The 453300-nt window shown below is 59.4% G+C and carries 400 protein-coding genes, 1 tRNA gene, 1 other RNA gene, 11 pseudogenes and 3 riboswitches (2 of these 416 cut by a window edge); of the genes and pseudogenes, 209 read left to right on the top strand and 204 right to left on the bottom strand.

The annotated features are described in order from the left end of the window. From OU997_RS04745 to bfr, 3 genes are all read left to right on the top strand, one after another. Positions 1-660: the 3' portion of a DNA-directed RNA polymerase subunit alpha gene (locus OU997_RS04745; protein ID WP_090255780.1), read on the top strand. It extends 342 nt beyond the left edge of the window; only the last 660 of its 1002 coding nucleotides appear in the window; the start codon falls outside the window, past its left edge; its stop codon occupies positions 658-660. 42 nt (positions 661-702) lie between these two features. After that, positions 703-1089 (top strand): 50S ribosomal protein L17, encoded by a 387-nt coding sequence (gene rplQ / locus OU997_RS04740; RefSeq protein WP_069519894.1) that lies wholly within the window; start codon positions 703-705, stop codon positions 1087-1089. 160 nt (positions 1090-1249) lie between these two features. Further along, positions 1250-1714 carry a bacterioferritin gene (bfr, locus tag OU997_RS04735; RefSeq protein ID WP_267809284.1) on the top strand — a complete coding sequence of 155 codons (465 nt, stop codon included), beginning with the start codon at positions 1250-1252 and terminating at the stop codon, positions 1712-1714. Between the two features lie 57 nt (positions 1715-1771). On the opposite strand, the gene uvrA is transcribed toward bfr, so the two are convergent. Further along, positions 1772-4606, bottom strand: a complete 2835-nt coding sequence (uvrA, locus tag OU997_RS04730; protein WP_267809283.1) for an excinuclease ABC subunit UvrA — start codon at positions 4604-4606, stop codon at positions 1772-1774. A gap of 135 nt (positions 4607-4741) precedes the next feature. Here uvrA and OU997_RS04725 point away from each other — a divergent pair, with 135 nt between their 5' ends. The 5 genes from OU997_RS04725 to OU997_RS04705 all read left to right on the top strand — a co-directional run bounded on the left by OU997_RS04725 (position 4742) and on the right by OU997_RS04705 (position 11389). Then, entirely contained in the window at positions 4742-6130 is a 1389-nt protein-coding gene (locus OU997_RS04725) for an MFS transporter (protein WP_267809282.1), read from the top strand. A 17-nt stretch (positions 6131-6147) separates the two neighbouring features. Beyond that, a complete protein-coding gene (locus OU997_RS04720; RefSeq protein ID WP_160089354.1) occupies positions 6148-6639 on the top strand; it encodes a single-stranded DNA-binding protein in 492 nt (163 codons plus the stop codon). A gap of 432 nt (positions 6640-7071) precedes the next feature. Further along, positions 7072-8499, top strand: a complete 1428-nt coding sequence (locus OU997_RS04715; protein ID WP_267809281.1) for a mechanosensitive ion channel family protein — start codon at positions 7072-7074, stop codon at positions 8497-8499. A gap of 301 nt (positions 8500-8800) precedes the next feature. After that, positions 8801-9751 carry a GlxA family transcriptional regulator gene (locus tag OU997_RS04710; protein WP_267809862.1) on the top strand — a complete coding sequence of 317 codons (951 nt, stop codon included), beginning with the start codon at positions 8801-8803 and terminating at the stop codon, positions 9749-9751. A gap of 153 nt (positions 9752-9904) precedes the next feature. After that, positions 9905-11389, top strand: coding sequence for an ATP-binding protein (locus OU997_RS04705; RefSeq protein ID WP_267809280.1), 1485 nt, complete (start codon positions 9905-9907; stop codon positions 11387-11389). 269 nt (positions 11390-11658) lie between these two features. On the opposite strand, the gene OU997_RS04700 is transcribed toward OU997_RS04705, so the two are convergent. Next, positions 11659-13350 carry an ATP-binding protein gene (locus tag OU997_RS04700; protein ID WP_108487749.1) on the bottom strand — a complete coding sequence of 564 codons (1692 nt, stop codon included), beginning with the start codon at positions 13348-13350 and terminating at the stop codon, positions 11659-11661. 353 nt (positions 13351-13703) lie between these two features. On the opposite strand from OU997_RS04700, the gene OU997_RS04695 reads away from it, so the two are divergent. The 7 genes from OU997_RS04695 (at position 13704) to OU997_RS04665 (ending at position 20983) form a co-directional block, all read left to right on the top strand. Then, positions 13704-14243 (top strand): antibiotic biosynthesis monooxygenase, encoded by a 540-nt coding sequence (locus OU997_RS04695; RefSeq protein WP_267809278.1) that lies wholly within the window; start codon positions 13704-13706, stop codon positions 14241-14243. Between the two features lie 154 nt (positions 14244-14397). Further along, the gene (locus tag OU997_RS04690) at positions 14398-16236 is read left to right on the top strand and encodes an amidohydrolase (protein WP_177479943.1); all 1839 of its coding nucleotides are present in this window, start codon (positions 14398-14400) and stop codon (positions 16234-16236) included. A gap of 1 nt (position 16237) precedes the next feature. Beyond that, positions 16238-17827, top strand: a complete 1590-nt coding sequence (locus OU997_RS04685; protein ID WP_108487753.1) for an MFS transporter — start codon at positions 16238-16240, stop codon at positions 17825-17827. An 88-nt stretch (positions 17828-17915) separates the two neighbouring features. Continuing rightward, complete coding sequence (gene ycaC, locus OU997_RS04680) at positions 17916-18542, top strand: isochorismate family cysteine hydrolase YcaC (RefSeq protein ID WP_267809276.1); 627 nt, start codon at positions 17916-17918, stop codon at positions 18540-18542. Between the two features lie 129 nt (positions 18543-18671). Further along, positions 18672-18905: a hypothetical protein gene (locus OU997_RS04675; protein ID WP_108487756.1), complete on the top strand. Its 234-nt coding sequence runs from the start codon at positions 18672-18674 to the stop codon at positions 18903-18905. A 265-nt stretch (positions 18906-19170) separates the two neighbouring features. Further along, on the top strand, positions 19171-20055 hold the full coding sequence (locus tag OU997_RS04670; RefSeq protein WP_108487758.1) for a sugar nucleotide-binding protein: 885 nt from the start codon (positions 19171-19173) through the stop codon (positions 20053-20055). Continuing rightward, positions 20048-20983 carry an NAD-dependent epimerase/dehydratase family protein gene (locus tag OU997_RS04665; RefSeq protein ID WP_108487760.1) on the top strand — a complete coding sequence of 312 codons (936 nt, stop codon included), beginning with the start codon at positions 20048-20050 and terminating at the stop codon, positions 20981-20983. The genes OU997_RS04670 and OU997_RS04665 overlap by 8 nt, the downstream gene beginning before the upstream one ends. A 57-nt stretch (positions 20984-21040) precedes the next feature. Here the strand turns inward: OU997_RS04665 and OU997_RS04660 are convergent, their stop codons facing one another. Continuing rightward, on the bottom strand, positions 21041-21724 hold the full coding sequence (locus OU997_RS04660) for an OmpW/AlkL family protein (protein WP_108487762.1): 684 nt from the start codon (positions 21722-21724) through the stop codon (positions 21041-21043). A 170-nt stretch (positions 21725-21894) separates the two neighbouring features. Between OU997_RS04660 and OU997_RS04655 the strand changes: the two genes are divergently transcribed. The 7 genes from OU997_RS04655 (at position 21895) to OU997_RS04625 (ending at position 27333) form a co-directional block, all read left to right on the top strand. Continuing rightward, a complete protein-coding gene (locus tag OU997_RS04655) occupies positions 21895-22266 on the top strand; it encodes a DUF2946 domain-containing protein (RefSeq protein ID WP_108487764.1) in 372 nt (123 codons plus the stop codon). Positions 22267-22460: 194 nt separating this feature from the next. Next, positions 22461-23231, top strand: coding sequence for a DUF3450 domain-containing protein (locus OU997_RS04650; RefSeq protein WP_267809272.1), 771 nt, complete (start codon positions 22461-22463; stop codon positions 23229-23231). Next, positions 23228-24574, top strand: a complete 1347-nt coding sequence (locus OU997_RS04645; RefSeq protein WP_267809270.1) for a MotA/TolQ/ExbB proton channel family protein — start codon at positions 23228-23230, stop codon at positions 24572-24574. The genes OU997_RS04650 and OU997_RS04645 overlap by 4 nt, the downstream gene beginning before the upstream one ends. After that, positions 24567-25115: a MotA/TolQ/ExbB proton channel family protein gene (locus OU997_RS04640; RefSeq protein WP_267809268.1), complete on the top strand. Its 549-nt coding sequence runs from the start codon at positions 24567-24569 to the stop codon at positions 25113-25115. Before OU997_RS04645 ends, OU997_RS04640 begins: the two co-directional genes overlap by 8 nt. A gap of 10 nt (positions 25116-25125) precedes the next feature. Continuing rightward, positions 25126-25536 carry an ExbD/TolR family protein gene (locus OU997_RS04635; protein ID WP_267809266.1) on the top strand — a complete coding sequence of 137 codons (411 nt, stop codon included), beginning with the start codon at positions 25126-25128 and terminating at the stop codon, positions 25534-25536. Beyond that, a complete protein-coding gene (locus OU997_RS04630) occupies positions 25536-26234 on the top strand; it encodes an energy transducer TonB (protein ID WP_267809264.1) in 699 nt (232 codons plus the stop codon). Before OU997_RS04635 ends, OU997_RS04630 begins: the two co-directional genes overlap by 1 nt. A 1-nt stretch (position 26235) precedes the next feature. Continuing rightward, positions 26236-27333: a hypothetical protein gene (locus OU997_RS04625; protein ID WP_267809262.1), complete on the top strand. Its 1098-nt coding sequence runs from the start codon at positions 26236-26238 to the stop codon at positions 27331-27333. Positions 27334-27412: 79 nt separating this feature from the next. On the opposite strand, the gene OU997_RS04620 is transcribed toward OU997_RS04625, so the two are convergent. The 4 genes from OU997_RS04620 to OU997_RS04605 all read right to left on the bottom strand — a co-directional run bounded on the left by OU997_RS04620 (position 27413) and on the right by OU997_RS04605 (position 30711). Next, positions 27413-27934, bottom strand: a complete 522-nt coding sequence (locus OU997_RS04620; protein ID WP_108489679.1) for a DUF3299 domain-containing protein — start codon at positions 27932-27934, stop codon at positions 27413-27415. Between the two features lie 10 nt (positions 27935-27944). Beyond that, a complete protein-coding gene (locus OU997_RS04615) occupies positions 27945-29210 on the bottom strand; it encodes an ABC transporter permease (protein ID WP_108489678.1) in 1266 nt (421 codons plus the stop codon). Positions 29211-29355: 145 nt separating this feature from the next. Next, entirely contained in the window at positions 29356-30066 is a 711-nt protein-coding gene (locus tag OU997_RS04610) for an ABC transporter ATP-binding protein (RefSeq protein ID WP_267809259.1), read from the bottom strand. 48 nt (positions 30067-30114) lie between these two features. Next, positions 30115-30711: a DUF2796 domain-containing protein gene (locus OU997_RS04605; RefSeq protein WP_108489676.1), complete on the bottom strand. Its 597-nt coding sequence runs from the start codon at positions 30709-30711 to the stop codon at positions 30115-30117. A gap of 126 nt (positions 30712-30837) precedes the next feature. On the opposite strand from OU997_RS04605, the gene OU997_RS04600 reads away from it, so the two are divergent. Continuing rightward, positions 30838-31176: a hypothetical protein gene (locus OU997_RS04600; RefSeq protein ID WP_108489684.1), complete on the top strand. Its 339-nt coding sequence runs from the start codon at positions 30838-30840 to the stop codon at positions 31174-31176. A 105-nt stretch (positions 31177-31281) separates the two neighbouring features. Here the strand turns inward: OU997_RS04600 and trxA are convergent, their stop codons facing one another. From trxA to OU997_RS04585, 3 genes are all read right to left on the bottom strand, one after another. Continuing rightward, positions 31282-32154, bottom strand: a complete 873-nt coding sequence (gene trxA, locus OU997_RS04595) for a thioredoxin (RefSeq protein WP_267809257.1) — start codon at positions 32152-32154, stop codon at positions 31282-31284. A gap of 71 nt (positions 32155-32225) precedes the next feature. Further along, positions 32226-32882 carry a class I SAM-dependent methyltransferase gene (locus OU997_RS04590; RefSeq protein ID WP_267809255.1) on the bottom strand — a complete coding sequence of 219 codons (657 nt, stop codon included), beginning with the start codon at positions 32880-32882 and terminating at the stop codon, positions 32226-32228. Further along, positions 32879-33334, bottom strand: coding sequence for a YbaY family lipoprotein (locus tag OU997_RS04585; RefSeq protein WP_267809253.1), 456 nt, complete (start codon positions 33332-33334; stop codon positions 32879-32881). The genes OU997_RS04590 and OU997_RS04585 overlap by 4 nt, the downstream gene beginning before the upstream one ends. 116 nt (positions 33335-33450) lie before the next feature. Here OU997_RS04585 and nrdR point away from each other — a divergent pair, with 116 nt between their 5' ends. The 13 genes from nrdR (at position 33451) to OU997_RS04520 (ending at position 43146) form a co-directional block, all read left to right on the top strand. Beyond that, positions 33451-33915 (top strand): transcriptional regulator NrdR, encoded by a 465-nt coding sequence (gene nrdR, locus OU997_RS04580; protein WP_090255738.1) that lies wholly within the window; start codon positions 33451-33453, stop codon positions 33913-33915. Beyond that, the gene (gene ribD, locus OU997_RS04575; protein WP_267809252.1) at positions 33915-35033 is read left to right on the top strand and encodes a bifunctional diaminohydroxyphosphoribosylaminopyrimidine deaminase/5-amino-6-(5-phosphoribosylamino)uracil reductase RibD; all 1119 of its coding nucleotides are present in this window, start codon (positions 33915-33917) and stop codon (positions 35031-35033) included. The genes nrdR and ribD overlap by 1 nt, the downstream gene beginning before the upstream one ends. Before the next feature lie 83 nt (positions 35034-35116). Further along, positions 35117-35268: riboswitch (FMN riboswitch) on the top strand. Between the two features lie 126 nt (positions 35269-35394). Beyond that, positions 35395-36057, top strand: a complete 663-nt coding sequence (locus OU997_RS04570) for a riboflavin synthase (protein WP_267809250.1) — start codon at positions 35395-35397, stop codon at positions 36055-36057. Positions 36058-36068: 11 nt separating this feature from the next. Beyond that, entirely contained in the window at positions 36069-37148 is a 1080-nt protein-coding gene (gene ribBA, locus OU997_RS04565) for a bifunctional 3,4-dihydroxy-2-butanone-4-phosphate synthase/GTP cyclohydrolase II (protein ID WP_108489670.1), read from the top strand. A 181-nt stretch (positions 37149-37329) separates the two neighbouring features. Further along, on the top strand, positions 37330-37806 hold the full coding sequence (gene ribE / locus OU997_RS04560; protein ID WP_108489669.1) for a 6,7-dimethyl-8-ribityllumazine synthase: 477 nt from the start codon (positions 37330-37332) through the stop codon (positions 37804-37806). Further along, positions 37803-38291, top strand: coding sequence for a transcription antitermination factor NusB (nusB, locus tag OU997_RS04555; protein WP_108489668.1), 489 nt, complete (start codon positions 37803-37805; stop codon positions 38289-38291). Before ribE ends, nusB begins: the two co-directional genes overlap by 4 nt. Before the next feature lie 15 nt (positions 38292-38306). Continuing rightward, positions 38307-39275 (top strand): thiamine-phosphate kinase, encoded by a 969-nt coding sequence (gene thiL / locus OU997_RS04550; protein WP_267809246.1) that lies wholly within the window; start codon positions 38307-38309, stop codon positions 39273-39275. Then, a complete protein-coding gene (locus tag OU997_RS04545) occupies positions 39268-39798 on the top strand; it encodes a phosphatidylglycerophosphatase A (RefSeq protein ID WP_267809245.1) in 531 nt (176 codons plus the stop codon). Before thiL ends, OU997_RS04545 begins: the two co-directional genes overlap by 8 nt. 13 nt (positions 39799-39811) lie before the next feature. After that, positions 39812-40534 carry a substrate-binding periplasmic protein gene (locus OU997_RS04540; protein WP_267809244.1) on the top strand — a complete coding sequence of 241 codons (723 nt, stop codon included), beginning with the start codon at positions 39812-39814 and terminating at the stop codon, positions 40532-40534. A gap of 16 nt (positions 40535-40550) precedes the next feature. Next, positions 40551-41198 carry a retropepsin-like aspartic protease family protein gene (locus OU997_RS04535; RefSeq protein WP_267809242.1) on the top strand — a complete coding sequence of 216 codons (648 nt, stop codon included), beginning with the start codon at positions 40551-40553 and terminating at the stop codon, positions 41196-41198. Positions 41199-41315: 117 nt separating this feature from the next. Then, positions 41316-41936, top strand: coding sequence for a GTP cyclohydrolase II (ribA, locus tag OU997_RS04530; protein ID WP_108489663.1), 621 nt, complete (start codon positions 41316-41318; stop codon positions 41934-41936). After that, positions 41933-42349, top strand: coding sequence for an MFS transporter (locus OU997_RS04525; protein ID WP_267809240.1), 417 nt, complete (start codon positions 41933-41935; stop codon positions 42347-42349). Before ribA ends, OU997_RS04525 begins: the two co-directional genes overlap by 4 nt. Continuing rightward, positions 42349-43146 (top strand): cobalamin-binding protein, encoded by a 798-nt coding sequence (locus OU997_RS04520; RefSeq protein ID WP_108489661.1) that lies wholly within the window; start codon positions 42349-42351, stop codon positions 43144-43146. Before OU997_RS04525 ends, OU997_RS04520 begins: the two co-directional genes overlap by 1 nt. 37 nt (positions 43147-43183) lie before the next feature. On the opposite strand, the gene OU997_RS04515 is transcribed toward OU997_RS04520, so the two are convergent. The 8 genes from OU997_RS04515 to OU997_RS04480 form a co-directional block, all read right to left on the bottom strand. Next, positions 43184-45091, bottom strand: a complete 1908-nt coding sequence (locus tag OU997_RS04515) for a TonB-dependent receptor (protein ID WP_267809238.1) — start codon at positions 45089-45091, stop codon at positions 43184-43186. A 97-nt stretch (positions 45092-45188) separates the two neighbouring features. After that, positions 45189-45402: riboswitch (cobalamin riboswitch) on the bottom strand. A gap of 66 nt (positions 45403-45468) precedes the next feature. After that, on the bottom strand, positions 45469-47364 hold the full coding sequence (gene dxs / locus OU997_RS04510) for a 1-deoxy-D-xylulose-5-phosphate synthase (RefSeq protein WP_108489659.1): 1896 nt from the start codon (positions 47362-47364) through the stop codon (positions 45469-45471). Between the two features lie 130 nt (positions 47365-47494). Next, positions 47495-50782 (bottom strand): carboxyl transferase domain-containing protein, encoded by a 3288-nt coding sequence (locus OU997_RS04505; protein WP_267809235.1) that lies wholly within the window; start codon positions 50780-50782, stop codon positions 47495-47497. A gap of 113 nt (positions 50783-50895) precedes the next feature. Further along, on the bottom strand, positions 50896-51783 hold the full coding sequence (ispA, locus tag OU997_RS04500; RefSeq protein ID WP_267809233.1) for a (2E,6E)-farnesyl diphosphate synthase: 888 nt from the start codon (positions 51781-51783) through the stop codon (positions 50896-50898). Next, positions 51780-52025 (bottom strand): exodeoxyribonuclease VII small subunit, encoded by a 246-nt coding sequence (locus OU997_RS04495; RefSeq protein ID WP_090255704.1) that lies wholly within the window; start codon positions 52023-52025, stop codon positions 51780-51782. Before OU997_RS04495 ends, ispA begins: the two co-directional genes overlap by 4 nt. A gap of 169 nt (positions 52026-52194) precedes the next feature. Next, positions 52195-52650, bottom strand: a complete 456-nt coding sequence (locus OU997_RS04490; protein WP_267809230.1) for a DUF2214 family protein — start codon at positions 52648-52650, stop codon at positions 52195-52197. Between the two features lie 19 nt (positions 52651-52669). After that, complete coding sequence (locus OU997_RS04485) at positions 52670-53698, bottom strand: sensor domain-containing diguanylate cyclase (RefSeq protein ID WP_267809229.1); 1029 nt, start codon at positions 53696-53698, stop codon at positions 52670-52672. Continuing rightward, positions 53685-55097 (bottom strand): MATE family efflux transporter, encoded by a 1413-nt coding sequence (locus OU997_RS04480; RefSeq protein ID WP_420713239.1) that lies wholly within the window; start codon positions 55095-55097, stop codon positions 53685-53687. The genes OU997_RS04485 and OU997_RS04480 overlap by 14 nt, the downstream gene beginning before the upstream one ends. A 144-nt stretch (positions 55098-55241) precedes the next feature. Between OU997_RS04480 and OU997_RS04475 the strand changes: the two genes are divergently transcribed. After that, a complete protein-coding gene (locus OU997_RS04475; protein WP_267809226.1) occupies positions 55242-60164 on the top strand; it encodes an alpha-2-macroglobulin family protein in 4923 nt (1640 codons plus the stop codon). Between the two features lie 51 nt (positions 60165-60215). On the opposite strand, the gene OU997_RS04470 is transcribed toward OU997_RS04475, so the two are convergent. Both OU997_RS04470 and OU997_RS04465 read right to left on the bottom strand, forming a co-directional pair. Beyond that, positions 60216-60509, bottom strand: a complete 294-nt coding sequence (locus tag OU997_RS04470; RefSeq protein WP_108488246.1) for a hypothetical protein — start codon at positions 60507-60509, stop codon at positions 60216-60218. Positions 60510-60663: 154 nt separating this feature from the next. After that, entirely contained in the window at positions 60664-62151 is a 1488-nt protein-coding gene (locus OU997_RS04465; protein ID WP_267809224.1) for a M4 family metallopeptidase, read from the bottom strand. 350 nt (positions 62152-62501) lie between these two features. On the opposite strand from OU997_RS04465, the gene pbpC reads away from it, so the two are divergent. The 3 genes and pseudogenes from pbpC (at position 62502) to OU997_RS20945 (ending at position 66967) form a co-directional block, all read left to right on the top strand. Continuing rightward, complete coding sequence (gene pbpC / locus OU997_RS04460) at positions 62502-64871, top strand: peptidoglycan glycosyltransferase PbpC (RefSeq protein ID WP_420713238.1); 2370 nt, start codon at positions 62502-62504, stop codon at positions 64869-64871. A gap of 164 nt (positions 64872-65035) precedes the next feature. Then, a pseudogene (locus OU997_RS20950) lies at positions 65036-66097 on the top strand (cache domain-containing protein); the annotation flags it as partial. A 132-nt stretch (positions 66098-66229) separates the two neighbouring features. Then, positions 66230-66967, top strand: coding sequence for a methyl-accepting chemotaxis protein (locus OU997_RS20945; protein ID WP_371920641.1), 738 nt, complete (start codon positions 66230-66232; stop codon positions 66965-66967). A gap of 35 nt (positions 66968-67002) precedes the next feature. On the opposite strand, the gene OU997_RS04450 is transcribed toward OU997_RS20945, so the two are convergent. Next, the gene (locus OU997_RS04450) at positions 67003-68124 is read right to left on the bottom strand and encodes a GGDEF domain-containing protein (RefSeq protein ID WP_267809221.1); all 1122 of its coding nucleotides are present in this window, start codon (positions 68122-68124) and stop codon (positions 67003-67005) included. A gap of 276 nt (positions 68125-68400) precedes the next feature. On the opposite strand from OU997_RS04450, the gene OU997_RS04445 reads away from it, so the two are divergent. Further along, positions 68401-69339 carry a tripartite tricarboxylate transporter substrate binding protein gene (locus tag OU997_RS04445; protein ID WP_267809219.1) on the top strand — a complete coding sequence of 313 codons (939 nt, stop codon included), beginning with the start codon at positions 68401-68403 and terminating at the stop codon, positions 69337-69339. A gap of 76 nt (positions 69340-69415) precedes the next feature. Next, on the top strand, positions 69416-72127 hold the full coding sequence (locus OU997_RS20845) for an EAL domain-containing protein (RefSeq protein ID WP_324288928.1): 2712 nt from the start codon (positions 69416-69418) through the stop codon (positions 72125-72127). A gap of 351 nt (positions 72128-72478) precedes the next feature. On the opposite strand, the gene OU997_RS04425 is transcribed toward OU997_RS20845, so the two are convergent. Then, entirely contained in the window at positions 72479-73351 is an 873-nt protein-coding gene (locus tag OU997_RS04425; protein WP_267809217.1) for an MBL fold metallo-hydrolase, read from the bottom strand. 99 nt (positions 73352-73450) lie between these two features. Between OU997_RS04425 and OU997_RS04420 the strand changes: the two genes are divergently transcribed. Then, positions 73451-74350 carry a LysR family transcriptional regulator gene (locus OU997_RS04420; protein WP_267809216.1) on the top strand — a complete coding sequence of 300 codons (900 nt, stop codon included), beginning with the start codon at positions 73451-73453 and terminating at the stop codon, positions 74348-74350. A gap of 6 nt (positions 74351-74356) precedes the next feature. Here OU997_RS04420 and OU997_RS04415 read toward each other — a convergent pair whose 3' ends face one another. The 6 genes from OU997_RS04415 to OU997_RS04390 all read right to left on the bottom strand — a co-directional run bounded on the left by OU997_RS04415 (position 74357) and on the right by OU997_RS04390 (position 78094). Beyond that, a complete protein-coding gene (locus tag OU997_RS04415; RefSeq protein ID WP_267809215.1) occupies positions 74357-74845 on the bottom strand; it encodes a GNAT family N-acetyltransferase in 489 nt (162 codons plus the stop codon). A gap of 31 nt (positions 74846-74876) precedes the next feature. Next, on the bottom strand, positions 74877-75440 hold the full coding sequence (locus OU997_RS04410; RefSeq protein WP_267809213.1) for a DUF4136 domain-containing protein: 564 nt from the start codon (positions 75438-75440) through the stop codon (positions 74877-74879). 24 nt (positions 75441-75464) lie between these two features. Continuing rightward, the gene (locus tag OU997_RS04405; RefSeq protein WP_267809211.1) at positions 75465-76058 is read right to left on the bottom strand and encodes a DUF4136 domain-containing protein; all 594 of its coding nucleotides are present in this window, start codon (positions 76056-76058) and stop codon (positions 75465-75467) included. 29 nt (positions 76059-76087) lie between these two features. Next, positions 76088-76837, bottom strand: coding sequence for a methyltransferase (locus OU997_RS04400; protein WP_267809210.1), 750 nt, complete (start codon positions 76835-76837; stop codon positions 76088-76090). After that, positions 76834-77148, bottom strand: coding sequence for a nucleotide pyrophosphohydrolase (locus tag OU997_RS04395; protein ID WP_108488258.1), 315 nt, complete (start codon positions 77146-77148; stop codon positions 76834-76836). Before OU997_RS04395 ends, OU997_RS04400 begins: the two co-directional genes overlap by 4 nt. Positions 77149-77239: 91 nt before the next feature. Beyond that, on the bottom strand, positions 77240-78094 hold the full coding sequence (locus OU997_RS04390; protein ID WP_267809207.1) for a MaoC/PaaZ C-terminal domain-containing protein: 855 nt from the start codon (positions 78092-78094) through the stop codon (positions 77240-77242). Positions 78095-78267: 173 nt separating this feature from the next. Between OU997_RS04390 and OU997_RS04385 the strand changes: the two genes are divergently transcribed. Then, positions 78268-79260 carry an AraC family transcriptional regulator gene (locus OU997_RS04385; RefSeq protein WP_108490016.1) on the top strand — a complete coding sequence of 331 codons (993 nt, stop codon included), beginning with the start codon at positions 78268-78270 and terminating at the stop codon, positions 79258-79260. Positions 79261-79263: 3 nt separating this feature from the next. Here the strand turns inward: OU997_RS04385 and OU997_RS04380 are convergent, their stop codons facing one another. The 10 genes from OU997_RS04380 to OU997_RS04335 form a co-directional block, all read right to left on the bottom strand. Further along, positions 79264-80034, bottom strand: a complete 771-nt coding sequence (locus OU997_RS04380; RefSeq protein WP_267809206.1) for a sulfite exporter TauE/SafE family protein — start codon at positions 80032-80034, stop codon at positions 79264-79266. Between the two features lie 107 nt (positions 80035-80141). Further along, on the bottom strand, positions 80142-81164 hold the full coding sequence (locus tag OU997_RS04375; protein ID WP_267809205.1) for a response regulator: 1023 nt from the start codon (positions 81162-81164) through the stop codon (positions 80142-80144). 57 nt (positions 81165-81221) lie between these two features. Continuing rightward, a complete protein-coding gene (locus OU997_RS04370; RefSeq protein WP_267809204.1) occupies positions 81222-82226 on the bottom strand; it encodes a chemotaxis response regulator protein-glutamate methylesterase in 1005 nt (334 codons plus the stop codon). Continuing rightward, complete coding sequence (locus OU997_RS04365) at positions 82223-84469, bottom strand: hybrid sensor histidine kinase/response regulator (protein WP_267809203.1); 2247 nt, start codon at positions 84467-84469, stop codon at positions 82223-82225. Before OU997_RS04365 ends, OU997_RS04370 begins: the two co-directional genes overlap by 4 nt. Further along, positions 84466-85134: a chemotaxis protein CheW gene (locus tag OU997_RS04360; protein ID WP_108487568.1), complete on the bottom strand. Its 669-nt coding sequence runs from the start codon at positions 85132-85134 to the stop codon at positions 84466-84468. The genes OU997_RS04365 and OU997_RS04360 overlap by 4 nt, the downstream gene beginning before the upstream one ends. After that, on the bottom strand, positions 85134-86378 hold the full coding sequence (locus OU997_RS04355; protein ID WP_267809202.1) for a CheR family methyltransferase: 1245 nt from the start codon (positions 86376-86378) through the stop codon (positions 85134-85136). Before OU997_RS04355 ends, OU997_RS04360 begins: the two co-directional genes overlap by 1 nt. Next, positions 86375-86890 (bottom strand): chemotaxis protein CheW, encoded by a 516-nt coding sequence (locus OU997_RS04350; RefSeq protein ID WP_267809201.1) that lies wholly within the window; start codon positions 86888-86890, stop codon positions 86375-86377. The genes OU997_RS04355 and OU997_RS04350 overlap by 4 nt, the downstream gene beginning before the upstream one ends. A 3-nt stretch (positions 86891-86893) precedes the next feature. Next, positions 86894-88522 carry a methyl-accepting chemotaxis protein gene (locus OU997_RS04345; protein WP_267809200.1) on the bottom strand — a complete coding sequence of 543 codons (1629 nt, stop codon included), beginning with the start codon at positions 88520-88522 and terminating at the stop codon, positions 86894-86896. A 196-nt stretch (positions 88523-88718) separates the two neighbouring features. Then, entirely contained in the window at positions 88719-89081 is a 363-nt protein-coding gene (locus OU997_RS04340; RefSeq protein ID WP_267809199.1) for a DUF3703 domain-containing protein, read from the bottom strand. A gap of 12 nt (positions 89082-89093) precedes the next feature. After that, positions 89094-91271, bottom strand: a complete 2178-nt coding sequence (locus OU997_RS04335; protein WP_420713237.1) for a heavy metal translocating P-type ATPase — start codon at positions 91269-91271, stop codon at positions 89094-89096. A gap of 81 nt (positions 91272-91352) precedes the next feature. Here OU997_RS04335 and cadR point away from each other — a divergent pair, with 81 nt between their 5' ends. The 6 genes from cadR (at position 91353) to OU997_RS04305 (ending at position 117148) form a co-directional block, all read left to right on the top strand. After that, on the top strand, positions 91353-91805 hold the full coding sequence (gene cadR, locus OU997_RS04330) for a Cd(II)/Pb(II)-responsive transcriptional regulator (protein ID WP_267809198.1): 453 nt from the start codon (positions 91353-91355) through the stop codon (positions 91803-91805). A 119-nt stretch (positions 91806-91924) separates the two neighbouring features. Next, entirely contained in the window at positions 91925-94609 is a 2685-nt protein-coding gene (locus tag OU997_RS04325) for an ATP-binding protein (protein ID WP_267809859.1), read from the top strand. A 74-nt stretch (positions 94610-94683) separates the two neighbouring features. Beyond that, positions 94684-95412, top strand: a complete 729-nt coding sequence (locus OU997_RS04320; protein WP_267809197.1) for a response regulator transcription factor — start codon at positions 94684-94686, stop codon at positions 95410-95412. A gap of 115 nt (positions 95413-95527) precedes the next feature. Beyond that, positions 95528-114736 carry a leukotoxin LktA family filamentous adhesin gene (locus OU997_RS04315; protein WP_267809196.1) on the top strand — a complete coding sequence of 6403 codons (19209 nt, stop codon included), beginning with the start codon at positions 95528-95530 and terminating at the stop codon, positions 114734-114736. Next, positions 114733-116373 (top strand): ShlB/FhaC/HecB family hemolysin secretion/activation protein, encoded by a 1641-nt coding sequence (locus OU997_RS04310; RefSeq protein ID WP_267809858.1) that lies wholly within the window; start codon positions 114733-114735, stop codon positions 116371-116373. The genes OU997_RS04315 and OU997_RS04310 overlap by 4 nt, the downstream gene beginning before the upstream one ends. Before the next feature lie 31 nt (positions 116374-116404). Beyond that, positions 116405-117148, top strand: a complete 744-nt coding sequence (locus tag OU997_RS04305; protein WP_158271558.1) for a SapC family protein — start codon at positions 116405-116407, stop codon at positions 117146-117148. 100 nt (positions 117149-117248) lie between these two features. On the opposite strand, the gene OU997_RS04300 is transcribed toward OU997_RS04305, so the two are convergent. The 5 genes from OU997_RS04300 to rplU all read right to left on the bottom strand — a co-directional run bounded on the left by OU997_RS04300 (position 117249) and on the right by rplU (position 120993). Continuing rightward, positions 117249-117713, bottom strand: coding sequence for a CreA family protein (locus tag OU997_RS04300; RefSeq protein ID WP_108487975.1), 465 nt, complete (start codon positions 117711-117713; stop codon positions 117249-117251). A gap of 10 nt (positions 117714-117723) precedes the next feature. Then, positions 117724-118842, bottom strand: coding sequence for a glutamate 5-kinase (proB, locus tag OU997_RS04295; protein WP_108487974.1), 1119 nt, complete (start codon positions 118840-118842; stop codon positions 117724-117726). Between the two features lie 69 nt (positions 118843-118911). After that, positions 118912-120135 carry an Obg family GTPase CgtA gene (cgtA, locus tag OU997_RS04290; RefSeq protein WP_267809195.1) on the bottom strand — a complete coding sequence of 408 codons (1224 nt, stop codon included), beginning with the start codon at positions 120133-120135 and terminating at the stop codon, positions 118912-118914. A 249-nt stretch (positions 120136-120384) separates the two neighbouring features. Further along, the gene (gene rpmA, locus OU997_RS04285; protein WP_108487972.1) at positions 120385-120642 is read right to left on the bottom strand and encodes a 50S ribosomal protein L27; all 258 of its coding nucleotides are present in this window, start codon (positions 120640-120642) and stop codon (positions 120385-120387) included. Between the two features lie 39 nt (positions 120643-120681). After that, positions 120682-120993, bottom strand: coding sequence for a 50S ribosomal protein L21 (gene rplU, locus OU997_RS04280; protein WP_108487971.1), 312 nt, complete (start codon positions 120991-120993; stop codon positions 120682-120684). Between the two features lie 245 nt (positions 120994-121238). Between rplU and OU997_RS04275 the strand changes: the two genes are divergently transcribed. Beyond that, on the top strand, positions 121239-122207 hold the full coding sequence (locus OU997_RS04275) for a polyprenyl synthetase family protein (protein ID WP_108487970.1): 969 nt from the start codon (positions 121239-121241) through the stop codon (positions 122205-122207). A 616-nt stretch (positions 122208-122823) separates the two neighbouring features. Here the strand turns inward: OU997_RS04275 and OU997_RS04270 are convergent. Then, positions 122824-123588 (bottom strand): AraC family transcriptional regulator, encoded by a 765-nt coding sequence (locus OU997_RS04270; RefSeq protein WP_267809194.1) that lies wholly within the window; start codon positions 123586-123588, stop codon positions 122824-122826. A gap of 96 nt (positions 123589-123684) precedes the next feature. Between OU997_RS04270 and OU997_RS04265 the strand changes: the two genes are divergently transcribed. The 7 genes from OU997_RS04265 (at position 123685) to OU997_RS04235 (ending at position 133245) form a co-directional block, all read left to right on the top strand. Continuing rightward, the gene (locus OU997_RS04265; protein WP_267809193.1) at positions 123685-124824 is read left to right on the top strand and encodes an MFS transporter; all 1140 of its coding nucleotides are present in this window, start codon (positions 123685-123687) and stop codon (positions 124822-124824) included. A 490-nt stretch (positions 124825-125314) separates the two neighbouring features. Further along, positions 125315-126253, top strand: a complete 939-nt coding sequence (locus OU997_RS04260; protein ID WP_267809857.1) for a DUF4007 family protein — start codon at positions 125315-125317, stop codon at positions 126251-126253. Further along, positions 126240-129581: an ATP-binding protein gene (locus OU997_RS04255; protein WP_267809192.1), complete on the top strand. Its 3342-nt coding sequence runs from the start codon at positions 126240-126242 to the stop codon at positions 129579-129581. The genes OU997_RS04260 and OU997_RS04255 overlap by 14 nt, the downstream gene beginning before the upstream one ends. Then, positions 129581-130423, top strand: coding sequence for a phosphoadenosine phosphosulfate reductase family protein (locus OU997_RS04250; RefSeq protein WP_267809190.1), 843 nt, complete (start codon positions 129581-129583; stop codon positions 130421-130423). The genes OU997_RS04255 and OU997_RS04250 overlap by 1 nt, the downstream gene beginning before the upstream one ends. Continuing rightward, positions 130411-131070 carry a hypothetical protein gene (locus tag OU997_RS04245; RefSeq protein WP_267809189.1) on the top strand — a complete coding sequence of 220 codons (660 nt, stop codon included), beginning with the start codon at positions 130411-130413 and terminating at the stop codon, positions 131068-131070. The genes OU997_RS04250 and OU997_RS04245 overlap by 13 nt, the downstream gene beginning before the upstream one ends. 1 nt (position 131071) lies before the next feature. Beyond that, entirely contained in the window at positions 131072-131692 is a 621-nt protein-coding gene (locus tag OU997_RS04240) for a hypothetical protein (protein WP_267809187.1), read from the top strand. Further along, positions 131662-133245 (top strand): hypothetical protein, encoded by a 1584-nt coding sequence (locus tag OU997_RS04235; protein WP_324288926.1) that lies wholly within the window; start codon positions 131662-131664, stop codon positions 133243-133245. The genes OU997_RS04240 and OU997_RS04235 overlap by 31 nt, the downstream gene beginning before the upstream one ends. Before the next feature lie 141 nt (positions 133246-133386). Here OU997_RS04235 and OU997_RS04230 read toward each other — a convergent pair whose 3' ends face one another. Beyond that, entirely contained in the window at positions 133387-133950 is a 564-nt protein-coding gene (locus OU997_RS04230) for a hypothetical protein (protein ID WP_267809185.1), read from the bottom strand. Between the two features lie 33 nt (positions 133951-133983). Beyond that, positions 133984-134319 (bottom strand): hypothetical protein, encoded by a 336-nt coding sequence (locus OU997_RS04225; RefSeq protein ID WP_267809183.1) that lies wholly within the window; start codon positions 134317-134319, stop codon positions 133984-133986. Positions 134320-134437: 118 nt separating this feature from the next. Between OU997_RS04225 and OU997_RS04220 the strand changes: the two genes are divergently transcribed. Beyond that, the gene (locus tag OU997_RS04220) at positions 134438-134683 is read left to right on the top strand and encodes a helix-turn-helix domain-containing protein (protein WP_267809181.1); all 246 of its coding nucleotides are present in this window, start codon (positions 134438-134440) and stop codon (positions 134681-134683) included. Positions 134684-134702: 19 nt separating this feature from the next. On the opposite strand, the gene OU997_RS04215 is transcribed toward OU997_RS04220, so the two are convergent. The 6 genes from OU997_RS04215 to OU997_RS04190 form a co-directional block, all read right to left on the bottom strand. Beyond that, a complete protein-coding gene (locus tag OU997_RS04215) occupies positions 134703-134873 on the bottom strand; it encodes a hypothetical protein (RefSeq protein WP_267809179.1) in 171 nt (56 codons plus the stop codon). After that, entirely contained in the window at positions 134870-135757 is an 888-nt protein-coding gene (locus OU997_RS04210) for a hydrolase or metal-binding protein (protein WP_267809177.1), read from the bottom strand. Before OU997_RS04210 ends, OU997_RS04215 begins: the two co-directional genes overlap by 4 nt. A 200-nt stretch (positions 135758-135957) precedes the next feature. Then, positions 135958-136143 (bottom strand): carbon storage regulator CsrA, encoded by a 186-nt coding sequence (csrA, locus tag OU997_RS04205; protein WP_267809175.1) that lies wholly within the window; start codon positions 136141-136143, stop codon positions 135958-135960. Between the two features lie 98 nt (positions 136144-136241). Next, the gene (locus OU997_RS04200; RefSeq protein ID WP_267809855.1) at positions 136242-137249 is read right to left on the bottom strand and encodes a YqaJ viral recombinase family protein; all 1008 of its coding nucleotides are present in this window, start codon (positions 137247-137249) and stop codon (positions 136242-136244) included. Between the two features lie 75 nt (positions 137250-137324). Continuing rightward, positions 137325-138293 (bottom strand): DUF932 domain-containing protein, encoded by a 969-nt coding sequence (locus tag OU997_RS04195; protein WP_267809173.1) that lies wholly within the window; start codon positions 138291-138293, stop codon positions 137325-137327. A gap of 89 nt (positions 138294-138382) precedes the next feature. After that, entirely contained in the window at positions 138383-138664 is a 282-nt protein-coding gene (locus OU997_RS04190; protein ID WP_267809170.1) for a hypothetical protein, read from the bottom strand. A 426-nt stretch (positions 138665-139090) separates the two neighbouring features. Between OU997_RS04190 and OU997_RS04185 the strand changes: the two genes are divergently transcribed. The 3 genes from OU997_RS04185 (at position 139091) to OU997_RS04175 (ending at position 142187) form a co-directional block, all read left to right on the top strand. Then, complete coding sequence (locus tag OU997_RS04185; protein ID WP_267809168.1) at positions 139091-139372, top strand: helix-turn-helix transcriptional regulator; 282 nt, start codon at positions 139091-139093, stop codon at positions 139370-139372. Continuing rightward, complete coding sequence (locus OU997_RS04180) at positions 139369-140850, top strand: YfjI family protein (RefSeq protein ID WP_267809166.1); 1482 nt, start codon at positions 139369-139371, stop codon at positions 140848-140850. Before OU997_RS04185 ends, OU997_RS04180 begins: the two co-directional genes overlap by 4 nt. A 335-nt stretch (positions 140851-141185) precedes the next feature. Beyond that, positions 141186-142187, top strand: coding sequence for a YagK/YfjJ domain-containing protein (locus tag OU997_RS04175; protein WP_267809165.1), 1002 nt, complete (start codon positions 141186-141188; stop codon positions 142185-142187). A 32-nt stretch (positions 142188-142219) separates the two neighbouring features. Here the strand turns inward: OU997_RS04175 and OU997_RS04170 are convergent, their stop codons facing one another. The 4 genes from OU997_RS04170 to OU997_RS04155 form a co-directional block, all read right to left on the bottom strand. After that, complete coding sequence (locus OU997_RS04170) at positions 142220-142912, bottom strand: hypothetical protein (RefSeq protein ID WP_267809164.1); 693 nt, start codon at positions 142910-142912, stop codon at positions 142220-142222. Further along, a complete protein-coding gene (locus tag OU997_RS04165) occupies positions 142909-144147 on the bottom strand; it encodes a tyrosine-type recombinase/integrase (RefSeq protein ID WP_267809162.1) in 1239 nt (412 codons plus the stop codon). Before OU997_RS04165 ends, OU997_RS04170 begins: the two co-directional genes overlap by 4 nt. A gap of 216 nt (positions 144148-144363) precedes the next feature. After that, the gene (gene ppa / locus OU997_RS04160; RefSeq protein ID WP_108487967.1) at positions 144364-144891 is read right to left on the bottom strand and encodes an inorganic diphosphatase; all 528 of its coding nucleotides are present in this window, start codon (positions 144889-144891) and stop codon (positions 144364-144366) included. A 78-nt stretch (positions 144892-144969) separates the two neighbouring features. Beyond that, positions 144970-145809 (bottom strand): zinc-dependent peptidase, encoded by an 840-nt coding sequence (locus OU997_RS04155; RefSeq protein ID WP_267809161.1) that lies wholly within the window; start codon positions 145807-145809, stop codon positions 144970-144972. A 111-nt stretch (positions 145810-145920) separates the two neighbouring features. On the opposite strand from OU997_RS04155, the gene OU997_RS04150 reads away from it, so the two are divergent. After that, positions 145921-147519, top strand: coding sequence for a protein kinase (locus OU997_RS04150; protein ID WP_267809159.1), 1599 nt, complete (start codon positions 145921-145923; stop codon positions 147517-147519). Between the two features lie 36 nt (positions 147520-147555). Here the strand turns inward: OU997_RS04150 and OU997_RS04145 are convergent, their stop codons facing one another. The 5 genes from OU997_RS04145 to OU997_RS04125 form a co-directional block, all read right to left on the bottom strand. Continuing rightward, the gene (locus OU997_RS04145; RefSeq protein WP_108489431.1) at positions 147556-148023 is read right to left on the bottom strand and encodes a GNAT family N-acetyltransferase; all 468 of its coding nucleotides are present in this window, start codon (positions 148021-148023) and stop codon (positions 147556-147558) included. A gap of 137 nt (positions 148024-148160) precedes the next feature. Then, entirely contained in the window at positions 148161-148973 is an 813-nt protein-coding gene (gene eutC, locus OU997_RS04140; RefSeq protein WP_267809158.1) for an ethanolamine ammonia-lyase subunit EutC, read from the bottom strand. Positions 148974-148987: 14 nt separating this feature from the next. Beyond that, positions 148988-150382: an ethanolamine ammonia-lyase subunit EutB gene (locus OU997_RS04135; protein ID WP_267809156.1), complete on the bottom strand. Its 1395-nt coding sequence runs from the start codon at positions 150380-150382 to the stop codon at positions 148988-148990. Between the two features lie 108 nt (positions 150383-150490). After that, positions 150491-151861, bottom strand: a complete 1371-nt coding sequence (gene eat / locus OU997_RS04130; RefSeq protein ID WP_108489434.1) for an ethanolamine permease — start codon at positions 151859-151861, stop codon at positions 150491-150493. A gap of 148 nt (positions 151862-152009) precedes the next feature. Further along, entirely contained in the window at positions 152010-153530 is a 1521-nt protein-coding gene (locus OU997_RS04125) for an aldehyde dehydrogenase family protein (protein WP_267809154.1), read from the bottom strand. 303 nt (positions 153531-153833) lie between these two features. On the opposite strand from OU997_RS04125, the gene OU997_RS04120 reads away from it, so the two are divergent. The 4 genes from OU997_RS04120 to OU997_RS04105 all read left to right on the top strand — a co-directional run bounded on the left by OU997_RS04120 (position 153834) and on the right by OU997_RS04105 (position 158198). After that, a complete protein-coding gene (locus tag OU997_RS04120) occupies positions 153834-155732 on the top strand; it encodes a sigma-54-dependent Fis family transcriptional regulator (protein ID WP_267809153.1) in 1899 nt (632 codons plus the stop codon). A gap of 188 nt (positions 155733-155920) precedes the next feature. Then, positions 155921-157273: a UDP-N-acetylmuramate:L-alanyl-gamma-D-glutamyl-meso-diaminopimelate ligase gene (gene mpl, locus OU997_RS04115; RefSeq protein ID WP_267809152.1), complete on the top strand. Its 1353-nt coding sequence runs from the start codon at positions 155921-155923 to the stop codon at positions 157271-157273. Further along, a complete protein-coding gene (gene ubiX, locus OU997_RS04110; protein WP_267809151.1) occupies positions 157274-157906 on the top strand; it encodes a flavin prenyltransferase UbiX in 633 nt (210 codons plus the stop codon). It begins immediately after the preceding gene. Beyond that, positions 157899-158198, top strand: coding sequence for a YceK/YidQ family lipoprotein (locus OU997_RS04105; protein ID WP_108489439.1), 300 nt, complete (start codon positions 157899-157901; stop codon positions 158196-158198). Before ubiX ends, OU997_RS04105 begins: the two co-directional genes overlap by 8 nt. A gap of 3 nt (positions 158199-158201) precedes the next feature. On the opposite strand, the gene OU997_RS04100 is transcribed toward OU997_RS04105, so the two are convergent. The 5 genes from OU997_RS04100 to OU997_RS04080 all read right to left on the bottom strand — a co-directional run bounded on the left by OU997_RS04100 (position 158202) and on the right by OU997_RS04080 (position 163994). Next, positions 158202-159068, bottom strand: a complete 867-nt coding sequence (locus OU997_RS04100) for an MBL fold metallo-hydrolase (protein WP_108489440.1) — start codon at positions 159066-159068, stop codon at positions 158202-158204. A 93-nt stretch (positions 159069-159161) separates the two neighbouring features. Further along, positions 159162-159623 (bottom strand): hypothetical protein, encoded by a 462-nt coding sequence (locus OU997_RS04095; protein WP_267809150.1) that lies wholly within the window; start codon positions 159621-159623, stop codon positions 159162-159164. A gap of 93 nt (positions 159624-159716) precedes the next feature. Beyond that, positions 159717-161081, bottom strand: a complete 1365-nt coding sequence (locus OU997_RS04090; RefSeq protein WP_267809149.1) for a flavin monoamine oxidase family protein — start codon at positions 161079-161081, stop codon at positions 159717-159719. A gap of 34 nt (positions 161082-161115) precedes the next feature. Beyond that, positions 161116-162624, bottom strand: coding sequence for an aldehyde dehydrogenase family protein (locus OU997_RS04085; RefSeq protein ID WP_267809148.1), 1509 nt, complete (start codon positions 162622-162624; stop codon positions 161116-161118). A gap of 23 nt (positions 162625-162647) precedes the next feature. After that, entirely contained in the window at positions 162648-163994 is a 1347-nt protein-coding gene (locus OU997_RS04080) for an NAD(P)/FAD-dependent oxidoreductase (protein ID WP_158271557.1), read from the bottom strand. Positions 163995-164111: 117 nt separating this feature from the next. Here OU997_RS04080 and OU997_RS04075 point away from each other — a divergent pair, with 117 nt between their 5' ends. From OU997_RS04075 to OU997_RS04065, 3 genes are all read left to right on the top strand, one after another. Beyond that, on the top strand, positions 164112-164999 hold the full coding sequence (locus OU997_RS04075; RefSeq protein ID WP_267809146.1) for a LysR substrate-binding domain-containing protein: 888 nt from the start codon (positions 164112-164114) through the stop codon (positions 164997-164999). A 109-nt stretch (positions 165000-165108) separates the two neighbouring features. Then, positions 165109-166203: an extracellular solute-binding protein gene (locus tag OU997_RS04070; RefSeq protein ID WP_267809144.1), complete on the top strand. Its 1095-nt coding sequence runs from the start codon at positions 165109-165111 to the stop codon at positions 166201-166203. Between the two features lie 68 nt (positions 166204-166271). Then, positions 166272-168071, top strand: a complete 1800-nt coding sequence (locus OU997_RS04065; protein ID WP_267809142.1) for an NAD(P)/FAD-dependent oxidoreductase — start codon at positions 166272-166274, stop codon at positions 168069-168071. A 55-nt stretch (positions 168072-168126) separates the two neighbouring features. Here the strand turns inward: OU997_RS04065 and OU997_RS04060 are convergent, their stop codons facing one another. The 6 genes from OU997_RS04060 to OU997_RS04035 form a co-directional block, all read right to left on the bottom strand. Next, positions 168127-170682: an EAL domain-containing protein gene (locus tag OU997_RS04060; protein WP_267809139.1), complete on the bottom strand. Its 2556-nt coding sequence runs from the start codon at positions 170680-170682 to the stop codon at positions 168127-168129. A gap of 76 nt (positions 170683-170758) precedes the next feature. Next, on the bottom strand, positions 170759-171370 hold the full coding sequence (locus OU997_RS04055) for a class I SAM-dependent methyltransferase (RefSeq protein ID WP_108489350.1): 612 nt from the start codon (positions 171368-171370) through the stop codon (positions 170759-170761). Positions 171371-171388: 18 nt separating this feature from the next. Continuing rightward, the gene (locus tag OU997_RS04050) at positions 171389-171727 is read right to left on the bottom strand and encodes a DUF5629 family protein (protein WP_267809137.1); all 339 of its coding nucleotides are present in this window, start codon (positions 171725-171727) and stop codon (positions 171389-171391) included. 32 nt (positions 171728-171759) lie between these two features. Next, entirely contained in the window at positions 171760-172401 is a 642-nt protein-coding gene (locus tag OU997_RS04045) for an oxidoreductase (RefSeq protein ID WP_267809136.1), read from the bottom strand. Between the two features lie 61 nt (positions 172402-172462). Continuing rightward, entirely contained in the window at positions 172463-174190 is a 1728-nt protein-coding gene (locus OU997_RS04040) for a C13 family peptidase (RefSeq protein WP_420713236.1), read from the bottom strand. A 134-nt stretch (positions 174191-174324) separates the two neighbouring features. Then, positions 174325-174780, bottom strand: coding sequence for a MaoC family dehydratase (locus OU997_RS04035; protein ID WP_108489352.1), 456 nt, complete (start codon positions 174778-174780; stop codon positions 174325-174327). Positions 174781-174997: 217 nt separating this feature from the next. Here OU997_RS04035 and OU997_RS04030 point away from each other — a divergent pair, with 217 nt between their 5' ends. Genes OU997_RS04030 through OU997_RS04020 form a run of 3 tightly spaced genes read left to right on the top strand, consistent with a single transcriptional unit; the run spans position 174998 to position 176668 of the window. Further along, complete coding sequence (locus OU997_RS04030; RefSeq protein ID WP_267809853.1) at positions 174998-175357, top strand: CidA/LrgA family protein; 360 nt, start codon at positions 174998-175000, stop codon at positions 175355-175357. Positions 175358-175359: 2 nt separating this feature from the next. Continuing rightward, positions 175360-176070 (top strand): LrgB family protein, encoded by a 711-nt coding sequence (locus OU997_RS04025; protein WP_108489401.1) that lies wholly within the window; start codon positions 175360-175362, stop codon positions 176068-176070. 10 nt (positions 176071-176080) lie between these two features. After that, the gene (locus OU997_RS04020; RefSeq protein WP_108489354.1) at positions 176081-176668 is read left to right on the top strand and encodes an LON peptidase substrate-binding domain-containing protein; all 588 of its coding nucleotides are present in this window, start codon (positions 176081-176083) and stop codon (positions 176666-176668) included. On the opposite strand, the gene OU997_RS04015 is transcribed toward OU997_RS04020, so the two are convergent. Together OU997_RS04015 and OU997_RS04010 are read right to left on the bottom strand one after the other, a co-directional pair. Then, a complete protein-coding gene (locus OU997_RS04015; RefSeq protein ID WP_267809133.1) occupies positions 176662-177978 on the bottom strand; it encodes a bifunctional DedA family/phosphatase PAP2 family protein in 1317 nt (438 codons plus the stop codon). The genes OU997_RS04020 and OU997_RS04015 overlap by 7 nt on opposite strands. Further along, positions 177975-178691 (bottom strand): DNA-3-methyladenine glycosylase, encoded by a 717-nt coding sequence (locus tag OU997_RS04010; protein ID WP_267809132.1) that lies wholly within the window; start codon positions 178689-178691, stop codon positions 177975-177977. Before OU997_RS04010 ends, OU997_RS04015 begins: the two co-directional genes overlap by 4 nt. Positions 178692-178798: 107 nt before the next feature. Between OU997_RS04010 and OU997_RS04005 the strand changes: the two genes are divergently transcribed. After that, positions 178799-179653: a class I SAM-dependent methyltransferase gene (locus OU997_RS04005; protein WP_267809130.1), complete on the top strand. Its 855-nt coding sequence runs from the start codon at positions 178799-178801 to the stop codon at positions 179651-179653. 77 nt (positions 179654-179730) lie between these two features. On the opposite strand, the gene OU997_RS04000 is transcribed toward OU997_RS04005, so the two are convergent. Continuing rightward, on the bottom strand, positions 179731-180963 hold the full coding sequence (locus OU997_RS04000; protein ID WP_267809129.1) for an alpha/beta fold hydrolase: 1233 nt from the start codon (positions 180961-180963) through the stop codon (positions 179731-179733). A 264-nt stretch (positions 180964-181227) separates the two neighbouring features. Between OU997_RS04000 and OU997_RS03995 the strand changes: the two genes are divergently transcribed. The 11 genes and pseudogenes from OU997_RS03995 (at position 181228) to lipB (ending at position 191428) form a co-directional block, all read left to right on the top strand. Then, positions 181228-182493 carry a glutamate-5-semialdehyde dehydrogenase gene (locus OU997_RS03995; protein WP_108489402.1) on the top strand — a complete coding sequence of 422 codons (1266 nt, stop codon included), beginning with the start codon at positions 181228-181230 and terminating at the stop codon, positions 182491-182493. Continuing rightward, complete coding sequence (nadD, locus tag OU997_RS03990) at positions 182493-183167, top strand: nicotinate-nucleotide adenylyltransferase (protein WP_108489359.1); 675 nt, start codon at positions 182493-182495, stop codon at positions 183165-183167. Before OU997_RS03995 ends, nadD begins: the two co-directional genes overlap by 1 nt. A gap of 37 nt (positions 183168-183204) precedes the next feature. Beyond that, positions 183205-183576: a ribosome silencing factor gene (gene rsfS / locus OU997_RS03985; RefSeq protein WP_108489360.1), complete on the top strand. Its 372-nt coding sequence runs from the start codon at positions 183205-183207 to the stop codon at positions 183574-183576. Between the two features lie 12 nt (positions 183577-183588). Beyond that, positions 183589-184056 carry a 23S rRNA (pseudouridine(1915)-N(3))-methyltransferase RlmH gene (gene rlmH / locus OU997_RS03980; RefSeq protein ID WP_108489361.1) on the top strand — a complete coding sequence of 156 codons (468 nt, stop codon included), beginning with the start codon at positions 183589-183591 and terminating at the stop codon, positions 184054-184056. Positions 184057-184069: 13 nt separating this feature from the next. Continuing rightward, on the top strand, positions 184070-185959 hold the full coding sequence (mrdA, locus tag OU997_RS03975) for a penicillin-binding protein 2 (RefSeq protein ID WP_267809127.1): 1890 nt from the start codon (positions 184070-184072) through the stop codon (positions 185957-185959). A gap of 38 nt (positions 185960-185997) precedes the next feature. Beyond that, complete coding sequence (rodA, locus tag OU997_RS03970) at positions 185998-187101, top strand: rod shape-determining protein RodA (RefSeq protein WP_177479964.1); 1104 nt, start codon at positions 185998-186000, stop codon at positions 187099-187101. A 35-nt stretch (positions 187102-187136) separates the two neighbouring features. Further along, complete coding sequence (gene mltB, locus OU997_RS03965; protein ID WP_256582975.1) at positions 187137-188129, top strand: lytic murein transglycosylase B; 993 nt, start codon at positions 187137-187139, stop codon at positions 188127-188129. After that, a pseudogene (locus tag OU997_RS03960) lies at positions 188129-189132 on the top strand (septal ring lytic transglycosylase RlpA family protein). Before mltB ends, OU997_RS03960 begins: the two are co-directional and overlap by 1 nt. Positions 189133-189250: 118 nt before the next feature. Next, positions 189251-190426 (top strand): D-alanyl-D-alanine carboxypeptidase family protein, encoded by a 1176-nt coding sequence (locus OU997_RS03955; RefSeq protein WP_267809125.1) that lies wholly within the window; start codon positions 189251-189253, stop codon positions 190424-190426. 73 nt (positions 190427-190499) lie between these two features. After that, complete coding sequence (locus OU997_RS03950) at positions 190500-190775, top strand: DUF493 domain-containing protein (protein ID WP_108489367.1); 276 nt, start codon at positions 190500-190502, stop codon at positions 190773-190775. Continuing rightward, positions 190775-191428 (top strand): lipoyl(octanoyl) transferase LipB, encoded by a 654-nt coding sequence (lipB, locus tag OU997_RS03945; RefSeq protein WP_267809123.1) that lies wholly within the window; start codon positions 190775-190777, stop codon positions 191426-191428. Before OU997_RS03950 ends, lipB begins: the two co-directional genes overlap by 1 nt. 70 nt (positions 191429-191498) lie before the next feature. Here lipB and lipA read toward each other — a convergent pair whose 3' ends face one another. From lipA to leuS, 6 genes are all read right to left on the bottom strand, one after another. Beyond that, on the bottom strand, positions 191499-192551 hold the full coding sequence (gene lipA / locus OU997_RS03940; protein WP_267809121.1) for a lipoyl synthase: 1053 nt from the start codon (positions 192549-192551) through the stop codon (positions 191499-191501). Positions 192552-192693: 142 nt separating this feature from the next. Continuing rightward, the gene (locus OU997_RS03935) at positions 192694-193977 is read right to left on the bottom strand and encodes a lytic murein transglycosylase (RefSeq protein WP_267809119.1); all 1284 of its coding nucleotides are present in this window, start codon (positions 193975-193977) and stop codon (positions 192694-192696) included. Positions 193978-194048: 71 nt separating this feature from the next. Continuing rightward, on the bottom strand, positions 194049-194207 hold the full coding sequence (gene arfA, locus OU997_RS03930; protein ID WP_108489371.1) for an alternative ribosome rescue factor ArfA: 159 nt from the start codon (positions 194205-194207) through the stop codon (positions 194049-194051). A gap of 82 nt (positions 194208-194289) precedes the next feature. Next, entirely contained in the window at positions 194290-195324 is a 1035-nt protein-coding gene (holA, locus tag OU997_RS03925) for a DNA polymerase III subunit delta (RefSeq protein ID WP_267809117.1), read from the bottom strand. 39 nt (positions 195325-195363) lie between these two features. After that, positions 195364-195975, bottom strand: coding sequence for an LPS assembly lipoprotein LptE (gene lptE / locus OU997_RS03920; RefSeq protein ID WP_267809115.1), 612 nt, complete (start codon positions 195973-195975; stop codon positions 195364-195366). Between the two features lie 72 nt (positions 195976-196047). Further along, the gene (gene leuS / locus OU997_RS03915) at positions 196048-198660 is read right to left on the bottom strand and encodes a leucine--tRNA ligase (protein WP_267809113.1); all 2613 of its coding nucleotides are present in this window, start codon (positions 198658-198660) and stop codon (positions 196048-196050) included. 227 nt (positions 198661-198887) lie between these two features. Here leuS and OU997_RS03910 point away from each other — a divergent pair, with 227 nt between their 5' ends. Beyond that, complete coding sequence (locus OU997_RS03910; protein WP_267809112.1) at positions 198888-199331, top strand: hypothetical protein; 444 nt, start codon at positions 198888-198890, stop codon at positions 199329-199331. 26 nt (positions 199332-199357) lie between these two features. Then, positions 199358-200131 carry a YdcF family protein gene (locus tag OU997_RS03905; protein WP_267809111.1) on the top strand — a complete coding sequence of 258 codons (774 nt, stop codon included), beginning with the start codon at positions 199358-199360 and terminating at the stop codon, positions 200129-200131. Between the two features lie 27 nt (positions 200132-200158). On the opposite strand, the gene OU997_RS03900 is transcribed toward OU997_RS03905, so the two are convergent. The 6 genes from OU997_RS03900 to OU997_RS03875 all read right to left on the bottom strand — a co-directional run bounded on the left by OU997_RS03900 (position 200159) and on the right by OU997_RS03875 (position 207017). Further along, the gene (locus OU997_RS03900; protein ID WP_267809110.1) at positions 200159-201130 is read right to left on the bottom strand and encodes a peptide ABC transporter ATP-binding protein; all 972 of its coding nucleotides are present in this window, start codon (positions 201128-201130) and stop codon (positions 200159-200161) included. After that, positions 201130-202104: an ABC transporter ATP-binding protein gene (locus OU997_RS03895; RefSeq protein ID WP_267809109.1), complete on the bottom strand. Its 975-nt coding sequence runs from the start codon at positions 202102-202104 to the stop codon at positions 201130-201132. The genes OU997_RS03900 and OU997_RS03895 overlap by 1 nt, the downstream gene beginning before the upstream one ends. Before the next feature lie 10 nt (positions 202105-202114). Next, positions 202115-203026, bottom strand: a complete 912-nt coding sequence (locus OU997_RS03890; RefSeq protein ID WP_108489379.1) for an ABC transporter permease subunit — start codon at positions 203024-203026, stop codon at positions 202115-202117. Positions 203027-203178: 152 nt separating this feature from the next. Continuing rightward, the gene (locus OU997_RS03885; protein ID WP_108489380.1) at positions 203179-204189 is read right to left on the bottom strand and encodes an ABC transporter permease subunit; all 1011 of its coding nucleotides are present in this window, start codon (positions 204187-204189) and stop codon (positions 203179-203181) included. A gap of 285 nt (positions 204190-204474) precedes the next feature. Continuing rightward, positions 204475-206073: an ABC transporter substrate-binding protein gene (locus OU997_RS03880; protein WP_108489381.1), complete on the bottom strand. Its 1599-nt coding sequence runs from the start codon at positions 206071-206073 to the stop codon at positions 204475-204477. A 233-nt stretch (positions 206074-206306) separates the two neighbouring features. After that, positions 206307-207017 carry an SIMPL domain-containing protein gene (locus OU997_RS03875; protein WP_108489382.1) on the bottom strand — a complete coding sequence of 237 codons (711 nt, stop codon included), beginning with the start codon at positions 207015-207017 and terminating at the stop codon, positions 206307-206309. Between the two features lie 204 nt (positions 207018-207221). Between OU997_RS03875 and OU997_RS03870 the strand changes: the two genes are divergently transcribed. Both OU997_RS03870 and OU997_RS03865 read left to right on the top strand, forming a co-directional pair. Next, on the top strand, positions 207222-208475 hold the full coding sequence (locus OU997_RS03870; protein ID WP_108489383.1) for an ATP-binding protein: 1254 nt from the start codon (positions 207222-207224) through the stop codon (positions 208473-208475). A 12-nt stretch (positions 208476-208487) separates the two neighbouring features. Beyond that, on the top strand, positions 208488-209048 hold the full coding sequence (locus tag OU997_RS03865) for a response regulator transcription factor (protein ID WP_108489384.1): 561 nt from the start codon (positions 208488-208490) through the stop codon (positions 209046-209048). 224 nt (positions 209049-209272) lie between these two features. Here the strand turns inward: OU997_RS03865 and OU997_RS03860 are convergent, their stop codons facing one another. Then, entirely contained in the window at positions 209273-210580 is a 1308-nt protein-coding gene (locus tag OU997_RS03860) for a CitMHS family transporter (RefSeq protein ID WP_267809106.1), read from the bottom strand. A 323-nt stretch (positions 210581-210903) separates the two neighbouring features. Between OU997_RS03860 and OU997_RS03855 the strand changes: the two genes are divergently transcribed. Beyond that, positions 210904-211845: an AEC family transporter gene (locus tag OU997_RS03855; RefSeq protein WP_267809105.1), complete on the top strand. Its 942-nt coding sequence runs from the start codon at positions 210904-210906 to the stop codon at positions 211843-211845. Positions 211846-211902: 57 nt separating this feature from the next. Here the strand turns inward: OU997_RS03855 and OU997_RS03850 are convergent, their stop codons facing one another. From OU997_RS03850 to gatC, 5 genes are all read right to left on the bottom strand, one after another. Then, on the bottom strand, positions 211903-212280 hold the full coding sequence (locus tag OU997_RS03850) for a carboxymuconolactone decarboxylase family protein (RefSeq protein ID WP_267809104.1): 378 nt from the start codon (positions 212278-212280) through the stop codon (positions 211903-211905). A gap of 17 nt (positions 212281-212297) precedes the next feature. Next, entirely contained in the window at positions 212298-212669 is a 372-nt protein-coding gene (locus tag OU997_RS03845) for a septal ring lytic transglycosylase RlpA family protein (protein WP_108489388.1), read from the bottom strand. 73 nt (positions 212670-212742) lie between these two features. Then, positions 212743-214191 carry an Asp-tRNA(Asn)/Glu-tRNA(Gln) amidotransferase subunit GatB gene (gene gatB / locus OU997_RS03840; protein ID WP_267809102.1) on the bottom strand — a complete coding sequence of 483 codons (1449 nt, stop codon included), beginning with the start codon at positions 214189-214191 and terminating at the stop codon, positions 212743-212745. A gap of 11 nt (positions 214192-214202) precedes the next feature. Next, positions 214203-215654: an Asp-tRNA(Asn)/Glu-tRNA(Gln) amidotransferase subunit GatA gene (gene gatA / locus OU997_RS03835; RefSeq protein WP_267809100.1), complete on the bottom strand. Its 1452-nt coding sequence runs from the start codon at positions 215652-215654 to the stop codon at positions 214203-214205. A gap of 16 nt (positions 215655-215670) precedes the next feature. After that, positions 215671-215958 (bottom strand): Asp-tRNA(Asn)/Glu-tRNA(Gln) amidotransferase subunit GatC, encoded by a 288-nt coding sequence (gatC, locus tag OU997_RS03830; RefSeq protein ID WP_108489391.1) that lies wholly within the window; start codon positions 215956-215958, stop codon positions 215671-215673. Positions 215959-216197: 239 nt separating this feature from the next. On the opposite strand from gatC, the gene mreB reads away from it, so the two are divergent. The 8 genes from mreB (at position 216198) to tldD (ending at position 227202) form a co-directional block, all read left to right on the top strand. Beyond that, on the top strand, positions 216198-217235 hold the full coding sequence (gene mreB, locus OU997_RS03825) for a rod shape-determining protein MreB (protein ID WP_090255536.1): 1038 nt from the start codon (positions 216198-216200) through the stop codon (positions 217233-217235). 136 nt (positions 217236-217371) lie between these two features. Next, a complete protein-coding gene (mreC, locus tag OU997_RS03820; RefSeq protein WP_371920640.1) occupies positions 217372-218283 on the top strand; it encodes a rod shape-determining protein MreC in 912 nt (303 codons plus the stop codon). Next, positions 218283-218768: a rod shape-determining protein MreD gene (mreD, locus tag OU997_RS03815; protein ID WP_108489393.1), complete on the top strand. Its 486-nt coding sequence runs from the start codon at positions 218283-218285 to the stop codon at positions 218766-218768. The genes mreC and mreD overlap by 1 nt, the downstream gene beginning before the upstream one ends. A gap of 45 nt (positions 218769-218813) precedes the next feature. Further along, a complete protein-coding gene (locus OU997_RS03810; protein WP_108489394.1) occupies positions 218814-219434 on the top strand; it encodes a Maf family protein in 621 nt (206 codons plus the stop codon). Positions 219435-219494: 60 nt separating this feature from the next. Continuing rightward, positions 219495-220952 carry a ribonuclease G gene (rng, locus tag OU997_RS03805; RefSeq protein WP_108489395.1) on the top strand — a complete coding sequence of 486 codons (1458 nt, stop codon included), beginning with the start codon at positions 219495-219497 and terminating at the stop codon, positions 220950-220952. 22 nt (positions 220953-220974) lie between these two features. Then, complete coding sequence (locus tag OU997_RS03800; RefSeq protein ID WP_267809097.1) at positions 220975-224808, top strand: YhdP family protein; 3834 nt, start codon at positions 220975-220977, stop codon at positions 224806-224808. Positions 224809-224893: 85 nt separating this feature from the next. Then, positions 224894-225742 carry a carbon-nitrogen hydrolase family protein gene (locus tag OU997_RS03795; RefSeq protein ID WP_108489397.1) on the top strand — a complete coding sequence of 283 codons (849 nt, stop codon included), beginning with the start codon at positions 224894-224896 and terminating at the stop codon, positions 225740-225742. 2 nt (positions 225743-225744) lie between these two features. Then, complete coding sequence (gene tldD, locus OU997_RS03790; RefSeq protein WP_108489398.1) at positions 225745-227202, top strand: metalloprotease TldD; 1458 nt, start codon at positions 225745-225747, stop codon at positions 227200-227202. Positions 227203-227250: 48 nt separating this feature from the next. On the opposite strand, the gene yjgA is transcribed toward tldD, so the two are convergent. Then, positions 227251-227769: a ribosome biogenesis factor YjgA gene (gene yjgA, locus OU997_RS03785; protein ID WP_108488224.1), complete on the bottom strand. Its 519-nt coding sequence runs from the start codon at positions 227767-227769 to the stop codon at positions 227251-227253. 104 nt (positions 227770-227873) lie between these two features. Here yjgA and pmbA point away from each other — a divergent pair, with 104 nt between their 5' ends. Further along, positions 227874-229220, top strand: coding sequence for a metalloprotease PmbA (gene pmbA, locus OU997_RS03780; protein WP_267809094.1), 1347 nt, complete (start codon positions 227874-227876; stop codon positions 229218-229220). A gap of 138 nt (positions 229221-229358) precedes the next feature. On the opposite strand, the gene OU997_RS03775 is transcribed toward pmbA, so the two are convergent. The 10 genes from OU997_RS03775 to OU997_RS03730 form a co-directional block, all read right to left on the bottom strand. Beyond that, entirely contained in the window at positions 229359-229631 is a 273-nt protein-coding gene (locus OU997_RS03775; RefSeq protein WP_108488226.1) for an HPr family phosphocarrier protein, read from the bottom strand. A 12-nt stretch (positions 229632-229643) separates the two neighbouring features. Beyond that, positions 229644-230501: an RNase adapter RapZ gene (gene rapZ, locus OU997_RS03770; protein WP_267809091.1), complete on the bottom strand. Its 858-nt coding sequence runs from the start codon at positions 230499-230501 to the stop codon at positions 229644-229646. A 2-nt stretch (positions 230502-230503) separates the two neighbouring features. After that, positions 230504-230977 carry a PTS IIA-like nitrogen regulatory protein PtsN gene (gene ptsN, locus OU997_RS03765; protein WP_108488228.1) on the bottom strand — a complete coding sequence of 158 codons (474 nt, stop codon included), beginning with the start codon at positions 230975-230977 and terminating at the stop codon, positions 230504-230506. Between the two features lie 15 nt (positions 230978-230992). Beyond that, positions 230993-231301, bottom strand: a complete 309-nt coding sequence (gene hpf, locus OU997_RS03760) for a ribosome hibernation-promoting factor, HPF/YfiA family (protein WP_108488229.1) — start codon at positions 231299-231301, stop codon at positions 230993-230995. A gap of 194 nt (positions 231302-231495) precedes the next feature. Continuing rightward, positions 231496-233010 (bottom strand): RNA polymerase factor sigma-54, encoded by a 1515-nt coding sequence (locus tag OU997_RS03755; protein ID WP_108488230.1) that lies wholly within the window; start codon positions 233008-233010, stop codon positions 231496-231498. 137 nt (positions 233011-233147) lie between these two features. Next, complete coding sequence (gene lptB, locus OU997_RS03750; protein WP_108488231.1) at positions 233148-233873, bottom strand: LPS export ABC transporter ATP-binding protein; 726 nt, start codon at positions 233871-233873, stop codon at positions 233148-233150. A gap of 2 nt (positions 233874-233875) precedes the next feature. After that, positions 233876-234418, bottom strand: a complete 543-nt coding sequence (gene lptA / locus OU997_RS03745; RefSeq protein WP_267809087.1) for a lipopolysaccharide transport periplasmic protein LptA — start codon at positions 234416-234418, stop codon at positions 233876-233878. Beyond that, entirely contained in the window at positions 234405-234974 is a 570-nt protein-coding gene (gene lptC / locus OU997_RS03740; RefSeq protein ID WP_108488233.1) for an LPS export ABC transporter periplasmic protein LptC, read from the bottom strand. The genes lptA and lptC overlap by 14 nt, the downstream gene beginning before the upstream one ends. A gap of 7 nt (positions 234975-234981) precedes the next feature. Further along, positions 234982-235521: a 3-deoxy-manno-octulosonate-8-phosphatase KdsC gene (gene kdsC, locus OU997_RS03735; RefSeq protein ID WP_267809086.1), complete on the bottom strand. Its 540-nt coding sequence runs from the start codon at positions 235519-235521 to the stop codon at positions 234982-234984. Beyond that, complete coding sequence (locus OU997_RS03730; protein ID WP_108488235.1) at positions 235521-236495, bottom strand: KpsF/GutQ family sugar-phosphate isomerase; 975 nt, start codon at positions 236493-236495, stop codon at positions 235521-235523. Before OU997_RS03730 ends, kdsC begins: the two co-directional genes overlap by 1 nt. A 232-nt stretch (positions 236496-236727) precedes the next feature. On the opposite strand from OU997_RS03730, the pseudogene OU997_RS03725 reads away from it, so the two are divergent. The 10 genes and pseudogenes from OU997_RS03725 to hisC form a co-directional block, all read left to right on the top strand. Beyond that, a pseudogene (locus OU997_RS03725) lies at positions 236728-237528 on the top strand (ATP-binding cassette domain-containing protein); the annotation flags it as partial. Between the two features lie 7 nt (positions 237529-237535). Continuing rightward, complete coding sequence (gene mlaE, locus OU997_RS03720; protein WP_108488237.1) at positions 237536-238333, top strand: lipid asymmetry maintenance ABC transporter permease subunit MlaE; 798 nt, start codon at positions 237536-237538, stop codon at positions 238331-238333. Continuing rightward, positions 238333-238806 (top strand): outer membrane lipid asymmetry maintenance protein MlaD, encoded by a 474-nt coding sequence (gene mlaD, locus OU997_RS03715; protein WP_108488238.1) that lies wholly within the window; start codon positions 238333-238335, stop codon positions 238804-238806. Before mlaE ends, mlaD begins: the two co-directional genes overlap by 1 nt. Before the next feature lie 12 nt (positions 238807-238818). Further along, the gene (locus tag OU997_RS03710) at positions 238819-239451 is read left to right on the top strand and encodes an MlaC/ttg2D family ABC transporter substrate-binding protein (RefSeq protein WP_108488239.1); all 633 of its coding nucleotides are present in this window, start codon (positions 238819-238821) and stop codon (positions 239449-239451) included. Further along, on the top strand, positions 239448-239756 hold the full coding sequence (locus tag OU997_RS03705; RefSeq protein WP_108488240.1) for an STAS domain-containing protein: 309 nt from the start codon (positions 239448-239450) through the stop codon (positions 239754-239756). Before OU997_RS03710 ends, OU997_RS03705 begins: the two co-directional genes overlap by 4 nt. 121 nt (positions 239757-239877) lie before the next feature. Beyond that, positions 239878-240117: a BolA family protein gene (locus OU997_RS03700; protein ID WP_090255487.1), complete on the top strand. Its 240-nt coding sequence runs from the start codon at positions 239878-239880 to the stop codon at positions 240115-240117. Positions 240118-240129: 12 nt separating this feature from the next. Next, the gene (murA, locus tag OU997_RS03695) at positions 240130-241395 is read left to right on the top strand and encodes a UDP-N-acetylglucosamine 1-carboxyvinyltransferase (protein WP_267809083.1); all 1266 of its coding nucleotides are present in this window, start codon (positions 240130-240132) and stop codon (positions 241393-241395) included. 4 nt (positions 241396-241399) lie between these two features. Continuing rightward, entirely contained in the window at positions 241400-242035 is a 636-nt protein-coding gene (gene hisG, locus OU997_RS03690) for an ATP phosphoribosyltransferase (RefSeq protein WP_090255484.1), read from the top strand. Positions 242036-242156: 121 nt separating this feature from the next. Beyond that, the gene (hisD, locus tag OU997_RS03685) at positions 242157-243467 is read left to right on the top strand and encodes a histidinol dehydrogenase (RefSeq protein ID WP_267809079.1); all 1311 of its coding nucleotides are present in this window, start codon (positions 242157-242159) and stop codon (positions 243465-243467) included. Between the two features lie 60 nt (positions 243468-243527). Then, positions 243528-244580: a histidinol-phosphate transaminase gene (gene hisC, locus OU997_RS03680; RefSeq protein WP_267809078.1), complete on the top strand. Its 1053-nt coding sequence runs from the start codon at positions 243528-243530 to the stop codon at positions 244578-244580. 66 nt (positions 244581-244646) lie between these two features. Here hisC and OU997_RS03675 read toward each other — a convergent pair whose 3' ends face one another. The 3 genes from OU997_RS03675 to algW form a co-directional block, all read right to left on the bottom strand. Next, positions 244647-245375 carry a DUF4198 domain-containing protein gene (locus tag OU997_RS03675; RefSeq protein WP_267809062.1) on the bottom strand — a complete coding sequence of 243 codons (729 nt, stop codon included), beginning with the start codon at positions 245373-245375 and terminating at the stop codon, positions 244647-244649. An 18-nt stretch (positions 245376-245393) separates the two neighbouring features. Further along, entirely contained in the window at positions 245394-247400 is a 2007-nt protein-coding gene (locus OU997_RS03670) for a TonB-dependent siderophore receptor (protein WP_420713269.1), read from the bottom strand. A 174-nt stretch (positions 247401-247574) separates the two neighbouring features. Continuing rightward, complete coding sequence (gene algW, locus OU997_RS03665) at positions 247575-248717, bottom strand: Do family serine endopeptidase AlgW (protein WP_108487939.1); 1143 nt, start codon at positions 248715-248717, stop codon at positions 247575-247577. 111 nt (positions 248718-248828) lie between these two features. On the opposite strand from algW, the gene OU997_RS03660 reads away from it, so the two are divergent. The 4 genes from OU997_RS03660 to OU997_RS03645 all read left to right on the top strand — a co-directional run bounded on the left by OU997_RS03660 (position 248829) and on the right by OU997_RS03645 (position 253731). Further along, entirely contained in the window at positions 248829-249587 is a 759-nt protein-coding gene (locus tag OU997_RS03660; RefSeq protein WP_267809058.1) for a Nif3-like dinuclear metal center hexameric protein, read from the top strand. Between the two features lie 142 nt (positions 249588-249729). After that, on the top strand, positions 249730-250647 hold the full coding sequence (cysD, locus tag OU997_RS03655) for a sulfate adenylyltransferase subunit CysD (RefSeq protein WP_108487941.1): 918 nt from the start codon (positions 249730-249732) through the stop codon (positions 250645-250647). 1 nt (position 250648) lies between these two features. Further along, positions 250649-252547: a sulfate adenylyltransferase subunit CysN gene (gene cysN, locus OU997_RS03650; RefSeq protein ID WP_267809055.1), complete on the top strand. Its 1899-nt coding sequence runs from the start codon at positions 250649-250651 to the stop codon at positions 252545-252547. Between the two features lie 677 nt (positions 252548-253224). After that, the gene (locus OU997_RS03645; RefSeq protein ID WP_267809053.1) at positions 253225-253731 is read left to right on the top strand and encodes a DUF2808 domain-containing protein; all 507 of its coding nucleotides are present in this window, start codon (positions 253225-253227) and stop codon (positions 253729-253731) included. Positions 253732-254291: 560 nt separating this feature from the next. Here the strand turns inward: OU997_RS03645 and OU997_RS03640 are convergent. Continuing rightward, entirely contained in the window at positions 254292-254729 is a 438-nt protein-coding gene (locus OU997_RS03640; protein ID WP_267809051.1) for a YhcB family protein, read from the bottom strand. Positions 254730-254880: 151 nt separating this feature from the next. Here OU997_RS03640 and OU997_RS03635 point away from each other — a divergent pair, with 151 nt between their 5' ends. The 4 genes from OU997_RS03635 (at position 254881) to OU997_RS03620 (ending at position 259607) form a co-directional block, all read left to right on the top strand. Then, entirely contained in the window at positions 254881-255510 is a 630-nt protein-coding gene (locus tag OU997_RS03635; protein WP_108487944.1) for an alpha/beta hydrolase, read from the top strand. Between the two features lie 28 nt (positions 255511-255538). Further along, entirely contained in the window at positions 255539-256885 is a 1347-nt protein-coding gene (locus OU997_RS03630) for a tryptophan--tRNA ligase (RefSeq protein ID WP_267809049.1), read from the top strand. A 151-nt stretch (positions 256886-257036) separates the two neighbouring features. After that, entirely contained in the window at positions 257037-258131 is a 1095-nt protein-coding gene (zapE, locus tag OU997_RS03625; protein ID WP_267809047.1) for a cell division protein ZapE, read from the top strand. A gap of 138 nt (positions 258132-258269) precedes the next feature. Then, positions 258270-259607, top strand: coding sequence for a DEAD/DEAH box helicase (locus OU997_RS03620; protein ID WP_108487947.1), 1338 nt, complete (start codon positions 258270-258272; stop codon positions 259605-259607). Positions 259608-259640: 33 nt separating this feature from the next. On the opposite strand, the gene OU997_RS03615 is transcribed toward OU997_RS03620, so the two are convergent. The 4 genes from OU997_RS03615 to OU997_RS03600 form a co-directional block, all read right to left on the bottom strand. Further along, on the bottom strand, positions 259641-260003 hold the full coding sequence (locus tag OU997_RS03615) for a VOC family protein (RefSeq protein WP_267809045.1): 363 nt from the start codon (positions 260001-260003) through the stop codon (positions 259641-259643). Positions 260004-260082: 79 nt separating this feature from the next. Beyond that, positions 260083-260538 (bottom strand): PAS domain-containing protein, encoded by a 456-nt coding sequence (locus tag OU997_RS03610; protein ID WP_108487949.1) that lies wholly within the window; start codon positions 260536-260538, stop codon positions 260083-260085. 3 nt (positions 260539-260541) lie between these two features. Next, complete coding sequence (locus OU997_RS03605; RefSeq protein WP_108487950.1) at positions 260542-261543, bottom strand: response regulator; 1002 nt, start codon at positions 261541-261543, stop codon at positions 260542-260544. An 86-nt stretch (positions 261544-261629) separates the two neighbouring features. Then, a complete protein-coding gene (locus OU997_RS03600; protein ID WP_267809042.1) occupies positions 261630-262871 on the bottom strand; it encodes a TIGR03862 family flavoprotein in 1242 nt (413 codons plus the stop codon). 114 nt (positions 262872-262985) lie between these two features. Here OU997_RS03600 and OU997_RS03595 point away from each other — a divergent pair, with 114 nt between their 5' ends. After that, positions 262986-264122, top strand: coding sequence for an aminotransferase class V-fold PLP-dependent enzyme (locus OU997_RS03595; RefSeq protein ID WP_267809041.1), 1137 nt, complete (start codon positions 262986-262988; stop codon positions 264120-264122). A 9-nt stretch (positions 264123-264131) separates the two neighbouring features. Continuing rightward, positions 264132-264737 (top strand): nucleotidyltransferase family protein, encoded by a 606-nt coding sequence (locus tag OU997_RS03590; protein ID WP_267809039.1) that lies wholly within the window; start codon positions 264132-264134, stop codon positions 264735-264737. Positions 264738-264827: 90 nt separating this feature from the next. Here the strand turns inward: OU997_RS03590 and OU997_RS03585 are convergent, their stop codons facing one another. From OU997_RS03585 to OU997_RS03575, 3 genes are read right to left on the bottom strand one after another with little or no spacing between them, the layout of a single operon-like run. Next, positions 264828-265652, bottom strand: coding sequence for a class I SAM-dependent methyltransferase (locus OU997_RS03585; protein ID WP_267809036.1), 825 nt, complete (start codon positions 265650-265652; stop codon positions 264828-264830). 13 nt (positions 265653-265665) lie between these two features. Further along, entirely contained in the window at positions 265666-266826 is a 1161-nt protein-coding gene (gene ampC / locus OU997_RS03580; RefSeq protein WP_267809035.1) for a class C beta-lactamase, read from the bottom strand. 56 nt (positions 266827-266882) lie between these two features. Continuing rightward, the gene (locus tag OU997_RS03575) at positions 266883-267803 is read right to left on the bottom strand and encodes a histone deacetylase (RefSeq protein WP_267809033.1); all 921 of its coding nucleotides are present in this window, start codon (positions 267801-267803) and stop codon (positions 266883-266885) included. A gap of 185 nt (positions 267804-267988) precedes the next feature. Here OU997_RS03575 and tesB point away from each other — a divergent pair, with 185 nt between their 5' ends. Together tesB and OU997_RS03565 are read left to right on the top strand one after the other, a co-directional pair. Next, positions 267989-268858 carry an acyl-CoA thioesterase II gene (gene tesB / locus OU997_RS03570; RefSeq protein WP_267809032.1) on the top strand — a complete coding sequence of 290 codons (870 nt, stop codon included), beginning with the start codon at positions 267989-267991 and terminating at the stop codon, positions 268856-268858. Positions 268859-268874: 16 nt separating this feature from the next. Continuing rightward, positions 268875-269462, top strand: coding sequence for an HAD family hydrolase (locus OU997_RS03565; protein ID WP_267809029.1), 588 nt, complete (start codon positions 268875-268877; stop codon positions 269460-269462). A gap of 68 nt (positions 269463-269530) precedes the next feature. Here OU997_RS03565 and cueR read toward each other — a convergent pair whose 3' ends face one another. Continuing rightward, on the bottom strand, positions 269531-269929 hold the full coding sequence (gene cueR / locus OU997_RS03560; protein WP_108487958.1) for a Cu(I)-responsive transcriptional regulator: 399 nt from the start codon (positions 269927-269929) through the stop codon (positions 269531-269533). Positions 269930-269951: 22 nt separating this feature from the next. Then, positions 269952-272339, bottom strand: a complete 2388-nt coding sequence (locus tag OU997_RS03555; RefSeq protein WP_267809027.1) for a heavy metal translocating P-type ATPase — start codon at positions 272337-272339, stop codon at positions 269952-269954. A 213-nt stretch (positions 272340-272552) separates the two neighbouring features. On the opposite strand from OU997_RS03555, the gene OU997_RS03550 reads away from it, so the two are divergent. Then, the gene (locus OU997_RS03550; protein ID WP_267809026.1) at positions 272553-272765 is read left to right on the top strand and encodes a heavy-metal-associated domain-containing protein; all 213 of its coding nucleotides are present in this window, start codon (positions 272553-272555) and stop codon (positions 272763-272765) included. Here OU997_RS03550 and OU997_RS03545 read toward each other — a convergent pair. After that, complete coding sequence (locus OU997_RS03545; RefSeq protein WP_108487961.1) at positions 272744-273400, bottom strand: TetR family transcriptional regulator; 657 nt, start codon at positions 273398-273400, stop codon at positions 272744-272746. The genes OU997_RS03550 and OU997_RS03545 overlap by 22 nt on opposite strands. Before the next feature lie 139 nt (positions 273401-273539). On the opposite strand from OU997_RS03545, the gene OU997_RS03540 reads away from it, so the two are divergent. From OU997_RS03540 to OU997_RS03530, 3 genes are all read left to right on the top strand, one after another. After that, entirely contained in the window at positions 273540-274679 is a 1140-nt protein-coding gene (locus OU997_RS03540) for an efflux RND transporter periplasmic adaptor subunit (protein WP_267809023.1), read from the top strand. Between the two features lie 12 nt (positions 274680-274691). Then, on the top strand, positions 274692-277820 hold the full coding sequence (locus tag OU997_RS03535) for an efflux RND transporter permease subunit (RefSeq protein ID WP_108538040.1): 3129 nt from the start codon (positions 274692-274694) through the stop codon (positions 277818-277820). A 117-nt stretch (positions 277821-277937) separates the two neighbouring features. Next, positions 277938-279113 (top strand): multidrug effflux MFS transporter, encoded by a 1176-nt coding sequence (locus OU997_RS03530; protein ID WP_108489258.1) that lies wholly within the window; start codon positions 277938-277940, stop codon positions 279111-279113. Here OU997_RS03530 and OU997_RS03525 read toward each other — a convergent pair. The 4 genes from OU997_RS03525 to gltS all read right to left on the bottom strand — a co-directional run bounded on the left by OU997_RS03525 (position 279110) and on the right by gltS (position 284103). Next, entirely contained in the window at positions 279110-279292 is a 183-nt protein-coding gene (locus OU997_RS03525) for a hypothetical protein (protein WP_108489257.1), read from the bottom strand. The genes OU997_RS03530 and OU997_RS03525 overlap by 4 nt on opposite strands. A gap of 68 nt (positions 279293-279360) precedes the next feature. Further along, positions 279361-281232 (bottom strand): PAS domain S-box protein, encoded by a 1872-nt coding sequence (locus OU997_RS03520; protein ID WP_267809021.1) that lies wholly within the window; start codon positions 281230-281232, stop codon positions 279361-279363. Positions 281233-281401: 169 nt separating this feature from the next. Then, complete coding sequence (locus OU997_RS03515) at positions 281402-282904, bottom strand: TAXI family TRAP transporter solute-binding subunit (protein ID WP_267809019.1); 1503 nt, start codon at positions 282902-282904, stop codon at positions 281402-281404. Positions 282905-282906: 2 nt separating this feature from the next. After that, a complete protein-coding gene (gene gltS, locus OU997_RS03510) occupies positions 282907-284103 on the bottom strand; it encodes a sodium/glutamate symporter (RefSeq protein ID WP_267809018.1) in 1197 nt (398 codons plus the stop codon). Positions 284104-284422: 319 nt separating this feature from the next. Between gltS and OU997_RS03505 the strand changes: the two genes are divergently transcribed. The 14 genes from OU997_RS03505 (at position 284423) to OU997_RS03440 (ending at position 298444) form a co-directional block, all read left to right on the top strand. Then, entirely contained in the window at positions 284423-284806 is a 384-nt protein-coding gene (locus tag OU997_RS03505) for a DUF2946 domain-containing protein (RefSeq protein WP_267809016.1), read from the top strand. 90 nt (positions 284807-284896) lie between these two features. Beyond that, a complete protein-coding gene (locus OU997_RS03500) occupies positions 284897-287056 on the top strand; it encodes a TonB-dependent receptor (protein WP_108538039.1) in 2160 nt (719 codons plus the stop codon). An 11-nt stretch (positions 287057-287067) separates the two neighbouring features. After that, entirely contained in the window at positions 287068-288573 is a 1506-nt protein-coding gene (locus OU997_RS03495; RefSeq protein ID WP_267809013.1) for a PepSY domain-containing protein, read from the top strand. Between the two features lie 78 nt (positions 288574-288651). Beyond that, entirely contained in the window at positions 288652-290016 is a 1365-nt protein-coding gene (locus OU997_RS03490) for a PepSY-associated TM helix domain-containing protein (protein ID WP_267809011.1), read from the top strand. 147 nt (positions 290017-290163) lie between these two features. Continuing rightward, positions 290164-292194, top strand: coding sequence for a TonB-dependent receptor (locus OU997_RS03485; protein ID WP_267809009.1), 2031 nt, complete (start codon positions 290164-290166; stop codon positions 292192-292194). Between the two features lie 30 nt (positions 292195-292224). Continuing rightward, positions 292225-292707 (top strand): copper chaperone PCu(A)C, encoded by a 483-nt coding sequence (locus OU997_RS03480; RefSeq protein WP_267809008.1) that lies wholly within the window; start codon positions 292225-292227, stop codon positions 292705-292707. Then, a complete protein-coding gene (locus OU997_RS03475; protein ID WP_267809006.1) occupies positions 292707-293138 on the top strand; it encodes a DUF2946 domain-containing protein in 432 nt (143 codons plus the stop codon). Before OU997_RS03480 ends, OU997_RS03475 begins: the two co-directional genes overlap by 1 nt. Positions 293139-293397: 259 nt before the next feature. After that, positions 293398-295203 carry a TonB-dependent receptor gene (locus OU997_RS03470; protein WP_267809004.1) on the top strand — a complete coding sequence of 602 codons (1806 nt, stop codon included), beginning with the start codon at positions 293398-293400 and terminating at the stop codon, positions 295201-295203. A gap of 106 nt (positions 295204-295309) precedes the next feature. Beyond that, positions 295310-295759 (top strand): copper uptake system-associated protein, encoded by a 450-nt coding sequence (locus tag OU997_RS03465; protein ID WP_267809002.1) that lies wholly within the window; start codon positions 295310-295312, stop codon positions 295757-295759. Between the two features lie 44 nt (positions 295760-295803). Then, positions 295804-296136 carry a DUF2946 domain-containing protein gene (locus OU997_RS03460; RefSeq protein ID WP_267809000.1) on the top strand — a complete coding sequence of 111 codons (333 nt, stop codon included), beginning with the start codon at positions 295804-295806 and terminating at the stop codon, positions 296134-296136. An 89-nt stretch (positions 296137-296225) separates the two neighbouring features. After that, a complete protein-coding gene (locus OU997_RS03455; protein ID WP_267808998.1) occupies positions 296226-296774 on the top strand; it encodes a putative natural product biosynthesis protein in 549 nt (182 codons plus the stop codon). Positions 296775-297097: 323 nt separating this feature from the next. Next, on the top strand, positions 297098-297388 hold the full coding sequence (locus OU997_RS03450) for a c-type cytochrome (protein WP_267808996.1): 291 nt from the start codon (positions 297098-297100) through the stop codon (positions 297386-297388). A gap of 256 nt (positions 297389-297644) precedes the next feature. Then, positions 297645-297911 carry a PepSY domain-containing protein gene (locus tag OU997_RS03445; protein WP_267808994.1) on the top strand — a complete coding sequence of 89 codons (267 nt, stop codon included), beginning with the start codon at positions 297645-297647 and terminating at the stop codon, positions 297909-297911. Continuing rightward, the gene (locus tag OU997_RS03440; protein WP_267808993.1) at positions 297911-298444 is read left to right on the top strand and encodes a cytochrome b/b6 domain-containing protein; all 534 of its coding nucleotides are present in this window, start codon (positions 297911-297913) and stop codon (positions 298442-298444) included. Before OU997_RS03445 ends, OU997_RS03440 begins: the two co-directional genes overlap by 1 nt. A gap of 78 nt (positions 298445-298522) precedes the next feature. On the opposite strand, the gene OU997_RS03435 is transcribed toward OU997_RS03440, so the two are convergent. From OU997_RS03435 to OU997_RS03395, 9 genes are all read right to left on the bottom strand, one after another. Then, positions 298523-299470 (bottom strand): adenosine deaminase, encoded by a 948-nt coding sequence (locus OU997_RS03435; protein ID WP_108486025.1) that lies wholly within the window; start codon positions 299468-299470, stop codon positions 298523-298525. Between the two features lie 209 nt (positions 299471-299679). Next, a complete protein-coding gene (locus tag OU997_RS03430) occupies positions 299680-300645 on the bottom strand; it encodes a 2-oxoglutarate and iron-dependent oxygenase domain-containing protein (RefSeq protein ID WP_267808992.1) in 966 nt (321 codons plus the stop codon). A gap of 173 nt (positions 300646-300818) precedes the next feature. Then, a complete protein-coding gene (locus OU997_RS03425) occupies positions 300819-301901 on the bottom strand; it encodes a BMP family ABC transporter substrate-binding protein (RefSeq protein WP_108486027.1) in 1083 nt (360 codons plus the stop codon). 193 nt (positions 301902-302094) lie between these two features. Further along, positions 302095-303021 carry an ABC transporter permease gene (locus OU997_RS03420; protein WP_267808990.1) on the bottom strand — a complete coding sequence of 309 codons (927 nt, stop codon included), beginning with the start codon at positions 303019-303021 and terminating at the stop codon, positions 302095-302097. A 124-nt stretch (positions 303022-303145) separates the two neighbouring features. Further along, positions 303146-304249 (bottom strand): ABC transporter permease, encoded by a 1104-nt coding sequence (locus tag OU997_RS03415; RefSeq protein ID WP_267808989.1) that lies wholly within the window; start codon positions 304247-304249, stop codon positions 303146-303148. 11 nt (positions 304250-304260) lie between these two features. Continuing rightward, entirely contained in the window at positions 304261-305841 is a 1581-nt protein-coding gene (locus OU997_RS03410; RefSeq protein ID WP_267809852.1) for an ABC transporter ATP-binding protein, read from the bottom strand. Between the two features lie 180 nt (positions 305842-306021). Next, positions 306022-306606, bottom strand: a complete 585-nt coding sequence (locus OU997_RS03405; RefSeq protein WP_267808988.1) for an IMPACT family protein — start codon at positions 306604-306606, stop codon at positions 306022-306024. Further along, on the bottom strand, positions 306606-307277 hold the full coding sequence (locus tag OU997_RS03400) for a TetR/AcrR family transcriptional regulator (protein WP_108486032.1): 672 nt from the start codon (positions 307275-307277) through the stop codon (positions 306606-306608). The genes OU997_RS03405 and OU997_RS03400 overlap by 1 nt, the downstream gene beginning before the upstream one ends. A 324-nt stretch (positions 307278-307601) precedes the next feature. Next, positions 307602-308519 (bottom strand): LysR family transcriptional regulator, encoded by a 918-nt coding sequence (locus OU997_RS03395; protein WP_108486033.1) that lies wholly within the window; start codon positions 308517-308519, stop codon positions 307602-307604. A 145-nt stretch (positions 308520-308664) separates the two neighbouring features. Between OU997_RS03395 and OU997_RS03390 the strand changes: the two genes are divergently transcribed. The 3 genes from OU997_RS03390 (at position 308665) to OU997_RS03380 (ending at position 312916) form a co-directional block, all read left to right on the top strand. Further along, on the top strand, positions 308665-310011 hold the full coding sequence (locus OU997_RS03390) for an aspartate aminotransferase family protein (protein WP_267808987.1): 1347 nt from the start codon (positions 308665-308667) through the stop codon (positions 310009-310011). Between the two features lie 133 nt (positions 310012-310144). After that, entirely contained in the window at positions 310145-311641 is a 1497-nt protein-coding gene (locus tag OU997_RS03385) for a CoA-acylating methylmalonate-semialdehyde dehydrogenase (protein WP_108486035.1), read from the top strand. A 504-nt stretch (positions 311642-312145) separates the two neighbouring features. Next, the gene (locus tag OU997_RS03380) at positions 312146-312916 is read left to right on the top strand and encodes a gamma-glutamyl-gamma-aminobutyrate hydrolase family protein (protein ID WP_267808985.1); all 771 of its coding nucleotides are present in this window, start codon (positions 312146-312148) and stop codon (positions 312914-312916) included. 151 nt (positions 312917-313067) lie between these two features. Here OU997_RS03380 and OU997_RS03375 read toward each other — a convergent pair whose 3' ends face one another. After that, positions 313068-313451 (bottom strand): DUF3592 domain-containing protein, encoded by a 384-nt coding sequence (locus OU997_RS03375; protein WP_267808983.1) that lies wholly within the window; start codon positions 313449-313451, stop codon positions 313068-313070. 1066 nt (positions 313452-314517) lie between these two features. Here OU997_RS03375 and OU997_RS20940 point away from each other — a divergent pair. Next, a pseudogene (locus OU997_RS20940) lies at positions 314518-315624 on the top strand (cache and HAMP domain-containing protein); the annotation flags it as partial. 15 nt (positions 315625-315639) lie between these two features. Continuing rightward, on the top strand, positions 315640-316485 hold the full coding sequence (locus OU997_RS20935) for a methyl-accepting chemotaxis protein (protein ID WP_371920637.1): 846 nt from the start codon (positions 315640-315642) through the stop codon (positions 316483-316485). Between the two features lie 327 nt (positions 316486-316812). Here the strand turns inward: OU997_RS20935 and OU997_RS03365 are convergent, their stop codons facing one another. Then, on the bottom strand, positions 316813-317598 hold the full coding sequence (locus OU997_RS03365) for a substrate-binding periplasmic protein (RefSeq protein ID WP_267808980.1): 786 nt from the start codon (positions 317596-317598) through the stop codon (positions 316813-316815). A 218-nt stretch (positions 317599-317816) separates the two neighbouring features. On the opposite strand from OU997_RS03365, the gene OU997_RS03360 reads away from it, so the two are divergent. Then, positions 317817-319127 carry an HD-GYP domain-containing protein gene (locus tag OU997_RS03360; protein ID WP_267808979.1) on the top strand — a complete coding sequence of 437 codons (1311 nt, stop codon included), beginning with the start codon at positions 317817-317819 and terminating at the stop codon, positions 319125-319127. 4 nt (positions 319128-319131) lie between these two features. On the opposite strand, the gene OU997_RS03355 is transcribed toward OU997_RS03360, so the two are convergent. The 3 genes from OU997_RS03355 to OU997_RS03345 all read right to left on the bottom strand — a co-directional run bounded on the left by OU997_RS03355 (position 319132) and on the right by OU997_RS03345 (position 321575). Continuing rightward, a complete protein-coding gene (locus tag OU997_RS03355; RefSeq protein WP_267808977.1) occupies positions 319132-320247 on the bottom strand; it encodes an HD-GYP domain-containing protein in 1116 nt (371 codons plus the stop codon). A gap of 153 nt (positions 320248-320400) precedes the next feature. Beyond that, positions 320401-320739: a hypothetical protein gene (locus OU997_RS03350; RefSeq protein ID WP_256582954.1), complete on the bottom strand. Its 339-nt coding sequence runs from the start codon at positions 320737-320739 to the stop codon at positions 320401-320403. A gap of 110 nt (positions 320740-320849) precedes the next feature. Beyond that, positions 320850-321575, bottom strand: a complete 726-nt coding sequence (locus OU997_RS03345; RefSeq protein WP_267808975.1) for an endonuclease — start codon at positions 321573-321575, stop codon at positions 320850-320852. 294 nt (positions 321576-321869) lie between these two features. Here OU997_RS03345 and OU997_RS03340 point away from each other — a divergent pair, with 294 nt between their 5' ends. Then, on the top strand, positions 321870-322607 hold the full coding sequence (locus OU997_RS03340) for a hypothetical protein (RefSeq protein WP_256582974.1): 738 nt from the start codon (positions 321870-321872) through the stop codon (positions 322605-322607). A gap of 196 nt (positions 322608-322803) precedes the next feature. Here the strand turns inward: OU997_RS03340 and OU997_RS03335 are convergent, their stop codons facing one another. From OU997_RS03335 to OU997_RS03325, 3 genes are all read right to left on the bottom strand, one after another. Then, positions 322804-323526: a substrate-binding periplasmic protein gene (locus OU997_RS03335; RefSeq protein ID WP_108486044.1), complete on the bottom strand. Its 723-nt coding sequence runs from the start codon at positions 323524-323526 to the stop codon at positions 322804-322806. Between the two features lie 147 nt (positions 323527-323673). Next, positions 323674-324015: a zinc ribbon domain-containing protein YjdM gene (locus OU997_RS03330; RefSeq protein ID WP_267808972.1), complete on the bottom strand. Its 342-nt coding sequence runs from the start codon at positions 324013-324015 to the stop codon at positions 323674-323676. Between the two features lie 105 nt (positions 324016-324120). Then, positions 324121-324915, bottom strand: coding sequence for an outer membrane protein OmpK (locus OU997_RS03325; protein ID WP_267808971.1), 795 nt, complete (start codon positions 324913-324915; stop codon positions 324121-324123). A gap of 777 nt (positions 324916-325692) precedes the next feature. On the opposite strand from OU997_RS03325, the gene putA reads away from it, so the two are divergent. Next, entirely contained in the window at positions 325693-329634 is a 3942-nt protein-coding gene (gene putA, locus OU997_RS03320) for a trifunctional transcriptional regulator/proline dehydrogenase/L-glutamate gamma-semialdehyde dehydrogenase (protein ID WP_267808969.1), read from the top strand. A 295-nt stretch (positions 329635-329929) separates the two neighbouring features. Here putA and OU997_RS03315 read toward each other — a convergent pair whose 3' ends face one another. Further along, positions 329930-331195 carry an alpha/beta hydrolase gene (locus OU997_RS03315; protein WP_108486048.1) on the bottom strand — a complete coding sequence of 422 codons (1266 nt, stop codon included), beginning with the start codon at positions 331193-331195 and terminating at the stop codon, positions 329930-329932. Between the two features lie 594 nt (positions 331196-331789). Between OU997_RS03315 and OU997_RS03310 the strand changes: the two genes are divergently transcribed. Further along, on the top strand, positions 331790-332059 hold the full coding sequence (locus OU997_RS03310; RefSeq protein ID WP_267808967.1) for a metal-sensing transcriptional repressor: 270 nt from the start codon (positions 331790-331792) through the stop codon (positions 332057-332059). On the opposite strand, the pseudogene OU997_RS20840 reads toward OU997_RS03310, so the two are convergent. The 4 genes and pseudogenes from OU997_RS20840 to katG form a co-directional block, all read right to left on the bottom strand. Continuing rightward, positions 332055-332211, bottom strand: a pseudogene (locus tag OU997_RS20840) (cytochrome bd-I ubiquinol oxidase subunit CydA); the annotation flags it as partial. The gene OU997_RS03310 and the pseudogene OU997_RS20840 sit on opposite strands and share 5 nt — an antisense overlap. After that, positions 332199-333986 carry a SulP family inorganic anion transporter gene (locus OU997_RS03305; RefSeq protein WP_267808965.1) on the bottom strand — a complete coding sequence of 596 codons (1788 nt, stop codon included), beginning with the start codon at positions 333984-333986 and terminating at the stop codon, positions 332199-332201. The pseudogene OU997_RS20840 and the gene OU997_RS03305, both read right to left, overlap by 13 nt. A 48-nt stretch (positions 333987-334034) precedes the next feature. Then, entirely contained in the window at positions 334035-334898 is an 864-nt protein-coding gene (locus OU997_RS03300; protein ID WP_267808963.1) for an MBL fold metallo-hydrolase, read from the bottom strand. 644 nt (positions 334899-335542) lie between these two features. Beyond that, on the bottom strand, positions 335543-337717 hold the full coding sequence (katG, locus tag OU997_RS03295; RefSeq protein ID WP_267808962.1) for a catalase/peroxidase HPI: 2175 nt from the start codon (positions 337715-337717) through the stop codon (positions 335543-335545). Positions 337718-338165: 448 nt separating this feature from the next. On the opposite strand from katG, the gene cysC reads away from it, so the two are divergent. Next, positions 338166-338753: an adenylyl-sulfate kinase gene (gene cysC, locus OU997_RS03290; protein WP_108486053.1), complete on the top strand. Its 588-nt coding sequence runs from the start codon at positions 338166-338168 to the stop codon at positions 338751-338753. Positions 338754-339023: 270 nt separating this feature from the next. After that, positions 339024-339350 (top strand): annotated as a pseudogene (locus tag OU997_RS03285) (phage integrase); the annotation flags it as partial. Between the two features lie 9 nt (positions 339351-339359). Here the strand turns inward: OU997_RS03285 and OU997_RS20930 are convergent. Both OU997_RS20930 and OU997_RS03280 read right to left on the bottom strand, forming a co-directional pair. Beyond that, positions 339360-339494 carry a tyrosine-type recombinase/integrase gene (locus OU997_RS20930; RefSeq protein ID WP_420713268.1) on the bottom strand — a complete coding sequence of 45 codons (135 nt, stop codon included), beginning with the start codon at positions 339492-339494 and terminating at the stop codon, positions 339360-339362. After that, positions 339478-339672: pseudogene (locus tag OU997_RS03280) on the bottom strand (integrase arm-type DNA-binding domain-containing protein); the annotation flags it as partial. The pseudogene OU997_RS03280 and the gene OU997_RS20930, both read right to left, overlap by 17 nt. Before the next feature lie 932 nt (positions 339673-340604). On the opposite strand from OU997_RS03280, the gene OU997_RS03275 reads away from it, so the two are divergent. The 3 genes from OU997_RS03275 (at position 340605) to OU997_RS03265 (ending at position 344917) form a co-directional block, all read left to right on the top strand. Beyond that, the gene (locus tag OU997_RS03275) at positions 340605-342572 is read left to right on the top strand and encodes a hypothetical protein (RefSeq protein ID WP_267808960.1); all 1968 of its coding nucleotides are present in this window, start codon (positions 340605-340607) and stop codon (positions 342570-342572) included. Between the two features lie 212 nt (positions 342573-342784). Continuing rightward, positions 342785-344287, top strand: coding sequence for a hypothetical protein (locus OU997_RS03270; RefSeq protein WP_267808958.1), 1503 nt, complete (start codon positions 342785-342787; stop codon positions 344285-344287). Between the two features lie 336 nt (positions 344288-344623). Continuing rightward, positions 344624-344917 carry a hypothetical protein gene (locus tag OU997_RS03265; protein WP_267808957.1) on the top strand — a complete coding sequence of 98 codons (294 nt, stop codon included), beginning with the start codon at positions 344624-344626 and terminating at the stop codon, positions 344915-344917. Between the two features lie 546 nt (positions 344918-345463). Here OU997_RS03265 and OU997_RS03260 read toward each other — a convergent pair. From OU997_RS03260 to OU997_RS03250, 3 genes are all read right to left on the bottom strand, one after another. Next, entirely contained in the window at positions 345464-346129 is a 666-nt protein-coding gene (locus tag OU997_RS03260) for a DUF2931 family protein (RefSeq protein WP_267808956.1), read from the bottom strand. Continuing rightward, positions 346129-347679 carry a T6SS phospholipase effector Tle1-like catalytic domain-containing protein gene (locus tag OU997_RS03255; protein WP_267808954.1) on the bottom strand — a complete coding sequence of 517 codons (1551 nt, stop codon included), beginning with the start codon at positions 347677-347679 and terminating at the stop codon, positions 346129-346131. Before OU997_RS03255 ends, OU997_RS03260 begins: the two co-directional genes overlap by 1 nt. A 443-nt stretch (positions 347680-348122) precedes the next feature. After that, positions 348123-348581, bottom strand: a complete 459-nt coding sequence (locus OU997_RS03250) for a hypothetical protein (protein ID WP_267808952.1) — start codon at positions 348579-348581, stop codon at positions 348123-348125. Between the two features lie 487 nt (positions 348582-349068). On the opposite strand from OU997_RS03250, the gene OU997_RS03245 reads away from it, so the two are divergent. The 4 genes from OU997_RS03245 (at position 349069) to OU997_RS03230 (ending at position 352622) form a co-directional block, all read left to right on the top strand. Continuing rightward, on the top strand, positions 349069-349788 hold the full coding sequence (locus OU997_RS03245; RefSeq protein WP_267808951.1) for a hypothetical protein: 720 nt from the start codon (positions 349069-349071) through the stop codon (positions 349786-349788). Between the two features lie 113 nt (positions 349789-349901). Beyond that, the gene (locus OU997_RS03240; protein ID WP_267808949.1) at positions 349902-350534 is read left to right on the top strand and encodes a hypothetical protein; all 633 of its coding nucleotides are present in this window, start codon (positions 349902-349904) and stop codon (positions 350532-350534) included. A gap of 140 nt (positions 350535-350674) precedes the next feature. After that, positions 350675-351052 carry a hypothetical protein gene (locus tag OU997_RS03235; protein WP_267808947.1) on the top strand — a complete coding sequence of 126 codons (378 nt, stop codon included), beginning with the start codon at positions 350675-350677 and terminating at the stop codon, positions 351050-351052. A 196-nt stretch (positions 351053-351248) separates the two neighbouring features. Further along, positions 351249-352622, top strand: coding sequence for a hypothetical protein (locus tag OU997_RS03230; RefSeq protein WP_267808946.1), 1374 nt, complete (start codon positions 351249-351251; stop codon positions 352620-352622). A 943-nt stretch (positions 352623-353565) separates the two neighbouring features. On the opposite strand, the gene OU997_RS03225 is transcribed toward OU997_RS03230, so the two are convergent. The 8 genes from OU997_RS03225 to OU997_RS03190 all read right to left on the bottom strand — a co-directional run bounded on the left by OU997_RS03225 (position 353566) and on the right by OU997_RS03190 (position 359498). Continuing rightward, the gene (locus OU997_RS03225; RefSeq protein WP_267808944.1) at positions 353566-354327 is read right to left on the bottom strand and encodes a Fic/DOC family protein; all 762 of its coding nucleotides are present in this window, start codon (positions 354325-354327) and stop codon (positions 353566-353568) included. Beyond that, positions 354324-354587, bottom strand: a complete 264-nt coding sequence (locus tag OU997_RS03220; protein WP_267808943.1) for a hypothetical protein — start codon at positions 354585-354587, stop codon at positions 354324-354326. Before OU997_RS03220 ends, OU997_RS03225 begins: the two co-directional genes overlap by 4 nt. Positions 354588-354752: 165 nt before the next feature. Next, entirely contained in the window at positions 354753-355064 is a 312-nt protein-coding gene (locus OU997_RS03215; protein ID WP_267808942.1) for a hypothetical protein, read from the bottom strand. Continuing rightward, positions 355065-355424 carry a hypothetical protein gene (locus OU997_RS03210; protein WP_267808941.1) on the bottom strand — a complete coding sequence of 120 codons (360 nt, stop codon included), beginning with the start codon at positions 355422-355424 and terminating at the stop codon, positions 355065-355067. Between the two features lie 140 nt (positions 355425-355564). Next, on the bottom strand, positions 355565-356773 hold the full coding sequence (locus OU997_RS03205) for a hypothetical protein (protein WP_267808940.1): 1209 nt from the start codon (positions 356771-356773) through the stop codon (positions 355565-355567). Between the two features lie 261 nt (positions 356774-357034). After that, positions 357035-358141, bottom strand: coding sequence for a PIN domain-containing protein (locus OU997_RS03200; protein ID WP_267808939.1), 1107 nt, complete (start codon positions 358139-358141; stop codon positions 357035-357037). A 95-nt stretch (positions 358142-358236) separates the two neighbouring features. Beyond that, positions 358237-359112: an ImmA/IrrE family metallo-endopeptidase gene (locus OU997_RS03195; protein WP_267808938.1), complete on the bottom strand. Its 876-nt coding sequence runs from the start codon at positions 359110-359112 to the stop codon at positions 358237-358239. 14 nt (positions 359113-359126) lie between these two features. After that, complete coding sequence (locus OU997_RS03190) at positions 359127-359498, bottom strand: helix-turn-helix domain-containing protein (protein WP_267808937.1); 372 nt, start codon at positions 359496-359498, stop codon at positions 359127-359129. Between the two features lie 210 nt (positions 359499-359708). Between OU997_RS03190 and OU997_RS03185 the strand changes: the two genes are divergently transcribed. From OU997_RS03185 to OU997_RS03160, 6 genes are all read left to right on the top strand, one after another. Next, the gene (locus OU997_RS03185; protein ID WP_267808936.1) at positions 359709-360458 is read left to right on the top strand and encodes a multiubiquitin domain-containing protein; all 750 of its coding nucleotides are present in this window, start codon (positions 359709-359711) and stop codon (positions 360456-360458) included. Continuing rightward, positions 360433-361620 (top strand): ThiF family adenylyltransferase, encoded by a 1188-nt coding sequence (locus tag OU997_RS03180; RefSeq protein WP_267808935.1) that lies wholly within the window; start codon positions 360433-360435, stop codon positions 361618-361620. Before OU997_RS03185 ends, OU997_RS03180 begins: the two co-directional genes overlap by 26 nt. Beyond that, complete coding sequence (locus OU997_RS03175) at positions 361617-362063, top strand: DUF6527 family protein (protein ID WP_267808934.1); 447 nt, start codon at positions 361617-361619, stop codon at positions 362061-362063. The genes OU997_RS03180 and OU997_RS03175 overlap by 4 nt, the downstream gene beginning before the upstream one ends. A gap of 350 nt (positions 362064-362413) precedes the next feature. Beyond that, positions 362414-363046, top strand: coding sequence for a hypothetical protein (locus OU997_RS03170; protein WP_267808933.1), 633 nt, complete (start codon positions 362414-362416; stop codon positions 363044-363046). Then, a complete protein-coding gene (locus tag OU997_RS03165) occupies positions 363046-363909 on the top strand; it encodes an ImmA/IrrE family metallo-endopeptidase (RefSeq protein ID WP_267808932.1) in 864 nt (287 codons plus the stop codon). The genes OU997_RS03170 and OU997_RS03165 overlap by 1 nt, the downstream gene beginning before the upstream one ends. Next, positions 363902-364984 carry a beta family protein gene (locus OU997_RS03160; protein ID WP_267808930.1) on the top strand — a complete coding sequence of 361 codons (1083 nt, stop codon included), beginning with the start codon at positions 363902-363904 and terminating at the stop codon, positions 364982-364984. Before OU997_RS03165 ends, OU997_RS03160 begins: the two co-directional genes overlap by 8 nt. On the opposite strand, the gene OU997_RS03155 is transcribed toward OU997_RS03160, so the two are convergent. The 3 genes from OU997_RS03155 to OU997_RS03145 form a co-directional block, all read right to left on the bottom strand. Next, positions 364959-365525, bottom strand: coding sequence for a sce7726 family protein (locus OU997_RS03155; RefSeq protein ID WP_267808928.1), 567 nt, complete (start codon positions 365523-365525; stop codon positions 364959-364961). The genes OU997_RS03160 and OU997_RS03155 overlap by 26 nt on opposite strands. 693 nt (positions 365526-366218) lie before the next feature. Then, a complete protein-coding gene (locus OU997_RS03150) occupies positions 366219-367424 on the bottom strand; it encodes a hypothetical protein (RefSeq protein WP_267808926.1) in 1206 nt (401 codons plus the stop codon). 285 nt (positions 367425-367709) lie between these two features. Beyond that, positions 367710-367904 carry a hypothetical protein gene (locus OU997_RS03145; protein WP_267808925.1) on the bottom strand — a complete coding sequence of 65 codons (195 nt, stop codon included), beginning with the start codon at positions 367902-367904 and terminating at the stop codon, positions 367710-367712. Between the two features lie 696 nt (positions 367905-368600). Between OU997_RS03145 and OU997_RS03140 the strand changes: the two genes are divergently transcribed. Further along, a complete protein-coding gene (locus OU997_RS03140; protein WP_267808923.1) occupies positions 368601-369026 on the top strand; it encodes a hypothetical protein in 426 nt (141 codons plus the stop codon). A 46-nt stretch (positions 369027-369072) separates the two neighbouring features. Then, complete coding sequence (locus OU997_RS03135) at positions 369073-369435, top strand: histone-like nucleoid-structuring protein, MvaT/MvaU family (protein WP_267808922.1); 363 nt, start codon at positions 369073-369075, stop codon at positions 369433-369435. Positions 369436-369571: 136 nt separating this feature from the next. Here the strand turns inward: OU997_RS03135 and OU997_RS03130 are convergent, their stop codons facing one another. From OU997_RS03130 to OU997_RS03120, 3 genes are all read right to left on the bottom strand, one after another. Then, a complete protein-coding gene (locus OU997_RS03130; RefSeq protein WP_267808920.1) occupies positions 369572-370540 on the bottom strand; it encodes a hypothetical protein in 969 nt (322 codons plus the stop codon). 408 nt (positions 370541-370948) lie between these two features. After that, on the bottom strand, positions 370949-371239 hold the full coding sequence (locus tag OU997_RS03125; protein WP_267808919.1) for a hypothetical protein: 291 nt from the start codon (positions 371237-371239) through the stop codon (positions 370949-370951). Between the two features lie 115 nt (positions 371240-371354). Next, positions 371355-371789, bottom strand: coding sequence for a hypothetical protein (locus tag OU997_RS03120; RefSeq protein WP_267808917.1), 435 nt, complete (start codon positions 371787-371789; stop codon positions 371355-371357). 270 nt (positions 371790-372059) lie between these two features. On the opposite strand from OU997_RS03120, the gene OU997_RS03115 reads away from it, so the two are divergent. Continuing rightward, positions 372060-372368, top strand: a complete 309-nt coding sequence (locus OU997_RS03115; protein ID WP_267808915.1) for a helix-turn-helix domain-containing protein — start codon at positions 372060-372062, stop codon at positions 372366-372368. Between the two features lie 88 nt (positions 372369-372456). Here OU997_RS03115 and OU997_RS03110 read toward each other — a convergent pair whose 3' ends face one another. From OU997_RS03110 to ssrA, 13 genes are all read right to left on the bottom strand, one after another. Beyond that, positions 372457-372705: a hypothetical protein gene (locus OU997_RS03110; RefSeq protein ID WP_267808914.1), complete on the bottom strand. Its 249-nt coding sequence runs from the start codon at positions 372703-372705 to the stop codon at positions 372457-372459. Then, complete coding sequence (locus OU997_RS03105; protein WP_267808913.1) at positions 372702-373055, bottom strand: hypothetical protein; 354 nt, start codon at positions 373053-373055, stop codon at positions 372702-372704. The genes OU997_RS03110 and OU997_RS03105 overlap by 4 nt, the downstream gene beginning before the upstream one ends. Continuing rightward, on the bottom strand, positions 373048-373386 hold the full coding sequence (locus tag OU997_RS03100) for a hypothetical protein (protein ID WP_267808911.1): 339 nt from the start codon (positions 373384-373386) through the stop codon (positions 373048-373050). Before OU997_RS03100 ends, OU997_RS03105 begins: the two co-directional genes overlap by 8 nt. Positions 373387-373791: 405 nt before the next feature. Then, on the bottom strand, positions 373792-374319 hold the full coding sequence (locus OU997_RS03095; RefSeq protein ID WP_267808909.1) for a hypothetical protein: 528 nt from the start codon (positions 374317-374319) through the stop codon (positions 373792-373794). A 63-nt stretch (positions 374320-374382) separates the two neighbouring features. After that, complete coding sequence (locus OU997_RS03090) at positions 374383-375318, bottom strand: hypothetical protein (RefSeq protein WP_267808907.1); 936 nt, start codon at positions 375316-375318, stop codon at positions 374383-374385. Positions 375319-375485: 167 nt separating this feature from the next. Continuing rightward, positions 375486-375935, bottom strand: coding sequence for a hypothetical protein (locus OU997_RS03085; RefSeq protein ID WP_170050784.1), 450 nt, complete (start codon positions 375933-375935; stop codon positions 375486-375488). Continuing rightward, complete coding sequence (locus tag OU997_RS03080) at positions 375926-376213, bottom strand: hypothetical protein (RefSeq protein WP_267808904.1); 288 nt, start codon at positions 376211-376213, stop codon at positions 375926-375928. The genes OU997_RS03085 and OU997_RS03080 overlap by 10 nt, the downstream gene beginning before the upstream one ends. A 44-nt stretch (positions 376214-376257) precedes the next feature. Then, positions 376258-377403, bottom strand: a complete 1146-nt coding sequence (locus tag OU997_RS03075; RefSeq protein ID WP_170050782.1) for a relaxase/mobilization nuclease domain-containing protein — start codon at positions 377401-377403, stop codon at positions 376258-376260. Then, positions 377400-377693, bottom strand: coding sequence for a plasmid mobilization protein (locus OU997_RS03070; protein WP_267808900.1), 294 nt, complete (start codon positions 377691-377693; stop codon positions 377400-377402). The genes OU997_RS03075 and OU997_RS03070 overlap by 4 nt, the downstream gene beginning before the upstream one ends. Positions 377694-378162: 469 nt before the next feature. Further along, on the bottom strand, positions 378163-379779 hold the full coding sequence (locus OU997_RS03065) for a replication endonuclease (protein WP_267808898.1): 1617 nt from the start codon (positions 379777-379779) through the stop codon (positions 378163-378165). A 227-nt stretch (positions 379780-380006) separates the two neighbouring features. Further along, entirely contained in the window at positions 380007-381317 is a 1311-nt protein-coding gene (locus OU997_RS03060) for a tyrosine-type recombinase/integrase (protein WP_267808896.1), read from the bottom strand. A 192-nt stretch (positions 381318-381509) separates the two neighbouring features. Next, positions 381510-383861, bottom strand: a complete 2352-nt coding sequence (locus tag OU997_RS03055; protein WP_267808894.1) for a site-specific integrase — start codon at positions 383859-383861, stop codon at positions 381510-381512. Positions 383862-383960: 99 nt separating this feature from the next. After that, positions 383961-384352, bottom strand: a transfer-messenger RNA (tmRNA) gene (gene ssrA / locus OU997_RS03050). Between the two features lie 142 nt (positions 384353-384494). On the opposite strand from ssrA, the gene OU997_RS03045 reads away from it, so the two are divergent. Next, on the top strand, positions 384495-387410 hold the full coding sequence (locus OU997_RS03045; protein ID WP_267808893.1) for an ATP-binding protein: 2916 nt from the start codon (positions 384495-384497) through the stop codon (positions 387408-387410). Positions 387411-387447: 37 nt separating this feature from the next. Here OU997_RS03045 and OU997_RS03040 read toward each other — a convergent pair whose 3' ends face one another. From OU997_RS03040 to OU997_RS03030, 3 genes are read right to left on the bottom strand one after another with little or no spacing between them, the layout of a single operon-like run. Then, complete coding sequence (locus tag OU997_RS03040; RefSeq protein WP_267808892.1) at positions 387448-390255, bottom strand: FAD-binding and (Fe-S)-binding domain-containing protein; 2808 nt, start codon at positions 390253-390255, stop codon at positions 387448-387450. A 14-nt stretch (positions 390256-390269) separates the two neighbouring features. Beyond that, complete coding sequence (gene lldD, locus OU997_RS03035) at positions 390270-391424, bottom strand: FMN-dependent L-lactate dehydrogenase LldD (protein ID WP_267808890.1); 1155 nt, start codon at positions 391422-391424, stop codon at positions 390270-390272. Positions 391425-391477: 53 nt separating this feature from the next. Then, positions 391478-393166, bottom strand: a complete 1689-nt coding sequence (locus OU997_RS03030; protein ID WP_267808888.1) for a lactate permease LctP family transporter — start codon at positions 393164-393166, stop codon at positions 391478-391480. 283 nt (positions 393167-393449) lie between these two features. Between OU997_RS03030 and OU997_RS03025 the strand changes: the two genes are divergently transcribed. Further along, positions 393450-394220 carry an FCD domain-containing protein gene (locus OU997_RS03025; protein WP_108488910.1) on the top strand — a complete coding sequence of 257 codons (771 nt, stop codon included), beginning with the start codon at positions 393450-393452 and terminating at the stop codon, positions 394218-394220. Here the strand turns inward: OU997_RS03025 and OU997_RS03020 are convergent. The 7 genes from OU997_RS03020 to OU997_RS02990 form a co-directional block, all read right to left on the bottom strand. Then, complete coding sequence (locus OU997_RS03020; protein ID WP_108488909.1) at positions 394217-395677, bottom strand: ATP-binding protein; 1461 nt, start codon at positions 395675-395677, stop codon at positions 394217-394219. The two genes, OU997_RS03025 and OU997_RS03020, sit on opposite strands and share 4 nt — an antisense overlap. Further along, positions 395674-396336, bottom strand: a complete 663-nt coding sequence (locus OU997_RS03015) for a response regulator transcription factor (RefSeq protein ID WP_108488908.1) — start codon at positions 396334-396336, stop codon at positions 395674-395676. The genes OU997_RS03020 and OU997_RS03015 overlap by 4 nt, the downstream gene beginning before the upstream one ends. An 83-nt stretch (positions 396337-396419) precedes the next feature. Beyond that, positions 396420-397070, bottom strand: a complete 651-nt coding sequence (locus OU997_RS03010; protein WP_267808886.1) for a tetratricopeptide repeat protein — start codon at positions 397068-397070, stop codon at positions 396420-396422. Between the two features lie 12 nt (positions 397071-397082). Continuing rightward, positions 397083-397874 carry an SDR family oxidoreductase gene (locus OU997_RS03005; protein WP_108488906.1) on the bottom strand — a complete coding sequence of 264 codons (792 nt, stop codon included), beginning with the start codon at positions 397872-397874 and terminating at the stop codon, positions 397083-397085. Positions 397875-397883: 9 nt separating this feature from the next. Next, entirely contained in the window at positions 397884-398537 is a 654-nt protein-coding gene (locus tag OU997_RS03000; protein ID WP_267808884.1) for a TenA family transcriptional regulator, read from the bottom strand. Continuing rightward, entirely contained in the window at positions 398537-400009 is a 1473-nt protein-coding gene (locus tag OU997_RS02995; RefSeq protein ID WP_267808883.1) for an AMP-binding protein, read from the bottom strand. Before OU997_RS02995 ends, OU997_RS03000 begins: the two co-directional genes overlap by 1 nt. Then, entirely contained in the window at positions 399993-400682 is a 690-nt protein-coding gene (locus OU997_RS02990; RefSeq protein WP_108488903.1) for a thermostable hemolysin, read from the bottom strand. Before OU997_RS02990 ends, OU997_RS02995 begins: the two co-directional genes overlap by 17 nt. Before the next feature lie 212 nt (positions 400683-400894). Here OU997_RS02990 and OU997_RS02985 point away from each other — a divergent pair, with 212 nt between their 5' ends. The 5 genes from OU997_RS02985 to OU997_RS02965 all read left to right on the top strand — a co-directional run bounded on the left by OU997_RS02985 (position 400895) and on the right by OU997_RS02965 (position 405332). After that, entirely contained in the window at positions 400895-401308 is a 414-nt protein-coding gene (locus OU997_RS02985; RefSeq protein ID WP_256583043.1) for a hypothetical protein, read from the top strand. Between the two features lie 220 nt (positions 401309-401528). Continuing rightward, positions 401529-402110 (top strand): DJ-1/PfpI family protein, encoded by a 582-nt coding sequence (locus OU997_RS02980; protein ID WP_108488901.1) that lies wholly within the window; start codon positions 401529-401531, stop codon positions 402108-402110. Positions 402111-402156: 46 nt separating this feature from the next. Further along, complete coding sequence (locus OU997_RS02975) at positions 402157-402462, top strand: ribbon-helix-helix domain-containing protein (RefSeq protein WP_108488900.1); 306 nt, start codon at positions 402157-402159, stop codon at positions 402460-402462. 128 nt (positions 402463-402590) lie between these two features. Continuing rightward, positions 402591-402959 carry a DUF2946 domain-containing protein gene (locus OU997_RS02970; RefSeq protein ID WP_267808880.1) on the top strand — a complete coding sequence of 123 codons (369 nt, stop codon included), beginning with the start codon at positions 402591-402593 and terminating at the stop codon, positions 402957-402959. 108 nt (positions 402960-403067) lie between these two features. Continuing rightward, positions 403068-405332, top strand: a complete 2265-nt coding sequence (locus OU997_RS02965; RefSeq protein WP_267808879.1) for a TonB-dependent receptor plug domain-containing protein — start codon at positions 403068-403070, stop codon at positions 405330-405332. Positions 405333-405384: 52 nt separating this feature from the next. Here the strand turns inward: OU997_RS02965 and OU997_RS02960 are convergent, their stop codons facing one another. Then, positions 405385-406266 carry an EamA family transporter gene (locus OU997_RS02960; RefSeq protein ID WP_108488897.1) on the bottom strand — a complete coding sequence of 294 codons (882 nt, stop codon included), beginning with the start codon at positions 406264-406266 and terminating at the stop codon, positions 405385-405387. An 88-nt stretch (positions 406267-406354) separates the two neighbouring features. On the opposite strand from OU997_RS02960, the gene OU997_RS02955 reads away from it, so the two are divergent. Together OU997_RS02955 and OU997_RS02950 are read left to right on the top strand one after the other, a co-directional pair. Next, a complete protein-coding gene (locus tag OU997_RS02955) occupies positions 406355-406867 on the top strand; it encodes a MarR family winged helix-turn-helix transcriptional regulator (protein ID WP_267808877.1) in 513 nt (170 codons plus the stop codon). A gap of 46 nt (positions 406868-406913) precedes the next feature. Beyond that, on the top strand, positions 406914-407255 hold the full coding sequence (locus OU997_RS02950) for an FKBP-type peptidyl-prolyl cis-trans isomerase (protein WP_108488895.1): 342 nt from the start codon (positions 406914-406916) through the stop codon (positions 407253-407255). Positions 407256-407344: 89 nt separating this feature from the next. Here the strand turns inward: OU997_RS02950 and OU997_RS02945 are convergent, their stop codons facing one another. Then, complete coding sequence (locus OU997_RS02945) at positions 407345-408868, bottom strand: fumarate hydratase (protein ID WP_108488894.1); 1524 nt, start codon at positions 408866-408868, stop codon at positions 407345-407347. A 290-nt stretch (positions 408869-409158) separates the two neighbouring features. Here OU997_RS02945 and OU997_RS02940 point away from each other — a divergent pair, with 290 nt between their 5' ends. From OU997_RS02940 to OU997_RS02930, 3 genes are read left to right on the top strand one after another with little or no spacing between them, the layout of a single operon-like run. Further along, positions 409159-410286, top strand: coding sequence for a sensor domain-containing diguanylate cyclase (locus tag OU997_RS02940; RefSeq protein ID WP_267808875.1), 1128 nt, complete (start codon positions 409159-409161; stop codon positions 410284-410286). After that, positions 410279-411220 carry an iron-sulfur-binding ferredoxin reductase gene (locus OU997_RS02935; protein WP_267808873.1) on the top strand — a complete coding sequence of 314 codons (942 nt, stop codon included), beginning with the start codon at positions 410279-410281 and terminating at the stop codon, positions 411218-411220. The genes OU997_RS02940 and OU997_RS02935 overlap by 8 nt, the downstream gene beginning before the upstream one ends. Before the next feature lie 46 nt (positions 411221-411266). After that, positions 411267-412040, top strand: coding sequence for an enoyl-CoA hydratase (locus tag OU997_RS02930; RefSeq protein ID WP_108488891.1), 774 nt, complete (start codon positions 411267-411269; stop codon positions 412038-412040). 61 nt (positions 412041-412101) lie between these two features. On the opposite strand, the gene pyk is transcribed toward OU997_RS02930, so the two are convergent. Continuing rightward, on the bottom strand, positions 412102-413553 hold the full coding sequence (gene pyk, locus OU997_RS02925) for a pyruvate kinase (protein ID WP_108488890.1): 1452 nt from the start codon (positions 413551-413553) through the stop codon (positions 412102-412104). A 347-nt stretch (positions 413554-413900) separates the two neighbouring features. Continuing rightward, the gene (locus OU997_RS02920) at positions 413901-414698 is read right to left on the bottom strand and encodes a tetratricopeptide repeat protein (RefSeq protein ID WP_267808871.1); all 798 of its coding nucleotides are present in this window, start codon (positions 414696-414698) and stop codon (positions 413901-413903) included. Positions 414699-414846: 148 nt separating this feature from the next. Here OU997_RS02920 and OU997_RS02915 point away from each other — a divergent pair, with 148 nt between their 5' ends. From OU997_RS02915 to OU997_RS02905, 3 genes are all read left to right on the top strand, one after another. After that, positions 414847-415221 carry a tetratricopeptide repeat protein gene (locus tag OU997_RS02915; protein WP_108488888.1) on the top strand — a complete coding sequence of 125 codons (375 nt, stop codon included), beginning with the start codon at positions 414847-414849 and terminating at the stop codon, positions 415219-415221. A gap of 67 nt (positions 415222-415288) precedes the next feature. Then, positions 415289-415708: a DUF4124 domain-containing protein gene (locus OU997_RS02910; protein WP_108488887.1), complete on the top strand. Its 420-nt coding sequence runs from the start codon at positions 415289-415291 to the stop codon at positions 415706-415708. 60 nt (positions 415709-415768) lie between these two features. Then, entirely contained in the window at positions 415769-416131 is a 363-nt protein-coding gene (locus OU997_RS02905; RefSeq protein WP_108488886.1) for a PilZ domain-containing protein, read from the top strand. A 62-nt stretch (positions 416132-416193) separates the two neighbouring features. Here the strand turns inward: OU997_RS02905 and mqo are convergent, their stop codons facing one another. Then, positions 416194-417696, bottom strand: coding sequence for a malate dehydrogenase (quinone) (gene mqo, locus OU997_RS02900; protein ID WP_108488885.1), 1503 nt, complete (start codon positions 417694-417696; stop codon positions 416194-416196). Between the two features lie 448 nt (positions 417697-418144). Further along, entirely contained in the window at positions 418145-418378 is a 234-nt protein-coding gene (locus tag OU997_RS02895; protein WP_267808867.1) for a hypothetical protein, read from the bottom strand. A 228-nt stretch (positions 418379-418606) separates the two neighbouring features. On the opposite strand from OU997_RS02895, the gene OU997_RS02890 reads away from it, so the two are divergent. Beyond that, positions 418607-419191 carry a YajG family lipoprotein gene (locus OU997_RS02890; protein ID WP_108488883.1) on the top strand — a complete coding sequence of 195 codons (585 nt, stop codon included), beginning with the start codon at positions 418607-418609 and terminating at the stop codon, positions 419189-419191. A 73-nt stretch (positions 419192-419264) separates the two neighbouring features. On the opposite strand, the gene OU997_RS02885 is transcribed toward OU997_RS02890, so the two are convergent. After that, entirely contained in the window at positions 419265-419471 is a 207-nt protein-coding gene (locus OU997_RS02885) for a hypothetical protein (RefSeq protein ID WP_108488882.1), read from the bottom strand. A gap of 269 nt (positions 419472-419740) precedes the next feature. Between OU997_RS02885 and OU997_RS02880 the strand changes: the two genes are divergently transcribed. Further along, positions 419741-420028 carry a hypothetical protein gene (locus OU997_RS02880; RefSeq protein WP_108488881.1) on the top strand — a complete coding sequence of 96 codons (288 nt, stop codon included), beginning with the start codon at positions 419741-419743 and terminating at the stop codon, positions 420026-420028. Positions 420029-420092: 64 nt separating this feature from the next. Here OU997_RS02880 and OU997_RS02875 read toward each other — a convergent pair whose 3' ends face one another. After that, complete coding sequence (locus OU997_RS02875; protein WP_108488880.1) at positions 420093-421256, bottom strand: 1-acyl-sn-glycerol-3-phosphate acyltransferase; 1164 nt, start codon at positions 421254-421256, stop codon at positions 420093-420095. A 130-nt stretch (positions 421257-421386) separates the two neighbouring features. On the opposite strand from OU997_RS02875, the gene OU997_RS02870 reads away from it, so the two are divergent. From OU997_RS02870 to OU997_RS02860, 3 genes are read left to right on the top strand one after another with little or no spacing between them, the layout of a single operon-like run. Then, on the top strand, positions 421387-421569 hold the full coding sequence (locus tag OU997_RS02870) for a CPXCG motif-containing cysteine-rich protein (RefSeq protein ID WP_108488879.1): 183 nt from the start codon (positions 421387-421389) through the stop codon (positions 421567-421569). Continuing rightward, positions 421569-421829 (top strand): putative signal transducing protein, encoded by a 261-nt coding sequence (locus tag OU997_RS02865; protein WP_108488878.1) that lies wholly within the window; start codon positions 421569-421571, stop codon positions 421827-421829. The genes OU997_RS02870 and OU997_RS02865 overlap by 1 nt, the downstream gene beginning before the upstream one ends. Before the next feature lie 45 nt (positions 421830-421874). After that, positions 421875-422495: an SOS response-associated peptidase gene (locus tag OU997_RS02860; protein ID WP_108488877.1), complete on the top strand. Its 621-nt coding sequence runs from the start codon at positions 421875-421877 to the stop codon at positions 422493-422495. A 63-nt stretch (positions 422496-422558) separates the two neighbouring features. On the opposite strand, the gene OU997_RS20925 is transcribed toward OU997_RS02860, so the two are convergent. Then, complete coding sequence (locus OU997_RS20925) at positions 422559-423302, bottom strand: methyl-accepting chemotaxis protein (protein WP_371920669.1); 744 nt, start codon at positions 423300-423302, stop codon at positions 422559-422561. A 114-nt stretch (positions 423303-423416) separates the two neighbouring features. Further along, positions 423417-423617 (bottom strand): annotated as a pseudogene (locus OU997_RS20920) (HAMP domain-containing protein); the annotation flags it as partial. 1257 nt (positions 423618-424874) lie between these two features. Here OU997_RS20920 and OU997_RS02850 point away from each other — a divergent pair. After that, positions 424875-425687, top strand: coding sequence for a M48 family metallopeptidase (locus OU997_RS02850; RefSeq protein WP_108488875.1), 813 nt, complete (start codon positions 424875-424877; stop codon positions 425685-425687). Between the two features lie 54 nt (positions 425688-425741). Here the strand turns inward: OU997_RS02850 and OU997_RS02845 are convergent, their stop codons facing one another. The 4 genes from OU997_RS02845 to OU997_RS02830 all read right to left on the bottom strand — a co-directional run bounded on the left by OU997_RS02845 (position 425742) and on the right by OU997_RS02830 (position 429111). Then, positions 425742-426185 (bottom strand): ketosteroid isomerase-related protein, encoded by a 444-nt coding sequence (locus tag OU997_RS02845; RefSeq protein WP_108488874.1) that lies wholly within the window; start codon positions 426183-426185, stop codon positions 425742-425744. Positions 426186-426289: 104 nt separating this feature from the next. Then, on the bottom strand, positions 426290-426874 hold the full coding sequence (locus OU997_RS02840) for a TMEM165/GDT1 family protein (protein ID WP_267808865.1): 585 nt from the start codon (positions 426872-426874) through the stop codon (positions 426290-426292). Positions 426875-426882: 8 nt separating this feature from the next. After that, a riboswitch (yybP-ykoY riboswitch) is annotated at positions 426883-427088 on the bottom strand. Positions 427089-427118: 30 nt separating this feature from the next. After that, positions 427119-428117 carry a class I SAM-dependent methyltransferase gene (locus tag OU997_RS02835; RefSeq protein WP_267808863.1) on the bottom strand — a complete coding sequence of 333 codons (999 nt, stop codon included), beginning with the start codon at positions 428115-428117 and terminating at the stop codon, positions 427119-427121. 28 nt (positions 428118-428145) lie between these two features. Next, positions 428146-429111: a 2-hydroxyacid dehydrogenase gene (locus tag OU997_RS02830; RefSeq protein ID WP_108488871.1), complete on the bottom strand. Its 966-nt coding sequence runs from the start codon at positions 429109-429111 to the stop codon at positions 428146-428148. Positions 429112-429193: 82 nt separating this feature from the next. Here OU997_RS02830 and OU997_RS02825 point away from each other — a divergent pair, with 82 nt between their 5' ends. Then, positions 429194-429823 (top strand): LysE family translocator, encoded by a 630-nt coding sequence (locus OU997_RS02825; RefSeq protein ID WP_108488870.1) that lies wholly within the window; start codon positions 429194-429196, stop codon positions 429821-429823. A 62-nt stretch (positions 429824-429885) separates the two neighbouring features. On the opposite strand, the gene smpB is transcribed toward OU997_RS02825, so the two are convergent. Beyond that, positions 429886-430368 (bottom strand): SsrA-binding protein SmpB, encoded by a 483-nt coding sequence (gene smpB / locus OU997_RS02820; RefSeq protein ID WP_108488869.1) that lies wholly within the window; start codon positions 430366-430368, stop codon positions 429886-429888. Between the two features lie 152 nt (positions 430369-430520). Here smpB and OU997_RS02815 point away from each other — a divergent pair. From OU997_RS02815 to OU997_RS02805, 3 genes and pseudogenes are all read left to right on the top strand, one after another. Next, positions 430521-431103: pseudogene (locus OU997_RS02815) on the top strand (sodium-dependent transporter); the annotation flags it as partial. Positions 431104-431194: 91 nt separating this feature from the next. Then, positions 431195-431629: a type II toxin-antitoxin system RatA family toxin gene (locus tag OU997_RS02810; RefSeq protein ID WP_108488868.1), complete on the top strand. Its 435-nt coding sequence runs from the start codon at positions 431195-431197 to the stop codon at positions 431627-431629. Beyond that, a complete protein-coding gene (locus OU997_RS02805; protein ID WP_108488867.1) occupies positions 431622-431942 on the top strand; it encodes an RnfH family protein in 321 nt (106 codons plus the stop codon). Before OU997_RS02810 ends, OU997_RS02805 begins: the two co-directional genes overlap by 8 nt. Before the next feature lie 66 nt (positions 431943-432008). Here OU997_RS02805 and OU997_RS02800 read toward each other — a convergent pair whose 3' ends face one another. Continuing rightward, positions 432009-432527, bottom strand: coding sequence for an outer membrane protein assembly factor BamE (locus OU997_RS02800; RefSeq protein WP_108488866.1), 519 nt, complete (start codon positions 432525-432527; stop codon positions 432009-432011). A gap of 97 nt (positions 432528-432624) precedes the next feature. Between OU997_RS02800 and fur the strand changes: the two genes are divergently transcribed. Further along, positions 432625-433029, top strand: a complete 405-nt coding sequence (gene fur, locus OU997_RS02795) for a ferric iron uptake transcriptional regulator (RefSeq protein WP_108488865.1) — start codon at positions 432625-432627, stop codon at positions 433027-433029. Between the two features lie 58 nt (positions 433030-433087). Here fur and recN read toward each other — a convergent pair whose 3' ends face one another. Beyond that, positions 433088-434761, bottom strand: coding sequence for a DNA repair protein RecN (gene recN, locus OU997_RS02790; RefSeq protein WP_267808860.1), 1674 nt, complete (start codon positions 434759-434761; stop codon positions 433088-433090). A 152-nt stretch (positions 434762-434913) separates the two neighbouring features. Between recN and grpE the strand changes: the two are divergent. The 8 genes and pseudogenes from grpE to OU997_RS02750 all read left to right on the top strand — a co-directional run. Continuing rightward, positions 434914-435486, top strand: a pseudogene (grpE, locus tag OU997_RS02785) (nucleotide exchange factor GrpE); the annotation flags it as partial. A 99-nt stretch (positions 435487-435585) separates the two neighbouring features. Continuing rightward, a complete protein-coding gene (gene dnaK / locus OU997_RS02780; protein WP_108488862.1) occupies positions 435586-437502 on the top strand; it encodes a molecular chaperone DnaK in 1917 nt (638 codons plus the stop codon). Positions 437503-437624: 122 nt separating this feature from the next. Further along, entirely contained in the window at positions 437625-438761 is a 1137-nt protein-coding gene (gene dnaJ, locus OU997_RS02775) for a molecular chaperone DnaJ (protein WP_108488861.1), read from the top strand. Between the two features lie 75 nt (positions 438762-438836). Next, the gene (gene dapB / locus OU997_RS02770) at positions 438837-439640 is read left to right on the top strand and encodes a 4-hydroxy-tetrahydrodipicolinate reductase (protein ID WP_267808856.1); all 804 of its coding nucleotides are present in this window, start codon (positions 438837-438839) and stop codon (positions 439638-439640) included. A 209-nt stretch (positions 439641-439849) separates the two neighbouring features. After that, the gene (gene carA, locus OU997_RS02765) at positions 439850-440998 is read left to right on the top strand and encodes a glutamine-hydrolyzing carbamoyl-phosphate synthase small subunit (protein WP_108488859.1); all 1149 of its coding nucleotides are present in this window, start codon (positions 439850-439852) and stop codon (positions 440996-440998) included. Between the two features lie 36 nt (positions 440999-441034). Further along, on the top strand, positions 441035-444256 hold the full coding sequence (gene carB, locus OU997_RS02760) for a carbamoyl-phosphate synthase large subunit (protein ID WP_267808853.1): 3222 nt from the start codon (positions 441035-441037) through the stop codon (positions 444254-444256). Then, positions 444253-444729 (top strand): transcription elongation factor GreA, encoded by a 477-nt coding sequence (gene greA, locus OU997_RS02755; RefSeq protein WP_108490542.1) that lies wholly within the window; start codon positions 444253-444255, stop codon positions 444727-444729. Before carB ends, greA begins: the two co-directional genes overlap by 4 nt. Beyond that, a complete protein-coding gene (locus OU997_RS02750) occupies positions 444701-445147 on the top strand; it encodes a DUF4149 domain-containing protein (RefSeq protein ID WP_267808851.1) in 447 nt (148 codons plus the stop codon). Before greA ends, OU997_RS02750 begins: the two co-directional genes overlap by 29 nt. Positions 445148-445195: 48 nt before the next feature. On the opposite strand, the gene yhbY is transcribed toward OU997_RS02750, so the two are convergent. Then, positions 445196-445507 carry a ribosome assembly RNA-binding protein YhbY gene (yhbY, locus tag OU997_RS02745; protein ID WP_108489543.1) on the bottom strand — a complete coding sequence of 104 codons (312 nt, stop codon included), beginning with the start codon at positions 445505-445507 and terminating at the stop codon, positions 445196-445198. A 103-nt stretch (positions 445508-445610) separates the two neighbouring features. On the opposite strand from yhbY, the gene rlmE reads away from it, so the two are divergent. The 9 genes and pseudogenes from rlmE to nusA all read left to right on the top strand — a co-directional run. Then, a complete protein-coding gene (gene rlmE / locus OU997_RS02740) occupies positions 445611-446234 on the top strand; it encodes a 23S rRNA (uridine(2552)-2'-O)-methyltransferase RlmE (RefSeq protein ID WP_108489544.1) in 624 nt (207 codons plus the stop codon). A gap of 181 nt (positions 446235-446415) precedes the next feature. Next, positions 446416-448332 carry an ATP-dependent zinc metalloprotease FtsH gene (gene ftsH, locus OU997_RS02735; RefSeq protein ID WP_267808850.1) on the top strand — a complete coding sequence of 639 codons (1917 nt, stop codon included), beginning with the start codon at positions 446416-446418 and terminating at the stop codon, positions 448330-448332. Positions 448333-448340: 8 nt separating this feature from the next. Next, positions 448341-449191: pseudogene (gene folP / locus OU997_RS02730) on the top strand (dihydropteroate synthase). Between the two features lie 18 nt (positions 449192-449209). Beyond that, positions 449210-450547 (top strand): phosphoglucosamine mutase, encoded by a 1338-nt coding sequence (glmM, locus tag OU997_RS02725; protein WP_108489547.1) that lies wholly within the window; start codon positions 449210-449212, stop codon positions 450545-450547. Positions 450548-450612: 65 nt separating this feature from the next. Further along, a complete protein-coding gene (gene tpiA, locus OU997_RS02720) occupies positions 450613-451368 on the top strand; it encodes a triose-phosphate isomerase (protein WP_108489548.1) in 756 nt (251 codons plus the stop codon). Between the two features lie 4 nt (positions 451369-451372). Continuing rightward, complete coding sequence (gene secG, locus OU997_RS02715; protein ID WP_108489549.1) at positions 451373-451756, top strand: preprotein translocase subunit SecG; 384 nt, start codon at positions 451373-451375, stop codon at positions 451754-451756. Between the two features lie 32 nt (positions 451757-451788). Then, positions 451789-451874, top strand: a tRNA-Leu gene (locus OU997_RS02710). Positions 451875-452175: 301 nt separating this feature from the next. After that, the gene (rimP, locus tag OU997_RS02705) at positions 452176-452637 is read left to right on the top strand and encodes a ribosome maturation factor RimP (protein WP_108489550.1); all 462 of its coding nucleotides are present in this window, start codon (positions 452176-452178) and stop codon (positions 452635-452637) included. Positions 452638-452704: 67 nt separating this feature from the next. Continuing rightward, positions 452705-453300 carry the 5' portion of a transcription termination factor NusA gene (gene nusA, locus OU997_RS02700; RefSeq protein WP_233686448.1) on the top strand. It continues 886 nt past the right edge of the window, so only the first 596 of its 1482 coding nucleotides appear in the window; the start codon lies at positions 452705-452707; its stop codon lies beyond the right edge, outside the window.

The following is a 453300-nucleotide window of genomic DNA, read 5'->3' as shown; positions in this document are numbered from 1 at the left end:
ATTCAGCTGGATCACGATGTCGAAATCGTCAATGGCGACCACGTAATCGCCAACCTGGCTTCCACTGGCGCGCTGAACATGAAGCTCACCATAGCTCGTGGTCGCGGCTATGAGCCGGCTGACGCTCGTCAGAGCGATGAAGATGAAAGCCGCAGCATTGGTCGCTTGCAGCTGGATGCTTCGTTCAGTCCGGTACGCCGTGTGTCGTATGTGGTGGAAAACGCTCGTGTTGAGCAGCGTACCAACCTGGACAAACTGGTTATCGACCTGGAGACCAACGGTACTCTGGATCCTGAAGAGGCTATTCGCCGCGCTGCAACTATTCTGCAACAGCAGTTGGCTGCGTTCGTCGACCTCAAAGGTGACAGTGAGCCCGTTGTTATCGAGCAGGAAGATGAGATCGATCCGATTCTCCTCCGTCCGGTTGATGACCTGGAACTGACTGTGCGTTCGGCTAACTGCCTCAAGGCAGAGAACATTTACTACATCGGTGATCTGATTCAGCGCACCGAAGTAGAACTGTTGAAAACCCCGAACCTGGGCAAGAAATCCTTGACTGAAATCAAGGATGTTCTGGCCTCTCGCGGTCTGTCCCTCGGTATGCGCCTCGACAACTGGCCGCCGGCAAGTCTGAAGAAAGACGATAAGGCGACTGCCTGATCGTCATCATCACCGAACGTGAGTTTGGTAAGGAATTGAACCATGCGTCATCGTAAAAGTGGCCGTCACCTCAGCCGCACCAGCGCACACCGCAAGGCCATGTTCCAGAACATGGCGGTATCGCTGTTCGAGCATGAGCTGATCAAAACTACTCTGCCGAAAGCCAAAGAGCTGCGTCGCGTTGCCGAGCCGCTGATTACTCTGGCTAAAGAAGACAGCGTTGCCAACCGTCGTCTGGCCTTCGATCGTACCCGTTCGAAAGCCATCGTCGGCAAGCTGTTCAACGACCTGGGCAAGCGCTACGCCACCCGTCAGGGCGGTTACCTGCGTATCCTCAAGTGCGGTTTCCGCACTGGCGACAATGCTCCAATGGCTTATGTTGAGCTGGTTGACCGTCCGGTCGCTGGTGCAGCTGTAGACGCTGAGTAAGTCGTAGGTTGTATAAAAAACCGGGCCTTGCCCGGTTTTTTTATGGTTGGAATAAGTCCCGTGCTGACGTTTTCATACACCGCCGGTACGCTCGGCTTGACCCGGAGGCTGTGGGCTACCAGCATTAGTCCATGTTCGCTGCTTGCTAAGGAAAATACCCATGAAAGGCCACATAGAAGTTATCGATTACCTGAAAGTGCTGCTCAAAGGTGAGCTGGCGGCTCGTGATCAGTACTTCGTGCATTCGCGTCTGTATGAGGATTGGGGTTTCAGCAAGCTGTACGAACGGATCAACCATGAAATGGAAGAGGAAACTCAGCACGCCGATGCCATCCTCAAGCGCATTCTGTTTCTCGAGGGTACGCCGGACATGGTTCCTGACAGCTTCCGCTTCGGCCAGAGCGTGCCGGAGATGCTCAAGCTTGACCTCGCGCTGGAATATCACGTACGCGCGGCCCTGAGCAAAGGCATCGCCTTGTGCGAGCAGCATCAGGATTACCAGACCCGCGACATCTTGCTGGTGCAACTCAAGGACACCGAAGAAGATCACGCCTACTGGCTGGAGGTTCAGCTCGGCTTGATCGACAGAATTGGGCTGGAGAACTACCTGCAAATGCAGATGTAAGCATTCTGCGCACAACAAAAAGCCCCGCATGTGCGGGGCTTTTTGTTGTGCGCGGGCTTAGTCGCGATCACGTTCCAGCAGTGGTTTGAGGAAGTAGCCGGTATGCGACTGCGCCATCTCGGCGACTTCTTCAGGCGTGCCGACTGCGATGATCTGGCCGCCTTTGGAACCACCCTCTGGGCCGAGATCCACCAGCCAGTCAGCGGTCTTGATCACGTCGAGGTTGTGCTCAATCACCACCACCGTATTGCCGTGATCGCGTAGGCGGTGCAGCACGTCGAGCAGTTGCTGGATATCGGCGAAGTGCAGGCCAGTAGTCGGCTCATCGAGGATATACAGGGTTTTGCCGGTGTCGCGCTTGCTCAGCTCGCGGGACAGCTTGACCCGCTGCGCCTCGCCGCCGGACAGCGTGGTCGCGCTCTGCCCTAGCTTGATATAGGACAGGCCGACATCCATCAGCGTTTGCAGCTTGCGCGCCAGGGCCGGCACGGCATCGAAGAACACCCGCGCTTCCTCGATGGTCATATCCAGCACTTCGGTGATGCTCTTGCCCTTGTACTTCACTTCCAGGGTTTCGCGGTTGTAGCGTTTGCTCTTGCACACGTCGCACGGCACGTAGATGTCTGGCAGAAAGTGCATTTCCACCTTGATCAGGCCGTCGCCCTGGCAGGCTTCGCAGCGACCGCCCTTGACGTTGAAGCTGAAGCGCCCCGGGCCGTAACCGCGCGAGCGCGACTCCGGCACGCCGGCGAACAGTTCGCGGATCGGGGTGAACAGTCCGGTGTAGGTTGCCGGGTTGGAGCGCGGTGTTCGGCCAATCGGGCTCTGGTCGATGTCAACCACCTTGTCCAGGTGCTGCAGGCCGTCGATGCTGTCGTGGGCCGCCGCTTCCAGGGTTGTGGCACCGTTCAGTGCGGTGGCGCTGAGCGGGAACAGGGTGTTGTTGATCAGCGTTGATTTGCCCGAGCCGGACACCCCGGTGACGCAGGTGAGCAGGCCGATCGGGATTTCCAGGTCGACATTGCGCAGGTTGTTGCCGCGCGCGCCTTTGATCTTCAGCGAGAGCTTCTTGTCCCGTGGCGTGCGCTTGGCCGGCACTTTGATCTTCACTCGCCCTGACAGGTATTTGCCCGTCAGCGAGTCCGGATGGGCCATGACTTCGGCGGCAGTGCCCTGGGCGACGATCTGTCCGCCGTGCACGCCGGCACCGGGGCCGATGTCGACCACGTAGTCGGCCATGCGGATGGCATCTTCGTCGTGCTCGACCACGATCACCGTATTGCCGATATCGCGCAGGTGGCGCAGGGTGCCGAGTAGGCGCTCGTTGTCGCGTTGATGCAGGCCGATGCTTGGTTCGTCGAGGATGTACATCACGCCGACCAGGCCAGCGCCGATCTGACTGGCCAGGCGAATACGTTGCGCTTCGCCGCCGGACAGGGTGTCAGCGCTGCGGTCGAGGGTGAGGTAGTCCAGGCCGACGTTGACCAGAAACTGCAGGCGCTCACGAATTTCCTTGAGGATCTTCTCGGCGATTTCTCCGCGGCGGCCGGGCAGGCTGAGGCTGCCGAAGTACTCGGTGGCATCGCCAATCGGCAGGCCGCTGACTGCTGGCAGGGTTTTCTCGCCGACCCACACGTGGCGCGCTTCACGGCGCAGGCGGGTGCCGCGGCAATCCTGGCAGGCCTGGGTGCTGAGAAACTTGGCCAGCTCCTCGCGCACGCTGGTGGATTCGGTTTCGCGGTAACGCCGCTCCAGGTTCGGCACGATGCCTTCGAAGGGGTGTGAGCGCTTGACGATGTCGCCACGGTCGTTGAGGTACTTGAAGTCGACGTTCTGCGTGCCGCTGCCGAACAGGATGCACTTCTGGTGTTCGGCGCTGAGCTCATCGAACGGCACTTCCAGGCTGAAGCCGTAATGCGCAGCGAGGGAGCCGAGCATCTGGAAGTAATAGACGTTGCGCCGGTCCCAGCCGCGGATCGCGCCTTCGGCCAGGGTCAGCTCGCCGTTGACCAGGCGCTTGGTGTCGAAAAATTGCTTAACGCCCAGGCCGTCACAGGTCGGGCAGGCGCCGGCGGGGTTGTTGAAGGAAAACAGTTTGGGTTCCAGCTCGCTGATCGAGTGGCCACACACCGGGCAGGCAAAGCGCGCGGAGAAGATGATCTCTTCGCCTTCTTCACCCTCCATGGGGGCAATCAGCGCCAGGCCATCGGCCAGCTTTAGCGCGGTTTCGAAGGATTCGGCCAGGCGCTGCTGCAGGTCGCCGCGCGCTTTGAAGCGGTCGACCACGGCATCGATGCTGTGCTTCTTCTGCTTGTCGAGTTTGGGCAGTTCGTCCAGTTCGTAAATCTTGCCGTTGACCCGCACACGGACGAAGCCCTGGGCGCGCAGCTCGTCGAAGATCGCCAGGTGCTCGCCTTTGCGCTCGCGGATCACCGGGGCCAGCAGCATCAGCTTGCTGCCTTCGGGCAATGCCAGCACCTGATCGACCATCTGGCTGACGGTCTGCGCCTCCAGCGGCAGGTCGTGGTCCGGGCAGCGCGGAATGCCGGCGCGGGCGTAGAGCAGGCGCAGGTAGTCGTAGATCTCGGTGATGGTGCCAACGGTGGAACGCGGGTTGTGCGAGGTGGACTTCTGCTCGATGGAGATCGCCGGCGACAGGCCTTCGATGGTGTCGACATCGGGCTTTTCCATCATCGACAGAAACTGTCGAGCGTAGGCCGACAGCGATTCGACGTAGCGGCGCTGACCCTCGGCGTAGAGGGTGTCGAAGGCCAGTGACGACTTGCCGGAACCGGACAGCCCGGTGATCACGATCAGCTTGTCGCGTGGCAGGGTCAGGTCGATGTTTTTCAGGTTATGGGTGCGCGCACCCCGGATCAGAATCTTGTCCACAAACAACGGCCTCCCATGGCGGGCGGAAAACCACCGAGTATACGGCTCGGGAGGCGGGCGCGGCAAAGCGTCACTGCTGTGCCGCATGGTTTGAGTGCTGCTAGAATCGCCGCCTATTTCGACAGGGCCTTTCCCATGCATGATCTGCACAACGAGCGCATGAGCGGCAGCGAAACCCGTGCGGCCGGTGGCCTGGCGCTGGTGTTCGCGTTCCGCATGCTCGGCATGTTTATGGTGCTGCCGGTGCTGGCCACCTATGGCATGGAGTTGCAGGGCAGCACGCCGGCGCTGATCGGGCTGGCGATAGGCGCCTACGGTTTGACCCAGGCGTTTCTGCAAATCCCCTTTGGCATGCTCAGTGACCGCATCGGCCGACGGCCGGTGATCTATGTCGGCTTGCTGATTTTCGCTGCGGGCAGCCTGCTGGCGGCCAATGCCGATTCGATCTGGGGCGTGATTGCCGGGCGCATTCTGCAGGGGGCTGGGGCGATTTCTGCGGCGGTGATGGCGCTGCTGTCCGATTTGACTCGTGAACAGCATCGCACCAAGGCCATGGCCATGATCGGCATGAGCATCGGCCTGTCGTTTGCCGTGGCGATGGTCGTCGGCCCGCTGCTGACCCGTGCGTTCGGTTTGTCTGGCCTGTTTCTCGCCACAGCGGCCATGGCGCTGCTGGGTATTGTCATCGTCGCTGGTCTGGTGCCCGGTTCAGACGGACCGTTGCAGCACCGCGAGTCGGGGGTGGCCAAGCAGGCGCTATTGCCGACCTTGAAACACGCCGACCTGCTGCGTCTGGATTTCGGCATTCTGGTACTGCACGCGATTCTGATGGCCAGCTTTATCGCCTTGCCGTTGGCACTGGTTGAGCAGGGCGGGCTGGCCAAAGAAGAGCACTGGTGGGTCTACCTGACCGCGCTGTTGGTGGGCTTCTTCGGCATGGTGCCGTTTATCATTTACGGCGAGAAGAAACGCCGGATGAAGCAGGTGCTGCTTGGCGCGGTCAGTGTGCTCCTGCTCTGTGAGCTGTTCTTCTGGTGGTTCGGCACCAGCCTGCGCGCCCTGGTGCTTGGCACGGTGGTGTTCTTCACTGCATTCAACCTGTTGGAGGCCTCGTTGCCGTCGCTGATCAGCAAGGTGGCCCCAGCCGGTGGCAAGGGCACGGCAATGGGCGTCTATTCCACCAGCCAGTTCCTCGGTGCGGCCCTCGGCGGCATCTTGGGTGGCTGGCTGTACCAGCACTACAGCCTGTCGGGAGTGTTTGCCGGCTGCGCGGTGCTGGCTCTTTTTTGGCTGGCCTTTGCTGTTACTATGCGCGAACCGCCGTATGTCACCAGCCTGCGTCTGCCGCTTTCAGCTGCGGCTTTGCAAGAGGCGGGGTTGGCCGAGCGTTTACAGGCTGTGCCCGGAGTGGCGGATGCCGTAGTGGTGCGCGACGAAGCGGCCATCTATATCAAAGTGGATACCCAACAATTGGACCGCACGTCCCTTGAGCGCCTCATCGAGCCGGCGCCGGTGGCGTGCTGAAAGCCTAGGAGAACGTTATGGCCCGTGGGGTTAACAAAGTCATTCTGGTCGGTACCTGCGGACAGGATCCGGAAACCCGCTACCTGCCGAGCGGCAACGCGGTCACCAACCTGAGCCTGGCAACCAGCGAGCAGTGGACCGACAAGCAGACCGGTCAGAAAGTCGAAAAAACCGAATGGCACCGTGTGTCGCTGTTCGGCAAAGTTGCCGAGATCGCCGGTGAATACCTGCGCAAAGGTTCGCAGGTGTACATCGAAGGCAAGTTGCAGACCCGTGAGTGGGAAAAAGACGGCGTTAAGCGTTACACCACCGAAATCATCGTCGACATGCAGGGCACCATGCAGCTGCTTGGCGGTCGTCCGGACAACGCCGGTGGTGGTGACTCGGCCCCGCGTCAACAGCGCCCTGCGCCGCAGCGTGAGCAGCAGTCAGCGCCCCGCCCGGCACCGCAACAAGCACCTCAGCCTGCCGCGGATTTCGACAGCTTTGATGACGACATTCCGTTCTAGGAAATACCTTCTATTTAAACGTAAAGTTTTACGATGGAGCCCCCGTATATCGGGGGTTTCTTGTTTTTATCAGCTCTTAAACTATTGCAGATCTGCTTGCGCTTGCCGGCGTACTCGGCGTCGGCGAAGGTCATCTGCGTCATTGGAAAACTCGGCGGGTGGTGTCCGCATGTTGCCAAAATCAGGAAGTCTTCTTCAGCGTTTCCCTCATGGTCGAACTCCGTGCCTGCAGTGGTGGTTTTGGCAGGGCACCAGCATCGTCGCTCGCGCGAAACGCCATTGCGTGATCCCGCCATTGTCTGATGCAGGTCTTCGAGCAGGACGCAGCTGTTGTGCAGCTCTAGAAGAGGATTTGCAGCACTGAGCGTTCACCTTTGCCGTCGATCCAGTCATGCTTACCCCCACCAGCTCTAACCTACCCCGGAGTGCGGCATGCTCGCGCTGATTCACCAACACCCGCTGCTGATTGCCGTCGGCCTGCTGTTCGCTGACCTCGCCTGCTGGCGCCTGTTGCCCGCGGAGGGCAAGATCTGGCGCGTACTGTTGCGCCTGGGTTTCTTCCTTGCCTATAGCCTGGTGATTATCGACGCCGGTATGAGCCCGCTGCAGCCGCCGCCTTGGACCGAGCCGGCGCTGAACATGATCGGCTCAGTGCTGGGCATCGCCTGGTGGCTGCTTTGTGCACGCACGTTGACTGTGGTTCTCGGCGTGCTGCTGATGCCGCGCAGCGGTCACGCCGGGCGCTTGCTGCAAGACGTGCTGGGCGCGGTGATCTTCCTCGCCGCCCTGGTCGCGGCCGCCGCCTACATCATGCAGCTGCCGGTCAAGGGGCTGCTGGCCACCTCCGGGGTGGTCGCTATTGTCGTCGGCCTGGCGCTGCAGAGCACCCTCAGTGATGTGTTCTCCGGCATCGTACTAAACACCACTAAGCCTTACCGTCTGGATGATTGGGTGTCGATTGACGGCACCGAAGGCAAGGTGATCGAGATCGACTGGCGCGCCACCCACCTGCGCACCAGCCAGGGCGGGACGGTGGTGATCCCCAACTCAGTGGCGGCCAAGGCCAAGATCCTCAACCTCAATCGCACCATCGATATCCACCAGGTCAGCATCAGTCTCAGCGTACCGGCGCAGGTACGCCCGCGGCGGGTGCTTGACGCGCTGAACCGCACCCTGCAGGGCGTCAGCGCGCTGCTGCCGGCACCCAAGGCCAAAGTCACTGTGAAGGCCTCGGATCTGCATACGGTGGAGTACGAGATCAGCGGCTACGTCAGTGCCAAGAGCAACAAGACTGAGGTGCGTAACCTGATTTTTGACCTGGCCCACCGCCACCTGCAAGCCGCCGGCATCCTGCGCGGCAATGAGGCTCAGGACGTGGCGCACAGTCGCCAGCGCGCGCTGCTCGACGATGTGAAGATCTTCCGCTCGCTGAGCGCCGAGGAGAAGGATCTCCTGGCCGAGCAGATGCAGCCGCTGGCCGTCAGCGCTGGCCAGGTGGTGCTGGAACTGGGGGAGGTCAGCGAACAGTTGCTGGTGATCGATACCGGCGTGGTGTCCGCTGCCGTGCCTGACGGTGAGCGCTTCATCGAGGCCGGGCGCATGGGCCCAGGTGAGATTATGGGTGAGCAGGGCATCATCCACGACACACCTTCGCAGGCGCGTTTCACTGCACTAAGTTCGGGAATGCTCTATCGCCTCGACAAGCCACTGATTCAGACCTGCCTGGAGCAACGCAGCGAGGTCGGCAGCGCCCTGCACAAGCTGCAGAGCTTCCGCCAGCAGAACAGCGCTGCGCTGTTAGTGCAGAAACCGGTGGCGATCAAAAAAGGTGGTTTCCTCCGCTGGCTGCAGCGTTCCTGAGCTACCAACGCTAAACCGCAGCAGGCGTGGCCGGCGTATTTGCGGCGATAGTTGGCTGGCTGTGGCCTATTTAGGTGCGACGTCTGATCACGAAGGATCGTCGTTAGTTGTGCTTAAACCCCTTGCCTCTGCGCATCGATCGACGAACATCGGGTAAGGAAGCCGGTCGGGCTGTGCTGGGCCCGCTATCGACCCTGCGCGATCAGTGGGCGTGGATAGGCGCGGAGGTGGTCCGGACACCGTCCGGATGGCTCTAAAAACCGTGGCGATTCACTATTTCTCTTTCCGCTGGTTAGAACCCATGAAGTCTGTTGCCGTTGTATTGTTTCCGGAGTTTTTATTACTTGATGTGGCCGGCCCCATGGAGGTTTTCTCCATTGCTAATCGCTTTCTCGAGCCAAGTAATTGCTATCAGATATCCACAATAGGTTCTGACGAATTGCGAGTACGAGCCTCCAACGGAGTCGTGCTGCACGCTGATGTGGATCTTAACCAGGCATCAGGGCCCTATGACGTATTGTTGGTGCCCGGAGGGCCGAGTGCCTACAAAGAGGTTTATCCTCGGCTCGAATGCTGGTTGCGAAGAGTGGCTTGTGAAGTCGGTTGCCTCGCTTCTATTTGTACCGGAGCCTTTATTCTCGGGCAGGCAGGCCTGCTAGACGGCCGTCGAGTTACCACTCATTGGAATTACACTGAACGGCTGGCCAAGCGCTATCCCCAGGCCATAGTCGAGACTGATCAGATTTTCGTCAGAGATGGCAAGTTACTGACATCGGGTGGAGTGACTACCGGCATAGACCTTGCCCTGTCCATTGTCGCTGAGGATCACGGCAAGCGATTAGCGCTGGCCGTCGCTAAGGAACTGTTGGTGGTAATGAGGCGCCAGGGCGGGCAGATGCAGTTCAGCCCGTTGGTTGCATCGGTGGTAAAGGAAGACTCGCCCGTCAGCAGAGTCCAGAACTATGTTCTCGAGCATGTGAGCGAAGAGTTTAGTGTAGAGCGCCTGGCCAGCCTGGCCGGCATGAGTACACGGCACTTTGCGCGGGTATTTAATCGCGAGGTAAATATGACGCCTATGGAGTTTGTCCAGGGCGCCCGCATCGATTGCGCGAGGGGACTGCTAGAAACCAGCGGCCTGCCGTTGAAAACGGTGGCCTACCGGAGTGGCTTCGGCAGTGTTCGGCATATGCGCCACTTGTTTGGTGAAAGACTGGGACTGACGCCGAGCCAGTATCGACGGCAGTTCGGTTAGGCCCTCTGGGTCCGTATTGGACACCTGGTTGGCTGTTTTGGTCCGCTTTTAGGTCTTTCCTGCGCGCGGTTGTCTGGGACGATAACCCTGAACCCTCAACAAGGAGTGGCGCTCGGTGCCGGGTGGGGCCGGTGGTCGCAGCGCTGTGTGTGCATGAACATTCTCAGAAGCAGTCAAGCCGAAGAAATACTGCATTTCGGTTCGTTCAGCTTTTACGTGCAGCGCCGGCTGGTGTTGAACGGTGGCCGACCGTTGCGTGTTGGTAGCAAGGCGTTGGAGATATTGCGTATATTGCTGCTTAACGCCGGAGAGGTGGTGAGCAAAGAGGCCATTATTGCTCATGTATGGCCTGCCACCGTGGTCGAAGAGATCAACCTGCGCGTGCATATCGCAGCCTTACGCCGAGCACTCGGCGATGGGCTGGATGGCAAACGCTACATCGTCAATGTGCCCCTGCGTGGCTATACCTTCGTGGCCGCTGTCCAGCTGCACGGCGCTGCAGCTGACGACCCTCCCTCTATGGTTGAAGATCCTCGTCCAACGCTGCCCGTTAGGCTCTCCCAGATAACAGGCCGCGATGCGGTTGTGGATGTGCTGGTTCGGCAACTTCCGGATCAACGCCTTATCACGCTGGTCGCCGCTGGTGGCATGGGTAAGACGGTGGTGGCCTTGCGTGCAGCAGAATTGCTGGTGGGGTGCTACGAAGACGGTGTGGTCTTTATCGATATCGCGGCGTTGGACGACCCCGCGTTGGTTGCGCCTCAGGTTGCCGCAGTTCTCAACCTGAGCATCTCCGAGCGAGAGCCCGTCGATTGTATCGGCGACTACCTGCGCCCGCGGCGCATACTGTTGCTATTGGATAATTGCGAGCACCTGATCGGTGCTTGCGCTGCGTTGGTCGAGCGCTTGCTCAAGGTGGCTCCGCGCCTGTCGATTCTGGCAACCAGTCGCGAACCGCTACTGGCTGAGGGGGAGTGCGTGCGGCGGCTGATGCCGCTGACTGTTCCCGCGCAGTCGGCCCACCTGAGCGCCGCAGACGCTTTGACCTATTCGGCGTTACAACTGTTCGTCAGCTGTGTGGTCGCCCACCAGGAACGCTTTTGTCTGCGTGATCAGGACGTGCCTCTGGTTGTGGCTATCTGTCGGCGTCTGAATGGTTCCCCCCTGGCCATCGAGTTAGCGGCCACGCGCGTCGCGGGCTTTGGTCTGGAGGGCTTGCATGCACAGTTGCAAAGCGAGTTTTTACTGTCAATGCAGGGGCGGCGGAGCGCTTTGGCTCGGCAAGAGTCGCTGCGGGCGTCGCTGGACTGGAGCTATGTGTTGTTGACACCCAGCGAGCAATTAGTGCTGCAACGGCTCGCGCTGCTTAAGGTGGCCGTCACGTTGGATCAGGCCATCAGGGTGATTGCCTGCAAAACGTTGGGCCGCGCAGATATCTTCGATGCAGTTCTTCAGTTAGTGGCCAAGTCATTGCTGTTGGCAGACATGGTTGATGAAGTGGTGTACTACCGATTGTTCAATTGCACCCGTGTCTATGCCCTGGGAAAACTCCAGGAAAGCGATGAATTCCACGTTGTCCGCGAGCGGTATGCGCGTTACCTCGATATGCGCCGGGTCAAGCCGAACCGAGTTACTTGACGCGTGCAGTCGGCGGAGACACTCGCCATGCAGCTGCTTGAGTCAGCACATGGTCAGACGCAAGTTGGGTGAGTCGCCGCACTCGCTAACGCGTGCGTAAACCCCGGCCCGCGTGTGTAGGCACCTCATGCCGGTTAAGCAGGAACGAGACGGCAAATTTTTGAAGTGCGGGGTCTGTCCCAGGCACTCGATGAAGGTCGCCTTATGTGTGGTGCTAGGCGTTACCTTGGGCCAGCCTGAGTGTTAACTCGAGTGTCAGCTGGCGCTGCCTAGACGTGCAGGACTGCCAGGGCCTTGTCCATATAGCGTTCATGCTCTTTCAGCAGGGAGAGCTCTTGCCAGAACGTCGTCGATGCAATGGTCAGGCGTACCGCCAGGACACACGCCGCAGCTGCCGAAAAGCTCCAGTTGAGAGCGCTGCGTATGTCTTCCAACTCATGTGCATAACGATCCAGCCAGAGCTGGCGCGGTATTTTTCCTCGCTCGCGCTGGGCCTGGGTCAGTAAGGTAAAACAGTTTTCCGCGTGGCGTTGCTGAATGATCGCGCGCTCACCCAGGTCGCATAATTTTTCCTGGGCATAAGAGCGGGTGATCTCCAGCAGGCGGTAATAGGCCCGGTCCTCGATGATCTGCACTTGCACCAGCGACTTGGCCACCAACTGATCTATAGACAAGGGTACCTGGTCCGCTGCGATGTCGTTGGTCGCGATCACGGCAATGGCCGACTCGAGGGTAAAGTGCCCGCGAAACACGCTGAGGCGGCGGAGGCAGGTTTGATCCTGTGGTGCTAGCCGATCGTGACTCCAGTCCAGGGTTGAGCACAGGGTTTTCTGCCGTGGCAGTGAGGTTCTGCGCCCCGGTGGGAGTAAGCGGAAATCGGCGGTGAGTAGCGCCAGCACGCCGCACACGCCGAGGTTGCCAATCTGTGCCGCGGCCAGTTCGATCGCCAGGGGAATGCCGTCCAGGCGGCGACACAGCTCGCTGGCAAGCGGCAGTTCATTTTCGGTGAGCTCGAAGTCGCCCTGGTTGGCCCTGGCCCGTGCTACGAGTAACTGCAGGGCGGTGCTGCGCAACGTCTGCGCCTTATTCTCGGCTGCGCCTGGCGTGGGGCATTCCAGGGGCTCTACTCGCCGGACATATTCGCCCTCGATACGCAAGGCTTCTCGACTGGTCGCCAGGATGTGCAGGTGCGGTGAGGCTCTCAGCAAGGTTTCGGCTAGGCGGGCAATGACATCGATCAGGTGTTCGCAGTTATCCAGCACCAGCAGTACTGTTTGGGCGGCCAGGAAGTTTGCCAGGTCGTCGAGCGGCTCATCGCCGGTGCGGGGTAGCTTGAGGGTAGCGGCCAATTTCGCCGCCACCGCCGCAGGTTCGCTGAGCGCTGCCAAGTCGAGCAGATAAACGCCCTGTGGGTAGTGCTCCCGTAGCAGTTCGGCTGCATGCAGGGCGACTGTGGTCTTGCCGATTCCGCCCGGCCCCACGAGCGTCACCAGGCGCTTTTTGCGAACCAGCGTGACCACTGCCGGCACCACCTCGGTGCGGCCGATTATTTGACTCAGATGAGACGGTAGATTGCTGGGTGGCCTGCTCGACGACAGGTCGGCGAGGTCGTTAGCAGATACCTGCCACGAGAGTGGGGCAACCAGGCTGTAGCCGCGCTGCGGCACGTTGATGATGTAGCGCTGGCCTGCCTGGCCATCTCCCAGGACCTTGCGCAAGGCGGCCACGTGCACGCGCAGGTTGATTTCGTCAACCACGCTGTCAGGCCAGACCCGGGCCATCAGTTGATCCTTGCCGACTACTGTGCCGGCGTTCTCCAGCAGTATTAACAGGATCTCCAGCGCACGGCTGCCCAGGCGCAATGGCTGCTCTGCTTCAAGTATCAGGCGCCGGTGTGGGTAGATTCGGTAGGGCCCCAGCGTGATCACGTGTTCGCGTGTAATGGTCGATGGTTGACTCATGCCCTTTCCTACATCGGTCTCGGTGTTGAGCTGAGGGTATGCCTGGGCTGCGCACTACTACCCGACATGTTGTTCAGACTTTCCGTAAATTCAAATTTGCACAATAAATAACACATATAAATCAGTTGGATAGGTGAATTTTTGAAGTCGTTAAAAACACCGCTGCAGGCGTCGTGACGACGATTAACAACCCTTAACTCGCGCCCTTTCCAGCGACCGCTGACAATGGGGCTAAGCAAGCGCTGGTCGTTTTTCCAGCAGCAGTCAGCTCGTCGTATTTAGCCATGCTGGCCTTGGAACGCCTGTAGCTGTGCCGTTGGCAGCGCGGCTGCAATTTTCTTTAGGGAGAGGTTATGGATGAGCTCGAAGTCGTGACGCTGATTGTGCGCCACCGGGTCAAGGTGGGACAGGAAGCCGCCTACGAAAAATGGCTGCGCCGGACCACTCAGATTGCCAGCACTTACCCTGGGCACCTGGGCGTTAATGTCATGCGCGATGCCGGGCAGTTCGTCTGTGTGCTGCGCTTCGCTGGGACTGGCGAGTTGCAATGCTGGCTGGACTCCAGTGCGCGGAGGTCACTGATCGACGAGGTAAGGCCTTTACTCGCCGACGGTGATCAAACGCAGGTCGAGGCCGGGCGTGAATTCTGGTTCACCCCAAGCCCCGTGGCGGGGCCGGCGCGCTGGAAGCAGGTCTGCATCACCTTTCTGGTGATCTTGCCGCTGAGCTTGTTGGTGCCTCCGCTCTGGCAGCCATTATTTGCCCGCCTCCCTTGGTTGGGCGGCTATTTCACCAGCAACGCGCTGATCACCTTGAGCATTGTTCTACTGGTCGTTTATCTGTTTATGCCCAGGGTAACAGCGTTTTTTGCCACCTGGCTGAACCCGCGTTAAGGGAGAGACGTGCATGAGTAATGATGAAACAGACCGCGCCCGCCGCAGGTTCCTCGCCAGCAGCTCTGTTATTGGCGCGGCGGGTGCTCTTTGGTCCGCATTGCCGTTTGCAGCGGCTGCCGGCCTCTCACCTTCAAACCCCAAAGGGAGCACCATGAGCGCCGATTTGATCCTCTTTAATGGATGTCTGCACACCGTCGACCGTGACCGCCCCAATGCCACTGCTGTGGCGATCAAGGATGGACGCTTTATCGTTGTGGGCAGCGACGCCGAAGCCATGGCCCTGCGCGGCAGTGAAACCCGTGTGGTTGATCTGCAGCGGCGCACTGTGGTGCCCGGGCTAAACGACTCCCACCTGCACCTGATCAGGGGTGGCCTCAACTACAACCTGGAGCTGCGTTGGGAAGGCGTGCCATCGCTGGCAGATGCACTGCGCATGCTCAAGCAGCAGGCCGAGCGCACACCCGCGCCACAATGGGTACGGGTAGTGGGCGGCTGGAATGAATTCCAGTTTGCCGAGAAGCGCCTGCCGACTCTCGATGAGCTTAACCAGGCCGCTCCGGACACGCCGGTGTTCGTGCTCCACCTATACGACCGCGCGCTGCTTAACCGGGCGGCGTTGCGGGTGGTCGGCTATGACCGTAATACACCCAACCCGCCGGGTGGCGAAATCCAGCGCGACGCCAAGGGTGAGCCCACGGGCATGCTGGTGGCCAAGCCAAACGCGATGATCCTCTATTCGACGCTGGCCAAGGGGCCAAAGCTGCCGCTGGAATACCAGGTCAACTCTACCCGGCAGTTCATGCGTGAGCTCAACCGTCTTGGCGTGACCAGCGCCATCGACGCTGGTGGCGGCTTCCAGAACTATCCGGATGACTATGCGGTGATCGAAGAGTTGGCCAAGGCCGATCAACTCACTGTGCGCATCGCCTACAACCTCTTTACCCAGCGGCCCAAAGAAGAGCTGGCTGACTTCAAGAACTGGACCGGCTCGGTCAAGCTGCACCAGGGTGACGACTTCCTCCGCCATAACGGTGCGGGCGAGATGCTGGTGTTCTCTGCCGCCGACTTCGAGGACTTCGTCGAGCCGCGTCCTGAGTTAGCTGCAAGCATGGAGGGCGATTTGGAGCCTGTGGTGCGCCACCTAGTCGAGCATCGCTGGCCATTTCGCCTGCACGCGACCTATGACGAATCCATCTCGCGCATGCTCGATGTGTTCGAGAAGGTCAATCGCGACATCCCCTTCGATGGCCTGCCGTGGTTCTTTGATCACGCCGAAACCATCACGCCGAAAAACATTGAGCGGGTTCGTGCGCTGGGCGGCGGCATCGCGATCCAGGATCGGATGGCATTCCAGGGTGAGTATTTCGTTGATCGCTACGGGAAACAGGCGGCCGAGCAGACCCCGCCTATCCAGCGCATGCTCGCCGAGGGGGTTCCTGTTGGTGCGGGTACCGACGCCACCCGCGTGTCCAGTTACAACCCCTGGACCTCGTTGTACTGGTTGGTTAGCGGACGCACCGTAGGCGGTCTTGAGCTGTACCCGCAGGGCCTGCCCCGTGAAACCGCATTGCAACTATTTACCCACGGCAGCGCCTGGTTCTCCTCCGAGCAAGGTAAGAAAGGGCAGATCAAGGTGGGACAGCTGGCTGATCTAACGGCGCTGTCGGCGGATTTCTTCAGCGTCGAAGACGAGGCAATCAAATGGATCGAGTCGGTTCTGACCATCGTCAATGGCAAGGTGGTGTATGGCGCCGAGGAATTCGGCACGCTCTCGCCGCCAACGCTGCCGGTGATGCCTGACTGGTCTCCAGTGGTCAACGTTCCGGGGCATTGGCGGCCGTCCGCACCATTGGTTGCCCAGGTGCATCAGTGCGTAGGGGCCTGTGCCGTGCATGCACACAGCCATGAGCGGGCACGCCTGTCTAGAGTGCCAATCAGCGACTTCCAGGGGTTCTGGGGCGCGTTTGGTTGTTCCTGCTTTGCCTTCTGATATGAACAGCGCACCGAGTGCTTCAGCCTGGAGTCCGCTGAAATACACGACGTTTCGTTGGCTGTGGCTGGCCAGCATCGCCTCGAACATCGGAACCTGGATGCACGAGGTGGGTGCAGGCTGGCTGATGACTTCGCTGTCTGCCAGTCCGATGCATGTTGCGCTGGTTCAGGTCGCCGGTTCCGCGCCGATGTTTTTCCTTGCCTTACCGGCAGGGGCCTTGGCCGATATTGTCGACCGTCGCCGCTACCTCTTATGGGTTCAGGTGTGGACGGCTACCGTGGCGATGACGTTGGCCTTACTCACGCTGAGCGAGCAGATAACGGTCAGCCTATTGTTGTTGCTGACACTCGGTATGGGTGTAGGCACCGCGCTGATGATGCCGGCGTGGTCGGCCGTGACGTCCGAGTTGGTCGAGAAGGCCGACCTGCCGGCGGCCATCGCCCTCTCCAGTGTCGGAGTCAATGTCGCGCGGGCCATTGGTCCGGCTATTGCCGGTGTGCTGGTCAGCCTGAGCGGCCCCTGGGCAACCTTTGCGCTCAATGCGTTGTCGTTCTTTGCGGTGATCGCGGTGCTGTTGTTCTGGCGGCGCGAGGTCGCTTCGGCGGTATTGCCGGCAGAACGGCTGTTTGGCGCGATCCGTGTTGGCTGGCGCTATAGCCGCAGCTCTAGGCCGCTGCAGGCGGTGATGGTGCGCGCTGCGGCGTTCTTTATTGGTGCCAGTGGCGGCATGTCGCTGCTCCCCCTGATCGTCAGAAGCGAGTTGCGGGGCAGCGCTGCAGATTTCGGCCTGTTGCTCGGCTGTGTGGGCGTTGGCGCGGTCGCCGGTGCCCTAGTGCTGCCGCGCGTACGGCCCCTGCTCCGTCTGGATTGGCTCGTGGCGCTGGCCAGCTTTGTATACGCGTTGGTGATCCTCGCGCTGGCGTTCGTTCGCGATCTGTATGCACTGATCCCGGTAATGCTGCTCAGCGGCGCGGCTTGGATCGCCGTGCTGTCCAGCTTGCAAGTGGCGGCGCAAACCTCGGTGCCGGCCTGGGTGCGCGCGCGTGCGCTGTCGATCTACATTCTGGTGTTTTTCGGCAGCATGGCGGGCGGCGGAGTGCTCTGGGGCTTCGTCGCCAGCCATAGCTCGATTCCGCTTGCCCTGTGTGCGGCCGCCTTGGCCTTGCTGCTCGGCATCCCCGCGATGGCACGCTTCAAGTTGCCGGTGACCGATGCTGAAGACCTCGCACCGTCTTTGCACTGGCCCGTGCCGATGCTGGTTGATGAGCACGCGCATGATCGCGGGCCGGTGATGGTCACGCTCGAATATGACATCGCCGCTGAGCACTGGCCGGCATTTCAGGTGGCGATGGTCGATGTGCGGCGCATGCGTCAACGCAATGGCTCGTTCTCCTGGGGGCTGGTGCAGGACACGGAAAACCCGCAGCGCTGGTTTGAATTCTTCTTCGACGAGTCCTGGCTTGAGCACCTGCGCCACCATAGCCGGGTCACCCGCGCCGAGCAGCGTATAGAGGCACTGGCCAGGCAGTTCCAAACCGCAGGTATCGCGATTCAGATCCGCCACTTGCTGTCCCCGCAGGCTGGCTGATTCAGATTTCACTCGTCATTACGAGCGAAACAATACGCTGGCGTGGACCGCCAGTAGCAGCACCATCTCACCTTCAAAGGAGTTAACTATGAGCACCGTAACCCCCTTCAAGCGCCTCGATAAAAATGATGCGGTAGTCCTGTTGGTTGACCATCAGACGGGGCTGATCTCCCTGGTTCAAGACTTTTCGCCGAACGAGTTCAAGAACAACGTACTGGCATTGGCTGACCTGGCCAAGTACTTCGAGCTGCCAACCATCCTTACCACCAGCTTCGAGCAGGGCCCCAATGGTCCAATCGTTCCCGAACTTAAGGCGATGTTCCCGGATGCGCCGTACATCGCACGCCCTGGGCAGATCAATGCCTGGGACAACGAAAGTTTTGTTGCTGCGATCAAGGCCACTGGGCGTAAGCAGCTGATCATCGCTGGCGTCGTGACCGACGTTTGTGTGGCATTCCCAACCTTATCGGCCCTGGCTGAAGGCTTCGAAGTGTTCGTGGTCACTGATGCTTCAGGCACCTTCAATACCACCGTGCAGCAAGCAGCCTGGAGTCGGATGAGTGCCGCTGGTGCGCAAATGATGAACTGGTTTGCTGTTGCCTGTGAGCTGCAAGGCGACTGGCGCAATGACATTGAAGGCCTGGGTAATTTGCTGTCCGAGCACATTCCTAACTACCGCAATCTGATGAACAGCTACTCCGCGCTGACCAAGTAACTCGGCGGCAGGCACCTATCCTCGGGTGGGTGCCTCTTGGATTGGTGCGCCACTTGATACGTAGGTAACGCGCACTGCGTATTCCCCCCCAATAAGCCGGCAATGAGCACATTGCTCTTGAGCTGGTGCATGAATCGCAATGGCATGCGCAAGGTCGTCTTGTCGCTATTCCACATCGTCGAAGTGCTGATGCGCGAGCGCAACCTGACCGGTGCAGCGGAGATACTTTTCCTCGTCCGGCCGGCAAGCGGCCATGTTGAATCGCTCTGGATTTGCTCGACATTTTCCAGGCTCAGTAAATGTCGCATTCTCAAATGCTGCATGTTTAATCTTGGCGGTCTGGGGCTTGAAGCGGTTCTCTAAAGATGGCCATGGTGTTGTTTGATACTGGCTAATCGCCGATCATGCTGCCTGAGATCGGGCGCGTGCCAGTGGTCGGAGCTAAACGGTGTAAAGTTTCTACTTAGGTTCAGAGGTGTTCTTCACCTGTTCGTTACGTTTATTTTTTATCCTCGGTAAGTTGATATGAAGGGTTTTGATTTTTATGCATTCAATTTTGCGTTCTCATCGGTTTAGGCGGTTTCGTGGGGTCCACAATCGTTCTGATCTGCTGAGTTAGCGCTCGATCATGCGTATGCGGCTGATGCTGCTGGGGGGCGGTAATGCGCTGGGGCAGGCCTTGATCCGCCTCGGTGCCGAGGAAGACATTGGCTTTCTCGCGCCGAAACCGCCGGAGTCGGGCTGGGATCCTGCCAGTCTGACCCAGTTGCTCGATGACACCCGCCCCGATGCCCTAATCAACCTTGCCTACTACTTCGACTGGTTTCAGGCCGAAGCGGTCAGCGAGGCGCAGTTTGCTGTCCAGGAACGTTCTGTCGAACGCCTTGCCGAACTCTGTCAGCATCACCAGATTCGCCTGTTGCAGCCTTCCAGCTACCGCGTCTTCGATGGTTCGCGGGCGACTGCCTACAGTGAGAAGGAAGAACCGGTGCCGCTGGGCTTGCGTGGTCGTGCGCTGTGGCGCTTCGAGCAGCGCGTGCGGGCGATCTGCCCACGGCATGTACTGCTGCGCTTCGGCTGGTTGCTGGATGACAGTGCCAATGGCTTGCTCGGACGCTTTCTAACGCGTGCCGCGCACGACGAGCCGTTGCTGTTGGCCGATGACCGCCGCGGTAATCCGACCCCAGTCGACGATGCCGCACGGGTGATTCTCGCCGTCCTCAAACAGCTTGATTGCCAGACGCCGCTGTGGGGCACCTACCACTACGGCGGGCATGAGGCGACCACTTCGCTGGCGCTGGGGCAGGCGGTGCTCAGTGAGGCGCGCAACTTCCGCAGCAACCTGGTCGATGAAGTGAGCCCGCAGGCGCACAGCGCGCGCCCGGATGCCGCTGAAGAACCGCAGCATGCCGTGCTGTCGTGCAAGAAGATTCTCCACACCTTTGGCATCAAACCGCGTGCCTGGCGCTCGGGGTTGCCGGGCCTACTGGATCGTTATTACCGCCATGTCTGATTCTCGCCCTGTTCTGGTCACCGGCGGTGCCGGCTTTATCGGCTCGCACCTGGTCGATGCGCTGCTGGCGCAGGGACATTGCGTGCGGGTACTGGATAACCTGTCGATGGGCAGGTTGGCCAATCTGCCGCTGGATAATCCGCGATTGCAGTTCATCGAGGGCGATGTCGCCGATACCGCTGCGGTCGCGCAGGCGGTTGCCGGCTGCGCTGCCGTAGCGCACCTGGCGGCGGTGGCCTCCGTACAGGCCTCGGTGGATGATCCGGCGGCGACTCATCAGAGTAATTTTGTCGGCACGTTGAATATCTGCGAGGCCATGCGCGTTCACGGCGTCAAGCGCGTGTTGTTCGCCTCCAGTGCGGCGGTGTATGGCAACAATGGTGAGGGCCTGGCGATTGATGAAACTACGCCTAAGGCGCCGCTAACGCCCTATGCGGCGGACAAGCTGGCCAGTGAGCATTACCTGGACTTTTATCGCCGCCAGCATGCTCTGGAGCCGGCGATCTTTCGTTTCTTCAACATCTTCGGCCCGCGGCAGGATCCATCTTCGCCGTATTCCGGGGTGATCAGCATCTTCACCCAGCGTGTCCAGCAGGGCTTGCCGATCAGCGTATTCGGCGATGGTGAGCAGACCCGCGACTTCTTCTACATTGACGATTTAGTTGTGCTGCTGACCCAGGCGCTGGCTGCACCGCAAGCGGTTGAGGGGGCGGTGAACGTCGGCTGGAATCAGGCGGTCAGTCTGAATCAGCTGCTGGCGCAGATCGGCGAGCTGTGCGGTGGTTTGCCGGCCGTGAGTTACCAGGCGCCGCGTGCCGGCGATATTCGTCATTCGCGGGCTGATAACCAGCGTTTGCAGGCACATTACCGATTGCCCACTGCGACGCCGATGCGCGAAGGTTTGCGCCGTCTGTTGGCGCAAGGATGAATCTGTTGACCCATAAAAAAACCGGCCACAAGGGCCGGTTTTTTTATGGGCGGTCGCTTAGAACTTGTAGCCCAGGCCGACCATGTAAACGAACGGGTCTACGTCCACGTCGACTTTAACCTTGTCACCGGCCAAGTAAGTTGTACCGGTGGTTTCGATGTCGATGTAACGCACCTGAGCGTTGAGCATGATGTTGTCAGTCAGCATGTAGTCCATGCCGACCTGCGCGGCCAGGCCCCAGGAGTCTTTCATGTCCAGGCCGCTGAAGCCTTTGCCTTCCGCTTCGCTGCTCAGTTTGGTGTCGAAGAACCAGGTGTAGTTGATGCCTGCACCGACATAGGGCTGGAAGGCCGAGCTGGCGTCCAGTGGGTAGTACACCAGGCTCAGGGTTGGTGGCAGGTGCTTGAGGCTGCCCAGTTTGCCGTTGAGGCCGGCAAAAGCGCCTGGCATGCCTTTTACGCCCACGTCATGGCTGAATGGGGTGGCGGCCAGCAGTTCGACGCCGAAGTGGTCGGTAACCATGTAGGCAAAGTTCAGGCCGAGCTGGGTGTCGCTGTTCAGCGTCGCGCCGCTGCCGGCAACTTTCCCCAGTACGGCATGATCGATGTTACCGCTGTCTTCCTGAGGATCAACGGTGATTGCGCCGGCACGCACGATGATGTCGCCAGTCTGGTGTGCATGTGCCAGCGGGGCGGCAATGGCCAAGGCCAGCAGTGAGGCAGTAAACAGAGATGTACGCATGATGTGCTCCCATAAAGCATCAGTTCGTATTGGCTGAGTACGATGTTAGTGCGCACAGAAATTCGGCTGTTGATCCAGCTCAATAAAGTAGCCAGCTATCAAATTAATCCAGTCATGGCTTTTATCGGGTTGTCTTGCGCTACCGTTAGCCGGGTTCTAGAGTTGCCGCCATGAATACTGCCCGCCAACCTCGCCCTTTGATTGCCTGGACGCTCTATGCCTGCGTCCTGTTCAATCTGCTTGCCTGTGGTATTGCCCATGGGCAAATGGCGGGCCTGCAGCTCAGTGGGCTGTATGCAATCGTCTGTTTGGATCAGGGCGCTGTCGGTGGTGATCTGTCGCTGGCCCCGGGGGCATTGTCCGACTCTGCAAGTTTCAGTTGCCCGCTCTGCAGTGGTGTTGCCCTTGGCATGGCATTGCTATTCGCCCTGGCGTGGGTGCCGCGTAATACGCTTCGCCTACGGCCATTTCTCTCTGCAAACCACTCGCCTCCTCGTTATCTCTGGCCCTCGGCCAATCCCCGCGCTTCACCGCAAAGCTGACGCTGCCGCCCCCATTGGGTGCTGAGTGGTCGCTGATCAGCGTTTTAACTTCTCAATCATGTGTTGTTGTCTCTGTCGCTCTACTAGGCGGTTTGCGGTCGCAGGCGCTGCGGCACTCTGCTGCGGCAATCACCGAGTTGCTTAGTATTGATAATGGTTCTCTTTATGCACGTTCTCTTAACAAGGAATGCCCCATGATCCCTCTGCCGAAGCGCCTGCTGGCAGTCGCTCTGGTTCTGGCCAGTGCGCCGCTCGCGGCGGCCCCGCTGGATGCCGCGCTGGATGAAAGTCAGCAACTGGCTACCGATGCCAAGGCCTCGCAGGCGCGCGTCGAGCAACTCGATGACGCCAGCCGGGAGATGCTTACCGAGTACCGTAACGCATTGCAGCAGGCTGAAGCGTTGCAAGGTTATAACGCTCAATTACGCGAGCTGGTGGCGGCGCAGCGCAAAGAGCTGACCGGCTATCAGCAGCAACTCGATGGCATCGAGCGCACCCAGGAGGCGGTAACGCCGCAGATGCGTCGCATGGTCGAAGTGCTGGGTGAATTTATTGCCGCTGACCTGCCGTTCCTGCCGGATGAGCGCAGTGATCGCCTGGCTCAGCTGCAGGACTTGCTGCCGCGTGCGGATGTCAGTCTGGCCGAGAAATACCGGCGCATCCTTGAGGCTTACCAAGTGGAGAGCGATTACGGCCGCACCCTGGAAGCCTGGCGCGGTGAGCTGCCGAGTGAAGGCACGTCGCGCAGCGTCGAGTTCCTTCGTCTGGGTCGCGTGATGCTGTATTTCCAGACCCTCGATGGCCATGAAAGTGGTTGGTGGAACCCGCAAACCCGCCGCTGGCAGCTGCTCGACGGCAGCGCCCGTCGTCCATTACGTCAGGCCATTGCGATTGCCCGCCAGGAGCAGGCTCCGGCCGTGCTTGACCTGCCCGTGAAGACCCTGGCGCTGGAGGCCAAGCCATGAATCCTTGCGCTCTCGCTTTTATCCTGGCCCTGCTGCCCGCCCTGGCTGGCGCTGCCGAACCGCTGAGCCCGGATCAACTGCTGCAGCGTATTCGCAGTGAGCGCGCGGCTGAAATCAGCGCCATGCAAAGCCGCGAGCAGGCCTTTATTGCCGAGCGCGGCGAGCGTGCCCAACTGTTGGCCACTGCGCGCAGCGCCCTGGCCACACAGAAGGCCGAAGCCGAGCGACTGAAGGCTGAATTTGACCGCCAGGAAGCCGAATTGGCCGAGCAGGAGAAACGCCTCAGCCAGCGTGCCGGCCACCTCGGCGAGTTGTTTGGTGTGGTCCGGCAGAGCGCCGGTGATGTCGCCGGGCAATGGCAGGACAGCCTGCTCAATGCCCAGTACCCCGAGCGCCAGGCGCGTCTCAAAGCGCTGGCCGAAAGCCGCACGCTGCCCTCGGCAGCCGACCTCGATGACTACTGGATGCTGCTGCTCGAAGACCTCACCGCCAGTGGCCGGGTCGAGCGGCTGCAACTGCCGGTAGTGGCTGCTGACGGCACGCGTAATCCGCAGGATGTGCTGCGGGTCGGCGCGTTCTCCGCCTTCGCTGCCGATGCCTTCCTGCGTTATGACGCCGATGCCGGCGAGCTGCTGGCGCCACCACGTCAGCCGTCTGGTTTAGGCCAGGTTGCGGATTATCTGGACAGCGATGCAACGGTAGCCAGCCTGCCAATAGACCCAAGCCGTGGCACCTTGCTGGCGCAGTTACAGCGTGAGCCAGGCTTCTGGGATCGCCTGCAGCAAGGTGGCCTGGTGGGCTGGGTGATTGTTGCGCTGGGGATCTTCGGTCTGCTGCTGGCAGCCTGGCGGATGATTTACCTGGCCCGCGTCGCCCGCAGCGTCAGTGCGCAGATGCATGACCTGAGTGCGCCGCGTGCCGACAACCCGCTGGGGCGGATCATCGGCGTGCTGGGGCCGAAGCCGCAGCTGGCGGATCTGGAAACCCTGGAGCTGAAGCTTGACGAGGCGATCCTGCAGGAGACCCCGCCGCTGGAAACAGGCCAAGGCCTGCTCAAGTTACTGTGTGCCGTGGCGCCGCTGCTCGGTCTGCTCGGCACCGTGACCGGCATGATCGTCACCTTCCAGGCGATCACCCAGGGCGGTGGCGGCGATTCACGATTGATGGCCGACGGTATCTCGCAAGCGCTGGTGACCACGGTGCAGGGCCTGGTGGTAGCGATTCCGCTGTTGTTCCTGCACACCCTGCTGGCCAGCCGCAGCAAAAGTCTGATTCAGCTGCTGGAGCAGCAAAGTGCCGGGCTTATTGCCCTGCACCTGTCCGGGGTACCACGCCGTGACTGATTGGCTGGCACTGTGGCTGCGCCTGGTCGACAGCAGCCATGCCCTGCTCGATTTCATGAGCGCCGGTGGGCTGGCGATGTGGGCGCTGGCGGGCCTTTGCGTGGTGTTCTGGACTCTGGTGTTTGAGCGCTTCTGGTACATGCGCCGGGTGTTCCCGAAGTGGGTTGCCGAGCGCCGTCAGGCCTGGCAGCAGGTGCTGAGCGACGACACCGGCAACTGGCAGCGCGCGGTGCGCAGTGCCTGGTTGGCGCAGGCGCAGCAGCACCTGCTGGGCCCGCTGCGCCTGAGCAAGACCCTGGTGGCGATGTACCCGCTGCTGGGCTTGCTTGGCACGGTCAGCGGCATGGTCGCGGTGTTCGACGTGCTGGCCATCAACGGCACCGGTAACCCGCGTGGCATGGCGGCCGGGGTCTGGCAGGCGACTCTGCCGACCATGGCCGGCATGGTCTTGGCGATTAGTGGATTATTCAGCCTGGCGCGCCTCGAACGCGATGCACGCCGGGCTCTAGAGCGGCTGGCTGACCAGCTGCGTCACGACTGAGATTCGACACATGAGAATGCGCCGTCACCACCAGCAAGACGAAGACACCAGCATCGACCTGACGCCGATGCTCGACGTGGTTTTCATCATGCTGATCTTCTTTATCGTCACCAGCTCCTTTATCAAGGAAGCCGGCGTCGACGTGCAGCGGCCCCAGGCGGAAACCGCCAGCCCGCAGGACAAAGGCAATATCCTCATCGCCATCACCGCCGATGGGCAGGTGTGGATGGACAAGAAAGTGGTCGATGTGCGCAGCGTGCGAGCCCATGTCGAGCGCATGCGCATCGACCAGCCGGACGGTGCCGTGGTGGTTCAGGCCGATCAGGACGCGCGTACCGGCCTGGTGGTGCAGGTGATGGACCAGGCGCGCCTGGCCGGTGTGCATGACGTGGCCCTGGCCGCTACGGCGGGAGCGTTTTGATGCGTTTGCCACTGTCCTTTGCTGCGGCCTGTGTGATGGCGCTGGCGCTGTTCGGACTGATGCTTTACATGGTCGCGCCGCCCAGCAGCAAGCCGAGTGAGGAGCCGCTGACGGTGGCCAGTTTCGTCCGTCTTGACGGTGACTCCAGCGACACCGCGACGCGCACCCGCCAGCAGGCACCGCAGCCGCCGCAAGCACAAACGCCGCAAACCCCGACACCGCCGACGCCGATGACGGCCACCCCGAGCGCCAACCTGCCGGCCCTGGATCTGCCGGTGCCGAGCCTGAGCACGGGGATTGCCGTGAACAGCGCGCCGACACCAAGCCTGACGGGGCTGGCAGCGGGTGCCTCCGCGCCAAGCGTGGCGACGCCCGGAGCTCCCGCCCCGAGCGATGCCGGTGGCCAGCCCGGCGGCCCGGAAAGTGAAGTGATGCCGCTCAACGATGTCAGCCCGGAATACCCGCGCTACGCCCTGCAGCGCAGCATCGAGGGGCATGTAAAGCTGGCGTTCACCATCAACCGCGCCGGTGCTGTCGAAAACGTGCGCGTTATCGAAGCCAGCCCGCAGAACGTGTTTGAACGCGAAGCGCGCCGCGCTGCCGTGCGCTGGCGCTTTGCACCGCGTACCGAGAGTGGCTTGGCGGTGGCCCGTGAAGCGGTGAAAACCCTGTACTTCCGTTTGGAAGGAGGTCGCTGATATGTATCGTTTACTGTTGCTGATCGCGCTGTGTGGCGCTGGTGCCGCGCAGGCGGCTGGGCAAAGTGTTGATCCGGGCGTGTTTCGCGCGCTGGATACCGCGCAGACTGCGCAGAAGAAGGGTGACTACGCAGCTGCGCGCCGCGCTCTGGATGCTGCCAAGGGCACGTCGGGCAGCCTGGAAGAAGCGCTGCTGTGGCGCAGCCGCGGTTATCTGGCCTGGGCCGAAGGGCAGAATGCCCAGGCCATCGAACTGCTGGAAAAGGTACTGAAGAGCGGCAAGCTGGACGCCGAGCTGCAGGCCGCTGAAGAGCTGAACCTGGCCCGCCTCAACCTGGTCGAGCGCCGCTACGCCCAGGTGGTGAGCTTGCTCGCACCGGGCCAGGCCAACGCCAATGAAGAGGTGCTGCAGGTGCTGGTACAGGCCTATCAGGGCCTCGGTCAGCCGGCCAAGGCACTGCCGTTGGCCGAGCGTTATGTGCAGGCTAATCCGCAGGCCGCCGATAGCTGGTTGCAGTTTCTCGTCGCAATGAACGCTGATCTGAAGAAATACCCTGTCGCCGAGCGCTGGCAGCGCCAGTTGCTCGCGCGCCAGCCGAATAACGCCCAGGGCTGGCGCCAACTGGCAGCCCTGCAGCAGCTAAGTGGCCATCAGGACATGTCACTGGCGACCTTGCGCGCGGCGTACCAGAAAGGCCTGCGTTTCAATGAAAGCGAGTTGGACAACCTGGTGCTGCTGGCCGGTGCGGCCGATCAGCCCTGGCAGGGCGCCAAGCTGCTCGCCGGGATGCTCGACCAGGGCCTGTTGCCGCGCACGGCAGCCCGTGAGGAACGGCTGGGGCTGCTCTGGTGGCAAGCCCGCGAGCGTGCTCAGGCCGCTGTGGTGTTCCGTGACCTGGCGCAGCGCTCGGGCATGGCCAAGCACTGGTTGCACCTGGCCCAGCTGGAGCTGGAGCAGGCGCGCTGGCAGGCCGGGCTCGATGCCCTGGCCAAGGCCGAACGAGCCGGTGCCGAACGCAGCAAAGTACGCGCCTGGCGCCAGTGGGCGGAAAGCGAGTTGAGCTATCAGCGTGAAAAACACGTGGCCAGCGCTGGCTAGTCGACTGCCGGTTTGCAGCGTCCAATAAAAAAGCCAGACCGCGGTCTGGCTTTTTCCTGCCTGGTTGCTGCGCTGTGTCTTAGCTATCTGGCAGCTCATAGGCGTAAATCTTCTCGGCTTCCATCTGGTAACCGGCTTCGGCCAGTTCGCTGCTGGTCTGCTCGACCTTGAGTGGGCCTTCGATCCAGAACGGCTGATACAGCGCATCCAGCAGCACACCCAGCTCGCTGGTGACATGGACGATCTGATTCGATGGCGGTGGCGGCACGTGGATGCACGCACCGAAGTACGGCACCAAGAGGAACTCGGTCACCCGGCCTTCATCGGTGACATCCAGCGGCACGATATAGCCCGGCAGTTTTACCGATTGGCCATCCAGTGCCTGCACCACTGGCGCGGCGGGCGACTGCTGCATGGCCGCCGGGCCGGATTCGGCGAGGGCGTCGGCCAGCTGCGAGAGGTCATGAATCGGTGCGGGTTCAGCGACTTGCGGCGGCGCATCGGCGGGGACCATTTCCGACCAGGTCAGCTCGCGCACCTCGGCAGCCGCCAGGGGCAGGGCCAGGGTGAGCAGCAGGGTGGCGAGCAGAGAGCGGTGCATGCAAAAAGCCTCATAAGCGAATCGATAAGCCATCGGCCAGGGATTGGCGGTACGCGCGCCAGGCCGGTACACAGCCCATCAACAGGGCGGCGCTCAGGATAGCGCCGAGCAGCGTCCACTCATAGCGGGTAGGCAGATTCAGCGGCAGGTACAGGCCGTAATTCGCCTGCACATAGCCCTGCGCTCCGGCGATGCCCAGGTACAGCAACAGCAGGCCGAGCAGCACGCCCGCCAGCGCCAGGGCAAAGGCCTCGACGATCAGCAGGCTGGCGATATGCCAGGGCCGCGCGCCGACCGAGCGCAGAATCGCCATCTCGCGGCGGCGCTCGTTAAGGCTGGTGAGAATCGCCGTAAGCATGCCGATCAGTCCCGTCAGCACCACGAACAGCGAAACCACGAACAGCGCCTTCTCGGCGGTGCCCATCAGGCTCCACAGCTCCTGCAGCGCGACGCCGGGGAGGATTGCCAGCAGCGGCTCGCCGCGAAATTCGTTGATCTCGCGTTGCAAGCTGAAGGTGGCGATCTTGCTGTTCAGGCCGAGCATGACGGCGGTGATCTGCTTGGGTTGCAGGTCCATCGCCCGCGCCTGCTCAGCACTGACCTTCGCCGCGCCGCGTGCGGGCATGCCGTTTTGCCAGTCGACATGCAGGGCCTCCATGCCGGCCAGGGAAATATGCAGGGTGCGGTCCACCGGTGTGCCGGTGCGCTTGAGGATGCCGACCACCTTGAACGGTTTGTCGTCATGCTTGACCAGGCTGATGGTGGCCACGCCATGGGCCAGCACCAGCTCCTGATCGAGCTGGTAGTTGAGCGCTTGCGCCACTTCTGCGCCGAGTACAACCTCGAACGGGTCATCGGCAAAGGCGCGGCCGCTGCTCAGCTGCAGCGGTTGGCTGCGGGCATAGCGATAGTGCTCGAAATACGCCGGGCTGGTGCCCATCACCCGGTAGCCACGGTGCGAATCGCCGAGTGAGATCGGGATGGCCCATTTGACCTGACGGTGGTTGGCAAACTGCTCGAAGCTGTCCCAGCGAATATTGTTAGTGGCGTTGCCGATGCGGAATACCGAATACAGCAGCAGGTTCACGCTGCCGGAGCGCGCGCCGACAATCAGGTCGGTGCCGCTGATGGTGTTGGCAAAACTGGCGCGGGCTTCGGTGCGCACCCGCTCGACGGCGAGCAGCAAACACACCGAGAGGGCGATGGCGAACACCGTCAGCCACGCAGTAAAGCGGCGGTTGCCCAGGCTGGCGAGGGCGAGACGCAGTAGATACATCCTTAAATCTCCGTGAGCAGGCCGTTGAGGAACGTAGGCGAGGCCGCCGAGACAAGGCAAAAACAGGCGAGAAAGCGGAGTTTACTGGTGTAAATGAGCATTTCGAGCCTGTTTTTAACGCCGTATCGGCAATGTAGGTAGTTTCTCAATGGTCTGCGGGGCGGGTGGCTTTGTTCAGCTCAGCGAGCGACAGGCTGCGGTCAAACAGCCGTGCCAGGCTCTGGTCGTGGCTGACAAATAGCAGGCTGGAGCCGGCCTCGCGGCACTCGGCGAACAGCAGCTCGAGAAAGGCTTCGCGGGCATCAGCATCCAACGCCGAGGTGGGCTCGTCGGCGATCACCAGCTCCGGCTGACCGATCAGCGCACGGGCAGCGGCCACGCGCTGCTGCTGGCCGATCGACAGGTCACCGGCGCGGCGCGCTAGCAATTCCGGCTGGTGCAAACCGAGGTGGGCGAGCAGGGCGTTGGTGGCCTTGGCCACGCTGCCATGGCGTTGCACCGCGCGGCTGGCGCGCAGCGTGGAGAAATGACAGGGCAGTTCGACGTTCTCACGCACCGAGAGAAACGGCAGCAGGTTGAACTGCTGGAAAATATAGCCGGTGTGATCGACGCGAAAGCGGTCGCGGGCGCTGGCGGACAGCGTACTCAAGTCCTGCTCAAGCAGCTGGATGCTGCCGCGGTTGGGCTTCTGTACGCCGCCGAGCAAGCCGAGCAGGGTGGTCTTGCCGCTGCCGCTGGGGCCTTTGAGAAACAGGCTTTCGCCGCGTTGCAGGGTGAACGCGTCGATGTTCAGCAGCTCAGGCTGGCCGGGCCAGGCAAAGCCGAGGTTGGACAGGTGGATCAGGGCTGAGCTCATAAAGTAAGCGGCCGGGTTACCCCGGCCGTTCTGCTGCAAAAGGGGTTGTTAGAAACTCAGGGTCGGCTGCGCGGGTGTCAGCTCCAGGCCCTGCTGGCCATTCGGGCCGATCAGTTGTACCTGAATTTTCTCGGTGGCGGGGAAGCGCTTGAACAGTTCGCCGAGGTTAAGTTGTTTCAATGCTTCAGGCTTCTGGCAGTCGAGGCTGTAGTGCACGTGGATATCACTGTGTTCGCTGTCTTTGGCGTGCTCATGGTGGTCGTCGTGCTTGTGCTCTTCGTGCCCATGTTCAGTAAATAGCGGGCTTTCCAGTTCTTGCTTGTTGACGCTGCAGTCGCCTGCGGCCAGGCCGAACAGCGCCTGCGGTTGTTCCAACTGGCTGCGCGCGGCCGCAACCTTGGCTTTGTCGGCAGCGCTCTTGGCGGCATGCTCGAAGCCCACCAGGTTCATCGCCGGGCTTTCCAGTTGCAGTTCCAGCGCTTTGCCATCGAGTACCACGTTGAGTTGCGCGGCGCCGTGCTCGTGAGCGTCCAGGCTGCCGTGCTCGGCGTGAGCACGCCCGTGGTCATGTTCATGGCTGTGTTCGGCTGCGAGGGCGGCGAGGGGCAGCAGGGCAAACGGCAGTGCAAGTAGCAGGCGGCGCATGGTGATCTCCGATCAGAGGTTAATGATTGTTACGTTATAACAACTTTGTGGCGCCCGTGACCAGCCTTGCTTGGCGACCTGCACTGGACGTGGGAGCATGGCGGCTGATCAGTTGAGGGTGGAATGATGGTGCGAATTCGTGGGCAGATCGGTGCCTGGCCGGTGGACCTGACGGTTGAGCTGGATGCGCAGGACTGGGCGCAGCTGGCTCAGCACGTGAGCCTTGAGCCGCCCGCTGCGCCGGCTGCGGTTGCCGCGCCAGTGGCCAATGATGCGTTGTGGCAAACCACCCTGGAGTTGCTGCGCCAGGCGGGGCAGATCGACGGGCCGCAGCTGCTCGGGCAGTTGGCTGGGCTGGCGGGCGGTGAGGCAGCGGGCAAACGCCTGCTGGTGCGGCTGCGCCATTGCGCACAGGTTCGCGTGGAAACCGGCGTCGATGCGCCGATTTATTACTGGATTGGTTAATGGCGCAGCACGGGGCAGGTTATCGATCACCTGACTTGTCGCGGCTAAAGCCTCTCCCACGAGTACAGCTGGTTCTGTAGGCGGGTTTTAGCCACGATGATCGGGTTAGTAGATCGCCTGATACAGCTTGCGGCGGTAGGTGGTGACCAGCGGGTGGTCATTGCCCAGCAGGTCGAAGACTTGCAGCAGGGTCTTGTGTGGCAGACCGTCGGCGTAGCTGCGGTTGCGGATAAACAGCTTGAGCAGGGCGTCCAGCGCCGGCTCGTAGTGCTGGCGCGCCAGTTGCTGAACGGCTAGCTGGTGGCTCGCCTCATCGTCGTTGGCATTTTGCGCTAAACGGGTTTTCAGGCTGGCCACATCCGGCAGTTCGGCCGCCTGGCGCAGGAAAGTCAGCTGCGCGCGGGCCCCGGCCAGGGCTTGTTTATGTTCATCGCCTTTGACCGCGCCCAGTACCGCTTCGGCTTCGCCCAGTTCACCGCGCTCGGCCAGGCAGCGCGCATACAGAATCAGCGCGGCAGCGTGTTCATTGTTTTCCGTCAGCAGCACCTTAAGCAGGGCTTCGGCATCGGCAAAGCGGCCTTCGCTGAACAGCGCCTGCGCCGCTTCCATCGGGTCGGCCGCGACCGGTGCTGGTTCGGCGACGTGAGGCTTGAGCATTTCGCGAATCGCCGACTCGGGTTGCGCGCCCGCAAAGCCGTCCACCGGCTGGCCGTTCTTGAACAGCACCACGGTCGGTAGGCTGCGGATGCCGAAGCGCGCCACGATGTCCTGCTCGATATCGCAGTTGACCTTGGCCAGCAGCAATTCGCCGTTGTATTCCTCGGTGATCTTCGCCAGCAGCGGCATCAGTGCCTTGCACGGCGCGCACCACTCGGCCCAGAAATCCACCAGTACCGGCTTCTGGAAGGAGTTTTCGATCACCAGCTGTTCAAAGCTGGCGCTGCCTGCGATATCAACGATGTAAGGGGACGTGCTCATGATCGGTCTCGGCGATGCGAAAAGTGGGATGGACTATAAATGCGGGCTGGGTCTGGCGGATACAAGGGCTGTTAGCTGCGTTCGGCGTGGTACAGGCTGACATGACGAAATTCAGCCGGTTCGGCCAGGTCCGGCCAGGTGCAGGCCTCGAGTACACCGAGGCGCTGATACAGCGGGTGTTGAAAGTCGCGCACCCGTGAATCTGCCACCAGCGCTTGACGTCCACGACTGAGGAACTGGTCGAGCAGCGGCAGGTTGGCGCGGTCGTAAAGCACGTCGGCGACGATAATCAGGTCGAAGCGGTCAGCCTCGGCAAAGAAGTCCGTCGAGTAGCTCAGTTGCACATCGTTGAGTGCCGCGTTGGCCTGGCAGGACGCAATTGCCAATGGATCAAGGTCGCAGGCCACGACTTCCAGCGCGCCGGCTTTGGCTGCAGCAATCGCCGCCACACCTGAGCCCGCACCGAAATCCAGCACGCGCTTGCCGTGCACCCACTCAGGGTGCTGGGCCAGCCAGCGCGCCAGGACCAGGCCGCTGGCCCAGCAGAAGCACCAGTAGGGCGGTTCTTCGAGGATCAGGCGGGTTTCTTCCGGACTGAAGCAGCGGTCCATGTTCGCCGGGTCGATCAGCCACAGTTTGATTGCAGTGCCGGGCAGGGTTTGCGCGCTGAGCTGGGCGTCACCCAGCAGTTCGCTGAGCGCAGCCTGCAGGGCGGCCGGTGCTGTCATGGCGCAGGTACCAGGCGCAACTCCCCGAGGTTCTGGGTTTCGCCGCGAGCAATCGGTTGCGCGGGCAGGCGCAGAATCAGCCGGCCAGCCTGATTGGCGCGGCCATGCAGCTCGATACGGCTGTGTTTATTGAAGGTTTCCGGGTTAAACGGCAAGCGAAACGCCAGCGGGTTGCCGGTACCGCGCAGCTGGATATTGCCCAGCAGCGTTTGCGGCCGGCCGCGTTGATCGACCGCCAGCAGCGCCAGCTCGACATCTGCCGCGTTGGGCACATTCAGCAGGCTACCGCTCAGTTCGCGCTGATGCGCAGGCAGCGGCACCGCTTCAGCCGGGTGCTGCGTCGGTGCGGAAACGGTGGGTTGGACGGGCGCTGGACTGTCGTTGGCGCAGGCTGTCAGCAGGGCGATCAGGCTTGCGAGAATCAGTGGTTGTATCGGCTTGGGGGCTTTCATTGACGGTCTCAACTGCGCTGCTTGGCATGGGCGCCTGTATACCGCAATCCCCTCGGCTTGTCTTGCCTGCGGGATGCGCTACCATGGCTACCTTCGTTCTAAGGCTGGCCTTATTTATGCACTGTCCCTTCTGCGGTGCCAATGACACCAAAGTGATCGACTCGCGCCTGGTTGCCGAGGGCGAGCAGGTGCGTCGTCGGCGTGAATGCCTGGCCTGTGAAGAGCGGTTCACCACCTTTGAAACCGCCGAGTTGGTGATGCCGCGCCTGATCAAACAGGACGGCAGCCGCCAGCCCTTCGATGAAGACAAGCTGCGCGCCGGCATGCAGCGGGCGTTGGAGAAGCGCCCGGTGAGTATCGAGCGCCTCGAGGCCGCGATTGCCCACATCAAGCACAAGCTGCGCGCCACCGGCGAGCGCGAGATCAAGTCCCTGGTGCTGGGTGAGTTGGTCATGGGGGAACTGCAGAAACTTGATGAAGTCGCCTATATCCGCTTTGCCTCGGTTTACAAACGCTTTCAAGACCTCAACGAGTTCCGTGAGGAAATCGACCGACTGTCCCGCGAGCCTATTAAAGGTTGATGATGAATTCAGATCACGCCTTTATGGCGCGCGCGCTGGAGCTGGCCCGTAAAGGCCTGTACTCCACTCACCCTAATCCGCGCGTGGGCTGCGTGATCGTGCGTGACGGGCGCATCGTCGGCGAAGGCTGGCATGCCCGTGCCGGTGAACCGCATGCTGAAGTGCACGCGCTGCGTCAGGCTGGTGACAAGGCTCGTGGCGCGACGGCCTACGTCACCCTGGAACCCTGCAGCCACCACGGGCGCACACCACCTTGCGCCGATGCTCTGATCAACGCCGGCATTGCCCGTGTGGTCGCCGCCATGCAAGACCCCAATCCACAAGTCGGTGGTGATGGTTTACTTCGCTTGATGCATGCCGGTATCGCGGTGCAGAGCGGCGTGTTGGAAACCGAGGCGCGGGCGCTGAATGCCGGGTTTATCAAACGTATGGAGCAGGGCCTGCCCTTTGTCCGGGTCAAGCTGGCGATGAGCCTGGATGGGCGTACCGCCATGGCCAGCGGCGAAAGTCAGTGGATCACCGGGCCCGCCGCGCGTGCTGCCGTACAGCGGTTGCGGGCCCGCGCCAGTGTGGTACTGACCGGTGCCGATACGGTGCTGGCCGATGATGCCCGGCTCACCGTGCGACCCGACGAGCTGGGCCTTGGCGCGGAATTGAGCGCGCTGGCGCAGGCGCGGCCGCCATTACGGGTGCTGGTCGATGGCCGCCTGCGTGTGCCGCTCAGCGTGCCGTTTTTTCAGGCTGGCGCAGCACTGGTGGCGACCTGTGCCGCGGCCTCGGCGCGTGATCGCTATCTGGACGATGGGCACGAACTATTGGCGGTGCCGGGCAGTAACGGCCATGTTGACCTGCGCAAGCTACTGATCGACCTGGCGGCGCGTGGCGCCAATGAAGTCCTGGTCGAGGCCGGTCCACGCCTGGCCGGCGCATTCGCTCGGCTGGGGTTGGTGGATGAGTACCAGTTGTTTGTCGCCCCCAAGCTGCTTGGCTCCAGCGCGCGACCGTTGTTGGACCTGCCGCTGGCGCGCATGGCTGACGCCCCGGCGTTGAAGATTGTCGAAATGCGTGCTGTCGGTGATGACTGGCGCATCATCGCGGTGCCACAGCCAGCCGTTTGATGGGTGGTTATTCATCGTATCGTTTGCCGATGCAGGGCATCGGCAATGTGTGGTAAAACGCGTCTCGGCTGCGCAAGCGGTCGCAACGTTCTCAGGGCGGGGTGTAATTCCCCACCGGCGGTAATGGCTGCAAGGCCTAGCCCGCGAGCGCTCGTACGGCATCTGCCCGGCGAGGTCAGCAGACCCGGTGTGATTCCGGGGCCGACGGTATAGTCCGGATAAAGAGAGAGCGGGATTGCCTCCATGGGCGCTATGCGCCTGTCTGCAAAATCCCTATCGATCGGCATTGCCCTGTTTTTAATCAAAACAGGAGTTCGTCCATGCTGTTCAGCATCATCTTCAATGTGAAACCGGAGGGCATATGTTCACCGGCATAATCGAATCCATCGGTAGCATTCGCGCCATGACCCCCAAAGGCGGTGATGTGCGTGTCTACGTGGCCACGGGCAAGCTTGATCTTGGCGATGTCAAACTGGGCGACAGCATCGCCGTTAATGGTGTCTGCCTGACCGCTGTAGAGCTGCCCGGCGACGGCTTCTGGGCCGACGTCAGTCGCGAGACGCTGGCACGTACCGCCTTTGTCGACCTCAAGCCCGGTAGCGCGGTGAACCTGGAGAAAGCCCTGACGCCCACCAGCCGCCTCGGTGGGCACCTGGTCAGTGGTCACGTCGATGGCGTTGGTGAGATCGTCTCACGCGCCGATAACGCCCGCGCCGTGCAATTCAAGGTGCGCGCCCCGCGCGAGCTGGCCAAGTACATCGCGCACAAAGGCTCTATCACTGTCGATGGCACCAGCCTGACCGTCAATTCAGTCGATGGTGCCGAGTTCGAGCTGACCATCGTGCCGCACACGCTGGCCGAAACCATCATGGTCGACTACCAGGCCGGGCGTAAGGTCAATCTTGAAGTTGACCTGCTGGCGCGTTACCTCGAGCGCCTGCTGCTTGGCGACAAGGCTGCCGAGCCCAAGGCCTCGGGGCTGACCGAAAGTTTTCTCGCCGAACACGGCTACCTGAATAATTGAGGAGACGCCCGATGGCGCTCAATACCGCTGAAGAACTTATTGAAGACATCCGCGCCGGCAAGATGGTCATCCTCATGGATGACGAAGACCGCGAGAACGAAGGCGATATCATCATCGCCTCGGAGTGTGTGACCGCTGAGCACATCAACTTCATGGCGCGCTTCGCCCGTGGCCTGATCTGCATGCCGATGACCCGCGAGCGCTGCGAGCTGCTCAACCTGCCGCTCATGGCACCGCGTAATGGCTCCGGCTTCGGCACCAAATTCACCGTCTCTATCGAGGCGGCCGAAGGCGTGACCACCGGCATTTCCGCCGCTGACCGCGCGCGGACCGTACAGGCTGCCGTGGCACGCAATGCAGTGGCGGCGGATATTGTCAGCCCGGGCCACATTTTCCCGCTGATGGCCCAGGCGGGCGGTGTCCTGGCGCGTGCCGGTCATACCGAAGCCGCCTGCGACCTGGCGCGCATGGGCGGCTTCGAACCGAGCGGTGTGATCTGCGAGATCATGAACGACGACGGCACCATGGCCCGTCGTCCGGAGCTGGAGAAGTTTGCCGAAGAGCACGGTCTGAAGATCGGCACCATCGCCGACCTGATCCACTACCGCCTGATTCACGAGCGCACGGTCGAGCGTGTCAGTGAGCAACCGCTGGACACCGAACTGGGGCAGTTCAACCTGGTGACTTACCGCGACGGCGTGGAAAACACGGCGCACATGGCTCTGACGCTGGGCACGGTGTGTGCCGAAGAGCCGACGCTGGTACGGGTGCATAACATGGACCCGTTGCGCGATCTGTTCCTGGTCAATCAGCCGGGCCGCTGGAGCCTGCGCGCGGCCATGGCCGAGGTGGCCAAGGCTGGCAGTGGTGTGGTGCTGCTGCTCGGCAATCCACTGACCGGGCCTGAGCTGCTGGCGCTGTTGGGCCGTCAGCAGCCAGCCAGCCCTGCGACTTACAGCACGGTGGGGGCCGGTTCGCAGATTCTGCGCGACCTCGGGGTGCGCAAGATGCGCCTGATGAGTGCGCCGATGAAGTTCAACGCGATATCCGGTTTCGACCTGGAAGTTGTAGAATACCTGCCCGCTGAATAACGGCCGCTGCGTGATTGCGCGTGGGCAGCCTGTATGGCAACAGGTTCGGCTTGCTTGTTTACTTCGGTAAACCCGCGCCGCGCCTGCCTTGCTCTGGTTGTCCTGCGCTGGCCACGCGCTGTTCCGTTGGGCTATACATTTTTTGCCCTCTGGCTCTTTAACGCTATATGAGATTTGTTTTATGACCCTGAAGACCATCGAAGGTACGTTCATCGCTCCCAAGGGCCGTTTTGCCCTGGTTGTCGGCCGTTTTAACAGCTTTGTTGTCGAGAGCCTGGTCAGCGGTGCCGTTGATGCCCTGGTGCGTCATGGCGTGAGCGAGAGCAACATCACCATCATTCGTGCGCCGGGCGCGTTCGAGATCCCGCTGGTGGCGCAGAAAGTTGCGCAGCGCAGCGAGTACGACGCGATCATCGCCCTCGGCGCGGTTATCCGTGGCGGCACCCCGCATTTTGAATACGTGGCGGGTGAGTGCACCAAAGGCCTGGCTCAGGTGTCCATGGAGTTCGGCGTGCCGGTTGCCTTCGGCGTACTGACCGTAGATTCCATCGAACAAGCCATTGAGCGTTCCGGCACCAAGGCCGGTAACAAGGGTGCTGAAGCTGCACTGTCGGCCCTGGAAATGGTCAGCCTGCTGGCGCAGTTGGAGGCCAAGTGAGCCAGAACGACAGCGCCGGGCAACCGCCGAAAGGCCCGAAAGCCCCCAGCACCAAGACCCTCGCGCGCCGTCAGGCGCGCTCCCTGGCCATGCAGGCGCTGTATTCCTGGCACATGGCGGGGCAGTCGCTGAACGAAATCGAAGCGCAGTTCCGCGTCGATAACGACTTCAGCACAGTCGATGGTGCTTATTTCCACGAAATTCTGCATGGCGTGCCACGGCAGAAGCCAGAAATTGATGGTGCGTTCGAGTCGCTGCTTGACCGTCCATTGGAGGAGATCGACCCGGTCGAGTTGTCGATCCTGCGTCTGTCGACCTACGAGCTGAAGAACCGTATCGATATCCCCTATCGTGTGGTGATCAACGAAGGCATCGAACTGGCCAAGGTGTTTGGTGCAACTGACGGGCATAAATTCGTCAATGGTGTGCTGGACAAGCTGGCTCCGCGTTTGCGCGCGGATGAAGTTCGCGCCAACAAGCGTTGATCGGGCTTGCCTGTCTTGGGTGAGTTTGAGCTGATCCGTCACTACTTCGCCGCTGCGTCCTGTGCGCAGGCTGGCGAAGGTGTGGCATTGGGCATCGGCGATGACTGTGCCTTGCTGACGCTGCAGCCGGGCGAGCAGCTGGCGATTTCCACCGACACGCTGGTGGCCGGGGTGCATTTTCCCAAGGCAGCCGACCCCTTCCTGCTGGGCCAGCGCGCCCTGGGTGTTTCTGTCAGTGATCTGGCGGCCATGGGCGCGACGCCGCTTGGCTTTACCCTGGCGTTGACCTTGCCTCATGCGGCCGTCAGCTGGCTGGAAGGCTTTGCCCGTGGCCTGGACCAGATGGCCCAGTGCTGTGCCATTCGCCTCATCGGCGGTGACACCACCCGCGGGCCGCTGAGCCTTACCCTGACGGTTTTTGGACGTGTGCCCAGCGGCATGGCGCTGACCCGCAAGGGCGCACAGGCGGGTGATCTGCTGTGTGTCGGCGGGGCGCTGGGCGACGCCGCCGGTGCCTTGCCGCTGGTCCTGGGCCAGCAGCGTGCCGATTCGCCGCAGGCGGCAGCACTGCTGGCACGCTACTGGTCGCCATTGCCACAACTGGCGTTGGGGCTGGCTCTGCGTGGCAAAGCCAGCGCGGCGCTGGACATCTCCGATGGCCTGCTGGCGGACTGTGGGCATATCGCTGCAGCCTCGGGTGTGGAGTTGGTTATTGAGCAGGCCCGAGTGCCCTTATCCGATGCCTTGCGGGCGCAGGTTGGCGATGCTGCTGCACTGCAATGTGCGCTGAGCGGTGGCGATGACTATCGGCTGGCCTTTACGCTGCCGTCTCACTGTCTGGCTGATGTGCAGGATGCTGGTTTTCCGGTGCAGGTGATCGGCTGTGTGGTTGCAGGCCAGGGTGTGACCCTGCTGGATCCGCTCGGTCAGCGCGTAGAACCGCCTCGGCGGGGTTATCAACATTTTGGAACGACCTGTGACTGATCATCCCAAGCAAGTCCCTGCCGAGTTTGTACCGCCTTCGGTGTGGCGCAACCCCTGGCATTTCCTGGCGTTCGGTTTTGGTTCCGGTACATTGCCGAAAGCGCCGGGTACCTGGGGGTCACTGGTTGCCCTGCCATTTATTCCGTTGCTGCAGATGCTGCCGGACTGGGGGTACTGGTTGATGCTGGGCGCCACCATGTTGTTTGGCTTCTGGCTGTGCGGCAAGGTGGCCGATGACCTGCGAGTACACGACCACGAAGGCATCGTCTGGGACGAAATGGTCGGTATGTGGATTACTCTCTGGCTGGTTCCACACGGCTGGGGTTGGCTGCTGCTAGGCTTTTTACTGTTTCGCGTGTTCGACATCCTCAAACCCTGGCCGATTCGCTGGGTGGATCGGCATGTACACGGCGGTGTCGGCATCATGCTCGATGACGTGCTGGCGGGGGTATTTGCCTGGATGGCGCTGCAGTTGATCGTTTGGGGCTGGACGAATGGACTGGCGTCTGCGCTGGGCGCGTAAGGAGAGGTAGGCGATGAAACGCTGCTGGGGGCTATGGTTAGTGCTGAGCGTTGTCAGTTCGCTGGCACACGCCGCTACGCCGACGAGCGTGCAGATTGCTGCCGAAGCCTGGCCGGAACACACGCAAGCCGATGGTCGCGGGCTGGCCTGGGAAATTTTCCGTCAGGTGTTCGAGCCGGCAGGTGTGCAACTGAATATCCAGAGCGTCCCTTACACCCGTTCGATTGGACTGGTTCAGCGAGGCGAGGCCGATGCCTGGGCCGGGTCCTACCACAACGAGGTTCAGCAAGGCGTGTTCTATCCGCGCTGGCACTATGACGCTGATCAAATATCGGCGCTTGGGCTGCGTACGCAGGCCCGGCCGACCCTCGATACGCTGGATCAGTACCGGTTGATCTGGGTGCGTGGTTATGAATATCAGCGCTACCTGCCGAAGGTTGGCGAGTACCGCGAAGTCATACGGCGCGGCGGGATTCTCGGCATGTTGGATCAGCATCATGCTGATTTCTATATTGATGCTGTAACCGAGGTCGATGACGTACTGAGCACTGCGCGTGAGCCGGCCCGCTATTACGTCACGCATCTGACCAAGCTGCCGGTTTATCTGGGGTTCGCTGATAACGCTCGCGGCCGTGCGCTGGCTGAGCTGTTTGATAAGCGGATGACTGTGTTAATCAATAACGGCAGTTTGCGGCCGATTTTCCAGCGTTGGCAACAACCCTATCCGTTCAACTAACTGTGCGAGATGCGTCATGCATGCGTTGAAAATCCTGGCTCTGAGTGCCTCGCTGTTGACCGTCAACGTGGCTGTTGCGGTCACTCAGGTGCGCGTTGTTGGCTTGTTTCCGGGGGCTGCCGTATTAAACGTCGATGGTCAGCGCAAGCTGGTCAAGGTGGGTCAGGTTGGGCCCGGTGGTGTGCTGGTGGTCAGCGCTGACAGCCGCGGCGCCGTGTTGCGGGTTGATGGGGTCGAGCGCGCTTACAGTCTCAGTCGTGAATACAGCGAAGGCTTTGCCGAACCGACCAAAAAGCAGCTCAGCGTCGCCAAAGGTGTCGGTGGTCATTACTGGGTTGCCGGCTCGGTCAACAGTCACCCGATCCAGTTTATGGTCGACACCGGAGCCACCTCCGTGGCATTGAACGATGAGCATGCGCGTCGTCTCGGTATCGACTACCGCGCAGTGGGCATACCGCTGCAGGTAAGTACTGCCAGCGGTACTGCGCGTGGCTGGCGCGTGAGCCTGGATCGGGTCAAGGTTGGCGAGCTGGAGGTGTTGGGGGTTGAGGCCGTGGTGCTGGAGGGTGGCTCACCAAGTGAAGCGTTGCTGGGGATGAGCTTTCTCGGTCGGGTAGGCTGGAAGGTTGAGCAGGATGTGCTGGTGCTGGAGTCCAAGTACTAGCCAGTCGCGGTCGCGTGTTCGATTCTTATCATCAGAAATTCAGGCTGAGCGGCTGCCAGGGCCTGCTGTTACAATGCCGGCCACATTCTTTCTGCCATTTATCTTTAGGAGCATCCGGTGTCCGTCGTGTTTGTCGCCGCCTCCCAGCTGCCTACCCCCTTTGGCGTATTTACCATGCATGGCTTTCTTGAAGAGGCCACGGGCAAGGAGCATGTAGCCCTGACCTTTGGTGATGTGGCTGATGGTGCGCCTGTATTGGGGCGTTTGCATTCCGAATGCCTGACCGGTGATGCGCTGTTCAGTCTGCGTTGTGATTGTGGATTTCAGCTCGAGGCCGCGTTGCGTGCCATCGCCAGTGAAGGGCGGGGCGTTCTGCTCTATCTGCGCCAGGAAGGCCGGGGTATTGGCTTGCTGAACAAAATTCGTGCCTATGAGCTGCAGGACGGCGGTGCCGATACCGTCGAGGCGAATGAACGTCTGGGCTTTGGTGCCGATCAGCGTGATTACGCCATCTGCTTGCCGATGCTTGATCATCTGGGCATCAGCCAGCTCAAGCTGATGACCAATAACCCGCGCAAGGTCAAGGCGCTGGGCGATATGGGCATCAACGTGGCGACCCGCGTGCCACTGCAGATTGATCACAACCCGCACAACAGAAAATACCTGGCGACCAAAGCCGGCAAACTCGGGCACATGCTTGGCAGTTTGCATCAGGGTGAGGTTGAGGAAAGCCTGTGACGCGCGGCGAAGTGCGTCGGCGACTGGCGCTGGAGTGGTGGCGGCAACTGGCGGTGACCCTGGCCCCGCTGTTTGTCTTCAATCTGCTGTTTGGGGCCGGTCAACAGACAGGCTTGTTGACTATGCCGCTGTTTATCGCCGGTCTGGCCTCGATGTTTGTCAGCTTGCCGTTGTTCAGCGCCTATAAGCGTGCGCTGATCGCCACGGAAAAAAGCCTCGACGGTCCGGCTGAGCACGATGCCTGGCTGGAGCTGACGCGGGTGCGGCGTCTGGCCCTGCTGGGTGCGGCCTTACCGGCCTGGATCGCGGCGCTGGCGGTCTTTGCCGGGCTTGAGGCAATCCCGCTGATTCTGCTGGCGCTGTCCAGCATCGTGCTGCTGTACCTCTATCGCATTCCTCGCCAACTCGGCTGATGCGCGGCCTGCTGCTCTGTGTATTGCTGTCACTCACCTGGCCGGTGGCAGCCGCCCAACGGGTGGTTACCCTGGCGCCATCGCTGACCGAAATTGTTCTTGAGCTGGGGGCCGCAGATCGCTTGGTCGGCGTGCTCGATGGTGGGGCGCGGCCGGCAGCTATAAGCCATCTGCCCTCTGTCGGCCGCTTAGGTCAGCTGGAGTTGGAAAGTCTGTTGCAGGTGCAACCTGATCTGGTGCTGTTATGGCCCGACAGTATCAGTGCGACACAGCGTCAGCAGTTGCAGCGCATCGGTGTGCCCGTGTTGGTGGTCGAACCGCGCAAACTGGCTGAGCTGGCTGACCAGTTTGTTGACATTGCCGCGCGGGTCGACCGTGTCGAGCGGGGCCGGCATCTGCAGCAGCAATTCAACCAGGGCTTGCAGCGTTTGAGCCAGCGTTACCGGCGTGAGCGGCCGGTACGCCTGTTCTATCAGGTTTGGGATGTCCCGCTGTATACCATCGGCGGCCAGCAGATCATCAGCGACGCACTGGCGGTGTGTGGTGCCACCAATGTTTTTGCGGACCTGAGTCTGCCTGCTCCGCAGGTGAGTGTGGAGGCCGTGCTTGAACGCAACCCGGAGGTGATTCTGGCCAGTGTGCAGGCGCAACTGGATGCCTGGCGAGTATGGCCGGGACTGGCAGCGGTGGAGCGTCAACAACTGTGGCGTGTGCCGGACGATGGTCTGGAGCGGCCGAGCTTTCAGATGCTGGCCGCGATCGAAGCGCTGTGCGAGCGCCTGGCGAGCGCCCGCTAAACCATGGCCCTGAGCCTGCCCGCTCAGGGCCTGTCACTCAGAAGCGGTAGCCCAGGCTGAGCTTGACCTGCTCTTCGGCCGCCGGGTAGCTGCTGGCGCTGCTGGCAAAGACATCGTAGCGTTTGCCGGTGAGGTTATTCAGGCGCAATGTGCTGCTGAACTGTCTGTAGTTGTAGCTCAGCGCTGCATTGATCAGGGTATAGCCGCCGGCCTGCTGCTGATTGTTGGCATCGTCCCCTGAGTAATAGCGGCGCCCGGTGTACACGGCTTCCAGATACGTGTGCAGCCCTTGAATGATCCGGTAGTTGAGGTGCGCACTGGCCGTGTTGCGGGCCACCCATGGCACGCTGTTGCCCTGGAAGGAGCCTGCACGAAATTCCGCATCGGTAAAGCTGTATTGGCCGCCGATGCTCAGGCGCTCGCTCAATTGGCGCTCTGCCTCCAGTAGCAGTCCGTCACGGCGGGTTTTATCCAGATTGATATTGGCGCCGCGACCATTCCAGCTGTTGGGGTTGGCAATCAGTGCGTCGTAGAGCAGTTCGTCCTGCAAATCCAGTCGATACAGCGTTGCTTGATAGCGCTGCACGCCGTCTTGCCACTCGACGCCGCTTTCCCAGGACACACCGGTTTGCGGTTTGAGGAACTCGACCCCCGGCAGGACAAAGGCATTGTCGTCCACGTTGGCCCAGCGCAGCACGTCCTCACGCTTGAGAAACAGGCGCGTCTCTTGGTTGGCTTGCCAGTTCAGGCCGATGCTGGTGCTGTCTTCGCGATCCTTGTGCTGTTTGCGGCTCGCCTTGTTATGGTCGTCCGCTTCGCTGCTGCGGTAGCCGGCAGTAACCGTTACGCCGCGCCCAAGCCCCTGGCTTAACTGGCTATACCAGTCGCGCTGGGTCTGCTGGAAGTCGGTGCCCCAGGATGATTGGGCGTCACTGCTTATGTGGTCGTGGCCAAGTAGCCATTCTCCAGCGCCAAGGCTGTTGCCGTAGCGTGCACTCAACCTGGGGCTGATGCTTTCCGTGCGGGTGTCCTGGGTAAAGCGGCTGGGAGCGGCAAAGCTGCCAACGCTGTCCTGATCGCTGTGGCTGTAGTCGAGGTTGCTCGTCCAGGTGTCATCCAGTTGCTGTTCCAGGGCAAAACGATGAACCTGCGTCTTGCTGTCGTTCCAGGCCGTCGAGTCGCTTTGCTTGCGGTCTGCATGGCGCTGCGCCCTGCTCATGGCATTGGGGTACAGCAGTTCATCGTCGACCGTCTGGTACTCATACAGTGCATGGCCACTGTCATGGTCATGGCGCAGACGGGCGAAGGCGTTGCTGTAGCTGGCGTTGTTATGGTCGCGGTAGTTGTCGGCCGTACGCGACTCGCCGCTCAGGTAAGTCGAAAATCCACCGCCGAGTTGCTGGTAGATATGCCCGCGCAAGGCCTCCAGATCATGGCTGCCGCGACTGGCTTCGAGATAGCCCTCGTTGCGGCTTGGGGTGCGGGTAACGATGTTGATGACGCCGCCCACCGCCTGGTCGCCATACAGTACGGTGCCGGCGCCGCGGATGATCTCGATGCGTTCGATATTACCCAGTGGCACGCTGTTGAGGTCAGCGCCTGCCTGGCTGGGTTGGTTAAGGCGGCGACCATCCACCAGAATCAGGGTGTTGTTTACCGCATTTTCGCCAAAGCCACGCAGGCTGAAGGTGGCTCGGCTGCCATCGCCAATGGTGTCGCGGACTTGTATCCCCGCCTCAGCACGCAGCACATCGAGTAACGAGTGAGCGGCAGATTGCTCAATCTGTTGGCGGTCAATCACCCTGACGCTGGCCGGTGCCTGGGTTTGCAGGGGCGTGGCGCGGGTAATCACCAGCGGTTGGGCCTGATAGGGCGGGTTGGCTTCGTTGGCCAGGGTCAGGCCTGGGGCCAGTGTGACAGCCAGAGCAAGGCGAGATAATTTCACAGGAAATCCTCAAAAGATCGAACGACTTTTGAGGAGGGCAGGGGCAAGAACGGGCGCGCAAACGCTGCCTGAGCTTGACGGTGATGCCCTCCGCAACACCAGTCACATCCAGCAAGGCCGGTCTCCGGGCTCTCGACGTGCGCCGCCTCGCCTTCCCGGGATAACCCAGTGGCGTTGAGGTGACGTGCAGAACGACTCTGCGGTCGATTACCGTTGCGGGGGCAGCGCCGGGATGGTTCGTCAGAACGCACCGGCTTCCCGTTTAACGCCGCTTCACTGTAGAAGGGCGCACCTTGGCGGAAGTAAAACGCCGCGCACCTTAATGCGCGGTTGGATGAATTACAAGCAAGCCTGGCTCAGCCCTGGATGAGCGGTATTCATGCGCAAGGGCTGGCGAGGCGCGCGCGGATGGCGGCCTCGATGCCGGCGGCATCCAGCCCGCATTCGGCGAGCATCTGCGCTGGCTTGGCGTGTTCGACGTAGTAGTCCGGCAGCCCCAGGTGCAGCACCGGTTTGAGGATGCCAGCGTGGGCGAGGAACTCGCTGACGGCACTGCCAGCGCCGCCCATTACGCTGTTCTCTTCGAGGGTCACCAGCAGTTCGTGGCTGGCGGCCAGCTGGCGCACGAGCGCTTCATCCAGCGGTTTAACGAAGCGCATGTCGACCACTGTTGCATCCAGCACTTCGCCGACCTTGAGGGCTTCGGCCAGTTGTACGCCAAAGACCAACAGGGCGGTTTGCTTGCCGTGGCGGCGAACGATGCCCTTGCCGATTTCCAGCGGTTCCAGGCCCGGCTCGATGGCGGCATTCGGACCGCTGCCACGCGGATAGCGCACGGCGGCGGGGCCATTGAACAGGTGACCGGTGGTGAGCATGCGGCGCAGTTCGTTTTCATCGCTCGGTGTCATCACCAGCATGCCGGGGATGCAGCGTAGGTAGGAAATATCAAAGCTGCCGGCGTGGGTCGGGCCGTCTTCGCCGACCAGACCGGCGCGGTCGATGGCGAACAGCACGTCGAGGTGCTGCACGGCCACATCGTGAATCAGCTGGTCATAGGCGCGCTGCAGGAAGGTCGAGTAAATCGCCACCACCGGCTTGGCACCGTCGCAGGCCATGCCGGCGGCGAGGGTCACGGCATGCTGTTCGGCGATGGCGACGTCGAAATAGCGCTCGGGATAACGCTCACTGAACGCCACCAGATCCGAGCCTTCCTTCATCGCTGGCGTAATGCCAAGCAGGCGCGGGTCTGCAGCCGCCATGTCACACAGCCATTGGCCGAACACGCTGGAGTATTTCGGGCCGCTGGCTTGCTTGGGGGCGGCCGGCGCGTTGATCGGCTCCAGCTTGGTGATCGCGTGGTAGCCAATCGGGTCGGCCTCAGCCGGGGCGAAGCCCTTGCCCTTTTTGGTCACCACATGGAGGAACTGCGGGCCGTCGAGGTCGCGCATATTGCGCAGGGTGGCGAGCAGCGTGGGCAGGTCGTGGCCATCGATGGGGCCGACATAGTTCCAGCCCAGCTCTTCGAACAGGGTGCCGGGCACCAGCATACCTTTGGCGTGTTCTTCGACCTTGCGTGCGATTTCCCAGGCACCCGGCAGGTGCGAGAGGATTTTCTTGCTGCCCTCACGCATGTTCGAGTACGTGCGGCTGGAGATGATCTTGGCCAGGTAGTTGGACAGGCCGCCGACGTTCTTGGAAATCGACATGTCGTTGTCGTTGAGGATCACCAGCATGTTGGCACCCACGTCGCTGGCGTGGTTCAGCGCCTCGAAGGCCATGCCGGCGGTCATGGCGCCGTCACCGATCACCGCCACGGCCTTGCGCTTGCTGTTCTGCAGGCGGGCGGCGATGGCCATGCCCAGGGCGGCGCTGATGCTGGTGCTGGAGTGGCCGACGCCAAAGGTGTCGTACTCGCTTTCCGAACGGCGCGGGAAGGCGGCGATGCCGTCCTTCTGCCGTAGGCTGCCCATCTGCTCGCGGCGGCCGGTAAGGATCTTGTGCGGGTAGGCCTGATGGCCCACATCCCACACCAGGCGATCATCCGGGGTGTCGAAAACGTAATGCAGGGCCACGGTCAGCTCGATCACGCCGAGGCCCGCGCCGAAATGCCCGCCCGTCTGCCCGACCGTATACAACAGGTACTGGCGCAATTCGTCGGCCAGGGTTTCCAGCTCTGCTTCGCCCAGGCGGCGTAGCTCGTCCGGCGTATTGGCGCGGTCTAGAAGGGGCGTCAGCGGGCGCTCACGGGGAATCTCGTGGAAGGTCGTCGGCATCAGGCAGATCGTTATAGGTGCAAAAGATGCGGCAGTTTACCCGAAGCGCCGGAAACTGCCCAAACATGGTTCGGCCTAACACGCCTGAGCCTGGATGCATTCCACCTCTGCATCCAGACGCGACAGCGACCTACCAGGTATCGACCGAGCGCTTCTTGCCTGTGCGGGCAGCGGGTTGTGCTGTGGCATTAAGGCCGCGCAGTAGCCAGGCGCGGGTTTCCACAGGGTCGATCACTGCATCGATCTCCAGGAAACTGGCCATATTGATGCCCTTGCCGTTCTCGTAGGCCTTGGCCACCAGCTTGTCGAACAGCTGTTGGCGTGCCGCCGGTTCTTCGACGGCGGCCAGTTCCTTGGCAAACCCCAGGCGCACCGCACCTTCCAGGCCCATTGCACCGAATTCGGCACTGGGCCAGGCGATGGTGAACAGCGGCGAATGGAAGCTGCCGGCAGCCATGGCCTGAGCGCCGAGACCGTAGCCTTTGCGCAGCACTACGGTGAAAAACGGCACGGTCAGGCTGGCGGCGGCGACAAACATGCGCGAGACATGGCGCACCGTGGCCTGTTTCTCGGCCTCCGGGCCGACCATAAAGCCGGGGGTGTCGCACAGCGACAGCAATGGGATATCGAAGGCATCGCACAGCTGCATAAAACGTGCGGCCTTGTCGCCGGCGACTGCGTCGATGGCGCCGCCGAGGTGCGCGGGGTTGTTGGCCAGCAGGCCGAACGGCTTACCTTGGATGCGGATAAACCCAGTGATCAGGCCGGGCGCAAACTCGCGGCGCAGTTCCAGCACGCTGTCCCTGTCGGCGAGGGTGGCGATCACTTGGCGGATGTCATACACGCGCAAACGGTTTTCCGGGATCAGCTGGCGCAGCTCGCGCTGATCGGCGCAATCCCATTCGCTGAGCGCTCCCTGGAAGTAGCTCAGGTACTGCTTGGCCACCTGCACCGCTGCGGCTTCATCGGCCACCCGTACGTCGATGACGCCATTGGTGCCCTGCACGCTCACCGGGCCGACCTGTTCCGGTTTAAAGCTGCCCAGGCCGCCGCCTTCGATCATCGCCGGACCGGCCATGCCGATGGTTGCGTCCTCCGTGGCGATAATCACATCGCAGCAGCCGAGCAGGGCGGCGTTGCCGGCAAAGCAGCGTCCGGACACCACGCCTACCAGCGGCACCAGGCCGGAGAGCTTGGCCATGCCGACAAAGGTGTGGCAGTCCAGCCCGGCTACGCCGACGAAATCGGTATCGCCCGGCCGGCCGCCGCCACCCTCGGCAAACAGCACCACCGGCAAGCGCCACTGCGCGGCGAGGCCGAGCATGCGGTCGGTCTTCTTGTGGTTCATCACCCCCTGGGTGCCGGCAAACACGGTGTAGTCGTAGGCGATGGCCATGCAGCGTGCAGCCTGGTCGCCGAATGCCTTGGCGTTGACCGTGCCGGTGCCGGCCACCAGGCCATCGGCCGGGCTCTGTTCGATCAGCTCGGCCAGCGAGCGCCGACGCCGTTGTGCGGCAATCGCCAGGGCGCCGTATTCGCTGAAACTGCCGTCGTCCAGCAGGTCCGCCAGGTTCTCGCGCACGGTGCGCTGGCCTGTCTTGCGCCGTTTGGCTACGGCGGCAGGACGGCGTACATCGGTGAGGAGCGCGTGGCGTTCGAGCACTTCGGCCAGGTCCGCACGGATATGCTCGAGGTCCAGGCTCTGTTCGCTCTGGTGGGCAGCAGCGTCAACCTCGGCGGGTTCGATAAACAGCAGCGGCTGGCCTTCATTGAGCGCGCTGCCGATCTGCACGGCCAACTGGCGGACGATGCCGCTGTGGCTGGCGGTGACCACAAACTCCATTTTCATCGCCTCCAGCACAGCAAGGCTCTGGCCGACAGTCACCGCATCGCCTTCGGCCACGTCCAGGCTGACCACCACACCCGTGCTGTGGGTCAGCAGGGGCAGGCAGCCTGACGGTGCGTCCGCGACTGTTTCAGCGGCTGGGCCGGCGCTCTGCGTAGCGGCAAAAAAACGGTGCGGATGAGCCTGGTCTTGCACGGCCAGCAGCTCGTTCAGATGGCTTTCGACAAAGCGCGTGGTCAGCTGATAGCTCGCCACCTGCGGTAGGCGCAGCAGGTTCTGCAGCAGGTGTAGGTTGCTCGCCACGCCTTCCAGGCGAAATTCGCACAGTGCACGGTAGGCGCGGCGCAGCGCGCTGGGGTAGTCCGGTGCATGGGCGATCAGCTTGGCCAGCAGTGAGTCGTAACTGGGGCTGACCGGGTAGCCGGCGTAACCATAGCCATCCACACGCAGACCGGGACCGCTGGGCGGCTGGTAGGCCGTCAGGGTGCCAGCGGCCGGGCGGGTGCTGCCATCGGCACTCATGCTTTCCAGGTTGATCCGCAGCTGCACGGCGCAGCCATTAAGCGGCGGTGGTTGCAGCAGGCCGAGCTCGGCCAAGGTGTGGCCGGCGGCCAGTTTGAGCTGGGTGTGCAGCAGATCGACGCCGGTGACCTGCTCGGTGACGGTGTGCTCGACCTGAATGCGCGGGTTGGCTTCCATAAAGTAAAAGCGTTCTGGCTGCTCGGCATCCAGCAGAAATTCGAAGGTGCCCAGGCCCTGGTACTTCGCTGCACCGGCTAGTTTCAGCGCGGCCGCGATCATCCCTTCGCGGGTGGCCGCGGGCAGGTCCGGGCTGGGGGCGATTTCCACCAGCTTCTGCTGGCGACGTTGCAGGCTGCAGTCGCGCTCCCACAGATGGCTCACCGCGCCCGTGCTGTCGCCCAGTACCTGAATTTCGATATGCCGGGCCTGGTTGACCAGCTGTTCGATATACAGCGCATCGTTGCCAAAGGCGGCGCGGGCTTCGGATTGGCAGCGGGCAAAGGCCTCGTCCAGCTCGTCAGCACTGAACACCGGGCGCATGCCACGGCCGCCGCCACCCGCCAGGGCCTTGAGCATGACGGCGTCATGTTCAACGAGAAAGCCACGGGCTTCCTCCAGGCTGATCGGCCGATTGATCCCCGCCACCAGCGGCACGGCGCAGCGTTCGGCTAACGCCCGCGCCGCGGCCTTATCGCCAAACAGTTGCAGCACCTCGCTGCTGGGGCCGACAAAACACAGCCCAGCGGTCTGGCAGCGGCGGGCGAATTCGGCGTTCTCCGCGAGAAAGCCATAGCCGGGGTGTACGGCATCGCAGCCCTGCGCCAGGGCAATCTCGATCAGCTGGTCCATATCCAGGTAAGCCGGTACGCCACGGCCCTTGAGCGCCACAGCGCTATCGGCCTGGCGCACATGCAGAGAGGTGGCATCGTCTTCGGCGTAGAGGGCGACCGAGCGGATGCCCAGCTCACTGGCGGCGCGGGCGATGCGGATGGCGATTTCGCCTCGGTTGGCGATCAGCAGGGCGGCGAAGGGCGCAGTCGTAACGGGCATGATGGCTCCAGATTTTTATTCTGCAGCCATCTTAGGCGCTCTGTGGGCGAGGTAAACCAAGCCTTAGCGGGTGAGGGTTGGGCTATTGATACGGGTGATAAAGCGCTGATGGGCTAGCTGCGTCGTTCGACGATATAGCGCGCCAGATCGCGCAGCGGCTCTGCAGCCTGATCGAATCGGCGCAGGGCGTGCAGTGCCTGGTCGCGCAGTTCCAGGGCGTAGGCCTTGGCCGCGTCGAGGCCGAGCAGGGCCGGGTAGGTCGGCTTGTCGTGGGCCTGGTCCTTGCCCTGGGTTTTGCCCAGGGTGGCGGTGTCGCTTTCCACGTCGAGGATATCGTCCTGCACCTGGAAGGCCAGGCCGATGGCGCGGGCGTAGGTGTGCAGGGCTTTTAGTGCGTGCTCATCAGCCCGGCCACTGGCCAATGCGCCGAGCTGTACGCTGGCTTCGATCAGCGCGCCGGTTTTGTGCCGGTGCATGATTTCCAGTGCGTTCTGGTCGAGGGTCTGGCCCACTGAGCCGAGGTCGATGGCTTGCCCGCCGACCATGCCGGCCGGGCCAGCGGCGCGCGCCAGGGCGCTGAGCATGGCCAGACGCAGGTCGGCGTCATGCGGGTTGTGTGTGGCGTCAGCGAGCACTTCAAAGGCCAGGCTCTGCAGGCCGTCGCCAGCAAGAATCGCGCAGGCTTCATCGAAGGCGATATGCGTGGTCGGCTGGCCGCGGCGCAGGTCGTCATCGTCCATGGCCGGCAGGTCGTCATGCACCAGCGAGTAGGCGTGAATCAACTCGACTGCACAGGCCGCCGCGTTGGCCCGTTCAGGAGTGCCGCCGAGGGCTTCGCAAGCGGCGTACACCAGCAGGGGGCGCACGCGCTTGCCGCCATTAAACAGGCTGTAGCGCATGGCGGCGTAGAGACGTTCCAGCTCGGGGCGTGGGCTGCTCAGGAGATTTTCCAGGGCGGCATCGACGCGGCGTTGGCAGCTGCTCTGGTAGGCCGCAATCATGCCTGTTGGTCCGCGTCGAAGGGGGCTTCCTCCAGCTCGCCGTCGCGTTCCATGAGGATCTGCACTTTCTGTTCGGCCTGAGCCAGGGCCGCCTGGCAATCACGGGTCAGGCGCACGCCTTGCTCGAAGGCCGTCAACGAGTCTTCCAGGGACAGCTCGCCGTTTTCCAGACGCTCGACCAGGTTCTGCAGATCGGTCAGGGATTGCTCGAAGTCGAGCGCGGCTTTTTTGCGGGCGGCCATGGCGGATATCTCGGGGTAGATCGGGGAATCGGAACCGGCGCGACACTAGCAGAGCCATGGCGCGCGGGCAAATCAGTGGGCGTGATCGGGGTCTTTGGAGCGCTTTAGCGGCGAGGGGTTATCGCGGCTAAAGCCCTTCCCACAAGACGGTTGCTTATTCAGCCGGCGGTCAGCCGATGACGCCGTGACCGCGTGCCATCATGACTGCCAGTAATGGGATGGTCAGCAGCAGCAACAGCTCCAGGCGAATCACCAGGATCACCAGGCGCGCCTTGGCGGGGCTGACCTGCGGCACTTCGCCGGCCTTGAGGCTGTTGCGCCAGTTGAGGAAGACAAAAGTCGGCACCACGGAAATCAGCCCGACCAGGATAAACAGGCCGACTTTGGCGTGAAACAGGCTGTTGCTCAGGTAGTAGTCCAGGCCCTTGCCGTACCAGAGCACCCGCGCCAGGCCAGTAAACAGCACCACCCCGGCACTGATGCCGTAAGCGATATCGGTGATGATCAGGCTGCGTGCGCGGCGCACGTCCAGCGGCAGTTTGAATTGCACATGCTCGACGCTGAGCAGGGCGAACAGCACGAAAATCGACAGGTAATGCAGGTAGGCAGCCAGTGCTTGGGCCATGTGGGCATCCTTTCTAGGGTCAGTGGGCGAATTCAACCCGGTTACGGCCATTGCCCTTGGCCTGATAGAGAGCCTGGTCGGCGCGTTTCATGGTGCTGCTGGGGGGTTCCCCGGCGCTGCGCAGGGCCGCGCCGATGCTGATGGTCAGGTGCAGTGGCTGGTTGTCGGTTTCCACTGGCTCCTTGCTCAGGGTGTTGCGAATCCGCTCGGCAATCTGCAGCAGCTCGTGTGCGTCATGCACCAGCAGCAGCACCACGAACTCCTCGCCGCCACTGCGGGTGACTACATCCTGCGGGCGTACGGCCGCGCTGATGCGTCGCGCAGTTTCCCACAGCACCTGATCGCCGGCGGCGTGGCCGTGGTTGTCGTTAACCTTCTTGAAGTAATCGAGGTCGCAGAACAGCACGCCGAGGCTCAAACCCAGTTCGTCGGCCTGCTGCTGGTGCCTGGGCAGGAAGTGATCAAGGCCGGCGCGGTTCCACAGCTGGGTCAGCGGGTCGAGCATGGTCTTGCGCTGTTCGCGGCTCAGGGCCGCGCGCAGCTGTTCAGTCTGAGCGCTGACATGGCGCAGTTTCAGGTAGCCCTCCACCAGCACGGCCATGTCGATAAACAGGCGCAGCTGTTTGTCGCTCAGTTGCCGGGGGGCCGGGTCGATCAGGCACAGGGTGCCGAGCGGCTGACCCTCTTCGGAGAACAGCGGTTGGCCGGCATAGAAACGGATCTGCGGGTTGTTGATCACCACCGGATTGTCGTGAAAACGCAGGTCGTTGTAGGTGTCTTCGACAATCAGCGGCTGGGTGTCGAGAATCGCGTGGGCGCAGAAGGAGATGGTTCGCGGGGTTTCGGTGATGTCCAGACCGATGCGTGACTTGAACCACTGGCGGTCATGGTCGATCAGGCTGATCAGTACGGTCTTGACCGCGAAGACCTCGCGTACCACCCGCACCAAGGTGTCGAGGTAAGGGTCGGCGGGTGTGTCGAGCAATTCGTTGTCATCGAGAATCTGCTGGCGCAGGACTTCATCGCAGGGCATTTCAGGGCTGAGCATGGGGTGCTCCTGATGGGCTGGGGGCGAACCATTGGTCGGCACGGCTCAGGTGATAAGCATAGCCACCCAGGCACAGGCTGCGCAGCCCCATAAAAATCAGGAAGGCCAGCCACAAGCCCTGGTTACCCAGCGGTTGCAGGGCCCAGGCCAGCGGCAGGCTGAGCAGCAGCGCAAGGAGCATGGCGTTGCGCATCTCGCGGGCGCGGGTGGCACCGATAAACAGGCCGTCGAGCAGGTAGCTCCAGACCGCAATCAGCGGCAGCAGGGCGAGGTACGGCAGGTAGGCGAATGCGGTTTCGCGCACTGCCGCGATATCGGTCTGCAGGCTGATAAACCAGTGCCCGCCGAGCAGGAATAACAGCGCAAACCCCAGGCTCGCGAGCAATGACCAACCACCCGTGACGATGAGCGTGCGCCGCAGCGCCTGTCGGTCCCGCGCGCCCAGGGCGTGTCCGCACAGGGCTTCCAGCGCATGGGCCAGGCCATCCAGGGCATGGGCCGTCAACAGCAGGCCGTTGAGCAGCAGGGCATTGGCCGCCACCGTCGCATCGCCCAGGCGTGTGCCCTGAACGGTGATCAGAAAGAACACCGCCTGCAGGGCCAGGGTGCGGATAAAGATGTCGCGGTTGACCGCCAGCAGCGGCCGCCAGTTCAGCCAGCGGCGCAGTGCGGCCCAGTCCAGCCTACCGCTGTAGGCACGCAAGGCGCGGCGTGCCAGGTACAGGCCGAGCAGGGCACCGCTCCACTCGGCAATCACCGACGCCCAGGCGGCACCGGCCACGCCCCAGTGCAGGCCGAGGACAAACAGCAGATCGAGGGCGACATTCAACAGGTTGGTGGTCAGCAGAATGGCCAGCGGTCCGCGCGCGTTCTGCGTCCCTAGCAGCCAGCCAACCAGGGCATAGGTGGTCAGCGCTGCAGGAAGGCCAAATAGGCGGATATACAGGTAGCTACGCGCCAGTTCATCAAGTTGCGCTGAAGGCTGCATCAGCGCCAGGGCGGCGCTGCTCAACGGAATGGCCAGGCCGATCAGCACCACCGCCAGCAGCACGCCGAGCAGCAGACCCTGCAGCAACACCTGACGCAGCGCACCCCCGTCGTTGCGTCCGGCGGCTTGAGCGCTGAACCCGGTGGTGCCCATGCGCAGGAAACCTACCGCCCAGGTCAGCAGGGTATACAGGCTGCCGCCCACGGCTACCGCAGCCAATTGGTGGGCGTGCGGCAGATGGCCGATCACCGCACTGTCGACCAGCGCCACCAGCGGCACCGAGAGGTTGCAGAGGATCATCGGTGCCGCCAGGGCCCACACCCGGTTGTGGGTGGGCGTGTGCTGCCAGGCATCGCGTACGGCGTTTAGCAAAGGCGCTCTCAAACAGGGTTGGCAGAACTGCAACGACATGCACAGCTGTGTCACAGACGGGTTATTAAACACGGAACGACCGGCCTGTGCTGGCGCGAAATTTTGCGTACATGCGCTTAGTTCTGCACAAGCGTCTCGACTATAGTGTCAGGCCTCTGCATCTACCCTTGTTGGAGCCCCGCAATGCCGAAGAATGGACTGCTTCTGGCACTTGTCCTGAGTCTGCTCAGCGCCTGTGATTCATCCACCCCTGGGCCTGCCGAAGTGACGGCGACCCACGCGCCCTCCGCGAGCAGCGAGGCCGCCAAACCGGCGGTCGACCGCCAAGCACTGGCCGAACGCTACGCCGGCCGTGAACTGACCGTGGTGGATGTCTCGGAAGTGCAACTTGAGGGCGCCAGCACCCTGTCGATCAGCTTCTCGGTGCCGCTCGATCCCGAGCAAAAGCTCGCCGAGCGCCTGCATCTGGTGGATAGCAAAGACGGCAAGGTCGACGGTGCCTGGGAATTGAGCGACAACCTGATGGAGGTGCGCCTGCGCCACCTGGAGCCGCAGCGCAAGCTGGTGCTGACGGTGGATGCCGGGCTGCTCGGGCTGAATGGCAAAAGCCTCGCCGCCGAGCAGGTCACTCGCCTGGAAACCCACGACCTGCAAGCCAGCGTCGGCTTCGCCAGTCGGGGTTCCCTGCTGCCGACGCGCCTTGCCGAAGGCCTGCCGGTGATTGCGCTGAACGTTGACAAGGTGAATGTCGAGTTCTTCCGCATCAAACCCGAATCGCTGCCGGCCTTCCTCAACCGCTGGGGCCGCGCGAGCAATCTGGATAACTGGGAAGCCCGCAGCCTGCTGCCGATGGCCGAGCTGGTCTACGGTGGCCGCTTTGACCTGAACCCGGCGCGCAACACCCGCGAAACCCTGTTGCTGCCAATTGCCGGCCTGGAACCCTTCAAGCAGCCCGGCGTGTACCTGGCGGTGATGCGTGAAGCGGGCAGCTACAACTACTCGCAACCGGCCACGCTGTTCACCCTGAGTGATATCGGCCTGTCCGCACGGCGCTATCAGAATCGTATTGATGTCTTCACCCAGGCCCTGGCCGGCGGTGATGCCCTCGGCGATGTGCGCCTGGAAATCCTTGATGCCGAAGGCCAGGTGCTGGCCGAAGGCAAGACCGATGGCGCTGGCCATGGCGAACTGCCGTTGCCGCCCAAGGCCGAAGTGCTGCTGGCTCATCAGGGTGAACAGACCAGCCTGCTACGCCTGAACACCGCCGCGCTGGATCTGGCCGAGTTCGATATCGCCGGCCCTGTCGCCCACCCGTTACAGTTCTTCGTGTTCGGCCCACGTGACCTTTATCGCCCTGGCGAGACCGTGCTGCTCAACGGCCTGCTGCGTGACGCCGATGGCCGCGCGGTAAAAGCCCAGCCGGTAAATGTGGAAGTGCGCCGGCCGGATGAGCAGGTCAGCCGCAAGTTCGTCTGGCAGGCCGATGACAGCGGTCTGTACCAATACCAGCTGCAACTGGCCGACGAAGCGCCGACCGGACGCTGGCAGTTGCTGTTCGACCTCGGCGATGGTCGTCAGCAGCTCTACGAGTTCTCCGTGGAAGACTTCCTGCCCGAGCGCATGGCCCTGGAGCTCAAGGGCAGCGACGTGCCTTACAGCCCGGCAGAAAATGCCCAGTTCGACGTGACGGGACGCTACCTGTATGGCGCACCGGCCGCTGGCAATCGCCTCAGCGGCCAGCTCTATGTGCGCCCGCTGCGTGAGGCGGTGGCGAGTTTGCCGGGCTATCAGTTCGGTTCGGTTACCGAAGAAGAGTTGAGCGAGGACATCGAGCTGGATGAAACCAGCCTCGACGAGCAGGGCAAGGCCAGTCTGGATATCGAAAGCCGTTGGAGCGATGCCAAATCGCCGCTGCGTTTGATTCTGCAAGCCAGCCTGCAGGAGTCTGGTGGTCGGGCGATTACCCGGCGGATTGTCCAGCCGGTCTGGCCGGCCGAGCGCCTGCCGGGGGTGCGCGGGCTGTTTGACGGCGAAGAAGTCGACGCCGACAGCCTGGCCGAGTTCGAAGTGCTGGTGGCCGATGCCGAGGGCAACAAGCTGGCGGCTGATCAGCTCAGCGTGCGTCTGATCCGTGAGCGCCGTGACTACTTCTGGAACTTCTCCGAGAGCGATGGCTGGAGCCATAACTACACCGAGAAATTCCTCACCCTTAACGAAGAAACCCTCAAGGTCGCTGCTGGCGGCACCGCCAAGATCAGCTTCCCGGTGGAGTGGGGCCCGTACCGCGTCGAAGTGATTGATGCGCAGACTGGCCTGCTCAGCAGCCTGCGTTTCTGGGCCGGCTACCGCTGGCAGGACAACGCCGACGGCGGCGCCGTGCGCCCGGATCAGGTCAAGCTGGCGCTGGATAAACCGGCGTACGTCGATGGCGACACCGCCCAGGTCACCGTTACCCCACCTTCTGCGGGCAAGGGCTACCTGATGGTGGAGTCCAGCGAAGGGCCGCTGTGGTGGGAAGAGATCGAGGTGCCGGCCGAGGGCAAGACCTTCGACATTCCGATTGCCAAGGACTGGGCACGGCATGACCTGTATGTCAGCGCCCTGGTGATCCGTCCCGGCGAGCGCAAGAGCAATGCCACCCCTAAACGTGCGGTCGGCCTGCTGCATCTGCCGCTGGAACGTGCGCCGCGCAAACTGGCGCTGAGCCTCACCGCAGCGGAGAAGATGCGCCCCAATCAGCCGCTCAAGGTCAAGGTGCAGGCGCGCAACGCCGACGGCAGTATCCCGAAACAGGCGCAGGTGCTGGTGGCCGCGGTGGATGTCGGCATCCTCAATATCACCGACTACGCGACGCCCGATCCGTTCGCCAACTTCTTCGGGCGCAAGGCCTATGGCGCGGATCAGTTGGACATCTATGGGCAGTTGATCGAAGCCGGCCAAGGCCGGGTGGCCAAGCTGGCCTTCGGCGGTGACGCGGCGCTGGCCGGTGGCGGCAAGCGCCCGGATACCAGCGTGCTGATCGTCGCGCTGCAGAGCCAACCGTTGAAACTGAACGAACAGGGTGAAGGCGAAGTCAGCCTGAATATCCCCGACTTCAACGGCGAACTGCGTCTGATGGCACAAGCCTGGACCGATGAGCACTACGGCATGGGCGAAGGCAAGACAGTGGTTGCTGCGCCGCTGATCGCCGAGCTGTCCGCGCCGCGCTTCCTCGCTGGCGGTGATGAAACCACCCTGGCCCTGGACCTGAGCAACCTGTCCGGGCGCGAGCAGAAACTCGATGTGCAACTGAGTGCCGAAGGTCAGCTGCGTCTGGCGCAGAACCCCGGTGCGGCGGTGGCACCTATCACCCTGGCCGATGGCCAGCGCACCATTTTGCGCATTCCGGTGACTGCATTGGGTGGTTATGGCCAAGGGCGCTTCAAAGTCAGCATCAACGGCCTGGCTCTGCCGGGTGAAGAGCTGCCGCCGTTCAGCCGCGAGTGGACGCTGGGCATTCGTCCGGCCTACCCGGCGCAGTTGCAGCATTTCCGTGCGGTGCTCAAAGATGAGCCCTGGCTGCTGCCGGCCAATGCGCTGAGTGCCTTCGAGGCGGCAGGGCTGGAAGCGCGGCTGGCGATTTCCAGCCGGCCGCCGCTCAACCTGGGCGAGCAGATTCGAGCACTGAAAGCCTATCCATACGGTTGCCTGGAGCAGACCACCAGTGGTTTGTACCCGTCGCTGTATGCCGATGCGGCCACGCTGAAGCGCCTAGGCGTAGAAGCCGAGCCGGATGAGCAGCGCAAGCGCTCCATCGAGTTGGGCATCGAGCGTCTGCTGAGCATGCAGCGCTACAACGGCAGCTTCGGTCTGTGGGGCGCGGACAGCGAAGAGGAATACTGGCTGACCGCCTACGTCAGCGACTTCCTCCTGCGCGCCCGTGAACAGGGTTTCGGCGTACCGGAAGAGGCGCTGAAAAAGGCCAACGAACGCCTGCTGCGCTACCTGCAGGAACGTCACCTGATCGAGGTCAACTACAGCGACAACGCCGAGCACAGCCGCTTTGCCGTGCAGGCCTACGCCGGTTACGTGCTGGCGCGCAGCCAGCAGGCGCCGCTGGGAGCCTTGCGCAGCCTGTATGAGCGGCGCAGCGATGCACTGTCCGGTTTGCCGCTGGTGCACCTGGCCGTGGCCCTGCAAAAAATGGGTGATCAGCCGCGCGCTGATGAGCTGCTGACTGCAGGCCTGGCCCGTGGTCGCGAGAGCAATAACTGGCTGGCCGACTATGGCAGCCCGCTGCGCGACCAGGCGCTGATTCTGGCCCTGTTGGAGGAACACGATCTGGCCGGCAATCGCCGCGAAGAGCGGCTGTTCAACCTGGCCGATGAAGTGGCCGGGCAACAGTGGCTGTCGACCCAGGAACGCAACTCGCTGTACCTGGCCGGGCGCAACCTGCTGAGCAAGCCGGAGCCGAGCTGGAGCGCCGCGCTGCAAAGCGGCAGCTTGGCTTTCGAGCTGAGCAGTGCGCAGCCGGGACTCAAACTCGATGGCAGCGACCTTACTGCGCCGTTGAGCATCCGTAATTCGGCAAGCAAGCCGGGTGATACCCCGCTGTATCAGCAGCTGACCCTGTCCGGTTACCCCAGTCAGGCCCCAGCTGCCGGTGGTGAAAATCTCAGTATCTACCGTGAATACCTAGGTATGGACGGTGAGAAGCTGGACCTGAGCAACCTGCAAAGCGGCGAGCTGGTGCTGGTGCACCTGGCCGTATCCGCCCAGCAGCGCGTACCGGATGCCTTGGTGGTTGACCTGCTGCCGGCAGGCCTGGAGTTGGAAAACCAGAACCTTGCGCAAAGCTCGGCCAGCCTGGATGACGCCAGCAGTGCAGTGAAAGAGTGGCGTGAGTCGATGCAGAACGCAGCGATCAAGCACCAGGAGTTCCGTGGTGATCGCTACGTCGCGGCGCTGGATGTCAACGGCTACGACACCACCCACCTGCTGTACCTGGCCCGCGCTGTTACCCCGGGAAGCTACCGCGTGCCGCCACCGCAAGTGGAGTCGATGTACCGGCCGAACTGGCAGGCCTTGGGCACCACGCCGGGGCGTCTGGTGGTCAAGGAGCGCTAGAACGCACAAGGCCCGCCAAGTTGGCGGGCCTTGTTGTTTAGCCGGTGTGATTTAGCTGATCAGACCGCTCAGCAACCACAACCCCAGCACCAGCCAGATCATCCCAGCAATGATCGAGCGGCGGATAAAGGCGCGTACCGCCAGGTACAGCAACCAGAGACCGGCCAGCAGCACCACGATGCTGAGCAATGATGGCGTTACCCCCAAGGCCTTGGACATGCCCGTGATAAAGCTGCTGACCGCGCCGCCGAGCATGCCGAAAAAGCCGCTCAAGCCTTCGACGATAAAGCGGATCACCGAGCCGACTGCCTCGCCAAGGGATTCAAAAAAACCGTCTACACCCATAGTTCTCGTTCCACTCGACCCTGCGTTGATTGCTACTGCGCGCCAGTGTGCCAGTCATTGGGCAGAAGGGCCGCGTTACAGAACATGACCCGCCTGCGCTGGACATAGAAAAGCCCCTGCCTCAGCGAGACAGGGGCTTGTGGCGTAGTCCGTTTTAGTTAAGCAGGGTTGGACAGCTGACACCCACTGCGGCAAAGGCCGCAATGGCGTCGGCAGAGCCATAACTGCGGTTCTGCGCCGACTGGATCACGCCGCAGGCGCCGCGGTTGAAGTCGCTGGTTTCTGTCCAATAAAAACGGTTGGCGTCGACAAACACTTCAAATGCTTTGCGGGTATTCCAACCGACTTTCTGGCTGAGCAGGTAGAACGCGCGGTTATACACCCCGCTTGAGTGGTGAACATCCATTCCCGCGCGGTACTTGTCGGCATGGTCAATGGAGCGGCCGTCACGGTTGGGTTGGTCCATATAGCGCAAAGCGCCGTCACCTTTGAAGATGTCGTAGCCGACCTTCCAGTCATTCTTGCCTTTCATAAAGTATTCGGCCGCTTCGCCAGCCATATCTGAGAACGCTTCATTGATGCCGCCGGACTGGTTGCTGTAGACCAATCCCGAATGCAGCTCGGTAAAGCCATGGCTGACTTCGTGGGCGGAGACGTCCAGCGATACCAGTGGGTAGAAGCGATTACGACCATCGCCGAAGGTCATTGCCTGACCGTCCCAGAAGGCATTTTCATAGCCGTTGCCGTAATGCACCTTCATATACAGCTTGCGGTTGAGCAGCGGGCGCAGGCCACCAAACCAGTTGCCATACATTTGGAACACCACGTTACCGAAGTAGTGCGCGTCGTTCAGCGGCGAGAAAGCGCCGTTGATGCTCTTGAAATCGTTGAACGAACAGGCGAACTGAAAGGGTGTGGTGCTGCTGTTATTCAGGCTGTGGTTGAGGTTGACGGTGATGACATTGCCGCTGTCCATCTGGCACTTGTTGTTGACCAACAGATGCCCGTAGTCCGTTCCATACAGGTAACGGCCACTTTTCAGGTTGCCACCCGGGCCGGTTGCCTGGGCGTGGTTGAGGCCTTCCCATTGATCGAGCAGCTCGCCGCTGTTGGCTTCGATCATAAAGAACGGGCGTGAAGGTTTGGCCCCAGGGACAAAAAACGACACCACGTACGCCAGCTGTGCGCGTTGCTGCGCATCGAGCCGCACAACCAGTTCGCTCTGTTCGTTCTCGCTCGGCAGGCCGCTGGCTTTCAGGCTTTTGGCCATTTCCAGGGCTTGTTTGGCGCTGAGCGTTGGCGTTGCATCGCGTACCAGGTCGCTGCTGATGTCACTTACCAGACGGCCGCTGCGCAGGGGCTGGCTACCGTCGGTAAACTCGGTGATGGCTTCGCCCCACACCCGGATGCCCTTATAGAACTGTTGATAGCGCACGACCTGGGCGCCATCAGGCAGTTGCGCGCTCAGGGTGGCGTTCAGCTCGTCCGGCTGCAGCCCAAGGTCATCATGGATGTCGCTGGTACCGGCTATACCGGGGCGGGTTGGCAGGGTTGAGAGATCAATCAGTTCTGCGGCGAAGGTGCCGGCGGGGGAAACAAGTGCGGCGAGTAGCAAAGTTTTCGGGAAGATCTTCCTGTGCATTGATGTAGCTCCATTGGGTAAGCGGAGGATGGCTCCGTGAGTAGACCGTTGCCTTATGGCGATAACGGTTTTTCACTGGTGTTGGCGCGGCGGGTAGCCAGGCGTTAACAGCGAACCCAAGGTATAGGCGTCAAAAATATGAATATCAAAAAAATGACGCAAAAAGATAACAATGGGCGCAAACAGCTCTAGCGCGGTGCTTTTCCTCGTGTGTTCTGGCGGATATGGCATGTTCTGCCATGGCGTAGCGCTTTTGCACGTCAGGTTTCGAGTTGCCAGCAGATGCCAGAATTATTGAGCAGCGCCGCGTATAGTGCGGCGCTTCAGGGATGTGTGTTGAGAGAGGCGCTATGCGTTCTGGGACGGGTCGGTTGGTGGCAGCTCGCGCTGTTCTGGTGAGGTATTTGCGTCGTCCCTGGCTGGCTATTCCATTGTGCCTGCTGCTGGTTCTTGCAGCCGCTGACCGGTTATTTCCGCTGCCTGTGCCGGGTGATGACCTGGCCCGCGTGGTGTTGGCCGAGGACGGCGCACCGCTGTGGCGCTTTGCCGACCATGACGGCGTCTGGCGTTATCCGGTCAGCGCCAGTGAGGTATCGCCCTATTACCTGGAGGCGCTGCTGACCTATGAGGACCGCTGGTTCTATCAGCACCCCGGGGTTAACCCGCTGGCGCTGGGCCGCGCGGCCTGGCAGAACCTCAGTGGCGGGCGCGTACTGTCCGGTGGCAGTACATTGTCCATGCAGGTGGCGCGCCTGCTCGATCCGCATGCGCGCAGCTACAGCGGCAAACTCAAGCAGCTGTGGCGCACGCTGCAGCTGGAGTGGCACCTGTCCAAGGATGAAATCCTCACCCTTTACCTCAATCGCTCGCCCTTTGGTGGCACGCTGCAGGGGGTGGCGGCTGCCAGTTGGGCTTATCTGGGTAAGTCGCCGAGCCAGCTGACCCGCGCCGAAGCCGCTCTGCTCGCGGTGCTGCCGCAAGCGCCCAGTCGTTTGCGCCCCGATCGCCACCCCGAGCGAGCGCAGGCGGCGCGCGACAAAGTGCTCAAGCGCCTGGCCAGTTTTCAGATTTGGCCGCAGTCGGCAATCAACGATGCGCTGGAAGAGCCGGTACTGCTGGCTCCGCGTCAGGAACCGCGTCTGGCACCGCTGCTGGCGCGGCGGCTGAATACGGCGGGCAGCCCACCGCTGATTCGCACGACGATTGATGCTGCCTTGCAGCGCCGCCTCGAAGACCTCTTGCTCGGTTGGCGGGCGCGGCTGCCAGAGCGTACCTCGGCGGCGATTCTGGTGGTGGAGCAGTCGAGCATGGCGGTACGCGCTTATGTGGGCTCGATTGATATCGGCGACACCAAACGCTTTGGTCATGTCGACATGATCAACGCGGTGCGTTCGCCCGGCTCGACGTTGAAACCCTTTCTCTACGGCATGGCCCTGGATGAAGGGCTGATCCATTCCGAATCGCTGCTGCAGGATGTGCCACGGCGCTATGGCGATTACCGCCCAGGCAATTTTGCCGCCGGTTTCAGCGGCGCGGTGTCCGCCAGTGAGGCGCTGGCGACCTCTCTGAATCTGCCCGCTGTACAGCTGCTGGAGGCCTACGGGCCGAAGCGTTTTGCCGGTGAACTGCGCAGTGCCGGGGTACCCTTGCTGCTGCCGCTGTTGGCTGAACCCAACCTGGCGCTGATTCTCGGCGGGGCGGGCAGTCGCCTGGAGGAGCTGGTCAGCGGTTACAGCGCCTTTGCCCGCGGCGGCATGGCCGCGCGCCTGCGGTTTCAGCCGCAGGATGGCCTGCATGAGCGGCGGTTGTTGTCGCCCGGTTCGGCCTGGATTGTGCGACGCATTCTCAGCGGTCAGGCGCGCCCGGACCGTGATCCGCGCGCGCACCTGGTGCAGCGCCCGAGCCTGGCCTGGAAGACCGGCACCAGCTATGGCTTTCGTGATGCCTGGGCGATTGGCGTGGCGCCGCGCTACCTGATCGGCATCTGGATCGGCCGGCCTGATGGCACACCGGTGTCCGGCCAGTTCGGCTTGGCGTCGGCGGCGCCGCTGCTGCTGCAGGTGCATGATCTGCTGGTCAACCGCGACAGCCAGCGCGGCATTGCCTTGCCGGGTGATCCACAGCCGGCCTCGGTCGGCGTGGCCGCCATCTGTTGGCCGCTGGGCCAGCCGCTTGACAGTCGCGATCCCAATTGCCGGCGCCAGCGCTTTGCCTGGACCCTGGATGGCACCACGCCGCCGACCTTGCCGGCGCAGGATCAGCCGCTGGGTTTGGGCCTGCAGGAAATTCTCTGGGTGAATGCCGCCGGGCTGCGTGTGGATGCCAGTTGCCTGGGGGCTACTGTACAGCGCCTGGCGTTGTGGCCGGCGCCGCTGGAGCCCTGGCTGCCGCGCCGTGAGCGCCGCAGTGCGCGCCTGCCGGCGGTTGATCCGCAGTGTCCGCCACGGCATGTGCCCGTCGCTGCGCCGCTGTCGATAGTCGGCGTACGCGAAGGCGACCGTTTACGCCGTCCGGCGGGCAGCGCCGAACCCCTGCGCTTGCGCCTGTCTGCGTTGGGTGGCAGTGGCCGGCGCTGGTGGTTTGTCGACGGCCAACCGGTGGCGGAAACCACGGCCGAAAGCGCGCTTAGCCAGAGTTTCGCGCGGGCCGGCCGCTATCAGCTCAGTGTGCTCGACGAGAGTGGCCAAACCGCCAAACTGAGTTTCAGTGTGTTGCCGTGATCACAGTTCGGAGGGGCCGCGCTGAAAATAGCTAAGGCCAGGTGCCAGGGCGTTAAAGACGCCGGTTGGCTGGTCGATAGGTTATACATCGGTGGGTGATTGAGTTTGTATACATATTTGTATTCAATCAATCTTTTCCAATAATAATCAAAAGGTAAAGTTTCATGAGCGTGTGGAAGCGCAGCATTCAGTGGCAGCTGAGTCTCAGTATGGGCGCAGCCCTGCTTGCCAGTATTCTGATTGTGGTTGGCATTTATTCGGCGGTGGTCAACCGCTTGAGCGAACGCTTTCTGGTTGAGGAAGCATTGCCGGCTCGGGTGTTGGCAATTCGTAATGACCTGGAAAGGGTGCTCACCGCGCCGATTACAGCCAACGCAGGAATTGCCGGCAATAGCTTTATTCAGGATTGGCTGGCAGCAGGCGAAGATCAGGGGCAGCGGGATGCCGTGGCGCGTTACCTGGATGGTGTGCGTCAACAGCAGAACGCCCTGACCACCTCGATTGCCGTGCTGGAAAGCGGCAACTACTTCACCGGCGCAGGCCTGGCTCGGGTCATTAGCCGTGACCAGGCGGAGAACCAGTGGTTCTACAAGCTGGTCGACAGCAGCCGCGACCAGGTGCTGGAAATCGACATTGATAAAGGCACGCGGCTGCCCACCCTGTTTATCAATCAGCGCATCAAACAGGGCACTAAGACCCTAGGCGTTTCCGGTCTGGGCTTCAGCCTCAAGGCCATGTCGGAAATGATTCGTGACTTTCGTTTTGGTGAGCGTGGCCAGGTCTTCCTGATTGATGCTCAGGGCGAGATCAAAGTGCACCCACAAGCCGAGTTGAGCGGCAGTGGGCGCCTTGCGGAGCTGTTTGGTACAGGCCCCGCTGATCAGCTGCTGAACAGTGGCGGCAAAACCGTGCGTTTTGAGCGCAAAGGCGAAGCCTATCTGGCTGTGGCACAGAAACTTGGCAGCCTAGACTGGTTGCTGGTCAGTGAAGTACCTGAGGCGGAAATCTATGCCGAGGCGCGACAGGCGCTGTTCATGACCAGCGCCATCGGCATTGGTGTGGCGCTGTTGTTCTTAGGGCTGGTGGTACTGCTGGCGGGTGGTCTGGTGCGGCCGATCCGTCAGGTGACTGCTGCGTTGGTGGAAATCGGTGGTGGTGGCGGTGACCTGACCCGTCGCCTGGATGAGTCTCGCGAGGACGAGCTGGGTGATCTGGCTCGTGGATTCAATCGGTTTATTGGCGGTCAGCGTAGTCTGATCAGCGATGTACTGGCGACCAGTGAACGTTTACGCGCCTCGGTCAGTCAGGTGGCACAGGTGGTCGATAACACTGCTGGACGCTCCAGCCAGCAGCAGGAAATGACCGATATGGTTGCCACTGCTGTGCATGAGATGGGGCTGACTGTGCAGGAAATCGCGCGCAACGCCAGCAGTGCCGCCCACGCTTCTCAGGCGGCACGCGAGGAAGCGCAGCAGGCCCGCAAGGTGGTGGGGGAGTCGATCAACCATATCGAGAGCATGTCGGCTGACATCGGGGGGGCCGCGGCCGCAGTGGGTGAATTGGCCGAGCAGGTTGCCTCGATTGATCAGGTGCTGGCTGTCATTCGCGGTATCTCCGAACAGACCAACCTGCTGGCGCTCAATGCTGCCATCGAGGCGGCGCGTGCCGGTGAGATGGGGCGTGGCTTTGCCGTGGTGGCCGATGAAGTGCGCACCCTGGCCAGTCGTACGCAAAGCTCGACTGACGAGATCCAGCAGATGATTCAGCGCCTTAAGCAGGGGGCAGAAACCGCCGTCAGTTCCATGCATGCCGGACAGAGCGCCACGGGCACCGGGGTTGAAGCCAGCCAGCGCACGGGGCAATCGCTCAGTGCGATCACCGATCAGGTTGAGCGCATCAGCGATATGAATACTCAGGTTGCGGCAGCCACCGAAGAGCAGTCGTCGGTCACCGAAGAGATCAATCGAAATGTGCAGGGGATTGCGGATCTGGCGCACGCCACCGCCGGCGAGGTGCAAGTCTGTAAGGAAGACTGCCGGACCCTGCGTGGTTTGGCCGATGATTTGGCCAAGCAGATGAGCAGCTTCCGCCTCTAAATTCTGAAACAGGCGGCACTGCTTTGCCGCCTGTTTCAGGCCAGCTCGATGCGGTTGCGGCCGGCGTTCTTGGCTTGGTACAAGGCGTCATCAACCCGTTTGAAGAATGCCTCGGCAGTGCCATCGAGTTGTGTATCAAAGCAGCCCACGCCCAGGCTGGCTGTTAGCGGTAGGGATGTTCCCGGTACGCTGAAGCCTTCGCGCTCAAGCTCCTGACGGAATCGTTCGGCCATCTGGCGTGCTTCTTCCAGGCGGGTATTGGGCATGAGAATGCCGAATTCTTCTCCGCCCAGCCGTAGCAGTGCATCACTGTCACGCCGGAAGTTCTGGCGCATGCGCTCAGCGAAGGCGCTTAGGCAGTGGTCACCGCAAATGTGGCCATATTGATCGTTGATTCGTTTGAAATAATCAATGTCCAACAGCACCAGGGACAACGGCTGGTGCTGCCGCTGGGCGTTGGCCACCATTGCCGGGAACAGGTTGTTGAACTGGTAGCGGTTGCCCAGTTGGGTCAGGCTGTCAGTGCGGCTGAGCTGTTCCAGTTTTTTCTGTTGTTCGAGCAGTTGCCGTTCCAGGGCCAGGGTATTGTGGTATTCACGGTGACTGCGACTGAGGGCCAGCAGCAGGTAGCTCAGATAGAAACTGAGCGTGATCAGGATGGCATGTTGTTCTTGCCAGTCCATGGCCAGGCTGAGTAATCCGGGCAAGTAGAGCAGCAGCAGGGCCAGGATGGCCGGTCGCTTGCGCATGGCAAAGTTGAATGCCAGCGCCGTGCTGAAGGCGATGGTGCTGAGGGTGGCAATGATGGCCGAGTCGCTGAACAGGGGCTGTTTGTGTACGAACGCATGGGCCAGTCCCCAACTGAGCGCCGTCAACAGGATCAATCCCCAGTGAATATTGAGCCAGCGCCTGAGCGTGGCATCGTTCTGCTGTGCGGGGAGGCGATGCAGCACGCGCAGCGCCAAAAGCAGGGCGAAGGTAACCAGACCGATCAGACCGGAGGCGATCAGCGCATCGGGTTCATTGCTGAAGACCCAGGTCAGAAACCAGGCCAGCAGGTAATAGGCACCACCCAGCGGTGAGCGGTTGCGCGTGTCTTGCGCTTCGCGCCAAAGGGCGAACGCTGCTGACTCACGGGGAACGTGGGCTTCAGTCATGCTCTGTGATCACAAATTCGACGTGCTGGCAGCATAACCCGTCCGCACGGAAAAAGCTGTCATATCGCCATCTATGCTGATCGGCGCCCTGTTTGCTTGAAAATGAGGTAAATGCGCAGTGTTCTCCAGTATTTCGCGGTCATTTTCAGCTTTCTGGTGTGATTGACCGAGGTGAGCTAAAACCAAAGGATGGGTGCATCCGTCGCTTGGTTGTTTCCTAAAACCTATCGGGTTCACGCCAGTGGCGTGCATACGGCATGACAAAGTGAGGTGAGCATGTTGATCGGGCGTGCAGGCTGGCTGTTGCTGCTGAGCGTTTGGGGGCATATCGCGGCGGCGGCCGTATTCCCTGAGCGCCCGCTGACCATGATCATCGGCTATGCCACAGGCGGCAGCACGGATCAGCAGGGGCGAGTGCTGGCGCAGGTGTTGCAAGAACAGCTGGGGCAACCCGTTGAAGTCAGCAACCTGCCTGGTGCCGGTGGTGCTGCTGCCACTGCGATGTTGGCCAGCAGTCTTGAGCAAGGCTATGTGTTCCAGTTTGGTGGTTCATCCGTGGTGAGCATTGCCCCACTGCTTTCGCCGGCTTCATATGATATTGACAGTTTTACCTATGTTGCCGGCTTGTCTCTAGAGCAGCCCGCGTTCGTTACTGGAGCCAAGCACGGTATTCGCGATTGGTCTGGGTTACTGGCCTATCTGCGTGCCAATCCGGGGCAGGTCTATGTCAGTCAGGCGGCTGAAGATCGCCTGATTATCAAGGCAATCGCCCGGCGCGAAGGGCTGCAACTGCGTACGATGCCAACCTCTGGTGGTGCCGCTATGGCGCCGCTGGTGATTTCTGGCGAGGCGGTTTTTGCTTACAGCGGCGGCACCCATACCGGCTATACCGATTCTGGTGAGATGCAGGTGCTGGCCAGTCTGGCTGATGAGCGGCTACGCGGTTATCCCGAGGCGCCGACTTTGCGCGAGCTGGGTTACGGACTCGGTTTGCAAACCACGCGTATCGTCATGGTGCCAGCCAATACGCCAGCTGATCAGGTTGAGGTGCTGGCGTCGGCGTTGGCGCAAGCGAGCAAGGATCCGCGCTTCATCGAGGTGACGGAGCGACGTATTCGTCAGCCGGTCATGTTCATGCGCGGTGCAGAGGTCAAGCCGCTGCTGCTGCAACAGATGCAAGAATATCGGGCGCTGATTGATGAAATCGGTCTGTAACCGTGAACCGAACATTCACGGATACGTGATTGCCCCTTCGTTACCCTGAGGCACGATGGTGATGAGCAGTAGATCGATGCCCAAGATGGCCCGCTGGGAGTTGAAGTTCTCCACCCGGATTGCACTGTTGTTCGGCATGCTCGGCATGGTCGCAATCAGTGTGGTGATGGTTTATTCGCTGCGCACCGCCGAGGATAATCTGCAAAGCGAGATCAAGAACCGCCTGCAGCAGTATCAACGGACCATCATCAGTCTTATCGAAAGCCGCCTGCAGTTGCTCGATGTCTATCTGCACAGTGCATCTGCAAGGCGCTCGATAAGTGCCTTGTCGGAGACGGCAGTGGCGGTGGAGGACATTGCTGCGGATGTGGCGTTTATGTTCCAGGACGCCAATACCGATGCTCGTCTGGACGTCTTCTTCGTGCTTGATCCGGCCGGCAAGTTGGTGATGGATGCCGGTCTGCCGTTGTATGACATACAGCCCTTGGTGGCAGCACTCCGTTCCCCCATTCATTACGTAGCGAGTTGGTCTGTGGCTCAGGCAGGGGCGCAGAGTGTCTTGCTCAAGGCCAAACCAATCTTTGACCCTGCGAGCCTGCAATTGCGGGGCTATCTGTTTGTCGGGCTGGTGCTGGCTGATAACCGCTCCTTGCTCGCTGAGTTGAGCGCCAGCAGCCGCCTCGACCTGCTGGTACTGGGGTATGCACAGCAGCCACTGCTGTGGCAGGGCGATCGGGCGCTGTGGCGCGACAGTGCGGCCAGCCTGACACGCCTGGAGCGCGATGGCAGTGAGTTGTATGTGCAGCGCTTGCCGATCACCCTAAAAGGCGTCAAGGAGCCATTCTGGCTGACCCTTGGCGTATCGGATAACCGTTTTGCCTCAATTTATGAGAGCTACCTGCACTCGTTTCTGCTGATCAGCAGCGGCTTTCTGCTGTTGTTACTGGTGGCGGCCTGGTTGCTGCGAATCAGTCATGACCGGGCTATCAATCAGTTGCTTGGATTTATTGAGGCGACTCAGGCAGGGGCCCGTGATCGCGGTTTTCAACCCACCGGCATCTATGAATACAACCGCGTCGGCGTGGCAATGCAGCGCATGGTGGAGGACCTGCAGATTGCGGCCACGGTGTTTGAGGCTGCTGAAGGCATGTTGGTAACCGATGCGCAGTTTGTGGTGTTACGCGCCAACCCGGCATTCAGCCGCATGAGTGGCTACAGCGAAAGCGAAGTGGTGGGCAGCCTTTTCGACCTCACGCTGGTACCGGATAGCCTCGCCAGCAATCGTGCGGCCATGGAGGCGGCGTTGGCCGGGCAGGGCGCTTGGCAGGGCGAAATATTTGGTCGGCGCAAGCATGGTCAGGACTACCCGCAGTGGCTGAGCATTGCTGCCGTGCGCAGCGGCGCGGCTGAACCACACTTCAATTATGTGATCACCCTGGCGGATACCACCCAGCGCAAGGCGGCTGAACAGCGTATCGAGCAACTGGCCTACTACGACCCATTGACCAGCCTGCCCAACCGCCGCTTGCAACGCGAGCGGCTGGAGCATGCCGTGCTCGCCAGCGAAAGCACACGCCAGCGTGGTGCGGTAATGTTTATCGACCTGGATGATTTCAAAACGCTCAATGATGCTCGCGGCCATGACATTGGCGATCAGTTTTTGCAGCAGGTGGCCGAGCGACTGGTGGGCTGCGTGCGGCAGGCTGACAGTGTGGCGCGTATCGGTGGCGACGAATTTGTCATCCTTCTGGAAAACCTGGGCGTCGAGCCGTTGGCGGCTGCGCAGCAAGCCGGCGCCATTGCCGACAAGGTGCTGGTCGCTTTGCGTCAGCCGTTCAGGGTCGGTGGCGTGGAGCACTTCAGCACCTTGAGTATTGGCATTGCCATGTTCAATGGCACCGGTGAGCCGCTGGATGACCTGCTCAAACAGGCCGACCTGGCCATGTACCAGGCCAAGGCGCTGGGGCGCAATACCTGCTGTTTCTTCGAACCCCAGATGCAGCAACGGGTGATGCAGCGCGCCAGCCTGGAAAGCGAATTGCGTCAAGGGCTGCTGAAAAGCGAGTTCATCCTCTACTACCAGGCGCAGATTGATCAGCGTGAAGGGTTGCAGGGCGCGGAAGTGCTGCTGCGTTGGCAGCATCCGCAGCGCGGCCTGCTCACGCCGGGTGAGATCATCCCGATAGCCGAAGGTAGCGGGCTGATTCTGCCGTTGGGCGAGTGGGTGTTGCAGACGGCCTGCGCGACCCTGGCGCAGTGGGGGCGGTCGGCCGAGTTGCGTCATCTGAGCCTGTCGGTCAACGTCAGTGCCAAGCAGTTGCAGCAGCCCGATTTTGTCGAGCAGGTGCTGCATATCGTGCAGCGCAGCGGCTGCAACCCCAGCAGCCTGAAGCTGGAAATCACTGAGAGCATGCTGCTCGATGGCCGTGAAGCGGTGATTGCCAAAATGGCTCGGCTCAAGGCGCATGGCCTGCGCTTTGCCTTGGATGACTTCGGCACCGGCTATTCTTCGCTGTCCTACCTCAAGACCCTGCCATTGGATCAGCTGAAGATCGACCGCTCCTTTGTCTGCGACCTGCTCAGCGATAATCAGGATGCCGATATTGCCTGCACCATCGTGTCACTGGCGCATGCCCTGAAGCTGGACGTGATCGCCGAAGGAGTGGAGACCCAGGCCCAGTGCGACCGTCTGAGCAGCTTTGGCTGCACCTGCTTCCAGGGGTATTACTTCGGCCGGCCGGTGCCGCTGGAGCAGTTGTTTGCCGCAGCGGCGACCGAGCCGGGTTGAGGCCCGCGCAGTGCTCCAGCACGTGATCGATGGCGTCTGGCTGTTCATGTCCGCCCAACGCCATCAATGCTGGTCGCACTGGCTTCGTTAAGGCCTAGCCCCTCGCCCTTGCGGCCATTGCGACGCTGTTTCAGCGCTATCAACAGCAGCATGCTGCCGGCCACCAGGCACGACAACGGGCTTCGGCCACCGGATTTTAGGTTGGTCAGCCCGGGCAGTTGCGCCCTGAAAATCAGGATGGCCAGGGCGTCGTCAGCGTTGGCGCGTTAGATCGCTGCCGGGTGCATGCAGAAAGGCCTGGCGTTGAGCCAGGCCTTTTGGGCTGCTGCGAGGTCCTTCAGGTGCGGCGAGTTATGGCCACTGCATTTCACCCTTGAGCACCTTGGCGCTCAGTTCCAGGCTGCTGGCGTCGAGCAGCTGTGGGTACTTGGCTTTCATGGTTTCGATCAGCGCTTGGCTGTTCTTGGCGTTGGGCAGTGCCGCTTCCAAGTCATTGAGGTAGTTGCGAGTAAAGCGCAGGTCATCCAGGTTTAACGTTGGTTGGCCCATGTAGTGCCCCGGCACCAGGGTTTTCGGTTGCAGTGCTTGCAACTCATCCAGCGATTTCAGCCAGGATTTACGGGCCTCTACTGTTTGTGCATCGGCAATCCAGGGGTGGATGTTGGCGTAGGTCAGCACGCCGCCCACCACGGCCTTGATGCTCGGAATCCACAGGCTGGTGTGCTTGGGGTCATGGCCGATCAGCTCGATGCGCTGGCCTTCCAGGCTCAGGTGATCGCCTTGCAGGGCGTGCGGCACCACTGTACGGGCCGGTGCGGTGTCCTTGAGGATCGGGCCCCAGTAGGCCAGTTTGGGTGCGCGGCTTTTTTCGATATAAGCGATGGTTTCGGCGGTGGCCAGCACCTTGGCCTTGGGGAAGGCGCGGGTCAGGGTGTCCAGGCCGAAGTAGAAGTCCGGGTCGCCATGGCTGATAAAGATGGTGGTGAGGTTTTTGCCGCTGGCTCGAATGCGCTCAACCAGTTCCTGGGCTTCACGGTTGGAGAACTGCGCATCGACCAGCATGACATCGCGCTCGCCGCTGATCAGCGTTGAGGTGACGGGGAACACGGCTTTTTCGCCCGGGTTGTAAACATCCAGGGTCAGTGGTTGGGCCATGGCGGTGGTCGCCAGGGTCAGCAGGCTGGCGCTGGCCAGCAGGCCGCGCAGGTGAGTGATGATCGACATGGTGAACTCCTGTTGAGTGAATGAGCGTATGTTAGTTGCTTTAAAACGATCAAAAAGCCCCGTAATCTGCGCATATTTGTTGCGCTATTTGAGCTAATCATGGATCGCCTGACGGCTACGCGGGTCTTTGTCGAAGTGGTGGAGCGCGGTAGCCAGACCGCCGCCGCCGATGCACTGGAGATGTCACGGGCGATGGTTTCGCGCTACCTCGGTGAGCTGGAAACCTGGGTGGGCGCGCGCTTGCTGCACCGCACCACGCGCAAGCTGAGCCTGACCGGTGCCGGCGAGCAGTTGCTCGGCCAGTGCCGCGAGATGCTGGCCATGGCAGACGCCATGCAGAGCGTCAGCCGTACGGATGAGGCCGCCCCGCGTGGCACTTTGCGCATTGCCTGCAGCCAGTCGCTGGCCCAAGCCTGGCTGGTGCATGCGCTGGATGAGTTTATTCGCCTGTATCCGCAGGTCAGCGTCGATCTGCTGGTGGGCAGCCAGGCGGTCAATCTGGTGGAGGCGCGTATCGACCTGGCCCTGCGCATCACCAATCAGCTCGACCCTAACCTGATCGCCCGCCAGTTGGCGGTGTGCCGCTCGGTGGTGTGCGCCACTCCCGCCTACCTGGCCAGGCACGGCACACCGCAGCGGCCCGAGGAGCTGGCCCAACACAACTGCCTGAGTTATGCCTATTTTGGTCGCAGCATCTGGGAGTTCAGCCGCGCCGGTGAGCCGCATGCCGTGGCGGTGAGCGGCAACCTCAGCGCCAATGAATCCATGGTGCTGCTGGAAGCCGCGCTGGCCGATATCGGCATCAGCTTGCAGCCGCGTTATTCGGTCGGTGCGCATCTGCGTTCCGGAGCGCTGGTGCGGTTACTGCCTGACTACGAGCCGCAGCAGCTGGGCATCCACGCCCTGTACGGCACGCGCCGGCAAATGCCGCCGGCGCTGCGCGCGCTGCTGGATTTTCTGATTCAGCGGTTGGCGGATCGGCCGGACTGGGACCTGTAAGCCGGTCTATAGCGGTTTATTGAACTGGATCAGCGCGCCGCGCTGGCCCTTGGGGTCGCGGCGTTCGACCACGCCGCTGAGGGCATAACCGAGCTTGGGGTAGAGCAGCAGGCCGGCGCTGTTGGCGTTGAAGCACGACACCTGCATGCGCTTGGCGTGGTAATGCTCACGCGCCAGCTGCTCCATCACCGCCACCAGATAATGCGCCACGCCATGGCCGCGGGCCCAGGGCGCCACCATCAGGTTGCCGAGGGCGCAGTGGTCGTTGTAGTGCCACTGGTAGAAGTTGGCAAAGCCGGCCACCCGGCCATCGAACAGGACCACCGTGCTGTCGCGGCGTTCGGCCATGGCGGCGGCCAACTGGCCGATGCTCAGTGGCCAGTCTGCCTTGGGAAAACAGAAGAACAGCTCATCGGCGTTCTGTGGAAAGCCGACAATCTGGGCCAGATCAGCCGCCGCAGCAGGGCGATGGCTGAGGTGTGGGGTGGTGCTCATGCAACATCCTTGTTGAGTGAGGAGTGCGCGCTCAGCGCGGTGGGTATTGGCTTAGCACTTCTGCAACCGTACTGCGAATCGCTGCCGCGCGCTCGTTGGGGCTGGGTTGGCGGCTGCGCAGCACCTGTTCGGCACTGCCGCGCCAGACCAACTTGCCGTCCTTGCCGTCGAGCAGGTCGATCTGCAGGATGCCGACCTGATAGTCCAACGTGCGGGTTTCCACATAACTCGGGCCGCCCCAGAACCCCCCGGACCATGGCTCGCCCCAGCCTCCGCCAAAGTGGGTGCTGACCTGCTGCTGGCGGTTGTCGACGATCATCCACACTTGCACCTTGAGATCGCCCGGCGTATTTGCCGTTGCTGCGCGCAGGCCACGTTGGTCGAGCTGTTCGCGGACCGCGCTGCGAATACGTTGGCCGGTGAGGTCGCTGTTGATGCGCGGGTCATCGGGTTTGAACTGTACGGCAGGTTCCTGCCAGCTCCAGCTGCGGTAAGCGGTAAAGTCCCGCTCGGGGTCGAAGTCGCGTTCCAGCTGCGGTGTCTGGCAGGCGCTAAGGATCAGCAGCAGGGGCAGTAACAGCAGTGATGCACGCATGGGGGCTCTCCTCGGGTTCAGCAATCAGTGTGGTGGGTACGCCGCCAGAGCCTGTTGTACCGCATTGCGCAATGCCGCGGCGCGTTCACTCTGGCTGCCGCTGTTAAGGGTTTCGGCGCTGGCGCTCCAGATCGGCTGACCATCCTGGCCATCGAACAACTCGATGCGCACCACCATGACCTCTTCGGTATAGCTGCGCACCAGCGGCGCACTGCCCCACATGCCGTAGTCGTTGCCATACCGACTATGACCGTACTGGCTGCCGTAGTGTTCGGTGACCTGGCGCAGGCGTTGCTCCAAACGCAGCTCGGCGCTGACCTTGAGGTCGCTGGTGTTGCCGGCGCGATGTGGGCGCAGGCCGCGTTGGTCGAGGGCATTGCTGAGGGCTTCCTGCACCTGCTCGGAGCTGGCCCAGGCCGTGCCGGCAGGCAGGCGTTGCCAGCTCCAGGTGAGGTAGCGGCCGAAGTCGCGTGGTTTTGCCGGATAGGCGCTGAGATCCAGTTGCTGGGCCGCCTGTGCAGGAGCAGGCGGCAGGGGCTTACTTTCGGCGGTATACGGGTTGTCGCTCTGGCAGGCTGCGAGACTCGTCAGTAGCAGTAATGCGCCCAGTCTTTTCATTGAGTGTTCAGCCTCCAGTGAGAGGGCAATCAGCGTGGCCGGCAGATCCAGTGCAGGTAGCGCCCCAGCCCGGCAAAGCTGGGGTGGCGGCGGTAGGCCAGTTCCATTTCCAGCAGGTCGATCAACTCAGCCTTGGCCTGAAAGGGTGGCGGCATGTAGTCGTGAAACACCCGCACGCCACTCTGGCTTTCGACCTGCCAATTCGCCTCAAGTTGCGCCGCCAGCTCGCGCGGATCAAGCGGCATCTGCGGGGTCAGACTTTGCTTCTCGCCAGCAAACTCGGCCTTGCGCAGCTTGCGGAAGTGGCCTTTAAGCAGGTTGCGGTAGATCAGCGCATCCTTGTTGTAGAACGCCAGCGACAGCCAGCCACCGGGCGCGCACAGCTGGTGCAGCACCGGCAGAATGCTGTGCGGTTCGGCCAGCCACTCCAGCACCGCATGGCAGATCACCAGGTCGTAAGGTTGCTCTCGCTGGCCGAGCAAGTCCTGCCAGGGCGCTTGAATAAAGGTGGCATGTTGTCCTGCTGCGGCAAAGCGCTCGCGTGCACCATTGAGCATCGGTTCGGCAGGTTCCGTCAGCGTCACCTGATGGCCGCGCTCGGCCAGCCACAGCGACATATGGCCAAGCCCCGCGCCAATATCCAGCACCCGCAGCGGCCTGTCGGGCAGGGCTTCGGCGAGATCGGCCTGGAGTACGGCCAGGCGAATCGCACCCTTGGCGCCGCCGTAGATCTTCTCGGCAAAACGCGTGGCCAGCTCGTCGAAGTGCCGATCAGTCATGGCGTGTCTCCGAGGAAACGCCGTTCGTTGTCGGCCAGTTTGGCGCGCACCACCTGTTCCATGTCCAGACCCAGTTCGCCACACAGCAGCACCAGATAGAGGATGACGTCGCCGATTTCTTGCCCGGCATGGGTGAGTTGCTCAGCGCTGAGTTGCCGCGATTGCGCTTCGTTCAGCCACTGGAAAATTTCCACCAGCTCGGCCATTTCCACGCTGGCGGCCATGCTCAGGTTCTTCGGGCTGTGAAAGGGACGCCAGTCATTGTGATCACGAATGGCGTGCATACGGGTGGTGATTTCAGCGAGGTTCATCAGGCGCTCCAGCAAACAGACGCCTAGCTTCGGGGGTTCGGCCGTGCGGTGCAAGCGGCTGCCGTACTGGAAACGGCAGCCTCCGGAGGATTCAGCCCAGTGTTCGCCAGTGGCCGGTCATGTGCACGCGCTCATCATCACCGAGCAGGCTGAACTGGCCATTGGCCGCAGGCTCGCTGCTCAGTAGGCGTACGTCGGCGGGCAGCAGCACCGGTTTTTGGAAACGCACGCTCACTTCATAGCCGGCGGCAGGCAGGCGCGTGCCCAGCTCGGCCAGGGCGCGGCCTTTGTTCCACAGCCCGTGGGCAATGGCGCGGGGGAAGCCGAACAGCTTGGCGGTGGCGGCAAACAGATGGATCGGGTTGTAGTCGCCAGCAACGCGCGCGTAGCGCCGGCCGATATCGGCTGGCACACGCCAATGCGCCAGGGTGGTCTGCTCAAGCGCTGTTTCGCCGTCTCGCTCGAGTGGCTTGCCGTCCAGACGCAGGGCGCGGCATAGGATGCGGCTATCACCTTCCCAGAGCAGGCCGAGCTGGTCGTGCAGTTGGGTGATCAGGCTGAAGGTCACGCCCTTGTCATGCGGCTGTAGGTTTTGCACCTGCACGCTGACCGTGAACGGCCCGAGGCCTCCAAGCGGGCGTAGCACGCGGATATGGTTTTCCAGATGCACCAGCCCCAGCAGCGGGAACGGAAAGCGCCGGTCTGTGAGCAGCTGCATTTGCAGGGCGAAGGCCAGGATATGCGGATAGGGGGCGGGGAGAAGGTGGTCGTCAGCAAACCCACAGATCTGCCGATAGCGAGCCAGGTGTTGGGTATTCACGGTTACCTGACAGCGCACGCCCAACTCAGGCAAGCGGCGCCCGGTGACGCGGCGACGCAGAGCCGCGCGTAGAAAAAGGCCGGGTAATGCGGGTGGGGTGGGCAGATCGAGCCAGTCGATGGCCATGGGGGCACTCCTCAGAACGGTGGCAGCAGCTTAGTCGGCGCGTCTGTATCTGCATTGGCCGCCCTGCCTGGTTGTGCGGCGGGGCAGTCAATTGCACGTATTCACGCCTTGAGCGCAGGACCTAAAGCTGCCTAAGATGGCTGCGCCTCGCGAACAATAAGAATTTCTGAAAAATGCGTGACCTGACTGACGACGTGGCGCTGATGCGGCCCGTATTAGATGCCTTGCGTGCCAGTGGTACCGATCCTGATCGCGTGCTGGCGCGTGTCGGCCTGCCGCCTGGTGGTTTGCCCGCCGGCCGGTTTCCGCATGCCGCCCAGACGCTGTTCTGGAAGGCGGCGATCGACGAATGCGGTGAAGAGCATGTCGGCCTTTACCTGGCCCAGCACCTTCCAGCCTTTCATGGCCTGCTGCTGGAATACCTGTTCCTTTCCAGTGAGACCTTCGGCGAAGGCCTGCGCCATGCCCTGCGCTATGTACGCCTGCTCTCCGACACCCTGAACGCCAAGCTGGACGTCCAGGGCGAGCGCGCGGTGCTGGTGCTCGGGCTGGTTCCCGGCACCCCACGCCATTTCCCGGAAATGCTCGCCGGCGCGGTGATCCGCTTGTTCGATGCGCTGACAGAAGGTGACTTTACCCCCTATGAAGTGCAGTTCATGCATGCCGAAGGTGCCCCGGCTGAGCGTTATCAGCAGGTGTATGGCTGTCCAGCACAACTGGGTGGTGAGCGTTACGCGCTGGTGTTCAATGCCGCTGTGCTGGACAAAACCTCACGGCATGCCGCCCCGGAACTGCTGCGCATGCACGAGTCGTTGGCGCGGCGGCAGCTGGCCGAAGTCGAGCGACTGGACCTGGTGCGCAAGGTGCGTGAGCTGATTGGCGAGTTGCTGGTCGACAGCGGCGCGACCCTGGAGCAGGTCGCCGCGCGGCTGAACATGCCGGCGCGGCGGCTGCGCGAGCGACTGGCCATGGCCGGGGTGCGCTTCAATGACCTGGTGACTGACTACCGCTGCCGTTTAGCCAAGGACCTGCTACTCAATACGGATGAGCGCATCGAGGTGATTGTCGAGCGCACTGGCTTCTCCGAGCCGAGCACCTTCTATCGCGCGTTCAAGCGCTGGGTCGGCGAAACCCCGGTGGAGTTTCGCAAACGCGGCAAAAATTGAGTGCTACTGGGCGAAATAGGTCGCCCAGAAGTAATACAGCGTCATCCCGCTGCCCACGCTGATCACCAGCAGGCGCAGGAACTTGGTCGGCAAACGCTGGCCCAGCGCACCGCCGGCATAGCCGCCTACGGTGGCACCCACCAGCAGAATCCCCAACTCATACCCGCTGACCCGCCCGGCGATGATAAAGGTTGCCGTGGCGACGCTGTAGATCACCGCCGAAATCAGGTTTTTCAGGGCATTGGCGCGGGCCAGTGGGTGGCCTTCGATGGAGAATGTCGCCAGTTGCAGGATGCCCATGCCGGCACCGAAGTAGCCACCATAGATCGACACGCCAATATGCGCGCTCAGTGACAGCGGGCTGTGCGGCGGTTGGGCGGCGTCGGCGCGACGTGCAGCCAGCCAGCGACTGAGCCTGGGGCTGGCGGCAAACAGCGCGGTGGCGGCCAGCAGCAGCCAGGGAATCAGTGTGGCAAAGAGCGCATCGCCGCCAAGCAGCAGCAACAGCCCGCCGGCTAAACCGCCAGCCAGTCCGGCCAGTAGCAACGGCAGCAGATAACGGCCAAGCGGGCGCAGTGTGTCGCGTGCCGCCCAGGCACCAGCCAGGCTGGCCGGCCATAGCGCCACGGCATTGGTGGCATTGGCCGTCACTGGCGGCAGGCCCGCCGCGAGCAGGGCCGGGAAGGAGAAAAAGGTCCCGCCACCGGCGAGGGCATTCATCCCGCCGGCAGCAAAACCGGCGGCAAGCAGAAGCAGAATATCTGGCACTGACATGAGGCTTCGTTCGTTTGGCTGACGAGGCAAGGTAAGGCCGCGCGTACGGCCCGGCCAAGTACACCAAGGTCCCGTTTCGCGACAGTGCGCTTATCTGTCGTAGGCGCTCAGCTGTTATCCGGGGCCATCGCCACCTGATTGCGGCCACTGTGCTTGGCCAGGTAGAGGCCCTCGTCGGCCTTAATGATCAGGCCCATTGGGTCGTTCCCCTCACTTGGCCTGAGGGTGGCGATACCAATGCTTACGCTGATGCATGAGCCCGGTTTCGGCCGCTCGTGGGGGATGCCGAGCGCCTCGATGGCGCGCCGGACCTTCTCGGCCTGCAGGCGTGCGCCACCGGAGGCGGTGCCTGGCATGATCACGGCGAACTCTTCGCCGCCATAGCGGGCCGCGAGGTCAGCGGCACGGGTGCAGCTGGTGCGTAAGGCCTCGCCCACCTGGCGCAGCACATCGTCGCCGGCCACATGCCCATACTGATCGTTGTAGGCCTTGAAGTAGTCGACGTCGATCATCAACAGAGACAGTTCGCTGTTGTCACGCTGGGCCCGGTGCCACTCGACTTCGATGTATTCATCCAGATAGCGGCGGTTGGCCAGGCCGGTGAGACCGTCGGATTTGATCAGCCGTTGCAGAACCAGGTTGGTGTCGAGCAATTGCTGCTGGCTTTCGCGCAAGGCACGGTAGGCCTCATCCCGCTGTTGCAGGGTAAGGTAGGAGCGCGAGTGGTAGCGGATACGCGCCAGCAGTTCAATCACATCCGGCAACTTCACCAGGTAGTCGTTGGCGCCAGCGGCGAACGCTGCGCTCTTGACCTTGGGGTCTTCCTTGGTCGACAGCACGATGATAGGTACATCACGCAGCCCCGGTGTGCTGCGGTACTGGCTGAGCAGGTCGAGGCCGTCGATGCCGGGCATGATCAGATCCTGCAGGATCACCGTGGGCTTGATCTGTTGGGCCACATGCAGGGCCTGGTGCGGGTCTGAGCAGAAGTGGAAGTCGATGTCGCTCTCTTCGCCCAGCGCTCGCCTTACTGCCTCGCCGATCATGGCTTGGTCATCGACCAGCAGCACCATCATCGAATAGTCGGGTATCCCTTGAGGAAACGGGGGATGCTCATGAGGCCGTTGCATGGCAGTACTCCATCATTTACTTCATCTGGTGCTGGCAAAGTGCTAGCGGTGGGTGCATCAACTCAAACGCTTGACTAGGCAAGGGGCAATCTTGTCCAGCGGCAGAATCTCCACGGCAGCTTCCAGGGCCGCCGCCGCCTTAGGCATACCATAGACCGCACAGCTGGCTTGGTCCTGGGCGATGGTGTGAAAACCGCGCTCACGCATCTGCTTGAGCCCGCATGCGCCGTCGCGGCCCATGCCGGTCAGCAGCACGCCGATGGCATCGCCGCACCAGTGGGTGGCCACGCTGTTGAAGAATACATCGATAGACGGACGGTAGACCTGATCGGCCGGTTCGCGGCGGTAGACCAGCCGCCCTTCGGGGGTCAAGTACAGGTGGTTGTTGGCGCCGGCCAGCAGCACTTCACCCGGTTGCAGCAGCTCGCCGTCCTGGGCCAGGCGCACAGGCAGGTGTGATTCGCTGGCCAGCCACTGCGCCATGCCTGCGGCAAACACCTCGTCGACGTGTTGCACCAGGACGATGCTGGCGGGAAACTTCGCCGGGATCTGCTGCAGCAATTCAACCAGCGAGGCCGGGCCGCCGGCCGAGGCACCGATGGCCACCAGGCGTTTGTCGCGCAGATCACTGGTCTTGGCTGGGGCCGAGGTGACGCTGCCTGAGGCCTTGTGCCCGATCATCCAGGCGATGTTGTGGATCTTGCGGCGGATCGCCGCGCCATCGAGCAGATGCTGCGGCCCGAGTGATGGCACGGCTACTACGTCCAGTGCGCCGGCGCCCATGGCATCGAACACCTGGGTCAGGTTGCGCTCGACATCGGCGGTGACGATCAGGATCGCGCAGGGGGTGTCGTGCATGATCCGTCGGGTGGCTTCGACACCGTTCATGCCGGGCATCAGCATGTCCATCAGCAGCAGGTCGGGGTGATCCTCGCGGCAGCGGCGCACGGCCTCTTCGCCATTCTCGGCGACCCAGATCAACTCGTACTGCGGCTCGGCAGCCAGCGCCCGGCGCAGGCTTTCGACGGCCAGCGGCATGTCGTTGGCGATTGCAATCCTCATTCGCGTGCCTCTCCAATCAGGGTCTGTACGGCATCCAGCAGTGCTTCGTCATGGAAGCTGGCCTTGGCCAGGTAATAGTCCGCCCCGGCTTCCAGGCCTTTGCGGCGGTCTTCTTCGCGGTCCTTGTAGGACACCACCATCACCGGTAGCGAGCGCAGGCGTGGGTCCTGGCGCAGCAGGTTGACCAGTTCGATGCCGTCCATGCGCGGCATGTCGATATCGGTGATCAGCAGGTCGAAGCTGCCTGCGCGCAGGGCGTTCCAACCGTCCATGCCATCGACGGCCACCTCGACCTGATAGCCGCGACTGAGTAGCAGTTTGCGTTCCAGCTCGCGCACGGTGAGCGAGTCATCCACCACCAGCACACGTTTGCTGCTGGCCTGACGGGTGCTGCCGCTGTGGTCAACACGCTCCAGATGGCCGCCGCCAAGCAGCTTGGCAACCGAGTTGAGCAGGTCATCGACATCCAGAATCAGCACTGGCGTACCGTCGTGCAGCAAGGCCCCGGCCGCCACGTCGCGGATCTTGCCCAGGCGTGGGTCCAGCGGCATCAGCACCAGGGTGTACTCACCAATAAACCGTTCGACCGCCAGGCCGTGGCAGCGCTCGCGGTCACGGATCATCACAATCGGGATGTCCGCCTCTTCGCTTTTTTGCTCGGCGCATTGCAGCAGCTGGGCGGCGGACAGCAGGCCGATGTGTTCGTTTTCGAGCCAGAAGTGCTGGCGCCCTTCGAGGTGAACAATCGCCTCACGCTGCAGGCGCAGCATGCGTTCAATCTGTGCCAGGGGAAAGGCATACGCCTCGCCGCCGATGCTCACCACCAACGCGCGGACCACTGACAGGGTCAGTGGCAGTTCGATATGGAACAGGCTGCCTTCGCCCTGGTGCTGTTGTAGGCGCACGTTGCCACGCATACGGCGGATTTCGTGCTGCACCACGTCCAGGCCGACACCCCGCCCGGAGATTTCAGTGACCTGCTGGCTCATGCTGAAACCGGGCAGGAAGAGGAAGGTCAGCAGCTCTTCCTCGCTCATCTGCGCCACCTGTTCGGCGGAGGTGAAGCGCCGCTCGATGATGGCCTGGCGGACCCGCTCCAGGTCAACCCCGCCGCCGTCATCGCTGACTTCCAGAATCAGCATGTTGGCGTGATGGCGCGCTTTGAGCAGCACCGTGCCTTCTTCGGGCTTGCCCTTGCGCACCCGCAGCGCCGGCGGTTCGATGCCGTGATCAACCGCGTTGCGCAGCAGATGGGTCAGTGGGGCCTCCAATCGTTCAAGAATGTCGCGATCGACCTGGGTGTGTTCGCCTTCAACCTCCAGGTGCACCTGCTTGCCCAGTGAACGTCCCAGGTCACGCAGCATGCGCGCCTGGCCGGTCAGCACGTCGGCAAACGGCCGCATGCGCGAGGCCAGGGCCAGGTCATACAGTTGCTGGGTGCGCTGGCCGCCATGCCAGGCGAAGTCATCGAACAGTTCCTGATGGCTCTGCAGTTGCTGCTGGCACTCCATCAGCAGGTGGCGGCCGTCGTTGAGCAGGGTTTCTATGGTGGGGCTGATTGGCAGGCCGAGCAGCTGTTCGCGTAGGCTTTCGTAGGTGCGCCGTGCGGCAGCCTGCTGGCGCTTGAGGCGGTGCAGGGAGTCGCTCAGTGGTTTCATGCGCTGGAACTCCACCAGCGATTTGCCCGACAGGTCGATCAGGTGGTCGAAGCGTTCGGCGGAAACGCGCAGCACCCGGCTGTACTCTTCGCTTGTCGGTTCAGTGGGCGGCTGCGTGGGCGCGGGTTGGGCGCTGGACGTCGGCTCGGTTGTCGGGGGCGCGGCAGTGGGCGGCTCACGCAGGGCCGGTACGGCTGCCCCGAGCAGTGCCTGCAGGCGTGAAGTGACGTGGTGGATCTGCGATTCAAGCTCGGTGTCGGGCAGTGCCTGGCCGATGCGCAACAGCAGGTCGGAGCCTTGCAGCAGGGCATCGATATGGTCTGGCAGCAGGCGCAGCAGACCTTCCTGGGCGGCCACCAGCAGGTCCTCCATGGCATGGGCCACTTTTACGCCACTGTCCAGGCCGACAATCCGTGAAGCCCCCTTGAGCGAGTGGGCGGCGCGCATGCAGGCTTCCAACTGCCCGGCATTCACCGGGTCACGCTCAAGAATCAGCAGGCCGGTATCCAGCACCTGTTTCTGCGCCTCCGCCTCCATGCGGAACAGCTCAAGCAGCGAGGCATCACGCATCTGATCCGGGGTCATGTCAGGCTCCTGATCATGGCGGCGAGCAGTTGTTCATCGTCGAGCAGGGTGATGCTCCTGCCGTCCCATTGCAGTACGCCAGCGCTGAAGCGGCTGATGGTGCGCTTGTCTTCCTGCACCGAGGCGCCGATCAATGCCAAGGGAATGCGCTGAATGCCGTTGACTTCATCAACCGGGCTGACCAGTGGTCCGGCGTTGGTTTCAAGGATCAGCATGCGCGGTGTGGCGCGTTTTTCCTGCGTACTTTCGCTGCGCTCCAGGCCCAGCACCTCACCCAGATTGAGGCATGCGACCAGCGTGCCGCGTACGTTGGTGACGCCCAGCAGGCTGCCGCTCTTTTGGTGCGGCAGAGTGTGAATGGGGGAGAGGGGCATCACTTCGGCCATGCGCCGGGTGGCCAGTGCCAGCCACTCTTCACCCAGGCGAAAGATCAACAGAGAACGCTGCTCACCCTGGTTTTCGCTGGCTTCAGCCTGGCCGTAGCCGCTGGCGTCCTGTTCCAGCACAGTGCCATAGCGGTCCAGCAGGGTGATCGCCGCAGCACTGTAGATCTCGCAGTTGCGGCAGTGGATGTGAGCGTCCAGGCGCGCGCAGCTCTTGTCACCGAATACGCCGATACGGTTCCAGCAGTCGTCAATTGGTGCCTGGTTCAGATCAGCATCCATCACGATGATTTACCTCCCTCCTGCGCACGCCGATACAGGCGCTGGGCCCCGCTCTGGTCGCCCTGGGTTTCCAGGTGGGCGGCCAGGTGGGTCAGTGCTTCGCGGTGCTGCGGGTCAAGATAGATGGCCTTGCGGTAATAACCACAGGCCTGTTCGCTGCGCTGCTCGACATCGCTGAGCAGGCCCAGCCAATAGAAGGCTTGGGCGCTCGGACCCGCTGTCTGCAGATGGCGTTCGCAGAGGCTGCGCGCTTGCTCGCAGTGGCCGGCGTTGGCCAGCTCGGCGACTTTATCCCAGGGTGTGCTGATGGGCGCTGGGGCTGGCATTGCAGGTGTTGGGGGGCGCGCTGGCACGCTGCTGCGCGGCGCTGTTGGCGGCCGTGGCGCAGGCTGGCGTGGCAGAACAGGCTGTGCCCGGCTGGGTGGCTTCAGGCTGATCGGTTTAGCGGTTTCGGCGGGCGCCAGGCGAAACGCAAAAGTTTGTTGCCGACCCAGGGCCTGCATTCCATTTTGTGTGGCCAGGCTGGCCTCGGCCGGGCCGATAAACATCACGCCTTGTGGTTGCAGCTGGCGCTTGAGCAGTTCCAGTACGCGCACCTGAGTGGTACGGTCGAAGTAGATCAGCAGGTTGCGGCAGAAGATGAAATCGTAGGCCGGTGTAGTGCTGAACAGGGCGCTGTCGAGCAGGTTGCCGCAGCGCAGTTGCACACGGCTTTTGACCCGTTCATGGAGTACAAAACTGTCGTTCTGGACGCGAAAGAAGCGCTCACGGAATGCCAGTGCGTCGCCGCGAAACGAATTGCGTCCGTAGATACCGCGGTTGGCCAGGGCCAGCACTTTGTCACTGACATCCAGGGCTTCAATCTGAAACTGCTCGGGCGCGAAGCCAGCATCGAGCAGGGTCATGGCGATCGAGTAGGGTTCTTCGCCGCTGGAGCAGGGCACGCTGATGATACGCAGCGGGCGCGCGGCGTTTAGCCGGGTGTGGCTCTCAACCGCCAGGGTGGCAAGGGCCTTGAATGACTCGGGGTAGCGGAAGAACCAGGTTTCCGGTACCACCACAGCCTCAACCAGCGCCTGCTGTTCTTTGGACGAACCGTTGAGGGTAATCCAGTAGTCTTCCAGGGCGCTCTTGTGTTGAGCATTCATGCGCTGGCGCACGGCGCGCTCGATCATGCTGCGGCCAACCGATTCGGCGTCAAGGCCGATGCGTGATTTCAGCAGGCGTTCGATTTGCGCAATCATGCTGGCGCATCCCCAGCCTGTTGCGCTGCCTTGAACAGCACGGCGCGCAGGGCGTCATCCAGCAGGCCCTGAACGTCGATGCGCTGGATCAGTCCGCGCTCATCCGCCTGCGTTGGCCCGAGGTAATCCGGCTGTGCGGCCTCCAGACCGCTGCTGGTAAAGGCATCGGCAGGCAGGCGCAGGGTGTTGGTGGCTTGTTCGAGAATCAGCCCGAGTAAGCAGGCGTGCGCCCCGCGTTGTGCATCGAAGTACACCAGCACCAGGCGGGTGCTATTGCGTTCCAGTGCTGGCCGTTTGAGCACGCGCTGGTTGAGATCCAGTACGGGAATCATCCGTCCGCGGTGCTGGAAAACCCCAGCCACCCACTCCGGGGTTTCCGGCACCTGCTTGAGCTGGCGCAGTGGCAACACCTCGGCAACCTCGCGGGCGCTGATGGCATAGCGATCTTCGCCCAGCTGGAATAGCAGGTGCAGCTCCCCCTTGGCTGATCCAGCAGTGGCGGCTTTGTGCATGGCTCAGACCTTGAAGCTGCTGACGCCAACCCGCAGGTTGCTGGCCACCTGATTCAGCTCGTCGATTGCCACGCCGGCCTGGCGCAGGCTGTCTACGGTCTGACTGCTGGCTTCGCTCAACTGCACCAGGGCCTGGTTGATCTGCTCGGCACCGGTTGACTGCGCCTGCATGCCCTCGTTGACCATCTGAATACGCGGTGCGAGGGCCTGCACTTGCTGAATGATCTGTGCCAGCTGGTCACCCATCTGCGCCATTTCGCCGATGCCGCGGCGAACTTCTTCGGAGAACTTGTCCATGCCCATCACCCCGGCCGATACCGCGGACTGGATCTCGCGCACCATTTGCTCGATATCGTAGGTGGCCACTGCGGTCTGATCGGCCAGGCGTCGCACTTCGACCGCTACCACGGCAAAGCCTTTGCCGTATTCGCCGGCCTTTTCCGCTTCGATGGCGGCGTTGAGGGAGAGCAGATTGGTCTGGTCCGCCACTTTGACGATGGTGGTGACCACGTGATTGATGTTACCGGCCTTCTCGTTGAGGATCGACAGTTTGCCGTTGACCACATCGGCGGCCCCCATGACCTGGCGCATGATTTCTTCCATGCGGCTCAGCCCCAGCTGGCCGGTGCCAGCGAGCATCGAAGTCTGTTCGGCGTTGTCGGACACCTCACCCATGGTGCGCACCAGGTCGCGTGAGGTGGCGGTGATCTCGCGTGAAGTGGCACCGATTTCCGTCGTGGTGGCAGCCGTTTCGGTGGCCGTGGCCTGCTGCCGGCGCGAGGTGGCGGCGATTTCGGTGACTGCGGTGGTCATCTGCACGGCCGAGCGCTGGGCGTGGCCGACCAGGGTCTTGAGTTCACCGACCATACTGTTGAAGCCAATTTCGATGGCGTTGAATTCATCATTGCGCTGCATATTCAGGCGCACGGACAGGTCGCCGCTTTCGAGGGTCTTGAGGGTGCTGACAATGTGGTCGATCGGACGGGTGATGGCTTGCAGCAGCAGCCAGCCACAGACCCCGGCTGCCGCAATGGTTAGCACAATGGCCAGCAGGATCTCGAGCTCCAGCGAGCGTACGGCGTCGCGGATAGCACTCGCGCTATGGTCGGCGAGGGTTCTGTTCAACTCGACCAGCTCGTTCAGGGTCTGCAGGCCCTGATCCCATTTCGGTAGCAGCTGTTCGGTGCTGAAACTATGGCCTTGGGGCTGTGGGCCGTCACGCAGAATGCCGATTAACTGGCTGTGCAGTAGCAGGTACTGGCGATGCTGTTGTTCGAACTGATCAGCCAGTTGCGCTTCGTTCTTATTGATATTGGTCTGCCGGTAGCGGTTTAACAGGTCATCAAGCGCGGCCTCAATGGCGGCGAACCGGGCCTGGGTGCTGGCGAGTGCAGCCGCATTGGTGCCATCGTCAAGGCCCAGCATCAGGTGATGGGTCTCCAGCACATGGTCGGCCCAGGCACTCTGGATCTTGCTGACGTAATAGACCCCGGGTAGGGCGTTGTCTTGCATCTGTGCGGTTTCGCCCTTGATCGACACCATGCGCACATAGGCTGTTGTGGCGAATAGCAGCAAGATGGTGATGAGGGCGGTGAAACTGGCGATGATGCGGGTGCGTACGGTTAACTTCATCCCTCTATCCTTCAGCTGCTGATGGAGCCGATAGTCGTGCGTGGTGATGGGTGAGCGGCCGCTCGCAATGGAGTGGCTGCGGTGATCGCGCTATTGGGGCCATGCTACTGGTCAGCCAGCGGCCAGCCAACCAGTTATAGCGCGTAACTCGCCGAGGCTCCGCCGCGCAGGCGTTGACGGCCCACGGTGTTGCCCGTCAGGGGCGTGGAGGGGCGTGCTTTGCGTGGTGCAGCAGCCTGTGCAATTCCTCTGGCACGGGCATCGGCCGGAAGGCGCTGCCCCGTGCCCGTCCGGTGTTGCCAACGGGCACCCAGATGCGCGAGGCCAGCAAGGCCGCGATCATCCGCGGCAGCTGGCCGGCCACTTCGCGGTAATCGCGTTGTTGCCAGCCGAGCGTGAGCATCAGCCAATGGCTTTTGGCATGCAACAGGGGGCGGCGCTGGGTGAGGATGTGCGCGCGTTCCAACCAGGCAAAAGCGGCAGCGCTGTTGTGCGCGCGCCTGGCCTGCTCGGCGTGCAGAAAGGCCTCGGTAATCGCCTGTTGCAGGGGAGCGTGCATGTGCGTGTGTACCTATTTTTTCAGCAGGCGCAGGCCGTTGAACACCACCAGCAGGCTGACGCCCATGTCGGCGAATACGGCCATCCACAGGGTGGCATGGCCGCTCAGGGTGACGGCGAGAAACAGCGCCTTGACCCCCAAGGCCAGGATGATGTTTTGCTTGAGAATGGCAGCGGTCTGCTGCGACAGGCGGATAAAGGCCGGAATCTTGCGCAGGTCGTCATCCATTAGCGCTACATCGGCGGTTTCGATGGCCGTGTCGGTACCGGCCGCCGCCATGGCAAAACCGATCTGCGCCTTGGCCAGCGCCGGGGCATCGTTGATCCCGTCACCCACCATGCCGACCACGCCGCCGTGTGCCTGCAGGGCTTCGATGGCCTGCTGTTTGTCCTCCGGCAGCAGGTTGCCGCGGGCTTCGTCGATGCCTACCTGTGCGGCGATGGCGGTTGCCGTGTGTGGGTTGTCGCCAGTCAACATGCTGGTTTTCACGCCGAGGGCATGCAGCTGGGCGATGGCCTCGCGGCTGGATGCCTTGACGGTGTCGGCCACGGCAAACAGCGCCAGTGCGCGGCTGCTGTCGCACAGCACGACCACGCTCTTACCTTGCCGTTCGAGGTGTTCGAGGGTGGCTTCCAGCTCGGCTGAGCACAGGCCCCGTTCCTCCACCAGGCGGTGATTGCCCAGGTAAAGCGCGGTGCCGTCGATGCTGCCGTGAACACCGCGACCGGGCAGGGCGGCAAAACCTTCCACGGCCTGAGTGGGCAGGCCCTCGGCGAGAGCCTGTTGGGCGATGGCCTGGGACACCGGGTGATCCGAGCGGCTGGCCAGGCTCGCGGCGTGGCGGCGGTAGCGATCACTGTCCAGCGTGTGCAGCGCCAGGTAGTCGGTTTGCACCGGCTTGCCGTGGGTGAGGGTGCCGGTTTTGTCGAGGGCCAGGTAGTCCAGCTTGGCTGCGCTCTCCAAATAGACCCCACCCTTGACCAGGATACCTTTGCGCGCGGCGGCGGCCAGGCCACTGACGATGGTCACTGGGGTCGAGATCACCAGCGCGCAGGGACAGGCCACCACCAGCAGCACCAGGGCGCGGTAGATCCAGTCATACCAGGGCGCTGCCAGCAGCAGCGGCGGTAACAGCGCAACCACCAGGGCCAGGAGAACCACCAGCGGGGTGTAGACCCTGGCGAACTGGTCGACAAAGCGCTGGGTCGGGGCGCGGGAGCCCTGCGCTTGTTCAACCGCGTGAATGATCCGCGCCAGCGTGGTGTTGGCGGCAGCGGCCAGCACGCGGTATTCCAGCGCGCCGGCCTGGTTGATGGTGCCGGCAAACAGCGGATCGCCGACGGTCTTTTCCACTGGCAGGCTTTCGCCGGTAATCGGCGCCTGGTTGACGGTGGAGTGGCCGACGAGCACTTCACCATCCAGGCCAATGCGCTCGCCAGGGCGCACCCTGATGCGGGCGCCGAGCGCGACGCTGTTGAGTGCCACCTCGCGCCAGCTGCCGTCAGCCTGCTGCACGGTAGCGCGCTCGGGCGTCAGGTCCATCAGGCCGCGAATGGCATTGCGCGCACGGTCCAGAGACTTAGCCTCGATCAGTTCCGCCACGGCGAACAGGAACATGACCATGGCCGCCTCTGGCCACTGGCCGATTAGCACCGCGCCGGTAACGGCAATGCTCATCAGCGCGTTGATGTTCAGGTTGCGGTTTTTCAGGGCGATCCAACCCTTCTTGTAGGTGCCCAGGCCGCACAACAGAATGGCCAGCAAGGCCACGGCTGCGACCACCCATTGCGGGGCCAGCGCGGCAAAGTGCAGGACTTCGGCGCTCAGCGCCGCCACCCCGGACAGTCCCAGCGGCCACCAGGGTTTCTTGTGTGGTGGCTGGGCGGGTGGCCGTTCAGCGCTCAGCGGCTCGGCCTGCATACCCAGCGCGTGGATCGCGGCCACAATCGGCGTAGTGGAGGGCAGGCGGTGCCAGACCCCGAGCACGCGGTTGATCAGGTTGAACTCAAGGCGTTCGATCCCGGCGAGCGCGTACAGACGCTGCTCAATCAGCGCCTGCTCGGTTGGGCAGTCCATCTGCTCGATGCGAAACTGGCTGAACAGGGCACCGTCCAATACGCCTTCGCGTGGCGGTGCAGTGGCGATGGCGTCCGCTTTTGGCGGGTGATGGTGGCCGCAGCAATCATTCATCAGGCGATCCTCGTTAGACGATGGAGTAGAGTGAACACCCTGAAGCCACTACAGGGTCAAGCACCTGTGAGCGAGGTTGTCATGAAGATTGGAATGCTGGCCAAACTGGCCGATTGCCCGGTTGAAACGGTGCGCTACTACGAGCGCGAAGGGTTGTTGCCGGCCCCGGCTCGTACCGAGGGCAATTACCGCCTGTATAGCAGTGAGCACCTGGAGCGGCTGACCTTTATCCGCAACTGCCGCACGCTGGACATGACCCTGGATGAAATCCGCCGCCTGTTGGCGCTGATGGATCACCCCGAGCCGAACTGCGAAGGCGTCAACAGCCTGGTGGATGAGCATATCCGTCATGTTCAGGCACGGGTCACCAGTCTGCTGGCGCTGCAGCAGCAACTGATCGACCTGCGCCATCGCTGTGCATCTGAGCAGGGCGTAGAGGCCTGCGGCATTCTCCAGCAACTGAACAGCAGCGGCGGAGTCAGCGCGCTGCCAGATGACGGCCACTCGCATGTGGGCAAAAGCCATCGGCACTGAGGTGCTGGCATTTTGCGCTGATTCACAGTTTGTCGGGGCATCTCATATACTCCGGGGCACTCTTGGCCCCGCCCGCAAGCCGCATCGGCTTCCAGCAATAAGGGAGCGCTCTGCACGTGATGCGTCTGTTGCGACTGATCATTCTGCTGCTACTGCCGGCCTGGCCGGTGTATGCCGATACACTCAGCGACTTGCGTCAATGGGACCCGCAGCAGCAGGCGACTCAGCCATTGTCGGGACAATGGCGGCTGACTTGGCTGGAGCCGGAACAGGCCGAGCAGTTTGTAACCCTGCCCTTTACCTGGGACCAGGGCACGGATAAACCCTGGGGGGCGGTGGGCTTCGGGCGTATCGAACTGCGCAGCGAGGTTCTGCTGCCGGCGCATTCCAGACAGCTGGCGCTTTATTTTGACGACCTCAAGTCTGCCGCGCGTATCTGGGTGGATGGCGTGCTGGTGCTGCAGCTGGGCCGCCCCGGTGATGCACACGATGAGATTCCGCGCTTACAACCCGCCATCGTGCCACTGCCGCTGGGACAGGCGCGGGTGAAGTTGCGGGTGGAATTGTCCAATCACTTCCACCACGAGGGTGGCGTCGACATGGTCGTGCGTGCCGGCACGCTGCAGGCGTTGCAGCTGGACAACAGCCGGCAGCGAGCGTTGTACCTGCTGACCGTTGGTGCGGCATTCATGATGGCCTTGTTTATGGGGCTGATGGACCGCGGGGCAGCCCGCTCCCTGGGCGGCGCGCCTTTTGCGGCCATTCTGATTCTGGCGGGCATGCGCGCGGTCTCCAGCGGCGGGCTGCTGGACTATTACCTGGAGTGGCCCGCGTTGTGGGTTTACCGGCTGGAGTACCTGTCCGGTCATCTGTTTGCTCCCGCCTATGGTCTGTTGCTGCTGCGCTTGTTTCCCGCTGAGCTGTCGCGGCATGTCCTGCGCCTGATGCTGGTGGTCGGCGCGCTGGGGGCTGCGGCAACGCTGCTGTTGCCGGCATCCTTCTTTACCCTGCTGCGTGATCCCTGCGCCCTGTGGTTGCTGCTCAGCGAGCTGTATTTTCTCGCCGCGTTGCTGCTGGCGGCCCGGCGACGCCGGCCGGGGGCGCTCGGCGTATTGCTGGGCATGCTGGTGCTGGATTTCACCATCGTCAACGACCTGATGATGTATTCCCTGAGTGTGCCCACGCTTAATCTGATACCGCTCGGCGTGCTGTTTTTCCTGTTGTCACATGGTCTGGTGGTCGGCAGCCGGGTGACGGCAGCACTGCGGCGGAGCAATGAGTTGCGCGAGGACTTGCAGCGTCTCAATGCCTCGCTGGAAGCCCGCGTCGAGGAACGCACCGCGGCCTTGGCCGTTGCCCGCGATCAGGCGTTGCATGAAGCTCGGCAGTCGCTGGAACGGCAGGCCATGCTCAGCCATGAACTGCGTACGCCGCTGGTGGCCATTCAGGGGCATCTGCAGCTGCTGGGGCGCGATGCGCTGGGGCGCGAACAGGCTCAGCGCCTCGAGACGGTGCAGGTTGCTGCCCAGAGCCTGACGGATGTACTCGACGGACTGATGCTCTTGTCGCGTGCCGAAAAACTGGAACTGCCGCCAGCCCAGGTGTTTTCCCCCGTGCGGTTGGTCGAGGAGTGTGCGGCGATCTTCCGGCCGCAAGCCGAAGTGCGTGGTCTTAGTCTGCTGACCCGATGTGCAGCGGATCTGCCGGCGTTTGTGCTGGGCAATCCGCAACCGTTGCGGCAAGTGCTCTACAACCTGCTGGGTAATGCACTCAAGTTTACCCAGGCGGGATATGTGGAAATCAGCCTGACGTGCCGTGGCAGCGGGCTGGCGCTGCGAGTGACGGACACTGGCCCGGGGATTCGTGAGGAGCTGCAGCCGAGAATATTTGAAGCCTTTGTCCGTGACCCTCAAGCGGATCAGGCGGGTATAGGCCTGGGTCTGTACATCAGCGCGCGGCTGGCGGAGCTCATGGGTGCCACCCTGGCACTGCAAAGTACAACCGGTAAAGGCACCTGCATCGACTTGTGGTTGCCCTGGCAGGCGGCCGCCGAACCCGAACCGGGCGAGGATGGCCTGGCGCAGTTGCAGGGCCTGCGTGTGTTGCTGGTCGAGGATGTCGAGGTCAATCGTCTGGTCACTGCAGAGCTGCTGGAAGACTGGGGCTGTGAGGTCAGCACCGCCAGTTGTGGCGTGGCGGCGGTTGATGCCTGCGCCGCCAACACCTTTGATCTGGTTCTGATGGACATGCGCCTGCCCGACATCGATGGCTTGACGGCCAGCCGCCGCATTCGTCAGCAGGCGCATGGCCGCGGGCCGATGTTGGTGGCGCTGACGGCCAACGCCCGTGACTTGCATCCGGATCAGTGGCGAGCAGCCGGATTAACGGCGGTACTGGCTAAACCGTTGCGTCGCCACGAGTTCCTGGCGTTGGTTGAAACCTGGGAGCAACCGTCCGGGACACCGGCTGAAACAAGTGAGGATATTTCTGAAGCCCGGTTGGATGTACTGCGCGGCTGGTTGGGTGCCGCGCTGTTTGATCGACTGCTGCCGACGCTGGTGGACTCCTTGCAACAGGTACGTGACGCCCTGGCGGCGCTGGGGCCTGCGGATGTTCCGGCGGAACAGGTGGCCGTGATCTGTCATCGCCTGCGCGGCAGCGCCCTCAATTTCGGCCTCGACAGCCTGGCACGGGCGGCCGAACAGACCGAACGGCTGAGTCAGGTGCCGGCCTTGCTGGTCTTGCTGGACCGCCACCTGCAGCTGTTGCGCGAGCGTTTGCAGCAGGAGCACGGTCATGAGTGAGGCCGGGTGCATTTGCTGGCAACTGGCCGGTACTTTGCGGCAGAATCGCCGGCTTGAGCCCAGGGAGTAGGTCAATGGTCGACAAATTGGTCGTCGTTGAAGATGCGCCGGAAATCCGCGAGATGATGGTGCTTTACCTGCAGAATGCCGGCTATGAGGTCTATGCCACTGATTCCGGGCAGCAATGCCTGGCGCTGGTGGAGCGTTTGCGGCCCGCGCTGGTGTTGCTCGATATCGGTTTGCCGGATATCGATGGCCTGACCATCACCGCGCAACTGCGGCGCAGCCAGCCCAACCTGGGGGTGATCCTGGTCACCGTGCGTGACGAAGACTACGACCGGGTGGTCGGGTTGGAAGCAGGTGCCGACTGTTACCTCACCAAACCGCTGAACCTGGGAATCCTTCTGGCTCAGGTGCGCAGCCTGCTGCGTCGCTGTGGCGGCGGAGAACGCGAGGCTGATTTCAGCCTGAGTCTGGGACGTTTCCGGGTCGATCTGTTACGCCGGCATATTCTCGATCCGCAGGGGAATGATGTCAGCCTCACGCCTGGTGAGTTTGCCCTGCTGATCGGTCTGATCGAGCGGCGTGGCCGAGCGGTTAACCGTCATGATCTGCTGGCCTGTTTGCGTCGCGGTCAGGACGTGGGCGAGGAGATCGATGTGCGCACGGTGGATGCTCTGGTGGTGCGTTTGCGCCGCAAACTTGAGCTCAGCCCCAATCGTCCGCAATTGATCCTGACCGTCTACGGCAAGGGGTATCGGTTGGTGGGGGAGGCTGAAATAACCCACGAAAAGCTCAATTGAGCCGCATTGTGAACAGAGGTTCACAAGCGTGAATGGCCTTTCCTAGCACTCACATATAGCGAAACCAGAGAATTCACTACTCGTGATATCTCCATTCGTGACAGTGAGGTCCGCCATGTTGGTCAAACGCCCCGCCCCTCGTTCGACCTTTCGTGAACAGCCCAAGCAGGTGTTTCAGCCTACCCGACTGGCGGCAGCCATTCTGGTCGGCATGGGCGTGCCTGCGGTCTGGGCGGATACGAACACGATTGTTGCCTCCGGCGGCACGTACCTGGTGGGCGATACCCTGGTGCAGTTTCCGGGCACGGCGACCACTATTGCGGTCAAGGGCAATGTCACGGATATCACCACCGGCACAGTGCGCGGGCAGACCGGTTTTAACTCCTTCAGTCATTTCCAGGTCGGCAACGGCAATACCGTAAACCTCTATGTGCCGAGCGGGGCCAGCAATCTGGTCAACCTGGTGCATGACTCACGGGTGGTGATCAATGGCACGCTCAATGGCGTGCTGACCGATGGCAACCGGATTGGCGGCAACATCATCTTTGCCGACCCCCATGGCATGGTGGTGGGCAGCAGCGGTGTCATCAACGTCGGCAGTTTGACCATCACCACGCCCTCGGCGCAGCAGATGCAGCAGCTGTCTTCGGCGGTGGGTGTGGTTACGCCCGAAGGCGCAAGCCAATTGGTCGACGACTTGAAGAACGGCCAGTACAACGACGCGGGTGTGCTGACCGACCTGCCGGGTTCAGAGCGCGGCAAGTTTGAGATCAAGGGCAAGGTCAATGCCGTAGGCTCGGTGAATATCTTTGGTGCCGCGGCGGTGGTGGCCCAAGGGGCGCGTGTTGAAGGCGGTAAGGACATTGCTGATGCCGTGTTCAAAGGCACGGTCAACACCGCCGGTTTGTCCGTGGGACAGGCCGCGCAGCGAGCCGATGGTGCGGTGCGCATCGTCGGCCGTGACTCGGCGGTAATCTCCGGTGAACTGGCGGCTTTGATGGCCGATGGCAGTGGGGCCAGTATTTCGGTGTCGGGTGGGCAAAGCCTGGAGCTGACGGCATCCGCCCGCGTGCGCAGCCAGGGCGAGGCCGGCAAAAACAGCGGTAAAGTGACGCTTGAAGGCAGCACCATCAATGTGCGCAGCGGTGCCGTGGTCGATACGCGGGCCACCGGCAGTGGGCGCTCCGGGGATATTCAGGTCAGCGCCATCAGTGATGGTGCCTGCACCTTCTGCGAAGGCGGCGATGCCAAGACCGTCGACGAAATTACCCAGACGCTAAAAACCAAGCCGAACTCGCTGCTGGCACCTGACCGCGGCGTTGCCAGTGTCAATATCGAGAAAAATGCCGTACTGGATGCCAGCCACGCCGATGACTTCCGCGAGGGTGACATCAAGGTCAGCGCTACGGCCATCAGCAAGCAACTGGGCGGCTATTCGGCGGCCGATGCCAGTGTCAAGGTCGCCGGTACGCTCAAGGGCGGCAATATCGCCCTGAACAGCAATGCCGTGGCAGTTGTCGACCCAGGCTTGCTGAGTTCGCTGTTCGACAGCGCGGCGATCAAAGCCGACATTCTGAAGATGAAGAATGAAAACGGCTGGAGCGATGAACAAGCCTGGAAAAAGATCATCGGCGACATCATGGGGCCGATCACCGGGATTGGCTCGCTGAGCAATCCCGACCAGCTCAAGGCGTTGGGTGCAGACCCCGCCGACCTGAGTGAGCTGTCGGCGTTGATTCCCTTCCTGGCCGTGTCGATCGGTCATGCCGACTCCAAGATTGAGGTGCTTGACGGCGCGAACCTGCATGCCAGTCAGAGGTTGCTGGTCAAGGCCGACAGTACGCGCAAGGTGACAACGGAAAGCTTCTCCATTCCGCTGGTGCAATCGTTGATTCCCTTTAACGCCGGCATGGCCTTTGGCCGCATCAGCGGCACCACCAGCGTGGAGGTCAAGTCGGGCGCCACGCTCAAGGGCGAGCAGGGCATCGCACTGCAGGCGCACAGTCAGAACACCTTGACGGTTGAGTCGGAAGCCACCAATGGGCACGACGCCGAAGGCAAGCAGGCCACCACCACCGGCTTTGCTTTTGCCATGGCCAACACGGGCCTGACCACCTCGGCCAAGGTCAGCAGCGGTGCGCTACTGCACACGCGGGGCGATGTCAGCCTGCTGGCGCTGACCGAGCAAGCGATCCGCAACAAGGCGGTGTTCAAGTCGTTGGGTAACGGTGCTGCCGGTGGTGCCGTGCTGGCCTTAAGTGTGCTCAACAGCAATACCCAGGCGGCGTTCAATGCCAATCTGAGCGGCGCGCGTCATCTGGACGTCAGCGCCACCAACCTGATTTCCCGTCAGCAAAATGAGGCGACCTCGCAGGCCGGCAAAGGCCTGGCGGATTTCCTTAAGTTTCGTGCGATTGGCACAGTTGATCCGATCAAGAATTATGTGCTGAGCAAGTTCAAGGACGTGAATCCGACTCAGCCGACGGACAGCAAATTCCGGTTGGCCGCCTCGCTGGGATTGGTGGTCAGTGATCAGCAAGCCGAGGCCAGCATCGGCCAGAGCACGCAGCTCAATTTGAGCGGCAATCTTGGGCTCACTGCGCTGCAGGAGATTCGTGAGCTGCATAACCTGGTCAACAGCACCGTCAACGGCTCCAAGAATGGCTCGGACCAGAATGACTATTCGCTGAGCATGGCCGTGGCGATTGCCACCCTGAATCAGGGCACCCGCGCGCTGGTTGGCGATGGTGCGCAGATCAGTGCCCAGCGCATCGGCCTGGGCGCTCAATACATCCAACCCTTGAGTCTCGGCGGCTTTGACCGCTGGAGTTCGCTGAGTGATATCGGCAAGAACATGATGAGCCTGGGGGGCTGGCCGAGTGACCTGGCGGGTAAGTTTTCCACCCAGTACGTCAACTCCCAGGGCACCTCCGATGAACTGGCGATCACCGGCTCCATCTCAGTGCTGACCAATTTGATTGATACCCGCGCCTGGGTCGGGGATCGGGTTCGCCTGGAAGCCTTGGTCAATGATGAGCTTGCCTGGCAGAGCAGGCCGCTGGATGCGCTGGTCGGTTTGCGTGATGCTCAGGGTTTGCTGATTCCGCCCAGTGCCATGGTGGCCAGCCGCCGCTGGGAATGGGCACAGCCCATCACGGTGACGGCGGGCAACCAACTCGGCCAGCTGGCCATTGCCGGCAATATCGGCATGTTCCTGTTCGGCACTGCTGTGGGGGGCGAGTCGGCCCCGGGTGAAAATTCCAAGCCCTCGGCCCTTGGCGGGGCGCTGAATATCCAGACTGTTTCCAGCAAGGCCGTGGCCGGTATCGGCGCACAGGCGGTGGTCAAGGCTGGCGGGGTGCAGGTCCAGGCTCTGCAGGATGATTTGATCCTGGCCCTCAGCCCGTCTGCCGGCAAAGGGGTGAGTGCGGCGGCCAATGGTGCCGCCGTGGCCAATACCCTCACCTCGACGGTCAATGCCTCCATCCATAACACTGCGAGCATGGACGCCAAGCGCATTGGTGTGCAGGCCGAGCACCTCCTGGGGCTGTGGACCGCAGCGGGTGCCGTGGCGCTGGGCGGTACCGCCGGGGTGGGCGGTGGGCTGGCGCTGAATGTGTTGACCACCGACGTCAATGCGCTGGTGGGCAATAACCTGAACTGGCGACCTACGGCGTTGGGCCAAGGTCTGGAGGCCAGCGGTAAAGGTGCATGGAAAGCCAACGTGCTGGATGTTCAGGCGCTCAGTTCAGGGCAGAGCGGGGCTTTTGCCATCGCCGGGGCCATTGCCAAGGGTAAGGATGAGCAGAAAGAGCAGGACGATGGCACGAAAAAGGCCGGTGATATCGGCAAACCCACGGTAGAGCTGGCCGACAGCTTGGGTCAGGCGTTGCTGCAGTCGATTACCGTCGGCGTGATCAACGTCACCCCGGCGCTGAGTGCCTTGTCCAGTGCGGCCGGCAAGCTCAAGGATGCGGTGACCGAAGCGCCGGAGAAGATTTCGAGTGGCTGGGACAGCATGAAAAAGCTGTTCAGCAAGAAAGACGCCGGCGGTGGACCGGATGGCGGGGGTGGAGACTCCGGCGGGCAAGGCAAGGGCTTCGCGTTGGCGGCTGCCGGCTCGGCGAGCATTAATGTGTCGCGTCAGCGCAGCAAGGCGGATCTGGGCGATATCGTGCTCGATCCGCGTGACCCCGCCGACGGCGGCAGCAAGGTCAACGTGCTGGCCCTCAACCAGACGCACCAGTTCAGTGGTTCCGGTGCCGGCGCGCTGACCCTGGCGGGCAAGCAGAAGAGTGAGTCCAGTGCCGCCCTCTCGGGGGCGTTGGCCTACAACCACCTGATGAATGAAACCGATGCGCGGGTGGGCAATGTGCTGTTGCGTGGCAACGACCTGCTGCAGGTGCAGGCCCTCAGTGCCGGTGATCAGATCGCGCTCGGTCTTGGTCTGTCCGTGGCCACCGCCGGTACCGATAAAAATGTGGCGGTTTCGCTGTCCGGTTCGGCCGCGTACATGGGCAACCGCACCCGCGCGCTGGTGGAGAACAGCCAGGTGCAACAGCGCCAGGCGGCACCCGGCCAGATCGCCGTCAACGCCTACGACCGCGCACGGGTGATGCTCGGCGGCGGCGCGTTTGCCGGCAGCAAGGGCAACGGTGGCAGTGCCGGCGGTTCGCTGGTGGTGGGTGTGCTGGCCAATACCCTGGCGGCGGAATGGCTGGGGAGCACGGCGAGCAACTTCGCCCGCATGGATGTCACCGCGGCGAGCGCCTCACGGGTGCTGGCCGGCGCGCTGGCCGGTGCCGTCAGCACGGGCAGCGACAGTGGCGCGGGTGCCGGTTCGTTGCTGGCACTGGTCTTGGCCAACAAGATCCAGTCGCGTGTGGACGCGTATAAGCCGAACGCCACGTCCCCGGCGCTGTTGTCTTCACTGCAAGGCGGAGCGTTGAACCTGTCGGCACAAAGCCTCTCCGGCGCCTCGCCATTGGACGGCCTGTTCGCCACGGCCGCCGAGGGCACCTTGCTGGAGAGCGGTCTTGATCTGGGCGGTGGTAACACCGTGTCGGCGATCAAGGTCAGTGGTGAAGTGGACAAAGATTTGCTCAATGGCAAGAACGGTCCCGGTAACCTGTTCGAGGGTCAGATCGCCGGCGAAGCGGTGTTGGCGGTGGCCGGCAGCCTGGGGGCCTCCGGTGGCAAGGCCGGGGTGGGCGGTTCAATGGCGCTGGTGTATGCCGGCAGCGAATACACCGCTCAACTGGCCAACAGTAACGTCGACCTGAGCGGCGATTTGACGATTACTGCGCGGCACAGTGCTGACGTGCTGGCGGCTGCGGTTTCCGGTGCGGGCAGCACCGAGGTGGGCGTTTCCGGTTCGGCCACGGCGCTGATTGGACGCGGCAATGTGCTGGCGGGTGTGGACATGGGCGATCGCACGCTCAAAGCCAATAACCTGCGCATCAGCGCCGAGCGCAGCGGCGGGCACTATTCACTGGCGGGCAATATCACCGGCAGCAGCGGCTCCACGGCGGTGGGCGGTGCGGTGGGCATCAGCGATATGCAGCAGCGCGTTGAAGCCGTGCTGGAAAAAGGCCGCTATGAACTGGGCGGCGACCTGACCCTGGATGCAGCCCAGCAGAGCCGCATCATCAGTGCAGCCCTGTCAGCGGCCGTGACCTCCGGCAATGTTGCCGTGGGCGGGGCCATGACCTTCAACCGGATTGCCGGCACCACCCTGGCGCACCTGCGCAATGCCAAGGTGCTGGCGGATGACCTGAGCATTCGCACCACACAGACCGGTCTGGGCGCGAGCATCTGGTCGCTGGCCTTCAATCTGGCCGCCAGTGGCAGCAACACCGGTGTGGGCTCGGCGGTGGCGATCAACCTGGTCGAAGCGACGCGCAAGGCCGAGGTCAATGACAGCGAAGTGGACCTGCGCGGTTCGGCCAGCGTGTTGTCGGGGCTGGATGGCGAAATCTGGGGCGTTGGCGTCAATGCAGTCGGTGGCAGCACGGCCGGGGTGGGTGGCTCGGTGGTGGTCAATAACATCGACGGCAGCGACAGCGCCCGCGTCAGTGGCGGTTACCTGCGCACCAGCGGCAGTGGCAAGAGCCTCACGCTGGACGCGGCACAAGGGCAAGGCATGCTGATTGCCTCGCTGTCCGGGCAAGTGACCGGCTCGGGTAATACCGGTGTCGGTGGCGCGTTCTCGGTCAACCGCATTGGTGCTCAACGCAGTGCCTCGATTGCGCAGAGTGATATCCGTGGCTTTGCCAGCGGTGCGCTGTCTGCCAGCCTGGATCAGTCCATCTACGCCGCCGCCGTCTCCGGTGCCGGTGCCAGCACGGCGGCTATTTCCGGTTCGACCACCAGCAACGTGATTGAAGGCAGCGAAACGGCCAGCATCACGGGTAGCCGCATCGAACTGGGTCGTCTTGAGCTCAATGCCAGCCGTGGCAACCGGGAAATCTGGAGCCTGGCCGGTACCGTGGGCGGGGCCGGTAACGTCTCGGTGGGCGTGGCTAACGCCAATAACATCATTCTGGCTAAGCGCATTGCGGAAGTCAGCGGCAGTCAGTTGCTGCTCAATGGCGCGCTGAGTCTGCGCAGTGGTGGCGCATCGGGTATCCGCTCGCTGGCGGTGGGTGCCGGCGGTGCCGGCTCGGCGGCCGTTGGTGCGTCGCTGGCGATCAATGTGATCAAGGGCGAAGAGCGCGCCAGCCTGGACAGCAGTAGCGTCAGCGGTGCTCAGGGCGTCGAGGTCAAGGTCACCCATGGGGCGGCGGACATCTACACCGCCGCCGGTAATGTGCAGGTGGGCGGCAGCGGTTCCGGAACCGGCGCGGTCGCCATCAGCACCATCGAGCAGCAGCGGATTGCGCGGATTCTCGACAGCACCGTCGCGGCCGGCACCTCGGCAGTCGATGTGCTGGCCACCAGCGCCGGCACTATTCGCACCCTGGCGGTCAGCGGCAGCATTGGCGGCAGTGGCGGCGTGGCCCTGTCCAATGCCAGCAACAACATTGGTGCAGTGACCCGCGCGCAGATTGATGGCAGTGCGGGAACGGCCGGCGTGGTCACCGTCAAGGCGTTGGACACCTCAAGCATCGCAGCGTTGTCCGGCGGTGCGGCCGGTGGTGGCTCGGCGGCTGTCGGTGCGGCGACCTCGGTCAATCGCGTGGCCAGCCAACTGGAAGCCCGCGTGCAAGGGCGCAAGGCGGCACAGAGCTGGCTGCTCAGCGACCTCATTGTCGCCGCACACTCGAACTCGACCATCCGTTCGGCGTCGATCAGTGGCGCGGCTTCGGGTACGGCCTCGGTGGGCGGTTCGGCCGCCACTAACGTGATCCAGAGTTCTGCTCGGGCGTTTATTGAGCAAGGGGCCTGGATCGTCGCGCAGAACAACGTCACGGTGTCGGCGCGGACGCTGGACCAGATCAGCGGTGCTGCGGGTGCCTTTATGGCCAGCGGCACGGCGTCGGTCGGTGGTTCGGCCACGGTCAACGTGATTGAAAACAAGACCACTGCAGGGATCACGGACGCTCAGACGCAGGTCAGCGCACTGGCGTTGGGTGACGCGGCGAACATTGATAACGGCGTGTTGCTCAATGGCCCGAACGCCAAAGACCGCCTGTGGAGTGATGCGGAGCAGTTCAACCCGATTCTCAACCTGGGTTTGGGTACGCGGCAGTTCCGTGGGCTGGCGGTTCAGGCCAGTTCGGTGCAGCAGATTGGTCAACTGGCCGCGGCCGGTTCGATTTCGTTTGTTCCCCTCTACAGCGCGTCGGTCTCGGGCCTGGGCAATAGCAACGTCATCGGTGGCCTCACGCATGCCAGCATCGAGTCGGCGCAGATCAATCAGGCGCCCGGTGCGGCCGCAGCGCAACAGGTGTTGGTCGGTGCTGCCAGCCATGCGCTGAGCGCCAGCTATCTGGCCAGTGCGTCGTTCAGCCTCGGGGTGGCGGCGGTGGCGGCAGCCTTGGACACCACGGTGATTCAGCGTGACACCCGCGCCTTTATCAGCGGTGCCTTGCTGGCCAGCCGAGCCGCTACTGAGGTGCGGGCGGCGTCTACTCAGTTCGCCAGCAGCCTGTTGGCCAGTGCCGGCGGTGGCATTGTCGGGACCGCTGGCAACGCCACCCTGGTGATTGCCAAAGGCACCACCGAAGCACGGGTGGATAAAGGCAGTCAGTTGCAGGTCGGCAGCCTGTTGGTCAGTGCGGATGCGCTGCAACAGTTCAGCGCCAATGCGCTGGCCCTGGCCGGCGGCTTGGTGGGGGTGGGGGCCAACTTTGGCTTGGTGCTGAATCAGGCGGTGACCCGCGCTTGGGTCGGCGAGGCAGTGGATGCGGCCAATTCACTGGCCGACAGCCGTGTACAGGCCGGCTCCGTTACGCTTCGCGCCCGTGGCAACACGGAACTGCACAGCAATCTGGTGGGCGCTGCGGCCGGTGGTGGCGCGGTAGCCGGTTCGGCGCTGGTGCAGGTTGTGGAAACCACCACTGAAGCCGGTGCCAGCCAAGCCCTGTTCGGAACGCCGGCCGCTCCGTTGAGCAGCCTCGACATCAATGCCCACGACAACCTGCGTGTGACCGGCAATGTCGGCTCCGGTGTGGTGGGCGCTGCAGCGCTGGGCGCGTCGGCCAATGTGGTGGTGGCCAACAGTGCAACCCGCGCGTTGCTTGACCGCAGCACCGTGCATGCGGGCAGTCTGAGTGTGAATGCCTTGCGCGAAGGCTATGCCGAACTGCTCACCACCTCGGGTGGTCTGGGCTTTGCCAGCCTTAGCGGCAGTCTGGGTTTGTTATTGCTGGGCAGCGGCGCTACTCAAGTCAGCGCCGGTGACAGCACGGTTGATCCACTGAGTTACCTGAACAAAGACGGGCAGGGCACGCTGGCCAAACTCGATAAGCTGAGCAGCACCGGCCCGGTGACCGAGTTGAATCACGATGAGGTGGTCTGGGATGACGCCAGCCAGCGCTACACGCGTGTTACGGTCAGCGACAAGGCGGATGCCGAGCGTATCAACAGCAGCTCCAAGGTCACCGTCAGTGACCGCCTGCAGAGCAACAGCAGCCGTAAGCACGAAACCGTAGCCCGGGTCAGCGACAGCCAGATCAGCCTCAGTGGGGCGGCTTCGGTACAGGCTCAGGATCGTCTGGCCAGCCGTAACCAAGCCGGCAGTCTGAATGCGGGCGGTGGTGCCTATGGCGCGGCCATGGCATTCAGCCTGTCTAATGCGCGGGTCAGTGCCGAGATTTTGCGCGGCACGCTGAATGCCGCCAGCTTGCTAATCAGGGCCTCGGCCGTGGACAAGAACACCCCCGAACAGAGCGGTGATCACACCCAGGCCATGCTGGTTAATGCGGTCAGTGGGCAGGCGGCGGTTGTCGGTGCCGTGGGCGGTGCCGTCGCAGCGGCGGTGTTGAACAATGCCGTGAGCACCGTCCTCGGCGGGTCGGTGCAGCTGACAGGCAGCCTCAATGGGCAGGCCACTGACGGCCAGAACTTGCAGGTGAAAGCCTCGGGGTTGGCGGTCGGTGGGTTAGCCGGGGCCGGGCTGGTGTTGGGGGTTGCCGCCCATGACAGCCGGGTCAGTCTGGATGTGGCACCGGGTGCCGCATTGCAGGCGAGTGACATCCTGTTGTCCGCTTTATCTGCAGGGTCAGCCCAGCTCAATGGCTGGGGCAGCAGTGGTGGTGTGTTAGGCGGCGTTAATGCCCTGCTGTTGTTGGCCCGTGATGCCGCACAGGCCCGGTTGAACATCGGTGACGGTGCCCGCCTGCAGGCCACACAGGTGTTGGACCTGGATGCGCAGGTGCGCACGCGCTTGCAGGCCCGCAGCGAAGGCTATGCGTTGGGTGGGTTGCTCGCGGTGGGCGGCAGTGTGGTCGACACCTTGAACAGTGCTCAGGCCGAGTTGACGGTTGGCAGCAACGTGCTGCTGTCAGCCACCACCGGTCAGCTGCGCAGCCGCGTGCTGCGTGAGGGCGAGCAGGACAGTGCGACTGTGCATGCGCAGAGCCTGGCCGGTGGTGTGGGCATCTCTGCCAACGCCGCTGTGGCCACGGCGCGTTCGAACAGTAAGGCGTTGTTGCGCACCAGTGCCAGCAGCCGTTTTGCCGGCGCTGACGGGGGCAGTTGGACCTTCCTGGCGCAAACCGATGTGCGTCAGCGCGCCACCGCCGATGGCCGGCTGGTCGGCATGCTGGCGCTGGGTGCCACCGTGGCGCAGGCACTGTCGCAGTCGCAGACACTGGCCGAAGTGGCGGGTCTGTTTGAGAGCAACCTGAGCACGGTGAAGATCAATGCTCTCGGCAGTCAGGACAACCAGGCCGTTGCCAGCGCGGGTCAGGGTGGCCTGGTCAGCGGTGCGGCAGCCGTTGGCAAAACCGCTGACAGCAGTTCGACTCTGGCCAGCTTCTGGGCGCGAGGCGTGCTCGGTAATGCCATGCAGGTGGGCAGCCTGGCCCTCAGCGCGTTGCAGCAGTCGCGCTTCAACAGCTTTGTCGACAGCAGCAGTGCGGCACTCCTTGGCATGAGCGGTGCCCATGCACAGAACGACATCAATCTGACCACCAGTGCCCGGTTGTTGGACGGCGCGCGCATCAACAGCCGCGGCTACAGCCAGAGCGCTCGTGCCAACGTCAGCAAACCCCAGGCAAGCGCCTATAACGTGCAATCCGGCTCCGGTGGTGTGGTCGATGCAGCGGCTGCGCGCAGCCTCAGTGCGATCTCCCTGGACACCAGCAGTCTGGTCGGCAACGACGTGTTGCTGCGTGTCGACGGCGATTGGCGCAACCCGCAGAAACTGGAAATTCAGGCCTTCAACCGTATTGATGGCTATGACCGGGTCAAACTCGACAGTGGCGGCGCGATCAGCATTGCCCGTGCCGAATCCCGCATCGATGTGCTCAAGAGCAACGCCGAGGTGCGCGTGGGTGAGCGGGCCGACCTCTACAGCATCGGCGATCTGGTGCTGGCTGCCAGCGGTGCTTATGTCATCGACAGTCAGGCTAACGCCAAGACGTTCGGCGCAGCCGGTGCGGCCAGCGGCAGCAGTCTGGCGCGGGTCAAAGCCGACTATGTGGCGCGCGTAAACGCCAATGCGGCGCTGTTCGCCTATGGCGATTTGCGCTTGCAGGCCGGTTATGGACTCGATGGCGCGATGAACCGCGCCGAGCTGACGGCGCGCACTGACCTGTGGAACAACACCGCCTTCCCGGTGGTGACAGACCCGGATGCCGCCGCAGAGTACCTGCGCACCAGCAACCTGCACGTGAACGCCGGTAGTCGGCTGCGCAGCGTGGGTGACATTCATGCCTATGCCGGGCAAGGGCATGGTGTACTCACCGGCAAGGGCGTGGGCCGTGACCTTTATCGTCAGACCGCCGCCGACCTGCTGGGCGCCATCGTCGGGCAGGTGTCGCTGGACATCAACGGCGGCAGCACCCTGAACCGTGGCCAAGGCCTGGTGCGTATTGATGGTCAGTTGGATGCGGGCGTTTACAGTCAGCGCAAGTTGGTCATCAGTGGCCTGAAGTACCTGCTCAATGGTCAGGAGGTCAACCCGGCCAGCCTTAATGCCTCGACCCAAGGCACGCTTACCGTCGTTCCGGTGATGCAGCAAGCCAGTGATGGCATCACCTGGAGCCTTAAGCAAAGTGAATACTCACAGTTGCTGACGCAGCGCCTGCAGGAGCTCAATAACCGCTTAGCCAGCTACGGCATTTCGGCGGTTGAGCGGGCGGCTTTTGAAGCTGAGCGTACCCTGCTGAACAAAACCCTGAGCAAGCTGTATGAGCAGATGGGCGGTACGGTCGCCAATAACCCCGGTGCTGTTTCCGGCGAGGGCACCCTGCCGGAAGGCTTGAAAATCTGGCTGTTGGAAATTGATCCGATATTGGCCAAGCCCGGCAATATCTTGGTGCAAGGCGATGCCCTGATCGGCAACGGCAAGCTCAATGCACCGGGTGATGCGAAGATCGAAATCATCAACCACAGCGAGGCATTCCTTAGCCTCAAGGGGCTGGAAATCCCGGATCACCTGGGCGGTCAGTTGCTCTTCAACGGTGCCAAGATGTCCGGCAATGCCAGCATTCAGGCGGCCAACAAGCCGGGCAGTGGCAGCGCGACCTTCAGCAGCGTGACCGTGGCGGAAAACTCGGCCGCGCCGCGCATTGTGGTGCAGAACCTGCGCAACCCGGCTGACAACATCAAGGATGCTTCTGGTCTGAGCATGCCTGCGGCTGATATCTACGTCGCGGGCAGCCTGTTGAACAAACGCGGCGAGATCGAACTGACCGCCAAATACGGCAGCATCTACGCCAATGCCGATATCCGCGCGCAGAAACTGAGCCTCAGCGCCGGTCAGGACTTTGTCCTGAACAACCCCAAGGCCTTTGTGCATATTGGTGGTGATCCGGCATTCAACAACAACGGCAGCACGGTTCAAGGCAATGGTTCGGCCACGGTGGCCGGGCAGAACGTGGTGATCAATGCGCTGTACCTGAACATCAATGGCCTGATCCAGAGCGGTGTCGCGGATTGGCGGGCGACCATTGATGAGTCGCGCTTTGCCAATCTCGACGGTCGCCGTGCAGAGGCCGTTGGCAACCGCCTGCAACTGGTGCAGACCGATGCCCGTACCGGCACCCTGGGGTATGCCTGGGATTACGACAGCAACAGCATCGTGCTCGATCAGGTGCAGGTGGGCGGCGGTTACATGGAGCTGACCGGGCACATCCTCAGCACCGGCAATGGCCAACTCAAGGTGCTCGACGGTTTCAGTCAGGTGCACATCACCAACAACACCACGCGTCATCTGGAACTGGCCGGGCTGGACCTGGGCCGCGGCGTGGAAGGCACCCTGCGCATCAACGATCTGGGACGTGGCGAACAGGGGCAGCAGATTGGCGGCGATCGGCTTTGGTCGACGGTGTACACCCGCGTGGGCGATCAGGTGCAGCGTTATGAAGGCTGGAGCAACGGTCCGCTGACCCACAAAGGCAGCAGCAATGGCCGTGATACCAGCTACAGCACCACGGCCGGGCGCTCCTACGTCTGGCTGACCGGGCGCGACGACAGCATCACCACCACCCGGCAAGAGTACTGGGATGCCTTCTGGGGCTTTATCCCGACCGGTGATGGCACCCTGGCCTGGGAAAAAGTGGTCAAGGGCCAGAGCACAGCCATTCCCGGTGCCGAGTACATGGGCAACAGCCAAGGCCTGTACCGGATCGACAAAGAGCGCATCCGTAACCACCGCTTTGCCGAGGACGCGACGCTCAACGCGATCTATCAGAATGCGGCCTTGCAGCTGGCGGATCAGGACCCGGATAACGCGCTGTTGCAAATGTTCCGTGTCGGCCTTGGGGCCGGTGAAATTTCCCGGGTCAACGAGACTTACACGACCGCTGATCCGGTCAAAATCAATGAGTTCCTTGGTGGGTACTGCAAGACCCATTTCATTTGGTGCCAGGTTTACCGCACCACCCTGACCAAAGTGTTCAGCTCGGGCACAAAAGAAATCAACCGCTATGCGGTGCAGGCTGATCGCCCCATCAACATCAGCTTTATCGGCAGCGAGAGTGGGCTGATCGACCTGATGGCCAAGGGGGATGTGACGCTGCGTGGCTCGTTGTACAACCTCAGCGGCAGCACATCGCTGAAGGTCGACGGAGCGCTGCGGCAGAACAATGACAGCCTGGTGATTGCCGCGCGTGATCTCGACCTGCAGGCCGGGCAGTCAATCGGCAGCGCCGAACAGGCCTTGCGGGTCGAGGCCACCCGCAGCCTGGGCGCTTCCAGCCAGGCCGGCTCGATCGACCTCAAGGCCCTCAATGGCGGCGTCAACCTGACACGCCTGAGTGCCGGCGGTCATCACCTCTCGCTCAGTGCCCAAGGGGATATTCTCGGCCAGGCCGGGATGGTGGTGACGGGCAAGACCCTTAACCTGACCTCCAGCCACGGCAGCATTGGTGCCGCTGGCAATGCGCTGCGCATTGATTCGGGCAACAGCGCCCAGGGCTTGCTGCGGGCGAACGCCGTGAATGATATCCACCTGGAGGAAGTGGGTGGCAACCTCTGGCTGGATCAGGTCAAGGCCGGTGGCGATGTCTGGCTTAAGGTCAGTGCCGGTGACCTGTATGACGGCAACAGCGAACTGAGCTACGACAACCGCGCCCTGAGTGAGCTGCAGCGCCTTTGGGCCAGCATGGGCCTGACCGGCAGTGCCGCCGATGAAGCGCTGGCGCAACAGCGTGATGCCTTGGTCAAGGCTGGGCAGCAGCGGTATGCGCAGTACTGGCGCATGCGCCAGGGCGGGGCGCTGAGCTTCGATGCCCAGCAGGCCGCCTTCAGCGAAGGGCAGCGCAACCAGCTCACCAGCCTGGGCTGGAGCGTGCAGCAGATCGCCACCGAGGAGGCGCGGCGAATCGCGGACTACCAGGCCCTGCATACGCTGTATGGCGCGGGCAGTTTTGATGCGAACTTCACTTACCAACTGCAGGGCAGCGAGCTGGCCAGTCTGGAGCAGACGGCCAAATGGACGGATGAGCAACTGCGCTACTCGATTTCCGCCAACCTGTTGCGCCGCGACGATGGCGGTTCGGTGGTCAAGGAGGCCAACAACATCGAGGGTCGTAACGTCACCCTGGAGGCCTCGCGCATTGGCCGCTTGAAAGCCGATGCGATTGTCATCGACCTGAGCCAGGCCGCTACGTTGAGCAACGAACAGCGCGCGGCGCTGGCGTCTGCTGAGCGGGATGACATCGTTTTTGATGCCAATAACCCGCTGCTGATCCGCGTGATTCAGCGCGATGACGTCAACGTCAAGGCCGGCGGAACCCTGACCGCCACGGCGCAAACGGACCTGTTCCTCGGTGGCGAGCAGGATTTCAACGTGCAGGCGCTCAACGGGCGCAGCATCAGCCTGAAAACCGATGGCAGCATCGTCAGCAGCAATGGCGACAAGGTGGTCATTCGTGGCCATGACGTCACCCTGGAGGCGGCCGGCGGCAGTATCGGCAACGCTCAGGCGCTGAATATGGCGGTCACTGGCGACCTTACCGCACGGGCACGGCTGCTCAACCTGGTGCAACACGGCGATCTGGCCGTGGAGCGTCTGACGGGCGTGGACAGTCTGTCGCTGCAGGTGCTGGGTAACCTGCGCGCCGCCAGTCAGCTGGGTGAAAACCTGCTGGGCGGGCAGATCAACCTCAAGGTCAGCGGCCTGACCGGGGCCAGCGGGCAGCGCTTGCAACTGGGCACAGGGCTGGTGTCTCAACAGATCAATCTGGACCTGGGTGCTGATGCCTGGCTCGGCGGCCTGCAAGGCGCGGCCAGTCAGCCGGTCGTGCTGCGTCTGGGCACGGTTGCCGTAAACGGTACGTTGAATCTGGGCCAAGTCAGCGAGGTGCAGCAGCGCGGTGCGTGGCAGCTTGGCGGCTTAGTGGCGGACGTCAGCGGCGACTGGCTGGCCAATGCCGGCAGCAGCCTGAATGCCGACAAGGGCATCCTGCTCAACAGCGGTGGCGACGTGCGCCTGGGCAACGTCAGCGTCGCCAACGGTGATCTGGATATTCAGGCCGCACGCCTCAGTGCAGGGGCACCGTCGACGCGCTGGCACGCCAGCGGTCTGCTGCGTCTGTCCAGCCTGGGTGATATTGGCAGCCCGCTGCAACCGCTTGAGCTGTCGGCCCGGCACCTGCAGGTCAACAGTGCCACCGGTGGGCTGTTCCTCAGCCTGGCGGCTGGTATTCAGGGCGGTACGCTGGACAGTGCGAGCCATCAGTGGTTGCGCAGCTTGGGTCATCTGCGCCTGGACCGGGTCAGCAGTGGTGGGGACATTCACCTGCAGGGCAGCGGTCTGCTCGAACTGACGACACTGCGTGCCGAGCGTGATCTGGAACTGAGCGGTGAAGCCCTGACCGTCGGCACCTTGGATAGTCGTAGCGGCAATCTGACGGTCAATCTGAGTGATGCCCTGCGTATCGACACGCTCAATGTAGCGGGCTTCGGCACGTTGCGCAGTGCTTCCGCGGTATTGGGCGAGGTGAGTGTTGCCGGCGCGCTGGGGCAGGTGCACAGCGGTGCAGTGCAAATCGACCGGCTGACCCGTGCCGGTAACTGGACCCTGCAGGCCGACTCGGCACGCATCGGCAACGCGACGGTCAACGGTCAGGTGCAGCACACGCTCAATGGCGCGCTGAACCTGGGCCAACTGGACGCTACCGGCGGCTGGAACTTGAAAGCAGGTCGCAGCGAGATCACCGAGGCCAACCTGGGTGGCGCGGTGAGCATGCAACTGCATGACGCGCTGCAGTTGGGTGCGTTGACCGCAGGACAAGGCTGGACTCTGCGCGGCACCTCGGCCACGGTCACCAATGCTGATATCCAAGGCTTCGTTGACCAGCAACTGAGTGGTGCACTGGCGCAAGACCGCCTGACGGCCGGCGCGAAATGGACCCTGCAGGCCGACTCGGCGCGCATCGGCAACGCGACGGTCAACGGTCAGGTGCAGCACACGCTCAATGGTGCGCTGAACCTGGGCCAACTGGATGCCACCGGCGCCTGGAGCCTGAAAGCAGGTCGCAGTGAGATCACCGCTGCCAACCTGGGTGGCGCGGTGAGCATGCAATTGCATGACGCGCTGCAGTTGGGCGTATTGACCGCCGGACAGGGCTGGACTCTGCGCGGCACCTCGGCGACCGTCACCACCGCTGATATCCAAGGCGTTGTTGACCAGCAACTGAGTGGAGCACTGGCGCAAGACAGCCTGACGGCCGGCGCGAACTGGACCTTGCAGGCCGACTCGGCACGCATCGGCAACGCCACGGTCAACGGTCAGGTGCAGCACACCCTCACCGGCACGCTGAACCTGGGCCAACTGGACGCCACCGGCGGCTGGAGCCTGAAAGCAGGTCGCAGTGAGATCACCGAGGCCAACCTCGGCGGTGCTGTGAGCATGCAGCTGCATGACGCGCTGCAACTGGGTCGTCTGACCACATCAGGCCGTTTGACCTTGCAGGGCACTGCCGCGCAGATTGGTCACCTGGTCGTGGGTGCAGAGGCTGACCTTGAGCTGACGGGTGATCTGGCGCTGCAGCGCTTGCAGGCGAAGACCTCGCAGCTGCGGGCAGGCAGCGCATCGCAACTGGCCGATCTGGCCATTGACGGTGACCTGTTGGTGCGCGTGGCTCAGGGCATGTGGCTGCAGCGTGCGACGGTGAGCGGTCATGCTGACCTGCAGCACACTGGCGCTCAAGGCACGCTGCGCGTTGGCTCGCTGGATGTTGGGCGAACGCTGAACATGCAGGGCGCGGGTCACTGGCTGGGTGACAGTGCGCTGGTGCAGGGTGATGTCAGTGCCAACATAGGCAGCGGGACCTTTGGCCGGTTGGAAAGTACCAGCGGTGCTCTGCGCCTGAATGCTGGCGGGCATTTGGCGGTCGATGAGCTGCACAGCCGTCTGCAACGGATTGACCTGTCGGCGGGCAGTGCCCAGCTCGGCCGGGTGAGCGCGGCGGGTGAACTCAAGGCGCATACCCAGGGCGATCTGAGTGTGCTTGAGGGACGCAGCGGCGGCGACATGAGCCTCACCACGGCCGCAGGCCATCTGGGCAACATCCGCTTTGGCACCGCGATGGACCCGAATGATACGGCCGGCTTGCTGCCGGCCCATCTGAAAACCACCGGTAACCTGTTGGTGCATGCCGACGGCGATGTGCTGGGTGGCAATGCCGAGGCTGATCTGGAGCTGCGCATGATGGGCCGCAACCTGCGCTTTGGCCGTGCGCAGAGCCTCAAGGAGGACATCTTCCTGCAGGCCAATGGCAACTTCCTGCAGGGCCACGGCAATATCACCGGGCAGGTGGTGGAGGCCAAGCGTGACGTTGGCATCATCGCCAACGGTGACCTGAGCATGCCCAAGGTGCTGTTCGGGGGCACCTACTCGCTCAAAGCCGGACGTGATTTGGTGGTGGGCCTGGGCGGCGACCTGAATATCACCGGTATTGCCGAAGCCGGCCGTGACCTGCGTTTTGAAATTGCCGGCAAGGTTGACCTGGAGGGCGTGAGGGCCGGGCGTAACCTGAGCATCGTTTCCGGTGCCGCGATCAACATTGAGCAGTTTATCGATGCCGGTGGCCACATCACGCTCAAGGCCAACCAAGGCGATATCCGCATCGGTCAGCGCATCCGTTCCAGCGGTCAGTATGAGGGGCAGGCGGTCGCAGGCAATATTCTGCTGAGCGCAGCCGGCAGCATCGAGGTGCCGCTGGTGGACAGTCGCAATGGGCGTATCGACATGACCGGCGCGCGCCTGCAGCTGGGCGATCTGGCTGCCAGTCAGCGTATCGATCTGCTCTCGCGCGGGTTGATTCGGGTGGCCACCAGCCGCAGTGCAGGTGATCAGCGTTGGACCGCCGATGAAGGCATCTTCTTCGAACGTTTGCTGGCCAGTGGTCAGGCGTTGCTTGATGGCCTGCTTGATGTGCGGGGTACACAGCTGCGCGCCGAACAGGGTGTGCAGGTGCGTGCGGGCATTCGCCACGGTGGCTCAGACGCTGCCAGTATTCATCTGCAGCAGGCCGAGGCGCCGACTCTGAGCCTGTGGGCGGGGAATCTGGTGCGGGTCGCCGATGCGGCCATTGGTCAACGTCTGGACTTGCATGGCCGTGACATGCAGCTCTACGGACGACACACCGGTAGCGGTCAACTGGACCTCTGGGTGCAAGGCCGTGCCGATCAGCAGATTGCCGACACGCTGTTTTTGCGTCTGGATGCTGCCAGCATCGCCGCTCCGCGTCTTTATGTGGCCGCCGCGCTGATCGACACCACGGCGGCGCAGGTGGATTTGCGTGATGCACGCGGAGTCAATCGGCTTGAATTGCGCACCCCGCAAGCACGGGTGCGCATGGACAATGCCAGCCCGGTTTACATGGCCGATGCCGATGTGCAGCTGTACGAGCTGGACAAAGCCTTCAGCCTCAAGCAGAGCAGCCTGCTGTCTGACACCAGCGCCTATGTACTGCACCGCAAGTTGACCCATCAGGTGGTGGTGCCGAACTTCAGCATCAACCGTGAGGCCGGCACCGGTGTCCCGTACCAGGGGATTTCTGCGGCGCGCTTTGCCGAGCAGCACCTGTCGAGCGGCCTGACGCTGGTACGTCTGGCGTCCCTGCTCAATAGTCTGGCTGCAACGGTGGTGTCGAATGGTGTCTGGGTGCCCGCCTGGAGTCAGGCGCCTGTGGAAACCCGTATCAATATCGATGTGGCCGGTGATCGGCTGGAAGGAGATGAGGTGGCTTCTTGGTCCCTGTGATAACGACCCCGCGTGCTACCTGGCTGATGTTGGTCATGCTGGCCAGCATCCACGCACAGGCGGCGCAGCCTATCGCCCCGCAGGTACCGGGGCTGGTTAACCCGAACCTGCAACGCGAGCAGGTGGAGCAGATTCAGCAACAGCAGCGTATTGAAGAGCGGGCCCGGCGTACGCAAGTGCCGGCGTTGCGCGGTGATGCGCCTGCTGATCAGGTTCTGCCGGATCAGGGGGAGCGGTTTGCGCTGACGGGTATCGCCTTCAATGCCTCGGTCTATCTGCCTCGCGAGCAGTTGGAGTCCTTGGCCCAGGGGTATGTCGGCCGTGAAATTGGCTTTGCTGAATTGAATCAGCTGCTGCGTGAGATCAATGCGCTCTACGAAGCGCGTGGCCAGCTGACGGCACGGGCATTGATCCCGGCGCAAAGCCTGGAAGACGGTCAGTTGCGCATTGTGCTGGTCGAGGCGAAGGTCGATCAGGTCACCTGGAAGGGAGAGACGCGTAAGGTCGGTGAGCGTTTCTATGCTCAACGCCTGAATGTGCAGCCGGGCAGCACCCTGGACAGTCCGGCGCTGATGAGTGCGATTCAGCGTTTCAATGCCACCACGCCTGGCCCTCAAGTGACGGCCAGCCTGGCCCCCGGCGCTCGCTTTGGCACTACATCGGTTGAGCTGGAGGCGTTCGAGCCTGAAACGCTGCAATGGAGCCTGTTTGCCAACAACTATGGCAATGAAAGCACTGGCCGTGAGCAGTATGGCGGCAGCCTCACCTGGTTTTCGCCCACCGCCGTGGCCGATGCCCTCAACCTGCTGCTGGTAACAACCGCAGGTTCGCAATATGCCAGTCTGCGCTACAGCCGGCCGCTGAACCGCTGGAATGGGGTTGCCTATGCCGAGGTGGGCGGGAACAGCATGACCGTGGAGGAGGGGCCGCTGGCGGCACTGAATATCGAAGGGGAGTCGCGCACCTACACCCTGGGGTTTGACCAGCCCTGGTGGCTGGATGACAACTGGCTGCTGCAAGCGGGTTTGGGCTATAACCAGCAGCGTTCGGAGAACACCGTCGACAGTTTCACCCTCAGTGAAGTGGATACCCGCGAGGCCTTTCTGCGTGGCCAGCTCGAATACCGGGCTGCGCCCTGGTACCTGCGGTATGAGCAGCGTGTGCGCCAAGCCAGTGTGGACAACGCGGTGAGTGGTGATACGGGCAGCTACGCACTGCTCAGCGGGCAAGGTTATCTGTCGCGGGCCCTGGGTGAGCAGTTTGAGCTGGTCGGGCGTTTTGGCTGGCAATTCGCCAACAATACCGAAGAGTTGCCGGCTTCACTGTTCTACCAGTTTGGCGGCATCAGCAGTGTGCGCGGGTATGACCCCGGTGTCATTTCATCGCCCCAGGGGGCAACGCTCAACCTGGAAGCCTGGTGGCGCCCAAGCCAGCGCTGGCAGCCTTTTGTGTTCTTCGACTATGGCCGTGCCATGGAGCTGGGCATCACCGACATCGACCTGCAGAGCGTCGGCGTCGGACTCAATTTCAATTGGGGCCGGCACCTGAGTCTGAGCCTGACGGCCGCCAACACCCTCAAGGATGTTGTGCCTGATCAGGACGGCGGCCAGGTGTTGGCCCAGATCATTCTGCGCTGACCTTTTATTCACGTTTGAACGGAGACTCAATATGACCACGCTGCTGCTCTACAAAGACATCAAACCCCTCAACCGCGAGGAGCACCAGGCCCTCAAGTTGCAGCCCTCGGAAAACTGCGCGTTTGCGGCGGACACTCATCTGGTGCCGGTGGCCGGACTGGAGTTCTTCCAGGCCGCACGTCATTACCCGCTGGTCTTCATCGGCGAAGGCGCGCAGGCCACGCCAATCGCCTTGCTTGGTCTGGCGCAGGGGCACAATGGCTACCTGGATGATGAATTGCGCTGGCAGGCCAATACCTACATCCCGGCCTTTATCCGCCGTTATCCCTTCGTGCTCGCGCAGGATGAGGCGAGCAACTTCACCGTGTGCTTCGATGCGGCGTTCAGTGGCTGGAATCAGCAGGATGGTCGTGATTTGTTCGACGCTGAAGGGCAGAACAGCGCGTACCTGGATGAAATGATTCAGTTCCTGCAGAACTTCACTGCCGAGATGGAGCGTACCCGTGCGTTTGTGGAAAAGCTCAATGCGCTTGAGTTGCTCGCTCCGCGTACGATCAAACTGACCCACAGCAGCGGCGAAAGCTTTGTGCTCAGCGACTTCCTGGCCATTGATGAAGAGAAGTTCCTGGCGCTCTCCGATGAACAGGTGCTGGAGCTGAACCGTGGCGGTTTCCTGGGCTGGATCTACGCGCACCTGATGTCGCTGGGCAATGCCAATCAGCTGTTCGACAGCTACCTCAAGGCCAAACCGCAGGCGCCGGTGGTGACCCATTGAGGGTGTGATGGGAATATTGCACGCCTGAAAAAGCCCCTGCGATCGTTGATCGTCAGGGGCTTTTTCAGGTTGCAAGCAAAGGCTAAGAAACCGGTTCGGTTCAGGGCTGCTTTGGCCAGGGCAGAATCGGAATGGCAGTCACCGCATTCTGCGGGCTGCCTTCGATCACCCGGTCACTGTAAACCAGGTAGACCAGGGTGTTGCGTTTCTGGTCGAAGAACCGCACCACCTGCATGGTCTTGAATACCAGCGAGGTGCGTTCACGGAATACTTCTTCGCCGTCCTTGAGCTTATCCAGAAAGCTGATCGGCCCTACTTGGCGACAGGCGATTGAAGCCTCGGCGCGGTCTTCGGCCAAGCCCAGCCCCCCTTTGACGCCGCCGGTCTTGGCCCGCGACAGGTAGCAAGTCACGCCTGCCACCTTCGGGTCATCGAACGCCTCGACGACAATCTTGTCGTTCGGCCCCATGATTTTGAACACCGTCGACACTTCACCAATCTGTTCAGCCGCGGCCAACCCAGGCAGCAGCATCAGCGCACTCAGCAATCCCTTCAGCACTCGCATCCGCTTTCCCTCAAACCAGGATCAAATTATCCCGATGCACCAACTCGGGTTCGTCAACATACCCCAGCAGCTTCTCGATGGCATCGGATGGCTGGCCAATGATCTTCTGCGCCTCAAGCGCACTGTAGTTGGCCAGACCGCGTGCAATCTCACGACCATCCGCGGCTACGCACACCACCATCTCGCCACGCCGGAAACTGCCCTGCACGGTTTTCACGCCAACCGGCAGCAGGCTCTTGGTACCGGTTGCCAGTGCCTGCACGGCTCCCTCGTCGAGCACCAGGGTGCCGCGGGTCTGCAGATGGCCGGCCAGCCACTGTTTGCGCGCGGCGAGCATGCCGCGTTCAGGTGCCAGCAGCGTGCCCAGGCGCTCGCCGGCCTTGAGTCGCGCCAGCACCTGCTCAATAGCGCCACCCACGATCACTGTGTGCGCACCAGAGCGTGCTGCCAGGCGTGCTGCGCGGAGTTTGGTCTGCATGCCGCCACGCCCCAGCGCACCGCCGACACCGCCGGCGACAGCATCCAGTGCCGGGTCATCGGCGCGCGCTTCAAAAATCAGCTCAGCATCGGGGTTGTGCCGTGGGTCGGCGTTATACATGCCGTCGCGGTCGGTAAGGATTACCAGCAGGTCAGCCTCGACCAGGTTGGCCACCAATGCAGCCAGCGTGTCGTTGTCGCCAAAGCGGATCTCATCGGTGACCACGGTGTCGTTTTCGTTGATCACCGGCACCACATCCAGATCGACCAGCGTGCGCAAGGTGCTGCGTGCATTCAGGTAGCGTTTGCGGTCTGAAAGGTCGTCGTGGGTCAATAGAATCTGCGCTGTGCGCCGGCCGTGTTCGGCAAAGCTCGATTCCCAAGCCTGAACCAGGACCATCTGGCCGATCGCCGCCGCAGCCTGTAGCTCATGCATGGCGCTCGGTCGTGCGCTCCAGCCCAGCTTGCTCATTCCCGCCGCCACTGCGCCGGAGGACACCAACACCAACTCGACGCCCTGCTCACGTAGCGCGACCATCTGCTTGACCCATACCGCCATGGCTGCACGGTCCAGACCACGGCCATCGGCCGTCAGCAACGCACTGCCAATCTTCACCACCCAGCGCTGTGCGCCGGTTACCTTGTCACGCATGATCTTCCAACCCCAGCAGCCAACTGTGATTACAAAAACGCCGCAATTAAGCGGCGTTTGAATAGTTGCTTAATCCCGGACGTAAATGATTTCCGGGCCGTCATCGGCATCTTCTTCATCCCAGAAGCTGTCATCTTCCTCGACGTCATCCACTGCACGCACACCCGATCGACGCAGCGCGCGCTTGTCATCCAGCGCCTGCAACTGAGCGCGCGCTTCGTCTTCGATGCGCGTGTCCAGTTCGGCCAGTTCAGCAGCGTATTCCGGGTTTTCCTGGATGCGCTCAGCACGCGCCTCAAGGAAGTCCATGATGTCATAACAGAGCTTTTCAGTGCCCTGGCGGGCGAGGGCGGAAATAACATAAACCGGCCCCATCCACTCGATGCGCGCAACGATTTCTGCAATCCGTGCTTCCTGCTCTTCATCGAGGATCTGGTCAGCCTTGTTCAGCACCAGCCAGCGCTCACGCTCGGCCAGTGCCGGGCTGAACTTGGTCAGCTCGGCGATAATGGTGGCTGCCGACTCGGCCGGATCGGTCAGGTCCAATGGCGCCATGTCGACCAGATGCAGCAGCAAACGCGTACGCGACAGATGCTTGAGGAAACGAATCCCCAGCCCTGCGCCATCGGATGCCCCTTCAATCAGCCCCGGAATGTCAGCGATGACAAAGTTCTTGTAGCGATCCACGCTGACCACACCCAGGTTCGGCACCAGAGTGGTGAATGGGTAGTCCGCCACTTTCGGCTTGGCCGCCGAGACCGAGCGGATAAAGGTGCTCTTGCCGGCATTTGGCAGACCCAGCAGGCCGACATCGGCCAGCACCTTCAACTCCAGCTTGAGATCACGTGCCTCGCCCGGTTTGCCTGGCGTGGTTTGCCGCGGCGCTCGGTTGGTACTGGACTTGAAGCGGGTATTGCCCAGGCCGTGCCAACCACCCTGCGCCACCAGCAGGCGCTGGCCGGCGCGAGTCAGGTCGCCAATCACTTCCTGGGTACTGGCATCAATCACCGTAGTGCCAATCGGCACCGGCAGGATCAGGTCCTCACCCTTGGCGCCCGTGCAGTCGGTGCTGCCGCCCTTCTCGCCATTCTGCGCCTGGAAGCGACGGGTATAGCGGTAATCGACCAAGGTATTGAAGTTCTCGACAGCCTCGATGTACACCGAGCCACCGTCGCCACCATCCCCGCCGTTAGGGCCACCTTTCTCGATGAACTTTTCCCGCCGAAAAGCCATCATGCCGTTACCGCCGTCGCCAGCCTTTACATAAATCGATACTTCATCGACGAATTTCATTTCTACGCCTCCCGCTATCACGCGGGTCATCTAAACCGAGAAACACTAGGTTCTTGCAAAATTGACCTGCATTCAAATCGAACGCTAACACCCAGGACAGTTTGGCAAGAACCCCAAGAATACCGAAACAAAAAACGCCCGGAGCGTTTTCTGACGTCACGCGCAACGATCCGCCGGATAGCCACCATGGATGGCGAACCAATAAAAAAGCCCCGTCACAAGGACGGGGCTTTCCCAGCAGTCGCGCAATTAAGCCGCAACGACGCTCACGTAACGGCGATTGAACTCGCCCTTTACTTCAAACTTGATCACGCCTTCGATTTTCGCGAAGAGGGTGTGATCTTTACCCATGCCAACGCCGTAACCAGCGTGGAATTGGGTGCCGCGCTGACGCACGATGATGTTGCCTGCTTTGATAGCCTGGCCGCCATACATCTTCACGCCAAGTCGTTTGGCTTCTGAGTCGCGACCGTTGCGGGTACTACCGCCAGCTTTTTTGTGTGCCATGAGTTCAATACTCCTATAAAGGGATCAGACCGAAACGAATCAGGCCTGGATACCGGTGATTTTGATCTCGGTGTACCACTGACGGTGGCCCTGGCGCTTCATGTGGTGCTTACGACGGCGGAACTTGATGATGGTGACCTTGTCGTGACGACCTTGAGCGATCACTTCAGCAACAACCTTGGCACCTTCAACAACCGGCGCGCCGATTTTAACGTCGTCGCCATTGCCGACCAGCAGAACACGGTCAAACGTCACGGCTGCGCCAGTGGCCAGCTCGAGTTTTTCGACCTTGAGGAATTCGCCTTCGGTGACTTTGTATTGCTTGCCACCAGTAACAATTACTGCGTACATGGTAAATCTCCGTTAATCCTGCTCACCCAGCGCTTTATAGGTGTAAGTGTCGGCTGGCATGGCTGCTTGGGGCCGGAAGGACACCCTTGCAATTGCGTAAGGCAGGGAAATACCCAGGGGGAAGTTCAGGGTGCGCGATTGTACGCAAGCTGATCGAGCGGCGCAAGGGCTCCAGCCACTTGCCTTGACAGCCCCCAGCCTGCCCCCTAGCATGCCGCGCATCCCATGAGTAGCAGGTGTAAGCGATGCAACCCCAGGCTTTCTATCGCGTGGTGGCGGATGACTTCACCGCTGTCGACGGTATCATCCGCGCCCAGTTGGTGTCGCGCGTACCGCTGGTAGAAAAGATCGGCGACTATATTATCTCCGCAGGTGGCAAACGCCTGCGTCCATTGCTGGTTTTGCTCAGTGGTAAAGCTCTGGGGGTTGAAGGTGACAACCTGCGCCTGCTGGCCGCCACTATTGAGTTTTTGCACACCGCCACCTTGCTGCACGACGATGTAGTCGACATGTCCGACATGCGCCGTGGCCGCAGCACAGCCAACGCTCAGTGGGGCAATGCACCGAGCGTACTGGTCGGCGACTTTCTGTATTCGCGCTCGTTTGAAATGATGGTCGAGTTGGGCTCCATGCCCGTGATGCAGATCCTCTCGAAAGCCACTCGTGTAATTGCCGAGGGCGAAGTGCTGCAGTTGTCGAAGATTCGCGACGCCAGCACCACCGAAGAAACTTATATGGACGTCATCCGTGGCAAGACGGCCATGCTCTTCGAGGCCTCGACCCATAGCGCTGCTGCCCTTGCCGGTGCTAACGCGCAGCAGACCGAAGCCTTGCGTACTTTCGGCGATCACCTGGGCGTAGCCTTCCAGTTGGTCGATGACCTGCTCGACTACCGTGGTGACGCCAGCACCCTGGGCAAGAACGTTGGCGACGATCTGGCCGAGGGCAAGCCGACGCTGCCGCTGATTTACACCATGCGCGAAGGCACGCCCGAGCAGGCGGCGCTGGTACGCCAGGCAATCCAGAAAGGCGGCATCGAGGACCTGGAAAGCATTCGCAATGCCGTTGAAGCCGCCGGCGCGCTGGACTACACCGCCCAACTGGCCCGAAATTATGTTGAGCGCGCAGTCGCTTGCCTGGATGTTTTGCCCGCCAGTGCATACCGCGACGCGCTGGTCGAACTCAGCCGCTTTGCCGTCGCCCGCACGCACTAAGCGGGTTGGTCTGTTGTCAGAAGCCCGTCCTTGTGACGGGCTTTTTTGTGCCTGCAGGCTCGGCCTTCGTAGTTCTCACTGGCAAGGAAAAAGCCGGCTTGTAGTCGGTTTTTTTGCTATCTAATTTATTGATTTTATTTGTTTTAAATCTTGGTGAGCTTTATGGCCCCCTCCATTTGTTCCCCCCCCCTGGCATGTGTTGCGTGCCAGGGTGCTCTGTTGTGACTGTCGCTTCTGGCCGGTCGTGATTAACCGTGTGGGGGCGCAACGACCGTCCAGTTCACATCCGTCACATACGCATAGCCGGTCATTATTTCAACGCCTTGGTCTTTGGTAAGCGCCATTTAGCCGTTTTGGTTACTGGCGAGCACCTTCGCGTTGTCGCCAATATGGCTGTATGCCGATAGCAAAACGCATTAATGCTTGACGCTATTTTGGCTGCATACGCCTCGTTGGCGTCGAGCTGCACGGTGTAGGTTATAAGGGGGCGTCTGAGCAGTTCAGGAGAGTCGTACGCCAAGGTTTTGGGCTAGTCCTGCTGAGCATGAGGCGTGTGGTGATTGCCACGATCTACTGCTGAAGCCGCATGGCAACATGCCCAATACGGTGTCGGCCTTTACTTGAAGTAACCCCGTGGCGTGGTGCCGGTCATGGCCTTGAAGAAGGCGATTAACACACTGTCGCTTGCGAAACCCAGCTCAAAGGCGCAGTAGGCAATGCTGCGTCCGGTAGCGAGCAGCTCAATGGCGCGTATCAGCCGCCATTGTTGGCGCCATTGTTGGTAACCCATGCCGGTTTCCCGTAGAAAAATGCGGCCGATGGTTTTGCCGCTGGCGCCCACCTGTTGTTGCAGCTCTTGCAGCTCAGGGGGCAGTTGTTCGAGGTTATTCAGTAACGGCGCCAAGCGCTTGTCTCTGGGCAGTGGCAGACGTGTCGGTTGTTCGCGGGCCTCGTTGATCTCGCTGAGGCAGAGCCCCAGTAAATGCGCATATTTACCTTGATCCCAATCGGTGTCGAAAGGGGCCATTGCCATGGCTTCCAACACCGCCCGGAGCAATCCGCTGACTTCTATTACCCGTACTTGGGCCGGCAACTGCTTGGCCAGCATCGGGCACAAATACACCGAACGGTAGTCGACGGCCTGTTGCATCACCGCACGGTGTGGCACTCCGCTAGGGATCCACGCTGCCCGAGTCGGAGGTAACAGGCACAGCTGGTGGGCCAGGCTGATGCGTGTGCAACCCTGTTGGGTAAACAGTAACTGGCCGCGTTGGTGTTGGTGAATCCCTGAATCATGATCGCCAAGCAGGGCGCCGATACCTATGACCGGACACTTGAACGTGTCTGGGTCGAAATCCGCATCGGCAGCTAGCCAGGCCATAGGTTGTCCGATTTTAGCGATAACTTGTCGAAGTTTGGATAATACGCCGATGGCCGCTACTTAAAATACTCCTCGTTTCTTTAGGAGTCCTTTTCTATGAGTCTGAAAAATCTACTGGTGCTGGCGGTGGCGTTGCTGATGTTTCCGCAAATTGCCCAAACGCTCTACAGCCCCGCACTCTCGGATATCGGCCAAGTATTTGCTGTGAGTCCCCAAACAGCGGGGCAAGTTCTTTCCGTGTATTTTCTCGCATTCGCCCTGGGCGTGGTGGTATGGGGGCGGTTGTGCGACCGCTTTGGACGGCGTCCGATAATGTTGTCGGGGCTTGCCCTATACGGCGGGGCTTCCTGCCTTGCATTGAGCGTCAGCACCTTTGGTGGGTTGCTCATAGCTCAGATATTGGCCGCTTTCGGTGCGGCAGTGGGGTCGGTGGTGACGCAAACGGTTCTGCGTGATCGCTTCAGCGGCGCTGAACTGGCCCAGGTGTTTTCGGTAATGGGCATTGCCCTGGCGGCTAGCCCTGCGATTGGCTTATACACTGGGGCAAGCCTGGTTCACTACTTTGGCTATCGCGGCATGCTCACCTGCCTGCTGTTGCTAGCGCTGGCGTTGTGGGTTTGGTGCCTCTGGGTCTTGCCTGAAACCCGTCCAGCCACGCTACCTACTGCGCCTTTGTTTGGCACTCTGCGCCTGATGCTCAAGGACTGGGCATTGTTGCGCTCGGTCGGGTTGGTGGCAGTATTTAACATTGCGCTGTTCAGTTATTACAGCCTTGGACCGTTCATCTTCGAGCGGCTGGGTTTGTCCGCCGAACAGTTCGGCTACAGTGGTGTTTTACTGGCGCTGGGGTCTGGGTTGGGGGCGTGGCTGAACAAAGGGTTGCTCAAGCGCGGAGTGAACAGTGAACAACTGGTCCTAGCTGCTGGTGCCGTGGCGTTGTTGGGCAGCATTCTGGTTATAGTGCTGCAGGACCGCTGGTTGTTCGTTCTGCCGATGTTGTTGATGGTGGTGGCTTTCGGCATGGCTATTCCCAATGTGCTCGGGGCGGCGCTGATTGCTTATCGCGACCGCCTTGGCACAGCAGGCGCACTGTTTGGCTTGTTGTATTACGTGGTGATCGGCGCCGGCTTGACTCTGGCTGCCTGGGGGCAGGCGCTGGGCCTTACACTGTTGGTCTGTGCCTTGACGGCGTTATTGCTAGGGTTTACACGCCCGTCAACGGCTATCAAAAATTGATCGAAGTACCGAGCTGTGGCGTTAACGGCGGCACCCTCAACATCAAACACGTCCGCGCTCACGGCGATGAAGTTCTGCGCCTCATTATGAGAATGATTATGCGAGTTTGTGGGTTGAACTGTGGGTTGCAGACTGCTTCTGATTTTTAATTCTTATTTTCGGGGGGCATAGGCAATAAAAAAGCCGGCTTGTGGCCGGCTTTTTTATGCCTAAATACCTTTAAAAATAGGGTGGTTTGAAAATAGATCCATCTTGTCCCCCCATTTGTTCCCCCATGTGGTCAGCGAGTGAGTGCTGTGCTCTCTCATATTCTGTCGGTGGACAGGTAAGGGTGGTGGCAGGGCAAAATTTTCACAGCATCCCAAAACAAGACGGAGTGCAACAGAAATGAAGCTATGAGGAGGTATTCGATGTATGGCTATTTATACAGTATTATGGGTGGTCTAAGCGGACTGGTTACCCCATCCAGTCTGGGATAATATTGGTGCCTATGATCATATTAAGCCCTAACCAACGCCCCCAATTCTCGGGTCACGAGACCTTTCCCCTTCGTCAGCTTTGGCTACGCAAAGCCTATGATGCCGTTGCCTATTTTAGGAATCTAGGACTCCCTGCGCCTAAGACCGTATTTTCGGAAGACTCTGCCATAGCCCGATTCGGGGTAGGCAAAAATATGGTTACGTCCATTAGATTTTGGGCGACAGCGTGTCGCATTATCGAAGAGTCAGATGGCGGCTTTGTGCCAACTGAGTTAGCAGACATGCTATTTGACCCTGAAAGTGGTTTAGATCCATTCGCTGAGCAATCAGCCACAACATGGCTAATGCATTGGTTTCTCGCAAGCAATCCAGAAAAAACCACTACATGGTATTTCATTTATAACCATGTGGTACAGCAGGTGTTTAAGCGGGAAAGCGTTGTAGATGCTTTGTCCGGAATGATTTCTGAACATAATTTACGTATTTCACTTGCAACTCTGAAAAGGGATGTTGAGTGTTGTATTAGAAGTTATGTCCCAAGGCTTGGCGGGGATTCACCAGAGGAAATGAGTGAGCCGCTTCTTGGTGAGCTTGGTTTAATTCAGCAAAATACGAAAGATAGTTTTGAGTTTCGACGTGGAGCCAAACGCTCGTTACCCGATGGAGTATTCGCGTATGCCTTACTCGATTATTGGGAAAATTTGGGTCAGTCAGGGTCAGTCATGGCCTTTGATCGTGTCGCTCACGACTATGGCTCTCCTGGTCGAGTGTTCAAGTTGGACGAGCATGCCGTAGCTGATCGATTGATGGGGCTAGAGCAGCTAAGTAAAGGGCAGCTGATGTGGACAGAACAAGCTGGTATCCGGCAGGTTATTCGCCAAGGTAGTGCCTTAAACGACATTAAAAGAGCTAAGAACGCATTTTTGAAGGCCGCCTATGCCAAAGGTTAAGCAGAATTTAGAGCTGAATAGTAAAAAATTGTCAGAGGTTGTCAAAATATCTAGACAGTTTCTTCGCTCTGTTCGCTTGGATGCGGATCTAGATCGTGATGATGCTTTGTCTGGGTACGTATGCCAGGGTACCGCGCGCGCTCTATTGGAAAATATGGCGCGTCAGATAACTGAAACAAGTCAAAGGGCGTTCACTTGGACCGGTCCATATGGCGGAGGGAAGTCCTCTCTTGCGCTTATGCTTTGCTCGCTAGTCGGAACTAATAAGAGACTTCGAGAGAAAGCAAAAAATATTTTAGATTTACCCTTAGATAGTGTTGTCTATAAAGCATTTGATGCGCGCGAAGAAGGTTGGATTGTAGTACCTGTCGTTGGAAAGAGAGCTAGTTTTGTTAGTGAGTTATCTAATGCGTTAGCTAAGGCGAAGGGAGAGTTGCCTTCTAAGAAAAAGACGCATGACATAGTTGGGGAGTTGATTTCTGTAGCGGAGTCGCATCCTCAGGGTGTTCTTGTGGTCATTGACGAGCTAGGGAAGTTGCTAGAGGCCGCCGCGCAAGACGGTGATGATATTTATATATTTCAAGAACTTGCTGAGGCCGCAAGTCGAAGTAATGGAAAACTTGTTATTGTAGGTATTTTGCATCAGGCTTTTGATGCATATGCCTCCCGGCTTGGGCGGCAGTCTCAGGATGATTGGGCAAAAGTCCAAGGGCGGTTTATCGATATTCCATTAGTTTCAGCAACCGATGAGGTTGTTGAGCTTATTGGTAAGGCTATTGTAGTTTCAACGTCGGATCATCTAGTTGAGGCTCGCTCTCAGGCAGATGTAGTTGCTAAGTCTATAAAGTCTAGAAGACCAAGTGCTCCTCAAGGAATCGGGGCTGCGCTGGTGAAGTGTTGGCCTTTGCATCCCATTACAGCTGCTTTATTAGGGCCTATATCTAAACGGCGCTTTGGTCAAAATGAGAGAAGTACGTTTGGGTTTTTAGCTTCAAGAGAGCCATTGGGCTTTCTTGAGTTTTTAGAGGGGGTTAGTAGTTCTGATAATCTGACGTACGGGCCGGCGCATTATTGGGACTACCTTAAGGCAAATCTAGAGCCTGCGATAATGGCCTCACCAGATGGTCATCGTTGGGCTGTTGCGTGTGATGCTGTAGAGCGAGCAGAGGCAAAAGGAGAGGCTATACATGTTGAGCTTACTAAAGTCGTAGCTCTAATTGAAATGTTCCGGAATGGGTCAGGGATTGTTCCGGAAGAAAAAGTGCTTTTTGTTTCTATACCCAAGGCGTCTATTACAGATATACACAAAACTCTCGGAAACTTGGTAAATTGGAAGATTTTAATTGAGCGAAAGCATCTAGGTGCATATGGAGTGTATGCGGGGAGTGATTTTGATATCGAGGCGGCGGTAAATCAAGCCAGATATGAAATAGGAACTTACGCGCTTTCCCAGGTTTCTGCATTAAGTGATTTGCAGCCAATACTTGCCAAGCGACTTTATCAAGAAACTGGAACAATGCGATGGTTTAGTCGACAGATAATGCGTTTATCTGAAGCGGCTGAGCACTTAAAGAAACTGAAGCCCGAAAGAAATAGTGTGGGTGTTTTTCTTCTGTGTCTGCCTGAGGTTGGGCAAACAGGCCAGGCTGCAGATGCGCAGGCAAAAAAACTTAGCGTAGAGTATAGCGGAAGTGCATTTCTGTTTGGTGTTCCTGCAAATGCAGAGAAGATTGCAGATCTAAGCCTCGAATTGGCAGCTTCTGAGCGGGTCATGCGTACGCGACCTGAGTTAGAGGGCGATTCTGTAGCTAAGCGCGAATTGACGGGCCGCGTAGCTGCAATTAAATCCTCTCTTGAAGAAGAGCTGGCTGACGCTTTTAGTTTATCGAAGTGGTATCACAATGGTGTAACGCAATCTAGAGCTAAAGTCGGTTCGCTCTCTGTAATGGCATCTACGATTGCAAAAGACATATTCTTCAAAAGTCCCCGAATATTGAGTGAGTTAATAAATCGAGAGGTTCTTTCGAGTAATTCAAGTAAGGCTCGTAAGGATCTTTTGTACAGGATGATTGCCCACTCCTCTGAGCCAAATTTAGGTTATCAAGGACATCCTGCTGATGCGGGTCTTTACTACACTGTTCTACAGACTACCGGTATACATGCAGAGAGAGCTGATTGTTGGGCATTTGGGGAGCCAGCGGCTGACTGTAAGCGTGACGACATAAATCGTTTGTGGTGGGATACCGAGTCTTATCTTTTACAGGCCAAGCGAAAGGTTACATTGGCTGATCTATATGGCTTTTGGGGGGCTCCACCATATGGTATCAGGTCTGGTCTTATGCCTGTTTTGGCCTTGGCCTTCTTTTTAGCTAATCGTTCTGCTCTCGCAATGTATATCGATGACGGGTTTACTCCAGATATCACTGAGGCAGCAATCGATGAATGGTTGCAAGACCCAAAAAGAATTAGGTTTCAGTTTGTCGAAGCATCTAAAGACAAAGTCAAACTTGTCTCTGCAATTGCTGAAACGGTCTCTGTTTTCTCTCAGAACGGAGCTGTTGTTGAGCCTTTAGATGCTGCTCGTGGTCTGGTAAGCATGGTAGTTAACTTACCTGCATGGACAAGACGAACAGCTTCAGTATCTCAAATGGCTCAAGATGTTAGAGCCATGCTTTTGAAGGCTAATGATCCGCACAAGGTTATTTTTGCAGACTTGCCTACAGTTCTTGGTACCCAAGACTCAGATGATCTTATATCTAAGCTGAGGCATGTAACTGACGAGCTATTTTCTGCCTATCCAGCTATGTTGGAGCGAGTTAAAGAAAAATTGTTTTCTGCGCTCGACCACTCGGGACGCAGTATTGAAGAGCTACAGCGGCGAGCAGCTGGGGTAAAAGGAATTACCGGTGATTTCCTACTTGATGCGTTCGCTACACGGCTAGAAACTTTTTCTGATGACGCGACAAGTATTGAAAAAATTATAAGCCTTGCAACCAGTAAGCCTCCTGCTCAATGGGTGGATCGTGACATTGATGCTGCTCTTTCGCAAATCGGCTCGTGGTCGATAGAGATAAGAAAAGAGGAAGCGATGGCACCGCTTCATGGTAGGCCTGCGTCGCGTAGAGTCATTGGCGTGGTATTTGGCGCGAAGCATGGTTTGGATGCCACAGGTTCTGTTGATATTGCAGAAAGCGATGTTGTTGCTGTTGATAACGTTGTCAAGCGGCTGCTTGCAATGGCTCAAAGTGAGAATCGAGATATTGTAATCGCTGCCTTAGCTGAAGCCGGAGCACTTCTTATGAGTCAACGGGTTCAGGAGGAGTCTTAATGAAAGAACATCATGTTCTTGGGTTGTCCGGTGGGAAGGATAGTGCTGCTCTTGCGGTATATATGAGTCAACATTACCCGGACTTGAATATCCAATATTTTTTTACGGATACAGGTAAAGAACTTCCCGAAGTATATGAGTTTTTAGGAAGGCTAGAGGGTTTTTTAGGGAAGCCAATCGAGCGGCTTAATCCTCACAGAGATTTTGATTTCTGGCTTCGTCAGTACAATAATTTTTTACCTTCACCCAATACACGTTGGTGTACTCGTAAATTAAAACTAGATCCTTTCAAGCAGTGGATTCATCCTTGGCTTAAATCTGGTGATAGAGTTATTAGCTATGTAGCTATTCGAGCTGACGAAGAGCATCGTGAAGGTATGATAGCCAGAGAAGATAACTTGGTCGTCAAATTGCCATTTAGAGAGGGCGGTATTGATAAGCCCGGTGTTATTGATATTTTAGAAGCGTCTGGATTGGGTTTGCCAAAGTATTATGATTGGCGTTCTCGGAGTGGGTGTACCTTCTGCTTTTTTCAACAAAAAATAGAGTGGGTGAATCTGAAGCAAAATCATCCTGACCGTTTTGAAGAAGCAAAAGAATATGAAAAGTGTGCTGTAAACAGTGGCTCCCCCTTTACTTGGAGTCAGGGCGAATCACTAGTTGATCTAGAGCGTCCTGAGCGTATAGCACAAATTATTTCCGACTTTAATATTCGTAAAGAGCGTGAGCGATTAAGACGCAAGCCGAATCCTCTTCGGGAACTTTCCGAAGGGCCTGTTGATATTGATGACCTCTTTTTCCTAGAAGAGGGCGGCGGGGCCTGTTTAGTATGTCACAAGTGAATGGCGACGTACGTCGATATGGTTGGCGTGAGCTGAGTACTGCCCCTGAAGAGTCGGGTGTCTATGCCTGGTATGCAAGGCTTTTGATAAGTTCAGCTGATCTAAATGATTTTACGGAAAATGTATCTCGGTTGAGTGCCGAGGGCATCGATCCCCGGTCTTATGTTGGTGAGGCACTAGAGAGGCTAATATTTCGACGTTATCATGAAGATAATTATCAAGTCACTGTATCTGGCCCATTAAAGCCAAGATACGTTGGTGAGGCTGCTCATCAGGTATCGTTGTCACAAAGTTTGATTGAGCGATTATGCCTTGATCCATCAAGATTGGGGGTTATTGCAGAAACATTGTCAGTTGCTGCTCCCGCATTTACTGCTCCTCTTTATATTGGTATGGCGACCTCCATACGGGAGCGGTTGATGAAACACAAAGCGCTCATTGAAAAACTCAGGGACGCGAAAAGTCGTAAGGCTGCTGATGAAATGACTGATGGAGATGCCGGTTTTGCGCGTCAAATTGTTGCGAGGCAGTTTGATCCCACCAATCTTTTTGTCCATGTTCGACTGGTTAAGTCAATTAGCAACGAGCATGTTGATATTGAAAATGTTTTAAATAGAATTAATTTCCCAATTTTCGGAAGGAATTGAAATGGATCTTTTTATTGGAGAGACTCAGTCTGCATTGGACTTGGAGCTTGATGGAACTATAGGTGCATTTTCTGTTTCCAATAAAGAAAGCAATCATAAGTCAATAGAGGTTAAGTATCTGTTGACTCATGTTAGTTTGGATGAATTCTCATCTAAAGATCAGCGTCTCCTTGATCAGCTATCTCCTGTTAGGGAGGTTTTCAAGCTTGATGAGTTGGATTTTGATGAAATCATGCAGCGCGATATTGACGACGCAAGGGTTTCTTTAGAGCTTATTCCTTATTTGTTAGAAGATAGAAACTCGGGGCTTATTAAATTATTCCCTCCTATTGTTGCTGTCGTTCTGCCGTTGGAGCCTTTGAGCAAAAGGCCAGCTAAAAATTATCCAAAAGTAAATACTACAAGTCAGCCACTTTCCTCTTCTCAGTCGGATGTTCAAAAAGATGTCATGATGTGTGGGGAAAGTGGTCTAGAAGTCTTCAGCTTTGAGCAGCTTTCTAAAAAAATCAACGATTTAAAGCTGACGGCGCAAAGCTTCGTATATCGACACAAAACTCTGCGCTCGCAATTGTTGATGGCCAGCATCGAGCAATGGCTTTGCTTGCCCTGTATCGAAATTTAAAAGGTGCTTGGGGGCAGGCTGAAAGGCAGCCCTATAAGCACTACTACGAAGTATGGCCAGAGTCTGTAATCAAGAAGTTTGATACTCGTTCAATCCAGCTTCCAGTAATGCTCTGCACATTCCCCGATCTCGATGAGAACAATCAGGGTGATATAGATGTTGTACGCGCCGCGCGCCGAATTTTTTTGACGTTAAACAAAAATGCTAGAAAGGTATCTGATTCACGTAATAAATTACTTGATGATCAGGACTTGGCATCAGAGTGTCTTCGCGAAACGTTATCAATTATCAAGTGTGCGGATACTCGCTCATCTTCATCGCTAAGAATTTATAATGTTGAGCTGGATCAGCGGGATCGTTCTACAATATCTAACCCGTTGGCTATAACAAGTGTTGCGCATCTTTACTACATCTGTGAAAGAGTGCTTTTCTTCTCCGACAGGCTCACTGGTATACAAAAGAATTTAATACGTATGGGCGCGAGAAAAGATGCGTCTACAGCTATTGAACGCTTGCAACTAAAAGATATTCTATCGCAGCAAGAGCAGCAGGAAACTAAGCGAGATAATTATTCTGATAAGGTAAGCATCGCCTTCAAAGATAGCTGGCGTAAAATATTTGCACCTATTGTTAATGTTCTGCTAAGTGAACTTCATCCGTTTAAGTCACATGAGATCGCGGTTCTTGAGCAGTCTACATGGCTTGACAGGCAGGCAGGTTCAGCTGCCCTTAAATCTATGTTATTTGATGGGCAGGGTACATCCCGTACATTCGAGGATTTCGAATCAAACCTTTCTCAGAAGATAAAAGATGATCCCTCTGATTGGGACGCTCCTGAGATCGAGGCTACTCGGAACACGATTGATGCATTGAACGAGCAGCGTAAGAGTGTCATTAAGACTCTTAAAGATAAGCGCTCAGTAATTTTTTATGATGGCCTCAGAGGAGGGGAGTTCAAAGCTCTTCTCAAGAGCAATCCCTCTCAGTTGCAATTGCAGAAATTAACTGATGAGTTGATCGAAAGGGTTTTTTCTACTGTTGCTTTTCAAGCTGCCCTTGTTATGACGTTTATTGACTCTACTGAGGCCGCTGTAGAGGGTGGCTCCGTAGAGTCGCAGGATAATTTATTCAATGAGTATGTCGGGCAGTTGAATAAATTTTTTACTCCAATAAAGGATGCTGATGTAACGCGGCTTGCTGACGTGTTTATGGGGAAATTAATTCTCCAAGATGGTGTGTTGACTTTGGCCCCAACTAACACCAGTTTTAGGGACATCGTTCATCCAGGATTGGAAATGCAGCCTGATGAGTGGCCTCGATACCGTTATTTGATTTTGGAGATCTGGCGGCCGGCAGATAAAATTTTGGCTGAAAAACTGTCTTCTGAGCGAGAGCTTCTTAGAGCTCAAATCCAAGAGCTTCAATACAGAAGACTTGAGGAGCAACGGTTGAAAGAGCTTAATGTCGTTGAGTTGCCGGAGGAGGAGAAAATTAAGGTCAGGAGTTCGTCGGCCAGCCGATGTGATGAGTGGTTTTCACGCTTTGCGAAGTGAAGCCATTTGATGTAATTGCTAGAGCTTTTATATCGGACCACAGCCAAGTAGAAGTGCTTGGCGGTGGTCCGACGCTGTGACTTTCTCTTCTGAACGCAATCCGCGTTTACTAGCCTCTAAAGCTTTTTTAATCTGGTGATGCTATTGCGAGGGAGGTAACCCGCACTGGTTACGCCATTCATTGATCTGATCGTAAATGATCATGGCTTCCTCACCATTCTCCTGACGGAAGGCAGCTATCTTTTGGTCGTAACAGGCTTCGCCGGTAAGGCCATTTGATGCAGGGGCGGCTTCAGCTACGCGTCCGTCGTACTGTGGGCCTATACCCATGCGATAGGCAACAATCTGCCCAGCGCTGTCGCGATCCAGGTAATAGCCGCGTTGGACGTAATAGCTGCCGTCTGGTGCCGTACCAGTGGCTTCACCATATTGCCCCATATGCACCACGGCACAGACACCGCCGCTGCATTGTACTCGCGCCAGTACCGTGGCGCGGCCGACATATGGGCGGCCGTCCTTATCAACGAAGTTGAACATGCGGTACTCGTGTAGCGGAACGTTCTCGCCGCAGCGTGGAGTTACGATCGCTGGAATAGTGGACGCATCTTTGATCACACCATCACACATATACACATCTTGCGGGGCGGCCCAGGCACTCATAGCCAGGGCCATGGTAGCTGCTGCTACCAAGTATTTAGCTTTCATTGCTGAGCTCCATTTAGGTGTTTTTTTAGGCGGCTACTTTTTGTATTTCACGACGATCCGGTTATCGATGGGGTACTTAGCGATTTCGTAATCAGGGTTGAAGGTGGCCAGGTTGTGGGCGGCGATGCCCGCTGCTGACGCCAGGCCAATCACGCCAGTAATCCCACCGAAGAAGCTGCCACCTGCTGCGGCAACTCGACCGTAGGTGTAGATGCGGCACTTCATGCCGCTGGATTCGATCTTGTTTTCGACGGTGGTCACGGCGCTGCCGAGTCTTCCGCTGAGGCCAACCACTTCGAAGGACTCTTTGCTGCGAATGAGTGCTGTCACGGCTTCGGTATTGAGGTCTTCGTACTGGATCTTCTGCATGGTGATTCCTTTCGGTAGGCATTGCTGGGGGTAGAGCTGGCTTGTAGGGCAGCTTGCTTCTTGAAATGGGTCGTAAATACCGTGGTCGTTAAGGCAGCATAACGAAACGATTGGCGGCATGCCAAGAGTCTCCGTAAACCAAGATAAAGACCAAAGCCTGGTTCGCCTGGGTGCCGCTGTGCGTGCTCGTCGTAAGCAGATGAACTATTCCCAAGAGACGTTGGCTGATGCTGCGGAGATTGATCGATCCCATATGGGTAAGATTGAACGGGGGGAGCGCAATGTGACCTTCCTGAACATTGCGCGCATTGCGAGGGCTCTAGAGTGCAAGCCTTCAGACTTGCTTGTTGATGCGGGGCTGTAGGGCCCCGCCTACTTTGCTTTCATTTGAAATGGTGTCGAAGCGCGCGGGTGAAAACCCAGCAGGATAAGACCAGAGCTATGAGTAGCAAGGGAAAGCGCAGCAGCAGAACGCTGACCAGCACTACGGCGCTGGTGCCTACCAGAACTCCAATGAAGATGAACAGGCAGGCCAAGCAGCGCAGCAGGATCATGGCTGTGCTACCCGTGCCTCCAGTTGATCCGCCAGTGATGGACGGGCTGCTGGGTTAACATTAGGTGCCGTGCGTTCCGACTCCCCGGCAGGAAAGAACTCTTCAACAATGGCACCGCTGTCTTCCTCTTTGTCTTCAAACGCCCCATTGCTGAGCCCCTGCCGTGCCGCTGTGTCCAGTGCTACCTGATCGAACCCCGCTGATTGACGGGATTCATCCAGTTGCCGAGCAGCCAGTAATGCCTCCTCCATCGTGATGCCGCTGCGCACGGTGATGTCGGCATAGAAGATTGGCGTGCTATGACTCTGTCGAGTCGACTTTCCCCGAAGGCGCAGCTCCAGCGGCAGGCAAGCCAGCCGATTACCGGAGATGGCTTGAAAGTAATGCAGGCGTGCCGCCAGGGTGCGGATGCTGTTGAAGCCTGTGGTGCGAAATACAAAGCTACCCAGCAGATCCTCGTCACCGATCACCACATTGAGACGACCATAGGGCTTGCAGGCACCGCCTTTAGCCAACGTGCAGCCATCCGGCGAAGGGCAGGGCAGCGATTGAATGCCTTCTGCAGTCTGACGCTTGCAGGTTTCACCGTTACCGACACAGATCGGCCGTCCCGTCTGACGATCGAACAAGCTGTACTCAGCCCGGAAATTCAGATCGGGTTCATTGAACAGCAGACGAACCGGAATACTGCGCAGCTTCTCTTCTGGCGTTTTACGCAGCTCGTCATTCAGCGGATGCAGCAGCCAGCCGTCTCGGCCTTGTACCTGAGAGGTGATGGTGAATTGGTCGTCCTTCTCCGGCAGACGTTTGCCGTTCTTCTCAATGACCTTGCCGATGGAAATACGCCCCAGCGCAGGTGGGGTTATTGCCAGACCTTTGAGCATGATGGTTCTCCTCAAAATGAAGTCGCCCAGAACCTTGCGGGCACGCGAACGCGCCCAGCAGGTTGGGTATGGAAAAAGAATTGAGTGAGCTGACGACAGCTCGTCATGTGGGCTTGCGAGGGGGATTGCGCTTCAGCTCAGGCTAGAGCTGATTGAGAGACGGGCCACTTGAAGTCAGGCGGCCGGAAAGGGAGCAGCAATCACTCTGTGACTTTGTTTGCCTGATCCGCCTGGATGCGCTGATAGACCTCTTCGCGGTGGACGGCAACGTTTTTGGGTGCTTCGATACCGATCCTGACCTGATTGCCGTTGATGGCCAAAACGGTGACGGTAATGTCGTCACCGATGCACAGGGTTCCGCCAGTGTTGCGGGTAAGTATGAGCATGACATTCGTCCTTGGTAGTGAGTTGATATTCGCCGTATGCAGGCGTGGATTATTCGATGGTGCCAACCAGTACGAAGTTGCACAAGGCAGCCGGGGGGTTAGGTGATCAGGAAGCGACGGCTGCCTTCCTTGATCATGGTGTAACGGCCTTGCAGGTAAGGCTTATCTTTTAGCAGCGTGGCCACATCCAGCGCAGTGCTGTCCTTAGCCTTCTTCCATGTGATCTGGCCGTTGGCAAACTTCGCCTTGCTGGCCTCGCCCATGGCTTGCTGCAGCGTCTGCTTGAGTTGAGCCTCGCGCTTTTCGTGCTGGGCGATGTTCTGTCGAACCGCCTTGAGTTCCACATAGGCCACAGACAGCGCCGGGTTGTGGCTGAAGTCCACTACCTTGCCGCTGTCCTCGGGGTAGAGGCAACGCAGTGCTTGATCAGCCGAGTCCGAGCCATCCGCAGGCGGTGGCGTATCGGTGATCACGTATTGCCAGAAGCGCCGCTCCAACTCGATCAGCCGCGCAATCATCTGCTCGTCCCGCTCAATGCGGTGTATCTCCAGATGCTGGCCGCCGATCAGTACAGCCACATCTGCCGCCTGCTTGCCGGTCACGGCTAGCTGGTGCATGACCTGCAACTGCACATATTCCGGCACGCTCTCTTTCCAGAGGCGCGCGCCGTTTATGCCGCATGTCTTGCACTCCAACAGCTGCACGTCATCTGCACCGATCACCTCACGATCGATGTTGGCCAGCATCCACGATAGGCCAGGATCTGGGTGCTGCAGTACGGCATTGATCCGACGTACACGTTTGCCGGTGCGCTTGCTGTAGTGCTGCGCAACGATGGGCTCAAGGATGTTGCCCCAGTACGCCGGGCTCTCCTCATCCTGCGGGTCGATCTTGGGTAACGAGCCATCCCTGCCGGTTTTCTCCATCCACAGTTCCAACTGCGATTTGTAGGGGTTAAGCCCAACAGCTGCAGCGGCATCCGAGCTGCCAATGCCGAGTTTACGTACGTCCAGCCATTCCTCGCGAGGCATGGCCTTGGTGGTAACCAGGCGCAGCGCCGGGCGGGATTTCTGCGTGGTATTGCGGGTGAGTTGAGTCGCCATGATCTATTTCTTCCAGAAAAGAAAACGCCCGACCAGCAAAGGGCTGAGCGGGCGTCATTAGGGGAGTGGATTGCGGGGTTAAGCGACCATGCGTAATGCTGTATCAAGTGCGCGTTGCTTGATCTGTGCTCCTTGGCCGAACCAAGCCGAGTCCATGCGGTACTCGGTGCTGCGAGCGCGGCGCTCGTGGTCGACGTACTCGGTGACCGCATTGAGCAGCCCCCAGGCGGTACCGTTGGCCGATTCCAACGTGGCACCCCGGCCCTGACCTTCGTACAGACTCTGCACCTTGCGCAGGGCGCGTTCGTTGGGCAGTACTTCGGGTAGCTGGCTGTTCGGACTGGTGTCGCACAGCACGTTCATGAAGAAGCCAAGCGCCTCATGCCACTGCACTTTGCGCTCAGCCAGCGCGCACATGCGGTACATAAAGTCGTCCCATTGCGAGACCGCGATACCGAGCTGCTTCTTCACCGCCTGCGGATCGAAGCGGGTGTTGTGCGGCACCTTGATGGCGCGGGTAGTGCCGTCCAGGGCAATGGTCAGCGTGTTGTTGCAGACCACGCGGACTGTGGTTGGTGTTGCCGTGGTGGCCAGGGTGCCGTCGCACGAGGTGGCCAGCAGCAGGTAGCCATTGACCTGGTCATTGCCTTTGAGCGCGGTGGACTGATCTGTACGCGCAAGCGCCCAGAACTTACGACCACCTTTCAGTACGCCAGCGGTTTCCAACTCGTAGCCAGAGACCTCGGTGAGATCACGATAGAACTCCAGCACCTCGCGCGGCTGCACGACCTGGTAGCGCTGGGAAACCACCGACAGCGGAGCCTTGGAGTCGGAGCGGAAGAGCACCTTCTGCTCAGGGAAAGAGTGGATCGCACCAAGGTGGCCAACGGCATCCGACTTGAAGTGAACCGGACTTTCTTGGATCTGCCAGTTCATGCCGGCTTCGTGTTGCCAGACTTCGATGGGTTGCTTCTGCGAGAGACGGCTGCCCAGACCGTGCCAGGGCGTTGTGCCAACGTAAGCCATTTGTTCGATTTGATGAGCCATGAGTGATTCCTTTTCGAGCGAGCAGGCATAAACGCTGCGCGACTGCGCAGCTAGCTATGAGGGTTTGAAAAAAGGTAGATAAGGCCTGATCAGGCCGGGACGTAGCGCTGGTTGAAACGATGACCGCAGTCGATACAAAGGTTGTTGGCGAGGAAGTAGCGGTCGAGTCTTTCACCTAGCTGTGCGCCAAGGGCGCAGCCGCCAAAACCTCCCGCCAAACCACCCAGTACCGCGCCCGAAATCGCGCCGAGCGTAGAACCTACCGGGCCAGCGACTAGCCCGGCCGAAGCACCGAGCTGAACGCCCGCCAATGCGCCGCTAATACCGCGAGCGGCACCGCCGACAGTGCCGATTGTGGCACCGACTTTCATGGCCGTTCGAAGTGAAGCGATCCGCCTAGAAAGGCAACAAGGACACTGCAATGACATGGTTTGAGCTCCATGGTGGGTAGGTTCACCGCAGTAATATGTGGCTGATGTTTTTTGGGATCAGGTCAGCGGTGGGCGGGAGGGAGCTGATGACCCCGACGAATCGCCTATTCAGTGATGGGGCGTAAAGAAGAAGGCTGCTATTCCTGCTACCAGTAGCAGGAATAGCAGCCTTCTTCGTTTGAATACCAGGCAGCAGGTGGTCATAGATTCCCCTCTCACTGTCATGCCCTCGGGTACTGCATTAAGTCTATCAACCCAGTTGAATCGCCCTTGGAGTAAAAAATCCACACCAAGCAGCCTCCTACTTGCGCAAATCCTGCTGCCCTAGTGTTGGCCCTGCGTTACTGAGGCCAAGAGGGCAAAAAGATGAGTGAAAAGCAAAGTGATGAGGTGGTCGTCCGCGTCCTGCGCCTGAAACAGGTGCAGGAGCGTCTTGGGTTAGGGCGCTCGACCATATATGACCGCTTAAATAAGCGTTCTCCCAGGTTCGATAGCACCTTTCCAAAGCCAATCCGGCTGAGCAACTCACCGGCTGGTCGCGGAGGGCGCGTCGGCTGGTTGGAGTCAGCTATCTGCCGTTGGATTGAAGAGTGTGCGGCCGCTGGCCGAGCTGTACCTTCGCCTGTAGAGGGAGGAATGCCGCAATGAGCTACACATCTAGCCGCGATCTACCTGAGCTTCCACGGCAGGGGCTGTTTCCTGTGCTCTCCGCGCATTGTCAACGATTGAACGCTGCGATCAATCAAGTGGAGGACAACATCCAGGCACCGAAGCCCCTCATCCTGATGTCGGCACTTTCTGCTATCGCCGTTTCGGCGCAGTGGATTGCTGATGTGCAAAAGCCGACAGAGCAGGTCGTTCCGATCTCTCTAATGCTGTGCGTGATAGCCAACTCCGGAGAAAGAAAGACGACCGTAGAGAATGTGTTCATGAAGGCGATCCGCAATTATCAAAATGAGCAGGAACGTATCTACCAAGTTGCGCTGGAGGAGTGGCAAGTGCTGCATGCCGCATGGGAGGCCAGAAGACAGGCCATTTTGAGCGTGATCAAGAAGAAAGCGGTCTCAGGGGTCTGTATGGCGGAGGACGAGCAGCTCTTGCTGGAGCTAGAGCGCAAGAGGCCTGCCAGGCCGAAGAAACCGCAGTTCGTGTATGACGAAACTACCCGCGAGGCTTTGTATTACGGACTGCACAAGAACATCCCGACGGCAGGGATAATCCAAGGTGAAGGTGGGCTGATAACCAAAGGGCGCGCATTCGCGGATCGAGAACGGATGTCGGCGATGTGGAGCGGCTCGCCAATCTCGGTGGAGCGTAAGTCGGCCGAGAGCTTCAGAATTGAGAACCCACGCCTCACGGTATCGATGATGCTGCAGGAAAGTGCTATGCACGAGTACATGAAGCGTGATGGGGAGCAGGCACGAGGTACTGGCCTGTTGGCCCGGTTTCTGACGTGCTACCCCGCATCCACTCAGGGAGCACGTTTCCTGCGCAATGGCACGCAGTCATGGGAACATTGCGACAAGTTTGCGGAGCGTGTGACAGAACTGCTTAAACAGAATACCCAGATATTCCTGGGTGAGCGTGATCGGATCGTGATTCAGTGTGATCCGGAGGCGAGAGCGTGGTGGCTTTGGGTCTTTAATTCTATCGAGGAGCAGATTTCTCCGGGTGGACGATTCGACAAGGCTGGCGATCATGCCTCAAAGCTGCCCGAGAATATTCTCCGTGTAGCGGCTTTGCTACATATCTTTGAGGGGTTTGAAGGACATATCTCGCTGGCGACGCTCAAGGCGGCTGCCAGTATCTGTTTCTACTGTTCAGATGAATTCATGCGGCTCTTTGTTCCACGGCCCCAGGAGCAGGTGGACGCTGATAAGTTATTCACTTGGCTACAGGGTTTTCGGAGCAAGGGGTACCGCTACATACCCAAGAATTATGCACTCCAACGGTTAGGTAGCATAAAGAAGGTCGAGCGACTTGATCTGGCTCTAAATGTGTTGCTTGGGAAGGGAGTAATTGCACCACATATTCATGGCCGAAAGGAATTGATTGATATGCAGCCGCATCTGCCGGTAGACCCGATTTCCGCACAATTTGCCGCTCAGGCACGCGGGGCAATGTAATAGTTAGGACGTTAACTTTTCTACTTGATTAATATTGCCTGTGACGAAAATCCCCGTTTGTTGCGGGGGTTTTATTTTGCTAGCTCTGTTGTTGGTCTTGGAGTATTTGATATTAGTAGTTAGAGTTAATAGTGGTGTTGATGTCAAGTCATTCTCCTGTTGAGTCGTCACGGCTCAATAGCAAGTCTAAGTGTGAGTTGTTCTTTGTCTAATTGCTCGATACTGAGCTTTCGGAGTAATGGGTGTCGCCAGTAAAAAACTACGCCTAGTTGCAATTGAATGATGTTGGTTAAGTGCTGCTTTCTGAAGCGTTACAGGGCCACATGAGGTGGTACATGTATTTTGATGAGTTTGATCTGCTGGATCTCTGTGCTGAGACAGAGGTGGACAATGCCTACGAGAGGGAGCTGCTGGAAGAACTGATAGCTGTAACTGAATTGGTCAAGGGCGCAGTGGATGGTAGTGAGCTGCTGTTCTTCGCGAAGCCGTTTAGGCGTGGCGAGCTGGTGTTTCGGGCAACGTCTACAGGCCGGCGATTATTGGAAGTTTTGCAGGCTGGCCTAGAGCGATTCGCCGAGTGCTTTCCGATGTGCCATCTGAATCCTTACGTAGAGTTACTCTTTCGATGTGCCGGACGTATCGAACAGCCAATGCTTTTTCATTACGTCATGACGGCTTTGCCCCATGAAACCCAGCAGCATTTGGAGATCATGAACGGCTTAGTTGTCGATATGCGCCAGGAGGCCGCTCAGCCGGCCTTCAAGGCCATCATCAGGCGCTTTGCCAAGGCTGCACGGGAGCGCACTACAAGCCTGGGGCGATACATCGATGCGCACTTTGCCAAGCGTTCGCGGTTGGTGGTTCTGCGAGTGGATTTGTCTTACGAAATGGACTTCTTTCGAGGGCGTGATCTGCAGGAGAGTTTGAAAGGGGTGAAACAGGACTGGGCCAAGCTACGGCAGGACTTGGCCCAGGGCGTTCCGATTCCCGGTCTTCTTGGGTATGCCTGCAAGCTGGAGTATGCCCATCGTTCGGGCTTTCACTTCCATCTACTGGTTTTCTACAGTGGGGCAAAGTACTGCCGAGATTCGCTACTGGCACGCCGGATCGGCGAGCACTGGCGGGGAGTCGTCACTGACGGGCAGGGGCGTTACTTCAACTGCAACGCCAAAAAACACCGCTACAAGTATCCAGGTATTGGCGTGGTCAACCGCTCAGATGTAGAGCTGATCCATAACCTGAAGCTGCATGTTGCCGAGTATTTGACAAAGGTTGACTACTGGCTTCGGATGCCTGTTGTTTGTGGTAGATCATTCTTTCGTGGTGTCATGCCTTAAGTTTGCTGCGATTGGGTCAGTCTCTATCGCCGCTATCGTGAGGACTTTCGGCTTACATAAACGGTGCCGATATAGATGTCGGTATCAAGCATTTCTTTGAAGATGGCTGTTATTTCATTTTCATTTTTGTCTTGTAATAGTTGTTTCTTGATCAATGTTTTTGATAGCTGTGTAGTAAGCCATGCGGCGGCAATCTTGGTTGATGTGAGCTTGGTTTCTATGCTGGTGCTGCAGAGCTTTTCAATTATTAGACTTTTGATTGTTTCTAGGTTTTCGTTTTTCTGGCTTCCTCCGCTCTGAGCTCTTGTCCTTGCTCGCTCAGTCCCTTTCTCTATTTTTCCTGTAGAGTTTGAGTGAATCCCGTGTAAAAGGCCGATATTGTACTTTGCGTGATAGGCGGCAGACCAAGATAGCATTGGCTGATTTGCTTGAAGGTTGAGTTGGGCAAGTGCTGTATATATGAAGGCTAGAGAGGTGGCTGCTTTCTTTCTTTCGTCTTGGTGAGCAGTAGAGGTTGTAGTGAAGGTCAGATCTTCAATCGTAAAGCTATTAATATCGCCGTTCACGATTTGTTGGTGCAATCCATTAAGTAATTCCTCAGGGGGAGTCTTACTGGTGAAATGGGTAGTTATCCATTCTAAGCTCTCAACCAAATTGGTTAGTTCATAACTGATGTCAGGGTTAAGTTTCATGTGTGCCGAGTCTGAGGCTGCTTCTTCGTTCATGGCTGCTCCGGAGAGTTTTTTGTTCCGGTCTCGATTGTTTTAGACGGAAAAACAAAGTTAGCCCACTCTTGCATCAATGCCCGCCTCTTATCAAGGAAGTCCGAACGCGAATAGGCTCCCTCTGTTTGATCGCGCTCATCATGGGCTAGTGCCATCTCGCACACCTCTCTTGGGTAATGAGTATTCTCCGCCGCCCAGTCGCGGAATGATGAGCGGAAACCATGGCGAGTGATGTCCTGATGCCCCATCTGGTGCAGCAGGTTGCGCATGGCGTTGTCGTGGATCACTCCGCTTTTACCCTGCCCGGGAAACAGGTAGGGACTGCCGTCAATACGCGGGATGCCACGTAATAGCCTAATCACTGCCTCCGCCAGGGGAATGGTGAACGGTACGCGGGTTTTCATGCGTTCGCTGGGCAAGGCCCATAGGCCTGCTTCTAGGTCGAGCTCATCCCAGCAGGCGAAGCGCACCATGCGCGCACGGGCACCTGTAAGAATCAGCAACTGAGTGGCTATTGATTGCAGGCTTTTGTCTGCCTGTAGATGCTCCATAAGAGCGGGCACGGATTGCCACTGCATGGCAGCGAAATGCTGGCGTTTTCGGGCCTTCTTTTTCTCTGCGCGACTAAGCAGATTGTCTAGGTGCCCGCGCCAACGAGCGGGGTTTTCACCTGAACGCAACCCACGAGCTTTTGCAGCATCAAGGATCTGTTCGATCTGGCCGCGTACTTCGTCGGCTGTGCGTGTTTTGCTGACCCAGATAGGTTGCAGCACCTTCAATACCTGTTCGGTGTTGATTTCGGTCGCAGGAAGCTTTCCGATAGTGCCGAAGGCATACAAATCCAGTTTACGAAGCCAGCCTTTTCGCCATTTTTCAGACCAGGTAGCGCCGTGTGCCTGCTGGTAATCGAGTGCAAGGGACTCGAAGGTGATTTGACGAGCCTCGCTTGCTTGCTGCGCATCCTGCCGCGCTTGGCGTTCGGCGTCGCGTGCAGCTAAGGGGTCTATACCGGTTGCGAGCAGGGCTCGTTGAGTATTTGCGGCGAGGCGAGCGTTTTTAAGACTGATCTCTGGGTAAGCACCTAGGCCCATTTCACGTCTGCGTCCTGCGAGTTGAAAACGCAGTAGCCACGATTTGCGTCCGCTGGGCTTCACGACGAGGCGCAGGCCACTCCCGTCTTCATAGGTACCAGGAGTGATCAGGTTCTCGACCTGCTTGGGATTGAGTTTGCTCACTGAGCTCTCCATACGCGGTCAGATACATACACATCCCCCCACTTATCCCCCCACTTATTCGTTGGATGGGGTGGATAGTAATAAGATTGTGTTGGACGGATTCTGCGCTGAAGGCCTTTGAATATCTAGACTCCTGCAGGTTGTCTTGGATTTTCTAGGAAGTGATCGGAAAATAAAAAAGCCGGCTTGTGGCCGGCTTTTAGGGGGAGTCCCGACTTATTTTTGGTAAGCCGCGACCGCCTTGTTAATCAGGTTGCGGGCCTCGTCGGCGCCAGCCCAACCTTCAACCTTGACCCACTTGCCCTTCTCCAGATCTTTGTAGTTCTCGAAGAAGTGCTTGATCTGCTCGATCAGCAGAGCGGGCAGGTCGGTGTATTCCTGTACATCTTTGTACAGCACGGTGAGTTTGTCATGCGGTACGGCAACCAGCTTGGCATCGCCGCCGGCTTCGTCGCTCATCAGCAGTACGCCAACTGGACGGGCGCGGATGACTGAGCCAGGAGCCACTGGGTACGGCGTCACGACCAGCACGTCGAGGGGATCGCCGTCGTCCGCCAGGGTGTGCGGGATAAAACCGTAGTTGGCCGGGTAGAACATCGGGGTGGCCATGAAACGGTCGACCATCAGGCAATCGCTGTCGTGGTCGATTTCGTATTTGATCGGCGCGTGATTGGCTGGGATCTCGATGGCGACGTAGATGTCGTTCGGCAGGTCTTTACCAGCCGGGATCTTGCTGTAGCTCATGGGGCGACTCCCGAGGGGTGGGCCAAAAAAGTGGCGCGATTATAGGCATATTCCCCAAGCGTTGCTACGCCGGGATGCCTAGCCATTGGTCGCGAACTCATGGTCTTCGGTTCTGACCTGATAGTCCGGGTTGCTGGCCTGCAACTGTTCCAGGCGCGCCAGTGGGTCCTGTCGATAGAACAGCGCCAGCTGCGCGTACACCGCCGGGAAGGCACCGGCGAGCAGGTCGGGGGCGCTGAAGAAGTATTCGCTGGTGACGGCAAAAAACTCGGCCGGGTCTTCGGCGGCGTAAGGGTCGATGGCGGTTTCGGTGTCGGGGTTAGCATCCAGCTCGGCGTTCATCTGGTCAAAGGCGCTCTGCATGGCCTTGGCCCAATCCTGAATGGCCATATTGCTGTGCAGCGGCGGCAGACCATTGGCGTCGCCATTGAGCATGTCCAGCTTGTGCGCCAGTTCGTGGATCACCAGGTTGTAGCCGTCCCACTGGCCGCTGGCCAACACACCCGGCCAGGCGAGGATCACTGGGCCTTGCAGCCAGGCCTCACCGCTGTGTTCGCCATCCCATTCATGGACCACGCCGCTGGCGTCGCGGTGGCGCTGCGGGCTGACGAAATCATCCGGATACAGGACGATTTCATGGAAGCCCTGATACCAGTTGAGGTCGGCCAGGTGCAGCAGTGGCAGTTCGGCCTGTACTGCCAACAGCAGGCGTGTATGGCCGTCCAGTTCGACGCCGGGCAGGGCACTGAGGTGTTTGTGATGCAGAAACAGTACGGCGCGCTCGCGCAGGCGCTGCTGTTCGTGTTCATTCAGGCCGTCGAGGATGGGTAAGCGCTGCAACACGGCCTGCCATTGCGCGGGGCTGATAGGGTGACGGGCAAGGATGCGCTGGCGACGCCAGGCACGGAACGACCACATAGACTCGGCTCGAACGCTAGGGTGTCCCCACCTTAAGCCGGGCTGCGGCGCTGGGCAAGTCGGCACAAAGGCTGCAGTGACCTCAGGGTATACGACCCGGGAGGGCTGCCAATGTCGATCGAGCGTCTGCATCATCCCGCCATCAAGCTGCTCTGCGGCAACGGTCTTGACCTGCCCGGCCAGGCTGCACGTGCTCGCGCGACCTGGCTGCCAGGGCGTGAAGGGCGTGCGCCGCTGCTGGTGATCGCGCTGCTCTGGGCGCGTGACTGCACTGATGTGGTGCGTACGCTGGAGGCCTGTCTTGATGGGCTGCTGGCGGACTTTTGCAGCACTCCCGCAGGCTGGAGCGAAGCTCAGGCGGCACGCCAGGTGCTGGCGGCGCTCAATCAGCAGCTGTTTCGTCAGCGTCAGGCCGGGCGTAGCACGGCTCAACTGCATGCTGGGCTGCTACTGGTCCAGGGTGCAGAGGCGCAGTTCTTCCAGGCGGGGTCTATTGGCCTGCAGCGTTTTCAGCACACGGCGTTGACCCGCCTGATGGGACGTGAGGGGTTGCAGTTGGGGACTCAGGCCGAGCTGGCACTGGTGCAGCATCACCTGCTTCTGAGTGCAGGCGAGCGAGTGCTGATGGCCCCGCAGCCGTTGCTGGATGTGGTCGATTTGCAAGGCTGGCGCGGACTTGATGCAGAACTCGATACGTCGGCCCTGCAAACGCTGCTCACGCCCTTGCTACAGGCGCCTGGGGCGGCGGTTTTGCTGCAGCCGGGCGCCGCTGAGCAGGCGGCGGTAAAGACTGCACGTGCGCACTGGCCTGCCGTGCAGCATGCGCAACCCGGTGTGCAACTGGATGGCTGGGTGCTGCTCTCTGTATGCCCGTTTGGCCCACCGGGACGGCTGTTCCGCGCCACCGACCCCTGTGGCCGGGAGGCACTGCTTTGGCTGGCCGAGCAGGCGGCCGATGAGGTTTTCTGGCAGCGCGAATGGGTGCTGCGGCGCAGCCTGGTGAGCAGCCTGCCGCACTTACTGTCATCGCATCAGCCGCGTGAGCATGCCTTTGTGCTGCTGGAGCCGCCTGCCAGTGGCATGCGCAGCCTGGTCGACTGGATGGCCGCGCATGGTCCGGTCGATGGCTTGACGCTGTTGGCCTTGCTTGAGCAGTTGATCGCCGCGGTGCGCGGGTTGCAGCGGCGTGGTATGCAGGGGCTGTGGCTGGATCCGCGCAATATTCTGGTGAATGACGGCGGTCGGGTGCTGCTGTTGCCCGAACATGCCGCGCTGATTCCAGGTGTTCCACGGCAGGCGCTGCCGGTTGAGGCCGTGCCGCTGGCACCTGAGGTCCGTAGCGGGCAAGCCCTGGATGGGCGTGCTGACCAGTTCGCCCTGGCTGCGCTGGCGTACTGGTTGTTCTGTGGACGTTGGCCGGACGTGGCGCGGGCGGATGTCGACGGCAATAGCCGCTATGTAGCGCTGGCGTCGTTCAGTGTGCAGCTACCGGTGGGCTGGGATGGTGTGCTGGCGCGGGCATTGGCGCCCAGGCCGGAGGCGCGTTTTGAAGCCTTGTCGGAGTTCGAGCTGGCGCTGCGTCAGCCGTTGCTGACGCAGCGCGAACCGAGGCTGCACACAGGGCGTGACCGCTCGCCCTGGCGCCTGATTGTGCTTGGTCTGTTACTGGCACACCTGGGCATTGGTCTATGGCTGAGCCTGAACGGCTGACCAGCGCTGCATGCTGCAGCGCTGGCTGGGGGCGGCTTAGGGCGCGGTGAAGTCTTCGGTGATCGGCAGGACAAAACTTTTGAACTCGGTGTCTTCTTTGAAACCGATGGATTCATAGAGTTTGTGCGCAACGCTGTTGTCGATGCTGGAGGCCACGCGCAGACGCACGGCATGGGTCTCTTTGGCCATCTGCTTGGCCGTTTGAATCAGGCGGTCTGCCACCAGCTGACGGCGCGCGTCCTGGCAGACATAGATGTCGTTGAGGATCCATACGCGCTTGAGCGACAGCGACGAAAAGCTTGAATAAAGCTGGCAAAAGCCAAGGATTTTGTCGTCATCGTCTGGCATGGCCAGGTAGATCACGGACTCCTTGCGGCTGATGCGTTTTTCCAGAAATTTGCGCGAGGATTCAGGGTAAGGCAACTGGCCGAAGTGTTCGCGGTAATTGACGAACAGTGGCGTGAGTTGATCCAGATGCTCCAGGGTCGCTTGGACAATGCGCATGGTGAGCCTCGACTTCAGTCATGTGGATGGCTTTGGCAACACGGCCGCGCTGCCTGTAAACGCCCACGATGCTGCCTAAAGCAGTTTGAAAGTGCAATCCAAACAGGTGTTTGCCTGCTACGCCCGATAAAACCGGGCTAACCGAGTAGGAAGTTGTCGCGTGCGGCGCCGCCATTCAGCACGGGAACTTCGGCTTCATCCTTCAAGTTGACCCCTGACAGTTGGCGGCGGCAGGCTTCGCGCATCAGGTAGAACAGGCGGTGACTGGCCATGGCATAGCTCAGCCCCTCCAGGCGGACGTTGGAAATGCAGTTGCGGTATGCATCGGTCAGGCCTACCCGTGGCGCATACGTGAAGTACAAACCCAGGCTGTCCGGTGAACTCAGACCGGGACGCTCGCCGATCAGAATCACCACCATACGAGCACCAAGCCGTTCGGCCACTTCATCGGCTATTGCGACGCGCCCCTGGTTGACCAGCGCGATAGGAGATACGCGCCAGCCTTCAGTTGCGGCGTTTTCTTCGATGCGCTCAATCATCGGCAGGGCATTGCGATGCACGGCCAGCGCGGAGAGGCCGTCGGCGACGACGATGGCCAGGTCATAACCATCCGGGTTGTTCTCCCGGTGCTGGTCCAGCAGTTCTGCGGACTCGTGACTCAGGCGTCGACCCAGGTCCGGGCGTTGCAGGTAGGTGTCGCGGTCCTTGGCGGCGCTGTGCAGCAGCAAGCTCTGCCGATGCTGGTGAGCCAGGTTGGCAGCCAGCGTGGCGTGATCAAACGGTAGGTGCACGGCATCGCGGGCCTGGGCGTGGGCGTATTGAAAATCCAGCTGTGCACGGGTCGGCATGCTGGTGCCGGCACGGCCGAGCGCGATGCGCGCAGGGGTTAGGTTGCGCAGTTGCTGCCAGGGATTTTCGCTGGCGCCGCTGAGGGGGCTGTCATCGTACATAAGCGGCTCCTTGATTAACCAAGCTGCGCCAGGGCCTGGCGAAACGCCGGCGGCAGGCTGTTACCCATACGCGGACGGCCATCGGCCTGGGTGAAAATGCCCATGCGCTGCAACCAGCCTTCGAACTCGGGCGCCGGCTTTAATCCCAGGCTCTGCCGGGCATACAGCGCATCATGGAAGGAGGTGGTCTGGTAGTTGAGCATCACGTCGTCTGAGCCGGGGATGCCCATGATGAAGTTGATTCCGGCCACGCCGAGCAGCGTGAGCAGCACGTCCATGTCGTCCTGGTCGGCTTCGGCGTGATTGGTATAGCAGATGTCGCAGCCCATCGGCAGGCCCAGCAACTTGCCGCAGAGGTGGTCTTCCAGGCCGGCGCGGATGATCTGCTTGCCGTTATAAAGGTACTCCGGGCCGATAAAACCGACCACGGTGTTCACCAGAAACGGTTTGAAGTGGCGGGCCACCGCGTAGGCACGGGTCTCGCAGGTCTGTTGGTCGAGGCCATGGTGGGCACCGGCGGACAGTGCGCTGCCTTGGCCGGTTTCAAAGTACATGAGGTTGTTGCCGAGGGTGCCACGGTTGAGGCTCAGGCCGGCGTCATAGCCTTCCTGCAGGATCTTCAGGCTGACGCCAAAGCTGGCGTTGGCCGCCTCGGTGCCGGCAATTGACTGAAACACCAGGTCCAGTGGCACGCCCCGGTTGATCGCCTCGATCGAGGTGGTGACGTGGGTCAGCACGCAGGCCTGGGTGGGGATTTCATAACGCTGGATGATGCCGTCGAGCATCTTCAGCATGTCGCAGATCGAACTGATGCTGTCGGTGGCCGGGTTGATGCCGATCATGGCGTCGCCGTTGCCGTACAGCAGGCCGTCGAGAATGCTCGCGGCAATGCCGGCCGGCTCATCGGTCGGGTGATTCGGTTGCAGGCGGGTGGACATACGCCCGCGCAGGCCGACAGTGTTGCGAAAACGGCTGACCACACGGATTTTCTGCGCCACTAGCACCAAGTCCTGCACGCGCATGATCTTCGATACCGCTGCCGCCATTTCTGGCGTCAGTCCGGGGGCGAGGGCGCGCAGGCTGGCTTCATCGGCGCTGTCGTCGAGCAGCCAGTCGCGGAAGCCACCGACCGTCAGGTGGCTGACCGGGGCGAAGGCCGCCAGGTCATGGCTGTCGATGATCAGCCGGGTGACCTCATCAGCCTCGTAGGGAATCAGTGCCTCATTGAGGAAGTGTTTGAGTGGAATATCAGCCAGGGCCATTTGCGCCGCGACCCGCTCACCGGCATTGCTGGCAGCAACACCCGCGAGATAGTCGCCGGAGCGCGCCGGACTGGCCTTGGCCATGACCTCGGCGAGGCTGTCAAAACGGTACGTCTGAGTGCCGACGCTATGAGAGAAACCGGTCATCTGTCGATAGGCTCCTGATCCGGCTGGTTACTGCTGAGGTGCACATGCCGTTCAGCATGTGCACCTGAATGGGGCCGCTGTCGAGCTTTAGCACGACAGCGGTGCATCTTAAACGCCGGTTAGCATGGCGTCAGCCGGTGCTTCGGAGCGCTGCTTGTGGGTCAGTTGGAAGTAGATAAAACCGACAGCCATAAAGCCTACGAAGACCAGGCCAATAACCGGGTTGAACCAGGCCATAGCCACCAGGCAGACCAGGGCCAATGCAAGGGCGATGCCTGGAACAATCGGATAGCCCGGCGCGCGGAAGCTGCGCTCCAAGTTTGGCTCGGTTTTGCGCAATTTGAACAGGCTGAGCATGCTCATGATGTACATGACGATGGCGCCGAATACGGCCATGGTGATCATTGCCGCCGTCAGGCTCATGCCCTGCAGGTTGATCAGGCCATCGCTGTAGATTGCGGCGATACCGATTGCGCCACCCGCCAGGATGGCCCGGTGCGGTGTCTGGAAACGGTTCAGCTTGGCCAGCCCGGCAGGCAGGTAACCGGCGCGCGCCAGGGCGAAGAACTGTCGCGAGTAGCCGAGAATGATGCCGTGGAAGCTCGCCACCAGGCCGAACAGGCCGATCCACACCAGCATGTGTAGCCAGCCGGAGTTGTCACCGACCACCGCCTTCATCGCTTGCGGCAGCGGGTCATTGATGTTCGACAGTTGACGCCAGTCGCCGACGCCGCCAGCCATGATCATCACGCCGATGGCCAGGAATACCAGGGTCAGGATGCCGCTGACATACGCGCGCGGAATGGTGCGTTTCGGGTCTTTGGCTTCTTCGGCGGCCATGGCCGCGCCTTCGATGGCGAGGAAAAACCAGATGGCAAACGGAATCGCCGCGAACATTCCGGCAATCGAGGCTGTGCTGAAGGTGTCGGAGCCAGACCAGCCGTTCAGCGCGAAGTTGCTGAAGCTGAAGCCCGGTGCAACCACGCCCATAAACACAAGGAGCTCACCCACCGCGAGCACGGTGACGATCAGCTCGAAGGTCGCGGCAATGCTCACGCCGAGGATGTTCAGGGTCATAAAGACGGCGTAAGCCCCGACTGCGGCGAGTTTGGGGTCGAGCCCCGGAAACTGCACGTTGAGGTACGCACCGATGGCCATGGCAATCGCCGGTGGCGCAAAGACGAACTCGATCAGGGTAGCCAGCCCGGCAATCAGCCCGCCTTTTTCACCAAAGGCCCTGCGGCTGTAAGCGAACGGGCCGCCCGCGTGAGGAATGGCCGTGGTCAGTTCGGTAAAGCTGAAGATAAAACAGGTGTACATCGCCGCCACCATCAGCGTGGTGACGAGAAAGCCCAGTGTGCCAGCGCTGCCCCAGCCGTAACTCCAGCCGAAATATTCACCGGAAATCACCAGGCCGACGGCAATACCCCATAGATGCAGGGTGCCGAGTGTAGGTTTGAGTGTCGTTGTTGTAGTCATGAGTACCCGCCCTAAGTAGTGGAATAGACCAAGAGTCTTGCGGATCTACGCAACGCCTATGCCAGCTGCAACAGGATGTTACGGCTGGCACGGCGAATGACGCTTTTAGCTAAGCAGGAGGCGTTTTCGCTGCCAATGCCTGCGTGCGTCAGAAGAACCCCAGCGGATTGATGTCGTAGCTGATCAGCAGGTTTTTCGTCTGCTGATAGTGGTCGAGCATCATCTTGTGGGTTTCGCGGCCGACGCCGGACTTCTTGTAGCCGCCGAAGGCAGCATGGGCGGGGTAGAGGTGGTAGCAGTTGGTCCACACGCGACCGGCTTTGATCGCCCGGCCCATGCGGTAGGCGCGGTTGATGTCGCGGGTCCACAGGCCGGCGCCGAGGCCGAACTCGGTGTCGTTGGCAATTGCCAGGGCTTCGGCTTCGTCCTTGAAGGTGGTGACGCTGACCACCGGGCCGAAGATTTCTTCCTGGAACACGCGCATCTTGTTGTGGCCCTTGAGCAGGGTCGGCTGGATGTAATAGCCGCCGTCCAGGGTGCCGCTGAGTTTTTCCACCGCGCCGCCGGTGAGCAACTCAGCCCCTTCCTGCTTGGCGATTTCCAGGTAGCTCAAGATCTTGTCGAACTGCTGCTCGGAGGCTTGCGCGCCGACCATGGTGTCGGTGTCCAGCGGGTCGCCGCGTTTGATCTGCTCGACCTTCTTCATCACCTCTTTCATAAAGGCCGGGTAGATCGATTCCTGCACCAGCGCGCGCGATGGGCAGGTGCACACCTCGCCCTGGTTGAAGAAGGCCAGCACCAGGCCTTCGGCGGCTTTTTCGATAAAGCTCGGCTCGGCCTGCATGATGTCTTCGAAGAAGATGTTTGGCGATTTGCCGCCCAGCTCCACGGTGCTCGGTATGATGTTTTCAGCGGCACATTTCATGATGTGCGCACCCACCGGGGTAGAACCGGTGAAGGCAATCTTGGCGATGCGCTTGCTGGTGGCCAAGGCTTCGCCGGCCTCTTTACCAAAGCCCTGCACCACGTTGAGCACGCCCGGCGGCAGCAGGTCGCCGATCAGCTCCATCAGTACGCTGATGCCCAGCGGCGTTTGCTCGGCCGGTTTGAGCACCACGCAGTTACCGGCGGCCAGGGCCGGGGCGAGCTTCCAGGCGGCCATCAGCAGTGGGAAGTTCCACGGAATGATCTGCCCGACCACGCCCAGCGGCTCGTGGATGTGATAAGCCACGGTGTTGCCGTCGATCTCGGCAGCAGAACCTTCTTGGGCGCGCAGGCAGCCAGCGAAGTAGCGGAAGTGGTCGGCGGCCAGGGGAATATCGGCATTCAGGGTTTCGCGTACGGCTTTACCGTTGTCCCAGGTTTCGGTGATGGCCAGCACTTCCAGATTGGCTTCGATGCGGTCGGCGATCTTCAGCAGGGTCAGTGAGCGTTCCTGCGCTGAGGTGCGGCCCCAGGCGTCGGCGGCGGCATGGGCGGCGTCCAGCGCCTTGTCGATATCCTCGGAGGTGGAGCGCGGGAACTCGGCAATCGGCAGGCCATTCACCGGTGAGGTGTTGGTGAAGTACTGGCCTTTGACCGGTGCGACAAACTCGCCGCCGATGTAGTTGCCGTAACGGGATTTGAACGAAACGAGGGCACCTTCGGTGCCGGGATGGGCGTAACGCATGCTGAATATCTCCTGGTTCTTATGCTTGTTCTGGTGATGCAGCGAGAGGCGCGCAGTGGCGCTTGAATAGACACAGAGCAAGGGCTGGGCCAGGCGTGCGTGATGTCCGGTTTAGAGCGGTTGCGTTGTATGTGCCGGGCGGTTGCGCCAGGCGCGGTGTATCGGCCTTGGTACAACCTGCGTGACAGGCTGTACCAGGGGTGATACAGCGGGGTGACTTACTGGTCAGTGCATCTTGCATTGCCCAGGAAGCTGGTAGATGCTCGGTCATCACGTGCAACTCCACCGCGGAGAACAATAACAATGCACAACCCTGCAAGCCGCCACGCCCAGCAGGTGCTGACCGTGGCCCAAGGGCGTGGGCAACACGCCGGCCCGGCTGCTGATTCTTCGGTGGCGCGCTCCTGGCTGCGCTGCCTGCAGCAGCACCACCTCGACCCGGCGCAGAACATGCCGCCCGCTGTCATCGAACACGCGCGCATGCTCGAGCGGCGCGAACAGCTGCAACAGGTGCTGGAGATTTCCAGCAACGAGATGAACAGCCTGCACCGCCAGTTAGCCTGCTCCGGTCATGCCGTGTTGCTGACCGATGCCCGTGGGGTGATCCTCAATTGCGTCACCGAGCAGGCGGAAAAGCGCACCTTCGAGCAAGCCGGCCTGTGGCTTGGAGCCGACTGGAGCGAGGCCTGTGAAGGCACCAACGGCATCGGCACCTGCTTGGTTGAGCGCCAGCCGCTGACCATCCACCAGAATGAACATTTCCGCAGCCGGCACACCGGCCTGACCTGCTCGGCCAGCCCGGTGTTTGATCCGCATGGCGAGTTGCTGGCGGTGCTGGATGTGTCCTCGGCGCGGCATGACGTATCGCGGCAGAGCCAGTTCCACACCATGGCGCTGGTCAACCTGTCGGCCAAGGCCATCGAGGGTTGTCATTTTCTGCGCAGCTATGAAGGCGAGTGGCTGCTGCGTTTTCATGCTCAGGCCGAATACATCGGTCAGTTCAGCGAAGGGTTGCTGGCTTTCGATGGCGATGGCCGGGTGAGCGCGGTGAACCAGAGCGCGATCAACCTGCTCGGCCTGTCGCGGCAGCAACTGCTCGGGCGCACCTTGGTCGAGGTGTTCGACTGCCGTCTGGATGATCTGCTCGGTCGCGCCTCGGCGCAGCCCAGTGCCAGTTGGCCGTTGTACACCCAGCGTGGTCAGTTGCTGTTTGCCATGTTGCGCGGCCAGCCCCGGAGCAGTGCTCAGGCCCTGGCAGCCACGGCGCTGGCAGCACCGGGTTTGTGCCTGGCCGATGTGGGCCTGCAGAGTGATTTTCGCCGGGCGCTGCGGGTGTATGAGCGTGACGTGCCGCTGCTGATCGGTGGTGAAACCGGCACCGGCAAAGAGGCCTTCGCCAAGGCCCTGCATCAGGTCAGCTCGCGTGGCGGCAAGCCCTTTGTCGCGCTGAACTGCGCGGCGATTCCCGAGAGCCTGATCGAGAGCGAGTTGTTCGGTTATCGCGGCGGCAGCTTCACTGGTGCGCGCAAGGAAGGCATGCGCGGCAAGTTGCAGCAGGCCGATGGCGGCACGTTGTTTCTTGATGAAATCGGTGACATGCCGCTGGCGCTGCAAACCCGTTTGCTGCGGGTGCTGGAAGAGCGTCGTGTCGAGCCGATTGGCGGTGAGGCGCAGGCCATCGATGTGCGGGTGATCAGCGCCAGTCACCGCGACCTCAACGAGCGGGTGGTGAGCGGCGAGTTTCGCCAGGACCTGTTCTATCGCCTCAATGGTCTGGTGATCGAGTTGCCGCCTTTGCGTGAGCGCAGCGACCAGTTGGCGCTGCTGGATTTCCTCCTCGCCGAAGAAGCACGCGGACAAGCCGTGCGGCTCGATGATGCCGCCCGCGAGGCGCTGCTCGGCTATTCCTGGCCGGGTAATGTGCGCCAGCTGCGCAATGTGTTGCGCACCCTGTGCGCCTTGTGTGAAAACGGCCTCATCAGCCACGCTGATCTGCCCGCCGAGATCCGCCATGCCCGTCCTGCGCAGGTGTTGTTGCCTACGGGCAAACCCGATCAGCTGGGCGATGCCGAACGCCAGGCGTTGCTGGCGGTTCTGGAGGCACAGCACTGGCAGATGAGTCGCAGCGCTGAGCAGTTGGGCATCAGCCGCAACACCCTGTACCGCAAACTGCGCAAACACGGGATTGCCCGACGAGGCTAGAAGCGTAGGTTGGTGTTGAGCGCAGCGAAGCCCAACAAGGTCGGGTACGCGCTTGGGCGCTGCAACTGCGCACCGCAATGGATCACCGCCCGATCCAACCTGCGCAAATGGGCGGGGAGGCTGTGCTAATCTGCGGCGAGTTTTTATCCGGCCTGTTTCCAGGTTCTGACCCGCCTTCAAGGTACATCATGCATATCCATATTCTCGGCATCTGCGGCACGTTTATGGGCTCGCTGGCCGTCTTGGCCAAGGAACTCGGCCACCGCGTAACCGGTTCCGACGCCAACGTCTACCCGCCCATGAGCACCCAGCTGGAAGCGCAGGGCATCGAACTGACTCAAGGCTATGACGCCGCACAACTCGACCCCGCGCCGGATCTGGTGGTGGTCGGTAACGCGCTGTCGCGCGGTAACCCGGCGGTGGAATATGTGCTGAACAAAGGTCTGCCCTACGTGAGTGGCCCGCAGTGGCTGGCCGACCATGTGTTGCAGGGCCGTTGGGTGATGGCGGTGGCCGGCACCCACGGCAAAACCAGCAGTTCGAGCATGCTCGCCTGGGTGCTGGAACATGCGGGCATGAGCCCGGGCTTTTTGATTGGCGGCGTGCCGCAGAACTTCGGCATCTCCGCGCGCCTGGGCGGCACGCCGTTCTTTGTGGTGGAAGCCGACGAGTACGACAGCGCCTTCTTCGACAAACGCAGCAAGTTCGTCCATTACCGCCCGCGCACCGCCATCCTGAATAACCTGGAGTTCGATCATGCGGACATCTTCCCGGATCTGGCAGCAATCGAGCGGCAGTTCCACCATCTGGTGCGCACCATTCCAGGCGACGGCCTGATCATTCATCCGACCACCGAACCGGCACTCAAGCGGGTGATCGAGATGGGTTGCTGGACCCCGGTGCAAACCACCGGCGAAGGTGGCCAATGGCAGGCGCGTCTGCTCAGCGCCGACGGCTCGCGCTTCGAGGTGAGATTCGCGGGCAAGGTTGCCGGCACCGTGGACTGGCAGCTGACCGGTCAGCACAACGTCGCCAATGCCTTGGCCGTGCTGGCGGCGGCGCGGCATGTCGGCGTGGTGCCGGAGCTGGGCATCGCCGCGCTGTGCGGCTTTATCAACGCCAAGCGGCGCATGGAGAAGGTGGCCGAGGTCAACGGTGTGACCATTTTCGATGACTTTGCCCACCACCCGACGGCAATTGCCACCACCCTGGATGGCCTGCGCAAACGCATCGGCGACGCCAAACTGATTGCCATCGTCGAGCCTCGCTCAAACTCGATGAAGCTCGGCGCGCACCGTGATGGCCTGCCGGAATCCGTGGTGCAGGCGGACTCGGTGTACTGGTACGCGCCGCCAAACCTGGGCTGGGACTTGGCCGGCACGGTCGCCGCCTCGACGGTGCCGACGCAGGTGTGCGATTCCCTGGAGGCGATCATCGCCGGGGTCAAGGCTGAAGCCGCGCCGGGTACTCAGGTGGTGGTGATGAGCAACGGCGGTTTTGGCGGTTTGCATGGCAAGCTGGCTGCGGCCCTGGAGGCATAAATGTCTGGACCTGAGAGAATCACCCTGGCCATGACCGGCGCTTCTGGCGCTCAGTACGGCCTGCGCCTGCTCGACTGCCTGGTGCAGGAAGAGCGCGAGGTGCACTTTCTGATTTCCAAGGCCGCGCAGCTGGTGATGGCCACTGAAACCGATGTCAGCCTGCCGAGCAAACCGCAGGCCATGCAGGCATTCTTGAGCGAGTACACCGGCGCCGCGCCGGGGCAGATTCGCGTCTTTGGTAAAGAAGACTGGATGGCCCCTGCGGCCTCTGGCTCTGGGGCTCCGACCGCGATGGTGGTGGTGCCGTGCAGCACCGGCTCGCTCTCGGCGATTGCTCATGGTGCGTGCAACAACCTGATTGAACGTGCCGCCGACGTGGCCCTCAAAGAGCGGCGTCAGTTGATTCTGGTGCCGCGCGAGGCACCGTTCTCCAGCATCCATCTGGAGAACATGCTCAAACTGTCGAACATGGGTGCGACCATTCTGCCGGCGGCACCGGGCTTTTATCATCAGCCGCAAACCATCGATGACCTGATCGATTTTGTCGTGGCGCGGATTCTCAACTGCCTGAACATTCCCCAAGACATGCTGCCGCGTTGGGGTGAGCACCATCAGATCAGCCCCGATGACTAAATGGTTGCGACTTGCGCTTGTGGGGCTGTGCGTGAGCCTGGCGCTGAGCGGTTGTGCCACCGTGCGCACCCTGGATGCGGCCAAGCCCGATGCGCCCGTGGTGTACGCCGGCACACGGCTGAACCTGTATGCGCTGCAAGGCGGCTGTTGTGCCACGGACCGTTTCGGCGCCGAGGCCCCGGCATATCCGGCGGCCGATCTGCCGGTCAGCGCCTTACTCGACACCTTGCTATTACCGTTGTCCCTGGCCACTGCAATGGGCATTAGCCTGGGTGTCAGCGGCGGCCTTTAGGCATCAATCACTCAGCTGGCAAACCTGCTCAGTGACCTGCTGCACCGCATAGCGTCCGTTGTCATCACGGCTGATGCGGCCCATGGCCGTATCAGGGTCGTGGGTGAATACCAGTCGGCCGTTGCGGGCGAACAGGTCGGCGAGCAGGGCTTCTTTCTCTTCGATCAGCCCCTCTGGAAAACGGTCGTAGCCCATGGTGATGGGCAGGTGCACCCACGGCGCGCCTGGGATCAGGTCGCCGGGGAACACCACCGGCCCCTCAGGCATGGCCACTTCCGGCAGCAGTTGCCCGGGTGTATGGCCATCGCTCCAGTGCAAGCGCCAGTCCGCGCCAAGCAGTTCACAGTGCTCGGTTTCGTCGATCAGCTGCAGGCGGCCGCTGTCCTCCAGCAAGGCCAACAACTCCGGAATGTAGGAAGCGCGGTCGCGGGCGTGCGGCTGGCAGGCCCGCTGCCACTGACGGCGGCCCGTGATGAACTGCGCATTGGGGAACAGCAGGCGTGCCGGTTGGCCTTCTTCCCAGGCGGCGAGCAAACCGCCGGCATGGTCAAAGTGCAGGTGGGTGAGCACTACGATATCGATATCGGCATCACTCAGGCCAGCAGCGGCCAGGCTGTCGAGCAGTACGTGACGCGTTTCCTGTACGCCGAAACGCTGCTTCAATTCCGGGCTGAAAAACGCACCGATACCGGTTTCGATGAGGATGTTGCGCGCCTCTTCTTGTACCAGTAGGGCGCGGCAGCCGAGGTCGATCCGGTTCAGTTCGTCCGCTTTCATCCAGCGCTGCCATAGCGCTTTCGGCGCATTGCCAAACATGGCGCCGCCATCGAGTTTCTGGCTGTTGCCGGTGAGGGTGGTGAGGGTTCGCATGGTGGCTCTTGCTGTGTGGATATCCATGCAGATTGCCGTGTTAGGTGGGTTCACGCTATTGAAGTTTTGTTGCAGGTGCAGTGGTGAACCCCATTAGTTTTTATCGATTGCTACCTTTGGGCAGTTCTCAAGGGTTTCCTGGGCAAACTGCGCAAAGTCAGGTTCATGTTGATGCCATTGCCAGTCGGCGAAGCGATCATTGAGATCGTGATGAAACCCGCACAGGTCTGTTTGCAGGCTGCGCTGCCAGCCTAAGTCGGTGCTGAATGTTTCGTAGATTTGTTCGGCGCTGAATAAGTAAAAGCTGAAGAAGTTTTCTTGGGCCACTTTCCGCGCCGCTGGGTCCATGGCGCTGGACAGTTGCAGGTCGGTCAGTTCAGGTTTTTCGATGGCCAGCTTGAGGTATTCCTTGTAGGCATCGCGGGCTGAGGCTTCGCGCTGGCTTGATTCAGCTGCACGAATTTGCCAGACCGCAATCACCAGACCAAAAGCCGCCAGGGCGGCCGTGAGGACAGTGCTGAGGTGGGCAATGTGACGCAGTGACGGCCTTGGCATGAGCCTCTCCCAATAAGGTGTGCTGCAAGTCTAGGCGAGTCTTTACGTCGTTAACGGCCTGTCATCACGTTGAGATGACAGGCCGGTCTTTGTTCAGGCTTGCGCCTGCGTGGCGGCTCGGCGGCCGGAGAGTAAGGCACCGTGCACGGTGGCAAACATGTTCTTGTGCGTGGCCTCGCCGGCAAAAAACAGTCGGTTCCCGACGGGGGCTGCCAGGTCATCTCGCATCGCCGGGTTGGCCCCCAGTTTGTTAAACGAGTAGGCGCCATAGCTGAACGGGTCCTGACTCCAGCGGGTGATCTGGAAACCGAGCGGATCTGGAATCTGCTGACCAAAGATCAGCCTGAGGCGTGCCATGGCGCTGGCAACGATCTGGGCATCGCTCCAGGCTTCGATCTGCCGGCCAAAGTCGCCCGCGTTAAAGCCCAGCAGCACCGGTTGGCCGGTCAGGCGGCCGAGGTTCAACCATTGGCTCCACTGGCCGTGCTGAGACAGCGGCGGGATGTATTCCAGCCAGTCTTGCTGCGGCCAGAACTGGGTGGGGAAGCGCAGGTAGCACTTGTTGAAATGGCCCATGCCCAGTTTGTTAATGGCGGTGGTCTTTTTGCTGGGCAGGGCGGGCGTGAAGCGGATCGTGCCTTTCTTCAACACGCCCAACGGAACGCTGACGATGACCCGGTCGGCACTGAAGGTACCGCTGTTGGTTTTGACCTTGACCGTCGCGGTGCTGGAGTCAATGGCACTGACAATCTGCCCGAGTTGGATTTTCAGCCCGCGTGCCAGGAAGTTGATCAGCGTCTGGTAGCCCTCGGCGAACACGGCATCGTCGCCATCGTAGCCGCCCAGGCTGTCAAACCAGTAGGTCGACAAGTCGTTGCGACTGCCGGCGTATTCCTGCTCGGCCGCGCTGTTGGTGATAAACGCCAGCAACTCCTGGTCGGCGTTGCTGAGTGAGGCCCAGTCCAGCTCGCTCTCAATCGTGTTGCGCAGCGAGCGGTCGATGCTGTGACGTTGACCCTGGTCGATGGCCCATTGGTATTCATCCTTGAGGGTGGCCAGGCGCGCGGTCCGTGCGGCGCTCAGCGGGCGACCGTTAACGTCGTAGTCGATGACACTGTCATAGGACGTGGTGATCAAGCGCGCGCCGGCTTCGTCGGCGAGCGCAGTCAGAGGGTTGCCGTCCATTTCGTGAATCCACGAGGCGCCCAGATCCACGGGCGCATCAGCCCAGGCCTGGCTGGTCCACAAGCGGCCGCCCAGGCGCGTACGGGCTTCCAGTACCGTGACCTGATGCCCGCGCCCCGCCAATTGACTGGCCGCTGCCAGGCCGGCGATGCCCGCGCCGATAACGAGGATGGTCTTTGGGCTGCGCGTCGCGCCCAGGCTCGTTTGGCTGGTGCTGACAGCGGCCATGGCGGCCGCCAGGGTGGCGCTTTTTAACAGGGTGCGACGATTCATCGGCTTGGGCTCCTGTGTGAACCTGCGAGGGCGGTTATTGCTGGGTGGCCGGGAAGGCCTCGTCATCGGGGTAGGGGAACCATTCCGGGTCGTCGATGGCCTGCGGGGCGATCATCACCATCTTCGAGCGGCGGAATTGCTCCAGCCCCTCGATGCCCAGTTCACGGCCCTGGCCGGTCATCTTGCGGCCGCCGAAGGGCACGCAATCGTTGTCGTTGAGCGGGGTGTTGACCCAGACGATGCCGGACTCGATCTCGTTCACCGCGCGCATGGCTTCGGCAAGGCGCTCGGTGTAGATATTGGCACCCAAGCCGAATTCGGAGTCGTTGGCCAGGGCGATGGCCTCGTCCAGGCTGCGCACCTTGCACACCGGTGCCAGTGGGCCGAAGCACTCGCCGTGCATGATGTCCATGCTGTGGCTGACTTCCAGCACGGTGGGTTCGAAGAACCAGCCCTGCTCGCGGTCTGCCGGGCGCTTGCCGCCGCAGACGATGCGCGCGCCCTGTTCCACGGCGCGGGCGACGATGTTCTCTACCCGCGCGCGCTCACGGGCCGACGCCATGGGGCCGATGTCCACGCACTCCAGGCCATTGCCGATGCGCAGCATGCGGGCCTCGGTCGCCAGGGCGCTGACGAAGCGGTCGTAGACATCTTCATGCACATAGAAGCGCTCGGCCGAGGTGCACACCTGGCCGCAATTGAGGAAGGCGGCGAAGGCGGCGCCACGGGCGACGATCTCCACCGGCGACGAGGGCATGACGATGAACGGGTCGTTGCCGGAGGCTTCGATCAGCACCGGTTTGAAGCGCAGCGCGGCGCTCTGCGCCACCGCCTGACCGGCCGGCACGCTGCCGGTGAAGGCCACGGCATGGGTGTGCGGGTGGGCCACCAGATGGCGGCCGACGTTGGCCCTACCGGTCAGGCATTGCACCAGCCCGGCCGGCAGATGATCGAAAGCCTGCATGACCAGCAGCAGGGTCAGCGAGGTCAGCTCCGACGGTTTGACGATGATGGCGTTGCCGGCGGCCAATGCGGCGGCGGCCTGCCAGCCGAACAGCAGCACCGGGAAGTTGTAGGGCACGATGGAAACCACGGTGCCCAGCGGCTCCTTGAGGGTCATGTGCAGTTGGCCGGCGATGGCCGGGCCGGCCACGCGGCCGTGTTCCTGACGGGCCAGTTCGGCGTAATAGCGGAAGGCCGAGGCCGACGCGCCGGCTTCCCATTCCGCTTCGCGGTAGGGTTTGCCCATTTCGCGGGTCAGGCATTCGCCCACCTGGGCGCTGAGTTCGCCGAGGCGGTCGGCGACCCGGTGCAGGGCGTCGGCACGTTCCAATGCGCTGAGCGCCCACCAGCCTTTTTGGGCCTGATTGGCCAAGGCGATGGCCTGATCCATTTCAGCCTCGGTGGCTTCGGCATAGCAGCCGATTTCGGCCTCGGTGGCCGGATCGATGATGGCTACGCGGGCGCCGTGGCCGGGTAGGTACTGACCATCGACAAAGTGCTGGGCGGAGCGTTCAAGCATGAGGGTAGCGGTTGCGGTCATGGGACTCTCTCGAATGTGATGGGTCAGGCCAGGCGGTCTTGCAGGCCGTAGTGCAGATAAGCCAGTTGCAGGCCGCTGCGTTGCAGCCAGGGGCTGCGCGGCAGTCGGTCGGGTAATTCACGGTAGACCGCACAGGCTTCGCGCGCACTCAACGGGTAACCGGCCAGCGCGCGGGCCAGCGTGCGCCCCAGCCAGGGCATGCTGTTGACCCCCGAGCCGAAGCAGCCCAGGTTGAACAGCACGCTGGGGTCATCCGGCACCCGGCCCCAACTCGGCACGCGCTTACGGGTCAGTGACACCAAACCGCGCCAGAAGTAGTCAATCGGTATGGCACCGGCCTCGGGGAATTTCTTTGCCAGCAGATGCAGCAGCAATTGCTGCAGGCGCGCGTCGTGCCGTGGATCGCCCCAGGTGTCGCTGCGTGCGCCCAGCAGTAAGCGGTTGTCCGGCAGGCGGCGGTAATAGGTCACCAGCATGCGGGTGTCGGACATGGGGCTGAGGCTGCTCAAGCCTATGGCCTGCCACTGCGCCTCACTCAGCGGTGCGCTGACAAGGATGTTGGAGATGGCCGGCAGTACGCGTTGTTCCAGTGAGGGCGGTTCCTGGCTGTCGCGGTAACCATTGGTGGCGAGTACCACCTGCCGTGCGCGCACGCGGCCATGCGGGGTGTGCAGCACATGCCAGCCGGCCTGCTTGTGCCAGTGTTGCATGGGGCTGTGGCTGTACAACTGGGCACCATGGCGGCGGGCTGCTTGGGCGAGTCCCGCCGTCAGCGCCAGCGGGTTGATCCCACCCCCTTCGTGCATGTACAGCGCGCCGAACTGATCCGGGCCTGCGTGCCCGACCTCTGCAAAGGCTTCGCGGCTTAACCGTTCGCAGGGGATGCCCGCCTTGCGCAGCCAATGGCCTTCCTCCTCCAGGTCCGCCAGTGCGCCGCGCGAATGCGCCACCTGATAGATGCCTGCGCCGCAGGCGTGCAGGTCAAATCCCTCTTGTTCCGCCAATTCATAGACCAGTGCCTGGCCTTCCCGTTGCGAGGCAAAAAACGCCCGTGCTTCGGCCTCTGGCCAGCGCTGAAAAACCTCAAGCGCGGACAGCTTGCAGGCCGGCAGGGTATTGAACCCGGCATTGCGTCCGCTGGCCCCCCAGCCAATGGCACCGGCTTCCAGCACCAGGCTGGCGATGCCGTGATCACGCTGTAGGTGCAGGGCGCAGGACAGCCCGGTATAGCCACCGCCGATGATGGCCACTTCCACTTCGGTGTCCCCGGGCAGTGGGCCGACTGACGGCAAATCGGTGTGTGCCGCCCAGTAGCTGGGATGATAGGTGTTGCGGTCGTACAAACTGGGATGAAAGAGGGCTTGGCTCATGATGTTCTTCGCTGCTGCGCGGTTGCATGGGGCCAGCATGCGTAAGCCCGGCGGGGCGAACAACCTGCGTTTTCTGTGCTAGGTTGTTAAAAAAACTAATAGCAAGTTGAGGGTTTGATGAACGCCAATCGATTGCCGCCACTCAACGCGGTTCGGGCCTTTGAAGCAGCCGCCCGGTTGGGCAGCTATGTGGCCGCGGCCAAAGAGCTGCACGTCACCCAGCCGGCCATCGGACGGCATGTGAAGACCTTGGAGGATCGCCTGCAAACGGCGTTGTTTCAGCGCACGCCGCGCGGTGTGCTGCTGACCGAAGACGGCTGGCGTTACTTTGAACAAATCAGCGCTGCCCTGACGCAAATTGCCGATGCCACCTATGAGCTGACCAGCCGCGCACAGCAGCGTTGGCTGCGGCTGCTGGTGGTGCCGGGGTTTGCCGGGCGCTGGTTACGCCATCATCTGGGTGAGTTTCGTGCGTTGCATCCCGGCGTCTGTATCGCGCTGGAGCCTAATCCGTCCTTTCGCGAGGTCAGCAGCGAGCGCGCGGATTTAGGCATCGCCTTTGGCGAGGGTGAGGAGTTCAGCGGCCCACGCGAGGTGTTGCTGCAACCGCCGATCTTTCCGGTGTGTTCGCCGGATTTTCTGGCCGCACACGGGCCACTGAATACGCCCGGCGACCTCCTGCGCATGCCCTTGTTGCACGAGGACGATGGCTACTGGTGGGGGCTGTGGTTGCAGCGGCAGGGCGTCAAGGTGCGCCTGAACAGTGAGATGTCCTATGTCAGTGCTGATCAGGTGATTGACCTGGCATTGGCCGGCGCCGGTGTGGCGCTGACCAACCCTTTGCTGGTCAGCGAGGAACTGGCCAGTGGGCGCCTGATTCGGCCGTTGCCCCATGAAGTCCCGCTGGAGGGGTATCTGCTGCTCAGTCCTGCCGGTGGTCTCAAACCCGAGGCCAAGGCATTCCGGCTCTGGCTGCTGAGCAAACTCAATCCGACGCCGGTATAAGTTTTATTAATAGCCAGGTGCCCTAATCGCATGTTGTTGCGTGCGGGCTCGCGCTCTATGGTCGGGGTGCCACTGACGTGGTGCCTAACGACCGTTTGCGAGAGCGCCCATGAAAACAATAATTCGCCGTTTAAAAGGCCTTGCCCTCATCGCGATCTGTAGCCTGCACGCGGTGTCAGCCCAGGCCGGTGAGCAGGCGCTGAATGTGCTCAACTGGTCCGAGCTGATCCCCAGCGAGCTGCAGCGCAACTTTACCCAGCAGTTCGACACCCGCCTGACGTACGACACTCTCGACAGTGATGACGCCCTGGAGGGCAAATTGCTCACCGGTAATTCGGGTTATGACGTGGTCTACCCGTCATCGTCGTACATGACCAAGCAGATCAAGGCCGGGGCCTACCTGCCGCTGGATTGGTCGAAGATTCCCAACCGCGTGCACCTTGACCCGCAGTTGCTGGAAAAACTGAACATGCACGATCCCGATAATCGCCACGGCGTGCCGTTTATCTGGGGCACCAACGGCATCTTGATCAATGTGGAGAAGGTGCAGGCCATTCTGGGCAAAGACGCCGACCTCAGCAGCCACGCCTTGTTGTTCGACCCGCAGGTGGTGAGCCAACTCGCCAAGTGCGGGGTGTCGTTTCTCGATTCGCCGCAAGACGTCTTCACCATGGTGCTGGCCTACCTGGGGCGCGATCCGAACAGCAACAGGGTTGAGGATTACCAGGCCGCTTTTGCTCAGCTGCAACAGGTCTGGCCGCATATCAAGCAAATCAACTCGACCTACCGCGATCAGATCACCCGTGGTGATATCTGCGTGGCCATGGCCTGGAGTGGCGATGCCGGGGTGATCAATCGCATCGTCCGGGAAAACCAGTTGGACATGCAGATCCGCTACATCACGCCGCGGGGGCAAACACCGATCTGGTTCACCATGATGGGCATTCCGGCAGATGCCAAAAATACCGAAGCCGCCTACCAGTGGATCAACTACCTGCTTGAACCCACGGTGGCCACGCAGGTGTCTGAATACAACAGCTACCCCAGTGCGGTGAGCGAGGCGCAGGCCGTTGGGCGTGCGATAAAAGATGGCCGCTATGCGCCTGAGGATGAGGAAATCGCGAGCTTCTACATATCCGGCACCATTGAGCCGAAAACGGTACGCGTCATGACCCAATACTGGCGTCGCCTCTACAGCGACTAAGCTGATGTTCTAGGCGTGATTAAAGGCCGTTTTCCCCGGCGTGTACGGGGCTTTTTTGTGAGGCGCAGATGAGCATTAAACGACGCGACTTTCTCAACGGGGCGGCGCTGACGATTGCCGCCGGTCTGGTGCCGTGGCGGTTTCTGCGCGCTGAGTCGCGCGTGTATCCGCCGGCGTTGACGGGCTTGCGCGGCAGCCATGTGGGCAGCTTTGAGGTGGCGCATCAGCTGGGCTGGGAGCGCAAGGTGTTCGCCACCGATCACCTGCCCCAGCATGAAGACTATGACCTGGTCGTGGTGGGTGCTGGTATTAGCGGTTTGGCGGCGGCCTGGTTTTACCGTGAACGCCACCCGCAGGCGCGCATTCTGCTGCTGGATAATCATGACGACTTTGGCGGCCATGCCAAACGCAACGAGTTTCGTGTGGACGGTCGTTTACTGCTGGGCTATGGCGGCAGCGAATCGTTGGACTCGCCCAAGGCCAATTTCAGCGCCGAGGTGCAGCGCTTGCTGGCGGCGCTGGGCATCAAGCTGGAGCGCTTTCATCAGGCTTTTCAGCATCGCCTGTATGACGAGTTGGACAGCGCGGTGTTTTTCGATCAGCAGACCTTTGGCGAAGACCGTTTGGTCGTTGGCGAGCCGGATGCGGACGCCGACTGGGCCGGTTTTATTGGCCAGTTCCCGCTGCCTGAAAGCGACCGCGCCGCCCTGCTGGCGCTGTATGGGGGTGAGCAGAATTACCTGCAGGCGCTGCCGCTCGGTGAGCGCGAGGCCTACCTCGACAGCTTGAGTTACCACGCCTATCTCAAGCGCCATGTCGGTCTTTCGGACAAGGCCATCGCCTACTTTCAGCAGCGTTCCTGCGACGAATACGGTTACCGCATCGACTTTCTACCGGCCAGTTACGCGCGTTTTGCCGGCTATCCGGGCTTTGCCGGCCTGGGCCTGGAGGAGGATGACAGCGAAGAAGAGCCGTACATCTACCACTTCCCCGATGGCAATGCCGGTGTCGCCCGCCTGCTGGTGCGTGACCTGATCCCGGCGGTGGCCGGCGGGCAGGGCATGGACGATGTGGTGCTGGCCGCCTTTGATTACAGCCGTTTGGACCGCCCCGAGCAGGCCGTGCGCCTGCGCCTGTCGAGCACCGTCGTCAGTGTGCGCAACCGTGAGGGCGGCGTGGACATCGGCTACAGCCAAGCGGGGCAGCTTTACCGGGTGCGCGCCCGGCAGTCGGTGCTGGCCTGCTACAACATGCTTATCCCGTACATTCTGCGCGACCTGCCGGCCCCTCAGGCGCAGGCGTTGGCGCAGAACGTCAAACTGCCCATGGTGTACGCCAATGTGGTGATTCGTAATTGGCAGAGTTGGGCCGAGTTGGGCATGCAGGAGGTGTACGCACCGGGCATGCCCTTCAGCCTGATGAAGTTGGATTACCCGGTGGATCTGGGTGGGTATCAGGCGCCGAATGATCCCGATCAGCCCATGTGCCTGCATCTGGTGCATGTGCCGCATGCGGCAGGTGTTGGCCCGGACCTGCGCACGCAGGCGCGGGCCGCGCGCATGCAGATCTACACCCGCACCTTTGCCGACTACGAAGCGCAACTGCGCGACCAGTTGCAGCGTGTGCTCGGTGGCGGTGGTTTTGATCATCAGCGCGATGTGCTGGCCATCACGGTCAACCGCTGGCCGCATGGCTATTCCTACTACAGCAACGCCTTGTTCGATGGTCCAGACGGTGGTGCGGCGGTTATGCAGCGGGCGCGTCAGCCCTTGGGCGCGGTGGCCATCGCCAATTCCGATGCCGGTTGGGACGCTTACCTGCACGCGGCCGTGGATCAGGCCTGGCGGGCGGTCAATGAACTGAGCTAGTGCGTTTTGGCGGAGGCTTGGAGTTGGCAAGCGGGCAATCTTGGCTGAAATAGAACTACGAGCGTGCAATTTCACTGGCAGGCCCCGGCTTGGCAAACAGGTAACCCTGGAATTGCCGGCAACCCATTTGCAGCAGCGCTTCGTATTGCGCCTGGGTTTCCACACCTTCGGCGGTGACCGCTAGATTAAGGTTGGCGCCGAGCGCCAGAATGGTGCGCACGATGGCGGCGTCGCTGGGCTCGGTCAGGAGGTCTTGGACAAAACTGCGATCAATTTTCAGCTGATCGAGAGGCAGGCGTTTGAGGTAATTGAGTGATGAGTAGCCGGCACCAAAGTCATCCAATGCCAGGCGGATACCTTGGGCTTTGAGCTGGCTCATTTTGCTGATCAGCGGTTCGATATCCTCGACCAGCTGGCTTTCTGTCAGCTCCAGTATCAGGCGTAGCGGATCCGCACCGCTCTTTTCGAGGGCCGCCCGGATATAGGTGACAAATTCAGGGTGATGAAATTGTTTGGCGCTGATGTTGATGGCCAGGCACAGCTCACTTAACAGCGGGTCAGCGGCCCAAACCACCAGCTGCTCGCACGCCTGGCGCAGGATTAAACGGCCCAGTGGCAGGATCAGTCCGGTGCTTTCGGCCAGGGGGATAAAGTCACCTGGCATCACCAGGCCGCGTTGGGGATGCTGCCAGCGCACCAACGCTTCGGCGCCGATTAATTGGCCGTGCTCGTTGAAGAAGGGTTGGTAGTGCAGGATGAACCGCTGCTCCTCCAGGCTTTGTCGCAGGTCGCGCTCCAGGCTGGCGCGGGCATTTACGGCGGCCTGCATCTGCGGGTCAAAGAAGCGTACGGCATTGCGCCCGGCGCTCTTGGCCTGGTACATGGCCAGGTCGGCACGTTTGAGCACCTCATCCACCGTGCTGTGGTCGCCGGGAAACAGCGTAACGCCCACGCTGGCGGTACTGACATGGTTGTGGCCTGACAGGTTATAGGGTTGCGCCAGGGCGGTTATGATCTTGTTACTGACATATTCCACCTGCGTGACCGCCTGCGCCGGTATCAGGTTCAATCCCTCCAGCATCAGCACGAACTCATCACCGCCCAGGCGTGCCAGGGTGTCCTGAGCGCGTACATGGTTGCTCAAGCGTAGAGCGACCTGTTGCAACAATTGATCACCCACGTCGTGTCCCAGGGTGTCATTGAGGTATTTGAAGTTATCCAGGTCGATGAACAGCAGCGCGCCCTGCTGAAGCCCGCGGGCATGCTTGGCCAGTGCCTGCTGCAAGCGATCCAGCAACAGGCGCCGGTTGGGCAGGCCGGTCAGCGGGTCATAGAAGGCCAGTTGATTGATCTTCTCCAGATTTTTCTTGTGGGCGGTGATGTCCGTGGAGATGCCGCACAAGGCGTAGATGTCGCCATGGTTATCGCGCAGCGGCAATTTGATGGAGAGAAAAGTATGTTCGTTTCCACCGTCCAGGCTGCGATTGACTTCTTCGGTGTGTACCCGTTCGCCCAACTCCAGCACGCGGCGATCGTTTTCGTGAAGGTTGGATGCAGTATCGAGGTCAAAGAACTCGTCGTCGGTTTTACCAATCACCTGTTTTAAGGTCAGGCCAAACAGTTCGCAGACTTTGCGATTGACGTACTGGTAGCGCAGCTGGACATCCTTGATATAGATGTAGGCTTCGACGCTGTCGAGGATGGTGTTCAGGCGCTGTTCGCTGTCCAGCAGGTGCTGGGTCTTCTCGCGGACCTGGCGGCGCAGCAGCAGCGCTCCACCCAGAGCCGCAGTCAGTAGTGCCAGCAGAATCGCCAGCCCCCACCATGCGGCTGCTGGGATCAGGTGGGCGCTGTGTTCGCCTCCCCAGCGTTGCAGTGTCTGGCAGCAGATTGAGGTGGGCGATTTTTGCCAGTTGGACAGGTGCTGATCAATGGCTGCGAGCAGTTCGCCGTTCTGTCCTTTGCGCGTGGCATAAAACAGTTGGGTGGGCTGGAACATGATTGGAGCGCTGTGCAGTTGGTAACTCGGTGCAAGGACGTCGCCAAAGCGCTGGTTGGCGGCCACCGTATCGGCTTGCCCCTTGGCGACCAGTTCGAACCCTTGAGTAAGGCTTTGTACCTCGATCAGGTCGGCTTTCAGGCCGAAACTGTGGAGCAACTCACGCAGATATTGCGCCTGCACTGAGCTTCTGAGTACGGCAATGCGCCTCTCATGCAGGTCGAGTATCGACCTGAGGTTGAGATTCTTGCTGCTGTAGAGTTGCGACCAGCTGAGCAGCGCAGGGTGCGTGTGAAAGTCGAATACCTTATTGCGGCTTTCGTCATACGCCACGTCCGGCAACAGATCGATCTTGCCACTGCTCAACTGGTCCAGGCACTGCTGCCAATCACAGGGCTGCGGCAGTAATTGCCAGCCTTCCTGTTGGGCGATCTCATTGAGCAAGTCGCCAAAGATCCCAGACAGTTTGCCGTCCTGTTCCAGAAGGTAGTTGGGTTCGTTGTCGTAGACGCCCACTTTGACCGAGCGTGGCTGGGCCTCAACTGCCGACACGAGCGCCAGGTCGATCATCAACAGCAGGCTGGCGAGAAGGCGGATTGATGGGGGCTTCATGCGGGGCCGGCTTCTGTGCGGGAATTTATGACCTAACGATAGTCAGAATCGGCACAGATGCAGTACGCATTGCTGCTCAGTCGGCCCAGCCCTGATAAACATAGGTCATCGGCCGGGGGCCTTTGAGGTAGCGGTTATGCAGTTCGCCAATATGAAAGCCGCCGGCTTCGATCAGGGCACGAATGTCGCGGTTGAGGTGACAGCCGCCGGCCAGTGGCTTCCACAGCGGCGTCAGGCGGTTCTGCCAGCGCAGCACGGGCAGCTCCGGAGCCAGACCGTGCTCGCAGAACAATAGGCGACCACCGGGCTTGAGCACGCGGCGCATTTCTTTAAGTGCCGCTACGGCATCAGGAATGGTGCACAGGGTAAAGGTGCAGACGATGCTGTCGAAGCTGGCGTCCTCAGCCTGGATCTGGCCCAGTTCGAGGGCAATCATCTGCACGGGAATGCTGATCGTGGCGGCCCGTTGCCTGGCCAGCTTCTGCATGTCGGCGCTGGGGTCGACGCCGATGATCACGCTGACCTTGCTGGCGTCGTAGAAGCCCAGGTTGAGGCCGCTGCCAATGCCGATTTCCAGCACCCGGCCATGGGCCAGGGGCACCAGTTGCGAGCGGGCTTTCATCACCGCGCCCATGCCACAAGCGAAGTCGATCAGGTGTGGCAGCAGGTAGCGGTCATACAGGCCCACAGGTTGCCCTCGGCAGGGTTATTCGGCGTCGTTTGGCCGATCACTGTTGTCGCCGCTGACAGCGGCAAAACACTTGATCAGGTGCACGCCGGCCGTACCGCTGATGCGCCAGGCGTCGGCCTCACCATCAAAACGTGCGGCGATTACCTGGGCCAGGTTGAAATGCCATTTGCGCAGGGCGCGGCCGTCCATGCATTCGATGCTCAGCAGCGGCGCATCGTCAGTGGGCGTGGTGCCGGCCTGGTGCTGGGCCAGTTGTTCGGCGTCCAGGTTGAATTGCCAGGCATGCAGGCCGTCGATTTCCAGCATGTCAGCACCGCTAAGGGCGCTGATCAGGTCGTGCGGGGTGGTGCTCATGGATAATGGCTTCTTCTGGGGTTTAACGACAGTTAGCGGCCGAGGCGGCGCAGTTGGTCTGATTCGATGATCCGGGTGCCGGCGTCTTCTTCCAGGGCAAGACGCCACAGGGCGCGAGCCAGAACGGTGGCTTCGATGCCGCGGTACTTGCCCGGCAGCCAGCGCATAAAAGGTGCCGCCAGGCGCTCGCCAAGGCGGAATTCCTGGCGTGTGCCAAGCAGTAACGAAGGGCGGACGATGGTCAGCTGCGGCCAGTCCTGCGCGCGCAGGGCCTGCTCCATTTGGCCTTTGACCTTGTTGTAGAACACGGTGGAGTTGGCATCCGCGCCGAGGGCACTGATCACCAGCAGGTGCCGTGCACCGAGGGCGCGGGCGCGTTCGGCGAAGGCGAGCACCAGGTCATGATCGACCGCGCGGAAGGCGTCCTGCGAGCCGGCCTGTTTAATTGTGCTACCCAGGCAGCAGAAGGCGGTATCGACCTTGCCGCTCAGTTGCGGCAGCAGGGCCAGCAGTTCGCCTTGTGGGTTTTCCAGGTGGGCGTGTGCTGCTAGCGGGCGGCGGCTGGGTGCCAGCACGCGAGCGACCGTGGGCTCGTTCAGCAGGCGGTCCAGCAGGTGCTCGCCGGTCAGTCCGGTGGCACCTGCAAGAAGGATGTGCTGGGGCGTCAAATACATGGTTTGAAGTTCTCCGCTGATATCCATCAGCTTATCAGGCCGTAGGTGGCGCGCATGCTTGTTAGGGGTTGACCGCTGATTGCGCCTCAAGTGCATTGTTCAGGGCGCGCTCAGCCTGCTGTTCGCGCAGCTTGCGCCACTGGGCGAGCACCGCCTTGGCTGGCCAGATCTGCGGTTCGGAGGCTTCGAAACCGTCGGCCTTTTCGCGTTCGGCAACGCTGGCCTGGGCCAGCTTGAAGGCGCGCTGCAGGTCGTCGGTTTGCTGCAGCGCTTCGGCAAACAGCGCGCGGCCGAAGTAGGTGAAGTCGTTTTCCTCCGAGCAACCGAAGGACACGCGGTCGGCCCGTGCAGCGGTGATCACCAGGGTCTTGTCATCCTGCAGTTTGGGGATAAAACCGCCGGAGTAGCAGGCAGAGATCACCAGCACCTTGTGCCGATCTTTCAGCGGTTCGAGCAGGGCGTCCAGTTCGCTGGCGGGCAGGTCGTTGAGCTGCAGGCGCGGCTGGTCAAGGTTCAGCTCATGCTGGGCTGAGCCGTGGCTGGTCAGGTAGATAAAGATCAGGTCTTCCTTGCCGCTGCGTTCGGCCAGGGCCTGAACGCTGCGCCCCAGGCTGGCACTGGTGGCCAGCGGGCGATCCGCCAGGTGGTCGCGGTGGTTGACCAGGGTGATCAGGCCATGGGCGGCGAAGCGTTCCTGCAGCAGGTTACCGACATAGTCGGCCTCGCGCATGAACACGCTCTGCTTGCCGTCGCCGGCCAGGGTCAGGGCGTAGAGTTCGATGGCTGGGGTCGAGGCTGGCAGGTTGGCAATGGCGGCATCGAGCAACCGTCCTTGCTCCAGCAAGCCGACGGCCAGGCTGTCGGGGATGGCTTGGCCATCGGCATCGCGAGTCAGTCGGCCACGCTGCCAGGTACCACGTTGCTGGCTGCCATCGGCCAGGGTCAGGCTGCCGTTACCGTGGTATTGGCCGTAGGCAAAGTGGCCTTCATAGAGGCTGCCATCGGCGAGGTTCAGTCGACCTTCGCCGTGGTAGCGCCAGTCGCTGAACTGGCCACGGTAATGGCTGCCGTCGCTGCCCTTGAACTCGCCTTTGCCGGTCAGGCTGCCGTCCTCGAAGCGTCCGCTCCAGACTTCGCCGTCGGCACTTTGATAGCGGCCCTTGCCGTGGAATTGGTTGTCGCGGAACTGGCCGCTGTAGAGTTCGCCGTCGGCACTCTTGAAACTGCCCTGGCCGTTGAGCTGGCTGTTATTGAAAGTGCCGGCGAACTCGTTGCCTTCAGCGTCGATCATCACGCCTTGGCCGTGCGGTTCGCCCTTGCGGAACTGACCCTGAAAGCTGCTGCCGTTGCTCCATTGCAGCTTGCCCAGGCCTTGGTAATGGCCCTTGTTGAACTCGCCCCGGTATTCCAGATCCTGGCTCTGCAGGTGGCCTTCACCGCTGGGGGTGCCGCTGGCAAAGCCGCCTTCGTAGCGGCTGCCGTCGCTGTAACTCAGGCTGCCTTGACCGTGGAAGTCGCCATTCTGGAACTCACCGGTATAGGTTTCACCGTGTTTGCTGTGCCATTCGCCGGGGCCATTGAACTGTCCATCTTTGAACAGCCCTGCATAGTAGCTGCCGTCACTGTAATCCAGGCGTCCCTGGCCTTGCAGCAAGCCATTGACCACTTCGCCACGGTAGCGCCCGCCATCCGGCAGCACGGCATTTGCTGGTAACAAGGGTTCGCCATCGCCGCAGGCGACCAACAACAGGGCGAGGCTCAGTGGAGCCAGACGGGTCAGAGGATGCATGCAGAAAATCCACACCGGAAGGACGTTGCCGAGTATGCCTTAAACCGCCTGGCATGCCGTGATCGAGCGCGCTGAAAATGCCATAAAAAAGGCGCACAGGCTTGTGCCTGTACGCCTCTGGCGGCTGGCTGCGCTTAGACGAAGCAGAGCGTCAGCGGTTCAGCGATATAGGCCGGTTTTTCCGAACCTTCGATTTCCAGTACAACCTTGGCCTTGAGTAGCCATTGTCCGGGGTTCTTCTCGGTGGCGTCGGTCAACGTGACGACCAGGCGGACTTTTGAGTTGACCTTGACCGGCTGGATAAAACGCACGCTGTCCAGGCCATAGTTGACGGCCATTTTCAGCCCTTTGGGCATGATCATGATGCCTTCCATCAACTTGGGCACCAGCGACAGCGAGAGGAAACCATGGGCGATGGTGGTGCCAAACGGGGTGAGCTTGGCTTTTTCCGGGTCGACGTGGATGAACTGGTGATCGCCGGTGCACTCGGCGAACTGGTTGATGCGCTCTTGATCGATGGTCAGCCATTCGGAACGGCCGAGTTCCTTACCAATGTAGCTGGGCAATTCGGTGGCGGGTACTGATGTCATGGGTTCTCCTTGAAGACGCAGTGTTGTTTTTTTTCGGGCGTAAATCCTTCTGCCTTAAGATCAACATGGGTTTGCCGCAGGGTCAAGTGTCGGGTGCATGCGCGTCGAGGCTGCTGGTCAATTCGCAGCAACCGCTGTAAACCGGCTGTTTGCGGGTGCTTCTGCTTATAATGCGCAGCACTGTGCCTGGGATCATACGATTCGGAGATTATCCATCATGCTGTTACGCGGTCTTTCCTGGCTGGTGCTGTGCCAGTTGCTCGGCACCGCGTTGAATGTCCTGCTGATTCCAATCCTGCCGGGGCCGATCATCGGCATGTTGCTGCTGTTCATCTTTCTGCTGCTGCGCGGCGAGGTGGGTGAGTCGTTGCATCTGGCCTCCACCAGCCTGCTGAAATACCTGCCGCTGCTGCTGGTGCCGCCAGCGGTGGGCGTCATGGCCTATGCCGAGGATATTTTTGCCGACTTCTGGGCGATTGCCGGTGCGCTGTTGCTGTCGCTGTTGATCTCGATCGTCTTCGCTGGCTGGTTGATGCAAAAGCTGATCGACCGTCAGCAGCGCCGGGAGGATGTATGACTCTGGAATGGCACGCCGCCTGGCAAGCGCTGATCCATCATCCCTTATTTGGTGTGGGCATTACTCTGGGGGCTTATCAACTGGCGATTGCCGCTTATGAGAAAACCCGTTGGGTGTTCCTGCAACCCGTGCTGCTGTCGATGCTCACGGTGATTGGCATCCTCTTGGCCTGCGGCCTGACCTTCGCCGAATACAAGGACAGTGCGACGGCGCTGACGCTGTTCCTCGGGCCGACCACGGTGGCGCTGGCGGTGCCGCTGTTCCTCAACCTGCGGCGCATCCGTCAATTATTCTGGCCCACCCTGATCACCTTGCTGGTGGCTGGCGTGGTGGCCACGGTATTGGGCATCTCCCTGGCCTGGGCCTTCGGTGCCGAGCAGATCATGCTGATGAGCATGGCGCCCAAATCGGTGACCTCACCGATTGCCATGCTGGTGGCCAATCAGATTGGCGGGATTGCCGCGCTGGCGGCGGTGTTTGTGATGATCACCGGGATCATCGGCGCCATCTGCGGCCCGGCGCTGCTCAAACGGTTTGGTGTGCATCATCCTGCCGCACTGGGCATGGCCTTGGGCTTGACTGCGCACGCGGTCGGCACCGCGCGGGCGCTGCAGGAGGGCGAGGAGTGCGGCGCGTTCTCTGCCCTGGCGATGAGCCTGATGGGGGTATTTACCGCCGTGCTGTTGCCATTGGCCATCCTGCTCTGGCTCTGAGGAATTGACCGTGACCCTGCCATTGTTTCCGCTCAATACCGTGCTGTTTCCTGGCTGCATGCTCGATTTACAGATATTCGAGGCGCGCTACCTGGATATGATCAGTCGCAGCATGAAGCAGGGCCAGGGTTTTGGAGTGGTCAGCCTGATTGACGGTGCAGAGGTTGGCAAGGCCGCCGGGCTGTTTGCGGCGATAGGCTGTGAGGCACTGATTCGTGATTTTGAACAGCGGCCCAATGGCTTGTTGGGCATTCGTGTGGAAGGTGGGCGGCGCTTTCGGGTGCAGCGCGCGCAGGTGTTGCCTGATCAGTTGACCCTGGGCGAGGTTGAGTGGCTGGAAGATGGCGTCGAGCAGCCCTTGCGCGCCGAACATGCTGACCTTGCTGCGCTGCTGGGCGCACTGAGTGCCCATCCGATGGTCGCTGCGTTGGGTATGCCGAGTGAACCGGCAGGCCAGGAGGCGCTGGCCAATCAGTTGGCTTACCTGTTGCCACTGGACAATCAGCAAAAGCTGCAACTGCTCGACATGCCCGGTGCCGAGCAGCGCCTGGAGCGGTTGCAGCAGTTGCTGGAGTTGCTGCAGGGCGGTTCTCAGTAGCGGTACAGCAGCAGCCCCGCTGACAGCTGCCAGGTGGTGATGCCGCCGAGCAGGGCGATAATCGTCGGCAGCAACAACCACCAGATTTTCGCCGGTAGGGCTGGCAGCGACGTACGCCATTGCACCAATGCCAGGCTCAGGGCGCAGAAACAGCCTGCCAGCATGGCGCCGGCGATGATGTCGCTGGGCCAGTGCACACCCAGGTATATCCGGGAAACGGCAATTGCGGCTGCCGGCAAGCTGGCCAGCAGCAGCCACGTCAGGCGCATGCGCGGCGGTTGACCGCGACCGGCGAGCAGGCCGAGTAGCAGGAAGAACGCAAACGCCGCCGAACTGTGTCCGCTAGGGAAGCTGAAGCTGCCCAGTGGCTCCAGCAGCACATCGGGTCGGCTGCGGGCGAACAGGGCTTTCAGTGCACCATTGGCCAGGGCCGTACCGAGTGTGGCGCCGACGGCCAGGCACAGGCTGCGCCACTGCCGGGTAACCAGCAGAATCAGGCACAGCAGAGCGGCGGCGGCCACCTGGGTGTGCATGTCGCCGAGGCGGGTGATCAGCACCATCAGCCGGTCCAGCTCGCTGCTGCGCTGTTCCTGCACCAGGGCCAGCAGGCCCTGATCAAAGTGGCTGAGCAGCGGCCAGCTGAGCATCATGCCGACCAGCAGCACCAGGCAGGCGCCGGCCGCCAGCAGGCTGGCGTGGCGTTGCCCGCGCATGCTGCCTTGAATACTCAGGCCGACCACGATGGCCACGCCTGCCGCTACGGCGCCGGCCTGCGGCCAGAATCCCTCCGGCAGCGGCAGGCGCAAGGCGGCACCGGTGGCCCAGCCCGGCAGCATATAGGCAATGGCCCAGCCGGCAGCGGCCAGCAGGCTGACGGCGATAAAACGCGGGAGCGGCATGTTCAGCATGCCGGCGACCATCGGCAGCATTGGCCGCAGAGGGCCGATATAACGGCCGACCAGCAGGCTGGCGACGCCATAGCGTTGGAAGTAGCTCTCTGCCGCGCTCAGCCACTGCGGGTGGCTGCGCAGCAGCGGCAGGCGGCGAATGTCCTGATGAAAGTAGCGGCCGATGCCATAAGACAAGGCATCGCCGAGCAGGCCGCCCAGGTAGGCTAGCAGCAGTGTTTCCCAAAGCGACAAGGCACCGTTACCGGCCAGAACCGCCACGGCAAACATGATAATGGTGCCTGGCACAATGATGCCGGCGATTGCCAGGCACTCGACGCAGGCAATCAAGAAGATCGCCAGGCCTAGCCATTCAGGGTTGGCGCTCAGCCACAGGGTCAAGCTGTCGAGCCACTGACTCATCGGTGATCATCCTCAGGGTTAATTAAATGGAAGTCGCGGCCGGCCAACTGGCCGCGGCGCAATGGGTTGCGGGTGCAGTAGCGGGCAAAGGCAGCGTCGACAAAACGGTACGGCAGTTGCTCGTCACGCCCGTGGGGGATGCCCAGGCGGGTGCATTGCACGATCTGCTGCGGGCGTTCACCGAGGTCTTCGACAAACAGGTGCTGCTCATCGAAGGGCCGTGCATCCCAGTCCGGTACTTTCAGGCCCAGGGCCTTGCACAGCAGGGTTTGGCCATTGCACAGACTGCCTGGGGCACGGGGGCGGCCTTGTGCGTCCGGGTTATTACGCAGCATCTGCGTCAGAGCGTCGGCGCCGCTGCGCACATCCTGCCAGGGATAGGCTGATTTGATCAGCACTGCATTGCCCGGGCCCTGGGCGCTGAAGTTCAGCGAGTCGCCGCCGCGGGCGTAATACATATAGATGTGTCCGCCATCCATAAACAGCGCGCGGCGTTTGTGGGTATAGCCAAGCGAGGCATGGCTGCCTTTCTCGCTCAGGTAATAGGCTTCGGTTTCGATGATGCGTGCGCTCAGCCAGTGTTCGCCATGCCGATGGCGAATCACCTTGCCCAGCAGGTCGCGGGCCAGTCGGCATGCGTCACGGTCGAAGAAATCGGCCGGCAGAGCGCGTCCCTGGGGCCAGGGCAAACTAAGGTTGGGATCGGCAGGCATACAGTGTTGTGCTTACTCGGCAGGGCATAGGCTGGGCTGTGGCCGGTTCAGGCGTTCAGTCGAGCGCCGTTGAAGGTCCCGTGATCATAACAATAAGAGTCTGAATCATGCCTGAACGTGCCCGAGCCAGCAGTGCCCATATCAGCCCCAGTGCCCACTACACCGGTTATGTCTGGTATCGCCATCAGTTGGCGGATGTAGCCTTTGTTACCGGTTTCGGGCGTTTCGTGCATGGTCTGCTCAGCCCGATCACCTGGGGGGCACGGGTCGGATTAGGTCTGGATATCGAGCAGTTCCTGTTGCAGCGCCATCTGCAGATTGATGCTCAGCTGACTGCGGCCATTGAGCAGGGCGGCGTATGCCAGGTGGTGGAAATTGCCTGCGGTCTGTCACCGCGTGGTCGTCGCTTTACCTCGCGATACTCGCACCTGCGATATGTCGAGGCTGATCTGCCGGTGATGGCCGCGCGTAAGCGTCTGTTGCTGAATGCCGAGGGTTGGCTGGGTAACCAGCATCAGGTGCGTGCAGTGGATATCCTTGCCGAGGACGGCAGTAAAAGCCTGGCGGCACTGTTCGCCGAGATGGATCACAGCAAGCCAGTGGTGGTGATTACCGAGGGGTTGGTGAATTATTTCGAGTTGGCACTGATCGAATCGTTCTGGACGCGTTTGGCTGACCTGTTGCGCGAGTTTCCTCAGGCCACCTATCTCACCGAGCTTTATCCTGATCTGCGCGAGCACCCGCGTTACCGTCAGCTGCGCTGGGGGGTTGGTCTGATTGGGCGGCTGACCCGTGGCAACTACCCGCTGCATTACCGCAATGACCAGGCGATTGTGCAGGGCTTCCAGCGCTGCGGCTTCAGTCAGGTCGAGGTCTTTGATCCGAGCCGCACAGCCCAGGCGCTCGGCCTGGCTGTCTCGCGTAATGCCGGTCTGGTACGGGTGATCGAGGCGCGTGTCTAGCGGTACGTGGGTATCTCATGAGACGGCGCGCGCCTGCTTTACCCGTCTCGCCGGCACTCAGTTGGTTCGGCGTGGTGTTAAGCGCAGGCCGCAGTGGGGAGTGGCTGCTGTAGCTGGAATTGGCTTTCCAGTGCCTGGCTGGCGTGCTGATCGCTATGCGGGAAGACGAAGGCCAAGCCGTTTGCATCTTGACGCAGGGGAAGCAGGGGTTGTGCTGGCAGGTCCTTGCACAGCAGTTGCCAGCCGCGCGTGCCACGAATGGTCGGCAGGTCGGCTTGCAACAGTCCACCGAAGAAACCCAGTTCGCTGACTTCCACTGTCCATTCCCCACCATCACGATGTTGCAGGCGAGCGTGGCGGTGGTTGGGTGGTTGGCGCGGCTCAAAGCGTTTTTCCAGCTGCAGCAGATGCGGGTGGGGCAGCAAGCTGCTGCCCAGGCTGCGCTGCGGCAGGGTTTCGCCGCGCAGGAAGGGGTTGTACAGGCTGGCGCAGGCTTCGCGTTGCTCGAACTGGGCGAGATGGTCAGCGTTGTGGATCAGTGCGCAACTGGCTTGGGCGCAGGCGGCGGCGAAGTGGGCATGCTCCCAGGGCTGGGTGAAATGGTCGTGTTCGCCGGCCAGCACCAGGGTGGGGCAGCAGGGGTGCTGATTAAAGCCCTGAAAGTCCAGCAGGCGCTGACTGTTCTGCCGGTAGCGCTCGACATCGGCGGCGGACAGGCGCTGAATTTGCCGCAGCAGGGCTTTGCGGAATACCGGAGCAACGCCGGTCTGCTCCAGGCGCAAAGGGTTGAGCAGGCCGGTCAGGGCGCCGTAAGCAAAGGCCTCGTTGCGGCCATCGGCCAGCAATGCCAGGCCTTCCTGCAGCAGCAGGCGCGCACCGGGGCGGCCAAAGGCAGTGATTCCGGCCAGTAGCACGCGGGCGCAGCGGGTTGGGTGTCGGGCAGCAAACAGAGCGGCCAGAGCGGATCCGTAGGAGAGGCCGATGGGCATTAGCGGTGGCAGATTGAGCTCTTCGGCAAAGTCGGCGATCAGGTCGGCCAGTTGCTCCAGCGTGAGTTGCGGCACCAATTGCAGGTTGCCGCCCTGGCTGGGCAGGTCAAGCAGGATCACCGGATGCTGTTCGAGCAGTTCGCTGACTTCGGCGGCAAACGAGCGAAAACTCTGGAATGCGCCGCCCAGCATCAGCACCGGTGGGCGTGGGTCTTGGCTGTGCTGGGCGTAGGCCTGGTAGTGCAGGCGCAGCTCGCCCAGGTCCAGCGTCTGCGGGGGTTCGTTGAGTTGTGCAGCGCAATAGTCGGTACGGTAATGCATGCTGATCCCACCCCGGCGGTCAACCGCCTGTTTTCCTTTCAATTGCACGGTAAACATTTGGGCGGTTTTTGTTTACCTAACCTTCGGGCGGCAAAGCGGGGGAGGTGTCACTGTTTCTCGGGGTGGCCGGCCGCTCGGGGCCTGGCGGCGTTACCGCCAGTGGTGGCGAACGCGGTGTTTACCGTCCGCCGCACAGTGCTGGGCGTGAAGCGGCGCGCCCGTTATACTCAGCGACTTTTTTCAACCGCCAGACCTGCCAAGATCATGACTGAGTCCGTGCTTGATTATATGACCCGCCTGGGACAGGCCGCCCGCAGTGCTTCGCGTGTGCTCGCGCGTGCCAGCACCGCGCAGAAGAACCGTGCCCTGCAGGCCGCCGCTGCAGCGTTGGATGCAGGCCGCGACGAACTGATTGTCGCCAATGAACTGGACCTGGCCGCTGCCCGCGCCAATGGTCTTGAACCGGCTATGGTTGACCGTCTGGCGCTGACGCCTGCGGTGATCGATTCGATGATTGAAGGCCTGCGTCAGGTCGCCACGCTGCCGGACCCGATTGGCGAGATCCGTGACATGCGTTACCTGCCGTCGGGTATCCAGGTCGGCAAGATGCGCGTGCCGCTCGGTGTGATTGGCATTATTTATGAGTCACGGCCGAACGTGACCATCGACGCCGCCAGCCTGTGCCTGAAATCCGGTAACGCGACCATTTTGCGGGGTGGCTCCGAGGCGATTCATTCCAACCAGGCCATTGCCCGCTGCATTCAGCAGGGGCTGGCAGAGGCCGGCCTGCCGGCCAGCGCCGTGCAGGTGGTGGAAACCACTGATCGCGCCGCTGTTGGTGCGCTGATCAGCATGCCGGAATTTGTCGATGTAATCGTGCCGCGTGGCGGCAAGGGTTTGATCGAGCGCATCAGCCGTGACGCCAAGGTGCCGGTGATCAAACACCTGGACGGTGTGTGTCACGTGTACATCGACATGGCGGCCGATTTGGACAAGGCCATTCGCGTCGCCGATAACGCCAAAACCCAGCGCTACTCGCCGTGCAACGCTATGGAAACCTTGCTGGTGCATGCCGCCGTGGCGGACAAGGTGCTGCCGCCGCTGGCGGCGATCTACCGCGATAAAGGTGTTGAGCTGCGTGGCGATGCCGCGACCCGTGCGCTGCTCGGCAGCGACGTATTGGAAGCCAGTGAAGATGACTGGTACGCCGAGTACAACGCGCCGATCCTGGCTATCCGTATCGTTGAGTCGCTGGATGCCGCCATCGAGCACATCAACCATTACGGTTCCAAGCACACAGACGCGATTCTCACTGAGAACTTCACGGATGCGCGGCGTTTCCTGACCGAGGTGGATTCCGCCTCGGTGATGGTCAATGCCTCGACCCGTTTCGCCGATGGCTTCGAGTACGGCCTGGGCGCGGAGATCGGTATTTCCACTGACAAGCTGCATGCCCGTGGTCCGGTGGGTCTGGAAGGCCTGACCAGTGAGAAGTATGTGGTGTTCGGCGACGGACACATCCGCACCTGATGGCCCAGAATCCTGGCGCCCGACGTACCGACGCCCGACGCATCGGCCTGCTTGGTGGCACCTTTAATCCGGTGCACATCGGCCATCTGCGCAGTGCCGTGGAAGTCGCCGAGGCGCTGCAGCTTGATGAGTTGCGTCTGATCCCCAGTGCACGGCCGCCGCATCGCAGTGCGCCAGAGGTCAGTGCCGAGGATCGCCTGGCCATGGTGCGGCTGGCGGTGACGGATGCTGATGTGCTGCGGGTGGATGATCGCGAGCTGCAACGCGACAAACCGTCCTACAGTATCGACACGCTGGAGTCGTTGCGCTGCGAGTTGGCGGTACATGACCAGCTGTTTCTGCTGTTGGGATGGGATGCCTTTTGCGGCTTGCCCAGCTGGCAGCGTTGGGATGAATTATTGCGGCACTGTCATATTCTGGTGCTGCAGCGCCCGGATGCCGACAGCGAAGCGCCCGAGGCGCTGCGCGATTTGTTGGCGGCACGCAGTGTGAGTGACCCTTCTGCCCTGAATGGGCCGAGTGGGCAAATTGCTTTTATCTGGCAGACACCCCTGGCGGTGTCGGCTACCCAGATCCGCGCGCTACTGGCGAGCGGAAAGTCGGCACGCTTTCTGGTGCCTGACACGGTACTGGCCTATATCCATGCCCACGGACTGTACCGTGGTGCGAATTGAACACGAGGCAAACGGGTTACTTATGACAAACGCAAAAATGCAGAGCGAAGCGCTGGTTAAACTGGCCACCGCCGCTCTGGAAGAAATCAAGGCGCAAGACATCACCGTAATCGATGTGCGTGGCAAAACCAGCATCACTGACTTCATGCTGATCGCCAGCGGCACCTCCAGCCGTCACGTTAAATCGCTGGTCGATAACGTGCTGGAAAAGGCCAAAGAGCAGGGCGTGCGCCCGCTGGGCAGCGAAGGTCTGGACAGTGGCGAGTGGGCACTGCTCGACCTCGGCGACATCGTGGTGCACGTGATGCTGCCAACGGCCCGTCAGTTCTACGACCTTGAGCGTCTGTGGCAGGGGGCTGAGCAAAGCCGTGCGCAGTTCAGCGCAGAGCCAGGTTCTGAGCAGCAATAAGGACGTTTCGCTGTGCGCATCAAGCTGATTGCCGTGGGTTCACGCATGCCGCGCTGGGTTGAGGACGGTTGGCAGGAATATGCCAAGCGAATGCCCAGCGAGCTGTCGCTGGAATTGGTGGAGATTCCGCTGACCACCCGCGGCAAGAATGCCGACGTGGCGCGCATGATCCGCCAGGAAGGTGAGGCCATGCTGAGCAAGGTGCAGCCGGGGGAACGCATCGTCACCCTGGAAGTCGAAGGGCGACCTTGGAGCACCGAGCAGTTGGCTGTTGAACTGGACAAATGGCGTTTGGATGCCCGCACCGTCAACCTCATGGTCGGCGGCCCGGAAGGACTGGCGCCTGAGGTGCAGGCACGCAGTGAACAGCGCTGGTCGTTGTCGCCACTGACCCTGCCGCATCCCTTGGTGCGGATTCTGATCGGCGAACAGATGTATCGTGCCTGGACGGTGTTGTCCGGCCACCCTTACCACAAATAATCAGCAGCCACCGATGCCGCAACCAATTCGCCTCAAAGACCACGAAAAAGACAGTCGTCTGATCCGCAAACGCGCGGTGGTGGGGGGCGTGGTGGTGTTGCTGCTGACCTTGGTGTTGCTCGTGCGCCTGTACTACCTGCAGGTGGTTCAGTACGAATACCACACCACCCTGGCGGAAAATAATCGCATCCATGTACAGCCGATTCCGCCCAGTCGTGGGCTGATCTTCGATCGCAATGGCGTGATCATTGCGGATAACCGACCAAGTTTCAGCTTGACCCTGACCCGCGAACGCGCTGGCGATTGGCCGCAGGTACTCGACGTGATTGTCGAAGTGCTAAAGCTTGGGCCGGATGAGCGGGCGCTGTTTGAGCGCCGGGTGCGTCAGGGGCGAAGGCCATTCGAGCCGGTGCCGGTGTTGTTCGAGTTGAGCGAGGAGCAGATCGCTCTCATCGCCATCAACCAGTTCCGCCTCCCGGGGGTTGAGGTCTCTGCGCAGCTGGTTCGGCATTATCCGTTGGGCAAGCACTTCGCACACTCGGTGGGCTATGTCGGGCGGATCAACGAGAAAGAGCTTAAAGAGCTGGACCCGGTGGCCTACAGCGGTACGCACCACATCGGCAAAACCGGCATTGAGCGCTTCTATGAAGACGAGTTGCACGGTGATGTGGGTTATGAAGAGGTCGAGACTAACGCCCGTGGCCGCGTATTACGGGTGCTTAAACGGACTGACCCGACGCCAGGCAAGGATATTGTGCTGAGCCTTGATGTGCGTCTGCAGGAAGCGGCGGAAGCGGCCCTGGCCGGTCGCCGTGGTGCGATAGTGGCAATACAGCCGCAAACCGGCGAAGTGCTGGCGATGGTCAGTCAGCCGAGTTTCGACCCCAACCCGTTTGTTACCGGTATCGGCTTCAAGGCCTATGCCGAGTTGCGCGACTCGATCGACCGCCCGCTCTACAACCGGGTGTTGCGTGGTCTTTATCCGCCGGGCTCAACGATCAAACCAATGGTTGCAGTGGCGGGTTTGGACGCCGGTGTGGTGACACCGCAGACCCGAGTCTTAGATCCTGGGTTCTATCAGTTGCAGGGCCATAGTCACAAATACCGCAACTGGAACCGCACCGGCGATGGTTGGGTGGACATGGATCTGGCCATCGCCCGCTCCAATGACACCTATTTCTACTCACTGGCACACAAGATGGGCATTGATCGCATGTACGACTACATGACCCGTTTCGGTCTGGGTCAGCGTGTGTCGCTGGATATGTTCGAAGAAACTCCGGGGTTGATGCCGTCGCGAGACTGGAAGCGGGCGCGCTATCGTCAGGCCTGGTATCCCGGGGAAACGCTGATCCTCGGTATCGGTCAGGGCTATATGCAGACCACCCCCCTGCAGCTGGCTCAGGCCGTTTCGCTGATGGCCACTCGGGGTAAGTGGATTCGCCCACATCTGGCCAAGACTATCCAGGGACAGCCGCCGGTTGACCCCAATCCCGTGCCTGACATTGTGTTGCGTGACCTCAAGTTCTGGGACAACGGTCGTCATGGCATGGAGCAGGTGATGCACGGCCCGCGCGGTACCGCGCGCAAGGTGGGCGATACGTCGCTGTACCGGATTGCCGGCAAGAGCGGTACTGCTCAGGTGGTGGCCATCAAGCAGGGTGAAAAGTACGACCGCAGCAAAGTGGCTGAACGCCATCGCGATCATGCCTTGTTCGTCGCCTTCGCGCCGGCAGACAACCCTCAGATTGCGGTGTCCGTGATGGTGGAGAATGGCGAGTCTGGCTCAGGGGTTGCTGCACCGGTGGTCAAACAAGTGATGGATGCCTGGTTGCTCGATGAGAAAGGCCAGTTGAAGGCCGAATTTGCTCCGCCAGTGGCGGCTGAGGTCGTGGCACCATGAGCAATAATTTTGACCGTAACCTGTCCACCGAAGATCTTCTGCGTCGCCGTGCAACCTTGCTGCAGCGCCTGCATATCGATGGGATATTGCTGCTGCTGTTGTTGATCCTGGCAACCGGCAGCCTGTTCATTCTGTACTCGGCCAGTGGCAAGAACGTTGATCTGCTGATGAAGCAGGCCAGCTCCTTTGGCATCGGCCTGGTCGGCATGCTGATCATCGCCCAGTTCGAACCGCGCTTCATGGAGCGTTGGGTGCCGCTGGCCTATGTGGGGGGCGTGGCGCTGCTGGTTGTAGTGGATGTTATGGGGCATAACGCCATGGGTGCCACACGCTGGATCAATATCCCCGGGGTGATCCGTTTTCAGCCCTCGGAGTTCATGAAAATCATCATGCCGGCGACTATTGCCTGGTACCTGTCAAACCGCAGTCTGCCGCCGCGGTTTAAGCATATCTGCATCAGTCTGGCGATGATCATCATGCCTTTCGTGCTGATCCTGATACAGCCTGATTTGGGCACTTCGCTGCTAATTCTCGCCTCTGGCGGCTTCGTGTTGTTTATCGCCGGTCTGCAATGGCGCTGGGTGATTGGTGCCGTGGCCGCCGTGGTGCCGATCGCTATCGGCATGTGGTTCTTTGTCATGCACCAGTACCAGAAGCAGCGCGTGTTGACCTTCCTCAACCCGGAAAGCGATCCGCTGGGCAGCGGCTGGAACATCATCCAATCCAAGGCCGCCATTGGCTCCGGCGGTGTGCTGGGCAAGGGCTGGTTGCAGGGTACTCAGTCGCACCTGGACTTTCTCCCGGAGAGCCACACCGACTTCATCATTGCGGTACTGGCCGAGGAGTTCGGCCTGGTTGGCGTGTGTTTGTTACTGCTGGTGTACTTGCTGTTGATCGCGCGCGGTCTGGTGATTACCGTGCAAGCGCAGACGCTGTTCGGTAAGCTGCTCGCCGGCGCGCTGACCATGACTTTCTTTGTTTATGTTTTCGTCAATATCGGGATGGTCAGCGGCTTGTTGCCGGTGGTGGGGGTGCCGTTGCCCTTCATCAGCTATGGCGGTACCTCGCTTATTACCTTGCTCTCCGGCTTCGGAATTTTGATGTCGATCCACACCCATCGGAAGTGGATGACTCAGGCTTGATTGGGATTATGAGTGCAATGCAGAACGTGTTTGGCATGATGAAATGGGTAACACCCTGGTTGGCGCTGGCTGGCGCCTGTGCACTGGTACCGGTGGCTGTGGCCGATGACTACCGGCAATCACCGCAGGTGGCTGAGTTCGTCGCAGAGATGACACGTGACTATGGTTTTGCTGGTGAACAACTGATCGAACTGTTTGCCCAGGTTGAGCGCAAACAGGCCATTCTTGATGCCATTTCGCGTCCGGCAGAAAAGGCCAAGCCGTGGAAGGACTATCGGCCAATTTTCATCACGGACAAGCGCATCAGTCAGGGCGTCGCATTCTGGAAGCAGCACGAAGCGACGCTGGCTCGCGCCGAAGCTGAATATGGCGTGCCGCCACAGGTGATCGTGGCGATTATTGGCGTGGAAACCTTTTATGGCGGTAATACCGGCAGCTGGCGCGTGATGGATGCCCTGTCGACCCTGGCTTTTGACTACCCGCCGCGTGCACCGTTCTTTCGCAAGGAGCTGCGCGAATTTCTGCTATTGACCCGCGAAGAACAGGTCGAGCCGCTGAGCATGACCGGCTCCTATGCCGGTGCCATGGGATTGCCGCAGTTCATGCCGAGCAGTTTTCGTGCATATGCCGTGGATTTCGATGGTGATGGCCATATCAACATCTGGAATAACCCGGTCGATGCCATTGGCAGTGTGGCCAGCTACTTCAAGCGGCACGGCTGGCAGCCAGGGCAACTTGTGGCCAGCGCCGCCAACCTCAAGGGGGCGCAAGCTGAGCAAGGCCTGACTGTGGGCCTGGACCCGGTGAAGAATGTCGGTGAGCTGCGTAAGTTGGGCTGGACCAGTGCCGAGCCGCTGGCTGACGATTTGCCGGTAACTGCCTTCCGTCTGGAAGGTACTGATGGCGCCGAGTACTGGATCGGCCTGCCTAACTTCTTTGTCATCACCCGCTACAATCGCAGTGTGATGTATGCCATGGCAGTCAATCAGCTGGCCGAGGCGCTGGTCGATACACGGGGTGTGAAGTGATGTTGCGTTTGCCTTTCAAGTTGGCCCTGTGTGGCGGTCTGGCGTTGGCGCTGGCCAGTTGTTCGTCCAGTCGTGCGCCTCAGCCGGTTGCGCCCATTCAACCGGGTGGCGCGATTTCCGGACCGGGTGATTTCAATCGTCCACACAAGGATGGCGCCCCTTGGTGGGATGTCGATGTGTCGCGGATTCCTGATGCGGTGCCCATGCCGCACTACGGCCCGGTCAAGGCCAGCCCCTACACCGTATTCGGCAAGCAGTACTACCCGATCCCCGATGCGCGTCGTTATCAGGCGGTGGGGCCGGCATCCTGGTATGGCACCAAGTTCCACGGTCAGGCCACTGCCAATGGTGAAACCTACGACCTGTATGGCATGACCGCCGCACACAAAACCCTGCCGCTGCCGAGTTATGTGCGTGTAACCAATCTGGAAAACGGCAAGACCGCCATCCTGCGCGTCAACGACCGCGGCCCGTTCTATTCCGACCGAATTATCGATCTGTCCTTCGCCGCCGCGAAGAAGCTCGGCTATGCCGAAAGCGGAACTGCGCGGGTCAAGGTCGAAGGTATTGATCCGCATGAGTGGTGGGCTCAGCAGGGCCGTCCGGTACCGATGGTGTTGGCTGCTCCGCAACAGGTGGCCCAGGCCCAGCCGGTTGCACAGCCTGTCGCGCAGCCGCTTGAGCAGTATTCACCCCCCCGCAGCAACATGCCGCCGCGGTGCTCCCCGTGCAGATTGACGCAAAAAAAAACGCTTCAGTCGGAGCCTCTGGCCTGTTTCTCCAAGTGGCCGCCTTCGCCAATCCGGACGCTGCGGAGCTACTCAGAGCCAAGTTGAGCGAGACAGTGGCTGCGCCAGTGTTCGTCAGCTCAGTGGTGCGCAACCAGCAGATTTTGCACCGCGTGCGTCTGGGCCCCGTGAGCAGCCAGAGCGAAGCTGAACAGCTGCAGGACAGTGTGCGCCTGGCCAATCTTGGCGAGCCAACTCTGGTCAAGGCTGAGTGACGCGGCACTTATTGTCTCTTCATGGGACTAAGCAAGATCCCCGGTGCACGAGCGCCTAGCCGGGGCAGCAATGATTAGGCCTTCGGGCAGTTTTACCATCAGCAATCTAGAGAGACGGATGAATATCATCAGCTTTGCGCAACGCGTTTTCCTGTCACTTTTTCTGCTCAGCGCATCGACTGCCTGGGCCAATCAGCAAGTGATTCCAACGGCGCCCCAGCTTGCCGCCAAGTCCTACGTGCTGCTGGATGCTGCCAGTGGCAAGGTTCTGGTCGAGAACAACGGCGACCAGCGCTTGCCGCCGGCCAGCCTGACCAAGTTGATGACGGCTTACATCGCGACGCTGGAAATCCGCAAGGGCAAGATCGGCGAGCAGGACCTGGTGCCAATCAGCGAGCACGCCTGGCGTACCGGTGGTGCCGCCTCCGGTGGTTCGACCATGTTCCTGCCGCTGAACAGCCAGGTGACCGTTGATGATCTGCTGCACGGCGTGATCATCCAGTCTGGCAACGACGCCAGTATTGCCCTGGCCGAGTACATCGCTGGCAGCGAAGATGCTTTCGCCGACATGATGAATGAAGCCGCTGCGCGTCTGGGCATGAGTAACAGCCACTTCATGAATGCCACGGGTCTGCCGCATCCTGAGCATTACTCCAGTGCTCATGACATGGCCATTCTGGCTCGCGCGATCATCAATGAAGATCAGGAACACTACGCAATTTATGCGCAGAAGGAGTTCCTCTGGAACAACATCAAACAGGGCAATCGCAACCTGCTCTTGTGGCGTGACAAGACCGTTGATGGCCTGAAAACCGGCCACACCGAAGAAGCCGGTTATTGCCTGGTGGCCTCTGCTGTGCGGGATGGCGCAAGGATGATCACTTCGGTGTTTGGCACCGTCAGCGAGTCGGCGCGTGCGGCGGAAACCCAGAAGCTGCTGACCTATGGTTTCCGCTTCTTCGAAACCCGCACCTTCTACAAGAAAGGCCAGGAGCTGGCCCAGGCCCAGGTCTGGAAAGGCACTGTGCGTCAGGTCAAGGCTGGTCTGGCGACTGATCTGAGCCTCACGCTGCCGAAAGGCCAGCTGGATAAGCTGCAGGCCGGCATGACGCTCAATCCGAAGCTTACGGCGCCCATTGCTCAGGGTGATGTGATCGGTAAGGTTGAAGTTAAGCTGGGTGAGGAAGTGGTACACAGCGCCGACCTGATCGCCCTTGAGGCCGTTGAGGAAGGTAGTTTCTTCCGCCGCCTGTGGGATAGCATCAGCCTGTTCTTCTTCGGATTGTTCAACTGATAGCGTGACCAGCACGCCCTTGCCGACCCGCAGGGGCGTTGTTGCTGCCACGGCTTACGAGGCCGTTACTGCCATGAATCAACCAGACGTCAAATCGCACAAAATCGAATTTCCCTGCGCGGACTACCCGATCAAGGTGGTCGGTGACAGTGGTGCCGATTACAAAAGCACGGTGATCGAGATCCTTAGCCAGCACGCCAAAGTCGATCTCAGCACCCTGGCCGAGCGCCAGAGCAGCAACGGCAAGTACACCACCGTACAGCTGCATATCGAAGCCACCAGCGAAGATCAGTTACGCGATATCAACAGCGCCCTACGCGCGACCGGTATCGTGCACATGGTTCTGTGATGGACCTACCGCTCGGCTTTCGTGAGCTGGGCCAGGTCGACTATCAGCCTACCTGGCATGCGATGCAGCGCTTTACCGACACCCGCGGCGCCGATACGCCGGACGAAATCTGGCTGCTCGAACACGCCCCGGTATTTACTCAGGGCCAGGCCGGCAAGGCCGAGCATGTGTTATTTCCGGGGGATATTCCGGTGGTGCAGGTTGATCGTGGTGGTCAGGTGACTTACCACGGTCCGGGCCAGCTGGTGGCTTACCTGCTGCTGGATGTGCGCCGGAGCGGCATTGGTGTGCGTGAGCTGGTGAGTCGCATCGAGCGCAGCCTCATTGACCTGCTCGCCAGCTATGGCGTCAGTGCCAATGCCATGCCGGACGCGCCTGGCGTGTATGTGAATGGCGCGAAGATTGCCTCGCTCGGCCTGCGCATCCGTAACGGACGTTCCTTCCATGGTCTGGCGCTCAATGTGGATATGGATCTGCAGCCGTTCCAGCGCATCAACCCCTGTGGCTATGCCGGTATGGCCATGACGCAGTTGGTTGATCAGGTGGTGGGGGCGATCGATATTTCCGAGGTCAGCGCGCGGCTGCGTGAGCAACTGGTCAAGCACCTCGACTATGCGCAGCAGCAGAGCCTGGCGAACACAATCGACTGGTAAGCGGAGTAGGGCCGGCACACGAACGCCTGACCTCAGGCAAAGCCCCAGGTCAGGCGTTCGTGTGGCTCAATCAGTTCAGATTGAGGGCGGGAATCAGACTGTTGTCGAGCTGTTGGCCCGGCACCGGGACCGGGGCAGCCAGGCCCAGGTTATTCTTCTCGAACACCTTGTCGGCGCGGTAGCTGGAGCGTACCAGCGGGCCGGCGGCGACCTCCATAAAGCCCTTCTGCAGACCGATTTCGCGGAAACGGTTGAACTCTTCCGGGCTGACCCAGCGCTGCACCTTCAGGTGATTGCGCGTCGGTTGCAGGTACTGGCCGAGGGTGAGGATGTCGACGTTGATGGCGCGCAGGTCATCCATGGTCTGGATGATCTCTTCATCCGTCTCGCCCAGGCCGAGCATCAGGCTGGTCTTGGTCAGTACGTCCGGCCTGTGGCGCTTGGCGTGGGCCAGCACGTTCAGGGTCTTTTCATAGCCTGCACGTGGGTCGCGTACTACGTGGGTGAGGCGCTTGACCGTCTCAACGTTCTGCGCGAACACCTCAAGACCGGAATCCACCACACGTTCGATGGCCAACAGGTCGCCGTCGAAGTCCGGGGTCAGGGCTTCCACCACCACGTGCGGGGTGTTGTCCTTGATCGCCCGCACGCAGGCCGCGTAGTGGTTGGCGCCGCCGTCATCCAGGTCGTCGCGATCCACCGAAGTCAGCACGATATAACGCAGGGCCATCAGCTCCACCGACTTGGCGGTGTTCTGCGGCTCTTCCAAGTCCAGCCAGCCGTTGGGATTGCCGGTATCCACCGCGCAGAAGCGGCAGGCGCGGGTACACACCGAGCCCATCAGCATGATGGTGGCAGTGCCGTTGGACCAGCATTCGCCCATGTTCGGGCAGTGGGACTCTTGGCACACGGTGCTCAGGCGGTGTTCGCTGACATTGCGTTTGACCGCCTCAAAGCGGCTGCCGCCAGGCGCCTTGACTCGTAGCCACTTGGGTTTGGGCTCGAATACCTGAGGCTCGCTGGAGGCGCGGCGCTTTTGCCCGTCCTTGATCGCGGTGATGCCTTGGGTGGTACGGAATTTTTCGCCACTGGCGACGGTTTTGGGCGAGGGAGTATCGGACATCGGCTATTGGGCTCCGTGGACGAGGCGGCTTGTGGCCGCCGCGCAGTCTATCACAGAGCCTGACTGTTCAGTCCGTTGTGCGCCGCGCGGTTCTACCCGTTCGTGCTTGGCGATGTTGCCCAATCGTTCGAGTAAAGCTCGTTTAACGCAGTTTTTGCAGCAACTCATGGCTGGGGTAACCGTCAGCGGGTAGGCCCAGACTCTGCTGAAATGCCCTAACAGCCTTGCGTGTGTTGGCGCCAATGATGCCGTCTGCCGGGCCCGGTTCGTACCCCTTGCTGGTCAGCAACGTCTGCAACTCGATGCGCTCACTGCGTCCCAGTTGACGGTCGTTGCGCGGCCAGGCGGCCTGTACGCCCGGATTGCCGTCCAGGGCGTCGCTGAGCAGACCGATGGCCAAGGCGTAGGCGGTGGAGTTGTTGTACTTGAGAATGCTGCGGAAGTTGTTCAGCACCAGAAAGGCCGGGCCGCGGTGCCCGGCTGGAAGAAACAGTGAGGCCAGGCTCTGCTCGTTGGCATCCACCGCGCGCAGCGGGTTGACCCCCTGGGCGCGCCACTGCGCCAGGCTGTGGCGCACTTCCGGATCGGCCTGGGCGTAATCGAAACCCTGCGGCAGGCTGACTTCAAACCCCCAGGGTTGGCCATTCTGCCAACCGGAGGCTTGCAGGTAGTGAGCCGCCGAGGCCAGTGCATCAGGCGCTGAGCGCCACAGGTCGCGGTGGCCGTCGCCGTCAAAATCCACGGCATGCTGATTGAAGGTGGTCGGCATGAATTGGGTTTGCCCCATGGCGCCCGCCCATGAGCCGATCAGTCCCTGCGCTGGGCCGTCGCCGGCTTGCAGGATCTGCAATGCAGCCAGCAGCTGGCTGCGCCAGAACACTTGGCGACGGCCGTCGTAAGCCAGGGTGGCGAGGGAGCGAATGACGTTATGGCTGCCGATATTACTGCCGTAATTGCTTTCCATGCCCCAGATGGCGATCAGCACTTCGTGGTCTACGGCGTAGGTGCTGCGGATGGCTTTCAGGGTTGGGCGGTGTTGGGCCTTGAGCAGGCGCCCCTGGGCGATGCGCGATACGGAGACTGCGCCGTCGATGTACTCCCACACCGGGCGGGTGAATTCAGGTTGGCTGTTGTCTGCGGCGATGACCTTGGGGTCCAGGGTGATGCCGGCAAAGGTGCGATCAAACAGCTCGGCGTTGATGCCGGCCGCGATCGCATCGCTGCGCAGGAGCATGCGCCATTCGTCAAAACTGAGCAGGGTGGGCTGGGCGAGGGCAGCAGGCAAAGGTTGGCTGACGGTTGTCGGAGGTGGCGTAATCGCCGCGGCGGCGAGTGGCTGTGCAGGTGCTTCTGCGCAGGCGGTCAGGAGCAGCAGGATGCAGGCGGTGGCGCTATGGGACAGGCCACGAAGAAACAGGTAAGGCATGGTGGTCTCGGCACGTTTTGCAGGCCGTAACCTTAGCATGAATGCGGTGTATGCGGGCTGTGACGGGCTTTTCAGGCTGCCAGAAGGTATGAAGCCTCCCAGTTTTGCTGGGAGGCTTCACGGCGGTAGCTGCCTTTGCCTTTGCTGGGCGTTTCCTGGCGGGAGCGAAACAATGGTTGGGCGATCAGGGATTTGGCCTTGTTCGGGCCGCGTTTGGCTTTCTTCGCCATGGCGTTTCCTCGGCAAATGACCCGCACGTCGCAGGCGGGCGGAGCATGATCCGCATGCGACTGAATGTCCAGCGTCTGAGCGCTAGCGGGAGATGCCCAGGCGCTGGCCGCAGATGGTTAGCGTCAACAGGCCCAGACCGCTCCAGGGGTCGCCGGCCGCCTGACCTTTGATTTGCGCATCGATCAACTGGGCATCCTGCAGCAGCGCGGCCCAGCGGGTGGCGGACAGACGTTGCAGGGCTTTACTGACCAGCGGGCGACGCTTGTCCCAGACGGGCGGGCGCGCGGAACTGAAGGCCTTTTCCAGCGGCATGCCCTGGCTGTACTGCTGGGCGATGGTGGCCAGTAGGCGGATTTCCCGGGCCAGGGCCCAGAGAATGACCGGCGGCTCGACGCCTTCACCGCGCAGCCCTTCGAGTATGCGCAGGGCATGCGCGGCTTCGCCATTGAGGGCCGCATCGATCAGGCCGAATACATCAAAGCGTGCACTGTCAGCGACCGAAGCGTGCACGGTATCGACGTCAATCTGCGTGCCTTCTGCCAGCAGTTTGAGTTTTTCGATTTCCTGGGCGGCGGCGAGCAGATTGCCTTCGACGCGCACGGCAATCATGTCCACGGCTTCGGCGCTGGCGCTTAGGCCCGATTGCGCCAGGCGCTGGCGAATCCATTGGGGTAGCTGGTTGGCATCGACCGGCCAGATCTGCACGAACTGCGTCTGCGCGCCCTCGATCAGCGCCTTACCCCACTTGGTCTTCTGCGCGCTGCCATCGAGTTTCGGCAGGCTGATCAGCAATACGGTGTCTTCGGCGGGGCGGGCGAGGTATTCCAGAAGCGCCGCTGCGCCCTTGTCGCCGGGCTTGCCATTGGGCAGGCGCAGCTCAAGCAGGCGTTTATCGGCAAACAGCGACAGGCTGGCGCCGGCTTGTAGCAGGTTGCCCCAGTCGAAGTTGTTGTCGGCGTTGAACACCTGGCGCTCGCTGAAACCCTGCTGGCGGGTCGCGGTGCGAATGGCGTCAGTGGCTTCCTGGCAGAGCAGCGGTTCGTCGCCACTGACCACATACACCGGGCTCAGGTTGCCCTGCAGGTGTTTGGCGAGTTGTGCGGAATTAAGCTTCATGCGGGCGCAGAGCAGGGCCGCTTGCGCGGCCCGGCGAGCTTACTGGGCGGGAATCGGCAGTTGGATTGGCGACTGCTGCGGTTGTGCGGCTTGCTGCTGGCGAGCGGCTTCCAGGGCATCGGCTTCTGCTTTTGCCTTGGCTTCTGCGGTTTGCTGCAGTAGGTCTAATTGCGCTGGACTGATCTGTTGCAGGCGCTGAACCAGTTGCTGGATCAGTTCACGGTTCATTTCCTTGCGTAGCTGCGCGGCCTCTTGGTCACCGCCAATCAGGTTGTTACCGTCCTGGGTGTAGAAACTTTGGGCTTCCAGCTTGTCACTCATCAGCAGCAGGTCTTTGCTGCCACGGATTTCGTATTCCAGGGTTTTGCTCAGTTCGTACTCGGCGGTGCGGGCCGAGCTGGTAAAGCTGGCGGCACGGCGATTTTCCTGCTCGTTGCTCAGTACCAGGCGGTACGGCGCACCAGCGTAGACCTTGACGCCGTTGTTCTGCAGCACGTCGCGCACTTGGGTGACGGTTTCGCCGTAGGCGTTGCGCGCGCTGACATCCAGCTCCTTGAGCGCGAACTGCACGTCACCGGTGCCACGCAGCTGGAAGCCGCAAGCGCTGAGCAGGGTGGCCAGGCCAATTACCAACAGATTCCGTTTGATCATCTTTTATCCCCTTGGCGTGTCTTGCGGCGCGCCGTTGTGCGGTCGCGCCGAGCTTAATCAGTTGGCGACTAGTCAGTTGGCAACAATGTTGACCAGTTTGCCTGGCACCACGATGACCTTGCGAATGCTCAGGCCTTCGGTAAAGCGCAGCACGTTTTCGTTGCTGCGGGCGCTGGCTTCAACCTCTTCGCGGCTGGCGCTGGCCGGCACTTCAATCTGCCCGCGCAGCTTACCGTTGACCTGGATCACCAGGGTCAGGCTGTCCTGTACCAGGGCAGACTCATCCACCTGTGGCCAGGCGGCGTCGATGATGGCTTCGTCGTGGCCCAGTTCCTGCCACAGCTGATGGCTGATATGCGGTGTGATGGGTGCCAGCAGCAGTGCCACCGCTTCCAGACCTTCCTGCAGCAGGGCGCGGTCTTGTGCTGTGGTTTGTGCGGCTTTCTCCAGCACGTTCATCAGCGTCATCACCTGGGCGATGGCGGTGTTGAATTTGTGGTGCTGGCCTATATCGAAGCTCGACTGCTTGATCGCCAGATGAATCGCGCGGCGCACGGCCTTCTGTTCGTCATCCAGGCTGGCCAGGTCGAGTGCGCCGGCGATGCCCTGGTTGACGTGATTTTGTGCCAGGCGCCAGACGCGGCGCAGGAAACGGTTAGCGCCCTCAACGCCGGCATCCGACCATTCGCAGCTCATGTCCGGCGGCGAGGCGAACATCATGAACAGGCGGCAGGTGTCGGCGCCGAACTGATCAATCATCGACTGGGGGTCGACGCCGTTGTTCTTCGACTTGGACATCTTCTCGGTGCCGCCGATTTCCACCGGCAGGCCGTCGCTTTTCAGCTTCGCGCTGATGACCTTGGCTTTGCTGTCGCGCTCCAGCTCGACGTCGGCTGGGTTGAACCAGTCCTTGCCGCCGTTTTCCAGGGTGCGGTAGTAGGTGTCTGCCACCACCATGCCCTGGGTCAGCAGATTCTTGAACGGCTCGTTGGATGACACCAGGCCTTCGTCGCGCATCAGCTTGTGGAAGAAGCGCGCATACAGCAGGTGCAGGATCGCGTGTTCGATACCGCCAATGTACTGATCCACCGGCAGCCAGTGGTTGGCCGCCTCAGGGTCGACCATGCCGCCTGTGTAATGTGGCGAGGCGTAGCGCGCGTAGTACCAGGACGACTCAACGAAGGTGTCCATGGTGTCGGTTTCGCGTTTGGCCGGCTTGCCGCATTTCGGGCAGGTGCATGCGTAGAACTCCGGCATACGCGCCAATGGTGAGCCGGCGCCGTCCGGCACCACGTCTTCCGGCAGCACCACCGGCAGTTGATCTTCCGGTACCGGTACGTCGCCACAGGTATCGCAGTGGATGATCGGGATCGGGCAGCCCCAGTAACGCTGACGGCTGATGCCCCAGTCGCGCAGGCGGAACTGGGTTTTGCGTGCGCCGTGGGTGTTGGCTTCCAGGTCGGCGACGATGGCGTCGAAGGCGGCGCTGAAGTCTAGATTGTCGTACTTGCCGGAGTTGATGCTGGTCAGACCGGCTTTGTCGCCGTACCAGTCCTGCCATTGAGTGGCGTCGTATTCTTTGCCTTCGCCGGTGTAGACCTGCTTGATCGGCAGGTCGTACTTGTTGGCGAATTCGAAATCGCGCTCATCGTGCGCGGGCACGGCCATCACCGCGCCTTCGCCGTAACCCCACAGTACGTAGTTGGCGACGAACACCGGCAGCTTGTCGCCGGAGAGCGGATGAATAACGAATTGCCCGGTGGCAACGCCCTTCTTCTCCATGGTGGCCATGTCGGCTTCGGCCACGGAACCGGCTTTACATTCGGCGATAAACGCGGCGATGGCCGGGTTGCTCTCGGCGGCGCGCTGGGCCAGCGGATGCTCGGCGGCGACGGCGACGTAGGTCGCGCCCATCAAGGTGTCGGGGCGGGTGGTGTAGACCTTGAGCTGGCCGTCGATGCCGACGCTGGCCTGGTCATAGTCGAACACCACATCAGCGCCGAAGCTCTTGCCGATCCAGTTACGCTGCATGGTCTTGACCTGTTCCGGCCAGCCATCCAGTTCGTCCAGGCTACTCAGCAGCTCTTCCGCGTAAGCGGTGATCTTGAAGTAGTACATCGGGATTTCGCGCTTTTCGATCAGCGCGCCTGAACGCCAGCCACGGCCGTCAATGACCTGCTCGTTGGCCAGCACGGTCTGGTCGACCGGGTCCCAGTTGACGGTGCCGTTCTTGCGGTAGATCACGCCTTTTTCGAACAGGCGGGTGAACAGCCACTGCTCCCAGCGGTAGTAATCGGGTTTGCAGGTGGTGACTTCACGCGTCCAGTCGATGGCCAGACCCAGCGATTTCAGCTGGGTCTTCATGTAGGCGATGTTTTCGTAGGTCCACTTGGCCGGTGCAACCTGATTCTTCATTGCCGCGTTTTCCGCCGGCATGCCGAAGGCGTCCCAGCCCATTGGTTGCAGCACGTTCTTGCCGAGCATGCGCTGGTAGCGGGCGATCACGTCGCCGATGGTGTAGTTACGCACATGGCCCATGTGCAGCTTGCCGCTCGGGTAGGGGAACATCGACAGGCAGTAGAAGGTCTCCTTGCCCGACTGTTCGCTCACTACAAAGGATTTTTGCGCGTCCCAATGGGACTGCGCGGCGGCTTCGATTTCACGGGGCGAGTACTGTTCTTGCATGGCTACCGGCGCTGGGAATAAGGGCTTGCGGGAAACGCCGTAGCATACATGAGCCCCGCTTATTCAGGGAAACCCTGATTGCGCCGCGCGCCAGCAACTGCGGCCCGGCCGCACGTAGCCAGCCACGCCTAGCCGGCCGCGCCGTTTGTCGCGATGCACTGCCGGTTAAAGCGTGGCCGCTAAGCTTGTTATATGGAGCGGCAGCCTGCTCCGGGGCGAGGTGAAGGATGGCGGAGTTTCGGCGTGGTGCAGCGGGGGGCGGGCTCTATGAGCGGCTGCTGCAACGCCTTGCCATGGCGTTGGATGAGGCGGATAGCCTGAGTGGACTGTCTGCACAACCGCCGCTAGAGCTTGAACTACGCGGTCTTACGGCGGCGGAAATGGAGCTGATTCGCGCTTATCTGAATCGTGACCTGGACTGGCTGCGCGGCTGGCATGCCGCAGCGCAGGAAATGGCGCAGATTGAGCAACTACCAAGCTCGCGCAAGGTCGGGCGTTGCGGCCACAAACCCACCGCCGCGCTGCCCGGCAAGATCAAACCTCTGCTTAAACGTCGTTTACAGCTGTGCTGCGCCCTGTGCGGGACTCTGGCGGGCTGGCAGTCCGGCAATGGCGTACAGGCCTGCAAGGCCTGCGGCTCGCAGTTGTTTCGGGCGAGTAATCATCGGTAGGCTGCGCGCACCCATGGAGGTGCTCAATGCCGATTCGCTACATCCTCAAACAGTTCTTCCTGCCGCCAGGCCTGTTCCTGCTTTTGCTGCTGGCCGCCTGGTGGCTGCGTCGGCGTTTTCCACGCTTGGCGGCGTGCTGCCTGGTTGTTGGCTTGGGCGGGATGTGGCTGTTTAGCCTGCCGGTGATGGTTGAATATTCGGCACGGATGCTGGAAACCGAGCCGGCATTGAATGAGCGACAATGGGCTGATTTGGCACAGCAGGCCGACGTGATTGTGGTGTTGGGCGGTGGGCGTGAACTGGCTGACCCCGGCTGGGGTGCGGATCAGCCCAGTCTGTTGGCGTTGGAACGGGTGCGTTTTGCGGCGCGGCTGGCCAAAGCCTCGGGGTTGCCGCTGCTCACCAGTGGCGGGTTGCACTATGGCGTACCACCGAGTGAGGCGGCGTTGATGGCCGAGGTGCTGGCCCGTGATTACGGCGTGCCGGTGCGTTGGCAGGAAGGTGTGAGCCGCACCACCTGGGAGAATGCGAGCCACAGCGCTGATCTGCTGAAGCAGGCAGGCATTACCCGTGTGGCGCTGGTGACCCAGGCCTGGCATATGCCCAGGTCACGCTGGAGTTTCGAACAGGCGGGCTTGCAGGTGATCAGTGCGCCGATGGGGTTTCTTGGTACGCCCAATGGCCGGCCTGTCGATGGTTGGTTACCGGAAAGCAAGGCGGTCTGGCAGAACGGCTTGTTGCTTAACGAGGCCATTGGCTTGCTGGCTTATCGGTTGTTCTACCGGGCCGTGCAGGAATAAGCCCCGGCTGGCCGGGGCTCGCATCCTTTAGCTATTGATCTGCTCGGCATGGTGACACGCCACTTGCCGGGCATCGAGCAGGCGCAGCGCCGGCTGTTCAACCTGGCAGCGCTCACTGGCATGTGGGCAGCGTTGATGGAAGGCGCAACCGCTGGGGGGCGATAGCGGGTTGGGCAGCTCGCCACTGATCTTGATCTTCGGTTTGCTCGGGTCAGGGTGGATGGTCGGCGTCGCGGACAGCAGCGCTTGGGTATACGGGTGCAGCGGGCGGTTGTAGATCTGCTCGCTGGGACCCATTTCCACCGGACGGCCGAGGTACATCACCAGCACATCATCGGCCACATGGCGCACCACCGAGAGGTTGTGCGAGATAAATACATAGCCGGTGTTGAACTGCTCTTGCAGGTCCATAAACAGGTTGAGCACCTGGGCCTGGATCGACACGTCCAGCGCCGAGGTTGGCTCGTCCGCCACCAGCACCTTGGGTTGCAGCATCATGGCGCGCGCCAGAGCGATGCGCTGGCGCTGGCCGCCGGAGAACATATGTGGGTAACGCTGGTAATGCTCGGGGCGCAGGCCTACCTGCTGCATCATTGTCTGCACCCGCTCGCGCCGTTCCAGGCGGGACAGGCCGGTGTTGATCAGCAGCGGCTCGCCCAGCTGATCGCCGACCTTTTGCCGTGGATTGAGCGAGGCGTAGGGGTTCTGGAAAACCATCTGCACATCACGTCGTAGCTGCTTGCGCTGCGCCTTGTTGGCGCCAGTTACTTCCTGCCCGGCGATCTGCAGCGAGCCTGAGCTGGGCTCCTCGATCAGCGTCAGGGCGCGGGCCAGGGTGGATTTACCGCACCCGGATTCGCCGACCACCGCCAGGGTCTTGCCCGCCTGCAGTTCAAAGGACACGCCATTCAGCGCCTGCACCTGGGCATTGGGCTGAAACAGGCCACGGGAGATTTCGTAGTGACGGGTGAGGTCGCGAGCAGTCAGGACGGCGCTCATCAGGCCACCTCCGCAGTCAGGTTGAGCGGGTAGAAGCAGCGCGCCGCGCCACGTTCATGGGCATCCAGGCTCGGCCGTTGCTCACGACAATGCGCCTGGGCGTAGGGGCAGCGTGGTGAAAGCAGGCAGCCCAGTGGCCGGTCATAGCGGCCCGGAACAATGCCGGGCAGGGTGGTCAGGCGGCGCTGGCCCTGGCTGTGTTCGGGAATCGCCTTGAGCAGCGCCTCGGTGTAGGGGTGGCTGGGCGCGTTGAACAGCTGCGGCACGCTGCCGATCTCTACCGCTTGCCCGGCATACATCACGCAGACCCGTTGCGCGGTTTCGGCGACCACGGCCAGGTCATGGGTGATCAGCACCAGGCCCATGTTCTGCTCGCGCTGCAGGCTTACCAGCAGGTCCATGATCTGCGCCTGAATGGTCACATCCAACGCCGTGGTCGGTTCGTCGGCGATCAGCAGTTTCGGTTCGGCGGCAATCGCCATGGCAATCGCCACCCGCTGGCTCATGCCGCCTGACAGCTGGTGCGGATAGGCATTCAGGCGGCTGGCGGCGGCGGGGATTTCCACCCGTTCCAGCAGTTGCAGGGCGCGCGTACGGGCGGCCTGGCCCTTGAGGCCGAGGTGCTGACGCAGCACTTCTTCAATCTGGAAACCCACGGTAAAACTGGGGTTGAGTGCGGTCATCGGGTCCTGAAAGACCATCGACAGGTCCTTGCCGACGATATGCCGGCGCTGGCGGCCCTTGAGGCGCAGCATGTCGGTGCCGTCGAACTGCAGGCTGTCGGCGGTGACGATGCCGGGGGCGTCGATCAGGCCCATCAGCGCCATCATGGTCACTGATTTGCCGGAGCCGGATTCGCCGACAATCGCCAGTACTTCGCCCTTCTCCACACACAGGTCGAGGCCGTCGACCACCGGGATGGCCGTGGCGTCGCCGAAGCGCACGCTGAGGTTTTTGATATCCAGCAGGCTCATGCAGGGTTCCTCACTGCGCATTCTTGAGTTTCGGGTCGAGTGCATCGCGCAGCCCGTCGCCCATCAGATTGATTGCCAGCACGCTGAGCAGAATGGTCAGGCCCGGCAGGCTGACCACCCACCAGGCGCGTTCGATATAGTCGCGCGCCGAGGCCAGCATGGTGCCCCACTCCGGCGTTGGCGGTTGTACGCCGAGGCCGAGAAAGCCCAGGGCGGCGGCGTCGAGAATCGCCGAGGAAAAGCTCAGGGTGGCTTGCACGATCAGTGGCGCCATGCAGTTGGGCAGCACGGTGATAAACATCAGCCGCGGCAGGCTGGCACCGGCCAGGCGTGCGGCAGTGACGTAGTCACGGTTCAGCTCGCCCATCACGGCGGCGCGGGTCAGGCGCACGTAAGACGGCAGCGAGACGATGGCGATGGCAAAGATGGTGTTGATCAACCCTGGGCCGAGGATGGCGACGATGGCCACCGCCAGCAGCAGCGAGGGCAGGGCCAGCATGATGTCCATCAGGCGCATGATCGACGGGCCGAGCAGGCGCGGAAAGAAACCGGCAACCAGCCCAAGGAGGATGCCGGGGATCAGCGACATCAGCACCGAGGCCAGTCCGATCAGCAGCGACAGTCGTGCACCATGGATTAACCGCGACAGCAGGTCGCGGCCCACTTCATCGGTGCCGAGCAGAAATTGCAGCTGGCCACCTTCCAGCCAAGCCGGCGGAGTGAGTAGAAAGTCGCGGTATTGCTCGCTGGGGTCATGCGGGGCGATCCAGGGCGCAAACAGTGCGCAGATCACCAGCAGGATCATAAATGCCAGCCCGGCGACCGCGCCCTTGTTGTGGGCAAAGGCCTGCCAGAACTCTTTGAGCGGTGAAGGGTAGAGCAGCGATTGGTCAAGACTGGTGCTTAGGGTTTCAGTTGTCATAGTGGGCTCCGTAGAACCTGTGCATGGCCTCGCGAGCTAGCGCGAGACAAGGAAAAAGCAGCTGAGGAAGCGGAGTGTGCTGTTGCACATGAGCATTCCGAAGCTTGTTTTGACGCGGTATCGCCGACGCGCAGCAGGCCATGGGCAGGTTCTTAGCGCTGATGGCGAATGCGTGGATTAGCCAGTCCATAAAGGATGTCCACCACAAAGTTGACCAGGATCACCAGGCAGGCGATCAGCAAAATGCCGTTTTGCACCACCGGGTAGTCACGCGCGCTGATCGACTCGATCAGCCATTTGCCGATGCCCGGCCAGGAGAAGATGGTTTCGGTCAGCACCGCGCCCGCCAGCAGCGCGCCGACCTGCAGGCCGAACACCGTGAGCACCGGGATCAGGGCATTGCGCAGGCCATGTACGAACACCACGCGAGCCGGCGACAGGCCCTTGGCGCGGGCCGTGCGCACATAGTCTTCACGCAGCACTTCGAGCATCGCCGAGCGGGTCATCCGCGCGATCACGGCGAGCGGAATGGTGCCGAGCACGATGGCCGGCAGGATCAGGTGGCGCAGGGCGTCGACAAAGGCGCCCTCTTCACCGGAGAGCAAGGTGTCGATCAGCATAAAACCGGTGACTGGCGGGATGTCGTAGAGCAGGTCGATACGCCCGGATACCGGCGTCCAGCCCAGCCACACCGAAAAGAACATGATCAGCAGCAGGCCCCACCAGAAAATTGGCATGGAATAACCGGCCAGCGAGATGCCCATCACCCCATGGTCGAACAGCGAGCCGCGTTTGAGGGCGGCAATCACACCGGCAACTAACCCCAGGGTGCCGGCGAACAGCAGGGCGGCCAGGGCCAGTTCGACGGTGGCGGGAAACAGGGTGAGAAATTCGCTCCACACGCTTTCCCGGGTGCGCAGTGATTGCCCCAGGTCGCCCTGGGCCAGTTGGCCGATGTAGTCGAAATACTGGGCATACAGCGGTTTGTTCAACCCCAGGCGCTCCATGGCCTGGGCGTGCATTTCCGGGTCGACGCGGCGTTCGCCCATCATCACTTCCACCGGATCGCCGGGGATCATGCGGATCAGCGCGAAGGTCAACAGGGTGACGCCGAAAAAGGTGGGGATCAGCAATAGCAGGCGTCGGGCAATAAAGGACAGCATGCGGGTCAGTGCTCCAAAAAAGGTGAGCGTGCATCGGGCTGCATGGCCAGACGCTGTTGTAGTGCGACGAGTGGCTCGGCAGTAAAGTGCCGGTTGAGCGCGCCTGTGGCAGGCAGGGTGCGGCAGGCAACAGGGCGCCTGGCGGTTCGGTCGGGCCAGATAGGTCCAGTCATCAGCGCAATCCTCGGATTATACGGAGCCAGCAAACGGCGGCCGGGTAGGCCGCCGTTGTCCGGCTGACGAGTGGCGGGGTAAGCCGCTCGCCAGCATGGTCGAGAGCCGCTGTTACTTGACGCCCACGCCGTAGAACGAGTTCAGCGCGAACGGACTGATCTTGAAGTCCACGACCTTCTTGCTCATCGGCTGGTAGACCGTGGAGTGGGCGATCGGGGTGATCGGAACTTCACGCTTGAGAATCACTTGAGCCTGCTTGTAAAGCTCGGTGCGTTCTGCCGTATCGGTCACCCGCTTGGCAGCTTTCACCAGCTTGTCGTAGTCAGCATGGCACCACTTGGAGAAGTTGTTGCCGTCCACGGCGTCGCAGCCGTACAGGGTACCCAGCCAGTTGTCCGGGTCACCGTTGTCGCCGCTCCAACCGATGAGCATGGCGTCGTGTTCGCCAGCCTTGGCGCGCTTGAGGTATTCGCCCCATTCGTAGCTGACGATCTTGACCTTGATGCCGACCTTGGCCCAGTCGCTTTGCAGCATTTCAGCCATCAGCTTGGCGTTGGGGTTGTACGGGCGTTGCACGGGCATGGCCCACAGGGTGATCTCGGTGCCTTCCTTGACGCCGGCAGCCTTGAGCAGTTCCTTGGCTTTTTCCGGGTTGTAGGCGGGGTCCTTGATGCCCTCGTCATACGACCATTGGGTCGGCGGCATGCCGTTAACCGCCAGTTGGCCGGCGCTCTGGTACACCGCGTCGATGATCCCCTGCTTGTTCACCGCCATGTCCAGCGCCTGGCGTACTTCGAGTTTGTCGAACGGCGGGTGGGTGACGTTGTAGGCGATATAGCCGACGTTGAACCCGGCCTGCTCGGGCATGTCCAGGGTCGGGTCTTTTTTCAGCGCGTCCAGATCCGCCGGGCGCGGGAACAGGGTGACCTGGCATTCGCCGGCCTTGAGCTTCTGCATGCGCACCGAGGCGTCGGTGTTGATGGCGAAGATCAGGTTGTCGATCTTCACCTCATCCGGTTGCCAGTACTCCTTGTTGCCCTTGAAGCGGATTACCGCATCTTTCTGGTAGCGGCTGAACACGAATGGGCCGGTGCCGATGGGCTTCTGGTTGATCTCGGCGGCCTTGCCGGCCTTGAGCAGGCTGTCGGCGTATTCGGCGGACTGGATCGAGGCGAAGCTCATTGCCAGGTTCTGGATAAAGGCGGCGTCGACTTCGTTGAGGCTGAACTTGACGGTCATGTCGTCGAGTTTTTCGATCTTGGCGATATTCGCGTCCATGCCCATGTCGGTGAAATAGGGAAATTCCGAGGGGTAGGCTTTGCGGAACGGATGCTCTTTATCGAGCATGCGCTGGAAGGTGAACAGCACGTCATCGGCGTTGAAGCTGCGGCTCGGCTTGAAGTACTCGGTGGTATGGAACTTTACGTTCGGGCGCAGGTGAAAGGTGTAGCTCAGGCCGTCTTCGCTGATGTCCCACTTCTCGGCAAGGCCGGGGATCACTTTGGTGCCGCCACGTTCGAACTGGCTCAAACGGTTGAATACGGTTTCTGCAGCAGCATCGAAATCGGTGCCGGTGGTGTACAGACCCGGGTCGAACCCGGCGGGGCTGCCTTCTGAGCAGAACACCAGGTTGCCGGCAGCGCTGGCAAGGGGTGTGCTGGCGATCAGCCCAGCGGCGAGTAAAGCCTGGATGACGGCGTTCTTACGCATAGTGACCTCATGGTTATTGTGGTTGTGATCCTGAGGGGCCCCTTGTAGAGGCCTTGGGTGAAACTATGCAGAGCCTATGCCGCCGGCAAGGGCTATGTCATGTTGCGAGCTGGAAATGCGGTAGCGTTGTATGTTGCTGTCGCATTTCTGTAAATCGGTGGTTAATTCATGGCAAAGCGCCGCTATCGTCGGACAACGGCGCTGCTTTCATATGTAGCAAGATGTAGCAGTTTTCAGCGCATCTGCACTTCGATCACCCCGTCGGCATTGATGCTGACCTGGCTGGAGCCTGCCTCGATTTCCGGTGACGGGGCTGCATCCATCATTGCGGCGCCCTTCATGGCTTCCATGCGTAGCATCGGGGGTTGAAAGCCGCCGCTGTTGAGGTTGAGGCTGACCAGCTTGTAACCGCTGCCGCCGAGGGCTTCGGTGGCCAGTTGCGCGCGGGCCTTGAATGCGGCCACGGCATCTTTGAGCAGGGCATCTTCGTGGGTCTTGCGGGTGTCACTGGCGATGCTGAAGTTCATTCCACCCATTTTCAGGGTGTGCAGCATTTCCCCGGTGAGCTTGGACAGCGCGCTGAAGTCGGCGCTTTCCAGGCGCAGCTCGGCGCGCTCGCGCCAGGCAGTGATTTTCTGGCCCTTTTCGTCGTACACCGGATAGCTGTTGCGGCTGCCGGAGGCGACGCTGACGCCTTTGACCTTGCGCGCCTGGGCGATGCTGGCATTCAGGGTCTGGCTGATCTGCGCGGCCAGAGCGGCTGGGTCGCTGTCCTGGGCTTCGCTGTAGAGGGTGACGTGCATCAGGTCGTGGGCGATTTCCTGGCTGACTTCAGCGCGCAGGGCGACCTGGTTATAGCGGGCGTCTTCAGCCACGGCGGATACGCTCAGCAGGGTGGTAGCACTTAGTAGCAGGGCAGTGGTGAGGCGGGACAGTGACAGCATGATGATTCCTTCAGAGGGTGAGCGCACGGGGTATGCGCAGCTTTCCAGGGGGTAGACGAAGCTATCTGACTAGGCGGGTTAAATCGGGTTCCACTTTTTTCAGTAAGCTCGCCGCTGCGGCGCGTTGCCGCAGTTGGCCGCCCAGAGGCTTGGTTATACTCCTGCGGCCCACCCGATGGGCAATCTGAGCACCTTGGAGACTCTATGCTCGCACCTGTGCAGCTGCTGTCGGCGAGCCGGCAAAACCTCTGGCGACTGACCCTGATCCGCATTCTGGTGCTGGCTGCACAAGCCGGCTCCGTGGGGCTGGCGTACAAGTCTGGCGCGTTACCGCTGCCCTGGCTGGAGCTGAGCGTCACCCTCGGCATTTCCCTGGTGTTGTGCCTGCTCACTGCACTGCGCCTGCGTGGGCCATGGCCAGTGACCGAGCAGGAGTACGCGGTACAGCTGGGCTGCGATCTGATCATCCACAGCCTGCTGCTGTACTACTCGGGTGGCTCAACCAACCCCTTTGTCTCCTATTACCTGGTGCCGTTGACCATCGCTGCGGCGACCCTGCCCTGGCTCTACACCATCACCCTCTCCGGTCTGGCGCTGGGCGGTTACACCTTTCTGCTGGTCTGGTCGCACCCGCTGGACCTGCCGTCCGGTCCACGCGAGAGCCTGCTGATCTATGGCATGTGGCTGAGCTTCGCCCTGGCTGCCGGGCTGATCACCTTCTTCGTGGCGAAGATGGCTGAAGAGCTGCGCCGTCAGGAAGAGCTGCGTGCCGAGCGTCGGGAAGAAGGCTTGCGTGACCAGCAGTTGCTCGCCGTGGCGACTCAGGCGGCGGGTGCTGCGCATGAGTTGGGTACGCCGCTGGCGACCATGAGTGTGCTGATCAAGGAATTGCGCCGCGAGCATCAGGAGCCGACGCTTCAAGAGGATCTTGCGGTGCTGCAGGAACAGGTCAAGCTGTGCAAGGAAACCCTGCAGCAACTGGTGCGCGCTGCCGAGGCGGATCGCCGTCAGGCGGTGATCGAGCTGTCATCAGTCGAGTGGCTGGAAGCCACGCTTAATCGCTGGCACCTGATGCGCCCGGAAGCCAGTTATCGCTATCAATGTCTGGGGCGTGGTACCCCCCCAAAGATGATGCCGCCGGCCGATTTGACCCAGGCGTTGCTCAATCTGCTGAACAACGCGGCCGACGCCTGCCCGGACAAACTGGATATTCGTCTGGACTGGGACCACCAGTGGCTACGCCTGAGCATTCGTGACTTTGGCGCCGGTGTGCCGCTGGCGATTGCCGAGCAACTGGGGCGGCCATTTTTCACCACCAAGGGCAAGGGGTTTGGTCTGGGTCTGTTCCTCAGTCAGGCCAGCGTCACTCGTGCCGGCGGTACGGTTAAACTGTATAACCACGAAGAAGGTGGCACGCTCACCGAGCTGAAATTGCCGCGTGCCTATGGTCGAGCCTAAGGAAATACCCGAATGAGCGATGAAGTGCTGTTCGACGGTGATGAACACCCTCACCTGCTGCTGGTTGATGATGATCCGACGTTTACCCGTGTGATGGCGCGCGCCATGAGTCGTCGTGGCCTGCGTGTGTCTACCGCCGGTTCGGCAGAGGAAGGCCTGGCTCTGGCTGAGCAGGATCTGCCGGATTACGCCGTGGTTGACCTGAAGATGGAGGGCGATTCCGGGCTGGTGCTGCTGCCCAAGCTGCTTGAACTGGACGCTGAAATGCGCGTGGTGATCCTTACCGGTTATTCGAGCATTGCCACGGCAGTGGAAGCGATCAAGCGCGGTGCCTGCAATTACCTGTGCAAACCGGCCGATGCCGATGATGTGCTGGCCGCGCTGCTGACTCAACATGCCGACCTGGAAAGCCTGGTGCCGGACAACCCGATGTCGGTCGATCGCCTGCAGTGGGAGCACATCCAGCGCGTGCTCAGCGAGCATGAAGGCAATATCTCCGCCACTGCCCGCGCCTTGGGCATGCATCGACGGACCTTGCAGCGCAAGCTGCAGAAGCGCCCGGTACGCCGCTGAGCCCTGTAATGCGGCAGCCTGGCTAAAGCGCTGCCGCGGGCTTCTTTAAATGGCTATGTCTGAGTTAGCGGTTGCTCACCCGTAGTGTGGGTTAGCCGCCAGCCGCGCTTGTCGATCCATTCGCCATGACGGGGCGGCGTAACCCGCCACCGGTGCACCACGTCTATCTGCCGCTGCTGGATCGGTGTTTAGCGCCGCTAACCCACTCTCCGGACTCCCAGTCGTCAGAGGCTGGCAAATAGTGGGAACACGCCCAACAGCAGTGCCGCCAACATGATGGCCAGGCAGATCAGCACCGCCCATTTCAGGGTGAAGCGCTGCAGGTCGCCGAATTCGATCTTTGCCAGACCGATCAGCAAATAGGTCGAAGGCACCAGCGGGCTGAGCAGGTGTACCGGTTGGCCGACAATCGACGCGCGGGCCATTTCCACTGGGCTGATGCCGTAGGTGGCGGCGGCTTCGTTGAGCACCGGCAGGATGCCGTAGTAGAACGCATCGTTGGACATAAAGAAGGTGAACGGCATGCTCACCAGTGCCGTGATCACTGCCAGATGCGGGCCGAGGGCTTCAGGGATGACTGCCAGCAGGCTCTTGGACATGGCGTCGACCATGCCCGTGCCGGACAGAATGCCGGTGAAGATCCCCGCGGCGAAGATCAATCCGACCACTGCCAGAACGTTGCCGGCGTGGGTGGCGATGCGCTCTTTCTGCTGCTGCAGGCAGGGGTAGTTGATGATCATGGCGATGCTGAACGCGATCATAAACAGTACCGGCATCGGCAGCAGGCCGGCAATCAGCGTCGTCATGAGCACCGCGGTGAGGGCAGCGTTGATCAGGGTCAGCTTGGGACGGCGAGCCTCTGGGTACTGTGAAACGCTGATCTGATCCTGGCCGGTTTGCTCGTCCGGCAGTTGCAGAATGCCCAGGCGCTTGCGCTCACGCAGGCCATAGAAATAGGCGACGGCAAACAGCACGATGGCCCCGATCACCATGGTCGGAATCATCGGCACAAACACATCCGAGGGGTCGACATGCAGGGCGCTGGCGGCGCGAGCGGTCGGCCCACCCCATGGTGTCATGTTCATGATACCGCCGGCCATGATGATCAGGCCGGCCATGATGGTCGGGCTCATCTTCAAGCGGCTGTACAGCGGCAGCATGGCACCGACGCAGATCATGTAGGTGGTGGAACCGTCGCCGTCGAGCGAGACAATCAGCGCCAGGGCCACGGTGCCGACGGCGACCTTCAATGGATCACCCTTGACCAGTTTGAGGATCAGGCGCACGGGCGGATCGAACAGCCCCGAGTCGATCATGATGGCGAAATAGAGGATGGCGAACATCAGCATCACCCCGGTCGGCGCGAGCTTGCCGATGCCTTCGAGCATCATCGGGCCGATCTGGCTGGCGAAGCCGCCGATCAGAGCGAAAATAATCGGGATGATGATCAGGGCAATCAGCGCCGACAGGCGCTTGCTCATGATCAGGTACATAAAGGTGATGACCATGGCAAAGCCAAGGAAAGTCAGCATGACGAGTCTCCGGGTGGGTAAGGTGCGAAAAGCGGGGCGCGGCCTTAAGTGGGCAGCGGTTGCAGTCGAGCGGGGCGGAGACGGGGTGCGCGTGGGCGTGGGCAGAGCAGCAAAATAAACATGGCAATCACCGTTGTTGTTTTTGTCAGGTGCGCAGGCGTGCTGGCAGCCGGGGTGGCCGAGTCGAGTCAGCCGTGGGCGATTCTATGAACGCAAGCTTTCAGCCAGCTTTCGCGGGCCTGCAGTCGGTCGTATCCCCATGAAAGCGGGCTGAAAGTCTGGCCTGTTATCATTCGCGGCCTTCCGTTGTGCGGCGCTCTGGCATGTTGGCAATCTTCTCGCAAATTCTCGGCATCACCGCGCCGGTGTTCGCCATGCTGTTTCTTGGCATGGTGCTCAAGCGCCTGGGGCAGGTCGACGCCGCTTTTGTCAGCACTGCTACCGCCCTGGTGTTCAACGTCAGCATGCCGGCCATGCTGTTTCTCGCCATCCTGCATGCCGATCTGCGCACGGCGCTGCAGCCGGCGCTGCTCGGTTATTTTGTGCTGGCGACGGTGCTGGGCTTTCTGCTGGTATGGAGCTGGGCACTGTGGCGGGTGCCGCGGGTGGAGCGTGGCGTCTATGTGCAGGGGGCGTTTCGCGGTAATAACGGCATCATCGGCCTGGCGCTGGCCACCAGCCTGTACGGTGATTACGGTTTGTCGCTCGGCGGCATACTCGGTGGCGTGGTCATCCTCAGCTACAACAGCCTGTCGGCGATTGTTCTGGCGATCTACAGCCCAAATGCCAAGGCCAGCGTGTGGAGCATCAGCAAGAGCATTCTGCGTAATCCACTGATTCTCGGTGTACTGGCGGCAATCCCGTTCGCCTACTGGCAGGTTCGGCTGCCGGTCTGGTTGACCACCTCGGGTGAATACCTGGCGCAGCTGACCTTGCCGTTGGCGTTGATTTGTATTGGTGCCACGCTGTCGCTGGCTTCACTGCGTGAAAGTGGCAAGTTGGCCTTGGGGGCCAGTGTGATGAAGATGGTCTGGCTGCCGCTACTGGGCACCCTTGGCGCGTTCCTCTGCGGTTTCCGCGAGGCCGAGCTGGGCATCCTCTTTCTGTTCTTCGCCAGCCCAACGGCGGCAGCCAGCTTCGTGATGGCCAAGGCAGCGGGCGCTAACCATCAGTTGGCGGCGGCGATCATCGTTATCACCACCCTGGCGGCGGCGATCACCACCAATATCGGGCTGTTTGTGCTGCAGTGGGGCGGCTGGATCTAGTGAGTTTGCATGCATAACAAAAAGCCGGGCGTTGCCCGGCTTTTTGTTATGCGGTGGTCAGGCTTTCTGGGTGTCGTCGATCACGTCCTGCGCTGCGCGGAAAGCGTCGATGGCTGCCGGTACGCCGGCGTAGACCGCGCAGTGCAGCAAGGTTTCGCGAATCTCCTCGACCGTGCAGCCGTTGTTCAGCGCGCCGCGCACATGGCCTTTTAGTTCCTGCGGGCATTTCAGGGCGGTCAGTGCAGCCAGGGTGATCAGGCTGCGGGTCTTGCGATCCAGGCCCTCGCGGTTCCACACGCCACCCCAGGCGTGCTCATTGACGAAGTCCTGCAGCGGTTGGGTAAAGTCGGTGGCGTTATTCAGGGCGCGGTCGACGAAGGGGTCGCCCATCACTTCGCGGCGTACCTGCAGGCCACTTTTCTGCTCTTCACTCATAACGGTTCTCCGTAGAATCACTCGAGGGCTTCGATGCGTACCGGCACCACGCCGGCGCGGAGCATGTCGATTTGCGCGGCGGCCTTGTGCGACAGGTCGATGATTCGTCCTTTGCTGTAGGGGCCGCGGTCGTTGATGCGCACCACCACGCTTTTATCGTTACGCAGGTTGGTCACCCGCACCAGGCTGCCGAAGGCCAGGCTGCGGTGCGCGGCGGTCAGGGCGTTCTGGTCGAAGCGCTCGCCGCTGGCGGTCTTGTTGCCGTGGTGACGCGCACCGTAATAGGAGGCCTGGCCCTCTGCGCGGTAACCCTGCGGGTCAACCGGGCCCTGATGGCTGGCGCAGGCACTGAGCAGCAAGCTGGTGATGGCGATCAGTAACAGGCGCATGGCGGCTCCCGGGCAGTTTGGCAGCGGACAAAACAACGCCGGGCTGACCCGGCGTTGTGTGTGACGGCAAGGCTTAGGCTTCGAGCTTTTTCTTCAGCAGTTCGTTCACCTGGCCGGGGTTGGCTTTGCCTTTCGAGGCTTTCATGGCCTGGCCGACGAAGAAGCCGAACATTTTGCCGCGTTTGGCTTCATCCGCCGCGCGGTACTGCTCGACCTGTTCGGCATTGGCAGCCAGCACTTCATCCAGCATAGCTTCGATGGCGCCCGAGTCGGTGACCTGCTTGAGGCCTTTCTTCTCGATCACCTCGTCAGCCGTTGCGCCTTCACCGGCAGCCAGGGCTTCAAAGACCATCTTGGCGATCTTGCCGCTGATGGTGTTGTCCTTGATGCGCAGGATCATGCCGCCGAGCTGTTCAGCCGAGACCGGCGACTGGTCGATGTCCAGGTTGTCGCTGTTGAGCAGGCTGGATAGCTCGCCCATCACCCAGTTGGCCGACAGCTTGGCATCACCGCAGGTCTTCTCGACGGCTTCAAAGTAGTCGGCCAGTTCGCGGCTGGCGGCCAATACAGTGGCGTCGTAGGCGGACAGCGCAAACTGCGCTTCGAAACGCTCACGTTTCTGCACCGGCAACTCCGGCAGGCTGGCGCGTACTTCATCGAGGAAGCTCTGTTCGATCACCACCGGCAGCAGGTCCGGGCAGGGGAAGTAGCGGTAATCGTTGGCTTCTTCCTTGCTGCGCATGGAGCGCGTCTGGTCCTTGTTCGGGTCGTACAGGCGGGTTTCCTGCACCACCTTGCCGCCGTCTTCGATTAGCTCGATCTGCCGTTGCACTTCATGGTTGATGGCTTTTTCGATAAAGCGGAACGAGTTGACGTTCTTGATCTCGGCGCGGGTGCCGAACTCGGCCTGGCCGACCGGGCGCACCGAGACGTTGCAGTCGCAGCGCAGCGAGCCTTCGGCCATGTTGCCGTCGCAGATGCCGAGGTAGCGCACCAGCGCATGGATCGCCTTAACGTAGGCCACCGCTTCTTTCGCCGAGCGGATGTCCGGCTCGGAAACGATTTCCAGCAGCGGCGTGCCGGCACGGTTGAGGTCGATGCCACTCATGCCGTGGAAGTCTTCGTGCAGGCTCTTGCCGGCGTCTTCTTCCAGGTGGGCGCGGGTGATGCCGATGCGTTTGCTGGTGCCGTCTTCCAGGGTGATGTCGAGGAAGCCCTTGCCGACGATGGGGTGATCCATCTGGCTGGTCTGGTAGCCCTTGGGCAGGTCCGGGTAGAAGTAGTTTTTGCGCGCAAAGACGTTCTGTGGCGCGATTTCGGCGTCAATCGCCAGGCCGAATTTGCAGGCCATGCGTACGGCTTCAGCATTGAGCACCGGCAGGGTGCCGGGCATGCCCAAGTCAACCAGGCTGGCCTGGGTGTTGGGCTCGGCACCAAAGGCGATGGCACTGGCGGAAAAAATCTTCGATTGGGTGCTGAGTTGGGCGTGAATTTCCAGCCCGATTACGGTTTCCCATTGCATGTCAGTCGTCCTCAGAATCCGCTCGGTGCATGTTGGTGCCAGTCAGTGACCTGTTGGTACTGGTGGGCGACGTTAAGCAGGCGGCCTTCCTGGAAGTAGTTGCCGAGCAGCTGAACACCGACCGGCAAGCCATCAACGAAGCCGGCAGGCATCGACAGGCCGGGGATGCCGGCGAGGTTGGCGGTGATGGTGTAGATGTCTTCCAGGTAGGCGGCGACCGGGTCGTTGTTCTTTTCGCCGAGCTTCCAGGCCAGGTTTGGCGTGGTCGGGCCGAGGATCACGTCAACATCCTTAAAAGCCGCGACAAAATCATTTTTGATCAGGCGGCGGATTTTCTGTGCCTTGAGGTAGTACGCGTCGTAGTAGCCAGCGGACAGCGCGTAGGTGCCGACCATAATCCGGCGCTTCACTTCCGCACCAAAGCCTTCGCCACGTGAGCGCTTGTACAGATCCTGCAAGTCTTTCGGGTTCTCGCAGCGGTAGCCGAAGCGTACGCCGTCGAATCGGGACAGGTTGGAGCTGGCTTCGGCGGGTGCGATCACGTAGTAGGCCGGAATCGCGTGTTGCATATTCGGCAGCGAGATGTCCTTGACGGTTGCGCCGAGCTTTTTCAGCTCTTCCACCACGGCCATCACTTTTTCGCCGATGCGCGCATCCAGACCCGCGCCGAAGTACTCCTTCGGCAGGCCGATGCGCAGGCCGGCGAGCGGCTGGCTGAGGGCGGCAAGGTAGTCATCCACCGGTTGATCGACGCTGGTGGAGTCCTTGGTGTCGAAGCCAGCCATGGCTTGCAGCATCAGGGCGCAGTCTTCAGCGGTGCGCGCCAGTGGGCCGCCCTGGTCGAGGCTGGAGGCGTAGGCAATCATGCCCCATCGGGATACCCGTCCATAGGTCGGCTTGATCCCGGTGAGGTTGGTCAGTGCGGCCGGCTGGCGAATTGAACCGCCCGTGTCGGTGCCAGTGGCTGCTGGCAGCAGGCGTGCAGCCACTGCGGCAGCTGAACCGCCGGAAGAACCGCCGGGCACGCGGCTCAGGTCCCAAGGGTTTTTCACCGCGCCGTAGTGGCTGGATTCGTTGGCTGAACCCATGGCGAATTCGTCCATGTTCAGCTTGCCCAGGGTCACGGCGCCAGCGCTGGCGAGCTTCTCGACCACGGTGGCGTTGTAAGGGGCCTTGAAGCCGGTGAGGATTTTCGACGCGCAAGTGGTCAGCACGTCTTGCGTACAAAACAGGTCTTTGTGCGCAATCGGTGCGCCGAGCAGGGCGCCGTTCTCGCCACTTGCGCGGCGTGCGTCGGCCGCTTTGGCCTGGCTCAGGGCCAGGTCTTCGGTGACGGTGATAAAGCTGTTGAGCTGCAGGTCGAGTTGGGCGATGCGCGCCAACAGGCTGCGGGTCAGTTCTTCGGCGGAAAACTGTTTGTCGGCGAGTCCGCGGGCGATCTCGGCCAGGGTAAATTGATGCATGGCTAGGCTTTTTCCCTTACTCGATGACTTTCGGAACCAGGTACAGGCCGTTTTCCACGGCAGGGGCGATGGCCTGATAGGCCTCGCGCTGGTTGCGTTCGGTGACCTGGTCGGCACGCAGGCGCTGTGTGGCTTCCAGTGGGTGAGCCAGCGGCTCGATGCCGTCGGTATTGACGGCTTGCATCTGGTCAATCAGGCCGAGAATGTTATTGAGGGTCTCGGTGGTACCCGGGATATCGGCTTCATTCAGGCCCAGTCGAGCCAGATGAGCGATTTTCTCCACGTCGGAGCGGTCAAGCGCCATCAGGTTTCTCCCTAAATAAGGCAAAGCAATTGCGGCTCGCCTTTGGAAATGTGAGTGGGTCGTCATGCATGAATGTGCAGGGAACGGACCGTGACAGGTGGCGGTCAAAGGCCGCGATGATGGGCCGTAAAGCCCGGAAAAACCGGCAATCTAACATATTGGTGCCTTGCTCAAAATCCCTGCCGTTGTTAGAGTTTGCCGCACTTTTTTACCCACGCGTTGCCTAGGGTCCTTATCCCATGTTCAAAAAACTGCGTGGCATGTTTTCCAGCGATCTGTCGATTGACCTGGGCACTGCCAATACCCTGATTTATGTCCGCGAGCGCGGCATCGTCCTGAACGAGCCGTCGGTCGTGGCTATCCGCACCCACGGCAACCAGAAGAGCGTGGTGGCGGTCGGAACCGAAGCCAAACGCATGCTCGGCCGTACACCGGGCAACATTGCCGCCATCCGCCCAATGAAAGATGGCGTGATTGCCGACTTCAGCGTCTGCGAAAAGATGCTGCAGTACTTCATCAACAAAGTTCACGAAAACAGCTTCCTGCAGCCATCGCCGCGCGTGCTGATCTGCGTGCCGTGCAAATCCACTCAGGTAGAGCGCCGCGCTATCCGAGAATCGGCCCTCGGTGCCGGTGCCCGTGAAGTGTTCCTGATCGAAGAGCCCATGGCCGCCGCCATTGGTGCCGGCCTGCCGGTTGAAGAGGCTCGCGGCTCGATGGTCGTCGATATCGGTGGTGGTACCACTGAAATCGCCCTGATTTCTCTTAATGGTGTCGTTTACGCAGAGTCTGTACGCGTTGGCGGCGACCGTTTCGACGAAGCGATCATCACCTACGTGCGCCGCAACTACGGTTCGCTGATCGGTGAGTCCACTGCAGAGCGGATCAAGCAGGAAATCGGCACCGCGTATGCCGGTGGCGAACTGCGTGAGGTCGACGTACGTGGCCGCAACCTGGCTGAGGGCGTACCGCGCAGCTTTACCCTGAACTCCAACGAAGTGCTCGAAGCGCTGCAGGAATCCCTGGCGACCATCGTCCAGGCGGTGAAGAGCGCGCTGGAGCAATCGCCGCCAGAACTGGCGTCGGACATCGCCGAGCGTGGCCTGGTGCTGACCGGTGGTGGCGCGCTGCTGCGGGATCTGGACAAATTGCTGTCGCAGGAAACCGGCCTGCCGGTTATCGTCGCTGAAGACCCGCTGACCTGCGTTGCACGCGGCGGCGGCAAGGCTCTGGAAATGATGGATCGCCACACCATGGACCTGCTGTCCTCGGAATAAGCGCGACCGCTCCAAGTCTTGAGCTGCAAGCCGGGGGTTCCCCGCTTGCAGCTTTTGTTTTGCTGCCTGACGCTGTGAGGAGCTGCCGATCAAACCGCTATTTGCCAAAGGTCCTTCACTGGGTGTACGCCTGTTGGTGTTCACCGTGCTGTCGGCTGCGCTGATGGTGGTCGATGCGCGCTTCACCCTGTTGCAGCCGCTGCGCGCGCAGCTGGGCCTGATTGTCGAGCCGGTCTACTGGGCCGGACGCCTGCCGGTACGTCTGTGGGAAAGTGCCACACAGGAGCTGAGTACCCGTAGCGAACTGACCGCCGAAAACGAAAAGCTCAAAGCCGAGCAACTGATGATGCAGCGTCGCCTGCAGAAGCTCGCTGCCCTCACCGAGCAGAACGTGCGCTTGCGTGAACTCCTCAACTCCGCAGCGTTGGTCGATGAGGATGTGCTGGCCACCGAGCTGATCGGCATTGACCCCAACCCCTTTACTCACCGCATTCTGATCGACAAAGGCGAAAAGGACGGGGTGGTGATGGGGCAGCCTGTGCTGGATGCGCGCGGTCTTATGGGCCAGGTGGTTGAGGTGATGCCTTATACCTCGCGCGTGCTGTTGCTCACCGACACGACCCACAGCATCCCGGTGCAGGTCAATCGCAACGGCCTGCGCGCCATCGCCAGTGGTACGGGTAACCCCGAACGACTGGAACTGCGTCATGTGGCGGACACGGCGGATATAAAAGAGGGCGATCTGCTGGTCAGCTCCGGTCTTGGTCAACGTTTCCCTGCCGGTTATCCGGTGGCCATGGTCAGTGAAGTGATTCACGACTCCGGGCAACCGTTTGCCATCGTTCGTGCAGTGCCCACGGCCATGCTGAACCGCAGCCGTTACATGCTGCTGGTGTTCACCGATCCGCGTACCCCGGAGCAACGCGCTACTGAATCGGCACAGGCCCAAGAGGCTCTGGATCGGGAAATTCTGCAGCAGGCACAACCTGCTGGCCAAGCGGCGGATGCGCCAGCGTCCCCCGCCACTTCGACAGAGGCAGCGCAATAATGGTCGCGCGTGCGAGCAATATCTGGTTTGTCTGGCTGACCTTGGCTCTGGCGCTGCTGCTGAGTGTGGCGAGCATGCCGAAGTTTATGGAGTTGGGGCGTCCGCTTTGGTTGGCGCTGTTTCTGACCTACTGGGTACTGGCGTTGCCGCATCGTGTGGGCATGACCACGGCGTGGGCCCTTGGTCTGCTGGCGGATGTGCTGAATGGCAGTCTGCTGGGGCAGAATGCGCTGATCCTGACCTTGATCACCTTTCTGGTGCTGACCTTGCACCAGCGTTTGCGCATGTTTCCGATGTGGCAGCAAAGCACTGTGCTGCTGGTGGTTTTTGGTCTGGCCCAGCTGGTGCAGCTGTGGCTGAATGCGCTTACCGGGAGTCGCCCGCCCACCCTGGCATTTGTGTTGCCGGCCCTGGTCAGTGCGTTGCTGTGGCCGTGGGTGTGCGCAATCCTGCGCGGGCTGCATCAGCGCCTCGGCGTCAATTAAGCGGGGCGCATTGGCCTTGCATCCATCCGACAGGGAGACGACTGCTTGGCCATCCTCTATCTTGCTTCCGGATCGCCGCGCCGGCGTGAGCTGCTGGCGCAGATCGGTGTGCCCTTCCTTACGCAAATCGCTCCGATTGATGAAAATGCATTGCCAGGTGAGTCGCCACTCACCTATGTAGAGCGTCTGGCGTGCACCAAGGCGCACGCCGGGCTGGCTGCCCTGGCCGATTCAAACGACGCGGTGGTGCTGGGTGCCGATACGGCTGTGGTACTTGATGGGCGCATTCTCGGCAAACCGTTGGACCGTGCCGACGCCCTGGCGACCTTGCAGGCCTTGTCCGGGCGCAGCCACCAGGTGCTCACGGCGGTGGCATTGGTCAGCCGCGAACGGCAGGCTTCGCGGGTGGTCGCAAGCCAAGTGACCTTCCGCGCGTTGAGTCCGGCTGAAATCGAGGCTTACTGGGCCAGTGGCGAGCCGCAGGACAAGGCTGGCAGCTATGGGATCCAGGGGCTGGCAGCGGTGTTTGTCAGCCAGCTGCAAGGCAGCTACTCGGCGGTGGTAGGGTTACCCCTGTGTGAGACCGCAGCGTTACTCGCAGAATTTGCTATTCCGTGCTGGCAGACCATGCCAGATCACAGTCAAGAGGTTGCGGGTCGTGGCTGACTGACTGCCATATCGGCACAGTCACCGGGCTTTCAGCTTGATCTCAGAAGAGATGAGCGCATGAGTGAAGAAATCCTGATCAACATCACGCCGATGGAATCGCGCGTGGCGGTGGTGGAAAACGGCGTACTGCAGGAAGTGCACGTCGAGCGTACACAGAAGCGCGGGATCGTCGGCAATATCTACAAGGGACGGGTTGTGCGGGTGTTGCCTGGTATGCAGGCGGCATTTGTTGATATCGGTCTGGAGCGGGCGGCATTCATTCATGCGGCGGAAATTTCCAGTCGTGAAGGATCGGCAGTCGAGAGTATCAGTGCGCTGGTGCATGAAGGCCAGAGCCTGGTGGTGCAGGTCACCAAGGACCCTATTGGCACCAAAGGTGCGCGTCTGACTACGCAGCTGTCGATCCCTTCGCGTTATCTGGTCTATATGCCGCGTACCGCGCATGTCGGTATTTCGCTGAAGATTGAAGACGAAGCCGAGCGCGACCGACTCAAGCAAGTCGTGGCGGACTGTGTGGCGGCCGAAGGTATTGAGGAGTCTGGTGGGTTTATCCTGCGCACGGCCGCCGATGGTGCAGGTGCTGACGAAATCCTTGCCGACATCCGCTACCTGCGCCGCTTGTGGGGGCAGATCGCCACGCAGATGAAAGTCGGGCCGACACCCTTGGTGATCTATGAAGACCTGTCCCTGGCGCTGCGTACGTTACGTGACCTGGTCAACCCGAAGATCGAGAAGATCCGTGTCGATTCGCGGGAGACCTTCGGCAAGATTACCCAGTTTGTTGATGAGCTGATGCCGGAAATTGCCGACCGTCTTGAGCACTACCCCGGTGAGCGGCCAATCTTTGATTTGTACGGTGTCGAGGATGAGATCCAGAAGGCTCTGGAGCGCAAGGTGCCACTCAAGTCGGGCGGCTATCTGGTGGTTGATCCTGCCGAAGCGATGACCACCATCGATGTGAACACCGGTGCTTTTGTTGGTCATCGTACGCTGGAAGAGACCATCTTCAAGACCAATTTGGAGGCGGCTACGGCGATTGCGCGCCAGCTGCGCCTGCGCAATATCGGTGGGATCATCATCATCGACTTCATCGACATGGAAGATGAAGAGCATCAGCGCCAGGTGCTGCGCACCCTGGAGAAGCAACTGGAGCGCGATCACGCCAAGACCAACATCATTGGCATCACCGAGCTGGGCCTGGTGCAGATGACCCGCAAGCGTACCCGCGAAAGTCTTGAACAGGTGCTGTGTGAGCCGTGCAGCGCCTGTCAGGGCCGCGGCAAGCTGAAAACAGCAGAAACCACCTGCTATGAGATTTTCCGCGAAATTCTGCGTGAGGCGCGTGCTTATCAGCCGGAAGGCTATCGCGTGCTGGCCAACCAGAAAGTGGTCGATCGCCTGCTTGATGAAGAGTCAGGCAACGTTGCCGATCTGGAGGCCTTTATTGGTCGCACCATCAAGTTCCAGGTGGAGACCATGTACTCCCAGGAACAATACGATGTGGTACTGCTCTGACATGCCGGCGGGGCTGAACTGAATGGAGTGGCTGGCGCGAGGGTTTGCCTGGCTGGTACGGGCTGCACTGGGGCTGTGTGCCCTGATGCTGGTGCTGGCGGCAGTGTATGTCAGTCTGGGACGCGAACTGGTGCCTCTGGTGGCCGAGTATCGGCTGGAGGCTGAAGACAGGGCTCGTGAGGCGCTGGGCATGCCGGTGCAGATCGGTGCCCTGGAAGGCCTGTGGCAAGGTTTTGCACCGCTGCTGACTGCCCATGACATGGTGGTAGGTGAGGGCGCCGGAGCGTTGCAACTGGATCAGGTGCGTGTGGTGCCGGATGTGCTCGGCAGCCTGCTGGCGCGGCAGCTGCGTATCGCCCGGCTCGAGCTTGACGGGGTGCAGTTGGTGGTGCAGCAAGCCGAAGATGGCGGTTGGTCACTCAAAGGCATGCCGCAGCGCCCTGGCGCCGCACCGCTTGATCTGGCCGAGGTATTGAAACAGTCGCACGTGGTCAAGCGTCTGTCGCTGCTCAACAGTCAAGTCACTTTGCAGGCGTTGGGGCAGCCGGAACGGACCCTGACCTATGTAAATCTTACCCTGCGTAATGGCCTGGCGCGTCAGCGTCTGGATGGTCGATTGCTGCTGCCTGATGGGCAGCCGCTGGCGTTGCAAGTGCGCACCCGGTTGCGTGCTGAGCGCTGGCAAGATGCACAGGCCGATGTCTACCTGAGCCTGCCGCAGAGTGACTGGGCAGCCTGGTTGCCGGCCAATCTGCTGGCGCAGTGGCGACTCGAACAGCTGCGGTTGGGTGGCGAAGTCTGGTTAGCCTGGGCCAACGGAGGCGTACAGCGGGTGGTCAGTCGTCTGCATGCCCCGCAGATCAAAGCCGGATATGCCGATCGCGAATCGATAGTCCTGGACAACGTGGTTGTGAATGCCTATTTCAGCCGGGCTGAGCAGGGCTTCACGCTGCAACTCGATGACTTGGCCTTCAGCCGGAGCGACAAGCGCTGGGGCGAAGTCCGCCTGGCCCTGACTCAGCAAGCAGAAAGTGCAGAGTTGCAGGAGCAGTGGCTGCTCAGTGCTGATCGCCTCGACCTGGCACCGCTGCAGCCATTGGTGGCGGCCCTTGCCCCACTACCGGAAAACGCCTTGGCGGTGTTGGCGCAACTCAATCCGCATGGGGCTCTGCGTAACATCCAGCTTGATTACCGGCCACGCCTGACAGACAGCAAGCGCCTGCAGTTTGCTGCCAATCTGGAGCGTATCGGTTTTGCGGCATACCTGGGCTCGCCCGCGGTGGAAAATGTCAGCGGCAGTATCAGTGGCGATTTGGGGCAAGGTGAATTGCGCCTCGACAGTGATGACTTTTCCCTGCACCTGGACACGCTGTTTCCCCAGCCCTGGCGCTACAAGACGGCCAACGCCCGGCTGACCTGGCGGCTCGATGAGCAAGCCTTTACCCTGCGCAGCCCCTACTTGCAGGTGGTCGGTGACGAGGGGCCGGTCGCTGGAGACTTCCTGATACGTCTGCGTCGCGATCCGGCCGGCGAGGATTACATGGATCTGCGTGTCGGTCTGCGCAATGGCGATGCCCGGTTTACTGAAAAGTATCTGCCCAGCCGCTCGCCGGGCATGAGTCACGATCTGGATGCCTGGCTGAAAGCCGCAATCCGTGGCGGTGCAGTCGATGAAGGCTACTTCCAGTACCAGGGCTCGCTGAATAAAGGGGCCGAGGCGGCTTCGCGCACTATCAGTCTGTTCTTTGCCGTGCATGATGCCGAGTTGGCCTTTCAGCCTGGCTGGCCAGCATTGCGTGAGGGGCGTGGGCGAGTGCTGATCGAAGACAGCGGCGTACGTGTTGAACTGGCCCAGGGCCGAATTCTCGATAGCCAGGTGCGCAATGCCCAGGCGGTGATTGCCACCGCATTGCCTGGCCAGTCGCCGCGTCTGTTGCTTGAGGCCGAATTGGATAGCAGCGTGGTTGATGCGTTGCAGATTCTGCAGCAAGCGCCCATCGGTACGGCGCCGACGTTTGCCGGCTGGCGTGGTGAAGGCGTGCTGGCCGGCAAGCTGAAGCTCGACCTGCCGCTGCGCAAAGGCGCGCCTCCTGCTGTGGTGGTGGATTTTGCCACGGCCGATGCGCAACTCAGTCTGCCCAATCCGCCGTTGCAGTTCACTCAGTTGCAGGGTGCATTCCGTTACAACACCGCCAGTGGTCTCAGTGCGCCTGATATTCGCGCTCAGGTGCTGGGGCATGCGGTGCATGGCAAGGCCCTGGCCGAGGGCGCACGTGGCAAGGCGCGCAGCCGCTTTGAAGCCAGTGGGCAGATAGCGGTCAAGGAGTTGACCAACTGGTTGGGCGTGACTCAGCCCGTGCCGGTTGGCGGCAAGGTGCCGTATCGCCTTAATCTGATTCTGGACGGTGTCGACAGTCAGTTGCGCGTTACGTCCAACCTTAAAGGTACCTCGATCGCGCTGCCTGCACCGCTCGGCAAGGACCGCGATGAAGTGCGCACTGCAGCCTGGCAGATGAGCTTGGGCGGTCGTGAACAACGTTTCTGGCTGGATTATGCCGAGTTGCTCAGCCTGTCGTTCGCCGCAGAACCCGGCAAGCTCGGCCTGGGCCGTGGCGAGCTGCGTCTGGCCGATGGCCCGGCGAGTTTGCCCACCAGCCAGGGGCTGCGCGTGCGTGGTCGGGTGACCGAGCTGGATTGGTCTGCCTGGCAGCAGGCTTTGCAACCTTATGCTCAGGTGCCGAAGCAGGATGCCCAGCAATTGTTCAAGGATGCCCAGCTGCGTATCGGCAACTTCAGCGGCTTTGGCATCAACCTGGAGGCGCTGGAGGTCGGTGTGCGGCGGGAGGCGGCCAGCTGGGCGGTCAGTCTCGACAGTCCGCTCCTGAAAGGCACTGTCGGGTTGCCGGAGGACTCCGCTCAAGCCATCACGGTGCAGCTGGATTACCTGCGCTTTCCAGCTGCGGAGCCGAAAATCGCGGATGCGCCTGATGTAGAGAAGCCGGATCCTCTGGGCGGTTTCGATCCGGCAGGTTTTCCAGCGCTGGATGTGAGGGTGGCCCAGGTCTTCCAGGGTATCGAACCGTTGGGGGCTTGGTCATTCAAGGCGCGGCCGGTGACCGGTGGTGTGCACTTCAACGAGCTGGACCTCAATCTCAAGGGGTTGAATCTGGCTGGGCGTGCTACTTGGCTGAACACGGCCACTGGTGCGCGCAGTACCTACAACGGTCGCCTGGGTGGGGCTGATCTGGCCGATGTGCTGATTGCCTGGGGCTATGCGCCCACTGCCAGCAGCCGTGATTTTCACCTTGATGTCGATGGCAGCTGGCCAGGCTCACCGGCCTGGTTCGGCATCAAACGTTTCAGCGGTAGCCTGGATGCGTCCCTGCGCAAAGGCCAGTTCTCCGAAGTGGAGGGCCCCGCGTCGGCGCTGCGGGTTTTCGGCTTGCTCAACTTCAATTCGATCGGACGGCGCTTGCGCCTGGACTTTTCTGATCTACTCGGTAAAGGCCTGAGTTACGACCGGGTCAAGGGTGTACTGGATGCCCGTGATGGCGTGTTCGTCACCCGCGAGCCGATCACCCTTGAAGGGCCGTCGAGCAACCTGGAGCTCAAGGGGACGCTGGACATGGCCCATGACCGTATCGATGCCAAGTTGTTGGTGACGTTGCCGGTTACCAACAACCTGCCCTTGGCGGCGCTGATCGTCGGGGCGCCGGCCATTGGCGGTGCGCTGTTTGTTGCCGATAAGCTGCTGGGTGACCGCGTGGCGCGCTTTGCCAGTGTGCAGTACGACGTAACCGGCCCTTGGCAGAATCCCAACATCAGTTTCGACAAGCCCTTTGAAAAACCTCAGTAAGCCCTGCTGGCATGCGGCCAACCGTGCAGTCTGCCGGTGAGGCTTGTAAGCTGGTGATACCGTCCTGCTTTGAGATACGACAGTCATGACCTTTGCGGTAATTCAGATGGTCAGTCAGGCCGATGTCCTTGCCAATCTGGCCCAGGCGCGGCAATTGCTGGAGCAGGCTGCTGCGCAGGGGGCGCGCCTGGCGGTGCTGCCGGAGAACTTCGCCGCCATGGGCCGGCGCGATCTGGCCAGCCTCGGGCAGGCCGAAGCGCAGGGCACGGGCCCGATTCTGCCGTGGCTGCGGCAGGCGGCACGGGACCTGGGTTTGTGGATCGTGGCGGGCACTTTGCCCTTGCCCCCGGATGACCAACCAGACGCTAAACCGCATGCCTGCTCCCTGCTGGTGGATGCGCAGGGGCAGCGTGTGGCGCGTTATGACAAGCTGCACCTGTTCGATGTGGATGTCAGCGACAGCCATGGCCGTTACCGCGAGTCGGATGACTATGCCTTTGGCAGGCAGGTGGTGGTAGCTGATACCCCGGTGGGGCGCATTGGTCTGAGCGTGTGCTATGACCTGCGGTTCCCGGAACTCTACAGCGCCCTGCGCGCGGCAGGTGCACAGCTGATCAGCGCGCCAGCAGCGTTCACGGCAGTGACTGGCGCAGCGCATTGGCAGGTGCTGACCCGCGCCCGTGCCATTGAAACGCAATGCTATGTACTGGCCGCCGGGCAGGGAGGCACGCATCCGGGCGGACGTCAGACCTTTGGTCATTCGGCGCTGGTCGATCCCTGGGGGCGCGTATTGGCTGAACTGCCCTACGGCCCAGGCGTGCTCGTGGCCGAGCGCGATGCCGACGAGCAGGCGGCGATCCGTCAGCGCATGCCGGTGGTGCGCCATAAACGATTTTTTGCAGCGGCCGAGTTGCGGCAGCCAGGTTTGGAGTAGTTATGAACAATATGTTGGTGTCCGTCAGTGAGCATCTGCTGGGTCCGGGTGGCCTGAGCATCGAGCATTTGCCAGGTGTGCTGGCCGAATTGGCCGGGCCGGGTATCGACGCGGCTGACCTGTATTTCCAGAGTCAGGTCTCGGAAACCTGGGCGCTGGAGGATGGCATCGTCAAGGAAGGCAGTTTCAACCTCGACCAGGGGGTCGGTGTGCGCGCTCAGTCTGGCGAGAAAACTGGGTTCGCCTACAGCAATGCGATTACCGCCGATGCTCTCAGTCAGGCGGCGCGCGCGGCACGCTCAATTGCCCGCGCTGGGCAAAATGGTCGCGTGCAAGCGTTCAGCAGTCCGTTGGTCAAGCCGCTGTATGCCCAGGACAACCCGCTGGATGTGCTCAGTCGCGCTGAGAAGGTCGAGCTGCTCAAACGCATCGATGTTGCCACTCGCGCCCTCGACCCGCGTATCAAGCAGGTGTCGGTCAGCCTGGCCGGGGTTTGGGATCGGATTCTCGTTGCCGCCAATGATGGCAGCCTGGGCGCGGACATTCGCCCGCTGGTGCGCTTCAACGTCAGTGTGATCGTCGAACAGAACGGCCGTCGTGAGCGCGGTGGCCATGGCGGCGGCGGGCGCACCGACTACCGTTATTTTCTGGAGCAGACCAGCAGCAACGAAGAGCGCGCCATGGGTTATGCCCGTGAGGCCCTGCGCCAGGCGTTGGTTAATCTGGAAGCGATTCCGGCGCCGGCCGGCAGCATGCCGGTGGTGATGGGGGCTGGGTGGTCCGGGGTGCTGCTGCACGAAGCCGTCGGTCATGGCCTGGAAGGCGATTTCAACCGCAAGGGCAGTTCGGCCTACAGCGGTCGAGTGGGTGAACAAGTGGCCTCCAGCCTGTGCACCATCGTCGACGACGGCACCCTGGCCGAGCGTCGCGGCTCGTTGAGCATGGATGACGAAGGCACTCAGACTCAGTGCACTACCCTGATCGAAAACGGCGTGCTCAAGGGCTACATGCAGGACAAACTGAATGCCCGCCTGATGGGCGTTGCTGCCACCGGCAATGGCCGGCGTGAATCTTATGCGCACCTGCCGATGCCGCGCATGACCAATACCTACATGCTGGCCGGCGAAAGCGATCCGGAAGAAATCATTCGCTCGGTGAAGAAGGGTATCTACTGCGCCAACCTGGGAGGTGGTCAGGTGGATATCACCAGTGGCAAGTTCGTGTTCTCCACCAGCGAGGCTTATCTGATCGAGGATGGCAAGATCACCGCGCCAGTCAAGGGCGCTACGTTGATCGGCAATGGTCCGGAAGCCATGAGCAAGGTGTCGATGGTCGGTAACGACCTGGCGCTGGACAGTGGTGTGGGCACGTGCGGCAAGGATGGTCAGTCGGTGCCAGTGGGGGTTGGCCAACCGACGCTGAAAATCGATGCGATCACCGTGGGTGGGACCGGTAGCTGAGGTGGATGGCTGAGCAGGCTGGAGCTGTTGGCTCCAGCCTGGCCGGAGCTAGCGCAGGCCGCGCTGGGTTTCGTCCAGCTCGCGGATGTACTTGAAGATTTTGCGTGAGGCGGCGGGTGCTTTGTTCTGGGCCAGTTCGTGTTGGGCCTGGCGGATCAGTTGGCGCAGGTGCTGGCGGTCGGCGTCGGCGTACTCGCCGACGAAGGCTTCCAGGGTGTCGTCGTTACCGTTGATCAAACGGTCGCGCCAACGCTCCAGGTTGTGAAAGCGCTCGTTGTACTGGCGGGTCGAGGCATCAAGCTGGTCGAGCAGGGTCAGGATGGCTTCAATGTCCTGATCGCGCATCAGGCGGCCGATAAACTGCACGTGGCGCTTTTTCGCCGCGTTGGCGGTGTGCTTGGGTGCTTCGGCAAGCGCGCGGCGCAGCTCGTCGGTCAGCGGCAGCTTGTTCAGCAGGTCGAGTTTCAGGGTAGTCAGGCGTTGCCCCAGATCCTGCAATGCATGCAGCTCGCGTTTGATCTGGGTTTTGCTCTTCTCGCCGGAGAAGTCGTCAAGGTATTCAGACATGGTGGCGGTCCAGTGGAAAACGCCGACATGATAGCAGCAAGTTTCCAGCTGTAAGCGGATGGCCTGTGAGGCGGCGCTGTACGGCTTATCGTTCAGGAGTGTTTATGAGTGCAGTAGAAAGCGTCGGACCCCAGGCGGTGCCGCAGTTACAGGCGCAGGTGGAACAGATTATTGCCGAAGCCAAAAAACAGGGCGCGAGTGCCTGCGAGGTGGCCGTATCGGTGGAGCAGGGCTTGTCCACCACGGTGCGTCAGGGTGAGGTGGAAACAGTTGAGTTCAACCGCGATCAGGGCTTCGGCATCACCCTGTATGTGGGACAGCGCAAAGGCTCGGCCAGCACCTCGGCGAGCGGTGAAGCGGCGATTCGCGAAACGGTCGCGGCGGCACTGGCAATTGCCAAGCATGCCTCCGAAGATGAATGCGCCGGTTTGGCTGATGCGGGTCTGATGGCTCGCGAGCTGCCGCAGCTGGATTTGTACCACGCCTGGTCGATCACTCCCGAGCAAGCCATTGAACAGGCGCTCAGTTGTGAGGCCGCCGCGTTTGCGGCAGATGGCCGGATCAAGAATGCCGACGGTACCACCCTCAACACTCATCAGGGTTGCCGGGTGTATGGCAACAGCCATGGCTTTGTCAGTGGTTATGCCAGCACGCGGCACAGCTTGAGTTGCGTGATGATTGCTGAGGATGGCGGGCAGATGCAGCGTGACTACTGGTATGACGTCAATCGCCAGGGCGAGTTGTTGGCGGATGCCGGCAGCATTGGTCGCCGCGCTGCAGAGCGTGCAGTCAGCCGTTTGGGCGCGCGCCCGGTGCCGACCTGCGAAGTGCCGGTGCTGTTCGCGGCCGAATTGGCTAGCGGGTTGTTTGGCAGCTTTCTTGCTGCGATTTCCGGCGGCAATCTGTACCGAAAATCATCGTTCCTTGAAGGTACGTTGGGTCAGCAGCTGTTTCCAAGCTGGCTGAAACTCGATGAGCGTCCACATATTCCGCGGGCACTCGGCAGTGCTGCCTTTGATGGCGACGGCCTGGCGACGTATGCCAAGTCCTTCGTCGAGCGTGGCGAGTTGCTTTCCTATGTGTTGGGCACTTATTCCGGGCGCAAGCTCGGCATGCCCAGTACGGCCAACGCCGGTGGCGTGCATAATCTGTTCGTCAGCCATGGTGATGAAGACCAAAAGGCCTTGCTCAAGCGCATGGGGCGCGGCCTGCTGGTTACCGAGTTGATGGGGCAGGGGCTGAATATGGTCACGGGCGATTATTCGCGCGGTGCGGGAGGTTACTGGGTGGAGAACGGTGAGATTCAGTTCCCGGTGCAGGAAGTCACCATCGCCGGCAATATGCGCGACATGTTCAGGCAGATTGTGGCCGTGGGAAATGACCTGGAACTGCGCAGCAATATCCGCACCGGCTCGGTGCTGATTGAGCGCATGACGGTGGCGGGTAGTTGAGTCCAGTGGCGTGAAAAAGGGGCTGTCGCTTAGGCGTTCAGCCCCTTTTTATTGCCTGCCATCCATAGTAGGCAAGCCTGCGGGCCGTCGCTTTGCGCTGTTAAAAATGTCTCCCGAACATTTTTATTGGCTGCGGTCTTACTCGCCTTCGTCGAAGTAGTTGTTGATCAGCTCGCTCAGGGCTTGCAGGGCGTCGGTATCCTGCTCGCCTTCGGTATACAGGTGCACAGCTGTGCCTTTGCCAGCGGCAAGCATCATTACGGCCATGATGCTCTTGCCGTCGACCAGGCTCTCCGGCGTGCGGCCCACTCTGACCTGGCACGGAAAACGCCCGGCGACGCCAACAAATTTGGCTGCTGCGCGGGCATGCAGGCCAAGCTTGTTGATAATGGTGATTTCGCAGGCAGGCATCGCGGCAATTCCTTAGCTGAGGTCGCGGTGGCGAATCTGAACATTTTTCAGGATGGGTTTGAGGGTCTCGCCCAGGCGGTTCGCCAGGTACACCGAGCGGTGATGACCACCGGTACAGCCAATCGCTACGGTGACATAGGCGCGGTTGCTGGCGGCAAAGCGCGGCAGCCATTTGGTCAGGTAAGCGAGGATGTCCTGGTACATGTCTTCGACGTCGGCCTGGGCCGAGAGATAGTCGACTACCGGCTGGTCGAGGCCGGAGAAATCGCGTAGATCAGGCTTCCAGTAGGGGTTGGGCAGGCAGCGCACATCGAATACCAGGTCAGCATCTACCGGCATGCCACGCTTGAAACCGAATGACTCAACCAGGAATGCAGTGCCCGGTTCGGGCTGGTTGAGCAGGCGCAGCTTGAGGCTGTCTCGCAGCTGATACAGGTTGAGGTGAGTGGTGTCGATCTTGAGGTCTGCCAGGTCGATAATGGGCCCGAGCAGCAGGCTTTCATCGGCAATGGCTTCAGCGAGCGAGCGATTCTGGTTGGTCAGCGGATGGCGCCGGCGCGTTTCCGAGAAGCGCTTGAGTAGGGTTTCTTCGTCGGCATCCAGGTAGATCACATCGCATTTGATATGCCGTGCGCGAACTTCTTCAAGCAGCTCAGGGAAGCGCTTGAGATGGCTTGGCAGGTTGCGCGCATCAATCGACACCGCCACCTGCGGATGCAGCAGCTCGGTGTGCAGCAGGGCGCGCTCGGCCAGTTCAGGCAACAGGCCAGCGGGGAGATTGTCGATGCAGTAGAAGCCGTTGTCCTCAAGTACATCGAGGGCGGTGCTCTTCCCGGAGCCGGAGCGACCGCTAACGATGATCAGGCGCATGCTCAGGCTCGGTTGAGTTGGCTTTGTACGTCCACGACCACCTGATACAGGGCTTCGCTGCTTTCGGCTTGGCGCAGGCTGGCACGTACATCGCTGCGATCGAGCATGCTGGCGATCTGCCGAAGCAGCTCCAGGTGAGCATCGGTTGCTGCTTCGGGCACTAGCAGGACAAACAGCAGGTCCACTGGCGCACCGTCGATGGCGTCGAAGTCTACGGCAGCGTCCAGGCGCAGCAAGGCGCTGATCGGCGCGGTGCAACCGGGCAGGCGGCAGTGCGGAATGGCGATGCCATTACCGAAACCGGTCGAGCCGAGTTTTTCTCGGGCAATCAGGCTTTCGAAGATATCTTGTCCATCCAGGTCAGGCAGCTCGCGCGCTACCAGGTTGGCAATCTGTTCGAGGACACGTTTTTTGCTGCCGCCCGGCACGTTCACCAGGGAACGGCCGGGGGTCAGGATAGTTTCAAGTCGGATCATAGGAGATAGACGATGTCAGCGGGCCATTGCACCCTGTTGACGTTCGAGCTGTTTTTCCTTGTGTTTGATGAGTTGTCGGTCGAGTTTGTCAGTCAGTAGATCGATGGCCGCGTACATATCGTCATGCTCGGCATTGGCGACGACTTCGCCACCGGCAACGTGCAAGGTCGCTTCGATTTTCTGTTTGAGTTTCTCGACCTCCATGATGACTTGCACATTGGTAATCTTGTCGAAGTGGCGCTCCAATCGGCCGAGTTTTTCGGCGATGTAGTCGCGCAGGGCGTCGGTCACATCCAGCTGATGTCCACTGATGTTGACTTGCATACCGCTTTCTCCTTGTTGCCGTGTGTAAGAGACAGGCAAAGGGCCTGCCGCCGGAACACTGTGGCGCGGAAGACGCTGACAGAGCTAGTCAGGCACATGCGCTGATTGCTAATAGGCAGTATGGCTGCTTTTGCAAAAAAGGCGTGGCCTGGGGTGTTTGGTCAGTGCTATCTGTCTTCCTTCTTTGTGCCGCCTTAGATCAATCGTTTGCGCTCACTGGAAGGCGCTATTCCGAGGGATTCACGGTACTTGGCGACCGTGCGGCGGGCTACTTGAATGCCCTGTGCCTCCAGTAAACCAGCGATCTTGCTGTCACTCAACGGCTTTTTCGCATTTTCCGCCGCGACCAGTTTTTTGATGATCGCGCGGATCGCAGTGGATGAGCATTCTCCACCTTCGGAGGTGCTGACGTGGCTGGAGAAGAAATACTTCAGTTCGTAAATGCCGCGTGGGGTGTGCATGAATTTTTGCGTGGTCACCCTTGAAATGGTCGATTCGTGCATGCCGACGGCTTCGGCAATATCATGCAGTACGAGCGGTTTCATCGCTTCGTCGCCGTAGTCGAGGAAGCCGCGTTGGTGTTCGACGATCTGCGTGGCGACTTTCATCAGGGTTTCGTTGCGGCTCTGCAGGCTCTTGATGAACCAGCGTGCTTCTTGCAGCTGGTTGCGCATAAAGGTGTTGTCGGCGCTGGAGTCAGCACGCTTGACGAAGCCGGCGTACTGCGCGTTGACCCGCAGGCGCGGCATGGCTTCCTGGTTCAGTTCTACCAGCCAGCGCTCGTTGTGCTTGCGCACGATTACATCGGGGACTACGTACTCGGGCTCGCTGGACTCGATCTGCGAGCCTGGGCGCGGGTTGAGGCTCTGGATCAGCTCGATAACCTGACGCAGCTCGTCTTCCTTGAGCTTCATGCGGCGCATCAGTTGGCTGTAGTCGCGGCTACCAAGCAGATCGAGGTAATCACTGGCCAGGCGCTGGGCTTCGCTCAGCCATGGGGTTTGGGCTGGTAATTGACGCAGTTGCAGGAGCAGGCATTCACCCAGGTTGCGCGCGGCAATACCGGCAGGTTCGAACTGCTGGATACGGTGCAGCACGGCCTCAACTTCGTCGAGCTCGATATCCAGTTCCGGATCGAAAGCATCGACCACTTCTTCCAGGCTTTCTTCGAGGTAGCCCTGATCATTGATGCAGTCGATCAGGGTGACGCCGATCAGGCGGTCCTTGTCTGACATCGGCACTAGATTGAGTTGCCAGAGCAAGTGGCTTTGCAGGCTTTCACCACTGGAGGTGCGGGTGGTGAAATCCCACTCGTCGTCATCACTGGCGCTGCTGGGCAGGCTGCTGGCGCTGGTCTGGTAGATGTCTTCCCAGGCAGTGTCTACGGGCAGCTCATTGGGGATGCGTTCGCCCCAATCGCCTTCTTCCAGGTTGTCCACCGTCTGTGTGGTTTCCTGAAAGCTGGTTTCCTGGTAGGGGGTGTCCTGCTGTTCACTGGAGCTGGCGCTCTCTGCGCCATCGGCCATGGGGTCCGAATTGTCGAAATCATCGCCGTCTTCCTGGCGTTCGAGCATCGGGTTGGACTCCAGGGCTTCCTGAATCTCTTGTTGCAGATCCAAGGTCGACAGTTGGAGTAGGCGGATGGCCTGTTGCAGCTGCGGTGTCATCGTCAGCTGCTGGCCCATCTTCAGGACTAGCGATGGTTTCATTGCAGACCTTATTTACCGGCGTCTGTGCGCAATCCACTACAGGGCGTTGTTAAAATCGCCACTAGGAAGCAAATTATATGCCTGACTTTTGGGGTTTTGCCTAGTCTTGGCTGCCGCAGGCCCGAGAAAAGCTGTGGTTACAGCTTGAACTCATGGCCTAGGTACACTTCTTTTACTGTCTGGTTGGCCAGGATTGCCTCTGCATCCCCTTCGGCGATCAGTTGACCGTCGTTGACGATATAGGCGGTTTCACAGATATCCAGTGTCTCACGCACGTTGTGGTCGGTGATCAGTACGCCGATGCCTTTGGCCTTGAGGTGGTGGATGATCTGTTTGATATCACCCACGGAAATCGGGTCGACACCGGCGAAGGGTTCGTCAAGCAGGATGAATTTTGGGTTGGTGGCTAGGGCGCGAGCGATTTCCACCCGGCGGCGCTCTCCCCCAGACAAACTCATGCCCAGGTTGTCGCGAATGTGGGTGATGTGGAACTCCTGCAATAGCCCCTCGAGCGCTTGTTGGCGCGCGCTGCTGTTGAGATCCTTGCGGGTTTCCAGGATGGCCATGATGTTGTCGGCCACGCTGAGTTTACGAAAGATCGAGGCTTCTTGGGGAAGGTAGCCAATTCCGGCGCGGGCGCGGCCATGCATGGGCTGATGGCTGACGTCGAGATCGTCGATCATCACGCGGCCCTGATCGGCCTGGACCAAACCGACGATCATGTAGAAACAGGTGGTCTTGCCGGCCCCATTGGGGCCAAGCAGGCCGACGATCTGCCCGCTGTCGATGTTCAGGCTGACGTCGCGCACGACCTGGCGGCCTTTGTAACTCTTGGCCAGGTGTTGGGCTTTCAATGTGGCCATTATTACTGCGCCTGTTGGTCGGCTGGTTTGTTCTTCGGCTGGATCACCATGTCGATGCGCGGACGTGGCGCAGTCACATTGGTGCCTGTGGCGCGGCCGGCGTTAACGATCTGGCGCTGGGTGTCATAGACGATTTTCTCGCCTTCGAAGGTGTTGCCTTCCTGAATCACCTTGGCTTGGTCGATCAGTACCACGCGCTCGTTGGCCATGAAGTACTGGATAGTCAGGCCGTAGGCCTTGACGATCTGCTTGTCGGCTGACGGCAGTTGTTCGTAATAGGCGGGCTGGCCGACGGAGGTAAATACCTCAACATCGCCTTGGGCACTCTGAGTAATGGTCACGGTGTCGCCGGTAACCTTCATGGTGCCTTGGGTGATGACTACGTCGCCGCGATAGACGGCCACGCCTTGTTTGTCATCGAGCTCGGCGCTGTCAGCCTGAATGCGAATCGGTTGTTCGCGGTCGGATGGCAAGGCCCAGGCGCTGGCGCTTCCAAGTGCCGCACTGAGGCTAAGTAGTAGGGGGAGGGTGTTAACGAGCCTCATGCTGACCTCTTACGTTGGACAGCAGGAGCATCCTGCCGTCATTCATGTACGCTTTCATTCCTTGTGCCGTGGTCACCCCATTGGCCGTGTCGATTCTAACGGCTTGCTGGGTCTGCGCATATTCCTTCTCGGGGAATACGGTCAGACGGCTGGTGGTGAGAATGGTCGGGCGACCTTTGGCGTCGGTGCGCTCGACACGCACCTTGTCGATCAGTTCGACCTCGACTCCGCCTGGTGAGACTTCGCCGCGTTCACTGCTGATTTTCCAGGGAAGTTCGCTGCCGCGAAACAGATTCATGTTCGGGGTTGTCATCAGGGTGATGTCACTGGCCTTGATGTGCTCGACCTTGTCGGCTGTCAGTTCGTAGTGCAGTTTGCCGTCAGCCTGGTACTGCACGGTATAGGTATTGTTGGCGTAGAAGTCGATGGCATTGTCGGTCGCCGTTGTTTGTGTCTGCTGGTTGAAACTATCTGGGTTGAGATTCCAGTAGCCGAGGGCTGCTACCAGCAGGGCTGCGCAGGCGAACAGCAGAACGTTGAGCGATTTACGGGGCATGGTTGGCCTATAGATAAGCGGCTTGAGCGGCTTCAAGGGTGCCTTGGGCGCGCATGATCAGTTCGCAGAACTCGCGTGCGGCCCCTTCACCGCCGCGGGCTTGGGTGATGCCATGGGCGTGTTGGCGGACAAAACCATTAGCGCTGGCAACGGCCATTCCCAGGCCGACACGGCGCATAACGGGGAGATCCGGCAGATCGTCACCCAGGTAGGCGACCTGGTCGTAGGTCAGGCCCAGTTCGCTGAGCAGTTCATCCAGCACCACCAGTTTGTCTTCGCGGCCCTGGTAAAGGTGTTGAATCCCGAGGTTTTGTGCGCGGCGCTCAACTACAGGGGTCTTGCGGCCGCTGATGATGGCGGTGTGGACGCCGGAGTTGATCAGCATCTTGATGCCGTGGCCGTCGAGGGTGTTGAAAGTCTTGAATTCGCTGCCGTCCACCAGGAAGTACAGTTTGCCGTCAGTCAGTACGCCGTCGACATCAAAGACTGCCAGTTTGATCGTCTGGGCGCGCTGCGTCAGTTCGGTATTTATCACGTCAGTGCTCATTACATCACTCCAGCGCGTAGCAAATCGTGCATGTTGAGCGCGCCAATTGGCTGATCCTGCTCATCCACCACGACCAGGGCGTTGATCTTGTGGTCTTCCATGATTTTCAGGGCTTCTGCTGCCAGCATGTGCGCCCGAGCAGTCTTGCCGTGACGGGTCATGACCTCGTCAATGGTCGCCTGGCGTACATCAATGCTGCGATCCAGGGTGCGGCGTAGATCGCCGTCGGTGAAAACGCCTGCCAGGCGGCCATCAGCCTCGGTTACTACGGTCATGCCCAGGCCTTTCTGGGTCATTTCCAATAGTGCGTCACGCAGTGAGGTGCCACGGCTAACCTGGGGCAGGTTGTTGCCGGTGTGCATCACGTTTTCTACCTTGAGCAGTAGGCGGCGGCCCAGGGCGCCACCTGGGTGGGAGAATGCGAAATCTTCGGCAGTGAAGCCGCGCGCCTCCAGAAGGGCGATGGCCAATGCGTCGCCAAGAACCAGCGAGGCTGTTGTGGAGGACGTCGGGGCCAGATTCAGTGGGCAGGCTTCCTGAGTGACGCGGGCGTCCAGATTGACTTCGGCAGCCTTGGCCAAAGGGGAGTCGGGATTGCCTGTCATGCTGATCAGGGTGATGCCCAGGCGTTTGATCAGTGGCAGCAGGGTGACGATTTCGGCTGTGGAGCCGGAGTTGGAGAGGGCCAGTACCACGTCGTCGCGGGTAATCATACCCATGTCGCCGTGGCTCGCCTCGGCGGGATGTACGAAAAAAGCCGTGGTGCCTGTGCTGGCCAGGGTGGCTGCAATCTTGTTGCCCACATGACCGGACTTACCCATCCCGACCACGACTACGCGGCCCTTACTGCCAAGAATCAGTTGGCAGGCGCGTACGAAGTCACCGTTGATGCGCTGCAGCAGGTCCTGTATCGCCTCAATTTCCAAGCGGATAGTGCGCTGCGCGGACTGAATCAGTTCGGTTGGCTGGCTCATTGAATCTCTGGGGCTGGGAGTAAAGCTGCCGATTATAACGGTAAAGGGGCGTCTGCCCAGTCTTTACCGTTGCAGGGCTGTGAGGCGCTTATCTTCCGCAACAAGTTCAATCTTGGGTGGCGTTGACCCTGGTGGTATAGTTCGCGCCCCATTTTCGGTACGTTCGACGATCAGTAGTGTCCTTTGTTCAGGGCGGTACGTCAGTCAGGCACGCGTTGAGCAAGGAGTCCAGATGAGCGCCGAGAGTCCGTACGCAGTTGAGCTGAAGCGTGTGAGCTTCAAGCGCGGCGAGCGGGATATTTTCAAAAGTGTCGATATTCAAATCCCGCGCGGCAAAGTGACCGGCATTATGGGGCCGTCTGGCTGCGGCAAGACCACCTTGTTGCGCCTGATCGCTGCTGAGCTCAAGCCCAGTGAGGGCGAGGTCTGGGTCAATGGTGTGAATTTACCGGGCTTGTCGCGTAGCGAGCTGTTTGACATGCGCAAGCAGATGGGTGTGCTGTTTCAGAGTGGTGCGCTGTTTACTGATCTGGATGTCTTCGAGAACGTCGCCTTTCCGCTGCGGGTGCATACCCAGCTGCCGGAAGAGATGATTCGCGACATCGTGCTGATGAAATTGCAGGCGGTGGGTCTGCGTGGTGCGCTGGACTTGATGCCTGACGAGCTTTCGGGTGGCATGAAGCGTCGTGTGGCGCTGGCACGGGCTATTGCTCTTGATCCGCAAATACTCATGTATGACGAACCGTTCGTCGGCCAGGACCCGATTGCCATGGGCGTGTTGGTGCGTCTTATTCGCCTGCTCAACGATGCACTAGGCATCACCAGTATCGTGGTGTCCCATGATCTGGCAGAAACCGCCAGCATCGCTGACTACATCTATGTAGTGGGGGATACCCAGGTGTTGGGGCAGGGCACGCCGGCTGAACTGATGGCTTCGGATAACCCGCGCGTGCGCCAGTTCATGCAAGGCACGCCAGATGGGCCGGTGCCCTTTCATTTTCCTGCGGCCAATTACCGCGACGACCTGCTGGGGGGCGCTGATGCGCAAGACGTCTGTGCTCGAGCGGGTGCGCCTGTTCGGTCGCGCTGGTATCGACGTGGTCGCTACATTGGGCCGCTCGGGGATTTTCCTGCTGCGCGCCTTGCTGGGGCGTGGTGCTACGGGCAACAGTTTTCAGTTGCTGATCAAACAGCTGTATTCGGTTGGGGTGATGTCCCTGGCCATTATTGTCGTATCGGGCATCTTTATCGGCATGGTGCTGTCGCTGCAGGGGTTCAGCATTTTGGCCAAGTATGGTTCTGAGCAGGCGGTGGGGCAGATGGTTGCCTTGACGTTGCTGCGTGAGCTGGGGCCGGTGGTGACCGCATTGCTGTTCGCTGGTCGTGCCGGCTCGGCGCTGACAGCGGAAATTGGCAACATGAAATCCACCGAGCAGTTGTCCAGTCTGGCGATGATCGGCGTGGATCCGCTCAAATACATTGTCGCTCCGCGTCTGTGGGCGGGGTTTATCTCAATGCCGCTGCTGGCGATGATCTTCAGCGTGGTCGGCATCTGGGGTGGGGCAATGGTCGCCGTCGACTGGCTCGGGGTCTATGAGGGCTCGTTCTGGGCCAATATGCAGAGCAGTGTTTCGTTTCGTGAAGATGTGCTCAATGGTGTGATCAAGAGCATGGTTTTCGCGTTTGTCGTGACCTGGATCGCCGTGTTCCAAGGGTATGACTGTGAGCCGACTTCGGAAGGGATTAGTCGTGCCACCACCAAGACGGTGGTGTACGCCTCGCTCGCCGTATTGGGGCTGGACTTCATTCTGACCGCTTTGATGTTTGGAGATTTTTGATGCAGAACCGCGCGCTGGAAGTGGGTGTCGGCTTGTTCCTGTTGGCCGGGTTGTTGGCCTTGTTGCTACTGGCCTTGCGCGTCAGCGGCCTGGCGGTGGGCAGCAGCGATAATACGTATAAGGTCTATGCGCACTTTGACAACATTGCCGGTCTGACTGTGAGGTCCAAGGTGACCATGGCGGGCGTCACGATTGGCAAGGTTACGGCCATTGATCTGGACCGTAACAGCTACATGGGGCGCGTCACCATGCAGTTGGATGATGCGGTGGACAATCTGCCGGCAGATTCCACCGCCTCGATTCTCACCGCCGGTCTGCTGGGTGAGAAATACATCGGAATTAGTGTGGGTGGTGAAGAGGAGGTGCTGCGTGAAGGCAGCACCATCCACGACACGCAGTCATCGCTGGTGCTGGAAGACCTGATTGGCAAGTTCCTGCTCAATTCGGTCAATAAAGACCAGGCCAACAAGTAAGAGGTATTGAAGATGCTCAGAACACTGCGAAACGGCTTGCTGGTTACCCTGGCTTTACTGTCCTGCTCGTTGCAGGCGGCGCCGGCAGCCCATGAGGTGGTGCAGCAGACCACCAGCACCCTGTTGGCTGACCTTAAAGCCAATAAAGAGCGTTACCGTACGGATCCAGGGGCGTTCTACAACGCACTGGACAGCATTCTCGGTCCGGTTGTGGATGTGGATGGGATTTCTCGCGGGGTGATGACCGTGCGCTATTCGCGTCAGGCATCGCCCGAGCAGATGCAGCGCTTTCAGGAAAACTTCAAGCGCAGCCTGATGCAGTTCTATGGCAACGCCCTGCTCGAATACAACAATCAGGATATCCGCGTACTGCCGGTGAGTGGTCAGCAGGATCCTGAGCGCACCTCGGTCAACATGGAAATCAAGGACGGTAATGGCACGGTGTATCCGCTGTCCTACACCATGGTCAGTCAGGACGGTGCCTGGAAAATGCGCAACGTGGTCATCAATGGCATCAACGTCGGTAAGTTGTTCCGCGACCAGTTTGCCCAGGCCATGCAGGACAATCGTAATGACTTGGACAAGGTGATCGACAACTGGGCCGAGACCGTTGCCAAGGCGCGGCAAGGGGCCAATGCCTCGTGAGTCAGGCGAATATCACTGAGGCTGCGCCCGGAGTTCTGCAACTGGTTGGCGTGCTGGATTACCTGAGTGCTCCAGCCTTACGCGAGCAGGGCGGAAGGCTGCTCAAGGCCAGTCAGGCCGCTGACTGCGTGATCGATTGCAGCGGTGTGGAAAAATCCAGCAGCGTCGGTGTGTCGCTGCTGTTGGCTTTTATGCGTGACGCCAGTGCCCACAGCAAGACGCTGAGCGTGCGTAACCTGCCCAACGATATGCGCGAAATCGCCAGTGTCTGCGGTTTGCTGGAAATTCTTCCGCTGCAAGCCTGATCACGGCTTCGGTCGGCGGCTGATAATGCGGGGTTCGCAGGCGGGGGGCTTTTTTGTATGATGCTCGACCCGCGAGCGTCAGCTCGGCAATCGTTAATTCATGCATTGATCGAGGTTGAGCATGCAAGCCTTAGAAGTAAAGAGTCTCCTTGAGGCTAAATTGCCGGATACCCAAGTGGAAGTCGAAGGCGAAGGCTGCAACTTTCAGCTGAACCTGATCAGTGACGAGCTGGCGGCCCTCAGCCCGGTCAAGCGCCAGCAACAGATTTACGCTCACCTCAACGCTTGGATCGCTGATGGCAGCATCCACGCCGTGAGTATGAAATTCTTCAGCCGTGCCGATTGGGCCGCGCGCTCCTAAACCGAGAGAATCATGGACAAACTGATTATTACCGGCGGTGTGCGCCTCGATGGCGAAATCCGCATTTCCGGGGCCAAGAACTCTGCCCTGCCGATTCTCGCCGCCACCCTGCTCGGTGACGCGCCGGTCACCATCTGCAATCTGCCGCACCTGCATGACATCACCACCATGATCGAACTGTTCGGTCGTATGGGGATCGAGCCGATCATCGACGAGAAGCTCAGCGTCGAAGTTGACGCGCGGGCGATCAAGACCCTGGTTGCACCCTATGAGCTGGTGAAAACCATGCGCGCCTCGATCCTGGTGCTCGGCCCGATGGTCGCGCGCTTCGGTTATGCCGAAGTGGCCCTGCCGGGTGGTTGCGCCATTGGCTCGCGTCCGGTCGATCTGCACATCCGTGGCCTGGAGGCCATGGGCGCGATCATTGATGTCGAAGCCGGCTACATCAAGGCCAAGGCCCCAGAAGGTGGCCTGCGTGGCGCGCACTTCTTCTTTGATACCGTCAGCGTGACCGGTACCGAAAACATCATGATGGCCGCGAGCCTGGCCAAGGGCCGCAGCGTGCTGGAAAACGCCGCTCGCGAGCCGGAAGTGGTTGACCTGGCCAACTGCCTGATTGCTATGGGCGCGAAAATCAGCGGTGCCGGCACGGATACCATCACTATCGATGGCGTTGAGCGCCTGCACGGTGCCCGTTTCAGCGTGATGCCTGACCGTATCGAAACCGGCACCTACCTGGTGGCGGCAGCGGCGACCGGTGGTCGGGTCAAGGTCAAGGACACCGATCCGACTACCCTGGAAGCAGTGCTGTCCAAGCTGCAGGAAGCCGGGGCGGAAATTACCTGTGGCAACGACTGGATCGAGCTGAACATGCACGGCAAACGGCCGAAAGCCGTCAACCTGCGCACCGCTCCGTACCCGGCGTTCCCCACCGACATGCAGGCACAGTTTATCGCCCTCAATGCGATTGCTGAGGGCACCGGCACGGTGATTGAAACCGTATTTGAAAACCGCTTTATGCACGTGCATGAAATGATCCGCATGGGGGCGCAGATCCAGGTTGAAGGCAACACCGCCATCGTCACTGGCGTTGAACCCCTCAAGGGCGCGCCTGTAATGGCCACCGACCTGCGTGCATCCGCCAGCCTGGTGATTTCGGCGCTGGTCGCCGAAGGTGACACCCTGATCGACCGCATCTACCACATTGACCGTGGTTACGAGTGCATCGAAGAGAAGCTGCAGCTGCTGGGGGCGAAGATTCGCCGCGTGCCGGGCTAAGACCATGCTGACCATTGCTCTTTCCAAAGGCCGGATTCTCGATGACACCCTGCCGCTGCTGGCCGCGGCGGGCATTGAACCGACCGAGAATCCGGATAAAAGTCGCAAGCTGATCATCCCCACCACCCTGGATGATGTACGCCTGCTGATCGTGCGTGCCACCGATGTGCCGACCTATGTTGAACACGGTGCGGCCGATCTCGGTGTGGCTGGCAAGGACGTGCTGATGGAATACGGTGGCCAGGGCCTGTACGAGCCGCTGGACCTGCGGATTGCCCAATGCAAGCTGATGACCGCCGGTGCTGTTGGCGCGCCCGAGCCGAAAGGCCGTCTGCGGGTAGCCACCAAGTTCGTCAATGTGGCCAAACGGTATTACGCCGAGCAGGGCCGCCAGGTCGACATCATCAAGCTGTATGGTTCGATGGAGTTGGCACCGCTGGTGGGGCTGGCCGACAAGATCATTGACGTGGTCGACACCGGCAACACCCTGCGCGCCAATGGTCTGGAAGCTCAGGAGTTGATCGCCATGATCAGCTCGCGGCTGATTGTCAACAAGGCGTCGATGAAGATGCAGCACGCGCGCATTCAGGCGTTGATCGACACCCTGCGCGATGCGGTTGAAGCGCGACATCCACGCTGAGTCTGATGGCCGTCCTGTGCGGCCTAGCCTATCCGCGTTATAGCCAAAATTCTCAGGTGCCCGCGCGGAGTGGTTGTTACTCTACGGGCGCTTGAGCATTTGCCAATCTAAGAGGCCCGCTATGACCGCTCCTATCGCTATTCGCCGACTCAATGCTGCTGACCAGGACTTTGCCCAGCATCTGGATCATCTGCTGAGCTGGGAAAGTGTCTCGGACGACGCGGTCAACCAGCGCGTGCTGGACATCATTAAAGTCGTGCGTGAGCGTGGCGATGCGGCGCTGGTCGAGTTCACCAAGCAGTTCGATGGGCTGGATGTCGCCTCGATGGCCGATCTGATCCTGCCGCGCGAGCGCCTGGAGCTGGCCCTGACCCGCATCACCGCCGAGCAGCGCAGCGCCCTGGAAAAGGCCGCCGAGCGCGTGCGCCTGTACCACGAGCGCCAGCGTCAGGACTCTTGGACCTACACCGAGGCCGACGGCACGGTGCTGGGGCAGAAAGTCACCCCGCTGGACCGCGCCGGCCTGTATGTGCCGGGCGGCAAAGCCTCCTACCCGTCTTCGGTGTTGATGAACGCCATTCCGGCCAAAGTCGCCGGCGTGCCGGAAGTGGTGATGGTGGTGCCGACCCCGCGTGGCGAGATCAATGAGATCGTTCTGGCTGCCGCCTGCATTGCCGGCGTTGATCGCGTGTTCACCATCGGCGGTGCGCAAGCCGTGGCCGCCTTGGCCTATGGCACCGAAAGCGTGCCTCCGGTGGACAAGATCGTCGGCCCGGGCAATATCTATGTCGCCACCGCCAAGCGCCACGTGTTCGGCAAGGTCGGTATCGACATGATCGCCGGACCGTCGGAAATTCTCGTGGTGTGTGACGGCCAGACCGATCCAGACTGGATCGCCATGGACCTGTTTTCCCAGGCCGAACACGATGAAGACGCGCAGTCGATTCTGGTGAGCCCAGATGCCGCCTTCCTTGATCGCGTCGCCGAAAGCATCGCCAGATTGCTGCCGACTCTGGAGCGTGAAACCATTGCGCGCACTTCACTGGAAGGCCGTGGCGCACTGATTCAGGTGGCCGACATGGCCCAGGCCATTGAGGTGGCCAACCGTATTGCGCCGGAGCACCTGGAGTTGTCGGTGGCGAACCCCGACGAGTACCTGCCGCTGATTCGTCACGCCGGTGCGATCTTTATGGGCCGCTACACCGCCGAGGCCCTGGGTGACTACTGCGCCGGCCCTAACCATGTGCTGCCGACCTCTGGCACAGCGCGCTATTCCTCGCCGCTGGGGGTGTATGACTTCCAGAAGCGCTCGTCGATCATTCATTGTTCGGCCGAGGGTGCGTCGGAGTTGGGTAAGGTCGCCAGCGTGCTGGCCCGTGGCGAGTCGCTGACCGCCCATGCCCGCAGCGCTGAATACCGCATCAAGAACTGAGTTTTCAGGGCGCGCCGCGCGCGCCTCACCCCAGAATCGAATTCGAGGAGAGAAGGGCAGATGAGCAAATTCTGGAGCCCCTTCGTCAAAGACCTGGTGCCTTATGTGCCGGGTGAGCAGCCGAAACTGGCCAAGCTGGTCAAGCTCAACACCAATGAAAACCCCTATGGCCCGTCGCCCAAGGCGATCGCCGCCATGCAGGCTGAGCTTAACGACAACCTGCGCCTGTACCCGGACCCCAATAGCGATCGCCTGAAGCAGGCAGTGGCCGATTATTACGGTGTGCAGACGGCTCAGGTGTTTGTCGGCAATGGTTCCGACGAGGTGCTGGCGCACGCTTTTCACGGCCTGTTCCAGCACGGCCAACCGCTGCTGTTTCCGGATATCAGCTACAGCTTCTATCCGGTGTATTGCGGCCTGTATGGCATCGACTTCGTGCAGGTGCCGCTGGACGAACAATTCCAGATTCGTGTGGAAGATTATGCTCGGCCCAACGGCGGCATTATTTTTCCCAACCCGAACGCACCGACCGGCTGTCCTCTGGCGCTGGCTGCCATCGAGCGCATGCTCCAGGCCAACCCGGATACCGTGCTGCTGGTAGACGAGGCCTATATCGATTTTGGCGGCGAGACGGCGATCAGTCTGGTGGATAAATACCCCAACCTGCTGGTTAGCCAGACGTTATCCAAGTCGCGCTCGCTGGCCGGGTTGCGGGTCGGTATCGCGGTCGGTCATCCTGACCTGATCGAAGCCTTGGAACGCATCAAGAACAGCTTCAACTCCTACCCGCTGGACCGTATGGCGATTGCCGGCGCGGCGGCGGCATTTGAGGACAAGGCGTACTTCAAGCAAACCTGCCAGCGGGTGATCGACAGCCGTGAGGCGGTGGTGGCAGGGCTGGAGCAGCTGGGCTTTGAGGTGCTGCCGTCGGCGGCGAACTTCGTGTTCGCCCGTCATCCGGGCAAAGATGCGGCCACCCTGGCGGCCGGCCTGCGCGAGCAGGGCGTGATCGTGCGTCACTTCAAGCAACAGCGGATTGCCCAGTTCCTGCGCATCACCATCGGCACGCTGGAGCAGAACCAGGCGCTGCTGGATGCCCTGCAAGGTCTGTAATTCGGTGCCATAAAAAAGCCGGAGCAGTGCTCCGGCTTTTTATTGCCTGTGATTTTTCAGTATGGGTTATTCGTGGTGCGCCTGGCCGAGGAAGGTCAGCGAGGTAAACAGGCCGCGCGTCTCGATATCCTTGTCGCCTTTGACGGGTAGGTCGATGGACGCGCTGATGATATTCAGCCCTTCGTTGCGTACCAGTACCTGGGCGCGGCCGTCGGCATCGGTGGTGGCGCTGACCTGGTGCGGCGCGCCACGGTAGTCACCGACCAGTTCGACCCCCTCAGCCGGCTGGCCATCCACCAGCACCCGCACCGCCAGCGGCTTGCCGGGGCCGACCTTGAGTGGGTCGACTTCCGGCAGGATAACCATCTTCAATTGATCCAGCTTCGGCAACGTGGCGCCTTCCTGGTAAATCGCCAGGCTGTACTTGAACGTGTGCAGCGACTCGGTCGAGTTCGGCACTTTGCTGCGGCCCTGATTGATCCACTGCTTGTCCGGGGTCAGTGACCAGGCGCCGTTATCCAGGGCTACGCCGAGCACCGCCGGGGTTTTCAGCGGTTGCAGGCGGGCGTGATCCTCAAGACGCTGAACGGTGACCGGGATCATCTTGCCGGCGCGGTCATAGGCCCAAGCGCCGCTGATCTTCTCGGCCTTGAAGGCGTTGTCCTCGGCACCGTGGCCGTAGATGGTTTCGATATGGCCGCGGCGTTGTTCGGTCCACAAACCGTGGGCCTGAGCTTGCCCGGCAAGCAGGGCGGCGAATAACACAGTGAGCAGGGCGGGTTTGGCAGTGCGCATACGGGTGTTCCTTGCGGGTTAGAGATTGAGGGTCAGGCTGAGGCTGAGGTTGCGTGGGTCACCGGGCATGACCCAGGCGCTGTTGAACGCGCGTTCGTAGTACTCGCGGTCGAACAGGTTGTTGAGGTTCAGGCCGACGCTTAGGTCCTCGCTGGCCTGATAGCGCGCGAGCAGGTCGACGGTGCTGTAGGCCGGTAATTCGAAGTCGCTGCCGGCTTGCCCCGAGCGATCCCCTACATAGTGGAAGGCGGCACCGATGTCCGAGCCGCGTAGGCCACCTTCCTGAAACTGATAGACCGTCATCAGGCTGCCACTGTGGCGGGCGACGCCGAGCAGCTGGCTGCCGACCGGCAGGCTGTTGTCTTCGGTCACTTCAGCATCGATAAAGGCGTAGGCGCCGATGATGCGCACGGCATCGCTGAGCTGGCCGCTGAACTGCATGTCCAGACCCTGGCTGCGCGCCTTGCCAGCGGCGATGCTGTTGCCGGGATTGGCCGGGTCGGCGGTCAGCACGTTTTCCTTGTCGATATGAAACAACGCGAGTGTCGCGCCCAGGCGGCTGTCGAGCAGGTCGAGCTTCAGCCCAGTTTCATAGCCCAGGCCCTTCTCCGGCTTGAACACCGTGCCCTGGCTGCTGATGCTGTTGGGCTTGAACGAGGTGGAGGCGTTGGCGAACACCCCGATCTGCGGCGTCAGTTGATAGAGCAGCCCTGCGCGCGCGGTGGCGACATCCTTGTTCTGCTCATTGCTGACCCGCGTGCTGCGGTTCAGTGCGGCCTGCTCGAAGCGCTCGAAGCGTGCGCCGATCAGGCCACTCAGGCGTTCGCTGAAGCTGATCTGATCCTGCAGGTTGAGGGCATAGCTCTCGGTGTGTTCGAAGAAATCGTTGGGATTGACGATGGCGGGCTTGGTCTGGCCGTACTGCGGTTGGTGGATGTTCTGGCCGTAGCCCAGGGTGGTCGCGCTTTGCGGGTACTTCTGGCTGTTGCGGTAGTTCTCGTACTCCAGGCCAGCGAGGGTCTGGTGCTGCCAGCTGCCGAGGTCGAAGCTGCCGTGCAGCTCGGCCTGGGTGATGCTGTCGTTCCATTCGAAGCTGCGCTGGCGATAGAAGCGCGTCAGGGTGTCGCCAACCAGGCGTGACGGCTCGGAGCTGTTGCCCTGCAGGCGACCCTGGGCGTAGTGGTTGGCCAGGCGCAGCTTCCAGCTGTCATTGAGGTGGCGCTCCAGGCTGACCTGCAGCATCTGGTTGTCGTTGCGGATGGTGCCGTCGTTCGGCTCGCCCATAAACGTGGAATCTTTCACCGCGCCCATGCGGTTGTTCACCGCCGGTATGCCACGGTCGAACACCGATTCGGTACGGCTGAACTCGCTCTCGACCAGTAGCAGGGTGTCGGCATCCAGCTGCCAGCTCAGCGACGGGCTGACGATCTGCCGTTCACTGCCGACATGGTCGCGAAAGCTCTGGTTGTCCTCGATCGCCAGGTTGACCCGTGACAGCAGGGTAGCGTCGTCATTCAGCGGGGTGTTGACGTCCAGGCTGCTGCGGTAGCGGTCCCAACTCCCGGCGCTGGCCTTGAGTTGGCTGAAAGCCTCGGCCTGCGGCTTCTTGCTGACGATATTGATCATGCCGCCTGGGTCGCCACGGCCATACAGGCTGGCGGCCGGGCCTTTGAGCACCTCAATACGTTCGATACCGGAGGCGTCCGGCGAGCTGTAGCTGCCGCGGTTGATGGCGAAGCCGTTCTTGTACAGCTCACCAGTGGTGAAACCGCGCACGCTGTAATTGAGGAAGGTCAGGCCGCCGAAATTGTTTTGCCTGGATACTCCGCCAGCAAAATCCAGGGCGCGGTCGATGCGCGGGGTGCCCAGGTCATCGAGCACCTGTGCCGGCACCACGCTGATGCTTTGCGCGATCTGCTCAATCGGCGTATCAGTGCGAGTCGCACTGGCCGAACGGGTGGCGCGATAACCCTGTACAGGGCCATCCGCCCGTTCCTGGCGTGCGGTGACGGTGGTGGCGGACAGCTCGACGGGGTTTTCTGCTGCTGCGGCAAAAGCGCTGGGGGTGATCAGGCAGGCAAGCAAAGCGTGGGTGGCGCGCAAGAGGTAATATCCTTCTACTGTATTAAATGTAATAACATAACATTAAAGTTGAGAGGAATTATCGATTGCGTTGTGCAAATTGAAAAAGAGTGAGAATTAGCTGCCGTTGACGGGCGGCCTAACGCCGATTTCTGCGGTCAGTTGCAGCGGTTTGCCGTTGCGCAGGATGTCGATGCGGATCTTCTCGCCGGGTTTGGCGCGGGCTACCTGGTTCATCGAGCGGCGGCCATCACCAGCGGCTTCACCGTCGATGCTGAGGATCAGGTCGCCGGGCTGTAGGCCGGCTTTCTGCGCCGGGCCATTACGGTAGATGCCGGCCACAACGATACCGGGCCGTCCGTCCAGCCCAAAGGATTCCGCCAGTTCCGGCGTCAACGGTTGCACCTCGATCCCCAGCCAGCCGCGAATCACCTGGCCGTGTTCGATGATTGCTTGCATCACTTCCATCGCCAGTTTTACCGGGATGGCAAAGCCGATGCCTTGTGATCCGCCGGACTTGGAGAAAATCGCGGTGTTGATGCCTACCAGGTTGCCGTAGGCATCCACCAGTGCGCCGCCGGAGTTGCCAGGGTTGATCGCCGCGTCGGTCTGGATGAAATCTTCGTAGGTGTTGAGGCCCAGCTGGTTGCGCCCGGTGGCGCTGATGATGCCCATGGTCACGGTCTGGCCGACGCCGAAGGGGTTGCCGATGGCCAGGGTCACATCGCCGATGCGGATATTGTCGGAGCGCCCGAGGATGATAAACGGCAGATCCTGCAGATCGATTTTCAGCACCGCGAGATCAGTCTCCGGGTCGCTGCCAATGATGCGAGCCAGGGTTTCACGCCCATCTTTCAGGGCCACGACGATCTGATCAGCACCCGCGACCACATGATTGTTGGTCAGCAGGTAGCCTTCCGGGCTCATGATTACTGCCGAGCCCAGGCTCGACTCCATGCGCCGTTGCTTGGGCAGGTTGTCACCGAAGAACTTGCGGAACTGCGGGTCCTCGAACAGTGGATGCGCCGGCTTGTTGACGAACTTGGTGGTGTACAGGTTAGCGACGGCCGGTGAGGCCAGGTTTACCGCGTCGGCGTAGGACACGGGGCCTTCCTGCATGCGGCTGTAGAACGGTGCCTGGCGCACGTGCACGTCCTGCCCCGGCAAACCGACCCACTGGGGGAAATACTGCATGATCAGCAGTGCCGACAGCACACCGACCAGCAGGGGCCAGCCGAGGAAACGCAGGGCCTTGAACATCGATCCAATCCTGAGGGTTGCCGGGGGCAGGTGCGCCCCTTAAGGTGCGCCATTATAGAGAGGTGGCTGCGAATAAAGCAGCGCCCGCACACCTGTTGATAAGGAAACCCTATGGCCATTGCCCTGGCGACCCTAGTGGAAGAAGCCGACCGCTACCTCAACGCGGCGCGAATCAGTGATTACTGCCCCAATGGCCTGCAGGTCGAGGGCCGGCCGCAGGTACGGCGCATCGTCAGTGGCGTGACCGCCAGCCAGGCGCTGGTCGATGCGGCCGTCGAGGCCGAAGCTGATGTGCTGTTGGTGCACCACGGCTATTTCTGGAAGGGCGAAAACCCCTGTGTCACCGGAATGAAGCGCCGCCGCCTACAGACCCTGCTGGCCAACGACATCAGCCTGCTGGCCTATCACCTGCCGCTGGATGTGCACCCCGACGTGGGCAACAACGTGCAGCTGGCCGCGCAGCTCGGTATTACCGTGGAAGGCCCGCTGGAGCCGGAAAATCCACGCACCGTCGGCCTGATCGGCTCCCTGGCTGAGGCCATGAGTCCGCGCGATTTCGCCCGCCATGTGCATCAGGTGCTGGGCCGTGAGCCGCTGCTGGTTGAGGGCGATGAAATGATTCGTCGAGTCGGTTGGTGCACGGGCGGTGGTCAGGGTTATATCGATCAGGCGATTGCCGCTGGGGTTGATCTGTACCTGACCGGTGAAGCCTCTGAACAGACTTTCCACAGCGCCCGGGAAAACGGCATCAGCTTTATCGCCGCCGGTCATCACGCCACCGAGCGTTATGGGGTGCAGGCGCTGGGTGATTATCTGGCGCGGCGCTTTGCCATTGAGCATCTTTTTATCGATTGCCCCAACCCAATCTGAGGCGCAATTACGGCCTTTCCTGTAGGTATAAAGCTAGATCGTTTCGATCTAACCGGGCTCCTGAATAGAAGAGGGTGCTGTGCTAGAGTGCGCCCTCGTCCACGGCCCGCCGGCCCAAATACATCGCATTTCGTGAGTAGCCATGCTCGATAAACTGACCCACCTGAAACAGCTGGAGGCGGAAAGTATCCACATCATTCGTGAAGTGGCCGCCGAATTCGATAACCCGGTGATGCTCTACTCCATCGGCAAAGACTCCGCCGTGATGCTGCACTTGGCCCGCAAGGCATTCTTCCCCGGCAAACTGCCGTTCCCGGTGTTGCACGTCGACACACGCTGGAAGTTTCAAGAGATGTATCGCTTCCGCGAGAAGATGGTCAACGAGTATGGTCTGGATCTGATCACCCACATCAACCCCGATGGTGTGGCGCAGGACATGAACCCCTTCACCTACGGCAGTGCCAAGCACACCGACGTGATGAAGACCGAGGGTCTCAAGCAGGCGCTTAACAAGTACGGCTTTGACGCCGCCTTCGGTGGCGCGCGCCGTGACGAAGAAAAGTCCCGCGCTAAAGAGCGTGTGTATTCCTTCCGCGACAGCAAGCACCGCTGGGACCCGAAGAACCAGCGCCCTGAACTGTGGAACGTGTACAACGGTAAGGTCAAGAAGGGTGAATCGATCCGTGTGTTCCCGCTGTCCAACTGGACTGAGCTGGACATCTGGCAGTACATCTATCTGGAGCAAATCCCGATCGTGCCGCTGTACTTCGCTGCCGAGCGTGAAGTGATCGAGAAGAATGGCACCCTGATCATGATCGACGACGAGCGCATCCTCGAGCACCTCTCGGACGAAGAGAAAGCCCGCATCACCAAGAAGATGGTGCGTTTCCGCACCCTCGGCTGCTACCCGCTGACCGGCGCGGTGGAGTCCACAGCCACCAGCCTCACTGACATCATCCAGGAAATGCTCCTGACCCGTACTTCCGAGCGCCAGGGTCGCGTTATTGACCACGATGCCGCCGGCTCGATGGAAGAGAAAAAACGTCAGGGGTACTTTTAATATGTCGCACCAATCCGATCTGATCAGCGAAGACATCCTCGCTTACCTGGCCCAGCACGAGCGTAAAGAACTGCTGCGCTTCCTCACCTGCGGCAACGTCGATGACGGCAAGAGCACCCTGATCGGGCGCCTGCTGCACGACTCCAAGATGATCTACGAAGACCATCTGGAAGCCATCAGCAAAGACTCGAAAAAAGTCGGCACCACCGGTGACGACATCGACCTGGCGTTGTTGGTCGACGGCCTGCAGGCCGAGCGTGAGCAAGGCATCACTATCGATGTGGCGTACCGCTATTTCAGCACCGCCAAGCGCAAATTCATCATTGCCGACACCCCCGGCCATGAGCAGTACACCCGCAACATGGCCACTGGCGCCTCCACCTGCGACCTGGCGATCATCCTGATCGACGCCCGTTACGGTGTGCAGACCCAGACCAAGCGCCACAGTTTTATCGCCAGCCTGCTGGGCATCAAGCACATCGTTGTGGCCATCAACAAGATGGACCTCAAGGGCTTCGATCAAGGCGTTTTCGAGCAGATCAAGGCCGACTACCTGAAGTTCGCCGAAGGTATTGCGCTCAAACCCACATCGCTGCATTTCGTGCCGATGTCGGCGCTCAAAGGCGATAACGTGGTGAACAAGAGCGAGCAGTCGCCTTGGTATGACGGCCAGTCGCTGATGGAAATTCTGGAAACCGTGGAGGTGGCCGGTGACCGTAACTTCACTGACCTGCGTTTCCCGGTGCAGTACGTCAACCGTCCGAACCTGAACTTCCGTGGCTTCGCCGGCACCCTGGCCAGCGGCATCGTGCGCAAGGGTGACGAAATCATTGCGCTTCCGTCGGGCAAGGGCAGCAAGGTCAAATCCATCGTCACCTTTGAAGGTGAACTGGAGCAGGCCGGTCCGGGCCAGGCGATCACCATCACCCTGGAAGACGAAATTGACGTCTCGCGCGGCGACATGCTGGTGCATGCCGACAGCCGCCCGCAGGTGGTCGACAGTTTCGACGCCATGCTGGTGTGGATGGCTGAAGAGCCGATGCTGCCGGGCAAGAAATACGACATCAAACGCGCCACCAGCTATGTGCCGGGTTCGATTGCCAGCATCACCCATCGGGTGGATGTGAACACCCTTGAAGAGGGCGCGGCGAGCAGCCTGCAACTCAATGAAATCGGCCAGGTACGCATCGCCCTTGACGCGCCGATTGCACTGGATGGCTACGCGCACAACCGCACCACCGGCTCGTTTATCGTCATTGACCGCCTGACCAACGGCACCGTGGGTGCCGGCATGATTATCGCCGAACCTGTTGAAGCAGGTGCGGGTGGCCATCACGGCAAGCTGGCCCATGTGTCCACCGAAGAGCGTGCCACGCGCTTCGGCCAGCGACCGGCCACCGTGCTGTTCAGCGGCCTGTCCGGCGCGGGCAAGAGCACCCTGGCCTACGCCGTGGAGCGCAAGCTGTTCGACATGGGCCGTGCGGTTTATGTGCTCGATGGCCAGAACCTGCGCCATGACCTGAACAAAGGTCTGCCGCAAGATCGCGCCGGGCGCACCGAAAACTGGCGACGCGCCGCTCATGTGGCGCGTCAGTTCAACGAAGCCGGTTTGCTGACTCTGGCCGCCTTCGTTGCTCCGGATGCCGAAGGCCGCGAGCAGGCCAAGGTGCTGATCGGTGCCGAGCGCCTGATCACTGTCTATGTGCAGGCGTCTCCGCAGGTCTGTGCTGAGCGTGATCCGCAGGGCTTGTACGCGGCGGGTGGTGACAACATCCCAGGCGAGTCCTTCCCGTACGACATCCCGCAGGGCGCTGACCTAGTGGTTGATACCCAATCCACGTCGGTGGATGACGGCGTCAAACTGGTGCTTGAACTGTTACGCAGTAAAGGTGCTATCTGATCGGCCGCCCTTAAAAAATCTGGGCAGATTTTGTGAAATCGCAGCCTGTCCCCGTTAAAAGCAAATACCCCGACTTGTCGGGGTATTTGCTTTTAACGGGGTGTTGAAAAAAGGGTTTCCCACCCCGTCAATTCCAGCTGCCAGCATGTTTATTACTCTCTTCAGGTTGTGCGGCTGTGTCGCAAAGGCTATTTGCGCTTGAGGGCTTTAAGTTGACGCAGCAAAACCCTTGCGTTGCCAAAAGTCCATTAGTTCAAGTTACTGAGCGTATGTTCGACAATAGATCATCATTTCAGGGTTGGTTTTTATGCACTGCTCCATGTGCTCAATGCCGCCTCATGGGCATGGCGTGAGGCTTTTCGGCGCTAAGCCTTAGTGCAGTGGGTTTTCAATGTACTGTACTGATGATTAGGGTGCGCCGCCTTGCAGTCGAGCTATTCTTTCCGTGGTTCTTTCCGTGGTTCTTTGCGTCGGTGCCGGTGAAAAGTTGTGAATTCAGGTTAATTAACCCTGAGGTGGCGTTAAATTGGTTTGCATCGTCTCTTTCGTGATCTACAGTTAATTTGCAGGCGAGAATTTCGGTTCATGATTTTTTGCTTTGCAATCAATGAATAATGACGTGAAGAAGAGTTGGGTTCTTCAGGCCTGTTAATTTTTTAATTACGAGGGTAAAGATAATGAGATTAGTTCCCTTTGCATTAGCAAGTATCGTACTGGCAGGGTTCGCTATAATCACTCAGGCCGCATCTAATGAGGGCATAATTAGTTTTGGTGGGTTAGATCGGTTAGGTTATAGTATCGATGGTGGTGGTGTTGGGCAGGTTGATAGTTATACCCTTAATATTTCTTCCGAAAATTTAAAGAATTTAAAGGGTGAAACTTTGTCAGTGATTAAAATCACAAGTGCCGATGGCCGCTATGATGGTGTTTTTGATCTTGGTTCAGTGAGCGTTAATGTTCAAGGCAAGCCGGTTCCTCTGGAAGCAGTTACTCCTGTTGAAGGCAGGGCTGGTATGCAGATTACTCTCGGTAGCAAAATTCCTGCGAGTTCTAATGTAGAAATTAAGATTTCTAATGTAAAGAATCCTACATCCGTAGGCGAATTTAAATTTGATGCTCATGTAGTAGGTGTGGGTAAACCGTTAAGACATTATGTTGGGAATTGGGTTCTATTGTTTGAATAAAAAAAATATGCCGGAAGTATAAATAAGGGCTGTTTAAGCAGCGGCTGTAAGGAACGAGTGGCAAAAAAAGCAGAGCTTTGTAGGCAGCAAATACAGATGCTTGTTGTGCTCAACCAGATCCGGGCACTGGCTTAGGTTTCTCCGGCAACTGATTTGGCATTCGCTGGCGTTTTGTATGGGTTGTAGCTGTGTTTCGGTATCCACCCTGTTCTCATAATTCTGTTCAATCCCAGTTAAAAACCAATGCCTCGTTTTTTCGGGGCATTTGCTTTTAACTGGGCCAGACTGCGCTTTCACTTAGTCTGGGTGGGCAATTATTTATGGCTGAGGTTCCGCGCTTCAGGGGTTCTGCCCCTCAAGCCGAAGTTTGCATCTAAGGTGCCCGGTGCATCTTCGGCTTTGGGTGGTAATCCTTGGGCATTTCATTTTTGGTCGGGGCGCTGGGGCCGTCGTTGCTTGTTGAGTGCGGACAGTAGGCTATAAGCGAACGCATTCAACAATAAAAAGCCCCGCCTAGTTTATTGCCTGTTTGTCAGCCGAAGCGGTTGAGGCCGCGGCTATTACTTGCTCTTCAAACCGTAGCTTTCATCGAGCATGCCTGGCACATCGGCGCTTTTCGGCGCGTAATCCTTGGGCATTTCATTGTTTTTTGGCGGCGTCAGGCGTTCGCGTTTTTCGCTGCTGTCATCAGCGTGCAGGGTGGCCAGCAGGCGTTGGCGAGTCAGCTCGTCGAGGGCCAGGCGGTTGGCTCCCTCGGACAGGTGCTCCTGCACGTCCTGATAGCTCTGGGTGAGCTTCTTCACCATGCTGGCGGTGGTGTTGAAGTGGCTGACCACTTCACTTTGGTAAGCGTCGAAGCGCTCCTGCATTTCATCCAGTTGGCGCTGGGTGCGGCTGGGCGCTGCATTGGGTGCCAGGCGAGCAATCAGGAAGCCAATGGCAATGCCTGCGACCAGGGTAATGGCGGGTAGCAACCAGGCGGTAAGCGTCTGTTCCACGAGTCCTTCCTCTCTAAACGGCTTTGCTTTACGTTAACGGCTCGAACCTGCGCTGTATACCGCAATGCAATGCCGAAACGATTACGGCGGTTCTGCGGCGCAGGCTGTCAGCTAGACGAGTCGACCCACTGCGAGGTCACGGAGTTCCCTGTTGCTCACCCGCGAAACCCCCATCACGATTGCCGGCCCCTGCGGCCTACTTGAGGCCCTCTGGCTGGACACCCCCGACGCCCGTGGCGTGGCGCTGATCTGCCACCCTAACCCGGTGCAGGGCGGCACCATGCTTAATAAAGTGGTCTCCACCCTGCAACGCACGGCCCGTGACTGTGGTCTGGCCACGTTGCGTTTCAATTACCGTGGTGTCGGTGCCAGCGCCGGCAGCCATGACATGGCCAGCGGTGAGGTGGACGATGCCGAGGCCGTGGCGAACTGGCTGCGTGCGCAGCACCCTGAATTGCCAATGACCCTGCTGGGCTTTTCCTTTGGTGGTTTTGTTGCCGCCGCGCTCGGAGCGCGCCTTGAGGCCCAGGGGTTAACGCTCGAAAAACTGTTTATGGTGGCCCCGGCGGTGCATCGTCTGATGGATGACACGCCACCGGCCAGTCATTGTCCGCTGGTCCTGATCCAGCCCGAAGACGACGAAGTGATCGACCCGCAGGTGGTTTACCAGTGGTCGGCAGCACTCGGGCGTGCCCATGAGCTGCTGAAAGTGGCAGAATGCGGCCACTTTTTTCACGGCAAGCTGACCGACCTGAAGGATTTGCTACTGCCGCGTCTCTGAACTGATTGAGCCTCAATAAGCGAACGTTATGACCACTCGTATCCTTACCGGCATCACCACCACCGGCACGCCGCACCTGGGCAACTACGCGGGTGCGATTCGCCCGGCCATCGTCGCCAGCCGCGCCGCCGATGCGGATTCGTTCTACTTTCTGGCCGACTACCACGCGTTGATCAAGTGCGATGAGCCAGCGCGCATCCAGCGTTCCCGTCTGGAAATCGCTGCCACCTGGCTGGCGCTGGGGCTGGATACCGACAAAGCCACCTTCTACCGCCAGTCGGATATCCCCGAGATTCCCGAGCTGTGCTGGTTGCTTACCTGTGTGGCCGGCAAGGGCTTGCTCAACCGTGCCCATGCCTACAAGGCCTCGGTGGACAAGAACGTCGAAGCCGGTGAAGACCCGGATGCGGGCATCACCATGGGCCTGTTCAGCTACCCGGTGCTGATGGCCGCAGACATTCTGATGTTCAACGCGCACAAGGTGCCGGTCGGTCGTGACCAGATTCAGCACGTGGAAATGGCCCGCGATATCGGCCAGCGCTTTAACCACTTGTTCGGTCAAGGTAAAGAGCTGTTCACCCTGCCCGAAGCGGTGATCGAGGAAGACGTGGCCACCTTGCCCGGCCTCGACGGCCGCAAGATGAGCAAAAGCTACGACAACACTATCCCGTTGTTTGGCAGTGCCAAGCAGCTCAAGGATGCCGTGGCGCGGATTGTGACCGACTCCAAGCTGCCAGGCGAGCCGAAAGACCCGGACAGCTCGCACCTGTTCACCCTCTATCAGGCCTTTGCTGCACCGACTCAGCAGGCGGATTTCCGCGCGGCGCTGGAAGGTGGCCTGGCCTGGGGCGAAGCCAAACAGGCGTTGTGCAACCTGCTGGAAGCCGAGCTGGGCGAAGCCCGCGAGCGTTATCACGCGCTGATCAGCAAACCGGCCGATCTGGAAGACATCCTCCTGGCCGGTGCCGCCAAGGCGCGCAAGATCGCCACGCCGTTTCTCGGCGAGCTGCGTGAGGCCGTGGGCCTGCGCTCGTTCCGCAGCCAGGCCGTCAACACGGCGGGCGAGAAGAAGAAAGCCGGCAAGAGTGCACGCTTTGTCAGCTTCCGCGATGACGACGGTAGCTTCCGTTTCCGCCTGCTCGATGCCACTGGCGAGCAACTGTTGCTGTCCAAGTCGTTTGCCGATGGCAAGGCGGCAGGCATGGTCAACAAGCGTCTGCAATCCGGTGAAGCATTGGATGTGCGCGAGCAGGACGGCGGCTTTGGCGTCTGGCTGGACGATGAATGCGTGGCGCAAAGCCTGGCATTCGCCGACAGCAGTGCCTGTCAGGCGGCTATGCAGCGCCTGCGTGAGACCTTGGCACCGCAGGATTAAGGTGTAGGTTGGGTTGAGGAGCAGCGCGACGAAGCCCAACGTTGCGTTTTTGTTGGGCTTCGCTGCGCTCAACGCCAACCTACCCGATTGCCAATCCACCGGGGCGTCGCTAAAGTGACGCCCCCGTTTTACTTGCCCGGCTAACGAGTTTATGACGCCCCTAGAACGCTACCAGGCTGACCTTAAACGCCCTGATTTCTTCCATGACGCTGCGCAGGAAACGGCGGTGCGTCATCTGCAGCGCCTGTATGACGACCTGATCGCCGCCGACAAGGGCAGCGCCGGCGTATTTGGCAAGCTGTTCGGCAAAAAGCCGCAGGGGCCGGTCAAAGGTCTTTATTTCTGGGGCGGCGTCGGGCGTGGCAAGACCTACCTGGTCGACACCTTCTTCGATGCGCTGCCCTTCGAGCGCAAGATGCGTACGCACTTCCACCGCTTTATGAAGCGTGTGCATGAAGAAATGCGCACCCTCAAGGGCGAAAAGAACCCGCTGACCCTCATCGCCAAGCGCTTTGCCGACGAGGCCAAGGTCATCTGCTTTGACGAGTTCTTTGTCAGTGACATTACCGACGCCATGATCCTCGCCACACTGATGGAAGAGCTGTTCAAGAACGGCGTCAGCCTGGTTGCTACCTCCAATATCGTGCCCGATGGCTTGTACAAGGACGGCCTGCAGCGCGCGCGCTTCCTGCCGGCGATTGCCCTGCTCAAGCAGCACACCGAGATCGTCAACGTCGACAGCGGTATTGATTACCGCCTGCGCGCCCTGGAACAGGCCGAGTTGTTCCATTGGCCGCTGGATGCCGCCGCCGAAGAAAGCCTGCAGAAGAGCTTTGTCAGCCTGTTGCCCGAGCACTGCGTGGTGCAGGAAAACGAGGCGTTGATGATCGAGAACCGTGCCATCGTCGCGCGCAAGGTCGGTGATGACGTGGCCTGGTTCGACTTCCGTGAACTGTGCGATGGCCCGCGTAGTCAGAACGACTACATCGAACTGGGTAAAATCTTCCATGCGGTGCTGCTGGCCAACGTCGAACAGATGAGTACTGCCAAGGACGACATGGCCCGACGTTTTATCAACCTGGTGGACGAGTTCTACGACCGCAACGTTAAGCTGATCATCTCCGCCGAGGTGGAGCTTAAAGACCTCTACACTGGCGGTCGTCTTACCTTCGAGTTCCAGCGCACGCTGAGTCGTCTGCTGGAAATGCAATCCCACGAGTTTCTCGCGCGGCCGCACAAGCCTTAACTCAACACGCGTACATTCGTACCTAAAAGCCCGGATCATTCCGGGCTTTGTAGTTGATGGCCGGCTGAAGACAGTCAGGCCGTCTGCGCCCAGGCAGGATAAACTCTGCGCCATCGACTTTTTTCTGCGGTTAGCCCTATGACCTTTGCCTCCCTCGGCCTGATCGAGCCTCTGCTGCGTACTCTCGACAGCCTCGATTACAAAACCCCCACCGCCGTGCAGGCGCAGGCCATCGTGCCAGTGCTCAAGGGCCGTGATCTGATGGCCGCCGCGCAAACCGGCACCGGCAAGACCGCCGGTTTTGCCCTGCCGGTGCTGCAACGGCTGATGATGGAAGGGCCGCAGGTGGCCAGTAATTCGGTGCGCGCGCTGGTGCTGGTGCCGACCCGTGAGCTGGCTGAGCAGGTGTTGCAGAGCTTTCTCACCTACGGTCAGCACTTGCCGCTGCGCAGCTACGCGGTGTATGGCGGGGTCAGCATCAACCCGCAGATGATGAAGCTGCGCAAAGGCGTGGATGTGCTGGTGGCCACCCCCGGCCGCTTGCTTGATCTGTACCGGCAGAACGCGGTGAAGTTCAATCAGGTGCAAACCCTGGTGCTGGATGAAGCCGATCGCATGCTCGACCTGGGCTTTGCCAGTGAGTTGGAAAATGTTTTTGTGGCGTTGCCGAAAAAGCGCCAGACCCTGCTGTTCTCCGCGACCTTCTCGGACGCCATTCGCGCCATGGCCGCGCTGATGCTCAACGACCCGCTGAGCATTGAGGTCAGCCCGCGCAACGCCGCCGCCAAATCGGTCAAGCAATGGCTGATCCCGGTGGACAAGAAACGCAAGAGCGAGCTGTTTCTGCACCTCTACCAGAGCAAGCGCTGGAGCCAGGCTCTGGTGTTTGTGAAAACCCGCAAGGGTGTTGATGAGCTGGAAGCCGAGCTGCAACGCCACGGCATCAGCGCCGACTCGATCCACGGCGACAAACCCCAGGCCACCCGTCAGCGTGCCCTGCAGCGCTTCAAGGACGGCGAGGTCAAGGTGCTGGTAGCCACCGATGTGGCGGCGCGTGGGCTGGACATCGACGACATGCCGTTGGTGGTCAACTTCGATCTGCCCATCGTGGCCGAAGACTATGTGCACCGCATCGGCCGTACCGGGCGTGCTGGCACTACCGGTCAGGCGGTGTCGCTGGTCTGCGCCGACGAAGTGCAACTGCTCTCGGCCATCGAAACCCTGACCCAACAAGTGCTGCAACGCATCGACGAACCCGACTTTATCCCCGACCACCGCGTGCCGCAGACCCTGCCTGGTGGTCAGGTGGTGAAAAAACCGAAGAAACCGAAGAAGCCAAAAGTCGTTGGCGGTGGCAAGGGCGGCAGCCTGGGGCGCTGGATGGAGGCCGACGAGCCAGCCGCCCCGGCGGTCAAGGCTGTGCGCAAGGTGCCCAGCTTTGGCGGTAAGCCGGCCAAGGGCGGCAGAAAACCCTAGGGTGGACAACGCGAAGCCTGTCCACTGCTGGGGCTAACTGTTCTGTGCAATCCGCCAGAGCACGCCGCTGGGGTCGATGATCACAAAGTCGCGCATGCCCCAGGGCTGATCCTGGGGCTGCACCAGACGCACGCCGAAGCGCTCGACCAGCTGCTCATCCAGCACCTTCTGCCACCAGGCCTCGACGTCTTCCACCAGCAGGTGCATGACGAAGTTATCCGCCTGCTCCTTGATGTAGAAATTCTGCAGCAAAAAAGCGCAGTGTTCGCCGTGGCTGAAATAAGCCAGGTCATCGCCGACCCAGCCGGGTTTGAAACCCAGAGCCTGGTAGAACGCCTGGCTCACGGCGAAGTCGCGGGCGGGTACGAAGGTTTTCAGTTCAACGCTGTGCAACATCGGATGGTTCCTGCGCGAGTGGTGTCGAGCAGGCTAATACGGTTGGGCCGGCCCTCTGCCGGAGCCTGGCGAGTAGAGATTAGCGGCTGGCCTGCGCTGCTTCCAGCTGCTTCTTGTGGGTGGCAGCGGCCGTCATGTCATAGATCACCACACAGATGTGTTCCACTGCGTTGCCCGAGCCGCCCAGTGGCAGCAGGGTGACGTTCTGGTACATAAAGTCTTCCTGGCCGGTGATCGGCTGGTAGTTCTTGAAGTGCATCAGGTAGGGATGTTGTTCCCACAGGCTGAAGGCGCGGGTGCCCAGTGCCACGACGGTATCGACCTTGCGCCGCAGCCAGGCTTCGTCGATTTCACTGAACAGGCTGAACAGGGTTTTGCCGTGCACCTCGTCCGGGCCCATGCCGGAATGGTTTTCCATAAAGCTGTTCCACACCTCAACCCGGTATTGGCGGTCGAGCACGATCACCCCGACATCAATGCACTGCACGATATCGAGCAGCCAGTGAACCTCTTTGATATCTATCTGTGCAGGCATGGCTTAACTCATCAGGTAGTTGAGCTTGTTAGTCAGGCGTTTGATCGAATCTTCGGTAAACAGCAGCAAGAGGTCGAAGTGAATGCTGTGGGCTTCCAGGCTGTAGCTCACTTCAATGGCCAGCGTCTTGCGCCAGCGTCGTTGGTTGAGGTGAATCAGCCGCTCGATGGATGAATGCTGGCCCAGCAATTGCGGGTGGCCCTGAGAAAAACGCACATCAATCTGCTCGGCAATCCCGGCCAGGCAGGCACCGGTGAGGATGCTGGCCAGGTCCAGCAGCATTTCCGAGGTCTGGGTGTCGTCCTTGGGTTGCCAGCCCAGCAGTTTCGCCATGTCGGCCACTTCCGAATCATGGAACAGCAGCAGCGCCTCGCCAGCAATGCCATCACCGATAAAGCCCTGGCACACCGCGCTCAGGCGTTCACCGCGCATGGCATCGGTAAGGGTCATGTGCAGCTCACTGACCTCGAAGATGTTCACCTGCGGCACCGGCAATTGCACAAATACGTGCAGCACCTTGGCCAGTAAAGCGGCGGCGCGGCCCATGGCGACGTTGGTGACCTCGCGCAGGGCATCGCGGAAGTTGACCTTCAACTCATCCAGTACGGCGGCCTGGGCGAGGGCGGTGGGGGTGGCCTTGGGGTCGAACAGGCCGAGTTCGAGCAGGGTGCTGCGCAGCGTATCGGGGTCGGCGGGTTTCTTGATAAAGGCCAGTGCGCCGAGTTCCTTGACCCGGCGTACGGCTTCGTCCTGAACGTCGCCGGACACCACCACCACTTTGCAGGCCAGGCCCTCGGCGCGCATGGCGGCGAGGGTTTCATAGCCGTCCAACACTGGCATGGTCAGGTCCAGCAGCATCACCTGGCCCAGCCCCTGGCGCAGGGCGGCCAGGGCCTCCTGACCGTTGGCAGCCTGGCTGATGGTCACCGGCCATTCGGGTGGCAGGGCGCGAATCAACTGCTTGCGCGCCATATTCGAGTCGTCGCAGACCACTAGTGGAATCACGGCTGGAGAGTACCTATGCGCGTGGAAGATCACCGCTCTATGACGGTTTTTCCAAAGCATAGTCGCTTGACGTGCGGCGTGGGGGCTTATCTGTGGTGTGACAGCCAGTTGAGCATGCCCTGGGCAGCGCGGCGGCCACTGGCAAAGCAGGTGGTCAGCAGATAGCCGCCGGTGGGCGCTTCCCAGTCAAGCATTTCCCCGGCGCAGAAGGTGCCAGGCAAGGCCTTGAGCATCAGCTGGCCGTCCATCTGTTCGAACGGCACGCCTCCGGCTGTGCTGATGGCTTCATCCAATGGCCGTGGACGTACCAGGGGGATCGGCAGGGCCTTGATTGCACTGGCCAGCTGTGCCGGATCATTGAAGGCTGCGGCGCTGGCCAGTTCCCGCAGCAGCGCCGCTTTGGCCCCGTCGATCCCGGCCTGGCGGTGCAGGTGTTTGGCCATGGACTGCGACCCGCGCGGTTTGCTCAGGGCCACCTGCAATTTGCTCAGCGGCGTTTGTGGTAACAGATCAAGGTGTACGGTGGCGCTGCCGTGCTGGTTGATCGTTTCACGAATAGCTGCCGACAGGGCGTAGACCAGGCTGCCTTCGAGGCCGCTGGTGGTAAGCACACACTCGCCCAGGCGCGGTGTTTCTCCGGGTAGGCTGAGGCTGACGTTCTTCAGCGGCGCGCCGGCGAACTTGTCGCGCAGAAACGCGCTCCAGGCCGTTACATCGAAGCCGCAGTTGCTGGCCTGCAAGGGCGCGATCGTTACGCCGCGGTCTTGCAACAGACTGACCCAGGCGCCATCCGAGCCCAGTCGTGCCCAGCTGGCGCCTCCCAGAGCCAGCAGGGTGGCGTCCGCTTTGATCAGGTGCTCGCCGGCAGGCGAGACGATCCGCAACGCGCCCTGATCATCCCAGCCTAGCCAACGATGGCGGGTGTGGATGTACATGCCCAGTTCACGCAGGCGCTTGAGCCAGGCGCGCAGCAGCGGCGCGGCTTTCATGTCGGTGGGGAAGACCCGGCCCGAGGTGCCGACAAAAGTGTCGATGCCAAGGTCGTGAATCCAGGCGCGCAGGGCCTCGGCATCGAAGTCCTGCAGCAGCTCGGTCACTTCTGCCTGGCGCGCGCCATAGCGGGCCACAAAGGCCGGCTTGGCTTCGGCATGGGTGATATTCATCCCGCCGACCCCGGCCAGGAGGAACTTGCGCCCCACCGAAGGCATGCCGTCGTAAAGGTCGACCTGCACACCGCCCAGGGCCAGCACTTCGGCCGCCATTAGCCCGGCGGGGCCGCCGCCGATAATGGCAACGCGAGAGGCAGGTGGTTGGTGGTTGTCGGTCATGGCGATATCGGGCGGGAATTAAGGGCGTGCATTCTAACCGAGGCCGCGTGCGCCTTGTCATTTGCCCCGGCTTCGGGCAGGGTCGCGGGGTGAATTTCTGACCGGAGCCCCTTTATGTCTGACCTCTACCCCAGCATCGACCCCGACGGCCTGATCGAATATTCGGTGGTCTACACCGACCGCTCTCTCAACCATATGTCGCAGTCGTTTCAGGGCGTGATGAAGGAGATTTCCAGCACCCTGAAGCAGGTTTACAACGCCCATGCCGTGGCCATCGTGCCCGGTAGCGGAACTTATGGCATGGAGGCCGTGGCGCGCCAGTTGGCCACCGGGCAGAAGTGCCTGGTGCTGCGCAACGGCTGGTTCAGCTACCGCTGGACGCAGATTTTTGAGATGGGGCAGATCCCCTCTGAGTCTATTGTGCTCAAGGCGCGCCCAGTTGCTGATGGCAGCCAGGCGGCGTTCACTCCGCCCCGGCTGGCGGATGTGCTGGCGGTGATCGCCTTGGAAAAACCGCAGGTGGTGTTCGCCCCGCACGTGGAGACCTCTTCCGGCATGATTCTGCCAGATGGCTACCTGCGCGCCGTGGCGGATGCTGTGCATGCGGTCGGCGGCCTGTTTGTGCTCGATTGCATCGCCTCCGGCACCCTCTGGGTGGACATGCAGGCCTGCGGCGTGGACGTGCTGATCAGCGCGCCGCAAAAAGGCTGGAGCGCTTCGCCGTGCTGCGCCCTGGTGATGCTCAGCGAAGCCGCCCAGGCCCGCGTCGAAGCCACGCAAAGCACCAGTTTTGCCTGCGACCTGAAGAAATGGTTGCAGATCATGCAGGCCTACGAGCAGGGCGGCCACGCCTACCACGCCACCATGCCCAGCGATGCCCTGGCGCGTTTTCGCGATGCCATGCGCGAGGCCGAAGCCATTGGTTTCGCTAAGGTGCGCGAGCAACAGCAGGAACTCGGTGAGCGGGTGCGCGCCTTGCTCGCCCGCAAAGGCTTCAAAAGCGTGGCCGCCGAAGGCTTCGAGGCTCCCGGCGTGGTGGTGTGCTACACCACCGACGCGAGCATCAAGAACGGCAGCAAATTCGCTGCCCAGGGCCTGCAGATCGCAGCGGGCGTGCCGTTGCAGTGCGATGAACCAGCGGATTTCCAGACCTTCCGCCTGGGCCTGTTCGGGTTGGACAAACTGGGCAATATCGAGCGCACCGTGGCGACCCTTGAGCAGGCGCTGGATAAGGTGTTGGCGGGTAGTTGAAATAAATAGGTGTTGCTGGACTTGATTAACCGTGCGGGTGAAATTTTGCTTGAGGAGAGGCTGATTTCTATCGTGGCCAAATCAGAAGTGACCATTACTGCACTGAAGGCAGTTAGGCGGTTGAACCTGAGCTCTTGGTGTATAGGTGCGGGCGCGATTCGTAATCTTGTTTGGGATCACCTGCACGGTTTTGAAGTGGCAACCAAGTCCGATGACATAGATGTCGTCTTTTATGACGCAAACGATCTTTCTCTGGAGTTGGAGCAGTCCTTAACATTGCAGTTGGACTTGTCCGAGCCTGAGTTTGCTTGGGATGTAGTTAACCAGGCGGCGGTTCATACTTGGATTCGGCCTCATCCCGGTAAAAAAATGATGCCGTTTCGTTCTCTAGCAGAAGGCGTAGCTTCATGGCCTGAGGTGGCTACATGCGTAGGCGTTACGCTTACGACATCAGGAAAGATTGAGGTTATTTCACCTCATGGCCTTATCGATCTTTTTGAAATGGTGATTCGCTGGAATCCAGAGCGCGTTCCGCGTGAGGTTTACGAGGAGCGCGTTGCTGATAAGCGTTTTTCTGAGCGCTGGCCAAGAGTCAAAGTTCTACCATGTCTTTAAGACTAAGTATTTCGATACCCATAAATCGTCTTTGCGTTACAGCTATGACTTCGGTCTATGGGTATCGCTGTGCTTGCGTGATCTGGCGGGTTAGCCGACCTTGACCGCCTGCAGCGTATAGCTCAATGGCAGCCTTTGCGGCTGGTTATCCAGCCGCCATTCACCATCCTCGCCCAGGCTCATCTGACCCGGTAGGGCTTCCCAGGGCAGGCTGGTGTGTTCTTCCAGTGCCGTCAGACGCATGCCGTGACGCAGCAGTGCGGTGATGATTTCGCCCAGGCCGTGGTTCCATTCGTGGGTGATGCTGGCGGTCAGCAGGGTGTCGGTTTCGACGTAGGTGTGCTCGTTATCCCAGACGGTGGGTTCGCTGTGTTCGAAATAGGGGTGGGCAAGCTGCAGGGCGTCCTCGCAGTCCTCGTCGAGCGCCATCAGCACCGGATGGGCTTCACGTAAGAACAGGCGTCCGCCGGGTTTTAGCAGGGCGGCGACATTGCGCGCCCAGTCATCGATCTGCGGTAGCCAGTTCAGTGCGCCGATGCCGGTGTAAATCAGGTCGAATGATTGCGCCCCGAGCACCTTGGCGGCGTCGTAGACCGAGGCTTCGACAAATTCGATGTGCTCACCGCAGCTGCTTGCCAGTTTGCTGGCTTGCGCCAATGAGGCGGCGGAGAAATCCAGGCCGCTCATCTGCGCGCCCAGACGGGCCAGCGACAGGGTGTCGGTGCCGATATGGCACTGCAGGTGCAGCGCGCGCAGGCCGTGGATATCGCCAAGGCGCGGCAGATCAAAGCGCACGACTTCGGATAAATGCGCGGGCGAGGTGATAAACAGCTGAACCTGGTAATCGGGCGACGCCGCATGCAAGGCGGCGCGCTCGTTCCAGTTGGCTTGGTTCAGGGCAAACGAGTCATCCATGACGGAACTCCATTCAATGTGTGGGGGAATGCGTATCCAGTGCGCTCAGTATGGCGTGGGCCGCCTTGATTCGGGCGGCGTTGGGGTAGTTCTTGTTGGCCAGCATGACCAGGCCGAGGTTCTGACTGGGAACAAACACCGCGTAGGCGCCGAAGCCGCGGGTTGAGCCGGTTTTATTGAACAGGCTGTCGCCTGGCGCTGTTTCCGGCGGTGCGAGGCGTTTAGCCGGTTGCGACTCCAGAGCCATGGCTGGGGAGTTGCCGGCTTGCAGGCGTTCCAGGCTGATCGGGTAGGGGTAACGCTCCCAGCCGAGGCCCTGGGTCATCTCGCCGACGCGGTAATAACCGGTGTGGGTGATGGCGATGGCGCGTTGCAGATCCTCGGTGAGACTGGCCGGATCAAGGTTGGCCTGGACAAAGCGCAGCATGTCCCGGGCGTTGGTTTTCACCCCGTAGGCTTCGGCGTCGAGCATGCCCGGCGTGACCCGCAGCGGCTGGTTGTCCTGGCTGTAGCCGTAGGCATAGCGCGGCAGCTGCGCCGTCGGCACCTGGATATAGCTTTGTGGCATGCCGAGCGCGGGGAACAGCGTGCCCTCCATCAGCGTGGGGAACGGCTGGCCCATGCTGCGCGCGGTGAGATGGCCGAGCAAGCCAATGCTGGGGTTGGAATAGCGCCGATGGCTGCCAGCGGCGTATTCAGGCTGCCACTGGCGGTAATAGGCGAGCAGGCTGGCCGGGTCGGTCACGCTGTCAGGGAACTGCAGCGGCAGCCCGCCAGCGCTGTAGGTGCCGAGGTTGAGCAAGCTGGCGTGTGCCAGCGGGCTGCCTTGCAGCTCGGGCCAGTGCTGGCCGGCGCTGTCGCTGAGGCTCAGTTTGCCGGTACTTTGCGCCAAGGCGGCGAGGGTGGCGGTGAGCGGTTTGCTCAGCGAGCCGATTTCAAACAGGGTGTCGCTGCTCACCGGCTGCTGGTCGTCCAGACGTGCCACACCATAGTTGAAGTAGTGCGCCTGGCCGTTGTGGGTGATCGCCACGGCCATGCCAGCGATGCCGTATTCCTGCATCACCGGGCGGATGGTTTCGTCTACCCGTGACTGCAATGTGTCGCCGGCGTGCGCGGCATTAGCGAATGCGAGAGCGGCAAGCAGTGCCGGCAGGGGGCTGAATTTTCCGTACATGCTGGGCGAATTCCTTGGTGGTGAAGATGCGCGATGTGACAGCGCTGATGGCTTTTTTATCCCAACCCGCGTGCCTGCCAGACCTTGGCGGCGCTGTGGTGCAGGATGCCGTGGCGTTTAGCCAGGGCATAACGGTCTTTGTCGTAACCGCCGCCAATCAGCCCGACCACCGGGATGTCGCGGCCCAGGCAGTGGTTGAGTAAGGCTTCGTCACGGGCGGCGATGCCGGCATCCGTCAGGTTGAGGTAGCCGAGGGCGTCGTGCTGGTGCACGTCGACACCGGCGTCATACAGCACGATATCCGGTTGATACAGCGGCAGCAGGTAATTGAGGGTGTCGTTGACCACCTTGAGGTAGTCGTCATCGCCCATACCGTTGGGCAGTGGAATATCCCAGTCACTGGCGGCTTTGCGCGCCGGGTAATTCTTCTCACAGTGCAGCGATACGGTGATCGCTTCCGGGGTGTTCTCCAGCAGGCGCGCGGTGCCGTCACCCTGGTGCACGTCGCAGTCGAAGATCAGCACGCGCTGGGCCTTGCCGCTGGCCAGCAGGTACTGACTGATCACTGCCAGGTCATTGAAGATGCAAAAGCCAGCCGGGTGATCGTAATGCGCATGGTGGGTGCCGCCGGCCAGGTGGCAGGCCAGACCGTGTTGCAGGGCTTGCTCAGCCGCCAGCAGCGAGCCGCCCACCGCCCGAATGGTGCGCTGGGCCAGGGCGGCGCTCCACGGCAAACCGAGGCGACGCTGCTCCTCATAGGCCAGTTCGCCGCTGGCGAAACGCTGGATATAAGCCGGGCAGTGGGCCAGGGCGAGTACGTCGGTGGGGCACAGTTCGGGGCGTAGCAGCTCGGCATCGGTGCTCAGGCCGCTGGCGACGAGGTGATCGTGCAGCAGGCGAAACTTCTCCATGGGGAAGCGATGGTTGGCCGGGAAGGGTGGGCTGTAGTCGTCGTGATAGACCAGCGGCAGGCGCATGGTGGCAGGCTCGGGCAGAGGTGGCCAAAGTATGGCGGCAGGTTCTGCTTGTGCTCAAGCCCGGCGCTCGATTGGCTAGAATGCTGCCATTATTGTCCACATCCATCTTTCAGTCGGGCCGACAAGCGTTGGCAAAGTCTTTACCATCTCGCCCCCCAGCCAGATGCGTTAACAGGAGAGTGTGCATGAGTCAGGTGTTGAATGAGTTGGTCGCCCTGCTGACCCTGGAAACCATCGAAGAGAATCTGTTTCGCGGCGTCAGTCAGGACCTCGGCTTTCGCCAGTTGTTCGGCGGCCAGGTGCTCGGTCAGTGCGTGTCGGCGGCCAGCCAGACGGTTGAGCCTGAGCGCCACGTGCACTCCATGCATGGCTATTTTTTACGCCCTGGCGATGCCGCGCTGCCGGTGGTCTATCAGGTCGATCGCGTGCGCGATGGCGGCAGTTTCAGCACGCGGCGGGTGACGGCGATCCAGAAGGGCAAACCGATCTTTACCTGCAGCGCCTCCTTTCAATTCGATGAAGAAGGCTTCCATCACCAGAACCCGATGCCGGATGTGCCAGGGCCGGATGAATTGAAGTCGGAAACCGAACTGGCCCGCCTGGTGGTCAATGCCTTGCCTGAGCGCATGCGCGAGCGGGCGATTAGCGACAAACCGATTGAAATCCGGCCGGTGACCCTGAGCAACCCGTTCGCGCCCAAGCCGTGCGACCCTGTCAAGCATGTGTGGTTTCGCGCCGCCGGTGAATTGCCGGATGAGCCGCAGCTGCACAAGTTGCTGCTGGCCTACGCCAGTGATTTCAATCTGCTGACCACCTCGATGCTCCCGCATGGCGTGTCGGTGTGGCAGAAGTTTATGCAGGTCGCCAGTCTCGACCATTCGCTGTGGTTCCATGGCAACCTGCGCATGGACGACTGGCTGCTGTACAGCATGGACAGCCCCTGGGCCGGTAACGCCCGTGGCTTCTCCCGTGGCAGCATCTTTAACCGCCAGGGCCAGTTGGTGGCCTCGGTGGCGCAGGAGGGCTTGACCCGAATCCGTGAGGATTGGAAATGAGACGCGAGGACTGGAAATGAGTCTGAGCGCGGCCCGCCATTGGGTGTTCGATATGGACGGCACCCTGACCCTGGCGGTGCACGATTTCGAGGCCATCAAGCGAGCGCTGGATATTCCACTGGCGGACGACATCCTCGGGCATCTGGCTGGGTTGCCGGAGGCCGTCGCGACCGCCAAGCATGCCTGGCTGCTGGAGCATGAGCGTGAATTGGCCCTGGCTTCGCAGCCCGCGCCAGGGGCGATTGAACTGGTGCGTGAATTGCGCGCGCGTGGTTGCCGTCTGGGCATCCTGACCCGCAATGCTCATGAGCTGGCGCTGCTGACCTTGCGCGCGATTGGCCTGGATGACTGTTTTGCCGTGCCTGACGTGATCGGCCGTGACGAAGCACCGCCCAAGCCTGATCCGGGCGGCTTGCTGCATTTCGCCCGAACCTGGCAGGTCGCGCCGAGCGAGTTGGTCATGGTCGGTGATTACCGCTTTGACCTGGAATGCGCCCGCGCCGTCGGGGCGCGCAGCGTGCTGGTCAACTTGCCGGAAAACCCCTGGCCGGAGTTGGCCGACCATTTCGCCGTGGATTGCCGGGCGTTAAACGGCCTGTTGTAGGGTGGGTCGGGGCGCGTAGCTGGCGCTCCGCTCATCCATCACCGGTGCCGCAATTGGTGGATGGATACTCAATGACCGCACCCTGACTCCAGATCCCTGAGGATCGGGCAGTCCGGACGGTCGTTGCCCTGGCAGCTGTCCATCAACTCCTTGAGCGTGTCGCGCAGGCCGCTGAGTTCGCCGATTTTGCGTTCCAGTTCGTTGATATGGGCAGCGGCCAGGGCTTTGACGTCGGCGCTGGCGCGTTGACGGTCTTGCCACAGAGCCAGTAGTTGGCTGACTTCGGCCAGGGAAAAGCCCAGGTCGCGTGAGCGTTTGATAAACGCCAGGCGATGCAGATCCTGCGGGCTGTATTGGCGATAGCCGCTGTCGCTGCGGCCGGCGGCGGGTAGCAGGTCGATGCTTTCGTAGTAGCGAATCATCTTGGCGCTCAGGCCGGTTTGCTGGGCGGCTTGGCCGATATTCATCCTGCATCTCCTGCCCTGTGGCTCATTTGTGGTCCTTGGGTTTCCAGGTTTTCAGCAGCAACGCATTGCTCACCACGCTGACGCTGGACAGCGCCATGGCGGCGCCGGCGAGCATCGGGTTAAGCAGGCCGGCGGCGGCCAGCGGAATACCGATCAGGTTATAGGCGAAGGCCCAGAACAGGTTCTGGCGGATCTTGCTGTAGGTGCGTCGGCTGATCTCCAGGGCGTCAGCCACCAGACGCGGGTCGCCGCGCATCAGGGTGATGCCAGCGGCGTGCATGGCCACATCGGTGCCGCTGCCCATGGCGATGCCGACATCAGCGGCGGCCAGCGCTGGCGCGTCGTTGATGCCGTCGCCGACCATGGCCACCACCGCGTGTTTTTCCAGCGCGCTGATGATCGCCGCCTTGTCCGCTGGTAGCACGTCGGCGTGCGCGGCACTGATGCCTAACGCTGCAGCCACGGCCTTGACGCTGCCGGGGTTGTCGCCGCTGATCAGGTGGCTGGCAATGCCTTGAGCGGTCAGCGCGGCGATGGCCTCGGCTGCGCCTGGTTTAAGTGTGTCGCCAAAGGCAAATAGGCCGAGCACCTGCGGTTGCGGCGCCAATTCCAGCAGCCAGGACAGGGTGCGGCCTTCGGCTTCCCAGGCCAGGGCGTCGGCGGCCAGTTCATCGTGGTGCAGGAAGTGTTCTTCCAGCAGGCGTTTGTTGCCCAGTGCCAGTTGCCGCTCGCCGATCTGCCCGGCGATACCGCGCCCGGCCAGCGCCTTGCTGTTGCTGACGTCGGCAAGGTGCAGCTGCTGCTCTGTGCACTGATCCAATACCGCTTTGGCCAGCGGATGTTCGCTGCCGCGTTGCAGGGCGCCGGCCAGTTGCAGCAGTTGAGTTGTGTCGCCATCGACCGCGCGCAGATGGGCGATGCGCGGCGCGCCAGAGGTCAGGGTGCCGGTTTTGTCGAAAGCCACCAGGGTTACCGAATGGGCGATTTCCAGGGCTTCGGCGTCTTTGATCAGGATGCCGTGGCGCGCCGCCACGCCGGTGCCGGCCATGATCGCCGTGGGCGTGGCCAGGCCGAGGGCGCAGGGGCAGGCGATGACCAGCACCGCCACGGCATTTAGCAGCGCGGTTTCGACATCCGCGCCAAGCAGCAGCCAGCCGAGCAGGGTGGCCAGAGCGATCAGCAGCACACTGGGCACGAAGACCTGGCTGACTTTATCCACCAGCTTCTGGATCGGCGCTTTCGCCGCCTGGGCATCTTCGACCAGGCGAATAATCCGCGACAGCACGGTTTCCGCGCCCAGGGCGGTGGTTTCCACCAGCAGGCGGCCTTCGCCGTTGATGGCCCCGGCGGTGACGCGGTCACCCGGCTGTTTGGGTTGCGGCAGGCTCTCGCCGCTGATCAGCGCTTCGTCTGCATGACTCTGGCCTTCGCGGACCAGGCCATCGACCGGGAAGCGTTCGCCGGGCTTGACCACGATGGTGTCGCCCAGTTGCAGCTCACCCAGCGCCACCCATTGCTCGACGCCATCCTGCAGACGTAAGGCGCGCTCCGGACGCAGCGCTTGCAGTGCGCGGATGGCGCTGCTGGTCTGGCGTTTGGCGCGGCGTTCCAGGTACTTGCCGAGCAGAATCAGTGTGATGATCACCGCCGAGGCTTCGAAATACAGATGCGGCATGCTGCCCGCCGGACTTATCGCCCATTGATACAGGCTCAACCCGTAAGCGGCGCTGGTGCCGATGGCCACCAGCTGGTCCATATTGCCGGCACGGGCGCGCAGAGCGCTCCAGGCCGCGCGGTAGAAGCGCGCGCCGAAGATAAATTGCACCGGCGTGGCCAGGGCGAACTGCAGCCAGGCTGGCAGCATCCAGTGCAGGCCGAAGGGGGCGACGAGCATGGGAATGACCAGCGGTACGGTCAGCACAATCGCCAGCAGCAGTGACCAGCGTTCGCGCTGCAGGGGCCGCTCGCCGGTGGGGTGTGTCTGGGGTGTATCGCCGAGCAGGCTGGCGCGGTAGCCGGCCTGGCTGACGGCCTGTAGCAGAACCTGGTGATCAGTGCCGCGCAGCACCTGTAACTGCGCACGCTCGCTGGCCAGGTTGACGCTTACCGAGAGCACGCCCGGTTGCTGCGTCAGGGCGCGTTCGATTCGGCCCGCGCAGCTGGCGCAGGTCATGCCGTCCAGACTTAGCTCCAGACGCTCGCTGGGCACCGCATAACCGGCCGCGCTGACGGCGTTGACCAGTTGTTCCAGGCTGCCCGCGGGCGCTTTGACGCGTGCCTGTTCACTGGCCAGGTTGATGCTGACACTGACGACATCGGCCACCTTGGCCAGGGCGCGCTCGACCCGCCCGGCACAGCTGGCGCAGGTCATGCCGGCAATCGGCAGGTCGAAGTGGATGAGGTTGGACATGCGCGATCCTCCATAGCAATTCCCGGCAGGATCAACCTTGCCACCTTGGCAAGGTCAAGTGCCAATGCATTCGCCTGCCACTCTGCATGTGTGCCTGCGGTGCGTTGCCGCATAACGGTTACAAGGCGCGCCCGGCAATTTTTAGGGCTTGACCTTCCCCCGTTGGCAAGGGGGACACTGTGCGCCTATTCCAGATGAGTAAGGTGATAACCGATGCAAGCAGCAAGCGTTCATACATTCCGGGTTGAAGGCATGACCTGTGCGCATTGCGTCAAGGCTGTGACTGACGCTGTGCTGGCGCGTGATGCGGCGGCTGAGGTGAAGGTGAAGCTGCAGGGCGGTGAAGTGCGAGTCAGCAGCAGCCTGCCCAGCGATCAGTTGATCATCGCCATTGCCGAAGCCGGTTATGGGGTCGGTTTGGCCTGATCCAGTAGTTCGGTGGCTGGCCAGTCGCAGATCAGGCCGCGAAAGCAGGCGTCGACCATGGGCGCGGTGTCGCTGAGCGGGTCGAACAGATTGGGGTCGCGCGACCAGTCGTAGAACAGGCCAATCAGCAGTGCATGCACGGTGCGAGCGGCCAGGCGCGGCGTCAGCCCGGGATGCAGGCGCAGGCGGACTGACGGCGTGTTGAACTGCTGTTCGCAGAGCGCGATAAACAGGTTGATAAAGGCCTCTTGGCGCTCTTCGGCCTCGCGCAGTTCTTCGGTGAACTCACACTTGCGCAGCAGGATGGTGAAGATACGTTTCTTCTGCGGCTCGCGGGCCAGGTTCTCGATGGCCTCGATACACAACTCGCGCAGGGTCTGCAGCGGGTCGTGCTCGGGGCAGCCGCGCATACGTTCGGCCAGCTGTTCCGGCGGCAGCCGCACCTGATTGAGCATGGCATTGAACAGGTCGGCCTTGTTGGCAAAGTGCCAATACACCGCACCGCGCGTTACCCCGGCATGCCGCGCAATGTGCTCCAGACTGGTGTGCGCCACGCCTTTTTCCAGGAACAGCGTTTCGGCAGCCTCGAGAATGGCGCGGCGGGTTTTTTCGGCGTCTTCTTTGGTTCGGCGCATGGCGGCAGGCGGATTTCTGGCTAGGCTCAAACGCGAAGTGTAATGAATCGAGGGGCAATATTCTATTTACAAACACTTGTGTATGTAACTAGCATTGCCAGTCTCAAATGTTGCGCCCTGCGTGTTCTCGGAGACATTCATGCTTTTTGCCCGTCATATGCCGGTCGTTGCCGGCTCCCTGTTGCTCGCTACCCTGGCTTCCTCACTGCATGCTGCTGATGCACCGCCGGCTCCCGAAGTTGTTGTGGAAATCGTTCAAGCTGCATCATTGCCCTTGGAGCTGGAATATTCCGCACGTACGGCAGGCTTTCGTGAAGTTCAAGTGCGCGCTCAGGTCAGCGGCATCCTGCAGGAGCGTACTTACCTGGAAGGCAGCCAGGTCAAACAGGGCCAGGTGATGTTCCGTATCGACTCGCGTACCTATCAGGCGGCGTTGAGCCGGGCCAAAGGCGCGCTGGCGCAGGAGCAGGCGCGCTACCGGCAGACCGAACGTGACCTCAAGCGTATCCGTGAGCTGCAGAAGAAAGGGTTTGCCAGCGAAAGCGAACTGGACAATGCCGTCTCCAACTTCGAGCAGAGCAAAGCGAACATCCAGGCGGCCGAGGCCGAGGTGCAGTCCAAACAGATCGACCTCGATTACACCACGGTGAAAGCCCCAATTTCAGGAATCACCAGCAAGGAAACCGTGTCCGAGGGCAGTCTGGTGGTTGCCGGCGACCCGAGTGCCAGCCTGCTGAGCAATATCACTCAGCTGGACCCGATCTACGTCAACTTCGCCGCCCCGGATTCCGATGTGGAAAGCGTGCGCAGCGGCCTGCAGAACGGCAGCCTGGTGCTGCCGGAAGACGGCAAGATGAGCGTGCAGATCAAACTCGGCGACGGCAGTGTCTATCCGCTGGAAGGTAAAGTCGATTTCACCGACAGCCTGGTTGACCGTGGTACGGGCACCGTCAGTGCCCGCGCTGTCGTGCCTAACCCGGATCAGAAGTTGCTGCCGGGCCAGTTTGTTCGCGTGCAGGTCAGGGGGCTGAGCATTCCCAACGCCATGACCCTGCCGGAGCGGGCGATTGCTCAGGGGCCGGGCGGCACTTTCGTCTACGTAGTCGATGAGGGCGGCGTGGCGCGCATGCGTCAGGTCACCACCGGGCACACCGCCAAGGGTCGCTGGGTGATTGTGTCTGGCATAAGCGCCGGTGAACGGGTGATTGTCGAGGGCCTGCCCAAGGTGCGCCCGGATACGCCGGTAAAAGTTGCCGCCCCAGCCGCCAGCCAATCTTAAGGAGCGCCCCCGGTGATCTCACGCTTCTTTATCGACCGCCCGGTATTTGCCGCGGTCATCTCGATCATCATCGTGCTGGCGGGCCTGATGGCCATGCGCACGCTGCCGATCGCTCAGTACCCACAGATCCTTCCGCCGCAGGTGTCGGTCAGCGCCAGCTATGCCGGCGCCAGTGCCCAGGTGATTGCCGAGACCGTGGCTGCGCCGCTGGAGCAGTCGATCAACGGCGTGGAGGGGATGATTTACCAGCAGTCCAACTCCGGCGGCAACTCGATGAGCCTGTCGGTGTACTTCGAGGTGGGGCGTGACCCCGACCAGGCCACCATCGACGTCAACAACCGGGTGCAGGCTGCCCTGGCCAAATTGCCGGAAGAGGTGCGCCGGCAGGGCGTCAAGGTGCAGAAGAAGTCCTCGGACATTCTTCAGGTGGTGACCCTGTATTCGCCGGATGGCTCGCGCGACCCTGTTTATATCAGCAACTACGCGCTGATCAACGTGATCGACGAACTCAAGCGCCTGCCGGGCGTGGGCGATGTCAGTCAGTTCGGCTCGAAAGACTATTCCATGCGCATCTGGCTGCGCCCGGACAAGCTGGCACAGTACAACCTGACGCCGACCGATGTGGTCAATTCAATCCGCGAGCAGAACTCACAGTTCGCCGCTGGCAGCTTCGGCCAGCAGCCACTCAAGCAGGAGCAGGATTTCACCTATACCGTGACCACCCAGGGTCGTTTCACCGACCCTAAAGAATTCGAGAATGTGATTCTGCGTACCGATGAAACCGGCGCCAGCCTGTTGCTCAAGGATGTTGCACGGATCGAACTGGGTGCCCAGGACTACTCGCTGATGACCTCGCTCAATGGTCAGCAGAATGCCGCCTTCGGTGTCTACCTGCAGCCCGGCGCGAATGCTCTGAATACTGCTGAGGCCGTGAGCACAACGCTGGAGCGGCTGTCGAAGAACTTCCCCAGCGGCATGACCTACAAAGTGCCGTACGACACCACCAAATTCGTGCAGGTGTCGATTGAAGAGGTGATCCATACCTTCTTCGAGGCACTGGTGCTGGTGGTGCTGGTGGTGTTTATCTTCCTGCAGAACTGGCGCGCTACGCTTATCCCGGTGCTGGCCATTCCCGTTTCGCTGGTCGGTACGTTCGCCGGGATGTACATGCTTGGTTTTTCGATCAACCTGTTGACGTTGTTCGGCATGGTGCTGGCCATCGGCATCGTGGTGGACGATGCGATTGTGGTGATTGAGAACGTTGAGCGGGTGATGGCCACTGACAAGATCGGCCCGCGTGAGGCGACCATCAAGGCCATGGAGGAAGTCACCGGGCCGATCATCGCCATTGTGTTGGTACTGTGTGCGGTCTTTGTGCCAGTGGGCTTCCTCGGCGGTCTGGCGGGGGAGATGTATAAACAGTTCGCCATCACCATTGCCGTATCGGTGGTGATCTCCGGTATCGTCGCCCTGACCCTGAGTCCGGCGCTTTGCGCCTTGTTGCTCAAACCCGGGCATCACGAGCCGGCTGCGCCATTCCGCGCCTTCAACCGGGTGTTCGACAAGTTGACCGATGGCTACACCGCGGGTGTGCGCTTCTTCCTCAAACGTTCGGCGGTCGGCCTGCTGCTGTTCGGTGCGATGATCGCGGTGATGGTGCTGCTGTTCAACCGAGTGCCCAGTTCCCTGGTGCCCAATGAAGACCAGGGCTATGTGATCAATGCCTACTTCCTGCCACCGGCCGCGTCGTTGACCCGCACTGAGAAGCTGACCGGCGACGTGACGCAGCAGTTAATGAAGCACCCCGCCGTGCAGGATGTGGTGACGTTTGCCGGTTTTGACGTGCTGACCTTTGGTACTCGCAGCAGTGCGGGGGTGTCGTTCGTACCCCTGAAAGACTGGAGTGAGCGCACCACGCCAGAATTGGATGCACGCAACCTCACTGGCCAGTTCATGGGCATGGGGGCTGCACAGAAGGACGGTGTGGTCCTCAGCTTCAACCCGCCGCCCATTACCGGTATGAGCACCACCGGCGGGTTTGAGGGCTTTATCCAGGACCGTAGTGGCGGCACGACCGCGCAACTGGCGGGCAAGGTGCAGGCTTTTCTCGCCGCAGCGGCAAAGCGTCCTGAGCTGGCCGGCGTGCAGAGCACCTTCAGCGCCAATGTGCCGCAGTACTTTATCGACCTTGACCGTACCAAGGCGCGTGCTCTGGGCGTACCGGTGAACGATGTGTTCACTGCCATGCAAGCCACGTTCGGCAGTTATTACGTCAACGATTTCAGTCTGTATGGCCGCACCTTCCAGGTCAGCCTGCAGGCCGAAGCAGAGTTTCGCAGCAAGCCGGAAGACCTGTCTCAGGTCTATGTGCGCGCAGCCAGCGGTGAATTGGTGTCGCTGGCCAGCCTGGTTAAGGTCGAGCGCATCCTCGGGCCGGATACCTATGCTCGCTTCAACGTTTACCCGGCGGCGAAGATCCTCGGCGGACCGGCGCCCGGTTATAGCTCGGGGCAGGCCCTGAGCGCGATTCAGGAAGTGGCAGATGAAGTGTTGGGCAGTGATTACAGCATTGGTTGGACCGGTTCGGCCTTCCAGGAAATCGCTACCCAAGGGTCGGGCAGCAGTGCCTTTATCTTCGGTCTGATCATGGTGTTCCTGATCCTCGCCGCCCAGTACGAGCGCTGGACCCTGCCGTTGGCGGTGGTTACAGCGGTGCCGTTTGCGGTGTTCGGGGCGATTCTCGCGGTGTGGCTGCGCGGCATCGAGAACGACCTGTACTTCCAGGTCGGCCTGGTTACGCTGATCGGTCTGGCGGCGAAGAACGCCATCCTTATCGTCGAGTTCGCCGTGCTCTGCCGGCACCAGGGGATGGGGATCTTCGAGTCGGCATTGGAGGCGGCACGGCTGCGCTTCCGGCCGATCATCATGACCTCGCTGGCGTTCATTCTCGGTGTCGTACCACTGGCGATCAGCTCCGGCGCAGGTTCGGCCAGTCGTCACTCGATTGGTACCGGGGTGATCGGCGGCATGCTGGCCGCGACCTTCCTGGCGATCTTCCTGATTCCGATGTTCTACCTGTTGGTGGAGTCGCTGGCGGCCAAACTCGGCAAAAGCCGGAAAAAAGCCGATTTGCCGGCGTGACCACGTAAGGGCAAACCGTAGCCCGGATGCACGCCGGGAGCGCTTTGTCAGCTTGCCGTAGCTTGGGGCTTATCCGGGCTACGGCGGCTCCATCTGTTATTTCATTTCTGGACCCCCATGCCGTTACGTCTTTTGCTGATTCTTGGCGCGCTAAGCGCCTTTGGCCCGCTGGCCATCGATTTCTACCTGCCGAGCTTCCCGACCCTGGCGCGCGCGTTCTCTACCGATGTGGAGCATGTGCAGCTGTCGTTGGCCGCCTACTTTGCCGGTCTGGCCATCGGTCAACTGGCCTATGGTCCACTGGCCGACCGCTTTGGTCGGCGCAAACCATTGTTGGTCGGGGTGTTGCTGTTCAGTCTGGCGTCACTGGCCTGTGCGCTGGCACCAAGTCTTGAGTGGTTGATTGCTGCACGGTTTGTCCAGGCCTTGGGTGGTTGCGCCGGGATGGTGATTTCGCGAGCGGTGGTGCGCGATCTGTGTGACCCGATCAGTTCGGCCAAGGTATTTTCCCAGCTGATGCTGGTGATGGGCCTGGCGCCGATTCTTGCGCCGCTGGGCGGGGGGCTGCTGCTCAGTACGCTGGGTTGGCCGTCGATTTTTGTCTGTCTGACCCTGTTCAGCTTTATCTGTCTGTTGGCGGTGGCTCAATGGCTGCCGGAAACCCTGGCCAAGGAGGCGCCGCCTGCACCTTTGCGCGGCGCGTTGGGCGAGTACAAGCGGCTGTTTACTGATCTGCCGTTTCTCGGTTACGCGCTGACCGGAGGTTGTGCGATTGCCGGGATGTTTGCCTATATCGCCGGTTCACCGTTCGTATTCATCGAGCTGTATGGCATACCTGCCGAGCATTATGGCTGGCTGTTCGGCAGCAATGCCCTGGGCTTTATTCTGGTGGCGCAGCTGAATGCCTGGCTGGTGGCGCGGCATGGCCCATCCTACTGGTTGGGTAAGACCGTGTGGTTCTACCTGGCGTGTGGCCTGGCGCTGCTGCTGGTGGCACTGGCCAAACCACAAGCCTTGTGGCCGCTGCTGATTCCACTGTTTGGCTGTATTGCCAGCCTGGGCATTCTTCTGCCCAATGCTTCGGCCTGCGCCATGGCCGGGCAGGGTAGCCATGCCGGCAGCGCATCGGCGCTGCTGGGCAGTCTTCAGTTCGTTATTGCCGCCAGTGCCGCCGCTATGGTCGGCGTGCTGCATGACGGCACGGCCTGGCCGGTTGCGGTGGTGATTTTCAGCTGCGGCCTCTTGGTAGTAGGGTTTTCGCTGTTTACTCGTTGGGTGAGTGCCGAGCTTTAGCCGGTGGCGCGCAGCTGCGTAGCGGGTAGGCTGTGCGGAGCATTCAGGCGTGCCTGCAGGATGCTGACAAACTGCTGCGCTTCGCCCTCACTGCGAAATGTGACGCTCTGCTTGCCCATGCAGACTTGCCAGCTACGGCCGGTTGCCGGGTTGTTAATGGGTTTAATCATGACGTTCATGAACAGACCTCCTCTGCGAAGAGGGCAGTCTAGTTGTTCGAGATGAACTTTTATTGACCTGCAACAAGTCAGCTGACGGTTGGTACGAAGGGCTCTGGCTCGCTGGTTTTTGCCCCACTGAACTGCACGGCCAATCCGGCCAGTCGAGTGAACTCAGTTACCAGGGCGATATCGGCCGAGCTGGGGCGGGCAGGTTGCGGGTAATAGATTCCGAACGTCCCTAACACCTGGCCGCTGTCATCCTTGAAGGGTAACGACCAGCAAGCCTGCAACCCTGCCGCAAGCGCGATGCCTTTATAGTCTTTCCAGTAGGGGTGGGTGTTGAGGTCCTCGGCAATGACCAGTTCACCGCTACTGGCTGCATGCCCGCAAGAGCCGACTTCCGGCCCGGCCTGCACACCATCAATGGCTTGGCTGTAAGTCTCCGGCAGGCTGGGGGCGGCACCGATGCGCAGGCGTTGGTGGGCATCAAGCAGCATGATGGAGACGCGCATCTGTGGTTGCAGGCATTCCAGGCGGCGGCTGATGCCCGCAAGAATACTTTGCAGCGAATGCTGACCAAGTAACTCATCAAGCACGGCATTGCGAGCCTGCTGCAATTGCTGAATCTGGTGGCGTTCATGCATGTCACGCAGGCTGCCATGCAAGCCTTGTTCAAGCGAGCTGAGGTTGAGCTGCAGTTCAACCCGGCGAATTTCGCCGCTGCGAGTCTGCAGCTGGCATTCCAGGCGAAGATTATCCAACCGACCCGTGCGCAGTTCTGCCAGGTGCTGGCTCAGCGGCATCTGGCCTAGTTCTGGCATAAAGCGTTGCAGCGGGCTACCCAGGCTGTCATGCAGGGCATAGCCGCTGATCTGCTCCCAGGCGGGGTTGAGGAATGTCAGCTGATTTTCGGTATTGGTGATGAAAATCGCATCGCCCAAGTGCTCGACCAGGCGGCGGTAACGGCTCTCGCTGACTTGCAGCTCGCTGTCGATTTTTTTCTGTTCGGTCAGGTCGATGTCGACGCAGTAGAGCTCTAGCTGGTCGAGGCTGTTACGTAGCATCAGGTGGCTGGAATACACCCAGACCAGGCTGCCGTCCTTGCGTTGCAACTGGATTTCCGCCGCCGGAATGGGAGGACCTCCGAGTTGCCAGAGCTTGATGGCATTGACCACTTTGTTACGTGCCGTTGGTGGCACGATCAGCTCTTCCAGGTGACGACCCATGACTTCATGCACGTTGTAGCCATAGAGCTGATTGCTGGCCTGGTTCCAATAGATCACCCGGCGTTCGCGATCATAGCCTTGCACGGCGATCCGGGGAGTCTGTTCGAAGAGTTGGCGAAAGCGCAGGTCACTTTCGCGCAGGGCGTTCTCGTCCCGTTTCTGGGTGGTGATGTTCTGTATTGTGCCAAGTACCTCGCCTTGTTCATCGGCTTCACCGCGCAACATCAACCAAGTGCTTTGCTGCTGGTTGGGTTGCAACAGGCGGGTACTGACGCTCAGGGTGGTCTGGTCTTGCAAAAGTGCCTGCATGGCGCGCTGCACGGCAGCACGCTCGGCGGGGTGCAGCCAGCTGAGTAACTGTTCCAGGCTGCATTGCGCATCGCTTGCGGGGCGGTCGAGCAGGTTCAGGGCTTCCTGGCTCCAGTGAAACCCCTCATGGTATTCCCAACTGCCAAGTGCAGCATTGCGATGTGCCTGCTTGAGCAGCTGGCTGTTGTGTGTCAGGTCCTTCAGCAACTGATCCTGCGTCTGGCGATCACGGAGACTGACCAGAAAAATCAGCCCGGTACTGAGCAGGATAAACAGCACTTCCTTGGTGATATGCAGCTCGGCTATCAGTGCGCGGTCTTGAACCAGGGCATGCAGCAGATTGTCGCTGCCCAGAATCCACAGCGTGCTGAACAGGCTGTACACGCAGGCCAGGCGCAGTGGGCCTTTAAGGTCAGGTCGCATCGCTTACCGCCTGTAGGTCATCCAATGTACAGGTTGAGAGTGTTCACGCCGCCTGACAGCGCGTTAGCACTCCGGAAAGGGTAGCTGTCAGCCATGAATCTGCCGAGCACTTCGGTAGCATTTGTACGCAGCCGTGGTGGCAGACGTCCTTAGGTGCGCGCCGTGTGCTTCAGTCTGTCGTGGCCGGCACCGGCGTGTTCTGCAGGTCCAGCAGGGCTTTCTTCGCTGCGCTGTGCATGGGCACGCCAAGCTCGCGCAGGGCGTTTCGGCTCGATAACTGAGCGCCCTGGATGCTGCCATTGGCCAGCCATGGGTTATTGCGGGCAAACAACAGTTGAACCAGTCGTTCTATTTCGGCAGGGGTCAATTGCTCGCTTGTCAGTAACATGCTGGCGACTGCCAGTGTGGGTACCGCTTGTGCCTGCCCCGGATAGGTCTCGGCGGCAAAGCTGAACGCAAAGCTGCCGGGGCGTTGTGCTTGCAGGCGTTCGAGTGCGCTTGACTCCAGTGGGATCAGCCTGAGCGCAAAGGCTTCGCTGGCGGCGCGGATGTGATCAGCCGGTGCGCCTATTACATGAATCAGCGCATCCAGTTGGTCATCACGCAGTGCTTTCAGCGCCTGCTGCAGATCCAACTCGGTCACCGTTTGCAGGTCGCTCAGGGGCAGCTTGTGTGCCTCCAGAATCGCCAGTGCAGTGAGGCGTGAGGCTGAACCAGGCTGGCCAATATTGATCCGCTTGCCGCTTAAATCAGCCATTTTCAGCATTGGGCTGTCGGCCCTGACCAGCACATGCACCGGCTCGGGATAAAGACTGGCGATGGCTTGCAGGGCAGGGTCCGGACCTTGGGACTGGAAAGCACCGGTGCCGTGGATGGCCGCGTAGGCTGCATCGCTTTGTGACAGCGCCAGCATGGCATCGCCCTGGCGCAGCAGGCGCAGGTTGTCCAAGCCGCCCTCGGTGTTTAACACCGGCAGGCTGATGCCCTCACCACTGAGCTGTTGGCTAAATGCGTTGGCAAACCGGGCGTATTGGCCACCGGGTGGACCACCGGCCAAGGGGTAGCCATTTTTTAAACGTGACAGCCGCCCTTGAATGTTATTCAGCGAACGTTCCAGTTCTTCGCTGATGGCTTTGCGCTGCTGTGGCCCGGAGTCTCCGGGGCTGAGGTTAAGTGCCGTGCTGAACGCATTCAGCAGATTTTCCCGTGTGCTGCCGCCGCCTTCATTGGCGCGCGCCTCGCGCGGGGCGGTAAAGCCTTGCGGCACCTCAGCCAGCCACTGGCCGCCCTGTTCACGGTAAATCAGACTGCCGTGAATGGTTAATGCATCGCCCGCCTGGTTGCCGCCCGTGTCTATCCCGCTCAATCCGCGCGGGCCTGCGCCCATTAAGCTGATCAGGCTGGCCACGCCTGGGGAGTCCCAGGCACCAAAATTTTGCGCCTGTTCAACCTTGAGCGTGGCATCGAAGTAGACCACCAAACGCTTTTCGCCGGGTGGCGCGTTGGCGTCGTTGGCAGTGCCGCGGCGTTTGAGATCGGTCAGGTGTAACACCGAGTCGGGAAAGGCTTGATGCAAACGTTGCTGCACATCGTGCTGCAAGGTGTCGCTGGCCGGACCTTTGGAGCAGCCATAGAGCAGCACCAGGCTGAGCACGGCTATGAATGCGCGCATGCTTAACCTCCGATCCATGGCAGTGACAGATAACCCGTTAGCACCAGCGCGTTAAGCAGGTCAATCAGGAACGCCCCGATCAAGGGCACGACCAAAAAGGCCTGGGGTGCGGGGCCGTACTTCTGAGTGATGGCCTGCATATTGGCAATCGCCGTGGCCGTCGCGCCCAGGGCAAAACCGCAAAAGGCGGCTGACATGACGGCGCTCTCGTAATCACGTCCCACTGCGCGGTACACCAGCCAGCCGCCATAGACCACCACCAGCAGCAGTTGCCCAAGCAGAATGACGATTAAGGGGCCCGCCAGGCTGGCGACGTTGGCCAGGTTCAGGGTCATCATGGTGATGGCGAGAAACAGCGCCAAGGTTAGGCTCGAGAGCATATCGATCCCTGAGTCGTTCAAGCGCAGGCCCACCAGATGACCCGCGTTGCGAATCAACACACCCACCAGCAAGCACCAGAGAAAGCTGGGTAAGGTGACAGGGCCGCCACTGACCAGATCACCCAGCCAGCGCCCGGCGATGACGGCAATCAGTACAGCGGCGAGAACCGGAATCAGATTCCCCGCGCTGATTGGCGCGTCTGCCTGGGTGTCTTGGGCGCTCTGCGGGGTGGGCTGGCCCGTCACGTTGTTGGCGAGGTTATGACGCTTGATCAGCCATTGGGCCAGTGGCCCGCCGCAGATACCGCCCAGCACCAGCCCCAGGGTCGCGGCGGTCATGGCCAGTTCCATGATCGACTGGATGTTGTTCACTTCGGCAAAGCGCTCGGCATAGGCCGCCCCCGTACCGTGGCCACCGACCAAGGTAATACTGCCGCCCACAAGGCCCATCAGCGGGTGCATGTCCAGCCCCCAGGCAATCAGCAAGCCGGTGAGGTTTTGCAGAAACAGGAAAGGGATCAGTACCAGAACAAACAGCAGTAACCGCTTGCCGCCTTGCCTGAGCAAACTGAGATTGGCCGACAAGCCCACCGCAGCAAAAAATGCCAGCAAGAGTACGGGCTTGAGGGTGTTGTCAAACACCACCTCGGCCGGGGAAAACTGCCCGGCAAAGAGCATACCGAGAGCAAACAGCAGACCGCCGGTTATGGGGTCCGGGATGTTGTAGTGCGACAGCCAGGGCACCAGGCGGTTGACCACACGTCCTAGCAACAGCACCAGCGCGGCGATCAGCAGGGTTTCCAAGGGGAGTAGGGTCACTCGATGCTCCTAGCGGCGTTGGCGGATGCCCACGTTGAGGTCGTGCACTCATCCATGCAGGCGGCGTTACGGCATGGCCTTGGCGCTTGTTTAATACTGCCCTGAGTTAAGCCGCCCGCGCTACTGCCTTCCAGTATGGCCAGGCGGGCGTCCCGAATCGCCGCATAAGCATGGTGTTGGCTTTGACTGTCGTATGCGCCGCCTGAAGCCGGGGGACATTCTGCCAATGCCCCACTACTATTGTTGTCGGCCACATGCGACATTGCATCGCAGTGCCGCTGTGTCACAGGCACCCGGAGCAATGCTAGAGTCGCGCCCCATGAAAATGACCCGTACTGACCGTCGTCTGCTGGCCTGGATGCTGTATTTCAGCGTTCTGTTCAGTGCATTCGCCTGCAGTATCGGGCATGGGCAAATGGCCGGTTTGCAATTGAGTGGTCTGGACAGCCAGTACTGCTCCTTCGAGGGCAACTTCGGTGCCGGTGCCGATCTGGATGGCTCCGGTGTGGTGGCGCCCAATCCGGCCACCGGCGCCGGTTGTTCCCTGAGTTCCACCTTCAGCGCGATCATCCTGGCGGCGCTCTTCGGTTTGTTGGGCCTGCTGGCGCCCAGTCGCGCGCCCCTGCGGACATTTTTCTTTACCCCGCGACCGGTTCGCTACCTCTGGCCTTCGGCCAATCCCCGCGCCTCTCCACGTTCCTGATGCACGGCGCCTTTAGGGCGCGCCCACCGTTTGCATGTGGTGAAGCCATGCCGCGTGCGATTGCTTGTGTTTTCAGGAAAACAATACGCTATGTCTATACCGTCTTCCCGCGCCCTGGGCGCTGCTTTGCTGTGCGCTGTAACCCCCTCACTCTGGGCTGAACAGGCCGTTACCTTGCCCGACACTGAAGTTCGTGGCCGCGCGGCGTTGGCGTCGGAGCTGTCGCTCGATACGCCCGCTGAGAGCGCATCACGTTTGGGGCTGACGCCTCGGGAAACGCCGGCTTCGGTCAGTGTCGTTAGCCGCGAGCAGATTGAACGGCGCGGTGCGGACAACACCCAGCAGATGCTCAATGGCGTACCGGGTGTAGTAGCCGCGGCACCGCCAGGCTTTGCCGGTGCCGTGTCGTGGCGTGGCTTTACCGGCAGCCAGGTCACGCAGATGTTTAACGGCATCACGGTGCAATACGACGCCATTGCCGCGCGTCCGGTGGACAGCTGGATTTATGACCGGGTTGAAGCGGTCGGTGGTGCGTCCAGCTTTCTCAATGGATCGGGTGCTGTCGGTGGTTCGATCAACTACCTGACTAAATTGGCCACGCGCGATCAGGCGTTCAGCGAAGGACGCATCCGCTACGGCTCGTTTGATGCCAACGAACTGGCCTATGGTTTCAACCAGCCGCTGGGTGAAGCCAATCACCTGCGTATGGATGTCAGCCGCACCAGCAGCAATGGCTATGTGGATCGCGAACAGCGTGAGGCCTGGACCAGCGCCTTTTCCCTGCTCACGGACTTCAACGAGCAGCTGTCGCACACCCTGGCGTTTGAGTATCAGGAAGAACAGGTCGACAGTCCTTATTGGGGCAGCCCGGTGCTCAAGGGGCGCTCGGGTGACCTGAAGGTGGACGAGAGCCGGCGCTTTGAGAACTACAACGTTGCAGACGGACGCTATGAACAGCGTGTGCGCTGGGTGCGTTCCATCACCGAGTATCAGCTGACGGACGCCACCCGCCTGCGTAATACGCTTTACCACTACAACGCGCAGCGTGATTACCGCAACCTGGAGACCTACGCCTACACGGATGCCACTAATAGCGCGGTGCAGCGCAGTAACGCGCTGCTGCAACGGCATGATCAGGAGCTTAATGGCAATCGATTTGAGGTGCGTCATCAGGGCGGGCTGTTTGGCCTGTCGAGTGAATGGGCTGCCGGTCTGGACTACAGCCATAACGTGCAAACCCGCTATCCACGTTCGGTCGCCGGTCCCTTCGGTGTGGTGGATGCTGAGCATTTCGAGCCCGGGCATTTCTTCGACCTGCCCGGTATGACCCCTGGTTACGCACGCCAGCGCACCAATCAACTCGACACCTGGGCATTGTTTGTCGAAAACCGTCTGGAGCTGACTGAGCGTCTGTCCCTGTTGACCGGCCTGCGGCATGATCGCATCGATCTGGACGTGACCAACCACCAGGCTGCCAGCCTGACCAACCCGGCGTTTTTCGCCCGGGAGTACGAGCCCACCACTGGCCGTGTCGGTATGGTCTATGCCTTGAGTCCTGCTGCCAATGTGTATGTGCAATACAGCACGGCTGCCGACCCGCCTGCTGGGGTTCTCACGACGGCTACCCTGGGACAAGTACAGGATTTTGACCTGACCAAGGGCCGTCAACTGGAGGTCGGCAGCAAGTTTGATTTCCTCGACGGGCGCGCCTCTACCACCGTTGCCGCTTACAAGATCGAACGCGAAAACCTGGCTACGCGCGACCCCGCTAACCCCGGACAAACGCTGCCGGTCGGCAAGCAATCGACGCTTGGTGTAGAGCTGGCAACAGCGCTGCGCATCACCCCGCGCCTGCTGGCAGAAGCCAATGTGGCGTGGATCGATGCTCAATACGATGAGTTCAATGAAAGCGTGGGCGGGCAGTCGATCTCGCGTAAGGGCAACACGCCGAGCAACGTGCCCGATCAGGTTGCCAACCTGTGGCTGACCTATGACCTGGCGCCACAGTGGCAGGTCGGTGCAGACAGCCGCTATGTAGCCTCGGTGTATACCGATGCGGCCAATCAGCTAAAAGCACCGGCCTATACCTTGTTCGGTGCATTTGTCAGCTACCGCCTGGATGCCGAAAGCCTGTTGACCTTGCGGGCGCGTAACTTGACCGACGAGGTATACGCCAGCTGGGCCAGCAGCGACATGCTGTTCCTTGGTGCGCCCCGGTCGTTTGAGTTGGCCTTGCAAACACGCTTTTAAGAGGCCGCCGGATGAAACGCTATCTCTACCTGTGGCATCGCTGGCTGGGGATTTTCCTCTGCTTGCTGATGGTGCTCTGGTTCGTGTCTGGCTTGGTGATGATGTATGTCGGCTATCCCAAACTGACCCAGCGCGAGCACCTGGCCCATTTGCCCCCGTTGTCGTTGGAGGGCTGTTGCGTACCGCTCGAGCAGGTGCTGGCTGCCACGGGAGAGAAAGCCGCCCCGGCATCTATTCGGCTGACCACGGTGGCCGGTGAGCCGCGCTTTGTTGTGCGGTTTGCGACGGGGGCGGTGGCGGTTGATGCGCGCAGCGGTAAGCGTATCGACTCGGTGACCCCGGCAGAGGCTGTGGCCGCCGCTCAACCCTTTGCCGCTGAGCGTGCGGTGCACTTCCAGGCCTCCATACAGGAGGACGCCTGGACGCACTCGCGCGCGCTCGACGGCGATCGGCCGTTGCATCGCGTGGGGCTGGATGACGGCACGCTGCTGTATGTCTCTGGGCGCAGCGGTGAAGTGGTGCGTGATGCCACTTTCACCGAGCGGACCTGGAACTGGCTGGGCGCCTGGCTGCACTGGGTCTATCCCCTGCGCGGTGGCGTTCTGGATCGCTGGTGGAGTGATGTGGTGATCTACCTGTCAGTGGCCGCCACCCTGATGACGCTCCTGGGCATTGTGGTCGGCCTCCTGCGTTGGCGCTTCGCCACACCTTATCGCAGTGGCGCGCGCAGCCCTTATAAAGGGCTGGCACGTTGGCACCACATTGGTGGTTTGTTGTTTGGTGGGTTGGCGCTGACCTGGATTTTCAGCGGCTTGATGTCGATGAACCCCTGGCGGCTGCTGGACAGCGCGACTCCGTTGAACCTGGCGCCCTATCAAGGCGGAGCGTTGCAGGCTGAAGCCTTTCCTCTCGGGCCTGAACAGGCTTTGTCGCGTTTCAATGCGATGGGCCTGCCGGTGCGTGAGCTGCATTGGCGCCTGTTGGGTGGCCGTGGCTATCTGCTGGGCGTGGACAATACGGGTGCCAGCGCGGTGCTGGCCATGGATGCATCCACACCGCAGTGGCGCTTGGATGAAGCGGAACTGTTGCAGGCGGTTCAGGCCATTCGACCTGGGGATGTGCCCACTGTCGAGCGCCTGACAACCTACGATTTTTACTACTACGGCCGGGCCGAGCACAGCATGACCGGGCACCTGGAACGGCCATTGCCAATCCTGCGGGTGCGCTTCAATGACCCGGCCAATACCTGGCTGCACCTTGATCCGCGCACCGGTGCATTACTCGGCCGAATGGATGAAGGCCAGCGCACCTCGCGCTGGCTATTTGCCCTGCTGCACAGCTGGGATTGGCTGCCACTGCTGCAACACCGGCCCCTTTGGGATGGTTGGATGTGGCTGGCCAGCCTGGGCGGTTTGCTGATTTGCCTGAGCGGAACCGTGATGGGCTGGCGGCGGCTGCGTGGGCGGCGCGCTCTGCGCAATGGTGCACTTATTAACGTGAGGGGGTCTTTAAGATGACGTTACGCATTTGTTTTGGCGTTGTGCTCGACACGCGTTGTGTAGTGTCCTTCACGTCTTTCGGGGGCGTTGTTAGGAATGCGTGATTCTGTCTCGTTCTACAACCTGGCCTGGCGCTGGCATTTCTATGCCGGTCTGTTTGTGATTCCGTTTCTGATCCTGCTCTCGGTCACCGGCATCATCTACCTGTTCAAGCCGCAACTGGATCAACTGATGTATGCCGAGTTGCTGCAGGTTACGCCGGCCGAGCAGGCGATCTCGGCGGATCAGCAACTGGCGTTGGTGCGCCAGGCGTATCCCCAGGCGAGCATCACGCAGTACCTGCCGCCGCTGAACGCCGAGCGCAGCGCGCAGTTTGTGCTGGAAACCGCCGACCAGGGTCTCAATGTATTCGTTGATCCCTACAGCGCCAGGATTCTCGGTAGCCAGGATGCGCAGTTCAACCTGCAGGCCATCGCCCGTCAGCTGCACAGCGACCTGATGGTTGGGACGCTGGGTGATCGTTTGATCGAACTGGCGGCCGGTTGGGGCATTGTGCTGGTGGTCTCCGGCCTGTACCTGTGGTGGCCGCGCGGGCGCTCCGGGGCGGGTGTGCTGTGGCCACGGCTGAGTGCCCGTGGGCGACTGTTATGGCGTGACCTGCATGCGGTCACCGGGTTCTGGGGTTCGCTGCTGCTGTTGTTCATGCTGCTCACCGGCATGACCTGGACCGGCTTCTGGGGTGCCCAGTTTGCCGGTGCCTGGAATCACTTCCCGGCGGCGATGTGGGATGATGTCCCGCCGTCCGGCAAGCTTACCGGCAGCCTCAACACCAGCCGTCAGCAGACCGTGGCCTGGGCGGTGGAAACCACGCCGCTGCCGGCGTCTGATCCACACGCTGCGCATAACGGCCACGCAGCCCCCGAAATGCCTGCGTCTCCGGCCAATTTGCTGCAGTACGTGGTCGACACCGCAGCTGAGCGCGGCGTACAGCCGGGTTACAGCATCACCCTGCCGAAAGGTGAAACCGGGGTGTACAGCATCGCGCTGTTTGCCGACGACCCGCGTAACGACGCCACCCTGCATATCGATCAGTACAGCGGCACCGTGCTCGCCGATGTGCGCTGGAAGGATTACGGCGTGGTGGCGAAAACCGTGGAAACCGGGGTGATGCTGCATGAAGGCAAGCTGTTCGGCCTGGCCAACCAGTTGCTGATGCTCGCGGTCTGCCTGCTGGTGCTGCTCAGTGCCATCAGCGGCTTGATCATGTGGTGGCAGCGTCGGCCGAGCGGAAAATTAGGCGTCCCGCCGCTGCGCCACGACCTGCCGCGCTGGAAAACCGCGATGGTGATCATGGGCCTGCTGGGCGCGGCCTTCCCGCTGGTGGGCGCATCCCTGCTGCTGATCTGGGCGTTGGACTGGCTGCTGTCACGCCTACGGCCCTGGGACGCGATGAGCCCTTAAACCTGATTCATCTGATCCATTGGCAGCCAAGGCCACCGTCTTGGCTGCCACAACAGCCTCACGCCGGCAAAACCGGGTGCAGGCATAACGACTTTATCGATAACAGGCATTGGTCTGTCTGTGCCTTTGCTTCAGGAATGAACGCACATGCCGTTTCACTTAAAACCACTCAGCCTGTTGTTGGCCACGAGCACGATCGCGCTGAGTGTTCACACCTTACCCGTGCTTGCCGACAGCACCCTGGCGCTGGGCAGTGTCACGGTGACGGGCGAGGAGAAGGGCCCGCTGTCCAGCTACAACATTCTCAGTTCGGTGGACTATGTCGGCCGTGATGTGCTGGAAAAACAGCCGGTGCAATACAGCTGGGAGCTGTTCAACCGTGTGCCTGGGGTCATGCTGACTCAGTTCAATCAGGGCACCACCTCCGGCAAGCTGTCCTTTCGTGGCTTCAATGGTGAGGGTGAAGTCAACGCGGTCAAGCTGCTGATCGATGGCATCCCAAGCAACACCAACGACGGCAACATGCCGTTTATCGACATGGTCTATCCGCTGGATATCGACGATATCGAAGTGGTACGCGGCACCAACGACCCGCGCTACGGCCTGCACAACATTGCCGGCAATGCCAGCATCAATACGTTGCAGGGCGGCAACGAGGGCAAGCTGCGCCTGCGCAGCGGCAGTTTCGACACGCAAGAACTGCAACTGGTGAAGGGCATCGAAAGTGGCAACTGGTCGCAGAACTACTTCGTCGCTTACCAGAAGAGCGGTGGTTACCGCGACCATGCCGATGCCGAGCGGCAGAGCTTTGCGGGCAAATGGTTTTACACCGCCGACGCGGGCTGGCGTGCCGGGCTGATCGCACGGCATTACGAAGCCGATGCGCTGGAGGCCGGTTACCTGAGCAAGGCCGATGCCCATGATGACCCGCGCCAGTCATACCTGAGCAACGCGACGGACAAGGGCGAGCGCCGCATGGATTCGCTCAGTCTGCATCTGGATACCGACCTGGCCGACGACCTCGCCTGGTCGAGCAAGGCGTACTACAACCGGTTTGAAGACCGCCGTTGGACCAAGTACTGGATCACTTCCGCGCAGCAGGAACGCTTCAACGACGAAGACCAGTACGGCGCGCTCAGCAGCTTGACCTGGCGTCCTGATGTGTCGGGGCTGCACGACTTCGCCCTGGAAGGTGGCGCCGATGTCCAGCGCCAGGAGGTGATCAGTGAGCGCTATCGGACGGTCAGCCGTGTGCGTACCGCACAGACCCGCGACCAGGTGTTCGATCTGACCACCACGGGCGTTTACGTGCAGGCGGTGATCGAACCCTGGGAAACCCTCAAGCTCATCCCAGCCTACCGGGTGGACCGCGTCGAGGGCGACTATCACGATCAGCTGTCTGGCGAGCGGGCCCGCGTCAATGACTTCGGCACCATCAACCAGCCCAAATTCAGCCTGGTCTATTCCCCCTGGCAGACGGCCAGCTTTTACGCCAACTGGGGGCGTACCTTCCAGATCGGTGTCGGCTCGGGCGCTTATCGACTGGCCAGCCTGCAGGATGACCTGAAACCCTCGATCAACGAAGGCTGGGAGACCGGTGTCAAGTTCAACCCGGTGGCCTGGCTCGATGGCCGTGTGGCCTATTGGGAACAGCACGCCACCGATGAAGTACAGCGCCGGCTCAATGCCCCGTCCGGGGATACCGAGAACGTCGGCGAAACCCTGCGCCGGGGTTATGACGTGCAGCTCAACCTGTACCCCAGCGACCTGGCGCGCGTGTGGTTGTCCTATTCACGGCAGTTCTCGGAAATTCTCACGCCCGGCCCACGCTTGCCGGCCAGCAAGGGCAAGGAGATGGACCACGTACCGCATCACCTGTATGCCGTGGGCGGTGATTATCAGGCCAGTGAAAAACTCAAGCTCAGCGCTTGGGTCAACGGCCAGAGCGACTACTATCTGGAACGCACCAACAGCACCGGTCACTATGGCGGCTACACCCTGCTCAATATCGCTGCGGAGTACCGCCTGAGTGAACGTGTCAGCGTGGACCTGCAACTGAAAAACGTCACCAACCGCTATTACGAGTACGTCTGGTATGACCCCGATGGCGCGCTGGATTCCCTGCATGCCCCCGGCGATGGCCGTGCGTTGTATGCTGGGTTGACCCTGGATTTCTGACTTTCGTTTTCCTACAAGGAGGCAACACCCATGATGCTGAAGAAAACCCTGCTTGGTCTGTCCCTGATGCTGCCGGCGCTGTTGGTGCAAGCGCACGACTACAGCGTCGGCAACCTGCACATCGAGCACCCCTGGTCCCGTGAGATGCCGGCCGTAGCGCCCACAGCAGCCGCTTATTTTGTGGTGCACAACAAAGGTAACGACGCCGATCGCCTGCTCAGCGCCAGCACCCCGGTGGCCGGCAAGGCCGAACTGCACGAACACATCCACGCGGATGGTCTGATGAAAATGCAGCAGGTACAGAACGTGGCGATTCCTGCCGGTGGTGAAGTGAAGTTCGAACCGATGGGCTACCACGTCATGCTGTTCAACCTGAAGCAGCAGGCCAAGGACGGCGAGCGCTTTCCGCTGACCCTGACCTTCGAGAAGGCCGGCAAAGTCGACGTGGAAATTGCCGTGCACAAGGATGCGCCTGAGGGCAGTGCACACGGTGAAGGTCAGCACCAGCACTGATGATCAGTCAGGCGCTGGAGCGCCGCAGCACCGCTCGCTCTGGGCTGGTGTCTGTCGTGTGCGCTGAGCGTAAAGCGATCAGCTGGGGGCTGGTTATCGGCATCCTGCTAGTGTTGTTTGCCTGTGGTTTACACCATGGGCAGATGAGCGGGCTAGCCTTGAGTGGCCTGAATAGTGGCTTTTGCTCGCTGGTGAGTGGAAGTGATATCAGTCCCGATCCCGGTGGGTCAGACCAGACGCAGGACAGTGTTGCGCAGCTGAGTTGCCCGCTGTGTTCGTCTTTTACTGCTGCTATCGCCAGCCATTATGCTGCCTCGGCGTTCTACTCTCTGGCCGGGGCAAGCAGTGTCCCGGTTTTTGTACGCAGCTGGCCGCAACCGCCGCCGCGTTATCTGTGGCCTTCACTCAGCCCTCGGGCCTCCCCTCGATAGCTTCTTCGTCGTGAATCCTTTCAGGCTGACTCCGTCTGTCTGCGTATGTTCGCAGTAGGACGAGCAGCCATCACTTTTTGCGTGGAAGTTGTTGCTCATGAAAACAGGAATGCCCTCTGCTGCGTTATCAGCGGCTGTCAGTCGCTCGGGGAAAAGTGCCGGTTATGGGGCTTTGTTGGTGTTGTGCGGGGCCGCATCTGTGGCGAGCGCGGCTGAAACCGCGATAGAGCTGCCGAGCTCTATGGTGATTGGCTCGTCTGTGATTGATGCTAACCATGTGGATGCGTTTGGCAGCCTGAGCACGGTGGTTGGTCAGCAGCAGATCCGTGATTTGAATGCACTGGATCTGTCATCGGCATTACGCCGTACGCCAGGTGTGACCGTTTCCCGCTTCAACCCGGTGGGTGCCTTTGGAGGTGCCGAAGGTGGGGCGGTGTATATCCGCGGTTTGGGCGCCAGCCGTCCAGGCAGCGAGATCAAGACCTACATCGACGGTATTCCGTTTTACATGCCGGTGTGGAACCACCCATTGCTCGATCTGCTGCCCATCAACGGTATGCAGAGCATTGGTGTGTACAAGGGGCCGCAACCGCAGAAGTTCGGCAATACCTTTGCAGCGATTGATCTGACCCCTCAGGTGGCAGCCGTAGGCGATAACCAGCATGGCGAGTTGCAACTGACCGGCGGCAGCGCCCGTACTTTTACCGAGCAGGCTTCACTGACCGGTCGCAGCGGTGCCTGGGATTACTCACTGGCCCAAGGTACCGCGCGTTCGGAAGGTGATCGGCCAGATGGTGAGGGCCGTCTGAGCAACGCAATGGGGCGCATCGGTTATCAGTTCAGTGACAACTGGTCGGCCAGCGCGCTGGCCTTGCATGCCGATAACCTGGCTTCCGATCCCGGACAGAAAGGGCTGCCGGCGACAAAAACGGGCGAGTTTCTGACCCGTGGCACGCTGGTCGCGTTGTCGCTGGCGCATGACTACGAGCTGGCGCAAGGCAGTGTGAAGGTCTATCAAAACCAGGGCCGTGGCAGTCAGCTTGAACAGCCGGGGCTCGATGGCGAAACCATCACCAGTTTCAGCATGCAGGGCGTGCGCTGGGAAGAGAGCCTGCAGCCATGGCGTGGCGGTGAAGTGGCTTTGGGGCTGGATATCGACGAAACCGAGGGTGATGTGGCCTTCAAACGCATCGCCCCCGCTCCGCGCGATAAGTTTAATACGCCCACGTTGCGGGTTGTTTCACCACACGTAGCCCTGAGCCAGGCCATCGAACTGAATCAGGATTGGACGCTGACGCCATCTGCCGGCATTCGTAGTTACGACCACAACGTCTACGACAGTGCCACTGCGCCGCATGCCGGTGTGTTGCTGTCGACCACCGATGTGGAGTTTCGCGCCAATGTCTCGCGCGGCATCAACTACCCAGGCCTGGAGACGTCGGTGTTGTCGCATCTGATTCCTGCGCTGGGCAAGACCTGGGAAGAGCTGGAGCCAGAGCAGCTGGATCACCAAGAATTGGGCGTCAAGTTCAACCCCTTTACGGGAACCACTCTAGATCTGGCCGTGTTCAAGGACAAGATTCAGGATCGCTACCTGTTTGCCTTTCCACCCGCGGTTTCACAACCAGCTTACGTCAACTTGGGTGATTACGCGATACGCGGTGCAGAGGCCACCTGGCAGCAGCGCTGGAACCAGAACTGGAGCAGTTTTGTTGGTTTCACCTGGCTTGATCCAGACTTGAAGACGCTGCCCTACGCGCCGAAACGTTCGTTGTCGGTGGGCACCACCTACGAGTCCGGTCCTTGGCGCTTGAGTGCCGATGCGCAGTACCAGAGCGCCATGTATGTGCTGCAGCAGGAGCGTGTTGAAGGCGCAAGTAACTTTGCTCAGGTTGACAGCTTCACCGTGGTCAACCTGCGCGTCGGCCATGCCGTCCCGCAGTTTGGTGATGTGGGCGAGGTCTTCGTGGCGCTGGAAAACCTGTTCGACCGTAATTACGCCTATCGCACGGGTTACCCCATGCCGGGTACGTCGGCCCAGCTGGGCGTGAAGATGGGTTTCTGAATCGGAGCTGCGGCTGCTTTGCGGCGGTCGCAGCCAACAAGAATATGTGGAGTGTCGTATGTCCCCTACACAGAAAAAATCAATCGCTACGAAGGTTTCTTTACGCTTGAGTCGCGTAGCAAAGATCTTTGCCGTTTTCAGCAGCCTGTTGTGTTGCAGCGTACTGGTCAGTGCCGCGGATCAGCAGCAGGCCATCGAGCAACTGATGAAACATACCTGGGAGAAGTCCGGTTCAGTGCTGGAAGTCGCCCCCATCACCGTGGTGGGCAGCCATGCAGTGGCTGGCTGGACGCAAGGTGACCACGGTGGGCGGGCGCTGCTCAAACAGTCTGCTACAGGCTGGCGGGTTGTAATGTGCGCCGGTGATGCCTTGCTTGACCTGGCCACCCTGCAGGATGCCGGTGTACCCATCGAGCAAGCCCAGCCGCTCAATCAGGCAGTGCTGGCTGCAGAGGCCGCGCTTACACCGCAGCGGCGCAGCCAGTTCGGGCTATTCCAAGGGCTGGTGAGAACAGATGGAGCAGCCGCTCACCACGCCGAGCAGCCGGCACACTGATGCTCATGTCGGCGCGGGGGCGATGGTTCGGGTCTCGACTCGGGTTGCTGGCGCTCGCCCTGATTGTCTTGGCACCACTGTTTTCCCAACTGCGTACTGACACGCAGGATTGGTCGTGGCTGAGCGAGTTGGCCTGCCATGACGGCATGGCGCAGGTGCCCGCCCCGGTTGCCGAATTGCCACATACGTCCAAGTTGGATGCATGTGGCTATTGTTCACTGCTGATCAACAGCCCGGCTCTGGATAGCCAGGACTGGGGCTATTTACGTATCACCGTGCAGCGTCAGACGTCGCAGCCACTGTCTGAGCGGCCGCTGCTGTTGATATTGCGTTTTCCAGCTGCACAGTCACGCGCACCGCCGTCAGCGCTTGGTTAAGCGTCTCGAGCGGAGCCCTATTGGGCTCCACCGCTGTGTGTTGCCGGTCCAAGACGATCGACAACCCTGTATGGCAAGGAGCGTGAATCATGCACTCATCCAAAAGTCGGGCGTTGCCTGTGCACAGGCGCATCGTCAACGAACGGATTTTCCCGGATTACCCCAGCAACGCGCGCTCGTTCATCGCGCTGGATGCCAAGCTGCTCCCATACTGGCACCTGGTGTACGACCTGTGCCCGTCGCTGCTCAAGCTCGATCCGCCGGAGGGGCTAAACCTGTTCCGGCGTTTTATGGTCTGGGCCTACCGCCGCCAACCCGCCCAGGATTGGACCTTCCACATCAGTGTGTGCCGTTGGTTGTTGCTGTCTGAATATGCCTCCAAGGTCAGCGCTGAACAGGTGGAGAGCCTGCTTTCAGCAGCGGCAGCGCGCTGGGTCAACAGTGATGCCAGTTCGGCGCAGGGCATCCTGTTGGCCTGCTCTGCTCAGCCGATGACACTGGTGGATTGGAAGCACGATGGCGTTGGGCTTGGGGGCGATGTTCAGGTGTTGCCGCCAGCACGGTTCGACTTTGCCTGGTCTCCGTTGAGTCGCAGTGGTGTTGCGGGTTTTCGCCGTTGGTTGCGGATTCCTGAATAAGCGCTGCGACAGCCTGACGCAGGTTGGCGCAGGTGCCAGCATCCGGACTGATGGCGAGCGGTTGTGGCAGGTTGTCGCAGTTGAGGGGCTGCCAGGCTGCCCATAGGATGGACGGACTTCGGGTAGGAATTTGCCTTGTCTGGGCATCCACGGTTAAGCCCGAAGGTCTCTTTATCGGCCAAGGCTCGGTAAGCGGCTCTCCCTCAGGGGAGAGCCCTCTTTTCTCTTGATCTACAGGGCACCCACAGTCTGGTCGAGGGTGATCGGCTGCCTGTGTATCTGCTGGATACCTATAACAACACGTAAACCGATGAGGTCCTGATATGAAGAAAGTTGTCGTGCTGACGTTTGCTCTGCTGTCGATGGGCTCGGTACAAGCCGCGCAAGATCCTGAGGCGGTGTTTAACCGCTCCTGCGGCATGTGCCATAACGGCCAGTTGCCAACCGCGCCGAAAAAGGGCGATGCCGCTGCTTGGCAGCCGCGCCTGGCTCAGGGCACGGATACCTTGGTCAAGCACGTGACCGAGGGTTTTAATGCCATGCCGGCGCGCGGTCTGTGCATGGACTGCTCGGCTGAGGATTACAAAGCGGTGATTACCTGGATGTCCAAATAACGGGATGGTGGGCAGGTGCCGCTCGATTGTTCCGTCTCGGGCGGCATTCAAGGGTGCAGAGCGGGTATCGCCGCTGATCGGCGCTGGCCGACCATGGGTTGATACCCGGTCTCTATTAGCAACACCGTCTGCCGTTAGGCCATGAGCCGTTGAGGCGTTTGAACGACAAGGACATGACCTAATACAGCCTTAAGCTTGCCGCGCGACAGTAGTCCCCGCAGACACACAACTTCCCCTGCATCACGAGGACTTCACCATGCGCAAATTGCTTCTGCTGTCTCTGGTACTGGCCAGCCCGCTGACCTTCGCCGCCACCCAATGCACCACCGCCGACAAGGCGCAGTGGCAGGATCAGGATAAATTTCAGGCCGACCTCAAAGCCCAGGGTTACGAGATCAAGAAGTTCAAAGTCACCGGCGGCAACTGCTACGAAATCTACGGCTTCAACAAAGACGGCCAGAAGGTCGAAATCTACTTCGATCCGGTCAGCGGCAAGGTCATTAAAGGCGGCGTTGAAGACTGATGAACAGTTCGACCACACGCCTCTGGGACCCGCTGGTCAGGCTGTTCCACTGGTCTCTGGCGAGCGCTTTTCTGGCCAATTACTTCTTCACCGAAGAGGGCGAGAACTGGCACCGCTGGTTCGGTTACTACGCCGTGGCCTGGCTGGCGATCCGCCTGGTGTGGGGTTTTATCGGCACACCGGCAGCGCGCTGGGCGGACTTCTGGCCGACCCGGGCGCGTGTGGCCGAACACCTGCGGGCACTGCTCAGTGGGCGTGATTATCACCGCTTGGGGCATTCCCCGCTGGGCGCGCTGGTGATGATCGGCATGATGCTGCTGATGCTCGGCTTGGGTGTGACCGGCTTTCTGATGGAGGAAGTCGACTACTTCTGGGGTGCAGATTTACCCGAGGAGATTCATGAGTTTTGCGCCAACGCACTGATGGCCCTGGTGGGCCTGCATATCGCGGCGGCGCTGTTTGAAAGCTACCGCCTGAAGGAAAACCTGCCGCTGTCGATGGTCACCGGCAAGCGGCGCAAGCCGGATCACTGAGTTTATATCTGTCGCGGCTGAAGCCCTGCCCACAGCTTATACGCACTGTGGGCGCGGCTTTAGCCGCGATGATTTTGCTTAAACCAGGCGCGCATCCAGGCTGTTCTGCGCCAGGCGCTTGGCCTGCTCCTGGGTCATGCCCAGGCTGTCGTACAGAGCGGCGAAGTTTTCGGTGACGTAGCCGCCGAAGTAGGCCGGGTCATCCGAGTTCACCGTCACCTTCACGCCGCGTTCGAGCATCTGCAGGATGTTGTGCTGGCGCATGTCGTCGAATACACAGAGTTTGGTGTTGGACAGCGGGCAAACAGTCAGCGGGATCTGTTCATCAATGATGCGCTGCATCAGGCGCTCGTCTTCGATGGCCCGCACGCCGTGGTCGATGCGCTCGATCTTGAGCAGGTCCAGGGCTTCCCAGATGTATTCGGGCGGGCCTTCCTCGCCGGCGTGGGCGACGGTCAGGTAGCCCTCACTGCGTGCCTTGTCGAACACGCGCTGGAACTTGCTCGGCGGGTGGCCCATTTCCGAACTGTCCAAACCGACGGCGATAAACGCATCGCGGAATGGCCTGGCCTGTTCCAGGGTTTTGAAGGCTTCCTCTTCAGACAGATGGCGCAGAAAGCTCAGGATCAAACCGTGGCTGATGCCCAGCTGCTTTTCACCATCGATCAGCGCCTGCTTGATCCCGCGCAGCACCACCTCGAAGGGAATGCCCCGGTCGGTGTGGGTCTGCGGGTCGAAGAACGGCTCGGTGTGGATGACGTTCTGCGCTTTGCATTTTTGCAGGTAGGCCCAGGTCAGGTCATAGAAATCCTGCTCGGTGCGCAGCACGTCGGCCCCGGCGTAATACAGGTCGAGAAACTCCTGCAGGTTGTTGAACGCGTAGGCGCTGCGCAGCGCTTCAACGTCGTTCCAGGGCAGGGCAATCTTGTTGCGCTCGGCCAGGGCAAACAGCAACTCGGGCTCCAGCGAGCCCTCAATGTGCAGGTGCAGTTCGGCCTTGGGCAGGGCATTGAGCCAGTCGTACATGGTCAGATCTCGTTATCAGGCGTAATCGCTGGCAAGTTTAACTGCTTGGTCAGATTTAGCCGAATTGAAAGGCGATGCAGAAGTAGATTCTGTGTAGGGTGGACATCGCTTTTTATGTCCACCAGTCGGGCTAATTGGTACCGCAGATGGTGGATGAAAAAGCGTCATCCACCCTACCGGCTACGCGCCCCGATACACCCTACATACGGTCATCCCGCCTGTTCGTCCCGCCGATACGCATAGGTGTCGGCAAAGCGCGACAGCAGGTACTCGGCGCTGGTTACGCTCGGGTACTTGGGCGGGTTGGTGGCGTCCGAACAGTTCGGCAGGCAGCTGATCTCGGTGTCCGGGTGCGGTTCGGCGAAGAACGGCATGGCGTAGCGGTCCACCCCCAGCGGGCTGATCACCCGGTGCGGGGTTGAGGTGTAACGGTCGTTGCTCCAGCGCGCGAGCATGTCGCCGATGTTCACCACAAAGCTGTCGGCCATCGGCGGTGCATCAATCCACTCACCGTCACGGTTGCGCACTTGCAGGCCGCCGGCGTCGTCTTGGTAGAGCAGGGTGATGCAACCGTAATCGGTGTGTTCACCCGCGCCTTGCTGTTCGGCACTGCTGGCGGTGTGGCGCGGTGGGTAGTGGATCAGGCGCAGCACGCTGATCGGCTCATGAAAACGCGTGTCGAAAAAGTCGCGGTCGATATCCAGTGCGATCGTCATGGCGCGCAGCAGGGTTTGCGCCAGCGCCTGCATATCGGCGTAGTGCTGTTCCATCAGGGTTTCCCAACCGGGCAGGTCGGGATGCCGATTGGCGCCGCGCAGCGGTTTGCCGGCCAGCACTTCAGGATGATTCAGGTCCATGTGGAAACCCATGTCGAAGGTTTCCTTGAGATCGCTCGGTTTGCTTGGGTCCAGCTGCTCGGTGGCAATCGCGCCATAACCCCGGTGATGAGCGGTCTGGGTGATGTCGATCTTGAGCTTTTCGGCCGCCGGTAGGGCGAAGAACATCTTGGCGGCGCTCAGCAGCTCGGCGATACGTGCCGGGCTGATTGGGTGACCGGTGATGTAGAAAAAGCCCCACTCGCGGCAGGCGTGGTCGATCTGCTCGGCCACGGCGGGCCAGGCGGATGGATCGTCGCTGTAGAGCGGGGCTATGTCGATGATGGGCAGGCGGTTCATTAAAAGCTCCGGGATGTTGCTGCGAGTCTTCTCGTACCCAGGGCAGCGAATAAGAGCGCCCCGTTTACGGGGCACCCTTTTGATGCGGTTCTGTCAGAGGGCAGGGACGGCATCGGTGTTATGTGTGGAAGGGGCAGATTTTCGCGGCTAAAGCCCCTCCCACAGCCCTACGTTTACTTGGGCAATTCAGCCTTCACGTTTTTCACGTAGTAGTTCATCGAGGCCAGTTCGGCGTTGGTGGCGGCGACGCCGGCCGGGATTTTCTCGACGCCGCTCTGGTCCTTGATCGGGCCGGTAAACGGGTGGAAGGCGCCGCTCTTGATGTCGGCGATGATCTGCTCGGCTTCGGTTTTCACGTCCGCCGGCACCAAATCGCTGATCGGCAGTTTGATGGTTTCTTCGGTCAGGCCGCCCCAGAAATCTTCGGATTTCCAGGTGCCGTCGATCACGGCCTGAGTGGATTTGACGTAGTGCGGGCCCCAGTCGTTGACGATCGAGGTGAGCACGGCCTTCGGCCCGAAGTGCGCCATGTCCGAGGCATAGCCCACGGCATACACGCCGCGACGTTCGGCGGTCTGGATCGGTGCCGGGCTGTCGGTGTGCTGGAACATCACGTCCACGCCTTGGTCGATCAGCGCGTTGGCTGCGTCGGACTCCTTGCCCGGATCGAACCAGGAGTTGACCCATACCACCTTGATCTCAGTGCCGGGGTTGTACTTGTCCAGCGCCAGTTGAATGGCGTTGATGTCGCGGATCACTTCCGGGATCGGGAAGGAGGCGACGTAGCCGACTTTCTTGGTCTTGGTCATCTTCGCCGCGAGGTATCCGCCGACGTAACGGCCTTCATAGGAGCGCGACAGGTAGGTGCCGAGGTTCTTGTCCTGCTTGTAGCCGGTGGCGTGCTCGAAGGTCAGCTTGGGGAATTGCTTGGCCACTTTCAGCGTCGGGTTCATATAGCCGAACGAGGTGGTGAAGATCAGGTCATAACCACCCTTGGCCATGTTGCGAATCACCCGCTCGGCGTCCGCACCTTCAGGGACGTTTTCCACGTAGCTGGTTTCAACCTGGTCGCCGAGCTGTTTGATCACCGCCTGACGGCCCTGCTCATGCTGGTAAGTCCAGCCGTGGTCGCCAATTGGGCCAATGTAGACAAAGCCGACCTTCAACGGATCGGCGGCAGATGCGCCCAATGTGGCGCTAAAGCCAAGGGCGGCAACGAGGGCGCGCAGCAGCGGTTTTTTGCTCTTCTCAAACATGGTTGGCGGAACTCCGATAGGTGTGGGTACGGTGTGGTTAAACAGCTGCCAGTTGAATTGCAAAAAACTGACCAACTGGACAATTAGCGCTGTGGGCCGCGTAAAAACGCAGAACCCCGCCGAAGCGGGGTTCTGTGGGGGTGCTGTGCTGGTGCGTCAGGTGCGGCTTGTGCTGCCTACTGGTGCGTGAGTGTCAGTGCCCTGGCTGCCACGGCTTGCCCAGTGATACCGGGGCAAACAGGCGGGTTTTGATCGCATCGCGCGACAGCAGGACCAGCACCAGAATGGTGGCCACATAGGGCAGCATCGCCAGCAGGTTGGAGGGGATCGACAGGCCGATGCCCTGCGCCACCAAGTGGATGATGCTGGCCAAGCCGAACAGGTAAGCCCCAAGCAGAACACGGAATATCCGCCAGCTGGCAAACACCACCAAGGCCAGGGCGATCCAGCCGCGGCCGGCGGTCATGTTTTCCGCCCACATCGGTGTGTAAGCTAACGACAGGTAACCGCCCGCCAACCCGGCCATGGCCCCGCCGAACAGCACCGCCAAGGTGCGTACGCGCAGTACCGGCAAGCCCATGGCGCTGGCCGCGTCGGGGTTTTCACCGACCGCCTGGATGATCAAACCGATGCGGCTTTTCAGCAGCACCCAGGCCACTAAACCGAACAGTGCGAAGGACAGGTAAACCAGAATGTCCTGGGCAAACAGCATGCGTCCGATCAGCGGAATTTCACTGAGCAGCGGAATGGCGATGGGCTCGAAACCGGCCAGTGGCTTGCCGACCCAGGCCGCGCCGACAAAGGTCGACAGGCCGACGCCGAAGATGGTCAACGCCAGACCGGTGGCCACCTGATTGGCGTTAAAGCCCAGCGCCACGGCGGCGAACAGCATCGACAACAGCATGCCGGCGGCCATCGCCAGCAGCACGCCGAGCCACAGGTTGCCGGTGCTCAGTGCGACGATAAAACCAATCACCGCGCCGAACAGCATCATGCCTTCCTGGCCGAGGTTGAGTACGCCGCTCTTCTCGCAGATCAGTTCACCCAACGCCACCAGCAGCAGCGGCGTACCAGTGCGCACCATGGCGTAGAAAATATTGCTTAGTAGGTCGAGATCCATCTGGAATTCCTCTGCGTATAGCTTTTATAGGAGCGAGGGGGACGCCCAGTTCTTGCTCGCGATTAGTGTCGCGACGGATCGCGAGCAAGCGGTACGTCGCCCGGCCGCTCCCACAAGTTCTTTGTTAGGCCAGGGCCTCGGTGTTGGTTTTGGCTTTGCGCTGCGCCCAAGCCCACTTCAGCCGTGGCCGATAGAGGATCAGCACATCGCAGGCGAGCAGGAAGAACAGCATCATGCCTTGGAACAGTTGGGTGATCGCCTGGGGCAGGTTCATGGTCATCTGCGCGTTTTCACCGCCCAGGTACAGCAGGGCCATCAGCAGGCTGGCGAAGACAATGCCGAGCGGATTCAGGCGGCCGAGAAAGGCCACGGTGATCGCCGCATAGCCGTAACCGGGGGAGACCTGCGGCACCAGTTGGCCAATCGGCCCGGCCACTTCACCGACACCGGCCAACCCGGCCAGGCCGCCGCTGACCAGCAGGGCAAACCACACCAGGCGCTTCTCGCGAAAACCGACAAAGCCGGCGGCGCGGCGGTCGAGACCGAGCACCTTGATCTGGAAACCGAGAAAGCTCCTGTGCAGCAACACCCATACCGCCACCAGTGCCAGCAGGGCGAAATACAGGCCGGCATGCAGGCGACCGTCCTCACTCACCAGCGGCAGGCGGCTGGCATCACCGAACATCGCCGACTCGGGGAAGTTAAAACCGGCGGGGTCTTTCAGTGGGCCATGCACGAAGAACAGCAGCAGGTTCAGCGCGATGTAGTTGAGCATGATGCTGGTGAGGATTTCGTTGGCATTGAACTGCGTGCGCAGCCAGGCGGTCAGACCGCCCCAGGCCGCGCCCGCCGCCACGCCGGCGAGCACCACCCAGACCAGCGCCCAGCGGCTGTCCCAGTCGATGATCTGGATCGCCATGGCGCTGCCGGCCAGCGCGCCGAGCAGCAGCTGCCCTTCCGCGCCGATGTTCCAGATGCGCGCCTGGTAGGCGACGGCCAGGCCGAGGGCGCAGAGTAGAATCGGCAGCGCCTTGACCAGCAGTTCGGAGACGCCATACCAGTCGGCCAGTGGCGCAATCAGCAGGGTGTGCAGGGTGTCCAGCGGGTCGTGGCCGAGCAGGGTGAACAGCAGCGCGCCACTGCACAGGGTCAGCACGGCGGCGAGCAGCGGCGATAACCAGAGCATGGCGCGCGATTGCTGACCGCGCGGTTCGAGGGATAACAGCATGGAAAACTCCGTCAGCTCAGGCTGGCAGCAGCGGCTGCCGGCGTGCTTGTAATAGGGGGAAGCGGGGCGAACTCGCCGGCCATCCAGCGGCCGACTTCTACCGCTTCGGTTTCTGCGGTTGCGGCCAGGGGCGAGAGCTTGCCGCTGCACAGCGCACCGATGCGGTCGCTGATCTGGAACAGCTCGTCGAGGTCTTCGGAGATCACCAGAATCGCCGCACCGGCATCGCGCAGGGCAATCAGCGCGCGATGGATCGCCGCCGCTGCGCCCACGTCCACACCCCAGGTTGGGTGCGCGGCCACCAGCAGTTTGGGGTTCTGCAAAATCTCGCGTCCGAGGATAAATTTTTGCAGGTTGCCGCCGGACAGGCTGCGCGCGGGTGCATCGGCATCCGGCGTTTTCACCGCAAAGCGCTGGATGATTGCTTCGGCCAAGGCGCGCACCTTGCTGCGCTGAATCAGCCCCTTGCTCAGCAACCCCTGCTGGAAAGCAGTGAGCAGGGCGTTATCACTCAGGCTCATATCCGGCACCGCGCCATGACCCAGGCGCTCGGCCGGGACAAAAGCCAGGCCCAGTTTGCGCCGTGCATCCGGGTATAGGTCGGCGATGGGGTGCGTGTCGAGGCTGATGCGTTCGCGCTCGCTGCGCGGCAGGCGGGTTTCACCACTGAGCAGGGCGAGTAATTCGTCCTGACCATTGCCGGCAACCCCGGCGATGCCGACGATTTCGCCGCTGCGCACTTCCAGACGGATCTGGTTGAGGGTGCAGCCGAACGGGTCGGCGTTGTGCCAGCTGAGGTCATCCACACGTAAACGTGGCAGGCCGCCACTGGCTTTCGGGTAACTGCTTTCCAGTCCTTCGGCGTCACCGACCATCAACCGCGCCAATTGCAGGTCGCTGCATTCGTCCGGTATGCAATGCCCCGATACCTTGCCGCCGCGCAGCACCGTGGCGCTCTGGCACAAGGCGCGCACCTCGCCGAGCTTGTGGCTGATAAACAGAATGCTGCAGCCCTCGGCGGCCAGACGGCGCAGGGTGACGAACAGTTCGTCGGCCTCCTGCGGCGTGAGCACCGAGGTCGGCTCATCGAGGATCAAGAGTTTGATGTCCTGCATCAGGCAGCGGACGATCTCCACCCGTTGCCGCTCGCCGATGGACAGGCTGTGCACCCGCCGGCCCGGTTCCAGGGCCATGCCATAACGCTGCGACACCTCGCGAATCTTCGGCTCCAACTGTTTCGGTGTGCCGGCCGCTGCGCCCATGGCCAAGGCGATGTTCTCTGCCACCGTCAGGGTTTCAAACAGCGAGAAGTGCTGAAACACCATGCCTACGCCAAGGCGGCGGGCCATGGCCGGGTCGCGCATCTTCAGCAGTTGACCCTGCCAGCGAATCTCGCCGCTGTCAGGTTGGGTAACGCCGTAGATGATCTTCATCAGGGTGCTTTTGCCGGCACCGTTCTCGCCGAGCAGCGCATGGATTTCCCCAGGCGCGATGCTCAGATCGATACGGTCATTGGCCAGGCAGCCGGGGTAGCGCTTGCTGATACCGCTCAGCTGCAAGCGTGGAACAGAAGGGGAACTGGACATGGACAGAGGCTCGGGAATGACAACTGCCCTGGCTAAAGCAAAAAGCTGGCCAGTGAGTCAGAAAAGCCTGCTGGCGGCGTCGATGCGAGCCCTGCCGTAATACCACGCCATTAAGTGGCCCTGGCTTGGTGCAAGGCGACGAGATGCTGGTGCGTTTTGGCGCAGTGCAGAGCGTTGCGCCAGGATTTAGAGCGGCCGCAGCTCACTCCGCCCGCGACTTATATCCGCCAGTAGCCGCTGCAACTCGGCGACCCGTGGCGCGGGGAGTGCCAGGTGCAGTTCAGCCCCCGTGGCGTCGTAGTTTTCGCTCTCCAGCAGGCAGTCGAGTTCCGCCAGGCGCGCCTTGAGCAGCGGCAGTTCGGCGAACAGGCAGTGGCAGCGGAACTGCTCGCGGGCGACTAACTCGATGCGCGGTGCGCTTTGCAGGCACTTATTGGCACTGCCGCCATAGGCGCGAGCGAGGCCGCCGGTGCCGAGCTGGATGCCGCCGTAAAAGCGAATCACCAGCACCGCCACCTGATCCATCTCCTGGGCGTCGATGGCGGCGAGGATCGGCCGGCCTGCGGTGCCGCCGGGCTCGCCGTCATCGCTGAAGCGGTACTGCAGGCCCACCTTCCAGGCCCAGCAGTTATGGCTGGCGCTGGCGTCGCTGTGCGCGGCGATAAACGCCTGCGCCTCGGCTGCGCTGGTAACCGGCGCGGCGAGGGCGATAAAGCGGCTTTTGCGAATTTCCTCGCGGTACTCGCACGGTTCGAGCAGGGTGAAGGGCATCAGGCGTCTTGGGTGGGCGGGGTCAGACCACAGCCTTTGAGGATGATGGTAATCAGCTGGTCGGCGGCTTCTTCGTAATCGGCTTTCACCAGGCGCGAGCGACCGGTGACGCGGCAGATCTGTGAAGCAAAGTCGGCGTAATGTTGGGTGCTGCCCCACAGCAGGAAGATCAGGTGCACCGGGTCCACGGGGTCCATCTTGCCGGCGGCGCTCCAGGCTTCGAACACTGCGGCGCGGCCGCGGAACCAGGCCTGGTAATCCTGATTGAGCATCTGCGAGAGGTGCTCGCCACCGCTGATCACTTCCATGGCGTAGATGCGCGAGGCTTTCGGGTGGCGGCGGGAAAATTCCATCTTGGCGCGGATATAGGCGGCCAGCGCCTCGGCGGGGTCGTCGTCCACGGTCAGGTTGTTGAAGGTGTTGTCCCACAGCTCAAGGATGTTCACCAGCACCGCCTGATACAGCCCTAGCTTGTTGCTGAAGTAGTAATGCAGGTTGGCCTTGGGCAGGCCAACGTTCTGCGCGATGGTGTTCATGCTGGTGCCTTTGAAGCCGTGGCGGGCGAACTCTTCCTCGGCGGCCTTGATGATCGCTTCTTCGTTTTTCTGCCGAATGCGGCCGGCAGGTTTGGTCGTCGGATCGGCTCGGTGCGCAAGTACTTCAACAGTCATGGGCGGTTCCGCAGTGGTCAGGTTTTCGGACGACTGCACTGATAACCCAGAGCCGCCGAGGTGACAAGCGCGAGGGGCAGAAAAAGCTGGTTAAGCGCCATTCGCCGGGCCTTGTGCACTGTCTTTGTGCGGAAAACGACGCGTAACAGCCGGTTGTGCAGTGATCCAATGCGCTGCGGATCAACAGGCCGTTGAAAAACGTAGGCGAGGCAGGCAAGACAAGGCAAAAACAGGCGAGGAAGCGGAGTTTACGAGCTGTAAATGAGCATTCCGAGCCTGTTTTTAACGCCGTATTGCCAACGCAGGTAGTTTTGCAGCGGCCTGTTAACCTTCGGCCAGGGCCTCCAGAAAGCTCTCCAGTACCAGATGCGGACGGCGGCCTTTGCGCGTCACTGAGGCCAGGCTGATGTCATAGAAGCGGCTGGCCGGCTTCAGCACGCGCAGGCGGCCCTGCTGCACCCATGCCTGGGCGTAATGGTCGGGCAGGTAACCGATATAGCGCCCGGTGAGGATAAGAAAGGCCATGCCTTCGCGGTCTGAGGCGCTGGCGGTGCAATTGAGCGCCTGGTAGTGACTCTGCACTTCGGGCGGTAGGCGGAAGGTCGGCGCGATGGCTTCCTGAGCGTTCAGCCGTTCATCCTCCAACTGTTGATCATCGACGTAGAACAGCGGGTGGCCGACCGCGCAGTAGAGCAGCGAGCGCTCGTCGTACAGCGCCTGGTAATCCAACCCGGACAGCGCCGTGACCTGCGGCACCACGCCGATGTGCAGGCGCCCGTCGAGCACGCCTTGCTCCACCTCACTCGGCGGCGTCATGCGGATGTGGATATGCACATCCGGGCCGCGCTCCTTCAACCGCGCCAAGGCATTGGTGATGCGCATATGCGGTACCGTCACCAGGTTGTCGGTCAGGCCGATATTCAGCTCGCCGCGCAGGTGCTGGTGCAGGCCGTTGACCTCGGTGCGAAAGCTCTCCAGCGCCGCCAGCAACTGCTGGGTACTCTGGTAGACCTCGCGGCCCTCTTCGGTCAGGGCAAAGCCGGCGCGGCCGCGTTGGCACAGGCGCAGCCCGAGGCGTTGTTCCAAGTCGCTCATCTGCTGGCTGATCGCCGAGCGGCCGATGCCCAAAGCGCTTTCCGCCGCAGAAAAACCGCCGCACTCCACCACGCTGCGAAACAGCTTGAGCAGGCGGATATCAAAGTCGCTGACTTGGGCCAGTGGGTCGGGGCGGCGAGTGCTCATGGTGAGGTGCTCATGGTGAGGTCTTTGTTTAGCAGTCGCTTAACTAAAGATATGAAGAGTCATGTTTTACTGACTCTAAGCCCGTGGCACCTTTACTGGCAACAGATTCGACTTCACCGCTTCAATCGCCCACACCGAGGCCACCATGAACATGCCGCAGATCGAAGTCCCATCCCTCGCCAGCCAGCTCAAGCTGGATGCGCACTGGATGCCGTTTTCCGCCAACCGCAACTTCAAGCGTGACCCACGCCTGATTGTCGGTGCCGACGGTAACTACTTTATCGATGACAAGGGCCGTCGCGTGTTCGACAGCCTGTCTGGCCTGTGGACCTGCGGTGCTGGGCACAACCGTAAAGAAATTCAGGAAGCGGTGGCCAAGCAGTTGGGCACCCTGGATTACGCGCCGGGCTTCCAATACGGCCACCCGCTGTCCTATCAGCTGGCCGAGAAAATCACCGAGCTGACCCCGGCCGGCCTCGATCACGTGTTCTACACCGACTCCGGTTCCGAGTGCGCCGACACCTCGGTGAAGATGGCCCGCGCCTACTGGCGCTTGAAAGGCCAGCCGAGCAAAACCAAATTTATCGGCCGCGCCCGTGGTTATCACGGTGTGAACATCGCCGGCACCTCGCTGGGCGGCATCGGCGGCAACCGCAAGATGTTTGGCCAGATGATGGACGCCGACCACCTGCCACACACCCTGCAGCCGCACCTGGCCTTCACCAAGGGCATGGCGGCCACCGGTGGCGTGGAATTGGCCAACGAACTGCTGAAACTGATCGAACTGCACGACGCCTCGAACATCGCCGCCGTGATTGTCGAGCCGATGTCCGGCTCCGCCGGGGTGATCGTGCCGCCAGTCGGCTACCTGCAGCGCCTGCGTGAGATCTGCACCCAGCACAACATCCTGCTGATCTTCGACGAAGTGATCACCGCCTACGGCCGTATGGGCAAGTGGACCGGTGCCGAGTTCTTCGGCGTGGTGCCGGACATCATGAACACCGCCAAGCAAGTGACCAACGGCGCTATTCCGCTGGGCGCAGTGATCGCTTCCAGCGAGATCTACAACACCTTTATGAACCAGGCGATCCCCGAGCACATGGTCGAGTTCGGCCACGGCTACACCTACTCGGGCCACCCGGTGGCTTGCGCCGCCGGCCTGGCAACCTTGGAGCTGCTCAAACGCGACAACCTGATCGAGCAGTCCGCCGCCCTGGCACCGATCTTTGAAGAGAAGCTGCACAGCCTCAAAGGCAGCAAGAACGTCGTCGACATCCGCAACTGCGGCCTGGCCGGCGCGATCCAGATCGCCCCGCGTGACGGCGACCCGGTGATCCGCCCGTTCGAGGCCGGTATCAAACTGTGGAACGCCGGTTTCTACGTACGCTTCGGCGGCGACACCCTGCAGTTCGGGCCAACCTTCAACACCAAGCCCGAGCAGCTGGACTCCGTGTTCAACGCCGTGGGCGATGTGCTCAGTAACCTGGATTAACGCATTTATGTAGAAGGGGCTTTAGCCGCGACCCTTTGCTGTCGCGGCTAAAACGGATCGCCGCCCGGCCCCTCCCACGACACAACCTTCTGGCAGCCAAGGCCGCCTCAAAGAATTTGCTAATGGAGTTTTTATGACCCTCGTTAACCACCTGATCCACGGCGAACTGACCGCCGGCACCGGCCGCAGCGCTGACGTGTTCAACCCGTCCACTGGTGCCGTGACCAAGCAAGTGGCCCTGGCCGACCGCGCCACCCTGCAGCTGGCCATCGATTCGGCCAAGAGCGCCTTCCCGGCCTGGCGCAACACCCCGCCCGCCAAACGCGCCCAGGTGATGTTTCGCTTCAAGCAGCTGCTGGAGCAGCACGAAGCGACCATCGCCAAGCTGATCAGCGAAGAGCACGGCAAAACCCTGGAAGACGCCGCTGGTGAACTCAAGCGCGGCATCGAGAACGTCGAATTCGCCTGCGCAGCGCCGGAAATCCTCAAGGGCGAGTACAGCCGCAACGTCGGCCCGAATATCGACGCTTGGAGCGATATGCAGCCTATCGGCGTCGTGGCCGGCATCACCCCGTTCAACTTCCCGGCCATGGTGCCGCTGTGGATGTACCCGCTGGCCATCGTCTGCGGCAACTGCTTCATCCTCAAGCCGTCCGAGCGTGACCCAAGCTCTACCCTGTATATCGCCCAACTGCTGATCGAGGCCGGTCTGCCGAAAGGCGTACTCAACGTGGTGCATGGCGACAAGGAAGCGGTGGATGCGCTGATCGAAGCGCCAGACGTCAAAGCCCTGAGCTTTGTTGGCTCCACGCCGATTGCCGAATACATCTACAGCGAAGGCACCAAGCGCGGTAAGCGCGTCCAGGCCCTGGGCGGCGCGAAGAACCACGCGGTGCTGATGCCCGATGCCGATCTGGACAACGCCGTCAGCGCACTGATGGGTGCGGCCTACGGTTCCTGCGGCGAGCGCTGCATGGCCATCTCCGTGGCCGTGTGCGTAGGCGACCAGATCGCCGATGCGCTGGTCGAGAAGATCGTGCCGCAAATCAAAGCGCTGAAAATCGGCGCTGGCACCTCCTGCGGCCTGGACATGGGCCCGCTGGTTACCGGCGCTGCGCGTGACAAGGTCAAAGGCTACATCGACGCTGGCGTGGCCCAGGGCGCACGCCTGGTGGTCGACGGTCGAGACTTGGTGGTTGCCGGCAACGAAAACGGTTTCTTCGTCGGCGGCACCCTGTTCGACAAGGTGACCCCACAGATGTCCATCTACACCGACGAAATCTTCGGCCCCGTGCTGTGCATCGTCCGCGTCGGCAGCCTGGAAGCGGCCATGCAGCTGATCAACGACCACGAATACGGCAACGGCACCTGCATCTTCACCCGCGACGGTGAAGCCGCGCGCCTGTTCTGCGACGAAATCGAAGTCGGCATGGTCGGCGTCAACGTACCGCTGCCAGTCCCGGTCAGCTACCACAGCTTTGGCGGCTGGAAGCGCTCGCTGTTCGGCGACCTGCACGCCTACGGCCCGGACGGTGTGCGCTTCTACACCCGCAAAAAAGCCATCACCCAGCGCTGGCCGCAGCGCGCCTCGCATGAGGCGGCGCAGTTCGCTTTCCCGAGTAATGGTTAAGTAATACCCAGGGGGCTGATCGCAGGGTCAGCCCCCTTTTTTGATCTGTTTACCTCTGTAGGAGGGGCTTTCGGCTCTGGCATCCTGCTTCGCGATCCACAGGGATGTGGTGAATGCCGCAGACCCGCCGGGAGCGGGTGCGGCCCTACCTCCTGCATCCATGCAGTCGTAGCCGCGCGCTTTGCGACCCTCGCACAGACGTAGGTTGGGTTGAGGAACGGAGTGACGAAGCCCAACGAGCGATAGCAATGCCTGTTGGGCTTCGCTGCGCTCAGCGGAACGCCGCCCGACTCAACCTACCGATTGCATGCAGCACGTAATGGATACATAGCGATAGCTTTACGCAACAAACCAGCCGCGCGGGCGCGGCGTTGGTGCAGTGACCGCAGGTTACGGCACCCCTTGGGTGAGCGGGTTCAGGGTTTCCTGGCCCGTAAGCCCGCTCTCCCAAGGGCAGCCCACTTCAATGACTAATGAAGAGGACTCCTTGCAATGAGCAAACCCATGATTGGCCTTCCCCTGTGCCGTTGGCAGCTGACCAGCCGTGATATTGGCTGGTTTCACCTGGTCGGCGAGAAGTACATCCACGCCGTCACCGGCTTCGGTGCCTTCCCGCTGATGATCCCGGCTTTTGGCGATGATCTGGACATGGACACGGTGCTGGATAGCGTCAGCGGCATCATGTTCGGCGGCTCGCTCTCCAACGTGCACCCCAGTTTCTACGGCGACGACCACCCCGGCCTAGGCCTGGCCGACAAGCCCCGCGATGAAACCGTTCTGCGTCTGCTGCGCGCCTGTATTGACCGCGGCATTCCCTTCCTCGGCATCTGCCGGGGCATGCAGGAAATGAACGTGCTGTTCGGCGGCACCCTGCACCGTGAAGTGCATGCGGTTGAGGGGCGGCTTGATCACCGTGAGGTGAAGGACGTACCGGATGACGTGGCCTACGGCCCGATCCACAACGTGGCCCTGACCGAGGGCGGCGTGCTGCATTCGCTGTTTGGCGAGCGGCAGATCAAGGTCAACTCGCTGCACGGTCAGGGGATTGATCGACTGGGTGAGGGCTTGCAGGTTGAAGCCGTGGCCGAAGATGGGCAGATCGAGGCGGTCAGTGTGATTGGGGCTAAAGCCTTTGCCGTTGGGGTGCAGTGGCATCCTGAGTATCGTTATTGGGAGAAGGCGGATTACAACGCGCTGTTGGAGGCGTTTCATCAGGCGGCGAGGGAATATCAGGGGAAGAAGCTTGGGCGTCGTAGCGAGGCTGCTGTGGCCTAAACACTGCGCTGGTGATTGAAAGCAAAAGGCCCGTCGAGTGACGGGCTTTTTTGTTTTGAGCATTGATGGGCATCACTGCGCTTAACCCATGCTGCGTGTTTTCTGCATGGGCGAAGAGATACGGAGTAAAAGAACGGCAGCTGACAGCGGGTTAGTGACGTTTTAGAACGCTGCGCTCCGGATCTTCTGGGTCGTAGTAAACCTTAACCGTTTTACCCACTGGGTATTCCGCCAGTTCGCGCTGGGCGAGAGATTCGAGGCTGTAAGTGTGGCTGCGTACTCGAATGCGTTTACCTATGTAGGTAGAGGCATTTACCTGGTACGAGTACTGGACCCAGACTCTATACGCGTAATGATGCGTTGACGTACGGCTAGAGCTGTTGCCGTAATCCTTCCGGTTTTCCTTGAGAATCTGCGAGCTGGTAATCACGCCATGGGTATCAGGCCATTCTTTTGAATCGCCCATCTCTAGGGCTTCTTTAGCCGCGAAGAAAGCAGCCAGGGCCATACAGAGCACTTGCATCAGCTTCTTCATATTGCTCTGCCTTGCTGTGGATCAGTCAGTTGCCAGTGATATGAGTAGTGGTTTTGGCGGTTAAAACAGTGCAATGAGTTTTCATCCAGCCCGTAGTATGGGGCGAGCATAGCGATGCCCATCAATAGTGGCTATCTGTAACCATCATGTCTGCGCTCGCCATCCGCTTAATCCTCCCGGGCAAAAGCACGCCCGCACATAACGATGAAAAGACGACCATGGGCAGTTAACTAAACGCTGTATACGTATTGCCCGACCTATCGGTTCCGCCCTTACGGCGGCCCACTTTTGGCAAACGCCCGGATGGCCGGCCCCGCCAAAAGTAAGCAAAAGGTCTTGCCCCTTGCCTCCGGCCCGACTTCGTCGGGTTCCCTAGCTCCACCATTGTTCCAGGGGCCGGCGTACAAGGGCCGTCCCTGGCCCTTTACGCCTCTCGCCGCATCCATGCGGCTCGCTCCCTTCCACAACGATTCCACTCGGCCTCCTGAATGGGGCGTTTGGTGTCGTTTGTGAGATCGCGGATAGAAAAGCAAAAAAGCAAGGCGTGTTTCACCCGCCCTGCAGGCTAAGGACCCGTAGGAGCGGCCCATGGCCGCGATGCTTTTGCTTTTTTGTTTTTGCCGTCCACAAATCGTGTAAGCAACGCGGTCCCCGAATCCCGTCAGGAGGCCGAGCGCAGGTGCTGTGGAGAGGGGCGTTTGGCATGGAGGCCAAACGAGGCATGTCGGGCCATGGATGGCCCGTCTTGCCGACCCTCGGAACAGCACCGGAGCGAGGGGAGTTGAGCGCAGCGAAACCCGGATGCCGGGCGCGCTTTCTCTTTGGTTACTTTCTCTTTCGCGCGAGCAAAGAGAAAGTGACTCGGCGTAAAGCCGAAACCAGTAAGCAGATCCAATACACAGGCGGCGGAATGCCTGCGGTCAATCATCGGAGGATTTACCGCAACAGTCGTTTTCGCGCCGCCGCTGTGTCGTGGTGAGGCCAGCGCTGGCGCTGTCATACGCCTTAACTATCCTCTACAAGCGCCGATAGAGCGTATTACTGGCCAGCTAGAAGGCGATGTCCCATGAATATCAAATCCAAACTGTTGCTGAGCTTTCTGGTGGCAACCCTGATTCCGGTTCTGGTGGTGGCGCTGCTGACGATTCGCAATGTCACGCAGCAGGCCAAAGAGAACTTTCTGGTCGCCAGCAGCCTGGATATGAAGCTGGTGAACAACAGCTTTGCCACCTTCTTTGATTCGGTGGGCTACACCGTTTCTGCCCTGGCGGAATACCCCGCGGTGCAGGATGCCCAGAACGGCGAGCTGACCACCTACTTCGGTGAGGCGCGCAAGCCGGGTCAGGTGGCTACCGCCAATGGTGGACGGGAGAAGCAGATTTTCGATTACTTCTCCAGCATCGGTAAGAACAACCCCACCTTCGGCTACGTGTACATGAGCGATACCAAGGGCGGTTATGTGGAGTGGCCGGGCACCGGGGATTACGGTGATTGGGACCCGCGTACGCGCGAGTGGTACCCCATTGGCAAGGACGCCAATTTCACCCTGGCCCGCCGCGACGGTTATTACTGGGAGCCGGATGACGCGGTGTATGTTTCGGTGCTCAAGGGCTTCAAGGATAACGCCGGGCAGTTTGCCGGGGTGGTGGCGGTGGATGTGTCGCTCAAGGCGCTGACCGATATGGCGCAGAAGGTGCGCTTTGGCGAAACCGGCTTTCTGATGTTGGCGGAGGGCAGCGGCACCTTGCTGGTGGATGGCCTGCAGCCGGACAACAACTTCAAGAAGGTCAGCGAGCTGCCCGGTGAGCACTTTGCGGTTATCGGCAAAACCGAGAACGGCCTGGTCGAGGTGGAGATTGATGGCGTGGCTTATATGGCCAACGTTTATACCTCGCCGGAGCTGGGCTGGAAGTTTGTTGGCTTCAAGCAGGCCGACGAGATTTACGCGAGCGCCCGTGAGCTGACCTGGATCACCCTGATTGTCTGCGTGGTGCTGGTGCTGGTATTTGGCGCGGCTGGGGTGGTGATCGCCAATCGGATCGTCAACCCGATCAATCTGGTGAAGGATGGGTTGCGCACTATCGCCCAGGGTGAGGGTGACCTGACCCGCCGCCTGGACCTGCTCAGCCGCGATGAAACCGGCGAGCTGGCCAAGTGGTTCAATCAGTTTATTGCGTCGATCCAGGGCATGATCAAGGTGATCAAGGAGAACGCCATCAGCATGGATGGCGTTTCCAGCGACACCAACAAGCGCACCACGGCGATGTCCGCCACGCTGCAGCGCCAGTTGAGTTCGGTGGAGCAGATCGTCACGGCGGTGACCGAGATGTCCTCGGCGGCCAATGAGGTGGCCAAGACCTGCGTGCAGACCGCCGAGGTGTCGGAGCAGGGTCTGGCCGCCACGCGCAATGGTAAAGAGGTGATCGCGCGCAGCACGTCCGGGGTCAACAAGCTCGGCACCAGCATCCAGAACTCCAGCAAGGTGATTCAGGAGCTGGAGAAGGAAACGGTCAACATCAATAACATTCTCTCGACCATTCAGCAGATCGCCGAGCAGACCAATTTGCTGGCCTTGAACGCGGCCATCGAAGCCGCCCGCGCGGGCGAGCAGGGCCGTGGGTTTGCGGTGGTGGCCGATGAGGTACGCAATCTGGCCAAGCGCACTCAGGACTCCACCGAGCAGATCAACAATATCCTCAACCTGCTGGTCAACCGCATCAAGGAAGTGACGGTGAGCATGGATCAAAGCCTGGTCGAGTCGGGCAAGGCCATTGGGCTGTCCGATGAGGTGATGGCCGCCTTCGAGAGCATTGAAGGCAAGGTGCAGATGATCCGCGACATGACCATGCAGATCGCCACCGCGACCGAGGAACAGCACCTGGTGACCGAGGAAATCAACCAGAACATCGTCGCCATCAACGACGCGGTAACGCAGATATCCGCTCAAGCTGCCGAGGTGGAGAGCTACGCCCAGGAACAAAGCGGCCTGAGCAGTGAGCTGAAACAGCTGGTGGTACGCTTCCGCACGGAATAAGGCCGGTTGCGTTGAGCCGACTAACCCCAAGAAAAAGCCCCGCAGTTGCGGGGCTTTTTCTATCGGCGATATCCATGGCTGTGCGCAAACTGTATCGCCAATAGCTGGGCGAGTTAACAGGGCGCATCTGTTGCGCATGACGTTGTTCTATTCCGCCCCTTATGATCGCCGGCTTGTTTACTGCACTGGTCAGAGAGGGCCTTACGGATGAAGCGATATCTGCGTCAATGGAATTTCTGGGTGCTCTGCGTGCTGTTGGGTTGCGTGCTGGGGTGCGGGACGTCGGCAAGGCGGATGATCGGGTAGGCGGTAGGCGTGTAATCAGGCTCAGGGGGTGGTGGGTGTTTGCCAGTCATTGACTGAGTAGCGCTGGAGAATTTGCGCGAGCCGTCCGTTGCGGCGCAGTTCATTCAGGCCCGTGCGCAGCAGCTCGAGGCGTTCTGCGGCGTGAGGGTCGGCCGGTGACAAGGCAATGTGCAGGTTGGCACGGTAGCCGGGCAGTACGCCTGCCAGGCGGGTGAGGTGAGCAATTCCCATTTTGCTGACTTTGCGCTTGAGCACGTTGCAGTTATCCAGCACCAGATCAATGCGTTTTTGCAGCAGCATCGACATCAGGCTGCGCAGGGGTAACTCGCCTTTGGCCTGGTACACCTGCGGGTGGTTGCTGCGCAGGTACTGGTCGAGCGGGCCGCCGGCATCGTAGTGATAACCCTGAATGACGCCGATGTGGTGCTGTTGCAACGCGGCAATATCCGTGAAACGCCAGGGGTCAGTGTGCCGGGTCAGAAAGCAGGTGCTGTCTTCGCCCATAACCAGTTGCAGGCGTTTATCAGGGGCGCTGTTGTACGTGTTGGCCAGAAGGATCTGCGCACCACCGTTAGCCACCACCTGTACGGCGCGTGACCAAGGCTTGAGTCGGTAGTTGATGGTGAGGCCCTGTGCCGCAAAGATTTCTTCCAGCACTTCAACCATGTAGCCGGGTTTGCCGCTGGCGGGGTCGCAGTTATAGGGGCAGAACTCGTCTCCGACCAGGCGTATGGGCTCAGCCGCCACCACGGAGGTGCTGCACAGGCAGCTGGTTAGCAGGGTTAAAAGGACGCGCCGTACGGTCAAACCGGTGACTCTCTTTCTGTGGTTGGGGCGGTGAAAAACGGGTTGCTGATGTGAGGGTAACCATCCCGGCGAGTGATGGCCATGCCCCATCTGTGTTTTAGCCCGTGTCTGTATGCGAATCCGCTGTGTGCGGCGGGATCTGTGCCGCAGTGTGTTGCGCTCGAATTGACGTGCCGCAGCTTCTACACTGCATGGGCACGCCGTTACGAGCCTTGTCCATGTACGAAAGCATTCGCCTTAAACGCCGCAAGTTGGATGTGTCGCAGCTTGAAATCGGTATGTTTGTCTGTGAGGTGGACCGCCCCTGGCGGGAAACGCCGTTTCTGTTTCAGGGCTTTCCGCTGCTCACGGTGCAGGATTTACGGGCGGTGCAGGAGTGCTGCCAGTACGTATTTATCGATGAGTTTCAGCGCGTCAAGGTCAGCCTGATGCCCTCTTCCAGTGGGCCGGACGCGCGCCCGTCTCACAAGCGTGCGCCGTTATCCAAAGAGATGCAGCAGGCGCGGCGCAACCGTGACAAGAGTTCGCAGCTGATCAAGGATGTGTTTTTTGACATCCAGCTTGGGCGCGGCATCAACACGCTGGCGTGCCGCGAGGTGGTGCAGGAAAACTTGCAAAGCCTGCTGCGTAACGAAAGCGCCATGCTCTGGCTGACGCGCATGAAAAGTCAGGATGAGTACACCAGCCAGCATTGCCTGTCGGTGTCGATCATGGCCATGGGGTTTGGCCATCACCTCGGGTTGGTGGGCGAGAGCCTGGAGCAGCTCGGCATCAGCGGCATGCTCCACGATGTGGGTAAGATCCGTGTCGATCCACTGGTGCTGAACAAGCCGGGCAAACTGACGGCCGACGAGTTTGAGCACATCAAGGAGCATGCGGTGCTCGGCTATAAGCTGCTGCTCAGTCACCGCGACTTGCCGTCGATCGCCATTGATGTGGCTCACGGGCATCACGAACGCCTTGACGGGCAAGGTTATCCGCGCGGTCTGGGCGCGGCGCAAATCCCGTATTTCACGCGCATCATCAGCATCATTGATTGCTTTGATGCCATCACCAGCCGGCGCGTGTACGACAATGCACGCAGCGTCAAAGACGCCTTCAAGGTGCTGATGGATTGCCGCGACAGCCATTTTGATGCCGAACTGGTGATGCGCTTTATCGAATGGCTGGGCATCTTTCCGGTTGGCACGCTGGTGGAATTGCACACGGGCGAGATTGGCCTGGTGCTGGAGAAACACCCCAAGTTGCAATTGCGGCCCAAGGTGGCGGTGCTGATTGATGCAGAGGGCCAGCGCTGCGCGCCGCGCTTTCTGGATTTGTCGAAAATCTGCACCGACGCGCAGTCGCAGCCGTATCGCATCACCGCCTGTTTAGCCGATGGCTCGATGGGCTTGAGTCTGTGTGATCCACAGGTGCAGGCGTTGCTGGATAACCGCGAGCTGGCCAGTCTGGATGATGAGGCCGAAGTGCCGGAATTGTTGGCTCACTGGCAGCGTTACAACCACGAGGCTGAACCGTCCGTGGAGTAAAGTCTTAGCCGAAGACGTTCTCGCGGAAGCAATGCTGGATGTGCACGATGTCGTCGGCTTGGGCCAGTAGCGCGTGCAGGCAATCGGGGTCGAACATCGTGCCGGAGCGCTCCGTCATCCAGGCAAAGGCGTCTTCATTGCGCCAGGCGGATTTGTAGGGGCGGTCACTGGTCAGCGCGTCGAACACATCGGATACCGTGACAATGCGCGACTCCAGTGGAATGTTTTCACCGCTTAAACCATCCGGATAGCCGCTGCCGTCGTAGAGTTCATGGTGATGCAGGACGATGTTGCGCAGCATGCCCACCTGGCTGACGCTGGCCAGGCCGAAGTTGGCCAGTAGCTGATCGATCAGTTCCAAACCTGCGCGTGAGTGCTGGCGCATAATGCGCTGTTCATCCTCATCCAGCCGGCCCGGTTTGAGCAGCACGCGGTCGGGGATGGTGATTTTGCCCAGGTCGTGCAAGGGGGCGAACAGGTAAACGTGCTCCACAAAACTGTCGTCCAGGCCGCGTGGGGCGGCCAGTTTTTGCGCGATGAGCCGCGAATAGCGGGACATGCGCTCAAGGTGGTTGCCGGTTTCCGGGTCGCGGGCGTGGGTCAGGGTCATGGCGGATTTAAGCGTGGCCAGCAAGGTGCGTACGCTGGAGCGCTCGTTGTAGACCATCAGGCTGGCCAGGTGGCTGAGGACATCCAGCTCACTGAGCAGCATGCCTTGGAAGACATCGCTGCTGCGGGCATTGAAGAATACAAAGCCGAAAAAGTAGCCATTGACGCACATTGGCAGGGTATAGCTGGAGCGATAGCCCGCATCCAACAGTGCCTGGACGTGTTGTTTTTGGTTGCCTTGCAACAGGGCAAAGTCGTTGATCACGCGTGGTGTCTGGTTGACGGCGACGGCTTGCAGCCAGGTGGTGTCCTTGAGTTTGGCGTGGTAGAAGGGCAATGAATTGGGACCGTCCTCAACGGCGACGAAGGTTTTTACCCAATCGCTGCCATGGTCATACAGGGCGATGGCCAGGCGCTGCACATGCGGGTACTTGAGTTGCAGGGTTTGCAGCAGGTGGTGCAGTTTGTGCTGCAGCGGGCTTTGATCCTGCAAGTCATGTAACTGTGACATTCCTTGTTTCCCCTTCAGGCGTGTCTGCTGTGAGCGTAGCCGTCATAGGCAAGGCTGCCAACGTAGTGTGCGGACCTGCGCAGCCTAGGTCGGCCCAGTCAGTTAATCGACGCTATGCCCCTAAAACGAAGCCCCGCAGGAGCGGGGCTTCGTTTACCAGTCGTCGTGGTGGCGGCGCTGGGTTTTGCGCCAATGGTTGTGCGGATATCGCGGTTCGGCCACGTAGTAAACCGGCGCGGGTGTGTAGTAGACCGGGCGTGGCTCGTAGTAAACAGGCCGCGGTTCGTAATAAACCACGGGCGGTGGGGCGCGATAGACCGGTTGTGGTTCGTAGGCCGGCGCGGATCGCTGGCTGACCAGGACACCGCCAAGGATGGCGCCGATTACTACACCCGCGGCCACATCGCCACGGTCGGCTGCCAGAGCCTGTTGGGCACCGGCGAAGGCCAGGCTGGCGATCAGGCCGGTGATGAGGGGGGAACGCGCGTGCATGGTCGAAACTCCTTTGTGTGCCGGTCTGCTCCGGTCACTGTGTTCGACTGCGCGGGATTGCCGGCATTTCGCAAGGCAATGTAAATCCTGTGTAAAGAGCAAGGTCTGGCCTAGCCTCGGCGATTACCCGCTGCACTGGCACGTTGCAGTGGTTGGCACTGGTTAGGGTCATAAGTGCCAACGTAGGGGTTGCCGTGCCCCATCACACAGCCAACCTGCTGGTTGCGCCAGCGTTCCCATTCGCTGACCGGGTACTGGCGATTCCAGGCTTCGTACGTTCGCCGGTCAAGCGAAGACAGGCGCAGCTGGTAGCGTTCGGCCATGTACAGGTAGATGCGTGCCGATGCCCCTCGCGCGTGTTGTGGCGGCATGGCGATCTTGGCCTTGAAATTGACCACCATAGGGCAGGCACCGTATTGGCTGGGTTTCTCGCTGAGCATGCCAAGGGCATAGTTGGAGCGGTCACCATTCACTTCGCCGATGCTGGGCACCAGGTTGTGCAGGTCGGCTTCAGCGGCCTTGAAGCGGGCGTCGTTGCGTGCGCAGTTCTTGCGTCCGCCTTGTTGCCAGCACTGGCGCTGGTGGCCGATCACCCAGGCAGGTACCACATGTTCCCATTCCACGCGTTGGGCGCGGCGCAGTTGTTTGCGCGGCTGGTAGCCACAGCTGCTGAGGTCGACGCGGTTGCCGCTGTAGCTGCACTGGCAGTAGAACGTAATAGGGCGTGTGGCGTAGATCTGCCAGGCAATTTTCTTGGCGGCGTTGAAGCTTTGCGGGGCTTCGGCGTGAGCAGGCAGGGTAAATAGCAGGCAAAACAGGACAAGCAGGCGCAGCATGGGCTTCTCGGCGGCAAAAAGCCGCGGATCATACCGCTTAAAGCGCTCTGTTACGGGGCTTTTGTCGGGTGTGGGTGGCGGATTTCAATTTTATTCCGCCCGAGCAGCACTCTTCGGGCACAACCTGAGCTTGTATCGCTAGGTGCTTGATTGCGCAGTAAGTCATGCCTTTGGGCAGAAAAACTGGCCGATCTGGATTTTGTTGCTAGCGTTACCTCACCACACCGCAGCGGATGACCTCCACTGATGAACACTGTGCAGCGTTTACCCAGGCTGGAAATGCGCCCCCACAGCATGTCGGCCATGCTGCTGCGTTACGGGGCTGTGGCCGGGCTGGTAGTGGTTACGCTGCTGATGTTGGGCGGCTGCGCTTCGCGGCAGGATCATCAGGCCATTATCGAGAACCGCAGCCCGATCAAACCCACCGAGTTTTTTCAGAGCCATGCCGACCGCATGGCCACCTTGGGCATGCGCAATAACCTCAACAGCCTCTATCGCCTGATGGACAAGCTCTACCTGCGTAACCCTCGCGAATGGCGCAAGACTGGCCTGCCTGATGCCGAGGCGGCCAAGCGCGCGGTGCATCGTGCCATTGAGCTGGATCAGCCGCTGCCACAACTGGGTGGGCGTACCGACATTGCGGCGCTGAGCTATGCCTTGAGCGCCGAGTACCAGGGGGACCGGGTTGGAGCCTTTATCTACTCCCTGGCCAGCATGTTGATCACGGCCCATGGCGGTCGTACCGAGTATTACCTGAGTGACACGCTGGATCCTCAATTCATCCACAACGCCGCGCGCAATATGGAAACAGCCAGCTGGATGCTGGCTCGTCGTACCGATGCCGGTGGCAAGCCGTGGCTGCTGTCAAACGAGATTTCTGCGGATGGGCACAACCTCAGCTATGCCGTGGAATTCGGCAAGATCGTCGCGCGTCTGGACCTGCTTACCGACGTTCTGGATGAGCGTTACCGGCGCATGGGCGTCAATTATGCGCAGGGCCTGTTATTCCTGAACTTCCTGCCGGTGCAGTAGTGTCCTGCTAGGTTATCTCCAGACCTTCGTCCTGGAGTCGACTGTGCCCCGCAATCTGGTTGCAGATGTTTGCAGCTCTGTGCTTTGAGCGTTTCGGGTGATCGTTTCCACTGATGCTTGCGGCCGTTCACCACGCCGTAGACGCAGAGCAACACGCAGGCGATAGGCGCTGCGACGCGGCATGCATGTTTCGCCGTCAGTTCCAGCGTTGGTAGATGGTATTCAGACTGCCGGCCTGCTTCAGCCGCTCCAGGGCATCAGCGAATACTTTGGCGCGGGCATGATCGCCTTTGGCAAAGGCTACATAGCGCGGCATTTCTACCAGTGGTTTGTGCAGGATGCGCACACCCTGTTCGGCGCGTTGTTCGCGCACGAAATACATCAGTTGCACCCGATCACCGACGATAATGTCAATGCGCCCGGCCAGCAGCATGGACACCAGTTGACGCGGATTCTGTGCGCTGGTGTCACGCCGCAAATCGGCTTTATCGAAGTCTGATTGGTAGGCGTATCCGCGGACTTGGCCAATCACATACTGCGACAGGTCATCCAGGCTTTGCCAGTCATGGATGGCCGTCTTGCCGGTGGTCATAAATACCGTCGAGCCAGTGCGAATGGGCCCGACCAGCTCATACTGCTGCATACGCTCAGGGGTGCCCGCAAACTGGAAGGCCATGGCGACTTCACTGCGGTCGAGCATGCGCTTGACGCGCTCCCAGGGGTACAGTCGCAGGTTGTAGGCAATCTTGGCCTCCTGCAACACGGCCTCGACCAACTCGACATCCAGGCCGTGCGGCTGGTCATCCTCAAGGGTGACATAGCTGTAAGGGGCAAACTGTTCGTCACCCACCACATGCCAGTCTTCAGCCTGTAACGACCAGGGCAGCAATAGCATCAGGTACAGCGCAGTCATTCGCATGAGAGCCTCCGGCAAAACGTTGGTGAGCGGAGTGTTCGTTATTGATGCTAGTCAATTACGCAGTGCCTGCAGGGCTAACCCGTGGCTCAATTGTTACAGGCATAAAAAAGCCCCGACATGGGCCGGGGCTTCTGGCGGCAGGCTGAGTTAAACCTTGCGCACAAATTCGGATTTCAGCTTCATTGCGCCGATGCCGTCGATTTTGCAGTCGATGTCATGGTCGCCATCACACAGGCGGATGCCTTTGACCTTGGTGCCTACCTTGACCACCAGGGATGAGCCTTTGATCTTGAGATCCTTGATGACGGTGATGGTGTCACCATCCTGCAGTACGTTGCCCACCGAGTCCTTGATCACTTTGGCATCATCTGGTGCATCCGTGGCGCCGTCAGCGGTCCATTCGTGGGCGCATTCCGGACAGACCAGTTGAGCGCCGTCTTCGTAGGTGTATTCGGAATTGCATTTGGGGCAGGGCGGCAGCGTACTCACGGCGAGTCCTTGTTCGGGCAAAGAATAAAGGCCGCATAGTGTATAGGGTTTTAGCTGTTTTTGCCCTCATCAGCCGCCTTGCGGCTGCTGACGAGGTGCCGGGTATCAGAAGTGCGCTTTTACCAACAGGCTGGCGGTGTTCTGATCTGTGCCATCGAGAATCACGTCGCCGAGGAAGCTGTCGTTGTCGATACCGTACTTGTCCTTCCAGTAGTCGTATTCGATACCCACATACAGTTGCTTCTCGCCCCAGTTCATCGCCTTGCCCAGGTCGTATTTGATCTGCGGGTTGAAGTGCAGGTTGGCGTGGTAGCTCTTGTCGTTGTCCACCACCCAGTCCATGAAACCGTCAATCACGATATCGGATGTGCCAACTGGGATGGTGTAGCTCCATACCGGTGTGATCTGCCAGACATTGTCGCCGTCGCGCTTGCCGTCTGTAGTGCGGTTGTAGAAGTTGAGCGAGAAGTAGTCGAAGCCTGGAATGGCCAGGTCGAAGCCAGGGCCGATCAGGTAGGAGTCGACATCGTTCTCGCCGAACTCGTAGGTGGTGGCGAGCAACACATCTTTGATCGGGCCCAATTCCAGCTTGCTATCGAACAGCTTGCCGAAGGACAGCCGCGGCGACAGCTCACCATAGAAGGTATGGCCATCGCCCGCGCCATTGGTGGCGTCAGTGTTGTATTTGATGGTGTCAACGAAGAAGAACAGGTCACCAAAGCTCCAGCCACTGGCGTGTTCAAAGGTGATGGTCTGCTGGATTTCCGGATCGATCTTGTAGTCCTGGCCATAGAGGTAGCTCAGGCTGTTGTTTTGCCAGTGCAGCAGGTCACCTGCCATGGCCTGGCTGCCCGCCAACAGGCCAGCGGCCATGGCGAGAGAGGAAAGAGTGCGGTTCATTGAATGGTGCTCCCCAAGTGCTGATATCTAGTTTTAAACCTGTCTGAGTGGTCAGGCTGGCGGTGTTTCAGCAAGAACGAGGCCAAATCGTCCAGTGACGTGCGGTGTAGGCTCTGCACGAGGCTGGTTGATGGCGCGGGGCGCGCTTTAGTGGTTTTGTAAGGGATGTAAATGCCGCGAATGCACTATTAACTGACTGGCTGGACAGCTTCAGCATTAAGTTGGTGCGCAGCGGCGTGTTTCGCGCTGTGTCATTGTTGTCAGTCCTGTCAGTCCTGTCGGTTCAGTGGGTCGCCACGTTCCTGTTACCAGCTGGGGGAGTACCGTTGTCTATTGTCCAGCGCCTGGGGGCGCTAACTGTCTGCGCACTGCGTCGGTCACTGCGCGGAAAGAGGCCTGTTGTGCTTTGCTCAGTTAAGGCGTGAATAAAGGTTGTGGTGCAACCTTGTGTGCGCTTGGGTTGTACCTGTCGTCGGGTGCTCTGCATTTTTTAGTAAGAGCGTTTTCCTGGTGCAGCAGGTATTTTTTGCCAGAGCCTTGTCAGTACTGGGTTTTTCCGAGGGGGAGGCGAATGGCGGGCTGCTGAGTGGCATAGATAACTACGGTTTTGTTTGGTTGTACCTAGTTGCACCTTGCGCCTTATGAGGTTTAATCTCTCGCCAGTTTTTTGTGACCCGTCACCCATGGCGCCACCTCCATGAGGCCTTCGCGGGCGACGCTCAGGCATTGCTCCCGGCGCTTATCTGCCGTGCTCCACGCTCATAACAGGACAAACCAATGGCCACCACTACCCTTGGCGTTAAGCTCGATGATGCAACCCGTGATCGCCTCAAGCAGGCTGCACAGTCGATTGACCGCACCCCTCACTGGCTGATCAAGCAGGCGATCTTCAATTATTTGGAGCAGATCGAGGGTGGCCTGACTCCTGCTGAGCACTCGGGCCTGGCCGCTGTGGCGGGCGAAGAAGTGGTGGAAAACCTGACTGAGCAAGGTTTGCAGGTGTTCCTCGACTTTGCCGAAAGCATCTTGCCGCAGTCAGTGCTGCGTGCCGCCATTACCGGCGCTTATCGCCGTCCGGAAACCGAAGCCGTGCCAATGCTGCTGGAGCAGGCGCGTCTGCCGAAAGACATGGCTGAGGCAAGCAACACCCTGGCCATGAGCATCGCCGAAAAGCTGCGCAACCAGAAGAACGCTGGCGGCCGTCAGGGGCTGGTGCAGGGTCTGCTGCAGGAATTCTCGTTGTCCTCGCAGGAAGGTGTGGCGCTGATGTGCCTGGCCGAAGCGCTGCTGCGTATTCCGGACAAGGCCACCCGTGACGCGCTGATCCGCGACAAGATCAGCAACGGCAACTGGGGGCAGCACCTGGGTAACAGCCCGTCGATGTTCGTCAACGCCGCGAGCTGGGGCTTGCTGATCACCGGCAAACTGGTGGCCACGCACAACGAAGCCGGCTTGATGACCTCACTCAACCGCATCATCGGCAAGGGCGGTGAACCGTTGATCCGCAAGGGCGTGGACATGTCCATGCGCCTGATGGGCGAGCAGTTCGTCACCGGCGAAACCATCGCCGAAGCCCTGGCCAACGCCACCACCATGGAAAGCAAAGGCTTCCGTTATTCCTACGACATGCTCGGTGAAGCGGCCCTGACCGATGAAGATGCCAAGCGCTACCTGGCGTCCTACGAGCAGGCCATTCATGCCATCGGCAAGGCCTCGCACGGTCGTGGCATCTACGAAGGTCCGGGCATTTCGATCAAACTCTCGGCGCTGCACCCGCGTTACAGCCGTGCCCAGTACGACCGGGTGATGGACGAGCTGTACCCGATCCTGCTGGGCTTGACCAAGCTGGCCAAACAGTACGACATCGGCCTGAACATCGACGCCGAAGAAGCCGACCGCCTGGAAATCTCCCTCGATCTGCTGGAGCGCCTGTGCTTCGACCGGGCCCTGACCGGCTGGAACGGTATCGGCTTTGTGATTCAGGCTTACCAGAAGCGCTGCCCGTACGTGATCGACTACGTGATCGATCTGGCCAAGCGCAGCCGTCACCGCCTGATGATCCGCCTGGTAAAAGGCGCGTACTGGGACAGCGAAATCAAACGCGCCCAGGTCGAAGGCCTGGAAGGCTATCCGGTGTACACCCGCAAGCCCTACACCGACATTTCTTACATCGCCTGCGCGCGCAAACTGCTGGCCGTGCCGGAAGCCATCTACCCGCAGTTCGCCACCCACAACGCCCACTCGCTGTCGGCCATTTATCAACTGGCCGGGCAGAACTACTACCCTGGTCAGTACGAGTTCCAGTGCCTGCATGGCATGGGCGAGCCGCTGTACGAGCAGGTGGTGGGCAAGGTTGCCGATGGCAAGCTGAACCGTCCGTGCCGCATCTATGCACCGGTGGGTAGTCATGAAACCCTGTTGGCTTACTTGGTGCGTCGTCTGCTGGAAAACGGCGCGAACACCTCGTTCGTCAACCGCATTGCTGACCACAGCATTTCGATCAAGGAGCTGGTGCTCGACCCGGTACAGCAGGTCGAGCAGATGGCCACGCAGGAAGGCGGCCTTGGCCTGCCACACCCACGCATTGCCCTGCCGCGTGCGCTGTATGGCGATGCCCGCTTAAACTCCGAAGGCATCGACCTGGCCAACGAGCACCGCCTCGGTTCGCTGTCCTCGGCGCTGCTGAGCAGCAGCAACAATGCCTACAAGGCCATGCCGCTGCTCGGTTGTGAAGCACCTGAGCTGAGCGAGGCGCAGCCGGTACGCAACCCGGCGGACCACCGCGACATCGTTGGTTATGTGCATGAGGCCAGCGAGCAGGATGTGCGCAACGCCGTGCTCTGCGCGGTGTCGAGTGGGCAGATCTGGCAATCGACCCTGCCGGCTGAGCGCGCCGCCGTTTTGGATCGCGCCGCCGACCAGATGGAAGCGGAAATGCAGCAACTGATGGGCTTGTTGGTGCGTGAATCCGGCAAGACCTTCGCCAACGCCATCGCCGAAGTGCGCGAGGCGGTTGACTTCCTGCGCTACTACGCGGCGCAGGCAGGTAATCACTTCAGCAATGACAGCCACCGCCCGCTAGGCCCGGTGGTGTGCATCAGCCCGTGGAACTTCCCGCTGGCCATCTTCAGCGGTCAGGTCGCTGCTGCGCTGGCTGCCGGTAACACCGTGCTGGCCAAGCCCGCTGAGCAGACGCCGCTGATCGCCGCGCAAGCCGTGCGCATTCTGCTGGATGCCGGTGTGCCGAGCGGCGCCGTGCAGCTGCTGCCGGGTCGTGGTGAAACTGTCGGCGCTGGCCTGATCGGCAACGAGCGCGTGCGTGGCGTGATGTTCACCGGTTCCACCGAAGTGGCGGGCATCATCCAGCGCAACCTCGCCGGTCGCCTGGATGCACAAGGGCGCACTATTCCGTTGATCGCCGAGACGGGCGGCCTCAACAGCATGATCGTCGATTCCTCAGCGCTGACTGAACAGGTGGTGGTCGATGTGGTGGCCTCGGCCTTCGACAGCGCCGGCCAGCGCTGCTCAGCCCTGCGCGTACTGTGCGTGCAGGAAGACGTGGCGGACCGCGTGATCAACATGCTCAAGGGCGCCATGGCCGAATACAGCCTGGGCAACCCGGAGCGCCTGAGCACTGATATCGGCCCGGTGATCGACGCGGAAGCCAAGGGCAATATCGACCAGCACATCGAGAAGATGCGCGAGAAAGGCCGCAAGGTCTTCCAGCTGGCGCGCGTTGCCGGTGACGACATCAAGCGCGGCACCTTTGTGCTGCCAACGCTGATCGAGCTGGACAGCTTTACTGAGTTGCAGCGCGAAATCTTCGGCCCGGTGCTGCACGTGGTGCGTTATGCGCGTGCTGACTTGGGCACGCTGCTGCAGCAGATCAACGACAGTGGCTACGGCCTGACCCTTGGCGTGCACACGCGCATCGACGAAACCATTGCGCAAGTGGTCAATACCGCCAAGGTCGGTAACCTGTATGTGAACCGCAACATGGTCGGTGCCGTGGTCGGCGTGCAGCCATTTGGCGGTGAAGGCCTGTCCGGCACCGGCCCGAAAGCCGGTGGCCCGCTGTACATGTACCGCCTGCTGGCAACCCGTCCGCAGGATGCGGTGGCTAAGCAATTGCAGCAGGAGAAGGGCGAAATTCAGCGTCCGGCCGAGCAGACCAAGGTGATTCAGGCACTGCAGGATTGGGCGGCCAAGCATGAGCCGAGCCTGAGTGCACTCAGTGCGCAGTACGTTGGGCTGGCGCAGAGCGGCACCGTGCAGATGCTTAACGGCCCAACCGGCGAGCGCAACAGCTACAGCCTGTTGCCGCGCGAACATGTGCTGTGCCTGGCTGCTGAGCGCAGTGACTTGCTGACACAATTGGCGGCGGCTCTGGCCGTGGGTTGCCAGGTGCTGTGGCAGGAAAGCGAGCTGACCCGCGAGCTGTTTGCCGCACTGCCCAAGGCTGTGCAGCAACGCATCACCGTGCTTAGCCAGTGGAGCGAGAGCGAAACGGTGTTCGACGCCATCCTCCATCACGGTGACTCCGATCAACTGCGCGAAGTCTGCCAACTGGCCGCTCAGCGTCCCGGCGCGATTATTGGTGTGCATGGTCTGCACAAAGGCGAGACGGATATTCCGCTGGAGCGCCTGCTGATCGAGCACGCCCTGAGCATCAACACAGCCGCAGCGGGCGGTAACGCCAGCCTGATGACCATCGGCTAATCGGTTCTACGAGCATCCCACCCTGACCGGCTCGCCGGCCGGGGTGGTTGGCAATACCGGCTTACCGCCACCCTCAGGTGTTTTCCACCTGATGCTGCAGACGGCCCTGGCTGTTATGCAGCGCCCAGCGCACATCCGGCAACGGTGGGCTACCCGCCCGGTGTGTTGGGTTTCTTCTCTCTGGCATTTCGATGCACGGTACCCACCTACCCGGTGGGTGCGGGACGGAGCGACCGGCTCCGTTCCACATCGGCCGCCATCTGCTGTGCCTATCTGTAATCGAATTCTGCTCTGTCTACCACTGCCCCTTGAGCACTTGGCGGGTGACATTGCGTACTTCCACCGGGTAATCGTGCTGCATGTACCACATGGCCGGATGATCTCCAGGCGTCAATGCGCGCGCCTGCGGTCTGAGGTTGGTGCGCAGCAGCAGGATCACATCGCTGCTGACCCAGGGATGGCGATACCAGTAGTGATGGCCGACGATATCGAACCCACGCTCGGCATAACGTCCTGACACATCCAGCAGGTTGACGTTATCCAGGTGCTGGCGCTGGGTGAAACGATGCAGGCTGGCCTCGGCCTGGCTGCTGCCAATCCGTGGGCCGCCGGGCATCAGCAGGTGGGCGTATTGCAGGGCGTCGTCCTGATCGGAGACGGTGATCATCACTTGCTCTGCAATCTTGCTGATACCGGGCAGGCGTTGCTCAAACAATTCTTCAGGCACATCGGCGGCGGCGAAGACCACCGCGCCAATGCGGTAACGCGCCTGCAACTGTGCGCGGCTCAGTTCGACGTGCCGGGCAGCCAGTTCCTGCAGGGCCAGTGAGGTCACGCGTCCGCCCGCACTGTAGGCCACCAGATTAATGCGCTCGGCGTGGCTGTGGCGGGCCAGCAGTTCCAGCAACTGGCTGAGCGCATGACTGGACTGGCGGGCGCGCTCGACATCGATGCCGAGCAGGTAACTCATGATGTTCTGGTGCGTCGGCCAGGCAAACGCCAGGCCGACGAAGTCGCGCCCGGCAAAATGAACCAACTCGCCGGTGAGTTGATTGGCGTTGGCGAAGTCCACTTTCGCCCCATGCACATAAAGAATGATCTCTTTGTCGCGCGCCTTGCTCAGTTGCAGGTTGAGCGCATCCATATAGGCCTGCACGTCTGCCGGCAACGCTGTGTCGCGGACGCTCTGCAGAGGTAAGTGGGCGTCTTCCTGTGTATGCAGCAGGCTCAGTGGCAGGTCGCGCGGGCGGGTTTCGCTCAGCGATGCGCTGTGCAACTGCGGCCACAGGTCGTCACTGCCGCCCAGGCGAACGCTGGCGCTGCCGAGGTGCAGCTGGTCGCTGACCTGATTGCCATAGCCCTGTGTATTCGGCGCGCGATTGGTGGCGTAGAACACCGACACTTCCGGCACCCGCTCGGTCTCGGGCAGGTGGGCAAAGGGGTCGATGGCCGCTTGATGGTAGATCACCGGGGTGGACATCAGCGTCAGCGGTTTGGCTGCGCCGCAGCCGGCCAGCAAGGCAGTCAGGATGGTGGCGAGGATGAAAGAGCAAGGATGCAAGGCTGCGTTCTCGTGGGTTAGGCAGGTTCAGGCTAGCGCGCCATATCGCTTGAAGGCTAGTGAGGCCGGCGTGAAAGCGCGGTGCTCGATGAGGATTTCTGTTTTCAGTGAATAATCCAGTAATTCATAGGCATTTATACCTGCGGGAGTAAATTTTCCTGTGTGGTTTTTGCAGCTGATTACGGTTGTTCATCTGGGTCCATTGAGCGCTTCCGCGTCTGCTGAGACGTTACCTGCGCTAACCGCTTAAGATGCGGCGCTGCTACCCGCTTTTCCGCAATCTCTGTTGGCGACGGTCAAGTCGGCGATGCAGTGCTGGCAGCACTCGGCCAGTGCGGTAGACGCATGTCATTTGTGGGCATTGCAGAACGCTGCAGAGCACAGCACGAGTCTGTGGGAAATCGGGTGTCGGGCGAGCGATGCTCAAGGGGCGTAGCTCGGAGAACTCCACCGATACCTGGCCTGCATGGCCAGCAGATAGAACCAGCGCTTGCGGCGCTGATTGATGTACGCTGCCCGCACGATCAGGCCCTTGGTTTTGCTCTCGGCGAGCTGCGCGGAGCCTTTACATGGCGGTTCAGGTAGACATTGGAAATGATTGATGCGGAACGAGTGCAGCACCGTGATGCGCTGCTCAAGCGCCTGGCCCGTGTCGAGGGGCAGGTGCGCGGTATTCAGGCCATGATCAGGCGTGATGATGAATGTGATGCGATCGCCCAGCAGTTCAGTGCCGCGCGCAAGGCCTTGGATAAGGCCTATCAGGAAATGCTCATATGCCTGGCCGAGGATGCCATCCTCAATTCTGACCAAAGCAATCAGGACAAGCTGGCTCAGGTACGGACCATCTTCACCAAATATACGTGAGTGCCAGGCCGAATACGGCGGCAATGGCGAGGAGCAGCGGGCAAACGCCATGTCGCATTTTTCAGCAGCTAGTCGCTGGCAATGGCCAGCATGAAGATCGCCCCGGTGACATAACCGGCCGATACGGTGTGCACGAACTTCACTTGGGCGACGAAGGATGACCAGCTTGAGCAGCAGAATGCCGCTGATTTTCCGTACAAGCGGGATCTGTTTGCAGTGTTTGTGGGGAGAGGGTTTTCAAGGCTTCAAACTGGCTGATAAACACCTGGCCGGAAAGCTCATCCAGGAAGCTGGAGCGGTGTAGCTGATCCATGACCGGGCCTTTGACCTCAGATAAATGCAGGTGTACGCCCGCTGTCTGCAAGCGTTCGACGATTGCCTCTAGTGAGTCCAGCGCACTGGCATCGATCAGGTTGACCCCCGAACACATCAACACCAGATGACGAACTTGCGGACGGCTCGCAATCAGCTCGCCAATGCGGTCTTCCAGGTAGCGTGCATTGGGGAAGTACAGGCTTTCGTCAACCCGCAACGACAACACACTGGGCGATTCGATCACACTAAAACGCTCGACGTTGCGAAAGTGTTCGCTACCCGGCACCTGCCCCACGACCGCCATATGCGGCTTGCTGGTGCGCCAGAGAAACAGCAGCAGTGACAGACCCATACCCAGCAGGATGCCGGTTTCTACGCCAATCAGTAGAACACCGAGCAGGGTTGCCAGCTGGGCGGCACCGTCCTGGCGCGAATAGCGCCAGGTCCGCTTGAGCGATGCGAGATCGACCAGGCTGAGTACGGCGACGATGATGGTGGCGGCCAGCACAGCCTGTGGCAGGTTGTGCAGTAATGGCGTGAGCAGCATGACACTGAGGGCGATACCGACTGCGGTGAATACGCCAGCCATGGGGGTTTGCGCCCCGGCGTCGTAGTTGACTACCGAGCGTGCGAAACCACCGGTAACGGGGAGGCCGCCACTGAATGCCGCAGCAATGTTGGCCGTCCCGAGGCCGAGCAGTTCGTTATCCGGCTGGATGCGCTGACGGCGTTTTGCTGCCAGGGTCTGGCCGACTGAGACCGACTCGACGAACCCGACCAGGCTGATCAGCAAGGCCGCAGGCAACAACTGCATGGCCAAGTCGAGATCCAGCGTAGGCAGGGTCAAGCCTGGCAAGCCTTGGGGAATGCTGCCGACCACTTTTACGCCAGCCTGATCCAGGTTGAGCCCTGTTACGCCAACAACCGCGACAATGATCGCCAGCACCGGTCCGGCTTTGGCGACATTGCCGGCGGCCGTGGCAGACAGCCCCAGGCGTTGCAGCAGCGGTTTCAGCTGTGCCCGAGCCCACCAAAGCCAGGCCAGGCTGAGCAGGCCAATCAGCAAGGTGGGCCCGTGAATGGCGGGTAATCCCCGCCAGAGTTGCGGAAGCAGTTGCAGCAGGCTGTCGCCCGATGCCGAGATGCCGAGCAGGTGCTTGAGTTGGCCGATCGCAATCAGGATGCCCGATGCGCTGATAAAACCGGACACCACCGGATGGCTGAGAAAATTGGCGAGAAAGCCCAAGCGCAGCACCGCCATGACGCTGAGCAACAGCCCGGAAAGCAACGCCAGCAGCATGGCTGCGCCGATGTATTCGGCACTGCCTGCCGGGAACAGCGGCTGCAACGCGGCGGCGGTCATCAGTGACACCACTGCCACCGGCCCCACGGCCAGGGTGCGGCTGGAGCCAAACAAGGCATAGGCCAGCAGTGGCAGGATACTCGCGTACAACCCCATCACCGGTGGCAACCCGGCGAGCATGGCGTAGGCCAGGCTTTGCGGGATCAGCATCAGCGTGACGATCAGTGCGGCCAGGCCATCCTGGCTGGCGTGATGGCGATTGTAATGCCGCCCCCAGTCGAGGCAGGGCAGCCAGCGGCTCAGCTTCATGTTGTGTAAACCTGGGTGCTGTAACAGGCCGTATCCATGGACAGTTCCTCAGAGCATGTCGAGGGGGATTTTCAGGTAGCGGGTGCCGTTGTCCTCGGCAGGCGGCAGTTGCCCGGCACGCATGTTCACCTGCACAGACGGCAGAATCAGCATCGGCATGCCGAGGGTGGCATCGCGGGCGCTGCGCATGGCGACAAAATCGGCCTCGCTGATGCCTTCATGCACATGCACGTTCAGCGCGCGTTGCTCCGCTACCGTGGTCTGGTAGCGGAAGTCATCGCGCCCTGGTGCCTTGTAGTCATGGCACATAAACAAGCGGGTGTCGCCGGGCAGGGCAAAGAGTTTGCGAATCGACTGATACAGCATGCGCGCATCGCCGCCGGGGAAGTCGCAACGGGCGGTGCCGTAGTCCGGCATAAACAGTGTGTCGCCAACAAAGCCGGCATCGCCAATCACATAGGTCATGCATGCAGGGGTATGGCCGGGTGTGTGGATGGCACGCGCCAGAATATTACCCACTTGGAAGGTATCGCCATCTTTGAACAAGTGGTCGAACTGGCGGCCATCAGTAGCGAACTCAGGGCCGGCATTGAACAGCTTGCCGAAGGTGTTCTGCACGATGGTGATATTTTCGCCAATAGCTAACTGGCCACCCAATTCACGCTTCAGATATGGCGCGGCTGACAGGTGATCGGCATGCACATGGGTTTCCAGCAGCCAGTCGACCTTCAGGTGGTGATCTTTCACGAATCGGATCAGCCGATCAGCGCTTGTTTGCGATGTGCAGCCAGACGCGGGGTTGTAGTCCAGTACTGAGTCGATAATCGCACAGCGTTGGGTGTTGGGGTCAGTGACTACATAGCTGTAAGTGAAGGTGTCAGGGTCAAAAAAGGTTTCGACGACGGCTTGCATGGTTGCGCTCCTCCTTATACCCCTTAGAGTATTTAAATTGAGCGTATCTACTTCTTGGTTCAGTGCATAGATTTTGCAGGAAATAGGCCTGCTTGGTCTTGTTAAGCCGCGCGATATGATTTTTCAGGTATTTGAGAGGGATAGGATTTGTTTTCTGCTCGACTGTCCCAATGTGGGGGCGGGACCACCTGCAGGTCACAACCGGCCTAAACCAACAGGCTGTGATCGCGTTATCTCGTTGTTAAAAGGTGGGGGTATCGGCAAGCAATGCCCGGTTGTTCGCCAGCGGGGGGGGCCAGGAATGGTTTGATTTTGCCGATGCCGTCATCAGGGCGCGTATGACCTAACGGCAGTTTGGTCATTACATCCGCTGATGCTTCCAGCTTTGAATGGGTGCCTGGCCGGGAAACAGCGCATCAGATCGCTAATGCGATGGCGCGGAGCGCTAGCAGCAGGATCCTCTTGAGGCGTGTTCTCGGGAGCGATGCGTGTTGTTAAGAAGTTAGGCTGATAGGGGCATGGGCATAATTGATCGAACACTTTTGATGAAGTGATATCGAATATGGCGACACAGACCATCAGGGGCGGGTGAAGAGTAAGAAAAAGCAGGCCCCCGCAGGCATTGCACCTGCGGGGGATGATGCTTACGCGAGGTCGAAGCGGTCGGCGTTCATCACCTTGTTCCAGGCTGCGACGAAGTCATGCACAAACTTCTCGCGGCTGTCGTCCTGGGCATACAACTCGGCGTAGGCGCGCAGGATCGAGTTGGAACCGAACACCAGATCGACGCGGGTAGCTGTCCACTTGGTGGCACCGCTCTTACGCTCGACGATGGCGTAGCTGTTACGCCCAGTCGGCTTCCAGTTGTAGGCCATGTCGGTCAGGTTGACGAAGAAGTCGTTGCTCAGCACACCGACCCGATCGGTGAACACGCCATGCTGGCTGCCGCCGTGGTTGGTGCCCAGTACACGCATGCCGCCGATCAGTGCGGTCATTTCCGGTGCCGTGAGGCCCATCAATTGTGCGCGGTCTAGGAGCATTTCTTCCGGCTGAACCACGTAATGCTGCTTCTGCCAGTTGCGGAAACCATCGTGCAGCGGCTCCAGCACTTCGAACGACTCAACGTCTGTGTGCTCCTGGCTGGCGTCACCACGTCCGGCAGCAAACGGCACCTTAACGGTCACGCCAGCCGCTTTAGCCGCTTCTTCGATGGCCAGATTGCCACCCAGTACAATTACGTCGGCGACGCTGGCACCGGTTTCGCTGGCGATTTTTTCGTACACCGCCAGCACCTTGGCCAGACGCGCCGGCTCGTTGCCTTCCCAGTCCTTCTGCGGAGCCAGACGAATGCGCGCACCGTTGGCGCCGCCACGTTTGTCCGAGTGGCGGAAGGTGCGCGCGCTGTCCCATGCGGTGCTGGTGCGTTCGCTGATGGACAGACCGCTAGCGGCAATCTTGGCGGCTACCGCAGCCACGTCGTAATCACTGCGACCGGCTGGCACCGGATCTTGCCAGATGAGGTCTTCAGCCGGTACATCCGGGCCGACGTAACGGGCTTTCGGGCCCATGTCACGGTGGGTCAGTTTGAACCAGGCGCGAGCGAACACGTCCGAGAAGTAGGCCGGATCTTTGTAGAAGCGCTCGGAGATTTTGCGGTACTCCGGGTCCATCTTCATCGCCATGTCGGCGTCGGTCATGATCGGGTTGTTGCGGATGCTTGGGTCTTCCACATCCACCGGCTTGTCTTCTTCCTTGATGTTGATCGGCTCCCACTGCGAGGCACCGGCCGGGCTCTTTTTCAGTTCCCAGTCGTAGTTCAACAGCAGGTGGAAGTAACCGTTGTCCCACTGGGTCGGGTTGGTGGTCCAGGCGCCTTCAATGCCGCTGGTCACGGTGTCGCGGCCGACGCCACGAGTGACGTGGTTGTTCCAACCCAGGCCTTGTTCTTCAATGTCCGCACCCTCGGGCTCAGGGCCGAGGTTCTTCGCATTGCCGTTGCCGTGCGCTTTACCCACGGTGTGACCACCGGCAGTCAGGGCGACGGTTTCTTCGTCATTCATGGCCATGCGGGCGAAGGTGATGCGCACGTCATGGGCGGTTTTCAGCGGGTCGGATTTGCCGTCCACGCCTTCCGGGTTGACGTAAATCAGGCCCATCATCACCGCTGCCAGCGGGTTGGCCAGGTCGCGCTCACCGGAGTAGCGGCTGCCTTCGCTGCCGGTGGGGGCCAGCCATTGTTTTTCCGAACCCCAGTAGATGTCTTTTTCCGGGTGCCAGATGTCTTCGCGGCCAAAGGCGAAACCGAAGGTCTTCAAGCCCATGGACTCGTAAGCGATGGTGCCGGCCAGGGCCAGCAGGTCAGCCCAGCTGACGCTGTTGCCGTATTTTTTCTTGATCGGCCAGAGCAGGCGACGGGCTTTGTCCAGGTTGGCGTTATCCGGCCAGGAGTTGAGCGGGGCAAAGCGCTGGTTACCGGTGCCGGCACCACCACGGCCGTCGGCGATACGGTATGTCCCTGCTGCGTGCCAGGTCAGGCGAATCATCAGGCCGCCGTAGTGGCCCCAGTCAGCCGGCCACCAATCTTGGCTGTTGGTCATCAGTGCGGTGAGGTCGCGTTTCAGCGCGGCGGCGTCGAGTTTCTTCAGCGCTTCCCGGTAGCTGAAGCCTTCGCCGAGCGGATTGGACTTGCTGTCATGCTGGTGCAGGATGTCGAGGTTCAGCGCGTTAGGCCACCAGGCGACACTCGATTGCTCAGTGGCCGTGTTGGCACCGTGCATAACGGGGCATTGGCCGGATGTGTTTTGGCTTTTCGGGTCCATATCAAGCTCCTCAGGTTTTTAGATGCCCGATGCTGGGCGGGTCGCTCAGCGCGGGTGTGATCTCGGCTGTCTTGGGTTGTCAGAGCAGCCTTGTGTCGATTCGCCATTGAGGTTAGCAGCTACCGTTTGACAATTGAGCGTTAAGGAGATTCGTATTCTCTATGGGTTCGTTAGCCAAAATTATTGGGCCGCAGTTTCATTAAACAATCAGCCTGACTCTGGCGGGGTATTCGCGAGTTGCTGTGAGTCGTATGCGCCAATTAATCTGTGCAACCTTCATCGATAGCGGCGGTAGTCGGGAGTTTTACGTGTCAATAGTCAGCGGTCTTCGACAGTCACTGCATCCCATGGCGCCGCTTGCTGCGGGTGCCATGCGGACTTCTTTTCTGCTTAGGCTGGCGTTATCTAACACTGTGGCTGTGGCGTCACGTGTTCCGCGAGATCTGCGATGAGCCTCAGTGCTGAGCCAAACTTGCGGTTAATCGAGCGCGTCAGTCGCAAGCAACGCGAGTTGCTCAATGCTCAGCGTGGGCAGGTGCTTTGGCTAACCGGACTCTCGGGGGCGGGTAAGTCGACATTGGCGTATGCCTTAGAAGCACAGCTTTATCAGCGTGGACGGCGCTCTGTGGTGCTTGACGGCGACCATCTGCGGGGTGGTTTATGCGCAGACTTGGCTTTTACACCGCAAGCCCGTCATGAAAATCTGCGACGCGCGGCTGAGGTCGCGAAATTGTTTGTTGATTCTGGGGTGATCTGTGTTGCGGCCTTTATATCGCCATCCGAACGTGACCGCGACATGGTGCGCCGTATAGTCGGTCCTGATGACTTCATGGAGGTCTATCTCGACTGTTCTCTTCAGGTCTGTGAGGCCAGGGACGTTAAGGGACTCTATCTGCGTGCTCGGGCAGGAGAAATTGCAGACTTCACGGGCATTACATCTACATACGAACCACCGCTGCAGCCCGATTTGACGCTTAGGACCGCTGAGCAGTCGATTGAGGAATGCGTTGCGCAGCTTATCAACTGCCTTGCTTGATGCTTGGCCTGAGTGCAGGCCCAATTTAACAAGGCATGCCGGCTGACCGCGATCGAGGCGGCTGTGAAGGGGTGTGAGTCACTAAGCGAGACTGTTTGGCTCGCTAGCGACTTGTGCTGCCCGCCTGGATCAGCGAAACGACGAACCCTTCTTTAAAGCTTTGCTTGGATTGCCATTTTGCCAGTCGTTGAACTGGCCTCCAGGAACGCGTCAATTGGATGCTCATCTCCGTTATGCCGTGCCAGATGAACCTGTGTACGGCTGGCGCTAATGGCCATCGAGCAACAGCCAGACGGACGCTGGAAGGTCGATGTAGAGCCGATCAAGGGCAAGCGCTTTCGGAAGACCTTCAAGACCAAAGGCGAGGCTCAGCGATTTGAAGCAACGTGCCGGGCTAAGGTCGTGGATAACCCGAGCTGGTCACCTAAGCCAACAGATGCGCGCCGGCTCACGGCACTCATTGGCTCATGGTTTGATCTGCACGGACATTCGCTAAGGGATGGTTTGCGCCGCCGCTCCAAGCTGGATCTGGTCGCAAAGCGCCTGGGCAATCCACCTGCAGCCAAGCTAGATCCGCAGACCTACGCCCATGATCGACGGATCAGGCTAGGGGAGAGGCACGATGTGTGTGCGTCGTTTCTTCATGCGTTCAGCAGGAATCGTCCAGATGCGCTTTTCGAAGTCGATGTCAGCCCAGCGGACGGTGGCTGCCTCTGCTGGTCGGGTCAGGGTATGCGCCAAGGCCCATGTTGATGCGCTTCTTGGTTACAGGATGGTAGTAGTTAAAGTTCCATAGCTTAGGGCCATTGATTCTCACTCGCATCTGTAGGCCGTCGCCATCAACCAGGACGTAATCCTTCTCTAAAGGCTTGGCGGCTTTGATCTTGAGTTCAGAAAGGCGAGTAGCTTGAGCGCACATTGGTATTCCATGGAGGGTTTTGGTATTCCAAAAATTAGCACCTGTGGGCTTGGAATACCATTTGGAATACCGAAAGACATAGATCTTGATGGACGCTCACGGACACTGATGGCGCTGAAAGCCCTGTATTTACTGGATTTCAGGCACAAAAAAAGACGTCCGTGGACGTCTTTAGATGTGTATTTGGTGGAGCCGGGGGGAGATGTGTCCTAACCCCCCTGAGTCCCGCAAACCCCAGTTTTTTCAGCGCAATTCGCGAATCACTTGGATTTGGTAGATATCGTGTCGTCGTCCAGAAGTCTAAGCATCGCTAGGGTTTTGTAAAGCGTTTTCCGGAGTATCCAATCCGCCCCGTTCGTGCTGGCAAGCATGCCAGATGACCACCTAGGGTCTGGGTTCAAATCCCTAAAATGGATTTGAACCAGTGCGGGAGGCTGTCTATTGAATGCAAGGCCAGGTGCGGTGCTCTTTTATATCCGCTTGTGTGTCCGGCCCATGGGGCCAGGCGCTTTCTCGGCTGGATGAATACCGGAATGAGCCCACATGTGCTCGTCTACAACCTGAAACTGGGGCTGGGAGCAGTGCCTTAATGGATGCAATGAGTGCCTAAGACTTTTTCTCCAGCTCGAGAGCTCGACTTAGCTGGCCTTCAGAGGCCCACGCCTAAGAAATCAGTATCGTCGAGTCTGAACCTTGGCTGAAGCACTCAATGGCCTTGAGAGTGGCAGAAAGCCCAAAAATACCGCCCCCAACACCTGCCGCGATTTACACAGTCTGGACTTGCGCCGTCTGTAACAAGGCTGATTCAGAGCTTATGGACTAACATATTGAAGATCACGATAAATCAACGTGTGGCTGCTGAACGCTCCTAGCACTGCGAGTTTGATGAGCCTCACAGATATCTCGACACACCTGACTAGAAGGATCTTCTTGTGCGTGCGTTACTCTATCTTGTGGCTTTGGTTTTCTCGTCTTCTGCTGTGAGTGCCGACATCCAGTGGGCAGTGAAGAATGGGTTCCCAGTTTTCAGAGACCCTGAAGCTTTCAACCGAATCAAAGATCGCTGGAAGCCGGATATGTTCACCGCTGAATTTCTGGCCAGTCTGAACACCCAAGATATCCGTACGCTTTTGCCACTAACAGGGGAAACCCTCTGGGATCCACAAAAGCGTGTCTACGATGAGGCAAAATTATTCAACCCCAAACACTCAATAGTTGCTCAAGCTGTCGGGTACTCTGAGGGGGCTTCATGCACCTGGTTCCACGATGGGAAAAAACTTGGTCTTCCTATTTCGTGCAATCTGAAGCGTGAGATCCCAGATATTGAAGAGCGCAAGCCATTCGCCCTCATGGTGAGGATTTCTGATGGCCAGGAGGTAGAGAAGGAAGACCTTGAGATCAAAACTCGCTTTATTGTTGGACTCGGTGATTCATTTGCTAGTGGTGAAGGGAACCCTGATCACGCAGCGATAGGGACTAATCTGCCAGTCGAAGCGTTGAAGAAAGGGGCCAATATCTTGGACACCCCTGGAAAGGTTCATGGTCGTTTCAGGGACAGTGCCAAATGGTGGGACGTGACTTGCCACCGCTCATTGCTCTCGTGGCAATCTCTGCGAGCTATGCAGATTGCTGTAACTAACCCAGATACAGTGGTGAGATTCGCCTCTTTCAGCTGCTCTGGAGCAGAAGCCTATGACGGCTTTTTCAGAGCCCAATTGAACCCTCCTGTTATTGATGAGTCGCCGAGTGGGGTCTACATCCATTCCGAGCGAGATGGTGGAAACTTCAGAGACCCCTCCGGTAAGTACGAAGAGGATAAGCTTTCTACTCCAGCTCTGAACAAGTCACAGATGAATGCACTGATTGATCTATTGTGCATTGGCGGAGTCAGGCGAGCAGCAGAACGTCACAATTTTGGTATTGAGCAGCGCCCACTTCAAGGTCGACTCTATTACGGCAAAGTAAAGTTCGACAGCTGTGATGGGAAACTGCGAAAGGTCGACGATGTCTTAATGTCGATTGGTGGCAACGATTTTGGCTTCGCTGGAGTAGTTAAGTGGGGTCTAGTACCTCGTAGGGTATACCCTGCTGGCGACATCAATTCTAGCATTCCTCTCGTTGCTCTATATGCGAAAGCCAAAACAGATGCCAAGCTTCAATGGATGTACGTTTTTAGAAAAATCGCCAGAGTTATAGACCCAAATGATGCCAATAAGGCGGCCAAGGGGCATCTAAAAATAATTTATAAGCAGATCAACTACGCTCTTAACAAGTACGCGGGGATTGATCCAAAGAGAGTTACTGGCCTCGTATACCCCAACCCCATCCAGCGACCACTTCCTGGTTTCTGTAGTTCTAGGCTGGACTACGGAAACGTCATGTTCACAGCCCACGTTGAGAAGCAGGCAAAGTTAATTCCAGGTTTCAATGTTAGGGCTAAATACTTTCAGTTCCTCTTAGACGAAGAGTCAGCGAAGGCTATTGAGGAAATTTTCATTAATAATCTTAGGGCCTATCAAGTAAATGCGATGAGCGAAACGAAGTGGAATCAGATCGATTCTAACGAAGTTTTCAAAGGGCGTTCGCTTTGCAATGTGGCTCCAAACTGTCAGGCCGGAGTTGGTTGTCCGGCCAACGAATTATTCACATGGTATAAGCCAGCAAAAGAAGCTGATCAACATGCCTCAACAATGCCCATTCAAAGCTTCGAGAACTGGCAGCCCTACGCTAGTGATCGCAGCCGTGCAGTGCGTACCGGCAACGACTCATTTATGACCCAAGTTCGATTTGATAAAGCCGGCGGGCTCGAAAACGACTGGTTCAATGGCCCGATCCATCCCGACGCTATAGCACACGCTGGAATCGCAGATCTGATTGCCGCCCGGGAAAAAAGCAAGTGACAGCAGCTGACACTTCACTGGGCAGCTTGCAAAGCCAAGCTGCTTGGTGCAGCTCTGACAATATATTGTCACATTGAACACTCTAACCGCTGAGGTGCCCGACGAGCTTTTTCATATCGACCGACCATGGCGGCATAGTGCCGTTGACTTTATGGGAGAGACAACTAGCCTCGTTATGAAAGGATTTCAGCGTTTCCCGAGGAAATAACTCTATGACATACCGGCTCGATGTTATGAAATCTCAGCAATATTTTCAATCCAATGTTGTACGCTTCTTATGGATGCTAATTGTTGTGGCTGTATTTTTGCAAGGATGCTCAGGGCCTTCTGGTTCCGCCACACTTTATAAGGAACACAACGGCTTTTTGGCGTCAGCATTCCCTGATCAAAACTCTACGGCATTAACTGGCGCTATTAATAAAACAACACCGGGTGTTGACATGCAAGGAAAGGACGTCTATGCAGTTTTTCTTTCTGATGGATATTTCAAATACTTACCAGATTTAGGTGGGGTGAATGAAGTTGTAGTAGTGGCGGAATTCACCGAGGTTAGTTCAGGGACTGAAGGCGATACTGTTACTACCGTGCTGGGCCCTTTCGATGGCATATCTGACAGATCTAAAAGTCCAATTTTTAACAAACTAATTTATGGCCCTAAAAAACTTGAATCTGATCAGGTCAGCGTTTCATTGACGGTGATTGAATATGATCAAGGTGAAAACGAAGACGCTGCGGCCTTTCTAGACTTCATTGCATCTGCCAGCAAAACCTTTTCCTTCGTTAACCCGGTTACCGCAGCCGAACGCGCTTTTACTAAAGAGATCGCAAAAAGTTTGCTTTCCTTAAACAAGGACGATGTTGTGCTGCGCGTTAGCTTCGACTTGGTCGGAAACTCTGGAAACTTGGAACGATACCAAACCACTAACGGCTCATTTATTCCATTGTTGCCGGGTAACTATGTGCTTGTAAACCAAGAGGGTTGTGCGATGACCACATGCTTTGGTTACCTGTCTAAGGAAGGTGAGTCCCGTAATCCTGTTGCCTATCTGGGTGATGCCGCGCTTTCTCTCCCCGTAGTCGTTCGCCGAGGCTTGACCGACACACCAGATGCTAGTTCCTTAAGGGATATTGATACGGAAAAAATGGCGATAAAGAATCAAAGTGTATTCAACCGTGCGGGGACTGAAAAATTCACCGATAAAACATGGTTAACACTTTCTGTTGTACAAGGGGGAGACCCTAGTCTTTGGGACAAACGAAAATTGTTGCTTAGTGCAGAGAATGCCGTTCAGCGCATAGGTAAATCGTCTGGAAGTAGTATTCAGGCCAGGAATGACTACGAAATTGCTCTTCAGTCATTGCTGGCAGCCCAAAAACAAGAGCAGGCATCACAAGAGAAAGTGCAACTGGTAGCTGAAAAAGATCAACAAGGTAGATATATATTTTCTAGCGCCACTCAGGAAATTTGCCTATTTCACCCACGCACTATTAATACAGGAAAGATTCGCGCGCACTTCTATCGTCTTAGCCAGACCCTGCCGCCAGAGCTTATCGATGAAGCCGATATAGCGCCAAATACGCTAAAAACTACACCTAACAACACCTGTTTTACTGCGAGCACTGCGGCGATGGTAGCTGGAAATTATCAGTTAACACTTGTCTACAGCGTAGGTACCCAGAGCCATAGCCAGACCCTGAATTATACGATTCCATAACCAAAGCATAAGTCGGGGATGTCTTTCAGAGCGAGAGTAGTCCACGGGAAGTAGCGCTTTTCGAAAGCGCTACCGGCGACAGCTGATTGTTGAAATCATGTCGGCGTTTTGGGTTGTAAACGTCTCGATGTAGTCGAACACTTCACCGCGGCCAAACACGGGGGAAACCTGCGCAACGTATGTTGCCAGGCGCTTAGCATGAGGGCGCTGCCTCCAGGCTTCCTCCCATCACGCGGGATCTGGCGGTATCACACGCACTCGGTGAATTTGATGTTAAACAACGAGCTGGAATCTGCTTAACGTGGCGGGGCATCAATCAACCTAGGCGTGAGTTTCATGACCCCCCCAAAATCTCCCTACACTGGCATGATTAGCTCTGCCAACGATCATTACCATGGTGTGAAATCCATCAATGAGAATGGCGCTATAGACCATGCCCATAAGCTGGCGCAGATTTATCTTCGAGAAGGTAAGGCCTCGTCCTCCCAGGATGCCGTCTCCTTGGCAAATAGAGAGATTCAACGCCTAGAAGAAAACAGCCGTGGTGAGCAGATCAACCGCCAAGCGCGGATGGAACTCGACGCCGAGCGTCAACCTGAGCCCGATCCGAGCGGAGCGTTGTTCGTTTAAGACTACCCAGTGAGCCCGGTCACTTGGAATGGCTGGGCATTCTCATCGCACAAAAGGATTTTCTGATGCCACCGCGCGCGCTTTATCGCACTGACCAGCTTGAGATCGTAAAGCATAAGCTTCCAGTGATTCTCACATCGACCAATAAGGAAGTGGCGCGTTTGGCTAAGCATTGCCACTCGGATGAGGTGAATCGTCTCGCAATAATCCTCGCAGAGGCCCCGAGACTGCTCCATCACAAGTGGCTTGCGCAGATCATGGGAAGCGTACCTATTAAGGCTTGGATTGAAGGCCCGGATAGTGAGCCGTATGTATCGTCTCCAAAAGACGTATCCATGCGTTTTCTTTGCGAGCGGCTTCCTCAGCGGGGGCGCACAAAGCGTAAGGGGAGCACATTTACCACCTGATCAGGGCTGAGGGCTGGCTTCAGAGCCGCCAGGAAACGCACAAGCAATGGGGAGGAACTCGCCCAGGCGCAGGGCGTCCTTCAAGTTAAGCAGTCAACCATTTGCCTGAGATGGCGTTATCTGGCAACAGTATGGACGGTTACCAACTCCCGTACGGAATGCCGTATTTCTCGATATAGCGCTTTGAAAACTCGCTGACCTTGTGAGCGTAACGGCCCTCACTATTGCCCTGATCTGGCCCCAGAGGTTCTATCTCGGCCTGGGCGCGAGCTACTTTTACTTGCTTCCTGCATTCGTCCCCGACCCAGACCTGCACAATCCCCCCCGGAGCCAGGCCAAGGTGCATTGAAGCCATATAGCGAGCTTCCCGCTCAGGTGTTTTCGGGCAACGACGGTGTGTTGATGTGTGCATGATTTTCCGTGCTTCTTCGGGTATATCCACCCAAGCACGATATGTTTTCTGCTCCACTACGGACTGCCAACGCACAAAAACTCGCTTCGGCAGGTCTGCACCAGTAACGCCATGAATTCCTCCACCTAGATCCCTCGGCCAGCCCCGTGCAAGCTCGGTCGCCACACCATAATCAGAGCTGCCAGAGCCAATGACGCCACCAGCGCCATGATTGAGAATGCGACCTTTAATATCCTCCACCAAGCTAGCTTCAACCCAGCCGCTCATATAAATCGGCCCAGTAAATTGGAGGTTCCATTGGTGGTCTTTGGGATCATTCTCACCCGAGAGAGGATCGGTTGCCTGACAACCGCCCAACAGCAGCACGCCCAGCAGGGCGATTAGTGGCTTCATCACAATAGTGTCCAGTCCGGTACATGGGGATGTTGTAAGCGAGCGCCATCAGCACTTGGCGCGTTGATGTAAACCAGCTTGAAGCCACTGGGGGTTAGCTTGCCGAGGGGGTTATTCCAGTGCCCGGAGGTATGGATATAGCGGCCCTTGAGCAAGGCTTCATCGGCAGCAGTGGTGCTGTAGTCACCGCCCACAAATCGATCACAGAGTGGTTGAAGCTCAGCCGGCAATCTGTACTTGGACAGATCCGGAATGTCATCAAACGGAACCCCGTTCTGTTTGGCAAGCGCGTACATCACCCGCAGATAAACCCGAGACAACTCACCCTTTACAGGGCGCTTGAGTTGCAAACCGGCATAGACACGCTGTTGTCGTGGGGCGAGGCGATCTTGCGGGTCAGCGGGCAGCAACTTAGGGGCAGGCGTCACAACTTCCAGAACCGATGCTGGCCATCCTTCTGCGACCATACGGGCCTTCGCCTGGGCCGCATCTCGGTAGATTGAGGTGGTTTTTACATCCGTACCTTGTCGCACTGTCAACGCCTGCATAGGGCTGACAAGTACGCACTCTTCAGCCTCCGCCAAGTACCCACCGCCAATATCAGAATGCGCACCTGGCAAGGTGATTTCGCAGTGATCAGGGCTTACGGTGCTCAGTGCAAAGTTGGCGCGTAGCTCATCACGCGCCACCAAGTGCACCACATTGCTGAAATACCGACTGGCCAAATGCAGTTTGATGCCTGGGGCGATGGAGCTGCTGACATTACCCAGGTTGGTCAACCCAGCCACCGAGGCGACTGTATCGAACAGGCCGATAAAGCCCATATTGATGTCTTGCAGGTATTGGTCAGCGAAGCTTCGGCTGAAGGCTTTTGCGTTGTCACGCAGGGCAGGCCCTAACGGCCCGTTTTTGCCCCGGACAACCTCATTGGCGAAGTGCCGTGCAGCCGCTGCGCCACGGCTAAAACCAAAGGCGTCGAAGGTCAGCGAACTGATTTCACAATCCGGGTTCTGTTCAATAATCTCGCTTACAAGTTCTTTAATCCGCCCAAAGGCTTCCTGAACGCGGCCTTCAACGCCTGTATCACCTCGGCCAGCACCAGAACCTATAACGCTGTCTTTTCCGCCTACGTTGGTACCAATACCGTCAATGTAGAGTCCACGAGACATTGGCCGATGTTGACTGTCGCTTTCCGGACTCACGGATTCCCTGTATAGGTCGCGCAGTTTTCGGACGTTGGTTACATCATTGCCATAACTGCTGTTGGGGTCAGCCATATAGGGCTTACAGCTGGCATCCAGGTCATTCTGTTGCACTGGATGGTGCGCCCCACAGAGTGCGCCCAGCGCACTGTTGCTGGCGTTATTGCCGGTGCCGTCGAAAAACAGCCCGATACGCAGGGCTATTTTAACTTTCTCTGGCGGTGGTGCCGGCTCTTTGCCGTGCTTTTCGTATTCGGCCCAGCGCTGTGCGTGAAGGTCAACGGGCTTTACATCTTTCAGCTCGGCTACTCGCTTCGCCTTTGGTGTGTTTGGGACGTAACCGCTCATTCCTTGATACCTATTCCTTGGTAACGCAAACCATACACGCGGCTTGCATCGCCCAGACGCTACTCATTTATTGGTGCGGTAACGAACCAAAAAAGCAGCAATCATCAATCTAAAGATTGCCCTGCGAACGTATTCCAGTCGAGTTGGATTTTACTTACTCAGCAGGGCTGCTGAGCAGGCGAGTGTAGCGATCTCAAGCTGCGCAATATGTTGCGCAGACCCGCTCCACGCCATGCCTTGTGAGGCACACAAGCATATGTAATAAAATATTACATTGAGGTGCGTTTGCCATTCAGTCGATATTTGATGGGCGCAGAAATGTGGTGGGTCAGAATCATCAGCGCGGTGGAGCACAATCACTGGAATACGCAATCAGTCCATCGGAGAGCGGTTCATCTGCTCAACACGCGACAATTTCCGTTATGGGCTGAAAATGGTTTGCTTCAAACGTATTCATCAATGCCGATTGTGGCTCGAAGCCATGACTCATAAGTCTCAATGGAGTCAGTTTTTTTGTCTCCGTTCATACCGAAAATACTCTTTCCGGAGTCCATTCCCCTGCTAGTCATGAACTCTAAGCTCTTTAACACAGTGACTGCGCTTTCTCGAGAAAGCGAAGCAATATTAGGAAGGTGAATGTCGCTATTCTCTACGCTGTGCGTGGGCGAGGGCGGCTTAGTTACATTCTTTCTGCTCTCTAGCTCCGCACGATTGAATGCGGCCTTGCTTTCTGCAACTGTTTTGGCGGATTCACGCACCCGCTCAGCGTGCTCCGCCTTCATCTCCGGCGGTACAGCTATTTTCGTATGTTTACTTATTTGTAGAGTTCCATCTTCTTTTGTCTTTCTAATATGATCAGTAACACTTTTCATGTTGAATACGGTAGGTGTTATTCCTGTCATGGCGCTCTCCCTGTAGCCTTTTCAATAGATTGATTTTTTATAGTCAATAATTTTAAAAGCAAAAAGTAGACCAGCCCGTTATTGCACCTGGGGTGCAGAGTATTTGGGGGGAACGAAGCCGCCGGCGGCAATTTTTCGCCACCTTAGGTAGTTTTTTTGCCGCGAATCGGCTGCCGTCGAGTAGATGGCGTGCTTGAAGCACTGGATTCAATCTAGCCGCATTCCCCCCGGCGACGTACATAGCAAGCGAGCTACTGTGCCCTTGGGCTCAATAGCCTTTGTCTAAAACGCTATAGAACGATCTTTATACGGTTGCTGACCCCACCTGAACTTAGGCGATAGGCATACAGGTGATGTGACAAGGAGCGTCAAAGGCCGAGGGGATTCAGTAACCCTGTTGCCCTGGGAATCAGCTTGATCTTCAGCATTTCCGTAAGCACTTGCGTTCTTCAGCATCATCGCGGCACCTTTCTGAATGGATAGCATCATGCTCCTGCAAACCCGCAACCATATTCTCGAAGTCCTCGAGAGTCTCGCCATTGGGGACTTCGCATCACGTCCGTTCGACTGTGCCTTCGAATTGCTTGCAGCCCCACCACGCCGTAAGCGCCTGGTCATGGTCGGTTTCAACGGCTCATTGGCCGACGCCATCCACACCAATGCCGGTGCTATATGCGCAGGCTATGAACAGCCAATGTTCTCCAATGTTGCCTATGGCCTAGAAGGTGGCTGGGGCCCGAAGACCTTGGCCCGGCGACTGACAGATCTGCCCGCTGCACTTGGATTTGATTGGCGCGACACCCTCTATACCAATGCCTTGCTGCTTTGCTCACGGGATGCTGCGTCCATACGAAAAGTCGCGGAGCAATCTTCCGCTGCGAGCCTTGAAGTGCTCACGCGCAAATCGATGGACTTCTTTCAGCGAGTGACCATGCCAATTGCGGAAGCGGAGCTGATCATTGCCTACAGCAATGGGCTAGGAAGCCCATCGGCCGCCAAGATTCTCTGGGAAGCGTTTGGCGATGGAGAGGCCTTGGAGCATGTTGATTCTTCCTCTTACCATGCCACTTATGGCTTCACCGCGACCATTGCTGGGCGGAAGGTGCCGGTCGTTGGCATTCGGCATATGTCCAGATTTGCTCCGAATATTGAGGGGATAAAGCTGGCTTGGAGACAGCAGAGGGAGAGGTTGGAGGAATCTGTGTGACCTGAGCGGATTGGTCGCTGTATCGAGCGAGAGGCTGCAGTCGGCCAGAAGGAGTCGCTTGTGACAGGCTTGAATCTGCCGGTGGCAATTAACCCGTATGCAAGGATGGCAATATGATCGCACTGGTGTACTTGCTGTTTTTCGGACTATATCTGCTGATTTCCGCCTATGTAATTAACCGTGCCAACCTTTATGCCACAAAGCGTTTTGGCAAAGGTTGGGTTGGCGGTTGGTTGGCGGCTTTCATGATGTACAACTTGGTATTTTGGGATTGGATACCTGTGTACGTAATGCACAAATACTACTGCTCAACCGAAGCGGGTTTCTGGGTATATAAAACCCCGGAGCAGTGGATTAAGGAAAATCCGGAGACGGTTGGGCAGAAGTGGGGTGCCAATGAACTCCATAAGTCGGAAACCGTCAATCAACATACCCGTAACTATTGGTCGTCGGATCGAATTTTTATGGAAGTCACGCAAACACGTAGTTTTAACGATGAAATCGGACGTAGCGAGGAAATTTTAGTTGATAAGGAGACAGGTGAAATATTGACCCGAGCCATCGAGTTCTATCGTGGTAGCCCAGGTGCTCTAGCTTTGGGAGCTCACTCATTAAGCGACTACAAGATTTGGCTGGGTTTCGGTCATCGTCATTGCGGGCCGGCTAGCGCAATTCAGGGCTTTATGGATTTTTCAAGTGACCATCGCTACGCGCTCGAACAGCTAGGGAGAGGCGAGATAAAGTGACAGAACGTTCCGGGTATCACGGACAGATATGATTGCCCGCTTTTAGCCGGGAGTTGCCGGTAGCAAAAGTCTGGAATCGGCCAGTCGCTCTTCATCGGACGTCCTGGCATTCTGCTTCTAACCAGAAAGGATGATTAGCTATGAAGCACACAAAGCTACGCGGCGCTGGAGACTTCAAGAACAAATCGGTTGTTGAGTACGCCACTATCAGGGTCGAGATGCCCAGCAGTTTGGTTCCTTCAAATTTGCGTGATGGTCACTATCGGGACGATGACGTTGTGACGGGTCTGTACTCGACACCTACTGGCCGGCTCTCATACAAGACGCTATATCTCGACAGTAGTGAGCTGGCGGAGCAATTCGCTGAGCATCTGACCCGCCTTTTTCAGAGCAGACCTTACAGCGAAGAGTTTGAGATCAAGCTTGAGGTTCTGACGACTACGCAGACGGTCACGGCAACAAAGGGCAAGATCAAGCACTCTGCAATCGTAAGGGAGACGATCTCCAAGTCAGAATGATATGAGAGTAGCTTCCACTTGAGCTGCTACCAGCCATGAGGCGCAGTAATGATACCCGCAAGGAATGCCAACAGAGTCTGGAGAGTGTCTATAAAACCTGGGGCGATTCACAAGTTTGAAACGTATATGCATACTCGTCAGCATATTTGTGGCAAGTGATGCTTCGTCTTTAATATAGTTGCGCAGGTCATGCAGAATGAAATTTCTTGACGATATATTGCAGTCAATTTCCGGAAATACGAAAACAAAGGTCAATGATCCTTTCATTGGCGCGTTTATAGGGTCATGGGTTGTCTGTAACTGGAGTCACTTGGCAATCCTAATATGGGGCGACGGAACCACTACAGAAAGGATTAACGCACTTAGTAAATATCTAAAAGAAACTGACGTAATAGCGTTAAATACGATTATTGTCATCCCATTGGTTATGACAATCTTATTTTTGTTCGCTTTCCCTTGGGTGTCATTGCTATTGAAGTCGTTACAGAAATTCGCAAATGATCGACTGCACCAGCAAGCAATATCAATTGAAGTGAGTAAAACTAAACAACAAGAGAAATTGAATAGGCAGAAGCTGTTAGCGGATCCAGAAAAGAGATTTTTGGAGCAGAACGTCCAGTTAGATATTGATCGCCGAAAAGAAATAATTGAACAGTTAAAGCTAAGAAGCGAAAAATTTAAAGGAAACGCTGAAGCGGCAGCCGCCGCTTCAGCGGCGGCGGTAGCAGCCGCGACGGAGGCCAAAAGTCGAGCGAATCAAGCTCAATTAGACGAAGAGAAAAAGCAGCAAAATGCCGCAATCGAAAGACAGCGGTTTGCTGTTGCTAGTGCTAGGTTGAAATCAGCACAGGCATCAAATCGGTTTCCCTCATCTTATAGCCTCATGCTTGCTTTCGAAGAAAGTCTAAAAGCAGATGGTGTTCAACTATCTCTGGGCGGACTAGGTGAGGTCGTAGCAACAATATTTGGTTATGAAGACTTCCAGTCGCTGGTTTTTGATGAGAATTTTAACAACGAAAAGCTATCGCAAGTTGTATATATTTACTATGAGCCTAAAGAGCTTGCGTCAAGACTCGAAGTTATCGTTCAAGACGAAAGTTCGGATAATGAGAGCCTAACAGCAGACCTGCTATTCGATCATGTGATTTTGCTCTTGGAAAATTCAGAATATAAATTGATCGCCGACGATCAAGTAGAAGAGGTGTGTAGGGATATCTGCGAAAAGGATGCGTATGGATTGTTGCATGGCGAGGATTTGTCGGGCCCCATCGCAGAGTCAGATACTATATATGATGAAGTCGAGATCGGTGATTTAGACTCTATTGCGTTTGAAGACGGTTTAAAGGTTGTTTTTTCTGGATCGGCAAGTGGCACTCATAGAAAGAAGTATGATATGCCCGGTCGCGATATTGCGTTTAGCGTCGAAATTAAAAATTCGTTGTTGCTCGGCACCAGAGCTTTGGACGAGTTTGAGGTTGGTGAGGTTAAGGGAAGATTGGTTGACTACCATTATGAGAGCGAAAACGAAGCTGACGCGCGTGAGGGAAACTCTGAAAAGTCTGGTTTTTAGGCTATGCCAGCAGTAATCATCGGATCCTGGTTCATCTTTCCAAAACGCCATAGCGTCCGCCTTGGGCTGAGCACGGGAGTCCCCCCTATTGACGTCGCCTGCAGTTAACTGCATCATTTTGGCTATCGTGTGATTTATGTATTTGAACAAAGAGCCCGCCCTAAGCGGGTTTTTTTATGCCCATTCCAAACCCCGGACGCCTGAGCGATCTGGGGTTTTTTGTTTATGCCAGAGCCCGACAGAAAACACACGCTAGGATCGCTCCGGGGCCGTTGGCTTATGCACAATCAAAGCCGCTGAGCTCCTCGAGCACTCCGGATAACGCATTGTGGAACCAGTAAAAGTTCAATGCAGGTGTGCGTGAGGAATCTTCAATCTCGATTAGAAATCTCTCGAGCCCAAAGCCCTAACTTTCAACAACGCGTTGTACCGCCATGCGCTACAAGCTGCCGAGGATGAGTTTTTCGGGCGTTCAACAGACACTCCGATCTACCGCTAACAGCCTTGGAGGCTGCAGGACACGTGACTGACCCCTGTAGGGTTTTTATCCGGGTGCGCCGCCTGTGCAGAACCAGGTTTGACGTGCTGAACCCCTTCACTGAGCAAGCAGCGAATCGAGTCTGAAACAATTGCTTCAGGTAAAAAACCAAACCTCCGAGAGCTGACCGGCTCAAGGGCTTCTATTTCCCACCATATCGCAGCTATGAGGAGAGTGTGATTGGAGCATAGCAAGATCATAAAAGAGGTACGGGACACTGCGATGAAGCTGCCCGCCTGGCGTTTCGTGCTCTTGAGCACCATTGCTTTGGTTTTCGCCGCTGGGTATTTCGCCGGGAATGTGCCGTGGGACAAACTCCTGTAACCGGTGATTCACTTCGGAGCAGAGAAGTTGAGGCGAGGCTCTTGGGATTGGCGGCATCATGAAGTTTATGAGCCGGCTCAATTAGCCGTCAGCCTCCGGAGGTTTCGGAGTGTCTTGATGATGGGCCCGGTAGGTTTTGTAGATCTGCTGGACTTCCGGGTTATCCATGTTCTCGTACGAGATGTCTTCTTTGTCGAGTCCATCCAGGCCGCGAATACCACCGATGATCTCCGGCCACTCGTCACGGCTCGATATGCCGACAACGAAAGGCTTCAGGTAGTTATCAAGGTGCCCCTTTGAAGGTTCCCGAATCTCGTCGCTAAGCGCTTGCAGGTAGTCATCTTTGCTCGTATCTGACCAATTGATGGCGAAACCGGCTCGATAGCATAGCTCCATGAATACGAGCAGGATGGTGCGTCCGTTGCCGTCCAGAAAGGGGTGAGCGAACGCCAGTTGGCCCATAACCTCACCTGGCTTTCCCTTGAACGTCTTGTTTGCCGCGAGCTTGAACGCATAGTCGACAGCCATACTGATTAAAGCAGGCTGCTCGAAGGCGGTGCTGCGTGGGTCGTGGTGCGACCCTTTGAATACCGCTAGATGCGGAACGAGCTCACTTCGATCTTTGCCGGCCCATGGATAAAACCCGCCAAACAAGATCTTGTGAACTTCACGAACGGTGTCGTAGTCGAGTATTTTCTTTTGAGCCAGGTAGGAAAGAGCATCTTCGATGCTTAGCTCGAAGGTGAAGTGCTCAGTCTTTTTGACGTCAGTAGGATCTTTGAGGCCGAGGAGATTTTGAAGATAGCCGGCTGTTTCAAAATCGCCGAAAGGATCGAAGCTCATGCGCTGAGTTTAGTCTTCGAACGTCTCTTTTCTTGGAGGTAGCGACCCTGGAGCTCAAGCGTTTCCGACTTACTCAGAACGCCTTTCTTTTTAAGATTGACGAGCAACTGCTCAACGTTATCAAGCTCGACCATGTCGCCAGCAAGGCGAGTGATGGTCACAGCCATGCAGCTCATTCCGTCGCGCTCAGCGGTAACCTCGTAAGCTTTGGCAAGCTTGCGGACTTGACTTGCAACACTGACAGCGACTGTTTTGGTCATCGGAAAGGCCTCCATTTGCCTTCAGATAATAGCATCAAAGCCTGCTCAATTGCGTCTGTGCCAGCGCTTCCCGATCATCGTGACAGCTTCGATCTGCTGAGCAGCCATGGTCTCGACCACGTTATGTTTTTGCTGCGCGCTCAGCGCTGACCAGAGTTCTTGTCGCTACCCCTCATGCTGCTGAAATGCTGCAGTTATCGTCAATTGAGCACGGGCCTCGATGATCTCGATCAGCTCGAAGTGCTTGGGAAACTCTCGCTTGAGCCAATTGCTTGGCACGAAATGATGATCGAGATGCACAGCTGTGCTTTGCCCATCAGTAGATGCGCAGAGCATGACGTTCAATTCCGAGTCATCACCGGCCATCGCTGCCGGCACGAAGACAGCGCCCTTGTCGCTGATACCGAAAGAGCGCCGCCATTCGGGGACATGCTTCTGCTCGGGACTGGATGCGGTAAACCAATGGATTTTGACCATTTATTCATACTCGAAGGGGAGCAAAGTAGGGTATGGCAGCGAGTCATCTTCGATTGCTGCCAGCACTTGATCCAGCACCGTCTCCGGGGCATCGAGAGCCCCAAGAATCACATACAGCTCGGACAATAGGTTCACCTTAGCTGCGCGGTCAAAACCAGCATCGCCTCCGACTGGCTCGGCATGATCGAAAGCTCTGGTAACGGCATCCTCCTTGAGCAGATAACGCGCGCCGCAGTCGCAGAGAAACGGCTGCTTGGCGTTGTAGAAGCGATCCTGGGCCTCCCAGCCATATAGCCTGAGTTCTATGGGCTTCCCGCACTTTGGGCAGTATGCAGGTTGCGCATCGGTGAGATAGAGCATGGTTTCAGTCCCGTTCCTGATGACAATGCTCGCTATTGTCGTGAGCCCGATTCAGCGCTGTCCAGAAAAGGTACAAAGGTACAAATGTCCCTTTCGTTTGACATCACCATTGCAGAGCATGAGTCACAAGCTCTCAGCAGCTAGCCCTTTGCTTGCGGTAGTTTCAGCATAGGGTTCAACTTCTTCCAGTTGATCAAACGTTCGGCGTGCTCCTGCCAAGTTGGACTGGGCTCGGTTTTATTGAGGTAATGAGGGCGCAATGGCTTGCGATTTACCCTGCTGTTGCGCGTCATGAGACATAGTCGCGTGTAGTGTGGAAGCTCATGAGGTTTGAGTTCCAGCAGGTCACTTGGACATAGCAGCAGCACATCTCCGAACGAGAATAACTGGAAGCCTTGGATTGCTACTTTGTTAGACGGATGTAGGCGTGTACGCCACTGGAGGTTATCGAGATCGTCCAGCTCGATCTGGTCATCCAGGATGAAATTTGCAGTTGTGTTTTGCCGAATTTCCAGGTTGCCCGCCGCCGCAAAGGTGATGCTTGTCATAGCGCCGGGCGCGAGTAGCAAGAATATCAGGAATAGAATTACGAGTGCGGAGCAACCATATGCAACTCGTCGGTAGATATCGCCTTTAGCAGTATAAAAGACGAACGTTGGAATCAGGCTCAGAACCAAAGTCCCCATAGAAAACTTGGCCACAAACCGGATTGCTTCTTGCGTGTCGTCCCCGACATAGCTGGTGAGAATTAGCGACGTAGAGATAGCAGCTGAGATGACTGTAAACACTAGCGTGACAGCGAGCCAGAGAAGGAAGAGCGCTTGCTGCCAAGTAATAGCCCTGCATGTATTCAAAGCAATCAATATGCGAAAACGCCTGAAGCCCAAGAGCATCAGCAGGCCCAGAACGGTAGTGACCGCAATAATGGATACGGCAATTGGGGTCTTGAAGAGCTCTGAGCTGAAAAATGCCATCAGTATAAAAGTGCCGAACCCGATCAGTAACGGAATCAACAACCAGCAAGCGACTTGGTTGTGCTTACGACGGATTTTGTCGAACTGAGATACGGATATTCCATAAAGCCAAGTGGTCACTGTTAGAGTAATGAGATACGCCGCCATAGTCAGTAGGACTAGAAGCAACCAGATGGCAAGGGCTGATTTGGCATCGGTGGCGGGCATGAAAAGGTCTATACGGCCAATGGCGCGTGTGTAGACATATAGGCTTAGGATACCCACTCCTACACCGAAAAAACTTAAGGTGACGGTAATAGGCGTCCAGTGCTCCAGGACGCGCTTAAGGTTCTTTTTAAAAAAAACGGGGAATGGGACAGTCGGTATCCTAGCCATGAAAATCGTATTCCTTCGAGTGTATCCAAGAGGCGCAAAAATCCACTGGCCTCTTTCGGAAAGACAACAAAAAGTCGCACCACGCGGGTTCCCTCCAATGCCCGCACTTGTCGTGAACTCGATTAAAAACCGTCCAGAAAAGGTGCAAATATCCCTCTCGTTCGATTTCGTCAAGTCAGCAGACCAACCCTGACCTGAATTGAATAGTGCGCAAATTAATAATGTGTCAGAGCGGCTTAAATTAAAAGCTAAGCAATGGGTTTAGCGCAGCTTTCTGAGAGTAATGCGATTAATTTCAACGCTTGATACTACATCATTTTTAGGATGAAAAATAACGCTCGCTTCCAAATCGGCACGAACTAAAAGACTTACCTCTACGATGTCATCCGATAAGTCAGGCTCGCCTTGGCTGTCAATAAAATATTTGTCCGCGTAGTAGTGCGTGTGCGTCATAAGCAACTTTACATCGAGTGTTCGGAAGTCGAATTTGTAGCCAATGAATAGCTCGCCTGAATTCGGCTGAAATTTTCTTATATTTATAATTTCAGAATCTTCCACGCCTTCCCAATCTTCGAATGTTACCTCAAATGCCGCATCTAACATCCGCTGGTCGTAACCAGCCGCGCTTAGCAAATTCTTGATCTCATCCAGTGGGCGAGAGTCCAGATGATCGATTGCCTCTTCGCCAGCCGCACTATCTAGTGTGCCATTGTGTTCAGCGTAGAACTCAGCCCAGTCTATATCATGAACGTCCCCCGTCCCCCATGAGTCTATAAAGCTTTTTATGCCATCATGGATGATAAAATTTGCAGTCACACCGAGCTCGTCGATATCTTCCTGAAGATCTGGATGTAGGCTTACAATACCGCCTCGTTCAATATAAAAATCCTTGGAGTTTTGATTTATAAAAACGATATCCCCCGTGTATTTGCACTTCTTAGCATAATTTAGTAACGAAATCCAAAAAAGACTATCGCGATAGCCTTTTTCATTCTCTCGGAATGGTAACTTAGGCTTCAAGGCTTTTTCTACCAAGAGGGAGTGAGGCACTGACTTGAAGCTAACGAGCTGCACGTCTCGAGTCAATTGTTGCAGCGTGGTGTTTATGTCGTAAACCTTCGACGCGATCTTTTCATACTCATTCGGAATATCTATGCCAAGCTTCGCCAGATCTTTTAGCGTGTTTCCATACGCGCCAATCAATTTTTCCTTGGTTTGCTGATACTTGTTATTGACTTCCTTAGCCGCAATTTCCGGCAGCAACAAAGTGCAGCGTCGGTTGTTACAGAAATTCAATAGCATTTCAAAGTTTGCACTAGAAGCAAACCAGTTGTTGAAGTAAATATTTGTATCTAGAACTATCCACATACGCTTCTGTTATTCCCTGCTTTTTATTTTTAGATTGCTTTAGTCAGCGCTATTGTTCTGTGTTTTTATGAATGAACAATGTCAAGTTTCAACAGTTAATACCGAGGCTTAGACCATCCCGGATAACCGTCTAGTTCTTCCAGAAAGTCATTGCTTACATCATGGGAACTGCGATAACTACTCGATGCTTGGTGCTGTTCAAGCTCCTCAAAAATGAGGAGCGATTGAGTCTGTTTGGTTGGGCTGTGGTAGGTCGCTTGCTCATAGCAGGCGAATCGACGAGCATCATCGCTATTGCTCCAATCCAGGCACTCAGTATCCGCTTCATGAAAGCTGCTGGCGCCGGACTTAAATGCCCTAGCTGCAGCTGAATTAGGAGGTAGCTGGGTGCCTGTCCTGATCCACACTCGAGCATCTTTCAGTGCCTTCGAGGTGACTGAGTATTTGATGACCCCTTCCTCGGCGACTACAAATGCCAAGTGTGCTCCAGAGGCTTGCGCGAATCTGGATGCGATACAAGATCGGGAGGCCTGAAATTGTTCAGCCAGTTCCGTGAGGTACTCGAGCGTGAAGTCTTTCTCTTCAGCAAGAGGCTGAATTATTCCCCAAGGAACCAAGCATTCAGCGGCAAAAATGTCGCAAAGCACCTCTTCAGGCGGGCGACCGGTATAGCGCTCGAGCTCATCAGAGGGAACCTTGTCGCCATGATTGGATTCGAGCTCGAGAATGTGGTGGGCGATCTCATGGAGGATCGTGAATCGCTGCCGTAGCGGGCTGTCGTCCTGGTTGACCCAGATGCAAATCTTTTCACGTCGCTTAACGGTACAGCCGGACTCACCTTTGGCCAGCTCCGTTCTTAAAACCTGAAAACCCAAGAATGATGCCAATGCCTCGGAGTCCACCGGTACTGTCGTTACTCCGGCATCTTTCAGAAGCTTTCTGGCTCGTGCTACAGCAATGTATTCGTCCATGAAAACACTCGCCACTACATCTGTTGAATGAGCGCGATACGCTTGAGCCAAGCCTCTTCCGTATTAGGGCGCTCTCCCCGGAAGCTCATGGTTGCAACGTCCTCGAAATCTTCCCAAGGAATGTCCTCGCGAGTAATCATTAGGCGGTAGAGCGCATCATCGACGGTTACTGGCTTCGCGAGCAGTTTAAAGACCTCAGCTTCCCGATGCCCCAACCCAAGAGCTTGGCCCAGCCGCGATACGACGTCGTCGGAAGGGGCCTGTTTATTGCCCTTCTCTAGTCTCCAGATGTACGCGTGATCCAGATCGCCTGCACGCTTCTCTAGCTCACGAAAGCTCAGCTCTTGTCGTTCACGCATTGAAGCGATGAAGCCAGCCAAATCCATTATTTTCTCCAACCGCTTGCATTGCCCGCATAGGCGGGAGTAGTCTGTTGTCTAGCCAAACAACAGCTGCATTTCACGTCCAATGATAAGCGGCTTTTTTTTGAAGTCCACTGTTGTCTGGCTGGACAGCGACCTAAGGGTCGTTTTTATTGGCGATGGTGTTGTCTGGATGGACAACTACTCGTTTGATTCCTATGAGAGGGCTTTACCATGACGCAGTTAAACGATCTTGATGTAGAGGACGTGGCCGCCGCTGTATCGGCTGGCCGTGAAGTCCGTGAGCACGGGCCATACAAAATCCAAGTGGGCAACGAGAACCTGGAATACCGACCTTTGGTGATTTCGGATCCGGTTCCGACCGGGCAACAGGTATTGGAAGCAGTGGGGCTGCGCCCAGTCGACGAGTACCTGCTCTACCAGATGTATACCAATGGCCATCTCGAGTTGCTTAGCCCGAGCGAGACGACGGATCTGCGCCAAGGGGGTGTCGAGAAATTCTTGGTGTTCAAGAGCGACCGCTCGTTCCGCTTCTTTATTGATGGCCGTTCGCAGGATTGGGGTGGGCAGCGCATCTCTGGCCGCACACTCAAGCACCTCGCTGGCGTCGACTCTCATAAATATGAGGTCTACCTGGTGATTCCTGGCGAAGACGATGAGCTGGTCGGAGACCATGATTTGTTCGATCTGGCCCGTCCTGGGGTCGAGCACTTCGCTGCGGTGGGGATCAATATCAAGGTCTTCGTTAACACCCTGCCTACCTTCGTCCACTCCCGCTACCTCAGCTACTGGGAGGTAGTTCGCCTTGCTTATCCCGATGCGGTGCCAGCACCCAACGCGCAGTTCACGGTGACCTACGCCAAGGGCTTTGAAGGCAGCTCGCTCAACAACCTGGTTGATGGCCAGATCGTCCAAATCAAGAAGGGGATGCACTTCAATGTCACACCAACTGATAAGTCGTAGTCCGCACCTCCTGCGCTTGCGCAACGAAGGGTACAACCTCGAGATCATAGGTTCTTACCTTCTGATTCGAGACGTTCCCTATGTGAATGCGCAGCGCCAGGTCTGCAAAGGCGTGCTAGTCATGACGCTCAATCTCACTGCAGATGTGGCCGAGCGCCCTAACGATCACACTGCATATTTCATTGGCGAAATCCCCTGTGACTCACGGGGGAGGCCACTCGAGCAGATCATCAACAACAGCAACCGGCAGCAGCTGCTGCCTGAGTTGATGGTGAATCATTACTTCTCTGCCAAGCCTCGCACTGGTAATTACGTGGACTACTACGAGAAGGTCTCGTTGTACGTGGCGATGTTGTGTGGCCCAGCTAATGCGATCGACAAGGATGTCACCGCGAAAACGTTCTCGCCTATTCGGTCGGACGCTGAGGAGTCGGTTTTCGCATATACAGATACGGCGTCTGCGCGTGCAGGGATTGGTATGCCAACCGAGAAATTCAAGCGGCTGAAAATTGCGATAGTGGGACTGGGCGGCACTGGTGCGTACATCGTGGATCAGGTGTCGAAGACGCCAGTGGCAGAGATCCACATGTATGACGGCGATGCCCTCCAGCAGCACAATGCGTTCCGTTTTCCAGGGGCGGTACCGTTCGCTGCACTGGAGCGGAGTATGAAAAAGGTGGAGTACCTGCATGAGGTATTCAGTGCAATGCACCGCCATATCATTCCGCATTCTTGCATGATCACTGCGGACAACGTGGGGGAGCTTCGTGCTTTCGACTACGTCTTCCTTTGCGTCGATAACACCAAGGCGCGTGAGTTGGTTGTGAAGGAGCTCAGAGGAACGAAAACCTCGCTACTTGATGTGGGCATGGGCGTTCACCTAGTAGGCGAAACTCATCAGGTATGGGGGATGTGCCGGGTTACAGCGCTGACGCCAGGGCACCATAGCCATGCTGATCGGACGATGCCACTGACGGAGAATGATGCTGAGGACATCTACCGTTCGAACATACAAATCGCCGATCTGAACGCCCTCAATGCCGTGCTGGCAATTGGGATGTGGAAGCGACTCTGCGGCTTCTATTCCGATAATAGTCAGGCTGACCACATCACCTACTTGACCAACCTCAACGAAATGGGCAACAGCGAGGAGAGGCCATGACAATTCGTCGACTCGCCCCGCAGTTTGTAGCGCAATTCCCGGAGAGGCTTGTGCCAGGTGAGCTTTACTTGGCAATGGAGTTCGCTACTGCAGTGCATTTGTGTGCGTGCGGATGCGGATACAAGGTGATCACGCCGTTCTCTCCGACTGACTGGCAGATGTCCTTTGACGGCGAGTCGGTTTCGCTGAAGCCTTCGATAGGTAATTGGTCGTTCCGCTGCCGATCACACTATTGGGTGCGATCCGGTAGGGTTGTTTGGGCTGGCGACATGTCCCAAGAGGCGATCAATGCAGTTCGCAATCGAGATATTCGAGCCAAGGCGCTGCACCAGACGGCTCGCGCGAATGGCGAGGACGTACGCCAACCGGATCGAACTGATATTCAGGTGGAGCCTAAGGAAACAACCTGGTTTGAAAGGTTGAAAAGCAGGCTTGGATTCTGATGGAGGGGCCAAATCGGGTGCGGTGCAGGGACGAAGTGGGAAGCAAAGGGCGAGACCTATGGTCTTGTCCGATGCTCAACAGGTATTAAGGGTGAAGTTTTATTGATTAAGGCGGGTAGCCGGTTAAGCCCCCACTACGCGACGTAGTATCGCTACAGATATATTTGCGAGTTGATTTGTACGAGATTCAACCACGTTTAGGCTGCTATGAACGAAATTGTTGGCATGGTTACCGCCGAAAATCCTATTAAAGCAATGGCTTGTGATCAATTGACACAGGCATTTTGTTCGTTGGTGGCAATTTGCTATATTCATGCGGATAGCCATCCAAGGATGTAAGGCCGCAGCACATGCAAACATTGAAATGCCTCCACACAGGTAAAGATGTCCCCTACAACATCTCCGATGGGATTGATCTCCGCACTACGGTCAGCCTTGACATGGACTGGAGCGAAGAGAAAGCAAGGATCTTCGGACAGCTGATAGCAGATAATCCAGATGCTTTGAACAGCCCAGATAAATGGGGTGAGCTACTCGACTCCTATCAGCTAAATGACTTCCACTGGGCATGGGCTCAAAAAGCCGTGCAGTGCAATTCTGCTGAATATTTTTGGTTTTATTTGACGGCGGACGGGAAAGTCCAGGCTGCTTGTATAATCAAACATCCAAAAGAGAGCAGAGAAGACAATGCGGGAATTTTTTACGTCGACTACCTAGCCGTTGCATACTGGAATCGGCGAAGGAACGGCTATGCCCGTCGATTTGAAGGGGTTGGTACGAGGTTGTTGGTTCATGCAGTAAATTATTCAATTAATGTTCTAGGATATCGGCCTGGATTCTCGCTCCATTCTTTACCTTCGTCAGAAGGTTACTACCGAAGCCTGAAAATGACGGATTATGGCATTGATACCAATTACCAGGATCTCCGCTACTTTGAAGCCTCAGAGTTTGTAGCTCGGTCAATAGCGCAAGGAGCTGCGTAATGAGCGAGGATAATTTCTCCCCTTGGGATGATGTCCCTGTCATTTCACGTTCCGATATATCAACTCGAGCCTTGTTTGAGGCATACAAGAGATTTAGCCAAGAACTGTCTAATAAAGACATTGACTCGCAAAGAGCGGAGAATATGTCGAGGCAAGAGTTCTTAGCAACGCTTGCGCTTCAGTCTACTGAAGTAGCCGGTGTTCTATATAGAAAAAATCCTCAGGCGCACGAAACAAAAATTCAGGCTTGGCTTTCGTCATCTATCACAGAGGCGAAGCGAATTTCACTTACGATGGCGGCGAAATACAAAGGAATTTCGCAGGATGATGTCAGTAACATCGTAAAGTTAAGCGTAAATCCAGAATGCATTGTTGATCTTCCAAATATTCTGGCAGAGCAATACGGAGTGGTTTTGATAATTCACCCCGGCTATACCTCGATGAAGATGGATGGCTGTGTACTCAAGTTGCCGGACTCACGGCCAATGGTTGGAGTTACGCTTCGATATAATCGTTATGATAATTTCTGGTTCACGCTCGCGCATGAGCTCGCCCATCTGTGTCTTCACGACGACCGGCTTGATACCCCAATCGTTGATGATTTAGAAGAAATCGTTACCGAGGATATGGAAGCAGAGGCGAACGCATTCGCCAGAGAAAGCTTTGTCCCGCGTCGTGAGTGGCGTGTGTTATATGAAAATCGTCACAGCGACTCCATGCTAGAGAGAACTTGTGCTGGCCTAGGAGTTCATCCAGATGTTGTTGCAGGATTAATAAGGTTTGCTGCCAAAGACTACAAGCTTTATCCCCGTCATCATCGCACAGTGGATGTAAAAAAACTTTTGGGGTTCGCGGATGTATAATTACGCTCCGTTTTTGAAGTTTAAGCAGAATGAGATTCAGGCCGTATTTTCCATATATCCTGACGTCCAGAATTTTACGCTGCCACTCTTTGATATACCTAAAGAGAAAAAGCAAGATACTGAGTCGGATATACTGAGTAGGCTGCGCAAGGGTGAGAAGCAATTAGCTGCTCATTCCAATAAAATTCCAAATCTTCATTTTTTTATAGATAACTACGATCTTGATGACAGTGTGCTGCTGTGTGGCGCTCAGCAATATAGGTACATTCTCAATGAGCTGAAGGCATACAACATAATCCCTGTCGTTGCTTTTGATCGTGCACCGGATCACAACGTCGCAGCCATTGAATACTGCAAAAACAATAGTGGCAGTCTAGGTATACGGCTGCAAACGGAGGACTTCCAAAGTTTCAATTTGCTTAAGCCGAAACTGGCAAAGATTCTGGCTGAGGCAGCTGGCGTGGGTGTGACAAAAACCTATCTAGTTTTTGATTGTAGATTGATCGAAAAGCAGGGAGACGTTGATGATCTTCATGCTTCGATTGAAAAGTTCTATAAGCAATGCAGTCAGCAGTTTATGATTAGCCATTATATTGTTGTTGGGTCAGTGATTCCCGCCAACATAGCTAAGTTGATGAAAACTAAAACTACGATGATGGTTGAAAGATTAGAGGACAAGCTCTGGAGGAAATTAGCCGCCATTCCGGAGACGTCGACTATTAATTATGGTGATTATGGCGTAGTTAGTCCGGAGTTTTCAGAATCCGATTTACCCGTTAATTTAATGCCGAAGTATATGGCCCCAAAAGTATTTTATACCACTGCCGGGGAGTTCTATGCTGAGCGCGGCGGACAGTTTCAAGGCCATGCCAAAGGGTACGGTCAATATTTCGATATTGCAGATAACATTGTAAGTAAGCCCTATTTTCGAGACGGTGGATATTCAGATGGTGACAAGTATATTCACGCGCGAAGTAATCTGAGTGCGCGGAGGCCTCAAAAAGGGGGGGCGCCGGGTAGTTGGATTAAAGCAACCCTCTCATCTCACATCACGTTTGTTGTGAGAAAGCGTTAGTACGGTTAAGAATGGCACTTTGGATCTGCGCCAAGGCGTCATTTTTATTAACGATAGATCCTAGATTTTTTGCGAAATCATTGCGATTTCCAGACTTTTTCTGGATCACTCCCATTTTCTCGGAAACGTCGAGAAGCTCTTGGCGCCAAAGCATCATGAGCGCCTTATCGATTACGAAGTCAGGATTGTTAGACGCCTTGCGCTCATATTTAAATATGACTCGGTCGCCCTGATCTATCGCAACCAGGATTCCCCAGTATTCAGGCAAATTTCTTAGCGCCCAGCGAACATGTTTAGTAGTAAGAACTAGCGTGAGTTTGGGAAACGAGTGAGAGTATACTTTCGCTTGTGTGAGTATCCGCTGAATGCTGTCAGTTTCGCCTTTGATTTCAAAGCAATGCATTTGCTTATAAAATGCGACGACGTCAGCAATAGCATTGCCATTGTGAATATGAAGCTCTTGCACTATACGGCTAGGTCTGGGAGACCTACTATTTAGATGCTGCACCAGCGCATTTCGAATTTCAGCATCTTTAAGCATGGGAGTAATTGTTCCGCTGTAAAATCTTTAATCTTTTAGTTTACACATGTGGAATAGATAAATCGACAACACTAAGGTGCAATTTCCGTGTATTGGCTACCACATCAACTCGTGTGGACTGCAAGAGGGATTTACTGCTAGCAGCCAGACTGAGCTCACAACGGGTTGTCTTCTGTGTGATCCAAAATACCGGCAACTGTGGCCGCTTGGTACACGATCCACGTCAACCGGACTTATTTTTCTGCTACGTTAGTTTGACTTGCACGGCTCGTGATACATCGTCGGCTCGTCCTCTTGCTCATTCCAGTCAACATTTGCCGGCGCCAGAAAGCGGAAGTGCATATGAATTGATGAGTTGTTTCAGTCGCCCGCTATTGGTCGCAAGCGGATGGTTTCCGAGCCAATACTGAAGGGCTAACTCGGCTCACCAATCAGGCATGGGCGGTGGCGGATCTAATCTTCAGCCGCATCAGTGCCCCTCTCAAGCCCACACAGTAGCAAATGGCAGAGATCAAGTGGCAAGCGATGGCCTGCTCGCCGTAGGCCCTTCTACGTCGGGTATCCGGCCCGCTGACATGGATCCACTCATATTCTCGATACGCAGTCAGATCGACCTATTGCGGGTCTGTGAGATCCATTAGGTTCGCCCTATTATTTCGGAGCGAAATTCTCGCCATGCACTTTGCTATTTGCCTAAGGGCGAGTGAATCGAAAGCGCGGATACAGGTGGTTGTTTAGCGCGTAGGCGAAGATTTGATCAAATACTGACAACAGTGCGTCTTCAGATGGGAAATGACGTGTCATTACCTCGAACTCGGGATAGTCAAAGAATACAATGGGCATTTGTTGTTTTCCGACAAAGTCGAGTGCCAGCGAACTGTACTCATCGTATTTGTCAGGAAATAGCTCTTTGACGATAACAATGCCGAGACACGGCTTAGTGCTAAAGTTCACTTCAAGGCCTGCCGTTGCCGCAATCTTTAACTGCACGACACCCTCACGGCGTATTGTCGATAAAGCGCCACCGAGCTGCGAGAGACCGTCTTTTAGCTGGCTCACCGACTTGCGGCGCTTTCGATCAATGGTGGTGTTGAGGATCTTGCTGGTATTGGGGCTGTCCTTGGCCTGAAGCAGTACGTTCATCTCCTTTCCAAGGATCAGTACGTCTACAAGCTCTTCATCATCGCTTACCTTCAGTGGGCCATGAACAATACGATCAGCGGCGTATACCCGCTGGAGCAAGAAGATGATGTCGATCTCCTGTAATGGGCCTGGCTCTGCTCGCTCGAGGGAAGTGCTCGAAAATCCAGAGGATCCAAGAAAACCATGCCGCGCGTTCATTTCAATGATCTTGCAATTACTAGGAAAGAGGTCTTGCTGAAGCTCTACGACGAAGGATTGCGCATCGTCTTTAGCAGTTCGGTTAGCCAACCACGACTCAGCCTGGGCGCAAATCAATCTCCAGTGCGCCGCCTCTAGGTACGAGCTTGAGAGCAGGGTTTCTCGGAACCGATCAAGGCGAGCCCTGGCCCGGCAGCTCAGTAGCTCTCGATTCTGATCATCGAAGAAGCAGATAGTGAAGTCATTCGGTAGCTTCTGAAGCTCCATCAGGATTGGATGGCCGGGAATAAGGGGCGAGGTGATAGTCAGTGGATTCTCGGGGTCGTCAAAGAACGCTGTGAGCAGCGTGAGCCCCCGACTGTCACCCAGCTGACAGGGAGCTAGGTAGAACCTGAACTCCCGATTCTCTCGTGCAGTAAGAATAACTTCCTTGCTGGCCTTGACGACCACAACGTGCTCAACCGTTGAATCGTCGCGGCTGATTCGAAGCACCCAAAGTCCCCATCCTAGTTCTGCTACTACAGAAAGCGCCTCGGGTGCCATGGTTGAGAGATACATCCGTTGTTCCTCAAGAAACCGCTAAAGTGGGTAGGAGTAAAGATGGGGTATTGCTTATATGCTGGGCAGGTAAGGTAATACCCGTGCGGTGGATACTCCAGCCTCAGAGTAGCCTCTACTTCGGGGGGGGTAGGCACTAGGATCAAGGTTCGTTTGGTATAGACGAACCTATATATGGAATGAAGGCTCAGGCAGAAAGCTGTCTCAAAGAAACGGCCATTCGGATTAGTGTGTGGAATCAGCCATACACTCAAGCGCGAACTGCACAGGGTACGGAGTTGCTCATTAGGTAGCGCGGGTTTGGATTGTGGTTGGATGCATCCAGTCTTCTTCAAGGATCTCAACCACTTCACCGGTTGCTTGGATCGGCATGCCGTTCTCGTCACGCAGCGTAACGGTAACGGTATCGCCTACGGAAACAGCTTCAGCGATAATGGTGCCAACGGTGTCATTGGCAAGAGCTACGGTGTAAGTGGTCATGGTGGCTTCCTTTTTTCGCCTCGCCGTTGTGGCTGGCACGGGCCTAACTGTAGGCACGTTGTTCCCTTCTTGAGATAGGAACAATGTGCCGCTTATCGGGTGCAGCTACACTAGATTATCCGGATAGCCAAAAAAACTTGCCCGGCTCATTATCGGTATGAACAAGAGTTTATGGCGTTTAGCAGTGCGTGCGAGCTTGCCCCGGATAACCCAATCTCTAAATTCGTCTAACTGATGGGCTTATCCTTTCTAGAGCCTGTTCGATGGTGAGACCTGGCGTCTTTAAGCAGGCCTTGGCGGCTTGTATTAAATTTTTATCATAGATGTACTTGTGCAGAGTCTTTCGGGCGCCAAGAGTGCCGGCCAAAAAAATCGCGATATTGGTTGCTTTGTCAAAGCTCATTTTTTCGTCATTTATTTTTGTGGCCAACTGGTTAAGTAATATATATGTGGACTGAAGACGTCGCTTTGCGCGACTGCAGTCTTCTATGAAAAATGATTTTGGCTTTTTATTTGCCGTTACAGCCTCAGGCGGGTGAATGTAATCAACCCATATCTCAGCAAGATAAACTCGGCCTAACCATCCCGACTCTCCTGGCGCTCGGTTTCTTCGCTCTTCGTATAGAGTGCTTGTAAGGAGCATGCACATAATGCCTTGTTAAGTGTCTTTGATTAATGGACTGACACCGATAATAAGTGTTGTTTATTTTTCTGGAAAGCATTTTTTGTTGTTTGAGTTTTGTCTTGACAGGAAAAGCTGTAAAAATCGTAGTAATTAAAGGACTTTCCGAGAGTAATTTTTTTTCAAAAAATGGCTTTTTCTGTGTGCGCAAATTATTTTCAAAAGCTGTAAGTATTTTTGCCCTTGCACTCTTAAGGGGCCAAGTGATCTGTGGCTCGCACCAGCTATATGGATTTATAAAGTATTGTGTAGTGCGACGGTGGCTCGGGGGAGACACTGAAACCGTCCCAAGATTGGGGGGCGCTTTATCCGCCATGATGCAGGCACTAGCGCTGGGCTTGAGAGGTACGTCTGGTTTAGGAGTCCATTTATATGCAGGTATCGATGTCCGTGGACAGGACTTCAGGATCATCGGCTTAAGGATGTACACAATCATGTGATTCGAGAGATATACTGCATTCTTAACCCTCAAAGGTAGCAAAATACATGTCCCGTCTCGCAGAGTTTCGCCAGCTCGAACAGCAACTTGCCGCCCAGCTTGCAGAGCTGGAGGCAATGAAAAATGATGGTGGATTGAAGAAAGAAATCGATTTCGAGGAGAAGCTCCGGGCGCTGATGGCGGAGTACGGTTTTAGCCTCGTGAATGTCATTAACATTCTTGACCCTCACGCCAACCGTCGTGCTCCAGCAGCCGTTGTAGGCGGTAAGAGAAAAGTTCGAGACATGAAAATCTACGTTCACCCAGAATCGGGGGAACGGGTCGAAACCAAAGGCGGCAACCACAAAATCCTCAAGGCCTGGAAGGAAGAGTTCGGCGGTGATGTGGTAGAAGGCTGGCTGCAAAAGTAAGATTGTTTGATTGCATAAAGGGCCCTGCGTGGGCCCTTTTTCATCTGTATAGACGGAGCCAAGTATGGTTTATGAGTTTTATCATTGATTTATTAATGTTAAACATCCCCCTGCATTGTGCAGGAGGAACTCGACGTCAGTTAATAACCGACGCGATAACTTTAGATGGAGTCGGGCCGTCAGCAATATCCATTCTCTGAATTTTGATATTGGTCAGTATTTTCCCGTCATTCTTTTTCTTTTCGCCGACCTGAAGGCTATCAACATAACCATAAACAGTAATGGAAAGTTTGTTTCCAGGTTTCTGAATCAGCGCTTCAAGCTCACGAGCAATAGCCTCATCTTCTACTTTCACGAAGTTGAATTCGCCACCGTTAGAAAAGGCCAGCACATAGGTTCGGTTGTCAGCGAAAGCGATGTGCCCGCGATCATAAGACTTGCCTTGTCGGACAGCCTCATTGGCTTGACTGTCGGTGCCGGTAAATATGTCGTTGAAGGCAGCCGGCGTATAACTAAATCCCTTCTTTTCGAAATCGTACTTATGCATATCGGACGTCAATGGCATCTGGATTTTTACATAGCGTACCTGCGTGTACTCATCCACATGCTTCTGCAGCATCGGTTCGATTTCTTTGGCGATATCATTTTTTTTGAACTGGTCACGAGTATTAAGAAAGCTACCCAGCTTTGCGGACAAGTCGGCGTCACCAATATCGTACCGGGTAATACCGTAGGTGTACGTTTGAGCTATGGCCATGGCGTCGATAGGCTCGTTCTTCAAAGCGTTGTGCAGGAAGACCAACTGGGTGCCCATTACGATTGGTTTGTATGCACTGAAATCAGGTGCAGGGCCAGGCTCAGGAAGTTGGCTGACGGCTGGGAGCTTGGCCTTGGCTGCGGCTTCACGAGCAGCGGCGTCGGCTGCACGCTCTTCATCGGTAGGGTTGAAGACGCGACGCTCTTTCTCGGCCTTCTTCTCGGCTTCGGTCATCTGCGCTTCAGGCTTCTTGACTGCCGACTTTTCGGTTTCATCACTGCCACCACATCCGGCGACGAGCATGATAGACAGGGCGGAGGAAAGAAGAAGCGCGGTTTTTATGTACATCATCGGATCCTTAATACTTAGCTTTGGGTAGAAATACTTACTTCGGGCTTTCACATATGAAAGCAAAATTAAGCCTCTGAAAACGAACGGACGATACTCGTTTCCAAAGCGGCAGAATTCACCAAACGGTCGAGCTAGGCGGATTACTGCGCCCTTGCGCGTAAGAGTGAAATAACATCAACAGCTGTTGAGATCATGAACCAAACACCTGTCTTCCGATGTCAGTAGGTTTACCTTCTGTATACGTATCCAGATCGAGTGATTTATTAATGCGGCGATTAAGTAGATAGAAAATTGCGGCATAGGTTGCCACAAATATTCCGTAGAACTCTTGGGTGCCCAAGAGCGCAAGTGCAGCAATAGATAATGCTGCGCCTGGAATTATTGTAAGTAATGCGGTAACAAATATTAGATAAAACCAGTCTGATGATTTTTTTCGGGTGCGTTGATTTCGCCATTTTCGGTCTGAAGTCCAGTAAGAATTATTTTTTTACCGCTTTTCAGAAACCAAAATCTGTTCTTGGATTTTGCTTCTGTGATTTTCAAGTATTCATAAGCATCATGATTTAAAATGACATCATCAAAGTGGAGCTTGTCAATTATTATGCTGCACGTAACTTTCGTGTCAGTGGGATTTTCTTTATAGCTATCAGTCAAGAAAGTGGCTACTGCATCGAAATAAACTTTTTTCTTTGACATATGACTAATCCATGTTGGTTGGCCGCCGTAGCGGATAGCTATCACGGCGGTTTAACCTATTAGGTTAAATATAATAGAGCGGGAGTTCTACATCTGCGCTTGGAGCAGCAAGATATTAGTTCTGCGCTTTCTTCACAGGATCTGCAGCAGATATGCGTGTGAACATAATTTCTCTGCCACAGAATTTGGTAAGCATCTTGTTTTCCCCAACTTTTGTCGCAACAAAATTCATTGCGTAGTAATTCCCCTGACGTTCTAGAATTTGCTTGGGTTTTACCGTTACTTGGCCGAGGAAAGATGAGCCCTCAACGATATAGCGCATCCAACCGCGTCTACCGCCTTCTATGATGTTGTTCTCGGCTGTTCCGTAGAACGAGCCACTGTACTTGCCGTTACGAAAGCGGAAGGTAATGTCCTGGCTTTCCATGCCGTTGGACTCGCAGCCAATATTCCCTACCCAGGTGCCTTGCATCGAAGCTTCTGGCGCAATACCAATAGCAGAGCAGCCACCGATTCCTAAAATGGCTGCTGCAAGTAGAATTTGCTTCATTGATGCTTTCCTTTTTATTTACCGGTCGTCCAGCTACCTTCTCTGCAGGGGGCACAAAACTAATTGGCTCTGATTTTCGGAAAGTGGAAGAACGGCTTCCTTACTTTCACGGAAAAACGGAATGCCAAAGGTGATTTCTGTTGCGAGAGCCAACTGTTGCATGTCTTTACGAAGCGCTCCCCCTACGATCTCTCAAATACTACCAAATTGGTAGTATTTGAAGAAGCATAAACCGGGACGATTTCGACTTTCAAGTATCTGAAAATCGAAATGTCTACCTTATCTAAGAGAATCAAGCAGGCGCGTGTTCAGTCAGGGCTCTCGCAAGAGCTCCTTGGGATAAGGATCGGAATCGACCCTGCTTCCGCCAGCGCGAGAATGAACCGATACGAGCTGGCGAAGCGGGTACCTGATCTAGAGCTCATAGAGCGGCTGGCCGATGAGCTCGGATTCCCCTCAGCTTTTTTTTACGCAAAAGAAGATGAAGAGGCGGAGCTGCTAGTAAAGTTTCATAAGCTAGACCTTAAACTTCGAAAGAAAGTGCTGGCCTATATAGATAGTGCGGCATTGGATAAGTAACCGGAGCTGCTGCGGTTCCAATCTTAAAGTTTCTTGGCGTGCACTACCGGGTATCTGAAATGACTACCAGAAGCCCGGGAAGAAGGAATCAGAGGCCAAGCTCGTGCTCTAGCCTTAAACCGTGCAGGGTTTGAACGTCTAGGTAGTAGTGATAAAGCCGTTTCACCAGGTCGTCCCGTGTGAAGGAGTCCAATGGGTTCGGAGCGATTTCTTGAATGCAGAGCCGCAGCGCGAAATGAAATAGATCGATACCGTGGAGTCCGATGAGGCAATCAAATTCACACAGCTTCCAAATCCCAAGAACCTGAATGGCTTCAGAATATACGTTCGCTTTCATAGTCCAAGTTCGTCTTCAAGCTTCAACCCGTTCATAAAGTTATTGTCAGCAAATAGCTCTAGCGCGCGGTTCTTAACGTTCAATGCAACCTGTGCAACCGGAAGGCATCTTGAGATATTGTCGGCTTGCTCAGCCGTAGCAATTTCTATCACTCGTAGATATAGGTGGTAACCGACTTCACTAACGATATGGTGAAATTCGTTATTGGGGTTGAATTCTATTCTCTTGCCAAATATAACAAGGTTGTTTAGATTCGTGTCGATATCTATCTGCCTAATGTCTATAGGGCTCTGGTAGGGAGTCGACTCCAAGTAATAGACTTTATCGTCTAAATCATCTTGATCAGACATGATCGCTCCCGATTATAGGGGTGAGTAAATTCTGGTTTGAATCCTCGGCAATCTTGAACAGTTCATCAGTCAGACGATCTACATTCATTGCATCACATTCGATAAGCATGTTCTCGAAAGCTTCCTTGATTGCTGTGTCGTTGCGCTTGTGTTCGAGCGTGTACGAGACGCAATTGAACACGCATTGCAACACGTCAAAACGGTAGCTCGGGACTTCGTCGATCTCGAAAAGATAGTCAAGAGCCGCACGCTCGGGCATTTTGTAGCCTGCCGCGCGGAGAACTGCCGCGCTTTGACGACAGATGTAGTCATCGCGATCCGTCGTAGTCATTTCTGATATCTTCATTCTTACAAGGCTTCATTTGATTTGTAAGAGCCCCTTTGGCCCTTTGCTATTCAGACTGTACTGGTTGTTTAGAATGCGGTGAAGCAAGGAACTCTGGTGGGATCGTTATGGCAAAAAACAAGTAGATAACGAATACTCCAGCCTGCATGAAAATAAATAGAAAAGCCGATACAAAGTAACCAATGTCGTTCGGCATAAGGTAGGCCACAATACCTACGGGTATATGTATAATAGTGCTAACCAATTCCCATGTGTGGCCGCTTATAAAACCATAAGTAAAGTCGAGTGTCTGACTAAATCCCAAGTGGCTAATAAGTGGGGAGACGAGAAACGCAGTCGGGAAAATAATAAGCGAGAAAAGTGTCCATATTGCTTCTGCATGCTTTTTCATCATACGCCCCCAGCGCTGCGAGTCCAGTTTGAATATCTTATACCTTGCATTAGTCCGACGATAAAGCCGCGAGAATTGTTTCGTCCGGCTTCGGTGTACAAGACCTTTCCATTGCCTTGGAATTGAACTGCGATACGACCATCACCATCCTGTGCATTTATTTTCAATCCTGTGCACATGTAATGATCACCGGATAAGTCAAAATACATTGATTTGCCAAATCCCTTCATCAGATATATTTTATCTATACTGCAAGAAACTCTACTTTCCGGGGCGCCAAATTTTTTAAGCGATTCCGGGTTGCCTAGAAAATCGAACTCAATAAATCTGATTTCATTTCCCGCGTAGAATTGGTTAAAAATCTCGAATTGGATTCCAATTCCGGCTTTCGGCCCTACGAAGTTACTAACCTCTCTTATTTCTCCCGCGAAACGATTAAATATTGGGGGCTCATACGCGCCTGCAAAAAACTTTGAGGCAAGCACGCCTATAATAAATATAGCGGCAGTGGTTTTGAACTTTATCATTTTCGTTCCTTAGCTATGGCCTTAATTCTTATTGCGAGAAAATTTAATTGCAAGAGTTTCTACTCACACGGAAACGTAACCAATTGAAGTTTTTCTTACATGACCTAGTTTTTCAGCTTCACGAAAAATTCGTCCGGCGCGAAGATTTCCGATGCGGCTTTTCTTTGCGAATTCCTTGAGCTTTATGGGCGTTCCAGGTGTTATCGATTTCGCGGTTTCAACAAGGTTCTTCAAGATTTCTGAGTTGCCCTCAATTGGGGTTTCAGCGATTTCTTCAGTAATTGTGGTTGTCGCGGTTTTTATAGTTGTTTTGACTTCTTGGTTATCGACAACCCTGTTGCAGCGGACGCTGGACAGGGCTAGGGCTGGCACGATCTCAAGGCAGAGCGCAAAGCTCAGGCACAAGATTTGGATGAGCGCTGGGGTGACGCCTGCAGCCTTTACCTGCGTCGACTTAATGCGGGTGAGCTCCAAGGATGCTGTGTTGATTGCATCTAGGGCTTCAGTACGTTGCTGGGCTACACGAGCTGCTACTGATTCCTCGAGCTCCAGGGCCTTAGACACCATTCCACGTGAGCGGAGAAGGTTTGCCTGCGATGAGGCTTCTTCGAGTTGGATATCTAGCGACTCTATCAATGATGAGTTTTTTAGAGCCTGCTGGTTTAGTACGGCTGCACGGTCTTTGTTCAGAACATCGTGCGTCACGCGACTATTACTGATTGAGGAAAGCAGACGGTCATATGTGGCCCAGGCGCTGACTGCCGAAAGCATCACTGCACAGCACATCATCAGGAGAGAGCGAGGGCCAGTTAACACTCGAACTGCTACAGGCCATGCGAGATATTTGAAGATATCTAACAGAACGGCGGCGGATGCAAAGAGTAGGGCAAGTCGAGGGTCTTCAATAAGATCGTAAATTGCTAGAGCGACCGAAATTGCAGTTACGCTCGAAAGCAAAAGCGCTATTGTTACAAAGATAACTGCAAGCAATTTGCTCATATATGCATTCCTTACTTGTATGGCTCAAGTATATTGAATGCAGATAAATATGTAAGTTGTATTAGTTAATTGCACGAAGGGGGTTGTTAGATTGCTTAAATGTTGATAGTTCGCGCAGCGGCTAGCTTAGTCGTATTCGAGCAACGCTGGCTTATTTGCATTTAGAGCTAATATTTCACTGGTTTGATATTGGCGATATCTTGCATAAGAATAATATCTGCAAGAACTTTAGCTAGAGCTTTAGGAGCGTGGTCATGCTCGACATGTGGGGCAAGATATCGGCTCTTATCATGCACCAGTTCGATGACAAGGCCTTCATCGACAAGTCGTAGGCTGGTGTACTTGTTAATGACAAAGCTGTCCTCGCCCTCGACGTTAGCCCAAACATGACCAAACTCATCGAACATCGTGTCGGTCAACGCAAGATCGGCAACCACAAACAGTCTCCTCACTTTTCGGCATGTGACTTCGAAGCCTGTAGCTATTAGCACCAGCAGGTACATCAGGGGGACAAGGGGTATTGCTATTGCGATCTCGATTGGCATCCATACCAGCCTTGCCATTCTTACAGCCAGTTGAGCCAGTCCGCGTACAGGCACCATCCAGTTCACTCGCATGAATATCGCTCGTCTATGAAGGCGGCGGCCAGCACGTGCGAAAGCCCCTTCAGATGCGTGGAAGGGTTGTCGTCGTAGAGGGTGCCGATAATAAAAGGGCCAAGAAAATCCGACATGACCCATAACTTACCTTGATGAAAGTACGCCTCGCTTATGGTGGTGCTAAGCCGCTTTTCCAGGTCACGGTTATTATCGTCAACGAAGAAAGCATCACCATCCACTCTCACACCGTTGAAAATAGGAATAAAACTGGCTTCTTGAAAGTGCTGGTTATTCATTGTTATTTTCCATTTAACGGGAGGATTTTGTTCCCTCGAATTGTTCACAACGTTAGCTCTGTTTGTCGCTGGAAGTCCAGTGATTTACTTATGTCGTAGTCAATAAAAAATCTCACCGGTTCACAGCGTCTAGCGGTAAATTCTCCACCGAAAATAACGCTCAACAACTTTAGTATCTCCTCGATCATCCGGATGACTTTGATTTGCTCTGCCGTAAACCTGATGTAGAGCTTTTGGTTCTTACGGATGAATTCATAGTAGTAAACGCGGAGGAATCGATTGCGCTCTTCCTGATCTCTTCTTGCAATTTCAATCTGAAGGTCAGAAATAGTTTCTGGGTCATAATGAATACCTTCTTGTTTTATTAGTTTTTGCCAAGTCAATCGTGATCTTTTTAACTTCCTGCCGCTGATGACCTTTCCGTTGAGCTCGTAAGCCACTCCTTGGGGCTGTCCTTTGTCGCTTAGAGTGAGGTGCAGGTATACCTGTTGCCTCCTGAGTAACCTCACGAAATCGAACATGTCGCCATCAGTATCGCGAGTTGCTTCGATTGCCCCTGCAATCTTCGCAATCAACCGATACTTGAGCGGCATCTCATCGGCCCTGATTGAAGCCTGTAGCTCAGCATGGGTGATGTTCGTGCCCCAGGTCTTCGATGGTTGAGGTGCTTTTACCAAGCCCAGCATGTCTTCAATCTCGCTGACGCTGTTGAGGCTGACTAAGCGTTCGTTGCTGTCCTTTACCATCGGTAAGCTTTCTTCGAATCTGATCCTGTTAGCAACTATATGGACGTGTTCGTGATCCTTGTCGCGGTGCATGACAGCCACGTACTTCGTGGTCTCACCAAACCCCAGGTCAGCCAGATACTTCCGGATCGCAATCTGCCATTGCTCGTCCGCAAGGGTTTCGCCGGGACGTAGTGAGAGAATTGCGTGGTAAACAGGCTTGATGGGCTTGTCGGAGTCGAGTGATAGTTTTCTGAACGCCTCGATTTGATCGAACTCTTGGATCAGCGCCTTCAACGCGTCCTCACTACCTGAAAGGATGCCTGGTAGTGGGTCACGGGACATACAGTTGCTGTCCATGGTTTTGATGAGGCTGATTTCATGGTCGTGCTTACTGCAGCCAAAGATGTAACGCAGCCGATTTTTAAAGCTTCCTGAGCTCTTGGGGAAGATCTTGCCAATCATCTGGCACCTCCCAGGCTTACGCTCGAGACTTTCTTAACTTGATCCATTAGCTCGTCGCGGCTCTTGGCGGCGTTGATCATCGAGGCTAGGTTCATCAGCTCCCTTTGTACTTCGATTACATCCATCCTCACTACCTGTTTGACCTTCGGCTCGCAGGTAATCAGGTAGTCACGGACAAAGGCACTGACCTTTCTGTACCCGGAGAGATCGAGCTTTGCGCTCAACGTCTGGAATTCATCGTTACTTAACCTGATTGTTATTCTGTTTGCTTTGTTCTTGTTGTTATTCATAAGCACCCAACTATTAATTTTATTATTGACGCAACACCCGAAGGGCTGTGAGTAGCTAATTGTCTGCCATAGACACAACTGGCTATTATTTAGCGCTATATGCATATGATTAATGATGAGCTTCAAGCAAAACAATAGTGCGGGGCGAGATTTTATAAAATAAGATCGATGTATAACTAATAGTTTGCTGGGTGTGAATGCGAATTCACTATGTCAGAGAGTGAATTCGCAATGCCGGAGAGTGATATGCATTGGATTCACACTTATTGAGAGCGGATTCGCATCATACAAGAGTGAATTCGCAGAAGTGGAATGCGGATCCACACTCAAAGCTTGCGAACTCACGACATGATCAACTAGGCATTGAGGTGGCCAGGAGTAACGCCGCTCAGATGCCATTTTGATCAGCGGCTATGACTGAACCCTACTCCAGATTTATTAAAATTGAGTCGTCGAGGAGTAGCGCTATTTAGCCCGCCAGCGATAGTCGGGTTTTCAGCAATGGTGGGGCCCGTGAGTGCGGCTGAGTTACTGGTGAGCTCCATGATCGAATGCGAAACCGTCGGTGAATCAGTGAAAAGACTGATTGCGACGAGAGTTTTCTTCTAGAGATGTAAGTCCCTCTATATCTAGAAGTATTATGCGTAACTCGCATGTTTCTTGGTTTATGTCTATCCGTACGAGTAGCCTTACGGGACGATGAGTTTTTTTGCCACACTCTATTTGTCCCGGTTGTTAACGTATTTGCAGGAAATTGAGTGGCACTGGGTAAGCTGGATGTAAGGTTCACGGGTAACAAACGAATGCCCGTGACCTTCCTAGTGGCTTCCCCATATTTGTTTTCCCTACTTGACCACGTAAACTCAATACGCGGCGCATCGTCTTGGATAAACCTAACCACCGCAGCTAAGCGAATCTCATTATGCTGTGGGTTATGGCGATCAACGATGAGCTTGCGTCCGATATTTTTCAGTTCCTCATCCGCTGCGTTATCTCGTGTTGATTTTTTGGCCATATCCATTTTCAGCTGGATTCCTTCCACGCCAAAAGGCTGGACGCATCGTTTACGCGATGACTTAATTGCGTATTTTGAACGTCTTCTTCTTTCGTTACGTTCTTGTTGTATTTCTGGTTCCGACTGGTTGTCGTCAAAGAATAGCTTTAGTGCGTAGTTAAGAAGCGCTCTCTCATTGTAGTTGTCAGTGTCGAATTCTTTGATTATTTCCTGCTCAAAACTACTAAAATATTCTGAAGGCCGCAGTGGATCAGTATTGAATAATTTGGCAATTTTTTTTCGCAAAAATGGTTCCATTTCCGGCTTGCAAAATAGAATTATGTGGTAGTGAGGGCATCCATCTGTGTGGACTTCTGTAGCGCGAAATCCGAAGTAATCAACTTGTAGTTTGAATTTGCCTCGCAGATACGAATTGAGAGATTTCCAGAATTCTTCGAGGAATCTGTACGCGCCGTCATAAGCGCCTTCAGAAGTAGCTATTTCGCTGTGAGCTTTAACTGTGCTGGGTCTTTCAGGGCATGTAATTGTTAGGAAGAACGCTTTGAATGCTTTTAACTTTGATATTTCTAAAAGAGCGAGTGCCAATAAGTATTTTTTATTGTTTCTTGAGTGCTTTATCTCGTTGAGACTCATGGCTGGCACAGACTGATGCGCTTTAGAACGCATATAAAATTTTCTATTGGCTAGCTCTTCGCGCTCCTCCAGCATTCGAAGTGTTGCGTCTGAGCAGTATTTCTGGCCGAGGCTCCCCACTTTTCCAGACAGAACCTCCTGTCGTTCGCGTGATGCATCTGCGTTCTTGTTTATGATTCGCCGCCAAAAAGCCACATCCTGTAAGCGTTCACTGAGGCCATTGAGGCTCAATTTATTGTTTGCAGGAAAATGCACACCATATTGATGCTCCTCTCTCACGTAGCCTGCTAGGTCGGTTGGAGTGAGCTGAGCAATACGGCGCTGATGGAGTTGTGCAATTCGATATGCAAGAGCGTGCAGTTCGCTGTGAGCGAAATTGGCAAGCTCAGCAAATGTGGGGAGCTTAGGGGGAGTATGGTTGTAATCTGAGGCCGGCACTGTGCGCATTACCTACGGGTAAGTGCGTCGTGCAGAGAGTGAGAAGGTTATACAGGCGTCGTGCCTGTGTGAATAATACTTACAGGATTGGTTATTGCAAGTGTTTGCCGATTAAATAAAAAGGCCGGGAAAATTTCCGGCCTTTAGGTGTTCGAAGCTCGCATCATGCGATCCTCACAAAGAGGAGATAGAGACTGAAACCATCTTGGTTATTCAGATGCTCGTTATTACGCCCGGCGGCCTCGTAAAGCGCGGTTCCGCTGGCTTTCTAGCAAAGGCTTGTAATTCCGCCAGTGAATGTGTGAAAAGTCGATGTCATATATTAGATTTTCCACCAAGATCGAAAGCTTTCGCTGGCTGGAGATCCTCTTCACATAGTGTTTAAGGGTGGTGTCTGTTTTGTCATCTTGGTGACCGAGTAACGTCGCTATGCAAGAAATTGGTGTGTCTTCGATTGCTAGCGTTTCAGCAAAAGTACGGCGTAATGAGCGAAAGCTTGGTGTCTGGCGATCCTGGGGTATCATCAGTTTGCCCATGTAGCCATCCCCAATATTCTTACCGCTAAAGAATCTGCTGGGCTGGCGTGAGTAATGATAGTTTTTCGAATATGTCAGCTCTGTAAATAGCTGGGTTCTAGCGCCGAAACGTTCTTTCTGCTCGGCCCAGAAGTCTAGGAATCCCATCTCTATTAGCGTGGGATGCAGAGGGATTCTTCGTTTAGAGTTTGTCGTCTTACAATTTTGAGTATGTAATTTGTCAGTGATTTCGAGTATCCAGATGCCCTTAGAATCTTTCGATATATCTCGTGCATTCAATTGGCAAAGCTCATTCAGTCGAGCGCCGGTGAACATGCCCAACGGTATGAGCCAAAATTTCCAGGAGTCGGCATTTGGATTTATCTTAGTGCTTTCAAGATTGTAATCCTTGTAAATCCATCCGTTTAGCAATTCTTGCAGATCTTCCTTATGCAGAACTGGAGTCTCAGGGTCTTCTGGAGAGTGATGCTTGTATTTGATTTTTGGCGCTCGCCTCACTAAATCTCGCTCGGCTGCCATGCGAGCAATTCTATTGAAAAGCTGAAAGTACATGGTCATGGTTAGAGACTTATATGTTTTTCCCGTTTGCTCTTCTAGGAATTTTTCAAGATAAACCTCGATGTCATCAGCATCGCTCATGCTGAGAGAAGAGGCGAGGCGGTCATGCCTATCAGACTTGTCTCTTTTTCTTTTGCGAATCAGAAAAGCACCTATCTTTTCCAGGCGACTTATACTTAATGCTTTGCTTCTGTTTGTACCGTCTTTCGAAGCGCGTATGCCGCGAATGATGTTGTTAATGTGCTCGGTTAGCGTGCAGGTGTATACATCGTAAGCTTCACTGTTAGCTTCGGAATGAAAGAAGTTGTTGCATTGCACACCACCGAGCGAGGCAATAATGTTGGTGATCTTTCCGACATTTGAGATGTCGCACTCGATGGCAGTGCCATCCTTGAGTAGAAATCTTGCTAAGTTCTGTTCAGCTTGTGTGCTCTGGATTTGCATGGGACTACCCTGTATCGCTGCTTGAAGTAAGCGGCTTCGGAGCAAATCTATTTGTCCAATTCAATTTTGGCAAGATACCAAATCTTAGAAAATTATCCTCACCGTCGAATACTCCTGTAATTACAGGAGTATTCGACGGTTATTATTTTTTCTATTGGTTGGCGATTTTTTATTGTTTACCATTAATGGTCATTAAATTGTTGGTGAATGCTTTTTTGACGCTAGGTTTAAGTAGTTGAGATAGTGGATATGCGACGTGTCGATGTTGTAATCCAGTTTCTGTAGCACTGAGTTCAGCACTTGCAATGAATATGCATCGCCATACTGGCTTGTCACACTGTCATCGGTATGGCCTACCAGCGCTTTGACAACTAGGACGTCTAAATTTTGCTGTCTGGCCTGGTTGATGAACGTGTGCCGCAGTCCATGGAAGGTCAGTCTTTCCTGGCCTAGACCGCATTGCTGCAGATACCCACCGCTGCTTGTACCGTTCCCAAGGAACCACTTACTCGCGGTATGGCTTGAGTGGCTTGTGCCATGTGATGTCAGTCCGCCGAAGAGTTGCGATGCTGACGTGCTGCCCGGAATGGCCTTGCGGTGTTCGACAAAGGTTAAAAAGCCGGCTTCAAGTACCGCGCGATGGAGCGGCACGTTTCTGCGACTCTGCATGTTCTTCAGTCGCTTCTGAGCCATCCCGCTTTCATCGTCGCCGTCATCGTTAAGGCTCATGTACCAGATGTCATGTTCTTTACGGATATCCCCAACCGTAAGTTGGCATAACTCATTCAGTCGAGCTCCCTGGTAGGCACCGAGCAGCGGGAGCCAGAACTTGAAGTCACCCATCCTCCAGCGAGCCGGCTCTTTAAGTGTGTAAACCGGCCCGCGCAGGGCCCTTTCTAGTTGGTCTCGGCCCCAGGTACGGCGCCGAGCCGGCGCTGCACCTTTGGTGTTAAAAGTGAGGCCTGAGCTGGGATCACTAGGGATCAGCTCGAAGTCCAGTCCATATCGAAGTACGCGCTGTAAGAGCTCGAAGTATTGCTTGCCCGTTCGCGGGTGAATGGGCGTGTAAGTACCTTTGCCGATCACTTGATGAAGTGGGGCATTTTTGCAGCCAAACAGCTTGTTGCGGTTGCGAGGATACAGACGTATCTGATCCCGGATTTTGATGGTCTCAGCCCGTGTGAGTGTTGATGCTACGCGGTCGGCACCAACGATCTCGACGAGTGCCCCCAGTCTAGATAGGTTCAACTGCCGCGTTCTTGGATGCGACCACGTCTGCTCTATTTCCTGTTGCTGGCTGAACTCGTCCACCAATTGACCGAAGCGCAGCGCTCGGCTCGGTAGCTCGTTGCCTGGATAAACCGGAGGAGGTGCGTTCAGAAGGTGCTGCAGGCTATTCTGCTGCGACGCCGGCAGTAGATTGGCCATGGCCGTGATTGCTGCCACGATCTTTGGGTCAGCCGTTTCTGGATCGCCTGCTGGGTTCATGTGAGGGGAAGGCAGCAAGGGATGGTCACCCTGATTGAGATCGAGGTATCGGCAAAACAGCTCTGTGATCTCGGCCATCGCAGATGCAACCGCATCACCGCTGATGGTGTTCGTGAGTTTCAGTTCATCGAGGCAGTCGCCGACTTCCTTCATCACCATGATGAAGGCGAGCGTCGCCTTGATGATGGAGGTCGTGCGTAGGTTCAGGTGCAGGGTCGGGCCAGGAATCGACAGCGGTGCGAGATCAATTTCGAGCACAAAGTAGCCGTCCTTATCCTGGGACAGGAACAGACATTCGAGGTGCTTGCAGTCGCTGTTTTCCTGGTGCGATGGTTTGCTCAGCAGCTCGCTTACCGATTGCGGCAAACCTATCGGAATATGGTGGAGCCCTACGCCATGATCTTTCCGTACGTACGCCAGGTAGTCGTACAAGGCATGAACCATGACTTGAAACCGTCTTATCTCAGTCAGGTGTCCTCGAATTTCCAAACGCTCCAACTCGACTATTCCCTGGAAGATGTACGCCGCCTTCCAGCACGCGACCTCAAATTCTGACGTATCCAAACACCAGTCGAAGCGATGGAAATCCACTAGCAAGCGGCTGCGCAGTTCTGTACTGGGAGTGAGCGTTAGGCGATACAAACCATCTGTATCGAGTGCCATGGGGTTGGCGATTCGACAGGCCTGATTTAGTCGTTCATAGCCCTGTGCCAAGTCCGCGCAGGCCAGCATCTGGGGGCTAGGGAGTTCGCCCAGGGGGAGCTGGATGTGCTGTAAGGTTTCCTTGAACTCTGCACGGATTCGCTCAATGGCGGTGGCAACACGTTGGGTGTGCCAGCGTTGTTCGAGTGCCTGATTGACCAGCAGATCGAAGCTGCGATTCAAGAGTTCTGCGCAGCGTGCGGCTATGCCGAAGTCCAGTCCGAGTGACCAGCGAATTTGTTTCGGAATGCCGGGAGCCGAGGGGAAACCCTCAGGAAAGATGCGGTTGTATTGGAAGCTATTGCCAGAACGGCAGAGGTGAAGCGGGTGGTTGCGCTTGAACGGTTTGGACATGGTAGATATCGCCCTTAGGGTTTGCAGTTGGACTGCGCGATATCTACCTCTGTCCTAACCGCCTGAAACCCTCGTTCTAGACGGGTTCCAGGCTTGGATTGGTGGAGCCGGGGGGATTTGAACCCCCGTCCGCCAGTTCTCCACTGTCGGTACTACATGCTTAGCCGTGTCTATTGAGTTAATCCGCAGCCGCCCGACGGGCAGGGTGCTTTGGACGAGTTGTGTAAGTTTTAGCCACTTCGTCCACAACGTACTACGCGGCGATCCTGTTCTGCATGACAATCACTTCAGGTTTACAGGCATCCCCTAGTGATCGCTGGAGCCGAAGCTACCAGAAGGACTAGTCGCGCCGCTTACGCAGCGAGAGCGTAGCCCTCGTAGTTTTCGTCATTGGCAACTATAGAAAGTTGCAACAGTGGATTTACGACTTCTGTTACCAAGTCGGCATGCACCTCGAGCTTCGCTACCGGCGTCGAATCCTAATCGGCCCCGAAACTTTTGCTCTGCTACTGGGACGCGAGTTTACGCCAAAGGTTCCACAGCGTCGACCCGGCATTTGTCTGCGGACGCGTCAGGGCGTAGCCGGCTATGATGGTTGTCTGCATAACCGACTGTTCTGGATGAGATTGCCGTATGTCGCGTGTACCGCGTTATCCCTTGCGCCAGTGGATCTGGCGCGCTTTTGTGCAGAGCGCCCTGATCCCGTTGATTCTTGTCGAGTCAGTGTTGATCACGGTGTATTTGCTGAGCAATGCCGCGATTCGCGATGCGCAGATCGAGCATCTGCAGGAGAGCGCCCTTAAGGACTTGGCAGCGGCGGTTCAGCGTGAAGGTCAGGTGATTGATGGGCGTCTGCGTTCGGTTGAGGCGCAGGTGCAGATTTTTCGGGATGCAGCACTGAATGCCTTGCTTGATCAACGCTTTCAGCCCGATGAGCTGGAGCGCCAGCGTCATGCCCTAACGGACAATGGGGTGTATTACACCCGCAGCGACGATGGTCGTGCGGCGTCCTTTTATGCCAACAGCACGCCCGTGGCGCAGCAGGATCATGGCAAGGCAATGCGGCTGTCGCAGCTTGACCCGCTGATGCGCTCGATTCAGAAGGCCAACCCACGGGTGGCGGCGGCCTACTTCAACAGTTGGGACAGCTATAACCGCATCTACCCTTTTTTCATGACGCACGAGCAATATCCCCATGACATGGTGATACCCGATTACAACTTCTATTACCTGGCTGACGCCAAGCACAACCCGGAGCGCAAGGTGGCCTGGACTGACGTCTACCTCGATCCAGCAGGCATGGGCTGGATGATGTCGGCCGTGGCACCGGTTTATCGCGGTGATTTTCTGGAAGGGGTGGTGGGACTGGATATCACCGTGGGGCAGATGCTCGGCGAGATCGGTGAGCTGGATGTGCCGTGGAAGGGTTACGCCATGCTGGTCAGCCGCGACCATAACATCATGGCTTTGCCGCAAGCGGGTGAAGAGGATTTCGGCCTGCGCGAGCTGACTGAATACTCCTATGCCGAGGCCGTGCGCCGCGAGGTACTCAAGCCTGAGGACTTCAATCTGGGCAAGCGTGCCGAGATGCAGCCGCTGCTGCAGGCCATGACCGCAGGACAGGGCAATGTGCAGGAGGTCATGCTCGGTGGGCGCAAGCAGTTGATTGCCTGGAGCGAGATTCCGCAGACCGGCTGGCAGCTGCTGCTGGTGGTGGATGAAGCCAATATCTTCAGTGAGACCAACCGCCTGGCTGAGCGCTACCTGTACATCGGTTATCTGCTGATTCTCGGTCTGGTGTTGTTCTATCTGCTGTTCTTTGCGCTGATGTGGTTGCGTTCGCGGCGGCTGAGTGAGCAATTGGTGCAGCCGATTGATGGGGTTATTGGCATGATGCGCGAGCTGGGGCAGGGCAATTACCAACCTGCGGCGCAGAGTAGCCAGATCGATGAGTTGGTGAGTATGGCCAAGGCCGTGCAGCAGACCGGTGAGCAATTGCAGGCCAGTGAAACGCAGCGGGTCGAGGCGCAGCGGATTCTCCAACTGGTGCTGGAAAGCACCACCGAAAGCCTTTGGGAGGTTGACGCGCAAACCATGAGCATCAGCCTCAGCGAGCGTTTTCTCAAACGCTTCGGGCTGACACAGGCGCGCATGGCCTTCAGCGAGTTTAACCAGCGTGTGCATCCCAATGATCTGGAGCGTATCCGCCACCTGCGTCAGCTGTTTGCCAGCAGTAGTGAGGATCGTTTCGAGGCCGAGTATCGCTACGCCGATGCGCAGGGCGATTATGTTTGGCTGCTCAGTCGCGGCAAAGTCCTGGAGCGTGACGCTGATGGGCGCGCCTTGCGCGCGGCCGGCACCCATGTCGATATCACCCGCCTCAAGCAGGTGCAGGAAGACCTGCGTCGCACCAGCCTGGAGGCCCAGGCTGCCAGTCAGGCCAAGAGCCGTTTTCTGTCGAGCATGAGCCATGAACTGCGCACGCCGCTCAATGCGATTTACGGCTTTGGTCAGTTGATCGAACTGGAGGTTCAGGAAAAGCCCGATGCCAAGCAGGAGGCCGACTACGCCCGTGAGATCGTTAATGCCAGCCGGCACCTGACTGCTCTGGTGGATGACATTCTTGACCTGTCGAGCATCGAGAGCCGTCGCCAGCAGCTCAAGCTGCAACCGGTTGAAGTGGGTGCGCTGTTGCATGGTTGCGCCGAGCTGGTACTGCCGGATGTGCAGCAGCGGCAACTGCAGTTGCAGGTACTGGCCGAGTCGGATGCAGGGCTGTATGTGCAGGCGGACCCGCGGCGGGTGCGCCAGGTGCTGCTTAACCTGTTGTCCAACGCGATCAAGTACAACAGCCCGCAGGGGCTGATTCGGCTGGGCTACGAAGTGCGCTCGGATTGTGTGCGGCTGTGGGTCGAAGACAATGGGGCGGGGCTCAGCATTGAGCAGCAGGCGGGGCTGTTTCAGCCATTCCAGCGCCTGGGTCGGGAGAATTCCAGCATTCCAGGTACCGGCATTGGTCTGGTGCTGTGCCGTGAGCTGGCCAGCCTGATGGCCGGGGAAATGGGCTTTAGCAGTACGGTTGGCACGGGGAGTCGCTTCTGGATTGACCTGCCGGGCGCGGCTGCCCCCGCGTTACAGCCTGCTCAGCAGAGCACTGCAGCAGGGCAGCAGTCCCGACCGCTGGCCGAGGTGCTGTGCGTGGAAGACCACCCAGCCTGCCTGAAGGTGGTGCAGGAAGCACTGCGCGAATTTGCCGAGGTGCGCGGAGCAGGTTCGGTGCAGCGTGCTCTGGCCGACCTGGAGCAATGTACGCCGACCCTGCTGTTGCTGGATCTTGACCTGCCCGATGGCGATGGCTTGCAGGTGCTTGATGCCATGCGCCAGAACCCGCGCCTGCAGTCGGTGCCGGTGCTGATTATCAGCGCTGCCGCGGATGAAAATCTGTTCAACGAGGCACGTCGCCGCGGCGCGCAGGCCTGCCTGGCCAAACCGATTGATCTGGCTCAGGTGCGTCAGGTGGCGCTGAGCCTGTTGGGTCAGGCTTTCTGAAGCGGGCCGGGCACATGTGCCCGGCCTTGGGGCTGAGTCAGCGGATGGCGTGACTGACTCGGTCCAGCAAATACACCAGCCCGTGATAATCGATGCCGCCGTGCTGGCTCAGGCCGATTTCACAGGTGCGGCTGGTGCTGATGCCTTCCTCGCAATATTGCACGGCGGACCTCAGGCTGCGCAGGGCGTGGTCGTTCAGCTCGGGTGTGGTAAAGCCCTTATCGCCGGCAAAGCCGCAGCAGTGAATACCTTCGGGAATCACCACCTCTGAGGTGCAGCGTCTAACGATATCGATCAGGCCCTGCGCCTCACCCAGATGCTGGGTGCTGCAGGTCACATGCACCGCGACGGGTTTGTCCTGCGGGGTGATGTGCAGGCGGTCGAGCAGGTGCTCACGGATAAATTTCACCGGATCATGCAGCTTCAGGCGGCTGTCGAGGCCGTCCTGCATCAGCCGTAAGGTGCACGGGCTGGTGTCGCAGTAGATCGGATCAAGGCCGCCACGGCTGGCTTTGAGCAGCGCGTCGATCAACTCCTGTTTCTTGCGCTCGGCTTGTTCGGCATAGCCTTTGGAGGCAAACGGCTGGCCGCAGCAGAGCGTGTCCAGCTCCGCCGGGAACACCACCTGAAAGCCGCCTTTTTCCAGCAGTGCACGGGTCTTGTCGAGTAATGGCATTTGCTCGCGATCACCCACGGCCGGGCCCATGGCGCGGGATACACAGGCGGCCAGATAGACCACCCGTGGCCGGGTATCTTCCATCACCGCTGGCAATTGCAGGCGCTGTACCGCTTGCGGCATGGCGGGCGTCCACTGCGGTACGCGGCCCTGACTGGCCTTGCTCAGCGCCGCCGAAGTGCGCGCCAGTAACGGTGCGCCCAAGACGCGACGTGCGCCATTGGCCACGTGCAGCATCAGCCGTGCGCCTTGCAGGACGCGGTGGAAGTTATTCGCCAGCCAGTCGGCACTGCGCGGGCTGTTGGCATCGCGGGCGCGCAGTTGGCGCACCAGATCGCCGGTATTAATACCCACCGGGCAGCGTTGCGCGCACAGACCGGTGGCGGCGCAGGTGTCGATGCCCTGGTATTGGTAAGCGGCTTCCAGCTCGCGGGTGTCGATGCCCGCGTGCTTTTTTGCCTGAATATCGCGCCAGATCACGATGCGCTGGCGCGGGCTCAAGGTCAGCCCTTTTGACGGGCACACTGGCTCACAGAAACCGCACTCGATGCACTTGTCGACGATTTCGTCGGCGGCCGGCAGCGGTTTGAGATTCTTCAGATGGATGTCGCGATCTTCGGAGAGGATCACATCTGGATTAAGAATGCCCTGGGGGTCGAGCAGGCGCTTGATTTGCCACATCAGTTGGTAGGCGTCCGCGCCCCATTCCAGCTCAACGAAGGGGGCCATGTTGCGCCCGGTGCCGTGCTCGGCTTTCAACGAGCCGCCGAACTCCACGGCCACCAGGTGTGCGACGTCTTGCATAAAAGCTTCGTAGCGGGCTTTTTCCGCCTCACTGTCAAAGCCTTGGGTGAAGACAAAGTGCAGGTTGCCTTCCAACGCGTGGCCGAAAATGATCGCCTCGTCGTAGCCGTGCTTATCGAACAGGGCGAGTAAGCGGTTAACGCCTTCGGCGAGTTGTTCGATGGGGAAGGTGACGTCTTCGATGATCACTGTGGTGCCGGTTTGGCGCACGGCACCGACGGCAGGGAAGGTGTCTTTGCGGATCTTCCACAGCAGGTTGTAAACGGCCGGGTCTTCGCTGAAATCCACCTGCTTTTCCAGTGGGAAGTCAGCGATGGACGTCATGATCAGTTGCAGCTGCTCGTGCAGCAGGCTTTGGCTGGCGGCGCGCGATTCGATCAGCAGGGCGCAGGCGTGGTCAGACAGGCTTTTGACCCATTCAGGCATGCCGGGTTTGTTTTGCACCGAGCGCAGGCTGCGCCGGTCGAGCAGTTCCACGGCCGACACCGGCTGCTGCTTGAGCACGGTGACCGCGCGGCAGCAGCTTTCCACATCGGGGAACACCAGCAGGGCGCTGGCCTTGTGCGGGTGATCGGGCACAGTGTTGTAGGTCACCGCGCTGATAAAACCCAGCGTGCCTTCTGAGCCGACCAGCAGGTGGCTGAGGATGTCGATGGGCTGGTCATAGTCGACCAGTGCATTCAAGGACAGACCGGTGGTGTTTTTCAGGCGGTATTTGTGGCGGATTTTTGCCGCCAGTTCGCTGTTGGCACGGGTCTGTTTGCCCAGCTCGTTCAGCTGCGCCAGCAGGTCGGCGTGGGTGGCGAAAAAGCGCGTGACGCTGAGTGGGTCTTCGCTGTCCAGCACCGTGCCGTCGGCCAGCACCAGACGGATGCCGGCCAGGGTGTGGTAGGTGTTGTGCGCCGTACCGCAGCACATGCCGCTGGCGTTGTTGGCGACGATGCCACCGATTTTGCAGGCGTTGATCGACGCTGGATCAGGGCCGATCTTGCGTTGGAAAGGGGCCAGCACAGCGTTCGCTTGTGCGCCGATCACGCCCGGTTGCAGACGGATCTGGTGGCCTTGGCCGCGGATTTCCCGGCCGTTCCAATTGTCGCCCAGCACGATCAGCACCGAATCGCTGATGGCCTGGCCTGACAGGCTGGTGCCGGCGGCGCGGAAGGTCACCGGCACCTGATGCGCGCTGGCCAGTTTGAGCAGGTCGACCACTTCCAGCTCCGCCTCGACGCGCACCACCAGTTTGGGACTCAGCCGGTAGAAGCTGGCATCGGTGCCAAAGGCCAGGGTCGACAGCGGGTCATCAAAACGACGCTCGGCAGGGATCAGGCGTTCGACGGCGGTGAGAAAGGCGCTGGGCAGGCTCATGCAGGCTCCGAAAGTCAGGATGCGGCGTGGTGCAGTTCGCGCACCAGCGAGTCGGCCGTGATCTCGCTGATCGACTTGGCCCCGGTCAGCACCATGGCCACGCGCATTTCCTTCTCGATCAGCTCCAGCAGGTTGCTCACCCCTGCGCCACCGGCAGCCGCCAGTGCATAGATAAAGGCGCGGCCGAGCATCACCGTGTCCGCGCCGAGGGCGATCATGCGCACCACGTCCAGACCGGTGCGGATGCCGGAGTCGGCCAGAATCGCCAAGTCGCCTTTTACCGCATCGGCAATGGCCGGCAGGGCGCGGGCGCTGGACATCACGCCATCAAGCTGACGGCCGCCGTGGTTGGAGACGACGATGCCGTCGGCACCGAAACTCACAGCGTCCTTGGCGTCCTGCGGATCGAGGATGCCCTTGATGACCATCGGGCCGTCCCAGAATTCACGGATCCATTCCAGGTCTTTCCAGCTGATCGAGGGGTCGAAATTGTTGCCCAGCCAGCCGATGTAGTCGGCCAGGCCCGTGGGGTTGCCCCGGTAGGCGGAGATATTGCCCAGGTCGTGGGGCTTGCCGAGCAGGCCGACATCCCAGGCCCAACGCGGGTGCGTCATGGCTTGCAGCATGCGGCGCACGGGGGCGTTCGGGCCGCTCATGCCGGAGTGGGCGTCGCGGTAGCGTGCGCCGGGTACGGGCATGTCCACGGTAAACACCAGGGTGGTGACGCCAGCAGCTTTGGCGCGCTCCAGAGCGTTTTTCATAAAGCCACGGTCTTTCAGCACATAGAGCTGAAACCACATCGGCCGGTCGATGGCCGGCGCGACTTCTTCTATCGGGCACACCGACACGGTGGACAGGGTAAAGGGGATGCCCTTGGCGGCGGCGGCCTTGGCAGCCTGCACTTCACCACGGCGGGCGTACATGCCGGTCAGGCCGACCGGGGCCAGGGCCACCGGCATGCTCAGGGTTTCATTGAATAGGCGGGTTTCCAGGCTCAGTTCCGACATGTTGCGTAGCACGCGTTGGCGCAGCGCAATGTCCGCCAGGTCGGCGACGTTGCGCTTGAGCGTGTGCTCGGCATAGGCACCGCCGTCGATGTAGTGAAACAGAAACGGCGGCAGCCGGCGTTGCGCGGCGGCGCGGTAGTCGGTGGAGGCAGAAATGATCATGGGGGCAAGTTCCCGTAATGAAAGTGCCGGGCCAGCGGCCCGGCGGTAGCGCTTTAGTGCACCAGCATGCCGGTCAGCCAATAGGCCTGGGCCATGGTGATCAGGCCGACGAAGGTGGCGAAGATCAGGCTGTGCTTGAGGGTAAAGCGGAACAGATCGGACTCCTTACCGACCATGCCGGTCGCAGCGCACGCCACGGCAATCGATTGCGGCGAGATCATCTTGCCGGTTACACCGCCGCTGGTATTGGCCGCTACCAGCAAGGTCTGGTCGACGCCGATCTGCTGGGCGGTGGTGGCCTGCAGCGAGCTGAACAGGGCGTTGGACGAGGTATCCGAACCAGTGAGGAACACACCCAGCCAGCCGAGGAACGGCGAGAAGAACGGGAACAGCACGCCGGTACCGGCCAGGACCAGCGCCAGGGTGCTGGACATGCCCGAGTAGTTGGTGACGAAGGCGAACGCCAGCACCATGCCGATCGACAGGATCGGCCACTTCAGTTCAATCAGGGTTTCCTTGAATGTGGTCAGACCAGTTTTGGCGTTGATCTTCAGCACCAGCATCGAGATCAGTGCGGAGAAGAAGATCGCTGTACCGGTGGCCGAAATCGGGTCGAGCTTGAACACCGCCGGCATGGCGGTGGCGGCAGTAACGATTGGCGCGGTCTTGATCACCAGTTGGTCGAGGTACGGAATGGCGAAGTTGAACACCGTGCTGTACATCGCGCCGCCAGCGGCAAACAGGGCCTTGAAGGGTTTCAGGGTCCAGATGGTGACCAGCACGGTGAGAATCAGGAATGGCGACCAGGCTTTGAGGATCTGCCCGAAGCTGTAAGGCGACGGCGTGGTGCTGCGCGGGCCACCGAAACCGCCAACGATTGCTGCGCCCCCGGCAGACATACCGACCACTTCCGGCTCGGCCGCGCGGCTTGGGCTCCAGACCTTGAGGAACAGGGTCAGGCAAACCAGGCTGACCAGCGCCGAGGTGATATCCGGCAGTTCTGGGCCAATGTAGTTGGAGGTGAAGAACTGGGTGATGGCAAAGCTCACGCCGGCCACCAGGGCGGCGGGCCAGGTTTCCTTGATGCCGCGCCAGCCGTCCATCATCGCCACCAGCCAGAACGGCACGATAATCGACAGAATTGGCAGCTGGCGGCCAGCCATGGCGCCAATCTTGAATGGGTCGATACCGGTGACTTGGCCGGCCACGATGATTGGGATGCCCAGTGCGCCGAAGGCCACCGGCGCGGTATTGGCGATCAGGCACAGACCGGCTGCATACAGCGGGTTGAAGCCCAGGCCAACCAGCAGCGCGGCAGTAATTGCCACTGGTGCGCCGAAACCGGCCGCACCTTCAAGGAACGCGCCGAAGGAGAAGCCGATCAGCAGCACCTGCAGGCGCTGGTCGTCGGTGATCGACAGCACTGAGCTGCGAATAATCTCGAACTGACCACTTTTTACCGTGAGTTTGTAGAGGAACACCGCCGCGACGATGATCCAGGCAATCGGCCACAGGCCGTAAGCAAAACCGTAACCTGCCGAGGCGAACGCCATGCTGGCGGGCATGCCAAAGGCGGCGATGGCAACGACCAGCGACAGTGCCAGGGTGATCGCGCCCGCCACATGGCCTTTCATGCGGAACACGGCAAGGGCCAGGAAGAAAAATACAATCGGAATCAGAGCAGCCAGCGCGGACAGACTTAGGCTGCCGAGCGGTGTGTAGAGCTGTTGCCATGTTTGCATGGTGAGGACCCACTAATTGTTGTTGGTTGGGAGCGCGGGTTAAACAGCACGCAGTGAGGCTGTGCGTGCCTTGTAAATTGGTAATACCAATTACCCTGTGCTGTGGGGCAGAATAAAAGCTAAAGCGCGTGTGCGTCAATTTGTCCGCCTACGACTTTTGTTGTAGGCGGCGAGTGCGGCAGTAGCTTGTTAGGCATTGCGCCACTGGTTAGGCTGCCAGAGCTAGGAGCAGTAACGCCGGCCTAGTGCGTTCTGAGCGCTTGTTTACGGAGTCGATTGGTTTATGGGGTTTGGTCAGGTACAGCAGCGCCGTTTGTCGGACGATATCGTCAGCCAACTGGAAACCATGATCCTCGAGGGCACGCTCAAGGCCGGCGAACGCTTGCCTGCCGAGCGGGTTCTGGCCGAGCAGTTTGGTGTCTCTCGGCCATCACTGCGTGAGGCGATTCAGAAACTGGTGGCCAAGGGGCTGCTGGTCAGTCGGCATGGCGGCGGCAACTATGTGGCGGAAACCCTGGGGTCGACGTTCAGTGATCCGTTGCTGCACCTGCTGGAAAGTAACCCCGAAGCCCAGCGCGACCTGCTGGAGTTTCGTCACACCCTGGAAGGCTCCTGTGCCTTTTACGCCGCCCAGCGCGCCACCGAGTTGGATCGTCAGCGTCTGAATGAAGCCTTTGCGGCCCTGCAGGATTGCTACAGCCGCAGCGGCAAGGTGACTCGCGCCGAAGAAGGGGCAGCCGATGCCAACTTCCACCTGGCGATTGCCGAAGCCAGCCACAACGCCGTACTGCTGCACACCATTCGCGGGCTGTTCGACCTGCTCAAGCGCAACGTGGTGACCAATATTGGCGGCATGTACGCGCAGCGTGATGAAACCCGCGACATGCTGATCGAGCAGCACCGCGCGCTGTATCAGGCGATTATCGACGGTCGCGCCGAAGACGCCCGCGCGCTGTCCAACCGGCATATCGACTATGTGCAGGAAGTGCTGGCCGAAGTGCAGCAACAGGCGCTCCGCGAAGAGCGCGCCCTGCGCCGGGGCAGTACGCGTTAGCGTCTGGGCAGGCGCACTGCGACTTCCAGTCCACCCAATGGTGAGTCGCCAAGGCTGATGCTGCCGCGGTGCAGTTCGACCACCCGCAACACGATGGACAGGCCCAATCCAGCACCTTGGCCTGTACCCAGCCGATAGAACCGCTCGAAGAGTTTTTCCCGCTGCGCCTCATCGACGCCGGGTCCGCTGTCCTGCACGCGCAGCACGATGGCATCCGCCTGAGCGTCCAACTGCACCTGAATGCGCCCGCCGTCAGGGGTGTACTGCACGGCATTGCTGATCAGATTCTGCAACAGTGTGCCAAGGCTCGGGCCATCGGCCAGCAGCTGATAATCCGCCGGCTCCGGGGCATCCAGATTGAGTTCCTGTTGGCGCGCCAGAGCCAGTGGGATGAGCTCCGCCAGCTCGTTACGCACATAGCCGAGCAGGTCCAACTCGCCCATGGCCAGTTGCACCACAGTGGGGTCCAGTCGGGCCAGAGTCAGGAGCTGCGCGACTACCCGGGTGGCGCGTTCCACGCCAGTACCCAGCAGGCGCAACGCTTCATTGCGGTCTTGTGGGTCGGGTGCTTCCAGGGCGTTCTGGGCGTGGATGCGCAGCACCGCCAAGGGGGTGCGCAGTTCGTGGGCGGCATCGGCGATAAAGCGCTTTTCCTGATCCAGCAGCAGGTTGACCTGCATCAGCAGGCGGTTGAGCGAGGCGCCCATCGGTTCCAGTTCGGCAGGCAGGGGCTCAAGTATCAGTGGGGCGAGGTTGTCAGGTGCGCGGGCCTTGATCAGTTCGGCCATGCGCTGCAAGGGGCGCAATCCCCAGCCAATTGCCAGCCAGACCAGCAGCGCCAGCAAGGGCAGGCCAATCAGGTCGGGTAGCAAGCTGCGCAAGGCAATTTTCTTGACCAGTTCACCGCGCACATCTTCACGCTCGGCGACCAGAATCATGTGTTGATCGGTCGCATCATTGAGCATGAACAGCCGCCAGTGGTGGCCGTTGAGGGGGACCGTGTGATAACCGATCAGATGGGCACTCAGGCTGGAGAGCGTTTCACCATCGGCATGCTGATGCGCGTCGTTGTCGAAGCGGTGGAACTCGGCCACCATCTGCGCCAATACGCCAGTCGGCGCACTGGCAGATTGCAACAGCAGCTCGCCCTGCTCATCGAGAACCTGGAATGCCAGTTTGCCTTCGTAGGCGTGTCCTGCCTGAGTCGTTGTGTTGTCGTTGACCTGGTGATTCTGCAAGGCCTGGTTGAGTGTTCTCTGCAGGTTGTCACGTTCGCTTTGCAGCATGCCACGTCCTACCAGCCCCGCCAGTACACGCGCGGTTTGTGCCAGTTGGGCATCGAAAAGCTCTTCGATTTCATGTTGGGCATCGCGATAACTTTTATAGGAAATAAGCGTCATCGACAGGCTGAGCAAGCCGAGCACCAACAGCAGCGTTCGGGCGCGAATGGACGTCATACGGGTTTATCCACCAGGTAGCCGACGCCGCGCACGGTGCGGATCAGCTCGGGAAAGAACTTCTTGCGCAGGTGGTGCACGTGCACTTCCAGGGCGTTGCTTTCCAGCTCCTCATCCCAGCCATAGAGTGCCTGTTGCAGCTTGTCGCGGGTCATCACCCGGCCTGGCTGGGCGAGCAGTTCGTGCAGCAGGAGAAACTCCTTGCGGGGCAGATTGACCGCCTGGCCCTGATAGCTGACGGCCTGGCTGACCGGATCAAGGCTGATACCGCGGTATTCCAGCGCCGGCTGCGGGCGGTTGAAACTGCGCCGCAACAGGGCACGCATGCGGGCTTTGAGTTCGGCGACATCGAAGGGTTTGATCAGGTAATCATCGGCCCCGGCATCCAGCCCGGCGATGCGGTCGCTGGTGGCGTCACGGGCGGTCAGTACCAGCACCGGCACCGGGTTGGCAGCGGCGCGCAGGTGCTTGAGCACCTGCAGGCCGTCCATGCGTGGCAGACCCAGGTCGAGGATGGCCAACTCGAAGCTCTCACAGGTCAGCGCATGCAGCGCGCTGCTGCCATCCTGCACCCAGTCGACGGTGTAACCCTCGGGCTTGAGTGCCGTGCGGATACCTTCACCGAGGGCGTTGTCGTCTTCGACCAGCAGAATGCGCATGACAGGCGTTTCCGAGTTAATTGATTGGGGCCTGCTCTGCGGGGATAAATCGGCATGCAGGGCAAGCAACATACACCAGCCTATCACTGCAGCTGGGCATTGACCTTGTTCAGCAAGGTTTGAATGTCCTGCTTGCGACCGTCATCGGCGGACTGGCGATCAGGGCGTGGTGGGGCCAGCAGGGCTTTCTCCAGAGCGGCCTTGGCTTCGTCGAAGCGTTTGGCACGGGCCAGGTAGTCGCCATAGAAGTAGTTGGGGTCGATGCCGTCCGGGTTGATCGCCAAGGCCTGCTTGAGCATGACTTCGGCCTTCTCGTCATCGCCAAAGCCCACTGGCCAGCCGGGCACCTGGTAGTACAGGCTGCCGAGGCTGGTGTAGGCCGAACCGGACAGCGCCTTGGGGTCGAGTGCCAGGCCCTGCTCCAGGCTGGCCTTGGCCTCCTTGACCAGACCCAGCGCCCCCAGGCCGCCCTTGGCGCCGGCGTAGGTGCTGAGGATGATGCCGTTCCAGATCTGCAGTTCGGCGGCATTAGGCTCAGCGGCGACAGCTTTTTGCGCCTGTTCGCTGAGGCTGGCGAAGGCTTTTTCGCGTTGTTCCTCGGGCAACTGATAGTTGATCTCAGCCCAACGATTCTGCAGGGTTTGCAGCTGAATCTGACCCTGTTCGCTGAGGGCAAAGCTGGGCAGGCTGGTGAGGCAGAGCAGGGTGCAGGCGGCGCTACGGATAAGCTTCATTGGGGTGTCCTCTTAGGGTTTGCTTCGGGCAAAGCGCTGGATGATCGGCAGTTGTTTGCGCAGGGCCTGGTCGACCAGGCGCGGCAGCAGGCTGTTGAGGCGCACGAAGAGCTGTTCCGGCCAGCCCAGGTAGCGCTCTTCTTTCTCGCGGCGAATCGCCGCCAGTAATTGCAGTGCGACGCTATTGGGGGCGTCCATGGCCACCTTGAGCTCGTCATTCATGGCCACCACGTTGGCGGCGTTCATGCGGGTTTGGGTGGCGCGCGGGGCGAAGTAGAGAACCTTGATCGGGGTGTCGGCCAGTTCGCGGCGCAGGGCTTCGGAGAACCCGCGCAGGGCAAATTTGCTGGCGCAGTAAGCGGTGAAACCGGGGTAGCCGATGGAGCCGAAGGTCGAACCGAGGTTGACCACCAGCGCCCGGCCCTGTTGCCGCAGCAGCGGCAGCAGGCGATGGGTCAGTTGCAGGGTGGCGGTGACGTTGAGTTCGATCAGCTCGGCGATGGCACTTTCGTCATGCTGCTCCAGCAGGCCGAAATGATTAACCCCGGCGGCGTTGATCAGCGTATTGATGCCGCCAAAGCGCTGCGCCGCCGCGACCACCGCCTCACGACCGCTGCGCTGGCGGATGTCGGCGGCCACTACCGTGACTTTGCCGGGGTTGGCCTGCGCCAGTGTGTGCAAGGTTTCGGTTTGACGCCCGACCAGCAGCAGTTGGGCGCCTTCGTTGAGCAGGGCGGCGACCAGCGCCTGGCCGATTCCGCCACTGGCGCCGGTGATCACGGCGCGGCATTCAGCAATATTCATCGCGAGTCCTCACACACTCAGGGGCAGGCTGCGGAACATGTCGCCATACAGGCGGTAGACCACCTTGGCGGTGTGCACCACGGCGGCCTTGTCATCGTCGTTGTCGAGCTGATTCATCAGGCGCTTGAAGAACTCGATGTGCTCCAGGTCAAGGCTGCCGTGGGAACTCAGGTAACTGAAAGCCTTGTTCGGCAGCTGCAGCTTGTCTTGAATCACCCCGGCCACCTGGGTGGCCAGGGCGATGCTGGTGCCTTCCAGTACGTTGACCATGCCGAAGAAACTCACCGGGTTATGCCGCGCGATACGGTCGTATACGTAGCTGACCATCAGTTCGGTGGGTAGTTTGGGTATGCCGTTGCGCACGGCTTCTTTATCGGCACCGCAGGCGGCGATGTCGTTGAGCACCCATTCCTGGTGGCCCTTTTCTTCGTCGATGTATTCGGTGATGGCCTCGCGCAGCCACTCCAGTCGCTCCGGCAGTCGCGCGCCACAGGCCATCAGCAGCGGCACGGTGTGTTTGACGTGGTGATAGGCCTCGGTGAGAAAAGCCACGTAGCTGTTCAGGCTGACGGTGCCAGCCATGGCTTGGGCAATGATCGGTGCACTGAGCAGGTAGTTGCGTTCAGCGCTGGTGTGTTCGAGCAGGGATTCATAGAAGCTCATCAGGCATCTCCATAGCAGGATTCGCTGGCCATCAATTGCTCGATGGCGTGTTGATAGTGGTTAAACAGGGCAGTGCGGCGCAGGCGGCCATTGCTGGTGGCCAGCGCGTTGGCACTGCTGAAGGGTTGTTCGGCGCGCAGCCAGTGGTGCACGCGGGCGTAGTCGGGCAGGGCTTGGTTGGCCGTCGCCACGGCTTCGGCCAATCGGCTGTCAGGGGTATTCGGGAAGCGCGGCACCAGCACCGCCACGTTGCCCGGCAGGGCTTCGCCGTGCAGCCAGGCCTGGGCGATGGGCAGTTGCTGGACCAGTTCGGCCTCGACCCATTCCGGGTTGACGTTGCGGCCAAAGGCGGTGATGAACTGGTGCTTCTTGCGCCCGTGCAGCACCAGAAACGGGCCGTCGAAATGGCCCAGATCACCGGTGCCCAGCCATTCTTCTGCCGGGCTTGGCTCGCCCAGATAACCGAGCAAACGCGGGCCTTGGACCAGCACCTCGCCGTCTGGCCCCAGGCGCACCTGCAGGTGCGGCAACGGTTGGCCGACGCTGCCGATGCGGCGGTTTTCCGGGGTGTTCAGGCACACCACCGAAGCGCATTCAGAGAGGCCGTAACCCTCAAAGACGGGTAAGCCCAACGCCTCGGCACGTTGCAGCAATTGGCTGGCGACGCGGCCACCGCCGACGGCGATAAAACGCAAGCTGTTCGGCAGGGGCAAGCGACGTTCGGCGGCGCTGACCAATGCCAGCAGCAACTGCGGCAGCAGGATCAGGCTGTTGGGCTGAGCCTGGGCCAGGGCGGCCAAAAAGCGCGGCAGGTCAAACTGACTGGCACCGAGCAGGCCGACCTGCGCCATCGGCATCAATTCAATCCGTGCGCCGGCCAGCAGCGGGGCATAGACCCCGGCGATGTTCTCCAGCAGCGTGGCCAAGGGCAGGACGCACAGGTGGCGTTCGACCGCGCAGCTGGCGCTGGCCTGCACCAGGCTCTGCGCCACCGCCAGTTGCGTGGCGATATCCAGGCACACGCCCTTGGGCTGCCCGGTGGTGCCCGAGGTGTAGGTGATTTTGCAGGTGCCGGCTGGCAGTTCGCTGACCTGCGTCTGGGAGCGCTGCAGCATGCCGTGGGCGCTAGGGCTGAAGCCCTGTGCGCTGAACAATGGCGTGGCCGGGCCGATCAGGCAGTCGATGCTGGCGCTGTCCAGTACATGGGTTTGCTGGCTGTCGGAGAAAAAACTCGGCAGCGGCACGCAGACCAGCCCGGCATGCAGCACGGCGAGGTCCCAGAGTACCCAGTCAATGCCGTTGTCCAGGGCCAGGGCGACACGCTGGGCACCACGTTGCTGCAGTTGGCTGCTGCGCTGTGCGACCTCACTCAGCAGCTGGGCGTAGCTCAGTTGTTGTTCGCCCTCGCGTAGGGCAATGGCATCGCCGAGGGTGGCCAGGCGGTTAAACAGGGTTTCAGCGGCAGGCCACATCGGGCATGTCCTCCAGGGCATAAAAGGCGTGGTGGGCCAGGCGCGGATAGGCGCCCAGCTGCAGCAGGCGTTGATGGCCGGCATAGATATCGCCCGCCATCACCTGCGGCTGGTTGGCGTAGTAGCTGCCCCAGTCGGCCTGCTCATCGCCCAGGCATTCCGGGTTGGCCGGGCCCAGTGGCACAGGCGTCAGGCCCAGGCGCTGGAAGCTGTTGAGCAGGGCCAGGGTGCCGGTGAAGGTCACCCAGCGATAACCCAGCGCCACCAGCAGATCAGTCAGTGCCACGATCAGCAAACGCGCGGCGCCGGGACTGCCTGCCGCCAGGTTGCCGACCTCGATCAGCTGCGTCCGTTGCGGCGCATTGGCCACCTGGCGGGCGGCAATTACCTGTTCTGCCGGTTGTTCCAGGTAGCGCTCCAAAAATAGCGGGCCACTGGCGGCGCAGCGCAGGCCCACCGCGCCGAGCAGTTGACCGGCGCTGTCTTCCAGGCTGAGCAGGCACGGCATAAAGTGACGGATGTGCGCTTGATGCTGAGCCGCGAAGCGCTCGCCGATAAAGCCTTCAATCCCTGCGCGGCGCGGGCTGGCAGCGTTGGCCAGATAGAGGCTGAGCGGCTGCTCGCGGCCGATCTGTGCAAGTGCAGTGTTTTGATACACCCAAGGCAGCTCCATAACCGGAACCTCATCTGAGAACGTGGGTGCGAGTGTCTGCCGTGAGCCTTAACGCTAAATTAAGTCGCGAAATATTTTACGCGGGGCGATGGCGGGCATTTCATTGCTTGCGTTGCAACCGCATCAGCCCATAGCCTGCAAAGCCTTGTCGGCAGGCGGACTGTCGGCTGGATTTGCCCTTCCCTTAAACGCCAAAACGCTCGGAGATCGTTATGCACCCTATGAATGCTGAGCAACAACTGGCGGCCCGTCTGGCCATCCTGGAAAATCCAGAGGCACAGGATTGCACGGTGTACCGCGCCGATGACCAAGACCCGGATGCCGAGGAAGTGGATCTGGGTGATGCCAAGGTGCTGTTCTGCGGCCCGTTCGAGGCACCGGCCGATTGGGACGCGGCAGAGCGTGAGGACTATTTCGGCGACAGCGCGCCTGAGCTGTTCGTCAATGCGCGTATCGAGTGCGAAGCCAAGCCGGGCTCCAAGGGCCATTTCACCGTGGACATTGGTGACTACGTCGCCGCGCAGCCGGGCCTGGGTGAAGTCGTGATGTTCTATGTGCACGACTACCTGGAAGACGACAGCGGCTGCACCTACGTGCTGCTGCGTGACGAGGAAGTGTTGGAATAAGTCAGCCCAGCCCAGCCCAGCACGGCTGTTGGTTGGCGTTGAGCGCAGCGAAGCCCAACGGGTTGTGACAGGTCTCGTTGGGCTTCGTCGTTTTACGCCTCAATCGCATCTACCACTGACCGTCGATCAACCCATCTGCGTTGTAGTACCGGGCTATTACCCGCGACCGCTGCATCGGCCGCAGACTGTGGCCTTCTCGGTTCATTCAAGGAGCAGGCACATGGCAGCGAAGAAGATTCTCATGCTGGTCGGCGACTACGTCGAAGACTACGAAGTGATGGTGCCGTTTCAGGCGCTGCTGATGGTCGGTCATCAGGTGCACGCCGTATGCCCGGACAAAACCGCCGGGCAGACGGTGCGCACCGCCATCCATGATTTTGAAGGCGAGCAAACCTACAGCGAAAAGCCGGGGCATAACTTTGCCCTGAACTTTGATTTCGCTCAGGTTAAGGCCGGCGATTACGACGCGCTGCTGATCCCCGGTGGCCGTGCCCCAGAGTACCTGCGCCTGAATGCCCAGGTGCTGGCGCTGGTGCAGGCCTTTGATCAGGCCGGCAAACCGATTGCGGCGGTTTGTCATGGTGCGCAATTGCTCGCTGCGGCTGGCGTGCTGAAAGGGCGGGAGTGCAGCGCTTACCCGGCCTGCGGACCGGAAGTGACCCTGGCCGGCGGACGCTATATCGATATCGCCGTGGACCAGGCGCATGTGCAGGGTAATCTGGTCACCGCGCCGGCCTGGCCCGCGCACCCCAACTGGCTGGCGGCGTTCCTCGGCCTGCTCGGCACGCAGATCACGCTATAAACTGCCGGGGCCCGTCAGGCCCCAACACTCAGGGAGGTGAGCTGCCATGTGCGAGCTGTATGTCAAAGCCGATCCGATTCTGTATGAGTCCCGTGCCCGCTCGCTGCGAATTCGCGGCGTGGTCACCACCCTGCGTTTGGAAAATCAGTTTTGGGACATCCTGCGCGAGATTGCCGAAGTCGATGGCATGACCACCAATCAGCTGATCACCAAGCTGTATGACGAGGTCATGGACTATCGCGGTGAGGTGGTCAATTTCGCGTCGTTTTTGCGGGTCAGTTGCACGCGGTATTTGAGTCAGCGGCCATCGGTTGCGCAAAGCCCGGCGCGCTTGAGTGTGTTGCGCGGCTGACCTGGATCAGTGTCGCGCCCGAGCGACACGGTTCTAATAGCGCGGTTACGCTGCGTCGGTTTGCCTCAGGCAGCCTGCGCGGTGGCGGATCCGGCTATCATCGCGCCCCCTTTGCTCGGGTATTTCCTGTGTTGCCTAAACACTCCCACCGCTTCGGTAACTGGCTTGGCCTTGCGGCCATGTGCCTGTTGCTGCTCGGGCCTTTGCTGGGTCAGGGGTTGGCGTTGGGGCAGTCGTCCACGGACTGGCAGTGGCTCGATGAGCTGGCGTGCGGCGACCATAAAGCGTCCGACATGCCGCAGGCGCATGCCGATGAGTGGGCCAAGTGCGGCTATTGCACCCTCCTGTTGTCATCGCCCGCATTATTCAACACCTCGCCATTTGCGCCGCTGCGCGTGGTGGCAGCCCCCGCCGTTTCTCCCTTCGCTGATCCCGCGTTGCCGCCGGGCGGTGTCTTCCCCGGTGCGCAATCGCGCGCACCGCCTCGTCAGGCCTGACACACGTTTTTCAGCGTGTGTTTCACCTTGCTTTTTGATTCAGCGTCACCGCGCCTCTGCAAGGTGCGGGCGCTGCTGTGAATGCATTGCCTGACAGGATTTTTACCTATGTCTGCACCTCGTTACGCCCGTTCTGTTGCCCTTATCAGTTTGATGAGCCCGCTGGCCCTGGCGGTTGCCGCTGAAGTCAGCCCGAAAGCGCAGGCCGAATACCTGCAATTGCCCGATACCCTTGTGCAAGGCCAGTCCCCCGTTGAAGTCGCCGAGCAGCCCAGCGCCGAGCGCATCAGCAGCCTGATCCCGGCGACCTCTGATACCGCTTCGCTGCTGCGCGATGTGCCGGGCGTGAGCCTTAACGGCGCGGGTGGTTTTTCCAGCCTGCCGGCCATTCGCGGTTTGAGTAATGACCGTTTGCGCATCAAGGTCGATGGCATGGACCTGGTCGCCTCCTGCCCCAACCACATGAACCCGGCCTTGTCCTATGTAGCGCCCAGCAACCTGGGCATGTTGCAGGTGTTGGCCGGGATTACCCCGGTCAGCCTGGGCGGTGACAGTATTGGCGGCACCATCGTGGCGCAGAGTCAGGAGCCGGTTTTCGCTGCGGCCGGAGCCGAGAACCTTAATCAAGGCGAGGTGGGTGGTTTCTGGCGCAGCAATAACGACGCGCGCGGCGGCAATGCCTCGGTGATGCATGCCAGCGAGGTGTTCCACATCCGTTACAGCGGCAGTTACAGCAAGGCCAACAATTACATGGCCGGTGCTGACTTCAAAAACAGCACCGCCACGGGGCGGGTGGGAGAGGGCGCGGCGCTGGATGAAGTGGCGTCCACTGCTTTTGAGCGCCGTGACCATGAGCTGGGCATGGCCTACAAGCTGGGGGAGGACGTGCTGGCGCTGACCTTGGGCTATCAGCAGGTGCCGCAAGAGTTGTTCCCCAATCAGCGCATGGACATGACCGACAACAGCCAGCAGCGCATCAACCTGCGCCACACCGCGCAGTTCGAGTGGGGCCGTCTGGAAACGCAGCTGTACCACGAGCAGGTCGAGCACAAGATGGACTTCGGTGCCGACAAGCGTTTCTGGTATGGAGCGGCCTCGGGGGCGGGCAGTGCCTGCAGCCCGATCAGCGCCACCTGTGCTGCCGGCATGCCGATGGAAAGTGAGGGCAAAACCCTGGGCCTTAACCTCAAGGCCACGGTTGAGTTGACCGAGCATGATCTGCTGCGCATCGGCAGCGAATACCAGCGCTACCGTTTGAATGACTACTGGCCGGCCTCGGGTGGCGGCATGTGGCCCGGCACCTTTGAGAACATCAACGACGGTGAGCGTGACCGCATCGGCGTCTTTGGCGAGTGGGAGCGGCAGATCAACCCCGCCTGGCTGACCTTGCTCGGTCTGCGCTATGAGCACGTCGCCACCGATGCCGGCGAGGTGAAAGGCTACGCCGATACCAACGGCATGGGCATGATGCTGAACAATCAGCGCCGCGATTCGGCCGCCTTCAATGCCCGTGATCGCAGCCAGCGTGACCACAACATCGACCTGACCGCCCTGGCCCGTTACAACCATGACGCCCATCTCGACCTTGAGTTCGGTGTGGCGCGCAAGGTGCGCTCGCCCAATCTGTATGAGCGTTACACCTGGTCCACCTGGGCCATGGCCGCGACCATGAACAACGTTGTCGGCGACGGTAACGGTTATGTCGGCGATGTCGACCTCAAGCCGGAAGCCGCGCACATCGCTTCGGTCACACTGGACTGGCACAGCGAAGACCGCCGCCATGAGCTCAAGGTCACGCCGTTCTACACCTACATCAACGACTTCATCGATGCGCAGGCCCTGCCAGGCCAAACGGTCGCTGCTGACCAGTTCAACGTGCTGCAGTACAGCAACCAGTCCGCGCGCATTTATGGTGTCGATATGGCCGGGCGGATGCCGCTGCTGCGCAATGACTGGGGGCAGTGGGGCGTGCAGGCGGTGGTGAATTACAGTAACGGCAAAAACCGTGACACGGGCGATGCGCTCTACAACATCATGCCGCTCAACACCACGCTGTCCCTGACGCAACAACAGGGCGGCTGGAGCAACAGCCTGGAAATGGTCAGCGTGCAAGCCAAGAACGATGGCTCGACGGTGCGCAATGAAATCCAGACGGCGGGCTACAGCCTGTTCAACCTGCGCATGAGCCACAGCTGGGACAACCTGCGCGTGGACGTTGGCATTGAAAACCTGGCGGACAAGTTCTATTACCTGCCCACGGGGGGCGCATATACCGCCCAAGGCCGCACCATGGCGATCAATGGCATCGGTTGGGGCACGGCAGTGCCGGGCATGGGGCGTTCGTTCTACACCGGTTTCAATCTGCGCTTCTAGGCCGCATCGGGGTGCAGCATCCAGGCTGATGCTGCGCCTTGCGTGACAGGGGTTATGCGGCCGCGGTTTTACGCACCGGTGAGGCGCTGCTCCACTGCACCACCAGGATGCTGCTCAGCACCGCAATCAAGCCCAACAATGCCACGCCGGTAAGGCGTTCGCCCAACAGCGCCCAGCCCAGCAACACGGCTACCAGTGGGCTGAGTAGCCCCAGCGACGATACGGCGACCGGGCTCAGGCGGGTAATCCCGCGAAACCACAGCACATAAGCCAGTAGTGCACCGAACAGCGACAGATAGCTATACCCCAACCATTGCGCTGGGCTGAGTGACGGTAGAGGCGGATCAATCAGCCAGGCCACAGGCAGCAGCAAAAGACCGCCAATCAGCAACTGCCAGCCGGTAAAGGCCAGCAGCGGTACAGGCAGCTGCCAGCGACGCGTCAGGTAGGTGCCACTGGCCATGCAGGCGGTGCCGACAAATGCGGCGGCAATGCCGATCGGGTCCCAGCTGGCGCCAGGCGCGAGCAGCAGAGCAGCCATGCCGGCAATACCCACCACGCTGGATATCACCGCTACAGATGCCGGCCGCTGGTGATCCATCGACCACACCAGGCCCATTACCAGCAGCGGCTGAATGGCACCCACCACTGCAGCCAGCCCGCCCGGCAGGCGGTACGCCGCGACAAACAGTAGCGCCTGGAAAAAGCCGATATTCAATGCGCCTAGCAGCAGCAGGCGCAGCCATGCGCTGCGATGAGGCAGGTAGCGGCTGTAGAGCACCAATAGCAGGCCGGCGGGCAGGGCGCGTAACAGCGCGGCGGTAAACGGCCGGTCCGGCGGCAGGAGTTCAGTGGTGACGATGTACGTCGAACCCCAAATGGCGGGGGCCAGTGCCGTGATCAGCACATTTAACCAGGGTCTATTCACCGCCATCTACCTCGCGCATTTGTCTCGCATTCAAGATAAAATACGAGGCTAATACTGATTTGTCTTGAGTTCAAGATAACTTTGAGGCCGCGCCATGAGTAATCAAACGCAAACCGATGCCGTCGACGCCATTCTCCAGCAGTGGCAGCGTGAGCGGCCGGATTTGGATGTCAGCCCGATGGGTGTGCTCGGCCGGCTTGGACGCTGCGCGGCCTTGCTGCGACGGGAGTTGGAGGTGGTATTCAGTGACTTTGGGTTAAGTGCCTGGGAGTTTGATGTGCTGGCCACGCTACGCCGCTCCGGCCAGCCGTATTGTCTGGCACCGACCACGCTGTTCTCGGCGCTGATGATTACCTCGGGCACCATGACCCGGCAGTTGCAGCAGCTGGAAGCCGCCGGCCGGGTCAGCCGGCTGAGCAACCCGCATGATGCTCGCAGCATGCTGGTGCAACTGACTCCGGCCGGACTGGAGTTGATCGACCGTGCGGTAACCGCACATGTCCACAATCAGGCGCGCATTGTTGCGCCACTGGCGGCTGCGCAATTGGCTGAACTGGAGGCGCGGCTAACCGACCTGTTGGCCGTGCTGGAACCCAAAGCCGAATAGATTTCCCGTAACCCCGGCTTCAATGGTCGGTTAAATGAGGTGAGTGATGAGCAACGAACTGGTGATCGAAGATATTCAGCCCGGCGATGGCAAAGCGGTGGTCAAGGGGGCGTTGATCACCACCCAGTATCAGGGTTGGTTGGAGGACGGCACGCTGTTCGACTCCTCGCACGCGCGCGGTAAGCCGTTCCAATGCGTGATCGGCACTGGCCGGGTGATCAAGGGTTGGGATCAGGGGCTGATGGGCATGAAAGTCGGCGGCAAGCGCAAACTCTTTGTGCCCTCGCATCTGGGCTACGGCGAACGTCAGTTTGGCGCGCACATCACCCCGCATTCCAACCTGATCTTTGAGATTGAGCTGCTGGAAGTGCTGACGCGCGACGACTGAGCACTGGATCAGTGGTTATGGCTGCTCTTTGCTAAGCGCAAAAACCAACAACCCGGTACGTGGCCGGGTTGTTGGGATTGACGCGGGGCTTACTTGATCTCGACGGCCAGGCTGTCGTGGATCTTTTTGTTCCAGATTGCTGGACCGGTGATATGCACCGACTCGCCCTTGGTGTCGACCGCCACGGTGACTGGCATGTCTTTCACGTCGAACTCGTAGATGGCTTCCATACCCAGTTCGGCGAAGGCCACCACGCGCGATTTCTTGATCGCCTGAGCGACCAGGTAAGCAGCGCCGCCCACGGCCATCAGGTACACGGCCTTGTTGTCCTTGATCGCTTCGATGGCAATCGGGCCGCGCTCGGATTTACCGATCATGCCGAGTAGGCCCGTGCTTTCGAGGATCTGCCGGGTGAACTTGTCCATCCGCGTGGCGGTGGTCGGGCCGGCTGGGCCGACGACTTCTTCGCGCACTGGGTCGACCGGGCCAACGTAATAAATGAAGCGACCTTTGAGGTCGACCGGCAGTTCTTCACCCTTATTCAGCATATCGACCATGCGCTTGTGCGCGGCGTCGCGGCCGGTGAGCATCTTGCCGTTGAGCAGGACGGTCTCGCCCGGCTGCCAGCTTTGCACGTCTTCCGGGGTCAGGGTGTCGAGGTCGACGCGGCGTGCGCTCGGGCCGGCTTCCCAGACGATTTCCGGGTAGGCGGACAGATCCGGCGCTTCCAGTTCAGCCGGGCCGCTGCCATCGAGCACGAAATGGGCGTGACGGGTGGCGGCGCAGTTGGGGATCATGCACACCGGCAGGGAAGCTGCGTGGGTCGGGTAGTCCATGATCTTCACGTCGAGCACCGTGGTCAGACCGCCCAGACCCTGGGCACCGATGCCCAGCTGGTTGACCTTGTCGAACAGTTCGAGGCGCATTTCCTCGATTTTATTCTGCGGGCCGCGGGCTTTTAGCTCATGGATGTCGATGTGCTCCATCAGCACTTCCTTGGCCATGACGGCGGCTTTCTCGGCAGTACCGCCGATGCCGATGCCGAGCATGCCCGGCGGGCACCAGCCAGCGCCCATTTCCGGCACGGTTTTCAGTACCCAGTCGACGATCGAGTCGGACGGGTTGAGCATGGCCATCTTCGATTTGTTCTCGGAGCCACCGCCCTTGGCTGCTACGTCCACTTCCACTTTGTCGCCGGGAACGATGGAGTAGTGGATCACGGCCGGGGTATTGTCCTTGGTGTTCTTCCGCGCGCCAGCTGGGTCGGCGAGGATCGAGGCACGCAGGACGTTTTCCGGCAGGTTGTAAGCGCGACGCACGCCTTCGTTGATCATGTCGTCAACGCTCATGGTCGCACCAGTCCAGCGCACGTCCATGCCGACGCGGATAAACACGGTGACGATGCCGGTGTCCTGGCAGATCGGCCGGTGGCCGGTGGCACACATGCGCGAGTTGATCAGGATCTGCGCCATCGAATCGCGCGCGGCGGGGGATTCTTCGCGCAGGTAGGCCTCATGCATGGCCTGAATGAAATCCACGGGGTGGTAATAGGAAATGAACTGCAGGGCGTCGGCGACGCTCTGGATCAGGTCGTCTTGCTTGATCACGGTCATGCTTGGCGCTCCTTTTTGTAGGGGGAGGAGTAGGGCAGGAACTTCGAACAGCGCTGGGTCTCGGCCCGGCGCAGTGCTATCAAGGTCAAAGGACAAGGCCAAAGCACAAGATAAAAAGGCGCGGCAGTATACCGCGCGCACCGCCAGGCGGACACCTGTGCCGCCCCAGACCATGGTCGCTGGTCGGTCATTTGAGCCGACGAATGAACCCTGGTCTGACCCTAGGCATTCTGTGATCACAGGGGTAGAGTGGCGGCTAGATGCCAGCATGGGATGGAGCCCATAACCCCATGAGCCTAAGTAGCCAGCGGGTAACCCAGCGATCTTTGCAGAGCCTGCTGCTGAAACGTTTCGGCATGGCAGTGGCAACCTATGCACTGACCGGGCTGTTGTGCTGGATCAGCGTATTTGCCGGGCTTTTCCATGCTTCTCCCCTGACTGCTCTGACCATCACCGCCCTGGCCACCCTAAGCCAACTGGTGTTTCTCGGGCTGTTTCTGTCCCGCATCAACCTGCGATTAGCCGACCCCAGCCTGACTGAACCCCAGGTGCTGGTGGCGTTGGCCTGGCTGACCGTACTGCTGTCGCTGTTCAGCGAAGGGCGCGGCAGTATGCTGGTGATCTATCTGCTGATACTGCTGTTCGGTGTGTTTCAGCTGCCGCCACGTGTCTTCACCCGTTGCGCGCTGTTTGCCTTCTTTGGTTTTGCCGGGGTGAACCTGTATGAAGCCTATACCCTGCAGCTGAGTGAACCGCGCGTGGCGCTGATGCAGGCGTGCGTACTGGCGGTCGTGCTGGCCTGGCTGTGTCTGTTTGCCAGTTATGCCCAGGCCATGCGCCAGCGTATGCGTCAGCGGCGTTTTGCTCTGCAGGCGCATCAGGACACCCTACGTGGCATGATGCGTCAACTGGAGGATCTGGCCGCCACGGATGAGTTAACGGGGTTGTGTAATCGCCGGCACTTTCTGCTTCTGGCCAGCCGTGAGCTCGAAGGGCTGCGCAATGGGCGCCAGCATGGCCTGGCACTGCTCGATCTGGATCATTTCAAGCGAATCAATGATGTCCACGGTCATGCTGCCGGCGACCGTGTGCTGCAAACGTTCGCCGCCGTCGCCCGAGCCTGCCTGCGTGATGGTGATGTGGTAGCCCGCTATGGCGGTGAGGAATTTGTGTTGTTGTTACCCAATACCGAAGCTGATCAGTTCACCGCCTGCTGCGAGCGCCTGCGTGATGCCTTTACCCGCGCTGAGCCCTTGGGGGTGAAGGTGGAGAGTTTGAGTGTTTCCATCGGCATGACCTTGCTGACCGAACACGACGACCTTGAGGATGCCCTGCAACGTGCCGATCAGGCGCTGTACCAGGCCAAGCGCAATGGCCGTAACCGTTGCGCGGCGACCTGGGAGGATGTGGATGCCTGATCTGCGGGTCGCTGATCGCTGCCTTGAGGTCGCCCCCGCCAGTAATCTGCTGGACAGCCTGCTGGCTGCCGGCATCGCCGTGCCCTACAGCTGCCGTGCCGGCAGTTGCCACGCTTGCCTGGTGCGCTGTGTGGGCGGTGAGTTGCTCGACGGCAAACCCGAAGCCCTGGACGATGCGCGGCGCGAACAGGGTTGGCGGCTGGCCTGCCAGTGCCGCGTGGTCGAGGACGTACAGATCGAGGTGTTCGACCCGCTGCGCGATGCCGCGCCTGCCGTTATTCACAGTTGCGACTGGCTCAGCCGCGATGTGCTGCGCCTGCGTCTGACCCCTCAGCGGCCGCTACGCTACCGAGCTGGCCAGCATCTACAGCTCTGGACTGGGGACGGCACTGCCCGACCCTATTCGTTGGCCAGCGTGCCGGGTGACGATCCTTGGCTGGAATTTCATATCGATTGCCGCCAGGGTGGCGCCTTTGCCAGCGCCGCACGCGCGTTTCAGCCGGGCGATTGTCTGCGTTTGGGTGAGTTGCGCGGTGCCGCCTTGCACTATGACCCGGACTGGCAAGCCCGTCCGCTCTGGCTGATGGCCGCCGGCACCGGCTTGGCGCCGCTTTACGGGGTGCTGCGCGAAGCGCTACGCCAGGAGCATCAGGGTGCTATACGGCTTATTCACCTGGCCCATGATGCGTCCGCACATTACCTGGCCGAGCCCTTGCGGGCGCTGGCGCTCAGCCATCCTCGACTGCAGGTCGAGCTGCTTGTGGCGGCCGAGTTGCCGGCTGCTTTGGCCGAACTGCGCCTTGTTTCACGGCAAACCGTCGCCTTACTCTGCGGCCACCCCGACAGCGTCGAAAGCTTTGCGCGCCGCCTGTATCTGGCGGGTTTGCCGCGCAGCCAGGTTTTCGCTGACGTCTTTTTGCCCCACGCGCGCTAGCCGTTCAGGTTTTCAGCGCGCGGGTGGCCTGCCGTGAGGAGTGATGATGAGCGAGCACCTGCTGGTTGAGCGTGAGCAAGGGTTGCTGACCCTGCGCATGCACCGCCCCGACAAGAAGAATGCCTTGACCCGCGCCATGTACAGCGGCTTGGCCGAAGTGCTGGTGCAGGCCGATCAGGATAACAGTGTGCGTGCCGTGCTGATCACCGGTGGTGAGAACTGTTTTACCAGCGGCAATGATGTCGCCGACTTTATCAAGGCGCCGCCCACCGGGCTGAACAGCGAAGTGTTCCAGTTTATGCAGGCGCTGTTCGCGTTCAGTAAACCCGTGGTGGCCGCCGTTAACGGCCCGGCAGTGGGCATTGGCACGACCATGCTGTTGCACTGCGACCTGGTGTATGTCAGCCGTGATGCCACCTTGAAGATGCCCTTCGTCAACCTCGGTTTGTGCCCTGAATACGGCTCAAGCCTGATTCTGCCGCGTCTGCTCGGTCATGCCCGCGCTGCCGAGTTGCTGCTGCTCGGGCAGAGCTTTACCGGCGAACAGGCGGCCGCCTGGGGCATTGCCAATCAGGCGCTGGACAGTGGTGAGGCAACCCTGGCCAAAGCTCGGGAAATGGCTCATGCCTTCGAACGCCTGGCCCCTTCGGCAGTGGCGGACAGCAAACGCCTGATGCGTGCGCCGGATCGCGAGCAACTGCGAAGGGTGATCGAGGAGGAGGGTGCGCTGTTCGGCCAGCGCTTGCGCTCGCCGGAGGCCATCGAGGCGCTGACTGCCTTTATGCAGCGGCGCACGCCGGACTTCAGCAAGTTCGCCTGAGGCGTTGAGGCAAACAAAAAGGCCGCTCGATTGAGCGGCCTTTTGCGTTGCAGCGAAGCAGTTAAACGAGTGCTTCACCCACATGCAGCAGCTTCAGGGTGTTGGTGCCGCCGATGGTGTGGTAGCTGTCGCCTTTGGTCAGGATCACCCAGTCACCGGCCTGTACCACGCCACGCTTGAGCAATTCGTCTACTGCGGCCTGGCTGACCTCGGCCGGTTGCAGGGCAGCGGGGTCGAACGGCACGGTGTAGACGCCGCGGAACAAGGCTGCACGTGCCTGGGTTTCGCGGTGCGGAGAGAAGGCGAAAATCGGCACGGAAGAGCGGATGCGCGACATGATCAGCGGCGTGTAGCCACTTTCGGTCAGCGCAATGATCGCCTTCACACCTGGGAAGTGGTTAGCGGTGTACATGGCAGCCAGGGCGATACTTTCGTCACAGCGCTCGAACTCGGTGCCCATGCGGTGGCTGGATTTCTTGCTGGTGGGGTGCTTTTCCGCGCCCAGGCAAATGCGCGCCATGGCCTGCACCGCTTCCAGCGGATAGGCACCGGCGGCGCTTTCCGCCGAGAGCATCACGGCATCGGTGTAGTCGAGCACGGCGTTGGCTACGTCGGAGACTTCCGCGCGGGTCGGCATCGGGTTCTGGATCATCGACTCCATCATCTGCGTCGCGGTGATCACTGCCTTGTTGTGGCGGCGCGCGTGCAGGATGATTTTCTTCTGAATGCCGCACAGTTCGGCGTCGCCGATTTCCACGCCCAGGTCACCACGGGCCACCATCACCGCATCACTGGCGCGGATCAAACCGTCGAGGGTTTCGTCGTCGGCCACGGCTTCGGCGCGTTCGATCTTGGCCACCAGCCAAGCCGTACCGCCCGCCTCATCACGCAACTTGCGCGCGTAGTGCATGTCGTCGGCATCGCGCGGGAAGGACACGGCCAGGTAATCCAACTGCATCTCGGCGGCGAGTTTGATATCGGCTTTGTCTTTCTCGGTCAGTGCAGGCGCCGTCAGGCCGCCGCCCCGGCGGTTGATGCCTTTGTGGTCGGAGAGCGGGCCACCGATGATCACTTCGCAGTGCAGGGCATCGGCAGTGGCTTCCAGCACGCGCACCACCACACGGCCATCATCAAGCAGCAACTCGTCACCGACGCCACAGTCTTTGACCAGATCCGGGTAGTCGATGCCGACGATGTCTTGCGTGCCGGCCGTCAGAGGGTGGCTGGTGGAGAAGGTGAAGCGGTCGCCCAGTTTGAGTTCGATCCGCTTGTTGGCGAACTTGGCGATGCGGATTTTCGGCCCTTGCAGGTCGCCCAGTAGGGCCACGTGGCGACCGTGCTTGGCGGCCAGATCACGCACCAATGCGGCGCGGGCTTTGTGCTCATCGGGCGAACCGTGGGAGAAGTTCAGGCGGGCAACATCCAGACCGGCGATGATCAGTTGTTCAAGCACCTCGGGGCTGTTGCTGGCGGGGCCGAGGGTGGCGACGATTTTGGTACGGCGGAAGGTCATGCACAGGCTCCTGATTGGCATCTGTGCGCGAGGCTACTATGCCGCCTCTCTGTAGTCATTGTTCCTCTGCACTACCAGAACCTATATACGATCTGCTGCGCGTCGGCCCTGCTGCGTTAAACGTCGGCTCGGCAAGCCGTTTGCGGCTAACGCGCTTTAGCGCGACCCGCTGGGTGAGCGAAGCGAGTAATGCTTATGTACAGCTCGTACACTCTGAGCTCACCCTATGGGTCAGCCGTTGGCTGTTACTACGCTGCGCTACGTTTCTCGCCTGTTTTGACTAGCCGTTGGCGGTTGCTAGCGTAGCGTCTTGCCGCTCTCTAGCTCGCCAGATCGTAAACAGGTTCTTATCGGTTGAGCGCCTGATCCAGATGACGGGCGGCCTTGGTGTTCAGGTCGCTATTGGGGAATTGCACCAGTAGGCGGCGCAGGTAGGTAATGGATTTGTCGCGATTGGCCTGCGGGTTATCCGGGGCCAAGTACATCAGGCCGAGTTGGTAGAGGGCTTTCTCTTTGATGTCTGCGGGGATACCAGGGTCGCTCAGGGCTAACAGATACAGCTCTTCGGCTTCACTAACGCGGTTTTTCAGTACGGCGCGGCGCGACAGCAGCGTCATGTCGGTATCAAGGCTGGGCTTGTACAAATCGAGTTGCTGGTTGGGCTTCCAGTGTGCAAGCAGCTCGCGTGAGGTCTTGTGTACAGGTTCATTGGCGCGTTCACGAATCATCACAATCCGGGCTTCAGCCCGCTCGGCAGCCCGGCTGGCGGGGAACTGATTGAGCACCTGGTAGAAGTAGTTGAGTGCCTTGTTATCGTCGCGCTGCTCGTTGAAGCGGTTCATGTACAGCAGGCCGATCTGGTAAAGCGAGATAGCCCGCACTTCGTCGCTGAGCTTCTCATCGCGGTACCCGGTGAGGTATAGCTGCTCGGCCTGCTCGCTTTTGGCATCACGAATGGCCTGAGCGCTGTAGGTCAGCAGGTCGCCTTCATCCTCGATGGCGGCAAGCATGCGGTTGTTCTTCAGGGTTTTGTATTCAACCACCTCGTTGGTGGTGATCTGTGCGATAAACAGCGGTGTGGTGGGCGAGCAGGCGCTTAACAGAGCGGCACATAGCAGCAGCGGCAGGCGGAACGATAACGGCATGAGAACTCCTGGGCGCAGGGCCGGTGTGCGCCAGTCTAGTCAGGCAGGTCCACTGTGGCCAAGTGGCTGGCGGCATTACCCATCAGAGGATATGTTGCTGCAGAATTTATCCGGCCAGTCGATACACTGCTCATCGGAGGAGAGGCTTATGCGCATTCTGTTAGTTGTACTGGTGCTGTTGGGGGCGGCTGGCTGTAACCGCTATACGTTTGATCATCACCTCAACAGCGCCTATGAGGCCTATGACCGCGGCGAATGTGAAGCGGCCATGCTCTCGCTGTCTAAGGCGGAGCGCAACAGCCGCTCGCGACGTTACATGCAGCCGGAAATTTCTCTGCTACGCGGCCAGTGTCTGGAGCGTCAGGCATTGTTTGTCGATGCCATGCAGACCTACCAGTTCATCGTTACCCACTACCCAGCCAGTGAGTATGCTTACCGGGCCCGCGCGCGCATGGATACTCTGCGCCAATTGGGGCATGACAGCGTTGATGTGGCCGTCAAGGTCAATCCGGTCAAGCCCTGACCGCTGGTCGTTACAGGATTGGCGCGGCTATTCTCGGCAGTAAGCTGAGGTTTACGGGAGGGAGTCCATGCGTATTTTGTTGAGCCTGATGTTATTGCCGGGTTTGGCGATGGCTGAGATCTATCGCTGGACCGATGCCAATGGCCAGGTGCATTTCAGCCAGCGTCCGGCACCCGGCGCTCAGCAGGTTGAGGTCAAGCCGCAGGTGGTCGAGCGCGATCAGTTGACTCGTGAGCGCGAAGAGCGCACCAGCCGTTTCTTTGATGCCCGCCGTGACGAGCAGGCGCAGGCTTCAGCCGAGGCCGCCGAACGTCAGAGTAAGCGTGCTGCCGAATGCCAGGATCTGCGCAGTCGGTTGGGCAATATTCCTGAGGGTTTCAGCTATTACCGTACCGCTGCCAATGGTGAGCGTGAATATTACAGTGACCAGCAAATAGATACCGCTCGTCAGCAACTTCAACGTCAGATTGCCGAACGCTGTTCCTGAATCTGGTTTACACGCAGTAGTGAGGCCATACTCAGTGGCCATCTATAGCGATTTGCCACTATGCCTAAGCATGTTCAGCGCCGCATTGAGCGTCACCAGCTGCCTTACTACCTGAAGGTGTTCAATCGCATCACCGATAAGCCTATGGGCTACATCGGGAACGTCTCATTGGATGGCATGTTGCTGATCAGCCAGTTGCCCATGTTGGTGGGTGCGCGTTTTGACATGCGTTTGAAAATTCCTGGGCATGATGCACCGCACTACGTCGACTTCTCGGCCACCTGCCAGTGGTGCCGTGAAGATGTGACGCCCGGGTGCTATGACTCAGGTTTCTCTCTGGTGGCGCCGCCGGGTGACTATGTCGAGATGGTCGATGCTTTACGCCACTACTTCAGTTTCCGGCCGATGGCCGCGTCCGCTTGAATTTCTCATCGTTCAGCGCCTCTAAAAAAACCGCCAGAAGGCGGTTTTTTTGAGCGGGTGGATTAGGCGCTGACGTTCTGCGTCAATTGCAGCAGGACATCCGAACGGCGCTGCACGTCGCGATAGCGCTCGGCATCCTTGGCTAGAACGGCCCCCAGAGCTGGGAAGATCTCGTTCAGTTTGCGGCTCCACTGTTCTGTCTTGAGCTGTTCGCCGAAGCAGCGCTGAATCAGGTCGAGCATGATTGATACGGTCACCGAGGCACCTGGTGAGGCACCGAGCAAAGCAGCAATGGAGCCGTCTTGAGCGGCCACCAGTTCAGTACCGAACTGCAGGATACCGCCATTCTTGGCGTCCTTCTTGATGATCTGCACGCGTTGACCGGCGATTTCCAAGCTCCAATCCTCGGCCTTGGCCAGCGGGTAGAAGCCACGCAGGGTTTCCAGACGTTGAGCTTCGGACTGCAGCACTTCCTTGACCAGGTAGCGGGTCAGGTCGAAGTTGTCGCGCGCCACCGCCAGCATCGGGCCGATGTTGTTGAAGCGGATCGATAGCGGCAGGTCAAGGAACGAACCGCGCTTGAGGAACTTGGTGGTGAAGCCGGCATATGGGCCGAACAGTAGCGAGGTCTTGCCGTCTACCACGCGGGTGTCCAGGTGGGGCACGGACATGGGCGGCGAACCCACCGCGGCCTGGCTGTAGACCTTAGCCTGGTGCTGCTTGACCACGTCCGGGTTGTCGCAACGCAGCCACTGACCGCTGACCGGGAAGCCGCCGAAGCCCTTGCCCTCCGGAATGCCGGACATCTGCAGCAGCGGCAGAGCCGCGCCACCGGCGCCGAGGAAGACGAACTTGGCCTGGATTTCACGGTTGTTACCACTCTGCAGGTCCTTGACGCTGACCCGCCAGCCTTGGCCGCTGCGCTTGAGGCCAACCACTTTCTGTTTGCAGGTGACCTTGGCATCGGCTTGCTGACCGAGATGCGCGAGCAGGCTCGTGGTCAGGTTGCCGAAATTGACGTCGGTACCGGCCATGACGCGCGTTGCAGCGATTGGCTCCTGCTGATCACGCCCTGGCATCATCAGCGGCATCCACTCGGCCAGCGTGGCGTGATCTTCGGTGTACTCCATGTGCGCAAAGGCATGGTGCACGGTCAGCGCCTGGAAGCGCTTCTTCAGGTAATCAATACCTTTCTGCCCGCGCACGAAACTGAGGTGCGGAACCGAGTTGATAAACGATTTGGGTGAACCGAAGCGGCCTTTCTCGACCAGGTAGGCCCAGAACTGCTTGGACTCTTCGAATTGGGTGTTGATGGTCACCGACTTTTTGATGTCGATCGAACCGTCCGCCGATTCCGGTGTGTAGTTCAGCTCGCACAAGCCAGCATGACCGGTGCCTGCGTTGTTCCAGGGGTTGGAGCTTTCAACCGCCCCGGCTTCCATCATCTCGAGCACTTCCAGCTTGATCGCCGGGTCGAGCTCTTTCAGCAGTACGGCCAAGGTCGCACTCATGATGCCGGCACCCACCAGCACCACATCCATTGTTTCGTAATCGTTCTGCGTCATTACCACTTCTCCGCAAACCAGCACTCAAAAGACGTTAGTTAGCTTGTGTGAACACAGCCGATCAGCAGCCGAGACGCTCAGGGTTGAGGGAAGCAGGCTTCTGGAAGCAGATGCCAACCGCGAGATCGTTCATTTTCGCCACACTCTTGTGAAGTTTTCCAAACCGTTCTTCCACGCTCTTTTGGAGTCGTGAACCTCAAAACACGTCTGCTGGGCACGCTTCTCTACGACATAGAACGGCCATGCAGCGATTGCAGGCGCTTTACGTGGGAGTAAGCAGCAGCCGGAAGGCAGCGCGAAGTGGGCGACTCTCTGGGGCGGAGCTGGTGCAATGGAGCATCAGCGATACGGCAAGGCCCGAACAGGAGGCGTCCTTATAATCGGGGCGCGATTATAAGGGCAAAGCAGGAAAATTGATCGCCTGGCGTGACTTTTCTTCTTCCGCCGGTCAGGCTGCCAGCGTTTGTTGCAAACGCAGGCATGGCGTGACTTGTACGGTTTTGACTCCGGCTGGCAGGGGGCGATTGAGCCAGCTCAGGCAGCTGTGTTGCACTTCAATCCAGCCGGAGCCTTGTGGCGTCTGGGCTGATTGGCGCAGGGCGCGGCAGATACCTTGTGCATCGACCAGGGCAAATGAGCGCATCGGGCGGCGGGGGGCGAGCAGGTTGCGCAGTGAGAACATGGCGAATCACTCACGAACAGGGAAGACTAAAGTCTTATGCCTGACGCGCATGACAAGGGCGTTACGGGAACCTGTTAGCGCGATAAACGTCATAGGGACTGTGCCGTTTCATCGTGAGCCGTGTTGCCCCGAGAAATAGCAACAGACCCTGAAAGCAGCGCTGTCGGGCATTTTCCGTGCTGGTTATACTGCGCACCACTTCTACCCCTCATTTATGGAGCGTTGAGCATGCTGCATCGTCTGCTGTTTGGTCTGGTGGCTGTTGCCAGCCTTACTCTGGTGGGTTGCGCCCACAGCCCGCAACAACTCAGCCCACAACCCAAACTCAACAGCCCGCTGACCGCCGTTGGTCAGGGCCAGCCGGTTGTGGTGCGGGTGACCGATGGTCGTCCATCGCCTGTACTGGGTACCCGTGGTGGCCTTTACCCGGAAACCAGCGCCATCAGCGTGACTGGCCAGGACATCTTACCCAAGCTGCAGGCTCAGGCTGAGGCGGCTGTACGTCTGCTCGGCTTTACCCCGAGCGCTAATGCTTACAATGCACCGCAACTGACCCTGACTCTGGCTGATTTGAAATACCAGTCGCCGAAAGAAGGGCTGTATGTCACTGAAGCCGACATGACTGCCACCTTCCGGGTTGATGTGCAGAACAGCAGCCGCCGTTACAGTGGCCGTTATGGTGCTTCGCTGAATCAGCGCTTTGGCATGGCGCCAAACCAGGCAACCAACACCAAGCTGGTCAGTGACGTGTTGAGTGATGCCCTGACCCGTGCCTTCAAGGATCCGACCATCGGCCAGATGCTCGCTCAGTAAGGCTGATCGGCGTTGATGAAAAAGCCCGGACTGTTCCGGGCTTTTTCGTATCTGGCTTGTCCAATTCGAGGCTTCAGGCAGCTTCGCTGTAGAACTCCGGCAGACTCATGCCGGTGCGCGTATCCACGTCGGGCAGGGCGTAATGCTCGTGACCTCCCATGGCGCAGTACACCAGCCAGTGGTCGTCTTGCACATTGAAAGACAGTCCGTCGATGACGGCTTCCACGTCATCCAGCGAATCAATCAGGTAATCACGGTCTTGCGGTTGGGCGTGCAGCATAGGGTGATCCTCCATGGATTTTAAGGCCTGTCTCTCTGCGCCAAGCCTTTTTGGCCGAGGCGTAGGGACGAGTGTTAGACCATAGCTCACACAAATGACAGTGTTTAGACCGCTTAGTCATAGTGGCTGCGATTCGTCGGAATCGAACCGCGAGGGCGGCAACCTTCGGTAGACTCCGCGCCCGTATTTGGACAGCCCGATACTGCATCGGGTGTGCTGATAATCAGGCGCGACATTGATCGCATGCCTTATAGAAGTTGAGGTCGAGCATGTCGTTGCAAGCGCTCTGGTTGCTGATCGAAGGTCAGCCTGGGCAGTGTGTGAATGGACTGGCGCTGTTTTTCGCCCTGGCGGGGGCGTGGTTGCTACTGGCTACCCGTATGCGCGAGCAGCGTGCCCAGGCGCGGTTACTGGCGGACAATCAGCTGAATGAACTGGCGGATGAGGCATATGCCTTTGATGAGCCGACACTGCGGCTGAATCGTTTTTTTTATCGCTTTGGCCATGCCTGCCTGGGGGCTGCCTTGTTGCTGTCTTGGCTGAGCACCCAGCTGTAATTCGATTGTTCAGGCCATAAAAAGCGGCAGCCAATGGCTGCCGTTTTTTATGACTCCGATTGGCCTAAAGTGGCAGGCCAGCCTTGATCCGGTATTGGTTACGCACTGGGTTGGCGTATTGCAGGATCAGGTAGGGCTGCTGCGCAATCGGACAGTTGTCCAGGCGGCGTTGCCACTCGGCTTGTGCGGTACGCAGCTCTTCGGCAGGGAACAGCTCGGCGGCATTCGGCACCGCCAGCGCCGTGTCGCGGTCTGCCCACATGGCGTAGGCCAGATAATGCACGGGGAACAACCGGTAGCCGGTGAGAATCTGTCGGTCCATTTCCGCTGCCAGCAGTTTGCTGTCCTCCAGGCCCTGGCTCACCGGCGTACCGAAGTGCACGTGCACGCGGCCTTTGTAACCGGTGATGCCGAGGGCGATGCTCTGGTCATCTTCGCCGGCGGCCTTGGTATAACTGCCGCTGCTGGCGCGAATAAATAGCTCGCGGGCTTTGGCCTGATCGCAGGGGTCGTATTCGTAGCTGATCGATACTGGCGTCAGGCGCAGCGCGTTGATCACGTCGGCGAAGGGTTCGTCCTTGCGGCTCATATGGAACATCTTGAGGATTGCCGAATCGGTGCGGTCATCACCATCCTTGGCGCGGCCTTCGGCCTGGGCAATCCAGATCGACTCGCCGTCAGTGCGGATCGAGTGGTTGATATACGCCGACAGCAGCTGGTAAGCGGCGAGTTTCTCGCGTCGCCCGCTGATTGAACGGTGCACGATGAAGCTCTTGTTAAGGCGCATCAGGTCGCTAACGAAGGGCTTCTGCAGCAGGTTGTCGCCAATGGCGATACGCGGTGTTGGCAGGTCTGCATGATAAACCGCGTAGTTGACGAATGCCGGGTCCATGACGATATCGCGATGGTTGGCCAGGAACAGATAAGCTTGGCCGGCCTGCAGGTGGTCGATGCCGGAGTAAGTCACTCCATCCGTGGCGCGCTCAATGGTGCGGTCGACATAACTCTCGATGCGCGTCTGCAATTGCGTCACCGACTTCACATCACGGAACTCAAGACGCAGTCGATAGGCTATAAGTGGTTTAAGCAGCCAGCCCAAAGATGCAGCCAGGCGTGGAAAGCGAAATTGAGTGAGGATGTCGAGAAACGCATCGTCCGCCAACAGGCGTGCCAGAACGGCAGGTACTTCGGCATCGGCGTAAGGTCGGATGGTATCGAATTCGCCCATCATGCTCTCTTGTTGTAGGTGGCGGCGGAAGTGCTTATGGCCCCGCTGATGCGGCACAGCAATACCGCTGTTCGACTGCAGGGCCAGCTATAGACCGGTAATTATACGCCCAAGTCACAAGGAGACTGCGATGCTGGAAAGCGAGGGCTATCAGTGCCCTTATTGTGGCGAGCAGGTGGAAGCGCTGCTTGATCTGTCAGCGGGTGATCAGCAGTACATTGAAGATTGTCCGGTGTGCTGCCGGCCTATCGTGTTTTCGCTGCAGACTGATGGTCAGGATTGGAACCTGGATGTGCGCGGGGAGAATGACTGATGCAGCGTATTTATGAGCCGCGGGACCTGATGGAAGGTGAGTTGCTGCTGAGTATGTTGGCCAGTGAGGGCATTGACGCCTACCTGACCGGGCAGCATCTCACAGGCGCTGTGGGCGAGTTGCCGGCATGCGGACTGCTCGGCGTATTGGTAGAAGACGCGCAGGCGCACAGCGCACAACAGTTAATCGCCGCGTACAATGCCGCGCTGCCGCTGCCCGGTGATGAGCCGGAGAGTATTCAGGGTACTTTGCTCTGTTGAACGCCTGCCTTGCGGTCCTTTCCTTGAAGTGTTGTCGAGTTTCCCATGTGTGGACGTTACGCCCTGTTCCGTTGGACGCCTGCCTTTGCGGCGATTCCCGGTTTTCCTGCTGATCAGTTACCGCACTGGAGCATTTCGCCCAACAGTCAGGTGTTGTTGTTGCGCAGCGTCGAGGGCGAGCGGCAGTTGACGCGCGCACGTTGGGGGCTGACGCCACCTTGGTTGACGGACCTGACCAAGACCCCGGCCCAGGCGCGTGCCGAGACTCTATCCGAACAGCCGATGTTTCGTGAGGCGTTTCGCCTGCGTCGCGGCTTGCTGCCGGCCAATGGTTTTTATGAATGGCGGGGAGCGGCGCGCAAACGGCCGTATTGGTTGAGTGGTGACGGGGTGCCGTTGCTGCACTTTGCTGCCCTGTGGGAAGCATATCCGGTCGAAGGGCATGTCTACCTGAGCGTGGCTGTGGTGACGCAGGCAGCGGCCAGTCAGCGCCGACCGCTGATGCTTAATGAGGCCGCGCAGGCCGCCTGGCTGGACTCCGCTACTTCGCCGGCCGAGGCTTTGGCATTGCTGGCCAGTCCACAGCCCCAGTTGCGTGAGCGGGTGTTGGCCAATTTGGTCAACGATCCAAAACTGGATGCGCCGGAGTGCCTCACGCCTGCATAAATTGCCTTCTTTGAAGAGAAAGGGCGATTTGCTCAGTTGTCCGCCCTGTTCTTCTATGCCTGATCAGACTCTGAACTGATTGATCAGACGGCGCTGCTGCTCGGCCAGTTTGGTCAATTCGGCGCTGGCCTGACTGGCTTCATCAGCACCACCGGCGACCTCATTGGCCACCTGTCCGATGTTGGTGACATTGCGGTTGATATCCTCAGCCACGGCGCTTTGCTCTTCGGCGGCGCTGGCAATCTGCGTGTTCATGTCGTTGATCACCGATACCGCTTGTGTGATTGCATCCAGTGCTATGGCTGCCTGGCTGGCCTGTTGCACGCTTATCTGGGTTTTGCTCTGGCTGTCTTCCATGACCTTGACCACATCACGCGTACCTTGCTGCAGCTGTTGGATCATGGCCTGAATTTCTTCGGTGGCTTGTTGCGTCTTCTGCGCCAGGTTGCGCACCTCATCGGCGACCACGGCAAAGCCTCGCCCCTGTTCGCCGGCGCGTGCGGCCTCAATAGCTGCGTTGAGGGCGAGCAGGTTGGTTTGCTCGGCAATCCCGCGGATAGCCACCAGAATGGCGTTGATGTTTTCGCTGTCCTTGGCCAGCGTCTGTACCACGTTCACCGCCCGGCCGATTTCCTGAGCAAGAGCTGCAATTGCATCGGCCGTGAGTTGCACCGTCTGCTTGCCCTGATTTGCTGATTGGTCGGCGTTGTTGGCCGCTTCTGCGGCATGGGTGGCGTTGCGTGCGACGTCCTGAGCGGTAGCCGTCATCTCATGCACCGCAGTGGCGACCAACTCGATTTCCGCCATTTGCTTCTGGACACCCTGGTTGGTACGGATGGCGATGTCGGCGGTGTATTCGGAGGAGTCGCTGACCTTCTGTACTGAACTGACCACGTTGCTGATCATATTCTGCAGTTTGTTGAGGAAGGTATTGAAGCCATTGGCTATCTGTCCAAGCTCATCCGTTCGGTCGACTTGCAGGCGTTTGGTCAGGTCGCCGTCGCCCTGGGCGATGTCATCCAGCATCACCACCATCTGCCGCAAGGGGTGGGCGATGCCATAACCAACAAACCAGATCACCAGCAGGCCTGCGCCTGCAACGAGCAAGCCCACCAGAGTCATGCCCAGTGTGTCTTCTTCGGCCTGTTCCGCGAGGCCGTTCTGCAGCTTGTTCAGGTCGGCAAAAACTGCGCTGGTCGGCAGCTCTATAGCCAGCGTCCAGCGGGTCGAGGTGCCCGCTACTTTGAACGGCAGGAGTAACTGAAATACCTGACGTTCTTCGTCGAGTCGATTGATGGGTTGTTCGGTGCTGCTTTGTTTGAGTTGCGTGAGCAGGTCATTGTCCAGCAAGTTGCTGGCTGGTTTGCCAATCAGGCTGGCATCTTTGGTGGCTGCAATGAGGGTGCCGTTGGCTGCGACAAGTGCCAGTTCGCCAGCGCCTGCGTAGAGTTTGCTCTTGGCGGTATTGAGCAGGCTCTGGATAAAGTCGAGGGCTAGGTCGTTACCCACAACGCCCTTGAATTGCCCATTGACCACAATTGGTGCGTTAAATGATGCCACCAGCACTTGCTTACCGCCGAAGTCGAAGGAGGCTGGGTCAATCACGCAGGGTTGTTTGCTGGCCTTGGTGCATAGGTAGTATTCCCCTTCGCGTACGCCTGTTGGCAGCAGTTTTTCACTTTCCATTTGCTCGGCCGTGAGCGCTTCCCGCTTCAGTTGGTCTCCGTCGCGATACCACCAGGGCATGAAACGTCCGCTGCTGTCATAGCCATTTTCCTTCTGGCCGGCATACAAGTCATCGTCCTGGTCGAAGGCGTTGGCTTCCCAGCCAATGTAGAAGTCGAGCAGCTCGGGGTTGGCCCTAAGGTACTCGCCGACCAGGTTGCTCAACTCATCCCGGCTCAGGCTGAGGGCGGTCGTACCGTCACTGTTGGTGCCCATGCGACTGTTTAGGGTGGCCAGGGCCTTGGCAACGATCATGGGGTGTTCGAACTGGCGCTGCAGCTCGCCTACCTGGGCTTCGGCCAGGGCGACCAGGCGTTGATCGATAACCTCTTCCAAAAGGCTCTGTGTGCGTTCCTGAACCAGGCTCTGGGTTCGAGCGCCGGCGAACAAGGCATACAGCACCAGTGCGACCACTACCGCAAGAATACTGGCGCCTGCCAGGGTTACGACAGAAAACTGGATTGACTTGAAGCGCATAGGGACTCCTCAACGCATAGGTTGCACCTGTCCTTGGTGTATCGGCCGTCCAATCACAAAGCATTAGTCGGTATCTTCAATTAGCTAAGCGCCGTGCTGGATATCGTGCAAGTCGCTCGGGTTGTGTTGCGCCACTGCGCGGCCTAGCATACGACGCTGTCGTGAAGGAGAACTGACATGAACACTCTAATTCGCCTGGCCAGTTTCGGGCTCTGTGGCCTGCTGACAGCCTGTCAGGCTGTTAATACCACCAGCGGTGGCGCTGTGGGTGTCGAGCGCAAGCAGTACATGTTCAGCATGTTGTCGACCCAAGAAGTCAACCAGATGTATGCGCAGTCCTATCAGCAGACGTTGAGCGCAGCGTCGAGTCAGGGCGCGCTGGATAAGACCAGTAAAAACGCCAAACGTCTGCGCACCATTGCTGACCGGCTGATCGCTCAGGCGCCGCTGTTCCGTCCTGACGCCGCGCAGTGGCAGTGGGAAGTCAACCTGATCCGAAGTCCTGAGCTAAATGCCAACTGTGGCCCGGGCGGCAAGATCATTTTTTACAGCGGGATCATCGAGAAGCTAAAGCTCAGCGACGATGAGATTGCCGCAATCATGGGGCATGAAATAGCTCATGCGCTGCGCGAACACGGCCGCGAGGCGATGTCCAAGGCCTATGGTATAGAGCTGACGAAGCAGGGGGCGGGTGCTTTGCTCGGCCTGGGTTCCGATACCATGGCCCTGGCGGATGCTGCGGTGACGTATGGTCTGACGCTACCCAATAGCCGTGGCAATGAGAACGAAGCTGATCTGATTGGTCTGGAGTTGGCTGCACGGGCTGGTTACAGCCCCAATGCTGCCGTCAGCTTGTGGCAGAAGATGGCTGCTGCCAGCGAAGGTGCGCCGCCTGAATTCATGAGTACGCACCCGTCTTCCAGCAGCCGGATTGCAGCATTGCAGGCGGCGATTCCCAAGGTCATGCCGCTGTATGAACAGGCGCGCTAACTTGCGTTAAGGAAAACGCCCCCGATGGGGGTGTTTTTTGTCTCGCTTGAAGGTTCAGGGTAGCGCCTTGTCTGCAAAGGGTTGGCTGGCCAAACCGAGTTGTGCGCGGAAGCTTTCCATGTCGAACATGGTGCAGATTTCCTGGATTTCATTGCTCGGTGTAAGCGTCCAAAATGCCATGGCAGAGATGCTCAGCACCTTGTCGCTGGGTGGATAACCTAGCGCGGGCTTCTCGATGGTGCCAATCAGGGTGCTCCAGGTCACTACCTTATTGCCCTCGGCGATGCACTCCTCGATCACCACTTGCAGGTCCGGCATGGCATGGCGGATGTCCTGCACCATTTGGGCGAAGGCGGCGCTGGACAGCGGTCGACCGATGAATGAGCTTTTGTAGAGAAAGTCCGGGCTGTGCATTTGCTCGGCGAGCGCGGTACGGCCCTTGTTCCACGACAGGTCAATATGATGGCGAACAAGCCTTTTCCGATCATCCAGTGACATGCGTATCTCCCTGACGGCTGAGTGAGCAGGATGTTGCGCACTGTACAGCCGCCAGCGAACTGGGGTATTGGCCGAAACGCCAGCGATATGGCGTCAAAGCGATGTCAAATTAATCCGCTGAATTTCAACGCCTGAAACCCCGCATAGACGGCCAGCGCAGCAAAGGCGCAGGCGGCCAGCCGACGAATCAGGGTCAGTGGCAGGCGCTCGGCGGCAAAATTTCCCGCCAGAACCACAGGGACGTTGGCGATCAGCATGCCCAGCGTGGTGCCGATGACCACCAGAATGAAATGTGGGTACTGCGCCGCGAGCATCACCGTGGCCACCTGGGTTTTGTCGCCCATTTCCGCCAGGAAGAAGGCAATCAGCGTGGTCAAAAATGGGCCGTAGCGTTTGAAACTGGAACTTTCGTCGTCGTCCAGTTTGTCGGGAATCAGGGTCCATAGGGCCACGGCGACAAAGCTGGCGGCGAGGATCCAGCTCAAGGTGGCCGGGGAAAAGAAGCTGGCAACCCAGTTGCCGATCGCGCCGGCGGCAAAGTGGTTGGCCAGGGTCGCGACGACAATGCCCCAGATGATGGGCCAGGGTTTGCGAAAACGCGCAGCCAGCAGCAAGGCCAGCAGTTGGGTCTTGTCGCCAATTTCGGCGAGGGCAACGATAAAGGTGGGGACAAACAGGGATTCGAGCATCAGGCTTTCCTAAAGGGGCGGGTCGACATGGCTATGACACGTACAGCCTTCCCGCCCCGGGTAAGGTGTGCGTGTCATAGGTCTTGTCAAACCGCAGGCCCCTCTGAGTGGGCCTTGGGTCGCACGCGCCATGCTCTGCTGAGCAAGTGTGTTGACGCGTGCCGGGCGAGCTGGCGCTCGCGGGAGACTACTCCCCTAGGACGCGCGCATTTTGCCCGCGCATCCGTGATAGGGCAAGTCCCGTTTAGCTTTTGCGGGCTTGGTAGATGCGGAATCCCTTGGCGTCGGCCAGCGTCTGGCAGGGGCCGAGGTGCTGTTCGATCAGCGGTGGGTATCTAAGAAAGCTGTTAGCCACCAGGCGCAATTCGCCTTTGCTGGCCAGGTGCAGGCTGGCCTGGCGCAGCAGGTGTTCGGTGGCCTGGTAGTGAGTGTGCACGCCTTGGTGAAAGGGCGGGTTGCTGAGGATCGCACTCAACCCCGTGGGCGCGGCATCAATGCCGTCGCCATTGATCACGTCAGCCTGCAGGCTATTGGCGGCAAGGGTCAGACGGCTGCTTTCGACGGCGAAGGCGTCCACGTCCAGCAGGGTGATCTGGCTGTCCGGGTAGCGGCGTTTCAGCGCCGCGCCGAGTACGCCGGCGCCACAGCCGAAATCCAGAATATGTCCACTTGGCAAGCCATCGAGATGCTCAAGCAGCAGCGCGCTGCCAACGTCCAGGCGGCCATGGCTGAATACGCCTGGCAGGCTGAGTACCTGCAGTGGACCGTCGGCCAGGGCCAGTTCGTAGCGTTGCGCCAAACTGTGCAGATCCGGCGTGGCGGGTGCGTGCTCAACTCGTACCTGCCAGAGCTGGCAGTGCCGCGCGCTGTCGAGCTTGCGTGCTTGGCCGAAGTTAGCCAGCTGCTTGGCGGCGCGCTCAATGCCGGCACGCTTTTCACCGACCAGAAACAGTTCGCGGCCATTCAGGCGCGCCGCCAGGGCATTGAGTAGGTATTCGGTCAGCTCGCGGGATTTCGGCAGAAACAGCACGGCTGCCTGGAATTCGCGTTCGCCGGGCTGGGTGTCAAAGTGGCAGCGAGTGCTGAAGCGGGCGTCCAGCAATGCGTGTTCGCCGGCATGCCAGCTCCAGCCGTGGGCCTCGGGGAGTTGACCGAGCAAGTCATCCGCCGGCAAGCCGGCAAGCAGCAGCGGGCCGTTGAATAGATCGGGCTGGCGCAGCAGTACTTCGCTTCGCGGGTCCATAAGCGCTCCTTGAAAAAAGTCGCGTAGCTTAGCTGACAACGCGCATGGGCGTGCCGTTGAAGAAGGACAAAGCGTTTTCACTGAGTTGACCGACGATCCGTTGCCTTGCCTCACGGCTGCCCCAGGCGCTGTGCGGGGTGATGATCAAACGTGGAATGTCGGCAGCGAGCAGGACGTTACCGTCTTTTGGCGGCTCCTGGGTTAGTACATCGGTGGCTGCGCCGCCCAGGTGGCCGGCGCGCAGTGCCTCAGCCAGAGCGTGCTCGTTGATCAGGCCGCCGCGGGCGGTATTGATCAGGAAAGCGGTGGGTTTCATCAGGTGCAGTTCACGGGCGCCGATCAGGTTGCGGGTATGGTCGTTCAGTGGGCAATGCAGGGTCAGGGCATCGACCTGGGGCAGCAGTTCATCCAGCGGCACGCGGTCGGCGCGAGGAGGGCGGCCAGGCAGCTGGCCGAGCAGCACGCGCATGCCAAAGGCCTCGGCCAGTTTGGCGACTGCACCACCCAGTTCGCCATGGCCGAGCAGGCCGAGGGTTTTGCCGTGCAGTTCGACGATAGGGTAATCGAGCAGGCAGAACTGCTGTGCCTGTTGCCAGCGGCCGGCGCGAACGTCCTGCTGGTAATCGGGCAGGCGTGTGGCCAGCGCCAATAGCAGCATCAGGGTGTGTTGCGCCACCGAGGGCGTGCCGTAACCCTGGCAATTGCACACACTGACGCCATGGGCGCGGGCGGCGGCCAGATCAATCGGGTTGGTGCCAGTGGCGGCCACCAAAACTAGCTTCAGCTCCGGGCATGCGGCAAACACCTCGGCATCCAGCGGTACCTTGTTGCTGATCGCTACCTGTGCGCCTTGCAGACGTTCGATGGTTTGCGCCTGTGTGCTGTGCGGATACAGCAGCAGGCCATTAAAGCAGGCGCTCAGGCTGGATAAATCAAGGTCGCCTAGGTCGAGTGAACGGTGGTCGAGAAAGACCGCGCGGTGACTGTTACTCATCAGCTGTATCTATCCTGCGGGTTTGGGCGGGGAGTAAGGTGGCGAGCCTAACAGAATCATTTCGACGTCGCGGAGCTGCCCCATGTACTGGACCGAGTTTTTAGCTGTGGCCCTGATCCACCTGCTGGCCGTGGCCAGCCCTGGCCCTGATTTCGCGATTGTGGTGCGTGAGAGTGTGGCGCACGGGCGGCGCGCCGGCATCTTCAGTGCGCTTGGTGTGGGCTGCGGAATTTTCATCCATGTGGCCTATTCGCTGTTGGGTATCGGCTTGATCGTGTCGCAGTCGATTGTGTTGTTTAACGCCCTGAAGTGGCTGGCGGCGGCTTATCTGCTGTACATCGGCATTCGCGCATTGCGGGCCAAACCGGCAAGCCCGAGCGATGCCGAGTTGAGCCTGGATGAAGGCGAGCGCTCGCCGCGTGCCGCCTTTGTTGCGGGCTTTGTGACCAATGGGCTGAACCCCAAGGCCACGCTGTTCTTCCTGTCGCTGTTTACCGTCGTGATCAATCCGCACACGCCGCTGCCGGTGCAGGCGGGTTATGGGGTTTATCTGGCGGTGGCTACGGCGCTGTGGTTTTGCATGGTGGCTCAGTTGTTCAGTCACCAGCGGGTGCGTGCCGGGTTTGCGCGGCTGGGCCACTGGTTTGATCGCATGATGGGGGCGGTGCTGGTAGGACTAGGGGTGAAGCTGGCTTTCAGCGAGCTGCGCTAGCCCCGGTGCTGTCACGAAAACGCCCCGCATGTGCGGGGCGTTTTTGCGAGTGCAGGGTCGATTTACTCGTCTTTGCCTTTGCTGCGCATGGCGCGCTGTACTTCGCGGTCAGCGTCGCGCTCTTTCTCGGTATTGCGCTTGTCAAAGTCCTTCTTGCCCTTGGCCAGGGCAATTTCGCACTTGATCAGGTGCGCCTTCCAGTACAGCGACATGGCCACACAGGTATAGCCTTTTTGCTGCACGGCACCAAACAGCTTGTCCAGTTCGCGCTTGTTCAGCAGCAGCTTGCGGGTGCGGGTGGGGTCCGCAATCACGTGGGTGCTGGCGGTTTTCAGGGGGGTAATGTGGCAACCCATCAGCCAGGCCTCGTCGTCCTTGAGCAGCACGTAGCTGTCGACCAGTTGAGCCTTGCCGGCGCGCAGACTCTTCACTTCCCAGCCGGACAGGACCAAGCCAGCCTCGAACCTGGATTCGACGAAGTAGTCGTGCATCGCCTTCTTGTTTTGCGCGATGGTGCCTTGCGGATGTTTCTTTTGTTTAGCCATAGGGCGCGCATTATAGGGAGTCACTGGCGCGTGCGCTATGTGCGTGACACAGCAAACGTGCTTGCGCGCCACTTGGCGTCGGCTGTGCTTGAGCCGCCCTGGTGAATCCCCGACAATGCGCGATCTTTTCCAGTTGAGCGGACTAGCAGAATATGGCGAACGACAAGGTCTCGATTCTCGGCGCCAGGGCCAGCCTTTGGGTGTTTATTCTGGCGGCAACCGGTTCGGCAGTAGGCCTGGGTACTATCTGGAAGTTCCCCTATATGACCGGCATGTACGGTGGGGGGCTTCGTCATGATGTACCTGGTGTGCATCTTTATGGTTGATTTGCCGATCCTGCTGGCCGAAACCCTGATTGGTCGCCGTGGCCGGCAGAGCCCGGTGAACACCCTGAAGTCCCTTGCCATCGAATCGTGGGCCTCACCGAAGGGGTCTTGGGTCGCGCTGATGGGCATGATCGCTGCGCTGCTGATCCTGTCCTTTTACAGCGTGGTGGCCGGCTGGTCGCTTGATTACATCCTCAACATGGGGCGCGGGCAGTTTACCGGCGTCAGTGCGGACGCTGCCGGCGCGGCGTTTGGTGCGCTGACGGCTGACCTGTGGCGGCTGACGCAGTGGCACATGCTGTTCATGCTGCTGACCGGTTTTGTCATTGTTCGTGGCGTGGTGGTCGGTCTTGAGCGCGGCCTGCGCATCATGATGCCGCTGCTGTTCAGCCTGGTGTACTGGTTGATCCGTGTGGTCGCGCCTATCGGTATGTTGATCGTATTCGTCGCAGAGTTGAGCAAATGATCGCCTGCCCCCTGTTAATTAACGTGGTTGCGTTATGAGTACTCATATTCAGCGTTCGGCGCTGCTGCCTTATCCGGCCCAGGCTTTGTTTGATCTGGTCAACGATGTGGCGAGCTACCCGCAGTTCCTGCCCTGGTGTTCGTCCAGTGAGGTGTTGGATGTCAGCGAAACTCACATGCGCGCCAGTCTGGCGGTGGCTAAGGGTGGCTTGAGCCAGCGCTTCGTCACGGCCAATACCCTGGTGCCTGGTGAGTCGATCAAACTGAGCCTGGTTGAAGGGCCGTTTACCCAGTTGTATGGCCAGTGGGAGTTCAAGGCGCTGGGTGACAAAGCCTGCAAGATCAGTCTGGACCTGACGTTCGATTACGCTGGGCCGTTGGTGCGGGCGACGCTGGGTCCCTTGTTTAATCAGGCCACCAATACGCTGGTGGATGCCTTCTGCCAGAGGGCCAAGCAACTCTATGGATAAGCCAAATATCGTGGTCGAGGTGGTTTATGCCCTGGCCAACAAGCAGAAACTGCTGCGCCTGAGCCTGCCTCACGGCACCACGGTTCGCCAGGCAGCCCTGCAGTCCGGTATGCAAGCGCATTTCCCTGGGCTGGACCTGCAGAACAGCCCGCTCGGGATCTTCGGTAAGGCCGTCAGCAAGCCCGATGAGCGGATTCTGGAAGACGGTGAACGGGTGGAGATCTATCGGTCGCTGATCGCTGATCCGAAAGAGGTGCGCAAGCAGCGCGCGGCCAAGGCGGCGCAGGCCAGGGCTGAAGACGGTGGAAGCTGAGTAGTGAACAGGTTGCCCTGAAACGAAAAAGCCCGGATATGTCCGGGCTTTTTGTATGAGCAAATATTACTGCGGTGTGCTTTCCAGGGGCTCGGGGACGGGTACTGGAACAACTTTCACGTCGTCCACTTCGCGTTGAATCTGCTCAAGCAGTGAGCCGGGCGCCGGTTTTTCTTCGGCGGCTGGCTGTTGGGTGGTTTGCGGGGTTGTCACGCCGCTGTCTTCACCGAGAATGGCCTGGTCACGGCTGACGCCCGGCATGAAATCACCGGACAGGCCCACCAGTTGGTCGTCAGCATTGAAGTTGACGCTGACGCGCTCCTGCAGGCGTTGGCCGCCGCCGGGCTGGATGCTGTAGAGGTAGTCCCAGCGATTGGCGTGGAAGGTGTCAGTCAGCAGCGGGTTGCCCATGATAAACCGCACTTGTTTGCGGGTCATTCCTGGTCGCAACTGGTCTATCATGTCCTGCGTGACGACATTGCCCTGTTGAATGTCGATTTTATAAACCCCGGGGAATGAACAACCGGCGAGTGCGAGTAGCCCCGTAAGGGTGAGGCTGGTCAGCAGGAGCTTGGTTTTTTGCATCGGAGGGTGACTTCCACTATCTTGGCTGGGCAACATAAACCCGGATCATACCCGCAATAAGGGAAGCTGCGAAGCCGCTTCCGCGAGAAAGCAGACCATGGTTGAAAATAGCGAACTACGCAAGGCTGGCCTGAAAGTGACCCTGCCACGGGTCAAGATTCTGCAAATGCTCGACTCTGCCGGTCAGCGCCATATGAGTGCAGAAGACGTTTACAAATCTTTGATGGAGGCGGGCGACGATGTTGGCCTGGCCACTGTTTACCGTGTACTGACTCAGTTCGAAGCCGCAGGCCTGGTGGTGCGCCACAACTTTGATGGCGGTCATGCGGTATTTGAACTGGCTGATAGCGGGCACCACGACCATATGGTGTGCGTCGACTCGGGTGAGGTGATCGAGTTCTTTGATCCTGAGATCGAGAAGCGTCAGAAAGAGATCGTCAAAGAGCACGGTTTCGAGCTGGTCGATCACAACCTTGTGCTGTACGTGCGCAAGAAAAGCTGATTGCTGCTGGTATGAGAAAGGCGACCCTAGGGTCGCCTTTTTGCATTGCGCGGTTCGATCAGGCCTGGGCGCTGCCGACCATCTGTCGCGCGTGGGCCAGGGATTCTTCGGTGAGATCGACGCCGCCGAGCATGCGCGCGATTTCCTCGACCCGCTGCGCAGGGCTCAGTTTGCTCACTGCTGTGCGGGTGGCATCGCTTTCACGCACTTTGTGCACGAACAGGTGCTGATGCCCTTGTGCCGCGACTTGCGGCAGGTGGGTGACGGTCAGTACCTGCCCGCGTTCGCCGAGGCGGCGCAATAGCTGACCGACCACTTCGGCGGTGGGGCCGCCAATGCCGACGTCGACTTCATCGAATACCAGGGTGGGCACCCGCGAGGTTTGCGCGGTGATTACCTGAATCGCTAGGCTGATGCGCGACAGCTCGCCGCCCGAGGCGACCTTGGCCAGGGCTTTCAGCGGTTGTCCAGGGTTGGCGCTGACCAGAAACTCGAGTTGCTCCAGGCCGTTAGGCTGTGGCTCGCTGTTGGTGTGGGTCGTTAGCTTGATGGTGAAGCGCCCGCCGGGCATGCCGAGGGTTTGCATTTCCAGCTCGACCGCGCTGTCCAGTTGACTAGCGGCCTTGTTGCGCAGGGTGCTGAGTTCCGCTGCTTTTTCCTGGTAATGCCGTTCGAAGGCGGCCAGTTCGTCGCTCAGGCGTTCGGCGGCCTGGTCGTCGGCATTGAGGCTTTCCAGCTCCTCGAACAGTTGCTGCTGCATGGCGCCTAGTTCGCTGGGCTGGATACGGTGCTTGCGCGCCAGCGTGTAGATCGCGTCCAGGCGCTCTTCCATCTGGCGCAGGCGTTCAGGGTCGGCGTCGAAATGATCAAGGAAACGGTTCAGTTCGCTGACGGCTTCTTCTACCTGGATTTGTGCGCTGGCCAGCAGGTTGGTGGCTTCGCTCAATGCGCCGGGTTGGCCCTGGAAGGCGCTGAGGCGATTCAGGCTGCCGGTCAGGGCGGACAGCACGTTGCCGGCATCATTATCGCTGCATTGTTCGATTACCAGACGGCAGGCGCTGAGCAGGCTTTCGGCGTTGGTCAGGTTCTTGTGTTCCTGTTCCAGCTGTTCAAGTTCGTCTTCGCCGAGGGCCAGGTTGTCGAGTTCTTCCAGTTGATAGCTGAGCAATTGGTGGCGCGCGCGCTGTTCGTCGCCGATGCTGGAAACCCGCTCCAGTTCATTCTTGGTCTGCTTCCAGCGTTGTGCCGCGAGTTGCACTTGGCGCGCCAGTTCCTGGCTGCCGGCGTATTCGTCGAGCAGGCGGCGGTGGGTGTCGGCCTTGAGCAGCGACTGGTGTTCATGCTGGCTGTGGATGTCGATCAGCAGTTCGCCCAGGGCCTTGAGGTCGCCTTGCGGACAGGGGGCGCCGTTAATGTAGCTGCGTGAGCGGCCTTCGGCGGTGATTACACGGCGCAGGATGCATGGGCCGTCATTGTCCAGATCGCGTTCGGTCAGCCAGGCGCGGGCTTCAGGGATATCGGTCAGGTCAAAGCTGGCGAGGATGTCCGCTTTGTCCGCACCAGGACGCACCACGCCGCTATCGGCGCGATCACCCAGGGTCAGGCCGAGGGCGTCGAGCATGATCGATTTACCGGCGCCGGTTTCACCGCTGATCACGCTCATGCCAGCGTCCAGTTCTAAATCAAGGTGTTCAACGATGGCGTAGTTGTGTACGGACAGGTGCACCAGCATGGCGAGGGTCTCCCAAGTTCATGTCTGGTTATTTATACAGTGTTTTTTGATGGGCTGACAATCCGTCTGCGGTCCTTGAAACCACAATTTTTGGCCCCATATAACGCTCAGGCACGCGAGTTGAGGCTCGCGTCGAATTTCATGAGGAGAAACGCATGGCTGACGAACAGACCCTGGATACGCAGAACCCCGACGTACAAACAGCTGCCGACGCGGCTGCGGGTGATGATCTGGTTGCCCGCGTGCAAACGCTGGAAGAGCAACTGGCCGCTGCGCAGGATCAGTCGCTGCGCATGGCTGCCGACTTGCAGAATGTGCGCCGCCGCGCTGAGCAGGATGTCGAGAAAGCGCATAAGTTCGCCTTGGAGAAATTCGCCAACGACCTGCTGCCGGTGGTGGACAGTCTGGAGCGCGGCCTTGAATTGTCGAGCCCGGACGATGAGGCGATCAAGTCGGTTCGTGAAGGCATGGAGCTGACGCTTAAGCTGTTCCACGACACCCTCAAGCGTTTCCAACTGGAGGCGCTCGACCCGCATGGTGCGCCGTTCAACCCTGAGCACCATCAGGCCATGGCACTGCAGGAAAGCACCCATGTCGAGCCTAACAGTGTGCTCAAGGTGTTCCAGAAGGGCTATCTGCTTAACGGTCGCCTGCTGCGCCCCGCGATGGTGGTGGTCAGCAAGGCACCGGCCGAAGCGCCGCCATCTATTGATGAGCAGGCTTGAAATTCGTCAAGCCGCCCCCATTAAACAGCCAAGCGTTTTAGTGCTACCGCCGCTGACAACGATCAGTTGCGGAATTATCAAAGTTTCGGGAGAGTGAAGATGGGCAAAATTATTGGTATCGACCTGGGGACCACCAACTCCTGCGTCTCTATTCTGGAAAACGGCACCGTCAAGGTTATCGAGAACGCCGAAGGCGCGCGCACCACGCCGTCGATCATCGCTTACGCCAATGATGGCGAAATCCTGGTAGGTCAGTCGGCCAAGCGTCAGGCAGTGACCAACCCGCACAACACCCTGTATGCGGTAAAGCGTCTGATCGGTCGTCGTTTTGAAGAGGATGTCGTGCAGAAAGACATCCAAATGGTGCCTTACAAGATCGCCAAGGCTGACAACGGGGACGCCTGGGTTGAGGTTAACGGCCAGAAAATGGCACCGCCGCAAATCAGCGCCGAAGTGCTGAAGAAAATGAAGAAGACCGCCGAAGACTACCTCGGCGAGTCAGTGACCGAAGCGGTAATCACCGTTCCTGCGTATTTCAACGACAGCCAGCGTCAGGCCACCAAAGACGCCGGCCGTATCGCGGGGCTGGACGTCAAACGCATCATCAACGAGCCGACCGCAGCCGCTCTGGCTTACGGTATGGACAAGGCCAAGGGCGACCACACCGTGATCGTCTATGACCTGGGTGGTGGTACCTTCGACGTGTCGGTGATCGAGATCGCTGAAGTCGATGGCGAGCACCAGTTCGAAGTGCTGGCGACCAACGGTGACACCTTCCTCGGCGGTGAGGACTTTGACATTCGTCTGATCGACTACCTCGTTGACGAGTTCAAGAAAGAAAGCGGCATGAACCTCAAAGGTGACCCGCTGGCCATGCAGCGTCTGAAAGAAGCTGCTGAAAAAGCCAAGATCGAGCTGTCTTCCAGCCAGTCGACTGACGTCAACCTGCCGTACATCACGGCGGACGCGACTGGGCCGAAGCACCTCAATGTGAAAATTTCCCGTGCCAAGCTGGAAGCCCTGGTTGAGGATCTGGTGCAGCGCACCATCGAGCCTTGCCGCATCGCGCTGAAAGATGCTGGTATCGATGTGGGTTCGATTAACGACGTGATTCTGGTCGGTGGTCAGACCCGTATGCCGCTGGTGCAGAAAACCGTGGCTGATTTCTTCGGCAAGGAAGCACGCAAGGACGTTAACCCGGACGAAGCCGTGGCCATGGGTGCGGCCATTCAGGGGGCGGTACTGGCCGGTGACGTCAAGGACGTGCTCCTGCTGGACGTCAGTCCGCTGACCCTGGGTATCGAAACCATGGGCGGCGTGATGACTGCGCTGATCGAGAAGAACACTACGATTCCGACCAAGAAGTCGCAGGTGTTCTCCACTGCTGACGACAACCAGGGTGCGGTGACTATTCACGTACTGCAAGGTGAGCGTAAGCAGGCCAGCGGTAACAAATCGCTGGGTAAATTCGACCTGGCCGAGATTCCGCCGGCGCCGCGCGGTGTGCCGCAGATCGAAGTGACTTTCGACATCGACGCTAACGGCATCCTGCACGTCAGCGCGAAGGACAAAGCCACTGGCAAGTCGCAGTCCATCGTGATCAAGGCCAACTCCGGTCTGTCCGAGGAAGAAATCCAGCAGATGGTGCGTGATGCCGAAGCCAATGCCGAGGAAGATCGCAAGTTCGAAGAGTTGGCCGGTGCGCGCAACCAGGGCGACCAGTTGGTGCACGCCACCCGCAAGATGATCACTGAAGCGGGTGATAAAGCCACTGCGGAAGAGAAAACAGCCATCGAGGCGGCTGTGTCGGCACTGGAAGCGGCCGTGAAGGGCGACGACAAAGCCGAGATCGAAGCGAAGATGACGGCGCTGTCCGAAGTAACTGCCCCGCTGGCGCAAAAAATGTACGCCGAGCAGCCGCAGCCGGGTGCCCAGGCGGCCGGTGGTGAGCAAGCCAAGGACGCAGCGGACGACGTGGTCGATGCTGAGTTCGAAGAGGTCAAAGACAACAAGTAAGCGCAAGCTTATGCCGCTCTGGCCAGGCGTGGCGCAAGTCACGTCCGGCATGATCCGCCGCGCGGGAGCTTGCTCCCGCGTTGGCGTGTCTGGAGTAGACGATTTGAAGGTGTTGAAGACTTATGGCTAAACGTGACTATTACGAGGTGCTCGGTGTCGAGCGCGGTGCCAGCGAAGCGGAGCTGAAAAAGGCTTACCGCCGCCTGGCTATGAAGTACCACCCGGACCGCAATCCCGACGATAAAGCCTCGGAAGAGAAGTTCAAGGAAGCCAACGAGGCTTACGAAGTGCTCTCCGATGCTGCCAAACGGTCGGCCTATGACCAGTATGGCCATGCCGGTGTTGATCCGCAAATGGGTGGTGGAGCCGGTGGTGCGGGCTTCGGTGGGGCGAATTTCTCCGATATTTTTGGCGATGTGTTCAGCGATTTCTTCGGTGGTGGCGGTGGTCGTGGTGGCCAACGCGGCGGTGCGCAGCGCGGCAGTGACCTGCGTTACACCCTGGAACTGGACCTGGAAGAAGCGGTGCGTGGCACCACGGTGACTATTCGCGTGCCGACGCTGGTCAACTGCAAAACCTGCGATGGTTCGGGTGCGAAGAAGGGTACCAGTCCGGTGACCTGTACCACTTGTGGCGGTATCGGCCAGGTGCGCATGCAACAGGGCTTCTTCTCGGTGCAGCAGACCTGCCCGCGTTGCCACGGTAGCGGCAAGATGATCACCGATCCGTGCGGTTCCTGCCACGGCCATGGTCGTGTGGAAGAGCACAAGACCCTGTCGGTGAAAGTGCCGGCGGGCGTGGATACCGGCGACCGTATCCGGCTCTCCGGCGAAGGTGAAGCGGGTGCCATGGGTGGCCCGGCGGGCGACCTGTACGTGGTGGTGAATGTGCGCGAGCACGCGATCTTCCAGCGTGATGGCAAACACCTGTACTGCGAAGTGCCGATCAGCTTTGCCGATGCGGCGCTGGGTGGCGAGTTGGAAGTGCCGACCCTGGATGGGCGGGTCAAGCTGAAGATTCCAGAAGGCACCCAGACTGGCAAGATGTTCCGCTTGCGTGGCAAGGGCGTGGCGCCGGTGCGTGGTGGCGGTGCGGGTGATCTGATGTGCAAGGTGGCGGTGGAGACTCCGGTCAACCTGGATCGTCGCCAGCGCGAACTGCTCGATGAGTTCCGCAAGACCCTGGAAGGCGACAGCTCGCATTCGCCGAAAGCCAATGGCTGGTTCGAGGGTGTTAAGCGCTTCTTTGGCGACCTGTAAATCCTGTTGATGGGTGGCTGCCTTGACCGCGTTGCGGGGGTAGTCGCCTGTTGCGACAGTTTGGAGCGGATGGTTATGCAACGTATTGCTGTGATGGGCGCCGCCGGGCGCATGGGCAAGACCCTGATCGAGGCTGTGCAGTTGGTTGATGGTGCGCGCCTGAGCGCGGCGATTGATCGCGCCGACAGCAGTCTGGTTGGTGCAGATGTCGGTGAGCTGGTGGCGCAGGGCAAGATAGGCGTCAATCTGGCTGGTGATCTGCATGCCGTGCTGGATCAGTTCGATGTGCTGATCGATTTCACGCACCCTTCGGTCACCCTGAAAAACCTAGAGGCCTGCCGTCAGGCGGGCAAGGCCATGGTCATTGGTACCACCGGTTTCTCTCCTGCGGAGAAACAGCTGCTGGCCGAGGCGGGCAAGCAGATTCCGATCGTGTTCGCTGCCAACTTCAGTGTCGGCGTCAATCTGTGCCTAAAACTGCTCGACACTGCGGCGCGGGTGCTGGGTGATGATGTGGATATCGAAATCATCGAAGCCCATCACCGGCACAAGGTTGATGCGCCGTCCGGCACCGCGCTGCGTATGGGTGAAGTAGTGGCCAATGCGCTGGGGCGTGATCTGCAGAAAGTGGCGGTGTATGGTCGTGAAGGTCAGACCGGCACGCGTGAGCGTGAAACCATTGGCTTTGCCACTGTGCGTGCTGGCGACGTAGTCGGCGATCACACCGTGCTGTTCGCAGCTGATGGTGAGCGTGTGGAGATTACCCATAAGGCATCGAGCCGTATGACCTTCGCCAAAGGCGCGGTGCGTGCGGCTCTTTGGCTGCAGGATCGCCAGCCGGGGTTTTACGACATGCAGGATGTGCTCGGTCTGAACTGAGGCATGCTGTCGCAGGAAGGCCCCTTCGCTGTGTCTTGCCTGCAACTGGCGGTGGACCAAAAAAGGACTTTCCTGTAAGCTTTCTGCTTTAGTGTGTCCACTAAAGTTGCGCAGAATGAATCAGATAAAAAAGCGGGGTGACGGTCGATACGTCATCCCGCTTTTTTACAATCTGCGTTTGCTTCACGTTTTGATTTTCGGAGGTTTTCTTGAGTAAGCCAGCCCTTAAACCTGCCATTCTGGCTCTTGCTGATGGCAGCATTTTTCGCGGCGAGGCCATCGGTGCCGATGGCCAGACTATTGGAGAGGTGGTTTTTAACACCGCCATGACCGGCTATCAGGAAATCCTTACCGATCCTTCCTATGCCCAGCAAATCGTTACCCTGACTTATCCGCACATCGGCAACACCGGCACCACGCCGGAAGATGCCGAGTCAGACCGCGTCTGGGCTGCCGGCCTGATCATCCGCGATCTGCCGTTGATCTCCAGTAACTGGCGCAACAAACAACCGCTGGATGAGTACCTCAAGGAAAACGGCACCGTTGCCATTGCCGGCATCGATACCCGTCGCCTTACCCGCATCCTGCGTGAAAAAGGCTCACAGAATGGCTGCATCCTGGTTGGCGACGACGCCACCGAGGAAAAAGCCCTTGAGCTGGCGCGCAGTTTCCCGGGGCTGAAAGGCATGGACCTGGCCAAAGAAGTCAGCTGCACCGACCGTTACGAGTGGCGTTCGAGCACCTGGGAGCTGAAAAGCGACAGCCATCCTGAAGTCGCCGCCAGTGCTCTGCCTTACCACGTGGTTGCTTACGATTACGGGGTCAAGACCAACATCCTGCGCATGCTGGTCGAGCGCGGTTGCCGCCTGACTGTGGTGCCGGCGCAGACGCCGGCTGCCGAGGTGCTGGCGCTGAATCCCGATGGCGTGTTCCTCTCCAATGGCCCAGGCGATCCTGAGCCGTGCGACTACGCCATCCAGGCGATCAAGGACGTGCTGCAGACAGAGATTCCGGTCTTCGGTATTTGCCTCGGTCACCAGTTGCTGGCTCTGGCTTCGGGCGCCAAGACCCTGAAAATGGGCCATGGTCATCACGGTGCCAACCACCCGGTGCAGGACCTGAAAACCGGTGTGGTGATGATCACCAGTCAGAACCACGGTTTTGCCGTGGACGAGCCGAGCCTGCCGGCCAATCTGCGTGCCACCCACAAGTCGCTGTTCGACGGCACCCTGCAGGGTATCGAACGCACCGACAAGGACGCCTTCAGCTTTCAGGGTCACCCTGAAGCCAGCCCTGGCCCGCACGACGTAGCCCCCTTGTTTGACCGATTTATCGAAGCCATGGCCAAGCGCCGTTAAGCCCGCCGACTGACCCAAGGATTCGAGAGAGAGAACATGCCAAAGCGTACAGACATTAAAAGTATCCTGATCCTCGGTGCTGGCCCGATCGTTATCGGCCAGGCCTGCGAGTTTGACTATTCCGGTGCCCAGGCGTGTAAAGCGCTGAAGGAAGAGGGTTACCGCGTCATTCTGGTCAACTCCAATCCTGCCACCATCATGACCGACCCGGCCATGGCGGACGCCACCTACATCGAGCCGATCAAGTGGTCCACTGTGGCCAAGATCATCGAGAAGGAACGCCCTGACGCACTGCTGCCGACCATGGGCGGCCAGACCGCGCTGAACTGCGCCCTGGATCTGGAAAAGCACGGCATCCTGGAAAAGTTCGGCGTCGAGATGATCGGTGCCAACGCCGACACTATCGACAAGGCCGAAGACCGTTCGCGCTTCGACAAGGCGATGAAAGACATCGGTCTGGCGTGCCCGGTTTCCGGAATCGCCCACGACATGGAAGAAGCCTACGGCGTACTCGAGAAAGTCGGCTTTCCGTGCATCATTCGTCCGTCCTTTACCATGGGAGGCACCGGTGGCGGTATCGCCTACAACCGCGAAGAGTTCGAAGAAATCTGCGCCCGCGGTCTGGACCTGTCGCCGACCAATGAGCTGCTGATCGACGAATCCCTGATCGGCTGGAAGGAGTACGAGATGGAGGTGGTCCGCGACAAGAAGGACAACTGCATCATCGTCTGTGCCATCGAAAACTTCGACCCGATGGGCGTGCACACCGGTGACTCGATCACTGTGGCCCCGGCGCAAACCCTGACCGACAAGGAATACCAGATCCTGCGTAACGCCTCATTGGCGGTGCTGCGTGAAATCGGTGTGGAAACCGGCGGCTCCAACGTGCAGTTCGGTATTTGCCCGAACACCGGCCGTATGGTGGTGATCGAGATGAACCCGCGCGTGTCACGTTCCTCGGCGCTGGCCTCCAAGGCCACCGGCTTCCCGATCGCCAAGATCGCCGCCAAGCTGGCCGTGGGCTACACCCTTGATGAGCTGTCCAACGACATCACCGGCGGTCGTACCCCGGCTTCGTTCGAGCCGGCCATCGACTACGTCGTGACCAAAATCCCACGCTTTGCGTTCGAGAAATTCCCCAAAGCCGACGCCCGCCTGACTACGCAGATGAAATCGGTTGGTGAAGTGATGGCCATCGGTCGCACTTTCCAGGAGTCTCTGCAGAAAGCCCTGCGCGGCCTGGAAGTCGGTGTGTCAGGCTTTGATCCCGTGCTGGACCTGAATGACCCAGAAGCTGAAAGTACGCTGCGCCGTGAACTGACCGTGCCCAGCGCTGACCGCATTTGGTACATCGCCGACGCTTTCCGCGCCGGCAAAACAGTTGCTGAGGTCTTTGAACTGACCAATATCGACGAATGGTTTCTGGTGCAGATCGAAGACCTGATCAAAGACGAAGAGCGGATCAAGACCCTGGCGCTGTCCAGTATCGACCGCGACTCGATGTTCAAACTCAAGCGCAAAGGCTTCTCCGACATCCGTTTGGCCAAGCTGCTGGGCGTTACCGAGAAAACCCTGCGCAGCCACCGGCACAAGTTGAAGGTGCTGCCGGTATACAAGCGCGTGGACACTTGTGCGGCCGAATTTGCCACTGACACGGCTTACATGTACTCAACCTACGAGGAAGAGTGCGAAGCCAATCCGTCGAGCCGCGACAAGATCATGATCCTCGGTGGCGGGCCGAACCGTATCGGTCAGGGCATTGAATTCGATTACTGCTGCGTACACGCCGCGCTGGCCATGCGTGAAGACGGTTACGAGACCATCATGGTCAACTGCAACCCGGAAACCGTCTCCACTGACTACGACACCTCCGATCGCCTGTATTTTGAGCCGGTGACTCTGGAGGACGTGCTGGAAATCGTCCGCGTCGAGCAGCCGAAAGGCGTGATCGTGCAGTACGGTGGGCAGACCCCGCTGAAGATCTGCCGCGCCCTGGAAGAGGCCGGCGTGCCGATCATCGGTACTTCGCCAGACGCCATCGACCGCGCTGAAGACCGCGAGCGTTTCCAGCAGATGGTTCAGCGCCTCGGCCTGCGTCAACCGGCTAACGCCACTGCGCGTAGCGAAGACGAAGCCCTGGCACACTCCAAGACCATCGGTTATCCGCTGGTGGTGCGTCCGTCCTACGTGCTGGGCGGTCGTGCCATGGAGATCGTCTATCAGGAAGACGAGCTCAAGCGTTACATGCGCGAAGCCGTGAAAGTGTCCAACGACAGCCCGGTATTGCTCGACCACTTTCTTAACTGCGCCATTGAAGTCGACGTGGATGCGGTGTGCGACGGCGAAACCGTGGTGATCGGCGCGATCATGCAGCACATCGAACAAGCCGGTGTGCACTCCGGTGACTCGGCCTGCTCGCTGCCACCGTACTCGCTGCCAATGCACATCCAGGACGAGATCCGTGAGCAGGTCAAGAAAATGGCTCTGGAGCTCGGCGTGGTCGGCCTGATGAACGTGCAGATGGCCGTGCAGGGCGAAGATATCTTCGTCATCGAAGTCAACCCGCGCGCCTCGCGTACCGTGCCGTTCGTCTCCAAGTGCGTTGGGGTGTCCCTGGCCAAGGTGGCTGCCCGCGTTATGGCGGGCAAGAGCCTGGCTGAAGCGGGTTACACCCAGGAAATCATCCCGCCGTATTTCAGCGTCAAGGAAGCGGTATTCCCGTTCGCCAAGTTCCCAGGGGTCGACCCGATTCTCGGTCCAGAGATGAAATCCACCGGTGAAGTGATGGGGGTCGGTGATACCTTCGGTGAAGCCTTCGCCAAGGCCCAGCTGGGCGCCAGCGAAATTCTGCCGAACTCTGGTTGTGCCTTCATCAGTGTGCGTGACGACGACAAGCCGCTGGTGGCGGACGTGGCCCGTGACCTGATCGGTCTGGGCTTTGAAGTGGTCGCCACTGCCGGCACCGCCAAGCTGATTGAGGCGGCTGGCTTGCCAGTGCGTCGTGTAAACAAGGTGACCGAAGGCCGTCCGCATGTGGTCGACATGATCAAGAATGACGAAGTCACCCTGATCATCAACACCACCGAAGGCCGTCAGTCCATCGCTGACTCCTACTCCATCCGTCGTAACGCTCTGCAGCACAAGATCTACTGCACCACCACCATCGCGGCGGGGCAGGCGATCTGCGAGGCGCTGAAATTCGGTCCCGAGAAGACCGTGCGCCGGCTGCAGGATCTGCATGCAGGAATCAAGGCATGACCAAATACCCCATGACCGTTCAGGGCGCGCGCGCCCTGGAAGAAGAACTGGCGCATTTGACCAAGGTGGTGCGCCCCAAGCTCAGTCAGGACATCGGCACGGCGCGCGAGCTGGGTGACCTCAAGGAAAACGCCGAATACCACGCCGCACGCGAGCAGCAGGGCATGGTTGAGGCGCGTATCCGTGACATTGAGGGGCGTCTGCAGAATGCGGTGATCATTGACGTCACCACTATTGAGCACACCGGCAAGGTGATTTTCGGTACCACTGTGGAGATCGCTAACTGCGAGACCGATGAAAGTGTGGTCTACCAGATCGTTGGTGAAGACGAGGCGGACATCAAGCAACGCAAAATTTCCGTTGGCTCACCCATCGCGCGTGCTTTGATCGGCAAGAACGAAGGGGATGTGGTGGTCGTGCAGACGCCCAGTGGCGCGCTCGAATATGAGATCGTCGAGGTTCGCCATCTCTAAGCCCGGTGCGCGGGATGCCGGTGCAATCAGCTGGCTGCTTGCCCAGACACTCTGGGTTGGCGGCCTGTGGTTGCTGCATTTTTTGTTGCTGCCTGCGATTGGCAAGATGGGGCTGGCGTCGTTGCTGGTAGAAGAAATCAGTAATACCCTGCGCCCATTGTTGGTCGGTCTGAGCGCTAGCTGCGTGGCCGTGCAGGTGCTGGTTTTATTACGTGCGGGGCGATTGAACAGTCTTTGGCGTGATATGCGCGGTCAGCTACTGCTGATTGTGGCGGTTATGGCCGGCAGTTATTTTGCAGTGCGCCTGCTGTTGCCGGAGCCTGAACTCTGGTTGATGTTCAGTTACTTGGTGATGGCATTCTGTGGTTTGTTGCTGGTGTTGCAGCCGGTGCCGGATCGATTGCGCCGCAAGCACTAGTCTGGGCAGTGCATGGCAAGACGTTGTGCGCCTTGCCATGCATATGCATCAGCCCTGGTGGCGATGCACGTTGGACAGGTTCTTGTTCACCTTGGGGTTCTTGCGGTAGATCAGTGCCATCTTGCCGATCACCTGTACGGTCTCGGCATTGCCGGCTTTGCACAGCTCGCTGATGGCGGCCAGGCGATCTTCACGCTCGATGATGCGTAATTGCACTTTAATCAGTTCATGATCGCTCAGTGCGCGCTCCAGTTCAGCCAGCACACCTTCGGTCAAACCATTGTCTGCCACGATCAATACAGGCTTCAGGTGGTGGCCGATAGATTTGAATTGTTTCTTCTGCTCTTGAGTGAGCGGCATAATCTGATTCCTGCATTTAATCTGGTAAAAAACGGCAGTTAGTTTACCCGAGCGTCCTCGGGGCCGCCCAGATATTCATGCGTTGCACAGTTCGAGGTATTGCGTGGCCCGTTCCAAGACCAGTCAAGGTTGGCTGAAAGAGCATTTCAACGACCCCTACGTCAAAATGGCGCAGAAGGATGGCTATCGTTCGCGCGCCAGCTACAAGCTATTGGAGATCCAGGAGAAGGATCGCATCCTCAGGCCTGGTATCACTGTAGTCGATCTGGGTGCGGCCCCTGGCGGTTGGTCGCAGGTCACCAGTCGGGTGATCGGTGACAAAGGTCGCCTGATCGCGTCAGATATTCTGGAGATGGACAGCATCCCTGATGTCACCTTCATTCAGGGCGACTTTACTGATGATGCGGTGTTTGCCCGGATACTCGACGCCATCGGGGATAATCAGGTGGACCTTGTGATTTCCGATATGGCCCCCAATATGAGTGGTGTAAGGGAGTCGGATCAGCCGCGCGCCATGTACTTGTGTGAGTTGGCTCTGGATCTGTCGGCGCGAGTCTTGCGGCCCGGTGGTGACTTTCTGATCAAGATCTTCCAGGGCGAAGGTTTCGACCAGTACCACAAACAGGTGCGCCAGATGTTCGATAAAGTGCAGATGCGCAAGCCGCTTTCTTCGCGCGATCGCTCGCGTGAGCAGTATTTGTTGGCGCGTGGTTTCCGCGGCATTTGATGGTTAGCGCTGAGATAGCGGTTTGTTTCTGGATCTTGTGGTCCTGGAACAAATAAAGGGTTACAGACGGCGTCTGCCAGGAGTGGGCGTTGTGTAGTAAGTTAGATCGGTACATAACTGGTCGTCATGCGAAGTGCGCTTCGGCACGGGGCCTGCTTCAGAGGGTAGTTAATTGAACGACATGGCAAAGAATCTGGTCCTGTGGCTGATCATCGCCGCTGTCTTGGTGACGGTGATGAACAATTTCTCCAGCCCGAGTGAGTCGAACAAACTCAACTACTCGGAGTTTATCCAGCAGGTTCAGGGCGGTAGCGTCAAGCGCGTGACCGTGGATGGTTTCACCATCAGTGGCACGCGTATCGATGGTTCGCCGTTCGAGACTGTGCGTCCGGCGATTCAGGACAACGGTCTGATCAAGGACTTGATGGACAACAACGTCGAGATCGTCGGCAAGCAGCCTGAGCAGCAAAGCATCTGGACCCAGTTGTTGGTTGCCAGCTTCCCGATCCTGGTGATTATTGCCGTGTTCATGTTCTTCATGCGCCAGATGCAAGGCGGTGCGGGCGGTAAGGGTGGACCGATGAGCTTCGGCAAGTCCAAGGCGCGTCTACTCTCCGAGGATCAGGTCAAGACCACCTTCGCTGACGTCGCTGGTTGCGACGAGGCCAAGGAGGAAGTCAGCGAGCTGGTTGAATTTCTACGTGATCCAGGCAAGTTCCAGCGCCTCGGCGGTCGCATCCCGCGCGGCGTGCTGATGGTTGGTTCGCCAGGTACCGGTAAAACATTGCTTGCCAAGGCTGTTGCCGGCGAAGCCAAAGTGCCGTTCTTCACCATTTCGGGTTCGGACTTTGTCGAGATGTTCGTCGGTGTCGGTGCCAGTCGTGTGCGTGACATGTTCGAGCAGGCCAAGAAGCACGCACCCTGCATCATCTTTATCGATGAGATCGACGCTGTAGGTCGCCATCGTGGTGCTGGCATGGGTGGCGGTCACGATGAGCGTGAGCAGACTCTCAACCAGCTACTGGTAGAGATGGACGGCTTTGAAATGAACGACGGCATCATCGTGATTGCCGCCACCAACCGCCCTGATGTGCTTGATCCGGCGCTGTTGCGTCCTGGTCGTTTCGACCGTCAGGTGGTAGTGGGGTTGCCGGATATCCGTGGTCGCGAGCAGATTCTGAAAGTGCATATGCGCAAGGTGCCGATGGGCGAAGACGTTGCTCCGGCCGTGATCGCTCGTGGCACCCCCGGCTTCTCGGGTGCTGATCTGGCCAATCTGGTCAACGAGGCTTCACTCTTTGCTGCGCGTGCAGGCAAGCGTTTGGTCGAGATGAAAGAGTTCGAGCTGGCCAAAGACAAGATCATGATGGGTGCCGAGCGCAAGACCATGGTCATGTCCGATAAGGAGAAGCTCAACACGGCGTACCATGAGGCCGGTCACGCCATCGTTGGTCGTTTGGTGCCTGAGCATGATCCGGTCTACAAGGTTTCGATCATCCCCCGCGGTCGTGCCCTGGGCGTGACCATGTTCCTCCCAGAGGAGGATCGCTACAGCCTTTCCAAGCGTGCGCTGATCAGTCAGATCTGCTCGTTGTTCGGCGGTCGTATTGCCGAAGAAATGACCCTTGGCTTTGATGGTGTAACCACGGGGGCTTCCAACGACATCATGCGCGCCACTCAGTTGGCTAAGAACATGGTGACCAAGTGGGGCTTGTCTGAGAAGCTTGGTCCACTGATGTATGCGGAAGAAGAGGGTGAGGTGTTTTTGGGGCGCAGCATGGGTAGCCAGCAGAGCAACGTCTCGGCAGATACCGCCAAGCTGATTGATCTGGAAGTGCGCAGCATTATTGATGAGTGCTATGGCACTGCCAAGCGTCTGTTGCAGGAAAATCGCGACAAGCTTGATGCCATGGCGGAAGCGCTGATGAAGTACGAAACCATCGACGCCGAGCAGATCGAAGACATCATGAATGGCCTGGCTCCGCGTGATCCGAAGGGCTGGCAGGGTGGTGATGACAATAACGGCACGCCAACCGCTCCGGTTGAGATAGCCGAATCTGCGGAAAAACCCATTGGTGGCCCTGCCGCTGAGCATTAAGGTTCTTCATGTCTGTTGTTCCTACCTTTAACCGGCTGCCCTGTGGCAGCCGGTTTCTTGATTTAAGCCGTCCGCAAGTGATGGGCATCCTCAACGTTACCCCAGACTCCTTCTCTGATGGCGGGCGCTACGGTCAGCGTGATGCGGCCTTGCGTCATGCTGAGGCGATGTGGCGGGCTGGGGCGACGCTGATTGATGTTGGGGGGAGTCGACTCGCCCGGGTGCGTGCGCGGTCTCTCCAGTTGAGGAATTGGAGCGGGTTGCGCCGATTGTTGAGGCCATTGCTGCCGAGTTGGATGTGATTATCTCGGTGGATACGTCGACGCCAGCTGTCATGCGAGAAACCGCGCGCTTAGGGGTGGGGCTTATCAATGATGTGCGCTCACTGCAGCGTGATGGTGCTCTCGATGCGGCATTCGATAGCGGCTTGCCCGTGTGTCTGATGCACATGCGCGGTGAGCCGAGCACCATGCAGCAGGGGGCTCAGTACGCAGATATTGTAGTCGAGGTGCGTGATTTTTTGCTTGAGCGTATGGCTGCGTGCGCAGCAGCTGGGATTGTCGCTGAGCGGATCATTCTTGATCCGGGTTTTGGCTTTGCGAAAACCTTGGCGCACAATTTGTCGCTGTTCAAGCATGTCCAGGCTCTGCATGCGCTGGGCCGTCCTCTACTGGTGGGTGCTTCGCGTAAAAGCATGATTGGCAAGGTGTTGGGTCACGAGGTCGGTGAGCGCTTGTATGGCAGTCTGGCGCTGGCTGCTCTGGCTGTCAGTAAGGGAGCCCACATCCTGCGTGTGCATGATGTGGCAGAAACGGTTGATGTGGTGCGCATGATCGCCGCAGTTGAAGCGGCAGAATAAGTTAGAGGGATTGGTGGGATGGCTAGAAAATATTTTGGTACTGACGGGATCCGTGGGCGAGTGGGTGATTTTCCCATTACACCGGATTTCATGCTCAAGCTTGGCTGGGCGGCTGGCATGGCGTTCCGCAAGCAGGGCAAGTGCCGCATCCTGATCGGCAAGGACACGCGAATTTCCGGCTATATGTTTGAGTCGGCCCTGGAGGCGGGTTTGTCTGCGGCAGGTGCCGATGTAATGCTTTTAGGGCCAATGCCCACGCCAGCTATTGCCTACCTGACCCGCACCTTTCATGCCGAGGCCGGTATTGTTATCAGTGCTTCGCACAATCCGCACCATGACAATGGCATCAAGTTCTTCTCGGGGCAGGGCACCAAGTTGCCGGACGAGATCGAGTTGATGATCGAAGAGTTGCTCGATACGCCGATGAGTGTGGTGGAGTCCGAGCAGTTGGGTAAGGTGTCGCGGATCAATGATGCCGCTGGGCGCTATATCGAATTCTGCAAAAGTAGCGTGCCAAGCAGTACAAGCTTTGCTGGCCTTAAAGTGGTGGTGGACTGTGCGCATGGCGCTGCCTATAAGGTTGCACCGAGTGTCTTCCGTGAGTTGGGGGCGCATGTCACGGTGCTTTCGGCGCAGCCAAACGGCCTTAACATTAATGACAACTGTGGTTCTACGCATATCGAGGCGCTGCAGGCTGAGGTGTTGGCGCAGCAGGCGGACCTGGGTATCGCCTTCGATGGCGATGCGGATCGGGTGTTGATGGCCGATCACTCCGGTGCGCTGGTGGATGGTGATGAGTTACTGTTCATCATTGCTCGCGATTTGCTGGAGCGCGGCAAGCTGCAGGGTGGGGTGGTCGGTACGTTAATGAGTAATCTGGGGCTCGAATTAGCCTTGGCTGATTTGGGTATTCCCTTTGCGCGGGCCAAGGTTGGCGATCGCTATGTGATCGCCGAGCTGCTGGCGCGTAATTGGCAGTTGGGTGGCGAGAATTCCGGGCACTTGTTGTGCCTGCAGCACACCACCACGGGCGATGCGATCATCGCAGCGTTGCAAGTGCTGATGGCGCTCAAGCGTCGTGGGCAGACGTTGGGTGAGGCGCGCCTAGGTATGCAGAAGTGTCCGCAGGTGTTGGTGAATGTGCGTTTTGCCGGAGGTGTCGATCCGCTGGAGCACCCTGCCGTGCAGGAGGCCAGTGCTCGAGTGACCGAGCAGATGGCGGGGCGCGGTCGTGTGTTATTGCGCAAATCTGGGACCGAGCCCTTGGTACGTGTCATGGTTGAAGGCGATGATGAAGGCCAGGTTCGCGGCTATGCCGATGAGTTGGCTAAAGTTGTTGCGGGTGTATGTGCTTGATTCGGCTTGCCATTCGGGAATCTGTTGGGTAACATCTGCGCCCTCTTTGACCGACGAGGTAAAGCATGCGTCGCCCAATGGTTGCTGGTAACTGGAAAATGCACGGTACCCGCGCCAGCGTTGCAGAGCTGATCAACGGTCTCACTCGGCAGGCCCTGCCTGTCGGTGTGGATGTTGTGGTTTTTCCCTCTTGCGTGCATATAGCCCAGGTTGTTGATGGGCTGGCAGGCAAGGCTGTGGCAGTGGGTGCGCAGAATTGCGCGACTGAGTTGCAGCAAGGTGCTTTGACGGGTGAGGTTGCATCAAGTCAGTTGGCGGATTTGCGTTGCTCTCTGGTATTGGTGGGGCACTCTGAACGTAGGTTGCTGCTGGGCGAAAGCGATGAGGTTGTGACGCGCAAATTTGCTGTGGCGCAGTCCTCGGGCTTGCTTCCAGTGCTGTGTGTCGGCGAGACCCTGGCTCAGCGTGAAGCGGGGCAGACGCTTGAGGTGGTTGCGGCGCAGTTGTCTGCTGTGACTGATGCTTTGGGTGTCGAGGTGTTTTCCGCTGCGGTTATCGCTTATGAGCCGGTTTGGGCTATTGGTACTGGTTTGACTGCGTCGCCTGCGCAGGCGCAGGAAGTGCATGCGGCGATTCGTGCGCAGTTGGCGGCGAAAAGTCCTGAGTTGGCTGGCAAGGTAAGAATTCTTTATGGTGGCAGCGTGAAGGCCGCCAGTGCTGCCGAGTTGTTCGGTATGCCGGATATCGATGGGGGGCTTGTGGGTGGGGCTTCTCTGAATGCGGATGAGTTCGGTGCGATTTGTCGTGCCGCAGGAAGCTGAGAAAATGCTGGAAACAGTTATCGTTGTTCTTCATCTGCTGGGTGCCATTGGTGTTGTTGCGCTGGTTTTGCTGCAGCAGGGCAAGGGTGCAGATGCGGGTGCGTCTTTTGGTTCGGGTGCTTCCGCTACTGTATTTGGTAGCCAAGGTTCCTCTACCTTTTTGAGTCGAGTTACTGCTATACTCGCCACCGCTTTTTTCATGACTAGCTTAGGCTTAGCGTTCTTTGCTAAAGACAAAGCTGATGGTATGGCTCAGGTTGGTTTGCCTGATCCGGCAGTCTTGGAAGTGCAACAGGCTAAGCCAGCTGTTGAAGATGTACCTGTTCTGGATGCAGCTAAGCCGGCTAATGAAGCGGTGGACGTACCTCAGGCTCCCGAGCAGCAGTAACACTCAGTAAGTTGTATGCAAGTAACGATTTTGCCGAGGTGGTGGAATTGGTAGACACGCTACCTTGAGGTGGTAGTGGCCATAGGCTGTAGGGGTTCGAGTCCCCTCCTCGGTACCAATTTTCAGGAAGGCCCGCTCGAAGCGGGCCTTCTTGTTGCTGGAACATCGATTGACCCATTGTTAGGTTCGATCGTATAATCCGGCCCCAGCTTTGATGTGGGATTGAGCAGCAAAGTCGCTCCTCGGGTGTTTAATCCGAAGCTGGCTGGATAAAACCAGTCCCCGCATTGAGTTGCAGAGGAGCCCCTTTTAAGGGGCTTTTTGCTAGCTGGATGACAGCTTTCCCGGCCTTTAGAGGACGGTTTGATGATGGGCGATTCGCCCATTTTTTATTTTTACAGCATGCGCGAGGGGTTCAGGTGTCGAGCAAGCTAGAACAGTTGCAGGCCTTGGTGGCCCCGGTAGTCGAGGCTCTTGGCTACCAATGTTGGGGTGTCGAGTTCCTGTCACAAGGGCGGCATTCTCTGCTGCGGATTTATATTGATAAGCAGCCTGACGGCGTGGTGATCGAAGACTGTGAAATTGTCAGTCGGCAGATCAGTGGTGTACTCGATGTTGAGGACCCGATCAGTGCCGAGTACACCCTTGAGGTGTCATCACCAGGGATGGATCGACCTCTGTTCACTCTTGAACAGTTCGCCGGCCACGCTGGTGAACAGGTAAAGATCAAGCTGCGCTCACCTTTTGAAGGGCGACGCAACTTTCAGGGCCTTCTGCGCGGTGTGGAAGAGCAGGACGTGGTGGTGCAGGTGGATGACCATGAATTCCTGTTGCCGATCGACATGATCGACAAGGCCAACATTATCCCCAGGTTTGATTGAGGCGCGGATCCCCCGCAAGTGGCGCGGATAGCGCGGATCCAATGGATTGCGAAAGGCGAGGCGTACGATGAGCAAAGAAGTACTGCTGGTTGTTGAGTCGGTGTCCAACGAAAAGGGCGTACCGGCGGGCGTAATTTTTGAAGCGCTGGAGCTGGCTCTGGCCACTGCTACCAAAAAGCGTTTTGAGGACGAGGTCGAGTTGCGTGTGGTGATCAACCGCCACAACGGAAGCTACGAAACATTCCGCTGCTGGACAGTGGTTGAAGAAAGTGACTTTGATGATCCTGCACATCAGGTCACCACTGACATGCCGCGTGCGGTCGAAGCCAACGCCAAAGTTGGCGACGTGCTGGAAGAGAAGATCGAATCCATCGAGTTCGGCCGCATTGCTGCGCAAACCGCGAAGCAGGTGATTGTGCAGAAGGTTCGCGAAGCTGAGCGTGCTCAGGTGGTTGAGGCCTATCGCGAGCGTCTGGGTGAAATCATCTCCGGCACCGTGAAGAAAGTGACCCGTGACAGCGTGATCGTTGACCTGGGTAACAATGCCGAGGCCATGCTGGCTCGCGAAGACATCATCTCCCGCGAAACCTTCCGCGTCGGTGTGCGTCTGCGTGCGCTGCTCAAGGAAATCCGTACCGAGAACCGCGGCCCGCAACTCATTCT

It is taken from the genome of Pseudomonas sp. SL4(2022) (assembly GCF_026625725.1).
Taxonomy (GTDB): Bacteria; Pseudomonadota; Gammaproteobacteria; order Pseudomonadales; family Pseudomonadaceae; genus Aquipseudomonas.
Note: the sequence above shows the minus strand (reverse complement) of the source record. Positions and strands in the feature narration are given on the sequence as shown.

Excerpts from the sequence above, each read along its gene's own strand:
- OU997_RS04185 (WP_267809168.1), top strand. The coding sequence starts at position 139,091 with ATGAGTGAAAAGCAAAGTGATGAGGTGGTCGTCCGCGTCCTGCGCCTG.
- ribE (WP_108489669.1), top strand. The coding sequence starts at position 37,330 with ATGACCCTGAAGACCATCGAAGGTACGTTCATCGCTCCCAAGGGCCGT.
- OU997_RS03880 (WP_108489381.1), bottom strand. The coding sequence starts at position 206,073 with ATGCGTAAGAACGCCGTCATCCAGGCTTTACTCGCCGCTGGGCTGATC.
- OU997_RS02975 (WP_108488900.1), top strand. The coding sequence starts at position 402,157 with ATGTGCGAGCTGTATGTCAAAGCCGATCCGATTCTGTATGAGTCCCGT.
- OU997_RS03350 (WP_256582954.1), bottom strand. The coding sequence starts at position 320,739 with ATGCACGCGCGTTCCCCCCTCATCACCGGCCTGATCGCCAGCCTGGCC.
- eutC (WP_267809158.1), bottom strand. The coding sequence starts at position 148,973 with ATGTACGATGACAGCCCCCTCAGCGGCGCCAGCGAAAATCCCTGGCAG.
- rapZ (WP_267809091.1), bottom strand. The coding sequence starts at position 230,501 with ATGCGCCTGATCATCGTTAGCGGTCGCTCCGGCTCCGGGAAGAGCACC.
- yjgA (WP_108488224.1), bottom strand. The coding sequence starts at position 227,769 with ATGTCTGAATACCTTGACGACTTCTCCGGCGAGAAGAGCAAAACCCAG.
- OU997_RS04225 (WP_267809183.1), bottom strand. The coding sequence starts at position 134,319 with ATGCAGAAGATCCAGTACGAAGACCTCAATACCGAAGCCGTGACAGCA.
- OU997_RS04305 (WP_158271558.1), top strand. The coding sequence starts at position 116,405 with ATGACCACGCTGCTGCTCTACAAAGACATCAAACCCCTCAACCGCGAG.
- OU997_RS03525 (WP_108489257.1), bottom strand. The coding sequence starts at position 279,292 with ATGAACGTCATGATTAAACCCATTAACAACCCGGCAACCGGCCGTAGC.
- OU997_RS04345 (WP_267809200.1), bottom strand. The coding sequence starts at position 88,522 with ATGAAGTTAACCGTACGCACCCGCATCATCGCCAGTTTCACCGCCCTC.
- murA (WP_267809083.1), top strand. The coding sequence starts at position 240,130 with ATGGACAAACTGATTATTACCGGCGGTGTGCGCCTCGATGGCGAAATC.
- OU997_RS04010 (WP_267809132.1), bottom strand. The coding sequence starts at position 178,691 with ATGCCTGCCGATCCCAACCTTAGTTTGCCCTGGCCCCAGGGACGCGCT.
- OU997_RS04490 (WP_267809230.1), bottom strand. The coding sequence starts at position 52,650 with ATGGCCCAAGCACTGGCTGCCTACCTGCATTACCTGTCGATTTTCGTG.
- OU997_RS04380 (WP_267809206.1), bottom strand. The coding sequence starts at position 80,034 with ATGTCAGTGCCAGATATTCTGCTTCTGCTTGCCGCCGGTTTTGCTGCC.
- OU997_RS04100 (WP_108489440.1), bottom strand. The coding sequence starts at position 159,068 with ATGCGAACCCTCACCACCCTCACCGGCAACAGCCAGAAACTCGATGGC.
- OU997_RS04080 (WP_158271557.1), bottom strand. The coding sequence starts at position 163,994 with ATGAGCCAAGCCCTCTTTCATCCCAGTTTGTACGACCGCAACACCTAT.
- rplU (WP_108487971.1), bottom strand. The coding sequence starts at position 120,993 with ATGTACGCAGTAATTGTTACTGGTGGCAAGCAATACAAAGTCACCGAA.
- OU997_RS04180 (WP_267809166.1), top strand. The coding sequence starts at position 139,369 with ATGAGCTACACATCTAGCCGCGATCTACCTGAGCTTCCACGGCAGGGG.
- OU997_RS03995 (WP_108489402.1), top strand. The coding sequence starts at position 181,228 with ATGACTGAGTCCGTGCTTGATTATATGACCCGCCTGGGACAGGCCGCC.
- cysC (WP_108486053.1), top strand. The coding sequence starts at position 338,166 with ATGAGCCTCAGTGCTGAGCCAAACTTGCGGTTAATCGAGCGCGTCAGT.
- mpl (WP_267809152.1), top strand. The coding sequence starts at position 155,921 with ATGCATATCCATATTCTCGGCATCTGCGGCACGTTTATGGGCTCGCTG.
- gatB (WP_267809102.1), bottom strand. The coding sequence starts at position 214,191 with ATGCAATGGGAAACCGTAATCGGGCTGGAAATTCACGCCCAACTCAGC.
- OU997_RS20845 (WP_324288928.1), top strand. The coding sequence starts at position 69,416 with ATGCCCAAGATGGCCCGCTGGGAGTTGAAGTTCTCCACCCGGATTGCA.
- cgtA (WP_267809195.1), bottom strand. The coding sequence starts at position 120,135 with ATGAAATTCGTCGATGAAGTATCGATTTATGTAAAGGCTGGCGACGGC.
- ycaC (WP_267809276.1), top strand. The coding sequence starts at position 17,916 with ATGAGCACCGTAACCCCCTTCAAGCGCCTCGATAAAAATGATGCGGTA.
- OU997_RS02840 (WP_267808865.1), bottom strand. The coding sequence starts at position 426,874 with ATGCTCGAATCCCTGTTTGTCCCCACCTTTATCGTTGCCCTCGCCGAA.
- OU997_RS03040 (WP_267808892.1), bottom strand. The coding sequence starts at position 390,255 with ATGAGCCTGCCCAGCGCCTTTCTCACCGCCGTCGAACGCCTGATCCCT.
- nrdR (WP_090255738.1), top strand. The coding sequence starts at position 33,451 with ATGCACTGTCCCTTCTGCGGTGCCAATGACACCAAAGTGATCGACTCG.
- OU997_RS03455 (WP_267808998.1), top strand. The coding sequence starts at position 296,226 with ATGCACTCATCCAAAAGTCGGGCGTTGCCTGTGCACAGGCGCATCGTC.
- OU997_RS04630 (WP_267809264.1), top strand. The coding sequence starts at position 25,536 with ATGCGTTTGCCACTGTCCTTTGCTGCGGCCTGTGTGATGGCGCTGGCG.
- OU997_RS04400 (WP_267809210.1), bottom strand. The coding sequence starts at position 76,837 with ATGACTGATCGGCACTTCGACGAGCTGGCCACGCGTTTTGCCGAGAAG.
- OU997_RS02825 (WP_108488870.1), top strand. The coding sequence starts at position 429,194 with ATGTACTGGACCGAGTTTTTAGCTGTGGCCCTGATCCACCTGCTGGCC.
- OU997_RS03540 (WP_267809023.1), top strand. The coding sequence starts at position 273,540 with ATGCTTTTTGCCCGTCATATGCCGGTCGTTGCCGGCTCCCTGTTGCTC.
- OU997_RS20935 (WP_371920637.1), top strand. The coding sequence starts at position 315,640 with ATGATCAAGGTGATCAAGGAGAACGCCATCAGCATGGATGGCGTTTCC.
- OU997_RS04350 (WP_267809201.1), bottom strand. The coding sequence starts at position 86,890 with ATGCACAAAGCCGCCACTGCTGGATCAGCCAAGGGGGAGCTGCACCTG.
- OU997_RS04445 (WP_267809219.1), top strand. The coding sequence starts at position 68,401 with ATGTTGATCGGGCGTGCAGGCTGGCTGTTGCTGCTGAGCGTTTGGGGG.
- OU997_RS04145 (WP_108489431.1), bottom strand. The coding sequence starts at position 148,023 with ATGCGCATTGTCCAAGCGACCCTGGAGCATCTGGATCAACTCACGCCA.
- OU997_RS03730 (WP_108488235.1), bottom strand. The coding sequence starts at position 236,495 with ATGAGCCAGCCAACCGAACTGATTCAGTCCGCGCAGCGCACTATCCGC.
- OU997_RS04715 (WP_267809281.1), top strand. The coding sequence starts at position 7,072 with ATGCTCGCGCTGATTCACCAACACCCGCTGCTGATTGCCGTCGGCCTG.
- OU997_RS03575 (WP_267809033.1), bottom strand. The coding sequence starts at position 267,803 with ATGCGCCTGCCGCTGGTCTATCACGACGACTACAGCCCACCCTTCCCG.
- OU997_RS03495 (WP_267809013.1), top strand. The coding sequence starts at position 287,068 with ATGAAACGCTATCTCTACCTGTGGCATCGCTGGCTGGGGATTTTCCTC.
- OU997_RS03440 (WP_267808993.1), top strand. The coding sequence starts at position 297,911 with ATGAACAGTTCGACCACACGCCTCTGGGACCCGCTGGTCAGGCTGTTC.
- OU997_RS04410 (WP_267809213.1), bottom strand. The coding sequence starts at position 75,440 with ATGCGTGCATCACTGCTGTTACTGCCCCTGCTGCTGATCCTTAGCGCC.
- OU997_RS04470 (WP_108488246.1), bottom strand. The coding sequence starts at position 60,509 with ATGGGTGTAGACGGTTTTTTTGAATCCCTTGGCGAGGCAGTCGGCTCG.
- OU997_RS03445 (WP_267808994.1), top strand. The coding sequence starts at position 297,645 with ATGCGCAAATTGCTTCTGCTGTCTCTGGTACTGGCCAGCCCGCTGACC.
- OU997_RS03895 (WP_267809109.1), bottom strand. The coding sequence starts at position 202,104 with ATGAGCCTGCTGGATATCAAAAACCTCAGCGTGCGCTTCGGCGACGCC.
- OU997_RS03515 (WP_267809019.1), bottom strand. The coding sequence starts at position 282,904 with ATGCGCGCATTCATAGCCGTGCTCAGCCTGGTGCTGCTCTATGGCTGC.
- OU997_RS20945 (WP_371920641.1), top strand. The coding sequence starts at position 66,230 with ATGACCGATATGGTTGCCACTGCTGTGCATGAGATGGGGCTGACTGTG.
- OU997_RS04600 (WP_108489684.1), top strand. The coding sequence starts at position 30,838 with ATGGTGCGAATTCGTGGGCAGATCGGTGCCTGGCCGGTGGACCTGACG.
- OU997_RS03200 (WP_267808939.1), bottom strand. The coding sequence starts at position 358,141 with ATGTGGATAGTTCTAGATACAAATATTTACTTCAACAACTGGTTTGCT.
- OU997_RS02955 (WP_267808877.1), top strand. The coding sequence starts at position 406,355 with ATGAGTAATCAAACGCAAACCGATGCCGTCGACGCCATTCTCCAGCAG.
- tldD (WP_108489398.1), top strand. The coding sequence starts at position 225,745 with ATGAACAATATGTTGGTGTCCGTCAGTGAGCATCTGCTGGGTCCGGGT.
- eat (WP_108489434.1), bottom strand. The coding sequence starts at position 151,861 with ATGACTACAACAACGACACTCAAACCTACACTCGGCACCCTGCATCTA.
- OU997_RS03260 (WP_267808956.1), bottom strand. The coding sequence starts at position 346,129 with ATGAAGCCACTAATCGCCCTGCTGGGCGTGCTGCTGTTGGGCGGTTGT.
- OU997_RS03080 (WP_267808904.1), bottom strand. The coding sequence starts at position 376,213 with ATGAATAACCAGCACTTTCAAGAAGCCAGTTTTATTCCTATTTTCAAC.
- OU997_RS04150 (WP_267809159.1), top strand. The coding sequence starts at position 145,921 with ATGTCGATCGAGCGTCTGCATCATCCCGCCATCAAGCTGCTCTGCGGC.
- OU997_RS04060 (WP_267809139.1), bottom strand. The coding sequence starts at position 170,682 with ATGAAGCCCCCATCAATCCGCCTTCTCGCCAGCCTGCTGTTGATGATC.
- OU997_RS03255 (WP_267808954.1), bottom strand. The coding sequence starts at position 347,679 with ATGAGCGGTTACGTCCCAAACACACCAAAGGCGAAGCGAGTAGCCGAG.
- OU997_RS03145 (WP_267808925.1), bottom strand. The coding sequence starts at position 367,904 with ATGACCACTTACACCGTAGCTCTTGCCAATGACACCGTTGGCACCATT.
- OU997_RS03420 (WP_267808990.1), bottom strand. The coding sequence starts at position 303,021 with ATGGATCTCGACCTACTAAGCAATATTTTCTACGCCATGGTGCGCACT.
- OU997_RS03660 (WP_267809058.1), top strand. The coding sequence starts at position 248,829 with ATGGCCATTGCCCTGGCGACCCTAGTGGAAGAAGCCGACCGCTACCTC.
- glmM (WP_108489547.1), top strand. The coding sequence starts at position 449,210 with ATGGCTAGAAAATATTTTGGTACTGACGGGATCCGTGGGCGAGTGGGT.
- OU997_RS04465 (WP_267809224.1), bottom strand. The coding sequence starts at position 62,151 with ATGCACAGGAAGATCTTCCCGAAAACTTTGCTACTCGCCGCACTTGTT.
- lipA (WP_267809121.1), bottom strand. The coding sequence starts at position 192,551 with ATGTCCGATACTCCCTCGCCCAAAACCGTCGCCAGTGGCGAAAAATTC.
- OU997_RS03210 (WP_267808941.1), bottom strand. The coding sequence starts at position 355,424 with ATGCTCTATCTCACCGATGCGCAACCTGCATACTGCCCAAAGTGCGGG.
- OU997_RS04425 (WP_267809217.1), bottom strand. The coding sequence starts at position 73,351 with ATGTCGATCATCACTCACCTGCGCGGCCTGCTGGCCAGCGCCAGCCTG.
- OU997_RS03070 (WP_267808900.1), bottom strand. The coding sequence starts at position 377,693 with ATGAATAACAACAAGAACAAAGCAAACAGAATAACAATCAGGTTAAGT.
- OU997_RS03800 (WP_267809097.1), top strand. The coding sequence starts at position 220,975 with ATGGAGTGGCTGGCGCGAGGGTTTGCCTGGCTGGTACGGGCTGCACTG.
- OU997_RS04645 (WP_267809270.1), top strand. The coding sequence starts at position 23,228 with ATGAATCCTTGCGCTCTCGCTTTTATCCTGGCCCTGCTGCCCGCCCTG.
- OU997_RS03545 (WP_108487961.1), bottom strand. The coding sequence starts at position 273,400 with ATGCGCCGAACCAAAGAAGACGCCGAAAAAACCCGCCGCGCCATTCTC.
- OU997_RS03885 (WP_108489380.1), bottom strand. The coding sequence starts at position 204,189 with ATGCTGTCCTTTATTGCCCGACGCCTGCTATTGCTGATCCCCACCTTT.
- OU997_RS02850 (WP_108488875.1), top strand. The coding sequence starts at position 424,875 with ATGAACACTCTAATTCGCCTGGCCAGTTTCGGGCTCTGTGGCCTGCTG.
- OU997_RS03390 (WP_267808987.1), top strand. The coding sequence starts at position 308,665 with ATGAACATGCCGCAGATCGAAGTCCCATCCCTCGCCAGCCAGCTCAAG.
- OU997_RS04005 (WP_267809130.1), top strand. The coding sequence starts at position 178,799 with ATGCCTGAACGTGCCCGAGCCAGCAGTGCCCATATCAGCCCCAGTGCC.
- rsfS (WP_108489360.1), top strand. The coding sequence starts at position 183,205 with ATGCAGAGCGAAGCGCTGGTTAAACTGGCCACCGCCGCTCTGGAAGAA.
- OU997_RS03400 (WP_108486032.1), bottom strand. The coding sequence starts at position 307,277 with ATGACTGTTGAAGTACTTGCGCACCGAGCCGATCCGACGACCAAACCT.
- OU997_RS04175 (WP_267809165.1), top strand. The coding sequence starts at position 141,186 with ATGTATTTTGATGAGTTTGATCTGCTGGATCTCTGTGCTGAGACAGAG.
- OU997_RS03620 (WP_108487947.1), top strand. The coding sequence starts at position 258,270 with ATGACCTTTGCCTCCCTCGGCCTGATCGAGCCTCTGCTGCGTACTCTC.
- rng (WP_108489395.1), top strand. The coding sequence starts at position 219,495 with ATGAGTGAAGAAATCCTGATCAACATCACGCCGATGGAATCGCGCGTG.
- fur (WP_108488865.1), top strand. The coding sequence starts at position 432,625 with ATGGTTGAAAATAGCGAACTACGCAAGGCTGGCCTGAAAGTGACCCTG.
- OU997_RS03855 (WP_267809105.1), top strand. The coding sequence starts at position 210,904 with ATGTTGGCAATCTTCTCGCAAATTCTCGGCATCACCGCGCCGGTGTTC.
- OU997_RS03490 (WP_267809011.1), top strand. The coding sequence starts at position 288,652 with ATGCGTGATTCTGTCTCGTTCTACAACCTGGCCTGGCGCTGGCATTTC.
- OU997_RS03485 (WP_267809009.1), top strand. The coding sequence starts at position 290,164 with ATGCCGTTTCACTTAAAACCACTCAGCCTGTTGTTGGCCACGAGCACG.
- OU997_RS03360 (WP_267808979.1), top strand. The coding sequence starts at position 317,817 with ATGTACGAAAGCATTCGCCTTAAACGCCGCAAGTTGGATGTGTCGCAG.
- OU997_RS03270 (WP_267808958.1), top strand. The coding sequence starts at position 342,785 with ATGACATACCGGCTCGATGTTATGAAATCTCAGCAATATTTTCAATCC.
- OU997_RS04120 (WP_267809153.1), top strand. The coding sequence starts at position 153,834 with ATGCACAACCCTGCAAGCCGCCACGCCCAGCAGGTGCTGACCGTGGCC.
- OU997_RS04570 (WP_267809250.1), top strand. The coding sequence starts at position 35,395 with ATGTTCACCGGCATAATCGAATCCATCGGTAGCATTCGCGCCATGACC.
- OU997_RS03775 (WP_108488226.1), bottom strand. The coding sequence starts at position 229,631 with ATGCCTGCCTGCGAAATCACCATTATCAACAAGCTTGGCCTGCATGCC.
- OU997_RS03700 (WP_090255487.1), top strand. The coding sequence starts at position 239,878 with ATGCAAGCCTTAGAAGTAAAGAGTCTCCTTGAGGCTAAATTGCCGGAT.
- gatA (WP_267809100.1), bottom strand. The coding sequence starts at position 215,654 with ATGCATCAATTTACCCTGGCCGAGATCGCCCGCGGACTCGCCGACAAA.
- OU997_RS03230 (WP_267808946.1), top strand. The coding sequence starts at position 351,249 with ATGAAATTTCTTGACGATATATTGCAGTCAATTTCCGGAAATACGAAA.
- OU997_RS03125 (WP_267808919.1), bottom strand. The coding sequence starts at position 371,239 with ATGTCAAAGAAAAAAGTTTATTTCGATGCAGTAGCCACTTTCTTGACT.
- OU997_RS03595 (WP_267809041.1), top strand. The coding sequence starts at position 262,986 with ATGTCTGACCTCTACCCCAGCATCGACCCCGACGGCCTGATCGAATAT.
- OU997_RS04395 (WP_108488258.1), bottom strand. The coding sequence starts at position 77,148 with ATGAACCTCGCTGAAATCACCACCCGTATGCACGCCATTCGTGATCAC.
- OU997_RS03180 (WP_267808935.1), top strand. The coding sequence starts at position 360,433 with ATGTCACACCAACTGATAAGTCGTAGTCCGCACCTCCTGCGCTTGCGC.
- holA (WP_267809117.1), bottom strand. The coding sequence starts at position 195,324 with ATGAAGCTTAATTCCGCACAACTCGCCAAACACCTGCAGGGCAACCTG.
- OU997_RS03225 (WP_267808944.1), bottom strand. The coding sequence starts at position 354,327 with ATGAGCTTCGATCCTTTCGGCGATTTTGAAACAGCCGGCTATCTTCAA.
- OU997_RS02940 (WP_267808875.1), top strand. The coding sequence starts at position 409,159 with ATGAGCCTAAGTAGCCAGCGGGTAACCCAGCGATCTTTGCAGAGCCTG.
- arfA (WP_108489371.1), bottom strand. The coding sequence starts at position 194,207 with ATGGCGAAGAAAGCCAAACGCGGCCCGAACAAGGCCAAATCCCTGATC.
- greA (WP_108490542.1), top strand. The coding sequence starts at position 444,253 with ATGACCAAATACCCCATGACCGTTCAGGGCGCGCGCGCCCTGGAAGAA.
- pbpC (WP_420713238.1), top strand. The coding sequence starts at position 62,502 with ATGCGTTCTGGGACGGGTCGGTTGGTGGCAGCTCGCGCTGTTCTGGTG.
- OU997_RS03250 (WP_267808952.1), bottom strand. The coding sequence starts at position 348,581 with ATGACAGGAATAACACCTACCGTATTCAACATGAAAAGTGTTACTGAT.
- cysD (WP_108487941.1), top strand. The coding sequence starts at position 249,730 with ATGCTCGATAAACTGACCCACCTGAAACAGCTGGAGGCGGAAAGTATC.
- ppa (WP_108487967.1), bottom strand. The coding sequence starts at position 144,891 with ATGAGCTACAGCAAGATCCCGGCTGGTAAAGACCTGCCGAACGACATC.
- OU997_RS03240 (WP_267808949.1), top strand. The coding sequence starts at position 349,902 with ATGATCGCACTGGTGTACTTGCTGTTTTTCGGACTATATCTGCTGATT.
- OU997_RS03300 (WP_267808963.1), bottom strand. The coding sequence starts at position 334,898 with ATGCAAGCCGTCGTCGAAACCTTTTTTGACCCTGACACCTTCACTTAC.
- yhbY (WP_108489543.1), bottom strand. The coding sequence starts at position 445,507 with ATGCCGCTCACTCAAGAGCAGAAGAAACAATTCAAATCTATCGGCCAC.
- csrA (WP_267809175.1), bottom strand. The coding sequence starts at position 136,143 with ATGCTCATACTTACCCGCAACACTGGCGGAACCCTGTGCATCGGTGAC.
- OU997_RS03160 (WP_267808930.1), top strand. The coding sequence starts at position 363,902 with ATGTATAATTACGCTCCGTTTTTGAAGTTTAAGCAGAATGAGATTCAG.
- OU997_RS03150 (WP_267808926.1), bottom strand. The coding sequence starts at position 367,424 with ATGTATCTCTCAACCATGGCACCCGAGGCGCTTTCTGTAGTAGCAGAA.
- OU997_RS03045 (WP_267808893.1), top strand. The coding sequence starts at position 384,495 with ATGTCGCGTGTACCGCGTTATCCCTTGCGCCAGTGGATCTGGCGCGCT.
- ribBA (WP_108489670.1), top strand. The coding sequence starts at position 36,069 with ATGGCGCTCAATACCGCTGAAGAACTTATTGAAGACATCCGCGCCGGC.
- OU997_RS04520 (WP_108489661.1), top strand. The coding sequence starts at position 42,349 with ATGCGCGGCCTGCTGCTCTGTGTATTGCTGTCACTCACCTGGCCGGTG.
- OU997_RS02950 (WP_108488895.1), top strand. The coding sequence starts at position 406,914 with ATGAGCAACGAACTGGTGATCGAAGATATTCAGCCCGGCGATGGCAAA.
- OU997_RS03165 (WP_267808932.1), top strand. The coding sequence starts at position 363,046 with ATGAGCGAGGATAATTTCTCCCCTTGGGATGATGTCCCTGTCATTTCA.
- OU997_RS03500 (WP_108538039.1), top strand. The coding sequence starts at position 284,897 with ATGTCTATACCGTCTTCCCGCGCCCTGGGCGCTGCTTTGCTGTGCGCT.
- OU997_RS02945 (WP_108488894.1), bottom strand. The coding sequence starts at position 408,868 with ATGACCGTGATCAAGCAAGACGACCTGATCCAGAGCGTCGCCGACGCC.
- OU997_RS03335 (WP_108486044.1), bottom strand. The coding sequence starts at position 323,526 with ATGCGAATGACTGCGCTGTACCTGATGCTATTGCTGCCCTGGTCGTTA.
- OU997_RS04495 (WP_090255704.1), bottom strand. The coding sequence starts at position 52,025 with ATGGCCGCCCGCAAAAAAGCCGCGCTCGACTTCGAGCAATCCCTGACC.
- OU997_RS02860 (WP_108488877.1), top strand. The coding sequence starts at position 421,875 with ATGTGTGGACGTTACGCCCTGTTCCGTTGGACGCCTGCCTTTGCGGCG.
- OU997_RS04125 (WP_267809154.1), bottom strand. The coding sequence starts at position 153,530 with ATGCGTTACGCCCATCCCGGCACCGAAGGTGCCCTCGTTTCGTTCAAA.
- OU997_RS04065 (WP_267809142.1), top strand. The coding sequence starts at position 166,272 with ATGAGCATTAAACGACGCGACTTTCTCAACGGGGCGGCGCTGACGATT.
- lptA (WP_267809087.1), bottom strand. The coding sequence starts at position 234,418 with ATGAGGCTCGTTAACACCCTCCCCCTACTACTTAGCCTCAGTGCGGCA.
- mreD (WP_108489393.1), top strand. The coding sequence starts at position 218,283 with ATGGTCGCGCGTGCGAGCAATATCTGGTTTGTCTGGCTGACCTTGGCT.
- OU997_RS03600 (WP_267809042.1), bottom strand. The coding sequence starts at position 262,871 with ATGACCGACAACCACCAACCACCTGCCTCTCGCGTTGCCATTATCGGC.
- OU997_RS04485 (WP_267809229.1), bottom strand. The coding sequence starts at position 53,698 with ATGCTCAGCCCTGAAATGCCCTGCGATGAAGTCCTGCGCCAGCAGATT.
- OU997_RS03910 (WP_267809112.1), top strand. The coding sequence starts at position 198,888 with ATGGCGGAGTTTCGGCGTGGTGCAGCGGGGGGCGGGCTCTATGAGCGG.
- OU997_RS03205 (WP_267808940.1), bottom strand. The coding sequence starts at position 356,773 with ATGGCTAGGATACCGACTGTCCCATTCCCCGTTTTTTTTAAAAAGAAC.
- OU997_RS03890 (WP_108489379.1), bottom strand. The coding sequence starts at position 203,026 with ATGACAACTGAAACCCTAAGCACCAGTCTTGACCAATCGCTGCTCTAC.
- OU997_RS03530 (WP_108489258.1), top strand. The coding sequence starts at position 277,938 with ATGCCGTTACGTCTTTTGCTGATTCTTGGCGCGCTAAGCGCCTTTGGC.
- OU997_RS04015 (WP_267809133.1), bottom strand. The coding sequence starts at position 177,978 with ATGAGTCAGTGGCTCGACAGCTTGACCCTGTGGCTGAGCGCCAACCCT.
- OU997_RS03710 (WP_108488239.1), top strand. The coding sequence starts at position 238,819 with ATGCTCAGAACACTGCGAAACGGCTTGCTGGTTACCCTGGCTTTACTG.
- OU997_RS04535 (WP_267809242.1), top strand. The coding sequence starts at position 40,551 with ATGCATGCGTTGAAAATCCTGGCTCTGAGTGCCTCGCTGTTGACCGTC.
- pmbA (WP_267809094.1), top strand. The coding sequence starts at position 227,874 with ATGAGTGCAGTAGAAAGCGTCGGACCCCAGGCGGTGCCGCAGTTACAG.
- OU997_RS04685 (WP_108487753.1), top strand. The coding sequence starts at position 16,238 with ATGAACAGCGCACCGAGTGCTTCAGCCTGGAGTCCGCTGAAATACACG.
- OU997_RS03245 (WP_267808951.1), top strand. The coding sequence starts at position 349,069 with ATGCTCCTGCAAACCCGCAACCATATTCTCGAAGTCCTCGAGAGTCTC.
- OU997_RS02980 (WP_108488901.1), top strand. The coding sequence starts at position 401,529 with ATGGCAGCGAAGAAGATTCTCATGCTGGTCGGCGACTACGTCGAAGAC.
- OU997_RS02960 (WP_108488897.1), bottom strand. The coding sequence starts at position 406,266 with ATGGCGGTGAATAGACCCTGGTTAAATGTGCTGATCACGGCACTGGCC.
- lldD (WP_267808890.1), bottom strand. The coding sequence starts at position 391,424 with ATGATCATTTCTGCCTCCACCGACTACCGCGCCGCCGCGCAACGCCGG.
- mlaE (WP_108488237.1), top strand. The coding sequence starts at position 237,536 with ATGCGCAAGACGTCTGTGCTCGAGCGGGTGCGCCTGTTCGGTCGCGCT.
- OU997_RS03850 (WP_267809104.1), bottom strand. The coding sequence starts at position 212,280 with ATGAGTGAAGAGCAGAAAAGTGGCCTGCAGGTACGCCGCGAAGTGATG.
- OU997_RS04340 (WP_267809199.1), bottom strand. The coding sequence starts at position 89,081 with ATGCACGCTCCCCTGCAACAGGCGATTACCGAGGCCTTTCTGCACGCC.
- OU997_RS03645 (WP_267809053.1), top strand. The coding sequence starts at position 253,225 with ATGAGATTAGTTCCCTTTGCATTAGCAAGTATCGTACTGGCAGGGTTC.
- trxA (WP_267809257.1), bottom strand. The coding sequence starts at position 32,154 with ATGAGCACGTCCCCTTACATCGTTGATATCGCAGGCAGCGCCAGCTTT.
- OU997_RS04315 (WP_267809196.1), top strand. The coding sequence starts at position 95,528 with ATGTTGGTCAAACGCCCCGCCCCTCGTTCGACCTTTCGTGAACAGCCC.
- OU997_RS04370 (WP_267809204.1), bottom strand. The coding sequence starts at position 82,226 with ATGAGGATTGCAATCGCCAACGACATGCCGCTGGCCGTCGAAAGCCTG.
- OU997_RS04320 (WP_267809197.1), top strand. The coding sequence starts at position 94,684 with ATGGTCGACAAATTGGTCGTCGTTGAAGATGCGCCGGAAATCCGCGAG.
- OU997_RS04265 (WP_267809193.1), top strand. The coding sequence starts at position 123,685 with ATGAGTCTGAAAAATCTACTGGTGCTGGCGGTGGCGTTGCTGATGTTT.
- OU997_RS03030 (WP_267808888.1), bottom strand. The coding sequence starts at position 393,166 with ATGCAAACATGGCAACAGCTCTACACACCGCTCGGCAGCCTAAGTCTG.
- OU997_RS03395 (WP_108486033.1), bottom strand. The coding sequence starts at position 308,519 with ATGAGCACTCGCCGCCCCGACCCACTGGCCCAAGTCAGCGACTTTGAT.
- OU997_RS04260 (WP_267809857.1), top strand. The coding sequence starts at position 125,315 with ATGATCATATTAAGCCCTAACCAACGCCCCCAATTCTCGGGTCACGAG.
- OU997_RS03195 (WP_267808938.1), bottom strand. The coding sequence starts at position 359,112 with ATGGACGAATACATTGCTGTAGCACGAGCCAGAAAGCTTCTGAAAGAT.
- OU997_RS04075 (WP_267809146.1), top strand. The coding sequence starts at position 164,112 with ATGAACGCCAATCGATTGCCGCCACTCAACGCGGTTCGGGCCTTTGAA.
- OU997_RS03010 (WP_267808886.1), bottom strand. The coding sequence starts at position 397,070 with ATGAAGCTTATCCGTAGCGCCGCCTGCACCCTGCTCTGCCTCACCAGC.
- OU997_RS03235 (WP_267808947.1), top strand. The coding sequence starts at position 350,675 with ATGAAGCACACAAAGCTACGCGGCGCTGGAGACTTCAAGAACAAATCG.
- dnaJ (WP_108488861.1), top strand. The coding sequence starts at position 437,625 with ATGGCTAAACGTGACTATTACGAGGTGCTCGGTGTCGAGCGCGGTGCC.
- OU997_RS02810 (WP_108488868.1), top strand. The coding sequence starts at position 431,195 with ATGAGTACTCATATTCAGCGTTCGGCGCTGCTGCCTTATCCGGCCCAG.
- OU997_RS03610 (WP_108487949.1), bottom strand. The coding sequence starts at position 260,538 with ATGCCTGCACAGATAGATATCAAAGAGGTTCACTGGCTGCTCGATATC.
- OU997_RS03190 (WP_267808937.1), bottom strand. The coding sequence starts at position 359,498 with ATGGATTTGGCTGGCTTCATCGCTTCAATGCGTGAACGACAAGAGCTG.
- OU997_RS04235 (WP_324288926.1), top strand. The coding sequence starts at position 131,662 with ATGGCTTTGCTTGCCCTGTATCGAAATTTAAAAGGTGCTTGGGGGCAG.
- OU997_RS04385 (WP_108490016.1), top strand. The coding sequence starts at position 78,268 with ATGCGTGACCTGACTGACGACGTGGCGCTGATGCGGCCCGTATTAGAT.
- OU997_RS02990 (WP_108488903.1), bottom strand. The coding sequence starts at position 400,682 with ATGGAGCTGCCTTGGGTGTATCAAAACACTGCACTTGCACAGATCGGC.
- OU997_RS04095 (WP_267809150.1), bottom strand. The coding sequence starts at position 159,623 with ATGCCAAGGCCGTCACTGCGTCACATTGCCCACCTCAGCACTGTCCTC.
- OU997_RS03265 (WP_267808957.1), top strand. The coding sequence starts at position 344,624 with ATGACCCCCCCAAAATCTCCCTACACTGGCATGATTAGCTCTGCCAAC.
- OU997_RS03090 (WP_267808907.1), bottom strand. The coding sequence starts at position 375,318 with ATGAGCAAATTGCTTGCAGTTATCTTTGTAACAATAGCGCTTTTGCTT.
- OU997_RS02750 (WP_267808851.1), top strand. The coding sequence starts at position 444,701 with ATGAGATCGTCGAGGTTCGCCATCTCTAAGCCCGGTGCGCGGGATGCC.
- lptB (WP_108488231.1), bottom strand. The coding sequence starts at position 233,873 with ATGGCCACATTGAAAGCCCAACACCTGGCCAAGAGTTACAAAGGCCGC.
- OU997_RS03480 (WP_267809008.1), top strand. The coding sequence starts at position 292,225 with ATGATGCTGAAGAAAACCCTGCTTGGTCTGTCCCTGATGCTGCCGGCG.
- mreB (WP_090255536.1), top strand. The coding sequence starts at position 216,198 with ATGTTCAAAAAACTGCGTGGCATGTTTTCCAGCGATCTGTCGATTGAC.
- OU997_RS03380 (WP_267808985.1), top strand. The coding sequence starts at position 312,146 with ATGATTGGCCTTCCCCTGTGCCGTTGGCAGCTGACCAGCCGTGATATT.
- OU997_RS04220 (WP_267809181.1), top strand. The coding sequence starts at position 134,438 with ATGCCAAGAGTCTCCGTAAACCAAGATAAAGACCAAAGCCTGGTTCGC.
- rpmA (WP_108487972.1), bottom strand. The coding sequence starts at position 120,642 with ATGGCACACAAAAAAGCTGGCGGTAGTACCCGCAACGGTCGCGACTCA.
- OU997_RS02885 (WP_108488882.1), bottom strand. The coding sequence starts at position 419,471 with ATGCTGCACGCCCAACCGCAAGACCGTGATTACCTGATTGATTCGCTG.
- kdsC (WP_267809086.1), bottom strand. The coding sequence starts at position 235,521 with ATGAGCACTGACGTGATAAATACCGAACTGACGCAGCGCGCCCAGACG.
- gatC (WP_108489391.1), bottom strand. The coding sequence starts at position 215,958 with ATGGCGCTTGACCGCTCCGACGTGGAGAAAATCGCTCATCTGGCTCGA.
- OU997_RS03015 (WP_108488908.1), bottom strand. The coding sequence starts at position 396,336 with ATGCGCATTCTGCTGGTCGAAGACGACAACGCCCTCGGTGAAGGTATC.
- OU997_RS03585 (WP_267809036.1), bottom strand. The coding sequence starts at position 265,652 with ATGGATGACTCGTTTGCCCTGAACCAAGCCAACTGGAACGAGCGCGCC.
- OU997_RS02995 (WP_267808883.1), bottom strand. The coding sequence starts at position 400,009 with ATGTGGCCTGCCGCTGAAACCCTGTTTAACCGCCTGGCCACCCTCGGC.
- OU997_RS02935 (WP_267808873.1), top strand. The coding sequence starts at position 410,279 with ATGCCTGATCTGCGGGTCGCTGATCGCTGCCTTGAGGTCGCCCCCGCC.
- OU997_RS04480 (WP_420713239.1), bottom strand. The coding sequence starts at position 55,097 with ATGTCGTTGCAGTTCTGCCAACCCTGTTTGAGAGCGCCTTTGCTAAAC.
- OU997_RS04710 (WP_267809862.1), top strand. The coding sequence starts at position 8,801 with ATGAAGTCTGTTGCCGTTGTATTGTTTCCGGAGTTTTTATTACTTGAT.
- OU997_RS04450 (WP_267809221.1), bottom strand. The coding sequence starts at position 68,124 with ATGACTGAAGCCCACGTTCCCCGTGAGTCAGCAGCGTTCGCCCTTTGG.
- OU997_RS04420 (WP_267809216.1), top strand. The coding sequence starts at position 73,451 with ATGGATCGCCTGACGGCTACGCGGGTCTTTGTCGAAGTGGTGGAGCGC.
- zapE (WP_267809047.1), top strand. The coding sequence starts at position 257,037 with ATGACGCCCCTAGAACGCTACCAGGCTGACCTTAAACGCCCTGATTTC.
- OU997_RS03505 (WP_267809016.1), top strand. The coding sequence starts at position 284,423 with ATGAAAATGACCCGTACTGACCGTCGTCTGCTGGCCTGGATGCTGTAT.
- OU997_RS03450 (WP_267808996.1), top strand. The coding sequence starts at position 297,098 with ATGAAGAAAGTTGTCGTGCTGACGTTTGCTCTGCTGTCGATGGGCTCG.
- nadD (WP_108489359.1), top strand. The coding sequence starts at position 182,493 with ATGGCCCAGAATCCTGGCGCCCGACGTACCGACGCCCGACGCATCGGC.
- OU997_RS04475 (WP_267809226.1), top strand. The coding sequence starts at position 55,242 with ATGCCGAAGAATGGACTGCTTCTGGCACTTGTCCTGAGTCTGCTCAGC.
- OU997_RS04360 (WP_108487568.1), bottom strand. The coding sequence starts at position 85,134 with ATGGATGCTGATCTGAACCAGGCACCAATTGACGACTGCTGGAACCGT.
- ispA (WP_267809233.1), bottom strand. The coding sequence starts at position 51,783 with ATGATTGCGGCCTACCAGAGCAGCTGCCAACGCCGCGTCGATGCCGCC.
- OU997_RS04405 (WP_267809211.1), bottom strand. The coding sequence starts at position 76,058 with ATGAAAAGACTGGGCGCATTACTGCTACTGACGAGTCTCGCAGCCTGC.
- OU997_RS03155 (WP_267808928.1), bottom strand. The coding sequence starts at position 365,525 with ATGCTTAAAGATGCTGAAATTCGAAATGCGCTGGTGCAGCATCTAAAT.
- OU997_RS03170 (WP_267808933.1), top strand. The coding sequence starts at position 362,414 with ATGCAAACATTGAAATGCCTCCACACAGGTAAAGATGTCCCCTACAAC.
- OU997_RS03120 (WP_267808917.1), bottom strand. The coding sequence starts at position 371,789 with ATGAAGCAAATTCTACTTGCAGCAGCCATTTTAGGAATCGGTGGCTGC.
- OU997_RS04300 (WP_108487975.1), bottom strand. The coding sequence starts at position 117,713 with ATGCGAGTGCTGAAGGGATTGCTGAGTGCGCTGATGCTGCTGCCTGGG.
- OU997_RS04610 (WP_267809259.1), bottom strand. The coding sequence starts at position 30,066 with ATGAGCTCAGCCCTGATCCACCTGTCCAACCTCGGCTTTGCCTGGCCC.
- secG (WP_108489549.1), top strand. The coding sequence starts at position 451,373 with ATGCTGGAAACAGTTATCGTTGTTCTTCATCTGCTGGGTGCCATTGGT.
- OU997_RS02905 (WP_108488886.1), top strand. The coding sequence starts at position 415,769 with ATGCCTAAGCATGTTCAGCGCCGCATTGAGCGTCACCAGCTGCCTTAC.
- OU997_RS04670 (WP_108487758.1), top strand. The coding sequence starts at position 19,171 with ATGCGTATGCGGCTGATGCTGCTGGGGGGCGGTAATGCGCTGGGGCAG.
- OU997_RS02920 (WP_267808871.1), bottom strand. The coding sequence starts at position 414,698 with ATGCCGTTATCGTTCCGCCTGCCGCTGCTGCTATGTGCCGCTCTGTTA.
- OU997_RS02915 (WP_108488888.1), top strand. The coding sequence starts at position 414,847 with ATGCGCATTCTGTTAGTTGTACTGGTGCTGTTGGGGGCGGCTGGCTGT.
- OU997_RS04030 (WP_267809853.1), top strand. The coding sequence starts at position 174,998 with ATGCTGTTACGCGGTCTTTCCTGGCTGGTGCTGTGCCAGTTGCTCGGC.
- lptE (WP_267809115.1), bottom strand. The coding sequence starts at position 195,975 with ATGATCAAACGGAATCTGTTGGTAATTGGCCTGGCCACCCTGCTCAGC.
- OU997_RS03325 (WP_267808971.1), bottom strand. The coding sequence starts at position 324,915 with ATGAACCGCACTCTTTCCTCTCTCGCCATGGCCGCTGGCCTGTTGGCG.
- OU997_RS03215 (WP_267808942.1), bottom strand. The coding sequence starts at position 355,064 with ATGGTCAAAATCCATTGGTTTACCGCATCCAGTCCCGAGCAGAAGCAT.
- OU997_RS03000 (WP_267808884.1), bottom strand. The coding sequence starts at position 398,537 with ATGAGCTTCTATGAATCCCTGCTCGAACACACCAGCGCTGAACGCAAC.
- OU997_RS04720 (WP_160089354.1), top strand. The coding sequence starts at position 6,148 with ATGGCCCGTGGGGTTAACAAAGTCATTCTGGTCGGTACCTGCGGACAG.
- OU997_RS04675 (WP_108487756.1), top strand. The coding sequence starts at position 18,672 with ATGAATCGCAATGGCATGCGCAAGGTCGTCTTGTCGCTATTCCACATC.
- hisC (WP_267809078.1), top strand. The coding sequence starts at position 243,528 with ATGAGCAAATTCTGGAGCCCCTTCGTCAAAGACCTGGTGCCTTATGTG.
- OU997_RS03060 (WP_267808896.1), bottom strand. The coding sequence starts at position 381,317 with ATGCAAATCCAGAGCACACAAGCTGAACAGAACTTAGCAAGATTTCTA.
- OU997_RS04585 (WP_267809253.1), bottom strand. The coding sequence starts at position 33,334 with ATGAAAGCCCCCAAGCCGATACAACCACTGATTCTCGCAAGCCTGATC.
- OU997_RS03355 (WP_267808977.1), bottom strand. The coding sequence starts at position 320,247 with ATGTCACAGTTACATGACTTGCAGGATCAAAGCCCGCTGCAGCACAAA.
- OU997_RS04105 (WP_108489439.1), top strand. The coding sequence starts at position 157,899 with ATGACTAAATGGTTGCGACTTGCGCTTGTGGGGCTGTGCGTGAGCCTG.
- OU997_RS03105 (WP_267808913.1), bottom strand. The coding sequence starts at position 373,055 with ATGTCTGATCAAGATGATTTAGACGATAAAGTCTATTACTTGGAGTCG.
- OU997_RS04375 (WP_267809205.1), bottom strand. The coding sequence starts at position 81,164 with ATGCAACGGCCTCATGAGCATCCCCCGTTTCCTCAAGGGATACCCGAC.
- smpB (WP_108488869.1), bottom strand. The coding sequence starts at position 430,368 with ATGGCTAAACAAAAGAAACATCCGCAAGGCACCATCGCGCAAAACAAG.
- OU997_RS04210 (WP_267809177.1), bottom strand. The coding sequence starts at position 135,757 with ATGCTCAAAGGTCTGGCAATAACCCCACCTGCGCTGGGGCGTATTTCC.
- OU997_RS03795 (WP_108489397.1), top strand. The coding sequence starts at position 224,894 with ATGACCTTTGCGGTAATTCAGATGGTCAGTCAGGCCGATGTCCTTGCC.
- OU997_RS04635 (WP_267809266.1), top strand. The coding sequence starts at position 25,126 with ATGAGAATGCGCCGTCACCACCAGCAAGACGAAGACACCAGCATCGAC.
- dnaK (WP_108488862.1), top strand. The coding sequence starts at position 435,586 with ATGGGCAAAATTATTGGTATCGACCTGGGGACCACCAACTCCTGCGTC.
- putA (WP_267808969.1), top strand. The coding sequence starts at position 325,693 with ATGGCCACCACTACCCTTGGCGTTAAGCTCGATGATGCAACCCGTGAT.
- carB (WP_267808853.1), top strand. The coding sequence starts at position 441,035 with ATGCCAAAGCGTACAGACATTAAAAGTATCCTGATCCTCGGTGCTGGC.
- mqo (WP_108488885.1), bottom strand. The coding sequence starts at position 417,696 with ATGACGCAGAACGATTACGAAACAATGGATGTGGTGCTGGTGGGTGCC.
- OU997_RS03100 (WP_267808911.1), bottom strand. The coding sequence starts at position 373,386 with ATGACTACGACGGATCGCGATGACTACATCTGTCGTCAAAGCGCGGCA.
- katG (WP_267808962.1), bottom strand. The coding sequence starts at position 337,717 with ATGGACCCGAAAAGCCAAAACACATCCGGCCAATGCCCCGTTATGCAC.
- pyk (WP_108488890.1), bottom strand. The coding sequence starts at position 413,553 with ATGACCTTCCGCCGTACCAAAATCGTCGCCACCCTCGGCCCCGCCAGC.
- OU997_RS04590 (WP_267809255.1), bottom strand. The coding sequence starts at position 32,882 with ATGACAGCACCGGCCGCCCTGCAGGCTGCGCTCAGCGAACTGCTGGGT.
- OU997_RS03085 (WP_170050784.1), bottom strand. The coding sequence starts at position 375,935 with ATGCGAGTGAACTGGATGGTGCCTGTACGCGGACTGGCTCAACTGGCT.
- mlaD (WP_108488238.1), top strand. The coding sequence starts at position 238,333 with ATGCAGAACCGCGCGCTGGAAGTGGGTGTCGGCTTGTTCCTGTTGGCC.
- dapB (WP_267808856.1), top strand. The coding sequence starts at position 438,837 with ATGCAACGTATTGCTGTGATGGGCGCCGCCGGGCGCATGGGCAAGACC.
- OU997_RS04190 (WP_267809170.1), bottom strand. The coding sequence starts at position 138,664 with ATGAAAGTCGGTGCCACAATCGGCACTGTCGGCGGTGCCGCTCGCGGT.
- OU997_RS03630 (WP_267809049.1), top strand. The coding sequence starts at position 255,539 with ATGACCACTCGTATCCTTACCGGCATCACCACCACCGGCACGCCGCAC.
- OU997_RS04050 (WP_267809137.1), bottom strand. The coding sequence starts at position 171,727 with ATGAGCACCACCCCGCACGACCTGATCAGCGCCCTTAGCGGTGCTGAC.
- mltB (WP_256582975.1), top strand. The coding sequence starts at position 187,137 with ATGATGAAATGGGTAACACCCTGGTTGGCGCTGGCTGGCGCCTGTGCA.
- OU997_RS03385 (WP_108486035.1), top strand. The coding sequence starts at position 310,145 with ATGACCCTCGTTAACCACCTGATCCACGGCGAACTGACCGCCGGCACC.
- OU997_RS03860 (WP_267809106.1), bottom strand. The coding sequence starts at position 210,580 with ATGCTGACTTTCCTTGGCTTTGCCATGGTCATCACCTTTATGTACCTG.
- OU997_RS04230 (WP_267809185.1), bottom strand. The coding sequence starts at position 133,950 with ATGAAAGCTAAATACTTGGTAGCAGCAGCTACCATGGCCCTGGCTATG.
- OU997_RS04035 (WP_108489352.1), bottom strand. The coding sequence starts at position 174,780 with ATGACATCAGTACCCGCCACCGAATTGCCCAGCTACATTGGTAAGGAA.
- OU997_RS04700 (WP_108487749.1), bottom strand. The coding sequence starts at position 13,350 with ATGAGTCAACCATCGACCATTACACGCGAACACGTGATCACGCTGGGG.
- algW (WP_108487939.1), bottom strand. The coding sequence starts at position 248,717 with ATGTTCAAGGCCCTGCGTTTCCTCGGCTGGCCCCTGCTGGTCGGTGTG.
- OU997_RS03005 (WP_108488906.1), bottom strand. The coding sequence starts at position 397,874 with ATGAATATTGCTGAATGCCGCGCCGTGATCACCGGCGCCAGTGGCGGA.
- rplQ (WP_069519894.1), top strand. The coding sequence starts at position 703 with ATGCGTCATCGTAAAAGTGGCCGTCACCTCAGCCGCACCAGCGCACAC.
- OU997_RS04505 (WP_267809235.1), bottom strand. The coding sequence starts at position 50,782 with ATGCCCGTTACGACTGCGCCCTTCGCCGCCCTGCTGATCGCCAACCGA.
- OU997_RS04325 (WP_267809859.1), top strand. The coding sequence starts at position 91,925 with ATGCGTCTGTTGCGACTGATCATTCTGCTGCTACTGCCGGCCTGGCCG.
- OU997_RS03310 (WP_267808967.1), top strand. The coding sequence starts at position 331,790 with ATGATTGATGCGGAACGAGTGCAGCACCGTGATGCGCTGCTCAAGCGC.
- OU997_RS04625 (WP_267809262.1), top strand. The coding sequence starts at position 26,236 with ATGTATCGTTTACTGTTGCTGATCGCGCTGTGTGGCGCTGGTGCCGCG.
- hisD (WP_267809079.1), top strand. The coding sequence starts at position 242,157 with ATGACCGCTCCTATCGCTATTCGCCGACTCAATGCTGCTGACCAGGAC.
- recN (WP_267808860.1), bottom strand. The coding sequence starts at position 434,761 with ATGCTGGTGCACCTGTCCGTACACAACTACGCCATCGTTGAACACCTT.
- OU997_RS04250 (WP_267809190.1), top strand. The coding sequence starts at position 129,581 with ATGAAAGAACATCATGTTCTTGGGTTGTCCGGTGGGAAGGATAGTGCT.
- OU997_RS04390 (WP_267809207.1), bottom strand. The coding sequence starts at position 78,094 with ATGGCCATCGACTGGCTCGATCTGCCCACCCCACCCGCATTACCCGGC.
- ptsN (WP_108488228.1), bottom strand. The coding sequence starts at position 230,977 with ATGATCCGACTTGAAACTATCCTGACCCCCGGCCGTTCCCTGGTGAAC.
- OU997_RS04195 (WP_267809173.1), bottom strand. The coding sequence starts at position 138,293 with ATGGCTCATCAAATCGAACAAATGGCTTACGTTGGCACAACGCCCTGG.
- OU997_RS03075 (WP_170050782.1), bottom strand. The coding sequence starts at position 377,403 with ATGATTGGCAAGATCTTCCCCAAGAGCTCAGGAAGCTTTAAAAATCGG.
- OU997_RS03405 (WP_267808988.1), bottom strand. The coding sequence starts at position 306,606 with ATGCCCTTCACCCTGCTCGAACCGTGCGAGTACCGCGAGGAAATTCGC.
- OU997_RS04155 (WP_267809161.1), bottom strand. The coding sequence starts at position 145,809 with ATGTGGTCGTTCCGTGCCTGGCGTCGCCAGCGCATCCTTGCCCGTCAC.
- OU997_RS03110 (WP_267808914.1), bottom strand. The coding sequence starts at position 372,705 with ATGAAAGCGAACGTATATTCTGAAGCCATTCAGGTTCTTGGGATTTGG.
- ribD (WP_267809252.1), top strand. The coding sequence starts at position 33,915 with ATGATGAATTCAGATCACGCCTTTATGGCGCGCGCGCTGGAGCTGGCC.
- OU997_RS02800 (WP_108488866.1), bottom strand. The coding sequence starts at position 432,527 with ATGCAAAAAACCAAGCTCCTGCTGACCAGCCTCACCCTTACGGGGCTA.
- OU997_RS03175 (WP_267808934.1), top strand. The coding sequence starts at position 361,617 with ATGACAATTCGTCGACTCGCCCCGCAGTTTGTAGCGCAATTCCCGGAG.
- OU997_RS04620 (WP_108489679.1), bottom strand. The coding sequence starts at position 27,934 with ATGCACCGCTCTCTGCTCGCCACCCTGCTGCTCACCCTGGCCCTGCCC.
- OU997_RS03675 (WP_267809062.1), bottom strand. The coding sequence starts at position 245,375 with ATGCGCACTGCCAAACCCGCCCTGCTCACTGTGTTATTCGCCGCCCTG.
- OU997_RS04240 (WP_267809187.1), top strand. The coding sequence starts at position 131,072 with ATGGATCTTTTTATTGGAGAGACTCAGTCTGCATTGGACTTGGAGCTT.
- OU997_RS03130 (WP_267808920.1), bottom strand. The coding sequence starts at position 370,540 with ATGTACATAAAAACCGCGCTTCTTCTTTCCTCCGCCCTGTCTATCATG.
- OU997_RS04245 (WP_267809189.1), top strand. The coding sequence starts at position 130,411 with ATGTCACAAGTGAATGGCGACGTACGTCGATATGGTTGGCGTGAGCTG.
- OU997_RS03135 (WP_267808922.1), top strand. The coding sequence starts at position 369,073 with ATGTCCCGTCTCGCAGAGTTTCGCCAGCTCGAACAGCAACTTGCCGCC.
- OU997_RS04725 (WP_267809282.1), top strand. The coding sequence starts at position 4,742 with ATGCATGATCTGCACAACGAGCGCATGAGCGGCAGCGAAACCCGTGCG.
- OU997_RS04170 (WP_267809164.1), bottom strand. The coding sequence starts at position 142,912 with ATGAACGAAGAAGCAGCCTCAGACTCGGCACACATGAAACTTAACCCT.
- OU997_RS03020 (WP_108488909.1), bottom strand. The coding sequence starts at position 395,677 with ATGACGTCCATTCGCGCCCGAACGCTGCTGTTGGTGCTCGGCTTGCTC.
- OU997_RS04665 (WP_108487760.1), top strand. The coding sequence starts at position 20,048 with ATGTCTGATTCTCGCCCTGTTCTGGTCACCGGCGGTGCCGGCTTTATC.
- OU997_RS03870 (WP_108489383.1), top strand. The coding sequence starts at position 207,222 with ATGCTCGCACCTGTGCAGCTGCTGTCGGCGAGCCGGCAAAACCTCTGG.
- OU997_RS03955 (WP_267809125.1), top strand. The coding sequence starts at position 189,251 with ATGAATATCATCAGCTTTGCGCAACGCGTTTTCCTGTCACTTTTTCTG.
- OU997_RS03095 (WP_267808909.1), bottom strand. The coding sequence starts at position 374,319 with ATGATAAAGTTCAAAACCACTGCCGCTATATTTATTATAGGCGTGCTT.
- OU997_RS04085 (WP_267809148.1), bottom strand. The coding sequence starts at position 162,624 with ATGACCGCAACCGCTACCCTCATGCTTGAACGCTCCGCCCAGCACTTT.
- OU997_RS03845 (WP_108489388.1), bottom strand. The coding sequence starts at position 212,669 with ATGCGCCTGTTACTGATCGCCATCACCAGCTTGCTGCTCAGTGCCTGC.
- OU997_RS03935 (WP_267809119.1), bottom strand. The coding sequence starts at position 193,977 with ATGCCTTACCTGTTTCTTCGTGGCCTGTCCCATAGCGCCACCGCCTGC.
- OU997_RS03185 (WP_267808936.1), top strand. The coding sequence starts at position 359,709 with ATGACGCAGTTAAACGATCTTGATGTAGAGGACGTGGCCGCCGCTGTA.
- OU997_RS03550 (WP_267809026.1), top strand. The coding sequence starts at position 272,553 with ATGCAAGCAGCAAGCGTTCATACATTCCGGGTTGAAGGCATGACCTGT.
- cueR (WP_108487958.1), bottom strand. The coding sequence starts at position 269,929 with ATGAATATCGGCCAAGCCGCCCAGCAAACCGGCCTGAGCGCCAAGATG.
- proB (WP_108487974.1), bottom strand. The coding sequence starts at position 118,842 with ATGCGTGACAAGGTAACCGGCGCACAGCGCTGGGTGGTGAAGATTGGC.
- OU997_RS02865 (WP_108488878.1), top strand. The coding sequence starts at position 421,569 with ATGCAGCGTATTTATGAGCCGCGGGACCTGATGGAAGGTGAGTTGCTG.
- OU997_RS04655 (WP_108487764.1), top strand. The coding sequence starts at position 21,895 with ATGAATACTGCCCGCCAACCTCGCCCTTTGATTGCCTGGACGCTCTAT.
- OU997_RS02830 (WP_108488871.1), bottom strand. The coding sequence starts at position 429,111 with ATGAGTAACAGTCACCGCGCGGTCTTTCTCGACCACCGTTCACTCGAC.
- OU997_RS04660 (WP_108487762.1), bottom strand. The coding sequence starts at position 21,724 with ATGCGTACATCTCTGTTTACTGCCTCACTGCTGGCCTTGGCCATTGCC.
- OU997_RS03875 (WP_108489382.1), bottom strand. The coding sequence starts at position 207,017 with ATGCTGTCACTGTCCCGCCTCACCACTGCCCTGCTACTAAGTGCTACC.
- OU997_RS04275 (WP_108487970.1), top strand. The coding sequence starts at position 121,239 with ATGCAACCCCAGGCTTTCTATCGCGTGGTGGCGGATGACTTCACCGCT.
- cysN (WP_267809055.1), top strand. The coding sequence starts at position 250,649 with ATGTCGCACCAATCCGATCTGATCAGCGAAGACATCCTCGCTTACCTG.
- OU997_RS04255 (WP_267809192.1), top strand. The coding sequence starts at position 126,240 with ATGCCAAAGGTTAAGCAGAATTTAGAGCTGAATAGTAAAAAATTGTCA.
- OU997_RS02870 (WP_108488879.1), top strand. The coding sequence starts at position 421,387 with ATGCTGGAAAGCGAGGGCTATCAGTGCCCTTATTGTGGCGAGCAGGTG.
- OU997_RS03425 (WP_108486027.1), bottom strand. The coding sequence starts at position 301,901 with ATGTTTGAGAAGAGCAAAAAACCGCTGCTGCGCGCCCTCGTTGCCGCC.
- OU997_RS04650 (WP_267809272.1), top strand. The coding sequence starts at position 22,461 with ATGATCCCTCTGCCGAAGCGCCTGCTGGCAGTCGCTCTGGTTCTGGCC.
- OU997_RS04690 (WP_177479943.1), top strand. The coding sequence starts at position 14,398 with ATGAGCGCCGATTTGATCCTCTTTAATGGATGTCTGCACACCGTCGAC.
- OU997_RS02930 (WP_108488891.1), top strand. The coding sequence starts at position 411,267 with ATGAGCGAGCACCTGCTGGTTGAGCGTGAGCAAGGGTTGCTGACCCTG.
- lipB (WP_267809123.1), top strand. The coding sequence starts at position 190,775 with ATGGACCTACCGCTCGGCTTTCGTGAGCTGGGCCAGGTCGACTATCAG.
- OU997_RS02845 (WP_108488874.1), bottom strand. The coding sequence starts at position 426,185 with ATGTCACTGGATGATCGGAAAAGGCTTGTTCGCCATCATATTGACCTG.
- ampC (WP_267809035.1), bottom strand. The coding sequence starts at position 266,826 with ATGTACGGAAAATTCAGCCCCCTGCCGGCACTGCTTGCCGCTCTCGCA.
- OU997_RS03555 (WP_267809027.1), bottom strand. The coding sequence starts at position 272,339 with ATGTCCAACCTCATCCACTTCGACCTGCCGATTGCCGGCATGACCTGC.
- OU997_RS03475 (WP_267809006.1), top strand. The coding sequence starts at position 292,707 with ATGATCAGTCAGGCGCTGGAGCGCCGCAGCACCGCTCGCTCTGGGCTG.
- OU997_RS03905 (WP_267809111.1), top strand. The coding sequence starts at position 199,358 with ATGCCGATTCGCTACATCCTCAAACAGTTCTTCCTGCCGCCAGGCCTG.
- OU997_RS04695 (WP_267809278.1), top strand. The coding sequence starts at position 13,704 with ATGGATGAGCTCGAAGTCGTGACGCTGATTGTGCGCCACCGGGTCAAG.
- OU997_RS04040 (WP_420713236.1), bottom strand. The coding sequence starts at position 174,190 with ATGCATCCTCTGACCCGTCTGGCTCCACTGAGCCTCGCCCTGTTGTTG.
- OU997_RS04705 (WP_267809280.1), top strand. The coding sequence starts at position 9,905 with ATGAACATTCTCAGAAGCAGTCAAGCCGAAGAAATACTGCATTTCGGT.
- OU997_RS02965 (WP_267808879.1), top strand. The coding sequence starts at position 403,068 with ATGTCTGCACCTCGTTACGCCCGTTCTGTTGCCCTTATCAGTTTGATG.
- OU997_RS03340 (WP_256582974.1), top strand. The coding sequence starts at position 321,870 with ATGTCGGCCATGCTGCTGCGTTACGGGGCTGTGGCCGGGCTGGTAGTG.
- OU997_RS03755 (WP_108488230.1), bottom strand. The coding sequence starts at position 233,010 with ATGAAACCATCGCTAGTCCTGAAGATGGGCCAGCAGCTGACGATGACA.
- ftsH (WP_267808850.1), top strand. The coding sequence starts at position 446,416 with ATGGCAAAGAATCTGGTCCTGTGGCTGATCATCGCCGCTGTCTTGGTG.
- OU997_RS03025 (WP_108488910.1), top strand. The coding sequence starts at position 393,450 with ATGGGGTTTGGTCAGGTACAGCAGCGCCGTTTGTCGGACGATATCGTC.
- OU997_RS02805 (WP_108488867.1), top strand. The coding sequence starts at position 431,622 with ATGGATAAGCCAAATATCGTGGTCGAGGTGGTTTATGCCCTGGCCAAC.
- OU997_RS03430 (WP_267808992.1), bottom strand. The coding sequence starts at position 300,645 with ATGAACCGCCTGCCCATCATCGACATAGCCCCGCTCTACAGCGACGAT.
- ubiX (WP_267809151.1), top strand. The coding sequence starts at position 157,274 with ATGTCTGGACCTGAGAGAATCACCCTGGCCATGACCGGCGCTTCTGGC.
- OU997_RS03415 (WP_267808989.1), bottom strand. The coding sequence starts at position 304,249 with ATGCTGTTATCCCTCGAACCGCGCGGTCAGCAATCGCGCGCCATGCTC.
- dxs (WP_108489659.1), bottom strand. The coding sequence starts at position 47,364 with ATGCCGACGACCTTCCACGAGATTCCCCGTGAGCGCCCGCTGACGCCC.
- OU997_RS03220 (WP_267808943.1), bottom strand. The coding sequence starts at position 354,587 with ATGACCAAAACAGTCGCTGTCAGTGTTGCAAGTCAAGTCCGCAAGCTT.
- OU997_RS03375 (WP_267808983.1), bottom strand. The coding sequence starts at position 313,451 with ATGAAGAAGCTGATGCAAGTGCTCTGTATGGCCCTGGCTGCTTTCTTC.
- OU997_RS02835 (WP_267808863.1), bottom strand. The coding sequence starts at position 428,117 with ATGGACCCGCGAAGCGAAGTACTGCTGCGCCAGCCCGATCTATTCAAC.
- lptC (WP_108488233.1), bottom strand. The coding sequence starts at position 234,974 with ATGCCCCGTAAATCGCTCAACGTTCTGCTGTTCGCCTGCGCAGCCCTG.
- OU997_RS04540 (WP_267809244.1), top strand. The coding sequence starts at position 39,812 with ATGAAACGCTGCTGGGGGCTATGGTTAGTGCTGAGCGTTGTCAGTTCG.
- bfr (WP_267809284.1), top strand. The coding sequence starts at position 1,250 with ATGAAAGGCCACATAGAAGTTATCGATTACCTGAAAGTGCTGCTCAAA.
- OU997_RS04135 (WP_267809156.1), bottom strand. The coding sequence starts at position 150,382 with ATGACCGGTTTCTCTCATAGCGTCGGCACTCAGACGTACCGTTTTGAC.
- OU997_RS04045 (WP_267809136.1), bottom strand. The coding sequence starts at position 172,401 with ATGTATTTGACGCCCCAGCACATCCTTCTTGCAGGTGCCACCGGACTG.
- OU997_RS02875 (WP_108488880.1), bottom strand. The coding sequence starts at position 421,256 with ATGGGCGAATTCGATACCATCCGACCTTACGCCGATGCCGAAGTACCT.
- OU997_RS03520 (WP_267809021.1), bottom strand. The coding sequence starts at position 281,232 with ATGCGACCTGACCTTAAAGGCCCACTGCGCCTGGCCTGCGTGTACAGC.
- OU997_RS04335 (WP_420713237.1), bottom strand. The coding sequence starts at position 91,271 with ATGAATGATTGCTGCGGCCACCATCACCCGCCAAAAGCGGACGCCATC.
- OU997_RS02890 (WP_108488883.1), top strand. The coding sequence starts at position 418,607 with ATGCTGCATCGTCTGCTGTTTGGTCTGGTGGCTGTTGCCAGCCTTACT.
- OU997_RS03865 (WP_108489384.1), top strand. The coding sequence starts at position 208,488 with ATGAGCGATGAAGTGCTGTTCGACGGTGATGAACACCCTCACCTGCTG.
- hisG (WP_090255484.1), top strand. The coding sequence starts at position 241,400 with ATGCTGACCATTGCTCTTTCCAAAGGCCGGATTCTCGATGACACCCTG.
- OU997_RS04070 (WP_267809144.1), top strand. The coding sequence starts at position 165,109 with ATGAAAACAATAATTCGCCGTTTAAAAGGCCTTGCCCTCATCGCGATC.
- OU997_RS03615 (WP_267809045.1), bottom strand. The coding sequence starts at position 260,003 with ATGTTGCACAGCGTTGAACTGAAAACCTTCGTACCCGCCCGCGACTTC.
- OU997_RS03435 (WP_108486025.1), bottom strand. The coding sequence starts at position 299,470 with ATGTACGACTGGCTCAATGCCCTGCCCAAGGCCGAACTGCACCTGCAC.
- OU997_RS02895 (WP_267808867.1), bottom strand. The coding sequence starts at position 418,378 with ATGTTCTCACTGCGCAACCTGCTCGCCCCCCGCCGCCCGATGCGCTCA.
- OU997_RS04355 (WP_267809202.1), bottom strand. The coding sequence starts at position 86,378 with ATGATTGCGCAAATCGAACGCCTGCTGAAATCACGCATCGGCCTTGAC.
- cadR (WP_267809198.1), top strand. The coding sequence starts at position 91,353 with ATGAAGATTGGAATGCTGGCCAAACTGGCCGATTGCCCGGTTGAAACG.
- OU997_RS04090 (WP_267809149.1), bottom strand. The coding sequence starts at position 161,081 with ATGAATCGTCGCACCCTGTTAAAAAGCGCCACCCTGGCGGCCGCCATG.
- OU997_RS02910 (WP_108488887.1), top strand. The coding sequence starts at position 415,289 with ATGCGTATTTTGTTGAGCCTGATGTTATTGCCGGGTTTGGCGATGGCT.
- OU997_RS20925 (WP_371920669.1), bottom strand. The coding sequence starts at position 423,302 with ATGGCGGAAATCGAGTTGGTCGCCACTGCGGTGCATGAGATGACGGCT.
- OU997_RS03055 (WP_267808894.1), bottom strand. The coding sequence starts at position 383,861 with ATGTCCAAACCGTTCAAGCGCAACCACCCGCTTCACCTCTGCCGTTCT.
- mrdA (WP_267809127.1), top strand. The coding sequence starts at position 184,070 with ATGCCGCAACCAATTCGCCTCAAAGACCACGAAAAAGACAGTCGTCTG.
- tesB (WP_267809032.1), top strand. The coding sequence starts at position 267,989 with ATGAGTCAGGTGTTGAATGAGTTGGTCGCCCTGCTGACCCTGGAAACC.
- OU997_RS04365 (WP_267809203.1), bottom strand. The coding sequence starts at position 84,469 with ATGACCCCGGATCAGATGCGTGATGCCTCGCTGCTTGAGCTGTTCCGC.
- OU997_RS03305 (WP_267808965.1), bottom strand. The coding sequence starts at position 333,986 with ATGAAGCTGAGCCGCTGGCTGCCCTGCCTCGACTGGGGGCGGCATTAC.
- OU997_RS03900 (WP_267809110.1), bottom strand. The coding sequence starts at position 201,130 with ATGAGCGCCGTCCTGACTGCTCGCGACCTCACCCGTCACTACGAAATC.
- OU997_RS04615 (WP_108489678.1), bottom strand. The coding sequence starts at position 29,210 with ATGTATCTACTGCGTCTCGCCCTCGCCAGCCTGGGCAACCGCCGCTTT.
- hpf (WP_108488229.1), bottom strand. The coding sequence starts at position 231,301 with ATGCAAGTCAACATCAGTGGACATCAGCTGGATGTGACCGACGCCCTG.
- OU997_RS02985 (WP_256583043.1), top strand. The coding sequence starts at position 400,895 with ATGCACCCTATGAATGCTGAGCAACAACTGGCGGCCCGTCTGGCCATC.
- leuS (WP_267809113.1), bottom strand. The coding sequence starts at position 198,660 with ATGCAAGAACAGTACTCGCCCCGTGAAATCGAAGCCGCCGCGCAGTCC.
- OU997_RS03115 (WP_267808915.1), top strand. The coding sequence starts at position 372,060 with ATGTCTACCTTATCTAAGAGAATCAAGCAGGCGCGTGTTCAGTCAGGG.
- OU997_RS04000 (WP_267809129.1), bottom strand. The coding sequence starts at position 180,963 with ATGCATTACCGTACCGACTATTGCGCTGCACAACTCAACGAACCCCCG.
- OU997_RS04215 (WP_267809179.1), bottom strand. The coding sequence starts at position 134,873 with ATGATCCTGCTGCGCTGCTTGGCCTGCCTGTTCATCTTCATTGGAGTT.
- OU997_RS03345 (WP_267808975.1), bottom strand. The coding sequence starts at position 321,575 with ATGCTGCGCCTGCTTGTCCTGTTTTGCCTGCTATTTACCCTGCCTGCT.
- OU997_RS02880 (WP_108488881.1), top strand. The coding sequence starts at position 419,741 with ATGTCGTTGCAAGCGCTCTGGTTGCTGATCGAAGGTCAGCCTGGGCAG.
- OU997_RS04605 (WP_108489676.1), bottom strand. The coding sequence starts at position 30,711 with ATGCGCCGCCTGCTACTTGCACTGCCGTTTGCCCTGCTGCCCCTCGCC.
- OU997_RS04270 (WP_267809194.1), bottom strand. The coding sequence starts at position 123,588 with ATGGCCTGGCTAGCTGCCGATGCGGATTTCGACCCAGACACGTTCAAG.
- OU997_RS04415 (WP_267809215.1), bottom strand. The coding sequence starts at position 74,845 with ATGAGCACCACCCCACACCTCAGCCATCGCCCTGCTGCGGCGGCTGAT.
- tpiA (WP_108489548.1), top strand. The coding sequence starts at position 450,613 with ATGCGTCGCCCAATGGTTGCTGGTAACTGGAAAATGCACGGTACCCGC.
- OU997_RS03950 (WP_108489367.1), top strand. The coding sequence starts at position 190,500 with ATGAATCAACCAGACGTCAAATCGCACAAAATCGAATTTCCCTGCGCG.
- OU997_RS03565 (WP_267809029.1), top strand. The coding sequence starts at position 268,875 with ATGAGTCTGAGCGCGGCCCGCCATTGGGTGTTCGATATGGACGGCACC.